Consider the following 461,373-nt stretch of genomic DNA (forward strand, 5'->3'; position numbering starts at 1 on the left):
TGACTTGACCGCCCGCATCATCGACTCGCCGCATGGCTATGAAGGGGTTGACGGCGACAGCGAGTGGGCGGCGGAGATTCGCCGACTTGCCCAGTTGCGTGGGGCTACTGTGTTGGCGCACAACTACCAGCGGCCCGAGATTCAAGACGTGGCTGATCACGTGGGTGATTCGCTGGCGCTGTCGCGGATTGCCGCCGACGCGACCGAGGACACCATCGTTTTTTGCGGCGTGCATTTTATGGCCGAGACCGCCAAGATACTCAGCCCGGACAAGACCGTGCTTATCCCAGACCAGCGCGCTGGCTGCTCGCTGGCCGACTCAATTAACGCAGACGAGCTCAAGGCATGGAAGAACGAGCATCCAGGCGCGGTCGTCGTTTCGTACGTCAACACGACTGCGGCTGTCAAAGCACTCACTGACATCTGTTGCACCTCATCTAACGCGGTCGATGTGGTGGCCTCGATCGACCCGCAACGTGAGGTGTTGTTCTGTCCAGATCAATTTTTGGGGGCCCACGTGCGCCGCGTGACCGGCCGAAAGAACTTGCATGTATGGGCTGGTGAATGCCACGTACATGCCGGGATCAATGGCGACGAACTCGCCGACCAAGCCGCGGCACATCCGGACGCTGAATTGTTTGTCCACCCAGAATGCGGTTGTGCAACGTCGGCGTTGTACCTCGCCGGCGAAGGCGCCGTGCCGACAGATCGGGTGAAGATCCTGTCTACCGGCGGGATGCTCGAGGCTGCGCACAAGACTCATGCTCGCGAGGTTCTGGTAGCGACCGAGGTCGGTATGCTGTATCAGCTGCGCAAGGCTGCCCCGAACGTCGACTTTCGCGCCGTCAACGACCGCGCGTCATGCAAATACATGAAGATGATCACTCCCGCGGCTTTGTTGCGGTGCCTGGCCGACGGTTCCGACGAGGTTTACGTTGACCCGGAAATCGCCGCCGCGGGCCGGCGCAGCGTGCAGCGAATGATCGAAATTGGCCAGCCAGGCGGCGGAGAATGATCATCAGCCCAACGTGGAAGGATTCGACCGACGTCGTTGTGATCGGCAGTGGCGTGGCCGGATTAGCTGCCGCGCTAGCAGCGCATCGAGCGGGCCGCGGTGTGGTCATCCTGAGCAAGGCCGACCAAAAATTTGGGGTGACAGCAACGCACTACGCCCAAGGCGGCATTGCGGTGGCGCTGCCCGATGCTGACGATTCAGTCGATGCCCATGTCGCCGACACTTTGGCCGCCGGCGCGGGCTTGTGTGATCCTGACGTGGTCTACTCAATTGTCGCCGACGGCTACGGTGCGGTTGCCGATCTGGTTGGCGAGGGAGCGCGATTCGACGAGACGGACCCGGGTCGTTGGGCGCTGACCCGCGAAGGTGGGCATTCCCGGCGACGCATCGTGCACGCCGGTGGCGACGCCACCGGCGCCGAAGTGCAGCGGGCGCTCGACCATGCCGCTGCCGCGCTGGATATCCGCACCAGCCACGTCGCTGTGCGGCTGGTGCGTGACGATACCTCGGTACGTGGTGTGCTCGTGATCCGTCCAGATGGATATGGCGTCATCAGTGCGCCCTCGGTAGTCCTGGCCACCGGCGGGCTCGGTCACCTATACAGCACTACTACCAACCCCGAAGCATCCACCGGCGATGGTGTGGCTTTGGCGCTGTGGGCGGGCGCTGCGGTTAGCGATCTCGAGTTCATTCAATTTCACCCCACGATGATGTTCGCCGGCAGGGCCGGCGGGCGGCGGCCTCTGATTACCGAGGCGATCCGCGGTGAAGGAGCGATTCTGGTAGATCGACAAGGTAATTCAGTTACCGCCGGAGTTCATCCGATGGGGGACCTGGCGCCTCGTGATGTTGTCGCGGCTGCCATCGACGCGCGGTTGAGAGCCACTGGCGATCCGTGCGCTTATCTGGACGCGCGCGGTGTTCCCGGACTTGAGTCGCGGTTCCCGACCGTCACCGCGCTATGCCGGGCCGCGGGAATCGACCCAGTCGGCCAACCCATACCGGTGGTTCCGGGAGCACACTACAGCTGCGGTGGCGTGGTGACCGACGCCTACGGCCAGACTGCTCTACCGGGTTTGTTCGCAGCTGGAGAGGTAGCCCGCACCGGCATGCACGGCGCAAATCGCCTGGCGTCGAACAGTTTGTTGGAAGGCTTGGTCGTCGGTCGTAGAGCCGGAGTTGCCGCCGCCACGCATGCGGTGACGGCTGGGCGAGGGCTTGCGACGGTGTCAGGAAGCTGGCCCGAGTCGATCACCGACGCCGTGCCGGCGCGTAGTGACCTGCAACGCGCTATGAGCCGGGACGCTTCGGTCGTGCGTGACGCCGAAGGGTTGCGCCGGCTCGCTGATGCGCTGCGCGGAGGCCGAGTTCGGCAGGTGGCCACTCGTCGTGATTTCGAAAATGTCGCGCTGGCGGTGGTCGCTAAGGCTGTGACTGCCGCTGCGCTAGCTCGCAACGAGAGCCGGGGCTGTCACCATCGCGACGAGTACCCTTTTGCCATGCCAAAACAGATGCGCAGCAGTGTAATTCGCTTGGCAGAAGACCAGAACAGAGTGCGGGTGGAGGCATTGGCGGCAGTGGGCTGATGATACTGCACAGCAGCGAGCTGGAGGCCGCCCGAGACATCATTCGGTGCGGTCTCGAGGAGGATCTGCGCTACGGACCCGATGTCACGACGATAGCGACGGTGCCTGCTGGTGCTGCGGCCACCGCGTCGATGGTTTCGCGGGAGCCGGGAGTGGCTGCCGGGGTGGACGTCGCGTTGCTGGTACTTGACGAGGTGGTTGGTGCCGCGGGTTACCGGGTGCTCGATCGTGTCGAGGACGGTGCCCGGCTATTACCGGGCGATTCTTTGTTGAGAGTGCAGGCTGAGACGCGTGGCCTGCTGACTGCCGAGCGGACGATGCTGAACCTGGTTTGTCATCTGTCGGGGATTGCCACCGCTACTGCGGCCTGGGTGGATGCAGTTCAAGGTGCCAAAGCCAAGATCCGCGATACCCGTAAAACGTTGCCTGGTTTGCGTGTGCTGCAAAAATACGCGGTGCGGGTCGGCGGTGGTGTCAATCATCGGCTGGGGTTAGGCGACGCTGCCTTGATCAAGGACAATCACGTGGCTGCTGCCGGATCGGTGGTCGCGGCGTTGCGCGCTGTGCGGGCCGAGGCACCCGACCTGCCATGTGAGGTCGAAGTTGACTCGCTTGACCAGCTCGATGCGGTTTTGGCTGAAAATCCGGAACTGATCTTGCTGGATAACTTTCCGGTATGGCAGACCCAAATTGCGGTGCAACGACGGGACTCCAGCGCACCGACCGTACTGCTCGAGTCATCCGGTGGGCTCTCTCTGGAGAGCGCTGCCACATACGCAGCAACGGGTGTCGACTACCTCGCTGTGGGCGCGCTGACTCACTCGGTACGTGTCCTTGACATCGGATTGGACATGTAGCCGTAGCGGCGGAGCCGCGTTGGCGCTGCGCGTGGCGGCGTCGACGGCAGCTGTGTCGCCATCGTGCGGGCAGCCGTTTCAAGCCACTACTAGCGCGGTGAGCGGTGTCAATGCGGCAGTCGGCGTTGCCGGGGCGCCATCTACTGCTCGAACTGAGGCTATGGCCGTCGGGGTGGCCGAGGCGCCGACAACTGGGACTGATTTGGTTGCCGTGTGGTTTACGCCTGTACCGAATTCTCCGGTCGATCAGCGACACGACTATCGTCGACATATGGAGTCAGACCCTAGGCACGGCCTGGCGCTGATTGCGGCCATATAAGTAGCACCGGGATGTGATTGGTCGCGTCTCATCGCTGGTGTAAATGGTCACGGGCGTAGGTTCCGTCGCAACCGACGAAAGCTATGAAGGAGGGGCTACGCCCGTGACCAAGCGAGTATCGCCGATTGAGCGTGTGCGTGTTGAGATGGATCAGTTGTTCGCCGCGACCGAGCGGCCGTTGACCGAGATTTTGGAGGAGGTCGGGCGGTTATCGGTGCGTCTGGTGTTTCAGGTCGCCGTGGAGGCCGAGGTAGAAGCAGTGTTGGGCCGAGCCCGTCACCAGCGTCGGGTTCAGGACGGCCCGGGCGGGTACCGCAATGGGTATCAACCGCCGGCGACGGTGAAGACCACGATGGGCTCGGTCGAATTATGCCGCCCGAAACTACGCGACACCGACGAGCGGTTCTGTTCGCGGCTATTCGGTGCCGGGGTGACGCGCACCCACGCTCTGGAGGCGTTGGTGATTTCGGGATGGGTGCGCGGTTTGTCGGATCGCGACATCGAGGCCGCGTTGGCCGAGGTGCTGGGCTCGCAGGCGGCGTTGTCGCGCTCGACGGTGAGCCGGATTTGTGCGGCCATCAAAGACGAGTTCGCTGCGTGGTCGTCTCGACGCCTTGATGAGCTGGTGTTGGACTACCTGTTCTTGGATGCCTCGAACTTTCGGATGCATCCCAACGCCCCGGCCGAGCCGGTGCTGGCCGCCTGGGGCATCTGCACCGACGGCAAGCCCCTGTTTATTGGGCTGGCCCCAGCCGCAGCGGAGTCGGCTGATGCGTGGGCCGACTTCTTGGCTGACCTGAGGAACCGGGGACTACGCCCGCCGCTACTGGGCATCTCCGACGGGGCGCCGGGCCTGATCGCCGCATGGGAGACCACGTTTCCGGCAAGCCTGCGTCAGCGGTGTCTGATCCATCGCTGCCGTAACGTCATCGCCAAGACACCTGTCGCGGTCCAGGACGAGATCAAAGCCGCGTTCTGGTCGATCTTCGATGACATTGACCAGCCACCCGGCCAGCAGGCCGTGGATGAAGCCACCCGCCGCGCCGAGGAGTTCACCACCACATACCGCGGGCTCTACCCAGCCGCGGTCGCTTGCCTGGCCAACGACTTCGCCTCGCTGAGCGTGCATTTGCGCTTCCCCCGCCAACACTGGACACGCATCCGCCATTCCAACCTCATCGAACGCACCTTCGGAGAATCCCGTCGCCGGGTCAAGGTCATCGGCCGCCTACCCGGCGAAACCAGCTGTCTGTCGCTGGTATGGGCCGTCCTCGACCGCGCCAGCCGCGGCTGGCGCGGAGTCACCCAAACATCAGCGACCAGCCGCCACCTCCAAGAACTACGCCACCAACTGCTCGAGCCACCCCGCCCACTGCATCCCCCCACCACAACAACCACGACCGACACCACCGCCGCGTAACATGACCACCAGGAACATGCGCCCAGCGTTTTTACACCAGTCCTAAGACGCCACCATGTGATTCATGCAGTCCTACCAACGCTACAACGCCGAACATGATCGCGCCGCTGCTGAACCGCTAGTTGAATGCCGAAAGCAGCATGGTTGAAGTGTTAGCTGCTGTTGGCTGTTGGCTGTTTGATGCTGATGGCCATATTCATCGTCGCCTCGCTTTCGTACTTCAAGCGAATCCGCGACGGTCGTGCCGACCCATTCGCCAACCCGAGCTGGCCGACCATCTTGCGACCTACCAGTCCTCCCTCACCGCTGCACGATCCCGACGCCGATTAAGACCTATCGATTAGGCGCCTGGCGAAGGACTGTCCTGCGATAGGTGCAGGATCAGGGGCACTATGACCTGGCACGCGATTCGGCTATCAGCTTCGACTGCCTCATTTGCGTGCGACCTGGCCGGATGGAGTGTGTGCCGATACCAGGCTCTACGACCAACCGTGGGTGGAGTTGCCACTACTACCAATGCGGACACGCGGGGCGAACTTCGCAACGGGGCTGTATAACGTTCACGACGAGATCCCTTATGTCCTTGGACTGTATCCAAGAGGACGCGATCTGTGACCGCCTGGCCAGTGTGGAGTTGTTTGGGACTGCACGGTTTGGATCTAGCTTGCGGCGGCCGTAAAGCCAGTTCAGAAGCGATGCGTTATTGCCGGGCGATTCATTGTTGAGAGTGCAGGCTGAGACGTGTGACCTGCTGACCGCCGAGCCGACAATGCGGAACCTGGTTTGTCATCTGTCGGGGATTGCCACCCCAACTGCGTCCTGTGTCGATAGCCTTGGCGCTGCGCTGTTGGCGGCGTCGAGGCCAACAGTGGCCACGGCCAGGTGCCTCTAGCAGTTCGCCGCGTGGAACCTTTTTGCGTATTGTCTTGCCTTCGATGCTCGTGAACATGACGAGACCGTCCGACAGGAAGCGACTACGCGGATCCCGTTACCGGTTCGGATGCGCGGTATTGGGGCCAAGGAGACCGCGGGGATTCATGTTCGACCGTGCTTCGGGCGCCACGACTGGGGAGTCGTTTGGCCCGGGCTCAGTGCTGACCTGACGGTTGCTAGATTCCGGCGAGGATAGTTGCTGAACGAAACAGATAGCGAACGTGCCAGGAGCCTGGCTTTACGTCAAGAAGGGATGCCAATGCCGTGAAGGTGACTCTATTTGGTGCGACCGGACAGTTGGGTAGGGAATGCCTGACGCAGTGTTTGGAAGCCAACCATGATGTGACGGTGCTCGTGAGGACCCCCGGCAAACTAGCGGACGTCGCATCGGAAAAGGTCATCGTTGTTCAGGGGGATGCTCTGTCGCCCAGCGATGTCTTACGCGCACTGCCCAGGGGGACGCAGGCGGTGTTGTTTGCGATCGGCGTGGATGAGAAAACTTCACCGCCGGATCTATGCACCGACGCCACCCGCAATATTCTTGCAGCGATGCGCCGCAATGATGTGCCCCGGTTTGTTTGGTGTGGGGGAGGCAGCACTATCGTGACGGATGACACCGTCACATTGGGTTCACGGTTTGTGCGTTTCTTCGCCGAACGTTTTTTGAAACTTCGCCACATTGACAAAGAGCATCAGTGGGCGCTGTTAGAGGAGAACAGAGATATTCGCTGGATCGGTATTCGCCCCTTGCAAATGAAAGTTGGCCCACAGACCGGAAAGTACCGGTTAGGTTTTGATGCCTTCAGCGCTATGTCGAAAATTAGCTTCGCAGATTGCGCGCACGCGATGGTCGAGATGCTGGATAGCGACACCTGGGTCGGGAAGGCGCCTATAATTCAATATTAAAGTGTGCAGTAGTGAATTTCGTCCCTTGCAAGTTTAGCTAAGAAACGATAGACGGCAGGCTCCACGTGAATCTGGCGGCAGCTGCGGCTGCTCGATCGGGCATGTTGTCGCGGATCGTCTTTTTAGATAGTTGCGTGCTGGCTAGCCCTGCATATCCGGCGACCTGGTGTTCTTGAGCGAGAATCGGCATCGGATCGGCCGTCGCGCGGGATCTCACCAACGCCTGGTCGCTATCGACGTGTTACACCGCCTTGGCTGCTAACCCGTTACTTCGTTCCTGCGAACGGTCGCTTTAATAAAGTTCTCGAAGTTACTGGGCCCGTTATCTGCGCCTTTCCGGAGCCAGAGGTCGCCTGCATCCTTGTTGCCAAAGAATCCAGATGTATTACTTTTGGCAGGAAGCAAATGATGACTACGTCAGCTTCCGGCGTAGCGGCTGGTGTGCTCGTACTGGCGTCAGGGCTCCGGCGCGCTATCGGATCGAGCGACAACGCCCTGGCTGAATCGGTCAACGCGGCCCTCAAACGCGAGGTCCTCCCAGACTGACACAACTGGGCCGACGCCCCCACCTGCCGACACGAGGTCTTTCGCTGGCTGGCCCGCCACAACACCACGCGACGCCACTCCTACTGCAACCAGCTCAGCCCCGCCACCTGCGAGAGGACCCACCTAGCCGCTACCCTGCCCCAAGCCGCCTAACCACAAATCCCGTGTCCAACCCAAGGGGTCAAGCCCCCACCTAGGAAGCTCGTCATGAACACTTCACTTCGTCTCCGGTCGCGAAGCACTCAGATAATTGTCGGAATAATACTTACTACAACTTTAATCGCTGATTGTAGTGCCAGTACGCAAAATATAGGTACCCCAACTAATGCAATGGATGATCCAACTTTGAGCGGCACACTTTCCGCGGTAGACAATATGGCTAACCGTTCCTGCGGAGCGGACGTATTCGGCCAAGCGGGCTCCAAAGCGGAGCAGGAAAAAGGTTTCGGGAAGCGATATGAGCTAGTAATGGATGGGCAACCAGTGATGCGGTTCCTGATACAAGACGCGATTACGCAGGCCCAGTTGGAGCGGGCAGTTCGGGTTACAGAATTCTACTTGAAGGACGTTCCCGGTAGCGCGTACGGCAGTGACAAATCAGGTGTTCGCAAACAATTGGCGGCCAACAACGCAACTATGCTCCTGCTGAATGGGGCTGACGGCGAATCAAGCGTGCCACGAATTCAAGGGCAGCCATTATACGCCAGCGAGATAGCGGCTGAAGGTTCCCGCTGGTATGTGATCAATGACCCCGAGCACCGAGATGCTGCGTTGGAAGAGATCTTTCATCAGGTACACGACAACGGGATTGGCACAAATAGACCGGGGGCTCTCCCACAGTATCAAGCCGTACTACTCGCCGGAGCCAAAAAGGCGTTAGCTGACGGGCGATGGGCGAAGTCCGCTCCCGCGTGGGTAGCCGAACTTGAGGCTGAAGGGTCGCTGGCGCAAGAATATATCGCTTCGGTTATTGATACTTGGTACGGAATGTGGGCGCATTCCCCTGATGGGAACGAAATTTACCGCTTTAGCACTCGCGAAGAAGTGCGTAATGAGGACCCGGATGGAGCTCAACTCATCCGTGATTTCCTGCCCAACACACTCGAGTACGAAGCCTACATTGACCCGTCCTTTAATGGATCGTTCACATTGACTAAGAGTGCCGATACAGTTTATTCGGGCAAATCGCAGTATCTTCGCGGTGCCCGTTTGACTGGTGAGAATGCCGCGGGATTGATCGGGAATGACCTCGATAACACCCTGCGAGGTAACCAGTCTGACAACCAACTCGACGGTGCCGGAGGAACCGATGTTGCCATCTACTGCCACGCAGCTGATCTATACGCGGTCACCCGCGACGGCGCTGATGTGATTGTTACTGGTCCAGACGGCACCGACACCTTATCCAATATCGAGCGAGTTCACTTCCTGGACGGAACCCGTAACGTGCCCACGAGGTAACGCTATCGGTCGCTCGTCGATAAACCATGCGAATACATTGCGTATGCTCGGCGACCACAGCGCCGCCTAAAAATAGTCGTGGCCTGGTGTAGAACATGACGCGCGAGGCGTCGGGACAGCCTCGATGACGAAGGTATTTTGAGGTGCGATTCACGTATCTTCACAAACCCCGAACAATGCTGCCGCCACCACCACTACCAGCGCAGACACGCCCAAACACGCCAGCCACTATCTACGGCTGCAGTACTAGCACTTGACCGAATACTTCTTCGGCGCAAGCCCTCGACTTCAGTCGGGGGATAGCCGATCGGGTCTGTTGGGTCCGCGTAGCGGACCGTACTTGTCGTAGGTGTCGTTTATCGTGAGGCCCGTGCAGTACCGGTCAACGCGTAAAGCGGTGTTTTCGGTGAAGTATTACGTGATTTGGTGCCCGAAGTACCGCAGCCGCGTGCTGGGCGGCGCAGCCGAGTTGCGGTTGAAGCAGGTCATCGGCGAGGTCTTGGCCGAGTTCGGTGGCGTGGTGATCGAGGTCGAGACGATGCCCGATCACGTGCACCTGTTGGTCGAGCTGCCACCGCAGGTAGCGGTGTCGAAACTGGTCCAGATCCTCAAAGGGCGCTCCTCACGCCGGTTGCGGCAGGAGTTTGCGCACCTGGCTCGGATGAAGTGTTTGTGGGCGCCTTCGTATTTCGTGTCGACGGTCGGCGGTGCACGTTTGGAGGTTGTGCGCCGGTATGTCGAGAACCAGAAACTTGCCGCCGTGCGCAGGCGAGCGAAGGTAGCGTAGCGATGGCGCACCGCTACCGTATCTATCCGACACACCTAACTCCGTCTGTGAGAAAGACATCTCACGAAGTTAAAAGTCAAGCCACGAGCGAGGGAGGAGGTGGAAAGGCTAGATGTTCGGTGTAGTGCTGGCCGGTTTGCAGGCAGTGGTGGAGTTGGCCGAGGAATTTGTTGAACAGATGTCGTTGGGCTTGGTGGTTCCAGTCTCCTGCGGCGCGGCGGGTGTCGTAGTGGCGACGGGCGCCCGGCGAGGCGCGCAGCGATGCCAAAGCCCAGATGGGACCCACGGCGGCCAGGCGCCGGTTCTTGATATGGCGGTGCAACACGAGGGTTTTCTTGCCGCTGGCGCGGGTGATCGGCGCGGCTCCGGCGAATGCTTTCAGTCCGCGGGCGTCGGTGAAGCGGGCGCGGTCATCACCGATCTCGGCGAGTACCCGGGCACCGGCCAGGTTCCCCAGTCCGGGGAAGCTGGTGATGATCGTGGAGTCCGGGTGCTGCTCAAAATGGGCGGTTGCCGCCTCGGCGAGATCAGCAGCAGTGGTGCAGGCAGCCTCGAACTGACCCAGCAGCCCTGCCAATTGGATACCCATCGCGTTCTCCACGACCGGTGGTTGGTGCAGGTAGGTGTCGGTGAACACCTCCCGCAACCGTTCGATGTCACGGTCGAGATGGCGGCGGCGGCCGGCCTTGGCCAGCAGTCGGCGCAGTCGGGCCGGGGTCAGCTTGGTCGCCTGGGTGGGGGTTGGTGCAGCAGCCAAGATGGTGCGCGCATCTCGACGAGCCAGCCCGCCCTCGGGCAGGTCGGCGAACGCGGTGATGGCCGCCGGGTAGAAATCTTTGAGCACATCGCGAATCTGGTTGCCGATGTGTTGACGTGCCCATACCGCGTCTTGCTGAGCGCGGGCCAGCACCCGGATCGCCTGGGCCAACTCGGTGTCGGCGGGCAATGGGCGGTGCGCGCCGGGGTCGGTGCGCACAATATTGGCCAGCAGCACCGCGTCGGCACCATCGGATTTGGCCCCCGACACCGCATACCGTGCCCGATACCGCGAAGCCGCCAACGGGTTGATCGGATAAATCACCCGGCCAGTTTCTCGCAGCGCCGCCACCCACAGGCCACGATCAGTTTCCATCCCCACTGGTATCGGATCAGCGGCACTGTCACCGGCCTCAGCCAGCAACGTCAACAGCTGCGCGAACCCGGCCGCATCATTGCCCAGCCGTGCACGGGCTACCACCCTCCCGTCGTCATCAACCACAGCAACATCGTGATGCTCAGTAGCCCAGTCGATTCCACAAAACAAGCCCAAGACGTCCTCACTTTTTCGTCGGTGGATGGTTGCGCCGTTACCGGTGGACTCACGCGGCGCCCTAATCGCGGGACTCCAAGGTCCGTCATCTCACTAGCCGTCCGTGACTCCAGCACATCGCAGGACTTCGTTCTGTCGAAGAGCTCAAGGCTCGAGAACAACCATCAGGAAGTCACCCCTGCGACGGGCTCGGGCAACGGAATCTCACCACCAACCCGACAAGACCTGCCGCCAGACGCGCCGCTCTTTCTCAAGTCGTCGAACGACGGGAACACCAGACGTCACCTGACGGCAGATCCCGCAAGAAACAGGCCCCGGTCACCAACACCCGGACCGGTAACCAATCCCTACTAAACGATTAGGATCTGATGGCTCTTGTCGGGAGCCGCAGGTTGTGATCGCCGGTCCCGCGCAGGATAAGGCCAGGCGCGGAGATGGCCCGGTCGTGGATCGTGCGGCCTCGATCTCGGTTTCGGTGCCCGGAAAAGCGTCTTCGCCAGGTAGTCAGCAAATTCAACTAGGCGATATCGGCGACAAAAATCCCGACGCGATGCAGTTGCAACCGCGCTAACCGCGGCAGCCCCGAACTGTCAGAACCCGCCGGCAGAATCCGCGGGTTGATGATGTGTACCTCGCGGCGGTTGAAAAGTATGTCGGCCTCACCGGCCGCCAGAACGTTCTTTACCCAGTCAGTCTTGCCATGGCCGAGTGCGATTGCCAGCAAGTCGCCCTTGCAGTAGGCGGTCACGATAGTTTTGTAGGGCTTGCCCGACTTACGGCCACGGTGGGTGATGGTCGCGGTTCCGGGCACGTAGCGGGCGATCGGTTTGAGCGCCGGGTTGATGTATTTGATCTGGAAGCGCTCGAACCAGGGCGGGAACACCATCGGGATGCCCGGCGCGTTATTGGGGTGGTTCTTTGCGGACATAGCGGCTCCATTATAGGAAATCGAACAGACGCGGTTATGAGATCAGGTGCGATCCTCACTACGGGCACTGTACCGGCTGAATAATGACTTGAGCTGCTCTGGGAGAATGGAGTGCGTGAGCACGGCATCATCTCCGATAGCCCGTATTGATCTGCGGGGAGTGTCGTTGACCGCTGCTCGGTTGAGGGCCGCGTTGCCGCGCGGTGGTGTCGACGTGGAGAGCGTGCTGCCGAAAGTGCGGCCGATCGTCCAAGCGGTGGCGGAGCGCGGCGCGGAAGCAGCGCTGGACTTCGGTGCGTCATTCGACGGCGTGCGGCCCACGACTGTGCGCGTACCGGACACCGCGCTGGATGCCGCACTGGCCGGCCTCGACCGTGATGTCCGAGACGCGCTGCATGTGATGATCGAGCGAACCCGCAGGGTGCACGCGGACCAGCGTCGCGTAGACGTGACAACGACCGTCAGCCCGGGCGCGACAGTCACCGAGCGGTGGGTCCCGGTCGAGAGGGTAGGGCTCTACGTTCCGGGTGGAAATGCGGTGTACCCATCCAGTGTGGTCATGAACGTGGTGCCGGCGCAGGCGGCAGGTGTCGACTCAGTGGTGGTGACCAGCCCACCCCAGGCTGACTTCGACGGACTTCCGCATCCGACGATCTTGGCCGCGGCCCGGCTATTGGAGGTGGGAGAGGTATGGGCCGTCGGTGGTGCGCAGGCAGTGGCGTTGCTGGCGTATGGCGGCATCGACACCGATGGCACCGAGCTAGCACCGGTTGCCATGATTACTGGGCCCGGCAACATCTATGTCACGGCCGCGAAGCGCCTCTGTCGTTCCGAAGTCGGTATCGACGCTGAAGCAGGACCGACCGAGATCGCCATCTTGGCCGATCGTCACGCTGATCCGGTCCATCTGGCCGCCGATCTGATCAGCCAGGCCGAACATGACGAGATGGCCGCCAGCGTGCTGGTCACCCCGAGCGCGGATCTGGCCGACGCTACCGATGCTGCATTGGCCGCGCAGCTGCAAACCACGGTGCACCGCCAACGGGTAACCGCGGCACTATCAGGTCGCCAATCGGCGATGATTTTGGTCGACGACCTCGACGCTGGCGTTGACGTCGTGAACGCCTATGCAGCTGAACATCTCGAGATCCAGACTGTAGACGCGCCGCGTGTTGCCGACCGGATACGTTCGGCTGGCGCCATTTTTGTCGGTCCGTGGTCTCCGGTCAGCCTCGGCGACTACTGCGCTGGGTCCAATCATGTGCTGCCCACCGCAGGCTGTGCCCGACACTCGGGCGGCCTGTCAGTGCAGACTTTCTTGCGTGGCATCCACGTCGTCGACTACAGCGAGGCGGCGCTCAAGGATGTCTCCGGGCATGTGATCACGTTGGCCGCAGCTGAAGACTTGCCCGCACACGGTGAGGCGGTACGGCGGAGGTTCGAGTGATGATGGCATCTCGCGGATCACGTTCCGAACCCGTGCTCGACGACCTGCCGTTACGTGAAGACTTGCGCGACAAATCGCCCTACGGCGCCCCGCAATTGGCCGTTCCAGTGCGCTTGAACACCAACGAGAATCCGCACCCGCCCACCGAGGCTTTGATCGCCGACCTGACGCAGTCGGTACGGGAGGCGGCGGCCGAGCTGCACCGCTACCCCGATCGCGATGCGCTGGCGCTGCGCGGTGACCTGGCCGCATACATAACCACGCAGACCGGGACTCAGCTCGGAGTTGAAAACATATGGGCAGCTAATGGTTCCAACGAGATCCTGCAACAGCTATTGCAAGCCTTTGGCGGGCCGGGTCGGGTGGCGATCGGTTTCACTCCGTCGTACTCGATGCACCCGATCATCTCGGAGGCTACCCACACTGAGTGGGTTGAAGTTGGCCGCGCTGCCGACTTCAGCCTCGACGTCGATGCCGCCCTTGCGGTTATTGTCGACCGCAGCCCCGATGTGGTGTTCATTGCCAGCCCCAACAACCCGTCAGGCCAGAGCGTTTCGCTGTCGGATCTGCGCCGGCTGCTCGGTGTGGTTCCTGGCATCTTGATCGTCGACGAAGCGTATGGTGAGTTCTCTTCGCGGCCTAGTGCGGTCACATTGGTGGAGGAGTATCCGACCAAGCTCGTCGTCACCCGCACAATGAGTAAGGCTTTTGCCTTTGCCGGTGGGAGGCTCGGGTACCTGGTAGCCACGCCGGCATTGGTCGAGGCAATGCTCCTGGTGCGTCTGCCGTACCACCTGTCGGTGGTGACGCAGGTCGCAGCTCAGGCAGCGCTGCGGCACGCTGGCGATACCTTAGGCAGCGTGGCGGCGCTGGTCGCCGAACGGGAGCGAGTCACAGCGGCGTTGGCTGGCTTGGGTTTTCGAGTCATCAGTAGTGACGCCAACTTCGTTCTGTTTGGTGAGTTCGCTGATGCACCGGGCGCCTGGCAGCGCTATTTGGATGCGGGCATCTTGATTCGCGACGTTGGCATTCCCGGCTACCTGCGTGCCACGACCGGACTGATCGAGGAGAATGACGCGTTCCTGCAAGCAAGTATCCGGATCGCTGCCACCGAGCTGGTAGCAGCCAACCCAAGTCCGATAGGAGCGCGGTGACAACGACTCAGCCTGGCAGCGCACGACGTGCGCGCATTGAACGGCGCACACGCGAATCCGACATCGTGGTCGAACTTGACCTAGACGGCACCGGCCAGGTGCACGTCGATACCGGTGTCCCGTTCTACGATCACATGCTGACGGCGTTGGGTAGTCACGCCAGTTTCGACTTGACGGTGCACACAAAGGGCGATGTCGAGATCGAAGCACACCATACCGTCGAGGACACCGCGATCGCGCTCGGTCAGGCACTTGGCGAGAGTCTTGGCGACAAGAAAGGCATCCGCCGGTTCGGCGACGCTTTCATCCCGATGGATGAGACCCTGGCGCACGCGGCCGTCGACGTATCCGGCCGACCTTATTGTGTTCACCGGGGGGAACCGGATCACCTGCAACACACGACTATTGCTGGCAGCGCGGTGCCTTACCACACCGTGATCAACCGGCACGTGTTCGAATCGCTGGCGTCGAACGCACGTATCGCCTTACATGTACGCGTTCTTTACGGACGCGATCCGCATCACGTCACCGAAGCACAGTACAAAGCGGTTGCCCGCGCGCTGCGTCAGGCCGTCGAGCCCGATCCTCGGGTTGCTGGTGTGCCGTCGACCAAAGGCGTTTTGTGACTGACGGTTCCGTCTTGTCCCGGCCGAGAAAGTCGGTAGTCGTTTTGGACTACGGGTCCGGTAATCTCCGTTCTGCGCAACGCGCCCTGGAGCGGGCCGGCGCGTCGGTCGAAGTTACAGCCGACGCGGCCGCCGCGGCTGCGGCGGATGGATTGGTAGTGCCGGGGGTGGGTGCTTTTGAGGCGTGCATGACCGGCTTGCAGAAAATTGCTGGTGAGCGGATCATCGCCGATCGGGTTGCCGCCAAGCGTCCTGTGCTAGGGGTTTGCGTCGGAATGCAGATCTTGTTCGCCAGCGGTGTCGAATTTGGGGTCGAGACGAAGGGGTGTGGGCAGTGGCCAGGTGCGGTGACGCGGCTAGATGCTCCGGTGATCCCGCATATGGGCTGGAACGTGGTGAACGCGGCGGCTGGCAGCGCGCTGTTCCATGGCCTGCCGGCTGATGCCCGCTATTATTTCGTGCACTCCTACGCTGCGCAGCGGTGGGATGGCACACCTGCGGCGCAGCTGGCTTGGGCCACACACAAGGTGCCGTTTTTGGCCGCTGTCGAGGACGGTCCGTTGGCCGCCACCCAATTCCACCCGGAAAAGAGTGGCGACGCGGGGGCGGCAGTACTGAATAACTGGGTTGAAGGACTGTAACGATGTCACTGGTTTTACTCCCCGCCGTCGATGTGGTTGAGGGCCGCGCCGTGCGTCTGGTGCAAGGCAAGGCCGGTAGCGAAACTGAGTACGGTTCGGCGCTGGATGCCGCCCTGGGCTGGCAGCGTGACGGTGCGGACTGGATCCACTTGGTGGATTTGGACGCCGCGTTCGGACGTGGCTCTAATCGGGAACTGCTCGCAGAGGTTGTGGGCCAGCTCGATGTTCGAGTCGAGTTGTCCGGCGGCATTCGAGACGACGAATCGTTGGCTGCGGCGTTGGCGACCGGGTGCGCACGAGTCAACCTGGGGACCGCAGCGCTAGAGAATCCGCAGTGGTGTGCGCGGATGATCGCCGAGCATGGCGACAAGGTCGCCGTGGGCCTCGACGTCCAGATCGTCAACGGCGAGCATCGATTGCGTGGACGCGGATGGGAAACCGATGGCGGTGACCTCTGGGGAGTACTGGAACGTCTTGGCCGCGAGGGATGTTCGCGCTTTGTCGTCACCGATGTCACCAAGGACGGCACTCTCGGTGGTCCTAATCTTGAGCTGCTGACCAAGGTTGCTGGTTGCGCCGACGCCCCGGTGATCGCGTCCGGGGGCGTGTCGAGCCTGGCTGACCTGCGCGCTATCGCCGCTCTCGTCGGCGACGGTGTCGAGGGGGCGATCGTGGGTAAGGCCCTGTACGCTGGGCGCTTCACTTTGCCGGAGGCACTGGCTGCGGTGCGGGAGCAAATTCCGCCATGGATTTAGGCGCTGCGGACCTGGATGGTTTGGTCGCCAAAGCATCGGCAATTCTGGATGACGCAACGGCTATCTTCCTTGCGGGACACCGCGCCGAATCGACAGTGCGGAAGAAAGGCAATGATTTTGCCACCGAGGTCGATCTTGCCATCGAGCGGCAGGTTGTGGCCGCGCTTGAAGAGGCCAGCGGGATCGGGGTGCACGGCGAGGAGTTCGGCGGGCCGGCGGTGAACTCTCCATGGGTGTGGGCACTCGACCCGGTCGACGGCACATTCAACTACGCTGCCGGGTCGCCGATGGCCGCGATATTGTTGGGATTGCTGCACAATGGTGATCCGGTGGCCGGCCTCACCTGGTTACCGTTCGCCGGCCAGCGCTACACCGCAGTCGCAGGCGGTCCGTTAGTGAAGAATGGCGTACCGCAGCCGCTGTTGGCTGCCGCCGAGCTGAATTCCACGCTTGTCGGTGTTGGCACGTTCAGCGCTGACTCCCGTGGCAGATATCCGGGCCGCTATCGGCTTGCCGTGTTGGAAAATCTCAGCAGGATGTCATCACGGTTGCGCATGCATGGTTCCACGGGCATCGACCTTGCCTACGTTGCTGATGGGATTCTTGGCGGCGCGTTAAGTTTTGGGGGCAACGTCTGGGATCATGCCGCTGGGGTGGCGCTGGTGCGAGCTGCTGGCGGTATCGTCACCGACTTGGCTGGTCAACCATGGACGGTGGCATCGCGATCGGCTGTTGCCGGCGCACCGGGCGTGCACGGTCAACTTATCGAGATTCTGCGTAGCACAGGGGAACCGGAGAATTACTGAGATGTACGCCGAGTGTGGCCAGCCGGGAGCGGGGGGCCTAGCCGTACGCGTGATCCCGTGTCTCGACGTTGACGGCGGGAGGGTAGTCAAGGGGGTCAATTTCGCGAACCTCCGGGATGCGGGTGATCCCGTAGAGCTTGCTGCCGCCTACGACGCAGAGGGGGCCGACGAGCTGACTTTTCTCGACGTGACCGCGTCATCGTCAGGAAGAGCCACGATGTTGGAGGTGGTGCGCCGCACCGCTGAACAGGTATTCATACCGTTGACCGTCGGCGGTGGGGTGCGCACGGTGGCGGACGTCGACGTCTTGTTGCGAGCGGGGGCGGATAAGGTGTCGGTTAATACCGCCGCAATCGCTCGCCCAGACTTGCTCGCCGACCTGGCGAGGCAGTTCGGCTCCCAGTGCATTGTGCTTTCGGTCGACGCCCGCACGGTGCCCAATGCCTCGGCCCCTACTCCGTCGGGCTGGGAGATCACCACGCACGGCGGTCGTCGCGGAACGGGTATTGACGCAGTGGAGTGGGCGGCTCGGGGCGCTGAACTGGGTGTGGGGGAGATCTTGCTGAACTCGATGGACGCCGACGGGACCAAGGCCGGGTTCGACTTACCGATGTTGCGCGCCGTGCGCGCCGCGGTCACTGTTCCGGTGATCGCCAGCGGGGGTGCCGGGGCTGTGGAGCACTTTGCGCCAGCTGTCACCGCGGGGGCCGACGCGGTATTGGCGGCCAGCGTCTTTCACTTCGGGGAATTGACTATCGGCCAGGTGAAAGAAGCCATGGCGGCAAATAAGATCACGGTGAGGACCGCTGCACAGTGAAGCTTGACCCGCAGATAGCCGCGCGTCTGAAACGCAACGCCGACGGATTATTCGCCGCCGTCGTGCAAGAGCGTGCTAGTGGCGCCGTGCTTATGCTCGCCTGGATGGACGACGAGGCACTGGCCCGGACCCTGGCGACTCGTGAAGCCACCTACTATTCGCGGTCCCGCAAAGAACTCTGGGTCAAAGGCGCGACGTCTGGTCACACGCAGCACGTCCACTCGGTGCGGCTGGACTGCGACGGTGACACTGTTTTGCTGACTGTCGACCAGGTTGGCGATGCCTGCCACACCGGCGATCACAGTTGCTTCGATGCCACCGTGCTGCTGGAGGCGGAGGACTAGCGAGTCGTGGTCAGCGAAGCCGGGAAGAAACAGGGTGCGGTCGGTCGGCGCCGAATACACCACCAAGGCAGGCTCTTGGCTGATCTAACGTGATGACCGGGCCCGCAGCGTCGCCAAGGCCTTATCGGCGTGCGTATCCATGCTGAATTCGCTGGATATGACTTCGAGTACTCGGCGGTCTGTGTCGATGACAAAGGTGGTGCGTTTGACCGGCATCAGCTTGCCGAGCAGACCGCGCTTGACTCCGAACTGTTTGGCGACTGTGCCGTCAGTGTCCGACAGCAGCGGATAATCGAAGCCCTGCATGTCAGCGAACTTTGCCTGCTTCTGGACTGGATCGGCGCTGATGCCGACTCGGCTGGCCCCAACCGCGACAAATTCCTGAGCCAAATCGCGAAAATGGCAAGCTTCCTTGGTGCAGCCCGGCGTCATCGCCGCTGGATAAAAGAACAGAACCACAGGACCGTCCGACAGCAAAGCGCTGAGCCTCCGGGGCGTGTCCGTCTGATCAGGAAGTTCGAAGTCAGCTACGGTGTCACCAGTTTTCATGGCCGCCAGGCTACGCCCCATTTGCCTGACTACTCGTCGCGCCGCCACGTGGCGCGCATCATCGGCAGGTTACGCGGGGCCAGATCAACGTCAGGGAGGATGCTGTGGTGAACGCCAACCTAGCAGCCACCACCTCGCGCGCTGAGTTTCGCGTGCTGGCAGCCGAGCATCGAGTGGTGCCGGTAACCCGCAAAGTCCTTGCTGACAGCGAGACCCCACTATCGGCATACCGTAAGCTCGCGGCCAACCGGCCCGGAACGTTCCTGCTGGAGTCGGCTGAGAATGGCCGCTCGTGGTCGCGGTGGTCGTTTATTGGAGCGGGTACGCCATCAGCGCTGACCGTGCGGGATGGCGCTGCGGTGTGGCTTGGTGCTGTGCCAGCGGATGCGCCGACCGGAGGAGATCCGCTCGAAGCCCTGGGGGCCACCATGAAGCTGTTGGCCACCGACCAGCTCAGCCGTTCGAGCTCTGGGCTACCTCCGCTGCTGGGCGGCATGGTCGGTTTCTTCGCCTACGATCTGGTGCGGAGGCTCGAACGCTTGCCTGATCTGGCTGTCGACGACCTTGGCCTACCGGACATGCTGATGTTGCTGGCCACCGATGTCGCAGCGGTAGACCACCATGAGGGAACCATCACGCTCATCGCCAACGCCGTGAACTGGAATGGTACCGACGAGCGTGTCGATTGGGCCTACGACGATGCCATCGCTCGGCTAGACGTGATGACCGAGGCGCTCGGTCAGCCACTGCCGTCTACGGTTGCTACGTTCGCGCGTCCCGAGCCACGCCAGCGTGCGCAACGCACCGCCGAAGAGTACAGCGCGATTGTCGAGCATCTGGTCGAGCAGATCGCAGCCGGCGAAGCGTTTCAAGTAGTGCCGTCGCAGCGCTTTGAGGTGGATACCGACGTCGATCCCATCGACGTGTACCGGATGCTGCGCACGACGAACCCCAGCCCGTATATGTATCTGCTACATATACCGAACGGTGATGGGGGAATTGATTTTTCGATCGTAGGGTCCAGTCCGGAGGCGTTGGTCACCGTTCACGACGGTCGGGCAACAACACATCCGATTGCTGGAACTCGCTGGCGCGGAGAAACCGAGGAAGATGATCAGCGACTCGAAAAAGATCTGCTAACCGACGACAAAGAGCTCGCCGAGCATTTGATGCTGGTCGACTTGGGGCGCAACGACCTCGGCAGGGTCTGCGAACCTGGCACGGTGCGTGTTGAGGACTATTGCGGTATCGAGCGGTATAGCCACGTGATGCACCTGGTGTCCACGGTGACCGGAATGCTCGGCGAAGGCCACACCGCGCTGGATGCAGTAGCTGCTTGCTTCCCGGCTGGCACTTTGTCGGGGGCGCCGAAGGTACGGGCCATGGAGTTGATCGAGGAAGTCGAGAAGACGCGACGTGGCTTGTACGGTGGCGTGGTCGGCTACCTCGACTTCGCCGGCAACGCTGACTTTGCGATCGCCATCCGTACCGCGCTGATGCGCAGCGGTACGGCATATGTCCAGGCTGGTGGTGGCGTGGTAGCCGACTCCAACGGGCCCTACGAATACAACGAGGCGCGGAATAAAGCGCGTGCGGTGCTGAGCGCGATCGCCGCTGCGGAGACGCTGGTCGCTCCGAGCGCAGGCCGCAGTGATTGATGTTCGGCGCGATCGGGTGCGGATCGGGATAGGCCAGTTATTGCTGGTGGTAGCCGCTGGCGAACTCTGGACTGCGTCGCGGTTGCCGTGGGTTGTCATCCGGTCTTTTGACGGGCTGGGGCCGCCGAAAGAAACAACTCTTTCTGGAGCGGCGTGGTCGACCGCGTTGCTGCCGGTGGCGCTGCTGATGCTGGCCGCGGCCGTTGCCGCGGTGGCGGTGCGTGGCTGGCCGCTACGAGTGCTATCGGTGCTGCTGGCGGCGGCGGGTTTTGTGGTCGGCTATCTCGGAGTGAGTCTGTGGTGCTTCCGGACGTGGCGGTGCGTGGGGCAGACCTCGCCCAGATTCCGCTGGAGGTGCTGGTGGGCAGTGGACGGCGTTACTGGGGAGCTGGGTTCGCGGTGACTGCTGCGGTGAGCATCGTGATAGCGGCCGGGTTGTTGATGCGGTCGGCAATGTCGGCGCGTGAGAGTGCGGCGAAGTATGCCTCGTCGCGGGTCCGTCGTTCGACTGCCCTGAGAGACTCAGCCGGGGCGGGAGGCCAGGAGACGCCGTCGGTGATATCGGAACGAATGATTTGGGACGCTCTTGACGAGGGCCGTGACCCTACCGCGCGGCCGTCTGAGTCCGACAGCGAGGGTCGGTGACGGAGGGTCGCTCGCCGGTCGCTACCCTTCTTGCACGTCGCAAGAAACGGCTGACAACCGTGGGTGACAGTGGGAAGGGAAACGACAGGCATGAGTCCGGCAACCGTGCTCGACTCCATCCTCGAGGGAGTCCGGGCCGATGTTGCCGCGCGCGAAGCGGCGGTCAGCTTATCGGAGATCAAGGCAGCGGCAGCGGCAGCGGCGCCACCGCTGGATGTGATGGCAGCCCTGCGCGAGCCCGGCATCGCAGTAATAGCCGAAGTCAAGCGCGCCAGTCCGTCGGCGGGACAACTCGCGGCTATCACCGACCCGGCCGAACTAGCGCGAGCATACGAATATGGTGGCGCCCGAGTTATCAGCGTCGTGACTGAGCAGCGACGTTTTCAGGGTTCGCTCGACGATCTGGACGCGGTACGAGCCGCAGTATCGATTGCGGTACTACGCAAGGACTTTGTGGTGCAGCCCTACCAGATTCATGAGGCGCGTGCGCATGGTGCTGACATGTTGTTGCTCATCGTCGCCGCGCTGGACCAGCCGGCCTTGGTCTCTATGCTCGACCGAACTGAATCACTAGGCATGACAGCTCTTGTGGAGGTACACACCGAACAAGAAGCCGACCGGGCATTGAAGGCGGGAGCTAAAGTCATCGGCGTCAACGCACGTGATCTGATGACACTCGAGGTGGATCGCGACTGCTTCTCGCGAATCGCTCCAGGTTTGCCGAGCGACGTGATTCGGATTGCCGAATCCGGCGTACGTGGGACCGGAGATCTGTTGGCGTATGCCGGTGCCGGTGCCGACGCTGTGCTGGTTGGCGAAGGTCTGGTCAAAAGTGGTGATCCCCGCGCCGCGGTTGCTGATCTGGTTACCGCGGGTACCCACCCGTCCTGCCCGAAGACGGCTCGCTAGCCGCAGCCGCTCGTGTATTTAGAGCCTTGTTGATGGCAGACCTTTCCCACCCGGATATCCCCAGGACCAGTGCCGCCGTCGCCGAACCCACTCGCCACGATCCGGATTCTGGTGGCCATTTCGGCCGCTACGGTGGTCGCTATGTACCCGAAGCGCTGATGGCAGTGATCGAGGAGGTCACCGCCGCCTACGAAAAGGAACGTCGCGATCCGGATTTCCTCAGCACCCTTGATGGTTTGCAAGCGCACTATGCGGGTCGGCCTTCGCCACTATACGAAGCGAAACGGCTCAGTGAGCATGCCGGGTCAGCGCGAATTTTCCTCAAGCGAGAGGATCTGAACCACACTGGTTCCCACAAGATCAACAACGTTCTTGGCCAGTCGTTGTTGGCTCGCAGGATGGGCAAAACTCGGGTGATCGCCGAGACCGGTGCCGGTCAGCATGGGGTAGCTACCGCTACTGCATGCGCGCTACTGGGTCTGGACTGTGTGATCTACATGGGGGCGGTGGATACCGCGCGCCAGGCTCTCAACGTGGCGCGAATGCGACTGTTGGGGGCCGAAGTCGTCTCGGTTGACACTGGCTCGCAAACGTTGAAGGACGCTATCAACGAGGCGTTCCGAGACTGGGTCACCAACGCGGACAAAACCTACTATTGCTTCGGCACTGCGGCCGGACCGCATCCTTTCCCTACTATGGTGCGTGATTTTCAGCGGATCATCGGTGCGGAGGCACGCGCACAGATCCAGCATCAGGCAGGTAGGCTGCCCGATGCTGTCGTGGCCTGTGTTGGTGGAGGGTCCAACGCCATTGGTATCTTTCATCATTTCCTTGATGACGCCGGGGTTCGGTTGGTCGGTTACGAGGCGGCTGGCGAAGGCGTCGAGACAGGACGGCACGCAGCAACGTTTGCCGGGGGTGCGCCTGGCGCTTTCCAGGGATCGTTCTCCTACCTGCTGCAGGACGAGGACGGCCAGACTATCGAATCTCATTCGATCTCAGCCGGTTTGGACTATCCGGGAGTGGGGCCCGAACATGCGTGGTTGAAAGAGCTGGGACGTGTTGAGTATCACCCGATCTCCGATGCAGAGGCGATGGAAGCATTTGGTCTGCTGAGCCGCGCGGAAGGCATCATCCCAGCCATTGAATCCGCTCATGCAGTGGCTGGCTCCCTCAAACTGGGGGTCGAGTTGGGGAGGGGCGCGGTAATAGTGGTGAATCTGTCGGGTCGTGGTGACAAGGACGTCGAGACAGCCGCCAAGTGGTTTGGGCTGCTGGACAACTAGATCTGAGCCGGTGATAACTGTGGAACAGGGCGAAGCGAGCGTTTTAGGGCCGCTTTTCGATTCTTGTCGAGAAGAGGCCCGTGCGGCGTTGATCGGCTACTTACCTACCGGCTATCCCGACCTGCAAACGTCGGTGGACGCAATGAAGGCGCTCGTCGAATCCGGTTGCGACATCGTCGAGGTTGGACTTCCGTATTCTGACCCTGGTATGGACGGCCCGACTATCGCGAGGGCAACCGAGGTTGCGCTTCGTGGGGGAGTACGAGTGCGCGATACCCTGGCTGCAGTTGAGGCGATTAGCCTAGCCGGTGGTAGCGCTGTAGTGATGACATATTGGAATCCGTTGTTACGCTATGGTGTTGACGCATTTGCCCGAGATCTGGCATCAGCTGGAGGGTGTGGCATTATCACTCCCGACCTCATTCCCGATGAGGCCCAGCAGTGGCTGGCGGCATCCGACGAGCACCACTTGGATCGGGTTTTTCTGGTGGCGCCCTCATCGACGCCTGAGCGACTTGCAGCCACCGTCGAGGCGTCGCGCGGGTTCGTCTACGCGACGTCGACGATGGGAGTGACCGGGGCACGTGATGCCGTATCGCAGGCCGCACCCGAGCTGGTAGGCAGGGTCAAGGCAGTCTCCGATATCCCTGTCGGCGTAGGTCTAGGGGTGCGGTCGCGGGAGCAGGCGGCGCAGATCGGTAACTACGCCGATGGTGTCATCGTTGGATCTGCGCTGGTGTCGGCGTTAGGGGATGGTTTACCGAGTTTGCGCGCCCTGACAGAGGAACTGGCTTCCGGCGTGCGCCTGAGGATGCCTGTATGACGACGACCTTCCTGGCGTATTTTCCAAGCCCGCCCCGCGGAGTTTGGCATCTCGGCCCCCTGCCTATTCGCGCCTATGCACTTTTCATCATCGCAGGCATATTGGTTACGTTGCTGATTGGCGACCGCCGATTTGTAGCCCGTGGGGGCGAGCGCGGCGTGGTCTACGACATCGCTTTGTGGTGTGTGCCATTCGGTTTGGTTGGTGGCCGTCTTTACCACCTGGCCACCGACTGGCAAACCTACTTCGGTCAAGATGGTGCCGGAATGGCCGCGGCCCTACGGGTCTGGGACGGCGGCTTGGGTATTTGGGGCGCGATAGCCCTCGGCGTGGTCGGTGCTTGGATAGGCTGCCGCCGCCGCGGAATCCCGCTGCCGGCGTTTCTCGACGCGCTTGCGCCGGGAGTCATTTTGGCGCAGGCGATCGGCCGGCTCGGGAACTACTTCAACCAAGAGCTCTATGGCCGGGAAACCGCGATGCCTTGGGGCCTCGAGATCTTCTATCGTCGTGACCCCGCTGGTTTCGTAGATGTTCGCTCGCTCGACGGCGTCTCGACGGGACAGCTGGCGTTCGTCGTGCAGCCGACATTCCTTTACGAACTGCTGTGGAACGTTTTGGTCTTCGTTGTGCTGATCTACTTGGACCGACGGTTCGTGATCGGCCACGGGCGACTGTTTGGTCTCTATGTGGCCGGCTACTGCACGGGCCGATTCTTTATCGAGCTGCTGCGCGACGACACCGCCACACTGATTGCCGGCATCCGAGTCAATTCATTTACATCGACTTTCGTGCTAATCGGGGCCGTGGTTTACGTCATTCTGGCGCCCAAGGGGCGCGAGGACCCGGCAACCTTGCGCGGCCGAGATCATGTTGCTGATGAGTCGTGTGCACCTGCGCTTACCTCTGAGGTCGCGGTCGTGGGTGTGGCTTCGGCGACGACCGAGTCGGTTGAGCGGGTCGAGGTGGAGGCTGAGGCGGGGTCGGGGGTCGCTGAGGTTGGGGCCGGTGCGGAGTTGGGGTCGGGGGAGTCTGCGGAATCGGCTGAGCGGGTCGACGAGTCTGCTGCAGAGCAAGACGAACTGGCTCCGGTATCCGACGACGACACGCAGGAACCGGATGAGCAGCCCGAGCCGGAGGTTGAGGCGGGGTCGGGGGTCGCTGAGGTTGGGGCCGGTGCGGAGTTGGGGTCGGGGGAGTCTGCGGAATCGGCTGAGCGGGTCGACGAGTCTGCTGCAGAGCAAGACGAACTGGCTCCGGTATCCGACGACGACACGCAGGAACCGGATGAGCAGCCCGAGCCGGAGGTTGAGGCGGGGTCGGGGGTCGCTGAGGTTGGGGTCGGTGCGGAGTTGGGGTCGGGGGAGTCTGCGGAATCGGCTGAGCGGGTCGACGAGTCTGCTGCAGAGCAAGACGAACTGGCTCCGGTATCCGACGACGACACGCAGGAACCGGATGAGCAGCCCGAGCCGGAGGTCAACTAGCTGGGTTGGCCGGCCCGCGGCGAGATGGGCGTGAATCTGGCATCCTGAGAATGTGGCGGACCAGCGGTGGCGCGAGGCTCAAGCTTCTCACTCGTTGACACCACATTTTCCCGAGTATTCGTCCGAGTACCCGGCTTACCCGCAAGATTCGGCGCAGCGTCCTCACTTTGACCGATCTGTTCCTTTTGGCGGGCGTACTGGCGCCGGTCAACCACTTTTCGAGCATCGCGCGTTGGATGCCAACGGGGTTGCTGGAAGCGGGCAGCGGCATCAAAACGGTGCGCGTCGTCACCTTTACGGCGCTGCCGGTACCGCGCTAATCCTGGGTGGCGCTCTTGGATACGTCGGCCTCGTGGATCCGCACAGCAGCACGTCGCTGTATCCGCAATGTCTGTTCAAATTGCTCACCGGCTGGAACTGCCCCGCTTGCGGCGGCCTGAGGATGACCCACGATCTGTTGCACGGGGATCTAGCGGCCAGTATCAACGACAATGTCTTCTTGCTTGTCGGGATCCCGATTCTCGCGGTTTGGTTCCTGTTTCGCCGTTTTACGAGTCGAAGATCGTTTCCGGTAGCGATGTCGGTCATGGTCGCACTGAGCGTGATCGCATGGACGGTGCTGCGTAACCTTCCCGGATTCCCGCTGTTGCCGACCGTCCTGGGCGGCTAACTGCACCACTGCCAGCCAAGTAGCGGCTTCCCCAACGACGTCGCCTGGGAACTCCGACAGTGCGCCAAACCGCACACATCGCTCGACACCGAACGTTCAATGCGTCGTTATCCCAGAGGTGCGCCTAGAAGGCCGGTGGCCGCGACTATGCTTTGTCGTCGTGACTAGACGCGGGAAGATCGTCTGCACTCTTGGGCCCGCCACCCAGCAGGACCACTTGCTCAGGGAGCTGGTCGAAGCCGGGATGGATGTCGCCCGAATGAACTTCAGCCACGGCAATTACAGCGACCACGAGGCCGCCTACGAGCAAGTCCGTAAGGCCTCGGACGCTACCGGGCGCGCAGTCGGAGTGCTGGCGGATCTGCAGGGCCCGAAGATCAGGCTGGGACGCTTCGCTGCCGGGCCTACCTACTGGGCGGATGGTGAAACCGTCCGGATCACGGTTGTGGACTGCGAGGGCAGCCACGACCGCGTTTCTACCACCTACAAGAGGTTGTCGAAGGACGCGGTTGCTGGCGACCGGGTCTTGGTCGACGATGGAAAGGTCGGTTTGGTCGTCGACGCAATAGAAGGCGACGATGTCGTGTGCACCGTCGTCGAGGGCGGTCCGGTCAGCAATAACAAAGGGATTTCGCTGCCCGGGATGAACGTAACTGCTCCCGCCCTGTCGGAAAAAGATATCGAGGATCTCACCTTCGCTCTGAACCTCGGCGTGGATATGGTCGCGCTTTCATTTGTCCGCTCGCCTTCTGATGTGGAACTCGTCCACGAGGTGATGGATCGGATCGGCCGGAGGGTCCCGGTGATCGCCAAGCTGGAAAAACCCGAAGCAATCGACAATCTTGAGGCCATCGTGCTGGCGTTTGACGCCGTCATGGTGGCTCGTGGCGACCTTGGTGTCGAGCTGCCGCTGGAAGAGGTTCCGCTCGTGCAGAAGCGGGCCATCCAAATAGCCCGCGAAAACGCTAAGCCGGTCATTGTGGCGACCCAGATGCTCGACTCGATGATCGAGAACTCAAGGCCGACCCGGGCCGAAGCCTCGGATGTTGCCAACGCGGTGCTCGACGGCGCAGACGCACTGATGTTGTCGGGTGAAACTTCAGTCGGTAAGTACCCGCTGGCGGCGGTTCGGACAATGTCGCGGATCGTGTGCGCGGTTGAAGAAAACTCGACTGCCGCTCCGCCGTTGACGCATGTACCGCGCACCAAGCGGGGAGTGATCTCCTACGCCGCTCGCGACATCGGCGAGCGGCTCGACGCCAAGGCTCTTGTCGCTTTCACCCAGTCCGGCGATACCGTAAGACGTTTGGCCCGGCTGCATACGCCGCTGCCGCTGCTCGCTTTTACCGATCTGCCTCAGGTCCGCAGTCAACTGGCCATGACCTGGGGCACCGAGACGTTCATCGTCCCGCACATGAGATCCACCGACGGCATGATCCGCGAAGTAGACAAGTCGCTGCTGGGGCTGGGCCGATACAAGCGCGGCGACCTGGTGGTCATCGTCGCGGGTGCGCCGCCAGGCACAGTAGGCTCAACCAACCTGATCCATGTGCATCGGATCGGTGAGGACGACGTTTAGCCATGCCAAGCTGCCGGTCGCCTAGCGAGCAGCTGAGGAGCCGGGCAATTGAGCCCTGAGGAGGCCGAGCCCGTGTGCGCTGGCGACGAACCAACCACGCGCGACGAAACCACGTCTGATTTTCGCGAGTTGCTGGCGGTTTTGGATCTCAATCGCCTTGGCGACAACAGGTTCGTGGGTTCTCATCCCAGCAAGAACCCATTGCGGACATTCGGCGGGCTGCTCATGGCGCAATCATTCGTTGCAGGCAGTCGCACGCTGGTCCGCGACGGTTTACCGCCGAGCGCCTTCTCGGTGCATTTCATCAATGGCGGCGACACCACGAAAGACATCGAATTTCACGTGCTGCGGCTGCGCGACGAGCGTCGCTTCGCCAACCGACGCGTCGACGCCGTGCAAGATGGGATATTGCTTTCCTCAGCGATGATTTCGTACATGTCCGGCGGCCACGGGCTTGAGCACGCTGTCGATCCACCGGAGGTAGCCGAACCGCAAACTCGCCCGACCATTGGCGAGCTGCTCCGCGGCTACGAACAGACCGTTCCGCATTTCGCCAACGCACTGCAACCGATCGAATGGCGCTACACCAACGATCCGGCCTGGGTGATGCGTGAGAAGGGAGATCGACTGCCCTACAACCGCGTCTGGGTCAAGGCTATGGGTGTGATGCCCGAGGACCCGGTGCTGCACACCGCTACGATGTTGTACTCCTCGGATACCACCGTGCTTGACTCGGTGATCACTACTCATGGATTGTCTTGGGGTTTCGACCGCATCTTTGCCGCATCGACTAACCACTCGGTGTGGTTTCATCGGCAGGTCAATTTCGATGACTGGCTTCTCTATGCAACGTCATCGCCGGTCGCCGCGGATTCGCGGGGGCTGGGTAGTGGGCATTTCTTCGATCGCGATGGGAAGCTCGTCGCCACGGTCGTGCAAGAAGGCGTCCTGAAGTATTTCCCGGGTGCCGAACACAAAACAGATGGTGTCAGCCAGCGACTACAGCGGTGACCAGGAACCGCCGCGCTCACACCAGTTGGAGTAAGGAGGCAACTGCTGTATTCGTCGCATCCGTGACTGGAATTGATGAGCCGAGAAGATCTCCGGTAGTTGCAAAATCCCGACCCGCGTCGCCAGGACGGTGGGCCGGCCTTCTCAGTGTGCGGCCGATGTCACGATAAGTAGGTCATCGCCGGTGTCCCAGGCTTCCGTGAAGGTAGCCATGGGGATCTGCTCGTCGCGACCGCTTGGGATGCCACTGTCGTTAAGATGGACGATGTCAGTGCGGGTGTCTACTCCGGTGACGACGACCGCATGGTCGGCGCTGGTCCGCTGTCCCTCGCCCGGGGGAGAATTCCAAATGGTTTCGGCGTTGACTGCGGCTATCACTTTATGACCGTCGGCCAGGTCTTGTTCTAGTGCTTCCATAGTGTTGCCGGTCGTGAGGTTGGACGTGACGCCATACTTCTGCAGCAGCACGACCAAGTCTTCGGGCGAGGTGCCATCGAAGCGATAGATGGCGCCGCGGTGGACTTCACTCCTGGTGAATGCGCTGCGCAGTTGAATACCGACTTGGGTGGGTTCTCTCCCCGTGAGCTGGCCGACCACGTCGGCGACAGCCATCAGGCCACAGTCTTCTTGGCGCTGGTAGCGCCAGTAGGGGGCGGCAGCTTCGGGATCGCCGTACATCTGCCCGGCCGGGTCTGCATTGGCGACGCCTGCCAATCCAATAAAGGCCGCGACCAGCAGTGTGGCAATTCCGGCGGTACGGTTCGCGTCGAGAATGTCGGTGCGCATCATCCCATTATTAGCGCTCTCCGTTGCATTCGGCCGGGGAAGCGTCGCTCGGTGGGGTCTCTTCATATGTCGCCATCGTGGCGGCCGCTTGGATCCAGATCCGCCGTAGTCGGCCTCGTTGAGCGCTATGGGGATGGTGTCGATCCCGAAGAAGTTCGTCGCCACCAGAACCCCGTGGATGGCGTGGTTGCCGGCGAGCTCGGGCAGCGACGGCATGGCCGCCTACGCGACGGCTTAGGCGCTGTCCGTGGTTTCGTGCCGCACGGCCGCTTCGGTGCTGGCGGTGCTGGCCTGCATCAGCCACATCAAATACGGCACGTGGGCGGCCACGTACTGCCCGGCACTTGCGCCCTGCCAGGCCCCACCTTGCACGGAGCCCAGCAGGGCGGTGAGTTCGTCAGCCACCGAGACGTACTCGGCGCTAAGCGCAGACCACGCCGCCGCGGCTGACAGCAACGGGCCGGGGCCCGGGCCGCTGCCGAGCATCGCCGAATGCGCCTCAGGTGGCGACGCCATCCAGACGGGCGGCCGTCGCAGCCACCAGTCCGCGCGGCGGCACAAGCGCCAACACATCGCAACACTCCTTCAGAAAGCGAGCACCGAGCTCGAAGCTTGCTAAAGATGACAATCATTTCCAATAAAACATTGGCTCGCGCGGGCCTTCTGCCAAATTATCTGCGTAAGTTACTATCTTCGTATGTACTTAGATATGGACCAGCCCCAACTGGATGATGATCACGCCGGCCTGATTGTTGAGGTGTTCCGAATGCTGGCTGACGCGACCAGGATTCAGCCGTTATGGGCGCTGGCCGGCGAGGAGTTGTCGGTCAATGAATTGGCCGAGCGGGTGGGCTAACCTACGCCGTCGGTGCCTCAGCATTTGGCCAAGCTACGGATGGCCCGGCTAGTGTGCACCCGCCGGTCGGGCACCACGATTTTCTACAACGTGGAAAACGAGCATGTCCGTCAGCTGGTGACCGATGCAGTATTCAACGCCGAGCATGCCCCCGGCTCATCACCGCGCAGACGCCACGATGCGTCCGTTGGCCCAGCGGCAGGCAAACAACGCCGAGAACTAGCGCGCGTCCGAGCTCGCCACTGGCTCGCTGAGCTAGCGAGTTCACCGCCACGGGACTCGTTGACCCGCCCCGAAGAGCACACCAGCGACGACGAAGCCGTGACCCGACAAAGCAGGAGAGAAATGGGCATGACGTTGTTCGGCTACCGTGACTATCGGCACCTGTTCGCGGCACAGGTGGTCGCCTTGTTCGGGACCGGCCTCACGACCGTGGCATTGGGACTGCTGGCCTACCAGCTGGCCGGGGCCGACGCCGCCGCGGTGCTCGGAACGGCGCTAGCGATCAAAATGATCGCCTATGTACTCGTGGCGCCGGTGGCCGCGGCGCATGCCGACCGGGTTCCGCGGCGATTGATGCTGGTGGGTCTGGATCTCCTCCGGGCCACGGTGGTGCTGGCGCTGCCGTTCATCGATCAGGTGTGGCAGATCTATGGGCTCATCGCAGTGCTGCAATCAGCATCAGCGGCATTCACACCGACATTTCAGGCAGTCATCCCCGATGTGGTGACCGACGAATCCGACTACACCAAGGCTCTCTCGGCATCCCAACTCGCCTCCACGATGGAAAGTCTGCTCAGCCCGGTGCTGGCCGCATTACTGCTCACGGTGATGAGTTTTCATTGGCTGTTCGTCGGCACCGTAGTCGGGTTCCTGCTGTCGGCGGCAATGGTCGTGAGCACCCGCATTCCCGATTCCATACCCAATCCGCGCGACAGCGCGTGGGAGCGCGTCGCCGCCGGGATCCGAATCTTCGCAGCAACCCCGCGGCTGCGTGGTGTGTTGGCTTTGAACCTGGTAGTGGCCGGCTGCGGGTCGATCGTCATGGTAAACACCGTCAACTACGTCCAAGACGCCCTCGGCCGCACCCGGGTCGATGTGGCTTGGCTGCTGGCCGCCTCCGGCGCCGGCGCGATGTTCGTCGCGCTGGTGCTGCCGTCGGTGCTGCAGCGAGTGCCCGAGCGAAGCGTCATTGCGGCCGGGGCGGCACTACTGGTGGTCGGCGCCACCAGTGCGATCGCTCTGTCGGTGACCGTTGGCGACCGGCGGTGGATCGCCGCCTTGGCGGTTTGGGCGCTCATCGGAGCCGGCATGAGCCTGGTACTGACCCCGGTAGGTTGGGTGTTGCGGCGTTCGTCGACTCCGGGGGATCGACCCGCGGTATTCGCCGCGCAGTTCTCACTGTCACACCTGTGCTGGCTGTTGACCTATCCGATTGCTGGATGGGGCGCCACTCTGGCCGGGTTCACCACAACATGGACCATCCTCGGGATGATCGCTGTCACCGGCGCGGTCACCGCGCTGATACTCTGGCCACGCCGTGATCCCCAAGAGCTGACCCACATCCACGACGTCGCCACCACCGACCGCACACATCTCGGCGACGCTATCGCCATCGACGGCGGGCGCATGCAGCACACCCACGCCTTCATCATCGACGGCGATCATCGTCGCTGGCCGCTACTGACGAGCTAGCGCTTACCGTGTTCGCACTGCTGGTCTAGGATCGAGGAATCGTGAGATTTGCCCGGGCATTTTGGCGATTACCGCGGCGATCGTTGGTCGCCGTGGTGGCAACGGTGGGAATGCTTGCCATCGCCACCCACACCGACGTGCTGCGGCCAGCGTCTCGGATAACTCACCGACCACACATCGTGGTTGCCCCAACGGGTAGTGCCTTCCCGCTGACCATCGCCCAGCCGCAGCTGGCCAACGACTCGTCGCACCCAGACCACGGACCGTTTCCGATCGTGATCGCCCCGAAATCGCCATCCAGTGGTGTAGCCGCCCTCGTCCTCGTGGTGATGTCGCTTGCCGCCGCAAGTTCGCTGGCCCAACGTGTGGCGCCGGCTGGACGAGGCCCGCCGGCTGCGCTGGATTCTGCTTTCACCGGTCGAGATCTCTTGACCCGGTTTTGTGTCGCTCGCCGCTGACTGATCCGCGTCACGCCGTCTTGTCTTGTCATGACGGCCCATGCTCGCTGATCTAGCCCTCGATGGCCGCGCTCTTTGTCGCGGCCACCCACACAGAAGCGGCGAATCAATGAATCATCTCCTGTCCACCGATACCCTCGCATCACCTCGCCCACAGCAACCCTGCGCCGCTGTCGCCCGATGCGCAGCACCGCCTGGCAAGAATCGCCGGGCTCACGCCTTGATCGGCAACACTCCAATGTTGTGGATCTCGGCGCCATCAAGCACCCGCGACTACGGCTATTGGGCAAAGCTAGAAGGCTTTAACCCGGGCGGGAGCATGAAAGATCGACCCGCGATGCACATGGTCGCCCGCGCCCGCGCCCGCGGCGATCTACCACCGGGGGCCCGAATCATCGAGTCCACCAGTGGATCACTGGGATTAGGGCTCGCGCTGGCCGGCGCGATATACGGCCATCCGGTGACCGTGGTGACCGATACGGGCATGGAACCCATCATCCAGCGCATGCTCCGGGCACACGGTGTCGATCTCGACGTGGTCACCCAGCCACACACCGTCGGCGGTTGGCAACAGGCCCGCAATTACCGGGTCGCTGAACTGCTAGACGCCGACCCGCACGCCTGGTGTCCCGACCAATACAACAATCCGGACAACGTGGACGCCTACCGACCGCTGGCGCTGGAGTTACTTGCCCAGCTGGGCCACGTCGACGTGTTGGTCTGTTCGGTGGGCACGGGTGGGCACTCGGCCGGGGTAGCGCGCGTGCTGCGCCACGTCAATCCCGGCCTGCGGCTGATCGGAGTGGACGCGGTCGGCTCGACCATATTCGGCCAACCCGCCACCACGCGACTCATGCGGGGCTTGGGGTCAAGTATCTATCCCCACAACGTCGATTACCCGGCGTTCGCCGAGGTGCGCTGGGTGGCACCGGCCGAAGCCGTGCGGGTCTGTCGCTCCCTGACGGCCACTCACCATGTCAGCGGCGGCTGGAGCGTAGGCGCCGTCGGCCTGGTCGCTGAGTGGGTAGCCCGAACCGCGTCACCGGACACCACGATCGCGGCGGTGTTTCCCGACGGCCCACACCGCTACTTCGACACGGTCTACAACGATGACTACTGCAAGAAACACGACCTAATCACTCATGTTCCACTGATTGAACCGGCAGTCATCACCCATCCCGGCCAGCGTATTGTCGAATCCTGGACTCGCTGCACAGCCGTTGTAAACTCGAAGCGCACCATCCGCTGATGGGGATGGTGTCCCAATTCCGCAGCTTCAACGTGCCCAGCCGGATGCTGATGATCAACCAGTTCGGCATCAACGTCGGCTTCTACATGCTGATGCCCTACCTGGCCGGCTACCTGGCGGGCCCACTCGGATTGGCCGCCTGGGCTGTCGGTCTGGTCCTTGGCGTGCGCAACTTCTCCCAGCAGGGAATGTTCATCGTCGGAGGCACACTCGCCGACCGGCTAGGTTACAAGCCCTTGATTGTGGTGGGCTGTTTGCTGCGCACCGGCGGCTTCGCCTTGTTGGTCGTCGCGCACTCATTGACCGCGGTTCTTATCGCTTCGGCAGCAACAGGTTTCGCGGGCGCGTTGTTCAACCCGGCGGTTCGCGCCTACCTCGCCGCCGAAGCCAGAGACCGGCGTGTCGAAGCGTTCGCAGTGTTCAACGTCTTCTACCAGGCTGGCATCCTGTTGGGGCCAGTCATCGGACTGGCGCTGATGTCCTGCGAATTCCGTATCACCGCAGCCAGCGCCGCCGCCGTCTTCGCACTACTGACTCTTGCTCAATTGTTTGCGTTGCCCCAGCACCCCGCCGAGCCGGCGCGGCAGAATACATCGGTACTCCACGACTGGCGGATCGTTGTGGCCAATCGGTCCTTCTTGCTGTTCGCTGTGGCAATGATCGGCTCCTACGTGTTGTCCTTCCAGATCTATCTTGCCTTTCCGTTGCAGGCGGCCGTTTTGTCACCGCAGCACGAATCCCTGCTAGTGGCAGCGCTATTCGTCGTTTCCGGTTTGGTCGCAGTCGGCGGGCAACTAGGAATCACTCGATGGTTCGCCGCGCGTTGGGGCCCCGGGCGCAGCCTGACAATCGGGATCGCCATCCTGGCGTTCTCTTTTGTCCCGCTAGCCGTAATCCCTGACGAACAACGCGTCGGAGCCATTCCAGCAGTCATCGCGCTACTAGTGGCTGCAGCAATTTTGGCCGTGGGCGCGGCCGCAGTCTTCCCTTTCGAGATGGATACCGTGATGGCGCTGGCCCAGGGCCGGCTCGTGGCCACCCACTACGGGTTCTACAACACAATCGTTGGCGTCGGCATCCTGGTCGGCAACCTGGCCACTGGCTCATTCATGACGCTAGCCCGACAGATCGGAGTCAGCGAAATGACCTGGGCAGGATTAGTTCTCATCGGCACGATTGCCGCTATCGTCCTGGCTGGTCCCCGATATCGGGTCCACCTGGAATTAGAGCCAGGTTGTTGTTGATCTGGATTTTAGTTGATGTCGCAGGCTATGGGGTGATGGGTGTGGCTGCATTGGGCAGCGTATTCGGCCGGAGTGCGATAACCCAGCGATGAGTGGCGGTGGCGGTGGTTGTGCTCGTGTTTGAAATCGCTGATCACCACCTTGGCTTCGAGCAGGTCAGTCCAGTAGTTGCGGTTCAGACACTCCTTTCGTAAGCGGCTGTTAAAGGATTCAATGTAGGGGTTTTTCCAGGGCTGACCTGGGGGGATATAGGTCAGCCCGACTTTTCCGTCGCAAAACTGCTGCAACGCTTGAGAAATCAGCTCCGGCCCGTTGTCCATGCGCAGCACCGTGGGCGGACCCCCGGCAGTGGTGAACACTCGCTCGAGCTCGTCGACCAGCGCCTCGGCGGTGATGGAGCGTGCGGTCATGTCCAGCAGCGACTCGCGAGTGTGCTCATCGAGCATCGAGGCGATCTTGACCGACCTGCCGTCGATAGTGGAGTCAAACTGAAAATCCAGCGCCCACACCACCTTGGGGGCATCGGCGATGATCGGCGGCACTGAGGGCACACCACCACGTTTGCGTGGGGAGCGGACGGCGACTTGCAGTCCCTCTTGGCGCCACAGCCGGTGGATCTTCTTCTTGTTGACCTGGTGATGCTCGTCGTAGCGCAACGCCGACCACGCACGGCGAAACCCGTGACAGGGGTGTTTGCGGGCGTAGGAACGCAGCCAGGCCCGCAGATCGGCATCCGGGTCCGCCGGGGTCTGGTCGATACGGACACGTCGGTAGGTTGAGCGGGCCAGCCCAACCGCTTGGCACGCCAACCGTTCTGAGATGCCCTTGACTTCTGTGAGCATGTCCACGGCGCGGCGTTTGGCGGCTGGGCTCAAAATTTTCCCTTGGCCACCTCACGTAGGGCGTCTTTGACGAGCTCGGCCTCGGCCAACAGCCGTTTGAGCCGCCCGTTTTGCTCGCGCAGTTCCTTGAGCTCGCGGGCCGCATCGAGATCCATTCCCCCGTAGGCTCGGCGCCAGTTGTACAGGGTGGCCGCCGATACCCCCAGCTCGGCAGCGATCTGCTCACCGGAGCTGCCGCCGGCGGCCAGCTCATCAGCTCGGCGCAGCTTGCGCACAATGTCTTCGGCGGCATACCTCTTACGACCAGCCATTTCCTTGTCCCTTCCAGCCCACGTTTAGGGCCACGAGACTCTAAAACAAGCTGGACTCATTCACGGGGAACACGCCAGTCCTGCATCGCCTCGATCGCAACCACCACCTACAACCCCGAGACCAAACAGCCAGCCATGATAAAACGGTCAGAAAGTAAATCACCTATGCACAGCAACGCTCTAAACGAAGACATCTCGCTTCGGCGCGACCTACTGATTACGGGTAGCGTAGGGTCCGAGAAGGCATCAGCATCGACTCTGACATGCTGACCCATCAATTGCCATACCGGCTCGACACCGCGCCCCATGGTAGGTCCGTTTTACGGAACGCATCCCCGTGCCCCAATTGGTGGTCGACGAACATCGGGTCGTTCCCCCCGGCCTTCAATAAATGTGGGTGACATCGGAGCGGCGACGCGCAGCAAGTGCAGATCAGATCCGGCAGACGATTCCAGATCGAGGCACCTCCTTACCGAAAATGCAGGGCAACTCCGGACAGATGGCCCTCACGTCATCGCGAGATACCTTGCAAAGACAAGCAATGGCAGCAGATCCCGTGCAACCCGGAACCGGATAGGACAACCTGCGCGAGTTCTGTCTCGTGGAAGCCGCGGGTGGTATGCATCAGCGCATACGCTTCACGGAGTTTCGTTGTCGTTCATGTTGTTGTCGCGGGCGCTTGTGCCGCGGCGGCAACGCGTTCGAGTGTCACGCCGCCTAAAGGGACGCGAAACTCGGCGCATCTCAAATCTTTGGGCAGCCGATGGGTAGCCACCACCACTGTCCGCGTATCTGCTATCAGCCCAGCTGCGGGGTTCAACAGTTTTCTTAGTAGGAGATCGGCGTCGGCCTCATCGAGATGCTCGGTCGGTTCGTCAAGCAACACGATTCGCGCGGGAGAGAGCATTGCTCGGGCTAATAACAGCCTTCTGCGCTGGCCTGCCGAAACCGCTTTCGCTCCAGCGGCCAACACTGTCGACAACCCTTCGGGCAGGCTGACTAGCCATTTGCCCAGGCCCACTTCGTTCAACGCCGAGGTTAGTTCGTCATCGCAGCAATCGCCGCGGGCGACCAGCAGATTGTCTCGGACGCTAGTGGCGAAGATGTGTGCGTCTTCAGCGAAAAATCCTATATCGCTGCGCAATTCATTCTCGGCGTAACAGTTCACGTCGGTTCCGTCGAGCGTCACCTGTCCGTGCAGCGGTGGCAGCAGGCCAGCAAGTGTCATCAACAGGGTCGTCTTGCCGGAACCGCTCACACCGGTCACGGCCAGCCGGGCACCCGGGATTAGATCGACAACTGCTTGGTTCGATAGGCCCTGCGGATGACCGCAACACACATCTGCCTTCAGCCGGCCGGTGCTCGTGGGCAGTGGCTGCAGCTGTGCGTCTTCGCCCGGTTCGTCGTGGTTGGTCCCAGCCAGATCGACCAGACGACGAGCCGCGATCCCGGACCGTGTCACCTGTACCGCGGCGGCCGGCAGCGGAACTGTCGCCTCGAATGCGGACAGCGGCAATAACATCAGGATGGCTAGGGTGGTAGGCGCGACCATGTTTGTCATGCCTATCGCGGCCACTAATGCACCGAGGACGCTGGCACCGATAGCCACAGTAGGCATTGCCTCTGCGATCGCAGCCGGCCGTGCGGCGGCGTCGAGGGCCGCGCCCCACATGTGGTGGCGCCGCTTTGACTCATCGATGAGACCGGACAGGACACCGGCGACACGAAGCTCCGGCGCGTGTTCGAGCGCGAGCAGTGCTGAATTATCCCGTTCAGACCGGTGTTGCCGGGCAATGTTTTCCTGCGCGGCGGCAGCTTTTCCGGCAAGCAGGGGCGCGATAGCGCCGGCTAAGAGTAGGCAAACCGCCAGCACCGCGCCGGCCGGCAGCGAAACGACTGCCACAACAGCTGTTGCAGCCGTCGCCAGCACCGCTGCGACGCAGATCGGCACCACAGCACGGACCAGGACTTCGGCGACGGCATCGATGTCAGCTCCAACTCGCGCGACCAGGTCGCCGCTGTGCAATCGGATAGCGCTGTTTGCTGGTCCGTGCGCTAGCCGATGATAGATCTGGACACGTGCTGTGCTGGCCGCGCGGAGTGCGGTGTCATGGGTAGCTAGTCGCTCGCAATAGCGCAGCAGCCCCCGCGAAATCGCGAAGGTCCGCACCGCCACAACCGCGATGGCTAGATCGAGCACAGGTGGCATCTGCCAGGCGCGTGTGATGAGCCATGCCGAAACCCCGGCCAACGCTAGCGCGCTGCCCAGCGATAGCACACCGAGCGCGACGGCGATCAGAATCCGCGGTAGCCGAGGTCGTAGCAGGGCAGTCGAGACCACCAGCAGATCAGACTGGCGCACAGCGAACCTCACCGTCTGAAGCCACCTCGACGACGTGATCGCCGATCGTGACGACGTGCTTGCGGTGGCCAACGATCACGACGGTCGCTCCTGCGCGTGCTCGTTCGACGATAGCGCGCAACGCTCTGGCCTGGGCATGGTTGTCAAGGTGCGCGGTGGGCTCGTCGAGCAGCAACACTGGGGCGCGTGATCCGAGCGCCCTGGCCAGCCCAAGCCGCTGTCGTTCGCCCAACGAGAGCCCAACACCGCCGCTGCCCAGCACAGTATCCAGACCGTCCGGTAGCCGAGCCAGCACGGAATCAAATCCGGCTGCTGTGCAGGCGTTCTCAAGATCTTCGACGTCGCCGAGCAGGCTGAGGTTCTCTCGTACTGTTCCCGGTACAAGCACCGGGCGCTGCGGCAGCCAGGCAATCTGGCTCCACCACCCGGAGCGGTCCAGCTCCGCGACGTCGACTCCGGCTACGGTGACTCGTCCTGACGAGGGAGCAGTGATCCCGGCGATGGCCTGCAGAGTGGTGCTTTTTCCCGCGCCGTTTCGGCCGGTAAATACTGTTACCTGACCCGGTTCGATGATTGCGGTCAGATTGTCCGGGGAACGGCGGTCGCGGGCTACGACACTGAGGTTTTCGATGCAAATCGTCGCGCCGCGGGCGGCGACTGCTCGATATCCCGGGGTGGCGGTGACAGGATCGTCGATTAGCTCGAATGCCTTGTCGGCGGCGGCTCGGCCATCTTGAGCAGCATGGAATTCCATGCCGATTCGGCGCAGCGGCCAGTAGACATCGGGTGCTAGCAGAAGCACTGTTAAACCAGTTGTCAGACTCATCTCTCCGAACACCAAGCGAAGACCGATACCGACTGCGACCAGCGCCACGCCGAGCGTGGCCAGCAGTTCGAGGACCAAGGCTGACAAGAAAGCAATCCGCAGCGTTGCCATCGCCGAGCGTCGGTGGGCGGCGCCCAGTTCTGCGATGCGGTATTCGGGGCCGGAAGCGCGCCCCAGCGCCCGAAGCGTCGGGATACCGGCGATCAAATCCAGCAGCCGGGCCTGCAGTGTGGTCATTGCGGCCAGAGCGGCCGCCGAGCGCTGAGCGGTCGTCAGCCCGATCAACACCATGAAGATCGGTATCAACGGCAACGTGATCACTACCAACGCTGTCGATTTGAGATCGTAAACCGCGATCACCGCAACAGTGGCAGGGGTGAGTATCGCGGCTAGTAGCAAAGTGGGCAGGTATCCGGTGAAGTAGGGGCGTAGGCCGTCCAAGCCGCGGGTAACGATCAGTGCGGCGGCGTCACGACGTGCCGCCAGTTCGTGAGGTTGCCGAGCTGTTACGGCCGTCAGTACTTGATCGCGGAGGTCGGCGATGACCGCGGTGGCTCCGCGCTGACCGAGCCGTGCTTGCAGCCAGTGCGTTGCAGCGCGGACAACCCACAGCACAGACAGGATCGACATGGGCCCTAGCCATTCGGCCAGCGGGCGCCCCGCGGGATTCGAGATGACGCGCGCGGCGATGTCCGCCAGCACAATCGCCGAGCTGATCGCACATCCAGAGATCAGCACCCCACATGCCACGGTGGCCACCAGGTAGCGGCGCAACGCGACAGACAGCCGCCACAGCCGCGGGTCCAGGGGACTCCGCGCGGTCGATTTCTTCGTGCTCAGGACCTACGCCTCGACAGGCCGATCGGCGGCGGTATTCGCTCGGCTGATATCCGTTGCCGGAAAACCCAATACGTCCACCCTTGGTATGCCACGGTAAGTGGCGCGAAGAGCGCGGTCACCCAGGTCATGATCTTGAGGGTGTAAGGGGTCGACGAGGCGGTATAGATCGTCAGGCTCCATTGGCTGTTCAGCGTCGACGGGACCAGGTTCGGGTAGAGCACACCGAACAGCAGAACCACCACCGCTGCGATGACTAGCAGTGTGCAGACGAACGCCCAGCCGTCGGATGCGCGCCGCCACACCAGGACCACCACCGTTGTCTGAGCGACTACCGCTACCCCCAGGGCCAGCCAGGTCCAGCTCTTGCCGTGCGCCAATTGCGTCCAGAGTCCAAATACCGCAACTATGCCCGTTACTGGAAGCGAAAAACGCCGGGCAAAAAGGTATGCGTCGTCGCGGATCGGTCCGGCGGTTTTCAGCGCCACGAAAACTGCGCCGTAGAGCAAGAACAATCCAGCTGTAGCCAAACCGCCGAGCAGGGTATAGGCACTGAGAACATCGCCGACTGCCAGGTTGACGTGACCGTCGGCATCCACCGGAAGCCCGCGGACCAGAATCGCGAATGCCACCCCCCACAGCACGGCGGGCAGCCACGACCCGGCGGCGATACCGAAGTCGGCCCAAGCCCGCCACTTCGGGTCGTCTACTTTTCCGCGCCATTCGATGGCCACGACGCGCAAAATCATGCCGAAGAGGATCGCCAGCAGCGGCAGGTACAGCGTCGAGAACACGGTGGCATACCACCCGGGAAAAGCGGCGAACATGGCGGCACCGGCGGTGATCAGCCAGACTTCGTTGCCGTCCCAGATCGGGCCGATGGTATTGAGTGCGGCGCGCCGATGGTTTTCCGGATCGCCTGCGCCGACGTGAGCCAGCGGCTCCATCAGCATTCCCACGCCGAAGTCGAAACCCTCGAGTATGAAGAAACCGAAAAACAGCGTGGCGATGATGACAAACCACAGCTCTTGTAGTCCCACCGGTCAGCTCCTCATCGTTAGTACGCGAATGACAGTGGCGCCACCTCGTCGTCACTCGGTGCGGCAGGCGCGGTCGGTTCGGCGTCGTGGTCCTGTGGTCCTTCGACGATGTAGCGTTTGAGCAACCAAAACCAAATGACGGCAAGCACCGCATAGACCAGAGTCAAAGTCACCAGCGAAATGATGACGATCACCGGTGCGTGATCGGAGACTCCTTCGGCGACGTTGAGCCGAACCTGTTGGTCGCCGGTTGGGTTAGGGGCGACAATCCATGGCTGCCGCCCCATTTCAGTGAATATCCAGCCAGCACTGCTGGCCAGGAAAGGGGCGGCAATGGACAGCAGCGCAAGCCAGGAGAACCACCGTTGCTCCGGGATTCGGCCGCCGCGAGTGAGCCAGAGGGCAATCAACGCGAACAGCACGGGAATCGCCAGTAACCCGATCATGATCCGGAATGACCAGTAGGTGACGAACAGGTTGGGGCGGTAGTCGTTTAGTCCGAATCGTTGTTGGTACTGCTGTTGAAGATCGCGGACGCCTTGCAGCGTCACGTCGCTGGTTCGGCCCTCGGCGAGAAACGGCAGCACATAGGGCACCTCGATGACCCGGGTTAGGCTGTCGCAGTTGTTCTGTCTGCCGACTGTCAGTATGGAAAATTCCGGATCGGTCTGGGTGTCGCACAACGACTCCGCCGATGCCATTTTCATTGGCTGTTGGGCGAACATGAGCTTGCCTTGGTGGTCGCCGGTGAGGAGCAAGCCGGCTGTGGCCGCCAGCGCAACCCAACATCCCAGGATGGCCGCTGGCCGATACATTGCCTGGGTGCCTTGATCAACGGTGGCGGTCTTCGAACGGACCAGCCACCAGGCACTCACCCCAGCGACAAAAGTTCCCGCGGTGAGCAATGAACCCGCGACAGTGTGGGAAAACGCTGCGAGCGCAGTGTTATTGGTGAGCAACGCAACGATGCTGTTCAGTTCAGCGCGCTTGGTGACCGGGTTGTACTGCGCCCCGACCGGGTGCTGCATGAACGAATTTGCCGCAATGATGAAGAACGCGGAAACATTGACCCCGATCGCGACGATCCAGATGCATGCTAGGTGGACTAGCCGGGGCAGCCTATTCCACCCGAATATCCACAACCCGATGAAGGTGGATTCGAAGAAGAAGGCAGCCAGGCCCTCCATCGCGAGCGGGGCGCCGAAAACGTCCCCGACAAACCGCGAGTAGGCGCTCCAATTCATCCCAAATTGGAATTCCTGCACGATTCCGGTTGCCACGCCGATGGCGAAGTTGATCAAGAACAGCTTGCCGAAGAATTTGGTTAGCCGGTACCAGGCGGGATTGTCGGTGACTACCCACGCCGTCTGCATCACTGCCAGCAGCGGTGCAAGACCGATGGTGAGCGGCACGAAGATGAAGTGATAGACGGTCGTGATGCCGAACTGCCACCGCGAAATATCGACGACATTCATCTGTCATCTCCCGGGCTTACGGGGGTCATACTTATTACGACGCAGTGTAGTAGGGGGAGTGACAGAACGCCACTGCGTATGCTGTCGGTCCTCGTGATCCGTGGTGCATAGTGCGGTTTTGCGTGATCTCGGCGTGGCCACCAGGCAGGGGCAGCAGTGGTTTTCGCGAAGCGGCCAGGCCTAGCCGGTGCGTCCTTGGCCGGTCTCGACGAGTGTTTTCGATGCTTTACGGATACCGAATGACGACAAGATTTCGCAGACACCGATGACCACGAGCCAGATGCCGACGACGATCGCCAGGGTGATGATCGACTCGAACGGTGATGCCATCACCACGATGCCGGCGATCAGGCTTATCACGCCGATAAATATCGACCATCCGCGTGCGGGAAGTAGCGGATCGCTGATGGCAGACACGGTTGTAGCGACACCGCGGAAGATGAACCCGATGCCGATCCAGATAGCTAGCAACAGAACTGCGTCGCCGAAGTGACGGAACGCAAGCACGGCCAGGATCAGCGATGCCGCCCCGCTGACAAACAACAGGATTCGACTGCCCGCTGAAACCTGAAGACTGAACGCGAACGCGACCTGCGCGACACCGGTGATCAGGAGGTAGAAACCAAACGCGACCGCGGCAACGAGGACGGATATCCCCGGCCAGGCCAGCACCAGTACGCCGAGAACCAGCGACAAAATTCCGGATAGCAGCGTGGACTTCCACAAATGCGGCAACAAGCTTGGGACCGGGGCCTCTTCCATGCTTTTCATGAACGAAGTGTGACATACGCCACCGTCCTAGCAAAGGATTTGCCGGTCGACCCGAATGGTGGAATTAGTCAGACGCGCGCGGTGTGCGGCTCGGTGACCAACTCGCCAGCGCCATCGGCAGCCTTGCGGCCGACGAGGTACCAGGTGCGCATGACGCCTTTGCCTTTGACCTTGATGTTGCCGCGCTCCTGGAGCACAAAGTTGTCCTTCAGGCGTTCGTAAATGGCTTCGGGCACCTGAATCCGCCCTACTGAATCGGTGGATTCCATCCGGGACGCGACATTGACCGCGTCACCCCACACGTCGTAGAAGAACCTGCGTGAACCGACCACGCCGGCTACCACGGGACCCCGGGCCAGACCAATTCGGATTGGCACCGTCCAACCGCGCGCATCCTCGAGGGCGGCCACCGCAGCGGCCATGTCGAGTGCAAAATCTGCCAGCGCCTCGACATGGTCGGGGCGCGGTCGCGGAACGCCGCTGACCACCATGTAAGAGTCGCCGCTGACCTTTATTTTCTCCAGTTCGTACTTGTCCAGCAGCGTGTCGAAAGCGCTGTAGAGGCGGTCTAAGAACCGCACCAGATCGGCTGGCGTGGTGCTGCTGGCACGCTCGGTGAAGCCCGCGATGTCGGCGAATAGGACCGAGGCGTCGTCATATTTGTCGGCGATAACGCTCCGCTGCGGGTCCTTGAGCCGCGCTGCGATGCTCGAGGGCAGCATGTTGGCCAACAGGGCCTCGGAGCGTTCGTACTCCGCTTCCATCATCGCCTCGGCACGGGCTGTGTCACGCAGCGCATACCAGAGTGTGGCGACCACCATCACGCAGGCGGAGACTGTGGTGAATACGAAACTCACCGATACCACCCAGGCTGGTTGAAGCCCGGTGTTATGGGGGGCGAGGAACTCCAGGGCGATCAACAGACCGGCCGAAACGGCGGCTAATCCGGCCGCCAACGCGATGCGCTCGAAACCTACCAGCAGCACCACCAGGCAAGCTCCTACCAGGCAGTAGAGCTGAGCGCCGCCACCAGTGCCTACCGTCCAACCGATGGTGAAGATCGCTACATAAGCCGCGCCGACAAATGTCAGCGGTGCTACTAGTTCCCCAAAGCGGTGCAGGAGGGGGACGAACGCGAAGACTATCCCGGTGACGATGTTGATTAACGCGATTTGCCACACCCCGACCCCGGAGAGCAGCTGCACGAGCACGAAGCTCGCGTTAGCCATCACCGCAAGCCAGGCCGCGATGGTAAGTACGCGCTGACGTCTTGCGACTCCTTCGGCGTAGTGGTGTTTGGGAGCATCGGTTTGAGCACGTACTGCGGCGACGCAGTCGGGCCGCCGTGACCGATCTGGCGCACCAGATCGGTCACCGCTTTTCTTCCTCGCCACGAGGCAAAGCCTAATCGGTGAGCTCGAGGTTTAGCTCCATGTTCAGTGACTCTGCGGGACGGCCTCGGCCTGTTCACGTGGTGCCCTCGGTGGGATTCGAACCCACACTGGACGGGTTTTGAGTCCGTTTCCTCTGCCAGTTGGGATACGAGGGCTTGGTCCGTTTTGATGAGGCCTCAAACATTAGAGCAGCCTCCTACCATAGAGGATCCCCGTGATTCTCGGTGCTGACCGCCCCCGAGGTTCTCGGTCCAAGCCGCTCACGACACAATATTGGTCATGACCCGCCCCACCACCGACGCCGATGCCGTTGTGCCGCGCCGGGTCCTGATCGCGGAAGACGAAGCGCTCATCCGAATGGACCTGGCCGAGATGCTGCGAGAGGAGGGGTACGACATCGTAGGCGAGGCCGGAGACGGCCAGGAGGCCGTGGAACTGGCGGAGCTCCATAAGCCCGATCTGGTGATCATGGATGTGAAGATGCCGCGACGAGACGGTATTGACGCAGCTTCGGAGATAGCCAGTAAACGCATCGCGCCGATCGTCGTGCTGACCGCCTTCAGTCAACGAGACCTGGTTGAACGGGCACGCGATGCCGGGGCGATGGCCTATTTGGTGAAGCCCTTCAATATCGGAGACTTGATCCCGGCCATCGAGTTGGCTGTCAGCCGCTTCAGCGAGATTAGCGCGCTAGAACGTGAAGTGGCGACGCTGTCTGACCGCCTGGAGACACGCAAGCTTGTCGAGCGAGCCAAAGGCCTGCTCCAGGCCAAGCAGGGTTTGACCGAGCCGGAAGCCTTCAAGTGGATTCAGCGTGCCGCGATGGATCGTCGAACCACCATGAAGCGGGTGGCTGAAGTGGTCCTAGAAACCCTTGACCCACCTCAAGGCGACGGCGAAGGCGCCTGATCCGGGGACTCGGCTACCGCGCCACAATCACCGATGAGCCGTGCCCAAATAGGCCCTGATTGGCTGTGACGCCGACTTTCGCGTTGTCGACCTGTCGGCCGGTAGCCTGACCGCGCAGCTGCCAGGTCAGCTCGCATACCTGGGCGATCGCCTGGGCGGGGATGGCTTCGCCGAAGCAAGCCAGTCCGCCGGAGGGGTTGACCGGAACCTTGCCGCCGATAGCGGTCGCGCCGCTACGCAGCAGCGCCTCGGCTTCGCCCTTGCCGCATAGCCCGAGGTGTTCATACCAGTCGAGCTCCAGCGCGGTGGACAAGTCGTAGACCTCGGCCAAGCTCAGGTCGCTCGGCCCGATACCGGCTTCTGCGTAGGCTGCGTCGAGGATCTGGTCCTTGAACACTCGGTCGGGTGCCGGCACAACAGCGGTGGAATCGGTTGCGATGTCCGGCAGTTCGGGCAAGTGCTGTGGGTAGCGTGGCGTGACGGTGCTGATTGCGCGCACCGACGGCACCCCATTAAGGGAGCCGAGGTGCTCGCGAGCAAACCGCGCACTAGCCACGATCAGCGCTGCCGCGCCGTCAGATGTGGCGCAGATGTCCAGCAGGCGCAGGGGCTCGGCCACGACTGGGCTGGCGAGTACGTCGTCGATGGTTGTTTCTTTGCGAAAGCGGGCGTTCGGATTCTGCAGTCCGTGCCGGGAGTTTTTGACCTTTACTTGCGCGAAATCCTCGAGCGTGGCGCCGTAGAGGTCCATTCGGCGCCGGGCGAGCAGCGCGAAGTACACCGGGTTGGTGGCTCCGATGAGGTGGAATCGTTGCCAATCGGGATCGTTGCGGCGCTCACCGCCCACCGGTGCGAAAAAGCCCTTGGGCGTGGTGTCGGCGCCTATGACAAGCGCCACGTCGCAGAAGCCGGCCAGGATCTGAGCACGGGCACTTTGCAGTGCCTGGGAACCGCTGGCGCAGGCGGCGTAGCTCGAACTTACCGGGACACCGTTCCAGCCGAGCTTCTGGGCGAACGTAGCGCCAGCGACGAAACCTGGGTACCCGTTGCGGATAGTGTCGGCGCCGGCTACCAACTGGATCTGTTGCCAGTCCAGGCCTGCCTCGCGCAGCGCTGCCCGAGCTGCGGCAACTCCGTATTCGGTGAAGTCGCTGCCCCATTTGCCCCACGGGTGCATCCCGGCTCCGAGGATGTACAGCGGTTCGGGTGTGTTCGTCATTTGCGCGGCTCCTCCTCATCGCTTCGCTCTGCGGCAGGTGCGATCCGCCACGCGTGGACGATGCGCTCGACGCCATCGTCGTCGGTGAACAACGGCATGGTGGTCAGCTCCATGTCAATGCCGACCGTGAGGTCAGTCGCCAGCGTGCCTTCGACCACTTTGCCCAGCACGATCAGGCCTTCATCGGCCAGTTCGACCGCGGCAACGGCGAACGGCTCGAAAGGATCTGGAGCGGGATAGGGCGGCGGCGGCGCGTACCGGTTTTCGGTATAGCTCCAGAGCTTTCCGCGCCTGGACAACGGGACTGTCTCCAATTCGTCGCCGACACACGCTGGATTCGGGCAGTTGTTCTCCCGGGGAGGGAAGACGTACGTGCCGCACTCGGGGCACTTACTGCCGATCAGGTGCGGCTTTCCGGCACCCTTGACGGTTGCGTCAATGGCGAACCATCCGTCGATCGCCGGCTCTTGCTTGGTCGTCTCTGGCACCGGGCCAGCCTACCCAGGGCGTCTGCAAAACTGAAACGTGTTGCAGTTCTATTGCCCACATCGGGACGCGACGCCCTGCAACGCGGGTGCATAGAGTGTGAGCCGTGACTGCCGCGACCAATACCGTTGATGCCGGCGACGCCCCAACCCAGCGGACGCTGATGTTGCTCGATGGCAATTCGCTGGCCTTCCGCGCTTTCTATGCACTGCCCGCGGAGAACTTCAAGACGCGTGGGGGTCTGACCACCAACGCGGTCTACGGTTTTACCGCCATGCTGATCAACTTGCTTCGCGACGAAGCCCCAACGCATGTCGGTGCCGCTTTTGATGTGTCGCGGCAGACCTTCCGCTCCGAGCGCTACCCGGAGTACAAAGCCAATCGGTCATCGACACCCGAAGAGTTCGCGGGCCAGATAGATATCACCAAAGAGGTTCTGGGGGCACTCGGCATCGCGGTGCTCTCCGAACCGGGATTCGAGGCTGACGACCTGATCGCGACGCTGGCCACTCAGGCCGAGGACCAGGGCTACCGCGTACTTGTGGTCACTGGCGATCGCGACTCACTGCAGCTAGTCAGCGATGACGTAACGGTGCTCTATCCGCGCAAAGGCGTAAGTGAACTCACCCGTTTCACGCCCGAGGCCGTGGTTGAAAAGTACGGCCTCACCCCCAAGCAGTACCCCGACTTCGCGGCGTTGCGTGGCGATCCCAGCGACAATCTGCCCGGAATTCCCGGGGTCGGCGAGAAGACCGCCGCCAAATGGATCCTCGAGTACGGCTCGCTGCAATCGCTGGTTGACAACGCCGAGGTGGTGCGTGGCAAGGTCGGCGATGCGTTGCGGGCGAATCTGGCCAACGTGGTGCTTAACCGAGAGCTGACCGACCTGGTTCGCGATGTGCCCCTGGCTCAGACCCCAGACGGGCTGCAGTTGCAGCCGTGGGATCGCGACCAAATCCACCGGCTCTTCGACGACCTGGAATTCCGCGTTTTGCGGGAGCGGTTGTTCGACACTCTTGCCGCGGTCGAACCTGAGGTGGACGAGGGTTTTGTCGTGCGTGGCGAAGCCATTGAGTCCGGTACGGTTGGGCGCTGGCTCGCCGACCACACGGCCGATCAAGGCAGGTCCGGATTGGCCGTTGTCGGTACGCATCTTCCCCACGGCGGTGACGCGACCGCCCTGGCCATCGCCGCCGCCGACGGCGAGGGCTGCTACATCGATACCACCACGTTGACCGCCGACGACGACTCGGCGCTGGCGGCCTGGCTGGCCGATCCCGCCAAACCCAAAGCGCTGCACGAAGCAAAGCTAGCTATCCACGATTTGGCCGGCCGCGGCTGGAGACTCAACGGCGTAACCTCTGATACAGCGCTCGCCGCGTACCTAGTGCGACCTGGGCAGCGTAGTTTTGCTCTTGATGATCTTTCGCTGCGCTATCTGCGGCGTGAATTGCGTGCCGAAACACCGAAACAGCAGCAGCTTTCACTTCTCGACGACACCGATGCGGACCGCGAAGTCATCCAAGCAACGATCCTGCGAGCCCGAGCCGTCATGGACCTCGCCGATGCCCTAGACGAAGAGCTGGTACGCATCGAGTCCACCGCCTTGTTAGACGATATGGAGCTGCCGGTTCAGCAGCTCCTCGCGGAGATGGAGAACGTTGGCATTGCCGTTGACTTGCCGCGTCTGACCGAGTTGCAAAGCCGGTTCGGCGCGCAGATCCGCGACGCGGCAGAAGCCGCTTACGCTGTGATTGGCAAGCAGATCAATCTGGGTTCCCCCAAACAGTTGCAGGTCGTGCTCTTCGACGAACTGGATATGCCGAAGACCAAGCGGACTAAGACTGGCTACACCACCGATGCCGACGCCCTCCAGTCGCTGTTCGACAAGACTGGCCACCCATTCCTCGAACATCTGCTTTCGCACCGCGACACAACCAGGCTTAAAGTCACCGTCGACGGGTTGCTGAACGCGGTCGGCCCAGATAGTCGGATTCACACCACCTTCAACCAAACGGTCGCCGCGACCGGGCGCCTGTCCTCCACCGAACCCAACTTGCAGAACATCCCCATCCGCACTGACGCCGGCCGGCAGATCCGCGACGCGTTCATTGTCGGCTCAGGTGGCCTGGGGGGGACGTACACCGAGCTGATGACGGCCGATTACAGCCAAATCGAGATGCGGATTATGGCGCATCTGTCCGGCGACGAAGGTCTTATCGAGGCCTTCAACACCGGCGAGGACCTGCATTCGTTTGTCGGTGCGCGTGCCTTCGGTGTGCCCATCGACGAGGTCACCGGCGAACTGCGGCGTCGGGTGAAGGCGATGTCATACGGGCTCGCCTACGGCTTGAGCGCCTATGGGTTGGCCGCTCAGCTCAAGATCTCCACTGAAGAGGCGAAAGACCAGATGGACCAGTACTTCGCGCGTTTCGGGGGAGTGCGCGACTACTTGCTGGCGGTGGTTGAACAAGCCCGTAAAGACGGCTATACGTCGACGGTGTTGGGCCGCCGCCGCTACCTCCCCGAGTTGGACAGCAGTAATCGTCAGGTTCGTGAGGCCGCTGAGCGGGCGGCGCTCAACGCGCCGATCCAGGGCAGCGCCGCCGACATCATCAAGGTAGCGATGATCGAGGTAGATAAGGCCCTGACCGGGGCAGGGCTAGCATCGCGCATGCTGCTGCAGGTTCACGACGAGCTGCTGTTTGAAATCGCACCCGGTGAGAGGGACCGGGTCGAGACCTTGGTGCGCGACAAAATGGGTGGTGCCTATCCGCTCGACGTCGCCCTGGAGGTGGCGGTGGGGTACGGCCGAAGCTGGGACGCGGCGGCCCACTAGGCGCCGGGCGCCAACAGTGTTGTTAAACAGCGCGGATTGCCGTCGGCATGATCCGGGTTTGTCCTGCTTGCGCACCGTCGAGTAGCCTCGGTGAGTAATCCCCGATTTGTCCCTACGACCCAACCTGTCCGGAGCAACCCAACAATATGCCGAGTCCCGCCGTAACCTCGCCGCAAGTAGCTGTCAACGACATTGGCTCCGCCGAGGATTTTCTTGCCGCCATAGATAAAACGATCAAGTACTTCAACGATGGGGACATCGTCGAAGGCACGATTGTCAAGGTTGACCGGGACGAAGTCCTGCTCGACATCGGGTACAAGACCGAAGGGGTCATACCCGCCCGCGAACTCTCCATCAAGCACGACGTTGACCCCAACGAGGTCGTCACCGTCGGCGATGAGGTTGAAGCCCTGGTGCTCACGAAGGAGGACAAAGAGGGCCGGCTCATCCTCTCCAAGAAACGCGCGCAGTACGAGCGCGCCTGGGGCACGATCGAGACGCTCAAGGAGAAGGACGAAGCAGTCAAAGGCACAGTTATCGAAGTGGTCAAGGGTGGCTTGATCCTCGACATCGGGCTGCGCGGTTTTCTGCCGGCCTCGCTGGTGGAGATGCGGCGCGTGCGCGATCTGCAGCCCTACATCGGCAAAGAGATCGAAGCCAAGATCATCGAGTTGGACAAGAATCGCAACAACGTTGTCTTGTCGAGGCGGGCCTGGCTCGAGCAGACACAGTCCGAGGTGCGCAGCGAGTTCCTCAATCAACTGCAGAAGGGCACTATCCGCAAGGGTGTGGTGTCATCCATCGTCAACTTCGGTGCCTTCGTCGATCTCGGCGGTGTGGACGGACTGGTGCACGTCTCAGAGCTGTCCTGGAAGCACATTGACCATCCGTCCGAGGTCGTTCAGGTCGGTGACGAAGTCACCGTCGAGGTGCTCGATGTCGATATGGATCGCGAGCGGGTTTCGTTGTCACTCAAGGCAACTCAAGAAGATCCGTGGCGACATTTCGCTCGTACCCACGCCATCGGGCAGATCGTTCCCGGGAAGGTCACCAAGTTGGTGCCGTTCGGCGCATTCGTCCGCGTCGAGGAGGGTATCGAGGGTCTGGTGCACATTTCCGAGCTGGCTGAGCGCCACGTCGAGGTACCCGATCAGGTGGTAGCTGTCGGCGACGACGCGATGGTCAAAGTCATCGATATCGATCTGGAGCGACGCCGGATCTCGCTGTCACTCAAGCAAGCCAACGAGGATTACACCGAGGAGTTCGACCCGGCGAAGTACGGCATGGCCGACAGCTACGACGAGCAAGGCAATTACATCTTCCCCGAGGGCTTCGATGCAGAAACCAACGAATGGTTAGAAGGATTCGACACCCAGCGCACTGAGTGGGAAGCCCGCTACGCGGAAGCCGAGCGTCGCCACAAGATGCACACCGCGCAGATGGAGAAGTTCGCCGCGGCAGAGGCGGCCAGCCAGGGTGGTAGCGAGCAACCTCGGGCTAACGGCGCGCCGTCCGAGAAGTCCGCAGGTGGGTCGCTAGCCAGCGATGCTCAACTAGCCGCCCTGCGGGAAAAGCTCGCCGGTAACGCATAATCATCGCTGTCCACTGATGCTGCGCATCGGGTTGACCGGCGGGATCGGCGCGGGCAAGTCGGCGTTGTCGACCACATTCGCGCAATGCGGTGCGATTGTTGTTGATGGCGATGTGCTAGCGCGCGAGGTGGTTCAGCCGGGAACCGAAGGGCTCGCGTCGCTCGTCGATGCGTTCGGCGCGGATATCTTGTTGCCGGGCGGAGCTTTGGATCGCCCGGGCCTAGCGGCCCGGGCTTTTCGCGACGACGCGGCGCGCAGTGTGCTTAATGGGATTGTTCACCCGCTAGTGGCCCGGCGTCGCGCGGAGATTATCGCGGCGGTGTCCGACGACGCAGTCGTTGTCGAAGATATCCCGCTGTTGGTGGAATCAGGTATGGCGCCGTTGTTTCCCCTGGTTATTGTGGTGCATGCTGACGTCGAACTACGCGTCCGGAGGCTGGTCGACAAGCGCGGCATGGGCGAAGCCGACGCTCGGGCCAGAATCGCCGCGCAGGCCGACGACGAGCAGCGCCGCGCCGTGGCCGACGTCTGGCTGGATAATTCAGGCAGTCCTGAGGTGCTTGTCGGGCGAGCCCGCGAAATATGGAATCAACGCATACAGCCGTTCGCCCACAACCTGGCCGAGCGGCGGATCGCTGGTGGTTCGGCGCGCCTGGTGCCGGCCAACCCCAGCTGGCCGGATGAGGCCCGGCGCATTGTCGCCCGGTTGAAGACCGCGTGTGGGGGCAGCGCACTGCGAGTGGATCATATTGGCTCCACTGCGGTGCCGGAATTCGATGCCAAAGACGTCATCGACATTCAGATCACCGTCGATTCACTATCGACAGCAGACAAACTCGCCGAGCCGCTGCTTGCCGCCGGTTATCCGCGGGTCGCCCACATTACCGAGGACGTTGCCAAACCCGATGCCCGCAGCACATCGGACCCTTGCAACCACACCGAGGATCCTGCTATGTGGCACAAGCGGATTCATGGCTCTGCGGATCCCGGTCGACCGACATATGTGCATATCCGGGTTGATGGTTGGCCGAACCAGCAGTTCGCCCTGCTCTTCGTCGACTGGCTGAGGGCAAACCCCAGCGTGCGCGCCGATTACCTGGCTACCAAACGCTCAGCTGACGCGAGCGGGGGCGGAGACATCGCTCGCTACGTCAATGCCAAGGAACCGTGGTTCCTCAGCGCTTATCGGCGGGCGTGGGAATGGGCCGACTCAATCGGCTGGCGGCCTTAGGGGCGCGTGATCCGATTTGTGCCCCTGCCAGGTGAGGTCCATGCCGTTGGCGGCCAGCCAACGGTGCACGTCATAGCGGTGCCTGGCCAGGCCCTCAACCGCCGCGACGGCGCGCGCCACTGCCTGCACAGCGACGTCCGGACGCAACAGGCCGAGTCGAACAGCGTCGATGAGTTCGTCGACATCGGTTAACGAGACTCCGCGGCCAGTGCGGACCTCCAAGTCGAGGTAGTGGTCCTCGGAGTGCCACGCGGCCGGGCCGGGTGTGTATTCGCCAACGTCGAGGTAGTAGTCGTGATCGCGTTCATAGCCTGGGTTGGTGTGAAACATCGTGGCCCGCAAACCGAGCGAGGGCAGCAGCCACGACTCGAGGTAGTGGAACTGGGGGCGGCCGGGGGTGGGTCGAGCGACATACAATCCCCACGGGCGCAGGATGAACTCATCGACGGCCCGGACTATGCCCTTCGGGTCGGTGTTGGTACGGGCAGCCAGGTCGAACGTCTCGTGCTTCGGCGGATGGATGAGGCCACCTTACCGGCGTAGGCGAAGCTTCCACCGAAGAAAGCCGGCATAGAACGCGGACAATGCAGCCAGCATGCCCATATCGAGTAGCCAGGTTTTTGATGTGTGCCGCCAGAACCGGTCCTGAGCTTGCAGCGCGGCCGGTACCAGTTGCAGCAAGTCCACCGTGGAAGCTCCGGCTGCGTAGCCCCACCGTGCAGGCATCATCCAGGACAATTGGTCGAGGAGAAATCGTCCGGTTACCGGGACCATTCCTCCGCACAGCACCAACTGCGCCATGATCGACACCACAAACAGCGGCATGATCTGCTCACTGGAGCGAACGAGCGCCGATATCCCCAAGCCAAGAATGGCGGAGGCGACACACGTGGCCGCGACAGTCACAAAGAGTTCGACAGTGGCCGCCAATGCGCTGTGGCCCAGCAGGACCGCACCTCGGGTAGGCGCGCTCTTGCCGAGGACAACAATTGTGGTTGTGATCGCAGCTTGCAGAACGGCGAACCCGCAGAACACCGTTGTCTTTGCCAGCAAGTAGGCGGTCGTCGACAGACCGACCGCCTGTTCTCGTCGGAAGATGGCACGTTCGCCGACCAGGTCGCGGATCGTCAGCGCGGTGCCCATGAAAGCCGCAGCGAGTACCAGGAGGTTCAGGATCTGCGCAGCTTCGTCAGGCACACCGCTGTGTTCGTCGACGACGCGGAATCCGCTGGAGCCGGGCACGGTCAGTGCCAACGCACCCAGGACGAACGGCAACAGGGCCAGGAACACGAAGTAGGCGCGGTCGGCGACAATCAGGCGAATCTGCCTGCGCGCCACCGTCGATATTTGACGCCGCACGCTGGTGCGCACCGGTTCGCCAAGTTTGGCCGGCCCATCGGCCGTCGCCGCAGGTCGCGAACGTTCCTGCGGCTGGTTTCTGGCGAGGAAGCGTCGGTTGGCTTCTTCAGGGTTGGCGCCCACCTGGCTGAAGATCTCGGCCCAATTGGTGGTTCCCATGGTCGCACCGATCTGCTCCGGAGGGCCGTAGTATGCGGTCTTTCCCCCTGGTGCCACCAACAGCAGCTGGTCGCAGGTATCCAGGTATGACAACATGTGCGTCACGACGATTACCACTCGGCCACCGTCGGCCAACTGGCGCAGCATGGTCATGACCTGGTGGTCGAGCGCGGGGTCCAGACCAGACGTCGGCTCGTCGAGGATCAGCAGTGCGGGCCCGGTCAGCAGTTCCAGCGCCACCGAGGCGCGTTTTCGCTGTCCGCCGGAAAGTTGATCTATTCGGGTGTCGGCGTGCTTGGTCAGGTCAAGCTCTTTGAGTATCTCAGCCACAACCTCGGCGCGGCCGGACGCGCCGGTATCGGGTGGCAGCCTTAGCTCTGCGGCGTACCCCAGCGCTTGGTTAACCGTGAGCTGACGATGCACCACGTCGTCCTGCGGCACCATCCCGATTCTGCTGCGCAGTGACGCGTAGTTGGCGTGGACATCGTGGCCGTCGAAGCTGACTGAGCCAGAGCTGGGGCGCTCGTAGCCGGCAATCAACCTGGCCAGTGTGCTCTTTCCCGCGCCTGACCCGCCGATCACGGCGGTCAGTGTGCCGGGTTTGGCGATCAACGAGATGTTATCGAGCAGTTGTTTGCCGCTGTCGACGCTGAAGTTGACCTCGCTCACCCGCAAACCACCGGCGTATGCGAGTGCCTCGCTAGTGTGGACAAGCGTGCCGTTCCGAAAAACCAGGTCGACATTGCCGATGGTGACTACGTCGTCCTCGACGAGGATCGCCGACCCGACCCGGGTGCCGTTGACAAACGTTCCGTTGATGCTGCAGTCGCGGATCTCGGCGCCCAATGCCGTCGACTGTATCGTCGCGTGCCGACGCGAGGCCAAGACGTCGGCGATCACGACGTCGTTATCGCTGGCGCGACCGACCATGGTGGAACCGGGCACTTTCACCGGAGCTGACGACCACCGCGGCAGCGACTTCACCGCCTTCGTCACGAGGTCGGACACATCGGCCGACAACGCGTCGATCACGGTGACTTCAGCGGGCTGTGGTGTGGCATTGACGACGGTGAGCTGTTCGGCCGGCGAAGGTGCGGGTCGGCGCCGTGACACATTGTTCAGCCGATACGAACGATGATGGTTTGGCCGCGCTGGTGTCGGCACCGGCGGTAGCCGCCAGGTTCGGGTGAGCGGTCGGCTGCCCGACGCGGTCTGGGCCTGCGCGGCGCGAATCGCTGACGCGCTGATCTGATCGCATCGAGGCCCGATCGCGAAGGTCAAACACGGCCCGTTGGGATTGCCGACATTGATGCTCTGTCCGTCGTGGATCTCGACAACCGGCATCCGGTAGCCGTTCAGGTAGGTCCCGTTTAACGAGCCGCTGTCGATGGCGAGCCATCGACCTTTGTCGAAGCGCAGTATCAGATGCGTGTGGGATATGCGTGGATCCGGGATCCAGACGTCGGCATGCAAGTCCCGTCCGACGATCACCTCGTGGTCTGCGGTGAACGAGTATTGGGATCCGTCGTGCCGAATTGTCAGCACCGGCAAGGCTGATCGAGTCACTACACCAGTATCGGCCCGGAATTGGGCGCACTAAGACGGCTGAGCTATGGGTTGGCTTTGTTTTTCGGCAACGACTCATAGCTGGTTCATAAGCGGCGACGCCCCATCGGATGCCGATCTTCGGGCATCATTCGAGCGTGGGGGATCGCTCCGACGGGCAGCGCGAGCAGCTCTGCTGATTCCGCTTGCCGCACTGAACAACGCGCTTCCTCCCGACGTGGGCGCCTGCGGTATTCCGTCCGGCCTCAGACCGCGATGTGCGCAGGCGACGCCGAAAGACGAAGGTGCATAAGCAGATGGACGAGTCAATAGGTCGCACCCGGAGATTTGGCGCGGGGCGGCGGCTGCTTAGCAGTTCGCTGTTGACCCGCGGTGCGCTACGGGTGGGTAATCCATCGCTGTATTCGACAACTGTTTCCCACATGCTTCGACGTGCGTCGCGGTTCGCCGCGGCCGCACGCGCGCAGCCGCCGGAATCAGAGCACTCCGACGAACCCACTCACGGTCACGCTGGCGGGCACCACGAGGCGGGTGCGAGACACGGCTTCTTAACTCGAGGCGCAGCGTTTGCCGGTTATACGATCTTGCGACCGCTGGGCGCCGGTGGGATGGCCGAGGTCTATCTTGCATTGCATCCGAGGCTGCCGCGGCGCGACGTGATTAAGGTTCTCGCTCAAGCCAGTACCGCGGACCGTGAGTTCCGAGAGAGGTTCAACCGGGAAGCCGACCTTGCCGCGACGCTTTGGCACCAAAACATCGTCGGCGTTCACGATCGTGGTGAATTCGATGGTCGGCTATGGATTTCCATGGATTTCGTGGACGGCACCGATGCTTGCCAACTGGTGCGAGAACACTATCCAGCAGGAATGCCGGCAGATGAGGTGTGCACTATTATCCGGGCGGTTGCGGGAGCACTCGATTACGCCCACGGTCGCGGTCTGCTGCACCGAGACATCAAACCCGCAAATATTCTGCTTACCCATGTCGATGCCGGCGAACGCCGAATCATGTTGGCAGATTTTGGCGTAGCTCGTCACCTGGGAGATATCAGCGGAATCACCCAGACCAACGTTGCTGTGGGAACAGTTGCCTATGCTGCGCCCGAACAGATGATGAGTTCCCACATTGATGCGCGGGCCGATCAATACGCGTTGGCGGCGACGGCTTTTCACCTTCTCACCGGCGCGCCACCGTTCCAGCGCTCCAACCCAATCGCCGTGATCAGCCAGCACCTGCATGACGAGCCGCCTCGGCTCAGCGACTATCGGCCGGATCTGGCGCACCTTGACGACGTGTTCTTCAAAGCCCTTGCCAAGAAACCGGACAGCAGGTTTGAGCGCTGTCGTGAGTTTGCGGCTGCGGTCGGCGCGGGGCTCGCTGCTGTTTCGGAGTCCGAGCGCGCGGCCCAAAACGACGGCGCACCGGGTGTGCGGCTCAGCGACCGCAATATACGCGGTGTCCTGGCAGGGTTGGGTCACAGATATTCGGTCCGCATCCGGTTGGCCTGTGCCCTTGTCTGTGCGGTGCTGATCGCCGTGCCAGTCGCCTGCTTCGCCCTGTACACCGTGCAGACCGGAGCTGCGGGGCCCAAGCCCGCGCTGGCCGCCACACGCGGTTTTCCACCAGCCACGCCGGTCGCTGCGGCCAAAATCCTCGACGGCGTCTATCGGTTGGACTACGAGCGGTCAAATCGGACGACCAATGGCATCTCGATCCGACACCCCGGCGTCGACACCAGTTGGTGGGCGTTTCATTCTGCGTGCACGGCCAACGGGTGCGCGTCCACCGGAATCCAACTCGACGACATCAATCACCAGGAGCCCAGAACCGCCGACGGTGGCCAGACCGATATTTTGCGTTTCATTTCGGGATATTGGCAGGGCGCGCAGCAAGAGGTACGAGTGGGTTGCCGTCTGCCGAATGCCCTAGGAGCAGATACCCAGCAGGAAACTGTTGCCTGGTCGCTGGCGCCGCAATCCGACGGCACGTTGCGTGGAGTAGAGACCGAAACCGTTCGAAGCAATGAGTGCGGCGGCAAAGGGGCGGTGTTGCGGATACCCGTAGTGGCCACTCGGGTCGGTGACGTGCCGGCGGGCGTAGCGCTGGGTGAACCGGCCCAAGCGGTCTTGGCGCCGGTCACCAAGCCTGTCCTCGGCGGGATATGCGACGATGCCGATAAACTGGCCTACGACCAGACCAGTAACCAGCAGGTTGTCTGCGAAGGCAACACATGGGATAAAGCACCCATTGTGACTGGGGTGCACGCCGCCGGTACGTCTTGCGCTCGGCTGGACATCTCCGCGTTCGCCATGTCTGCCTCCGACGACGGCTATCTGATCGAATGCGACCCAGTTACCCGGATGTGGACTCGCCACAGTTGACCTGTGGTTGCGTGGGTGCCGGGTTGGTACCGTGTCACCGATATCTTGACTGGTGCAGCGGTAAAACTTCGCGAGGCTCGCACCCGGCCTCTGCCGAGCGCATTGTCGGGGTCAGGTTCTACGCTGGTTGCCATGGCCTTCGCCACCGAACACCCCGTCGTTGCGCATTCGGAATATCGTGCCGTCGACGACCTCGTACGGACGGGCAGCCGATTCGAGGTGGTCAGCCCGCATGATCCAGCTGGGGATCAGCCAGCTGCGATTAACGAGCTAGAGCAGCGCGTTCGGGCAGGGGAGCGCGACGTAGTGTTGCTCGGCGCGACCGGGACCGGGAAGTCGGCGACGACCGCGTGGCTGATCGAACGACTGCAGCGGCCCACGCTCGTGATGGCGCCGAACAAGACCTTGGCGGCCCAGCTGGCGAACGAACTCCGAGAGATGTTGCCGCACAACGCAGTCGAGTACTTTGTGTCGTACTACGACTACTATCAGCCCGAGGCGTACATCGCCCAGACCGACACATATATCGAAAAAGACAGTTCGATCAATGACGACGTGGAGCGGCTTCGGCATTCCGCGACCTCCTCGCTGCTGTCGCGTCGTGACGTGGTTGTGGTGGCCTCGGTTTCCTGTATCTATGGCCTCGGGACACCGCAGTCCTATCTGGACCGCTCGGTCGAGTTGCAAGTCGGTTCGGAGGTGGCGCGAGACGGGCTATTGCGGTTGCTGGTCGACGTGCAGTACACGCGCAACGACCTGTCCTTTACCCGGGGCTCGTTCCGGGTGCGCGGAGACACCGTCGAGATCATCCCCTCTTACGAAGAGCTTGCGGTTCGCATCGAGTACTTTGGCGATGAGATAGAGGCGCTGTACTACCTACACCCGCTAACCGGTGAAGTAATTCGCCAGGTTGACTCGTTGCGAATATTTCCGGCCACCCACTACGTCGCTGGTCCCGAACGGATGGCTCAGGCGATCTCCACCATCGAAGAGGAACTAGCTGAGCGGCTCGCCGAGTTCGAAGGCCAGGGCAAGCTCCTGGAGGCGCAGCGATTGCGGATGCGCACGAACTACGACATCGAAATGATGCGACAAGTTGGGTTCTGCTCAGGCATTGAGAATTATTCGCGCCACATCGACGGCCGAGGACCGGGCTCGCCGCCGGCGACTCTGCTCGACTACTTTCCAGAGGACTTCTTGCTGGTCATTGATGAATCGCACGTAACCGTGCCGCAGATCGGCGGTATGTATGAGGGCGATATTTCCCGGAAGAGCAACCTTGTGGACTTTGGGTTCCGGCTGCCGTCGGCGGTCGATAACCGCCCACTGACCTGGGAGGAGTTCGCCGACCGGATTGGCCAGACGGTGTATCTGTCGGCTACTCCGGGGCCTTACGAGCTCAGCCAGTCCAACGGCGAGTTTGTCGAGCAGGTGATTCGGCCGACCGGGTTGGTGGATCCGAAAGTTGTGGTGAAGCCGACCAATGGGCAGATCGACGACCTGATCGGCGAGATCCGTAAACGCGCTAACGCCGACGAGCGCGTGTTGGTGACCACCCTGACGAAGAAAATGGCCGAAGACCTCACCGACTACCTGCTGGAGCTGGGCATTCGGGTGCGATATCTGCACTCCGAGGTTGACACGTTGCGCCGGGTGGAGTTGTTGCGCCAGCTCCGGCTCGGTGAATATGACGTGCTGGTCGGGATCAACTTGCTAAGAGAGGGCTTGGATCTGCCCGAGGTTTCGCTGGTGGCGATCCTCGACGCCGACAAGGAAGGCTTCTTGCGGTCGTCGCGCAGTCTGATCCAGACGATCGGCCGCGCGGCCCGCAATGTCTCGGGCGAGGTCCATATGTATGCCGACAAGATGACTGACTCGATGACCGAAGCTATCGATGAAACCGAACGTCGGCGGGCCAAACAGATGGCCTACAACGAGGCGAACGGGATCAACCCGCAGCCGCTGCGGAAGAAGATCGCCGATATCCTCGACCAGGTCTACCGCGAGGCTGATGACACCGAAGGCGCCGAGTCGGTGCCTGTCGGCGGGTCCGCTCGCAATTCGTCTCGGGGCCGTCGTGCGCAGGGCGAGCCCGGCCGTGTCGTCAGTTCTGGTGTGTTGGAGGGTCGTGATGCTGCTGCTATGCCGCGCGCCGAGCTGGCAGATCTGATCAAAGAGCTCACCGCGCAGATGATGGCAGCCGCGCGTGATCTGCAGTTCGAGCTAGCCGCCCGGTTCCGCGACGAGATCGCTGATCTGAAGAAGGAACTGCGCGGCATGGACGCTGCCGGCCTGAAGTGACGTACGTTCACCCCCGATTAGCTCATACGGTTGAACCGTGACCGAAGTTGCCAACGATACGGGCAGTTGGCGCAACCTGCTCGGTAACTATCTAGGGACGTCCGTCGTGCTGGCCGGTGGCGTCGCGCTTTACGCCACTAACGAGTTTCTGACCATCAGCCTGCTCCCCAGCACGGTCGCCGAAATCGGCGGGAGCCGCCTCTACGCTTGGGTGACGACGCTCTATCTGGTCGGGTCCGTCGTCTCCGCGACCACAGTCAATTCGATGTTGCTGCGCGTTGGGGCGCGCTGGGCGTATCTGACCGGCCTGGCGGTCTTCGCTGTCTCCAGTCTCGTGTGTGCGCTGGCGCCAAGTATGGAGGTCTTAGTCGTTGGACGTACCTTGCAGGGCGTGGCCGGCGGCCTGTTGGCAGGCCTGGGCTACGCACTTATTAACTCTGCTCTGCCCAAGGCTTTGTGGACCCGCGGTTCGGCATTGGTATCAGCGATGTGGGGGGTCGCTACTTTGGTCGGACCATCGACGGGTGGGCTTTTTGCGCAATTCGGCTTGTGGCGGTGGGCATTTGGCGTAATGGTGATCTTGGCGGCGCTGATGGCCACAGTCGTTCCGGTCGCGATGGCCGGCAACTGCGTCGCCGCGAGCCACCCGAGACCAGGAGCGAAGGTGCCGGTGCGGTCGTTGCTGCTGATGGGTGCCGCCGCACTGGCAGTCAGCGTTGCCGAACTCCCGCGCCATCCGGCGGCGACCGCTGGATTGCTAGCTGCTGGCGGGCTGTTGGTGGCAGCGTTTGTTCTGGTCGATTGGCGGACGTCGACACCGGTGTTGCCGCCGAGTGTATTCGGCCCCGGGCGCCTGAAGTGGATTTATCTCAGCTTGGCGCTACTTATGGCGGCGGCCATGATCGACACGTATGTGCCACTGTTTGGTCAACGATTGGGGCACTTGACCCCGGTGGCGGCTGGCTTTCTGGGCGCGGCCCTGGCAGTCGGCTGGACGGTCAGTGAGGTCGTCAGCGCATCGCTGAGCAGTCGACGAGTGATCGGGCTTGTGGTTGGGGCCGCGCCCATGGTGATGGCGTCGGGGTTGGCGCTGGGTGCCGTTTCCCAGCGCGCAGACGCATCGGTCGGCATTGTCGGGCTTTGGGCGTTCGCGCTGCTGATTGCCGGAACGGGTATAGGGATGGCCTGGCCGCATTTGTCGGCCGGTGCGATGGAATCGGTCGGAGACCCGGCTGAGGGCAGTGTTGCGGCGGCTGCGGTAAACACTGTTCAGCTGATTGCGGCGGCCTTTGGTGCCGGCTTGGCCGGCGTCGTGGTCAACACGACCAAAGGAGGCGAAACGGTGGCGGCTCGCTGGTTATACGCGGTATTCACCGCGTTGGCTGCAATCGGGGTGATCGCTTCTTACCCGAAAATTCGTAGCGCGGGAAAGCCCCGCATCTTTAGTGCGGGGATGGAGCGCATCAATTTTGTTTCCGGGGTGGCCACTGCCTGGGGTCGCGGCGTGGCCGCCGCTTGAGTTCCTAACAGGAGTCAAGGCTTGGGGGCTGGGCATGTTGTTGGCCGGTTTGGGGTGTTGGCGGGTGTGAGAGGGGCCCGTTTGGTGGTCTAGACCTGCTGGACCCGATATCGTGGACCAGCCAACAGCGCAGTGGATTGCCGTCGAGCGGTCCTATTCGGGTCGTGGCTGTTCTGGGATGACGACTTTTGGGTGTGCGGAGACTTTTAGGGGTGTGTGGTGTTGAAGAATCGTTGTGCGAGGTTGTCATCGAGGTGACCTATTTGGGTATCGGCGAGGTCGAGATAGTCCAGGGCTCGTATGGCTGCGTCGATCATGCGGCGATGAATCTTCCTCAGCTGGGTCAGCGTTTCCTGGGAAGCTGCCGCGGTCTGCCCCGCCGCGTTCGCCGCTAGCCGATCTTGTTCCTGACCAATGAGATCTAGCGCTGACTCCGATTTTGAAACGATCTGCCGTAAACTACCCACGCCATCGGCGATACCAACATGGTCATAGACCACTACACCGGCCGCCTCGGGTGGGTGCGCAGCAGCCTCGTACTGATCGGCTAGACTTCGATACTGCTGGCCGCGCTCCCGCAAATCCGACACTTGCTGGCGAAATCCACGAGATCGGTTCTCGAGTTCGTCAGCGGCCTGCCGGTTTGTCGCCGCATACAACTCCTGCCTACGTGCATGCCCGGCAAAAGTCTCGGCCCGCTGTTGGTGCTCTCGTGCCTGCTCCTCGTTCGCCTGCGCGTCTAGGCGGTGTTGTTCTGCCTCTTGGCTGTTGTGTTGAGCTTGCTGCTCCAATTCCTGGGCTTGCGTTTTGTGACTCTCGGTTTGCTGCCGGTGGTACTGTGCCTGCCCTTCATCCTCGTGAACTTGCCGCTCTAAATCCTGGGCTTGTTTCCGGTGCCATTGCGCGTCCTCTTCGGCATCCTCGGCTTCTTGCCGATGCCATTGCGCACTCGACTCGGCATCCTGGGCTTGTTGCCGGTGCCATTGCGCGTCCTCTTCGGCATCCTCGGCTTGCTGCTGATGCCGCCACTGCACATCCTCTTCGGCATCCTGGGCTTGCCGTTCGAAGTCCTGGGCTTGTTCGTGGGCACGCTGCGCCTTCAAGCGGTGGTGTTCTGCCTCTTGGCTGTTGTGTTGAGCTTGCTGCTCCAATTCCTGGGCTTGTTCGTGGGCACGCTGCGCCTTCAGGCGGTGGTGTTCTGCCTCTTGGCTGTTGTGTTGAGCTTGCTGCTCCAATTCCTGGGCTTGCGTTTTGTGACTCTCGGTTTGCTGCCGGTGGTACTGTGCCTGCTCCTCATCCTCGTGAACTGCCCGTTCAAAGTGTTCTACGCTCTGTTGGTCCTGTAGCGCATCGTCCCGGTGCTCTTGTTCTAAATCATGTTGGCGCTGTTGTGCCTGCCGAAATCGCTGAGCACGTTGTTGGTTGTCTTGTGCGCTTTGTCGATGAGAGGACGCCTGCCGTTCCGAGTTCTCCACCACCGATTGGTGGTGGACTACCCGTTCCTGGTGATATTCGGCGTAGTCACGAAGTGCTTGTGCGGATCGGGCGGCGTCATCGTGCGACAGTTGTGCCACCGGACGCTCAGCAGGTGGTGGTAGTTGGTCGGCATGCTCGAATTGCTGTTCTTGGGCCCAGCCCCGGAGCCCTTCGGCGCGGTCATGGTGTTGTTGGGCTTGAGCTTGCGCCCAGTGTTGTTGGCGCAGGTGATCGGCGGTTTGTTGTTGGTGTTCTAGGCCGCGAATCGAGCCCAACCGTTGACTTGGGGGCTCAAAATCGATGCGGTCGGGTGGATCAAATGGTGAGGGTCTATCCAGGTCGAAGAGGTCACGCTCGATGCCGGCCTTATCGGCCGGATCGGTTAAAAGCCGTTCGATTGGGATGTCGGTGGGATTGTCTGCGAAGGTTTCTTGGGCGGAGTCGAGGGCTTCTCGGGGATCGCGCGCTGGGGCCTGCTGTTGCCAGGCCATGGCTTCATGAACACGGGCTTGGTTGTTGTAGCGTTGGGCTTGCAGATCGTGATATTCGGGGCCGAGGCCGTGCGGTGGTGGTTCATAGGGTGGGGGGCCCGGTTCGGACGGTGGGCCAGGTTCGGCAGGCCGCCACGGTTGAGTATCCCAAAATCCTTGCGGTGGCGGCGAGTATGGCGGTGGGGGGTCATCGAAGTGTTCATCGCCGCCACCCCAGAGCCCAGAAGGCCCAGCATCTGGCGCGGTCACCTTCTGCCCCTCACCGGCACACGCTTCCTAGGCTCCTACCATCGCTTTCGGGCGGGGCTTCCGTGATTGTGTCTTGACCTGTGATTTTAGCGGTTTTCGGCCGATCGGGTCTTGTGGTGTTGAGATTGGGGCGCTCGGCGACTCTTGCTGTCGGCCTGTTGTGTTTTTTCGGTGTTGGGATTGGCGGGTGTTGGCGGCTTTGATGCGGGTGTGTTTGTCGACGGTGTGGTGGGTGCGCACGATGCGGCGTCCTTGTTCGGCGGTGATGGGTTGGCCGTTGGTGTCGCAAAGCGTGTAGTGCTGGCCGGTGCGCCAGCAGGTGGCGATGCGGGTCAGCAAGGTAGTGGCGATGTGGCAGATCGCGGAGTCGTGGTGGCGTTCGGTGGCCATGAGTCGTTTGTATTTCGCAGCGAGGTGGGGGTCGGTTTTACGGGCCTGGTCAGCAGCGGTGAACAGGGCTTCACGCAGCAGCGGGTCGCCGGCTTTGGTCAGCCCGTGTTGGTGATGGGTTTGTCCGGACTGGCTGAGCTTGGGGACCAGCCCGGAGTAGGCGCGGATCGCGGCCAGGGAGTGGAAGCGGTGTGGGTCCCCGATACGCCCGGCGATCACTGCACTGGTGACCGGCCCGACACCGGGGGCCGAGGCGATAAGTCCGGTGGGGTCGGCCTCGGCGTAGAGATTGGCGCAGCGCTCGTCGAGATCGTCGATCTGCTCGGTCAGGATTTGGGCTTGTTCGGCCTCCACCGCGATATCAGCGGCCAGCTCGGCGAAATCGATGCGGGCTTCGGCGCCGCATCCCCACAACTGCAACGATTCGCGGGCTGCGGTCAACAGCAAGCTGGCCTGGTGGTCGCGCCAAGCGCCGCGGGAGTGGCGGATCAAAAACCGGGTCAGCCGCCCGTGTCCGAGACGGATCAAACTATGTGGGTCGCCGTAGCGGGCCAACAGCGCCAGTGTGGCCTTGCCGTAGGTGGAACCCAAAGCGTCGTACCAGGCCGGGCCCAACAACTCGAGCAGGGCATCAAGGCGCTGAAAGACCGCGGTGCGGCGCTTAACGATCGAGGAACGGATCTTGACGATTCGCCGCAGCGGTTCGGCGGGGCCGTCGCTGGTGTGGTCGCGGAGCCCTTCGGGGTGCAGCAGCGGCAGCCGGGCTAGCAGTTTGGAGTCTAGGTGGTCGTTTTTGGTGTGTTTGGCATAGTAAGCGCGCAAATCCGCGGACTGGGTGGTGGGAACCATCGAGACACGGGCTCCATGGTGGCGAAACCAGGACGCGACCGGCGCCCACGCGTTACGGGTCGGCTCCATCACCACACGCACCATGTCGTGCTCGCCCAGGGTGATCTCCTTCCAGAGTTTGTCGAGTTCGCCGGGCCGGGTAAAGAACCTCTTGCCGGTCCACACAAACGTCCCATCCGGACGGGCCAGCGATGCCTGGTGCGCAGCCCGACACGCCAAATCGACACCCAAAACCAGTTCCATACACGTCCTTTCAGCTGATACCAGGGGACTCCGGTCCAAGACAGACGGCATAGCCCAAACATTCCTTAAGCAGAAGTCCGCTATCGAGCGGCTTCAAGTTCCCGAACAGAGACACCAGCCGGTCTTAAGACCGTGCCCGCAGACGACCACTCAACACTCAGAAATCACCCGAGGGCGTTCCAGTCGGTGGCCTCGGCCGCCCACGAGCACACACAAACCCTAAATGTCGGTGCCCGGCACTATCGTGACTGGTATGAGTGCCGGGGCTGGTGAGGATGCGGGTAGCGGCAAAGCCCGCTACACCTACCGGCTGCGCATGTCGGGCGTCGCCGAAAAGGCTCTCCTGGTCGAGTGGGATCGCTGCCGCTGGGTGTGGAACCAGTGTGTCGCAGAATCGAAAAAAGCGCATCAGGCAGGCCAGACCTGCGGATACGCGGAACTCGACAAGCAACTAACTGGCTGGCGCCAACAGCAGGATTGGCTGGCCGCTGGATCGGCGGTACCGCATCAACAAACCGTGCGTGACTTCGCGAAATCGCGGGCAAAAGCGCTCAAGGACATCCGGAACCGGCTGCCGATGCGAGCCCGTGCTGGATTCCCCACATTCAAGAAGAAGCAACTCGCCGCGCCCACCCTCAACTACAACCGCAACGCCTTCCGGCTCGTAGACCGGGTGCTGTTTTTGGCGAAAGGTGTTGTGGTGCGGCCGGTGTGGTCGCGGGAGCTGCCTACTGCGCCGTCGAGTGTGCGCGTCTACCGCGACAGTCTGGGGCACTGGTATGCCTCGTTTGTGGTGAAAGCCCAAGCCGAGCCGCTACCAGTCACGGGCCGGGTAGTTGGTATCGACTGGGGTGTGAAGGCTATAGCTACCACCACCAGCGCTGAGCATGATTTGGCGCACCCGCAGCACGGTAAAACCGGATCCGACAAGCTGGCCCGCTATCAGCGGGCCATGGCGCGACGGCGCCCCGGAAAAGGGAAGCCAGGTAGTCGGCGCTACCGGGCGGCTAAAAGGTTGGCGGCCAAGGCGCACAAGAAGGTTGCGCGTCAACGCCAGCAGGACGCACGAATGTGGGCGAAAAACCTGGTCAATGATTTCGATGCGGTAGCAGTCGAGGACTTCAAGCCAAAGTTTTTGGCGAAGTCGACGATGGCGCGTAAGGCCGCCGATGCGGGTATCCGTATCGCGAAAACAGAACTTGTGAACATGGCGGGCAAGCATGGCCGTTGTGTTGTGATGGTGGACCCGAAGTACACCAGCACCGACTGCGGACAGTGCGGGGCAAGAGCCACGCACCGCCTGCCGCTGTCGCAACGCATCTACACCTGTGCCACGTGCGGCACAGTCGCGGACAGGGATCGAAACGCGGCGCAGGTGGTTTTAAACCGGGCAGGGCTGAACCCCGGCGGCGTAGACGGTGTAAGACCCGACGCGGCGTAGCTGCGCTAGGCAACCCGAGCTGCGGAATCCCCCGCATTTATGCGGGGGAGCAGTCAACGGGCAACACATCGCAAGCCATAACTCACCGCGTCGACTTGACGACCTGTGAATAGTGGAATTGCCACCGCTCTACGATGCGGAAGCCGAGGTACTGCGGGAAGTGATATACCGGAGTCCGCCCGAAAGCGGATCCCGGCGGCAACGTTTGTCCGACCTGATGGTCGGGCAACGAAGCGTCTCGGCTAGAGATGGTCCACAATGCAGGACATTTGTTGATCTTGGCGGTCGCGAGCCACACAGCCACGTGGCCATCCCACAGAGCGCCGACCGAGGGTCCGTAGGAGCCACGTTCGACGTCGATCATCGTGCGAAAGGCTCCCGGCCGGGTGGCCAACAGGGCACGGATCGGCCCGGGCCTCCAGCGCACGGTGTTGTCCACCAGCAGACAGTCTCCGGAGTTGGCGTGGACGCTGATGAGGTCGGCGACCTGGCTGTAGTCCCAACCCTCTTTTGCGTAGGGCCCGCGTTGGGTAAAGAGATAATTCGGAAACGCGGCGATAGCAAAGAGCGCTACGAGCACGGCCGCACCGGCTCGCGGCCATGGCTTGCGGGTGATGGTGACAATGCAGACCGCGAGGACCACAGCGGCGGCGGGAGCGGTGAAGATCAAGTAGCGCGGGTAGTAGATCGGTTCGATGACCGCTGAGTAGATCAGAACCACAGCGTTCGGAATGACGATCCACACAGCGCCGGCTAGTAACAGCCGGCGGTCATCGGCAACGGTCACGTGGGCTCGGGCTAGCCGAACGAAGATCGCGGCCGCAACGACGACGCCAGCCAGAATCGCGAACGCAACGCTGTGGTCGAAGTACTGTCGATGCACCACATCGAGCACGATGTTGCGGCTGAGCCCGGCGATCCACTTGACCTGCCAAACCTGGCTGTGCGCGAAGATGATGAATGGCGTCATGGCCGCGAGCGCAATCACCGAACTCATTGACCACCAAAGCACCGGGGACTTTCTGGATTTCGCGGGTGCCAGCAGCGGCAGCATCGCTGCGTGGACCAGAACCATCAGCGCCAAATTGATGTTGGCCAGTATCGACAGCATCAACATCAGCGCATACAGCAGCCACAAGCCTGGTCGATGGCGCCGCACCGCGGCGACGAGCAAAACAGTCAGCCATACAGCAGCCGCCACCGCCAGGGCAGAGGAGCGTGCTTCGATCCCAGCCCATGTCACTCGCGGCAGCATGGCGAAGACGACACCCGCACACAGCGTCGTGGTGCGCCCCTCCGGTGACGGGGCCAACTGCCTGGTGAAAACGACGACGCCGGCGGCTGCCGCCCCGACAGCCAGACAGCTGGGAACCCGCGACCAGAATTCCGTCGGTGGGAAGACGGCGAACCAGCCATGCATCACTAGGTAGTAAAGGCCGTGCACCGCGTCGATATGTCCGAGCAGCCGCCACAGCTCTGGCAATGTCCGGCTTGCCGACGCTGAGATCGTCGCACCCTCGTCGAACCACAGCGATGGTCTGCTGGCCCAGGCGCCACTAATCGCGATGGCAAGTGCGGCGATTGCCAGCGGGTCGAACAACCGGCCGCGGACGCGCGGGCGTGCAGGCCCGTCTGCGACGGCCTGTTGATCCGCCCCAGCGTGCTGCTCAAGGATCGACACCGACATGATGTCTGTCACTGTAGGATCCCTTCGATGAAGCTTCTCACCAACGTGCCTGTATTCGGGCTGGTAGCCGCCTCCGAGGCGTCAGCCTAGGCCGCTGGCGCCCCGTCTACTGCAGCCGGAAGGCTTTGTGCAACAAGGCATTCTCTGTAAAATTTAGGTGTTTGACGGAGCTGTCGTCGGCGATATCGTCGGTGAGCTCGCCGACGCGAGGCAAATGCAGTCTGCGCCACGTCGATGCTGTGTGGTTAATCTGGCCCATTTGTATACCGCAACCCGATACTGTCTTGGGTTGGCGTAGCAACCAACACTTGGAGGGTAAATGAGCGCCTATCGGACCGTGGTAGTAGGGACCGACGGCTCGGATTCGTCGATGCGCGCAGTGGATCGGGCGGCTCGTATCGCCGGCTCGGACGCGAAGTTGATAGTTGCGTCGGCTTATCTACCCCAGCAGGACGACTCACGGGCCGTCGATGCACTGAAGAACGAAAGCTACAAAGTGTCGGGCACTGGGCCGATCTACGACATCCTGCATGATGCCAGAGAGCGCGCGCATATCGCTGGCGCCAAAGATGTTGAAGAACGCCCCATTGAAGGTGCGCCAGTGGATGCGCTTGTGCAGCTCGCTGAGCAGGAAAACGCCGATCTGTTGGTTGTCGGCAACGTCGGCCTGAGCACAATCGCGGGCCGCCTACTGGGATCGGTGCCGGCCAACGTTTCGCGTCGGGCCAAGGTCGATGTACTGATCGTGCACACCACGAGCTGACCGCTCTGAGCCCGGCCGCCAGCCAGGCGTGGGTCTACCAGCCGCGGTCACGCCATTCACGGAGGTTAGGGCGCTCAGTACCAAGGTCTGTGTCGTCTCCGTGGCCGGGGTAGATGACCGTGGAGTCTGGGTACACGTCGAACACCCGCGTGGTCACGTCGTCGAGCAGCTGACGGAAGTCGCCAGGTTGCCATGTCTTGCCGACCCCTCCCGGAAACAGACAGTCGCCGGTGAACAAATGCGTGATCCCTCCGGCGTCGGGGCGTCCCGCCGGTCCGCCGAGTGCCAGCGCGATTGAGCCGGGGGTGTGCCCGCGCAGGTGGATAACGTCGAATGTCAGGTCGCCGATTTGAACGGTGTCACCGTTGGCCAGCAAGCGATCGGGTTTGACTGGCAATGGCTTGGCGTCGATCTCGTGCGCGGCGGTGGGCGCCCCGGTGGCCGCAACGACGGCTTCCAGTGCCTGCCAATGGTCGGGGTGCTGATGGCTGGTAACAATCAGCGACAACGTGGGCGCGTAGCGCCGGACCAGTTCGATAAGGATCTCAGCGTCGTTGGCGGCGTCGATCAGCAGTGTTTCTCCGGTCGCTGAACATGTCACCAGATAGGCGTTGTTGTCCATCGGGCCTACTGACGCCTTCAGGATCGTGGCTCCGGGCAGGACGCGGCGAGCCACGGTTCCCGGTTCGACGTGTCCGGTGTAGTCGTCGCTGGGCGCGTTCGGAGCAGTCATAGCGGCCACGTTACTGGTCGGCGACGGAGCAATGATTGAGGCCCGTGAAGACTTGCGGTCAGCTGGAGTCTCTGTGGGGGTACCCGGCGAACGCCTGGTGTTTGGCTGGCGCCAGGTGGGGGAATCGTCGCCGACGCCGCGATACGTGAGCTGCAGGAAGTCGCTCAACATGTGCAAGCTAACCTGAACGCCCTTCGCCATGCCGGATTGCAGCTGACCGATGGGGCGTCCGGGGCCTCGGCAGAGGTATCCGAGAGCAGGCTTTTGCAGCTAGAACGTATCAACCAACGAATCATCGAAGCCGTTAGAGACGCCTTGCGCGAACTGGGCGTGGCCCACCACGAAATGGCCGGTCTAGAACAACAGAACGCCGCCGGATACAACTAGCCCGCACCGGCGCGGGTCCCTGTCGGATGCCAGATGGATCCAGCGTGCAAGCCAGTCTGTAACTTCTGGGAAGATCCTGGCAGAGAATGCTTGTCGGTATGGGCGCATAGCATGGAATACAGTCTGTGCGATGACTTGTCTGTCATAGGAGTCACCGAAATTTTGGGGAGGGGCAGCGTTGGCTGACCGCCTGATCATCAAGGGTGCACGTGAGCACAACTTGCGCAGTGTCGATCTCGACCTGCCACGGGACGCGCTGATCGTCTTCACCGGGCTCTCCGGATCGGGCAAGTCTTCGCTGGCCTTCGACACCATCTTCGCCGAGGGGCAGCGGCGTTATGTCGAATCGCTGTCGGCGTACGCTCGCCAATTCCTCGGTCAGATGGACAAACCGGACGTCGACTTCATCGAGGGGCTATCGCCTGCGGTATCTATCGACCAGAAGTCGACCAACCGCAACCCACGCTCGACGGTTGGCACTATCACCGAGGTGTACGACTACCTGCGGCTACTTTACGCACGCGCTGGTACGCCGCATTGCCCGATCTGTGGTGAGCGAATTGCACGCCAGACGCCGCAGCAGATTGTGGATCAAGTGCTGGCGATGCCGGAGGGCACCCGGTTCCTGGTGCTCGCCCCAGTGGTACGGACGCGTAAGGGCGAGTTTGCTGACCTGTTCGAAAAGCTTAACGCGCAGGGTTATAGCCGAGTGCGAGTGGACTCGGTAGTGCATTCGCTGACAGATCCTCCGAAGTTGAAAAAGCAAGAAAAGCATGACATCGAAGTAGTTGTTGACCGTCTCACCGTGAAGGCCACAGCCAAACAACGTCTCACTGATTCGGTCGAAACCGCTCTGAATCTGGCTGACGGTATTGTGGTGCTGGAGTTTCCCGACGAAAAAGGGCACGACCAGCAGGGCCATTCCAGTGAGCAGCGGTTCTCCGAGAAGCTGGCGTGTCCCAACGGGCACGCCTTAGCAGTGGACGATCTGGAGCCGCGGTCTTTCTCGTTCAACTCGCCCTACGGTGCATGCCCCGAATGCGCCGGCCTGGGAATCCGCAAGGAGGTGGATCCCGACCTGGTGGTGCCTGACCCGGATCGCACGCTGGCTGATGGCGCGGTGGCGCCATGGTCGACTGGGCACAGCGCCGAGTACTTCACCCGGATGATGGCAGGGCTTGGTGACGCGTTGGGTTTCGACGTCAACACACCATGGCGGAAGCTGCCGGCCAAGGCGCGCAAGGCGATTCTTGAGGGCGCCGACGAGCAAGTGCACGTGCGGTACCGCAATCGCTACGGACGGACCCGGTCGTACTACGCCGATTTTGAGGGTGTGCTTGCGTTTCTGCAACGCAGGATGGCCCAGACTGAGTCGGAGCAGATGAAGGAACGCTACGAGGGCTTCATGCGCGACGTGCCGTGCCCAGTGTGTGAGGGCACCCGGCTTAAGCCCGAGATTCTGGCGGTGATGCTGGCAGCAGGGGAGCAGGGCTCGAAATCCATCGCCGAAGTTTGCGAATTGTCAATCGCGGAATGCGCTGCGTTTCTCAACGCGCTGACTCTAGGTGCACGCGAACAAGCGATCGCTGGGCAGGTACTCAAGGAAATACAATCCCGGCTTGGTTTTCTGCTCGATGTCGGGCTGGAGTACCTGTCCCTTTCCCGCGCGGCGGCTACCTTGTCGGGCGGCGAGGCGCAACGTATCCGGTTGGCTACCCAGATCGGCGCCGGACTGGTAGGTGTGCTTTACGTACTCGACGAACCCTCCATCGGACTGCATCAGCGTGATAACCGTCGCCTTATCGAAACCCTCACCCACCTCAGGGATTTGGGAAATACTTTGATTGTTGTCGAGCACGATGAGGACACCATCGCCCATGCGGACTGGGTGGTCGACATCGGCCCTGGGGCTGGCGAACACGGTGGCCGCATCGTGCACAGCGGTCCGTACAACGAGCTGGTGCGTAACAAGAAGTCGGTCACCGGCGCCTACCTCTCGAACAGACAGCGGATCGAAATTCCTACGATGCGGCGCCCCATCGATCGAGGGCGTCAACTTACTGTCATCGGAGCGCGCGAGCACAATCTGCGCGGTATCGACGTGTCTTTTCCGCTCGGTCTGCTGACCTCGGTCACAGGTGTGTCCGGCTCCGGCAAGTCGACGCTGGTCAACGACATCCTGGCTGCGGTGCTGGCCAACAGGCTCAACGGCGCCCGCCAGGTGCCAGGACGACACACTCGGGTTACCGGGCTCGATCACCTGGACAAGCTGGTGCGGGTGGACCAGTCGCCGATCGGCCGAACCCCGCGATCCAACCCGGCCACCTACACCGGGGTCTTCGACAAGATCCGCAGCTTGTTCGCTGCTACCACCGAGGCAAAGGTCCGTGGTTATCAACCGGGCCGTTTTTCGTTCAACGTCAAGGGTGGTCGTTGCGAGGCGTGCACGGGCGACGGAACCATCAAGATCGAGATGAATTTCTTGCCTGATGTGTATGTGCCGTGTGAAGTGTGCCAAGGCGCGCGCTACAACAGAGAAACCCTCGAGGTGCACTACAAAGGCAAAACCATCGCAGAGGTGCTGGATCTGTCGATCGAAGACGCCGCGGAGTTCTTCGAGCCGATTACCGGCATCCACCGCTACCTGCGCACCTTGGTCGATGTCGGGCTCGGCTACGTTCGGCTCGGCCAGCCCGCGCCGACGCTGTCCGGTGGTGAGGCGCAGCGGGTCAAGCTAGCCGCGGAGTTGCAGAAGCGCTCGACCGGGCGCACCATCTACGTCCTCGACGAACCGACTACTGGTTTGCATTTCGACGACATCAGAAAGCTGCTTAACGTCATCGGCGGCCTTGTCGACAAAGGCAATACGGTGGTCGTTATTGAACACAACCTGGATGTGATCAAGACGTCCGACTGGATTATCGACATGGGCCCGGAGGGTGGCTCCGGCGGCGGAACGGTTGTTGCAGAAGGTGCTCCGGAGGACGTCGCCATTGTTCCCGAGAGCTACACCGGGAAGTTTCTTGCCGAAGTTTTCGATAGCAGTAATACAAGGAGCGGCGCGACGCGGCGGTCCAGCGGCCGACGAAAAGTCAGTGCTTGAGCACACTGTTACCGCAACACAAATACCAGGCTTGGGTGGTATTGAGATGTCGCTCGTGCCCGGCCGGAGTGTGCATAGGCCGTCGCACTATCGCTGCGCGTCGGCTTAGCTAGTAAGTCGACGTAAATCGCGCGCTGGAAAAGATTATGCCAAGCGGCTTGCTGGTCGGCGTCTTGTCCTTTCCAATACTGCGTGTTTTCCGGTAACACCGCACCAATCCGCGGGTAAGCACGTCCAGGGAAACCGCGTAGCGCGGCAACAGCCGTGAAATATGTCAATTATTTACGCATATTGGCCTAGGGTTACCGCGCACATTACGGCTAGTTTGCCTCTAGTTCGACGGCGCTGTTGCCGGATGAACGTCATCTCCGGATCAACCCGAGTAGCTCTGATGATTGCTGTGAGTTCGACCTGAAAGGCGCGAGGTGAACGCTCCCGATAATGACCACACCAGCTTGCATGCGGGACGCCGACACCGACAAACCCGATGCTTGAACGCTCCGGCGACCGTGAATTCCTGGGATAACTTGCCTGGGTATTGGCAGCTACCCACTGGGCCTACAGCACAGTGGGGGAGTCGATTATGACGCTACCTAACGGAGATCCTCGCGGAGTGCCTCGGCACGGGCCAGTGGCTGATGAGGCGTTTGGTGGGGATTTGCCGCGTCATGTCCCGCCGCCGCCGGATCCGGACATGCCGGTGTTTCCTGCTCCGGTGCGTCTGGATGATCTGTCTGCTGCTGATGATCTGGTTGGGCAGTATCGTGCCGGTTTTGACGAGCACGCGGGTGTGCATGCTCAACGCGCTGGTCAGTTTGCACAAGAAAGTGCTGATGTTGACCGGCGCGCTCGGATTGTTGGTGACCAAGCCCTCGACTACCAACGACAAGCCCAGCAGGCCGGCGCGCTAGCAGACCTGCACGAAAACTGGCAGCAGCACGCCCAGGAGGCCGAACAGCAAGCCCAGCAGGCCCAAGACGAAGCACAAGAGGCGCTGCAGAACGCGGAGGACTCCGAAGCCGACCTGCGGGACGCCGAGCAGACCGTCCGGGTGGCCGAGGAGAACGCACGGGAGGCCCAAGAAGCGGCGGACTTCTACCAGCAAAAATCGCAGGAGGCCGAGCAGCGAGCGCGGGTATCTGCCGGCGCGGAAGCGCAAAAGGCTTTAGCGGACAAGGAGTTCTACGAGCAGCAAGTTCAAGAGGCCCAGCAACAGGTTCAACAGGCGCAGGACGAAGCGCGGGAAGCCCAGGCCGAAGCGCAGTCCGCCAAGGAGGACGGGGAGTTCTACCAGCAGCAAAGGCAGAATGCTGAGGAGAGGGCTCGGGTGGCTGGGCAGCGTGCGCGGGAGTTGCGGGAGCAGTCGCCGGAGGATCATCGGCGAGACGCCCAGCATTTTCGTAAGCGGGCTCAGCGGTTGGGTGGTGATCAAGCGCTGCAGCTGGATAGTGATCAGCCGCCCCGGTTGGGTGGGATGGCCGGTGAGGCCACCACGCATGCCCATGATTTGTGGTCTGTTGGGCGTCAGGCACGGCTGGGGCGAGATGAGGAGCTGCGTCGTGAGCATGCCTATCGGCTCCTGGGTGGGCATTTCGCTGTCCCGCCGCCACCGCCGATCGGCGGGGTCGACGCTGATGAGGGGCGTCTGGTTTATGACCATGGCGCTATTGATGCTGGGGTGCGTGAGATGCAGCAGGTCGCTGCTCGGGCTCAGGCCAATCTGGATGCCGCTCGCCAGGCGCGGTTGCGGCTCCAAGACGCCGGGGCAGGGCAGGCCGCAGACGCGACCCAGGCCAAGCTATTGATGATCGAGAGGGTCAACCGGCGCCTGGTCGTGGCCGTCAAAGCGACACTGCGTGACCTCGGTGCGGTCAACCACGATATGGCCGCCCTCGACCAACAAGTAGCCGCCCAATACCCCGTGACTTAAGATCTGGCTTCTCTGAGAAAGCCCACAACGGCGAGTCGGGTCTCGCTGCTGTGTCCGGCAGTGCTGTGTTGGTGCGGTCGGGTGGGCTCCTTACGGCGCACCCGGGTCGATGACCGACTGCTCAAGTCTGCCGCCGGCTGCCTAGTCGGTGGCGTGCGCCTTCCGACTAATGCGGCTTGGCCAGCGGAAAGGGCAGAGTCTCGCGGATGCTTCGGCCGGTGATCAGCATGACTACCCGATCGACGCCCATGCCAAGGCCACCGGTGGGCGGCATGGCGTATTCCATCGCCTGTAGGAAGTCCTCATCGAGCTGCATAGCCTCGGGATCTCCGCCGGCCGCCAGTAGCGACTGCTCGAGCAGGCGGCGCCGCTGTTCCACCGGGTCGGTGAGTTCGCTGTAGGCGGTGCCCAGTTCGACTCCCCACGCCACCAGGTCCCAACGTTCGGCCAGTCCGCTCGTGCGGCGATGCGGTCGGGTCAGCGGCGACACCGACGTCGGGAAATCGATGTAGAACGTGGGCTGCTCGGTGCGGCCCTCCACCAGGTGCTCGTAGAGCTCCAGAACCATGGCGCCAGCATCCCAATTCGCCCGATAGGGGATGTGAGCGGCGTCGGAGAGCTTGCGCAGGGTAGCCACGTCGGTGTCGGCGTGCACGTGCTCGCCAAGGGCCTCGGAGACGGCGTCGTGCACCGTTTTGACCGGCCATACTCCGGAGATATCCACCGGCTCAAGGTGGTCTCCTTTGCCGGGGCGCATCGCTGTCAGCGTGCCATGTGCAGCACGGGCGGCGTTCTGGATCAGCTCGCGGCAGCCGTCTATCCACACCATGTAGTCGGCGTGCGCCTGATATGCCTCCAATAGGGTGAACTCCGGATTGTGGCTGAAGTCGACACCCTCGTTGCGGAAGGCGCGGCCGAGTTCAAAAACCCGTTCTACCCCGCCGACGCACAATCGCTTCAGGTAGAGCTCAGGGGCGATTCGTAAGAACAGGTCCATCGAATAGGTGTTGATGTGGGTGACGAACGGCCGCGCGGTGGCGCCGCCGTGCACCTGCTGCAGGATCGGAGTCTCGACCTCGACGAATCCCTTCGCGAAGAGCGTTTCCCGTAACGCGCGCAAGACGTCGCTGCGGGCGGCGATCAGCTGACGAGAATTGGTGTTGATCGCGAGGTCGACATAGCGTGTCCGGACTCGGGCTTCAGGATCTGTCAACCCGGTCCACTTGTTGGGCAGCGGCCGCAGGCACTTACCGATCAACCGCCACGTGCTGACGATCAACGATCGGGTTCCGGTGTTGCTCAAACCCATGTGCCCGGTGGTTTCCACTAGATCACCGAGATCGATTGCCGCGTTGAAGTCCGCGGCGCGGCCCTGCGTCAGGCGCGAATTATCCAGCAGCACCTGGATCTCGCCGGACCAGTCACGCAGCTGGGCGAATAACACGCCACCGAAATTTCGTACTCGCAATATGCGTCCAGACACCGAAATGGGTGACGCATCGCGGTTCTCGGATGCTAGGGCGGCAGCAACGGTGTGGCTGGGCGACTGGCCCACTGGATAGGCGTCGACGCCGCTCTTGCGCAGCTTCTTTAGCTTGGCCAGGCGAACCCGTACCTGCTCGGGCAAGTGGGGCCGGATCTCGTCGGGGTCGACCAGGCTTTCTTCTCTCAGCCTGCTGACGTCTGGCGCCGAGCCGTCAGCATGCAGCAGGCCGGTGGCTACCAAAGTAGGCGGCACCGCGGACCGATGGCCGGTGTGTTCTTCCTTGGGCTGGCTGAATGGCAGTACAAGAAAACCTTCGGCGATCACCGAGGCAACGCCAACCCGGGGTATTAATCGTGCGTCCTCATAGCACGCGTACCGGGGCACCCATTCGGGTTGGTACTTCATGTTTGAGCGGTAGAGCGTTTCGAGTTGCCACCACCGTGAGAAAAACAGCAGCAGGCCGCGCCACAAACGTGCAACTGGACCGGCGCCGAGCTGGGCGCCCTGCTCGAAGGCGGATCGAAACATCGCGAAGTTCAACGAGATACGACTGATACCAAGGCCCTGACCGTGCAGGGCCAGTTCGCTGACCATCAATTCGATGGTGCCGTTGGGTGATTGCGGCGAACGGCGCATCACATCCAGCGAGACGCCGGTAGCTCCCCACGGCACCAGCGACAGCAGGGCCACCACGTGGTTGTCTGGGTCAACAGCTTCTACCAGCAGACAATCGGAGTCAGCGGCGTCGCCGAGTCGGCCCAATGCCATCGAGAAGCCGCGTTCGGATTCGGTGTCGCGCCAGGCATCTGTGCGCGCAATGGTCTGTGCCATGTCGTCGGCCGAGAGGTCGCGGTGCCGCCGGATACGCACTGTGAGCCCAGCTCTGCGGGCTCGGGTCACCGCCTGGCGCACTCCACGCATCTCCGGACCGGACAGCGTGAAATCGGAGGTCCGCAGGATGGCCTCATCGCCGAGCACCAGAGCGTTAAGGCCCGCTTCGCGATATGCCTTGGCGCCCTGGGAGCTGGCGCCCATGACGCCCGGCGCCCACCCGAAGGCCTGGCACAAATTCAGCCAGGCGTGCACGGCCTGCGGCCAGGCTCTGGAATCTCCGACTGGGTCGCCGCTGGCCAGACACACACCGACTTCAACACGGTAGGTGATGGCAGCGCGCCCGCTGGGTGCGAAGATCACCGATTTGTCGCGGCGGGTGGCAAAGTAGCCAAGTGAGTCGTTCTTTCCGTACAACTCGAGCAACCCGCGGATAGCCGACTCGTCCTCTCCGGTCAGTGCGTTGTCGGCTCGTTGAGATTGGAAAAGAACGATGGCGGCCGCGATCAATGCGAAAGCGCCCAACAGGCCGAGGATGGAGTTGACGAAGACGTGTGGTCTGCCAGCGAACAGATGAGGGTCGGCGAGGGCGAATCCAACGACCCGGTTTACCACGTACAACAACCGGTGTTGGCGCGCTAGCGAGCCGGGGAACAGTTGGACTAGCGCCCAGGACGCGAGGATTCCGATCGCCCAGCCGACGACCAGCACCGTGGTGGCTTTGAACAGCGCGGCTTTGCGGACCTTGGCCCAGAACTCCCGATAGCTAAGCAGGAGAAGGACAGTCGCAACGACATGCACGGCGAACCCGAGGTTTTCGCCGAGGGTCTGCGCCGCCGTGTTGCCGCCTGTGGCGATATCGACGGCATTGACGACGGCGGAAAGGACCATGTTGCCGAGCAGCAGCAACCAGGCGATGCGCTTGCGCGCGGTTAGTGCGGCTGCCAGCAATGCCAGCACGAAAGACCAGGCGACGCTGGTGTCTGGGAAATTGAACAAGTACGCGTTGATGAACTCCCGTGGAACTTTGATAACCCACCGGATCAGGGGAGACACGCTTGCCAACAGCGACAGGGTAGCGATGACTCCGACGATCCATCCGGCGGCCGCGGGCACCCAGTGATAGCGGGAGTTCAGCCTGCCTTGCGAGCTGGTCTGGATCCTTGTGAGCGTCACAGAGCGCGAGGATATTCGTTAATACTGGGAAAATCTTGGCGAAGCGGCGACTCCGTGTCGCCACGCTGGTGTTCGCAGGGCCCCCGTGCTAGCGGCTCGTTGCTGAGTTGGCGGGTCATGGCTGTTAGACTGACTCCCGCGACCATCCCGGCGAAGGCCAGGGACAGCAAGTGGAGTCCAACTCCCACCGCCAGCTACGAGATTTCACGGCTGCGCGGTCCGGTCACAGGCATCGTGACGTGCCTGTTCTGCGCTTCGCGCAGGCGGCTTGAGAGAGTTTTGAGCCGCGGTCGGTCGGCATTGGGCCCTGCTTAGGCAGGGCTTTTTGTTGGTGGTTTGGTGTTCCCGCTCCTGATTCCCGCGGCGTCGTCGCACCGGTCGCGACTGGAAACTTGCCAACGAGGGAGGCCCCATCAGCACTGAGACCCGCGTCAATGAGCGTATCCGCGTACCTGAGGTCCGATTGATCGGTCCGGGGGGGGAGCAGGTAGGCATCGTGCGTATCGAAGACGCACTACGCGTCGCCGCGGACGCCGATCTCGACCTTGTCGAAGTTGCCCCAAACGCCAGACCGCCGGTCTGCAAGATCATGGACTACGGCAAGTACAAATACGAGACGGCGCAAAAGGCGCGCGAATCCCGCAAGAACCAGCAACAGACCGTGGTCAAAGAACAAAAGCTGCGGCCAAAGATCGACGATCATGACTACGAGACCAAGAAAGGTCACGTCGTACGCTTCCTAGAGGCGGGGTCGAAGGTCAAGGTCACTATCATGTTCCGCGGGCGCGAGCAGTCGCGGCCCGAGCTGGGCTATCGATTGCTGCAGCGGCTGGGCGCCGATGTGGCCGATTACGGATTCGTTGAAACGTCCGCAAAGCAGGACGGGCGCAACATGACGATGGTACTGGCTCCGCACCGTGGGGCGAAGACTCGCGCCAGGGCGCGGCATCAGGATGAACCCGAAGCCGGGTCGGTGCCCCATCGCCATCCCGCCAGCGACACCAAATCCTGACCGTCAGACCCGACTGCGACAACAGCAGAACCCGAGAAATAGAGGAAACATGCCCAAGGCCAAGCCCCACAGTGGGGCATCGAAGCGATTCCGGCGTACTGGCACCGGGAAGATTGTCCGCCAGAAAGCCAACCGGCGACATCTGCTCGAACACAAGTCGTCGCGCCGTACGCGGCGGCTGGACGGCCGCACGGCGGTATCAGCCAACGATACGAAGCGGATCAACTCGCTGTTAAACGGCTGAACGACCCGCGCCAACACAAGCCGTCGCCGGCACCAGACCACCGACGTCCGAACGAGAATAGGAACATCCATGGCACGCGTAAAGCGGGCAGTCAACGCCCACAAGAAGCGACGCACCGTCCTGAAGGCTTCAAAAGGTTATCGCGGCCAGCGATCCCGGCTCTACCGTAAAGCCAAAGAACAACAACTTCACTCATTGACATATGCTTACCGCGACCGTCGGGCGCGTAAGGGAGAGTTCCGCAAGTTGTGGATCTCTCGGATCAATGCGGCTGCGCGCGCCAACGACCTTACCTATAACCGGCTAATCCAGGGCTTGAAGGCCGCCGGCGTCGAAGTCGACCGCAAGAACCTCGCCGATATTGCGATCGCGGATCCGGCGGCGTTCACCGCACTTGTCGACGTAGCTCGGGCTGCCCTCCCACACGACGTGAACGCGCCGTCCGGCGAGGCGGCCTAGCCCGCAGCGACAGTACTGACCGGGGAGGAGCCGGGTTATCGCGGCTAGTTCGGGCTCCGGCCGACAGGGTTACGTCCTCACCGAACGCTCGGCCCAGGTCGTTGCGGCGGTAAAGCTAAAACGCCAGGTGGGGCGGCGTCGTGCTCGACAATTTCTCGCCGAAGGAGCCAATCTGGTCGAGGCTGCGTCGGCGCGTGGTCTGGTTCGCGACATATTTGTTACCGAACTCGCACGGACACGGCATGAGCCCTTGCTGACTTCTTTGGCTGCAGCCCAACATGGGCTGATTCATCTGGTGACGGAGCGCGCCGCCAAAGCTCTGTCTGACACAGTTACTCCAGTTGGGTTGGTCGCCGTCTGCGATATGCCGGCGACCCGGCTCAAGGATGTGCTGACTGACTCACCTGAGCTGATCGTCGTGGCTGTGGCGATTAGTGAACCGGGTAATGCGGGCACGATCATTCGCATCGCGGACGCCATGGGCGCTGCAGCTGTGATTCTGGCCGGGCACAGCGTCGACCCGTACAACGGCAAATGTTTGCGTGCCTCGGCCGGCAGTTTCTTTTCGATCCCGATCGTCGTTGCGCCCGAGACGCACACCACCATCACCGCCCTGCACGGCGCCGGGCTGCAGGTGCTAGCTACCGCAGTGGACGGTGAAACGCCGCTGAGCGCGGACGACCAGCTGCTCCGTAAGTCCACTGCTTGGCTGTTCGGCCCCGAATCACACGGTCTGCCAGCCGAAGTATTGGATGCGTCAGACTACCGGGTGCGCATCCCGATGGCTGGTGGGGCGGAGAGTCTGAACGTTGCCGCCGCTGCCGCGATCTGTCTGTATCAAAGCGCGCGGGCGTTGGGTTGCCTCACCAAACAAGGCGGCTAGATCCTGGCCGACACTACGCGACGCGACGGCGGACCCGTTGCGGTCGCAGGCCGGCCAGCGAGAGCGTGGTGTGCACGAGCGAACCTGCGCGTTCCATTATGGCCCGCGCTGGGTCAAAAGCGGAGCGGCGTGACGATGGTGAGCCGCTCGGAAAATAGTGCATCGGCAGCCCGTGTCGATCCCGAGGTGGTGCCATAAACTCGGGTGCTTCGACCAGGGGCGCGTCGTGCCGCGTTCGTCCCTCGGCGCGGCGATAGGCGGCTAGTGCCCGCGGGTGCAGGCGGATTTCGTCGGGTACTGCCAAGAACGCGAGTTCGACGATTTTGCCGAATACGCGCAACAACACCTCATCGCCCGGTGTCCAGTGCATATGCGCTTTCTCCCGGATGGCTGGATCGAACAGCCCGGCCGCGATCCAGCGTTGACCGGCTACCAACGGTCTAAACAACTGGTCCCAGACGGAGGTGGGCATGAGAACGAACCTCGGCTTGGGAATACGCATGTGGAAGATGTCAAGCGTGGCCTGATTGATCTCGAGTTCGTCTCGGCAGACTCGGGCCCAGTACGCCTGAAAGTCCTCCCACGAATCGGGTACGGGCCGCATGCTCATCCCGTACATCCGGTACCACCGCACGTGCTCGTCGAAGAGCTGGTGCTTCTCTGCCTCGGTCAAGCCCCCACAAAAATACTCGGCTACGTTGATGACCAGCATGAAAAAGGTCGCGTGGGCCCAGTAGAACGTTTCTGGATTCAGCGCATGGTATCGACGTCCAGCGCTGTCGACTCCCTTGATCGTGCGGTGATAGCCCTTGACCTGCCGGCCGGTCTGCGCCGCTCGCTCACCGTCGTAAACGACACCCATAATCGGGTACACCGAGCGGGCTACACGCTGCAACGGTTCGCGCAGCAGGATCGAATGCTCCTCGACCCCAGCGCCCAATTCGGGGTACATGTTCTGGATTGCACCGATCCACACGCCCATCATCGCGGTGCGTAGGTCGCCGAAGTATCTCCAGGTCAGCGAATCGGGCCCAAGCGGGTCATCTGATGTCGTCGATGTGACAGTCATCACGGCCTCCGTGCGCGAAATGTGGGCTCACGATAACCGTTGACAACGTTCATTGTCCACGATTTGAGGAGATGGCAGCCGAAGGTGTTATCAAGTCTCCACTTGATCGCCTGTACTCCTGTGACCAGTACGTTTGATGCGCGCTGTGACAGACACAACGCAGTTGTCGTTGCCTGGCTTAGGCCAAACCGCCTACTCTTGCGAGGTGGAGGTCGGCCCTGGGGATGCGGATTCCGGCCTGTCCGAAGAGGCGGCTGCAGTGGTGGCAGGGGAGCTTCCGCGGCGACGTTCTCCGGGTTCTGCGACCCAGTGGCTGCGCGAGACCAACCGCAGTCCAGGTCTGGTCTCGTTCATCCGCCGGGCGCGGCGGTTCTTGCCCGGCGATCCAGAGTTCGGTGACCCCCTGTCTACGGCGGGCGAAGGTGGTCCGCGTGCCGCGGCGCGGGCCGCTGATCGGGTGCTGGGGGATCGCGACGCGGCGTCGCGCGAGGTAAGTCTGGGTGTATTACAGGTGTGGCAGGCCCTGACCGAGGCTGTTTCCCGGCGGCCGGCGCATTCAGAAGTGACGCTGGTGTTCACTGACTTGGTGGGCTTTTCTGCCTGGTCGCTGAAGGCTGGCGATGACGCAGCCCTGACGCTGTTGCGCCAGGTGGCTCGGGCCGTCGAGTCGCCCCTACTGGACGCCGGCGGACATATCGTCAAGCGAATGGGCGACGGGCTCATGGCGGTATTCCGAGATCCGGCCGTCGCGGTGCGGGCCGCCCTAGCCGCCCAGGAGGCTGTGAAATTGGTTGAGGTGGAAGGCTATACACCGCGAATGCGGGTCGGCATCCATACCGGTCGGCCGCAGCGCCTAGCTGCCGACTGGCTCGGTGTGGACGTCAACATTGCCGCTCGTGTGATGGAGCGCGCGACCAGGGGCGGGGTTATGATATCGAGCCCCAGTTTGCAGTTGATCCCACAGAGCGAGTTGGACGAATTGGGCGTTGTCGCCAGGCGTGCACGTAAACCCCTATTTTCGGGAAAAGTCACCGGGATTCCGCCGGATTTGATGATTTATCGCCTCAAAGCTGACAGAGGTCTGTCAGCTACCGGCAATCCAAACCCGACAAGTCTTGATGAAGATTAGAACGCGATGATTTTCGGCGTCTTGTCCCGGTTTGGTCGTGTCCGGGTGACGATGGGCTACCTGGCGGCGCTTAGCTCTGCCAGTGCGTTGTTCCTGTTGCTTGGCCCCGAGGTTCAACAGCACCTGAGCCGGGACCCGGGCACAGACTTGTATAGCTTCCCGGGTGAGTACCTGGGGGACCTGTGGCACAGTGCTTTCCTTATCGGCGAAGGTTCGCCATTTATCTGGTTGCCGTGCTTAGCGTGTCTGCTAGCCCTAGCGGAACTGCACTTTCGCAGTCTCCGGCTTACGGTTGTTTTTGCCGTCGGTCATGTGGGGTCGATGCTGCTGGTGGCGGCGGGTCTTGCCGCAGCGGTCGGGCGTGATTGGTCGCCAATGTTCGTTACCCACGCCAGCGACCTGGGGCTGAGCTACGGTGCGCTGGCCGTCCTCGGTGCGCTTACCGCGGCAATTTCGCGGCGCTGGCGGCCGGCTTGGGCTGGTTGGTGGGTGTCGGCGGGGCTCGCAACTGCGGTTACGGGCGGTGATATTAGTGCTGTCGGCTACGTCATATCGCTCTTGCTAGGCATGCTCGTGACTATGCGATTCAGCAGTTCGGTCCGCTGGAATCCGATTCGTTACATGTTGCTCGTGGTGTCGTCAGGGTTTGGTTTCGCGGTCCTGGCTCCGAGCGTCTGGACGTCGGCGAGCGGGATCGTTTTTGGCATGCTGGGCGCTCTGGTGGTTCATCGGTTAGCCCGCCGAACCCTTTTGCGGGGTGCGCCCGCGCTGACTGCCGCTTGGTCGGTGCTACGCGTCTGAGCGTTTCACCTATGATCGGCACTTGCGCCACGCCCGTGCCGTGCATTACCGGCTCATCGACGATGCGGGCAGTCCGACCAGCCGCATCAGCAAGGAGAGTGTCGCCGCGTGGGTGATCAACCCGTCGAGTCGATGTTGTCACCGGATGTATTGGCCAAGGCGGTCAGTGCGGCCCAGCAGGCCATCGCCGACGCAGAAAATCTGGACGCACTGGTGCGAGTCAAGACCGAGCACCTCGGTGATCGGTCGCCGCTGGCCTTAGCGCGTCGAGCCCTGGGGAGGTTGCCCAACGACGACCGTGCGGACGCTGGTAGGCGTGTGAACATCGCTCGCGGAGACGCTCAGCGCAGCTATGACGAGCGCTTGACGACGTTGCGAGCGGAGCGGGACGAGGCCGTGTTGGTCGCTGAACGGATCGACGTCACATTGCCGTCGACGCGACAGCCGATCGGCGCGAGGCACCCGATCACGATCCTGGCCGAACACATCGCCGACACGTTTGTTGCGATGGGATGGGAACTTGCCGAGGGGCCTGAGGTCGAGACCGAGCAGTTTAACTTCGATGCTTTGAACTTCCCGCCCGACCATCCCGCGCGCAGCGAACAAGATACGTTCTACATTGCGCCGGAGGATTCCCGCCTGCTGCTGCGTACTCACACTTCACCGGTGCAGGTACGCGCCCTGCTAAAGCGAGAATTGCCTGTGTATGTCGTCTCGATAGGCCGTACTTTCCGTACTGACGAACTCGACGCGACCCACACCCCAGTCTTCCATCAAGTGGAGGGCTTGGCGGTGGACCGGGGACTGACTATGGCCCACCTGCGGGGAACGCTGGACGCTTTCGCGCGTGCTGAGTTCGGGCCTTTGGCTCGTACCCGAATGCGGCCGCATTTCTTTCCGTTTACCGAACCGTCTGCCGAAGTCGACGTGTGGTTCGCCAGCAAGAAGGGTGGCGCGAACTGGGTGGAATGGGGTGGCTGCGGCATGGTCCATCCAAACGTATTGCGAGCAGCAGGTATTGATGCCGAAGAATACAGCGGATTCGCGTTCGGGATGGGGCTGGAACGCACCCTGCAGTTCCGCAACGGTATTCCCGACATGCGCGACATGGTCGAGGGCGACATCCGGTTTTCGTTGCCGTTCGGAGTGTGGTCCTGATGCGTGTTCCCTATAGCTGGCTGCGGGACGTCGTTTCAGCAGGTGCGCCGGACTGGGCTGCGCAGCCAGGTGAGCTCGAGCAGGCGTTCGTGCGTATAGGCCACGAGGTTGAAGAGGCGGTTCCGGTTGGCCCGGTTACCGGTCCGCTGACGGTGGGGCGGATTGCCGACATCGAGGAGCTGACTGGCTTCAAGAAGCCCATTCGGGCTTGCCTGGTAGACCTGGGCAACAGTCATCAGTGCGAAATAGTGTGTGGCGCAACTAATTTTGCGGTTGGCGATCTGGTCGTCGTGGCACTGCCAGGCGTGACCCTGCCTGGCGGCTTTGCGATCGCGGCTCGCAAGACATACGGCCGCACGTCGAACGGAATGATCTGTTCGGCAGCCGAACTCGGTTTGGGCGCGGATCATTCTGGGATCCTGGTGCTGCCGCCAGGAACCGCAGAGCCCGGAGCCGACGGCAATAGCGTGCTCGGACTGAACGACGTGGTATTCCACCTGGCTATCACCCCTGACCGTGGCTACTGCATGTCGGTTCGCGGGCTGGCCCGCGAGATCGCCTGCGCATACGACCTGGACTTCGTCGACCCAGCCGGCCGCAGCGTCGTGCCGGCCCTGCCTGCAGACGGACCGGCGTGGCCGCTGACAGTACAGCCTGAAACGGGGGTTCGTCGGTTCGCGCTGCGCCCGATCACCGGTATCGATCCAACCGCGGTATCGCCATGGTGGCTGCAGCGCCGGCTGCTCCTGTGCGGGATCCGGGCGATGTCTCCGGCGGTAGACGCCACCAATTATGTGATGCTGGAACTAGGGCATCCGATGCACGCGCACGACAGCAATCGGATCACCGGGGGCTTCGATGTCCGGTTCGCCACGCCTGGCGAGACTGTAGTCACCCTCGACGATGTCGAGCGCCGGCTTAACCCGGCTGACGTCCTTATTGTCGACGACGTCGCAACGGCGGCGATCGGCGGTGTGATGGGCGCAGCAAGCACCGAGGTGCGTGGCGACTCCACCGATGTGTTGTTGGAGGCTGCGGTGTGGAACCCGGCGGCCATATCGCGAACCCAGCGGCGGCTGCATCTGCCCAGTGAGGCGGCTCGCCGTTATGAGCGGGCTGTAGACCCTGCCATATCAGTGGCTGCGTTGGACCGGTGTGCCGCGTTACTTGCTGACATTGCTGGCGGGACGGTCGCGCCTACGTTGACAGACTGGCGCGGTGATCCCCTGCGTGATGGCTGGTCGCCGCCGCCGCTGAAGATCGCGGCCCACTTGCCTGACCGCGTGGCCGGGGTGGACTACCCGCCGGGCACGACCGCCCGGCGGTTGACCCAAATTGGCGCCGAGGTCGATGGCACCGATGACATCTTGACTGTGACCCCGCCGAGTTGGCGACCCGATCTAGTGCAGCCCGCCGACCTCGTCGAGGAAGTGCTGCGCCTGGAGGGGCTGGAGGCCATCGGATCGGTGTTGCCGGCCGCGCCGGCGGGCCGAGGGCTGACCAGTACACAGCAGCGCAGACGTGCGATTGGCAAGTCGCTGGCGCAATCTGGCTACGTCGAGATCCTGCCGACGCCGTTTCTGTCGGCCGATGTGTTCGACCTATGGGGGCTGTCGGCCGACGATCCACGGCGCACAACGACCGAGGTACTGAACCCGCTAGAGGCTGAACGTTCACGGCTCGCCACTACGCTGCTACCGGCCCTGTTGGAAGCGTTGGGGCGCAATATATCTCGAGGGATGGGCGATGTCGCACTATTCGCGGTTGCCCCCGTTGTTCTGCCCACTGAACATACTCGACGCGTCGAGCTCATCCCGGTGGATCGCCGGCCGACCGTCACCGAGGTCGAGATTTTGAACGCATCGTTGCCCAGACAGCCCCAGCACATCGGTGCGGTGTTGTCCGGGCTGCGCGAACCGCGCGGCCCCTGGGGCCCCGGCAGGTCGGTTGAACCGGCAGATGCGTTCGAGGCGGTGCGAACCATAGCGCGTGCAAGTGGAGTTGAGGTGATACTGCGGCCAGCCCAATACTTGCCGTGGCACCCAGGCCGGTGCGCGGAAGTACTCGTCGGTGAGGTATCTGTCGGTCACGCCGGACAGCTGCATCCGGCCGTGATCGAGCGGTCGGGCCTTCCGGATGGCATCTGCGCGATCGAACTGAACCTCGACGCTATTCCAGCTGGCGCGGCGCTACCCGCGCCCAGGGTGTCGCCGTTTCCGGCGGTGTTCCAAGACGTGAGTCTTGTGGTGTCCGAGGATGTTCCCGCCCAAAAAGTATTGGATGCCGTTCGCGAGGGGGCCGGGGAATTGTTGGAGGACCTTCAATTGTTTGATGTCTTCACCGGTCCGCAGATCGGCGATGGATGCAAGTCGCTGACATTCGCGTTGCGGTTCCGCGCGCCGGACCGAACGCTGACGGAAGACGATGCCAGCACGGCTCGCGATGCCGCTGTGAAGCGGGCAGCCGAGCAGGTCGGCGCCGTCTTGCGGCGCTGATTTCGGCGGCGCATCGAAATCTTCTCGGTTGCGTGGCCCCTGTTATCGCATTTCCACGCATGTTTGCTATGCGCGGCGTTACGCTCATATTTCCTCGCGATAACTAGCTGTTCGCTGTGTGAGCCGACGGGAGATCGGAAATGTCGTTTGTGAACGTAGCGCCGGAAATTGTGGCGTCGGCGGCTGGGGACCTAGAGGGTATCGGTTCGTTGATTACTGCCGCCAACGCGGCAGCGGCGGCTCAGACGACGGGGGTAGCGGCAGCGGCCGCAGATGAGGTGTCGTTGGCCATCGCGGCGTTGTTCGGAACCCATGCCCAGACATATCAAGCCCTGAGCGCACAGGCATCGGCATTTCATCACCAGTTCGTGCAAACCTTGAATGCCGGTGTGGGCGCCTACGCAAGCGCCGAGGCCGTCAACGTCGAGCAGACGCTGCTCAATGCCGTGAACGCGCCCACCCAGGCGTTGCTGGGGCGCCCACTGATCGGCAATAGCGGAAATGGCGCAGCTGGGCTCATCGGCCAGACCGGAGGCTACGGAGCAGCCGCAGGTCTTACAGGTAGCGGCGGGGCAGGTGGCGCTGGCAGAGCTGCCGGCGTGAGTCCAGTGGCCGCCGCCCCCGCAGCCGGTGGCCTGGCCGGGTTGTTTGGCCGCGCAGCCAGTCCTGGTGCCGTCGCGGCCTCGGTTAACGCGGCCGGGAACAACCTTGCGGACAGTCTGCAAGTACCGGTTGCGATCGGTAGCGGTGCGGCGGTGGCCGGCGCCGGGGGCCCTGTTGCTATCGGTGGTGGCTGGGGTGAACTTTTCACGACAGGCGCCGCCCGCTTGGAGAGCTTTGGCGGCAATTGGCTTGCCGGTCAACTGCCGTACCTGAATCAATTTGCCGGCACCCAGCTGAGCTACGCGAACACAATTGGAACCGGCCTGGTGAGCGGGGCGCAGAGCTTTGGGGCAGGTCTGGCTACCCTGCCGTCGGCGTACGTGACGGCCTTCGAAGCCATTGCTGCCGGCGACTTCGGCACCGCCGCGGAGTCACTTGGGGCCGCAATCACGGGCACACCGATCTGGGCGACCGCAGAGGCGACTGCTGCCGCCGACCTCGGGTTGCCGACGACGCTCAGTTTCAACACGCTGGGTTGGCCGGTAACCACGCTCGTCGCGGCGGGGGAAAGTGGCACGGCATTCGTCAACGCGGTGCAGGCCGGCGATCCGATTGCGGCGATTGGTGCGCTTGTCAATGCCCCTGCCGCCGTTGTGAACGGGTTCCTCTTTGGCCAAGAAACGATATCTTTGCCGATTCCGCTGGACATACCTTTCACATCAGTGGTGCTCAACGTTCCATTCGGCGGGCTCCTCACGCCGATGGAGCCCTTGACAGCGACGGTTACCATCGCTGGCATAACCAGCACTATCACACTCGGCGACCTACCATTCGGTGGCATCATCCCGGCCCTGCTGGACAATGCGCCTCAACCACTTGCAATGTCTCTGGAGGGACCGTCGGCGAGCCTCGGCGCCATCTCATTAGTTGGAAACGGCGGATTCGACGGACTCGGTTCGATTATCGGGCAAGGTCTGCCCGCTGGTGTCGTTGGGTTTGTTGGCAGCGAGTTGGCCAATATTCAGCAGAATGTGGTGAACGCAGTGAATGCGCCCGTCCAGGCCCTGCTCGGTGAATCGTTGGTTTTCAATGGTCTCCCGTTGGTGGGCGATGGTGGTGTCGGCTCGCTTCTTGCGAACAGCGTGACCGGGTTTGTTGGCGGCGAGTTAGCTAACATTCAGCAGGATGTCGTGAACGCGGTGAATGCACCCATTCAACAGTTACTTGGCGACCCGCTGGCTTTTGGCGAAAACCCACTACTCGGTGACCTTGGACTCGGTGGCGGACTTAATGTTCTGCCGGCTGCTAGCAGCGCGCTCACCGTCGGTGGTGCGTGGGGTGACCTTTTCACCAACACCGTCGCCAACCTGGAAAGCCTCGGAAGCAATTGGCTTGCCGACCCGTTGCCATTTCTGAATCAATTTGTCGACAACCAGCTGAGCTATGCGAGCACGATAGAGACCTCACTGGTCAGCGGGGCGCAGAGCTTTGGGGCGGGGCTGGCTGCCTTACCGGCGGCCTACGTGACGGCCTTCGAGGCCATTGCTGCCGGCGACTTCACCGCCGCGGCGGAGGTACTTGGACTGGCCTACGCGAATCTCTTCATCACCGGTGTTGATGCCAGCGATTTGTCGAACATCATGCTGACCGGCACGGTAGGGGACTTACTGCCAATACTGAGTATTCCGGGCGACGCGTCGCAGAACCTGACCAACGTGATTGTGGCGGCAACGGATACGAACATCGCGCTGAATTTGGATATTGGACCACCGGTGGAATTGGATGCAAATCTTGGGCTACCGATGGCGCTCGCCGTGAACGCACTGGGTTCGCCGGTGACCACGCTGCTCGCGGTTGGAGAAAGCAGCACAGCATTCCTCAACGCGGTAGAGGCTGGAGACCCGCTCGCGGCGATCGGCGCGCTTGCCGACGCTCCAGCCAATATCGCGGACGGCTTTCTCAACGGTCGTGTGGTAATTCCGCTGAATGTTGTTGATGAACTCGGACTGAAGGTGGATCTCAACCTTCCCTTTAATGGGGTTCTCGCGCCGCTACAGCCCGTGACGGCGACAGTTTCGATCTTGGGTGTGCCGACAACCGTCACGCTCGGCGGTACGCCGATTGGCGGTATTATCCCTGCCTTGGTTAATTACGCGCCTCAACAGCTCGCAGCCGCAATCGGCGCATAGGCGCACCTAGCGCACCATCGGCGTGGCCCACAAGGTCACGGCGGCAGGCGCTGAACAGAACTGTGTCAGGACGGGCGCCGACCTGGCCGATAGCTCGATGTTCCACCGCGCAGCCGCCGAGCGTTCCCCGGATGTAATGAGTTTGCGAACTGGTGCATAACCATGCAAAACTGTCGAGATGACGAGAGTGGCGGTCGCCGGTGCCAGTGGCTACGCGGGCGGTGAAATACTTCGGCTGCTGCTCGGGCACCCGTCGTACATCAGCGGAAAGCTGACGATCGGCGCACTCACTGCGGCGGCGAGTGCCGGAAGTGCACTCGGAGAGCATCATCCGCACCTGGTTCCATTGGCTTCGCGAATCGTCGAGTCAACTGAGCTGTCTGTGCTCGAAGGTCATGACGTAGTTTTTATGGCCTTGCCGCACGGACATTCGGCTGCGCTGGCCGACCAACTCAATCCGGAGACTCTGATTATCGACTGTGGTGCGGACTTCCGATTAACCGATGCCGCCGCATGGGAGCGGTTCTACGGGTCGGCTCACGCTGGCAGCTGGCCGTACGGGCTGCCGGAATTGCCGGGTGCGCGCGAGGGGCTGCGCGCTGCGCGGCGCGTCGCGGTTCCGGGTTGCTATCCGACGGCGGCTCTGCTCGCGCTGCTACCCGCGATGGGTGCGGATCTCATCGAACCGGCGGTCACCGTGGTCGCGGTCAGCGGCACCTCCGGTGCTGGCCGCGCGGCTAAAGCCGACCTGCTCGGTTCCGAGGTCATCGGGTCGGCGCGGGCCTATAGTATCGCTGGCGCCCACCGGCATACTCCCGAGATTGCGCAGGGCCTACGTACGGTTACTGCCCGGAATGTCACCGTGTCGTTCACCCCGGTGCTCATTCCAACTTCGCGCGGCATCCTGGCCACGTGCACTGCCCGCACCAGCGCACCAGCATCACAGCTGCGGTCGGTCTATGAAAAGGCTTATGAGGCAGAGCCTTTTGTTCATCTAATGCCTGAAGGGCGGCTACCGCGAACCGGCGCTGTGCTCGGTAGCAACGCGGCACACATCGCGGTGGCAGTCGATGAGGACGCTGAGACGTTCGTGGCCATCGTGGCGATTGACAACCTGGTCAAGGGCACAGGTGGTGCGGCGGTACAGTCGATGAACCTAGCGATGGGTTGGCCGGAGACCCAAGGGCTTTCGGTGGTCGGGGTGGCGCCGTGAGCCGGGCTGGGCACACACGCCTGGTGCGCGCGCAAGGTGTCACAGCCCCGGCGGGCTTCCGGGCCGCTGGCATCGCGGCTGGCATCAAACCGTCAGGCAAGCGAGATCTCGCCCTAGTCTTCAGCGAAGGTCCCGACTATTCGGCCGCCGGAGTGTTTACCCGCAATCAGATCAAAGCTGCCCCAGTGCAGTGGACTCAACAAGTGCTAACCACCGGACGATTGCGTGCCGTGATCCTCAATTCCGGTGGCGCGAACGCCTGCACCGGGCCGGCGGGATTTGCTGACACCCACGCCACCGCAGAGGCAGTGGCCGCAGCTTTGTCGGATTGGGGAACAGAAACCGGAGCTATCGAGGTTGCTGTGTGCTCCACCGGCCTGATTGGCGACCGGCTACCAATGGACAAAGTGCTCGCCGGCGTCGCTGACGTCGTGCATGAGATGCACGGCGGGTTGGCCGGTGGCGACGACGCGGCCGATGCCATCATGACCACTGACACCGTGCCTAAACAGGTTGCGCTACATCATCAGAACAAGTGGACTGTCGGCGGGATGGCCAAAGGTGCGGGCATGCTGTCGCCGTCATTGGCCACCATGCTGTGTGTGCTCACCACTGACGTGCGGACCGAACCGGCAGCACTCGAGCAGGCGTTGCATCGCGCCGCCGCCCATACTTTTGATCGCCTCGACGTCGACGGCAGTTGCTCCACCAACGACACTGTGCTGTTGCTCGCGTCGGGGGCCAGCGAGATCACGCCCTCTCAGGATGAACTCGACGACGCTCTGATGCGGGTCTGCGACGACCTGTGCAATCAGCTGCAAACCGATGCCGAGGGCGCCACAAAGCGCGTCGCCGTGACGGTTAGCGGTGCCACCACCGAAGATGAAGCACTCGTCGCGGCCCGGGTGATTGCCCGCGACAGCCTGGTTAAGACTGCGCTGTTCGGCTCCGACCCCAATTGGGGCCGGGTGCTTGCGGCCGTCGGAATGGCGCCAGTGTTTTTAGATCCGAGCCGAATAACGGTTTCCTTCAATGGTTCTACGGTCTATGACGACGGCGTCGGCGCACCGGGAGCGCGCGAAGTGGACCTGTCGGACCGCGATATCGATGTCACTGTTGATCTTGGCGTCGGCGACAGCATGGCTGTGATCCGCACTACTGATTTGTCGCACGGTTATGTCGAAGAGAATTCGGCCTACAGTTCATGAGCTGCGGCGGCGACGATGCAGAGCGAAGCGATGAGGAGGAGCGACGCCGATGGGCTGCGGCGGCGACGATGCAGAGCGAAGCGATGAGGAGGAGCGGCGGATATGAGCCTCGATGTCCTAACTACTGACGTCAAGGCGCAAGTGCTGGCGGGCGCTCTACCCTGGTTGAAGCAGTTGCATGCGAAGGTTGTTGTGGTCAAATACGGCGGCAACGCGATGACCGATGAAAGGTTGCGCCGCGCGTTCGCCGCGGACATGGCGTTCTTGCGTAACTGCGGTATCCATCCGATCGTCGTGCACGGCGGTGGACCACAGATCACCGCTATGCTTCGCCGCTTCGGCATCGAAGGCGATTTCAAGGGTGGCTTCCGCGTCACCACACCCGAGGTTCTCGATGTTGTGCGAATGGTGTTGTTCGGGCAGGTGGGTCGTGAGCTGGTCAACCTGATCAACGCTCATGGGCCCTACGCCGTGGGTATCACCGGCGAGGACGCGCAACTGTTCACCGCTGTGCGGCGCAGCGTCACTGTCGACGGTGTGGCAACCGACATCGGCCTGGTCGGCGACGTCGACCAGGTCAACACCGACGCGGTGCTCGATTTGATTGCGGCGAGACGGATCCCGGTGGTTTCGACGCTGGCGCCCGACGCCGACGGCGCAGTGCACAATATCAACGCCGACACCGCCGCGGCGGCGCTGGCCGAAGCGTTGGGGGCCGAAAAGCTGTTGATGCTTACTGATGTCGAAGGCTTGTACACCCGGTGGCCGGACCGGGATTCGCTGGTCAGCGAAATCAGTACCGCCGCATTGGCGGACCTTCTCCCGACGCTGGAGTCGGGCATGATCCCCAAAGTCGAAGCATGTCTGCGGGCCGTCAGCGCCGGCGTCCCGAGCGCACATGTCATTGATGGCCGCGTTGAGCACTGCGTGTTGGCCGAGTTGTTCACCGACGAGGGCACCGGGACCAAGGTGGTATCTGCATGACGCACCCGACAACCAACTCGGCAGCTATGCGGCAACGGTGGGAAGCCGTGATGATGAACAACTACGGCACCCCACCAATAGCGTTGGCCAGCGGGGATGGTGCCGTGGTCACCGACGTGGACGGCAAGGTCTATGTCGATCTGCTCGGCGGTATCGCGGTCAACATTCTCGGGCACCGTCATCCGGCCGTCATTGATGCGGTCACGCAGCAGATCTCAACGCTGGGCCACACGTCGAATCTGTATGCCACTGAACCGGGTATCGCCCTGGCCGAAGAGTTGGTGGCCCAGCTAGCGGCGGAAGCCCAAGCCCGGGTGTTCTTCTGCAATTCCGGGACCGAGGCCAACGAACTGGCGTTCAAGCTGTCCCGACTTACCGGCCGCACGAAAATCGTTGCCGCCCAAGACGCGTTTCATGGCCGCACAATGGGTTCGCTGGCGCTCACCGGCCAGCCAGCAAAGCAGGCGCCGTTTGCGCCGCTGCCCGGCACCGTGACGCACGTCCAGTACGGCGAAGCTGATGCGCTGGCTGCTGCAGTCGATGATGACACCGCCGCAGTGTTCCTAGAACCGATCATGGGGGAGAGTGGTGTCGTAGTCCCGCCTGAGGGATACCTCGTGGCGGCCCGTGAAATCGCGACGCGACACGGCGCCCTGCTGGTGTTGGATGAGGTGCAAACCGGAATCGGCCGGACCGGAGCGTTCTTCGCTCACCAGCACGCTGGCATCACCCCCGACGTGGTAACTCTGGCAAAAGGACTCGGTGGTGGGCTGCCGATCGGGGCGTGCCTGGCAGTTGGGCCGGCCGCGGAGTTGCTGACTGCCGGGCTGCACGGCAGCACCTTTGGTGGCAATCCGGTCTGTGCAGCGGCGGCACTCGCGGTGCTACGGGTACTCGCGGCTGACGATCTGGTCCGCCGAGCCGGCGTTTTGGGAAAGTCGCTCCGCAGCCGAATCGAATCGCTTGGCCACCCGCTGATTGATCATGCTCGTGGCCGCGGATTGCTATGCGGGATCGTGCTGACCGCCCCGCAGGCCAAGGATGTGGAAGTGGCCGCCCGCGACGCCGGTTATCTGGTAAACACGGCTGCCCCGAACGTGATCAGGCTGGCGCCGCCGCTCATCATCACCGAACTTCAGCTGAATAGCTTCATCGCTGCTCTACCGAGCATTCTCGACGCAGCGGAGACGCGAATATGACGAGGCATTTCCTGCGTGACGACGACTTGTCGCCAGCAGAACAGGCCGAAGTTCTTGGGCTGGCCGCCGAACTGAAGAAGGCCCCGATGAGCCGGCGTCCTTTAGAGGGGCCCCGCGGCGTCGCGATCATCTTCGACAAGAACTCCACACGCACCCGGTTCTCGTTCGAGATGGGCGTCGCGCACCTGGGCGGGCACGCGATCGTCGTAGACGGGCGAAGCACACAACTGGGCCGGGAAGAAACTCTGCAGGACACCGCAAAAGTCTTGTCCCGCTACGTCGATGCCATTGTCTGGCGCACTTTTGGCCAAGACCGGTTGGAAGCCATGGCCGCTACCGCGGCAGTACCAGTAGTCAACGCCCTCTCCGACCAGTTCCATCCCTGCCAGGTGCTAGCTGATCTGCAGACAGTGGCCGAACGCAAAGGATCCTTAGCGGGCTTGAGGCTCGCCTACTTCGGTGACGGTGCCAACAACATGGCCCACTCGCTGATGCTTGGCGGCGCCACTGCCGGCATGCACGTAATCGTCGCCGCTCCCGATGGATTCGCACCCGACCCTATGGTGGTGGCGGCGGCTGAGCAACGTTCCCAGCTGACTGGAAGCTCGGTGACTGTCACCGCCGATGCGGACGCAGCCGCCGCGGGCGCCGATGTGCTGGTGACTGACACCTGGACGTCGATGGGTCAAGAGGACGACGGGCTAGACCGGGTTGGCCCGTTCCAGCGATACCAGCTCAATGGGCGGCTTGTCGGGTTAGCGAATCCGGGCGCGATCGTCCTGCATTGTCTTCCGGCTCATCGCGGGTACGAGATCACTGACGAGGTGATGGACGGGCCGGCCAGCGCGGTATGGGATGAGGCTGAGAACCGGTTGCACGCGCAAAAGGCGTTGCTTGTTTGGTTACTGGAGCGGTCTCGATGAGTCGCGACGCGTCGAAGGCGGTGCCCGAGGTCAGCGCAAACCGAGCGGGTCGCCAGGCCCGCATCGTGGCGATCCTGTCGTCGGAGGAAGTCCGCAGCCAAAGCGAGTTGGCGGCATTGCTGGCCGTTGAAGGTATTGAGGTGACCCAGGCAACGTTGTCTCGGGATCTTGAGGAGCTGGGCGCTGTGAAACTTCGCGGTGCGGACGGCGGCATCGGGGTGTATGTGGTGCCCGAGGACGGCAGCCCTGTCCGCGGGGTATCTGGCGGTACCGACCGGATGTCGCGTCTGCTCGGTGAGTTGCTGGTATCGGCTGACGCCAGCGGCAATCTCGCGGTGTTGCGCACGCCACCGGGCGCGGCACACTATCTGGCCAGCGCAATCGATCGTGCGGCCCTGCCGCAGGTGGTCGGAACGATCGCAGGTGACGACACCATCCTCGTGGTTGCCCGCGAGCCTACAACGGGCGCAGAACTAGCCCGAATATTTGAGAACATTCAGTAAGGAGTTGGTTCATGTCAGAACGCGTGATCCTGGCGTACTCCGGCGGTTTGGACACCTCGGTGGCGATCAGCTGGATAGGTAAAGAGACTGGGCGCGAGGTTGTCGCGGTGGCTATTGATCTCGGGCAGGGCGGCGAAGATATGGAGGTCGTCAGGCAGCGGGCCCTGGATTGCGGTGCCGTGGAAGCTGTGGTCGTCGATGCGCGCGACGAGTTCGCCGACAGTTATTGCCTACCCACCATCCTGAACAACGCGTTGTATATGGACCGCTACCCGCTCGTATCTGCGATCAGCCGACCGTTGATCGCCAAGCATCTGGTGGCCGCCGCACGTCAGCACGGCGGCAGCATCGTTGCGCACGGCTGCACCGGAAAAGGCAACGACCAGGTTCGGTTCGAAGTCGGATTTGCTTCGCTGGCCCCCGATCTAGAGGTGCTGGCGCCGGTCCGTGACTATGCGTGGACGCGTGAAAAAGCCATTGCGTTCGCCGAAGAGAACGCGATCCCGATCAATGTCACGAAACGGTCGCCGTTCTCGATTGACCAGAACGTTTGGGGGCGAGCGGTGGAGACCGGCTTTCTGGAGCATCTGTGGAATGCGCCGACCAAGGACATCTACGCCTACACCGAAGATCCCACCGTCAACTGGAACACCCCCGACGAGGTGATCGTCGGGTTCGAACAAGGTGTGCCGGTGTCCATCGACGGCAACCCGGTGTCCATGCTGCAGGCCATCGAGGAGCTCAACCGCCGGGCGGGTGCGCAGGGGGTCGGTCGTCTTGATGTTGTCGAAGATCGGTTGGTCGGAATCAAGAGTCGGGAAATCTACGAAGCGCCGGGCGCGATGGTGCTCATCACCGCTCACACCGAACTCGAACACGTCACACTAGAGCGCGAGTTAGGTCGATTCAAGCGGCAGACCGACCAGCGCTGGGCCGAGTTGGTGTACGACGGGCTGTGGTACTCGCCGCTGAAAACCGCCCTAGAGAGTTTCGTGGCCAAAACCCAGGAACACGTATCCGGTGAGGTTCGACTGGTTTTGCATGGCGGACATATTGCGGTCAACGGCCGCCGGAGTGCGGAGTCTCTGTACGACTTCAACTTGGCCACCTACGACGAAGGCGACAGCTTCGACCAATCTGCTTCGCGCGGATTTGTCTACGTGCACGGGTTGTCGTCGAAGCTCGCTGCCCGCCGGGACTTGCGGTGACATCTTTCGGAGAGGCGGAGGGCACCAACCAGGGGGCGTTGTGGGGTGGCCGGTTCGCCGGTGGCCCGTCCGACGCGCTCGCAGCGTTGAGCAAGTCCACACACTTCGACTGGCTGCTAGCGCCCTACGACATCACCGCGTCCCGGGCACACGCAATGGTGCTGTTCCGGGCCGGGCTGCTTACCGAAGACCAGCGTGATGGTTTGTTGGCCGGATTGGGCAGGCTTGCCCAAGACGTCGCTGACGGCTGCTTTAGACCGCTGGCTACCGACGAGGACGTACACGCCGCGCTGGAGCGCGGACTCATCGACCGGGTCGGGCCCGAATTAGGTGGTCGCTTGAGGGCCGGCCGATCGCGAAACGACCAGGTGGCCACTCTGTTCCGGATGTGGCTGCGTGACGCAGCACGACGGGTGGCGATGGCTGTGCTCGATGTGGCGGCCGCGCTGTCGTCTCAGGCGCGAACGCATCCGACGGCCATCATGCCCGGCAAGACTCACCTGCAGTCCGCCCAGCCGATTCTGCTGGCTCACCATCTGCTTGCGCACGCTCATCCGTTGCTGCGCGACGTCGACCGGATTCGCGACTTGGACAAGCGTGCCTCGGTGTCCCCGTACGGCTCGGGAGCCCTGGCCGGCTCGTCGCTGGGTTTGGACCCGGACGCGATCGCCGCGGATCTGGGGTTCTCCGCTGCTGCCGATAATTCTGTGGACGCGACAGCCGCCCGGGATTTCGCGGCCGAGGCGGCGTTCGTGTTCGCGATGATTGCCGTCGACTTGTCGCGGCTTGCTGAGGACATCATCATTTGGAGTTCGACGGAGTTCGGCTACGTCAGCTTGCACGACTCGTGGTCTACCGGCAGCTCGATCATGCCGCAAAAGAAGAATCCCGACATTGCTGAGCTGGCTCGCGGGAAGTCTGGACGGCTGATCGGGAACGTAGCCGGGTTGTTGGCGACGCTGAAAGCTCAGCCGTTGGCCTACAACCGCGATCTGCAAGAAGACAAGGAACCAGTGTTCGATTCGGTGGCCCAGCTGGAGCTGCTGTTACCGGCGATGGCAGGGCTGGTAGGTAGCTTGACCTTCAATGTCGAGCGGATGGCCGCGCTCGCTCCGGCTGGCTACACACTGGCCACCGATGTTGCTGAGTGGCTTGTGCGACAGGGTATTCCGTTTCGATCGGCGCACGAGGCCGCCGGTGCCGCGGTGCGTGTCGCCGAAGAGCGCGGTGTCGAGCTTCAGGACTTGACCGACGACGAGCTTGCCGCGATAAGCCCTGAGCTGACCCCCCAAGTGCGCGATGTTCTGACAATCGAAGGTTCAGTGTCGTCTCGCGATCGCCGAGGTGGTACTGCGCCACAGCAAGTTGCTGGGCAACTGAAAGCCGTTGATGACGCTGTCGAAACGCTGCGGCGGCAGCTGCGGCGCTGAGGAGCGCCACGGTCTGTGCCGAGATGTTCCCGGTGGGCGAGACTTCGGACTCTACTGCGCTGGCAATACGCCTTTGGGCGACTGTGGGCGGCCCGTTCGGTGGTTCAGTCGCTATGCGGCGTGGGGTTGGTGGGTTGTTGATCGATTGTCGGGGAATTGAATAGCAGTGAGTTCGTTGTGGTCGGCGCGAGGCCTGCTCGCCTCGATCCTCGGCCGGGCAACACCGCCGACTGGCATCGTGCATCGTGGTCTTTTTGCTATGGAAATGCGGTTGACCGGTTCTTGTCTCGCGTGGTGTGCTTTCGAACCATGATCGAGGTGTGCGAGATCTTCCAGGGACAGACCTCGCGGGTTGCCGAGGCTTTGCTTGTGCTGAGGCCTCGCTGGAAGACCGCTGATGCGATCGTCGACTTCGTCGATACTGATCTGCGCCCTTTTGGGTATCGGCTAGTTGGGTCGTTTAACTGCGGTCGGGACTCAGCAGTGTCCGTTGTTGGTTTCCGGGAGCTCTGGTCGACAGCGTGGGGCCACTACTTGTATATCGACGACTTGAGTACAGTCGCGGTTGCTCGTGGTCACGGACATGCCGATGCGCTGATGCAGTGGGTGATCGCCGAAGCTCAGCGCCGTAACTGTGAAGCAGTCCATCTGGACTCGGGAGTCGGAAGCGATCGCTCGCCGGCTCATCGGTTGTACATGCGGAACCGCCTGCAAATATCGGCGCACCATTTTTCGCTCGAACTCTGACCGCTGCCCCCGGGGCTCCGTTGGACACCGGTATTCGCGCATTATTCAAGTATTTCCGACAGCTGAAGCCAGCGCCCTTCCATGGTTGCGACCTCGTTTTCGAGGTTACGCAACGCTTGGGTCAGCTGGTTGATACCTATGTGGTCGGACTGGTCGTGTTCAGCCAGGTCGTTGTGCGCAGCCGAGATCCGGTCGGCGAGACGCGCCAGCTGGCGGTCGATTCCAGCTAACTCCTTCTCGGCGGCACGTCGCTGCGCGCCGGACATTGCATTCGAGTTGTCGGGATGTGTTGTAGAACGCTGCGAGACAGCTTCGCTCACGGCAGTGGAAGCCAGCTGTAGGTATTCGTCGATGCCGCCGGGCAGATGCCGCAATCGGCCGTCAAGAATCGCGTACTGCTGATCGGTGACACGCTCAAGCAGGTATCGGTCGTGCGAGACGACGATTAGCGTGCCCGGCCAGCAGTCGAGCAGGTCTTCGGTAGCGGTGAGCATATCGGTGTCCACGTCGTTGGTGGGCTCGTCGAGGAGCAGCACGTTGGGCTCGGATAACAAGGTGAGCATTAGTTGCAGCCGCCGCCGCTGACCGCCGGAAAGCTCGCCGACTCGCGCGGACAGCTGTTCGCGCGCGAAACCTAGCCGTTCCAACAGCTGTGCTGGCGTCACCTCACGGCCTTCGACCTGATAGCCGCCGCGCAGGGCTCCCACGACATCGGCGATCCGGTCAGCGGAGAGCGTAGCCAGGGCATCGCCTTGTTGATCGAGCACCGCCAAACGGACCGTCTTGCCGCGCTTGACGCGCCCCGAGTAGGGGCGGACGCTACCCGCGATGAGCCCCAAAAGTGTCGACTTGCCAGCGCCGTTCGCACCGACGATTCCGGTGCGTTCCCCGGGCCCGATCCGCCATTCGATATTGCGTAGCACCGGGCGCCCACCTCGCGAGACCGAGACGTCGAGCAGATCGATGACATTTTTGCCGAGCCGCGCGGTCGCTAGTTTGGCCAGTTCCACGGTGTTGCGCAACGGTGGAACATCGGCGATCAGTTGGTTGGCAGCCTCGATCCGGAACTTCGGCTTCGAGGTCCGCGCCGGTGCGCCGCGCCGCAACCAGGCGAGTTCTTTTCGCATCAGGTTCTGCCGCTTGGCCTCTGCTGCGGCGGCCTGCCGGTCCCGCTCGACACGCTGCAGAACATATGCCGCGTAGCCGCCTTCGAACGGCTCGACGATCCCGTCGTGCACCTCCCAAGTGGTGGTGGCGACTTCGTCGAGAAACCAGCGGTCATGTGTGACCAACAGCAGCCCGCCTGCGTTGCGTGCCCACCGCTGTTGCAGATGGCCGGCCAGCCACGTTATGCCTTCAATATCGAGGTGGTTGGTGGGCTCGTCGAGGGCGATTACGTCCCAATCCCCGATGAGCAGCCTGGCTAGCTGCACCCGTCTTCGCTGACCTCCGCTAAGCGCGGCAACGGTTGTTTCCCAGGCGATATCGGCGACCAGCCCACTAACCACGTCACGGATGCGCGGGTCACGGGCCCACTGATGCTCAGGTTGGTCGCCGACGAGGGTCCAGCCGACGGTGCAGTCCGAGTTGAGGGTATCGGTCTGGCTTAGCGCCGCTACCTGCAAGTTACTGCGCTTGGTAACGCGGCCCGAGTCCGGCTGCTGCGAACCGGTGAGTAGTGCGAGCAGGCTCGACTTTCCGTCCCCGTTTCGCCCAACGATTCCGATGCGCGCACCTTCATTGACGCCGAGGGTGACGGATTCAAATACCACCTGAGTCGGATACGCCAGGTGCAGGGCCTCGGCTCCGAGCAGGTGTGCCACCGGCCTAAACCTACCCGGCCCGCATTGATGCGACGGCCGTGGATAGCTGCATCCTCGACCGTACCTATGGCCGAGGACGCTAGTTCGGTAGCTGGTGGTGTTGTAGGTAGGGTAGAGGCAGGGTTATCGCGATCTGGAGGATGTCGGCTCCGGTTCGTATCGACCGTCGGCACGTCTGGCAGTAGGGTCTGCTGGAACGCCAGAGCCGAGAGTAGCCAGTTGGGTTGACGCTGCTAGCTTTATCGATTGCCCTGTGCTCATACAATTTCAGATGGTCGTAGCACAGAAATCCGGCGACATTTCCGTTTTCATTTAACCCGGCGCGATCGCACCAGTCGACGGGATGAATCTCAACGAACCAACCCGCGTCTACGGTACATGCCGCGCCGTGGTTGAACTTCTTCGCGCAGTTGCAACGCACGCCCAGCTCCGGCTCCAATAACACCGTGTTCGCTCCACACTATCGAGGGTTCACCGATGCACCAAATGCTGCATGATCACGGAAGAAAGCAACAGCAATCTAGCTGTGAAATAGCTGCAACTTCTACTGCCTTGCGCGATTTTCTCAAAAATCTTGGCAGGCGCCGTGCGGCATTCAGGAAGAACGCCAGACGTATCGTTGCGATTATTTCTTGTTTCGAACTTTTTTCCCTCCTGCGATTTCTTGTATTTTTCGCAACTATTAGCCGGGAGGCGTGGTTTTCCTGCGTTTTTGTTCGGGCAGTCGCGTTACCCGCCGCAGCCGATGTCTCACTGCTAGATATTCGAGCCGGCGCTTCAGCCAGCCGCTGTCGCGGTGGGGCCATTTCACCGCGCAGGAGCGTCCGGGCTCTGAGCGGCGCGGGTTGGGGACCCGAATAGCTGGTGGGCACGTTTCGGGCCGCGAACTGGCGGGCTTTCTGAGCGATTGCGATAGCTCACCCACATTTCGACGGCCTCGCTTTGGGCTCCCTTGGAAGTAGGCGAGATGGTGCGGGTTGAGGTGTTGGTGGGGTGTTACCCGGCCGCCGGTGGGCGCGACATGACGGTGAGTCGGGTTCCGTATCGGGGCACGACGCCGTTGGCGCCTCGGGTGGCCACCGCGGGCATGCCGGGTATTCCTGGTGTGCCTGCCTCGATCGGATCACCACCGGAAAGCGTGGTTAAGCCACTGCCCGACAACGCATTAACCGGACCGCTAGCCGGCGCCGCCCAACTCGGCGGCACCGATAATTGACCGATCGAATTCGCCTGTTGCCACCCAGCCAACACCACCCCACCCACACTCGGCGTCTCAATCGTTGTCGCTAGCGCCGGAGCGAGCCCCGCAGCGATCCCCGACCCCACCGCATCAACGGCGGCCGCCGGAGCAGAACCCTGAATGGTGCCCACCAACGCGGTAGCAGCCGAGATCGGCGTACCCAAAACCGTGCTCTCCGAATCGAGTGCGGCGATGATGTCGAGAAGGTCCTGGGGAAGGTGCCCGTCCTGAAAGGAGAAATTCGGCAACTGGAAATCCGACAGCGCTTCGGGAACTTTGGCAAGCAGCTGCGCCGTCGCCGACTGTGCGGCCTGCGCGCTTGCCCCCGACTCAACCGCGGCGGCCTGGCCAGCCTCGGCACCAGCATTGGCCGTCTCAGGAGGCTCGGCAAACGGCGTCAACGCCGCGGCCACCGCCGAGGCGCCGGCATAGTCATACATCGCAGCCGCATCTTGGGCCCACATCTCGGTATAGGCGGTCTCGGTGGCCGCGATCGCCGGGGTGTTCTGGCCAAAAAAATTCGACGCGATCAACGCTTTCAACGTCGCACGATTGCCCACGACCAACGCCGGAGGCACCGTCATCGTGTACGCGCGCTCAAAGGCCGCCGCCGCAGCTCTGGCCTTGCCCGCGGTCTGCTTAGTCTGCGCGGCAGTCGCATACAACCAATCCACAAAAGGCAACGACTTCGCCAGCATCGCCGCCGCCGCCGGACCACGCCACGAAATACTGGCCAACGTCGAAATCGACGAACTATAGCTATCGGCCACCGAAGCCAACTCCGCAGCCAACGAATCCCAGTTTCCCGCAGCAGTCAGAAAAGAACCCGGCCCCGGACCGCTGTACATTCGCGCAGAGTTGATCTCCGGAGGCAAGAACGCATAGTCCATATACTCCACTACCCTCTGCATTTACCGTGCTAACAACACGTGGATGCGCGAAGAGTCGACGTTGGCTCTCGTGGTAACGACAAAAGCTTCCATGACCGGCGCCATTTCACATACCGGGCAACCAAACCACCAGCGTCATGGGACGTTCACATATATCGATATCACGACCCCAGCCTGTCGGACAACTACGACGTATGGCATTTCTGGTTTTGCGGTGACGCATGAATCAAGGCCAAAAGCGGTAAGTCTCCGTGCATTCCTCCGCCGATCCCTATCTCGTCTGGTGTCTATCACTGGCTACGGCATCGAAACAGGCGGCGCAGGCAGCCTCACCGCGACGCGGGTACGGTCGCCGTGGTTGAAATCGCCACACCCCTGTGGCCAGAATTCGCACCGTGAGATAGCTCTGTGCTGCGCTACGCGCGCGCGTTGCGCGTATGTGGTCACGCGTTTCCGCGGCATTGGATGGTGTAGGAATCCGCGTCGGCGCCGATGGCAGATCAGCTACGTTCCTACCAACGGTTACGGGAAAATCGCGGGCAAACGGCGTGGTCAAGTCGTACCGCACGCTGATGTGCCATGATGACCAGGCTGTCAAGTCCGACTCAGGGAGCAGCGGTGGATCTCAATATTTCGATGGTCAGACGACCGGTCGAGCGTCTGGTGGCCACGGCCCAGAACGGTTTAGAAGTCCTCCGACTGGGGGGCCTGGAGACAGACAGCGTTCCGTCACCGTCTCAGATCGTCGAGAGCGTGCCAATGTACAAGCTCCGACGGTACTTTCCACCCGACAACCGGCCAGGCCAGCCACCGGTGGGTCCGCCAGTGCTGATGGTGCATCCAATGATGATGTCGGCAGACATGTGGGACGTTAGCCGGGAAGACGGCGCCGTCGCGATTCTGCATGCGTGTGGGCTAGACCCGTGGGTGATTGATTTCGGATCACCCGACGAGATTGAAGGCGGCATGCGTCGCAATTTGGCAGACCACATCGTTGCGCTCAGCCACGCCATCGACACAGTAAAAAACGCCACTGGCGACAACGTGCATATCGTCGGCTATTCGCAGGGCGGGATGTTCTGCTACCAGGCTGCGGCGTATCGACGGTCAAAGAGTCTCGCCAGCGTCGTGGCGTTCGGTTCTCCCGTGGACGCCCTAGCGGCTCTGCCGATGGGCATTCCGGCGAACTTTGCCGCCGGAGCCGCCAATTTTATGGCCGACCACGTATTCAACCGATTGGATATTCCTGGCTGGTTGGCGCGCACTGGTTTCCAGATGATAGATCCGCTCAAGACCGCCAAAGCCCGGGTCGATTTCGTCCGGCAGCTACACGATCGTGAGGCTTTGCTGCCGCGTGAACAGCAGCGCCGATTCCTCGAATCTGAAGGGTGGATCGCTTGGTCGGGCCCGGCCATCTCAGAACTGCTGAAGCAATTCATCACCCATAACCGCATGATGACCGGTGGTTTCGCTATCAATGGGCAGATGGTTACGCTCACTGATATCACGTGTCCGATTCTGGCGTTCGTTGGCGAGGTAGACGATATTGGGCAGCCGCCGTCAGTACGTGGCATCCGGCGCGCGGCGCCAAACTCCGAAGTCTACGAGTGCCTGTTACGGGCAGGTCATTTCGGCCTGGTCGTGGGATCTAAGGCAGCTCAGCAGAGCTGGCCGACCGTCGCCGAATGGGTGCGCTGGATCTCCGGGGATGGCGCCAAACCGTCGAACATCGATCTGATGGTCGATCAGCCGGCTGAACACACCGACAGCGGGGTCGCCCTCAGTTCCCGGGTCGCGCACGGCATAGGTGAGGTCTCCGAAGCCGCGCTCGCGCTTGCCCGCGGCGCCGCGGACGCGGTCGTGACGGCCAATAGGTCGGTGCGAACGATCGCCGTAGAGACTGTCCGGACGCTGCCGCGGTTGGCGCGACTCGGGCAGCTCAACGATCACACCCGGATCTCGCTGGGCAGGATCATCAGCGAACAGGCGCACGACGCCCCGCAGGGCGAATTCTTGTTGTTCGACGGGCGTGTTCACACCTACGAGGCCGTTGACCGTCGGATCAACAACGTGGTTCGGGGCCTGATCGAAGTCGGAGTGCGCCAGGGCGACCACGTGGGTGTGCTCATGGAGACCCGGCCGAGTGCTCTGGTCGCGATCGCGGCATTGTCTCGGCTAGGTGCGGTTGCAGTGTTGTTGCGGCGCGACGCAGATCTGCCTGCGGCCGTGCAACTCGGGGCGGTGACCGAGATCGTTACCGACCCGACGAACCTCGAAGCTGCGCGCCAATTGCCTGGCCAGGTTCTCGTCTTGGGTGGTGGTGAGTCGCGGGATCTGCACCTGCCCGACGACGCTGAGGTGATCGATATGGAAAAGATTGATCCGGACGCCGTCGTGCTGCCCGCGTGGTACCGCCCCAACCCGGGGTTAGCACGGGATCTAGCGTTTATCGCTTTCAGCGCGGATAACGGGCAGTTAGTGGCCAAGCAGATAACCAACTATCGCTGGGCGGTTTCGGCATTCGGAACCGCTTCGACGGCTGCACTTGACCGCCGAGACACGGTGTACTGCTTGACGCCGCTACATCACGAATCGGGCTTGCTTGTCAGCCTGGGCGGTGCGGTCGTCGGTGGTACCCGGATCGCCTTGTCTCGTGGTCTTCGCCCGGACCGTTTCGTCGCCGAGGTACGCCAGTACGGTGTCACGGTCGTCTCCTATACCTGGGCGATGTTGCGCGAGGTTGTCGATGACCCGGATTTTGTTCTGCACGGAGGAAATCACCCGGTGCGGTTGTTTATTGGCTCTGGCATGCCGACCGGGCTATGGGAGCGGGTGGTGGACGCGTTCGCGCCCGCCCACGTTGTCGAGTTTTTCGCTACTACAGATGGACAAGCGGTGCTGGCCAACGTAGCCGGCGCAAAGATCGGCAGCAAAGGTCGTCCGCTGCCAGGTGCCGGGCACGTCGAACTGGGCGTCTATGACGCCGATCGCGATCTGATCTTGGAGAACGACCGCGGCTTTGTGCAGGTTGCTGGGGTAAACGAGGTTGGGGTGCTGCTCGCTCGGTCCAGGGGGCCGATCGATCCGACCGCATCGGTCAAACGCGGAGTCTTCGCTCCGGCCGACACCTGGATATCGACCGAATACCTGTTCCGCCGCGATGACGATGGGGACTATTGGCTACTCGGAAGGCGCGGTTCGGTGGTGCGCACCCAGCGGGGGTTGGTCTATGCCGAGCCGATTACTGATGCTTTGGGGCTGATCACCGGCGTTGACCTCGCGGTGACCTACGGGGTCAGCGTGGGAGACCACCAAGTTGCGATCGCGGCCGTCACGTTACGGCCGGGAGCCACCATCACGTCCGCGGATTTGCGGGAGGCGATAGCGGGTCTGCCGGTCGGGTTGGGGCCCGATATTGTGCACGTGGTTCCCAAGCTGACGCTGAGTGCGACGTACCGTCCAACTGTTGGTGCACTGCGGAAAGCGGGAATTCCCAAGGCAGGACGTCACGCGTGGCATTTCGACGCGGACGCAGGGGAGTTCCGGCGGTTGACTCCGGCGGTACGCGCCGGGCTGAGCGGCAAGCATGCAGACGCCAATGGTTGATCAATCGCTTCTGAGGATTCTGGTTTGCCCGGTCGATCGCAAACCACTGTTGCTTGTTGATGCTGACGTTGGTGACGAGCAGGAGCAAACGCTATATAACCCGCGGCTTCGGTGTGCATACCGCATTGAGGACGGCATCCCTGTCCTGCTGGTCGACGAGGCCCGTGCCGTCGACGACAGCGAGCATGCGCGCCTTATGGCGCGAGTTCTTCCGGCAGACCCCCGGTAAGGTAGCGCTGCAGGTTCGGCGCGATGGTCTGGGCGATCTGTTCGGCCGACAGGGACGCAAACGGCTCGATCTTCAGGATGTAACGCGCCATAGCCACACCCATCAACTGCGATGCAACGAATTGTGCTCGGATTCTGCCCGTGCCAGGGGGTGTGTCAACGCGTGAACCTACTTCTACGGTTATCACCTCCTGAATGAAAGAACGCGCCAGATTGACATCGGCGCCCGAAATCAGCGACCGCAGGGTGGCAATCAGGCCGGTGCCCAGTTCGGAATCCCATAACGCCAGCAACATGGACGGCAGTTTGAATCCGAGTTCGTCAATCGGGGTTTCTCGGACCGGAAGAATGATGTTCATCGGATCGATCGGAATATGGATCGCCGCGGCGAACAGCTGCTCCTTGGTGCCGAAGTAGTGATGGACCAGGGCCGCGTCCACCTCGGCCGCGGCCGCCACAGCGCGTACGGATGTTCGGTCAATACCGTTGTGCGCAAACAACTCTCGGGCGCTAGCCAGAATGCGCTCCCGGGTGCCGGAATTCCCCGTCGGCCGCCCGGGCCGTTTGCGCCGGGCACTGTTGGCCGCCACCGCTACGGTGTCCGTCGCCGCAACGTGGCCGCGGCCAAGCATAGTGACGCGATCGCGAACATCAGAACGATCACGATGTCGCGCACGGTGATATACGTCAGTTCCGGATACCTACCCACTTGCTGCAAGGCTTCGAGTGCGTAGCTGGCTGGCATCACGTTGCTGATCCACTCAAGCCAGATGGGCATTTGCGATCGTGGCGCGATAATGCCAGCCAAAAGCAGCTGGGGCACCATGATTAGCGGGATGAACTGCACGGCTTGGAATTCGGTGCGGGCAAATGCACTGCATAACAAGCCCAGACCGACACCGAGGATCGCATTGACAACTGCGATCACAAACACCCACACGGGACTGCCCGCAGTGTCGAAGCCCAGGAACCAAAATGACACGATCGTTGCCAGAACAGCCTGCGTCATAGCCGCTATCGAGAATGCCGTGCCGTATGCGATCAGCAGGTCTAGCCGGCGCAGCGGTGTGGTGAGGATCCGCTCTAAGGTTCCCGAGGCACGTTCGCGCTGCATCGTTATTGACGTGATGATGAACATCACGAACAGCGGAAAAATGCCTAGCAGTATCAGACAGGCGTTGTTGAACGGCGTCGGAGTGCCCGGGCGGTGGGGGGCGTTTTCGAACATGAAATACATGAGCGTTATGACCAGGATAGGGACAGCCAGGATCATCGCGATGCTGCGGTGATCGGCAGCAAGCTGGCGAAGGATCCGTGCGGTTGTCGCGGTGTAGCCCTTGAGGCCTAGCCCGCTTGGCGCTCGGTGCGGCGTTGGATGATTGATAGGAACGCTTCCTCTAGCGACGTGCATTTGGTGTCCTCCCTGAGTCGGATCGGAGTGGTGCAGGCGACCAAGCGGCCTTCGCGCATCAGCAACAGATCACCGCAATGGTCTGCCTCGTCCATCACATGGCTAGATACCAGCAACGTGGTCCCCGTGCGTGCCAGGTGGGTGAACTGTTCCCAGAGATCCACCCGCAAGACTGGATCGAGGCCCACCGTGGGCTCGTCAAGGACGAGTAAGTCGGGCCGACAAACCAGGGCGCACGCCAGTGAAACCCTGGTGCGCTGGCCACCTGAGAGGTTGCCGCAGTAGTTGGTGCGATGATCTAACAGCCCCACAGCGTCAATGGCTTGTTCTGCCGCGTGTGCGTCGAAACCGTAGAGCGACGCGAAATACCGGACGTTGTCCAGGATCCGCAAGTCGTTGTAGATAGTCGGCTGTTGCGGTAGGTACCCGATTCGGCGGCGCAACGCCGCGGACCCGGCGGGATGGCCGAGCACGGTGACGGTGCCCGACGCCACGATCTGAGTCCCAACGATGGAGCGGATCAGCGTGGTCTTGCCGCAGCCGGACGGGCCAAGTAGGCCAGTGATGGTTCCGCGAGCGATTTGCACCGAGAAGTCGTGCAAAGCCGTACGTTTGCCCCGAATCACCCGCAGGTTCTCAATGCTGACCGCCGGCTCATCCCGGTTCGAAAAAAATTCATCACCTGATGATTTCATCATGTGATGAATATTGGCCCGCGCGGTGGCGGTTGTCAACAGCCGGGCAGAATTTGTCGGATGAGCGCTGACCAGCTGGCGGTGGATCCTGTCACGGCCGCGCATCGCCTGCTTGGCTCGACCATCGCCGTGCGGGGCGTGCGTGCCATTGTGGTCGAGGTGGAGGCGTATGGAGGGGTTCCCGATGGCCCCTGGCCGGACGCTGCCGCACATTCCTATCGCGGCCGCACCGCTCGCAACGCCGTAATGTTTGGGCCTGCCGGGCGCCTATACACCTACCGCAGCCACGGGATACATGTCTGCGCCAACGTTGCATGCGGACCCGATGGCACAGCTGCGGCCGTACTGCTTCGCGCGTGTGCCGTAGTGGACGGCGTTGATATCGCACGAGCCCGACGCGGGGAGCTGGCCCGTATCGCGGCATTGGCTCGCGGTCCGGGAAACCTCTGTGCCGCAATGGGAATTACGATGGCCGACAATGGGACTGATGTATTCGATCCCGATAGTGAGGTGACGCTGCGCCTCTCGGCAACCCGAGATGCCGTGTCGGGTCCGCGCGTCGGGGTCAGTCAGGCCGCCGACCGGCCGTGGCGGTTGTGGCTTGCGGGCCAGCCGGAGGTCTCGGCCTATAGGCGCAGCCCTCGGGCGCGGGCGCCAGGCGGCAGCGACTAGTCGGAATCGCCCTGGAAGACTCGGGGTCATGATTCTCGATGAGCTGGGTTGGCGTGGCTTGATCGCGCAGTCCACCGATCTCGATGCGCTGAGCGCCGAAGTACGGCGCGGGCCGATGACTGTATATGCCGGTTTCGACCCGACGGCGCCGAGCCTGCACGCTGGACACTTGGTGCCGCTGTTGGCGCTACGGCGCTTCCAACGCGCGGGGCACCGTCCCATCGCGCTCGCGGGCGGCGCCACCGGAATGATCGGCGACCCGCGTGACAGTGGTGAGCGCAGTCTCAACGAAGCAGACATCGTCGCCGAGTGGACTCAGCGGATTCGCGACCAGCTGGAACGGTTCGTCGATTTCGACGATTCGCCGACCGGCGCGATTATCGAGAACAACGTCGATTGGACGCGCGCCATGTCGACAATTGAATTCCTGCGCGATGTCGGCAAGTACTTTTCGGTCAATGTCATGCTCGATCGCGACACAATCCGACGACGTCTAGACGGCGAGGGGATCTCTTTCACCGAGTTCAGCTACATGCTGCTTCAGGCCAACGATTACGTTCAACTGCACAAGCGCCACGGGTGCACCCTGCAAATCGGTGGTTCAGACCAGTGGGGCAACATCATCGCTGGCGTCCGGCTCGTGCGTCAGAAGCTCGGGGCGACAGTGCACGCACTCACGCTTCCATTGGTGACTTCCGCAGATGGCAGCAAGTTCGGCAAGTCCACCGGCGGCGGCAGCTTGTGGCTGGATCCGCAGATGACCAGCCCGTACGCCTGGTATCAGTATTTCCTCAACACCGCGGACGCTGACGTGATCCGATACCTGCAGTGGATGACCTTCCTGCCGGCCGATGAGTTAGCTGAGTTGGAACAGGCAACCTCAGCGCACCCGCAGAAACGCGCCGCCCAACGTCGGCTCGCGACTGAACTGACCGTGTTGGTGCATGGTGAGGCGGCTGCCGATGCTGTTGAGCAGGCCAGCCGGGCGTTGTTCGGTCAAGGCGAGCTGAATCGCCTCGACGAAGCGACCCTGGGGGCGGCGTTGCGCGAAACCACGATCGCCGAGCTCCAACCCGGCAGTCCCGACGGGATTGTCGACATGTTGGTGGCGAGCGGCTTGGTCAACAGCAAGGGCGCGGCTAGACGAACGATCAGCGAAGGCGGAGTGTCAGTCAATAACATTCGCATTGACAGTGACGAATGGGCGCCGCAGAGCTCGGACTTCCTGCACGGCCGATGGTTGGTACTGCGTCGCGGCAGGCGAAACATCGCTGGGGTGGAGCGGATTGGGTGACCGATCGGCCTGGTGAAGTTGCCGTGGCGTGCCATGTCTAGACTTTTCACAATATTGGTTGTATAAACAGTTGATGAGTTCTAGCGGTGGAATCAACAAGCGCGACCACCGCGGAATTGATCGCGCGCACTGGATCACCAGGCCAGCTGACGTTTAGTCGAGACGCGGCGGTGACGAGCAGCGCTGTTGGCGCTGCCCGCACCGATGACCAAGTTCGCTGGCTGAAACCGAGGTCGTCGGCGTGATCACTCTGATGCGAGCCGCGCGTAGCTCCCGCTGATTTCGTTGCGCGGATCGTCGGCTATGGGTATCTGTGAAGAAAGGCTAGCAACGTCATGAGTTTTCGCCTTGGCGGGAAAGTCTATCTCGAAGTCGGTGTTAATGAGGAAGCCAGTAGGGACGAAAACCCCAATGTGCCCTACGGCGTCGAGGAGACCGCACGTGATGTAGTGGACTGCATTCAACATGGAGCTACTGCAGTCCACTACCACGCCCGCTACGACGACGGTCGGCAAGCCTGGTTCGACGACGAGATTTCCCGGGCTATCTTGGCTGCCGCAGCCCGCGAGGTCGATCCGCTGGCATACCCGAGTTATGCCGTTAGCCTCCAGCATATTTGGGCGCTAGCCGAGCGCCCGCCGGCTAGGACCGAGCTACTGTTCGCGCCGTTCGCCCCTGAGCAACACATCAAGCGCGTCTTGTGGCTAGAAGACGAGAATCAGTTTATGGAAGTCGATTTGGCCGCAGATATTCCGGATCAATCACATCCGCCCTACCCGCCTGAACTCGGGTCGCGTCTCATCGCTGGTGTAAATGGTCACGGGCGTAGGTTCCGTCGCAACCGACGAAAGCTATGAAGGAGGGGCTACGCCCGTGACCAAGCGAGTATCGCCGATTGAGCGTGTGCGTGTTGAGATGGATCAGTTGTTCGCCGCGACCGAGCGGCCGTTGACCGAGATTTTGGAGGAGGTCGGGCGGTTATCGGTGCGTCTGGTGTTTCAGGTCGCCGTGGAGGCCGAGGTAGAAGCAGTGTTGGGCCGAGCCCGTCACCAGCGTCGGGTTCAGGACGGCCCGGGCGGGTACCGCAATGGGTATCAACCGCCGGCGACGGTGAAGACCACGATGGGCTCGGTCGAATTATGCCGCCCGAAACTACGCGACACCGACGAGCGGTTCTGTTCGCGGCTATTCGGTGCCGGGGTGACGCGCACCCACGCTCTGGAGGCGTTGGTGATTTCGGGATGGGTGCGCGGTTTGTCGGATCGCGACATCGAGGCCGCGTTGGCCGAGGTGCTGGGCTCGCAGGCGGCGTTGTCGCGCTCGACGGTGAGCCGGATTTGTGCGGCCATCAAAGACGAGTTCGCTGCGTGGTCGTCTCGACGCCTTGATGAGCTGGTGTTGGACTACCTGTTCTTGGATGCCTCGAACTTTCGGATGCATCCCAACGCCCCGGCCGAGCCGGTGCTGGCCGCCTGGGGCATCTGCACCGACGGCAAGCCCCTGTTTATTGGGCTGGCCCCAGCCGCAGCGGAGTCGGCTGATGCGTGGGCCGACTTCTTGGCTGACCTGAGGAACCGGGGACTACGCCCGCCGCTACTGGGCATCTCCGACGGGGCGCCGGGCCTGATCGCCGCATGGGAGACCACGTTTCCGGCAAGCCTGCGTCAGCGGTGTCTGATCCATCGCTGCCGTAACGTCATCGCCAAGACACCTGTCGCGGTCCAGGACGAGATCAAAGCCGCGTTCTGGTCGATCTTCGATGACATTGACCAGCCACCCGGCCAGCAGGCCGTGGATGAAGCCACCCGCCGCGCCGAGGAGTTCACCACCACATACCGCGGGCTCTACCCAGCCGCGGTCGCTTGCCTGGCCAACGACTTCGCCTCGCTGAGCGTGCATTTGCGCTTCCCCCGCCAACACTGGACACGCATCCGCCATTCCAACCTCATCGAACGCACCTTCGGAGAATCCCGTCGCCGGGTCAAGGTCATCGGCCGCCTACCCGGCGAAACCAGCTGTCTGTCGCTGGTATGGGCCGTCCTCGACCGCGCCAGCCGCGGCTGGCGCGGAGTCACCCAAACATCAGCGACCAGCCGCCACCTCCAAGAACTACGCCACCAACTGCTCGAGCCACCCCGCCCACTGCATCCCCCCACCACAACAACCACGACCGACACCACCGCCGCGTAACATGACCACCAGGAACATGCGCCCAGCGTTTTTACACCAGTCCTAAGACGCCACCTGAACTCCGATCGGTTTGCCAGATTGGGCCTAGTGCCCAGCATCGCGGTGTTCAACGCCGTCGACTTGCGTTGGGTGACACTGGCCGCCCGCATCGGGATCCTGCGGCAACCATTGCACATCAAGCTGTTCTTCTCCGATCGCTGGGTGTCCTATAGCGATTCGGAACCCGACGTCATCGATTTCCTGGTGACAAGGATCCCAACGTGGATTGACCACGAGATCGTTGTCGTACCGTATGCGATGAGCTCGGCCGAACGATGTCAAGAGCTTTGGGAGCACGCACTGGATCGTGGCTTGGGCATCCGAGTGGGTATCGGGGATTGCCCGTTGGCGTTTCGGACTGCCACCAACGTCGACATGGTCGACCGTGCCATCGACCTCATCACCAAACGAGGACTCACGCCGGCCACACAGCATGACGTGCGGGCGCGCTTCAGTGCAACCGGCATGGACACCAGCGGATCGGTAAGGGTGGTCGTCAACCGAAATCGCTGCCTGGGATGGGGCGTGTGCTATGCCTCTGCGCCAGAGGTCTACCAGCCCGATGCCGAGAACTACTGCGTCGTTGTCAAGCCCTACGTCCAAGGAAGCCTTCTGGAGAAGGCAATCGAAGGCGCGGCAAGCTGCCCGGAACGGGCAATCAGAGTTGAGTTGCGTGGCGAAACGGCACCGCCAGGAGGTGTGTGATCGTAGCCAGCGCGCAGAAGCCATCGCGCTGTTGAGACCGCGCCGTCTCACATCTAGAGAAACGGGCGTTATCACATCCGGTCTCATCAGATGGACAGCGGTAGAGAGAGCCGCGTTCAGGAGCCGTCTTGCCACAGGTGTCCCATCATGACCGGATAACGCACCGGTCGGCATCCGTTAAAGGCGATATCGCGGACATGGCTGAAATCCGACCAGAGCATCTTGCTGCCCTTCAACCACTGCGTTTTGCGGACACTTCGTCTAACTTGCTCCAGCTCGAACTGGGTTGCAGCCCGCAGGGGGCCGGCAGCGCCGAACAGGCGTACGCCTGGGGGGCGATGAAGCGGCCTGCGAGTAGCGAGCGGAGCCAGAACAGCCGCCCAGTGTCGACTGCCATCAGGCACACTCTGGGGTCAGCCTCGATGTTGCGCGCTAGCGCGCTGGTGTACTGATCGAAGTAGAAGCCGGTGCGGTCATCGCGCAGAAATACCGTTCCTACAGGCGTGATGTGTGGTGTGCCGTCAGGATCGACCGACGCGATCGCACAGTGCATAGAGGACTGTTTCGCCCGGGCGACGGTCTCCCGGATCGTCCTCCAGCTCTCATCGTTGAACACGGAATGATCCTCGTCTGTCATGCGTGCATCGAACCATGTGTGCTGCATGGCATCGCCACCGCAGGAAATGCTCGCCTTGTCGCACATCTAAAGAATCGGGAGTAATCAGATCCTGTCCCTAAGGTCGTGGGTGTCTGGGGTTGATGCTCTGGATGCCCAGGGCGGTGGGGTGTAGCTGAGATCTTGTTGCTGAGTGTGTGGCTTCGTGAGGCTGGCTGCCCCACCGTGCTGGACGCTCCGGCCGCTGATTGAGAGCTGATGCGGATCGTCGCTGGTTAGGGACATGTCGGCGGAGCTGTCCATGGGCTTGACCTGCGAACACAGGAGAACAACCGTGACGGGACGGCCACTGGTGTGGGTCGGAATCGATGTTGGTAAGGCCAGCCATCACGCGTGCGCGGTGGATGAGACCGGCACGGTGGTGTGGACTCAAAAATTGGCCAACGAGCAGCGGGCGATCGAGGCGCTGATCGACCGCGCGCAAAAGACTGCCGAGCAGGTGCGATGGGCCGTCGATCTGACCAGCCCGCTGGCGCTGATGCTAATCACGGTGCTGCTGGCTGCCGATGAATCGGTGGTCTATGTGCCCGGCCGAGTGGTCAACACCATGACCGGTGCGTTTCGGGGCGAGGGTAAGACCGACGCCAAAGACGCTCGGGTTATCGCCGAAACTGCCCGCATGCGAAGCGATCTCGCCACAGTGACGATACCCGACGACCTGGTCATGGAGTTGACCCAGCTGACCGGCTATCGCACTGATTTGATGGCCGACTGGGTTCGCGGTATCAACCGGTTGCGGTCGCTGCTGGGGTCGATCTTCCCGGCCCTGGAAGCAGCGTTCGACTACTCCACCCGCACACCGCTGATTCTGGTCGCCGGGCTATGCACCCCCGCGGAGATCCGGGCGGCCGGCACCGACGGCGTCACGGCCCATCTGGCCAACAACCAGGCCTGGCGTCCCGGGATCGCCACGACCGCGGCCACCGCCGTAGCGCTGGCCAATGAGCAGCAGATAGCGCTGCCCGGCCAGGACGGTACCACCGCTTTGGTCAAACGGACGGCGGCCAAGCTGCTCGGGCTCGACCGCGAGATCAAAGACATCGACAAGATGATCGCCGAGCGCTTCCGCGATCATCCCTACGCGCGGATCATCGAGTCGCTGCCCGGCTTCGGGCCGAACCTGGGCGCTGAGTTCCTGGTCGTCACCCGCGGTGACCTGGCATCGTTTGCCACGCCCGGGCGCCTGGCGTCTTACGCCGGATTGGTTCCTGTGCCACAGGACTCCGGTCGCGTGAGCGGCAATCTACGCCGGCCGAAACGCTACAACCGCAGACTGCGCCGCGTGTTCTATCTGGCCGCGCTGTCCAGCCTGCGCACCAACGGGCCGTCACGGCAGTTCTACGACCGCAAACGCGGTGAACGCCTCATCCACAGCCAGGCCCTGCTCGCCCTGGCCCGCCGCCTCGTCGACGTCCTGTGGGCACTGCTACGCGACGGCCGCGAGTTCACTCTCGGCAAACCGATAGCCACCGCCGCAGCTTGACACCATCATTGAGAGTCTCGCACACAGGGGACCAGTGTGTGAACCGGTTAGGTCTGCGTATCTGGCATCAGCGATGCAACTCTGGCGATAGGGCCGCGGCGGATAGATGCCGGTAGATGGTTGGTCGTGCGACGCCGAACTCGGCGGCGATCTGGGCCGCGGTGTAACAGCAGTTGCCATCTGCGTAGAGTTCGGCGTACATCGCCGCCGCCAATGCGACCTAACGCTCGCTCAAACCGGACTCCAGCGGACAGCGATCGGGATGCTGCCTACTTCATTGAGTCGGCCGACGCGCATCTGGCGGCGGTTGTAGTCCGTTCGGGTCCACGTAGCGGCGCGGTTCGTTGACTACCGGCGGGGTGTGGTCGATCCACGCCGGGTCTGTCGGCGGTGGGGTGTAGCGGTAGTCCTCGGGAAGCTTGGCGAGATGCGCGGGGAGGTTCGTAAGTGGATCACCTGCCCACCAGATCCGGCCGGGATTCTCGCCGGGCTCTCGGGAGTGCGCGCCTGGCCAGTTCTCTTCGAGATCGAGCAGGTAGTAGTACAGGGCAGGATTGTCGGCCTCGTTCCACGGGGACGGGTTGATCAACGATTCTCGGGTGTCGCGGACCAAGCCCCAGGTACGATCCGATGGCGGCGCGGTGTAAACCAAGTGCATCACCGCGCCGTCTGTCCACGCGTGAGACACAAGGAACGTGCAACGTCCCGGCCGTGGGTAGGCGGCAGCATTGGCGTTGCGTACCTCTATGTGGTGCAGCAGCTCGTCGAGGACCTTGGCTGCGAAGTCGCACTCTGCGTCGGTCGGGGGCTGGCCCGGTGAGGATTCAGTTGATGGGTGCATAGTTGTTCACCCATGGCGGTGTCAGCGTCCAGTTCCTTTGTACTTCAACGACTCCGCTGCCTCCTGGGAGGGGATACATCGTGATCACTCCTTTCTGCCCGCCACCGGGTACGTCGTAGCTGGGGTTAGTGTTCGCCACGATTCTCATCGTCAGACTCTCGCCGGTGTCGGCGCAACTGGGTAAACCGAGAAAGCCCGACGTGCAATGGGCCTTGTTGATCGGCACCTCATAGACCAGAGAACCACCTTGATTCTCTATCGGATGAGAATGTGAGATCAGGTCCTTGAACACGTTCGGGTTGATCAGCCCGTGCTTCCAGTAGATCTTGTCCCAACCGAAGCCTTTATCGTTAGCTGCGTTGTAGTAGCCGCGCCTGAGTACAACATGGTTGCCGTCGAGGTCGGTGGCTTCGGCAATCACATCGTTGACTGGGTGCGTGCGATCAGGCGGCGGCGCGGTTTTGTAGTCCACGGCCTGCACGTGGGGTGTGTTTTTGGGTGTTTCGCGGAAGGCGGGGGTGAGTTCGGCGGTGGCGGCGGTGATTTTGGCGGCTACCTCGCGTTCAACCCCGACTAGTTGGGCGGCGCGTTGGCGGATGTCGGCAGCAAATGCTTGGGCTTGGGCTTGGCGAGCCGCTTGTTCAACGGCGCTGCGGCTAGTTCGAGTATCGGTGACCGAGAAGTCTTCTCCAACTACGAAACCGGCGTTGTGGGCGTCGTCAACGCCATAGAGCACCCTGCGGCGTACGGTGCCGATCGTTCCGGCGCCATCGCGGGCGATCTTGCCGGCTTGGCACAGTTGATCGGCCTTAGCGCTCACTATTGGGAGGTCAGCGCCGGTTCGCTCCCGTAGTGCATCACCGCCAGCGCCTTCCCATACCAAAGTGTGGGAATCGTTGCGCATCTGCAAGAACACGTCTTCCCACTGATCGGCGGTCTTAGTCCAGTAGCTGGCCGCCTCGATCAGATACCCGGTGCTCCATGCCCGAACTTGGGACAGGGTCGGCACCATCTAGACCAGCCTAGGTTGCACGGCAGTCATTTCGGTCGCGTCTCATCGCTGGTGTAAATGGTCACGGGCGTAGGTTCCGTCGCAACCGACGAAAGCTATGAAGGAGGGGCTACGCCCGTGACCAAGCGAGTATCGCCGATTGAGCGTGTGCGTGTTGAGATGGATCAGTTGTTCGCCGCGACCGAGCGGCCGTTGACCGAGATTTTGGAGGAGGTCGGGCGGTTATCGGTGCGTCTGGTGTTTCAGGTCGCCGTGGAGGCCGAGGTAGAAGCAGTGTTGGGCCGAGCCCGTCACCAGCGTCGGGTTCAGGACGGCCCGGGCGGGTACCGCAATGGGTATCAACCGCCGGCGACGGTGAAGACCACGATGGGCTCGGTCGAATTATGCCGCCCGAAACTACGCGACACCGACGAGCGGTTCTGTTCGCGGCTATTCGGTGCCGGGGTGACGCGCACCCACGCTCTGGAGGCGTTGGTGATTTCGGGATGGGTGCGCGGTTTGTCGGATCGCGACATCGAGGCCGCGTTGGCCGAGGTGCTGGGCTCGCAGGCGGCGTTGTCGCGCTCGACGGTGAGCCGGATTTGTGCGGCCATCAAAGACGAGTTCGCTGCGTGGTCGTCTCGACGCCTTGATGAGCTGGTGTTGGACTACCTGTTCTTGGATGCCTCGAACTTTCGGATGCATCCCAACGCCCCGGCCGAGCCGGTGCTGGCCGCCTGGGGCATCTGCACCGACGGCAAGCCCCTGTTTATTGGGCTGGCCCCAGCCGCAGCGGAGTCGGCTGATGCGTGGGCCGGCTTCTTGGCTGACCTGAGGAACCGGGGACTACGCCCGCCGCTACTGGGCATCTCCGACGGGGCGCCGGGCCTGATCGCCGCATGGGAGACCACGTTTCCGGCAAGCCTGCGTCAGCGGTGTCTGATCCATCGCTGCCGTAACGTCATCGCCAAGACACCTGTCGCGGTCCAGGACGAGATCAAAGCCGCGTTCTGGTCGATCTTCGATGACATTGACCAGCCACCCGGCCAGCAGGCCGTGGATGAAGCCACCCGCCGCGCCGAGGAGTTCACCACCACATACCGCGGGCTCTACCCAGCCGCGGTCGCTTGCCTGGCCAACGACTTCGCCTCGCTGAGCGTGCATTTGCGCTTCCCCCGCCAACACTGGACACGCATCCGCCATTCCAACCTCATCGAACGCACCTTCGGAGAATCCCGTCGCCGGGTCAAGGTCATCGGCCGCCTACCCGGCGAAACCAGCTGTCTGTCGCTGGTATGGGCCGTCCTCGACCGCGCCAGCCGCGGCTGGCGCGGAGTCACCCAAACATCAGCGACCAGCCGCCACCTCCAAGAACTACGCCACCAACTGCTCGAGCCACCCCGCCCACTGCATCCCCCCACCACAACAACCACGACCGACACCACCGCCGCGTAACATGACCACCAGGAACATGCGCCCAGCGTTTTTACACCAGTCCTAAGACGCCACCGTCATTTCGGTTGCTGAGATCGCTTCGTTGGTGGCATACCGTGTCGCACCGGTCTCTACGGCGACGGTTGTTTCTTGGGCGCGGGTGGTGAGTGCCGCTGCGGCGAGGTCAACCGCTGCGTGGGCAGTGCTCACCGCAGCTGTGGTGGGCTGAAACGGCTGGCCTAGTGAAGGGGGCGTTAAGGCTGCCAGAGCGGCGCTTCGCTGACTCCATTCGCCGGCCGTGGCTTCTAGCTGAGGGACATCGACCTGCAGCTGACCCGGTTGCATCCTCGCGAGTTTAACGGCGAGGTCATGGATGACAACTCACATCGCAAGCCGGAGGCCATCGCCCCACAATGTCTCAATCACGCGCGGCTCATGCCCTACGGTCGCGCGGATCCTGGCTCGACGTGACGCTACTTCGGCCAGCTACGGATGTCTCTTTTCTAAACAACTCAAGACACGCCACGAGCGACCACTCCCCGGGACTATCAGCCCAGGTCGCAGTTTGACCTTAAGAGGTATCTGGCGGTGATTCTTCAGCGATCGTTAGTGAGAGACTCAAACGGGGGTTGTGGCCAACGGCCGGGTTAGCTCAAAGCGGTTGCTGTCGGGGTCGTCGAACCACACGAATTCCCTATTGACACCGGCGGTGGGGATGTCGCCGACCTTAACGCCATTGCTGAGCAGCGCGGGCCCAAGCCGTTTAGGGTGCTGTCTGTGGTGCTACATGGTAAGGCGATCTTGTTCGATATCGATGGCACCCTGACCGAATCAGCCGCCGCAGTCGAGCGGGCCTTACTTCGTCAAATCCCACCCCCGCAAGCAGTAGTGCTCAACGCCATGCGGCAACCGCGCCATAGCCGCTCACCCCTATCAACGCTACCGACAACACCAACCGTGAACCCGTCCCGGAAACGACGGCTCATCCTCGATCACCACGATGATTGCGCGGTTACGGTGAGACATCCCTGATCAGGTTGCGAAAGTCCGCACGCGCTTTCCGGATACCCGACGCGTAGAGCAACATTCGCCATCTGACCTCCGCCCCTTCCGGCCCACCAGCCCTGCGCGCGGGGCCCGCCCGCAGCCACCGGCGGCCAGATCGAGGTAACGCGTCGACGCCGTGTGACCCAGGCCCTCAAAATTGTGTGTGAGCGGTGTCATAACCCCCGCACCGCATCGTCAAAACCACCTGGGTGGCGTCTTAGGACTGGTGTAAAAACGCTGGGCGCATGTTCCTGGTGGTCATGTTACGCGGCGGTGGTGTCGGTCGTGGTTGTTGTGGTGGGGGGATGCAGTGGGCGGGGTGGCTCGAGCAGTTGGTGGCGTAGTTCTTGGAGGTGGCGGCTGGTCGCTGATGTTTGGGTGACTCCGCGCCAGCCGCGGCTGGCGCGGTCGAGGACGGCCCATACCAGCGACAGACAGCTGGTTTCGCCGGGTAGGCGGCCGATGACCTTGACCCGGCGACGGGATTCTCCGAAGGTGCGTTCGATGAGGTTGGAATGGCGGATGCGTGTCCAGTGTTGGCGGGGGAAGCGCAAATGCACGCTCAGCGAGGCGAAGTCGTTGGCCAGGCAAGCGACCGCGGCTGGGTAGAGCCCGCGGTATGTGGTGGTGAACTCCTCGGCGCGGCGGGTGGCTTCATCCACGGCCTGCTGGCCGGGTGGCTGGTCAATGTCATCGAAGATCGACCAGAACGCGGCTTTGATCTCGTCCTGGACCGCGACAGGTGTCTTGGCGATGACGTTACGGCAGCGATGGATCAGACACCGCTGACGCAGGCTTGCCGGAAACGTGGTCTCCCATGCGGCGATCAGGCCCGGCGCCCCGTCGGAGATGCCCAGTAGCGGCGGGCGTAGTCCCCGGTTCCTCAGGTCAGCCAAGAAGTCGGCCCACGCATCAGCCGACTCCGCTGCGGCTGGGGCCAGCCCAATAAACAGGGGCTTGCCGTCGGTGCAGATGCCCCAGGCGGCCAGCACCGGCTCGGCCGGGGCGTTGGGATGCATCCGAAAGTTCGAGGCATCCAAGAACAGGTAGTCCAACACCAGCTCATCAAGGCGTCGAGACGACCACGCAGCGAACTCGTCTTTGATGGCCGCACAAATCCGGCTCACCGTCGAGCGCGACAACGCCGCCTGCGAGCCCAGCACCTCGGCCAACGCGGCCTCGATGTCGCGATCCGACAAACCGCGCACCCATCCCGAAATCACCAACGCCTCCAGAGCGTGGGTGCGCGTCACCCCGGCACCGAATAGCCGCGAACAGAACCGCTCGTCGGTGTCGCGTAGTTTCGGGCGGCATAATTCGACCGAGCCCATCGTGGTCTTCACCGTCGCCGGCGGTTGATACCCATTGCGGTACCCGCCCGGGCCGTCCTGAACCCGACGCTGGTGACGGGCTCGGCCCAACACTGCTTCTACCTCGGCCTCCACGGCGACCTGAAACACCAGACGCACCGATAACCGCCCGACCTCCTCCAAAATCTCGGTCAACGGCCGCTCGGTCGCGGCGAACAACTGATCCATCTCAACACGCACACGCTCAATCGGCGATACTCGCTTGGTCACGGGCGTAGCCCCTCCTTCATAGCTTTCGTCGGTTGCGACGGAACCTACGCCCGTGACCATTTACACCAGCGATGAGACGCGACCACCACCTGCCACCGCGTCAGCTACGAGCATGTACTCCCACGCCAGCACATCGATTTTTCAGCATGTGGTTCGCCAGAATCACATCGACGCCGGCCAGCTCAACGTGGCGGCGCACCCGTTGCGCGACCACCGCACCTCCATGGGCAACGAACTTCAGCGACAGATTGCCCCGTTTCGAACAGGACGCGCAATCACACGGAACGCTCGCCGTGAGCCGGTAACGCTGTGTCACAAGACACTCATACGCCGTGGATCAACCAATCAGGGCCCGTCCACGCCTGATGGCGCCTTTCTGATCACGTGGTTCGTGCGCGATCGAGAAATGGCTTGAGTATGTCAACGGGCAGTGGAAACACCACTGTTGAGTTCTGATCGGCGCCCAACTCCAATAGAGTTTGCAGATAGCGTAGTTGGAGCGATGCGGGGTTCTTGGATAGCGTTTCGGCCGCCTGGCGTAACTCGTCGGAGGCTTGTAGTTCACCGCGGGCGCTGATGACTTTGGCGCGGCGTTCACGTTCGGCCTCCGCTTCGCGCGCCATAGCGCGCTGCATTGGTTCGGGGATCTCGACGTCCTTGATTTCCACGACGCGGACTTCGATTCCCCAGGGTTGAGTCTGTGTTTCGATGACGGTCTGAAGATTGCTGTTGAGGTCTTCGCGTTGCGCTAGCAGAGTATCTAAATCAGCGCGGCCCAGCAGCGAGCGCAGCGTTGTTTGTGCGATCTGCGAGGTGGCAACAGCGTAATTCTCCACCGCCAGAATCGCTTTCAGTGGGTCGACAACTTGGAACATCACCACGGCGTTGACCCGCGCCGGAACGTTGTCGCGCGTGATCACCTCCTGCGCTGGAATGGTCAACGTCACCACCCGCTGATCTACTCGGATCATCTTGTCCACCAAAGGAATCAAGAACCACAGACCAGGTTGGTACAGCGGGCGTGCATGGCCCACCCGGAACACCACACCACGTTCGTACTCGCGCACCACGGCCAGCGACGCTAACGCTATTACCGTTAACGGCACCGCTATGGTCGTTGCAACGATGAGCGACAAAGCGCTCACGGTGAGGTGCCTTTCGGCGATCGGTCTGTGCTCCATCGGGTCGTATAGCGGTCGCGCGCTGCAGCCATTTGGTCTTGCCTTCCGCTGCGATGCGGTAGGTGTTCGGGAGCGTTGGTCGGGCTGCTCCACAAGTGCTGGGCCAGCGGCAGCCCCGCCACGATCGCGACAGCTATGACCCCGATCAGGACCAGCGCATCGTTGAGGGAATGCGTCCTTACGAGTGCCACATTTGGCATCACCACCCCCAACAACGCCACACAGCAGGCAATGCCACGGTGGAAGCGGCCGGCTTCGGAGTGGGGCCAGGGGTCGATCTCCCGGCTGATTTCGCGTCCGTGATCGGAGCTAGTGCAGTCCGATTTGACTGGGCAGCTATTGCACACGCTGGGCTTTGCCCGATAGCGCATCACCCGATGTTTGGGGTCGAAAGAACTCGGCCAAAGCCATTGATCCTGTGGACATACCCACGCGTCATGCTCGGCGTGGTAACGGAATTGACCGCTACGCCACCGCGCGGCACGGCCCGAGACCTGCCGCGCTGTCGCATCCAGGCACCAAGCTATCGCGACCAACGCGAGTGTATATCCGGCAACCAACCATGTCGTCGCGCTTACGGATATCACCGTGACACCTGCTGTATCCGCGAGGATACGGGGTCCAGTTCCGTGTAGAGCGGACACTCAGGAAGTTCATCGCTGGGCGATGTGTGGCGCAAACTGCGTATTGCTGTCCACGCTATCCAGACGAATGGCAGCACACCGCCGAGGATAAAAATCAGATCGCCGGGCAAGCGGAGCCACTCGATCAGTGAGTTGCCGGGACGGGTGATGTATCCAAGTGAACGCGCCTCGAAATATCCTGTGCTCACTGAGTGGTACAGCTGCAAAACCCCCAGCGGCAGCAACGTCGCAAACACCATCCAGGCCAGTCCGATGTTCATACACCAAAACGACAGTCGTGCGGCCTTTTCCGGCCACTTGCCGGCGGGAATAACGTAGCGGAACGCAAACATTGCCAGCCCGACCGCGAGCATGCCGTAGACCCCCATCATCGCCCCGTGGGCATGGTTGGCGGTTAGTGCGGTGCCGATCTGGTAGTAGGAGACGATGGGTAGGTTGATCAAAAACCCGAAGATCCCCGCTCCCAAAAAGTTCCAGAATCCGACCGCTACGAGAAACATCACTGCCCACCGGTGCGGGAACGGGGTGGCATCGCTTTGCTGCCGGGATCCCAGCTGAAGGAAAGCCCATGCCTCGACGGTCAGGAATGTTAGCGGGATTACTTCAGCGGCGGAAAAGAAGGCACCCAAGGCCATGTGCTCCACCGGAGTGCCTGAGAAATACAGGTGGTGCATCGTGCCGATAACGCCACCCGCCGAGTACAAGATGATGTCGAGGAAGATCACTCCGAGCGCAATGCGTTCACGTACCACGCCGAGTAAGACGAATATATAGGCGACCATCACAGTGGTGAATAGTTCGAGGAAGTCCTCTACCCACAAGTGCACCACCCAGAACCGCCAAAAGTCGGCGACCGAATAGTGGGTGTCGTGGTTGGCCAACAGGCCCACGGCGTAGAAGGCGGGGATGGCCAGCCCGGTAAAGAAGAACATCCACGGCAGGTTCATCTTCGACTCGTTTTTGAGTCGCGACCGGATACCACGCCAGATGATCGCAATCCACAAAAACAGACCGACGGTCAGCAGGATCTGCCACAGGCGCGGCAGGTCGAGATACTCCCACTGCTGGGAGAACAGTCCCCCCTCGGGGATTACTCCGTAGATCGAGAGAGCTTCGCAGATCAGTGACCCGCCTACTACGACCACGAGCGCGCTGAGCAGTGCGTAAACCAACCAACTTTGCCGCCGCGGTTCGTGACGACTGATAAAAGGAACAAGAAATATCCCCCCCGCCAAGAACGCGGCAGCGGTCCAAAACAACGACAGCTGCACATGCCACGTTCGGGCCAGGTTATAGGGCAACAACTTGGCCAAATCCAGGCCGTAGAAGGCCGACAAGTCGGCGCGGTAATGCTCGACAGCGCCACCCATCAAGGTCTGGGCAAGAAACAGTACCGACACCACCGCGAAGATCCAGATCGCGGCGCGCTGCGATCTGGTCAAACCCACCTCGCCAGGCTGGCGAAACGACAACGTGGAGCCCTCGGCGCTGTGCCATCCGATCTTCTGGCTCCACCGCCCGTAAACGGCGAACATGATTCCAATCCCGCCGAGTAGCGTAACCAGTGACAGCACCGACCAGACCACCATCGGCGCGGTTGGGCCGTTGTCGACCCGCGGCTCGGCCGGCCAATTGTTGGTGTAGCTGTAGGTGTGACCCGGCCGCTCAGCCGCTGACGCCCATGCCGTCCACGCGAAGAATGCAGTGAGGTCGTGGATATCGGTCTTGCTGGTGATCATGCGTGGAAGGAGTCCGTACTTAGTGGAATTCTCGCCGAAATAGTTCGCGTAGTACCCCTGGATATGGCCGAACCCGGCAGCCTGCTTGTCTGTGAACACCAAGGTCTTGGTTTCGGGGTTGTAGCGGTTGGTGCGAAACTCGGCCAGGTGGCGTCTTAGGACTGGTGTAAAAACGCTGGGCGCATGTTCCTGGTGGTCATGTTACGCGGCGGTGGTGTCGGTCGTGGTTGTTGTGGTGGGGGGATGCAGTGGGCGGGGTGGCTCGAGCAGTTGGTGGCGTAGTTCTTGGAGGTGGCGGCTGGTCGCTGATGTTTGGGTGACTCCGCGCCAGCCGCGGCTGGCGCGGTCGAGGACGGCCCATACCAGCGACAGACAGCTGGTTTCGCCGGGTAGGCGGCCGATGACCTTGACCCGGCGACGGGATTCTCCGAAGGTGCGTTCGATGAGGTTGGAATGGCGGATGCGTGTCCAGTGTTGGCGGGGGAAGCGCAAATGCACGCTCAGCGAGGCGAAGTCGTTGGCCAGGCAAGCGACCGCGGCTGGGTAGAGCCCGCGGTATGTGGTGGTGAACTCCTCGGCGCGGCGGGTGGCTTCATCCACGGCCTGCTGGCCGGGTGGCTGGTCAATGTCATCGAAGATCGACCAGAACGCGGCTTTGATCTCGTCCTGGACCGCGACAGGTGTCTTGGCGATGACGTTACGGCAGCGATGGATCAGACACCGCTGACGCAGGCTTGCCGGAAACGTGGTCTCCCATGCGGCGATCAGGCCCGGCGCCCCGTCGGAGATGCCCAGTAGCGGCGGGCGTAGTCCCCGGTTCCTCAGGTCAGCCAAGAAGTCGGCCCACGCATCAGCCGACTCCGCTGCGGCTGGGGCCAGCCCAATAAACAGGGGCTTGCCGTCGGTGCAGATGCCCCAGGCGGCCAGCACCGGCTCGGCCGGGGCGTTGGGATGCATCCGAAAGTTCGAGGCATCCAAGAACAGGTAGTCCAACACCAGCTCATCAAGGCGTCGAGACGACCACGCAGCGAACTCGTCTTTGATGGCCGCACAAATCCGGCTCACCGTCGAGCGCGACAACGCCGCCTGCGAGCCCAGCACCTCGGCCAACGCGGCCTCGATGTCGCGATCCGACAAACCGCGCACCCATCCCGAAATCACCAACGCCTCCAGAGCGTGGGTGCGCGTCACCCCGGCACCGAATAGCCGCGAACAGAACCGCTCGTCGGTGTCGCGTAGTTTCGGGCGGCATAATTCGACCGAGCCCATCGTGGTCTTCACCGTCGCCGGCGGTTGATACCCATTGCGGTACCCGCCCGGGCCGTCCTGAACCCGACGCTGGTGACGGGCTCGGCCCAACACTGCTTCTACCTCGGCCTCCACGGCGACCTGAAACACCAGACGCACCGATAACCGCCCGACCTCCTCCAAAATCTCGGTCAACGGCCGCTCGGTCGCGGCGAACAACTGATCCATCTCAACACGCACACGCTCAATCGGCGATACTCGCTTGGTCACGGGCGTAGCCCCTCCTTCATAGCTTTCGTCGGTTGCGACGGAACCTACGCCCGTGACCATTTACACCAGCGATGAGACGCGACCCTCGGCCACCACTCGTTCTTTTGAGTCGGTCACCCCTTGTGCCTGCCATTGAGCAGCCACGTACTCGGTGGCCATGCGCAGATACTCCGCGGTGTAGTCCGGCCCCAGATAGGCGCCATGCCCGAGTACCGACCCATATTGCATCAGCCCACGTTCTTGATAGAGCTCTTGTCCGCGGGTGATCTGAGCACCAGTGAATAGCACCTCGCCGGACTCGTTAACAACCTTTGCCGGCAATGGCATTGAGGCGGTGTAGGTGCGATATACAAGTACGCCAAGCACCAAGAACCCGAAGATCATGACCAAGGCCACTCCCTGCGCCCAACCCCTGCCGACCAGCGGTTTAGTAGTGGTTTGTGCTGTCGGATGTGCTGGTGATACGCGAATTGCCATGTGCCGGTGTGCTCCTCGTGGTTGATGACGGCGCCACGTGCTTGACGTTAATTACACAACCTTGATTGTATAAATTCACTATGAGTTAGATCACGCAGACAACCCGCCCGGCGTAGCGTTGTCCGGCTGGGCGTGTCCAAGCCCAACGCGGACGCGGCCACCCGGCTGTGCAGCACGGGCGCAACGGCAAGGCTTGTCATCCGTCACGTGATCGATGGGCCGGGCTATGACGCGGGCTGGGCTGGTCAATCGGGAAACCGCAGTTAGGGCCCCGCCGGCGGCTGTGTGGTAGCCGAACCTCATCCCTGGTAATTGCGGATTCGGCTATTGCTGCAGGGCTATTATTGAGGATATTTATCCGTTAAATAAGAGGATGGCAGCGAGGTGACTGGGTGCGTGCGGTGAAGAACCACACTGACGGCGGAGCCGGGGGAGGGCAGAGCAGTACGCGCAACCGGCAACGCCAACGGGTCTTTGATTTGGTGCGCGGGTGCGACGAGGCACTCGACGCGGTTGAGCTGGCCGCGAAGATGGGATTGCACATCACCACGGTCCGTTTTCATCTGGATGCGCTGTGCAGCGATGGAGTCGTCGAACGTACCAGGATGGCACGGACTGGTGTGGGTCGTCCCCGTACCGGTTACCGCGCGGTGCGCGAGCGGCTCGACTACAGAAGCCTGGCCGAGACGTTGGCGGTGGAACTAGGCGATACCGACCGCAAGCGGCGTAGACGTTCCGAGGCCATTGGCGCGAGATGGGCGAAACGGATCACTGATGATTCAGCGAATACGGGTGTCTTGAAGCAGCAGATTGCAGATGGAGTCCGGCGCAGGACGGCTCTTGAGGAGCGGACGACGATAGTTGCCGCGGCATTCGCCAGGATGGGTTTCGGTTCCGAAATCGTCCCGACCGCAACGTCAACCACGGGCGAAGAGCGCACCATTCTTTTGCATAGGTGTCCGATCCGCGATCTGGCCCGAGTTCACCCGGAGGTGGCGTGCGCCATGCATGACGGACTGCTGAAGGGCCTTTTAGCCGACCCGATACATGCCGCACTTGAGCCGTTCATCGAACCAGAGTTATGTCGTGTGAAAGTGATCGCGCATGACTGAGCCGCTCGCGCCGGATAGCCGGATGTCCGCGGATCTGACCGGCCGGGCGGACATAGAGGCATTGCTCCGCCAGTTCTACAGTCGAGTGCTCCTTGATGATGTTCTCGCCGAGCCCTTCACCGAATTGCGCGCCGCGGGCCTTGACTCGCACATCCCGGTGATGTGCGACTTCTGGGAAACTGTCTTGTTTCGCGCGGGACTGTATCGGGGTAGCGCGTTGCATGCCCACCGTATTGTGCACCAACGAACTCCGTTGGGTCGCGTCTCATCGCTGGTGTAAATGGTCACGGGCGTAGGTTCCGTCGCAACCGACGAAAGCTATGAAGGAGGGGCTACGCCCGTGACCAAGCGAGTATCGCCGATTGAGCGTGTGCGTGTTGAGATGGATCAGTTGTTCGCCGCGACCGAGCGGCCGTTGACCGAGATTTTGGAGGAGGTCGGGCGGTTATCGGTGCGTCTGGTGTTTCAGGTCGCCGTGGAGGCCGAGGTAGAAGCAGTGTTGGGCCGAGCCCGTCACCAGCGTCGGGTTCAGGACGGCCCGGGCGGGTACCGCAATGGGTATCAACCGCCGGCGACGGTGAAGACCACGATGGGCTCGGTCGAATTATGCCGCCCGAAACTACGCGACACCGACGAGCGGTTCTGTTCGCGGCTATTCGGTGCCGGGGTGACGCGCACCCACGCTCTGGAGGCGTTGGTGATTTCGGGATGGGTGCGCGGTTTGTCGGATCGCGACATCGAGGCCGCGTTGGCCGAGGTGCTGGGCTCGCAGGCGGCGTTGTCGCGCTCGACGGTGAGCCGGATTTGTGCGGCCATCAAAGACGAGTTCGCTGCGTGGTCGTCTCGACGCCTTGATGAGCTGGTGTTGGACTACCTGTTCTTGGATGCCTCGAACTTTCGGATGCATCCCAACGCCCCGGCCGAGCCGGTGCTGGCCGCCTGGGGCATCTGCACCGACGGCAAGCCCCTGTTTATTGGGCTGGCCCCAGCCGCAGCGGAGTCGGCTGATGCGTGGGCCGACTTCTTGGCTGACCTGAGGAACCGGGGACTACGCCCGCCGCTACTGGGCATCTCCGACGGGGCGCCGGGCCTGATCGCCGCATGGGAGACCACGTTTCCGGCAAGCCTGCGTCAGCGGTGTCTGATCCATCGCTGCCGTAACGTCATCGCCAAGACACCTGTCGCGGTCCAGGACGAGATCAAAGCCGCGTTCTGGTCGATCTTCGATGACATTGACCAGCCACCCGGCCAGCAGGCCGTGGATGAAGCCACCCGCCGCGCCGAGGAGTTCACCACCACATACCGCGGGCTCTACCCAGCCGCGGTCGCTTGCCTGGCCAACGACTTCGCCTCGCTGAGCGTGCATTTGCGCTTCCCCCGCCAACACTGGACACGCATCCGCCATTCCAACCTCATCGAACGCACCTTCGGAGAATCCCGTCGCCGGGTCAAGGTCATCGGCCGCCTACCCGGCGAAACCAGCTGTCTGTCGCTGGTATGGGCCGTCCTCGACCGCGCCAGCCGCGGCTGGCGCGGAGTCACCCAAACATCAGCGACCAGCCGCCACCTCCAAGAACTACGCCACCAACTGCTCGAGCCACCCCGCCCACTGCATCCCCCCACCACAACAACCACGACCGACACCACCGCCGCGTAACATGACCACCAGGAACATGCGCCCAGCGTTTTTACACCAGTCCTAAGACGCCACCCTCCGTTGCGCGACAGTCATTTCACCCGCTGGCTAAACACTTGGGCCAATACCGTAGACGAGATGTTCGAAGGGCCTGTCGCTGAGCATGCGAAAACGCAAGCTGCCCGTATCGCCTGGGCGATGCACCGTCGGCTGACCGGCACTGACACCGCAGAGCTCGACGCTCTGGTTGCGCGCCGGCCTCGTGCCATGAGTGACTCAACGCCACCCAGGTGCAGGCACTCCCAATGTCGGCTGCCGAGTTAGGCGCCGACGTTGATGTCGTCGGTTCTCGTAGAGCCGCCTTCGGCGGGACCGCGACTGCGCCCGGCATGGGTCTCGTCGCGCATGCGTTCGCGCATGTGCGGATAGTGCAGCTCGAATGCGGGCCGTTCGGAACGGATACGGGGCAACTCGGTGAAGTTGTACCGAGGCGGGGGGCAGCTGGTTGCCCACTCCAGCGAGTTGCCATGCCCCCATGGATCGTCGACCGCAACGGGTTCACCGTAGCGCCAACTTCGGAACACGTTCCACACGAAAGGCAGCATCGAGGCTCCCAGGATGAACGCGCCGGTTGTTGAGCAGATATTGAGTGTCTGGAAGCCATCGGTGGGAAGGTAATCGGCGTAGCGGCGCGGCATGCCCATGTTGCCCAGCCAGTGCTGCACCAAGAATGTCGTGTGGAATCCGATCAGGGTCAGCCAGAAGTGCAGCTTGCCCAACCGCTCATCGAGTAGCCGGCCGGTCATCTTCGGAAACCAAAAGTAGATTCCCGCGAAAGTGGCGAACACGATCGTACCGAACAGCACATAGTGGAAGTGCGCGACAAGAAAATAGGTGTCGGTGACGTGGAAGTCGATCGGTGGGCTGGCGAGCATTACCCCGGATAGCCCGCCCAGCAGGAACGTCACCATAAAGCCGACCGAAAAAAGCATCGGTGTTTCGAAGGTCAACTGGCCCTTCCACATCGTGCCAATCCAGTTGAAAAACTTTAACCCGGTTGGTATCGCGATCAGATAGGACATGAACGAGAAGAACGGCAGCAGCACCGCTCCGGTGGCGAACATGTGGTGCGCCCATACCGCGGTCGACAGTGCGGCGATACTCATTGTGGCGTAAACCATCGTGGTGTAGCCGAAGACCGGCTTGCGGGCAAATACCGGGATGACTTCGGTAACGATACCGAAGAATGGTAGCGCCACAATGTAGACTTCAGGATGGCCGAAGAACCAGAATAGGTGCTGCCACAGGACTACTCCGCCGTTGGCGGGATCGTAGATGTGGGCGCCCAGGTGGCGGTCGGCGGCCAGTCCGAACAGCGCTGCGGTGAGTAGCGGGAACGCGATCAGCACCATGATGCTGGTGATCAGGACGCTCCAGGTGAAAATCGGCATCCGAAACATCGTCATTCCTGGCGCACGTAGGCACATGACGGTGGTAATCATGTTCACCGCCCCCAAGATGGTGCCCAACCCGCCGACTACTAACCCAAGAATCCATAGATCGCCACCGGCACCAGGGCTATGGATGGCGTTGCTGAGCGGAGTGTAGGCGGTCCAGCCGAAATCGGCGGCCCCGCCCGGAGTGATGAACCCAGCCATCGCAATCAGCGCGCCGAACGCAAACAGCCAAAACGATAAGGCGTTGAGTCGCGGGAACGCCACGTCGGGCGCCCCAATCTGCAGTGGCAACACCAGATTGGCAAACCCGAAGACGATTGGGGTGGCATAAAACAGCAGCATGATGGTGCCGTGCATGGTGAACAACTGGTTGTACTGCTCGTTAGAGAAAAACTGCAGGCCCGGCGCCGCCAACTCGGCACGCATCAACAACGCCAACATTCCGCCGATGAAGAAAAAGGTGAAGCATGCGGCGCAGTACATCAGGCCGATCAGCTTGTGGTCGGTCGTTGTCACCAGCTTGTAGACTAAGGTGCCCTTCAGCCCCGACCGTGCCGGAAAAGGGCGGCTTGCCACCATTTCTGGGGATACGATTTCAGTAGCCATTGTCTCCTCCGCTCAGGGAGTTTTTCCAACCTCGCTACCACCGTCGCCGCGACCGCCAGCCGGCGCCGCCCGTGGGTTTGTGAGCCACTATCGCAACGGCGATCAAACAATCCCGATGTCGACGAAAAGTGCGGCGCATTTCGGCTACTCGGCGCCGGGCATCGTGATGGACTAACAGGTTTTTGGAAAAGCGCAATGCCCCCAGGAGGCCTTCGTCCGAGATGAGGCGTCGTGGCTGTAAGAGCGCCATCGGGGCGGTGACCACAGTGTCGACGGCCAGACCATGATCGGCTAGCAGTCGTGTCCACTCGGAAACTGTCAAGGGCCGAGCGTTGACTTTTATGGCCCGCGAAAGTGACTGCTGAATATCGGTTTTGACGGTCTGGGGGATGCCGTCAGGCGTGAGCGCGAGTTCGTGGATGGCGTAGCAACCGCCCGGCCGCAATACCCGCGCCGCCTCGAGCACAATGGCGTGTTTGGCCGGATCGCTTTGCATTGTCAGCATCGCCTCACCGACGACGACATCTCTGCTGGCTTCGGGCAGGCCAGTTTTCGCGGCGTCGGCGACTCGCACCTCGCCGTGTCCGTTGAGGATGTCACCGACCGACCGAGCTGCGTCAGGGCTTTGTTCGGCGCCAACGTATGACTGGGGACTGCGAGCGAGGATCTCAGATGCGGTGCGGCCCATACCAGGAGCAAGCTCAAGGACGTCGGCACCGGTCACATGGGCCTTGTCCAGCAGTGTGCGAGTCAGGCCGACACCACCTGGGCGCAATACCCGTTTTCCTAGTCGCGCCAGCAACCAGTGCCCTTGTACGACATCGTCGCCTCGGTTCGGCCATGGCCGGTTGTCTTGATTGTCTTGGATAGCGCTGTTCATCAGCCTTGTCCCAGGGTGGGGGTCAGGGGCAGGACTTCGCGCTTCTGATGCACGGTCAGGTATCGCAGCCCGTCCGGGCCCGCACTGAACTGCCGCTGTGATCGCCGTGGTAGCCACACCAGAGCACCGGGCACGAGGTTAATCGGGCTGTCTTCGGTAGTCAGTTGGCCACCGCCGGATAGCACGTGGATCAGTACGTCGACGTCGGCGCCAGTGTGCCTGTCAATTCCGCCGTTGGGGGCCAGCGTGATGACATTGGAATCAAGATCGCGGTCGTGCAGATCGAGTTTCCACGCCACCCCGGCCGCGTCGGTGGCGCCGACATCAGCGGTGTTCGTCAGAACTCGCGGCAGCGGGGTGGTGGTGAGCTTGCTGATCCGGATACGCCAGACGGTGGGGCCCATTTCGAGGTATTCCCATCGATAGCTACCGAAGTGATCGACGTCGAATTCCTCGCGCAGGTGCTTGGGGTCGTGGTTGTTGACCAGCACGAACGATCCACCGACTGGTAGTTCGGAGTATGTGGCGAAGATCGTCGGATGCTTCTGGGGCTTACGTAGCTGTCGAACGTCAAGTTCGTTGTCTGCCATCGTGGTTTCGCACCTCCAATTTATACAATTCAGATTGTATAAACAATACCGCGAGGTTGCCCGGCGGGGAAGCCGTGTGCTTCGGGTCATATCCGCCGGTGGCATCGGGCGGTTTGGCGGCAGCGGAAGAATCCCGCCGGCGCCAACCCGCAGGTCGATGCGGACCCGCTGCCCGCCGGAGTCCCCACGCCTGGTTTATACAATTCGTATTGTGTAAAATAGTTGAGCATGGCGTACGTGATCGGGGAGCCGTGTGTGGACGTAATGGATCGGGCCTGCGTACAGGAGTGTCCGGTGGACTGCATCTACGAGGGCGGTCGGGCGCTCTACATCCATCCCGATGAATGCGTGGACTGCGGCGCGTGTGAACCCGTCTGTCCCGTCGAGGCCATCTACTACGAAGATGACCTACCCGAAGAGCTACAGCCGTATCAGGCAGACAACGCGGCGTTCTTCTTTGAAAATCTGCCTGGTCGAGACACGCCTTTAGGGTCGCCCGGTGGGGCTGCCAAAGTTGGCCCGCTTGGTGTCGACGCACCGCTAGTCGCTAGCCTACCGAGGCACGACACCGAGACGGTGTGAGCGCGGGCGCTTCGCCAGGCCTGGTCGCGGTTGTGATCTGCCGCGGTTATTGAAGGCCGGATCCGATTCACCAAGGATTGCGGCGATCGCCAAAACGCTTGACGCGCGACCCGACAACCACTGCAGCCGATACGACCAAAACGGGCTCTAGCTCAGCGGTGTCCGGTCGCTGCGGCCCCGAGATCGGCTCACGGTATGTTGTTTTGGCCCAGCAGCGGGTGCGACAATCAGGCCCCTGCTGAAGTTCGGCTTCTGCGGACATCAAACTGACCGTCAGGGGGCGCAAACGCCAAGGCTGGCCCAGGGTAAACGGACTGGTCGAGGGGTAGTTTGGAGTTAGGTCCGGATCTCAGATTGAGACAGAGGAGGCCGAGCGTATGGCGTGTGGCCTACTTCGTACCGAGGCAGTCGGGCGTGCACATACGGTCAGCAGATTTCCGCTGCGGCGTCCGTCCTCGACCAATTCACGACCCGGCATCCCACGAATGGCCGATTTCGGTCGCAACGTTCGGCGCCCCCAGTTGCGCGATACCGCTATTCGCCGATCCAGGGACGGCGATTGCGCCCTCCTAGTACCCGGGACGTGCGTGGTCGCGTCGCAAAACGCGTTAGTGCGCAAACCTTTATCGGTCTGTGTTGCGAATGTGACTCTTGTTAAGCAGTGTTGTCACGGTGATTTGACCGGGGTGAACCGCAATCGGTCAGTAGCGGATAGATGAGAAACGAGATATGACTGCACAGTCAGTAGGTGATACCCAATTCTGGCACGCAGCGGCGCTCAAACTGCTGGTGCTGATTGCCGGTGCGTTCGGAGTGTCCGCGACTATGGCGGCGCCGATACACGCCGACATGATGGGCAACGCGTTCTTGACCGCTCTGAACAACGCCGGCGTTTCCTATTACGGACAACCGGCGAGCACGATGGCCCTAGGCCGCTCGGTCTGCCCGATGGCAGTGCAGCCGGGAGGGACTTTCGAGTCGGTCACATCGACCATGGCGGCCAATAACGGCATGTCCCACGATGCGGCGGGCGCGTTCACGATTGTCGCGATCGCGACATATTGTCCGGCGCTAATATCGCCGCTGCTGCCCGACCGGCTGCAGGCCTAGCACGCGCGGGCGATCATCCCCGGGTCCGGCCTGGCATCGTTCGCCTATTTCAAGCCGCATCGGTGATCGCATGCGGCATTTGTGGGCCTGTCCGCGATGGCCGTAACCTCTACCGAGTGGTTGACGACAAGTACGGTCGCGGCGAGGAGCGGCGACCGCGTTCGGCATCCACCGACGCACAGCGGCGCAGCTCACGCAGGGAGCGCGACGCCTCTCGGCCGACCGGTGGGCGCGCACACTCAGTCCCGCCCAAGGCCAAGCTCGCAGGTGCTGATCGCCCCGAGCGTTCAGCCGGGGGAGCGACCCAAGGGCCTGCCATCCCGCCTGATGTTGATGCCAAGCAATTGGCTCCTGAAATCCGCCGCGAGCTGAGCACCCTGGATCGCGCAACCGCCGACACAGTGGCGCGCCACCTCGTTGCCGCGGGAGGAATGATCGACGAGGACCCGCAAGCGGCCCTGAGCCACGCGCGCGCGGCGCGCGCCCAGGCTAGCCGGATCGCCGTCGTTCGTGAAGCCGTAGGAATTGCCGCGTACCAATGCGGCGACTGGGCCCAAGCTCTGGCCGAATTACGAGCCGCTCGAAGAATGGGTAGTAAATCCGTGCTGCTCGCGCTGATCGCCGATTGCGAACGCGGCCTTGGGCGGCCCCAGCGAGCCATCGAACTGGCTCGTGCACCCGAGGCCGCCCAGCTCAGCGGCGACGACGCCGACGAGTTGCGCATCGTTGCAGCCGGCGCACGCTCAGATCTGGGGCACCTCGAACAGGCTTTGACAGTGTTGTCCACGCCGCCGCTCGAGCCAGGACGGTCCGGTTCGACCGCGGCGCGACTCTACTACGCTTACGCCGCAACATTGTTGGCTCTGGACCGATCCGACGAAGCACGAGAATGGTTCCTGCGATCTGCCGCGGCCGATGTTGATGGCGTTACCGACGCCGAGGACCGAGTCAGCGAGCTAGGCTGAAATGACAGGCACGGACGTGGTGAAAAGCATCGCGCAGGAATACGACTGCTTGCTAATCGACCTGGACGGGACGGTATTTCGCGGCCGCCAGCCCACTGACGGCGCAGTGCAGTCGCTCGCCGAAATCAGCGGACGCAAGCTTTTTGTCACCAACAACGCCTCTCGCAGCGCCGACGAAGTCGCGACGCACCTGCGGCAACTCGGTTTCGCCGCGTCCGGCGAGGACATTGTTACCAGCGCGCAGAGCGCCGCTCACCTGCTGGCAGGTCACCTGGCTCCGGATTCGCGGGTGCTGATCGTCGGCACGGAATCTCTGGCCAACGAAATCGCCGCGGTGGGGCTGCGTCCGGTGCGGCGATACGAAGACGGCCCCGCAGCGGTTGTCCAGGGTCTGTCGACGACGATTGGCTGGTCCGAGCTTGCCGAGGCGGCGTTGGCTATTCAAGCCGGCGCGTTATGGGTAGCGGCCAACGTCGACCCGACCTTGCCCAGCGAGCGCGGACTTCTGCCTGGTAACGGATCCCTGGTAGCGGCCTTGCGCGCCGCCACTGGCGCAGAACCCAAGGTAGCGGGCAAGCCGGCGCCGGCGCTGCTGGCAGATGCGGTGGGTCGGGGCGATTTCCGCGCGCCGTTGGTGGTCGGCGACCGGTTGGACACTGACATTGAGGCGGCCAACGCCGCTGGGTTGCCAAGCCTGATGGTTCTCAGTGGGGTCAGTACCGCCCGGGAAGCGGTTTATGCCGCACCGGCGCACCGGCCAACCTATATCGGACGCGACCTCCGCTCACTGCACCAGAACGGCACGCGGCTTGTGGTAGGGCCGCATCCGGAGTGGGAGGTCGAACTCGGAACCAGTGGAGTAACGGTCCACACGAACGGCGACGGTCACGAACCAGGACGCCATGATGACGGATTGTCGATCGTTCGGGCTGTCGCGGGCGCGGTATGGCAGGCCAGCGGCCGCGACGTGCCGGGCCAGCCACTACCTATCAATGCCGGCGACGATCGGGCCCGCGACGCCCTGAACCGATGGTCGCTAATGCACATCGAGTAACAGGTGACTAGCGTGGGAGCGCAATGACTATTGATCCTGATCAAATCCGCGCTGAAATCGAAGCCGTGGTCGCCCAACTGCCGGAAATCGCCGCAGCCGAAGACGGACCGGGTCTTGCAGAACTCGAAGACATCGCACGCCGTCTCTCGGAAGCCCACGATGTGCTTGTCAAAGCACTCGAGTCAGCGGAGAAGGGCTGAGTCGATCGTGGCACGGCGTGCCCGTGTTGATGCCGAACTGGTCCGGCGGGGCCTTGCGCGATCCCGCCAGCAGGCCGCCGAGTTGATCGGGGCCGGAAAGGTGCGTATTGACGGTCTACCGGCTGTCAAGCCAGCTACCGCCGTATCGGTCACCGCAGCCTTGACTGTGTCTCCCGACCGTGACCGCGCCTGGGTATCGCGCGGCGCGCACAAACTCATCGGTGCCCTCGACACATTCGGAATCTCGGTAGCGGGTCGGCGCTGCCTCGACGCGGGCGCGTCGACAGGGGGATTTACCGAAGTTCTTCTCGATCGCGGAGCCGCCGACTTGGTGGCCGTCGATGTTGGATACGGCCAGCTGGCTTGGTCGCTACGCCGCGATCCCAGAGTTGTCGTCGTTGAGCGGACCAATGTTCGCGAGCTCTTGCCGGAGAAAATAGGAGGGCGCGTTGACCTGGTGGTGGCGGACCTGTCGTTCATCTCATTGGTCACCGTGTTGCCCGCGCTGGCTGGATGTGCTTCACCGAGCGCCGATATCGTTCCTATGGTGAAGCCGCAATTCGAGGTGGGCCGAGGCCAAGTCGGCTCGGGCGGGGTGGTCTCTGACCCCAGCTTGCGGGCCAGCTCGGTGCTCTCTGTTGCGAAACATGCCAGGGAGCTGGGTTGGCGCACCGTCGATGTGACAGCCAGCCCGCTACCGGGCCCGTCCGGCAACGTCGAGTACTTTCTCTGGCTGCGAGCAGAGACTGATCGGGACTTGTCCGCTGACGAACTGGCGGGCACAGTGCAGTCCGCCATCGAGAAGGGCCCGCAGTGATACCTCACCAGACCGCTCAGCGTACGGTTTTACTCGTCGTTCACACCGGGCGCGACGAGGCGACGGAGACCGCGCGGCGAGTTGAGAAAGTTCTGGGCGCCAATGGAATTGCGCTTCGTGCGCTATCCGCGGAGGCAGTAGACAGGGGATCGCTGCACCTGGCACCGGACAATATGCGCGCTATGGGTGTCGACATCGAAGTCGTGGATGCAGAACCAGGCGCTGCCGAAGGCTGTGAACTGGTGCTGGTTCTTGGCGGTGATGGGACGTTTTTGCGGGCAGCCGAGCTTGCGCGCAACGCCGGCATTCCGGTCCTCGGCGTCAACTTGGGCCGCATCGGCTTCTTGGCGGAGGCCGAGGCGGAGGCGATCGATCTCGTGCTCGACCATGTCGTAGCGCAGAACTATCGGGTGGAAAATCGCCTGACGCTCGATGTCACCTTGTGCGCGGGTGGCCAGGTCATCGAGCGAGGTTGGGCGCTCAACGAGGTCAGCTTGGAAAAGGGGCCACGGTTGGGTGTGCTTGGCGTGGTGGTCGAAGTCGACGGGCGACCGGTGTCCGCGTTCGGCTGCGACGGAGTGTTGGTGTCGACGCCGACCGGCTCCACTGCCTATGCTTTCTCCGCCGGCGGCCCGGTGCTGTGGCCGGATCTCGAAGCGATCTTAGTGGTACCCAACAACGCTCATGCATTGTTCGGGCGCCCGATGGTCACCAGTCCCGACGCCATCGTTGCTATCGAGGTCGAAGCCGACGGTCACGACGCATTGGTTTTTTGTGACGGGCGACGTGAAATGTTGATACCGGCCGGCGGGCGGTTGGAGGTGACACGGTGCGCCACGCCAGTGAAATGGGCTCGATTGGACAGCGCGCCGTTCACCGATCGTCTGGTGCGCAAGTTCCGCTTGCCGGTGACCGGCTGGCGTGGAAAGTGATGGCGTTGCCAGGTGCTCACTGAGATACGGATCGAGGCGCTGGGCGCAATCAGCGTTGCGACCGCGGAGTTCGGACGTGGACTCACCGTGCTGACCGGCGAGACCGGAACGGGGAAGACCATGGTGGTGACGGGACTGCATCTCTTGGGCGGCGCTCGCGCCGAAGCGAACCGCGTCCGATCCGGAGCGGACCGAGCCGTTGTCGAAGGTCGCTTTACAACGGTCGATGTTGCCGACTCCACCACCGCTTCGCTCGACGACATTCTCGACGCCTCGGGAGCCGAGCGCGACGAGGACGGCAGCGTGATCGCATTGCGTTCGGTCAGCCGTGCTGGACCGTCGCGCGCCTACCTTGGGGGCCGCAGCGTGCCGGTAAAATCCCTGAGCGGTTTCACGAACCAGCTGCTCACTCTGCACGGACAGAACGATCAGCTCCGATTGATGCGGCCCGAGGAACAACGCGCCGCGCTGGACCGTTTCGCCGCTGCCGGCCCGGCGCTGGAACGTTACCGTAAGCTCCGCGACGCCTGGCAGTCAGCACAGCGCGAACTCGTGGAACGCCGAAACCGGGCTCGGGAACTGGCGCAAGAAGCCGATCGGCTCAGAGTTGCCCTCAACGAGATCGACACCGTCGCCCCAGAGCCAGGTGAGGACGAAGCGCTCGTCGCCGATATTGTTCGGCTCTCCGAGCTGGACACGCTGCGCGAGGCTGCGGTCGTTGCTCGCGCGGCGTTGTCCGGGACGGACGAAGCAGATGCGTTCGGCTCCAGCGCGGGCGACAGGCTGGGGCGCGCGCGAGCGGCTCTCGAATCTGCCGACGACGCCATGTTGCGGGAGTTGGCGGGGCGAATAGCCGAGGCACTCACCGTAGTAACCGACGTTGCCGGCGAACTAGGCAACTACATCGATGGACTACCGGCCGACGCCAGCGCCCTGGATGCCAAGTTGGCTCGCCAAGCCCAACTACGGGGACTGACCCGCAAGTACGCCGCCGATATCGACGGCGTCTTACGGTGGGCGACGCAATCCCGGGAGCAGCTGGCGGGGCTGGACGTCTCCGAGGATGCGCTGAGCGCGCTGGAACGGCGCGTCGAAGAGCATGCTTCCGAGTTAGCCCAAGCCGCAATCGATCTCAGCAAGATTCGCCGGAAAGCTGCCAAGCGGTTGGCTAAAGAGGTAACCGCAGAACTGTCCTCGCTGGCGATGGCCAATGCTGAGTTCACCATCGGAGTCAGCACCGACTTCAATATGGAGCAGACCGGATCAGATGCCGCCGTCCTGATCTTGCCCACGGGTGAGCGCACTCGCGCCGGCGCTGACGGGATCGACGATGTCGAGTTCGGATTCGCGGCGCACCGGGGGATGACTGTGCTGCCCCTGGCCAAGAGCGCGTCCGGGGGAGAGTTGTCCAGGGTGATGCTCGCGCTCGAAGTGGTCCTCGCGGCGTCCGCAGCCGGCACAACGATGGTGTTCGACGAAGTCGACGCGGGTGTTGGGGGGTGGGCTGCGGTGCAGATCGGACGCCGCCTGGCACGGCTGGCCCGAACCCACCAAGTTATCGTCGTCACCCATCTGCCGCAGGTCGCAGCGTATGCCGATGTGCACCTTACGGTCCATACCACCGCGACCGACAGTGCCAGCAGCGTGCGACGCCTGACCAGCGAAGACCGAGTGGCTGAGCTGGCCCGAATGCTGGCCGGGTTGGGCGAATCCGACAGCGGCCGCGCGCACGCGCGGGAGCTGCTTGATGCCGCGCAGCAGGACGCGATCTAGCCGGCCGGGACTGCCCTTCTGGCTCGATGTGGCTGGCGTCGATTTCTGCGCACCGACTTACGTCCTGCGGAGCACGGTGGCGGGCGGGCCCGCGCGATGGTGTCATCCGAGCTTCCGGCACCGAGCTAGCGCCGTCGTAGGCAGCTGTGACGGTAGTGACGAGATATAACTTCTGTGGCTAGTGTTACGGCGCGCCTCCCGACTCTGACCGAACTTCACGGACAGAATCGCCACATGAAGATGTCAGCACTTCTGTCCCGTAATGGCTCCCGGCCCGGGGTTGTGGGCACCGCCCGAGTTGACCGGAACATCGACCGCCTGCTGCGCCGGGTCTGCCCGGGCGACATCGTCGTTCTCGATATTCTGGACTTGGATCGCATCACGGCGGACGCACTTGTGGAGGCCGATATCGCCGCCGTCGTCAACGCGTCACCTTCAGTCTCGGGCCGTTACCCCAATCTGGGCCCCGAGGTCCTGGTCAACAATGGAGTCACTCTCATCGACGAGACCGGGCCCGAGGTATTCAAAAAAGTTAAGGACGGCGCCAAGATCCGCCTCCACGAAGGCGGGCTCTACTCAGGAGACCGTCGGTTGATCCGCGGCACCGAGCGCACCGACCATGACATCGCTGACCTGATGCGAGAAGCCAAAAGTGGGCTTGCGGCCCACTTAGAGGCGTTCGCCGGTAACACCATCGAATTCATTCGGAGCGAAAGCCCACTCTTGATCGACGGGATCGGCATCCCCGATGTCGATGTCGACATGCGCCGCCGCCATGTGGTGATTGTCGCCGAAGACACCAGCGCCGCCGATGATTTGAAATCGTTGAAGCCGTTCATCAAGGAATATCAACCGGTGCTGATCGGTGTGGGTGGCGGTGCGGACGTACTGCGAAAAGGGGGTTATCGCCCTCAACTGATCGTCGGCGACCCCAGTCAGATCAGTACTGAAGTACTCAAATGTGGCGCCCAGGTGGTGCTGCCGGCCGATGCCGACGGCCACGCGCCTGGCTTAGAGCGGATTCAGGATCTCGGGGTCGGGGCCATGACATTTCCGGCAGCCGGGTCGGCGACGGATCTCGCGTTGCTCTTGGCCGATCACCACGGGGCCGCACTGCTGGTCACCGTGGGACATACTGCCAATATCGAGACGTTCTTCGATCGATCGCGCGCACAGAGCAACCCTTCGACCTTCCTCACCAGCCTACGGGTGGGGGAGAAACTCGTGGACGCCAAGGCGGTCGCTACTTTGTACCGCAGCCACATTTCGGGGGGCGCCATCGCGCTGCTGGCACTGGCGATGCTGGTCGCCGTGATCATCGTCCTGTGGGTATCGCAAACCGACGGCGTAGTTCTGCACTGGATCGCCGACTATTGGAACCGCTTTTCTCTGTGGGTGCAGAGTTGGGTTACCTAACTAATCTTCGAGAACGGTGGCTTCATGATTTCGATGCGCCAACACACGATGTCCCTGGTTGCCGTCTTTTTGGCGTTGACCGCCGGAGTTGTGCTGGGTTCCGGCGTTCTGTCTGACCCGCTGCTGTCGACTCTGCGTGACGAAAAGCAAGACCTGCGCACGCAAATAGACAGCCTCAACAACCAGAAAAACGCACTGGAGGAAAAGCTCAGCGCGGCGAACAATTTCGACAGCCAAGTAATTGGCAGGATTGTGCACGGTGCGCTGGATGGAAAGACGGTGGTCGTTTTCCGCTCGCCGGATGCCGCAGAAGACGATGTCGCCGCAGTATCGAAAATCGTTCGACGGGCAGGCGGCGTGATCGCCGGCACCGTTTCACTTACCCGCGAGTTCGTCGAAGCCAACTCTGCCGAGAAACTACGTTCAGTTGTTAACTCGTCGGTCCTTCCGGCTGGGGCGCAACTCAGCGCAAAACTCGTCGACCAAGGTTCACAAGCCGGCGACCTACTTGGCATTGCGTTACTGACCGACTCCAACCCGGATACTCCCACCGTTGACGACACCCAGCGCGACATCGTGCTGGGTGCGCTGCGCGAAACCGGTTTCATCACCTATCAGGCTCCGGACCACATGGGCCCGGCTGATGCTGCCGTGGTCGTTACCGGTGGGGCGCTGCCCGCAGATGCCGGCAATCAAGGCGTGAGCGTGGCGCGGTTCGCCGCTGCGCTGGCACCGCACGGAACCGGCGTGCTGCTGGCCGGACGGGAGGGATCTTCGGCGGGAAACGCCGCGGTCGCGGTCACTCGCGCCGACGCTGAAATGACAGCGGCAATCAGCACGGTGGACAACGTCGATGCCGAGGCCGGGCGGATAACCACGATCCTGGGAGTCGCCGGCCTGATCGACGGCGGGCACCCTGGACAGTACGGTACCGGGCACGGCGCCACCTCCATCACTGTGCCCCGATAGCTGGTCCACGACGCCCGCTTCTGTTGACGGGCGTGTTCCCCGCGACGCGGACGCACCGGGTGTTAGGGTGGGTTTCCGTGGGGCGGCAGGCCCAGCTCGGCTAAAACAGTCAAAGCCCTGCCCGTCTGCACGGAGGTCGCTCATTTGCGTAAGCATCCGCAAACCGCTACTAAGTACCTCTTCGTCAGCGGTGGGGTCGCTTCCTCGCTTGGCAAAGGCCTAACTGCTAGCAGTCTTGGCCAGCTGCTGACCGCTCGTGGCCTCAGCGTCACGATGCAAAAGCTAGACCCCTACCTCAACGTGGACCCGGGCACCATGAACCCGTTCCAGCACGGCGAAGTCTTCATCACCGAGGACGGCGCGGAGACCGACCTCGATGTCGGGCATTACGAGCGCTTCCTCGATCGCGATTTGTCGGGCTTTGCAAATGTGACCACCGGTCAGGTTTATTCGACCGTCATTGCCAAGGAGCGCCGCGGCGAATACCTCGGCGACACTGTGCAGGTGATCCCGCATATCACCGACGAGATCAAACGTCGCATCTTGGCGATGGCCGAACCGAATGCTGATGGGAAACGCCCGGATGTGGTCATCACTGAAATTGGTGGCACCGTTGGTGATATAGAGTCTCAACCCTTTTTGGAAGCTGCGCGGCAAGTCCGGCACTATCTCGGCTGGGAGGACGTTTTTTTCCTGCACGTATCGCTGGTTCCCTATTTGGCGCCGTCGGGTGAGCTGAAGACCAAGCCGACTCAGCACTCGGTGGCTGCGCTGCGCAGCATCGGTATCACTCCGGACGCGCTGATCCTGCGGTCCGATCGTGATGTTCCCGAAGCCCTAAAAAACAAGATCGCATTGATGTGCGACGTCGATATCGATGGTGTCATCTCCACTCCGGACGCACCCTCGATCTACGACATTCCCAAAGTGTTGCATCGCGAGGAGCTCGACGCTTTTGTGGTGCGCCGGCTGAACTTACCGTTTCGCGATGTCGACTGGACAGAGTGGGATGACCTGCTGCGCAGAGTGCATGAACCGCATGAAACGGTACGAATCGCCTTAGTCGGCAAGTATGTGGAACTTTCGGATGCATACCTGTCGGTGGGCGAGGCGTTACGCGCCGGCGGCTTCAAGCACCGGGCCAAGGTCGAGATCTGTTGGGTAGCGTCGGACGATTGCGAGACGCCCAGTGGCGCCGCGACCGCACTCGCCGACGTCCATGGCGTGTTGATACCGGGCGGGTTCGGGATCCGGGGTATCGAAGGGAAGATCGGCGCCATCCAGTACGCGCGGTCGCGGGCCTTGCCGGTGTTGGGGTTGTGTCTCGGTCTGCAATGCATCGTGATCGAAGCCGCTCGCTCGGTTGGTCTCAGCGCGGCGAATTCGGCGGAATTTGATCCGGGAACACCGGATCCCGTGATCTCTACGATGGCCAACCAAGAAGACGTGGTGGCTGGCCAGGCTGACCTCGGCGGGACAATGCGCCTTGGGGCCTATCCTGCTGTCTTGGATCCGGATTCGATTGTGGCCCAGGCCTATCAGTCAACGCAGGTCTCCGAGCGGCACCGGCATCGGTACGAGGTTAACAATGCCTATCGGGATCGGATCGCTGAAAGCGGCCTGCGGTTTTCCGGAACGTCACCCGACGGGCATCTCGTCGAGTTCGTCGAGTATCCGCCAGACCAGCATCCCTTCGTGGTTGGCACCCAGGCGCACCCGGAGTTGAAGAGCCGACCCACTAGGCCGCATCCGCTGTTTGCCGCATTCGTCGGGGCAGCAATCGACTACAAAGCGGGCGAGTTGTTGCCGGTCGAGATGCCTGAAATCACGGAGCATGCATCCAACGGCAATCAAAATCGCGACGGCGTCAGCCATCCTCTACCGGAACCTGTAACTCGTGGCTGAACATGTTTTCGAGACCCTGTCGTCCCAAACATTGCACCGCGGAAACATTTTCGCTCTGCGCAGCGATCAGGTGCGGATGCCGGGGGGAAACACAGCAGTACGCGAAGTCGTCGAACACTACGGTGCGGTCGCGATCGTGGCGATGGACGATGACCACAACATTCCGATGGTCTATCAATACCGCCACGCGGTCGGCAGGCGGCTCTGGGAGCTGCCCGCAGGCTTGCTGGATATCGCGGGGGAACCACCGCACCGCACCGCCGCCCGAGAGCTTATGGAGGAAGTCGGCCTGCAGGCCAAGACCTGGCAGGTACTCGTTGACCTCAATTCCGCCCCCGGCTTCAGCGACGAATCGGTTCGCGTCTTCCTAGCCACCGGACTCACCGAGGTGCGCCGGCCCGAAGCGCATGACGAAGAAGCCGACATGACTATTGGTTGGTATCCCATAGCCGAGGCGGCTCGCCTCGTGTTGTGCGGAGAAGTCGTCAATTCGATTGCCATTGCCGGGATTTTGGCTGCCTACTCGGTGACAACCGGATTTGCCGAGCCACGTCCGCTGGAGAGTGCTTGGATCGACAGGCCGACCGCGTTCGCGGCCCGCAAGGCCGCACGATGACCACGCTGATGCTGGACTCGCAGCTGGAAGGCTACCTCAATCATCTGACAATCGAGCGGGGCGTTGCGGCCAATACATTGAGTTCCTATCGCCGTGACTTGCGCCGATATTCGAAGCACTTGTCAGAGCGCGGGATAAGCGATCTGGCCGAGGTCGCCGAGGACGACGTTAGCGAGTTTCTGGTTGCGCTGCGGCGCGGGGATCCCGACTCTGGTGCGGCGGCGCTGTCTGCGGTCTCGGCGGCTCGGGCGCTGATCGCCGTGCGTGGGCTGCACCGGTTCGCCGCCGCAGAAGGACTGGCCGAACTAGACGTGGCGCGCGCTGTCAGGCCACCGACTCCAAGCCGACGGTTGCCCAAGAGCCTGACGATCGACGAAGTGCTGGCTCTGCTCGTGGCGGCCGGCGGTGACAACCCAGCCGACGGACCGCTGACGCTGCGCAGCCGTGCGTTGCTGGAACTGCTGTACTCCACGGGCTCTCGAATCTCCGAAGCCGTCGGTTTGGATGTCGACGACATCGATACTCACGCCAGATCTGTGCTATTACGCGGCAAAGGCGGCAAACAGCGGCTGGTCCCAGTGGGACGCCCGGCGGTGCAGTCGATCGACGCCTATCTTGTACGGGGCCGTCCAGATTTAGCTCGACGAGGACACGGAACACCTGCCATGTTCCTCAACGCACGTGGCGGCAGGCTGTCTCGGCAAAGCGCGTGGCAGGTTCTTCAGGACTCTGCTGAGCGCGCCGGCATCACTTCCGGAGTGTCGCCGCATATGCTGCGGCATTCTTTCGCCACCCATTTGCTTGAAGGTGGAGCCGATGTCCGTGTGGTGCAGGAACTTCTGGGCCATGCCTCGGTGACAACAACGCAGATCTATACGCTGGTCACTGTTCATGCGCTGCGCGAAGTGTGGGCGGGAGCGCATCCGCGGGCTCGCTAAACGGGCTAGGTTCGCCCGCGTCGGCAGCGTGACGAGAAAACCGCGCCGTCAGTTGCCTAGGTATTCCGATTCCAGCACCAAGTCAGCTACCAGGCTCTGGTATTCGAGATGCGTTTTGTGCTCGGCCGTGTTCCACATCCCGCCCTGGTGATGCTGCATGTACTTGCGGTATTGCGGCGCGCCCGGCACTTTGACGTTGTCGGCCACCACAATGGCGCCCGCATGTAGCCAGCCGCGATCGAGGATGCTCTGCAGGTCGGCCAGGTAAGCGCTTTTGTCGTGGTCGAGGAACACAAAATCCAATGACTCAGTAGTGAATCCATGGTGGTTGGCCAGTTTTTCCAGGGTATGCCCACCGTCGCCGATGGTGCCGACCACACACGTCACGCGGTCGTCGACACCGGCGTGAGCCCAGATTTTCCGGGCATTTGCGGCATTGGCTTCGGCGAGTTCTATGGAATACACCTTGGCGTTCGGTGCGGCGCGTGCGATCCGCAGGGCGCCGTAGCCACAGTAGGTGCCCAACTCCAACGCCAGCGTCGGTTCAGCGCGTTGAACCGCGGCGTCGAGGAGTAATCCTTTTTCATCCCCGACGTTAATCAGCAGCGACTTGTCGTAGGCGAACTTATCGATGGTCGCCAGCACGTCGTCGATATCGTTGGTTCGAGCGTTTTGGAGTACGTAGTCGACGGCGGCGGCTTCGCGTCCGTCACCGATCTGGCCGGTCTTGTTCAGATGCCGGGCGCCGGTGGCCATGCGCAGGATCGACCGCAATGGGCTGGTTCGAGGCTTTCTTAGCATAGCTGACTAGTTTAGGCGAAGGTCGATCAGCCGCGGAATCACCCCATCTTGACTGTGGCGTCTAACAAAACAACCTTCACACGTTGTCTACCGGTGACGCCCGAGCAACCAGCAAATCAGGTATATCAAGAAGGAAATGGTGGCGACGAAGACCGACACCGGGACGCCGGGGGCCAGCGACAAGACGATACCGCCGACCGCGGAGATCTCGGCGAAGATCACCGAGGTCACCATCGCGGCCACTGGTGCGACGACCACCCGGGCGGCCGCGGCAGCGGGGGTGATCAGCAAAGACATCACCAGCAGCGCCCCGACGATCTGCACAGCCTGGGCGGCCACCACACCGACCAGCGCCGCGAACACGATCCCAAGAGTGCGAACTGGTACGCCGCGCGCGGCGGCGACTTCGGGATCGACGGTTGCGAACAATAGTGGTCGGTAACAGACGGTCAGAACGGCGACGACAAGCAAACAAACCGCTGCCAGCATGGCCAGCCCGGAGTAACCAACCCCGACGATCTGGCCGGTCAACAGCGCGAAACTGGTCCCGGTGCGTCCTGGATAGAGGTGGATGAACAGGACCGCCAGACCCAGCCCGAACGCCAACACCACACCAATTACCGAATCTCTCTCCCGAGTTCGCTGACCCAGGACGCCGAACAACGCAGCGGCCATGGCGCTACCGACGAGGGCACCGACACCCACGTTAAACCCGGTAAGTAGAGCGAATGCGGCGCCGGTCAACGACAATTCGCTGGAGCCATGGACGGCAAACGACATCTGGCGCATCACAATGAACGGGCCGATCAGGCCGGCCACCAGACCCAGCAGCACAGCCGCGACGAGCGCTTGCTGAACAAAGTCGTGCCTGAGCAGGTGGGCGGTGATCTCGAAGGAGAACATGTGGTCCACCATGTCGGTGAGCCGGTCGTTCATTGGCATTGTTCTTCCGGCTGGCCGACGACCACGTAGCGCACCTCGTGTCCGTGGACGACTTTCACCACCTGCATGTCCGCGCGGTACAGCGCCGACAACGTTTCGCTGGTCATTACCTGTTCGACGGTGCCGATCAAGAATCGCCCGTCGACCAGATATAGCAGTCGATCCACATACGGCAGGATCGGATTGACCTCGTGGGTGACGACAATGACCGTGGTTCCAGCTTCTCTGCGCCGCCGGTCAATTAGCTCTGACACCAGCTTCGCGTTGGCCGGATCCAGGGCCAGTAGCGGTTCGTCGCACAACATCAGTGTCGGGTCGCTGGCCAGCGCCTGTGCGATTCGTACCCGTTGCAACTCCCCGCCGGACATCAGCCCCACCCGGACATCGGCGAGCCGTTCCCCATTGACCTGTTGCAATGCTCGGCGCACGGCGTGGCGGCGGTGGACACGACCTGAGGACCACAGCGGCATGCTGCCCCAGCGGCGCCCGTCTACCCCCAGACGAACCAGGTCGCGACCTCGCAGCATCACCTCCCGGTCGATCGGGCGGTGTTGCGGCACATAGCCGATACACACGTTTCCCGTGCTAATCGGCTCACCGTTGACCAGCGCGCTACCGGCATCGAGCTGCAGCTGGCCAAGCAGCACCTTAAGAAGCGACGTCTTGCCGGTGCCGTTGGGACCCAGCACCGCGATGAACTCACCAGGGGAAACAGACAGGTCCAGATGTTCCCAGAGCACGCGGTTACCGAACGCCATCCGAGCGCCGGCTAACGTGACTGCGTGCTCCGTCACTGGCGGTGACTAGCTGTCTGACCGCAACGCAGCGGTCAGTTGGTCGACGGTATTGCGCTGCCAGGTAAGGTAATCGGTCCCGTTGGGCAAGGTCTCGGTCACCTCGGCGACGGGTATCCCTGCGCGCCGCGCCGCTGCCCGCAGTTCACCGGTCGCGAGCGTGGGCGTCTGCGGGTTTACTAGCAATGCTGCGACTTCACGACCGGCGATCATATCGAGAACAGTTGCCATGTCGGCTGGGGACGGGTCGTTGTCGTTTTCGCTGGCGGCAATGAAGGTGCTTGGAGTCCGATTTTTCAGGCCTGACGCGGCTAGCAGGTAGTACCCGACGGGTTCGGTCGCGATGACCCCGACAGCCGGGTGGTCGGTAGCGATCGCATGCTCGGAAATTGCGATCGCGTCTGCGCCGCGGTCGAATTCAGCGGCGTTCGCGCGGTAGTCGACGGAATTGGCGGGGTCGGTGCTCGCCAACCGGTCAGCAATCGCAGTAGCGACCGCCTTGGCGGTATTTAGGTTGTAAAAGACGTGTTCGTTTGGTGCATATCCGTCACTGGATGCGTCCAGAAGCGAGTAGGCATCGACAGTATGGACATCGGGATGGCCGGCCACGATCTGGTCAACCCATGGGTCGTAGCCGCCGCCGTTGTAAATCACCAGCTCAGCGTCGACAATCGCGGCCGCATCCGCGGGGCTGGCCTGGTACGAATGCGGATCGGCATCAGCATCGGTGAGGATGGACTTCACTGGGACATGCCCGCCGGCGATGGCGCGCGCGACGCTGCCCCACACATCGGTGGAGGCCACCAGGACAACCGAGCCCGGGTGCGCCGCACTGTCGATTCCGCAGCCAGCCAGGGCGGTAGAACCGGACAGAGACACGAGCGCGGTGCACAGCACGCTCGATATCCGGTCTAGCACCTTTGGCACGTCCATGTCCTTTCGAGCAGCTCGGTCGGCCGCCTGGCCATCCTAATGAAAATCGTTTCCACCACAAAGTTGTTGCAATTGTGGGCCGACGCCACGCTCGCGCGGCATCAAAGCCTGCGAGCGGTCCATGGATCTGTTGATCGTTGCTACCAAACGCTATGCATGAAAGTCGTTGCGGTATTGAGTAGCTAGAGTTTCGGCAGATAGATCTGGCACAACCGAAGTTTGCCTGGGCTAGTGCATCATGCTCAGCTATTGGGACTGATCGTCGTTGCCTGCCGGCCCACTTGGATCGAAAGTGTGATGTAGACCGTAGCGTCGGTTGAATTTCTCGACTTGTCCGGCGCTATCGACGATGCGACGTTTCCCGGTCCATACAGGGTGGGACTCGGAGCTGACTTCGACAATAATCAGCGGATACGTTCGCCATCCCGCGGGTGTTTCCCATTCGATGGTGCGATTGCTGGTAGCAGTCGACCGGGTTAAGAACGCCGCGCCGGTATTGGCGTCTTGGAAGACGACGGGTCGGTAGTCGGGATGGATGCCGGCTTTCATAGGTGCTCTCCGTCGGTGTCGTTGGTTTCGGTGTTGAGGCTGCGGGCAGGGATTGGCTCGCTGCACGGCTCTTCATGCCATTGGCCGAAAGGGTCGTGCAGCTTCGGCCATCTGTCGCGGTGGCGCATCTCCGCATCGGTAAGTAGGGCGCCGCGCAGTGCCTCGCGGATTGTGTTGGGATCGGCGCCGCACACCAAAATCACCATCGAACTGTGTCGATCGCCGTGCTGGTCGTCCCAGAACGCCGCGGCAAGCGCGCGGCGTTCGGCAACCGCGTAGGCCAGTTCTGACTCGCTCATAGCCGCTAGCCAGAGCCCGGCGGAACTGACCCGCAAGCCGCCCCCAGCGGATTCCAGCCACATCACCTGACCGTCGTTACTGGCCAACCACAGCCGGCCGCGGACGCGAACAACGTCCTCCAACAAGACGTCCAGGGCATCGTGAAGTCGCTCGGGGTGAAAGGGGCGGCGGGCGTGAAACTCGATCAACCGCACCATTCCGGCCACCTCCAGCGGCGGTTGTCCCACCAGCAACGAGCCGTGCGGATCGTTGCTGCGACCTCGCCGGGCGGCAACAGGCAGATGTTCCAGGGCGCCGTGCACGGCGTCGGCGTTGGCGATGACGCGGGCCAGGGGATTGAGCCGAACCAACACCTCGAGCAGATCCGCGGGCGGGGGAGCGCAGACGATCAAGTCCGCGAACTCGGCTTGGGCGACGACGACTTGCGCCACCGTGCGTCCATCTGCCAATTCTTCATCGCCTAGCGCTTGCGGCAGCCACACCATGACATCAACACATGTGATGACCGCTGTGACCACGACGTCGCGTGCGGCAGGGCCTTCTTCAAAACCTGGGCCGGCACCGACGCGGACATGACGGATCGCCCAGCAGATCGGTTCAGGTTCCGCCCATGGGGTCAGCTGCACCACAACACATTCGACGTCGGACCGTCGATGCATTTTGCGGAGCAGCACCAGAAGGTCGTTGCGGATGGTGCACGACACGCACCCATGCGCGAGCTCCAATGCCGTCTCGGCCATTGTCACGACGCCGCGCTGCAACATGATGATGCGGCGACGCACAACGTGACCATCGAGGTGGTGCTCGATCACCGCCGTGCCAGCCCGGCGAAGGAGTTCAACGGCCACAGCGGCGGTGCCCTCTTGTCCAGTCACGAGGATCACCGGGGTGCGCATCGCCCTCCTTATCGATAACGGTTTTCATTAGGGCGGTGCCGAGGGTACAGTGCCACACAGCAGTTGTCGAAAATCATTTTCATTAAGCCGGGTTTCGGGGAAGGATCTCTTTTGTCTGCCCACTGCCAAGTCACCGGCCGTAAGCCGGGATTCGGAAACGCCGTGTCGCACTCCCATCGCCGAAGCCGTCGACGATGGTCACCCAACATTCAGCGACGAACGTATTACCTGCCGTCGGAGGGGCGTCGCATTCAGCTGCGGTTGTCCACCAAGGGCATGAAGGTCATCGATCGCGACGGCATCGAGGCGGTCGTGGCACGTCTGCGTCGGCAGGGGCAGCGGATCTGATGGCACGCGATGACATCAGGCCAGTCGTGAAGCTGCGTTCCACGGCGGGCACCGGGTACACCTATATCACCCGAAAGAACCGACGCAACGATCCCGACCGCCTCCTCCTGCGCAAATACGACCCGATTCTGCGGCGTCACGTGGACTTTCGCGAGGAGCGTTGACATGGCCAAGAAGTCCAAGATCGTAAAAAATCAGCAGCGCGCGGCCATCGTCGCCCGTTACGCTGAGCGTCGCGCCAAGCTCAAAGAGATCATCCGGTCCCCGTCGAGCACAGCCGAACAGCGGACCGCCGCCCAACACGCCCTTGCACGCCAACCCCGTGACGCCAGCCCCGTGCGACTGCGTAATCGCGATGCCATTGACGGCCGGCCGCGTGCCCACCTCCGGAAATTCGGGCTGTCCCGGGTTCGGGTCCGCCAATTGGCCCACGACGGACACTTGCCCGGCGTCCGGAAAGCCAGCTGGTAGATGGCCGCCCAATCCGCACGAAAGCGCCGGAGCGATTCGCCCAAGCCGGCGCAGGCGAAGAAAAACCTCCTCAATAGCCTGGGCATCGAGCGTGTCGACTACAAAGACACTGCAACGCTGCGGGTGTTCATCTCCGAACGCGGCAAGATTCGGTCTCGGGCAGTCACCGGCCTGACAGTTCAGCAGCAACGCCAAGTCGCCCAGGCGATCAAGAATGCTCGCGAGATGGCGCTGCTGGCCTACCCGGGACACGCCGGCCGGGGAGCCGCCGCTTCGCAGGCGGGTAGGAATCTATGACCCGATCAGGCCAATCGACCGCCCGCCCGTTCACCCTGGCCCTGTGTGCCGCATGCCGATCCCACCTCGGCTCGACAGCACTCGAACGATTAGCGGCCACAGTCAGCCGCACCGAGCATGGGGTGCTCGTTACCGCGGGCTGCCTGCTCGGAGAATTCACCTGCCTAGCCCGCCGGGATGTCGGTAAAACGGTGCTGATGTTGCAGCCCTGCTCGGTGGATCGCGTCGCATGCGGACCGGCCCGATGGATCGGAGTGACCGACAATGTCGATGACCTGCAGATCGTCTGTGCTTGGCTGGAGCGAGGCAACTGGGAACGCGATCATCTGCCTGGCCGCCTGCGCCTCACGCTGCCGATGACCCGCCGCAGCATTGCGGCGAATTGAGATTCGACGTCTGCGGGCGAGTTCACCGGTGGGTAGAAGCTGCCCACCGAATTCTCCTTTTCCAGCCGGACACCCCGGGCCGAAGATGCCGATACGCCCCGCGCTGCGGCGCCTTAGGCTACCCGGCGCCGCGCGCAACGAATCCGCTGTTGAGGCGTCGGTTGACCACGCTGGCGGCCGTAAGCCCTGCGCGACGGTGATGTTGATCCGGTCAGCGGTCCGCGGGCCTGTCGACGATCATCAAATGGTGTGACCGCTGCGCTGAACTCATGACGATCCTCGGCGTAACCGGCAGGTTCGCTGAGTGGGCGGCATTTGATAGGCACCACCCATGACGTTCGCTGGCGCGCCCGACCCAGCTCGAATGCGGCCGACGGTCCGCATGTCCTCTTACCGGCGGCGCCGGCAGTCTGTTTTCTTCCTGTAGACGTTTCTGCTTCCTGACGTCACGCCGGCCATTTGGGTCGCGTCAGCGCGTATTGGCTTCGCTAGTTTGCCCGCGGGTCGCCCTGTTCAGGTGTGAGTACCCGTTAGACTTTCCTGCGATATCCACCTTGACGCCCGCCACCAGGAGCCGCGACCGGACATGACCGACCACGGCGAGATCGGCAGTGAACTCGGCCCAACGGGGCGGCCGCCGCGGCTGATCCCCGAGCCCAAGCCGTGCGCCTCGCACGGCCCAGCCAAGGTCGTCGCGCTGTGCAACCAGAAGGGCGGCGTCGGCAAGACCACATCGACGATCAATGTGGGCGCCGCCCTCGCCGAGTATGGCCGCAGGGTGCTGTTAGTGGATCTGGACCCTCAGGGCGCGTTGTCGGCGGGACTGGGCGTATCGCACTATGAGCTCGACCGGACTGTGCACAACCTGCTGGTAGAACCGCGAATGCCGATCGATGATGTGCTGCTGCACACGCGCGTGAATCGCATGGATCTGGTGCCGAGCAATATCGACCTGTCGGCCGCAGAAGTCCAGCTGGTAAACGAGGTCGGCCGCGAGCAGACGGTGGCCCGGGCGCTGCACCCCGTTCTAGACCGTTACGACTATGTATTGATCGACTGCCAGCCGTCGTTGGGTCTGCTCACGGTAAACGGTCTGGCCTGCGCGGACGGGGTTGTCATCCCGACCGAGTGCGAATTCTTCTCGCTGCGCGGCTTGGCGCTGCTCACCGACACCGTTGACAAAGTACGCGACCGGCTCAACCCGAAACTAGACATCAGCGGAATTCTGGTCACCCGCTACGATCCGCGCACCGTAAATTCGCGAGAAGTCATGGCTCGCGTGGTAGAGCGGTTCGGTGACCTGGTATTCGACACGGTGATCACCCGCACGGTGCGGTTCCCAGAAACCACTGTCGCCGGTGAACCGATCACCACATGGGCCCCGAAGTCTTCGGGCGCCGTCGCCTATCGCGCGTTGGCCCGCGAGTTTATCGACCGATTCGGCGTGTGAACGGCCGCGTGAACGTTGAGGCGACCCCCCAAAATGGCTTTCAGGTCCGGCTGACCAATTTCGAGGGGCCATTCGACCTGCTACTGCAGCTGATCTTCGCGCATCGCCTCGACGTTACTGAGGTAGCCCTGCACCAGGTCACGGACGATTTCATCGCCTACACCAAAGAAATCGGGTCTCGGCTGGGGCTGGAGGAGACCACGGCCTTCTTGGTGATCGCCGCGACGTTGCTCGACCTCAAAGCTGCCCGGCTACTGCCAGCCGGCCAGGTAGAAGACGACGAAGACTTTGCGCTGTTGGAGGTTCGCGACCTGCTATTCGCCCGGCTGCTGCAGTATCGGGCGTTCAAGCATGTCGCCGAGATGTTCGCCGAACTCGAGGCCACCGCGCTGCGCAGCTATCCCCGCTCTGTGTCACTCGAAGATCGGTTTACGGGGTTGCTTCCCGAAGTAATGCTCGGCTTCGACGCGGACCGGTTTGCCCAGATCGCGGCGATTGCGTTTACCCCGCGGCCGGTGCCGACGGTGGCCACCGAACATTTGCACGAACTCCAGGTCTCGGTTCCCGAGCAAGCCAAACGACTATTGGCGATGCTGGAAGAACGGGGCACCGGTCAGTGGGCTACATTTTCGGAGCTGGTCGCCGATTGTCGGGCTCCAATCGAGATTGTCGGGCGCTTCCTTGCACTGCTCGAATTGTTCAGGTCGCGAGCGGTAGCATTCGAGCAGTCAGAGCCCCTTGGCTTGCTCCAGATTTCGTGGACCGGGGAACGACCGAACAACGAAACCCTGGTAGAAGAGCGAGACTTATGACCCGCGCCGGTGACGATACGCAGCGCAGCGATGCGGAGGAGGGTCGCTTTGTGGTCGGCCAACCATCCGATCTCGATTTGGGCCGCGAAAACCTAGATATCGCGGAAGACCCGCTCGATGCTGAAGAACTCCGCTCAGTGCTGGAGGCGTTGCTGCTCGTGGTGGATACGCCAGTAACCGTCGATGCCCTGGCCGCGGCCAGCGAACAACCTGTGTATCGAGTCGCGGCCAAGCTGCAGCTGATGGCAGATGAACTCGCCGAGCGCGACAGCGGGATCGAACTTCGCCAGACTGCCGGGGGCTGGCGGTTGTACACCCGCGCCCGGTTCGCCCCCTACGTTGAGAAGCTACTGCTCGACGGTGCCCGGTCAAAGCTCACCCGAGCCGCGCTGGAAACGCTTGCCGTGGTGGCCTACCGCCAACCGGTAACACGCGCGCGGGTCAGTGCAGTGCGCGGGGTCAACGTGGACGCCGTCATGCGCACCCTATTAGCGCGCGGCTTGATCACCGAAGTTGGCGCTGACGCTGACAGTGGCGCGGCAACGTTCGCTACGACAGAGCTTTTCCTTGAGCGCTTAGGGCTGTCGTCACTGGCTGAACTTCCCGACATTGCGCCGCTGCTTCCCGATGTTGACACAATCGATGATCTGAGCGAATCCCTGGACAGAGAGCCGCGTTTCATGAAATTAGCGGGCGATCCCTCGCCGGGTGAGGCACAGTCGTTCGACGTGGATCAAGACTGATGATCGAGCGTGACGAGTCGCGGGGGACCCGCCTGCAGAAAATACTGTCCCGGGCCGGCATTGCCTCGCGAAGGGCCGCAGAAAAGCTGATCATCGACGGCCGGGTCGAGGTGGACGGGCAGTTGGTCACCGAGTTGGGTACCCGGGTCGATCCAGACGTGTCGGTGATCCGCGTCGACGGGGCCAGAGTGGTCGTCGACGACTCGTTGGTCTATCTGGCGCTCAACAAACCACGCGGCGTGCATTCGACGATGTCCGACGACCGCGGCCGGCCGTGTATTGGCGATCTGATCCAACGCCGGGTGCGGGGAAACAAGAACCTGTTTCACGTCGGTCGGCTCGACGCAGACACCGAGGGACTAATCCTCCTAACGAACGACGGCGAACTGGCACACCGGTTAATGCATCCCTCCCATGAGGTGCCGAAGACATATTTGGCGACAGTTACAGGTTCGGTGTCCCGTGGGCTCGGCAAGAAGCTGCGAAACGGGGTCGAGTTGGAAGACGGACAGGCGGCTGTCGACGATTTCGCAGTGGTGGACGCGATCCCCGGGAAAACTCTGGTGCGGTTGACCTTGCACGAAGGACGTAACCGGATAGTGCGCCGGCTGCTAGCTAGCGTAGGCCTACCGGTGGAGGCGTTGGTGCGCACCGACATCGGCGCGGTGTCGTTGGGTGAACAACGCCCGGGCAGCGTTCGGGCGCTGCGGCTCGACGAGATTGGGGAACTATATAAAGCGGTGGGGCTGTGAGTGGAGCAAGCGGAGTGAGTGATAAGGCGACAACAAACCACGTCGACATGGGCGACCTCGTCGTCGCGATCGATGGACCGGCCGGAACCGGAAAGTCTTCGGTTGCAAAAGGCTTGGCGCGCAAACTCGGGGCACGGTTCGTGGATACGGGGGCAATGTACCGGATGGTGACACTTGCCGTGCTACGCGCCGGAATCGATCCGATGGATGCCGAAGCAGTAGAGCAGTGCGCCTCGGCGGCGCAGTTGTCGATGAGCTACGAAGCCGATGAGAGTCGCTTTTACCTTGCCGGAGAGGATGTTTCGTCGGAGATCCGTGGCGACGAGGTGACCCGCGCAGTGTCAGCAGTGTCGTCGGTTCCCGCGGTGCGTACCCAGCTAGTGCAACTGCAGCGCACACTGGCCGACGGTACCGGCAGCGTCGTCGTAGAAGGCCGCGACATCGGCACCGTTGTGCTACCAGACGCGCGAGTAAAGATCTTTTTGACTGCGTCTGCCGAAACGCGAGCCCGCCGCCGCAACGAGCAGAACGTTGCGGCAGGTTTGGCCGACGACTATGACGGCGCGCTTGCCGATGTGCGACGGCGCGACTACCTCGATTCGACGCGCGCCGTCTCGCCACTGCGACAGGCACCCGATGCCGTCCTGGTTGATACCAGCACGATGACCGAGGCAGAGGTGATTTCGCACTTGTTCGAGCTGGTGAAACAGCGAAGCGGAGCAATCCGGTGACCCAGGATGGCACCTGGACCGACGAAAGCGACTGGGAGCTCGACGACTCACATTCGACGGATCTTGTCGCCTCCGGGCCGCCACCGATCGTGGCGGTGGTGGGCCGACCCAACGTCGGCAAGTCGACGCTGGTCAACCGGATCCTCGGGCGCCGGGTTGCGGTGGTCCAGGACGTTCCAGGTGTGACACGCGACCGGGTGTCCTATGAGGCGTTGTGGACCGGGCGCCGCTTCCTGGTGCAGGACACCGGGGGATGGGAGCCCGACGCGAAAGGGCTACAGCAGTTGGTGGCTGCGCAGGCTTCGGTGGCCATGCGAACCGCTGACGCGATCATCCTGGTGGTTGATTCCGCAGTGGGTGCCACTACCGCCGACGATGCCGCGGCCCGCATTTTGCTGCGTTCGGGTAAGCCGGTCTTCTTGGCCGCCAACAAGGTCGACAGCGCCAAGGGCGAGGCGGACGCTGCGGCGTTGTGGTCGCTGGGACTTGGCCAGCCGCACGCGATCAGCGCCATGCACGGTCGCGGCGTGGCCGACCTGCTCGATGAGGTGCTCGCCGCCCTGCCCGAAGTCGCTGAATCGGGTTCTGGCAGTGGCGGCCCGAGGCGGGTGGCGTTGGTCGGCAAACCCAACGTGGGAAAAAGTTCGCTGCTCAACAAGCTCGTCGGTGATCAGCGGTCGGTAGTGCATGAGGTCGCGGGCACCACTGTCGACCCGGTCGATTCGCTGATCGACTTGGGCGGCAAAACCTGGCGGTTCGTCGACACCGCGGGCTTGCGCCGCAAGGTCGGGCAGGCCAGCGGACACGAATTCTATGCCTCGGTGCGAACACACGGGGCCATCGACTCAGCTGAGGTAGTCGTCGTGCTCATCGATGCCTCGCAGCCGCTGACTGAACAAGACCAGCGGGTGTTGTCCATGGTCGTGGATTCTGGACGGGCGCTGGTGCTGGCTTTCAACAAGTGGGATCTGGTCGACGAGGACCGCCGTGATCTGCTCGACCGCGAGATCGACCGTGAGCTGGTTCAGCTGCGCTGGGCGCAGCGTGTCAACATCTCCGCAAAGACAGGTCGTGCGGTGCAGAAGCTGGTACCGGCCATGGAGAATGCCCTGGCGGCGTGGGACACCAGGATCGCGACTGGTCCGCTCAATAGCTGGGTCAAGGAGGTGGTGGCGGCCACGCCGCCCCCGGTACGTGGCGGGAAGCAACCGCGGATCCTGTTCGCTACCCAAGCTTCTGCCCGCCCCCCGACCTTTGTGCTGTTCACCACTGGTTTTCTAGAGGCTGGCTACCGACGGTTCCTGGAACGACGGCTGCGCGAGACGTTTGGATTCGAGGGCAGCCCAATCCGGATCAGCGTGCGGGTGCGGGAAAAACGCGGCGCCAAGCGCCGCTAGCGACTCACGGATGCCGGAAGAACACTGTTGAGCCTTCGTCTGGGCTGCAGGGTGGCGTCTTAGGACTGGTGTAAAAACGCTGGGCGCATGTTCCTGGTGGTCATGTTACGCGGCGGTGGTGTCGGTCGTGGTTGTTGTGGTGGGGGGATGCAGTGGGCGGGGTGGCTCGAGCAGTTGGTGGCGTAGTTCTTGGAGGTGGCGGCTGGTCGCTGATGTTTGGGTGACTCCGCGCCAGCCGCGGCTGGCGCGGTCGAGGACGGCCCATACCAGCGACAGACAGCTGGTTTCGCCGGGTAGGCGGCCGATGACCTTGACCCGGCGACGGGATTCTCCGAAGGTGCGTTCGATGAGGTTGGAATGGCGGATGCGTGTCCAGTGTTGGCGGGGGAAGCGCAAATGCACGCTCAGCGAGGCGAAGTCGTTGGCCAGGCAAGCGACCGCGGCTGGGTAGAGCCCGCGGTATGTGGTGGTGAACTCCTCGGCGCGGCGGGTGGCTTCATCCACGGCCTGCTGGCCGGGTGGCTGGTCAATGTCATCGAAGATCGACCAGAACGCGGCTTTGATCTCGTCCTGGACCGCGACAGGTGTCTTGGCGATGACGTTACGGCAGCGATGGATCAGACACCGCTGACGCAGGCTTGCCGGAAACGTGGTCTCCCATGCGGCGATCAGGCCCGGCGCCCCGTCGGAGATGCCCAGTAGCGGCGGGCGTAGTCCCCGGTTCCTCAGGTCAGCCAAGAAGTCGGCCCACGCATCAGCCGACTCCGCTGCGGCTGGGGCCAGCCCAATAAACAGGGGCTTGCCGTCGGTGCAGATGCCCCAGGCGGCCAGCACCGGCTCGGCCGGGGCGTTGGGATGCATCCGAAAGTTCGAGGCATCCAAGAACAGGTAGTCCAACACCAGCTCATCAAGGCGTCGAGACGACCACGCAGCGAACTCGTCTTTGATGGCCGCACAAATCCGGCTCACCGTCGAGCGCGACAACGCCGCCTGCGAGCCCAGCACCTCGGCCAACGCGGCCTCGATGTCGCGATCCGACAAACCGCGCACCCATCCCGAAATCACCAACGCCTCCAGAGCGTGGGTGCGCGTCACCCCGGCACCGAATAGCCGCGAACAGAACCGCTCGTCGGTGTCGCGTAGTTTCGGGCGGCATAATTCGACCGAGCCCATCGTGGTCTTCACCGTCGCCGGCGGTTGATACCCATTGCGGTACCCGCCCGGGCCGTCCTGAACCCGACGCTGGTGACGGGCTCGGCCCAACACTGCTTCTACCTCGGCCTCCACGGCGACCTGAAACACCAGACGCACCGATAACCGCCCGACCTCCTCCAAAATCTCGGTCAACGGCCGCTCGGTCGCGGCGAACAACTGATCCATCTCAACACGCACACGCTCAATCGGCGATACTCGCTTGGTCACGGGCGTAGCCCCTCCTTCATAGCTTTCGTCGGTTGCGACGGAACCTACGCCCGTGACCATTTACACCAGCGATGAGACGCGACCGGCTGCAGGTCGCATAGGCTGTCGGCAGTCTTACCGAGGATCTTGTCAACGGCAAGTGAAAACTGATCAGGTTTCGGCAATCGAAAATTGACCAGCTTGGTTTCATTGGTCCTCGGCTGTGGTGGTGTGGCCGAGGTCTCGGTCTTTGATGCGGTAGCTGTCTCCTTTGAGGGCGATGACTTCGGCGTGATGGACGAGTCGGTCGATCATGGCGGCGGCGACTACGTCGTCGCCGAACACTTCGCCCCACCGCCCGAAGGGCTTATTCGAGGTGACGATGAGACTGGCCCGTTCGTAACGCGACGACACGAGTTGGAAGAACAGATTGGCGGCTTCGGGTTCAAACGGGATGTAGCCGACTTCATCGACAACCAGCAGGGGGTAGCGGGCCAGCCGCGCCAATTCGGCTTGCAGGGTGCTGTTGTGATGGGCGCGAGCAAGACGATCAACCCATTGCGAAGCGGTCGCGAACGCAACGCGGTGACCTGCTTGACAAGCGCGCATCGCAATCCCGATCGCCAGGTGGGTCTTGCCGGTCCCTGGTGGGCCGAGGAACACCACGTTGTCTTTAGCGGTGACGAAGTCCAGGGTGCCCAGATGGGCGATGATGTCGCGTTTGAGACCGCGGGCATGATCGAAGTCGAACTCTTCCAACGATTTACGTGATGGGAAGCGGGCAGCGCGGATGCGCCCTTCGCCGCCGTGAGATTCCCGAGCCGACACCTCACGCTGCAGACACGCCGCGAGGAATTCTTCATAGCTCCACGCTTCGGTTCGGGCGCGCTCAGCGAGACGTTCGATGGCCTCACGCAGCGTCGGGGCTTTCAACACCCGGGTCAGATACGCCAGCTCAGCGGTGACATCACGGCTGCTGGTCGCGGTCTTGGCAGCCATCACGCCACCGGCCCGTCAAGGCCCAACAAGGCGTCGTAATCAGCGAGACGGCGTTGTTCGACCTCCACGTGATGCGGTGGACCAACAACCTCGAGCCGTTTGCGCCGCAGCAGTTTCGCGGCCTGGACATGTTCGGGATCGCTGATCGTTTGATGTTTGGCCCAGATCCGGTCGTGGTCGGCGACCAGCGTGCCGTCACACCAGACCCGCACCCGGTTTAGATCTGCGATGATCTCGATACGGCGGCCGATCGCGGCCGGATGCACCGAGTAATCGTTGCTGTCGAGGCGCACGTAATGATCGCGAGGCAACCGCGTTGAGCGTCGCCATCCGATGCTGGGCCCAACCGGCGGCAATGCCAGCATCGCTGCGGTATCGGCGGCGATGCGATCTGCTGGCCGGCATCCCAGCACCCGATGCTGGCGGTGGTTGGCCCCCACCAGCCAGGCCTGCAACTGGATGTTGAAATCGGCTGGGGAGCCAAACACCCGCCCCGGCAAAAACGCCCGCTCCAAATAGTCATGGAACCGTTCAACCAGACCCTTGGCCTCAGGATCAGCGGGTTTACAGATCCCTACCGTGGTGGCCAAGGTCCCGCGGAAAGCCTGACATGCCGGGGTCAACTCTGGTCGGCGTGCCCGCCACCGCCCGACCGCGCCCTCACCATCCCACACCAACACCCGTGGAACCGCACCCAACGTCGAAAGATGCTGCCACCAACCGGCATACAAGTCTTCGGCAGCGCGTGTCGGAATCAACAGCGCCGAAGCCCACCGTGAATACCCACACACCATGGTCAACACCGGTAACGTCGCCGCCCTACGAACCTGGCCATACCCCACCGGCACCACAACATCGGGAAACCAGAAGTCACACTGCCCGACCTCACCGGCCACATACGTCGTCCGTGACACCGGATCCGGCGCCAAATACAGTGGCCGTAACTCACGCACCCGCCCACTCAGTGTGCGGATCGAATACGACCAACCGATCCGCTCAGCAATCACCGTCGCCGGCATCCGCGGATAGGCCGCCAACAACTCCCGAATCCGCGGCTCGGCCTCATCAGCAACAGAACCCCTCACCGCACGCCGATACTTCGGCGGCCCATCAGAAGCCAACGCCGACTTCACCGTATTCCGCGAAATACCCATCACCCGCGCAATCTCGGCAATCGGCAACTGCTCCGACCGGCGCAACCGGCGAATCTCAGCCCAATCCTCCACGTTCAACACCTGCCTCCTCCTTGACACATAGCCAAGGCACTCTAGGAAGCTGGTCAATTTTCAATTGCCGCCCACTGGTCAGTATTCAGTTGCCGCCGACAGATCTGCGGTAGGCTTTCGAGCTGCTGTCGGTGAACTCACTGCGGGCAGCAGGCACGACCGGGCTGTGGCGCAGTTTGGTAGCGCACTTGACTGGGGGTCAAGTGGTCGCAGGTTCAAATCCTGTCAGCCCGACATAGGAAAAACCCACTCTGACCAGAGTCGGAGCGGGCTTCTTGTTTCCGAACTCTTTGTCTGTTTTGGGTCAGTGTCCCAAGAGTGTCCCAAGCGATATTCGGTGGGCCACGCGTCAGCCGAACAGCGCGGCACCGGCAGCGCGTAGATCCTCGTGTTGGGCATCAGAGTAGATCGACAGTGAGACCGACGGATCATGGCCGTGCCACGCGGCCACGATGTGCACTGGCAAACCGCCGGCCAACATCAGGCTGACGCTGGTGTTACGAAGACCCTTGAGCTGGATCCGGCGGAGGCCGGCGCGCAAGCGCAGGCGCTGAAACTGGTCGGAGTACCACTCGTGGCGGATGGGTGAGCCGTTCTCCCGTACTGCGACCAGGCGCTCGTCGGACCAGCCGCTGCCGAAGGCGCGTGCTTCATCTTGCTGGCGGGCCTTGAGTTCCTGCAGCGCGGTGACCAGCTCCGCGGGCAGGCGCACTGGCCTGTGAGGTTGGGCACGGCGTAGTCAGATCGCGGACATGGAGCGGTGTCTTTGGTCCTCCTGGCGGATACAAAGCGGGGGACAATTGCTGCGCTCAATGCGAAGGTGCGGGATACAAAGCTGTCTCTACCGCTCGCAGCCGTTGGGATCTGAGCAAGGCTCTGGTTGCCTACGCCGACCGCTCCATTCGCCGAACCTTGGCGGCGCATAACCCGTGTTCAAGGCCATCCCTATGCCGCGTGAATTGCTCAGCCTCCCACTTCGCGAGCACATCGAACTCACTCTCGATGGCGCGGTACTCGCCGCATTGATCAACATGCTTGCCGCACACGCAGTAGTAAGGACGCGTCTCGTGTCGACCGTGGTACACGGTCAGGCGCGAGAGTGCTTGCAGTATTAACCCTGTCGCGCGACGCGCTCGGTCGCGTTGATTGTGAGCCTCAGCGACTTCCTCGCCGGCGAGCCACTCGGCCAGGCCATTCTCGACCTGATGTTCTTTCACAGCCGCACGAAGCGTGGCGATCAACTCAACCTGATCCGACACTTCGGCCTTGGCGGTCCTGAGTTCTGACCGCAACAGATTGAGTTGCTTCTGGAAATCTTCACGCGGCCGGTGACGAGCCTCGCTGAGATCTTCCTGCAGCACACCGATCTCGGACAGGTAGAGCTGGGCGTGGTCGCTGTCGCGTAGCCGGCGGGCTTCGTCATCAGCGCCAATGTGCCGACGGCAGCTCTTGCAGATGACCTGATCGTGGACGGACCGGAACACGAACTCGTTCAGCAACCGACAGCAGTCGCACTTGACCATGACCGCGCGGTGCAGCGGATGTTTGTGCATGCTGTACCCCTTCCGGGTGTTGCTGTCCATCCTCCCATCTCTGCCCGACACCTTCGTGGCACTCATGCGCTGTGTTCGCACATCCTCGCGAGATATCTGAGCTCTGTTGCTCGCTGCAGCGGCGAGGACCCGGTACAACGTAGAAATCTGGTGGCGGACGGGATCGGCACCCACAACAATCAACACGTGGGCTACGCGGATGATCCTGTCGGGTATAGGGAGCGGCTGGTTCTTAAGCTGCAACCGGATCGGATGCGCGCCACGATGGCGTTTGCGGGGCTATATCAGCTGACGCACGAGATGATCAAGCAGATTGTGCTCGACAAGGTGCGCGACTTCTTCTGCATGGGCGCGATCGGCCTCGGGGAAGTCATGTCGACCGCAGAACGGGAGCAATACCGCCAAGGCGTTCTTCGGCTTGCGCCGAAGAACGCCTTCCGCGCGTCGCTGGCGATCTTCTTCATCAACGGCATCGAGATGTCCGTGTTGGAAGCAAATCTCAACCAGCACGTGTGGAACCGGCCCGCGATGGCGGGCGTCGTCCGCGCCGTGGCTGACCGAACGCGTGACCTACTGCCTGCGGTCGGCGCCGTACTGAAGGAGCTCTATCCAGACAACGCCAGCGAGGTTCAGACTCTGTTCAGCAGGACGATCACCCGCCTTGAATTTGGTATTCCGCCAGACCTGATCGACTTGGCGCAACTGGAGCTTGGTCTCAATCGGCAACAGCTGCTCGCGCTGAAGAATGCGGGACTGACCGATCTGCAAGCGGTTATCGACGCGGAGCCCGACAGCCTGAGCGAGGTTGTTGGAGGCAAGAAGGTTGCAGAGACGCTGCAGACAGTCTGTCGTATGGCAATCGAACTCCGGGCCACAACCGAGATTGACCTAGCGCCGCCCGTCGAATAGGCGGCGCTATCTCGGTGACCGTGCGGAGTGAATGCGTCCATGGCTGCCCACCCTGTGGGCAGCTCCGTCGGGTACGTAACCAAGTGCGACGACCGTGAGCATCTCAGCGTTTAGGTCTTCAACCCGACCCCGCCAAAGCGTCGCGCACCTACCGACCCTTTGAGTCATCGCCACACGATCTGGGGTTTCTCGTAACATCCCGCACTATGGTCAACGACGACTCCCGCAGTGAGACACCCGCGGCGCAATCAACAACCGCGCGCACGATCTGGCCTGGGATTGGGCGAGGATTCGCCCACGAAGAACTACCCAAACACCTCTTCACCGTCGCCGCACTGCACGCCCGCCGTGCGCTCGCCGCTGCCGAACACCAACTTGACCAACTCGATCGCGCCGGCTCGATAGGGACGGCAGTCGAGCTACTAGGTAAAGCCGCCCTCACCCTCATATCACCGACGCTGATCGCGGAAAGGGACGCCAAGAGCCTACTGCTGTACTCAGGTATCCCCGCGATATCACCGCACGAAGCAAAAACAAAGACAGCGGCCGAATGTCTGTCGATCCTGAATCACTCTCATTCCATTGACTTCAACCTGCAGAGAGATTCCAAAATATTTTCCGTAAGAAACTTCGCACTTCATATGGGACAAGTCGATGCAACCCTATTCCACGAAGCGTTGAATACAATGACACGACTCAACGAAGCCATACTTAACATCACCGCCAGCTTTGATCCCACGTTAGACAGAACCAAATTTTGGGGGGCTGAGCTGCTCTCGCAAGTTGATGAACGGCTAAAGCAGGAACAGGAAGTCCGCCAGCTCGAACTCGACGAGTTGATGGCTGCGGCCCGGCGAAACTACGAACGACTGCAACAGATGGGCATGGACAACGAGGCATTTAAGCAACTCGCTGACCGAGACCCAGAACTTAACGATGCCGAGGAACTTCTACTCCAAACCAATTACAAGACTGCGCGAGCAGAATGCCCCGTCTGTGGATACGAAGGCTGGCTTGCCTATACCGCCACCGGCGGCAGAGGAACCCCATGGACGGAACAACCCAGTGAGGTAGAGAGCTGGCGCGCCTACCCATGGTACTTGGTTGAGATAGAACTCCAATCGTGCGAATTCGTCTGCAGCTTATGCGGACTACATCTGAATTCCGAATTGCTTGACCTCACACACTTGGATGACCACATGCGGATAACCAGCGAAGCAAACCAAGAAGAAATCGACGCTCTAGAATCCTACCAAGTTGATTCGTACCTCGAATCTGAAGACTACGAACGTAGGCGTCGAGAGCGCTTCGAAGGACTTTACTAACCTCCCCAAGCCACTACTTACCAATTCTCGCTTGGCTGCCCGATCCCGTCAGCCTCAACCCGCGTCTGACCAGCCGGTTGCGACCTTGGGTATTAAGCGACCATCTAGTACTGCAGCCGTAGTTCGGGATCGGTGTGGTTGGGCGTGTCTGCCCTGGTTGGGGCAGTGACCGGGGCATTGTTCGGAGTTTGTGAAAACATCTGAATATGCCGCGGTCGCCGCGGTTCATAGCCTAGACGCTGAGCGTTGGCACGCGGCGTTTTCGGCGGTGATCGACCGGATCGCGCCGCGTTTTGCCCGCTACGAACCGCCGCGCCATGCCGGCGAGTTGCTGGCTGGAAATGCAACCACCGTTGAGGAGGCCGCCCGGGTCGTACTGCGATTCGTCGAGCGGATTGATATGGCAAGCGACAAGTAGGGCACCCGGCGTTCTGCCGTTGAAGAACCGCGGCGATGACGGACTCCGCGGCGCTGGCAAAGTCTGAATAGCGATGCCGCGGGTGAGTGGTGGGTTAGATCAATCGGCCGTCGAGATGCCACGGACCTCCCAGTCGGGCACACGCCAGGTCGTCGATCGCCGCGCGGCCCAGTGTCCCAACAGTGTCCCAAGACGCGTTCGATCGAGCCGGATCAGGTGACATAGGTGAGACGTCTGTAACCCTTTGAGCAGCGAAAATGCGACGCGGTGAAACGCCGGATGACACTCTTGAGGTCCCTGGGGGTCGAGTGGTCGCAGGTTCAAATCCTGTCAGCCCGACATTGAAAGCAGCCTTTGACTTAGGCGGCTTCGCCGTTGACCGATGTCGGTCGCAGCTGGCGAAGAGCGCAACTACGCGATCCGCTACTTCGCATTCCGCAAAGGTTAGATGACGGCTTCTGCCCCGGCCGGGTCCGACGATTGCTTGTCCTATGTTTTGCGAAGCAGTCCGGTAACCCCTGCCAGTAGCAGAGCCGCCAGCGCCCATGCGGTGAATTTGAGCAACGGCAAACCGAGCGTAAGTGCGCGAGTGGCGTCAGGTGCTACGACCCAATCCGATTCGATGACTCCACCGGCCGCCGGCAGTATGTTGTTCACCGCAAAAGCGAACGAGTTCAAGCAAGGATATTCTCGTAGACCTTCGATGTTGTGATCTTGAGCGTAGCCCTGCAGGTCCGCGCACGGAGTTTCGGCGGTGACCGGCGGCAGCTGATTTTTCTTAGGTTGTATCTGCGCAAGCACCTCATGGGGAGGAAATATGTCCTCCCGATTGACCGATACCAGTAACGACCCCGCAACTACAGCAGCCAGCAACCATACGGCGGCCATCAACGGGTAATACCCGTTGCCCGCCAGCAATCGGTAGACCCAGCGGACCAACTTTGTCGGCCACGGGGATTGCTTGGTTGTTTTGTTCGCGGCCGCGAACCGTAGATGTCGCGCAGCTGCGGGCGCACCGTTGCGTTCATAGACGTCAGCTAGCTCATACCAGGGCTGCACAGGGGTGGGGGTTTTCTGGCCGGTTCGCTGGAGCTGATTCGTCGACGGCGACGCGGTGTTGAGCCAGTGTTTTGCAATGCGCCAGTCGTACCGAAGGGGTCCGTGGATATCGCCAAGCGTCCATCCAGTGGCCGCCACGGGTGGCGGCCCTTTGGTCGAGATCACCAAATCCTCGATGACTGCCCGGTCCAACACGATGGAGCCTTCGACCGATTTGGGCGCCAGTGTCAACACACCGAGCTTTGCCACTTTTAGGTTGAGGGCGCAGCGGTTGGGGTTGTTGAGGGTGGCGCCGCTGAGCCTGAGGTCGCCGTTGATCGTGGTCCCCACGGCGCGGATTGTTCCGTCGGCGCGAAAGCCGTCCCCGGCGACCACGTTATCGCCGATCTCCGCGCCGCTGAGGCTGAGGACACAGCCGTTCGGGTTGTTGAGGGTTGCGCCGCTCAGGAAGAGTTGGCCTTTGATCCTGGCCGCCCAGGCGAGGACTTCTCCGTCGGCGCGCAGTCCGTCCCCAGCGAACATGCTACTGCCGATCTCAGTGCCGAATATGTTGAGGGCGCAGCGGTTGGGGTTGTTGAGGGTGGCGCCGCTGAGCCTGAGGTCGCCTTTGATCTTGGCTCCCTTGGCAAGTATCTCTCCGTGGGCTTGGAAGCCGCTCCCGGCGACCACGTTGCCGGCGGTTTCGGCGCCGTTGAGATTGAGGGCGCGGCCGTTGGGGTTGTTGAGGGTTGCGCCGCTGAAGCTCAGGGTGCCTTTGATCTTGGCTCCCTTGGCGAGGATCTCTCCGTCGGCGCGCAGGCCATCCCCAGCGATCACGTTGCCCGCGATTTCGGTGCCGTTGAGATTGAGGGCGCGCCCGTTGGGGTTATTGAATGTGGCGCCACTGAGGAAGAGTTGGCCTTTGATCTTGGCCGCCGAGGCGCGGACTTCTCCGTGGGCTTGGAAGCCGCCCCCGGCCACCACGCTACTGCCGATCTCGGCGCCGAAGAGGCTAAGGGCGCGGCCGTTGGGGTTGTTAAGAGTGGCGCCACTGAGGCTGAGGAGGCCTTTGATGTTGGCATCCCAGGCGAGGATTTCTCCGTAGGCTTCGAAACCGTCGCCGGCGAATACACTACTGCCGATTTGGGCGCCGAAAAGATTGAGGGCAACGCCATTGGGGTTGTTGAGGGTGGCGCCATTGAGGTCCAGCTGGCCTTTTATGGTCGCATCCCACGCGCGGATTTCTCCGTAGGCTTCAAAGCCGTCCCCGGCGAACACGCTACCGCCGATCTCGGCGCCGTTGAGATTGAGAGCACAACCGTTGACGTTCTTGAGTTTAGCTCCGCCGAGGTCGAGCTGGCCTTTGATCCTGGCCCCCGAGGCGCGGACGTCACCGGCTGCTTCAAACCCCTCTCCAGCGAACACTGACCCCGCTATCTCCGACCACTCCATATCCATTCCGGGCAGATGAGTACCCCGGAGATTCAAAGCAAGAAATTTCGCCCCGGTAAGGCGAAGCGTCTCTTCTAGTGAGCATTCGATCAGGGCGAGCGGATGGTGAAACACCACATAATCCAAGTCCAACGCCTCAACGAATCGTGCGCCCCTAATCCGCAGTCCTCGGCTGTCTACATCTAGGTCGGTGCATGTAAGAACTTCACGCACCGCGGCAGCCGGCACCTGCCGATCAGGGCTCCAGGTCGCCCCATCCGCAGGCTGAAGGTCTTCTCCGGGCGCCAAGTCCACACACTGCCCAGACTCGGCGGCCTCCTTCAGCCGCGCGATCCACTCGTCGCTGCTGACCGACAATGCAGAGTCAAGCTGGCCGAGATCCTTTCCGAGCTTATCGCTGCCGCTCATGTGACAATCAGATCACCAATTGCACGCCGCTATGGCCGAACGTTCGGAACCTGGGGGCTTGACCCCTTGGGTTGGACACGGGATTTGTGGTTAGGCGGCTTGGGGCAGCGTAGCGGATAGGTGGGTCCTCTCGTAGGTGGCGGGGCTGAGCTGGTTGCAGTAGGAGTGGCGTCGTGTGGTGTTGTAGCGGGCCAGCCAGCGAAAGACCTCGCGTCGGCAGGTGGGGGCGTCGTCCCAGCTGTGTCGGTCTTGGAGGACCTCGCGTTTGAGGGCGGCGTTGACCGATTCAGCCAGGGCGTTGTCGGCGCTCGATCCGATAGCGCCCATGGACTGGGTGACCCCCAACCGGGTACACAGTTTCGCGAAATCCTGTGACGTGTACTGGCGTCCGTGGTCACTGTGGAATACCGCACCACCCAGACTGCCCCGTAGCGCCTCGGCGGCCTTGAGGGCATCTTCGACCAGTTCGGTGCGCATATGCTCTGCGATCGCCCACCCAGTAATCCGCCGAGACCAGCAGTCGATGACGGTGGCCAGATACAGGTTAGCGCCGCTAGCCAGCGGCAAGTACGTGATGTCCCCAACGTATCTCTTGTTGGATTCAGAAGCGGTGAAATCTCGTTTAAGCAGGTCAGGATATTTCTGTGTGGTTTTATCTGGTCTGGTTGTGCGGACACGGCGGCGGCACCGATACCCAGCGATCCCCGCTACGCGCATGACTCGGGCTACTCGCTTGTGGTTGACCCGCTCAGTATCAGCAACACCGTCGTTGAGTTCAGCGGTGATCCGCGGGCACCCATAGGTGTTGTCCTGATCATGTATTGCGCGAATACGCTCGGCCAACACCGCATCAGCAGCGGTTTGAGCTGCCCGCGTGGCTGCTGCCTGACACCAGGTGTAAAACGATGATCGAGCGATCTCGACGACCTGGCATAGCCGCTTCACCTCGAAGGCGTGTCGGTGATCGGCAACGAACTGAAAGCGACTCACCAGTTCGTCTCCCCAGCGAAATACTTGGCCGCCGACCGCAAAATGTCCCGCTCGGTGGCCAGCCGGGTCTTCTCGGCACGCAACGCCTGGTTCTCAGCATGGAGCCGTGCCACCGCTTGTTCGGGGGTCTCGCCACCCGGGGCCCCTACGGCAACCGAACCGGGTTTACGGTGCCGAATCGGCACACCGTGGGCCTTGCACCACGCCGATAACGTTGGGTCGCTCAAGCCAAGCTCAGCAGCGATCATGCTGATCGTCGCACCAGCGGTATCCCGATACAACGCAACCGCATCCCGCTTGAACTCATCAGGGTAACTTTTCCTTGCCATAGGGGTGGATCATCTCGCTTCCCCCAGGAACATCCTGGGATTCAGCGTGTCCAACCCAAGGGGTCAAGCCCCCTGTTTTAGCTGGCTAGTGGGTGAGGCCCGATCCTGGGATATCGCGTTGTCGAACTCGTTGCACCGCGCGCCGGTGGGCGACGCGGCTTGGCTGCATGTGTGCGACGTCCCGCTCTGGCGCTCTGCCGACCAGCGACCAACCGACTCTTCGGCAGTGGAAAAGATCCGCCAGCGCAGACTGGGGCGGGCTTGCACGGTTTTTGGGAAGCTGGCGGGCCGTACCGTGGCCGTTGAAGCGCGAGTTCGCACACCGAGTATGGCTCGGGAAACCCCGTCTAGCAGGGCTTCAGCCGTGCCGACATCTTCGACCAACGGCAGGTCCGTGGTCATCCGGTGTCAACTGAATTCTGAGCAGATCTAAGATTTGTCTTAGACTCTCGTAGCTGACTATCGAGCAGGAGTAGCAACTGATGAGTTCACCTACAAAAGAACAACGAAGTATTTTCGGTGCGGCGGTCGAGTGCTACCAGTCCGGAGACACCGCCACTGCCCGGACAGCTTTTGCTCGTCTCACCGTCGAAAGTCCCGATATGTCCGACGGCTGGTTGGGGCTGCTGGCCTGCGGTGACCATAGTCTCGACACCTTGGCAGGCGCCCACGACCGCTCCGAGGCGCTGTACGGCGAAACTCGCCGTATCGGGCTCAAAGACGGTGAATTGTTCGCCGAGGTTATGTCACCGATGTATCTGGCGCTGAAGGTGTGGTCTCGCTCCACCATCGGGCTCGCATATGCCAGCGCCCTGATCATCTCAGGCCGCCACGATGAGGCCGCCGAAGCGCTGGACGACCCGATCGTCGTAGAGGACACTCAGGCGTCCCGATACCGCCAGTTCATCATTGCGACGCTTTTCCACAAGATTCGCTCCTGGCCTAAGTTGTTGAAGGTCATTGAGGATTTTCCGCCAAGTGAAGACGCCGACACTCAGGATGAGGTGACTGACGCGGTGGCGGCGCTGGCGTCGAGCGCCGCGGCGAATCTGGGCCAGTTTCGGTTCGCGCTGGAGCTTATCGAGAACGTCTCGCCGACCAACCCACGCGTGGCTGCCGATGTGGCGCTCACCAGAGCCTGGTGCCTGCGAGAACTAGGCGAACAGGGAGAACATGCCGCGGCCAGGGTTGCTCTCAGTACCTCAACGGTCAGCGATATCGAGACGATAGACACCACCGCCGAGCCGACCAGCAGCCCGCAAGCGACGTATCGCTATTCCTACAGCGACGGGCCGGGTCTTCTGAAGGCTCGTCGGCGCCCTGCGGCCGGAAACGGTTGGCGCAAATTGGTGACCAGAATGACTTTCGGCCGAGTCAACCCCGAGCTGAGCGTCAAAAACGAGCAAAACGATGAGCTGATTCGCCGTATCAGAGCCCCACTGGCGGATGTTCAGAAGATCGCGTTCGTCTCCGCCAAGGGCGGTGTAGGCAAAACAACACTCACCGTGGCGCTGGGAAACGTCATCGCACAGCTGCGCGGCGATCGCGTCATCGCGGTGGATGTCAACGCCGACCTGGGGGACCTTTCGGCACGGTTCAGCGAGCCGGGTGGCCCACAAACCAACGTCGAGCACTTCGCGTCATCGGAGAATATCAAGCGCTACGCAGACATGCGTGTGCACACCGTGATCAACAGTGACCGGCTGGAAATGCTTGGTGCTCAAAATGATCCACGGTCAACATACAATTTCGGCCCGGACGATTACCGGGACGTCATGAAGATCCTGGAAAAATACTGCAACGTCATATTGCTGGACTGCGGGACTTCGGTCAACGGACCGTTATTCAAGACAATCGCCGACGATGTCGCCGGTCTGGTTGTGGTGGCGTCCGAAGATGTGCGTGGCGTCGAAGGGGCGTTGGTTACGCTGGACTGGCTCAGGGCCCATGGGTTCGAACGACTCATCGAGCACACGGTGGTTGTGCTCAACGCGGTTCAGAAGTCCAAGCCCTTCGTGGACTACGAGGCATCCGAGAACCAGTTCCGAAAGCGCGGTCCAGATGTCTTTCGGGTTCCCTACGACCCGCACCTGGCCACGGGCCTGGCGGTGGAGAATTCCTCCCTCAAACGTCGAACACGCAAGAATTTGCTGGATTTGGCCGGAGCGCTGGCAAAGCACTATCCCACCGGCCGCGTACGGTGGCTCGACGATGACGACTGGGAAGCCTGGATCGAAACGCTTCGACAAGCGTAGCGACAGCTCGGCCAAGATCGGGTCGACGGCCGGTCAACCCTACCGATCAGACAACCGGCGCCACTTTTGGGTGCTACCTTCTCCACTACCGAGCAAACGCCAAAGAGGCTAGCTCGTTGCCGTGGGTGCACGCGGATCTCGGGCTGCCGAAGAAAACAAGGAAGCTTGCCCGTTGCTGTCGACACGTTCCTCGGCCCATGCGGTGATGGCTTCTAGGGTTGAGTCCCAGCCAAGGCGTCGATAGGCGATGAAGCGTTCTGCCCGGTAAGTCTGGTTCAGGGTGGAGTGATGCGGAAAGGCCCGGTCTGTCTTCTGATATTCGCGCAGCGCGCTCGTGGAACGCTCGCTCAGACCGAGTTTGATCACGATGATGCGCCCGGGGGAGCGCTTCGGGTAGTGAATGCGGCCGATGGCAAAGACCTCTTGGACCCGTGGCCGCGTGGAAGCGCTGTCGGCGACGGCCTTGAACCTATCGATGTCGAGTTCTATTCGGGCACCTGTGACGGTCTCAGCCAGCAGCAACGACTGTGCCAACGCACCGGATGCGCCGGGTGGGCCGCCGCTGCTGTCGACACACCAAATCGTGGTGCACCCTCGTCTGACCAGCTCGACCAGCCCGAGATTCTCGTAATGTCCACCGTCGGTGGCGAACACGGTGCGGAACTTCGACGAATGTGAGCCAAAGAATTCCAGTAGGAATGAATTTACCGCTGAGAAAAGCTGGAACCTTCCTTCAGCTTCACGTACCTGCCGGTTGAGCGGGTTGGGTAGCCACACTCCGAGACGAACGTTTAGCACCACCATCAGCTGTCGTAGCCGGTTGTTGGTCATCCGTCCCATAGCCGGGGCAACGGCTGCACCGGCGATGGCCACCGCCGCCGGCAGCGACATCAACGGTTCGCGTTTACGGCCGCTAAGGCCAGCGCGGCGAGTCTGCTCTTCTAGCCGTTTCATCGAAATAGCGGCGCCAGGAACGCCGGACACATACACCTCGTCGGCCGTTATTGACAGCGGAACTACGTTTGTACCAGCAGGACTGGCTCCCACATCGGATACGTTGGCAGCTGCACAGATAATCAATTCGGGAAACGAGTCGGGTCTTCCCCGAGGCGGCGGGCGAAGGGACGAGAAGGCGACCTTCTCGGGCTGCTCTGGCACGTGAATCGGATCACCGCGAGTGATCACAAAGCAGCGCGAGAGCATGTCCCGATAGGGGCGATGCGGTGAAACCCGCCCAAGCCACGGGACAATAATCGCCAAGCCGACTGCGAGGTACACCAGGTGCCAGATTGCTTGGTACAGATTTTCGCTAATGAACCCATCAACAAAAATCGCGACCCCCAGGACTATCGCCAGAACAACAAAGCGCAGCCCATAGGAAACACCCAGAAGAACCAGCGCCACCGCGAGCCTGCGCCGCTTCAGGAGCATCAACATGCCGAGCAGACCGGTGACGGCCAAGACGCCGACTGCGAGCACGTCCGGATTTTTTGAACACCACCCCAGCGCGGCCACGGCTGTTGCTTTCAAAGAGCCGATGGCGTAAGACGCGCACATCCCTGCAACAACAACGCACCCAAAGACCCCCAGCGGCAACAAAAACCAAACCACGCATCTAGCTGCCCACCGACGTGGCGCAGAAATTGCCAGTCCGCGCTCCTGTCGGTATGGCGCTCTGGTAGCGGAAACACGCCAAACGCGAATCAGTGCGCCGGCGGCCAACAGCGCTGCAAAAAATCCAACGAGAAGGGTCCATTCAGGCCATGCGTAGAACTGCGGCGGCAATTTGAAATTCAACAACGACATGCCGAGGCCGACGAGGTCTTCCAAGTAGACCGCAGTGGCGCCAACGACTGCAATCAACAGCAACGTCGTGGCAATGCCGGTAAGGATCAATCCGATCATGCGAAGTGAGTTTCGTAGGCCGCCGTCTTCAATCAGATAGCTGCAATGGCGGCCAATGTGGTCGGCTTCCGGCGACCCAGGTTCAAACGGTCCGGTGTTCGGTGGTAGATCGGCAACCTCGTCGATCGGTTCGCCGTCGGTGGTACGAATCTGAGTGCCCGAGTTGATCAAGGTGAAAGCGCCGGCAATGTAGGACCCCCCTGACACAGCCGAGAGGTATTCAGCGCAGTTCTGCCCCCGCAAAAGATTCAACCGCGCGTCGAGCGCCTGCAAGGCGCCCATGGCAAAAGATGCGGCTCTGATGCCGCCACCCGACAGGCAGATGCCTACAGTGTCGTCGACTTCGTTGTTTTCCTCTGCCATCATCTGACGGTACTGCGGCAAGATGGTTTGTTGGCCGATTTCAGCAAACATTCTAGGTATCTGACTTCCGGCCACTGTGTGACCCGTCCACGACCACAGCACGGCGGCTGGGATCCGTTGCGGGGGCCGAGGCGTTCTAGACTCCATCCCGGTCGGTCGCGGGCGCGGGAGATTCAGACGATGGCAACACGGCGCAGCCACACCTCAGAGCAGGTGATCCGCACGTTGAGTGAGGGCGACCTGCTCGACGCTACCCACCGAGACTTATGTGTTCGATACCCTCAGGAGGGCGACGTCTGCACTCCCGCAACCACCCGACCGCAGAAAACCGAACCCAGTCAGCTCATCGCCTGTTTGTGCAGATGGCGGCCGATATGCACGCCAGGTCGATCCGTTGCGGACGCAACCTCGCTTGCGGTTCCCCGCGCCTGTGTCCATGGGCAAGTCCTCGTGCACTCATCATTGAACACGAGGGCATCACAAAATATCGCAACGCGACGGCACTATACTAACCACGCCCGGAAAGAGGCGCCGATTCTATGAATTTCAGCGCGTATATTCGTACTGTATTTTATACTGCCATTCTAACGGGCCTTTTCATCGCCGACCGTCGCCCTAAGGAATATCCTCAATACGACGGCATGGAGATGCCGTCGGGCCTTCCGTCGCTGCGCATGAGAAACATCTTCTCCGGATTGCGAAATTTTCGTCCGTTGACTCCGGATTTAGCAAGAAAAATTCACCTTCGCCCTAGTCTAATATATCGCTCGGACGCACTGGATAAAATTACCCACGAGGATACGATACGACTCACCGCGATGGGCATTCGAACGATAATCGATCTCCGCTCTCCGGAGGAAATAGATAGGCATCCAGACAAGTCCGTACCCAGCGTTGAGAAGATATTCAATTTCCCCATCGGAAACAATCCTGACAAGTTGTCAGAACGTGGTCTTGATTCGGATGTTTACACCAAAATTCGACGACTTTTTATAGAGGGCGATTTCGCTGCCGCAGGGTCGGTATTGAGGGAAGAATCTATTGACCTAGCGAGTCTGCGCGAAACGCGTTACCGTGAATTTGTTACCGATTTCGGCGCATCCGTTGGCTCTACGCTTGCAGTTCTGATGGACAAATCTAACTACCCAGTCGTCATCCACTGCCAGGGCGGGAAGGATCGCACCGGCTTTGTTGTAGCTATTATTGAGCTTATTCTGGGCTATGACGAAGAGGACGTTGTGCGCGATTATTTGGTCACTAACGCCTATAATTACGATAGGCTAGTAGAGCAATACGTCGAAGCTGCAGGCGCGGTGGCGTCTTAGGACTGGTGTAAAAACGCTGGGCGCATGTTCCTGGTGGTCATGTTACGCGGCGGTGGTGTCGGTCGTGGTTGTTGTGGTGGGGGGATGCAGTGGGCGGGGTGGCTCGAGCAGTTGGTGGCGTAGTTCTTGGAGGTGGCGGCTGGTCGCTGATGTTTGGGTGACTCCGCGCCAGCCGCGGCTGGCGCGGTCGAGGACGGCCCATACCAGCGACAGACAGCTGGTTTCGCCGGGTAGGCGGCCGATGACCTTGACCCGGCGACGGGATTCTCCGAAGGTGCGTTCGATGAGGTTGGAATGGCGGATGCGTGTCCAGTGTTGGCGGGGGAAGCGCAAATGCACGCTCAGCGAGGCGAAGTCGTTGGCCAGGCAAGCGACCGCGGCTGGGTAGAGCCCGCGGTATGTGGTGGTGAACTCCTCGGCGCGGCGGGTGGCTTCATCCACGGCCTGCTGGCCGGGTGGCTGGTCAATGTCATCGAAGATCGACCAGAACGCGGCTTTGATCTCGTCCTGGACCGCGACAGGTGTCTTGGCGATGACGTTACGGCAGCGATGGATCAGACACCGCTGACGCAGGCTTGCCGGAAACGTGGTCTCCCATGCGGCGATCAGGCCCGGCGCCCCGTCGGAGATGCCCAGTAGCGGCGGGCGTAGTCCCCGGTTCCTCAGGTCAGCCAAGAAGTCGGCCCACGCATCAGCCGACTCCGCTGCGGCTGGGGCCAGCCCAATAAACAGGGGCTTGCCGTCGGTGCAGATGCCCCAGGCGGCCAGCACCGGCTCGGCCGGGGCGTTGGGATGCATCCGAAAGTTCGAGGCATCCAAGAACAGGTAGTCCAACACCAGCTCATCAAGGCGTCGAGACGACCACGCAGCGAACTCGTCTTTGATGGCCGCACAAATCCGGCTCACCGTCGAGCGCGACAACGCCGCCTGCGAGCCCAGCACCTCGGCCAACGCGGCCTCGATGTCGCGATCCGACAAACCGCGCACCCATCCCGAAATCACCAACGCCTCCAGAGCGTGGGTGCGCGTCACCCCGGCACCGAATAGCCGCGAACAGAACCGCTCGTCGGTGTCGCGTAGTTTCGGGCGGCATAATTCGACCGAGCCCATCGTGGTCTTCACCGTCGCCGGCGGTTGATACCCATTGCGGTACCCGCCCGGGCCGTCCTGAACCCGACGCTGGTGACGGGCTCGGCCCAACACTGCTTCTACCTCGGCCTCCACGGCGACCTGAAACACCAGACGCACCGATAACCGCCCGACCTCCTCCAAAATCTCGGTCAACGGCCGCTCGGTCGCGGCGAACAACTGATCCATCTCAACACGCACACGCTCAATCGGCGATACTCGCTTGGTCACGGGCGTAGCCCCTCCTTCATAGCTTTCGTCGGTTGCGACGGAACCTACGCCCGTGACCATTTACACCAGCGATGAGACGCGACCGCAGGCGCGTTCAGCTCGCTCAGATATATCTACAGCGCACACCGTTCGCAAATCGTTGCCTCATTGCGCGAAATGAGCAGATCCTATGGTTCCGTTGATGGCTATGTTGAACACGGACTAGGGATCACCCCTGAAGGATTGGAAAAGATCCGTCATAACCTGCTGGAAACTCGGCGGGCCTAACCTCCTGGATTGGAAGCGGGGTTCAGGCTAGAGGTAGCGCTTACGGTAGGTCGACGCCGAGAAAGAGCGGCGGGCTAGTTGGCGCGCGGATAAACTCGGCTCCAGGCACGTCGACTCGAGACAGTGGTGGCCGGTGCATCGGTGAGTCGCAACACCAGCACGATCGTGTGCTGATCAGTTGTCGCAGTCAGCCGATGAAAATCGTTCTGCAGGTCCTCCAAATCGGTGGCAAAGCGCGAGGACAGCTCCTTGAGGTCTGCGGTATTACGTGCATACAGGAAAACGGGGGACAGCGGCTGAACCGCTAGGCCTTCACGTTGCGCCGCAATCCACACCGCCTCCACCGCGGATCCGCCACGCGCGTAATCGAGCAAGCTATCCCCAGATACCGTGATCACCGCCAACGCGGAGCTCGCCAGAACTCGATCGCGGGCGTCGTCGCCCAGCGCGCTGCCGGCATTCCATTCTGCAAGATGTTCCATAACATCGGCCCGGCGAAGCACATCGATCAGGGCCAAGCGGCTCGCATCAAGTTCAAGACTGCGTACGTCTAGACCGGTGTCTTGATCTCCGATGCCGGGGAAGCGAAGCTCGCTAAACATTTCGCGGTGAAGCTGGGGTGTTAGGTAACGGATACGGTCGGCCTCAGCAAAAATAGCGGCGGCCTTCGACAAATCGGCTCGGCCAGTGAGCAGATGCAAGTGCGCCCCCTCGCTCTTCGCCGCAGCGGTGAGCAACATCACCGTTCGTTCATCGAGCGCCTGGGGTGTGCCGTGATGACGGTTGGTCTCCCGAGCCAGCATCGGTTCATAGAGATCAACAAGGTCGGGATCTTTGCTCTCGCCGAACGTCATGGAAGCCCTCAGTGGGTATTCATCTACGTCTGCGACGAACTGCACGGGCCCGAGCATGGCGCGCGAGGAGGCAGCGATTCGGACATTGAACATTGCTGCGCCCAAGGCGACCGCACTGCCGCGGAAGGCGACGTCCATGGTGGATTTGAATTCTGCGGCAACGCTGATCGTGATATCCGCGGCACTCGTGTCGATGCGCCAGGGCTGACAATTTCCCCCAGAGGGGGCACGTATTGCAGCCTCGACGATGGTATCGGCTGCCGATTGCGTGGGACTGCAAGGCTCTTCGGGCTCCGACGACAAGTAATCCCGCGTGATCTGGGGCGTGTCGAGTTGGTTGAGTGCCCGTTCCATATCGATTCGGCAGCGCCCGGAGCTGAGTGGCTCTCCGATGCCGATTCTGCGCACCGCTTCTGCCAGCGCCGCACCGCCGAGAACAACATCTGATGCCAGTTGCGGCCACGTCGACAGGGAGCGATCGATTTCGATCAGAGATGCGGCCGCGCGCGAAGAAATCCGCTCGGCGTCGAGCTGACGTAGCACATGGGGAACCTTTTCCCGGCTACTCATGCCAGGAAGCAGACCGACATCCAACGTACCCAGCAATCCGTGCAGTATGGGTCTGTGCGGTTCCTGATCGAACCGCTCAACATCGACCATGCCGCGATCACTTGTGGCCATCAACACGGGAATGCGCCTGTCGCGAGCACCCAATCGCAGAACGGCTTTCATATCGAGGGAATCGCACTCTTCAATGGCGATATCGAGATCTTGCAAAAATTCGTCAAGCGTCTCGGCGGTAAGACCCCGGTCGAACACCTCGACTCCGATGTAGGGATCCAGCTCGGCAATCCTGCGAGCAGCCACATACGCCTTGTTGATCCCGATATCGCAAACTGTTGCCGGTGGCTGGTCCCCGATATCGGGTCCACCTGGAATTAGAGCCAGGTTGTTGTTGATCTGGATTTTAGTTGATGTCGCAGGCTATGGGGTGATGGGTGTGGCTGCATTGGGCAGCGTATTCGGCCGGAGTGCGATAACCCAGCGATGAGTGGCGGTGGCGGTGGTTGTGCTCGTGTTTGAAATCGCTGATCACCACCTTGGCTTCGAGCAGGTCAGTCCAGTAGTTGCGGTTCAGACACTCCTTTCGTAAGCGGCTGTTAAAGGATTCAATGTAGGGGTTTTTCCAGGGCTGACCTGGGGGGATATAGGTCAGCCCGACTTTTCCGTCGCAAAACTGCTGCAACGCTTGAGAAATCAGCTCCGGCCCGTTGTCCATGCGCAGCACCGTGGGCGGACCCCCGGCAGTGGTGAACACTCGCTCGAGCTCGTCGACCAGCGCCTCGGCGGTGATGGAGCGTGCGGTCATGTCCAGCAGCGACTCGCGAGTGTGCTCATCGAGCATCGAGGCGATCTTGACCGACCTGCCGTCGATAGTGGAGTCAAACTGAAAATCCAGCGCCCACACCACCTTGGGGGCATCGGCGATGATCGGCGGCACTGAGGGCACACCACCACGTTTGCGTGGGGAGCGGACGGCGACTTGCAGTCCCTCTTGGCGCCACAGCCGGTGGATCTTCTTCTTGTTGACCTGGTGATGCTCGTCGTAGCGCAACGCCGACCACGCACGGCGAAACCCGTGACAGGGGTGTTTGCGGGCGTAGGAACGCAGCCAGGCCCGCAGATCGGCATCCGGGTCCGCCGGGGTCTGGTCGATACGGACACGTCGGTAGGTTGAGCGGGCCAGCCCAACCGCTTGGCACGCCAACCGTTCTGAGATGCCCTTGACTTCTGTGAGCATGTCCACGGCGCGGCGTTTGGCGGCTGGGCTCAAAATTTTCCCTTGGCCACCTCACGTAGGGCGTCTTTGACGAGCTCGGCCTCGGCCAACAGCCGTTTGAGCCGCCCGTTTTGCTCGCGCAGTTCCTTGAGCTCGCGGGCCGCATCGAGATCCATTCCCCCGTAGGCTCGGCGCCAGTTGTACAGGGTGGCCGCCGATACCCCCAGCTCGGCAGCGATCTGCTCACCGGAGCTGCCGCCGGCGGCCAGCTCATCAGCTCGGCGCAGCTTGCGCACAATGTCTTCGGCGGCATACCTCTTACGACCAGCCATTTCCTTGTCCCTTCCAGCCCACGTTTAGGGCCACGAGACTCTAAAACAAGCTGGACTCATTCACGGGGAACACGCCACCGGCACCCGGTTCAAATTCGACAGTTCCAAGTCATCGAAATCAGCCAGCCGAAGTGTGCCGCACAAACCCTGTAGCGCCAACGTGTGGGCGATAGCGTGACCAACGCTGAGACCAGCAACGCCGATCCTCAAAGAACTGAGCTGTTCTTGTTCGTCGGTGGTTATGTTGTGCCGGTTGCGATCCAGTCGAAGGGCGCGAAACCCGCGGGGACCTAGCACGGCAACGACGACGCGCCGCCACGGGTAGTAGGCCCAACGGAACGGTTCTGTCAAAACAGCGTCATCCGGCGCCGGCCGAAGACCGCGTAGCGCTAGGAACTGAGACTCACGGCGGTCTAAGAACTCGACGGAAGGCTCGCTCCGTAGCCGCTCTAACACCGCTTTGTCGCCGGAGTCTTCAGGATTCAGGATCTGCGCCGCATGCTCGGCCGCGTTGTGTTCAGTCACGGGGCCAGACTATTGCAACCACGGAGTCATCGATGTGTCACGCCAACAGAGTCATCACGTCAACACGGCAGCTCTTTTCTGCCTACGCCAGGGTGGCGTCTTAGGACTGGTGTAAAAACGCTGGGCGCATGTTCCTGGTGGTCATGTTACGCGGCGGTGGTGTCGGTCGTGGTTGTTGTGGTGGGGGGATGCAGTGGGCGGGGTGGCTCGAGCAGTTGGTGGCGTAGTTCTTGGAGGTGGCGGCTGGTCGCTGATGTTTGGGTGACTCCGCGCCAGCCGCGGCTGGCGCGGTCGAGGACGGCCCATACCAGCGACAGACAGCTGGTTTCGCCGGGTAGGCGGCCGATGACCTTGACCCGGCGACGGGATTCTCCGAAGGTGCGTTCGATGAGGTTGGAATGGCGGATGCGTGTCCAGTGTTGGCGGGGGAAGCGCAAATGCACGCTCAGCGAGGCGAAGTCGTTGGCCAGGCAAGCGACCGCGGCTGGGTAGAGCCCGCGGTATGTGGTGGTGAACTCCTCGGCGCGGCGGGTGGCTTCATCCACGGCCTGCTGGCCGGGTGGCTGGTCAATGTCATCGAAGATCGACCAGAACGCGGCTTTGATCTCGTCCTGGACCGCGACAGGTGTCTTGGCGATGACGTTACGGCAGCGATGGATCAGACACCGCTGACGCAGGCTTGCCGGAAACGTGGTCTCCCATGCGGCGATCAGGCCCGGCGCCCCGTCGGAGATGCCCAGTAGCGGCGGGCGTAGTCCCCGGTTCCTCAGGTCAGCCAAGAAGTCGGCCCACGCATCAGCCGACTCCGCTGCGGCTGGGGCCAGCCCAATAAACAGGGGCTTGCCGTCGGTGCAGATGCCCCAGGCGGCCAGCACCGGCTCGGCCGGGGCGTTGGGATGCATCCGAAAGTTCGAGGCATCCAAGAACAGGTAGTCCAACACCAGCTCATCAAGGCGTCGAGACGACCACGCAGCGAACTCGTCTTTGATGGCCGCACAAATCCGGCTCACCGTCGAGCGCGACAACGCCGCCTGCGAGCCCAGCACCTCGGCCAACGCGGCCTCGATGTCGCGATCCGACAAACCGCGCACCCATCCCGAAATCACCAACGCCTCCAGAGCGTGGGTGCGCGTCACCCCGGCACCGAATAGCCGCGAACAGAACCGCTCGTCGGTGTCGCGTAGTTTCGGGCGGCATAATTCGACCGAGCCCATCGTGGTCTTCACCGTCGCCGGCGGTTGATACCCATTGCGGTACCCGCCCGGGCCGTCCTGAACCCGACGCTGGTGACGGGCTCGGCCCAACACTGCTTCTACCTCGGCCTCCACGGCGACCTGAAACACCAGACGCACCGATAACCGCCCGACCTCCTCCAAAATCTCGGTCAACGGCCGCTCGGTCGCGGCGAACAACTGATCCATCTCAACACGCACACGCTCAATCGGCGATACTCGCTTGGTCACGGGCGTAGCCCCTCCTTCATAGCTTTCGTCGGTTGCGACGGAACCTACGCCCGTGACCATTTACACCAGCGATGAGACGCGACCTACGCCAGGGCTCTATCAGCCTGGGTGACACATCCGAAGCGGACGTCAGGCTTGGGAATGCGCAACGCACAGCTCGCAACGGGCCAGCAATCAACACGAAATCTCGGTATTGATGCCTTTTCCAGGTCGTAAACTCCTGAGATGGATATCGACGCTGATCCAGCCGTCGGCGCCTCCTTGGCTTTTGCGTGGGCTAGGCAGAGCGAGTGGTCTCAGGCGGCGACCAAAGCCAAAAATGACCTTTTCCGTGCCCGCTATACGTCATTGGGGCTCACCGTGTTCGCCGCATTCCTGGCCACGGCGGCAGTCCAGTGGGCAGCGGCGTTCTCAATTGCCGAGCGCAGTCTTGCGGCCTTGGCAACGCTTTCGTTAGGGCTCGTTGCACTAATGCAACAGGCGACAAAGCCCGAACGCGTCCAGTCGTGGACGCGCACCCGGTCCGTCGCCGAAGCGATCAAGGCCGAGACCTACACGTTCCTGGCCGGAGTCACGCCCTACCGAGGGCAAGACCGGGCGGAACGTTTCCGGCGAAACCTGGACCGCGTGCTTGCCCATGCCGACGATCTGCGGATCTTGACGGTCGGCATCAAGGCGGAGGCGCGCCCGCTTCCGCCCGTGCACAATGTCGCTAGCTATGTCACCGAACGGGTTCAACAGCAGATCGCTTGCTACTACAAGCCCCAAAGCGAGCGGATGCGGTGTCGCGCGGAGTTATTCCGTTATGCCGCGTCGACGTTGGCTGTCTTCGCGCTGCTGCTGTCCCTCGCTACCGCCGTCTCCGGGCACCAAGGGTTTGCAGCCTGGTCCCCGGTGATCACCACGGTCATAGCGACGGTCGCGGCGCATGGCGCGGTCCAGCGCTACGCAGCCCTTGCCCAGGAGTATTCGCGTACCTATGCCGAGCTGGAGCGACTCGAACTCAATCATCGTCGCCCCGCATCAAGTCCGGCTGCGGCTGCGGCCGCCGACGACGATTTTGTCGCGGCCACCGAGGCCGTGATTTCTATCCAGAACCAATCATGGATGGCCCGCAATATCGCTGCCGCCAAGTCGGAATATGACGGAGGCCCTATAGAAGACGGGGGTGCCGGTATTGAACGCGGGTGTTAGCCGAAACTGCCGCGCCCGGAACTCACGTACGCCGCAGCCGGAGAGCACCAAGCAGAAATCAGCTGATTAATCGGTGATAGTACGCGTGTAGAAGCCTTCCACCATCGGTGGATTCATACGCTGTGTTCTGGAAAATTCGTTAGATCTCGTCACTGCGTCAACCACGATCATTGCGGGTTGGTAATTGTTGCAAACCAACCGAAGGCGGTGCGTCATCAGCATTGCCAGACAGGATCTGACAAGTATTATTGGATGTGGTTGTTAGTGCGGTGTCAACAATCACGAGTCGATGTTGAAGGCGATCGTCGCGATAGGAGCCAGCACGGTGACCGCGATGTCGATAGCACTTCGCTGTGCCGGCACGGCCGGCGCAAATGAACGCGCCGAGCTGGCCCGTTACCAGGCAACTAGGGCGACCACTGCCAGCAGGATTGACGCGGCCTACCTGACGTCGAATGCGAGCCGGAGCCCACGGTCATCGGAGAGCGACACCAATTCATCGAGTAGGTTATCGATGCATAGGAGCATGTCATGCAGTACTCGAAAACCGTCCTAGCGCTCGGGCCAGAAACCACGACCCCTGGCGCCGAAACAACAGCAAACGCACCAACTTTGGCGAAATCATCAAATTCGGATTCACCAAAATTGTCGCCGCCGCGCCATACAACACGAATAGACGGTCGCAATGTACATTTCAGCGCAGGCCACGTCGGCCACACACTAAATGTTGCGTTGCTCATGGCGGGGGCGCTATTCAGCCTCACCATCGGCGTTCCCGTCGCAACGGCTGCACCGTGCCCGGACATCGAAGTCGTATTCGCTCGCGGCACGACCGAGCCAGCAGGTGTTGGCGAGGTCGGGCAAGCGTTCGTCGATTCCCTTCGCGCACAGACGGGAGGGCAATCGTTGGAGGTATACCCGGTCCGCTATCCGGCCAGCGCGGATTATTCCAACAGCTCAGCGGCCGGTGCCCATGATGCGGCTGACCACGTCAAGAGCACAGTGGCGAAGTGCCCCAACACCAAAATCGTGCTTGGCGGATATTCTCAAGGCGCGGTGGTGATCGATCGGATCACCACTCAGCTTCCACCCCATGTGGCCGATCATGTTGCCGCACTTGCAGTATTCGCGAATCCTTCGAGTGAGATCGCCAGAAAGCTGGGCGGCGGCGGCCCGCTGCCGACAATCGGCCCGCTGTACCTATCCAAGACGATCGATCAGTGCGTTCCTAACGATCTCATTTGCTCTGACGGCCGAAGCCTGAGCGCTCACGAAGCACATGAATATGTACAGAACGGGATGACAAACAACGCTGCGGCGTTTGCCGCCAGTCGGCTTGCACCAGCTCAGTGACCGGCGTGTTCACCACTATTTGTGCGAATGGCTCCAGTTCGCTGGCCGCCAGTCCCAGGCGTCCTCAGCTGGACTGGTCGGCTGCGGCTGGTAGGCCTGGGCACAGCAGTTTGTAGCTGACGTCTTTCGAAATCCACACTCGCCATTGGTTGCGGCTCATGTTGCTGGTCAGTTTGTCGCACAACATCTCTGGCGTTGCGGATATGTTCCACACCTGCACACCATCGCCGGCGCCCGCCAGTCGGTGTCCATTGGGACTGAAGGTCAAAGAGTACGGCTTACCGGTGGAGATAGTCACCGGATCAACGAGGGGCTGACCGTTAATTGCGTTCCACACTCGCACCGTGTTGTCGGCGCCGGCGGTCGCGAGAAGCTGGCCGTCGAAGCTAAACGCCACACCGTAAACCGAGTCGCTGTGGTCGCGCAGCGGAGCTGTCTGGGCTTGTCCGGTCTCGACGTTCCATACCTCCACGTCGCCGTCGTACCGGGCATTCGCCAGGAGCCGCCCGTCCGGACTAAAAGCCACATCGAGCACTTGGCCGCCGGAGACCGCCTGAGGTGTGCCGACAAGCTGGCCGCTCGCAACGTCCCACACTCGGACCGTGTTGGCGTGGGCTCCTTCGACGACGTTCCAGCCGGCGCTGGCCAGCCGCTGCCCATCAAGGCTAAACGCCAAAGCGTCCACCTCGCCGGCTTGGCCGGCCATCGGGTCACCGATAGGTTGACCGCTCCTGACATCCCACATTCGCACCGAGTTGACGTGGGACCCGTCGACGACGTCATAGTCGGCGCTGGCCAGCCGCTGCCCGTCGGCACTAAACACCATCGCGGTCACGGCGCCGGTACCGAGCGTCTTCGGGGCACCAGTCGGTTGGGCATTTTCGGCGTCCCAGTCCCATATCCGTAAACCGTGAGCGTCGGCGCTGGCCAGCCGCTGCCCGTCGGGACTAAACACCATCGCGGTCACGGCGCCGGTACCGAGCGTCTTCGGGGCACCAGTCGGTTGGGCATTTTCGGCGTCCCAGTCCCATACCTGTACGCCGTGCTGGCCCCCGCTGATGACGGACTGCCCGTCCGGGCTGAACACAACCGCGTTCACCGCCCCAGTAGGGACGGTAGGTGGCGCGACGCGGGATTGGCGGGGGTCGGTGTTCCACACCCGAACGGTCTTGTCCTGGCCGCCAGTGGCCAATCTGTTGCCATCGGGACCAAACGCCACCGCGTTCACCTCGCCGGTGTAGATCGTCTGGGGGTCACCTTGAGGTTGGCCGCGCTGAGCGTCCCAGTCCCACACCCGCACGGTGCCATCGTCGCCAGCGCTCGCCAGACGATTCCCGTCGCGGCTAAACGCCACCGCCTCAACCTTGCCGGTGTGGGGCCGCGGAACGTCGATAGAACGTCCATCTTCGGTGTTCCACACCCGCACACCTGCGTCGCTGCCGCTGGCCAACCGGCTCCCGTCCGGACTAAACACCAAATCTCCGATTTGGCCGCCGCGGCTGCTCAACGGCCCGTGCAGAAGTCGGCCGCTCTCGGCCTCCCAAAGCCGGACGCCGTGGCCGCCACCGCCGCTGGCCAGCAGGCGTCCGTCGCGGCTAAACGCCACATCACTAACCGGGTCGGGGGAGATGCTTCGCGCCTCACCGATTGGGTTGCCTCCCTTGGCATTCCACACTCGCAAACCCTTGCCACTGGCGGTAGCCAACCGGCCCCCGTCGGAACGAAACGCGACGCCGTACGCGTGCTGAATCGCCGGGATGGTCAACGGACCACCGATAGGTCGGCGATTTTCGACATCCCACACGCGCACCTTGCCGTCAAGGCCAGCACTGGCCAGCCGATCTCCATAGAACGTCAAGCCCCACACAACACCGTCGTGCGCGTCCAGCGGCTCCCCGATAGGCTGTCCGGTCTCGGCGTCCCACAGCCGCACCGCGCCATCGTTGCCGACGCTAGCCAGCATCTTCCCGTCGGGGCTATACGCCACAGCTTGCACCGGTGCCCCAGCGTCGATGATCTTGACAGTGGTGTGCCGTTTGCTGACCGCGTTGAACAGTCCAGGAAGCGCGATATCGGAGTCGAGATGGTCTGCGGCGATGAGCTTCTGAAATGCAGTAACGTCGCCTCTGTTGTGCTCGAGTATGTCGCCGGCTTCGGTGACGAGTCGAGACGCGATCGCTTCATCTCTGGCGTCCTTGGCTCGGTTCAGAGAAACCTTGGCCACCACGGCTAAAACGACAGCCACCACGGTGAGTATGGCCGTTCCGGCGAGAACACCGGCTAACCTGCGGGAGCGTTTCCGCAGTTCAATCGAGTGTGCTTCGGCGATCCGCTGCTTGTCGCGAGCCGCCTCAAGTTCGGCTTGGAGCCGTTGTTCCTCGGCTTCAATCTCGGCGTTTTCCCGCTCCCGCGAGGCATCTAGGAAGTCACGGGACTCCTTCAGCTGGTCACGGAAGCCGGGTTTTTCGGCCAGGCATTCGGCATCGGCGAGCCGGGTTCCGTTCAGCAACCAGGCCGGATCGTGGGCCTTTGCCCGCCAGTCTTTGGCGTCGCGGACGAGGTTGTCGGCGGCTTTAAGATCCTGGCCTTGTTCACGCAGCCATCCGGCCAGTTCGTGCCATTGCCGCAGCAAGCTCTCCAACGCCACCTCGACGACAGTCTGGCCGCCATGTGTGTCCTTGACGAGAAGCCTTTTCTCCACCAACGCATCGATCAGAGAGTGGCTGGCTTCTGGCAGGTCGCTCCAGTTGGCCCGCCGGCGCATAGGCTGGTCGTTGTCGTGGTTAATGGTGGCCAGCCATGGGATAAAGGCCTCGCGCAGGATCTGAAGCTGTCGCTCATGCTGCTCGGCATCTCTTGCCAGAGCACTGTCCACCACTGTCTGCACCACCTCCTCCAGCCCGCCAATAGCCTGGTAGTCGGCGGCGCTGAGCTCACCGCCGGCGCCGTAGTCGTCGTAGAGCCGTCGCAGCGTCAAAGCCAGCAGCGGCAATGCATCTGCACTGTCAGCCGAGTCGGCGAGTAGCCGTTCCACCAACTCGGGATCGACCCGTAACCGCCGGCCGGCGTCGCTGCTGCGCCGCGCGGGGCCGGTAATCACTTCGGCGTAGCCGGCAGCCGGCATGGGTTTGAGATCGTCGAACACTACGCTGCGGATACTCGCGAGCGGCTTTGCGGTCTGCAGCGGCTCGTAGCGATCGGCTCGGATAGTCAGCGCTACGATCAGTTCTGGAGTGGTACCCGTCTCAGGGTTAAGCAAGTCCGCCAGAATGTTCAGAAAACGGGGGGCCTGGTCTCCGGCATCCGCGCTGAACAGTTCCTCGCCCTGATCGAGCGGCAGCACCAATGTCGGCGCCGGATTATCGGCACGGCGATCAATCAGCCGATTGCGGGCCGCATCGCGGGCCTCGCGAAGCCAAGCTCTTAGCCGCTCGGCGTCGGAGGCCTGGCAGGCCTTTTTGATTTCCCCTAAAAGCGGAGAGGCCAAACCCATTCCGTTCCGCAGCCGATAAATCGACTGGGCCAAGCCCCTCTCGCCGGTGAGCACGGAGCGCTCTGGGCGCACGATATCCATCGGCACGAATTGCCGGTCGTCGCGCCGTACCCTCGGCAACAAACCAGCCCGCAGAAATGACGACTTACCACACCCGGAGGGACCCAGGATCGCCAGAATCGAGCCCACCCCCCACGAACGGATACCGCGCAGCGCGTCCATGCCGCGCACAATTTGGGCGTCACGGCCGAAAAACACTGCGGCATCGGCCTCTTCCAAAGGCTCCCACCCCCGGTATGGGTCACGCTGCGGGTCGTCGTCGGGTGGCCACCGGAAATGCTCGGCTCCAATCCCGAGGCCGCGCAGTCCATCCAGCAACCGCTCCAGACCATCGGTGGCCAAAACCACCGGCTCCCCCGAGTCAATGCTGATCGCTGTGGTCGCGCCGGCGCCGAACAGGTCGCAACGCTGCCACTCGGAGGTGATCTCGCGGCTGGTCATCTCTTCGAGCCGGGCAACCAAAATCGGCTTGTTCTGATTTTCGGCGTGCCGGAACTCGGATTTGCATTCATGGGAATTCTCCCAATGCCGCGACACCAGACATATCACGGCTTCACAGCGGTCATTGGCCTGCACCAATGCCTGCTTCCATCGTTGCCCCGGCCGAATCCCGGTACGCGGATCGCGATCCAAGAAGATCTCGCTGTCCAGCCCTCGATCCTGCTCAATCAGCCATTGCCGCACCGCGACCGCTTGCCGATCGTTCCTGCTGGAATAACTCAAGAACACCCGCGTCATCGATCATCACCTCGCCGACGCACTCTGACTTCAGTTGCATGGCATGCCCTGATATACGGTCGACCGGATACGCGGCCTGACGATGGCTGCCAGCAAAACTGTGCCGGTAGCCAGCTGTGTGTTCCTTGCGCCCAATCAATGTCGGCGCGGGAATGAGTAACGAACACCATTGCCATAAGCGGAACCCGACTGCCTCAGGGTAAGACTACCGAGTCGGCACAGCCCACAACAAGCATTCGACAAGTTGACGCATACGATAAATACTGATTTTGCGGTCAATAATCTCGCCGAACCAGATTCCGCGATGAGGCCGGTCTTAGCTAATCAGGGATTCGCTTCGGCAAACTTCTTTTATGCGTCGCGGCGCGCTTGATTGCCGTCACGATAGCTCGTTGTCACGGCCGAGCGTCGGACCTGCGCTTACCGGTCACCGGTGCAATGCCGGGTCTTCTCAAGCGTGACCGCTAATAGCAGCGTTCGCGCTAGGCGCGAACGACCCGATGGCTTCAGCAGATCAACAAAAGGCCGCTCCGCCGCCTCGTGGCGGGGGACTGGCTATATGTGGTTGAACACGTTCGCGGCCGGCGCCGTAATCGATGCCTTACACCCGGCCGCGATGGCGACAACCCTCGGGCCTTGCTAGGCACTAGCAATGTGCTGCCGCACCGGGCTGGTTGTAGGTGACCACAACGACCTCGGCTGGTGGGCCTGCAGCTTGCCGCAACATGTGCGGTAGAGAGGCGTCAATGTAGGCGCAGTCACCGGTGTGCAAGGCGATGATCTCGCCGTCATAACTCAGCTCAACATCGCCTGCGTGGACGAAGAGGAATTCCTGGCCGGGATGGTTGACGTGTGCATGAGCGCTGAACCGTCGCCCTGGGCGCACGAGGAACGGCGACATGGCCTTGCCTAACATCTCAGACGCCACCGCGTGGTGTTTGTCGCCGCTACGCTGTGCCGATCTCTCGACGGCGAGCTTGCCGGCGGCCGGATCGGTGGAAAACAGTTGTGCGACATCAACATCAAGTGCATGAGATATCTTCATCGCCGCGGCGATCGAGGGAACGCTCTGGCCACGCTCCACCTTGGACAGGTAGCTCTTGGTCAACCTGGTCCCGGCCGCCAATTGCTCGAGCGTCAGGCCGCGTTGCTGCCGTACCGTACGCAGTAACCCACTCACACCGCGAGTGTACTCGATTGACGATATGACACAATGTGTCCTATAGTGTATTGATTGTCATCGAATTTTCCGTTGAGGAGCAATCGACGTGGCCAGTACATTGCGTGACACCAAGAGCAACTTGATGCGCAGAGCATTAGACGACCTCGCTAGGAATGTCGTCGACTCCGAGCTGACGCTGCGGCAGAAGCTGGCGCTGACTTGCCGGGTGTTGTTCGACGCCGGTCACGATTCTGGACTCGCTGGGCAAATCACCGCTCGCGCCGAAGCGCCGGGCACCTACTACACGCAGCAGCTGGGGCTGGGTTTCGACGAGATCACCGATGCCAATCTGCTCCTCGTCGACGAAGATCTCAATGTCCTTCACGGTGCAGGAATGGCTAACCCCGCCAATCGCTTCCACTCCTGGATCTATCGTGCGCGGCCCGACGTCAACTGCATCGTGCATACCCATCCATTCCACTCGGCTGCGTCCAGATGCCGGTGTAAAAGGCAGGGCCAGTTTCGCTCCGCTGTTAGCATACGGGCGTCTGGTTCGGCGGCAGGTCGATTCGCGGGTTGGGGGTTGTACGGGCCGGTCGTGGTTCGTGCGCCGGCGATGTTTGGGCTATGAGGGCGCTGGTGGTTGTTTCTGCGTGGTCGAGGTGGCGACCGCAGGCGATTCGGGACGCTGACCAGTGGCGCGACGCGATGCCGCGGTGATGAGGGTGCGCTGCCAGTCGGGTGGGACCGCAGCGAAGATTCCGCGGTCGATAGTGGCCAGCGCCTGTGCAGCGACCTCGGCGGGGTCGATGCCGTCGGTGGACATGCCTGTCGAGACCAGGGCGGGGCAGATCATGCTCACGCCGATCGGCGTGTCGGCCAGTGCCAGCGCGGTGTGTTCGGCCACGGCCACGACGGCGTGCTTGGAGGGTCCGTAAGCGCCGCCGCTGGGAAAGGTCAGCACCCCAGCCAATGAGCCGGTGATCAGGATGTGCGCGGGCTGGTTCGCGGCCAGCAGTCTGGGTACGAACGCACGCAAGCCGTTGACAACGCCACCGACGTTGACCGCGAACACCCTGTTCCAGTCAGGAGCGGCCACTTCCCACGGAGCACCAAAGCTCCTACCGGTGATTCCGGCGTTCAGGCACACGACCCGGGCGTCGCCGGCGGCTTCAGCGAGCGATTCGACCGCATCCGGCATGGCAACGTCAGTGGGAACCGCTTGTGCCCCCAGTGACTGCGAAACTTCGCTCAATGTGACGGTGTCGATGTCGGCGAGCACGAGGTTGGCTCCACGGTCGGCCAGTGCATGCGCCAACGCGCGCCCGATGCCACTAGCTGCGCCGGTCACCACCGCTGTCATCCCATTCAGATCCACATTGTGCAGGCTATCGACCACGGCCACGCCGCCGTGGCAAACGGTTTCCCTCACCTCCCCTTACTGGGACCGGGTGGGCGTCGTCACGCGTGCGTGCGCCTCGCTACGCCGTGGCGGAGACGGGATCTGCCTGGCCGGTAGGTGCTTGACTTTGAGGCGGTCGCAGTTGGCGGGGTGAGTCGAGCAGGGATCGGCGTAGGTCTTGCAGCAGTCGGGTGCCGACCGGTGTCATGGTGAGGCCGCGCCAACCGGCCGAGGCGCGGTCGAGCACGGCCCACACCAGGCTGATGGCGCTGGTCTCGCCGGGGAATCGGCCAATGACCTTGGTCCGTCGCTTAGTTTCTCCAAAGGAGCGCTCAATGAAATTTGAGTGCCGAACGCGGCCATGGTGTTCAACCGGAAACCGCAGATAGGCGGTCAGCCCTGCTTTGTCGGTGAGCAGGATCCGCATAGCCGCCGGGTAGAGGTCGGAGTATTTAGCGGCGAACGCCTCGATCCGCTTGTCGACGATCTCAACCAGCTGCGGTCCCGGCTCGATACCCAGGCCGGTGGTATCAAAAATCGCCCAGTATCCGTCACGGACCTCGACTTGCATCCCGGTGGGGATCTTCGCAAGCACGTTGCGAAGGCGATGAATAAGACATCTCTGGCGCAACGCTTTTGGGTAGATTTGTTCGATGGCTGCGATCAGTCCCTTGGCGCCGTCAGAGACGATCAGCAGCGGAGTGGCAAGACCGCGTTCGCGCAGGTCGGTCAGGAAGTCGGACCACGCGTCGGTGGACTCTCCGGTCCCGGGTGACAATCCGACGAACACGGGTTTGCCCTCGGTGGTGACGCCCCAGGCGGCGAGCACAGGCTCGGCCGGCGACCCGGGATGCATCCGAAAGAAACTGGCGTCCAAAAACAGGTAGTCCAGAGCGATCTCACCGAGTGGGCGACGAGCCCACGCCTGGTATTCGGCCCGGATCGCCTTACAGACTTCCGAAACCGCGGACTTGGAGATCGCCGCCTGATCGCCGAGCGCTTCAGCGAGGGTGGCCTTGACATCCCGGACGGACAGGCCGCGGATGAACGAGGCGATCACCAGCGTTTCCAGGGCGTTGGTTTTCGTCACATGCTTACCGAACAGCCGAGAGGCGAACGCTTGCATGGTGCCACGCAGTTTCGGCCGCTCCAAGGTGACCGCACCTGTGGTGGTCTTGATGGTCACCGGCCGATATCCGTTGCGCGAACCGCCGTTAGCGTCGGCACAGGCGGCGGTACGTTGGTAGCGTTCACGACCGAGGAACTCGGTGACCTCAGCCTCCAGGGCCGCCTGCATCAGTAGCTGGGCGCCGAGGCGGGCGATTTCTTCAAGGATTTCAGGCAGTTCCCGATCCTCGGCGAACAGGGCGTCGATTTTGGTGCGGATACGGTCGGTCGCTGATACGCGGACAGGCACGGGCGTGACTCCTTCTTCGCAGACTTGCAGGTCGTGAAGCGGAACCTACGCGCGTGCTCCCTATTTACACCGGATCCCGGACACGACCTTCCACGTGGCGGCGTTATCCATGCTCCAACTACCCTTAGCTGTCTCCCAAATGGACATCGCGCCGCTCTACGACGACTGCGCCTTGCTGCCCGATTGGCCGGGCGTTCCTGTCGGCAACGAAGAGGGGGAGATCATCTCAGCCGCTCTGGGCGACAAGAAGGCGATCCTGCTTGCCCACCATGGCCAGGTCACCGCAGCGACCAGCGTCGAGGAAGCCTGTTCGCTGGCGATGCTCATCGAACGCGGAGCGAGACTGCAACTGACCGCTATGGCTGCCGGCACCATCAAGCCGCTGCCTGACCGGCTCGCCCGCGAAGCACACGACTGGACTCTCACCCCCAAGCGGAGCACGGCCAATTTCGCCTACTATGCCCGTCGCGCTCTCACCCGTCACCCCGACGTCTTCGCCCTGTAATTCCCCGACCACATGGACATTCACGTGCCGAATTCCTACCCGCCGCCGATCGAAGGCATCATCGCCTACCCAATTACCCCCTTCACCGCCGACGGTGCGGGGATCGACATTGACACGCTCGCGGCACTGGTCGAACGGCTCGTCGTCACCGGAGCGCACGCCATCGCCCCACTCGGTAGCACGGGGGAATCCGCCTACCTCAGTGAGACCGAGTTCGACACCGTCGCCGATATCGTCGCCGACGTCGTCGATGGCCGAGTCCCGGTCGTCGTCGGGGCCTCCGACTTAACCACTGCCAACACCATTCGCCGTGCCCGCCGCGCACAGCGCGCCGGGGCTGATGCGGTGATGATCTTGCCGGTCTCCTATTGGAAACTGTCAGACCGAGAGATTAGACAGCACTACGCCGCGGTCGCCGCCGCTGTCGACCTGCCGATCATGGCCTACAACAACCCCGCAACCAGCGGGATCGACATGCCACCGGAACTACTCGTCGAGATGTTCACAAATATTGACAACCTCACCATGGTCAAAGAGTCCACTGGTGACATACAGCGGATGCAGCGCATCAAGGAACTTTCTGGCGGCGCATTGCCGTTCTACAACGGCAGCAATCCGCTCGTGCTGGACGCATTGATCGAGGGAGCCAACGGATGGTGCACAGCCGCCGCCAACCTGTGCCCGCAGCCCTGCATCGATCTCTATGAGGCCGCAGTTTGTGGTGACCAGGCACGCGCACAGCAGATCTACAACATTCTCGCTCCACTGCTGCGGTTCATCGTCGAAGGTGGCCTACCGACCACCGTGAAGGCCGGGCTGTCTCTTCTCGGGCGTGACGTCGGGGATCCACGCGCCCCGCTGCTACCTCTCGACGACAACGGACGTACCCAACTGCAAGCAATACTGGCCCACATCCAGGATCCGGGATAACCATCGACACAACACTTGTACTCGACACACTGACCACTGCCGCCGGCCAGCCTGGAGTCGACAACGAGAAGAGCATGACCTGTGGGGTCGATGCCTGATGTTGTTGCACGATACCCGGGCTCTACAAAGCCCGCGCAATTCGAAACGCGAGGGCCTTCCTAAGCGACGCATGTACACAAAGGGATGAGCGACCGGCGACGCAAACACCAGCAACCGCAATCTGTGGTTGCGGTACTAAACTACTTTCGATTACGGAAGTGACGAGGAGAAACATGCGGAACAAGCAACCCGAAACCATTGTTGCGGCTGCAATTCAACTCGCGTCCGAAGTAGGCGACGTGGCCACGAATCTGCAAAACGCGGAGGAGCTGTGCCTTGAAGCAGTGCGAAAAGGTGCTCGTCTGATCGCATTGCCTGAGTTCTTCACATCACGGATTGTCTTCGACCAACGAGTTCATGAGGCTGTGCTATCGACCGACAACGAAGCAGTGCACATGCTATTGCGCCTGTCTCAGGCTCACGAATGTTGGATCGGTGGTTCCATGCTGGTTGCGGATGACGGCGAAATCTATAATCGCTATTACTTCGCCGAGCCCGACGGCAGCTTGCACAGTCATGACAAGGATATGCCCACACTCTGGGAGAACGCCTTTTACGGGACCGGCCACGACGACGGACTGTTCGAAACCAGCATCGGCGGTGTAGGGGCCGCAGTGTGCTGGGAGTTGATTCGCAGCCAAACCCCTCGTCGCCTGGCCAGCAACGTCAATGTCGTGATGACGGGCACGCATTGGTGGACCGGTCCGAGCAATTGGGGATCGTTGATTCAACGACTATTCGCGCCGTCCAGTCAATACAATCGATACATGTCCGAGAACGCGCCAGCCGAACTGGCGCGATGCCTGGGCGTGCCGGTTATCCAGGCTTCGCACTGCGGGAGCTTCCGTTCAGGCTATCTCGTCTTGCCTGGCATAGATGCCGCGATTCCCTACGACACCGATTTTGTTGGCTGCACGCAAATTGTGGACGCGCAAGGGCATGTGCTTGCCCAACGCCAGGCATTCGAAGGTCCCGGTGTTGTGACCGCCGAGATCTCATTGAAGGCAAAAAAAGCCACTCAGCCGATACCCAATCGTTTCTGGATCCCGGATTTGCCTATTCTCGTCCGGCTTATTTGGCACCACCAGAATCTGTGCGCCAAATCTTATTATCGCCGTAAGGGGCGCACCCGTGGTCTATCAGCAGCGCAGCGCAGTGGACCGAAATCGGTGAACGCGAAATCTACCCCGAAAAGGCCCAATTCAGCGCCGCCGGCCGACCAAGCCTAGACCCACGCGCCAAACCCAGCCCACATGCCCCCGGCTGCGCCCGAGCTGTTGACTATCGCTTGCCGGAGTTTTTGCGCCGCGATGTGGCCGGCTTCTTCGGCTGTTCCGAAGACGCTACCGCGCGCGACCTCACGGCCGGTGCTACCCACTCACGCAGGAAGTCGCGCAAGTCTTGGCCCTGTCGCGGTGGCCGGCCGGGGTCAAGAACAAATGATTGGGTCACGCGCAGGGTGAATTCGACGAGCCCATCGAGCGCTTTGTCGTCGAAGCCCGCCGCTGCCCAATCCAGGTCGTAGCGCTCGATGATTGATTTGCCGAACACGAACGCTGCCTCTGAGGTCATTCCCTCCGAATTCGCGCCCGCTCGGCCAGGCGTGATGAGCAAGCCGAGGTATTTTTCTTTGGGTAGCTGCTCCAAGGTGTGGGCTATCGCTTCAACCACAGCTTCAGCTGGATCGTGGATTCCCTGCAGGTGGATGGCCAGATTGTCCAGGTAGGGACCAGCTTCTTGAATAGCGGTGTGCAGGAGCAATGCTTTGGTGCTTGGGAAGTACCGATACACGGTTTGCCGGGTCACGCCGAGTTCGTTGGCGATATCGGCGATGCGCATCGCTTCGCCGCGCTGGTCGATAGCCCGTCGCGCAGCATCCAGAATGCGTTGGATGGCCTCTTCGTCACTAACTGGCGTGTCGCCAGACCAACCGTGGGTGCGCATCGCGACCTTCCAGGAGCGTAGACAACGTTCGTCGGCTCAGGCTATAACGATGTACTCACCATGCTATGCCCGCGGTGTCATGTCCGCGTCATTTTTTACCTGCGCCCACCGAGTACCAGCGCGGCGCGATCGAGGGATCGTCATTGAATTTTTGGAACCAGTGGTCGGCGAATGCGGGCACGTTCTCTTCGGCAGGGTCATGGTTGGGCCCTTGGCAGCGGACTAAGCCCGCGAGCATCTGCACCAGCTCTCGCCGGGGGACACCGTCATAGGTCGACCTCAGATGCCCCGGTAGTTTGCGGTGCGCTTTGCGCGCGTGTCGAATTGCGTGTGGCGACAGGCCATTAGGCAACAGGCGTCCGTAGTGTCCGCCGTCCCGGGCAGGGACATGCTGTTGGAAACCTGTGGAGACGATCGACAGAATTGTGCTCATGTGGTGGAAGACATCGCCGATGACTTTCACGCGATAGGGGAAGCTGCCGTGAACGGCGTTGTAAACGATCTGCGCCGAACTCCGGTGTTCGATTTCCTCGACGAAGTGCCAGAGGAATAGTGATGCTACTTCTTCGTCGCCGGGACGAAAGAATTCGTCCTCGTGGTCGAGAAACACTTTGAAGTATGGCGTGAACGTGGCTTCGACCACGGCCGGGTAAGCCAGCCGCCAGGCTAGCGGTTTGGTGGCCGTGAGGTGCTTGTACGAGGCGGTTATCGAGGCTTCCACGTCTCGCAATCCCGGCCAGCGGCGCACCAAGGCGCGAATATGGTTGACATGCGCAGCCGAGTGCTGAGCCTCTTGACGTAGGTAGGCATCGGCTTCCTCGACGTGAGCGGCCTTGCGCATCAAGGGAATCGCCTCGCGTGTGGAATCGACGATAAATTTCTCGAAGCCGGGCGCAAAGAACGAGATCAGGTTGCAGATCATCCCGAAACCCGGACGCTCAGGTTGCCAGTTAAACGGAACATCGTCACTGGCGAATTTGAACCGCACTCGTCGGACCTGGATAGCTGCCATGATCGTCGCCCTGCCTTCCTGAACCAAGGTCGGTCCGGCTCGTCTGCGAGTTTCCCAAAACGTCTGTCAAATAAGCAGATACGTAGCAGTTGATCCGTTGAGAATGCCAAGCGGGCAAACGGCCATACGTATAGTAAAAGTGTATGGCCAAGACTGCGGTGCGTCAACGCGGGTAATCGGCGCGATACTTGACTACCGAGGACCTCGATTCGAGGCTTCGTCGGTCGAGGCTTTGCCTAGTTATGCACGTGGCTTCGCGCTGGACCTGGCGGGATAAATCGGGATGTCGTCGTCCCACGGTTGACGAGTAACCAGATCGTTGACGAGCACCTCACCTCGCTCAAACTCACCCGTGGCGGCATCAACGAGTCGATACTGCTGGCGTTGTCGATGAATGGGTTGTGCGTCGAGCAGCACCACCCGCACCTCCGCGGGCTCGAAGTGGCACCGCTGCTGCAACGCGTCGATGAGTTGTTCGTTGCTCATGTGTCCGTCGCCGAAGTTCCAGCCGACGGCCGTAGATACGATGCGCTCTCCGTCGATCAGGGTGTATGCGCCCTCGTCGTTGCCTGCCATGGCGCGATGGGCCAAGGTGAACAGCGCTCGACCGTGGGTGTTGAACGCGCGGAAGGCGTATCCCATGTAGAGATAGAGTTCTGCGGTTTCTTTGTCACCAAAAAGCTTTTCGGTTTGAGCGGGCGGCATGCTCGCGATCGAGACGATATTGCTCTCGATTTTCTCCTCGGCCGAGGCCGTGACGCACCACATTGAGATGTCCCAGTTGCCGGCGTAATACCGCATGCCGGGCAGGAAAGAAACCTTAGGCGGAGATATGTTTCCCAACACGACGGTTCCGGCGCTCGCGGCGAACAGGATCGCCACCGGAACGGGATTTTCCACGTCGGCTAGTCCAAGATTCGCGTGCCCGACGAACAGCGCTACGACGCCGAACATCATGAATACGTTCCACTCCAGCGGCACGCCCATCGGAATCGCCGACAGGATGCCGAAATGGAAGCAGATCATGACGAACGCAGCGATCGTGGTGAGCCAGCCTCCGTGAGCGAAGAACAGCAAAAGCGGCACGGCCAGCTCCACGAACGTGCTGATGTGAGCGAGAATGCGTGCCCAGCGTCCCGGGCGCAGATCGTCGGGGAAGTCTTTGAAGAACTTTCGTTTGATCCAGCGAGGACGAAGCACGGGATTGTTGCTCATCATCGTCGCCATGACGAACGGGAAGTGCTGGTTAATCTTTGAGATCGCCGCACCCAGCCAGATGATCAGGAAGATGATTTTCGCCGCCACGATCATGTCAACCCCGCTGTACGAGGTAAATAGAAACGTGGCGGTTAGTGCGCCATACACCTCGCCTCGGGCGGCGAGAAAGATCACCTTGTCGCGCAGCCCTAGCAGCGCCAACAACCCAAGGACGGTCCAGATCTGCCAGATCGGCAGCACGCCGACCGTGGTGTGCAAGCCCGGCGCTGCACCGGTGCCGTCTGAGAAGATCGCAAACATCAGAACAACGAGCAACATGGCGTAGAGAGCGCAGTCGAGGCGGGTGCGACTGGTACCAGTAGTCACCGGGACACGGCTCGGCCATGGCGGAAGTCGAATCGTTCTAGGGCGCAACCAATACAGGATCGAACCCATGGGCGGTAGGAATCTGTTGTTCAGCGGACCGAAGCCGCAGCCTAGCCCGATGACTTCGAACAGCATGGTGTAGAGCACGACCTTTTCAAAAACGATTGGCTCGGCGTACCAGCGGGCAACGTCGGTAAAGCCATCAATGCCACTCGTGCGCAGGGCGATAAGCCAACCGCCAAGGATGTAGAGAGCGATCTTGACGACGTAGAACAGATGCATCACAACTGGAGTGCCGAAGCCGACCTCGGCCCAATGCCGCGCCATGGGCCGGATTTTCTGAGCCCGAGTGCCGGTGCTCCACTGCCGGTAGTCGACGGCGGGGCTGTCTTGTTCGAGAAAACCCATAAGATCCTCCGGCAGTTGTTACTCGTCGTCGCCGTGCGACGTCGTGAACGTGGGGCGCCAGCCGGTGCCCATGCCCCAGTCTCAGCACGAAGACCACCACCAGCCGAGACTAGACATATTCCTATTTTTGGTTAGCCATCGGCGACCGTAGCACAGTCACCCGGCTTCGACATCACAAATGTCACCACTGCGCCGGAGCTTGGCTCGGCCTTGTGGCCGGGTTGCGCCAGGCTACCGCCGTGCTGTAGTGATTGACTAGACGCTTGTGGAATGTGTCTAGTCAGGTTCGGGAAGAGAGGCATGCCGACCAACGACGCCGACGCGATTGCTGTCGAGTTGCCCAGCTATCGGGCATGCGCCCAGACCTGGGACAGATGAGCCGCCTACCGGATCTGGCACGAAGCGAACCCGGCTCTGCCGCGCACCGATAAGGAGACCGCGTGACCATCACCAACCAGTCGGCCAACTCCTATGCCTACTCCGACGTGCTGATCGTCGGCGCCGGGCTGTCCGGCATTGGGGCGGCATACCGGATTCAAGAACAGAACCCAGACCTGAGCTACACAATCTTGGAGCGCCGCGCACGCGTAGGAGGCACATGGGACCTGTTTCAGTACCCGGGTGTGCGATCTGACAGCGATATCTTTACCTTGAGCTTTCCGTGGCGGCCGTGGACACGATCAGAAACCATCGCGCGCGGCAGCGACATTCGCGCCTATATCGCCGATAGCGCACACGAACACGGAATCGACCGTCACATCGAGTTCGACACCACGATGCTGGCCGCGAACTGGGATTGGACCTGCGATACCTGGACCGTCACCGCCCGCCGCGATGGCCGAGACCGTCACTACCGGTGCCGGTTCATTTTCTTCGGCACCGGATATTACAGCTACGACCGACCGTACACACCGAATCTGCCAGGTGCTGAATCATTCTGCGGGACAATCATTCACCCGCAGCACTGGCCGGAGGGATTCGACTATAGCGGCAAGCGGGTAGTAGTGGTCGGTAACGGCGCAACCGCGGTCAGCATGATCCCAACCTTGACCGAGACGGCCGGCGACGTGACTTTGTTGCAGCGATCACCGGGCTATGTCGTGTCGCAGCGGGAGCACAACTCGATAAACAACGCGATCCGCGCGGCGCTGCCCTCCCGGGCCGCGCACGCCGTGGTGCGATGGTGGAACGTAGCCTTGGGGACTTCGACGTTTGCTTTTGCCCGGAAAGCGCCGAAGTTGACCCGGCGGTGGGTCCGTCGGCTCGCCAAGGCCCAACTTCCCGCCCACTTCGACGTCGACACTCACTTCAACCCGAAGTATGACCCGTGGGATCAACGCGTGTGCGTCTCGCTGGATGGCGATCTTTACACCACGATCCGGCAAGGCCGCCTCAACGTGGTCACCGACCATATCGAGCGCCTCGATGCCAGCGGAATAGTACTGCGTTCCGGTACGCACCTCGACGCCGACGTGATCGTCACCGCAACCGGATTTCAGCTAGAGCTACTGGGCGCGGTGAAGGTCAGCATCGGCGATCAACAGATCAAACCGCACGAGCATTGGAGCTACAAAACACACCTGCTCAACGATGTACCGAACCTGGCCTGGTGTATCGGCTACACCAATGTGTCGTGGACATTGCGCGCGGACACAACAGCCCGCTACGTCGCAAAGTTGTTGGCTTACATGGATTCACACCGGTACACCCACGCCTACCCGCATCTCGAAAACGCCGATGCCATGGCCACGAGACCCGCCTTCGACCTCCGCTCCGGGTACGTGTTGCGTTCGCCCAACGTGTTACCGAAGTCCGGAGATCGCGAACCGTGGCAGGTGCGCCAGAATTTCCTGCTCGACATGCTGGCCTTCCGGCTCAATCGGATCGACGAGTGCATGGTGTTCGGCAGAGTCGACGACCGCCCGCACATCCCACAAGCCATGCGTGAGAGGAGCGAATCTTGACACGTCCGGTGCTGAGTTCATGAGGATAAAGCCGGGGCTGCACGCCGGCAGCTTCCTGCCAACAAGAATCGTCAAACCAGCCCGTGTTCACGACAATCAGTGGAAACCGGTGAAGGTATGACAGCCGATCCCAAAGCTGTTGTCGCTGCTCTGTGGGAGACCGTCTGTGCCCGGAACTGGAACTTGGTCAAACAGCATCTATCTGTGGACTGCGTCTACCTCGACATGCCGACTGGCCCAACTCTGGCTGCCCGTGGACCCGACGACATCGTGAAACGCCTGAAGGTAGCCCTTGAGCCGCTGGCCGGCTACACAGGGTTCCCCGGTGTGATGCTGTCCGACAAAGACGACGTCATGTATGAACATTCCGAGCGTTGGACATGGGAATCCGGGGAAACCGCGTTGCTGAACTTTGTTTCGGTGCACAAGGTCATTGACGGCAAAATCGCTCTGTGGAAGGACTACTGGGACTTCGCCGCGATCGCCAATCATGCGCCGCCGACCTGGATAGAAAGCATGAGCTCCGCCGACATGTCCTGGATCTACGACGCCACAGGAAAAGTCAGCCCTTTCTTGGTTGGCGAGCACGAGTGAGTTCTGACCGGTGGGCTGCCTTCAAGGGTGCCACCCCTGGCTCTCGGTGTTGCTGGGCTGGCATGCGACATACTTCGGCGTGCTCAGCGGTAGTCGGCCGGCCATGCCCGAGGAGTGTCGCTATGAGACCACCCGCGAGTGGGAAGTTCGCACAAGCTGAGCCGTGCACTGCGCGCCAGCCGAGTCGAGCAGCACCAGATCTTCGAACCGCTGGCGATGCGGCGTCGGATCGTGCTAATTTCATTGACTAGACGTTTTTTAGATTATGTCTACCGAGAGGGGATGTGAGCGTGGCAGGACGACTGGCGGGGAAGGTTGCGCTGATCAGTGGGGGTGCGCGGGGGATGGGCGCTGCGCATATGCGGGCCCTAGCGGATGAAGGGGCGATGGTTGTCGCGGGTGATGTGCTCGACGATGAAGGTGCGGCGCTGACTGCGGAGCTCAATGAGTCTGCGCTGTACGTACACCTCGATGTCACCGACCCAGGTGACTGGGAAGGAGCGGTCGTTTCGACGGTAGAACGGTTTGGCCGGCTCGACGTATTGATCAACAATGCGGGAATCCTGAACTATGGCCCACTGGAAGACTTCGATATCGCTGAATGGCACCGAATCATCGAAATAAACCTGACCGGCGTGTTCCTCGGCATGCGTGCTGTTATCAAAGCGATGGACGCTACGGGCGGCGGCTCGATCATCAATATCTCGTCTATCGACGGTCTCAATGGCAGCCCTGGTGCCGTCGGGTATGTGGCATCGAAATGGGGAGTGCGCGGTTTGACCAAGTGCGCGGCACTGGAGTTGGCGTCGCGGAATATTCGGGTGAATTCGGTGCACCCCGGTTTGATCCGTACCCCAATGATCGATGGCTTTCCCGAAGATGTGTTCAACATCCCCATGCGGCGGGCCGGTGACCCGATGGAGGTCTCAAAGATGGTCGTGTATTTGGCGAGCGACGACTCCGCCTACTCCACCGGCTCGGAGTTCGTCGTCGATGGTGGCGTGGCTGCGGGCTTGGCACATCGCGACGATCTCTTCGAACTGAACCACGCCGGTACCGGATGACGTGCTGCCACCCCCGAAAATCAACCGCGCGATCGACAGAACTCTTCGCACAACGGCAAGGCGGGCGGCTTCGCGCCGAGCAGCATCGTGGCCGTCAGTCAGAAAGGATGGACCGGTATGGAGGTTGCGCCAGCGGCGCTGACGTTACAGCTGCCGCACCTGCGGCTTAGCGCCCTGGCGTGGGGCCCTAGCGATGGTGTGCTGGCGCTGTGCCTGCATGGCTTTCCTGATACCGCATGGTGCTGGCGTTACTTGGGCCCTGAGCTCGCCTCGCTGGGCTACCGGGTGGTTGCCCCCTTCACCCGCGGCTACGCACCCTCGGACATCCCGCCGGATCGGGATTACCACATCGGGGCATTGATGTACGACGCGCTGGCGATCCACGAACATCTTCGGGCGAAGAACGCAGTGCTGATTGGACACGACTGGGGAGCGGTGACCAGTAACGCAATCGCTGCCTACCCAATGAACCCATTTTCCAAGGTTGTGTCGCTGTCGGTTCCACCGTTTCCAGCCATGAATCGGGTGGGGCGTAGCCTGCCCCGCAACGCTGGGGTGCTGCTCAGGCAGCTAAAGCTCAGTTGGTACATCTCGTTCATCCAGCTGCCTGGTATACCCGAACAGTTGCTGCACAAGATGATTCCCAAGCTGTGGCGCGACTGGGCACCGGGCTATGACACGAAGATCGAGGTGTCCAACGCGCTGAACGCCATTCCCAACGCCGCACATCGACAAGCGATGCTCTCCTACTATCGCGCACTCACCAGACCCAACCGTTGTAGTCGACGGTATGCGACGATGCAGCGGTACAGCACCGCTACGCCGCTGGGGCCGATGCTCTGCCTTCACGGCGAGCAGGACCGTGCATTGCAGATCGACTTTGCTGCGAAGGTGCTCGATGTTCTCCCGGCAGGCAGCCAAGCCGAGACGGTCGCCAATGCGGGCCACTTCCTGCTTGTTGAACAGCCTGAGGTAGTGAACCGGCACATCATCGACTACCTTGGCAGCCCCTCATCACCCTGAGCCGGCTACCGCACAACGGCTGGGCTTGGGTCTAGTGACATGTTCACGGGCCCAGTGCAGCTCATATCCACCCCAATAACCCGAATACGATCAAACCCACCGCGTCCACGCCAAAGATACAACCGGTCACGACAGCCTTCGAACGTACCCGCGGCATGTCGTGCACCCAGAACGACACCGCGAAGAACGGCAGATACCCGGCCAGGAAGATCAACACTGGCATCGACGCCTGCCACCACGGGTAATCCCAGGTCAGTACGCCTGCGTGATGCAGACCGATTTCGACGCCCACTGCCAGCCATGCGTTGACCACCGCGAACAGCCATCGATTCGGGACGCCCAGGATGCGCATACCCGGATCAGCGGGCAACAACTTCGCCGCGACAATCCCTAACACAGCGAACATTAACGAGATCTCGATATTGAGGCCGATAAGGATCTGGTAGGCGGAATGCCCGGGTGCGCCCCACACCGGGGCACGGCCAGTGCCATAAAAGACCAGCGCATTCCAGATTTCGTTGAACCAATCCATGCCCCAGAAAGCCAGTCCCGCGAAGAGCACATTCCAGTTTCGTCGCTCGACTTCAACCGCGTAGACATAAAGAACCAGAACAAACAGAGGAATGATGTACCACTGAAACTGACTGATGTCGCGCAGATGCTCCAGTGCATCTCTGGCGGAGTCGGTCACGATGCCTCTCTTATGCTCGCTAGCGGTTGACCGCGATCATCGCACACCCCATAGCCGCATTGTTTCGTGCCAAAGACTGCGCAAGCGAGACCGTCTCTGCGGTAAGTGATCTCACCACGGTTGCCGCAGCCGCGCGCCATGGTGTGCAATGGCGACATGGCCCAGAACCATGAACCCAGAGCTGCGCTTTCCCCACAAGAGCGGGTCGACGCCTGGCTCTCAGACTTCGAGGCGGCGCTGTCGGTACGCGATATTGATCGAATAGCTGCGAAGTTCGCTCCGAATAGCTACTGGCGCGATCTGATCGCGTTCAGCTGGAACATCAAGACCCTTGAGGGCCGCGATCAGATCGCCGGCATGTTGAATGCGCGGCTAGCTGACACCGCCCCGTCCGGTTTCCAGACCCGCGAGACCCCGACTGTCGACGGCGATGTGCTCACCGCATTCATCGAATTCGAAACTGCGGTCGGCCGGGGCGTCGGGCACCTGCGGCTGCAAACCGACGCCGATGCCGACCGGGCGTGGACGCTGCTGACGGCGCTGCAGGAACTTAAAGGGCACGAAGAGCGAACCGGGCCGTCACGCGAACTGGGTGCCGTGCATGGCGGCAACCCCGACCCGAGGTCGTGGGCCGAGAAACGCGCCGCGGAGTCTGCCGCGTTGGGCCACACGGTTCAGCCCTATGTCCTCGTGGTCGGCGGCGGCCAGGGCGGCATCGCGCTCGGGGCTCGGCTGCGCCAGCTCAGGGTGCCGTCGCTGGTAATAGATCGCCACGAGCGTCCTGGCGACCAGTGGCGCAATCGATACAAGTCGCTGTACCTACACGACCCCGTATGGTACGACCACCTGCCGTATCTACCTTTCCCACAAAATTGGCCAGTGTTCTCACCTAAGGACAAGATCGGCGACTGGCTGGAGTTCTACACCAAAGTCATGGAGGTCCCGTACTGGTCGAACACCACCTGCATGGCGGCGTCCTACGACGGACAGCGATGGGCGGTGGAGGTCGACCATAGCGGGGAACGGATGATCTTGTATCCGTCGCACCTGGTCCTGGCAACGGGGATGGCGGGAAAACCGAACGTTCCGAAACTGAACGGTCAGGACGTGTTCGCTGGCGATCAACACCACTCCAGCGCTCATCCTGGGGCCGACCGCTACGTGGGACAAAGAGCGGTCGTGGTCGGGTCGAACAACTCCGCACACGACATCTGCCAAGCACTCTACGAAAACGGGGTCGACGTGACGATGGTGCAGCGCTCGTCCACCCATGTGGTGAAGTCGGATTCGCTAATGGATCTGGGCTTCGGCGATCTGTACTCAGAGCGCGCTCTCGCGGCCGGAATCACCACCGAGAAGGCCGACCTCACGACGGCCTCTGTGCCGTATCGGATCATGCACGAGGTGCAAATCCCGATATACGACGCAATCCGAGAACGCGACAAGGACTTCTACGAACGGCTGGAGTCTGCGGGATTTGAGCTGGACTGGGGCGACGACGGCTCTGGTCTGGCAATGAAGTACCTGCGCCGCGGTTCGGGCTACTACATCGATGTGGGCGCATCCGATCTGGTGGCTGAGGGCAAGATCAAACTCGCGCATGGGCAGGTCGATCACCTCACCGAGGACTCGCTGGTCCTAACCGACAGTACCGAACTGCCGGCCGACCTCATCGTGTACGCGACCGGGTTCGGCTCGATGAACGGCTGGGCGGCCGATCTGATCAGCCAGGACGTGGCCGACAAGGTCGGCAAGGTGTGGGGCCTCGGCAGTGATACGGCGAAGGATCCCGGCCCGTGGGAGGGCGAGCAGCGCAACATGTGGAAACCAACCCAGCAGGAGAACCTCTGGTTCCACGGCGGCAATCTCTACCAGGCACGACACTATTCGCTGTACCTGGCGCTACAGCTCAAGGCTCGCTACGAGGGCATCCCGACCCCGGTGTACGGGCTGCAAGAGGTTCATCATTTGAGCTGATCAATCAGGGCGGTGTCGCCAGCGAAGATGTGGTCAGCGCCGGGAGCACTTTGTCGGTGAGCAAGTGGAGCGACTTCCATGCCTCGTCGGCTGGCATGCCCCCAACGAGCGGATGCATTACCAGTGGCGCAAATTCTGTCGCCTCATTTAGCTCAGCGATGAGTTGGTCGGGGGTGAGGAACCGGTATCGTCCTGACTCCCGGACCTCATCGAGGGTGGTGACGCCGGGCAAGTGCATCAACGATCTTTGGTGGCCTTGTGCCCAGCGGCCATACGTGACGGCCTCCCAAAGGATGTGATCACCGAGCTCGGCCCACGCTCGGTCCGGGTCCTCGTGGAGATAGAGCATGCCGCGGTTGCGGGCAGGCGGCATCAGTATGAGCGGCGTCAAACCTTTGGCGGAGCACAGTTCGGTGTAGTAGGCGGCAAGTTCGGGCAGATGATCCGACAAGCTCAATGGCAGGCCAAGCCGAGCCGCACGTTCGGCTGTCGCGCGCACACCGCCGCCGATGTACAGCGGCGGGTGTGGACGCGAGAATGGGCGGACCGCGTCGTCGGAGTGACTGCGCCAGACGCTCAGCATCGCTGACACCAGCTCCTCGACATCCCGACCCCGAGTGTGAAAGTCCCTGCCCAACAACGCATATTCGTTCGACCGGTAACCGATGCCAATGGTTACGTGCAATCGCCCGCCGCTCATCGTGTCGATCAAGGCAATGTCTTCGGCTAGCCGTATCGGGTCCCACAGCGGCCCCTGTAGACAATCGGCACTGGCAATGATGCGGTTCGTACAGGCCAGGAGTGCTCCGGCGACCAGCACCGGGTTATTGGACCAACCGTGCCCAGTGGCGTGGTGCTCGTCCACGCTTACCGCGCTGATGCCCTGCGTATCAGCCCATTTTGTGATCTCGATAGCAGTCGTCAGCCGCTCCCGGCGCTGACGAGGGTCACCGCCGGGAGTGGCGAAATTGAATCGCAGGACGGTCAGTGTCATGTGTTCTCCTACGTCGGCTGCCCATGTCTCGGCGTCATTTGCTGTGGATCAGAGGCAATCTGAAGCGCCGTCGACAACGAATAGCGCTCCGCTTGTGTAGCTACTGTGCTCGGTGCACAGGAATGCGATGGTCGGCGCAATCTCATCGACGCCGCCGAACCGGGCCATTGGGATGTGCGCGACTTCGGCCTTGACGATCTCTGGAATCGCTTTGGCGGGTGCGGTCATTGGTGTGTCGATGACTCCGGGTGCCACTGCGTTGATACGGATGCCTTTGGGCGCCCACGCCGCTGCTAGCGTGCGTGTAATCGTGATCATTCCGGCTTTGGCAGCTCCGTATCCGGGAACGAGAGCCACTGCGCGCAATGCGGCCATGGAAGCGAGATTGACGACGCTGGCTCCGCCAGGGGCCGTGGATTTGCGAAGCGCCGAGCGCAGCCCCACGGTAAGCCGATAGGGCCCGACCAGGTTAAGCGCCACCGACGCGTCGAAGCCCTCAGGCCGGGATTCGTCAAGTCCCTGGGGGAAGTTGGCGCCCGCATTGTTGATCAAGACATCCAACCGATCGAAGGATTCGGTGAGCGCGTCGATCGACTTCGGATCATCGAGGCACAGTTGGCGGTATTGCATTCCCGTCAGATCCGTCTCGTAGGAGTCGGCTTCGGGTCGGGTCCCGGTTACGGTCACCTCGGCGCCGGCGTCGCGAAACAAGGTGGCTGTGGCGTGGCCGATTCCGCTGGTCCCTCCGGTAATCAGCACAGTCGTACCGGTGAATTCGAATGTGACGCGGGCAGTCATGTGTAACTCTCAATCTGTTTGGTGAGCCAGGCGCGTTCCCAGAAGTTGTCGCACCCGGCGAGCAGGTGATCGTGGGCTGCCAGCAGGACACCGCGTGCCCTGGCGTTCTTGGGGGACACTTGGACAACCAGCTCAGCGAGGTGAATAGCGTGGACCGGGCGGGCTGCGGCGAGGTGCTCTTCAGCGCGGGTCAGCAAGTGGTCGGGACCGGCCAGAGCGACCACGTCAACCGCGATTTCGGCGTTGTCAATCGCATACAGCTCGGTGGTCGAGCGATGGTGAAACCAACCTGAGTAATGCTCCCAGATCGCTCGCACATTCCAGGACACCTTGCCGTAGCCTTGGCCGACGTCAAGTTCGGGTGGCAGGGTGATTTCACGCATCAACGAGAAGACGTCTTTGCCGGCGTTCATCCCGGAAACGGTCTGTTCGTGCAGGTAGGCGATCGCGTCACGCATTCGGGTCAGCTCGGCCTGAATACGATCGGAGCCCGTGATGGGATCGAAGTGCCCAGTGATGAGCATCTCGGGTTGCAGGCCGCGCACCCGATCGATCGCGGCGATGGCGGCCAGCGGGTCGCGATACCGATCGCCGCGCATCGTGACGAAGTTCGGAATATGCCCGAAAAGTGCTCCGAAGGTGTTGCCGCACAAGCAGATCGACTGCTCCGGTAACCAGACGACCATTGAATCGGTGGTTTCCCCGCCCGGCGTCGCCAGCAAGTGCAGGGTCCGGCCACCTGCGGTGAGTGTCAACGTATCGTCTACCTCGATATCAGCCGTCGGCCTGGCCTGCGCCGGTAGTCTTGCGCCGAAGCGTTCCTGGATGGTGGCGATGCCCCGCGCGAGCGTGCCGGCAAAGGCGAACGCGCTGTTGCGTGCGCGGTAGGGGGCCAGGCGTTCGTTGTCATCGCGCCATTGCCGCCAGTTGGCCTGGGCCACAATCTCGGTGCCCGTGTCGCGCATGACCTCGAGTCCTCCGACATGGTCGTAGTGCCCCTGCGTCAGAATGATGTAGCGAATCGGTGAGTTGTCGACTGCATCAAAATTGGCTCGGTGCACCGGACTTTCGAAGCCCATGCCGGTGTTGACGACCACCCGGCCGTCGCTGGTGGTTAGCAGGTAAGAGTTGGATAGCCCGGGGGATACCCAGATTCCCGGGGCGATTTGTTCAGCTCGGCGAGCCGATGCGGGTGTCATTGCCTCGGCACCGGGCCGCCCGCGGTACACGGGTTCGAACTGCGCGTCCGGCGTGCTCATGGGCGCTCCTAGCTGTCTTCGCTAACGTGGGCTTCGGGCCGGACGTCGAACCGGTCGAAATAGAAGTCGAACCGAGAACGCAGCTGCTCGGCGCTGATCCCGAAATGCCCGCGCAGGTCATAGCGGATGTGGCCATGTTTGCCGGGCGGGTTGGCGGCGAGATAGTTCGTGAACGCGCCGCGAACGGCCGGCGTCAACGCGATACCGCAACGCGCGTAGAGCTTTTCGAGCAGCTCAAGCTCGTGGCCGTTTAAGTGGTGAAAACTGATGTCGATGCTGCGCTCGGCAGCAACCAGGTCACGATCTCGCACGCATGCCCCCAGCAGCCGGTGGACCCTATCGCTCCAGTATTCGAGGAGCCACTGCGGGTCGATGGCGCGGCGACGCAGCCGATCGGAATAGGCCAGCATTGTGATGGTGGACTGTACAACTGCCACCGGATCTCGGTGAGTGAACACGATGGTCGCGTCGGGAAAGGTCGCAAGCAGAGCGGGAAGCTGTTCACAATGTTGCGGTGATTTCAGCACCCAGGTCTGCGGGCCCCGCAGAAAAGTCAACGCCTGCAGCACCTTCTTGAGGTGCGCGTAGTGACGCGCTTGGTCAAGTGCGAGGTAGAAGTCGCGCCATCCTGGAACACGCGCGTGCCATTCAAGGACATAGGAGGCGAAGTCCAGGTCCAATAACTCGACTTCTTCCTCGATAGCCTCAGGAAATCTGTCGTGCATCGCCGCGACATGAGGCGCGGTGAGCATCATGGCCTCGTGCTCTGCTTTTGCCTCGCGGTATCGGGGATCGACCCCAAAGACATCGGGTCCACGGCCAGGCAGAGGCATCGGCTCGCGGCTTTCCCAGTACGGCAGAGCGCGGCGGCGCGGATCGGCTGCCAACATGTTCACCAAATGAGTGGTTCCTGACCTGGGCATCCCGACCACGATCAAGGGCTTTTCGATCGGAATCGCCTCGATCTCTGGGTACCGCTTGTTCAGGTCGTTGAACGACAACCGGTTACGCAAAAGTCGGACGATCCGCGCTCGCAGCGTCGCTCGGATCATCTGGTTCAGGCCTTCATCGGCTTCGATCGCCTCGACGTAAGCTGCGGCCCGCGTAGCCACGCCGTCAGCCTCGTCGAGATCGTCAACGCCGGCCTGCACTGTCGCCTCGTCGATCATCTGCGACAGGTCCAGATCGACGTGGCGCGATTCAGTGTGATCAAGGATTTGCTGCTGGACAGCCGTTAACCGCGGGTCGAGAAGATCATCGAACTGCAACGGCTCGGCTGCTCCCACCATCGGCGCCTCCGATCCACATTGACCACGTCGAATATTCGAAGTAGCCTTCGAATTTGTGGCAAGGTCGAAGGTAGCCACCCCTCATGGCGACCGTCAAGCGCTATCGCCACCAACCGAGCGGGTGATCGCCGTGTTGCAACTGCTGGCCGCCGACCCCGAGCGGTCGCTGTCCCTGACTCGCATCGCGCGGACTCTGCAGATCAGCCCGGCGACCGCGCACGCCATCTTGAACACGCTGGCCGCCCATTGCTGGGTGGTTCGCGACCAGCAGACCAATGGCTATGCCTGGGGACCGGCCATGAGCGGGTTGACCAAGACAACCGGGAATCGCCACCTCCGCGGCTATCTGCAGGAACTACACGAAGCGACGGGAGTTCAGGTGTTGGTGGCGCGGCGGGAGTCGACGACGCTAACCCTCGTCGACAGTGTCGGCGACTCATTGAGCGCACCAGCGCTAAGGGCCGGGTTTCGGCTCCCCCTGGTGGCCCCATTCGGCCGCGATTACGTCGCATGGGCCGACGCGAACGTGCAGAACGCCTGGCTGCAGGGCGCCGGTGCGCCGTCGAGCGCACTGCGGAGCCGACTTCGTGCCGTGCTGGGCGAGATCCGCGACCGCGGATTCGTCATCGAGCGCCTCACCCGCGAGTACGTGCGCGTGTACGCTGCATTACGCGCGCTGGCCGCCGACGGCGAAGCCGATGCGATCACCACCCGATTGGCCCGTGCGTTCGCCGACTTGACTCTGGTCGACTACTTGCCCGCCGAACTCGACGGGCAGAACACGCACGCGATCGCGACTGTGTCGGCGCCCGTGAAAGACTCCGACGGGGCCGTGATCATGTCAGTGACCGCGGCGCCGTTCGCCGAAATCACTAGGGCCGAACTGAGGGAGCTCGCAACGCACGTGTGTACGACGGCGAGGCGGATCGAATCCGCACAGCCCCTTCCTGTTGGCGCTCGGGTGCCCTGACGCGCGTTGTCGCTGTTAGTAATCGGGTTCGGGCCGCATCGATCCGATGTAGTAGGTTTCGCGCCCGGTTGGGTAGCCGCCACCATCGGTGGCGATGTGAACGTGGTCGTAGTGGTTCAGAGTTTCTGAGCCGTAGTCCGCCGTCCAACTCGGAGCACCGATACCTGGATAGATCCGCTGCCTCCAGATGACGTGGAGCACTCCCCATCTTTTGGCGTTCGCCAAGGCGTATCCAGCGATTTGGTTGCCCAGTTCAATACCGTCGTCGCTGCCATGGTTCGGGATCATGACGTCGATCGCCAGCCCGTTCGGATGCCATTTCAAAGCATCCTGACGAAACCCGAAGATTTTCGTGACCTGTGGAAACATGACGCTGATAGCGCGCGCCGCCCAGATGGTCTTGAGCTGCAAACCATCTTCTAAGGCGACGCCAGCTGGCAGGGCGAGCTTGAATTCCTGACCAGCGGCCGGCGCGCTCGCCGCCAACGATTGGGCCTCGGCGGGACTGGCGATATGCCCCGCGGCGCCGGACGCAGCTTCGGGGCGTGCCGGGGCCACCGCGGGGTTTTCGAGACAACATCGGGACTCTGTGGCCTGGGCGTAAAGCATGGCGCCAGATACACCAACCGAGACGATCAAAGCTAGCCAGCGGCTGCGGCCATTGGCTAGCACGTTTCTGACCACGCAGAACACCCTAGTGTCGCGACAACGTTGGTATCGGGATCTCGGGACATCTGGTGGCCATTTTTTTACGGCGCTGCGGCGTGATAGGTCGGCAATGGTTGGGGCTTTCCACCGTTCGCTTCTCTTTGGCCTTCATGGAATTCGCGAAAGTCACGTCGCGGTATACCGGGCTGGCATGACGCCCGGTGCCGGATCACGGGAATTTCCCGGCTAGCTGACGCCGCGCTGGAAGACCAGGTAGGCCCACAGCGTGGTCTTGTCGCCCACCATGCCTAGCATGTTTCCTGTCACACCCCAGGCTTTACGATTGAGAGTGGTCTTCGTGCTGATCCGGACCGCGCCGTCGTCAAGCGCCTCCACGTTGGCGTGCAGGGGAATCGGCGCGGTGTGCCCTTTGACGGTGAGATCGGCCCGCACATCAACCGTGTCAGTTCCGTTCGGCTCTGCGGCGGCAACAACAACTTTGATGTCGGGGTAGTTCTCGACGTCCAAGAAGGTACGACCACGCAGGTCTTCGTCACGTTTACGTAGTTTGGTGTTCAGCGACGCGGCGACGATGTTAACTCGTCCCGATACTTCGCCAGTATTGGTGATTTGGCCGTCGCCACTGAACTCGGTGAAGGCGCCGTGCACCATGAGCGCACCCCACATCGTCTTGTTCCTGAATGTAATTCGTGTCCGTCCGGGTACCAGCGTCCATACCCCGACTGATTCGGGATCGCTTAGAAGTTCTGTGACTGTTGCCATCTCGCCTCCGCGATAATTGTATGGCCTGGCCACCGCGGATGCGAACATTAATCCGACAGCTATATCCCTGGAAAATCATGATCCCGACTTGGAGCCCAGGAGCACCAAGCGCTAGAAGTGATATAGATATGTGGTACAGAATGTGGGCGTCCACGCCGGACTGACAACCTTTCCACAGTAGTTACGGCAGTACGGTGTGCATCAACATCACGTTGTAAGCCGACCACAGCGATAGGTTGAAGTACACGTCTTTGCCTGTTGACCAGGGATGCATCATGGGCGCGTAGATGCCACCGGGCATTTGCCAAGAGGACACCAGCATTTGCTCGGGACTCCACGGTCCTTGCGGCGCCGGCGCGGTGCGCGCCACGATATCGTTCATGCCGTTGCTGTAGAGCGCCAAATATTTCCGTAGATAGGTGTTGTACTGCACCGACATTTCACCAACTGGACCCGGAATAACCGGCGTAGCCGCGGACGGCTTGTTCGGGACCCAGGATCCCGCGCCATCGCCATTCCAGTATTGGTACTTGGTGAGGTCGGGGATAAACCGCTGCGGAACGCGTGCGACACGTGCCGAACCCCCGCGCCCGGACGGGGTTCCGAACGAGTAGACGTAGCCATCAGCCGCCTTGAGGAATGCCCCCATCTGGAAGTTCTCATTGCCCGGCACGAATCTGACTCGCTTGCTGCCGGCTGGCCGGGCGGTACGGACGGTGCCGGGGTACACCCCCCAGCTTTGGCCGTTGTCGGGCGACACAGCAATCGCCGAGTAGTTTGTGGTCCACTCGCCGTCGCGACCCCAGTTCCGAACCGACATGAAGTTGATGTACTGAGTTCTGCCCACGGAGATGCCTGCAGTCGGAATGACTCCTGTTTCCTGCGGCGCGAACTTGATGCTGTGGATGATCTGCCGGGAAAAACCTGGTAGGGCCAGCGGTGAGCCCGAGTACTTGTTGGAAGCTGCGCCAGGCGCCACATGAATTCCCTGGGCCAGGTCTCGGTCTTGGCTGCGGAACAGCGTGTTGTAACGCCACTGCTTCCCCTTGACACGGCAAAAGCCAAATGTGTCGCCGAAGGCCATCAGCACCTGATGGTTGGCGGGGTCACCGTTGTCCCAGAGGACCCCGAGATCGGTCCCAGAGATACCGAATCTTTGCAGCGTTTTGTTGGGGCTGTTTGGCCCGCTGACCCATTCGACCAGTGAAGTCGGCGCGCCAGCAATCGGCGGCGCCGGGTTCGGGTTCGGTGCCGGCGGGGCTGGTACGGGGGCCGCGTTCGGGGCCACTTGGCCAGCGTTCGGCGGCGATGGATTGCCCCCTCGAGGCCGAGGGGGAGTCGGCGCGGGCACCGCGGCTTGCTGCTGCAGCGGCGCGGAGCGTCGACCACCTGGATTCAATAACGACGATATAAGCGGTCCCAGCTTGGGTAGTGGGGCGCGGTCGTTGGTACCGCGCGGCCGGCGGCCAGTGGGCAGCGGCCCAAGCCGAGCGTTGCCGGGCGAAGTTACCGCCGCTCTGGGCGGGGGTGCAGCGTTGGCTGCCTCCCCGCTGCACGGAACGGCGGTCGCGGCAGGGGAGAGGCCTACGGCAACGGTTAATCCGGTAGCAGCCGCTGACGCCATGAATAACGACACGATTCGAGGAATCGGCGACATGTCATACCTTTCCAGGGGCAGGACGCCGCATTGACGTCCGCTATTCGCTGATGTGAAGATAGTGATTCTTGGGGTTTCTGTGGTAGCTGGTATCACTGATAGGTATGAGTCCGTGACCGTGTCGCAACGATTTTGTTCCTGTCCACAGCGATCGAGGCGGCAGAATCCAGCATTGCTGCAGCGGTTATCTTCGATATAGATGCGACCGGTATTCGCGGCGAGGTTGCCCTGGTGGTTCCCGTCGCCGAATGAACTGCAACGCGTGGGCTAACGGAGACTTTCCCCGAGGAATAGCCGGCCAGCCGCGTTTGCTTGGCCCATTCATGGGCGAAAAAATTCGGCGCAGCTATATCTGGATGCACCACTCACGCCGACCCTGAAGCCACTAGCCTTATGCCTGGTAGGCCACCATGTGCCGGTGTCCGCAGTTAACATCGCAGGGCCATGCCGGCACGTCAATGCCGTTTGCTGCGTGCGGTTGTCGGGATGAGGAGTCAGGCGATGGCTGACCGGGATTCACGGGCTGGCTCGCACTTCGGCCCGTATCGGCTGAAGCGGTTAGTGGGCCGCGGCGGCATGGGCGACGTGTACGAAGCCGAGGACACGGTCCGCGAGCGGATCGTGGCGCTGAAACTAATGTCGGACACTCTGTCGCGCGATCCGATCTTCCGCGCGCGTATGCAGCGTGAGGCCCGGACGGCCGGGCGGCTACAAGAACCGCACGTGGTGCCGATTCACGACTACGGCGAGATCGACGGGCAACTCTATGTGGACATGCGGTTCATCGACGGCATGGACGTGGCGACCATATTGAATCGGTCCGGACCACTGTCCCCGCCTCGGGCAGTGGCGGTCGTGCGACAAATCGGGTCGGCGCTCGACGCCGCACATGCTGCCGGAGTTACGCATCGCGACGTTAAGCCGGAGAACATTCTGGTCAGTGCCGATGATTTCGCCTATCTCGTCGATTTCGGGATAGCTAGTGCCAACTCCGAAGAAAAGCTGACTCGGCTGGGGGGAACGGTAGGAACATTGCGGTATATGGCCCCGGAGCGATTCAGCGAGGCTGAGGTTACCTATCGGGCTGATATCTATGCCTTGGCTTGCGTCCTGTATGAGTGTTTGACCGGGTCTCCGCCCTACCGGGGCGATCAGCTCAGTCTGATGGGCGCGCACCTGAACCAACCGATCCCTCGGCCTAGCGTTATCCGTCCCACAGTTCCCGTCGCCTTCGACAGCGTGATCGCCTGCGGGATGGCCAAAGATCCCGGCGACCGCTATGCGACCTGTGGTGATCTGGCCGCCGCAGCCCACGCAGCCCTGGCCAGACCCGATCAGAGCCGTGCAACTGACATTTTGCAGCGCAACCAGATGCCGAGGCCGCCGTTTGCCGTGGCCGGGAAGCTACCAGATGACCTCGCGCCCGCCTCGCCATCGCCGCCTCAGCCGGTACCACAAGGCGCGGGGTGGCCCCCGCCGCCGGTAGCTGGGTCGCCTGTCGCGCCGCCCGGACATCAAGCAGAGCTGACGACATGGGCGCATGCCTCGACCTGGGGCGCAGCCAACCCACAGACGCCATCGTGGACTCGGCCACCACCTCAGCCGCCCAGGACCCGAGGTAAGCCGTGGCTGTGGGCCGGAGTCGCCGGTACTGTCGTGGTGACTGTCGTTGTCGGAGTTGGAATCACGCTCGCCCGGCAGTGGGGATCATCCACGTCATCCTCGCCACCGCAGCGACCATCAGACGCTGTCGAACTTCGCGTCCTGCCGGACGGGGTTTTTGTGGGTAGCTCCGCAGCGGCAATGACCATCGACATATTCAACGAACCCATTTGCCCGCCATGCGGCACCTTCATCAGGTCGTTTTCCATCGATATCGACGATGCAGTTGACAGCAAGAAGCTCGCGGTGCGTTTTCACCTCCTCAATTTCCTCGACAGCCAATCGCACAGTAAGAACTACTCGACACGCGCAGTGGCGGCCACCTACTGTGTCGCAGCGCAGAACGAACCGAAGCTCTACACCAACTTCTACTCCGCTCTGTTCGACAGCGACTTCCAACCGTCGGAGAGCGGAGCAGCAGACCGTACCGACGGCGAACTAGCTAATCTGGCCAACACCTTCGGCGCCAGCTCCACCACGATCAACTGCATCAATTCCGGCGAAGACGTCGGTATCGCCGAGTCCAAAGCCACCAAGGCCGACACAACGCTGTCCGAACTCGGCGCCACGGGCACGCCATTCGTGTGGGACGGAAACAGGGCCGTGGACTATCAAGATCCGAACTGGCTCACGCAGGTCCTGGGGTAATGACGCGGGAGCGAACACGTCGAGTTTGGAATTGACCACTCAGGCATCAATGACGCACCTGCTGAAGCTTAGGCCTCACATGGCGATTCGGTAGAAGCGAGTCGTCCCGGGTCGACGGTCCAGACCATACTGGTACGCCAAGAGTGCGCCGAGTTCGGTCTCTGGCGAACCCACAGGGAGAACGGCCGCACCGACCCCGGCATTGACCGGGCCCGGCTCAATTCGCTCGTCGGAACACTCGTGAATCGATCTTGACCGAGGCAACATGGTCGTCGTTTAGCGGAAGACCTCCAACTCGGATAGCATTCCTCAAGGACGTGTCGGGGGAAACGCTCGGTGCAGGCGGGCAAGCGTCGTTGGGCCGTCACCAGGCGGGAAAGGCATCACAGGATTATGACTAATCAGTTAACGCCGCACTTCGACGATGTGCAGGCGCACTACGACTTGTCCGACGACTTCTTCCGTCTGTTTCTCGATCCCACCCAGACCTACAGCTGCGCATATTTCGAGCGCGATGACATGACTCTGGAAGAAGCCCAGATCGCGAAGATCGATTTGGCGCTGGGCAAACTGGGTCTGCAGCCCGGGATGACCCTGCTCGATGTGGGATGCGGATGGGGCGCCACCATGCGCCGGGCCATCGAGAAGTACGACGTCAACGTCATCGGGCTGACACTGTCCAAAAACCAGGCTGCCCACGTGCAGAGAACGTTCGACGAAATGGATAGCCCCCGCAGCCGCCGAGTGGCACTGAACGGCTGGGAACAGTTCAACGAACCCGTCGACCGGATTGTGTCAATCGGCGCGTTCGAACACTTCGGCCATGACCGCTACGACGACTTCTTCGCCATGGCTCACAACGTCCTGCCGAGTGACGGCGTGATGCTGCTGCACACGATCACCGGCCTGACAAAACAGCAGATGATCGACAACGGTTTGCCACTTTCATTGTGGCTGGCCCGCTTTCTCAAGTTCATCATGACCGAAATCTTCCCCGGGGGACGGCCACCGACAATCGAGATGGTGGAGGAACACTCGGCCAAGGCAGGTTTCACGCTGACCCGCCGTCAATCACTACAGCTGCACTACGCGCGGACCCTAGATCTATGGGCCGAGGCGCTCGAGGGTCACCAGGCTGAGGCGATCGAGATCCAGTCCGAAGAGGTCTACGAGCGGTACATGAAGTACCTGACCGGCTGCGCCAAAATGTTCCGGGTCGGTTACATCGACGTCAACCAGTTCACCCTGGAGAAATAGCCGCCCAGCCGGCGCTACGATGCCGCCATGCTGCTCGCCGAGGGTTCGACGTTCGCGGGTTACACCATCGTCAGACGACTGGGAACCGGCGGAATGGGTGAGGTCTACCTAGCGCGACATCCGAGACTTCCCCGGCAGGACGCGCTGAAAATCCTGCGGGCCGAAGTGTCCGCCGACACCGAATACCGCGAGCGGTTCAACCGCGAAGCCAACGTTGCCGCTTCACTCTGGCATCCGCACATCGTTGCGATCCACGACCGCGGAGAGTACAACGGCCAGCTTTGGATCGACATGGACTTCGTCGACGGCACCGACGCCGGACAGATGCTCCGGGATATCTATCCAAGTGGGATGCCCGGTGCCGAGGTCACTGAGATCATCACGGCAGTGGCTGAGGCATTGGACTACGCCCACCAGCACCGGCTGCTACATCGGGACGTGAAACCAGCCAACATCCTTCTTGCTCAGGCTGATGGCGAAGAGCGCCGAATCTTGTTAGCCGACTTCGGGATTGCCGGCTGGGTCGACGACCCGAGCGGATTAACCGCTACCAACATGACGGTAGGCACCGTGTACTACGCGGCTCCCGAGCAGCTGATGGGCCACGACCTGGATGGACGAGCTGACCAGTACGCGCTCGCCGCAACGGCGTTCCACCTGTTAACCGGCTCCCCGCCGTTTCAACACTCCAACCCCGCAGTCGTGATCAGTCAGCATCTCAGTGCGCCGCCCCCGACACTCGGAGATCGCCAGCCCGGTATGGCTGAACTCGACCCGGTCTTCGCAAAAGCCCTGGCCAAAGACCCCATACAACGTTACGAACGGTGCATCGACTTCGCGCGTGCGCTCGGGCATCGCCTCGGCACCGGCGATCCAGACGCAACACGTGTCCTCATGCCCCGCGCGGCCGCCGCACCAGCCCGGCGTTCGCTGATGCGCGCGGCCGTCCTGGTTCCCGCAGTCCTGGCTGTGCTGCTCGTCGCTGCGATAGCGGCGGCGGCGTTCGAGTTCGGCCGTGCCGATGACGAACTCGCCGAGCTGCCGAGAACAACCCATACTGCCTCGACGGACCCGACCACCCCACCACACTCGGCAACGCCGCAGGCTACCTCGACGTCGCAGGTCAGCGCTGCCCCCACGAACTCAACGACCACGTCTGCGAAAGCCAGTGCGGTCGTGGCTATCGGTGCACGTTGTTCGCCCATCGGCAGCGTCGGCGTAACAAAGACGGGGGCGACTGCGTACTGCGTGAGGCTGCAGGGCACGAGCAGAACTGTCTGGTCACTGACCGAGAACGATGCGCCAAGTCCGACCGTCACCATCGACCCGACGGAAACGTCGCTACCCACCGAACAGGAGTCGCCGATACGCATGTGCATGCAGCAGACCGGCCAGACCCTACGTGAATGCCTTCGGGATATTCGCAGGAGCGACGGTAGGCCGTAGCCGCGCCAGACGGCCGCCCCAGCCGCGGGCACACGGACTCAGAAGTTGCTCCGCAAGAGGTTCAGAACGTAGTCGGCCGACGGGGCTAAGCTCCTTTGTGGACCGCCTCGTTAGCGGCGGCGTGCATCCGCTCCGATAACCGAAGCAGATCGTGCTCGCACACGCCGTTGGGCACGGTGTACGCTAACTGACGCAGTTCGGTGGCGTATTCGCGCAGCTCCTTACGCAGTTGCGCTTCAAGAACAGGCATGGTTTCCTCCCGTGGACGGGACCAGCTCGACGCCAGCCTTTCAATAGCTAGACCTCAAAACTACGTACGCGTTACCCCGAAACGGGCTCACCCAAGGCCTTTCTACGGACTTTGACAAGCCGTTCACAGCGCGAGAACCCAATCCGCTTGCCGGCGTGGCGCCCGATTTCATAAGAATGGCACCAAAGTCGCTGTCCCAGAACCACAACCGATACTTGGCTAGAATGGAAGCCCCTCCATCCACGCTGAGACGGCCAAAACGGTTGCGCGTCCTATTCGGCGGCGGGCGCAAAGCCGATACAGTTGACACCAATGAGCCGACCAGCCACACCTGTGCTGACCGTGCGGTACGACGGATCTGAGCGCACCTTCGCAGCAGGCCACGATGTCGTCGTCGGCCGTGACCTACGGGCGGACGTCCGCGTCGCGCAACCACTGATCTCCCGAGCGCACTTGCTGCTGCGATTTGACCAGGGCCGATGGATCGCGATCGACAACGGCAGCCTCAACGGGATGTACGTCAACAATCGCCGCGTCCCAGTTGTCGACATCCACGATGGCCAATGGATCAACATCGGCAACCCGGATGGTCCCGCGTTGGCCTTCGAAGTTGGCCGACATCAGGGTTCGGCCGGGCGACCACCTCCGACGACGACGATGCCGGTACCTCACCTGCCCACCGGATCACGGCCGACCGAGGGGGCCCCGCAGGGCGGTCCGCAGTGGTCCGACCAGCCTCCACCAGCCACGTCTCGGCTGCCACCTGCACCTGGTGCTCCGCTGCAACCGGGCCCGCCAACAGGGCTACAGCCAAGGTACCCAACCAGCGGGCATTCGGTCCGACCGCAGAACGGACCCCAGCCGGCGCCGCAGATCTACCGACCACCCATGGAATCGCCCCCCGCTCCCGCGGGCGGGCGCCCGGGCGGCGACGCAGGGAACATCGCAACATCGATGATGAAGATCTTGCGGCCCGGGAAGTCTGCGGGGGAGCTGCCGTCCGGGTCAGTAAAGATCGGCCGAGCCAATGACAACGACATCGTCATTCCCGAGGTTCTGGCATCGCGTCACCACGCCACCCTGATCCCAACGGCGAGCGGCACCGAGATCCGGGACAACCGCAGCATCAACGGTACCTTCGTCAATGGCGTCCGCGTTGCCGCGGCGCTGCTTCACGACGGCGACGTTGTGACGATAGGCAACAACGACCTCGTCTTTGCCGGCGGCACGCTTGTACGCCGAGAGGAGAGCGCCGCCGCGACCCTCGCCGGCGGTCTCGACGTACGTGCGGTGACCTGGACAATCGAGAACGACAAAACACTGCTGGACAGCATCTCGTTGATCGCACGGCCTGGAACGCTGACGGCTGTCATCGGCCCGTCGGGCGCCGGCAAGTCTACGTTCGCGAGACTGGTCGCCGGGTACACCCATCCCAGCAGCGGTACGGTGGCCTTCGAGGGCCACAACGTCCATGCCGAGTACGCCTCGCTGCGCAGCAGGATCGGAATGGTACCGCAGGACGACGTGGTGCACGGTCAGCTAACCGTCCGTAAAGCGCTGATGTATGCGGCCGAACTACGACTGCCTCCTGACACCACCAGCGCTGATCGCGAGCAAGTGGTCGCCCGGGTACTCGAGGAACTCGAAATGACCGATCACCTGGAAACTCGGGTTGAAAAGCTGTCCGGCGGTCAGCGCAAGCGCGCGTCGGTGGCATTGGAACTGCTGACCGGGCCGTCGTTGCTGATCCTCGATGAGCCAACATCCGGCCTCGATCCGGCGCTAGACCGGCAGGTCATGACCATGTTGCGCCAGTTGGCCGACGCCGGACGCGTGGTCCTCGTGGTCACCCACTCGCTGACGTATCTCGATGTGTGCGATCAGGTTCTGCTGCTGGCCCCAGGTGGGAAGACGGCGTTCTGCGGGTCGCCCAGCCAGATCGGCCCGACCATGGGCACGACGAACTGGGCCGATATCTTCAGCAACGTCGCCGAAGACCCGGACGGGGCCAAGGCTCGGTATCTAGCCCACGCCGGCCCGCCTCCTCCGCCGCCGCCAGTCGAACAACCCGCCGAGCTGGGCGATCCGTCGCACACCAGCTTGATACGGCAATTCTCGACAATCGCCAGACGCCAGCTCCGGCTGATCGTCTCCGATCGAGGCTACTTCGTTTTCCTGGCGCTGTTGCCGTTCATCATGGGTGCACTGTCGATGTCGGTGCCTGGAGATGTCGGCTTTGGGACCCCGAACCCGCTGGGCGACGCGCCCAACGAGCCAGGACAAATCCTCGTGCTACTCAACGTCGGGGCGATCTTCATGGGGACCGCACTGACGATCCGCGATCTCATCGGTGAGCGGGCGATCTTCCGACGTGAACAGGCGGTGGGACTGTCCACCACCGCTTACCTGTTGGCGAAGGTTTGTGTGTATACGGTGTTCGCCATCGTCCAGTCTGCCATCGTGACCGTGATTGTTCTGCTAGGCAAGGGTGGGCCCACCCAAGGCGCCGTTGTGATGGGCAAGCCCGGTCTGGAGCTGTTTGTCGACGTCGCGGCAGCCTGCGTTGCCTCAGCGATGCTTGGGTTGGCGTTGTCGGCAATCGCCAAGTCCAATGAGCAGATCATGCCGTTGCTGGTGGTAGCGGTCATGTCGCAGCTGGTCTTTTCCGGGGGCATGATTCCTGTCACCGGGCGCGTTCCGCTCGACCAGATGTCCTGGGTCACACCGGCACGATGGGGTTTTGCCGCGTCAGCCGCTACGGTCGACCTGATCAAAATCGTGCCAGGTCCACTGACTCCGCAGGATTCACACTGGCGTCACACCGCCAGCGCCTGGTGGTTCGACATGGGCATGCTGGCGGTAATCAGCGTTTTCTACCTAGGTTTCGTGCGCTGGAAGATTCGTCTCAAGGGGGGCTGATCGCTCGCGTTGCTTTCCAATAATTCGGCACGAATACCACTGGGCTGGATGCTATGAGGTCGCCTGCGTTCACGGCCGAGGATTCCGCCCGCTACCGCGCCGCCGGCTGGTGGTCAGATGCGACGCTGTCTGACGCTGTACGCCGCAACGCCGAATGTTCACCCAACCGCGCCGCCTACATCGACGATTCCGGCATGCTGCTGTCGTGGCGTGAATTCGACAATGCCGCAAGCACTCTAGCCGCCCAGCTGGCCGGCGCCGGTGTCGCTCCCGGTGATCGGCTCGCAGTGTGGCACGCTGACTCCCCGGCTATCCATGTACTGTTCGTCGCCATCGAACGCTGCGGTGCTGTCGTGGTCGGAATCGGCGCTCGCGCTGGCGCACGCGAAGTGGCCCAGATTCTGCGCAGTTCGCAGCCAAAGATTCTGATCAGCGACGCACAACACAGCCATGTCGCGCGGCAGGCCGTTGCGGAGGCGGCAGCCAAGCTGGTCGTTTCCGTGCTTGTCCTAGGCGGCGACGCAGGTGCGCTGCACCTCGACATCGAAGCCAAACCCACCAAGCTTCGGGCCGAAGCACAACTGGGCACCGACGACGTCTTCCTGATCAACTCCACCTCCGGGACCACTGGGCTCCCCAAGTGTGTGGTGCACACCCAGAACCGCTGGCACTACTTTCACCAGAAGGCGGTCGCCGCCGGGCTCCTCACGCCTGACGATACGTTCCTGCCTGTCATACCCACACCATTCGGCTTTGGACTATGGACCAGTCACACCACCCCGATCTATCTCGGCGCCACCGCGGTGATCTTGAGCCGATTTACACCTACCGCGACATACGAGGCACTGGCCAACCACCGGGTAACTGTATTGTGCTGCGTTAGTACACAATTGACGATGTTGATGGCCGACCGCGCCGGCCGCGACTACGACTTAAGCGCGCTGCGAGTCGTGTTCACCGGCGGCGAGGCGTTGCCGTATCGGCCGGCCGCCGAGTTCGAAGAAATCACTGGGGCAAAGATTCTGCAGTTCTACGGGTCCAATGAAACCGGATTACTCAGCGGCACCACGCTCGACGACTCGTTGCAACATCGGCTCCGCACGTGCGGCCGGATCGTGCCAGAGATGCAGGTCCGGCTCTTCGACGGCGATCGCGACGTGACCGAGACGGGAAAAGGCCAGCCCGCATGCCGGGGTCCGGCTACCAGCCTGGGCTATCTGGGTGGTAGCGACCACGACAAGTTGTTCACCCACGACGGCTGGATGCGTATGGGCGACATCTGCCAAATCGATGCCGATGGCTATCTGAGCGTCGCCGGCCGAACATCTGATTTCATCCTGCGGGGCGGTAAAAATATCAGCGCGACACAAGTGGAGGATGCGGTCGCCACCCATCCGGCGATCGCGGTGGCAGCTGCGGTCGCGATGCCCGATCCGGTGTTCGGTGAAAAAGTCTGCCTGTATGCCGAACTCGTCGACACGCATACCGTCGAGCTTTCCGAGCTCGTCGAGCATCTGCTAGCGCACGGCGTTTCTAAGGAGCTGCTGCCCGAGCGGCTCATCGTAGTCGCCGAACTGCCCCGCTCGTCCGGCGGAAAGATCGCTAAGGGACTACTCCGCGAGGATATTCGGACCAAGATGGCGCCGCCCCCTCGTGGACACGGCTAGCGCGTGTCGAGCAGGCACGGGATTCAGCGACCTCTGGGCAGCACTGGCGACCCGATTGACTAGGTGACCCAGTCGGGTTGTTCGGATGCGTCGACGGCCGAGAAGTCCTTGTGCCCAAGGCCCGCGACGGTGCCTCCATCGACAACAAACTCTGAACCGGTGGAGTAGCTGGACTCATCGCTGGCGAGGTAGACAATCAGGTTGGAGACCTCCCAGGGCTCGGCCGCGCGGCCCAGCGCAGTCTGAAAGATGTCGTCGGGCACCCATTCGGTCATCGGCGTCTTGATGAGTCCGGGGTGCACGGAGTTCACCCGGATCCCGTTCGCGCCCAGCTCTACGGCCGCAGACTTGGTCAGACCACGGACCCCGAACTTCGTTGCGGTATAGCCATGGGAGGCCATGGTGCCAGCCAGGCCTTCGATGGAAGAGATATTGATGATGGATCCGCGACCGGCCGTCTTCATCGGTGGGACGACCGCGCGGATGCCCAGAAAGACTCCGGTGAGGTTGACGTCGAGGATCCGCTGCCATTCGGACAGCGCGTAGTCCTCGAAGGTGCCGATATTGAGGATGCCAGCGTTATTCACCAATATGTCGAGGCCGCCGAACTCCGCCAGAGCGGTATCGACCGCGGCTGCCCACTGGTCAGGATCGGTGACGTCAAGGTGAACGTAGCGGGCCGCATCGCCAAGTTCGGCTGCGACCGCGTTACCCTCCTCGTCGAGGATGTCGCCCAACACCACCTTGGCTCCCGCTGCGACCATTGTCCGCACGTGGGATGCTCCCATGCCGCGGGAGCCACCGCTGACGAGCGCGACCTTGTCGGTCAATCGGTTTGGCATTGACACTCTTGATCACCTCGGCGACGTTTTCGGCGGGCATGAGTATTGCGTTCGATGAACTGCCGTTTCCATCGTGGCACACCGGTCAACCGAATCACATTGACTTGGCTGCTATGCCGTCGTGAAATGCGAAATCAGTGGGTAAGTTGCCATTTGCGCCACAAAGCATGGCTGTCCGATGTTTGGTGATCGACGCACCGACGCGCTGTGCAGACCCGTTCTGCATCAGGCGCGATCCGATGCCGCGACCCGACATGTGCTTGTCTGTACTGACGCTGTTTGCCGCTCCTGCGAACAGGACGCGGTGCGAAAGGGATGTGATGTCGTTACCTAATATGCCCGAGCAAAACCCCGTGAGCAGGAACCCTGTTGCCCATGCGTGGCGGAGCATCAAGCCCGCTGTGTTCATTCCTGCTTCAGCCGTGATCCTCGGGACGATCGTCGTTTCGGTCGTGTACTCGCGCACCGCTGCCAACGCGTTTGTTCGGCTCAACGCGGCGATCACCAACGGTGTCGGGTGGTGGTATGTGCTAGTCGCCACCGGTTTCGTGGTGTTCGCGCTGTACTGCGGTATCTCACAGGTCGGCACCATTCGACTCGGCCGAGATGATGAGGCACCCGAGTTTGGCTTCTGGGCCTGGCTGGCAATGCTGTTCAGCGCCGGTATGGGCATTGGTCTGGTCTTTTACGGAGTGGCCGAACCGCTCAGTCACTACGTGCACCCTCCGGAGTCGCGAGGTGTGCCGGGACTTACCGATGCGGCGGCCAAGCAGGCAATGGCATTGACGGTATTCCACTGGGGTTTGCACGCCTGGGCGATCTACGTAGTAGTTGGACTCGGGCTGGCCTACATGACGTATCGACGCGGTCGTCCCTTGTCGGTGCGGTGGCTACTCGAGCCAGTCCTCGGGCGGCGCCGTGTCGAGGGTGTACTAGGCCATACCGTCGACGTCATTGCAATGGTCGGAACACTTTTCGGGGTTGCTACGTCGCTGGGCTTTGGTATCACCCAGATCGCCTCTGGCCTGGAGTATCTCGGCTGGATCCGGGTCAACAACTGGTGGATGGTTGGCATGATCGCCGTCATCACCGCCAGTGCGACCGCCTCGGTAGTCAGTGGAGTCAGCAGGGGCTTGAAATGGTTGTCCAATGTCAACATGGCGCTCGCCGGCGCTTTGGCACTATTCGTGTTGTTGCTTGGGCCGACGCTATTTCTGCTGCAGTCGTGGGTGCAGAACTTGGGGGGCTACGTCCAATCGCTGCCAGAATTCATGCTGCGCACCGCGCCGTTCTCCAACGACGGCTGGCTCGGCGATTGGACGATCTTCTACTGGGGCTGGTGGATCAGTTGGGCTCCGTTCGTCGGAATGTTCATCGCCCGGATTTCGCGGGGCCGCACCATCCGGGAGTTCGTCGGTGCGGTACTGCTCGTGCCCACCGTCATTGCCTCGCTGTGGTTCACAATTTTCGGCGACTCAGCAGTGTTGCGACAACGCAATGCTGGCGACATGCTCTCCGGCGGAGCCGTGGACGCCAACACATCGCTTTTCCAGCTGCTCGACGGTCTTCCTGGTGCGATCATCACCAGTGTTCTTGCGGTCGCGGTTATCGTGTTCTTCTTCATCACCTCCTCAGACTCGGGTTCGTTGGTCATCGATATCTTGTCTGCGGGCGGTGAGTTGGAGCCGCCCAAGCTGACCCGGGTCTACTGGGCGGTTATGGAAGGAATAGCGGCTGCCGTGTTGCTGCTGGTTGGCGGGGCCGGATCGCTGACTGCGCTACGGACTGCTGCTATCGCAACGGCCCTCCCGTTCTCGATCGTCATGGTGGTGGCGTGTTATGCGATGGCCAAGGCGTTCCACTTCGATCTAGCCACCACACCCAGGCTGTTGCATGTCACGGTTCCCGACGTGGTTTCCGCCGGAAGCCATCAGCGCCATGACATCTCCGCCACATTGTCCGGGCTCATTGCTGTGCGGGACGTTGATAGTGGGGGATATCAAGTTCACCCCGACACGGGAGTTCTCACCGTAAGTACCCCACCGGACCCATTAGGCGACTACGATTTCGACTCTGAGGAATCCGAAGCCGAAAACAACGCAACATCGTCGAGCTAAGACAGCGAGGAACATTTGCTTACCAGCCTGGACTACCAGCTGTTGGACGCATGGGAGGACCGGCGGAAGTCGCACGAGCAATAGCCCGGTCAGCCCGCGAATCGTGGTTCAGGCAAGCCACGCACTCCTAGCCCATGGATGGCGAAAACACTGCCCGGTTGCGGGTGCCGCTGCATTTCCTCCTGGGTAACGAACGCCTGCTGCGATGTCACGAACAGCGTTTCGTAATCATCACCGCCGAAGGTGACACACGTGGGCGAGCGGATTGGCATTTCGATTTCTCGATCGAGGCGCCCGTCCGGGGCCAAGCGAACGATCTTGCCAGCGAGGTTGAGAGCGAACCAATAGAAGCCCTCGGCGTCGACCGTGGCGCCGTCGATGATCGCCGGCGCCGGCGCGTAATCGGCCACCGAGAAAAACGGTCGTCGGTTCTCAATGCGGCCGTCTTCGACATCGAAGTCGAACACATACACCATGCCGTCCTTGGTGTCGCCAAAATACATCCGGGTATCTTCTGGATCGAACGCGATGCCGTTGCTGCAGATGAACGAGAAGTCCTGGGCGACCTTTCGGCAGGAGTGATCGGTGTCTAAGCAATAGAGGCTCGCCGACTTGTCGGCCAGTTTGGTGTCCATACTTCCACACCAGTACCGTCCGCCACGGTCAATCTTCCCGTCGTTGAGGCGACTCAATGGTTTGTCCGGCTCAGGGTCGTAAATGGGCTCGAAGCGATCACGCTCTAAGTCGATGGCACAAAATCCTGAATTTAAGCCCGCGATCAGACCTCCCCGCGTGCGGAACCCAAAAGAACCAACCTGCTCCGGCATCGACCACACGGTGCGTTCGCCGGTCGCCAAATTCAGCCGGCGGATCGTCGGCTTTCGCGGACCGTCGAGGTCGACTGATGGACCGACGTGGTCGGCCCAATAGAGCAACGACTCCTCGGCAACCCATATCGGTGTCTCACCGGGTCGTGTCCGGGATCCGGTGTAAATAGGGAGCACGCGCGTAGGTTCCGCTTCACGACCTGCAAGTCTGCGAAGAAGGAGTCACGCCCGTGCCTGTCCGCGTATCAGCGACCGACCGTATCCGCACCAAAATCGACGCCCTGTTCGCCGAGGATCGGGAACTGCCTGAAATCCTTGAAGAAATCGCCCGCCTCGGCGCCCAGCTACTGATGCAGGCGGCCCTGGAGGCTGAGGTCACCGAGTTCCTCGGTCGTGAACGCTACCAACGTACCGCCGCCTGTGCCGACGCTAACGGCGGTTCGCGCAACGGATATCGGCCGGTGACCATCAAGACCACCACAGGTGCGGTCACCTTGGAGCGGCCGAAACTGCGTGGCACCATGCAAGCGTTCGCCTCTCGGCTGTTCGGTAAGCATGTGACGAAAACCAACGCCCTGGAAACGCTGGTGATCGCCTCGTTCATCCGCGGCCTGTCCGTCCGGGATGTCAAGGCCACCCTCGCTGAAGCGCTCGGCGATCAGGCGGCGATCTCCAAGTCCGCGGTTTCGGAAGTCTGTAAGGCGATCCGGGCCGAATACCAGGCGTGGGCTCGTCGCCCACTCGGTGAGATCGCTCTGGACTACCTGTTTTTGGACGCCAGTTTCTTTCGGATGCATCCCGGGTCGCCGGCCGAGCCTGTGCTCGCCGCCTGGGGCGTCACCACCGAGGGCAAACCCGTGTTCGTCGGATTGTCACCCGGGACCGGAGAGTCCACCGACGCGTGGTCCGACTTCCTGACCGACCTGCGCGAACGCGGTCTTGCCACTCCGCTGCTGATCGTCTCTGACGGCGCCAAGGGACTGATCGCAGCCATCGAACAAATCTACCCAAAAGCGTTGCGCCAGAGATGTCTTATTCATCGCCTTCGCAACGTGCTTGCGAAGATCCCCACCGGGATGCAAGTCGAGGTCCGTGACGGATACTGGGCGATTTTTGATACCACCGGCCTGGGTATCGAGCCGGGACCGCAGCTGGTTGAGATCGTCGACAAGCGGATCGAGGCGTTCGCCGCTAAATACTCCGACCTCTACCCGGCGGCTATGCGGATCCTGCTCACCGACAAAGCAGGGCTGACCGCCTATCTGCGGTTTCCGGTTGAACACCATGGCCGCGTTCGGCACTCAAATTTCATTGAGCGCTCCTTTGGAGAAACTAAGCGACGGACCAAGGTCATTGGCCGATTCCCCGGCGAGACCAGCGCCATCAGCCTGGTGTGGGCCGTGCTCGACCGCGCCTCGGCCGGTTGGCGCGGCCTCACCATGACACCGGTCGGCACCCGACTGCTGCAAGACCTACGCCGATCCCTGCTCGACTCACCCCGCCAACTGCGACCGCCTCAAAGTCAAGCACCTACCGGCCAGGCAGATCCCGTCTCCGCCACGGCGTAGCGAGGCGCACGCACGCGTGACGACGCCCACCCGGTCCCAGTAAGGGGAGGTGAGGGAAACCGTTTGCCACGGCGGCGTGGCCGTGGTCGATAGCCTGCACAATGTGGATCTGAATGGGATGACAGCGGTGGTGACCGGCGCAGCTAGTGGCATCGGGCGCGCGTTGGCGCATGCACTGGCCGACCGTGGAGCCAACCTCGTGCTCGCCGACATCGACACCGTCACATTGAGCGAAGTTTCGCAGTCACTGGGGGCACAAGCGGTTCCCACTGACGTTGCCATGCCGGATGCGGTCGAATCGCTCGCTGAAGCCGCCGGCGACGCCCGGGTCGTGTGCCTGAACGCCGGAATCACCGGTAGGAGCTTTGGTGCTCCGTGGGAAGTGGCCGCTCCTGACTGGAACAGGGTGTTCGCGGTCAACGTCGGTGGCGTTGTCAACGGCTTGCGTGCGTTCGTACCCAGACTGCTGGCCGCGAACCAGCCCGCGCACATCCTGATCACCGGCTCATTGGCTGGGGTGCTGACCTTTCCCAGCGGCGGCGCTTACGGACCCTCCAAGCACGCCGTCGTGGCCGTGGCCGAACACACCGCGCTGGCACTGGCCGACACGCCGATCGGCGTGAGCATGATCTGCCCCGCCCTGGTCTCGACAGGCATGTCCACCGACGGCATCGACCCCGCCGAGGTCGCTGCACAGGCGCTGGCCACTATCGACCGCGGAATCTTCGCTGCGGTCCCACCCGACTGGCAGCGCACCCTCATCACCGCGGCATCGCGTCGCGCCACTGGTCAGCGTCCCGAATCGCCTGCGGTCGCCACCTCGACCACGCAGAAACAACCACCAGCGCCCTCATAGCCCAAACATCGCCGGCGCACGAACCACGACCGGCCCGTACAACCCCCAACCCGCGAATCGACCTGCCGCCGAACCAGACGCCCGTATGCTAACAGCGGAGCGAAACTGGCCCTGCCTTTTACACCGGCATCTGGACGCAGCCTCTCACCGAGTCCGTCGTCGCACTCCCACAAGCATTCGATCTCGACCATGACACCTCCGCCTAGAACGCCAGACTAGCCTCGTACCCATGGAGCTAAGCGGAAAGACTGTGCTACTCACCGGGGCGACCGGAGGCCTCGGCCGTGCGATTGCATCGGCGCTCGCCGACCGCAATGCTCACCTGGTCCTGAGCTCGCGCAAGCCGAACGAGCTAGACGAGCTCGCGGCATCGCTTTCCGGGTCCGGCCACCGTACGATCGTCAGCGACCTCGCCGAGCCCGGAGCCGGGTTAACCCTGCTCGGCGCGGCGGGCACCATCGACGTTCTGATAGCCAATGCCGCGTTGCCGGGCTCTGGGAAACTCGACAGCTTCACCTCGGAGCAGATCGACCGGGCGCTCAGGGTCAACCTCGAAGCGCCGGTTCAGATGACCCGCGAACTTATCCCGACGTTCACCGCGCGGGGATCCGGGCATTTCGTCTATATCTCATCGATATCCGGTCAGACAGCAACGGCACGCGCCTCGTTGTATGCCGCGACGAAATTCGGTATTCGAGGCTTCGCGCTCTGTCTCCGCGACGATCTGAGGCCGGCTGGCGTTGGGGTCTCGGTGGTCAGCCCCGGCGCTATCAGCGACGCCGGAATGTTTGCCGACTCCGGAGCGAGCGCACCTCCGCTGGTTGGCACCGGCACACCTAAACAAGTCGGAGCTGCAGTCGTCAGCGCGATCGAGCGCAATCGCGGCGAAGTCACCGTCGCACCTCGGCGCCAGCGGGTGCTGGCACGGCTCGCAGCAAACGCGCCCGAGATATCTTCACGTCTCTCCGGAAGCATCACCGCGCGAGTCGCCGACCAGATCGCCGCGGGCCAACTCGACAAGCGGTGAATCGACCGACGACGCGACGCCGAGCAGCGGTTCGACACCGCGCCTGAACCCAGGGCGTCCCGGAAATGGCATCCTGGCCTGGTGGGTCTGCTGTTCCGTCTGATCGAGCTCCTGCTATTGCTCGTGCCGCTTGCCGGTGTGATCTATGCGGGCTTGCGGGCAATCTCGTCCGCCAGCAAGCGGTCAAACGACCGCGACATGGCGCTGCCGGGTCGGGCAGACGCAAAATCGGACGAAGCGGAGAACACAAGTCAGGTGGCGCAATGGCGCGCAATCACCCGTGCGGTCGAAGCACACGAACAAACAGACGCACGCTGGTTGGAGTACGAACTCGACGCCGCAAAGCTCCTCGACTTCCCGGTAATGACCGATATGCGGGATCCGCTGACGACCCGATTCCACAAGACCAAGCTCGCTGCTGACCTGAAAAAGCCCCTGCGGGCCGAAGACCTGCTCGATGACCGCGACGCCGCGCGGCAGTATCTCGACGCGGTTGAGAACTATGTGACCGCGTTCGACGCCGCGGAAACCGAGGCAAAACGTCGGCGCAGAAGCGGCTTTCCCCGCGAGGGGCAGCAGCGGTTGGCGCGTGCCCAAGCCCTGCTGCGGGTGGCGTCGGACCTGTCCGCGACGCCGCAGGAGCGCGCGAATGCCTATGGGTTGGCGTGTACCGAACTCGACGGCCTCATCGTGTTGCCACCCAACACCCGAGCCAGCATCGAACGCGGGACCGCCGGCGAGATCGACGGGTAGGCTGCGGCTGCCGGAAATGTCACCGAGGAGACGACGACCAGCACATGCCAGTCAGGATTGCCTGCCCTCGGCCGGCACACCCAAGGCAGGTCCGAGCCAGCGCCGGATGAAGGTGCGCAATTCATCGGCCGAGCGGGGTACCGCCGGCGGATGTTGCAAGAACGACACCATAAGTCGCATCGTGATCTCTGCCAGGCCGTCGAAGTCGCCGTCTTGAAAACCGATGGCTTGCCAGTCCACATCAATGCTTCTCAATATGCGCGCCCCCAGATCAAACCCTGTCGATGACGTGACACCGCGACCAAAGAGATCTTGGTCGTCGGCTTCGAGCAGCAGCCCCATGCGCGGCTCATGGGGGATCTCACTGAGGGTGAACACAATCGACTCGATTACCACGTCGATCGGTGTTTCCACCGACGCCAGGTGGGCCTCCATCCGTTCGATGAAGTCTGCGGTCCCGGTTTGGGCGACCGCGGAGAGTAGTTCAGCCAGGCTGGGGAAGTAGCGGTAGACGGTTTGTCTGGTCACCCCAACTTCTTCGGCGACGCTCGACACCGTGGTCTTGGGCACTCCCAGTCTCTCGACACAACGGGCCGCTCCGGCGAGGATGCGTTCACGCGCGAGCTCCTCCGTCCGAGGTGGGTCTCCTCGCCAGCCGTGGAAGCCCACGGTTCAAACCCGCACGAGTTCGTTGCGGCGGCCTTTACTGAGCACCGCGAGTACAGCGAACGCTGCTATGAAGCAAAACACGACGTACAGGCTACTGCCGACAGGAGTTCCGGCGCCGGTGAGACCATTCTCGGCGGCGAGGTATTCCGGCAGAGATGCCAACCAGAGCACCGCGAAGGTCGCAAGGTAGGCCGCGGGGAAGATCACGACGAAACGATTAAGGGGTACCGGGTGGTCCGTAGGTCGCAAACGCGCCTCTCGGGTGACGATCCAGATGCCGGCAACCCAAACAAGACCCAACTCGACACCCAGAATCCAGGCTTGAGCGGTGGTGTTGGGCGAGTCTCCTCCGAAAAGGCTTGACGGAATTCCGGCGATCACCATACCCAATGGCGTGAGCACACCAGCGGCGATGGTGCGCGCGGCAACCGCCAGGCCCGATTGCCGCTGGCCGGCTCTGCCGTCCGGACCAACCAATCGGACAACCAAGTAGGTCAGAAAACCAAACGAGACCGAAGCGAACAGCAGCATGCTGGTCATTGGCACCGACGCCAACATAGGGTGGTTGACCTGGTAGTTATCCGGCATCCACGCCCACCACTTCAACTGCGGGCCAAGCTGGTCGAAGATCTCGTAGAAGATTTGGCATATGAAGGCTACGCAGACGGCACCGGTGATAGGACCGCGCCGACGAAATACGCCGAGCGTTCGAACCATTTCGTAGGCCAGGGAGATGATCGCCGGGTAGAACGCGACGATGTAAAGCGGCAATCGGTCATACATGAACTGCACGGTGAACTCGTTGTGCGCGAAAATGAAACCATAGAGCTTGTCGAGGCCGAACCACTCTGGAAAATACAGCGGCGGCTCGGTGACAGCCAGGTATACCAGCGAACCAAACCATAAAGACAGGTTCGTGGGGTCGGATTCACGTCGCAGTCGCTGCACGGCGTGAACGAGCGCGAAGATAGCGCCGCCAATGATCAGCAATTCCAGGACGGGCATAGTCCAGCTGTAGAGGGCCGCCGGATTGTTGACCGAGATGATCGGGTTTACCTCGTGACAACTGAAGCCCAAAAACGCGGTGACAGCTTCGGCCGCGGGATCACAGGTGACGCTCATGCGTGCACCACCGCTGCCGTGGTCGGTGTGTAGTCGGTGGCGGGCGGGTCTAGCAAGGGATCAAATCCGTAGGGCACGGTGGATCTGCCCAGAGCCCTTTTGATCTGATACCGGAGAAGACCGAAAAGCACCCGACGATTCTTGAACATGTCGCCAAGCGACTCGTCGAGGTTGAACAGCCGCGCGAAGTGATCGTCAACAACCTCGTCCTCACGCGCCGCACCGACGATGGCGTTAAAAGCTGGCCAGGTGATGGCGGCAATAATCCGCTGCTGCCAACTCGGCAACGCTTCGGTGCCGGTCGCACATTCATAGCCGCGGTCTCGGGCTATGGCAAGATTCCAAGGGACCTTCAATTCCTTGACCTGAGCGTCCAGGAAACCCCGGAAGAAACCCTCATCGAGCGGGGCCGCTCGGTTCAACGCCGACTTAAGTAGCAGGGCCGACGCCGCGGCCGCACTCATCCCTTGGCCGTAAAAAGGGTTCAAACCGCAGATCGAGTCACCAACGAACACCAAACCCAGCGGGGGCGTGGGCAGCTGATCGTAGCGGCGCCACTTATTGCCGGTCGAGCGCGTCAGATGCACCTCGGACGTGGGTTTGCTTTCCTTCATGGCGGCCGCGAAGACCGGGGTCCGCAATCGTTGCGCAGAAGCAACGAAATCATCATTTGTGCGCGGCATGTCCAGCCCCCAGGACCCCATGCAGGCGATCGCCTGGTCGGCTTCGATCGGGAAGAAGTTGGACAAGAAAGCATGCTCATCCGGCCGACCCGCGTCAGAATCCTGAACCGGCATGACGACGATGTGCCGCCACCACCATGAGTCCGGGCGCTCTTCTTGGGGAGGCAGCTCATACCATCGCGAAATGTAGGTGACCTTGGCGTCAAGCGTCTTGACCGGCACGGCCGGCCAACCGGCAGCTTCCAGCCAGCTCTGCACCGACGAGCCTCGCCCCAAGGCATCGACGACGAGGTCGCGTCTCATCGCTGGTGTAAATGGTCACGGGCGTAGGTTCCGTCGCAACCGACGAAAGCTATGAAGGAGGGGCTACGCCCGTGACCAAGCGAGTATCGCCGATTGAGCGTGTGCGTGTTGAGATGGATCAGTTGTTCGCCGCGACCGAGCGGCCGTTGACCGAGATTTTGGAGGAGGTCGGGCGGTTATCGGTGCGTCTGGTGTTTCAGGTCGCCGTGGAGGCCGAGGTAGAAGCAGTGTTGGGCCGAGCCCGTCACCAGCGTCGGGTTCAGGACGGCCCGGGCGGGTACCGCAATGGGTATCAACCGCCGGCGACGGTGAAGACCACGATGGGCTCGGTCGAATTATGCCGCCCGAAACTACGCGACACCGACGAGCGGTTCTGTTCGCGGCTATTCGGTGCCGGGGTGACGCGCACCCACGCTCTGGAGGCGTTGGTGATTTCGGGATGGGTGCGCGGTTTGTCGGATCGCGACATCGAGGCCGCGTTGGCCGAGGTGCTGGGCTCGCAGGCGGCGTTGTCGCGCTCGACGGTGAGCCGGATTTGTGCGGCCATCAAAGACGAGTTCGCTGCGTGGTCGTCTCGACGCCTTGATGAGCTGGTGTTGGACTACCTGTTCTTGGATGCCTCGAACTTTCGGATGCATCCCAACGCCCCGGCCGAGCCGGTGCTGGCCGCCTGGGGCATCTGCACCGACGGCAAGCCCCTGTTTATTGGGCTGGCCCCAGCCGCAGCGGAGTCGGCTGATGCGTGGGCCGACTTCTTGGCTGACCTGAGGAACCGGGGACTACGCCCGCCGCTACTGGGCATCTCCGACGGGGCGCCGGGCCTGATCGCCGCATGGGAGACCACGTTTCCGGCAAGCCTGCGTCAGCGGTGTCTGATCCATCGCTGCCGTAACGTCATCGCCAAGACACCTGTCGCGGTCCAGGACGAGATCAAAGCCGCGTTCTGGTCGATCTTCGATGACATTGACCAGCCACCCGGCCAGCAGGCCGTGGATGAAGCCACCCGCCGCGCCGAGGAGTTCACCACCACATACCGCGGGCTCTACCCAGCCGCGGTCGCTTGCCTGGCCAACGACTTCGCCTCGCTGAGCGTGCATTTGCGCTTCCCCCGCCAACACTGGACACGCATCCGCCATTCCAACCTCATCGAACGCACCTTCGGAGAATCCCGTCGCCGGGTCAAGGTCATCGGCCGCCTACCCGGCGAAACCAGCTGTCTGTCGCTGGTATGGGCCGTCCTCGACCGCGCCAGCCGCGGCTGGCGCGGAGTCACCCAAACATCAGCGACCAGCCGCCACCTCCAAGAACTACGCCACCAACTGCTCGAGCCACCCCGCCCACTGCATCCCCCCACCACAACAACCACGACCGACACCACCGCCGCGTAACATGACCACCAGGAACATGCGCCCAGCGTTTTTACACCAGTCCTAAGACGCCACCGACGACGAGATCGGTGCGGGTAAATTCCGGCTGCGCCTGGCCCGCCTGCGACCAAACACCGGTGATGCCACCGCCGGGCATGCCACCATCGTGGTGCTCAAGTCCCTGGACTACCACCCCTTCGCGGATTGTGACGTTCGGCAGCGCTCGCACCTTGTCGCGCATGACCCGCTCGATGAGGATGCGTGAACTGTAGATCGTGGTCATCTTCGATCTCTTGCGCGCGGCCCACCCGGCTCCCTCCAGGTAGGCCGCATCAAACGACGGATTGAGATGTATGCCACCCGCGGCCAGGAGGTCGTCGATGAAGCCCGGAAACAGTGTGTCAATGGCGCGGCGCCCGGAATTCAACAACCAGTGTGGATGCTTGCTTTGGGGCACCCCGCGCCGATGGTCAGCGTCGGCGGGGAGCACATCGCGCTCGAGCACGATCACCTGGTCGAAATGATCCGCCAACGCACCCGCCGCGCACAGACCGGCGACACTTCCCCCCAGCACTACCGCGGACTTGCCTAAGGTCATATCGCCCTTCCTATTCATACATTCATCCACAATTCGTATGAATATATCAAAGAGTGGCTCGGCGCGACTTTCATCGCCCCACCCTGAGCCGATGCTCGGGCGCGGGTGACATCGCGTTCCGAAACCGGCTTACGCGGGGGATCCCTATGCTTAGGCGTTGATGACCGAGACAACGACGTGCGCGATCATCGGCGGCGGTCCGGCGGGGATGATCCTCGGGCTCCTCCTGGCCCGGGCAGGTGTAGAGGTCACCCTGCTGGAGAAGCACGGCGACTTCCTCCGCGACTTTCGTGGCGATACCGTGCACCCGTCTACGATGCGACTGCTCGACGAATTGGGCTTATGGGAGCGTTTCGCGGCGTTGCACTATACCCAGGTCCACAAGGCGACATTTGACTCAAACGGACGCTCGGTCACCTACCTTGATTTCGGGCGGCTACGCCAACCCCACCCCTATGTCGCGATGGTTCCGCAGTGGGACCTGCTGAATCTGCTTGCCCAGGCGGCCAAGACAGAGCCGAGCTTCACTTTGCGGATGAACACCGCAGTGACCGGGCTGCTCCGGGATGGCGGCAGAGTCGCCGGAGTGCGTTATCAAGATTGCCGCGGCCCAGGCGAGCTGCGGGCTCAGTTAACGGTTGCCTGCGACGGCCGGTGGTCAATCGCCCGCCACGAGGCCGGGCTGCAAACCCGGGAATTCCCAGTGGAATTCGACGTATGGTGGTTCAAGCTGCCACGCGACGACGACGCGGATTTCTCGTTCTTGCCGCGCTACGGTCCCGGCAAGGGCCTGGGTGTGATCCCACGCGAAGGTTATTCCCAGATCGCTTACCTCGGACGCAAAGGCACCGACGGCGAATTGCGCGCGCGTGGAATCGAGGAGTTTCGGCGAGACATCAGTGCGCTGCTGCCAGAGGCCAGCGCGTCGGTCGAGGCGCTCACGTCTATGGACGACGTCAAGCATCTCGACGTCCGGGTGAATCGGCTGCGCCGGTGGCACGTTGACGGGTTGCTGTGCATAGGCGACGCCGCGCACGCAATGTCACCGGTGGGCGGGGTAGGTATCAACCTCGCGGTTCAAGATGCTGTTGCTGCCGCAACCTTGTTGGCAGAACCGCTGCGCCGACACCGGGTTCGGGGATGGCACCTGGCAGCGGTTCGCCGTCGACGAATCCTGCCCACCGCGGCAACCCAGGCGGTGCAACGACTGTTGCACCGCAGGTTGCTGGGCCCACTGCTTCGTGGCAAGGACCCGACCCCTCCCGCGGCGTTGCTGTCCTTAATCGAGCGGTTGCCGTGGCTTTCGGCTATTCCCGCCTACTTCATCGGCGTCGGGATTCGGCCGGAGCACGCGCCCACCTTCGCCCGTCGCGGACCAGACCACCAGCCACAGTGAACGTGCTCGCGCATCACCGGGCGATATCCGGTCGAGTGCTAGCGTCGTCTCCGTGTCCGGACACGGGTTGCCGCTGCGGATCGGCATTCTGGGTGCGCCCCGTATCGCACCCGAAGCACTCATCAAGCCGGCCACCGGCCATGTCGAGGCGCAGGTGGCCGCAATCGCAGCACGCGACGTGGTACGCGCAGAGTCATTTGCCGCTAAGCACGGGATCTCAAGGGTGCACACAAGCTACGAGTCCCTGATCGATGACCCAGCCCTCGACGCCGTTTACAACCCGCTGCCGAACGGACTGCACGGCCGCTGGACCCGGGCTGCGCTGGACGCGGGCAAACACGTGCTGTGTGAAAAACCGTTTGCCGCCAACGCCGCCGAAGCTGCCGAAATCGCCCACCTGGCCACCGATGCGGATCGGGTCGTCATGGAGGCATTTCACTACCGTTACCATCCGCTGACTTTGCGAATTGAACAGATCCTCGCTTCGGGCGAGCTGGGCGTGCTCCAGCGGATTGAAACCGCTGTGTGTTTCCCGCTTCCCAAATTTTCCGACATCCGCTACAACTACTCGCTTGCCGGTGGCGCAACCATGGACGCCGGCTGCTATGCCGTCCATATGGCCCGCACCTTTGGCTGCGGGCAGCCCGAAGTCGTTTCCGCGCAGGCCAAACTGCGCGATCCGGAGATCGACAGGGCTATGACCGCAGATGTGCGGTTTCCGGGCGGGCACACCGGCCGAGTGCGCTGCTCGATGTGGTCTGCGAATCTGGTGCAGATCAGCGCACGGGTCGTGGGAGACCGCGGCGAGCTGCGCGCGCTCAATCCCGTAGTGCCTCATCTTTTCCATCGGCTGACAGTACGATCGCCCGACGGAAAACGCGTCGAGCGCTTTGGGCGCCGCGCCTCCTACGCGTATCAGCTCGATGCCTTTGCCGCGGCAATACTGCGCGGCGAGCCGGTAAAGACCTCACCTCAGGATGCGGTCGAGAACATGACCGTCATCGACGCGATCTATTCCGCCGCCGGGCTTCCGCTTCGTAAACCTGCTTGAACCGCAACACGATCTCACATACCGACCTGACCAGCAGATCGACGCGCAGCGGTGTATTCACATCGAGCGCAGGAGGACGGGGCCGCGGCGCGGATTCAGCACCCACTGCCGCCCGGGCAGATCAAGTGGGTGTGACCGTGGCATTCGCCGCCCGGTCACTGGATTGGTGGCCGCACGTAATACCCTGCACTTAGCACTCGATTTGTAGTTTCCTTCACTTTCAGTTTGCCACCTCGCCGTGTTGGAAGAGGTCCGTTGGCAGGGACTTTTGGCACTATCAACAACGCCCGACGCGGATCGACAATCGAAGTCGTTAGACCAGATTCGTTGCGGAAGGGCACCATGATCGAGCTGCTGAAAGACTTTCCCGACAATGTCGCGGCCTTCGCGTGCCGCGGGCATGTGACCAAAAATGACTACGAAACGGTCTTGATTCCAGACGTCAACGACAGACTTAGCCGCCACAAGAAGGTTCGGGTCTACTACGAGATCCCACCGGACTTTTCCGGATTCGATCCTGGCGCGGTATGGGACGATGCGAAGTTCGGGTTCAGCCATTACCAAAGCTGGGAGCGACTGGCAGTGGTGACCGACATCGACTGGATCAAGCAATCCATCAAGTTTTTCGGATTCCTGATGCCCGCGCAGATTCGCGCATTCCCGACCGCCGACGCCGGTGACGCCGCCAAGTGGATTGTCGAAAATCAAGAGTAAGCCAATGTTTCCGCGCGCCTGCCGTCTGCGATTGCAGCATTTGCCGACGCGCCAGCGGGGGAGTCCCCGGCGCGGGCCACTCGCCCCACAGGTCGCCGGGGTGAGCCAAAGCGCCAAGCACACCGCCGGTCGTCACAGATAACGAGGCGCGGCCAAAACACACCCAGCCAACCGCAGGGGCGCGCCGACTACCAGATGCCTTGGCTTGTGATGTGCGCGAGTAGATCGCGGGCCGCTCCCGCAGCCGGATCCGGCCCACCGACCCAGATGGCCCGCAGGTCTCGGCTGAGGTCAAGATCTGAGACTGTCACGATGTGCAGGCGTCCGATGGCGAGGTCATCAGCCACCGCCAGTCGGCTCATCACCGCAGGACCCGCGCCTGCTACCACAGCGGCGCGAACCGCTGCAGCAGAAGATAATTCGAGTACCGGGTCGGTTTGCGGCGCCGAATCTCCTAAGGCTTGACGTAATGCCGCGGTCAGTGAGTCGCGCGTCCCCGAACCTGATTCCCGGCTGACCAGCGGAGTTTGACACAACTCTGCCGCCGGGACCGACCGCTGGCGACGCGCCCACTTGTGGTCAGCGGGGACGACGAGCACGAGTTCATCATGAGCAACGACACGACTACGTAACCCCATTGGTATATAAGGCGTTTCGACAAATCCAAGGTCCGCGGATCCGTCGCGCACCGCGGTGATTGCTTGGTCGCTGTTTGTTGCCGTCATGATGGCCTCGGGCGCTGAAGCGCCGCCGCGACTAGCCGCTACCTGCAGCGATACCAGCCAGCGGGGCATGAGTTGTTCGGCGATGGTCAGACTCGCAACCACCCGAACACGCTTGCGTTTCTCCGCTCGCAGCGAAGCCAGCCCAGCATCCACGTATCGGGCGACATCGAGCAGCCGATCCGCCCACTCAGCAACCACGACACCGGCAGGTGTCAATTGCGATCCCCGTGGAGTGCGGACGACGAGGCTCACACCGGTCTGCGCCTCGATCGAAGCCAGGCGCGCTGACACCGCCTGTTGACTTAGTCCGAACTCGCGGCTTGCGGCGCCGAGACTTCCGGTTCGGGCTATTGCCAAGAAAATTTCGAACGCGGACAGTTCGGGCAGGTGGGCGCTAAGGGGTGGCATGGCGTTCCTCCGCCGAAAGCATACAAGTGGACGTTGCCCTGTTACGGCCAGCCACAAGAGTTACTTGTGAGTCCACAAGATTGAGCCATCTAGTCGGGCACATTCGGATGGGGAACCATGTGGAGTATCGCCACTTAAACCGAGAGGGAGAAGGTGACAGCGATGGGTATGCCAGATACCGCTCTGATGTGGGGCAAGCGTGAAGACATGGTGGTGGCGTCTTAGGACTGGTGTAAAAACGCTGGGCGCATGTTCCTGGTGGTCATGTTACGCGGCGGTGGTGTCGGTCGTGGTTGTTGTGGTGGGGGGATGCAGTGGGCGGGGTGGCTCGAGCAGTTGGTGGCGTAGTTCTTGGAGGTGGCGGCTGGTCGCTGATGTTTGGGTGACTCCGCGCCAGCCGCGGCTGGCGCGGTCGAGGACGGCCCATACCAGCGACAGACAGCTGGTTTCGCCGGGTAGGCGGCCGATGACCTTGACCCGGCGACGGGATTCTCCGAAGGTGCGTTCGATGAGGTTGGAATGGCGGATGCGTGTCCAGTGTTGGCGGGGGAAGCGCAAATGCACGCTCAGCGAGGCGAAGTCGTTGGCCAGGCAAGCGACCGCGGCTGGGTAGAGCCCGCGGTATGTGGTGGTGAACTCCTCGGCGCGGCGGGTGGCTTCATCCACGGCCTGCTGGCCGGGTGGCTGGTCAATGTCATCGAAGATCGACCAGAACGCGGCTTTGATCTCGTCCTGGACCGCGACAGGTGTCTTGGCGATGACGTTACGGCAGCGATGGATCAGACACCGCTGACGCAGGCTTGCCGGAAACGTGGTCTCCCATGCGGCGATCAGGCCCGGCGCCCCGTCGGAGATGCCCAGTAGCGGCGGGCGTAGTCCCCGGTTCCTCAGGTCAGCCAAGAAGTCGGCCCACGCATCAGCCGACTCCGCTGCGGCTGGGGCCAGCCCAATAAACAGGGGCTTGCCGTCGGTGCAGATGCCCCAGGCGGCCAGCACCGGCTCGGCCGGGGCGTTGGGATGCATCCGAAAGTTCGAGGCATCCAAGAACAGGTAGTCCAACACCAGCTCATCAAGGCGTCGAGACGACCACGCAGCGAACTCGTCTTTGATGGCCGCACAAATCCGGCTCACCGTCGAGCGCGACAACGCCGCCTGCGAGCCCAGCACCTCGGCCAACGCGGCCTCGATGTCGCGATCCGACAAACCGCGCACCCATCCCGAAATCACCAACGCCTCCAGAGCGTGGGTGCGCGTCACCCCGGCACCGAATAGCCGCGAACAGAACCGCTCGTCGGTGTCGCGTAGTTTCGGGCGGCATAATTCGACCGAGCCCATCGTGGTCTTCACCGTCGCCGGCGGTTGATACCCATTGCGGTACCCGCCCGGGCCGTCCTGAACCCGACGCTGGTGACGGGCTCGGCCCAACACTGCTTCTACCTCGGCCTCCACGGCGACCTGAAACACCAGACGCACCGATAACCGCCCGACCTCCTCCAAAATCTCGGTCAACGGCCGCTCGGTCGCGGCGAACAACTGATCCATCTCAACACGCACACGCTCAATCGGCGATACTCGCTTGGTCACGGGCGTAGCCCCTCCTTCATAGCTTTCGTCGGTTGCGACGGAACCTACGCCCGTGACCATTTACACCAGCGATGAGACGCGACCGACATGGTTGTACGGGGGAGCGAGCCTTACAACGCTGAACCGCCGGCCGCGGTCCTCGCCAGAGCCGATATCACCCCAACCGACGCTTTCTACGTTCGTAATCACGGCCCGATCCCCGATATCGCACCTGAGCGGTGGCAACTGACCGTCAACGGATTGGTGGATAGGCCGCTGACTTTGACCTACCAGCAGCTAACTACCGAATTCGACCAATACAGCGTGACAGCGACGCTAGCGTGTGCCGGCAATCGACGTGTCGAGCTCTTGCGCGTGCGACCCATCCCGGGCAAGGACCCATGGGCACATGGCGCGATCTCCACTGCGGAGTGGCGCGGTGTGCGTCTGGCGGACATTCTCGAAGCCGCCGGCGTCGTTTGCCACCAAGATCGCGACGAAGCGCTGCATGTCGCCTTCGAGGCTCCTGATGTGGCCCAGGAGGCGCGTCCCGTACAGGCGTACGGCGGTTCGATCCCGCTGGTAAAGGCCATGTCGCAGGAGGTGCTGCTGGCATGGCAGATGAACTCCGAACCCCTGCCGCGGGCCCACGGCGGTCCGGTTCGGGTGGTGGTACCCGGATACGTCGGGGCCCGCAGCGTCAAATGGGTCACCGCCATCACCGTGCAAAACCGACCGGCAACCAACTACTTCCAGGCCTATGACTACCGCATCTTGCCCCCGGGGGCCGACGCGGACACCGTTGCACCGGGCGAGGGCATCTCGCTATCCACGATTGCGCTCAATTGCGACATTTTGTATCCGACCGACGGCGACCAAGTCGCGAGCGGCGAGCTGACCATCTGGGGCTATGGGATCGCCGGCGACGGCCACCGTGTCGAGCGCATCGACGTGTCTCTCGATGACGGGCTGACCTGGCAGCAAGCCGACCTGCATCCCGCACGGAGTCGATGGTCGTGGCGGCCGTGGTCGCTAACCGTCGAGGTTGCACCCGGGCCATTGAATATCAGCGCGCGCGCGTGGGACGACACCGGCGCCCTGCAGCCCGAATCAGTTGCTTCCCTGTGGAACCCACGCGGATACGGCAATAACGCCTGGGCTCGTATCGCATCCAGCGTTCGATAGTCTCGTCGGACCCGTCGCATCAGCCAGCCGCACCTCCCGCAGTTGCACCCAGATCGCCTTCCATGGCTAGACGCCCGGCAAGGATTCTGCGTCGGCGACCATTTCGCAAAAGCAGTGCCGTGCTGGCAGTGGAGATGGTTCAATTAGCTGACTCGGTAGATGGTTACATCGCCATGTCGATAAGGCGAAGGTGATGCACCAGATTCACGGTATTGGCCGGCGACGAGATACTCGACCAGCGGCGCGACGAGAGTTCATCCGGTGATTGCTCGATTCATGCACCGATATGCGTTATTGGTCATCGGCGTATGGGCACTGGCGGCGATCGTTGGCAATAGCCTTGCACCGCGACTGGAGCAGCTTGTCACCGCCGAGGATCAACCGTTCGCACCGATCGGCACCACCACTTCGGTTGCTGTGCAACGGTCGGCAGCCGCCTTCGAGCAACCACCCGGCGACAACACCGGATACCTCATTATGGAGCGAGACGGTGCTCTCACCGACCGCGACCGTGCGTTCTACAACGACCTCGTACCAACGCTGCGAGCCGATTCCCGCCACGTCATTGAGGTAGTGGACTGGTGGGGTGTCCCGGCCCTGGCCAATGTGGTGCAGAGCAAGGACCGTCACGCCGTCACGGCGACCATCCGACTCGCGGGCTTGGTTGGTACGTCACGCGCGACTGAAGCGATAACCGCTGCGCGCGCCATCGTGGCACAAAAACAACCCCCAGACGGGTTGCAGGTCTTTGTTACCGGCCCCGGCGCCACCATCATGGATGAGTTCGCCGCGGTCGAACGACAGACCCAACTCATCACCGCAGCGACCATCGTGGCGCTGCTGTTCCTCTTGCTGATTGTGTATCGATCCCCGATCACGGCGATGGTGCCCCTGGTCTCCGTTATTCTGGCTTTAGCGGTGGCTAAACCGCTGGTCACCGTGCTCATCGATCAGGCAGTCATCGGTGTTTCGCTGTTCTCGCTGGGGCTAAGTATTGCCGTGGTCGTCGGAGCCGGAACCGGCTTCTCCATCTTCTTGATCGGGCGCTACCAGGAACGGCGGCGGCAGAACTTCGGGCCGGTCGAAGCTTTGGTCGACGCCTACCGTGGTGTGGCGCCGGCGATAGTGGGCTCAACGCTCATCGTGGTAACGCCGCTGGGCGCGCTAGGCTGGCTCAGTCTGGCTTCGATCAGTATGTTTGCGACAACCGGAATCCTTTGCTCGATCGGCGTACTCACGGTAGGAGTCGCCACACTGACGTTGACGCCGGCCCTCATCGCATTGGCCGGCCGTGCCAACCTCATCAAGCCCCTACAACGCAAGCGGATGCGGCGCCGGTGGCAGCGCATCGGCGTCACCGTAGCGCGGTGGCCCGAGCCGATTCTGGTTGGCGGTGGGGTATTGGTGCTCATTCTGCTGATAGCTCTGCCCGGAGTGCCAATTGGTTGGGATGAAGCCGCGGCAACTCCGCCCTGGGCCGAATCCAACCGCGGTTACCAAGCCGCCGACAAGCACTTTCCCCCCAACCAGCTGCTGCCCACCGTGGTAACCATCGAAACCGACCACGACCTACGCAACCCCGCGGGTCTGACTGCCATCGAACGAATCACCGCGGCAATCATGGAACTTACCGGCGTGCGTATGGTGCAGTCGGCAAGTCACCCCGCCGGAATGGTTTCCAAGCAAGCAGCTTCCGAGGAGTCGGCGGGGAACATCGGTGATCGGCTGGACGAATTTTCCGACCGGCTCACTTCGCAAGAAGCCGCGTTCACAAATCTCGAAGCCGCGGCCAAGGATGTCGTCAGTGCACTTGATCTCCTGAAAACCGCCACCCAGCAGGGCGGCTACGGAGTTGGCCAGGCAAGTCTGGCCGTGCGTCTCATGCAAACGTCAATAACCAAAATCCAGAGCCGCACAAGCGACGTCCTCGACATCTTTCAACCGCTGCGGAATTTCGTCGGCGCAATACCTCAGTGCCCGCAAACCCCAGTGTGCTCCGCCGCCCAGAAGGTCGTGCATTGGTCCGACGCCGTAGTTGATAGCTCCGTGAATTTGGTCAACAAAGCGGGAAAACTCGCGAACGGGATTGTGCAAGCCGCCTCCACAGCATCCGCTTCGGGCATACCCAGCGCTTTGAACGATGTCGACCAGCAGCTGCCACCGGTACGGGCGTCGGCAACGAAATTGACAGAGGTTCTCAACAGCGAAGGCGCAACACCGATAAAAGAGCTTCCAGCCTATTTGCGCCGACTCGTCGCGGTCTCCCCAAGCACACCCGGCGTGGACCTCTACGCCGCTCGGCAGATTCTCACCGATCCGAAGATCCGCACCGTATTGGGCGATTTCGTGTCGCCCAACGGACACGCGACGCGTCTGATCGTTTACGGCGACGGGCATGAGTGGGGTGGCGATGGCGCCCGCCGCGCGGGTGCTATACGTGCTGCTGTCGATGAGGTAACGAACGAGAAGGGCACACTCAAACCGACCGCGATTGACCTCGTGGGTGTGGGACCGGCCACCCGGGAGCTTCAAGATATCGTCGGCAGCGACCTCGCCGCCCTGGTTAGCATCACACTCGCTGTCATCCTGGCGATAGCCGCGCTGCTACTGAGAAGTCCGGTGGCCGGGCTTGTGGTCCTCGGCACCATCGCGACTTCCTACGTCTGCGCACTTGGCGCCAGCGTCATGCTGTGGCAACACGTACTTGGCCACTCGTTGCATTGGTCGGTGCCACCGATCGCGTTTGTTTTGCTCATTGCCGCGGGCTCAGCCTGCAACCTGCTGTTCGCACTGCGCGTCCGCGAAGAGCGGCTCGCCGGGCCGCGCGTCAGCATCATCCGCGCCTGCGCCGCAACGGGCGCGGTTGTTACCGCGGCTGGAATCGTCCTTGGGACAGCGATGTTGGCACTTGCCACAAGTAGCGTGCTCAGTGTGGCGCAAATTGGCGCCACCGTCGGCATTGGGCTGTTGTTGGATGCGGTCATCGTGCGCGCATTTTTGTTGCCGGCCTTAATGGTTGTGCTGGGTCGTTGGCTCTGGTGGCCGCGGCAACCGGAACGTTTGGCTGCCTGAAACCCGCAGCTTCGCTCGAAGTAACGGCTACGGGCATATCCCGGTCGCCGCGACGTCTTTGCACAACAGGCGGCTGCGATTGGTCAACATACCTTCGCGTTCATCGAAGTTTGGAGTGACACACACGAACAGCCTCGATCGCTCACTTCCGCCGAAAGCTACGGCTGTTGGGGCATCTTCGTCGGTGGAATACTCTTCAATGATCTCGCCTCCGTGACGCACACGAAGCACGCGGTTGTGGAAAACATCGGCCACCCAGACATTCATCTGCGAATCCAGTGCGATCCCATCAGCGCCCACCACCGCTTGGGCAACCCTGGCTTCGAAGTCAGTGCCCTCGATGACCGGACCGAATCTCGCCCAGGTCCGTCGCGCGCCCAATCGACCGTCGTCCAGAATGTCAAAGCCGCTGATCCGATTGTTCAGCGTCTCCGCCACGATCAGCGTCTTGTCATCTGGCGTCACAACGCTGCCATTAGGAAATCCCAGCGGTTCAGAGACCACCTCAGCACGACCGTCGGGCCACACCGCAATGATCTCGGCGGGCGCGAAGGGCGCGCCACCTACAAAGTCATAACCGAAGTTTCCGACGTAAGCCACACCCGACCTTGCGACCACCATGTCGTTCAGGCGGCCATTAGCCATGGCTGCCAGATCAGCATGAACAACCAGTTCGTCGTTGTCACTGCGCAGCACACGTTGATCCAGCTGGGACACCACCAGAAAGCGTCCGTCTGGAAGCCAGCCGGTTCCGCCTGGCCGGTTCGGGACATCGAATAGTTTCGTCGCTGTACTGTCACCGTCGACGACGAACACGGCGTTCAAGTAGAAATCCGACACATAAAGACGTCCGTTGTGCCACCGGGGGCACTCGAGGAACTTCATGTTGTCGAGGGCGACTTGCCAACGATTATCGCTCACGGTTGGCCCACTCTAGCTGCCGAACGCGCGACCGAGGGGCCCTGATCTCTCCCAGCGTTTGAAGCTTCGGTTAGGCCAGCCGTGCGGCCAGACTCCCGCGCCCTCCACCCTGTGATCGGCTGCAGGGAAAAATCGCCGACCAGGTGGCCGTTCATTACCGCAGTATTGTTCCGGTTAGGCTGACGCCGATCAGGTCCCTAGGCGACGCAAACCGCCTGGTCACGTGTGGCCAGCCACCAGGTCGGATGCGCCCGCGCTCTCCGCACCAAACGCCGCGCGAAGCCGGCGGATGGCCGAGTTTCGGGCCGTCTGTCATTCCCGGGTCTGCTCTGCTAGGCTGCACGGCCAACGTCAGAAGTACGGCGATTACTGAGTTCGCGAGCTGACAAGCTCACATCGAGCGCACCCGGTGGCAACAATATGCGCTTGCCATCCAGTAGCCGACCGTTGATCACAATCCAGAGCTATCCGCAGGACGGGCGATGTGAGCGCAGAGCGTCTACCTAGGGCCGCGATACGCGGTATTGCGCTAGGGACAGGTCTGGTGGGCTACGGATTTTCGGTCGCGCTGATGGTGCGCGCCGGCCTAGGGCTCGGCCCGTGGGACGTTTTCCATCAGAGTCTCGCGCACCATACCGGCATGACAATCGGGCTGGCATCGGGCCTGGTCAGCGCCGCGGTGCTGTTGGCCTGGATTCCGCTACGTAACCGCCTCGGCGTCGGAACGGTGGCTAATGTCATCGTCATCGCAGTCACTGTCGATGTTGGGCTAGCACTGCTGCCAACACCCTCGGCACTACCGGTTCGGGTCGCGCTGATGCTGACAGCGGTGCTACTCAATGCCATCAGCACCGTGTTGTATATCGGCGCGGGCCTCGGAACCGGGCCGCGAGATGGCCTGATGACCGGACTCGTTGTTCGCACGGGCATATCTGTGCGATTAGTGCGTACAGCGATCGAAGTAACAGTGTTGGGCACTGGCTGGCTGTTGGGCGGCACGGTAGGCGTGGGCACCGTCGTCTACGCGATCTGCATCGGCCCCCTGGTACAGCTCACCTTGCGCATCACACCCCAACGCCTGCTCGCTGACAGCGGCTGGGGATCTGTCGCCGAGTCCTGTGGTTTGAACATGAAAAGCACCGCTAGCGCAAGCCCGCGCGCGTGAACTAGGACACTGGCTACCCAACTGCCATACACCGCGACTTAATCTTCACGCCGGCGCCACGGAACCGGAATGAAATTCTCAATAAAACACCCAGCACCATTTTCCACAGCCTGGTCAATAACAAACGAGGCCAACGCTACATCGAGGATGCCGAGGCCAAAAGGACTGTAAACAACAACGTCATTTCGATCGCGTCGAGGCGGCTTACTACCCAACAGGACCTCCCCAATAGTCGCGCGAATAAAAGACGTATCCCCACCCGCTAGTTGCGAGGCGAGGTGAATTGATGTGCGTTCGCGACACACGTGCTCAACGTCGTCTACCACATGATCGGCTTCAAGCATGGCCGCGGCGGCAATATCACGTAACGAGATATGCAAAACAGTCGTTCCGGCTGCGCAACTTGAGACACTCGAAATGTGAGGCGAACCGGCATTGGTTGCCAGCGAGAGCAACGGCGCGCTACCAAGAAACGCTTCTACAGAGCCGGCAGACTCAACTTTCTTCACTTGAGGGAAGGTCTTCCGCAGCTTTGCCGCAAAACGATCCAAAACCGCTGGCGCAGTATCATGAATCACAAATCGTTCGACCTGCTCGAACACTGCCAACAAGAAACGTGCGATTTCGAAGTTAATAACTCCGCAGCCCATCAAGCCGACACTGGCAATGGCGGGATCGCTATGAATCAGCTCGGCCGCGAGCGCCGCGCCTGCCGCCGTCCGCTTGGCACTAATGGTGGATGCTTCTAGCACTGCGACCGGCTGTCCGGTCTCCATTGAATTCATAACCATTATTGCCGATGCACGGTCACGGCCATGCTTAACATTACCCGGGAACGATGCTATCCATTTAATGCCGGCATTACCGCGCTGATCGTCCCCCAACCAGGCCGGAAGCGCGATGATTCGGTCATGATCATTACTCGGGAAACGCAGAAAAGATGAATGAGGCATGCTGCTGTTGCCGACCTCGTGAGCCTTGTAGGCGTTCCTGATGCGATCGACCAGGGTTTTCTCGCGCCCGTTTAGTAACGTCCGCACATCTTCACCCCCGACGACGATCAACCCATCCTCTATCATGATCTTCTTCCGCCAGTTCCATTAGCATGCTCGAACGCAGTTCTGGCTGCTTGAGGGGAGTTAAGCCCACTTCCGGTTAGCAAACAAACAACGCGCTCACCATGGGCAAAAACACCGCGGGCAGCTAGCTGCAGAAAACTTGCATAAGAAGCCGCAGCCGCCGGTTCGACGAATAATCCGTATGCATCTGCGAGCATAGACATTGCGTGAAGTATGGCAACATCGTCTACCGTCACCGCCAGTCCAGCCGACTTCTTGAGCGCAAACACTGCACCGGTTAGGTCCGCGGGTTCCTGGACTCTCAAGCTAGACGCGATTCCTCCCGCCATTCTTGATGCCGGCCGCCATCGACGAGGATCCTCGCCCGATAAAAAACACCGAGAAATCACATTGCTCTGCACATGCTGGGCAGCGACTAAGCGCGGCACTCTTGCGGCCAGGCCCATACGCTGAAGCTCATGAAACCCTTTCCAAATGCCACTCAACACGTTTCCATCGCCAACCGGTACGATAACCCACTCCGGTACCCGCCGGTTCATTTCCTCCCATATTTCAAATGCACAGGTCTTTTTACCTTCACGTGTAAATGGATTGTGCGCCGTATTCCGGTTCTGGATTGATAGATCTTCTTCGCAGGCCACCATGCATTCGCGATAGGCTTCATCATAATTTCCTTCGACGACACGAACATCGGCGCCATACATGCGCATTCGGATCAGATTCTCAGCGGGTAGATCCTGCGGCACATAGACTCTTACACTCAACGGGGTAGCGGCACCAAGACAGGCGAGCGAGACGGCCGCATTACCTGTTGACGCCACAGCAATGCCATTTCGCGCAGCGGCTAGCGCACAAGAAATGGCTACCGCATTCGCACGATCTTTGATGGAACCACTCGGGTTCACCGTATCATCCTTGAACAGCAATGCTACGGGTGAACTTGTTTTAACTTCATAAAGCGGCGTGCCACCAACACGCTGCAACACAGCTTGTTCGCCATTTACCGGCAATAACGCCACGTAGCGCCAGAGCGATTTAAGTGCCACATCCGAGGCAAGCGTACTTTCCAGCGCTGCTCTAGCATTTTTGTAGTCGTAGTTTACAAATAGCTTTCCACGACAAATCGAGCAGACGTAGATCGTTAGAGAAAAAGGATGTTGATTGCCGCAATTGAAACACTCTAGATTCGTCGGCGCCGGTGTTTCCATAATGGCCTCATTTTGAGGTTAGTATTTCTTTTTTTCGATTATCGAGTTGCGGACAATGACGACAAACCCACTCTGGCGAGTAAATAGTATTGAGGTACCGCTCTCCGCGATCGGCCAGGAGCAACGCAATGCGGCTATGCTCGGGGATCTGGCCGGCCAGACGCAAAGCAGCCACAGCCAGCCCGCCCGAAGAACCGCCCGCTAATATCGCCTCCCGGTCTAGCAGCATTTGGCAGCCGATAACGCAGTCTGTGTCGTCTACGCACATTACCTCAACCTGGTCCGGATCAACCTGCAAAGCCCTCCGCGACGACCCCAGCCCCGGAGTATGACGAGGTCCGGGCGGACCTCCAAAAAGGCTACTGCCATGGGCATCTACGGCAATCAGCCGTGTCTCGTGTCCGCACATCTTAATGTAATGGTTGAATCCGGCTAGCGTACCGCAAGTACTGACAGCCAGAAGGATCACATCAGGTGGCGGCATCTGGGCGAAAAATTCGGGCGCAGTTGTTTGGAAATGCGCTTCCGCATTACCTTCGTTGGTGTACTGGTCGGGATGGTACGCCCCGGGAGTTTCTTCCTGGAGTTTCCGGACGCGTTCGAGCCGAGCGTCAAGGTATTGACCTGTCTTTTTGTGCGGCTCGGTAACAATTGAAAGCTCGACGCCATAGGTTTCGAGCAACCGTCGATTCTCATACGTAGTCCCTGGGTCAATGACGCAAATGAAACGCAAACCAAGGTATCTGCACGCTTGAGCCAGTCCAATACCCATATTTCCCGACGATGACTCGATCACCACGCCACCGGGCGCAAGTTCATTAGATGCCATGGCCCTACGTATCATATTGATTGCCGACCTGTCCTTCATGCTACCGCCCGGGTTTAGAAACTCTAGCTTTGCATAAATTGATGCGGGCGTGGTCTCGTCCAGTCGCGCGAGACGGATTGCCGGCGTATTTCCAACGGCGCTAATAATTCCACCCAGCGTCGGTGATGTCCGCTCGGTAAAGTCACAATCATCTTCAATGAGCATCTGACAGCTGACTTTCTTTTGCCAGGTTCCATGATTCAAATATTGCCGTGCCCGCAATAGCAATTTTCCGAGAATCACACCTACCGAGATCATTAGATTTGAAACCCTGAATCGGTTCGGAGGGTTGCGGCGATATCAGATTCTCCCGAAGCAGAGCTGCGCAAAAAATATCTCGGTACGCGCCGGGCATATGGCGGCTATCGCGAAGGCGCTTACATTCCCCACCCGACATTTCAACCCCGGAGATATGACTTGGACCACAGATCGCCACTCTTTCTGGAATCATCGTCCCGTAAGACCTTTCAGAGTCACATTTACGACCAGCACCGTCTTGGCGCCCAGCGCCGTACCGATACCCTCTGGATACTGTTCACGGATTGCCAAAATCCCATATACGAACCAGAACTCTGCTACCCATCGATAACTTCACCGCCGAGGCCGTCGAGAAACTCCACCACGATCATAGGATCATTCGAGAACCAGCGGGCCAATTCACCCTAATCTGTGCCCAGCAGATCACCGTGAGCTCATGAAGGAACGCTCATCATTGATTATCTGACAATGATGAGATCGCTGCACCACCAGTGCTGCAATATCCGACATACCTCAACCGCGGACACTATGTCGCCGCTGGATGTGCCAGCTATCCGCGCCAGTCGAGCTTACTCTTCTCACCTGTAAAGGATTGTCGCGTCGAACATCATTGCCTCGCATTGTCCGTCGCGACCTGTGCCGACAACCCGATTCCGAGCCGTTGATGGATCGTGCGGTATAGCAAAACGAAAATGTGCGTCCTCGGCGGCTAGCAGCAAGTACGGTTCGTGAATGACGTGGTTCGCAACTACTCGGCACCAGAGACTCATCACCGACTAATGAGGGTGTAACGGGAATGGGACCGCGAAGCCGGCCCGCCTGGCAACTGCTGCCGATGCTGCCCGGCCAGTGGGTCGCGTCTCATCGCTGGTGTAAATGGTCACGGGCGTAGGTTCCGTCGCAACCGACGAAAGCTATGAAGGAGGGGCTACGCCCGTGACCAAGCGAGTATCGCCGATTGAGCGTGTGCGTGTTGAGATGGATCAGTTGTTCGCCGCGACCGAGCGGCCGTTGACCGAGATTTTGGAGGAGGTCGGGCGGTTATCGGTGCGTCTGGTGTTTCAGGTCGCCGTGGAGGCCGAGGTAGAAGCAGTGTTGGGCCGAGCCCGTCACCAGCGTCGGGTTCAGGACGGCCCGGGCGGGTACCGCAATGGGTATCAACCGCCGGCGACGGTGAAGACCACGATGGGCTCGGTCGAATTATGCCGCCCGAAACTACGCGACACCGACGAGCGGTTCTGTTCGCGGCTATTCGGTGCCGGGGTGACGCGCACCCACGCTCTGGAGGCGTTGGTGATTTCGGGATGGGTGCGCGGTTTGTCGGATCGCGACATCGAGGCCGCGTTGGCCGAGGTGCTGGGCTCGCAGGCGGCGTTGTCGCGCTCGACGGTGAGCCGGATTTGTGCGGCCATCAAAGACGAGTTCGCTGCGTGGTCGTCTCGACGCCTTGATGAGCTGGTGTTGGACTACCTGTTCTTGGATGCCTCGAACTTTCGGATGCATCCCAACGCCCCGGCCGAGCCGGTGCTGGCCGCCTGGGGCATCTGCACCGACGGCAAGCCCCTGTTTATTGGGCTGGCCCCAGCCGCAGCGGAGTCGGCTGATGCGTGGGCCGACTTCTTGGCTGACCTGAGGAACCGGGGACTACGCCCGCCGCTACTGGGCATCTCCGACGGGGCGCCGGGCCTGATCGCCGCATGGGAGACCACGTTTCCGGCAAGCCTGCGTCAGCGGTGTCTGATCCATCGCTGCCGTAACGTCATCGCCAAGACACCTGTCGCGGTCCAGGACGAGATCAAAGCCGCGTTCTGGTCGATCTTCGATGACATTGACCAGCCACCCGGCCAGCAGGCCGTGGATGAAGCCACCCGCCGCGCCGAGGAGTTCACCACCACATACCGCGGGCTCTACCCAGCCGCGGTCGCTTGCCTGGCCAACGACTTCGCCTCGCTGAGCGTGCATTTGCGCTTCCCCCGCCAACACTGGACACGCATCCGCCATTCCAACCTCATCGAACGCACCTTCGGAGAATCCCGTCGCCGGGTCAAGGTCATCGGCCGCCTACCCGGCGAAACCAGCTGTCTGTCGCTGGTATGGGCCGTCCTCGACCGCGCCAGCCGCGGCTGGCGCGGAGTCACCCAAACATCAGCGACCAGCCGCCACCTCCAAGAACTACGCCACCAACTGCTCGAGCCACCCCGCCCACTGCATCCCCCCACCACAACAACCACGACCGACACCACCGCCGCGTAACATGACCACCAGGAACATGCGCCCAGCGTTTTTACACCAGTCCTAAGACGCCACCGGCCAGTGAACGGCCGCGAGCAGTCGCCGCTGGCATGTGATGCCGCGGTCAGCTGCGAACGATCTAACGCCGCTGAGCCAACTTCACGCAGGCTCAGCAATGTGCTGATCAAGATCACCGGCCGCGGCGCTAACCCACAGACCATCCGCCCATCAGTGGGGGTCGCGTCTCATCGCTGGTGTAAATGGTCACGGGCGTAGGTTCCGTCGCAACCGACGAAAGCTATGAAGGAGGGGCTACGCCCGTGACCAAGCGAGTATCGCCGATTGAGCGTGTGCGTGTTGAGATGGATCAGTTGTTCGCCGCGACCGAGCGGCCGTTGACCGAGATTTTGGAGGAGGTCGGGCGGTTATCGGTGCGTCTGGTGTTTCAGGTCGCCGTGGAGGCCGAGGTAGAAGCAGTGTTGGGCCGAGCCCGTCACCAGCGTCGGGTTCAGGACGGCCCGGGCGGGTACCGCAATGGGTATCAACCGCCGGCGACGGTGAAGACCACGATGGGCTCGGTCGAATTATGCCGCCCGAAACTACGCGACACCGACGAGCGGTTCTGTTCGCGGCTATTCGGTGCCGGGGTGACGCGCACCCACGCTCTGGAGGCGTTGGTGATTTCGGGATGGGTGCGCGGTTTGTCGGATCGCGACATCGAGGCCGCGTTGGCCGAGGTGCTGGGCTCGCAGGCGGCGTTGTCGCGCTCGACGGTGAGCCGGATTTGTGCGGCCATCAAAGACGAGTTCGCTGCGTGGTCGTCTCGACGCCTTGATGAGCTGGTGTTGGACTACCTGTTCTTGGATGCCTCGAACTTTCGGATGCATCCCAACGCCCCGGCCGAGCCGGTGCTGGCCGCCTGGGGCATCTGCACCGACGGCAAGCCCCTGTTTATTGGGCTGGCCCCAGCCGCAGCGGAGTCGGCTGATGCGTGGGCCGACTTCTTGGCTGACCTGAGGAACCGGGGACTACGCCCGCCGCTACTGGGCATCTCCGACGGGGCGCCGGGCCTGATCGCCGCATGGGAGACCACGTTTCCGGCAAGCCTGCGTCAGCGGTGTCTGATCCATCGCTGCCGTAACGTCATCGCCAAGACACCTGTCGCGGTCCAGGACGAGATCAAAGCCGCGTTCTGGTCGATCTTCGATGACATTGACCAGCCACCCGGCCAGCAGGCCGTGGATGAAGCCACCCGCCGCGCCGAGGAGTTCACCACCACATACCGCGGGCTCTACCCAGCCGCGGTCGCTTGCCTGGCCAACGACTTCGCCTCGCTGAGCGTGCATTTGCGCTTCCCCCGCCAACACTGGACACGCATCCGCCATTCCAACCTCATCGAACGCACCTTCGGAGAATCCCGTCGCCGGGTCAAGGTCATCGGCCGCCTACCCGGCGAAACCAGCTGTCTGTCGCTGGTATGGGCCGTCCTCGACCGCGCCAGCCGCGGCTGGCGCGGAGTCACCCAAACATCAGCGACCAGCCGCCACCTCCAAGAACTACGCCACCAACTGCTCGAGCCACCCCGCCCACTGCATCCCCCCACCACAACAACCACGACCGACACCACCACCGCCGCGTAACATGACCACCAGGAACATGCGCCCAGCGTTTTTACACCAGTCCTAAGACGCCACCTCAGTGGGCAGACCCAAGGTCACCACCGTGAGAACACTCATACAACGCGTGACAACCTCAACCAATTCCGAAGGAGCGTCTGGATGAACAATTTCATCGGACGAGACATTTTGTCTTTGAAGGACTTCGTACGCGACGAGTTTTCCCACGTCTTCAGCGTGGCGAAAGAGCTAGAGCCTTACGCACGAGACCGCCAAAACACAGAGCTACTAAAGAATAAGACGCTGCTAACCGCCTTCTACCAGCCCAGCACACGCACGCGCCTGGCGACCGAAGCGGCGATGCATCGGCTGGGCGGCCATGTGCTGGGCTTTTCGGATGCCAGGACGACCCGCGCAGGCGACTTCTACCAGGAATCGATCAAGGACACAGTCAAAATGCTGGAGTACTACGGCGACGTGATCGCGATGCGGCATTTTGAGCAGGGCGTACCCCACGAAGCGGCCACGTGGGCCTCAGTCCCGGTGATCAATTGCGGCGACGGCTGGGGCGAACACCCAACCCAGGTGTTGACCGACCTCTACACGATTCTGAGTGAAAAAGGCACCCTAGATGGCTTGACAATCCTATGCGTGGGCGACATGCGAATGCGCACGATGCATTCGATGCTCTATTCGCTGTCCCAATTCGACTCGGAGGCCATCGTCGTCTCGCCACCGGACATGTCGTTGACCGAAGAGTTCACAGCCGATATCGAGCGGCGCGACGTGCGCTACCAGGAAGCGGAGTCCGTCGAGTCGGTCATCGGCAAAGCCGACGTCATCTACATGGAACCAGTGGTCCAAGCCGACTACACCAAGCCGCACGAAGCAGTAACGACCAACAAAGGGGCCACGCCAAAGGCATATCGAGTGACACGGGAGTTGCTCCGCGATAGGGGTAAGTCCGACGCCATTGTGTTGCACTCACTTCCACGGATGGACGAGCTATCCACTGACGTCGATTCGACGCGCCATGCCCGCTACTGGACCGAGGCGTTCAATGGTGTTGTCCTGCGAATGGCGCTGTTGGCGCTAGTTTTGGGCGCTCGATAAAACGCTCTTGCGACCGCCGCGCGGCCTGGTGTCGGCGGCAACTGAATACTGACCAGTGGGCGGCAATTGAAAATTGACCAGCTTCCTAGAGTGCCTTGGCTATGTGTCAAGGAGGAGGCAGGTGTTGAACGTGGAGGATTGGGCTGAGATTCGCCGGTTGCGCCGGTCGGAGCAGTTGCCGATTGCCGAGATTGCGCGGGTGATGGGTATTTCGCGGAATACGGTGAAGTCGGCGTTGGCTTCTGATGGGCCGCCGAAGTATCGGCGTGCGGTGAGGGGTTCTGTTGCTGATGAGGCCGAGCCGCGGATTCGGGAGTTGTTGGCGGCCTATCCGCGGATGCCGGCGACGGTGATTGCTGAGCGGATCGGTTGGTCGTATTCGATCCGCACACTGAGTGGGCGGGTGCGTGAGTTACGGCCACTGTATTTGGCGCCGGATCCGGTGTCACGGACGACGTATGTGGCCGGTGAGGTCGGGCAGTGTGACTTCTGGTTTCCCGATGTTGTGGTGCCGGTGGGGTATGGCCAGGTTCGTAGGGCGGCGACGTTACCGGTGTTGACCATGGTGTGTGGGTATTCACGGTGGGCTTCGGCGCTGTTGATTCCGACACGCGCTGCCGAAGACTTGTATGCCGGTTGGTGGCAGCATCTTTCGACGTTGGGTGCGGTTCCACGGGTGTTGGTGTGGGATGGTGAGGGCGCGGTCGGGCGGTGGCGGGCACGCCGACCAGAGTTGACCCCGGCATGTCAGGCTTTCCGCGGGACCTTGGCCACCACGGTAGGGATCTGTAAACCCGCTGATCCTGAGGCCAAGGGTCTGGTTGAACGGTTCCATGACTATTTGGAGCGGGCGTTTTTGCCGGGGCGGGTGTTTGGCTCCCCAGCCGATTTCAACATCCAGTTGCAGGCCTGGCTGGTGGGGGCCAACCACCGCCAGCATCGGGTGCTGGGATGCCGGCCAGCAGATCGCATCGCCGCCGATACCGCAGCGATGCTGGCATTGCCGCCGGTTGGGCCCAGCATCGGATGGCGACGCTCAACGCGGTTGCCTCGCGATCATTACGTGCGCCTCGACAGCAACGATTACTCGGTGCATCCGGCCGCGATCGGCCGCCGTATCGAGATCATCGCAGATCTAAACCGGGTGCGGGTCTGGTGTGACGGCACGCTGGTCGCCGACCACGACCGGATCTGGGCCAAACATCAAACGATCAGCGATCCCGAACATGTCCAGGCCGCGAAACTGCTGCGGCGCAAACGGCTCGAGGTTGTTGGTCCACCGCATCACGTGGAGGTCGAACAACGCCGTCTCGCTGATTACGACGCCTTGTTGGGCCTTGACGGGCCGGTGGCGTGATGGCTGCCAAGACCGCGACCAGCAGCCGTGATGTCACCGCCGAGCTGGCGTATCTGACCCGGGTGTTGAAAGCCCCGACGCTGCGTGAGGCCATCGAACGTCTCGCTGAGCGCGCCCGAACCGAAGCGTGGAGCTATGAAGAATTCCTCGCGGCGTGTCTGCAGCGTGAGGTGTCGGCTCGGGAATCTCACGGCGGCGAAGGGCGCATCCGCGCTGCCCGCTTCCCATCACGTAAATCGTTGGAAGAGTTCGACTTCGATCATGCCCGCGGTCTCAAACGCGACATCATCGCCCATCTGGGCACCCTGGACTTCGTCACCGCTAAAGACAACGTGGTGTTCCTCGGCCCACCAGGGACCGGCAAGACCCACCTGGCGATCGGGATTGCGATGCGCGCTTGTCAAGCAGGTCACCGCGTTGCGTTCGCGACCGCTTCGCAATGGGTTGATCGTCTTGCTCGCGCCCATCACAACAGCACCCTGCAAGCCGAATTGGCGCGGCTGGCCCGCTACCCCCTGCTGGTTGTCGATGAAGTCGGCTACATCCCGTTTGAACCCGAAGCCGCCAATCTGTTCTTCCAACTCGTGTCGTCGCGTTACGAACGGGCCAGTCTCATCGTCACCTCGAATAAGCCCTTCGGGCGGTGGGGCGAAGTGTTCGGCGACGACGTAGTCGCCGCCGCCATGATCGACCGACTCGTCCATCACGCCGAAGTCATCGCCCTCAAAGGAGACAGCTACCGCATCAAAGACCGAGACCTCGGCCACACCACCACAGCCGAGGACCAATGAAACCAAGCTGGTCAATTTTCGATTGCCGAAACCTGATCAGTTTTCACTTGCCGTTGACACCTGGCTCACCGGACGGCGGCGCACCGCCCCACGCGAACTCTGTTGTACGTTGCCGGGCATTAGGCGGCGGGAGAATCCCACTTTGGGCATGAGAATTGGGAAGCTTCCCTTCCTGGGCAAATACAACTTTACAGCAGGCGAGCCGAGGCATAATCAGCCGTTTCCCTCGGGCTCAGATGTTGCTAGCATTCCCGCATGCCGCGTCCCGAAAATTGGACTGGACGAGAAGAGGCAAGTGCCGCACATGATAGTGCGGGAACGCTAAGCAGCGAGCATCTGTGCGCTGTAACAGCCTGGCGAACTCAGCCCGATATCAAACGGCGGTTCGCCGACAGTGCTCACGCGAATAGGCCAATCACCGACTCCGTACACTTCGTCGCGGACATCAAAGACACAAGCTGATGGTGAAAGCTCTTGGAGGGCAACCGAAGGCCGACATGACCGCCGTACCGCGGATCAAAGTGTCGAGCACACCGCGTCGGTATGACAAAGCGGGCACCACTAAATTCGCTCGTTCCAACCACCCTCTAATTCAAACGTTTGCCGACGAAATACATGGAGGAGCGGGTTATGAAAAACAATGACCTTACAAGTGAAGTTGATGGACTTCTGGCTAAAAATCCAGATGGGTGGCGGGGGGAGTCCGCAACCTTTACCAGCGAAGAACTCATCATAGAAAATACACCGGTCATGGAACGCTGGCAAACTCCTTATATGAATATGTTTGCTTCTATAGTAACCCGGAACGGTGGGAGGATTCTAGAGGCCGGCTTCGGAATGGGAATATCGGCGGGAGCCATTCAATATTTCGCGCCGACGGAGCACGTTATTATTGAACACAATGAACACGTATTTCAGCGTCTCGAAGAATTCAAGATAAGAGCGAAAAACAAGGTAACACCTATCTTAGGCATGGCCGAGGAAGTGGTCAAGACGCTGCCACCTGAATCTTTTGATGGTATATTTTATGATACTTATCCGATGCGCCCCGATAAACTGCACACGCATCAGTTCCGCGGGGCTTGACCCCTTGGGTTGGACACGGGATTTGTGGTTAGGCGGCTTGGGGCAGCGTAGCGGATAGGTGGGTCCTCTCGTAGGTGGCGGGGCTGAGCTGGTTGCAGTAGGAGTGGCGTCGTGTGGTGTTGTAGCGGGCCAGCCAGCGAAAGACCTCGCGTCGGCAGGTGGGGGCGTCGTCCCAGCTGTGTCGGTCTTGGAGGACCTCGCGTTTGAGGGCGGCGTTGACCGATTCAGCCAGGGCGTTGTCGGCGCTCGATCCGATAGCGCCCATGGACTGGGTGACCCCCAACCGGGTACACAGTTTCGCGAAATCCTGTGACGTGTACTGGCGTCCGTGGTCACTGTGGAATACCGCACCACCCAGACTGCCCCGTAGCGCCTCGGCGGCCTTGAGGGCATCTTCGACCAGTTCGGTGCGCATATGCTCTGCGATCGCCCACCCAGTGATCCGCCGAGACCAGCAGTCGATGACGGTGGCCAGATACAGGTTAGCGCCGCTAGCCAGCGGCAAGTACGTGATGTCCCCAACGTATCTCTTGTTGGATTCAGAAGCGGTGAAATCTCGTTTAAGCAGGTCAGGATATTTCTGTGTGGTTTTATCTGGTCTGGTTGTGCGGACACGGCGGCGGCACCGATACCCAGCGATCCCCGCTACGCGCATGACTCGGGCTACTCGCTTGTGGTTGACCCGCTCAGTATCAGCAACACCGTCGTTGAGTTCAGCGGTGATCCGCGGGCACCCATAGGTGTTGTCCTGATCATGTATTGCGCGAATACGCTCGGCCAACACCGCATCAGCAGCGGTTTGAGCTGCCCGCGTGGCTGCTGCCTGACACCAGGTGTAAAACGATGATCGAGCGATCTCGACGACCTGGCATAGCCGCTTCACCTCGAAGGCGTGTCGGTGATCGGCAACGAACTGAAAGCGACTCACCAGTTCGTCTCCCCAGCGAAATACTTGGCCGCCGACCGCAAAATGTCCCGCTCGGTGGCCAGCCGGGTCTTCTCGGCACGCAACGCCTGGTTCTCAGCATGGAGCCGTGCCACCGCTTGTTCGGGGGTCTCGCCACCCGGGGCCCCTACGGCAACCGAACCGGGTTTACGGTGCCGAATCGGCACACCGTGGGCCTTGCACCACGCCGATAACGTTGGGTCGCTCAAGCCAAGCTCAGCAGCGATCATGCTGATCGTCGCACCAGCGGTATCCCGATACAACGCAACCGCATCCCGCTTGAACTCATCAGGGTAACTTTTCCTTGCCATAGGGGTGGATCATCTCGCTTCCCCCAGGAACATCCTGGGATTCAGCGTGTCCAACCCAAGGGGTCAAGCCCCCGCTTTATTAGCAACGCATATCGACTACTGAAACCCGGGGGTATCATATGCTACTGCAATCTGAATTCAACTGGCGTCTTGAGGACGCGTCACCCGTCCTGGGAAGCGGTATTTGAAGAAACTCAAATTCCTCATCTTATTGGCGCCGGAGTGCCGGAGAACGACATAAAAGGTTTTGTCATATTCAGGGTAAACCCGCCAGAGTCCTGTAAATATTTTTCTCATCAATCAGCGATCATCCCAATGATAATAAAGACCTAGATGCCACTGGCACCGCGCGTGGTTGACGACCTGCAGCATAGATCCGGCAGGACCGGCGGTATCGGTGGATTGACGTCGCGGCCCATTTCGCCTGCATCAAGCGCGTTGCGACACGCCAAAGAGTCGGTGCACCGTCACTATCTTCAGTAAGGTGGCGGCGTGCACGAGGCGGCCACTCACGAGCGACGTTCGGACAGGCCAGCCAGAATGGACCTTGTTGGTCGGCTAGAACGCTACGAGCAGGCGTTCGCTGACCTCGATGCGCCGTTCGCATTCGTCGACCTGGACGCGATGTGGGGCAATGCTGATCAGATGCTCGCGCGAGCCGGCACCAAACCGATTCGGGTGGCATCGAAGTCGATACGTTGTCGCCAGTTACAGCGGCAGATCCTCGACGCCCACCAGCGGTTCAACGGACTGATGACGTTCACCCTGCCGGAGACGTTGTGGCTTGCCGGTCAGGGCTTTTCCAACCTGCTACTCGCCTATCCAACAACTGACCGTAGGGCACTGCACGACTTGGGCCAGCTCACCGCGGAGGACGCCTCGGGAGCACCAATCGTCATGGTAGACAGTGTCGAGCACCTTGACTTGATTGAGGCCGCCACCCGCGAACCGGTGCGGCTCTGCTTGGACCTCGACGCCGGCTATTGGCGCGCCGGTGGCCGTGTGAAGATCGGGCCCAAGCGGTCGCCGCTGCACACACCGGAACAGGCTCGCGCCTTCGCGGTCGAGATCGCGCGACGGCCCGCCCTGAAACTGGTGGCGTTGATGTCGTATGAGGGCCACATCGCTGGCTTCGGAGACAATGTCGCGGGCAAACACGCCCAGAACGTTGCCGTGCGTTGGATGCAACGTCGCTCCATCGCGGAGTTGCGCGATCGCCGCGCCCGTGCAGTTGAGCTGGTGCGCGAGGTCGCTGACCTTGAGATCATTAACGCCGGCGGCACGGGCGACGTGCATCTGGTTGCGCAGGAACCAGCAATCACCGAGGCAACCGCTGGCTCTGGCTTCTATGCACCGACCCTGTTTGACTCGTATTCAACTTTCACACTGCAGCCTGCGGCGATGTTCGCACTGCCGATTTCGCGCCGGCCGGACCCCAAGACTGTAACCGCGCTCGGAGGTGGGTATTTGGCCAGCGGTGTCGGCGGCAAAGACCGTATGCCGACTCCCTATCTGCCCAGCGGACTCACCCTCGATCCGGTGGAGGGCACCGGGGAGGTCCAAACGCCTCTATACGGTGACGCGGCCTGGCGGCTTCGCGTTGGCGACAAGGTTTACTTCCGCCACACCAAGGCCGGCGAGTTGTGTGAGCGGTTCGAGCGCCTGCATTTGGTGCGCGGCGCAGAAATCGTCGATAGCGTGCCGACATACCGGGGCGAGGGACGCACGTTTCTGTAATGCGGAGATTGGCCCATCTTCGAGGCGGGCTGCGCAAAAAGGAGCTGCTATGAGAGCGATCACTGCACTACCAACCGAGCTGACCACTATGCGCGAGGTTGTCGAGAGGCTCGCACCGATCGAGCGTGCCGCCGGCGCGCCGGGCGAGAAAGAGGCCGCCGACTGGATCGTCGAGCGGTTGCGCGCGTCGGGAGCACAGAATGCGCGTGTCGAAGAAGAACCATTCTATGGCGGCTACCCGCGGCTGCACGCCAAGCTGTCGGCGGTCGGTGTCGGGGCGGCGGTCGCGGGCCTGGCCAGCCGGCGCTTGCGAGGACCGGCCGCGTTGGCCGGGCTGGGCGCGGGACTGGCGATTGCCGACGACTGTTCGAATGGGGTGCGCATTGCGCGTAGAACATTGCAAAATCCCAGCAAGACATGGAATGTCGTGGCTGAGGCCGGCGATCTTTCCGGCCAGCACACGATTGTGGTGTGCGCTCACCACGACGCAGCGCACAGCGGAAAGTTCTTCGAGTCCGATCTTCAGGACCGCATAATCGCCCGATTCCCAGGGATCGTCGAGCGCATAGATACCTCGCTGCCGAACTGGTGGCCGACAATCTTGGCGCCCACACTTGCCGGAATAGGCGCAATACGCGGCAACCGCAAGATCATGATCGCTGGAGCCGCTATGAGTGCGATCGCGGCAGCCGTGTTCTCCGATATTGCTCGCAGCCCCATTGTCCCTGGGGCTAACGACAATCTCTCGGCCGTCGCCCTGATTGTCGCCCTCGCCGAGCGGCTGCGCGCACGGCCAGTAGCGGGGGTGCGGGTGCTGTTGGTATCGCTTGGCGCCGAGGAGCAGCTGCAAGGCGGCATCTACGGCTTTATGGCACGCCACAAGCACGAACTCGACCGCGACAGCACGTACTTTTTGAATTTCGACACCGTCGGCTCACCTGAACTCATCATGTTGGAAGGCGAAGGCACGACTGTCATGGAGGACTACTACCATCGCCCCTTCCGCGACCTGGTCGCGCGTGTCGCGGAGCGCGCCGACGCACCGTTGCGGCGTGGCATGCGGTCACGCAACAGCACAGACGCCGTCCTGATGAGCCGGGCCGGGTACCCAACCGCATGCTTTTCATCCATCGACCGGCACAAGGCACTGTCGAACTACCACCAGATGTCCGACACCCCCGAGAACCTTATCTATGAGACGGTGATGCACGCGGTCACCGTCGCCGAGTCCGTCATTCGCGAGCTGGGGCGATGAGCCCTACGTGGACCAACTGGCCCGGTGATCAGATATGTGCACCTTCGGTGATCGCGCGGCCGATGTCAGAAGCCGAATTGGTCGACCTGGTTGCACAGGCAGCACAACGAGGCCAGCGCGTGCGTGCGGTCGGCAGCGGGCATTCGTTCACTGACATCGCCTGCACAGACGGAGTCATGATCGACATGACCGGCCTGCAGCGCGTTATCAAGACCGAAAGCCCCGCGACCGGTCTGGTGACGATCGAGGGCGGGGCGAAACTGCGGACGCTGGGCCCCCAGCTGGCTCGGCTCGGACTTGGCTTGGAAAACCAAGGCGACGTGGATCCGCAATCAATTACCGGCGCAACAGCGACGGCGACACACGGCACTGGAGCGCGCTTCCAGAATGTATCGGCGTGCATCGTCTCGCTGCGTTTGGTCACCGCTAGCGGCGACGTGGTCAGCTTGTCCAGCGACGACGATTATCTGGCTGCACGAGTGTCGCTGGGCGCACTCGGGGTTATTTCCCAGGTCACTCTCAAGGCAGTGCCGTTGTACACGCTGCATCGCACTGACCGGAAGCGCTCCCTGGCCGAAACCCTTGAGCGACTGGACGAATTCGTCAATGGAAACGACCATTTCGAGTTTTTCATCTTCCCCCACGCCAACACCGCGTTGACACGAACCATGCGCCGCAGCGATCAGGAGCCCAAATCCACGGCAGGACGCAAGCGGATGATCTCTGAGAACATCGAGAATGGGGGATTGAACCTGATCTGCCAGGCCGGCCGTCGCTTCCCGGCGACAGCACCGCGACTGAACCGCCTCATGACGAACCTAATGTCGTCCTCGACCGTCGTAGACCGCGCCTACAAAGTCTTTGCCACCCAACGCAAGGTGAAGTTCACCGAGATGGAGTACGCCATCCCGCGAACACACGGGCCCGAGGCGCTTCAGCGCGTCATCGACGTGGTTCGACGTCGCAACCTTCCTGTCATGTTTCCTATCGAAGTGCGGTTCTCCGCTGCCGACGACGCCTTCTTGTCTACTGCCCACGGGCGAGACACCTGCTACATCGCCGTTCACCAGTACAGCGGCATGGAGTTCGAAACCTACTTCCGTGCGGTCGAGGAGATCATGACCGAGTATGCGGGCCGGCCGCATTGGGGTAAACGCCATTACCAGACCGCCGCGACACTTCGTGAACTCTATCCAGAGTGGGACCGCTTTGCCGCAGTTCGCAACCGCCTCGATCCTCAGCGGGTCTTTCTCAACGACTACACGCAGCGGGTACTGGGCAGCTGATATCGCGGGCGTCATTCGCGAGGTCGGGTCCCACGCGCGCGTCGACGTGGCCGTTTGAGCTGGCGTGGCTGCTCCCAAGATCACAACCCAGGCCTGCCTGGATGGAATAAACCCGGACAGCGGTCACGTATGGTCTGAAAAGCTTTGCATCACTAATTCCGCATAACTCACGAAGCGCCAGAAAACCAATCCTGAGAGGGAGTCATAGCGATCAGGTCACCTATCGCTGACTTGAACCGCTTGTAAGACCCGCCTCCCAAAGTCGCGACTATATTTACGCGATCCTTTCGAGTACCCATGATCACACGCCCGAACCGTGTATCGGCAACCAGCACAACAGCGGGGCAGCACATCATCTCATCGGTTTTTTGTCTTTGTTCGATGAAAATTTGAGCGCGCTGACCATTGGTTCCGAATAGCTCTTGAAGAACTTCTTTCGTCGGACCTTGGGTCTCCATGGCCTGTTGAATTTCAATTGGAAGAGTGGATGGATTTCCCTTTAAATCCCCCAACGAGGACACCCATGTAATATTGTTCATTCGAGCCGCCGGCGGATCCATGAGCGTTTCAGACAACCTCAATGAGTCCCACAGCGGCGCCGCAACCACTTCTTCGAAATTCCGAGAGTTACATTGTATCGCCTGGATCAGGATCTCATTACCGATACGCATGGCTACAACGTGATGGGGACCGCGGCGGGCAATCACCACCCGACGAACCCGATTGTTTATCCGGGATATAGCAGAAGCGGTAATATCTGGATGCTCCAAAATTCGAAGCCAATTTTCCAGATCGGGATCTATTCTCCCGTTCTCATCGATGAGTTCCCCAGATCGCAGTCTGGATAGAGTGGAAGAATCTAGCTCCGACTGCTCGCCGAAGAAATGGGCCATGGAGTACAACTCCAGGTCCATAGGCATTGATCCGATCCCCAGCGATCGCATGATGGATAGGAGAGCCTCGCTATCTAGTTGCACGGATGCTAGTACGCCTCTTTTTACCACAATTCCCCACTTGGACAAATACGTCGATACACTCGGTTAGAAAGCTTAGCACCCACGAAATACGGCATCCCCATGCCCAAAGGGCACACGGAGGAGGACCTTATTTCGCTATTGATCGAACACGACTCAAACCGGTGAACATATGCGTACATTAACTGTTACCGCAAGGCTAGCCCGTTGTCGAGTATCGGCGATCATGATCAGCCTCTTTGCTGCATGTAGGCTTCCATGTGTGGATTAGCAAGCTCTATATTCGAGGGCGCCCCGGCAAGCGATGGTATTATGCTGCTCCATTCATCATCAGTAAATGGCTCGCCTTTATCCGACACGAAAATTGGCGCAGTCTCTTTTTGGAGAGCGGATCGCGACGAAGAGTTCCCCTGGCCACCGCCTCCGGCGCCTCTGTTGCCCATCATGGGCGGCATCATGCCGGGCATCCCACCCCCCTGTGCCGAATTAGCATTCCCGGACGGCCGCTGGGCGGTAGCGCGATCAGAAGCTAGCTCGGCATTGGCAGGAGACGACGACACGGGGGTTGGTTTGCCGTCCCATCCGGGGGGGAAACGAAACCCACGAGATGCGTCCGGCAGACCAGATCTATTAGGTACACGTGACCCTACGAGGCCCGAGGATGGAGAGTCCGACCCCGGAATATCGGAAGCAGCGTCTGAAGATAGGCCCGGGGCAGAGGCGAGCGAATTACCAGCGCCCGTAGCACCTTTCCCTAAACCGCCTGCCAAACCGGATAGCATGCCCATCATACTCATAGGAGCCAAGAGCAGACTTGGCAGCAGGGACGCCAATTGACTTCCCAATGCTCCGCCGCCGGCGCCGCTACCGCCCCCGCTGCCCCCACCACTACCGCTCGTCAATTTGGGGATTTGCGGAACGGAGCCGAATGAGTTGGGGGCTGCATTACCAGCAGAATCACCGACGTACAAGCTATAGGCTTTATGTGCGTGCCCAGAGTAGTTGTTCCAATAAATGCGGGCCGCCGCAGCCAATGCCCATTTAGCAGGGTTCAGCCAGTTGTACCACTGCCCACCGGCGTATACGGTATGCAAATCGTTCATTTCATGCGCCGAAGGAAGCATGCGCCAGGTACTCTGCTCGTTGCCCCAGCCCGGGGAAAAGTTTATTCCCATAATGTTGTCCCCACCCCATGAATAGAGATCGCTGAAAAACCCCGATTGCCGGTGATGGACATCAGATGCCGTGCGCACCGAATGCGCAAGCGTTTGAACACTCGAGATGAACCCCTCCATCGTACTCTTCAGCTTGGGCACAGGGGTTCCTTGCCAATTTTCCATTAACGTGTTGAGGCTAGAGGTTAAGTCTGCCACAGTTTTGTCCATCGCATCGGCGAGGTTCTTATGCGCGGACGAAGCGGTATCGTGTACAGACCATCCACCATATGCTGGTTTGTTCGCGTAAATCTTCGAGTGCGAATAATCCATGCTGTATCCCAAACCCATACCGTCACAGTTCCAAGCAAGGAACCCAAAAAGGTCGACACACATGCCCACGGGTTTTCCAACAAGCGTGGCAAGCACTCTAGGGTCTAGCTTACCAGCATCAACCGAGTTAATGTCACCCCCGCTGCCCCCTTTATCGCCACCGCTGCCACCACTGCCATCGCCCGATCCGGAATCAGCCACGAGCCGTCCTACCTCCGCCTTGTTAGAAGTTTTGGGAATTCAAAAAATCGGTTCCGGAATATGAATCCGCGGCTTCGCGCAACGTCTTTGAGTAATCACCAAGTTGATTCACAATATCAGCAATAGCGAGTTTGGCCTTATCCGCGAACTCGTTGCAATTCTTCATTACCAAAACTGAGCCTTGATCCATACCCGCCGGTTGAGTAGGCACCATGTTTGCCCAATTATTCAAGACAGCGGTGTGCAATGCGGTGGCTATGTCGTCAGCTTCTTTAGCGGCTTGTTTTAACGCGTCCGAATTTACGTTTAAAAAACCGCCGAGTTTTGGAGTTGTCATTGGTACCCTTTTCTCTAGCGTGATATCGAACGTTGACCCAACGAAATTGCCGATATTGTATCAAAGAGCCAAGAATGACACTACCCCTATTTTAATGCCGGCCGCTTCGCTGCCGTGGTGCGAAGCGGCCAAACCTGGTGTACTATGCCGAATTTCTTCGCAGTTGTTGTCAACCAACAGCCGCACCAAATCATCCTTTACAGGACTCCGGTGCCACGCGATGCTTCAACATGTTGCCTCAGCACCTTTCCGAACGTCTCCGAACGCGAACGGCGACCTCCCACGGCGACTGCCCCGTACCGCCCTTCGACGGTCGCCCCCAGTCCGGATGTGGTTCGTTCCCGGCGAGATCCGTGCGATGCCCGCACAGAAGTAGCCCTTCATCGACCGATGTTCGTCACCGTGACACTTCGATGCGTCAAAGTAAAACCCCCTGACCGCGGACTCTCCCGTGCAGCGTTGATGGCGCGCAGCTGAGAGCGACCTTCAGCGCTACGGATCCGCACCCGATCGTGAGCAACCGAACACGACACTATCGAGGAGACATCGCGGATCACGCATCGGTCGGAATTGTCATATGCCGTAGAGAGCCTCACCGCCCGCCGGTAGCGCTTTGTTCTACACGATGCGGTTGACGTGTTGATGTCTGCCACTCACCCTGAATAAATGACAGTCGCCCAGAATGCCGTCACGTTCTTCGATGCCAAAACGCTCCAAGACCCCTACCCGTACTACGAGCACATGCGTGCCTCGGGTCCGGTCCACCGCATCGGAGACTCTGACTTCTATGCTGTGTGCGGCTGGGATGCGATCAACGAGGCGATCGGCCGTCCCGATGACTTCTCATCGAACCTGACCGCCACAATGACATATAGCGCCGAGGGCCAAGTCAAGCCGTTCGAGATGGATCCACTCGGCGGACCTACCCACGTGCTGGCCACCGCTGACGACCCCGCGCACGCAGTACACCGCAAGCTTATGGTGCGCCATTTGGCAGCTAAACGGATCCGCATCACGGAGCAGTTCGCCGCCGAGACCGCAGAGCGTCTATGGGTCGACAACCTGCAAGGCGGACGTATCGAATGGATGAGCGCGATCGCCAACCGGCTGCCGATGATGATTGTGGCTCAGCTGATCGGCCTGCCCGACGCCGACATCGACCAGCTGGTGAAATGGGGATACGCAGCCACCCAGCTACTTGAGGGTCTGGTCGATCAAGACCAGCTCGCCGCGGCGGGTGTGGCTGTGCTGGAGCTCAGCGGCTACATCACCGAACAATTCGAGCGGGCAGCGGCGGATCCGCGCGACAACCTGCTCGGCGAGCTTGCCGCTGCCTGCGCGACTGGGGAAGTGGATACGCTCACCGCTCAGGTCATGATGGTCACCTTGTTCGCCGCGGGAGGCGAATCTACAGCGTCCCTCCTGGGCAGCGCCGCGTGGATGCTGGGAAGCCGCCCAGATATCCAGCAACGGGTGCGCGACGATCCCAAGCTGCTTGGACCATTCATCGAGGAAACTCTGCGTTATGAGTCGCCGTTTCGGGGCCACTACCGCCACGTGCGAAACGATGCCGCCCTTGGCGGCGTCCAACTACCGGCTGACTCACACCTACTGCTGCTATGGGGGGCAGCAAACCGGGATCCAGCCCAGTTCGAGGCGCCAGGCGAGTTCCGCCTCGACCGGCCCGGGGGTAAAGGCCACATTAGTTTCGGAAAAGGCGCTCACTTCTGCGTCGGTGCCGCGCTCGCACGCCTTGAGGCGCAGATCGTGTTACGCATGCTGCTCGATCGCACATCAGTAGTCGAGGCCGCCGACGTGGGACGCTGGTTGCCAAGCATTCTGGTGCGCCGGCTCGAGCGACTTGAGTTGTACATCGAGTAGCTCCGGCTGGCTAGATCGGGTGTAAGGCCCGTCTCTGCATCGCGATTCCCTGCGTCCGTGGGCTTTCCAGCCCCAGCCAGGTACCAGGGTCTCGGTGCAGCCGGGAACTCGATTACTAGCCAGTGCGCGTCGAAGGCACACTGCCACTAGTTACAACGAATGCCTCGACCGCCGTGGCCGTTTCGTAGCCCTCAACTTCAACCCGCCACTCATAGATTCCAGGTTCCAGGGGGAGTCCTGCCGGGATGTTGAGGGTGAGCGGCATTCGAACCGAACTACCGTGAATTGCTCCCGGCGGGCGGCCTGCCTCAGCAGCAGCCTCAAAGAGGATCCGCTGCGGCCCGTTCGGCCCGGGCGCGACTACTGGATCACCGTCCGTGGTGAGCAATTGACATGTCAGATTGTGCTGCTTGTTGGTCTCATCCCAGTCAATATCGAGAAACAGCACCAAAGTGAAAGGGGGAGTGGGCGCTTGGCACTGCCGCCACCCAAGACCGAGGACATGGACCTTCCCCGATTGGGCATCGGGTTGTGCGGCATCGGCCAGGAACAGGCTAACTCTCATACGGTTGTCGACCCCGCTATTGATGCCGCGTTGATGGCGGGGCGGCATTGTGCTGCGATTACCGTCGTCGCACGATCCACGACATCCCTGTCCAGCTCCCAATTCATCCGCGAATACCCAAATAACCGGAACACACCGAAGGCTACTTCAACCAAGTCCATCCCGTCGGCAGGATCATACGCCGCGACCAGGCTGAATGTGCGCCACTCCGAACAAGGCGCAAACAACTATTTCCCGGTTACTGCGCGGGCGGAAGTTCACGCGGCCCATCCGGTAAACGCAATTCTTGCGGGCCATCTCGCTCAACCAACTGCCGATGGCTCGCATGGTCACTCGGCCCGGGCGAAACGTTCGGCAGATCGGCCGCGAGATCCAACGACGGACACGCATCATTGGTACTCACGTGGCCGCAGTTGCCGGAGTCATCTTCACCACGAGGCGATACAGTTCGGTTGGTGTCGGCTGACGTATCCGCAGCTGGCGATTCCAACTGCGGCTGCTTGACGTGGTCGGAGCTCTGCGAATTGATCGTCACCTTGTGCGTGCGCTTGAACGAAAACGCGACTTCTTCAACCTCTTCAAAAACTTGACGCGCGGTGCGTAGCGGCTGAGTTGTGTGGTCGATAACCTGCGCTACAAATGACGGCATCAACGGACGAATCCACCGCGCCGCGGCTTTGGTGGCATCCGGGATCGAGGGGATGAGCGGCGTGCCGCGCTCCTCTCCAGATTCCTGACGCTCAATGGCTCCTTCCAGTACCGGTTGGCACTCCAGGACGCCAGCCTGCGCATCCCGAGCCCCGGCGGGCAGTTGGACGACGTCCCGTCCCACGTCGTCCGCCTCGGCGGCTGCCGGCAGATACACGGTTTCTCGCACTGGCTCGACGACGCCGCGAGCCGAGGTGCGCACCGGCCCATGGAGTGCCTCGACGACCCGACGGTGTTGCTGCTCGCGGTCGATTTCGGTTTGAGCCTCGATCGCGAGGCGGGTCCGGGCCAATTGCTGATCGGCCCACATGATTTCAGCGGCGCGGCGAACTTCGGCCCGTTTGATGGCGATAGCGGTGTCAGCTTCCAACTCGGCACGTTCCCGCTTCGCGCGAGCGGCCGCGTGCCGATCGTGGGTCGTTTCACCCCGCCACCGTCGCAGGATCAGCGGCAGTAGGTACAACAGCACGAAGAAGCCGATGGTGAGCAGCCGCAGGATCAGCACACTGAGGCTAGCGAAGGTCAAGTCGTTCATTGCCACCCAACGCACGCCTAGACCGCGCCTACTGTCTGCTACCACCGCGCGGCGCGCTTGGGCAATGGCTTCCTCGTCACCGGCGACCTTGGCCTCCAACGAGGGTGCCCGACGGTCGCGGTTAGCCAGTGCCGTGTCCAATTCGCGCTGAGCGTCGGCAAGAAGCTCATTTGCTGTTCGCGCCTCAGGCCCTCGACCTGGTACGCCAGTAATCCGGGTCTGCGGACACGCCGGTGTGGGGTTGTATTCGCAGCGTGCAACCACCAGGGCTGCGTCCAGGTGCCCACGAGCTTGTTCAACCGCGTTGTCGAGCGCCGAACGCGCATTCCGCGTCTGTGCCAGTGCGGAGACTGCTGCGACTACGGCCGGGGTCGAGTCGGCATTGCGGACAGCCTCTTCATCGAGCTTGTCGTTGATTGACGTAGAGAACAACACGACTGCGGCGAGCTCGCCAACGACAGCACCGAGCGCAACCCCTATAGCAGCGCGTCCCGCAGTACCGAGCCAAGCCCGGCCAGGTCCGCCGACCATGCCGCGGGTCACCGCACCGACCAACAAACCGAACACGAGGGCCAACGCGGTGCTGGCCGCAAACGGCCAGCCCGCCGATTCGTTGACGACCAAACTGGCAACCAACCAGGCAAGCACAGCCCCCAGCAGCACAACGGATCCGGCGACCGCGTGCGTGGAACGCTCGTGACGCTCACCGAGTTCGCGCCAGTCACCGCCCCCAAACCAGGTGAGCAGTCCCTCGATACGGGATACGGCCGAGCGCTGTGCAGGAACTTCGTGCGCGCACATGGGACTCCAAACACCTCCAGTACTGCAAACCTGGTAGTACCACAAGACTGGCAGGCCGCAGCCCGACACACCGAATTGAAATGGTTTCCTGTGGCGTGGTTCACAACCCGACGGAGCGGAGTGCGGATAGCAGCGCCGCAATAGCGATCCGAACCCGTACAAACTGGCTCAGAAGCCAATTTCTGGCGACGCGAGCCGATTGGTATCGGTTACGGCAGGTGACATGAGACGGTATATGCCTATGCAAAACCACGACTACCTGACCTACGAAGAGTTTGGCCGCAGATTCTTCGAGGTCGCCGTCACCCCGGACCGCGTTGCCGCCGCGTTCGCCGATATCGCGGGCAGCGAATTCGCAATGGAACCGATCGCTCAAGGGCCCGGCAAGATCGCCAAAGTCAGCGCGAAAGTCAAAATCGAAGACCCCCGAGTGACGCGTCGCCTTGGTGACCTCATCACATTTGTCATTCACATCCCGTTGACCATAAATATGCTGCTCGACCTACGACTCGACAAACAACGATTCGTCGTCACCGGCGATATCGCATTGCGCGCCACCGCACGCGCGGCCGAGCCGCTACTACTGATCGTCGATGTATCGAAACCACGGCCTTCCGACATCACTGTCAACGTGTCGTCCAAATCCTTCCGCGGCGAGGTGCTGCGCATCCTCGCCGGCGTTGACGGCGAAATCCGGCGCTTCATCGCCCAGTACGTCGCCGAAGAAATCGACAAACCTCACTCCCAGGCCGCGCAGATCATCGACGTGGCAACCCAGTTGGATGCCGCTTGGACCGGCCCCGGACCGTAGAGCGTCGTCCAGCACCAAGACAAGCAACTCAGCAGGCGAACGCATCTCCAACACCGTCCGGTGGCGGCACCGACCGCAGGCATCCGAACGGCTCCACACCATTGACGCCCAGCCGGACCGCCGATTGGTGCGCATAGTTCACACAAACCACGGCGTCTTGGCCGGCGCGACAACGGTAATCGCTGAATGCCAACGAATCCCCGTTCGCCAGTTCGGGGCCATTGCCGTCGATGAATGGTCCCGGGTCAGCATGCGCCGAACCGACCTGCAGACTCATCCCGTCGAAGTCGACCCAGCCGCCTTTCCACTCGCCATAGGCTGTGGCAGGGCTTGGCGGCGGGTTCTGCAGAGCCACCAGACACGCCAGCGCGTTGTCGGCGTGCTTCGAGTCCGTCACGCATGCCACGGCGCCTGCCGCGACGCTGAAAGCGATATCTTTGCCGACCTGCGTCGTCACTCCGTCACGACTCACACTGTGATAGGGCTCGGGATCGGCGGCGTGACCTGCCTCAATCCAGCCAATGACGTCGACCATGGGCGTGCCGCCAGCTGGCATGGCCGACCGTGCCGCCGAGGACGCAGTGGGCGGCATCCCGGAGGTCGAGGTTGTCGAGGCGGTGGTCGGCGATTGATGTGAACCTCCAAAGGTGTGCGAACATCCCGCAATCAGCAATATCGCTGCGACGAGTGTGGCGATCCGCATCTAACCAGGCTAGTCGCCACACACCGAATTCAGAGACTGCGCGGGCCAGGCGCCCATTGAGTCGGCTACCGTCTGTTTATGCACGAGCGCATCGTCCACGCGCAAACAGCCACCGGCACCGTCGAGGGGTTTACTCGCGACGGCGTAAACCGCTGGCGGTCAATCCCGTACGCCAGACCGCCGGTGGGGCCACTGCGATTCCGGGCGCCGAAGCCCGCCCAGCCCTGGTCGGGCGTACGGCACTGCCATGGCTTCGCCAACTGCGCACCGCAGCAGCGCCGCTACACCATGCTCGGAGTTGGCAAATATCAGCCGATGAGCGAGGACTGCCTAACGCTCAACGTGGTCACCCCTCAGGGCGCCTCCACTGAATCACTCCCGGTTATGGTCTTCATTCACGGCGGTGGTTACATCTTGGGCAGTTCGGCTACCCCGCTCTACGACGGTGCGGCACTGGCCCGCGGTGGTTGCGTGTACGTGTCGGTCAACTACCGAGTCGGCGCACTCGGTTGCCTGGACCTTTCGTCACTGTCGTCAAAATCTGGCGAGGGCGTCGTCTTCGATAGCAATGTGTACCTGCGCGATCTGGTAATGGCACTGCGCTGGGTCCAGGACAACATCGCCGAATTCGGCGGCGACCCGTCAAACGTCACCGTGTTCGGCGAGAGCGCCGGCGCCCACATCACCGCCACGCTGATGGCAGTGCCAGCCGCCGAAGGTCTTTTCGCCCGGGCGATCTCGGAAAGCCCCGCTGCGGGCATGGTGCGTTCGCGAGAAGTAGCCGCCGAGTTTGCCACACGGTTCGCCCATCTGCTCGGAGCGCGCACCCAAGATGCCGCCAACGCGCTGATGCATGCATCTGCGGCAGAACTTGTTGAAACCCAACACCGCTTGATCGATCAGGGCTTGCAGAACCGGCTGGGCGCCTTCCCGATTGGGCCAGTTTTCGGTGACGACTACCTGCCCCTTGACCCCGTCGAGGCTATAGCGGTCCGGTGCGGCGCACCAAGTGCCTCTCATCGTAGGAACAAATGCCGAAGAAGGCCGGTTGTTCACTCGTTTCCTCAGAATGTTACCGACAAACGAAGCGATGGTCGAAGCACTGTTGGCGGATACAGAACCCGCTGCCCGCGAACGTATTACCGCCGCATACCCAAATTATCCCGAGCCGGAAGCGTGCATCCAGCTCGGCGGCGATTTCGCCTTCAGTTCGGCTGCCTGGCAAATCGCAGAGGCGCATAGCTTATATGCACCTACCTACCTGTACCGCTACGACTATGCGCCACGCGCGCTGCGCTGGGCGGGCTTTGGAGCCACGCACGCCACCGAGCTATTTGCTGTTTTCGACATCTATCGCACCAGATTCGGCGCGCTGCTGACCGCTGGGGCCGATCGGCGGCCGGCGCTGCGGGTCAGCAACGAGGTACAACGACGCTGGCATGATTTCAGCCGCTGCGGTGTCCCAGGCGACGACTGGCCAACCTATTCGCACACCGACCGCGCCGTCATGATTATCGACCGCAAGTGTCGCATCGAATTTGATCCACACCAGCATCGTCGGATGGCGTGGGACGGTTTCTCCCTAGCGCACTGAACTTGATCATGTCCAATATCGACCGGGCCGTTGAACATCTAGACGCCAGTTTGCCCGTGAGCATGGAGCGGCCTGCGCGCTACGAACGACCGCCCTGGCCTGGGCCCGATGGGTGGAATGGAGCCGCAGCCCGCCAGGAAAGCCGCAGTGACGGGGCGGCCGCGCGGGCGTCGTGACTTCGGTGAGATTCGGCGGCCCGGGCCGATTTCGCCGGCGACGATAGGGTGGACTTTGTGCGGGCGTTGATCATCGTCGACATGCAGAACGACTTCTGCGCGGGCGGCTCACTGCCTGTGCCTGGTAGTGATTTGCTGGCCCCCGCGATCAACGCCTACCTGGCCGGTAGGCCCGGCTATCATCACGTTGTGGCCACCAAGGACTACCACGTCGACCCTGGTGACCATTTCTCCGACCATCCGGATTACTTGTCGTCGTGGCCGCCGCACTGCCGCGCCGGAAGCGCCGGCGCCGATTTACACCCCGGCCTTGACCGCGGCCCGATCGACGCTGTTTTCTACAAAGGCGCTTCCGCGGCCGCATACAGCGGCTTCGAGGGAGCTGACCAGAACGGGACACCAATGCTGGAGTGGCTACGGCAGCACGGGGTCGATGAGATCGATGTGGTGGGTGTTGCCACAGATCACTGTGTCCGGCGGACCGCAGAGGACGCAGCACGGAACGGCTTCGCCACCAGAGTCCTCATAGACCTGACTGCGGGCGTGTCGGCTGGCACGACTGAACAGGCGCTAGCGGAGATGCGTACCGCCAACATCGCGCTCGTGGAAGCCGGCTGATGGCGTCTCCGCAACGAAGCGATCTCATTGCCGCAGTAGAGCGGTCACCACGCGCCGCCGCCGCCCATGACCGAGCCGGCTGGGTAGGACTGTTCACCAGCGACGGCCGGGTGGAAGATCCGGTAGGTTCGCGGCCACACGTCGGGCACGAACAGATCAGCCGTTTCTATGACACATTCATCGGTCCTCGCGACATAAAGTTCCATCGCGATCTCGACATCGTCTCCGGCCACGTCGTGTTGCGTGATCTCAAACTCGAGGTGACCATGGGCTCGGCGGTGACGATGTTCATTCCCGCGTTCCTTCGTTATGACCTTCGCGAGGCAAACAGCGAGTGGCAGATTGAGGCGCTGCGGGCATATTGGGAGTTGCCAGCGATGATGCTGCAGTTCCTCAGAACCGGACCAGGCGCGGTGGCGCCCGCTCTGCAACTCACGCGAGGGTTGTTGGGCAACCAGGGTTTGAAAGGCGCCGCAGGTTTCATATCCGGCTTTCGCCGGCCGGGGGCGCGTCATAAGGCGCTAGTGACGACATTCTTGCGAGCTGTCGCACAAGGGGACAGAATCCGCGCCGCCGAGGCACTGTCAGCCACTGCCACAATAACTTTGGGCGATGACGAAATCGTAGGTATTGCCGGGCTGACCGAGCACCTTAAGGACGCACGCTGGATGAAGATCAACGGCGCGGGATCCACGGTGACGGTTTCGGTCACCTCAGATCACGGCCGTGGCATTATCTTCGCCGACGTGGCCCGGCGCGGTGATCAGATCAACCGAATCCGGTACTTCACGAGCTGATCGCGCGAGCGGCCGACGACAGCCGTTGCCGTCTTCTGTCCAGATTCCTGTATCGCGGTCCTCCCTGGCACTCCGGAGCAGAAAACACCTATATCGCGTGGCGGCTACTCGGAGTCGCCACCCCATTCGCACGCCCCACAATGTGTGGTCCGACCACCCAGCTCCGGTGTTGATAGAGCAACTATGCCGAAAATGACCGTTGCATCGCGACTGATACCGATATATCGTTCTGCATCGATAGCCCGGGTTGGCGCGTCCTTCGCCCAAGTGGACGACGTGAGCGCAGTCGACTAGAGAAACCGCTGCCGTATCAAGACGGAGGTGCAACCGATATGAGTCTCGACCGGATAACTCGTCCACTGAGATTGGCCAAGGGCTCCCACCAGCCAGGATCAGGCAAGGGGTGCGCAATGAATGCGATTTCTTACATAAACGGGGACTCGCAGATCACCGACTTCCCGCGATGCTCCGCCCGGCCGCTGTCTGCATTGGTCCAGTCCTGCAACGACCTACTCGCCGGACCCAGTGGTTACCTATCACCCGAGGACAGCGTGCTCGCCCTTGACCTCGCCTGGCAGACTGTCGGCACTTCGTGCGTAGGTCACACCGTGATCCACGCCTGGGTGGTTGAACTGCTGACCAGCCAGAGCTGGGGCCTGATTCAATACGCGACACTCGCGACCATCAAAGCAATCCGCGATATCGCCGAGTTGCACCGCAAAGCAGCCTTGGGCGACACGGCCTCCTGGCAAGCCTGGAATGACGCCGGTCAAGCTGCACGCACCGCCGCGCATACAGTCAACCCCGCCTTGAATCCCGCGGGACTTTGCGCAATCCAAACCGCAAGCCAGTCGACCGCCCTCGTCGAGGATCATTTTCGCGCCATGTTGGACGCCGTGACTGCTAGCGCTCTAAACACCCACGCGCTGGCCGCCAAAGGCGCCGCCGCCAGCCGAATCGTGCAAGTCACTCGACAGGCCATCGACTCGTGGCGGCGCCTGGCCCGGCTCGACCAATTCAACGCAATCTCCCCAGTCCCCGGCACCCACTCAGCGGCACACCGGGACGAATTCACCGACAACTTCACCACGAACGTCGCCTAGAGATCGACATCGATGTATCGATGAGCATCGAGACTCGACGAGCTGCTACCAGAGAGAGAAACGATATGACTCAAAGACAACCCCAAAGCACACCGCACCCCAGGCAGGCCGGCAACATGGGGGCGGAAGAGGCCATCAATAACCCTGCCCGGGGCCTTATCGGCGAAGACGTCGATTCGGGTTCCGTCGACCTGCCGACCGAACTGAATCAACTACTACGAGTAGTAGCGCAATCCGCCCACCAAGCCAGCGCCGAGCAACAGCGAGGCGTCCTGGCCATCCTCAACAAGGCTCGCCACGAGACTTGCGCGTGGGCCAAGGAAGCCGACTAGCTGCGGCCGGAGCCGAGACGACCGAACAGTCCTCGGATTTACCGAGCTCTTAGCTGTCGCGCCGCTGGCGACTCAACTGGCGTCGACAGCGATCCGAACCGACTGACCCGAACGAAAAATCAGCGGAAAGAGTACGAAAATAGTTGCGGTAAAGGGTTTTTCATATGTTTACAGAGGTTTGCATCAGCCGGGCTAACGAGTCTGTTGAGTGCCGACAAGGCCGAGTCCACCGTGGTGACCAATGGTGGCCCAGAAAGCTGCATTTGCGTGCCGCTGCCCAGCGCAGTCAGTCCGCCGCGCAAGGAATCGCAGCACGTGCACCTCACGTAGCGGTGATCGCATTCTCAGTTGTGTGCGGTGCACTTCTGCTGGCGAGCGCAGTCGCTCCTGGCTCTGCGCGCGCCGATCCGTTCATTCCATGCCCGGTCAACACTCCTTGCAGTCCACCACCACCGATCTGGGGGCTACCGCCACCACCGGCGTGGGGACCACCACCACCGCCACCACCGGCGTGGGGACCACCACCACCAGTCTGGGGACCACCACGATGACCGGCCGTCCGGTGACCGCAACGAAATCGGATCAAGCATTCGACGTGCGGCTTAGCCACTCAAATAGTTCACCGGAATAGAAAACCGCCACAAGCATTTCCGCGATACGTTCGGCGCGCCACAGCTGTGCTAGACCGGGTAACTTCCTAATATTGCAACGTGATGGATCGCTATGGAACCGACGTCCTTGCCGGGGGAGGGCGGCCCAAAAAACGTTCGGTTGAGCATCAGGTCGAACTCGGTTTGGTAGTCGAGGACGCGCAGACCGGCTATGTCGGCGCGGTTGTCCGAGTCGAATACGGTCGCGTCGATCTGGAAGACCGGCACGGTAAGACTCGGGGTTTTCCGCTCGGACCGGGGTATCTCATTGATGGCCGGCCGGTGATCCTCACCGCACCGCGGCGTTCTGCGCCGGCTGCCACATCCCGTACAGCGTCCGGCTCGGTGGCCGTGCCGGGTGCGCGGGCTCGCGTTGCTCGCGCCAGCCGGATCTACGTCGAAGGCCGGCACGACGCCGAGCTCATCGCCCAGGTATGGGGCGAGGACTTGCGTATCGAAGGTGTTGTAGTCGAGCATCTTGGTGGCGTAGATGACCTCGTGAACATCGTCGCCGAGTTCAAGCCCGGGCCAAGATGTCGGCTCGGCGTACTAGTAGATCATCTTGTCGCTGGCTCGAAAGAGGCGCGAATCGCCGATGCGGTACGCCGCGGGCCCGGTGGCACCGACACCCTGGTTGTCGGTCACCCGTATGTCGACATTTGGCAGGCTGTGAAGCCGCACCGCCTCGGCCTCACAGCCTGGCCAACGGTGCCACGGCACACCGAGTGGAAGCACGGAGTCTGTGCTGCCCTCGGTTGGCCGCACGCCCGGCAAGCGGACATCGCTCGCGCGTGGCAACGTATCCGTTCGAGGGTCCGCGACTGGAACGACCTGGAGCCGGCGTTGATCAGCCGGGTCGAAGAGCTGATCGACTTCGTGACGCAGCCAGCCGTATAGCCTGGCCCGCGACGCACCGTTGCGCCCAATCGCAGTCACTCGGGGTCGCACGTCACTGCTGTTCGCTATAGATCTCCCATAGCATCGGGGGCAGACTGACCACATTGCCGCTGCCGACCGGCCGCACACCAGTTCCTAACGCAAGGAGGGTGATATGTCGGGCACTACCAGGCACGGGATTCTTGTTGGCGTTGACGGGTCAGCAGCATCCGATGCGGCAGTGGCATGGGCAACCCACGAAGCCTTCATGCGCCGACTCCCTCTGACGGTGTTGCACGTCGTCGCTCCGGTAGTTGTCGGATGGCCAGTGGGCCAGTTGTACCCGGATATGACCGAGTGGCAACAAGATAATGCACGACACGTCGTCACTCAGGCGCGGGAAGCGCTCACCGCTAATCTCGGTGAATCGGAGACGCCGACAGTTTGCACCGAGGTGGTTTTCTCCAACGTTGTGCCAACACTCATCGCTGCTTCCCAAGAGGCATCGATGATCGTGGTCGGCAGCCAGGGGATGGGCGCGTTAGGGCGACTGCTGCTGGGCTCAATCAGCACGGCGCTGTTGCACCATGCGCATTGTCCGGTTGCCATTGTGCATTCCGACAATGGCGCGGGTCCTGACTCGAGTGCGCCTGTGCTGGTGGGCATCGACGGGTCGCCGACGTCCGAGGAGGCAACGGCCCTGGCATTCGACGAAGCATCCCGCCGCGGAGTGGACCTCTTGGCATTGCACTCTTGGAGCGATCTGGGCATGTTCCCTGTCGTGACAAGGGACTGGTCGGAGCGCCAGAATCGCGAAGAAGAAGTTCTCGCCGAGCGCCTGGCCGGGTGGCAGGAGCAGTACCCGGATGTCCGCGTGCACAGGTCGCTGGTCTGCGCCAAGCCCGCCCGGTGGCTGCTGGAGCAGTCCGAAGGCGCTCAACTTGTGGTAATCGGCAGCCACGGTCGCGGGGGGTTTTCCGGCATGCTGTTGGGCTCGGTGAGTTCGGCAGTGGCCCATTCGGCGAAAGTGCCGGTGATTGTGGTCCGCCGTAGCTAGCCAGCGGACCCAGTATCTGCGTTCCACGCAGCTCCATCACCCGCAGCATAGAAAGGGCCTTTGGTCCCCTACAGAAGGGCCTTTCTGCGGCGGCCGAATCAACCAGCGATCTGTAGTTTGATGCTCGTGACCTATGTGATCGGTAGAGAGTGCGTGGACGTCATGGAAAAGTCCTGCGTACAGGAATGCCCTGTCGACTGCATCTACGAAGGTGCGCGGACGATGTACATCAACCCCGACGAGTGCGTCGATTGCGGTGCATGCAAACTGACGTGCCACGTTGGGGCGATTTACTGGGAAGGCGACCTACCAGACGAACAGCACCAGCATCTCGAAGACAACGCGGCGTTTTTCCGCCGCCCCCTGCCGGGCCGGGAAGCGCCAGTTGGTTCGCCAGGCGGCGCCGGAGAGGTAGGCCCAATCGGGGTCGACACGCCGTTGATCGCCGCGATGCCCCCGGCCGGTGCATGACCACAGAGGAACACGAAATATCCACACCTATGAAGCGCCTAGGAATTGTCGTCGGGGTGGATGGCTCGCCGGCATCAAGCGCCGCGGTCCGGTGGGCCGCCCACAACGCCGCGATGAGAAATATTCCGTTGACCGTGGCGCATGTGGTGAACGCCGACGTGGCTACCTGGCCCCCGCTGCCATACCCGGATACGTGGGGCGGCTGGCAGGAGGACGAGGGGCGCAAGGTCGTCGCGGACGCAGTCAAGATTGCCCAAGAAACCAAGACGTCCGTTCATAAGCTCGTCGTTACCAGCGAACTCATTTTTTCGGCGCCGGTGCCGGCTGTCATCGAGCTGTCACACGAGGCCGAGATGATGGTTGTGGGTGGCTCAGGCCGCGGAGCGCTGGCCCGAGGTTTGCTCGGTTCGGTCAGTTCGAGCCTGGTGAGGCGCGCAAGTTGCCCCGTCGCTGTCATCCACGACGTCGATTCGCCACCTGCGCAGAACGCTCCTGTGTTGGTGGGCATCGACGGCTCGCCAACGTCGGAGTTCGCAACTCAGGTCGCTATCGACGAGGCATCACGACGCGGCGTCGAGTTGATCGCGGTCCACGCATGGAGCGACGTCGAGGTGGTGGAACTTCCTGGCCTGAACTGGTCGGCAGTGAAAGCGCAGGCAGAACTCGACCTGGCTGAACGACTAGCGGGTTGGCAGGAACGCTACCCCGACGTGACATTGTGCCGCGTTGTCGTGTGCGATCGCCCGGCTCGGCAACTCGTCGAAAGGTCGGCAGCTGCCCAACTTGTCGTCGTCGGCAGCCACGGCCGAGGTGGATTCTCCGGTATGTTGCTGGGGTCGGTCAGCAACGCGGTGCTGCACTCCGTGCGGGTCCCGATTATCGTGGCACGCCCGTCCTGAGCGTCGGTGACTGCTGATAGCCGAGGCGCGCAACCCCACCGCCAACTTCTGGTCGGTCGACTGGCGTGATGCCAGCATCTAGAGCAGCCATGACCCAGGAGGCCGCGATGGTCGCGACTCCATGGTCACCGTGGGGCCGTCTCGCGGCGATGTCTATCAGCCGATCGGCGCCCTACGAATGCCATGTCCCTGACGGCCAGATTTGTGATGTATGTGGCTCGATTTGGGCTCGACGAGATCGACCAACGGATCTCAAATGCCCGAATGGTCCTGTCCATCAAGAGAATCGGACCGTCGTGCGCTGGGTGCCAAGGTCGATGGCCCCGTCATCAGTGGCAACAGAGGCTTCGACGATGTCCCCGCACTGCAGATAGTTCGGATTATGTGCCTGCCGTTTGAAGAAGGCCTTCCACCTGACCGCTGGTGGCAACAGATTGCCGATAATCTCCACCGGCCTCCGCGGAGCCGTCAATGCGGCGCCGACCGGAGTACCCGTGAGGACCAGATCTCCGGGAGCGAGTTCTTGGAATTGGGTGAGCGACTGCAATGCCTGCAGCGGCCGATGCAGCATGTCCTGCTCGACCAGAGCGTTCTGCCGCTCTTTGCCACCAACGCTTAGGCGCAGCCTCAGGTCACCGAAGCGGTTGAACTCGGCGGCGTCGAGCAAGACCAGCGCCGGCCCGACCGGAGTAAATGTCGGGTATGACTTGGCCTCGTAGAACTGTGTCCGCGGCAGCTGGACGTCCCGCGCCGACACATCATTGGCCACCACCAGGCCAGCCACGAACTCAGCAAGATCCACTTCCGAAACGCTTGTGCCGACGGGGATTGGCCGTCCGATTACCAGACCGATCTCCACTTCGTAGTCGAGCAGTTGAACGTGACGGGGCTTGACGATGTCGTCGAACGGGCCGCTAATCGACGCGGAAGCCTTCCGGAAGAAAGTCAGCGGGATCGACGTACGTCCCTTGCCTGGGCGCCTGACCTGCGACCTGAAGTTGGTCATTTGAGCTACTACCCGGCACGGTCGGGTCACCGGCGAAATCAGAGCCAGACTCGCGACAGCAACGACCGTACCGCCGCCGTCGGCCGCGACTCCGATCGCGGCGCGGTCGGCCAGCAGCTGAGCGGTCGTTGTCGCCATGGTGGAGATCTTGGCGGCGCCCGACGGCGTCTCGACCCACCAGGCGTCGGCAGTGCGAAGCACGGAAACGGCCATCAGATACCTACTTTCGGTAGGCCGATCAGACGGTCCGCGGCTAACTCATTACTTCGGCGAAGTGAGTTCGTCGTCGGATCTATCACCATCTGTGAAGATTAAAACGGACAAATTCGTCTTACATGGCATAGCGCTCAGACGTGTCGCGATCCCCAAAATTGAAGCCCAAGTCCCGGTCGGCGACTTGTCATGCTATTTAGCTCTTCGCGGCGCGCAACGCCACCAGTACGACCCCGAAAGCGAAAACCAGCCCGGTCGCCCACGGGAATCGCCCGTCCGGTGCGAAGCCTGCGGCGGCGATGAATGCCAGACCCAACGCCGCTATCGCCGCGCCGGCAAACAGGATCGGTTCGGCTACGCGGTCGACCAAGGGCACATTCAGCTCAGGCAGCGGAGCTGCAAAAAAACGGCGTCCCCACCACAGGAGAAGCATCTGGATTGCTGCCACAACGCTGACGATGACCACCCACTCCAGCCGAACCAGCCACCATTGCTGAGTTCCAACGGCCGGTTGCGGCAACAGGCCCGCAGGATAAGCGGCTAGTGCCACGATCACCACGGGCATCATGTGCCAGAGGTACAGAGCCATCACATTGTTATTTCCGATAGACAATGCCCGCCGGACCAGATTTTGGCCCAACCTTCGGTTGAGTTCCGACGCGAGAGCCATCGCTATGCCCGCCTGCGCACATGCGAAGGCCAGCATCGCCGCCGACGGCGGTGCGGAGTTCTGCACCGCCTGCCCCGGAACGCCGATCATACTCATCGGATAGGGGCCCAACCAGACCAACAGCGCTAGCGCGACTGCTGACCCGGTACCCAACACGACGGGTCTGTGTCCGGCCAACAGCCCGCCGCGCCAAGCGATTCCAAGCTGGTAGAGCGCTCCCCAACACAGCAAGTAGTTCAGCTGACCCAGATGAGGGAGGTGGCTGCCAAGCGAGACGACGTCGACCGCGGCAGCTGCGGCCGCCAGCACTGCGGGCACCAGAAGTCCCCAACGACGTTGCGCGGCAACAGCGATGGGCGTAAGCGAGACGACTATCAGGTAAACCGCAAGGAACCACAAGTGCATCGCCACCGCCCAACCCGCATACTTCAGCGCTGAACTGGCGGTGCCGACGATGTTCAGAGTTACGACAACCGCTGACACCAGCCCGACGTACACCGCTGTCGGTCCAAGGACTCGGGAGAGCCGACGCTGAAGCCATTCCCGGCGCGACATACCAGCGGTGTCGTGACGGTGTTGCCACGACACCGCGCCGGCATAGCCGGCTACCAGGAAGAACACCGGAACCGCTTGGAACGGCCAAGTCAGCCACTGCGTCCAGGGTTGATCGACGAGCGGGTTCTGTCGGCCGAAGGATCCGTCGCGATAAGTCACAGATGCCGCCAGCCAATGCCCCAGCACGATCAGGACAACACCCGAAACGCGGTAGAAGTCGACCGCCAGATTACGCGCTGGTGGCGCTGTGTCGGTGGGATCCATCAGGGTTCTACGTAAATGCGGTGCACTCGGGCGAGGCTACTCGTTTCTATTTCTCAGATCGATCTGTTGCGCAGCAAAACGATCGTCCGCATATCGTTATCTACGGTGAAATGCATACTGATGACGTGGCGCTGGCAATCGAAATGGATGCTGCCAAAACAGGCCAATACACACACCGATCGGTTGACACTGCTGCCGGGTCAAATACCTCTAAGTAGTTGCGACAGCCGCGTTTGCGCGTCCTGCATCTGTTCAAAGGCTGCTCGCAGATTCTGAGCCGCGTGTTCTATGGCGTTGATGATCTGTTCGTTGATCTGCTCAAGTTCGCGAAGCCGTTGCTGGGATGCCTCCCGTGCGGCACCACGCGATGTCGCGGCCAACGTCGACCGGGCAAGCTTTACCCGACGCAAGAGTCGTTCAGCTCGCTGCCGCATCTGGTCGAGTTGTTGCGCGCTCGCTTCGCCCTTGGCGAAGTCGTACACGATCTGATTTGACGCCCCGGGCTCGGCGGATCGGGCGAACAGGGCGCTGCGCCGTGGTCGTGCCGGCGGAGGGTGCTCCCGATGATCCTCGGGCAACCTAAACCGGACGTGGCGCTCACCTCGGTTAGGAATCTCTTGGTTTTGTCTGCCTCGTGCAGCCTCCAGCGCGGCGCCGTCTTGATCAATTGAGGTACCCACGTAATCGTAAGCAAGCCGATTGAGGGGAGGTCGGTCCGTCGGGGATGGGGCAGCTTGGTTCCCACCGCCGTTCCTATTGAGTCCAGCATTGTTCGTCGCGCCGGTGGCATCGAACAGCGCATCGGTGTAGGCCCTGGTTGTGCGTCGGTACAGAGCATTCCACCCCTCGGGGTCACTGCGAAGACCATCGAGGGTGCTGATCAAGCCGTCGCGGGTTCGGTCGAAGTACTCCGGCGGCGCCCAGCGAGCTCGTGTGTCGAGGTTGGCAACGGTGTGGTTGCTAATGGAGTTGTCGGCCTGAGTTCTGAGTTTGTTGGCCAGCTTGGCTCGGTTGCCGAGCATATCGCGGCGAGCGACAAGCAGCCTGGCTTTAGCGGCCGCAAGCTCGGCGTCATCGGGATTTACGCTCAGGCGGGCGACTGTTGCAGCCGCAGCGTCGGCGCGGCGGCCCGCTGCGTGGATGTCCGACAATCGCAATTGCTCGGATTCACCGAACTTGGCAGCGTTGCGTAAGGCCACAAAACCGCGGTTAGTTTGGTAATCCAGATCATTGAGCCCTTCGCGGCCGACCAGCCACGCAGCCGGATTATCGTCAATACGATTGATGTCTACCTCGGTGAGGCTGGCTAGGTCAGCGAAGTCCGCCTGATGCTCCACGATCCCTCGCAAGGTCGCGTCTCATCGCTGGTGTAAATGGTCACGGGCGTAGGTTCCGTCGCAACCGACGAAAGCTATGAAGGAGGGGCTACGCCCGTGACCAAGCGAGTATCGCCGATTGAGCGTGTGCGTGTTGAGATGGATCAGTTGTTCGCCGCGACCGAGCGGCCGTTGACCGAGATTTTGGAGGAGGTCGGGCGGTTATCGGTGCGTCTGGTGTTTCAGGTCGCCGTGGAGGCCGAGGTAGAAGCAGTGTTGGGCCGAGCCCGTCACCAGCGTCGGGTTCAGGACGGCCCGGGCGGGTACCGCAATGGGTATCAACCGCCGGCGACGGTGAAGACCACGATGGGCTCGGTCGAATTATGCCGCCCGAAACTACGCGACACCGACGAGCGGTTCTGTTCGCGGCTATTCGGTGCCGGGGTGACGCGCACCCACGCTCTGGAGGCGTTGGTGATTTCGGGATGGGTGCGCGGTTTGTCGGATCGCGACATCGAGGCCGCGTTGGCCGAGGTGCTGGGCTCGCAGGCGGCGTTGTCGCGCTCGACGGTGAGCCGGATTTGTGCGGCCATCAAAGACGAGTTCGCTGCGTGGTCGTCTCGACGCCTTGATGAGCTGGTGTTGGACTACCTGTTCTTGGATGCCTCGAACTTTCGGATGCATCCCAACGCCCCGGCCGAGCCGGTGCTGGCCGCCTGGGGCATCTGCACCGACGGCAAGCCCCTGTTTATTGGGCTGGCCCCAGCCGCAGCGGAGTCGGCTGATGCGTGGGCCGACTTCTTGGCTGACCTGAGGAACCGGGGACTACGCCCGCCGCTACTGGGCATCTCCGACGGGGCGCCGGGCCTGATCGCCGCATGGGAGACCACGTTTCCGGCAAGCCTGCGTCAGCGGTGTCTGATCCATCGCTGCCGTAACGTCATCGCCAAGACACCTGTCGCGGTCCAGGACGAGATCAAAGCCGCGTTCTGGTCGATCTTCGATGACATTGACCAGCCACCCGGCCAGCAGGCCGTGGATGAAGCCACCCGCCGCGCCGAGGAGTTCACCACCACATACCGCGGGCTCTACCCAGCCGCGGTCGCTTGCCTGGCCAACGACTTCGCCTCGCTGAGCGTGCATTTGCGCTTCCCCCGCCAACACTGGACACGCATCCGCCATTCCAACCTCATCGAACGCACCTTCGGAGAATCCCGTCGCCGGGTCAAGGTCATCGGCCGCCTACCCGGCGAAACCAGCTGTCTGTCGCTGGTATGGGCCGTCCTCGACCGCGCCAGCCGCGGCTGGCGCGGAGTCACCCAAACATCAGCGACCAGCCGCCACCTCCAAGAACTACGCCACCAACTGCTCGAGCCACCCCGCCCACTGCATCCCCCCACCACAACAACCACGACCGACACCACCGCCGCGTAACATGACCACCAGGAACATGCGCCCAGCGTTTTTACACCAGTCCTAAGACGCCACCCCTCGCAAGGTCGCGGCTTGATGCGGAAGTTCTGCGGCTTCGGCGGTATCGGCGAGGTTGTTAAGGGTGTCTTGGCCATAGGTGCTGGCGCCGAGCCGAGCGAAGTTAGCCGCTAGGTCTTGTTGGGCACGCAGTTCAGCCTCGTAGGCGGTCCGGGCACGAAGGGCGGATTCTTCGAGGTTGATCCCGATGCCGTAGTTCGAGGGATCGCTCGACTGCCGGACCGCTTCGTTGACGTCGGCGACATTCTGCGCAAACCGGCCCATAATGGCTGGGTCAACAGCATCTACGAGCCGGCCGAGATCCGAGGCCAAACCACCAGGGGCATCCCCATCGGGGTCCGGCTGTGGGTGAGTCATGGCACTTCCCGAACTATCTTCGTCTAACGATCGGATTTCACTGCCGAGTTGTACCGCACTAGAAAATAGTGCGCAACCAGCTTCGCCACTTCCGGTCGCAATCGCTGTCCGCATGCTTGGGCAGCCGAGCGAAAGGTGGTGCTACCACGCTCGGTCTGCGTGCCGTCGCGAAGCACCGAGGGCCTCGACGAACCGGTCCACGATCCGCCGGCTGACGTCGTTCCGCAGCAATCATGGATAGACACCATGCCTACGGTACTGACGCCGAGGATGACATGCCGGTCCCGAATGCCGAATTCGACAGCATATTTCGAGCAACGCAGTCTGTGCCCAGCGCGCACGAGCACTCGTCGTTATGCGGCCGGACGGAAGTACTTAAGTTGCTCCAGGGCAGAGATTACGGTCGCGGCGAAACCCATTCGCTCGGCAGATTGTTTCATCACTCATATGCTCGATGACGATCAGTAGTCTGCACAGACCGCCATTTCGGCGCAGATCGAGAGGATGACAGTGGGGGAGCAGTTGCAGTCAGCGTCCTTCGAGGCGCGCTATGGCCCTTGGGCCCTCGTAGCCGGAGCATCCGATGGCATCGGCGAGTGCTTCGCGCGCGGTCTGGCGCGGCGGGGTGTGAACGTCGTTCTTCTTGCTCGCCGCCAACGCGTTCTCGAAGACCTCGCGAAAGCGATTAGCGACGAACACGGAGTCGACGTGCGCGTCGTGGTCGCCGATCTGACGGCCGATGACATCGACAAGCGTGTAACACAACAGACGCGCGACGTGGATGTGGGCCTGCTGGTCTACAACGCCGGCGCGGTCCACGGAATGACTCACTTTCTCGACCAGCCCGCAGAGCGGCTGCTCGAGCTGGTGAGGCTCAATTGTCGGGGACCCGTGACACTCATCCATCGTTTCGGAAGCGAGATGCGCAAACGCCGGCGTGGCGGGATTCTTCTCATGACCTCAATGTCGGCCCTCGCTGGTAGTGCCTATACGGCGACCTACAACGCGACGAAGTCGTTCGACCTGATCCTGGCCGAAGGGCTGTGGCACGAACTAGCGCCAGATGGAATCGATGTTATGGCAGCGGTGGCGGGCGCGACCAAAACGCCAAGCATGGCGGCCGCACACCCTGCATTCGAGGAGTTCCCGAACGTCATGTGCGCTGAAGACGTGGCCGAGGGCGCGCTGACAAACCTCGGCAAGGGCCCGGTGTGGGTGGCCGGCGAGCATAATCGTGCGGCAGCCCAAGCAGTCTTGCCGATCTCACGGGTGGGGCTTGTGAACTTGATGAGCCGCACCGGCGCCGAACTGGGCAAGCTCACTTTCCACGAGACAAAGGGGCTTGACTTCTATGAGATGTAGTCGGGCGGCGTGGGTTCGGCTGCAGCAGAGCGGGTCACCATGGTGGTGAGCACGCTGGAGGCCAAGGAGGAGATTCGGGCAGTCCTGGCCCGGTACTGCCGCGCGATCGACCGGATGGACAAGCAACTGGCGTACGACGTGTGGCATCCGGACGGCACCGCCAACTACGTCGGGAATTTCGAAGGCACCGGTCGTGGCTTCGTGGACTGGGTCTGGCACGTACACACCGCGATGCAGCGACACACCCACCAGATCGCCAATACGCTCATCGAGGTTGATGGCGACCAGGCGCGCAGCGAGACGTACGTGACGGTGACGCTCTGGCCTCGCGACATGGAACGCGTCGAGATTTCGGTGCGCGGACGTTACCTTGATAGTTGGTCGAGACGCGAAGGGCGTTGGGCTATCGACCATCGGACCCATCTTGTGGATTTGCAAAGCACACACGAAGCGTCGAGGGCGCCAGCCAGCGAAGCTTCCTGCCGAAACACCGTCGACGCGTCGTACGCACTTTTTGATTTCAGCAAGCAACACGGGCCGCCACGGGGTGAGGCTTAAGCTGCGCTCGAGCTGATAGAGACTACTTCGGCCAGCTTCTGCGCAAGTTGCTGGGTGACGGCGAAAATCGGACCACCGAGACGCGACCCTGGGTACCATCCGGGTAGCTGTCCTGGGTTTTCGCGCCACCTCGTATGGGAGCCGCCGATGTCATCGTATGTGATTGCAGCACCGGAAGCTTTTGCCGCGGTATCGACGGACTTGATTGGGATAGGCGAGACAATCAGGGGGGCCGCCGTGGCAGCGGCGCCCTCGACGACGACGATTCTCACAGCGGCCAGCGATGAGGTATCGACGGCTATCGCGAGTCTTTTTGGCAGCCACGCCCAAGAGTTTCAGGCGTTGAGTGCGCGGATGTCGTCGCTTCATAACCAGTTTGTGCGTGCGTTGAGTGAGGCTGGCGCCGCGTATGCCGCGGCTGAAGCCGCCAATGCGTCGCCGCTGCAAGCGCTGCTGGAACAGGCCAAAAGCCTGGGGCTTTCGTCACCTGTCGAGTGGCGAACAGGGCAACTGCCGTTCGGTAATCGCGCCGCGGCCGCCGGTACTGAACCGATCGGCCTCAATCAGACGAGCACACTGCTCGGCTCCGGCACGAACGAGGTGAGCCTCGGCGGGACGGTCAACTACGCTGCCACCGAGGCGCTGGCTGCCCCTGCTACCGGAGTCAAGACAGGGTTTTCTTTCCTGAAAGTTCCGATCGGCCCGGGTTCCTTCCTGGGAATTCCTTTCGGGTTTGAATACCCGGCACCCGCGCGCTGGTATTTCCCGACGCAGGCGGACGGTTCGGTGAACGCCGACGGTGTTGTCTACCTGCAGCACGGATTCGGGGCCATTGGCGGGTTCTACCAGCCGCTGGCCATGGAGCTGGCGCAGCAAACGAATAGCATCGTCGTCACCCCGACCGTGCCATCAATACCGTTGCCGTTCGGCACCTGGATCGGCGGCACAGGACTGCAGCAGGGCGTGGGGTCGTTGTTCCTCGGCGACCAAACTGCACTGAACCTCAGCGCGAATCAAGCCGGTTACCAGGGCACGTTGCCGGAGGAGTTCGTCTTGACCGGGCATTCCGCTGGTGGTGGCCTCGCCGCGGCCGCCGGGGGCCATTACGTCGCGGCGCTCGGGGCAAACACCGCCGCCAACGATCTTCTTGGCGTGGTGATGTTCGACGGGGTCTCATTAGATTCCGCGGACTTCGCGGCTTCGATAGCAAACTTGAAGACGTTGGATATCCCTGTCTATGGGGTATCAGCGCCTCCGCAGCCGTGGAACGCTTTCGGTGCGACCACGAATCAACTGGTCAGCCTGTATCCGGGGCAGTTCGTCGGGGTCGAGATTGTCAACGGCTCGCATGTCGACTCGCTGCTGGGCGGAAATCAACTCATCGATTTGCCGGCCCAGCTGCTAACCGGGTTCTCTCCACCCGGTGCCACAGCGGCCGTGTACTCCTTGTCCTCTGGCTGGATCAACGATCTGTACGCAGGTGCCAGCCCGACCGATCCGATATACGGCGTCTACGGGCCTACCGGCGGCTACTTGCCGCCCGGCGGCCAACAGATCAACCTAGGCCAAGCCACCGGGGTTGTCCTGCCGGTCTGATCAAGCGCGACGCACAGCAACGGGTCCACGCCAGCGTTTCCGCCCGTGGCGATGTTCTGTGGGGATAACCATTTAGGCGGCCCACTTTGCCAAATGGGGTTGGTGCAATTCAGAGCCGAAAGTCACCCAACCTGAGGACCAACGATCCAGCGATCGCCGCTAGTGAGCTGTCACCGCTGGCATCGCTGCGTCACGGTTGCGGGGTGGCTTCCCATGCACGCGGCACAACCATCACCGGTCGATGGCAGTGGTGCAGAGTGCCCATCGCGACACTGCCCAGCAAGACCTCGCGCGCACCCGAATGTCCACGCGTTCCGACAACCACTGCGGCTGCATCGTGATCACCGGCGGTCGCGATAAGTGCGTCCGAGATCGAACGCGCATGAGGACCATGGCGGCGCTCTATACGCAAGGCACGGACGTCAGGAGTTCCATCGCCGGCCGGATCGGGCGGCGGCGTTGCGTCGGCGTTTTCGTCGGCCCAGACCGGCAGCACGTTCCGCTCCGGAAACAGGCGTCGGGCGGTCGTCAACGCCGTTGCGGCTCCTGGTGAACCATCCCAACCGACTACCACTGGTCCATCGGGCAACGCTTCATACTCAGCCGCCAACATCGGATGGGGGATGACCACCACAGGCCGAGCACAGTAATGCACCACCATGTCGGCAACGCTGCCCAACACCGCCTTGGTGCCACCTAAGCCGCGGGAGCCGATCAGCACCAGGTCCGCCTGAGCCTCCTCAGCGGCTTGAGCGAAGCGCAACCCCTCTGCACCCCACGTCTGTTTCAAGAGCGGCTCGGCATCCCATCCTGCGGCCTGGGCCAGGGTCACCCCCGTCGACACAAGCTGTTGTGCCTGGAATTCGCCTTCGCGCTCGACCATTTCGCTCAACTCGTTGACGTCGCGAGCAATGGCGCGCAGCCGGCGACGCACTTTGTCACTGGCGAAGGGCGGGACCCACAGGTACGTGATACACCCATGCGCCCCGGGAAAAAGCGCCGCGCCGGCCTGGATAGCAACACTGGCCTCGGGTGAGCCGTCGTAGCCCACGATCACACGCAGCGGCATGACACAGCTCCTCATCAACTAGGCGAACGCTTTCGGGTGTTGGGCACTCGGTGCCGACCACTGAAATCTGGCCGGAATCGACAGCCGCCACCGCATGGCCTTCCCCGTCCGATCAACGCAGCGATCCGGCATGTGCAGTCGATTCTGACGCACGGCTGGACGCGTGGTGATTGCTTCGGACAACACAACCGATTATGCGAGCCGGGTGGCTTTGCTCGTTTGACCAGAAGAGTATTAATCTATTATCATCGATAATCGATGAATACGATCACGAAGGTTGACCGGGAAACAGCAGAGGTATGGGCGTCGTGGTTCCGGGCGCTCGGTGATCCAACGCGGGTACTGATCCTTCATCTGCTGGCCAACGCCACGGACCCGATGACCGTCGGTCAACTCACGGAGCGCCTCGATGTGGGCCAGTCAACGATTTCTCATCACCTTGCCAAGCTCGCTGACGTGCGTTTTGTTCTGGCCGATCAGCGAGGTACCTCAAGTCTGTGGCGGATCAATACCGACTGTCTGGCCTGTTTCCCCTCGGCGGTCGATGTGATCATGGGTCGCATACCCGCCGAGTTCATCACTGCCGTGGAGCACGCAAAATGACCAGCAGCGACACTCACCGTGAGCGCATCCACGACGACGTACGCGCCTACTACCGTCAGGCAGCCCGAGACGGCGCAAAAGAACTAGCCGCCGACGACCGCTGGGGGGCAAGCCACTACGACGACGACACCCTGGCGCAGGTCCCGGCGACCGCGGCCGACCTCTCCATGGGTTGCGGCAACCCGCACGCCATGGCGGACCTAAAGCCGGGCGAAACGGTACTGGATCTCGGCTCCGGCGCGGGCCTCGACGTGATTCTGTCGGCCAAACGAGTCGGCCCAACCGGCAAGGCGTTCGGGATCGACTTTCTTGACGAGATGCTCGCCATCGCGCGAACCAATGCCGAAAAAGCCGGCATCACCAACGTCGAGTTTCTGCACGGAATGATCGAATCCATCCCACTGCCCGACGCGTCAGTCGACGTCGTCATCTCAAACTGTGTCATCAACCTGGCTCCCGACAAAGGACCGGTTTTCGCCGAGATCGCCCGAGTGCTACGCCCTGGCGGCCGAGTCGCTATCTTCGACGTGGTCGCCGACGACGGAATCACCGCGCCCGCAGATGGCACCCAGTGGGCCGACTGCGGCGCCGGCGCGCTACAGCACCATGCCTACCTGCAGCTCTTAACCGCCTCGGGACTGGTCGAACCGCACATCGACTACACGCACGAGACCGGTCCGGGCCGACACGGTGCCATCGTCCGCGCCAGGCGCTCATGATGCGATCCGTCACGACTGCCACTCGCCTGGTATTCGTCTACAACGTAGACGCCACGCCAATGAGCATGCTGCGAGACATTTACTCGGCGATCTCGACTGGGGCTACCGACTGTCATCTGTGCGACATCACTTACTCCGGGCTCATCAAAGACAAGTCATGGCGCCGCTTCGTCGCCGATTTGAGCGTCGACGTCGACTTCCAGCTCAGATCGACATTTCGGGCAACTCACCCCGACCTAACTGACGTCGACTGTCCCGCAGCGTTTCTCGAAAAGGCCGAAGAATTGACCCAGCTACTTACGTCCGAGGACATCAACGCCGCCGGCGACCTCACCAAACTCAAGAACATCGTCACCGACGCGCTACGCCGACACGGGCTCTGAATCGGTTCATACGATCACAATGGCATTGGGGCACAGTCGCTCGCACCGCCTTAATGGCAGTTCACCATCCTGAATTGTTCTGCAGGCAATCGATGTACATCTGGAAAACGTCGCGCCCCCGCGCCCGCCAACTAGATGTGTCCTGCAGCCCTACGAGGGGTCGATCCGTAGACCCGACGGTCGAATATCCTGCATACAATCGGCATCACCACCCAGCCCGGAGGTGCCGCATGAGTTTTCACGATCTTCATCACCAGGGCGTTCCGTTCGTGTTGCCCAACGCCTGGGACGTTCCGTCCGCGCTGGCCTACCTGACAGACGGCTTCACAGCTGTAGGCACCACCAGCTTCGGGCTATCGTCGTGCCACGGATACCCAGATGGGCACCGCGCAACCCACGGGGCCAACATCGCCCTTGCGACAGCATTGGCGCCATTGCCGTGTCATGTAAGCGTCGACATTGAGGACGGATACAGCGACGACCCTGAATCGGTTGCCGAATACGTCGCGCGGCTACCGGTGCAGGGGATCAACATCGAAGACAGCAGCGACGAAAAGCTAATCGACCCGGCCCTCACAGCCGCGAAAGTCGCGGCCATCAAACAACGCAGTCCCAACGTATTCATTAACGCCCGCGTCGATACATATTGGCTCCACCAAAACGCCGACACCGCTCACACGATCAGACGCGCCCTGAGCTACGTGGAAGCTGGGGCGGATGGAATCTTCGTGCCGCTGGCCAACGATCGTGCCGACCTGGCTGAACTCACCCGCAACATCCCACGGCCGGTCAACACGTTGCCGGTACCCGGCTTGACGATCGGTGAGCTCGGTGAGCTCGGGGTGGCACGCGTGTCGACCGGTTCAGTGCCCTACAGCGCGGGGCTATTCGCCGCCGCCCAGACTGCCCGGGCCGTGCGCGACGGCCAACCCCTGCCAGCGTCCGTTCAGTACGGCGAACTGCAAAAACGCCTGGTGGACTACGACAACCGAACCCGTGCGCGGCCGCCTGGCTAACTTCTTGTCTTCGTCGCCTGGAAAGAGCATCGTGTGACCATGTCCGACGGCGAACCGTGTCATGCCTCAATCGCGCAACTTTCCAATTGCTTTGCTGAGGGAACGTTGTCGCCGGTGGAGGTAACCCATGCGCACCTGGAACGCATCACGCGGCTAAATCCGGCGCTAGAGGCCTACACAACGGTCTTGACAGACAATGCGCTCGCCGACGCGCGGCGCGCTGAGCGGGAGCTTCGATGTGGGGAGAGCCGTGGCCCCCTGCATGGCGTACCGATTGCGGTGAAGGATCTGTGTTTCACACAGGGGGCTGCGACCACTGCTGGCATGGTGATCTACCGAAACTTCATACCCACTTACGACGCAACAGTCGTTTCTCGATTGCGGCGCTCTGGAGCCGTGCTGATCGGGAAGCTGAACATGTGCGAGGCCGCTGGCGGCGAGTACCACCCAGACCTTCCAGCTGTGGTGAACCCGTGGAACGCCGGCTACTGGGCCGGAGCATCGTCCAGCGGATCGGCCGTGGCCACGGCAGCTGGGCTGTGTACCGCCAGCCTCGGCAGCGACACCGGCGGGTCGATCCGCACACCATGCACCATGAATGGAGTCACTGGCCTGAAGCCGACCTGGGGGCGTGTCAGCGTCTACGGTTCGTTCGCGATGGCGCCTTCTCTGGACACTCTCGGTCCGATTGCGCGCAATGCCGAGGATTGTGGCCACGTGCTGGCCGCCATCGCCGGCCCCGATGCGAACGATCCGACCGCGGTCACGGCCCAGGTGCCCGACTACACGGCGAATCCGCCTGAAGTGCGCCGAGTGCGGATCGGGTTCGACTCTGAGGCCATCCTCGACACGGTCGAACCCGCGGTGGCACAAGTGGTGAGGGAAGCGCTCGGTGTCTTCGAGGGCCTCGGCGCCGATCTACGGGAGGTGACGCTGCCGTCTCCGACAGCGTTAGCGACTGCGTGGGGTACCTACACCGGAGCCGAAGCCGCGGTTGTTCACGAGCGGACATTTCCGTCGCGGTCGACCGATTACGGCCCGTTCATTCGGGGGCTCCTTGAGGTCGGGCACACCTCGTCCGGCATGGATATTGCCCGCATCGGGCATCAGCGGCGAGTATTCGCAGGACAGCTTGCGGCCCTCTTCGAGGATCTCGACTTGCTCATCGTCCCTGCTTTGCCCCTGGCGGATCTGACACGTGAGCGCTTCACGCAGCTGTTGTTCAATCCGGATGACCTGCCGAACGTGTTCCGGTTCACGGCCCCGTACAACTTCTCGGGCAACCCGACGATCACCTTGCCGGGCGGCTTTGACTCACATGGCGTGCCTGTCGGTTTTCAACTTGTCGCATGCCACCTCAACGAGCCGCTTCTGGTCGCCGCTGGCCGAGCCTTCCAAGGCGCGACCGACTGGCATCTGCGCCGCCCACCATGCTGAGGTTGGCCTCGAACTAGAACGATTACGGCCAGGCAAGCTCTTCGGATTGCTTCAGCCGACCATCGGCGGGCGAGACTTCAATAAGCTGGTGGTTTGGAGCTATACGCGATAGCGCAGCAACCTATCCCTGCCACCAGCATCACGATCGGAAATAACAGCGCGGCTTGGGTCGCGGTGGTTGCGCTATCGCCGAAGCCCGCTTGAAGCAGCACCCCGGTTGACGCGCTGCCGACCGCCCCACCGAACTGGCGGGTTGTGGTGAATACTCCCGATGCCGCGCCTGCGAGTTCCGTTGGCAGACTGCGGGTGGCGATACTGGCCAACGGTGCCGACACGGCCCCCAGACCAGCGCCGCCGACTAGCATCGGCGCTATCAGCAGCCAGAAGGGCACAGCGGGATCGAGCAGCACCACTAACACGGTGATGCTGGCAGAGAGGACCGCGAAGCCAGATCCGGCAATCAGCGCGGGATTGAACCGATCCGATGCCTGCCCGGCAACACGTGCACACCACGACGACAGCACAAACATCGGTACGCTGACTGCCCCGGCTTGAAGTGCTGAATAGCCCAGTGCTGATTGCAGGTAGATCATCAACGGCAAGAAGAATCCCCCCATGGCCGCCCCCATCGTCAAGCCGGCGCTACTGGCCGCCGAGAAGCTTCGGTCGGCGAACAGTGTCAACGGCACGAGCGGCTCGTTTGGATTGACGAGCTGCCAGAAGATGAAGACCAGCAGGCAGATCACTCCGACGACGGATACCGAACTGATTGACAGCGGCCCGGCGATAGTGCCCCAGTTGTAGTGCTCACCGCTTTGGATGGCGAAAACCACGGAGAACAGACCGGCCCCGCTCAGTACGACTCCGAGCAGATCCAGCCGATGCTGTCGATGCGGGCGGTGATCAGGAACCAGCCGAAACGCAGCAATCCAACCCGCGATCCCAATCGGGATGTTGATCAAAAAGATCGTCCGCCAGCCCGCTGCGGCAACAAGTAGCCCGCCCAGCAGCGGGCCGGCTGCCATAGCCGCGGCACCAACAGCGCTCCAAATACCCAATGCCGCACCTCGTTTCTCCGGTACGAACATCTGCACGATCAGGCTCATCGTTTGTGGGGTAATCAGTGCCGCCGCCAGACCCTGCACGGCACGCGCGGCGATCAGCACTGCGGGGTCCGGTGCTAGTGCGCAGCCCAGCGAGGCCCCAGCAAATCCGGCTAATCCGATCAGAAATACTCGTTTTGGCCCGAACCGATCGCCCAGCCGACCGGCCACGATTAGCGGAACAGCGTAGGACAACGCATAGATGCTGTTGACCCACACCATCTCATTGAGACGCGCGTTCAATGAGGTTTGTATCGCGGGAATGGCGACATTGACGATCGTGGCATCGACACCGATCATGAAGAAACTGGTACACAGCGCGTAAAGGGCCGCCTGCTTACCGCGGACCAGGGGTTCAGCCATTGGCCACAACCAGGTAGCCCCAGTGCTGTGTACCGCCGGGGTCGTCGGCTACCGGCACCGGGTCAAGACCGATGATTGCGTGCAGCTGCTGAGGCTGAGTTCATCCACTTTCCGGGTGACCCGTTGTCGGTGAAAGTTTCTTTCCGGGCTGCACGGCGCGAGAGCAGTTGTTCGGCCTGGATCGCGACATTTTGTGTGCTGGAGCAGCAGCAGTACCCGACGCGAAACGGCTCCCACATGCCCTCAATGTTCGATACGTCGCCAGCACACTAAAATCGCTTTCAATACGGCAGCTATGGAACGAGTTGAGCTTGCCATAGCGGTCGATTTTTGGGTTGGCTGGGTGGCGTCTTAGGACTGGTGTAAAAACGCTGGGCGCATGTTCCTGGTGGTCATGTTACGCGGCGGTGGTGTCGGTCGTGGTTGTTGTGGTGGGGGGATGCAGTGGGCGGGGTGGCTCGAGCAGTTGGTGGCGTAGTTCTTGGAGGTGGCGGCTGGTCGCTGATGTTTGGGTGACTCCGCGCCAGCCGCGGCTGGCGCGGTCGAGGACGGCCCATACCAGCGACAGACAGCTGGTTTCGCCGGGTAGGCGGCCGATGACCTTGACCCGGCGACGGGATTCTCCGAAGGTGCGTTCGATGAGGTTGGAATGGCGGATGCGTGTCCAGTGTTGGCGGGGGAAGCGCAAATGCACGCTCAGCGAGGCGAAGTCGTTGGCCAGGCAAGCGACCGCGGCTGGGTAGAGCCCGCGGTATGTGGTGGTGAACTCCTCGGCGCGGCGGGTGGCTTCATCCACGGCCTGCTGGCCGGGTGGCTGGTCAATGTCATCGAAGATCGACCAGAACGCGGCTTTGATCTCGTCCTGGACCGCGACAGGTGTCTTGGCGATGACGTTACGGCAGCGATGGATCAGACACCGCTGACGCAGGCTTGCCGGAAACGTGGTCTCCCATGCGGCGATCAGGCCCGGCGCCTCGTCGGAGATGCCCAGTAGCGGCGGGCGTAGTCCCCGGTTCCTCAGGTCAGCCAAGAAGTCGGCCCACGCATCAGCCGACTCCGCTGCGGCTGGGGCCAGCCCAATAAACAGGGGCTTGCCGTCGGTGCAGATGCCCCAGGCGGCCAGCACCGGCTCGGCCGGGGCGTTGGGATGCATCCGAAAGTTCGAGGCATCCAAGAACAGGTAGTCCAACACCAGCTCATCAAGGCGTCGAGACGACCACGCAGCGAACTCGTCTTTGATGGCCGCACAAATCCGGCTCACCGTCGAGCGCGACAACGCCGCCTGCGAGCCCAGCACCTCGGCCAACGCGGCCTCGATGTCGCGATCCGACAAACCGCGCACCCATCCCGAAATCACCAACGCCTCCAGAGCGTGGGTGCGCGTCACCCCGGCACCGAATAGCCGCGAACAGAACCGCTCGTCGGTGTCGCGTAGTTTCGGGCGGCATAATTCGACCGAGCCCATCGTGGTCTTCACCGTCGCCGGCGGTTGATACCCATTGCGGTACCCGCCCGGGCCGTCCTGAACCCGACGCTGGTGACGGGCTCGGCCCAACACTGCTTCTACCTCGGCCTCCACGGCGACCTGAAACACCAGACGCACCGATAACCGCCCGACCTCCTCCAAAATCTCGGTCAACGGCCGCTCGGTCGCGGCGAACAACTGATCCATCTCAACACGCACACGCTCAATCGGCGATACTCGCTTGGTCACGGGCGTAGCCCCTCCTTCATAGCTTTCGTCGGTTGCGACGGAACCTACGCCCGTGACCATTTACACCAGCGATGAGACGCGACCGTTGGCTGCGGGTTTGATGGTACTTGGCCAAGACCGACGCAGCGCATTGCCGTTGGCGGGGTATACGACCCTTAGTCGGCCGTTTTACGCGTTTTTCCTGATGTAGTTTGGCTCGACAGGAAACCACCATGGTCAAATGAAGTCGTCTCAATCCCTGTCGATTGACATGCGCGTGCGTGTTTACCCTGACACGGCCCAAGAGATTCGCGGCATTCTGATCGAGGATTTCGGAGAGCTACCTTCTCAAAATGTCAAGATCGACGATACCCATATCGCGCCGGCAGCGCGTAGGTGGGCCGTTGGGCTCGACAACGGTGAGCTAGCGTTCGTCGACAGCGAACATCTCGCCCCTGAGTGATTGGGGCACGCATTAGGCACGCTGCCATACCTCGATTTCGAAACCGCAAACGAGCCGTGTCGATTGTTCAGAGTGACGTGCCGTGCAGCGGTCACGCCGGCTTGAAATCGAACCCCAGGGGCAGATCGCATCCCCGATCCGACTGTCGTCACGACCTTTGGCGACATGGCGGGCACGTACGACCATGCCACGCTAGACGAGTCCATAACCGCCTTCAGTCCTTGAGTCAGCAATCCAGCTCACGTCGTAGTGAGGCAGTTGCAAGGAATCAACAGGACCGCGCCCATCTGCGGGTAAGACCGCGAGGTGTCCTGGGATGCCGAGTGCTTCACAGCCGGCTTCCCAGTTCGCACACCAGATCCCCAGCGCCACCGGCGCATAAAACCTGGACGTGGTGGTGGTGTAGAAATCGAATCGTGCGACTTTTTGGTCGGCTCCCTCAGTTTCTGTGACTGCTGCGCATCGGGTGGTCTGGGCGTTGTAGGACGAGGGCGACCACTGACAGACTTCATAGCAGCGACCAAACGACACAAACGGGTCAACGTCGATGTCAAGCGGCACCCGAAGGTGTGGATCAGCGAAGAAAAGTGATTCCAACGGCAGCCGGCGATGCTGTATCCGCTCAACCACGCGGATGAACAAAGGCTGGAAGCGTGAGCGGTATCCCAGGGCACAGATGCAGACCACATGGTCCTTGTCGGGATTGAATCGATCACCGAGCTGCTCGACGACGTTACTTTGGTTAGCGCCTGGGCCAATCCAGCAAGTGGCCACGCCCATCTGGGTGGCGCGCAGCACCACCTTTTGCAGACTGCGTCCGACATCGATCAGCGCGAGGCGGTCGTAGGCCCGCGGTGCTATGGCCACGAAGAACTCGTGTGCGCCTTCCACCGTCCAGGCCAACCGCGAGGCTGCGACGTATTCGAGGCGAATCGCGCCGGAACCGATCAGGCGGTCATGTCGGGTTTGTTCGCGGGCACAGACCATCAGCTCGGTCCGATCGAGCTCTGTAAGGTCGCGGCTTTGGAAAGAGTGGCAAGAGCGCCGGGAACGGATGATGTCAAAAGTGTCGAGGTCATCCCTGCGGCGCGGTAGCGGCTCGGGGGGCGCATTCCCCATTTCACAGTGATGACATCGACGACCGTCGCGGTGAGTAACAGCAGACCGCTAGCCAGCGGTAGCCAAAACAGCAGCAGCTGCCAACCCCCAATCAACCATCCGAGTGCCGCGACACCCAGCAACACGACCGCGATAGGCAGGGGAGCGAGGTACACAAACCAACCCGAGAACTGCAGACGCAGCTTCAAACGCCACAGCACCGAGCGCCGTGACCTTTCGGTCGGGTAGATATCGTGGTCGCGCGGTAGTTGTTCTGGCTGAGCCATCGCCGGCCTTTCCGCTCGCTTCTACCAGGGATAATCCTGAGTCTACCAGTTAATGCAAGTCAATACTTGCATTAACTGGTAGACTCAGGATTATCTGAACTGAGATGGCATTCGGAGGCACATGCCCAGACATATCGACGTCGATGGCCTATTCGACACAACAGTTACCGTTTTCGCCGAACACGGGTACCGAGCTACCACAACCCAAGAGATCGCCAGCCGAGCCGGCGTCAACGAGGTGACGTTGTTTCGCCGCTACGGCGACAAGGCCACCCTAATCAACACCGCGCTGACGCACGCGCTGGCGAAATCACCGTTCGCGCGGTTGACGGTCACCGACGACGCCACGGCCGACCTCATCGCGCTCGTGACGGCCTACGCCGAGACCGCGGACAAGTACGGAGCTGCCGTCGTGACCCTCGCCGTCGAGGTGCCGCGGCACCCGGAACTCCGTGCCGCTATGGCCGCTTTCATGCCGAATCTGAACAACGCGGTACAGGTGATCGCGACACATCAAGATCGAGGACAGCTAGCACCGGGTGACCCTACCGAGAAGCTGCTGGCGCTCATCGCGCCGCTCATGGTGTTCGGCCTGTGGACCCGCGCCGGAGGCGAAAAACTCGTGTCAGAACTCGACCCGAAAGCCCTTGTCACCGCATTCCTTAACGGCCACCAAGCCAGCTGAGCACACCGCTGCTGGCCCGGTCAGCCCAGAAATATGTTGCGGCGCTGGCCCTGAAGCTGGCGAAGAGTCCCCTGGATGGTGTCACGAACCTGTCCGGCAAGTTCCGCCACTACCATCGGATCGCTCGCTGCGGAGTCGTCGAACTCGGCAGTCGGAATTGGAGCGCCGAACTTGATGTGCCACTTCGACGGCAACGGGATGAGACCAGCCGCACCAGCCAGCGGAAACAGGGGAGTGATAGGGAAGTAGGGAAGCTTGAGTAGCCGTGCCAGCGGCGTCAAATCGCCGATCATCGGGTAGATCTCTTCAGAGCCGACGATTGAGCACGGAATGATTGGGGCTTTGTTGCGCAGCGCAGCCGACACACACTGGCCATCGCCAAACGACCGCAGCGTGTAGCGCTGCGAAAATCGCTTGCCCAGTCCTTGATAGCCCTCAGGAAATACCACCGCGAGCTCGCCCCTGGACAACAGTTGATCCGCGTCTGTAGCGCATGCCCGAGTTTGGCCAGCCTTCCGCGCCGCGGGTCCAAGCAGCGGGGTTCTGACGACCACGTCGTTGGCCAGCACCCGCAACATACGTTGTGCAGGGTGGTCATCGTGCACAGCGACCGCGGCCATCAGCCCATCCAGCGGCAGCACGCCTGCATGATTGGCAACCAGCAGCGCGGCACCAGCATCCGGCAGGTTCTCGATACCACTTGTTTCGACGCGGAACCACGACCTGAAGAACGTCCGCAACACGGGCAGCACAACTGTGTCGGTCAGGTGGGGGTCGAAACCGAACTCGTCGACCGAGTAGTCACCGGTTAGCCGCTTGCGGATGAACTTCGCCACCGCGGTGAAACGTTGAGCCAGATCAGCGGCCGGCGCGGGCACGTCTATTTTCGCGCAGAAGGCGTCCCGCCGATCGATGACGCTCGCGGTGTGGTGACCACACGCACCGCCGGCCCGACGGGGCGGTACCGATGCATGTCGCCGCCTAGCATCAGCGCGGCGCCTTGCGCGCCACTGAGCACCCGCGACACCCGGATACTCATCGAGGTAGACCACCGTCGCATCGGATGCACTCTCCACCATTTTGACTCCCCCTGAGACATGTCACAACTCGGTCGTACGTGCCGCGCCAGCAGCGGCGTGAACCGCATACGTCGTCGGGCTCCGTGGACTCGATCACCTGTAACGCGTCGGGGCCGGACCTACCCGGCACAAGGCGGCATCCCTTGGATCCTTGAACTCCGCCGCTCGTGCACAAGCCGACCCATGAAGCGCTTCCAGCTGGTCGGTACAGCACTCCCTTCGACCAAAGTGCTTCTCATTTTCACGATCGCGAATCGATATCCGCTTGATAACAGCATGATAACAGCCATCACGGTTAGATAACAGGTGGATCACGCATCGACAATGCCGCGGATGTTGGTGCAGTTCAACGCATGAGCACAGGATGCGTCGCTCGTTGTTCGAGACGTAGCGTCCCGAACGATGTCAAGACGCCGCCGAGGATCTGCGACGCTTCGGCCGGGGCGTGGGCAATTGCAAGGTATCCATCGCGCGCGTCAAGCGGGGATACAACACCGCTGGCCCTAGCCACCGAGCCAGGAAGCGCCGCAAATCAACACCCTCGCGCGGCGGTCGTCCCGAGTCCGCCACGAACGAAGCGACAATCCGGATGCTGAACTCTGCCAAATCGCTGAGCGCATCCTCGTCGAATCCGTGCTGCTCCCAGTCGATGTCAAGGCGATGCAGCATGGAACGCCCAAACGTGAGAGCGGTCTCCGATGTTAACGAGACTGTTCGTCCGCCAGGCTGTCGCTTAGTAAGGAGAAGTTGAAAATGACTATCCTCCGCGAGAGTCTCGATCACAAACGCGACGCCTTCGACCATCGCCGCGACAGGGTCGGTCTCGCCGTCGATGTGTGTGGCAAGTTGATCGAGAAACCCGTCGGCCGACCGCATCGCCGCGGCCGCCAGCAACGCCTCGGTTCCGGGAAAGTACCGATACACCGTTTGACGAGTTACCCCTAGTCGGAGCGCTACATCGGCGATCCGCATCGACGACCCACGGTTTGCGATGATGTGATCGGCCGCGTCAAGTATCCGGTCGATTGCCTCTTCATCCGAGCTTGGCGTGTTACCGGACCATCCGTGGCTACGCATTCCACCGACTCGCACTGTCGGACTTGCCATCTGCCATGTGGCGATCATATCGACACAACCCGCAAGAATCGTTTGCGAAACCCGATTCGTTGCAAGCCGAACGAGCCACACCAGATGGCCAACGATTTCGCGCCGACGGCGAACCCTTTTATGAAGCGTTGGTTATGGGACGTGATCGACCAACGCGGCTCGTAGGTGTCGGCACTGGCTGGCAAAAAACCTCAGCGAAACCGGCGCGTTGCGCGCGATGAGATCAAAGCCATGAAACGCACCCGCGGCAATCTCTTCGTGGACCGCGATACCAGCGGCCCGCAGCTGCTCCCCATAGGCGAGGGACTCTTCTAAGAACAGATCCAGAGTTCCAACACCGATCCACGCTGGTGGAAGGCCAGTGAAATCGATGTTGCGCGCGGGCACTGCGGTGTTGGGATCAGCACCAGCGAGGTACCACTGCCACGCGGCCTCGTTATCTCGAGCAGACCACATAATGCGGCGTCGATCGTGTGGCCGCGCGCCCGTTCTATCGTCGAGCATCGGGTACACGAGCATTTGCAAGACCGGCGCCACTTCACCACGATCCCGTGCCAACACCGCTAAACCAGCGCTTAGACCACCACCGGCGCTCTCACCGCCGATGGCGATCCGCGTCGGATCAACCCAGGGCTGGTTCGTGAGCCAGACCAGCGCGGCATAGCAATCCTCAAGTGGTGTGGGGTACGGATGCTCGGGAGCCAGGCGGTAGTCGACCGCGGCGATCACAACGCCGGCGAGGTGGGAAAGCCGCCGGCAGAATTTATCGTCCTGGGCGGCGCTGCCCATCACCATCCCGCCGCCGTGGATCCACAGCAGCACCGGCGCGCGCTGAGGCAGCCCGGCCGGGCGGTGGACACGCACACTCACGTTGGGGTTGACCACTTCAATCGATACGTCACGCAATTTCCCGAACCGGGCGGCAAGCGACATCGCTGCCCGAGGCACCGTCAACCCGCGATGTAACGCGAATCCTCTGGGCAGCATGCGCGCGAAGGCCCGCAGCCCAGGATCGATCTTGCCGTTCGTTCCCGTGCCAGTGGTGGTGTACCGAGTCATCGAACAATTGCCCCTCAAGCTGCGCTGGTAGCCGTCTTGGCCGACCGCCCGGCCCGAAGGAACTGACCGAATCGCTGACGCCCGAGGGCCTCAGCTGGCCGCCCGGCACCAAAAACCCGCTTTCCGTTGACCATCACCGTGGTGACTGTCTCGTCATTGCGGTTGACCATGCGCGACAGCCCGTCGAACGCTTCGATCGGGTGCTCGGCATAGCTGTCCAAGGAGTCGTCGAGCCGGTCGGGGTTGATAATGACCAGATCGGCCCGGTCGCCTTCGCGCAGCGTGCCGGCATCAATGTCGTACCACGCGGCGAGTTCACCGGTGAGTCGGTGCACGGCCCGCTCCACCGTCATAAACGGCTGGCTGCGACGTTCCGCGTCGTAGACATGTCGCAGCAGCCGTAACCCGAAGTTGTAAAACGCCATGTTCCGCAGGTGCGCACCGGCGTCAGAGAAACCCATTTGCACATTGGGGCTCTGCGCAATTTTCTTGAGCAGTTTAGGGCGGTGGTTGGAGATGGTGGTACGCCAGCGCAGTTCTTCGCCGTGTTCAACAACGAGGTCGAGGAACGCATCGACGGGGTGCACGCCGCCGCGGTCGATCCCCACCTGGCCAAACGACTTGCCGATCACCGATTGATCGGGGCACTCGACGATGTGGGCGTCGAAGAAGTCTCGATGCCACACACGCGGTCCGAACTTCTTGTCGTAGTCCTTTCGGAACTGACGACGATAATCTTCGTCGCGCATAAGACGATTGCGTTCGAGCTCGGTCTGCAGGTGCAACGCGGCCGCGCCGGAACCGAACTCCTCGAACACCACCAATGAGATGCCGTCGGCATACACTTCGAACGGCACCGGCAAGTGCTGCCAACGGAAGTCGCCGCCAAAGCCGTTGACGGCGCTCGCCAGCCAGTCCATGACATGGACCATCCCGGGGTTTGCCTTGGTATCGGCCGCCGCGAGCAGACTGGTCTTCAACCGCGGCCGTCCTAGGCCGAGAGATGTCGCTAGCTGGGAGAGCACGGACAACGGATTGTTGATGTTGGGCCCAGACTGCAGAATGCGCCCGCGCCGCCGAAGAATCGCGTTCAAACTCCGCAGCTCTTTAGCGGTGGCGTAGGTTGACGGCAGGGTCCGCGACCGGCATACCTGTCCGTCGAGTTTGTCGAAAAGCAGCTGCTGCGAGGACATGCCGACGAACCCTTCGTCGAGGGCGTCGTTAAGCATGCTTTTCATGCGGGCAAGTTCATCGCCTGAGGGGCGGATACCTGTTCGCGTAGCGCGGTCCAAACTCATCGTCGCCGCACGCATGTCGGAGTGCCCGATAAAAGCCGCGACATTGGGACCTAAGTTATGCGCGTTCAGCGCGTCGACATACTCAGCCGGACCAGCAACGCGCGCGGTCCAGAGTATCGATGACGTGTCGCCGGGGAATAGCTTCGACTCGCCCGAAGATGTCCCCGGCATCGACACTGCCGATATAGACCGTCGACAGAGAACACGATCCGATCAGTACTGTCGTCACGCCGTGACGCAATGATTCCGATAGCTCTGGCGCACAGAACGACTCGATGTCTTGACTGCTCCCCCGCATAAATGCGGGGGATTCCGCAGCTCGGGTTGCCTAGCGCAGCTACGCCGCGTCGGGTCTTACACCGTCTACGCCGCCGGGGTTCAGCCCTGCCCGGTTTAAAACCACCTGCGCCGCGTTTCGATCCCTGTCCGCGACTGTGCCGCACGTGGCACAGGTGTAGATGCGTTGCGACAGCGGCAGGCGGTGCGTGGCTCTTGCCCCGCACTGTCCGCAGTCGGTGCTGGTGTACTTCGGGTCCACCATCACAACACAACGGCCATGCTTGCCCGCCATGTTCACAAGTTCTGTTTTCGCGATACGGATACCCGCATCGGCGGCCTTACGCGCCATCGTCGACTTCGCCAAAAACTTTGGCTTGAAGTCCTCGACTGCTACCGCATCGAAATCATTGACCAGGTTTTTCGCCCACATTCGTGCGTCCTGCTGGCGTTGACGCGCAACCTTCTTGTGCGCCTTGGCCGCCAACCTTTTAGCCGCCCGGTAGCGCCGACTACCTGGCTTCCCTTTTCCGGGGCGCCGTCGCGCCATGGCCCGCTGATAGCGGGCCAGCTTGTCGGATCCGGTTTTACCGTGCTGCGGGTGCGCCAAATCATGCTCAGCGCTGGTGGTGGTAGCTATAGCCTTCACACCCCAGTCGATACCAACTACCCGGCCCGTGACTGGTAGCGGCTCGGCTTGGGCTTTCACCACAAACGAGGCATACCAGTGCCCCAGACTGTCGCGGTAGACGCGCACACTCGACGGCGCAGTAGGCAGCTCCCGCGACCACACCGGCCGCACCACAACACCTTTCGCCAAAAACAGCACCCGGTCTACGAGCCGGAAGGCGTTGCGGTTGTAGTTGAGGGTGGGCGCGGCGAGTTGCTTCTTCTTGAATGTGGGGAATCCAGCACGGGCTCGCATCGGCAGCCGGTTCCGGATGTCCTTGAGCGCTTTTGCCCGCGATTTCGCGAAGTCACGCACGGTTTGTTGATGCGGTACCGCCGATCCAGCGGCCAGCCAATCCTGCTGTTGGCGCCAGCCAGTTAGTTGCTTGTCGAGTTCCGCGTATCCGCAGGTCTGGCCTGCCTGATGCGCTTTTTTCGATTCTGCGACACACTGGTTCCACACCCAGCGGCAGCGATCCCACTCGACCAGGAGAGCCTTTTCGGCGACGCCCGACATGCGCAGCCGGTAGGTGTAGCGGGCTTTGCCGCTACCCGCATCCTCACCAGCCCCGGCACTCATACCAGTCACGATAGTGCCGGGCACCGACAAGCGGCGGCCACGCCGCGACCCCAGGCAGTGGCCACCCCGGAAACAAAATTGATGCGCTCCATCCCCGCACTAAAGATGCGGGGCTTTCCCGCGCTACGAATTTTCGGGTAATGAGTGTGGATGTCGATCATTCCGGGCATGACCCATTGCCCACTGGCTTCGATGACCTCTGCACCCACGCTGTCCAGCGGTGCCGAGCTGATCGTTTCGACATGCCCATCGCGCAACCCGATATTGCGGATCCCCGACGCACTACCCATGCCGTCAAACCATCGCCCGCCGGTGATCACGGTGTCGTAATGCATGATCCACTCCTCTGGTCGCACCGAAGCGGGGCGCGCGCCAACCTGCAATTCAGCGACGGCGGCCGCCCCTCCGGCTACGACCCTACAATACTTCACACATGTATGGTCAATACCCGCTCGGATTCTCCGAAACTGCGCAGCGAGTAGCCCCAGCACCGCGCACCAATCGCCCCTGATCCACCACAGGCCATGTCCGATCCCGCAACCGACGAGCCGCGGCAGCCGCTGAACGACATCACGAAGAAGATCAACATACATTTATATTTTATTGTATGGTCTTCGAGACAGCCCCGATCCGACCGAGGAGGCATCGAACCCATGACTTCCAGTGGAGCCGGCCGCCCGTTTCGATCCAGCCTCGACTTGACCGACCCCGACGTTCTCGTTGACGGAATCCCGATTCACGAATTCGCCGAACTACGCAAGACCGCACCGGTGTCGTGGATCGCGCAGCGGTCGGCCGAAGCGCAGTCGCACGACGATGCCGAGGCGAGCGGCAGCTCGGTGTTCGGCGACGACGGCTACTGGGCAATTAGCAGACACGACGACATCAAAGCCATCTCCCGCAACAGCCAGCTATGGTCGAACAACGCCCAGGGCGCCATAATGCGGCTTCCCGAAGGGACAACGCCCGAACAATTGGAACTGACCAAAGCGCTGCTCATCAACCACGACCCGCCGGAGCACACTCGGCTGCGCAAACTGATCAGCCGGCTATTCACGCCTAGGGCAGTTGCCGCGATAGAACGCAAGCTTGCGCAGGCCGCACATCGGATCGTTCGCGATGCCGCCGACAAGGGGACCGGCAACTTCGTCGACGACATCGCGATGAACCTTCCGCTGCAGGCAATCGCCGACTTGATCGGCGTCCCAGAGGCCGACCGGGTCCAGTTGTACAACTGGACCAACACCATAATGAACACCGACGACCCCGACTTCGACGGCGATGCGGTGGCCGCCAACGCCGAACTGGTGAGCTACGCCTACACCATGGCCGAGCAGCGTCGTCGATGCCCTGCTGACGATATCGTGACCCGGCTGATACAACCTGACGCAGACGGAGACGTGCTCGAGGAAACCGAATTCGCGTTCTTCGTCATTTTGCTCGCGGTTGCCGGCAACGAGACCACTCGAAACGCGATGACACACGGCATGAACGCATTCTTCGACCGCCCAGATCAGTGGGCGCTATTCAAAGAACAGCGACCGGTTACAGCCATCGATGAGATCATCCGCTGGGCGACGCCCATCCATTGCATGCAGCGAACCGCCTTGGCCGACACGAGCGTCGGAAACGTGCCGATCCGAAAAGGCCAGCGAGTTGGCCTTTTCTACAGTTCGGCCAACTACGACGACAGAGTGTTCGACAACCCGTTCAAGTTCAATATCCTACGTAACCCCAACCCGCACTTAGCTTTCGGCGGATCTGGCGCCCACTACTGCATCGGCGCCAACCTTGCCCGCATGGAGATTAGGCTGATCTTCGACGCCATCGCCGATACCATCCCCGACATTGCCAAACTTTCCGAGCCGCGACGGCTTCGATCGGGATGGCTCAACGGCGTCAAAGAGCTCAAGGTTTCCTACTGCGGTTAACGCCCCACAAGAGGGCACGCCGATCCACGACCCTTCTCGCCGGTAACGCAACGTGTCGCCCCCGGCCGCACCGAATACCCGATTTCTTGGCCATCCATAATTAGATAGGTGTATGGTGTAACAATGCTCTCCAGCGACCCCGCCAGTTCCCAAAGTGCGGTTGACGTCGACACTGCCGACTTAGTAGCTGCACCGTTCGACGATGCCGATGACGTCATTCGGGATGCCCTCGACGAACTCAGTGTGCCGGCTCTCATGATGTCGATGGTCCATATGGCAGGCGGAATCGAGGTTCTACACGGCTTGCCGCATCCAGACATGATGGTCGCCAATGAGCTGCAGGGAACGATGAGCGCCGAGGCCATGGCGATTGTGCGCGAGCGGGCTTTTGCGGTGGTCCGCGAATACCGCGACCGGGGGTGTCCGCCACCATTTGAGCCCGATGAAGCCCAACTCCGCGAGATGGTCTCCGCATTGACCGGAGGAGATGTCGGCGATGAATACGTGGCTCAGATCGCCGCAGACCTGAATCTGGGCGGCTCCGATTCGGACCTGGCCGATATGCAGTCAGCGGTCGGTGATCGACAGCAATATCCGGTCATCGTGATCGGTTGTGGCGAATCAGGCCTATTGGCCGGCATCCGACTCAAGCAGGCCGGCATCCCGTTCACTATCGTAGAAAGGCAAAGTGGCGTCGGTGGAACCTGGCGGTCTAACACCTATCCAGGTGTGCGCGTTGACATCGCCAATCACTACTATTCGTACTCGTTTGAACCCAACGACCATTGGACGCATTTTTTCTCCGAGGGTCCCGACATCTTGAAGTATCTGTCCGATGTCATGGATCGGCACGAAATCGAACCCCACGTGCACTTCGACACCGAGGTTATCGCCGCGGCCTGGGACGACAACTCGCATACGTGGGCCGTCGACATTCGCACTGCCGACGGCGCCAGACAAACCCTTACCGCGCGTGCGTTAATCTGCGCGGTCGGCCAGTTCAGCCAGCCGGTGATCCCCGATATTGCTGGTCGCGAAGACTTCTCCGGCCCGGCATTTCACACCGCTGCCTGGAACCACGACGTCGACCTGGCCGACAAACACATCGCCGTAATCGGTGCGGGCGCCAGCGGTTTTCAACTGGTGCCCGCCATCGCGCCAAGCGTTGCGAAGGTCACCGTGTACCAACGGACTGCACAGTGGATGTTCCCCAACCCGCACTACCACGAGACGATCGGCTCGGGAACTCAGTGGGCACTGCGCCACCTGCCGTTCTATGCCCGCTGGCTACGGTTCGTGCTGTGGTGGCCCATCAATGATGGTGCCATCGACTGTGTGCGCATCGATCCCAACTGGACCGATCACGATAATTCGGTGAGCCAGCTCAACGCCAACCTGCGCGATGTGTTCCTGGCCTGGATCACCTCTCAAATACATGAACCCGGACTCGCCGAGAAAGTAACGCCGGACTACCCAGTACTAGGAAAACGAGTACTCCAAGACAACGGCACCTGGTTGGCCGCGCTGCAACGCGACAACGTCGAACTTGTCTGCGAAGGCATCGACCGCATCAACACCGACGGAATCACCACGGTCGACGGCGTCTCGCGTCGCGCCGACATCCTGGTATGGGTGGCTGGTCCCCGATATCGGGTCCACCTGGAATTAGAGCCAGGTTGTTGTTGATCTGGATTTTAGTTGATGTCGCAGGCTATGGGGTGATGGGTGTGGCTGCATTGGGCAGCGTATTCGGCCGGAGTGCGATAACCCAGCGATGAGTGGCGGTGGCGGTGGTTGTGCTCGTGTTTGAAATCGCTGATCACCACCTTGGCTTCGAGCAGGTCAGTCCAGTAGTTGCGGTTCAGACACTCCTTTCGTAAGCGGCTGTTAAAGGATTCAATGTAGGGGTTTTTCCAGGGCTGACCTGGGGGGATATAGGTCAGCCCGACTTTTCCGTCGCAAAACTGCTGCAACGCTTGAGAAATCAGCTCCGGCCCGTTGTCCATGCGCAGCACCGTGGGCGGACCCCCGGCAGTGGTGAACACTCGCTCGAGCTCGTCGACCAGCGCCTCGGCGGTGATGGAGCGTGCGGTCATGTCCAGCAGCGACTCGCGAGTGTGCTCATCGAGCATCGAGGCGATCTTGACCGACCTGCCGTCGATAGTGGAGTCAAACTGAAAATCCAGCGCCCACACCACCTTGGGGGCATCGGCGATGATCGGCGGCACTGAGGGCACACCACCACGTTTGCGTGGGGAGCGGACGGCGACTTGCAGTCCCTCTTGGCGCCACAGCCGGTGGATCTTCTTCTTGTTGACCTGGTGATGCTCGTCGTAGCGCAACGCCGACCACGCACGGCGAAACCCGTGACAGGGGTGTTTGCGGGCGTAGGAACGCAGCCAGGCCCGCAGATCGGCATCCGGGTCCGCCGGGGTCTGGTCGATACGGACACGTCGGTAGGTTGAGCGGGCCAGCCCAACCGCTTGGCACGCCAACCGTTCTGAGATGCCCTTGACTTCTGTGAGCATGTCCACGGCGCGGCGTTTGGCGGCTGGGCTCAAAATTTTCCCTTGGCCACCTCACGTAGGGCGTCTTTGACGAGCTCGGCCTCGGCCAACAGCCGTTTGAGCCGCCCGTTTTGCTCGCGCAGTTCCTTGAGCTCGCGGGCCGCATCGAGATCCATTCCCCCGTAGGCTCGGCGCCAGTTGTACAGGGTGGCCGCCGATACCCCCAGCTCGGCAGCGATCTGCTCACCGGAGCTGCCGCCGGCGGCCAGCTCATCAGCTCGGCGCAGCTTGCGCACAATGTCTTCGGCGGCATACCTCTTACGACCAGCCATTTCCTTGTCCCTTCCAGCCCACGTTTAGGGCCACGAGACTCTAAAACAAGCTGGACTCATTCACGGGGAACACGCCATGGGCAACCGGATTCGACGTCAATCATCAACTCGGTACTCTAAAGATCACCGGCGCACGAGGCCACGACCTCAACGCGATCTGGGACGACGATCCAGCCGCCTACCTCGGGATCACCGTCCCCGGATTCCCCAACTTCTTCTGCATGTACGGCCCCGGAACCAACGCCGTCAACGGCGTCAGCATCATCTATATGTCGGAGTGCCAAATGCATTACATCATGGGGTGTCTCGACATCCTGATCGCGCAGAACCTGGCATCCCTGGAACCACGGGCCCACGTGCACGACGACTATCGCAAGCGAAGTCGAGAAACCGCCAACCAAATGGTCTACGCCCATCCATCGGTGCGCAGCTACTACAAGAATTCGACCGGATCCACACCAACGCTATTTCCCTTTCGGGTCGTCGACTACTGGCACTGGACCAGAAAACCCAACGCCGACGACTTCGAACTTCACCAGCGCTAGCGCAGTAGCACAGACAGCAGATTGCCGCTGCGAACACACCGCTTCGATTACGCTCCAACCTGTAGAACCAACGGTGCCATGACGAGCGCCCCAGACCCAGCGTCGCGCTACCTTCGGCAAGCCGAAACGCCCTGGTTGACAACAGAATCCAGCGAACACAGACTGGCGCGCGGATAGTATTCGCCCATGATGGCGGCCGTCTGCTCGGGTGTGGCATTGAGCGGGACATTCTGAATAGCTGGACCGAAATCGCTGTTCGGCAGCAGGTTTCGCAACAGCAGAAAGTGATTGCCCAGATACTCGGTCGACAACGGTACGAAGTTCGCCTCTGGCACGCCAGTGATTTCTGACCGTTGCGCTGCTGTGCCGACGATATAGGTGTAATACCCCTCGGAGTCCAGTTTCGTTTGCTCATCGTTGCGACAGCCATAGTCGACAGAGCCATTGGCCATTCGGTTTCGCGTCAGCGGTGCTGGAAAGATAGATGGGTAGCTGCACATTGAGAAGTACCGCACGTCTACGCCGGGCCGCGGCCACGGCGTCGGGTGATCACCGGCAGGGTGGATTGGGGCTTTACCCCGCACGACGAGAACCTGTCCGGCCGGAGGCGGGGCAAAGAGGTACTTGACATATGCATTGTCTACGTTGGCAAACGCCGACATGCCGCCTGCATTGATGCGAGCAAATCCGCTGTCAGGATCGCGGTCCGGCAGCGGTTTCCCTGCTCTAGGAAGACGTTTTATGGCTGCACCGAAATTTTTGTCCTGGTTGGTGCACGATGCGAATGTTTGTGTACCGGTCGGGGAGCTGACGGTGACTTTAGGCAGATCGACGGCGGCCGGATCACCGCCCGGCTTGTAGACCCGGAAGATGAGGAATCCGTCGCGTTCTTCTTCAGTGCCGGCGGGCGCCAGCGGCAGCGCATTGACCACATCCGGACTGGGGTGCGGACCGACGTTGATCGTGTAGGAACCACCCGGTGGGCCCGCCTGGCGCCATGGGTTGACGTTGTCAGGGTTGGGTTCTATCTGATAGTCGGCGATCGACGAGGTTATGCCGTTGGTCGAAAAGCTCCGAAACCGTGAGTCGTAGGTATTGAACGAGAAGTAGCGCGCGTCGGGGAAGTGCCCCTCGATCTTGAGTGACAGTCCAGGCTTCACCCGGTATCGCCGCGTCCAATAGGCCGCAGCCGTGTCTGGCGCGGCCACGTTGAGGTCGTCGAGCGTATGTTTGGACAGCTCCATATTCCATCCGCACTCCGCAGCTATTGCCAAGGTCCGTTGGTCGTCTGGCGCGCAAGCTAGCGGCAGGGTAGCTCCCCACATCGCGCACAACAACACCAATACCACCCGAATACCGGCATACGGCGGCCTGTGCATGCGCCGATCACCACCATTCCTGCTTGTCATGCAATCAATGACCTCCTGACGCAGTCGGACTCTAGAGGCGCCATCTACATATTGTCAAGCTACTTGACTATATTAGCGCTTCGGGCAGCATTCATCGCAGCGACGCGATACTGGTGGGTGCTAATGTGCACAACTAGACATAATTTGGATAATGTCTGACCGTAGGTACGCGAGCCGGGAGGGGCGGCTATGGGTGCTCACAACCCGCAACTGCTCGACATCGCTCTACCTCACGTTCGCATGCGCGCGCTTTGTTGGGGCCCCACAGACGGACGGCTTGCACTGTGCCTACACGGTTTTCCCGATAGCGCCCACGGCTGGCGGCTATTGGGCCCAATGTTGGCCCAGCACGGTATGCGGGTCGTCGCCCCGTTCACACGCGGCTACTGGCCGACGGAACTACCGGACGATGGCGACTACCACATGGGCGCATTAATGGCCGACGCACTGGCGCTACATAGACACTTCAATGGCGGCGATGACGCAATCCTGATCGGTCACGACTGGGGAGCATGGACCACCAACGCCATTGCGGCGCTCCCGAAGTCACCTTTTGGCACCCATATATCCCTTGCCCTGCCGCCGGTACGCGCTATCGATCCCTCGGTCCACCCCCTGGGCCGGCGGCTCATTATGGCCGCAATCCAATTGCGAATGAGCTGGTACATCCCGTTCTTTCAGATCCCCGCCCTACCGCTGATGGCGCTCGCTGAAACTGCCCAGTGTTGCTCATCGAAAGTGCTCACCGTGTGGCACCGCTGTTGAGGGCGACCCTCCTTGAATGCTGGTTGTTGTCAACGATGCCAGCAAACAGTTTTAGGAGGGCCGCTTTCTCATGCTTACACGAGAGGACGAGATGGAAATTCACGCATTACGGAAACGCGGGTGGTCAATCTCAGCGATCGCGCGCCACTCCGGACGCAACCGCCGCACGGTACGCAACTATTTGAATGGTGTGACCAGCCCGGGTACACGCAAACCCGCCGGTGAGGACGCTTTCGACCCGTTCGTTGATTACGTGTCCGCGCGCCTGGTTGAAGATCCGCATCTGTGGGCGCGCACCTTGTTCGATGAGTTGGAGGAGTTGGGGTTTGCGTTGGCGTATTCGACGTTGACCCGCAACATCCGCGATCGCGGGTTACGTCCGGTCTGCTCAGCGTGCCGCACGGTCACCGATCGGCCCAACGCTATCATCGCCCATCCTGCTGGTGAGGAAACTCAATGGGACTGGCTGGATTTGCCGAATCCACCGCAGTCGTGGGGGTGGGGTAAAACCGCGCATCTGCTGGTGGGTTCGCTGTCGCATTCGGGCAAGTGGCGTGCGGCGCTATCACCGTCGACCGATCAGGGGCATCTGGTGGCCTCTGTTGATCGTGTGGTGCGCGCTTTGGGTGGTGTCACCAGGTCGTGGCGGTTTGACCGGATGGCCACGGTGTGTGATCCCGGATCAGGCAGGGTCCGTGCATCGTTTGCCGGGGTGGCCAAACACTACGGGGTTGTGCTGTCGATATGTCCTGCACGGCGCGGTAACCGTAAAGGTGTTGTGGAAAAAATCAACCACACCGCCGCGCAACGGTGGTGGCGCACCCTGGCCGACGAAGTGTCGGTCGAGCAGGCCCAAGCCGATGTGGACCGCTTCGCCCGTGTACGCGGCGATACCCGTATCCGCGCCACCGCCAACGGGCGTTCTTCGGTCGCCACTGTCGCCGACAACGAACCCCTGTCTGCGCCACCGCCAACGCCGTACCCGGTGATCATCACCGCAACACGTACCGCCTCTCGCCAAGCCCTGGTCGACTACCGGGGTAACCGCTACTCGGTACCACCAGAGCTGGCCGCAGCGACGGTAGTGATCTCTCACCCCGTGGGCGCTGAATTCACCGATATCGCCACCACCAGCGGGATCGTGATCGCCCGGCACCGGTTAGCTGCCGACGGACTCGGCGTCACCGTCCGCGACGGCGGTCATGTCATCGCACTCGAACATGCGGCTATGGCCGCAGCCAGCTCGCAACGTCCACATCGACGCAAAGAACGCATCCCACCAGGGGAATCATCACGCGCAGCAGCCCACGAACTGCGTCGACGCCACGGCATCACACACACCAACGCCCTCACCGACACCACGGTGAACGGGTCGGGCAAAACCGATCCCACCATCATCGACATGTCGGTCTACGAACAAGCCGCACACGACAGGAACACTCTGACATGACCACCATCACCACCGCCGATACCGCACCGAACACCGCTGATGCCGCGAGCTGCTATCAGCGGCTACGCGGTCATCTGAGCACGTTAGGGCTCGACGCTGCCGCCCAAGCACTACCCACAGTGATCGACAATGCCACCCATCACCACCTGACGTTGACCACCGCTCTCGAACAGCTACTGGCCATCGAAGTAGACGCTGCCCAAGCACGTAAGCTGGCCAGCCGGCTACGGTCAGCGTGTCTGCCCACCCCCGCATCATTGGACAACTTCGATATCGACGCCGCAGCCGGGATCGACGCGAACCTGCTCACAGAACTCGCGACATGCCGCTACCTGCAAACAGCGACCAACATTTTGTTGATCGGGCCACCAGGTACCGGAAAGACCCATCTTGGAGTCGGATTAGCACGCGCGGCTGTCCACGCAGGGTATCGCACCTACTTCACCACAGCAGTAGATCTAGCCGCCCGCTGTCACCGCGCGGCCATCGAAGGCCGCTGGAGCGCCACCATGCGGTTCTACGCCGGGCCGACCCTACTCATCATCGACGAATTGGGCTATCTTCCGCTACCCAGTGAGGCCGCTGCCGCCCTGTTTCAAGTTGTCTCCCAACGGTATCTGAAGACATCAATCATCATCACCACCAACCGGTCAGTCAGCTCATGGGGCGAAATACTCGGAGACAACACCATCGCCGCCGCGCTTCTGGACCGACTCCTGCATCGATCTGTCGTCATCAACCTCGACGGAGAATCCTACCGACTACGTGACCACCAAACAGAAGCCAGCAAACTCCGACAAGTAGCAAGCATTGTCCACCAACTACACTAAGAACCAGTCACACGGTGAGCACTTTCACCGAGCAACTCTGAGCACTTTCGGCGAGCCCCATCACCGCAGCGGGTTCTGCAGCACGTGATTCCAAAACTCCGGCGCGACTGGTCACCAACCAGCGCCGATGTGTCGCTTGGCGTGACTGATGCCCTAAGCGCCCTGCCAAGCCTCGCGCACCGCACCGCAGCTATCGCCTACTACCGTTCGATGTTCCGGCCGGGCAGACCGGCCGCGACCTACACCGAGTTGCACCGCTATCGGCTCCGGCTGCCCGCCGCGCCGCTGCTGATACTGCACGGCGAACAAGATGGTGCGATGCAGGTTGGTTATACCCGCGACATCATCACCACGCTACCTGCGGGCAGCCGATTGGAGATCGTGAAGAGCGCTGGTCATTTTCTCCAGATCGACCAGCCGGGCGCCGTCTGCAAGGCCATCCTCAAATACCTGGCGGACACAACGAGCGCCGACGGATAACCGGAGCCGATCCGCCGTGGGCAGGGAGGCCGTCACGGAATCACCAAAATCTTGCCGTGATCCTTGGGATCGGCCAGGGCCCTAAACGCCTCGTCGACCCGGTCCAGCCCCACTTCGCCCGTGATGAGTGGTTCTACGTCGATCACCCCGTCTGCGATCGCCCGTAACGCGGCTTTGAACTCATCGGGTTCATAGGCGAATACGAAGGACAGATCGATCTGCTTGGCGATACCAAAGAATGGGCGAATGAAGTCCTGTTCCATGCAGACGCCCGCGACGATCACCCTCGCACCGAATGGCGCCTGCCGCAGCACATCGTCAAGAACGCCGGGGGCACCCACAGCTTCGAACACCACTGCGCCGGATACGACGTCGAACGGTGATTCCTCGCGCGGATCAACCGTCACGTGCGCACCCATCTGGGCAGCAAGCCCGCGCCGAAACGGTGATCGGTTGACAGCGACTATGTGCTCAATGCCCCGAAGCCGAAGCACGGCAACGATTGCCAGGCCGATCGGTCCGCAACCCAAAACGACGGCGTTTTCACCGGGCTGGATCCCTGATCTGTTGACGGCGTGCACCGCCACCGCAACGGGCTCGGTGAAGGCGGCACGGCGAGCGTCGACTCCACGCGGCACCGACACCAGCAATGGCGCCGACAACAACATCTGCTCGGCATAGCCTCCGACGATATGGTTGGTGTAGAAGATAGGCGTCACACTGTTCGCTGAAATCAGCGCCGGAATAGAGGTAACCAGCGTTCCCGCGGGCGGGGCGGCCGTGTCAGGCCCTGCCTCAAGTACCTCACCACAGAATTCGTGCCCCATGAACACATCTCGAGAAAGACATCTCACGAAGTTAAAAGTCAAGCCACGAGCGAGGGAGGAGGTGGAAAGGCTAGATGTTCGGTGTAGTGCTGGCCGGTTTGCAGGCAGTGGTGGAGTTGGCCGAGGAATTTGTTGAACAGATGTCGTTGGGCTTGGTGGTTCCAGTCTCCTGCGGCGCGGCGGGTGTCGTAGTGGCGACGGGCGCCCGGCGAGGCGCGCAGCGATGCCAAAGCCCAGATGGGACCCACGGCGGCCAGGCGCCGGTTCTTGATATGGCGGTGCAACACGAGGGTTTTCTTGCCGCTGGCGCGGGTGATCGGCGCGGCTCCGGCGAATGCTTTCAGTCCGCGGGCGTCGGTGAAGCGGGCGCGGTCATCACCGATCTCGGCGAGTACCCGGGCACCGGCCAGGTTCCCCAGTCCGGGGAAGCTGGTGATGATCGTGGAGTCCGGGTGCTGCTCAAAATGGGCGGTTGCCGCCTCGGCGAGATCAGCAGCAGTGGTGCAGGCAGCCTCGAACTGACCCAGCAGCCCTGCCAATTGGATACCCATCGCGTTCTCCACGACCGGTGGTTGGTGCAGGTAGGTGTCGGTGAACACCTCCCGCAACCGTTCGATGTCACGGTCGAGATGGCGGCGGCGGCCGGCCTTGGCCAGCAGTCGGCGCAGTCGGGCCGGGGTCAGCTTGGTCGCCTGGGTGGGGGTTGGTGCAGCAGCCAAGATGGTGCGCGCATCTCGACGAGCCAGCCCGCCCTCGGGCAGGTCGGCGAACGCGGTGATGGCCGCCGGGTAGAAATCTTTGAGCACATCGCGAATCTGGTTGCCGATGTGTTGACGTGCCCATACCGCGTCTTGCTGAGCGCGGGCCAGCACCCGGATCGCCTGGGCCAACTCGGTGTCGGCGGGCAATGGGCGGTGCGCGCCGGGGTCGGTGCGCACAATATTGGCCAGCAGCACCGCGTCGGCACCATCGGATTTGGCCCCCGACACCGCATACCGTGCCCGATACCGCGAAGCCGCCAACGGGTTGATCGGATAAATCACCCGGCCAGTTTCTCGCAGCGCCGCCACCCACAGGCCACGATCAGTTTCCATCCCCACTGGTATCGGATCAGCGGCACTGTCACCGGCCTCAGCCAGCAACGTCAACAGCTGCGCGAACCCGGCCGCATCATTGCCCAGCCGTGCACGGGCTACCACCCTCCCGTCGTCATCAACCACAGCAACATCGTGATGCTCAGTAGCCCAGTCGATTCCACAAAACAAGCCCAAGACGTCCTCACTTTTTCGTCGGTGGATGGTTGCGCCGTTACCGGTGGACTCACGCGGCGCCCTAATCGCGGGACTCCAAGGTCCGTCATCTCACTAGCCGTCCGTGACTCCAGCACATCGCAGGACTTCGTTCTGTCGAAGAGCTCAAGGCTCGAGAACAACCATCAGGAAGTCACCCCTGCGACGGGCTCGGGCAACGGAATCTCACCACCAACCCGACAAGACCTGCCGCCAGACGCGCCGCTCTTTCTCAAGTCGTCGAACGACGGGAACACCAGACGTCACCTGACGGCAGATCCCGCAAGAAACAGGCCCCGGTCACCAACACCCGGACCGGTAACCAATCCCTACTAAACGATTAGGTCGACGGCGAACTGACCGGGCGGCAGACCTTTCATTTCTGCGCCTAGACGCATGACCTCTCGACCATGCTGGGCGAAATGGACATCAGAACCGCATATCCCGCAAGCCCGCACAGCAACCAGCACCTGCCCGGACCCCGGTATCGGTTGCTCGACCTCGGTGGACAACACCATGTGGCCGTCCCGCAAAACTGAGGCACGCATCACGAGCCCCGGCGGGCTAGCGAAGCGCGCGCCGCCAACCTTCGAGCGCGACCGACAATCTGTTCAAACCGCATGGACGCTCCTGCAACGGCACCAACGTACAGTTCTTAACGCTTGCATACGGAGCATACATGCTTCACTTTCCGTATGGCCGCAGGAATACTGGCGGCAGCTGGGACGCATCGCCCGCGCGCCGCCGACGGGTGCGTGCGGACGGCAATTGCATGACAGCTATCAGATAGGGGCCCGTATCGCCATTACGTATCGTCACTGTGACGTTTTGTCGGATAGACGCCGCCCGGACACACTAGCCCGTCTCACATCCCTAGGGGAGAGATTCCGCGAGAATGAGAGGGCACACAGATGCCGACGGCAACATCATGACGCATTGAAGTGCCGCCGAGGCCATAACCGTGTTCGTGCGCCAGCGCGCGCCGTTCCGGCCATAGGATCGGTCCATGCGAGATCGAGAGGTGAGCGGCAACAGGCTATGCCTATCCGACCCGGCGCGGCGGCGCGCACGAGCGACTGGGGCCCGCAGCGCCCACCGCCGCAATTGAACCGCGGCCGGACCAGCGGGCGGCGGATCAAAACAGCCACGGCCGACCATGCGCATGTCTGACCCGGAGAAGCTGCAGCCGTCGCCCATTCTCGTGCAGTATCTCGCCGCACTATGCGTATTGAACTGGGGCGCCCTCGCGGTCAACGTCGACGTGACGTCGGGCAACACACCAGAAGACGCACTCGCGGAGCAACCGCACGATGTGGACGTCACTATTACCGTGGACACACCCGATGGCATCCACGCATTTAAAGGTTTCGAAGTCAGGCATTGGTCAAATCCGCTCGATGCCGCTGACATAGACGTGCTGGTCGCGAAGTTCAATGACATGCCCGAAATTGCGCATCGCGCAATCGTATCGTCATCTGGCTTTACCGAAACCGCCATCGGGAATGCAACGCACCATAACGTCGAACTTTTCACTTTTGCGCCATGGGACCGCCCCATCTCCGAACACTTTTATTTTCTCGCGAGTATGAAAACGGCGGACCGGAACTTAATAAACGACAACTTTATATACCTTCAGTGGAACAATGCAGAAGCCTGGGTCGGCACAAATTCGCCTCCCATGAACTTCCAACCGAATGAACCACTCTACGACGCAAATGGTAATTCGCATCCAGAATACTCCACCTATTCAGCATATGGTGAAGCACTTTTACTGCGTTCAAGCAATGCGCTCGCGTCCGTAAAGCCCATCCGCGACATGGCGCTACCTCTCATTGAAGCGCTATCCGACCGAAGGCCCGACCCCCTGGAACCCCAGTGGCACTGGGGCTATACGGCCGATTGCATTGGCGACGCGGTCTACTTCACCGTACCCGATGGAGAGCTATACCAAATTGAAACGCTAACGATCTACGGGATGCTGCAATGGAAACGAACGCCGGTAATCTATTCGGCACTCGAAGGAGTGCCGAACGGTGAACTTTTTTCAGGTGCCATCATCGCACCCAGCAGCACAGAAGGTCGAATGTCGTTAATAGCATTCCCGGCGATTGATCGCGAATTGTCATTCGGACAAATCCAACTGCAACCGAAACACCTGGACAGCATTCGAGACCTCAACATTGCAATTAGTCAAGAATAGCGGGAGAGCGGGGCCTTACCTTTTCGTCACCGTGACGAAAGGAACAGATGCAGCCCAGGAGGGGACCGTTGAGCGAACTAGGGCCTATCGCGGCCAACGAGTCCGCAGATTCACGCCTCCAATAGTTACCACCGAACCAAGAAGGGGAATATTCAGAATGCCGTGGCGAACAGCCCTGACGATCAGAATTCGTCACAGTGACGTAATGGTCGGCAAATTCGCGCCCCGGGACACAAACCGAAACAGGGGCGCGGAATCAACTCACGTCCGGGCAAGCCCACCAGCACCGCGCGACAGGATTAAGGCTTTCCACGGGACCGGGCACGGCAAACCAGTCACCGCCAAACGGGTGCCGCCCGCCCTCTCCGGCTTCCTCCCTTATGCCGATAAGCAACATTATGTCAGTTTAAAGTCAGCAACTTACATCTGCCGGTGCAGCCGAGATCCGGCCGACATGTTGCGCCGAGATTGGTTGGCAGTACGAAGTTTTCATCGAGTTGGATGCGTCTATGCCCGCCTCCAGGCCTTCTCGGATCTCTCTTGGGCCTGGTGGTGACGCGCGTCTTCTGCTTCGCTCTGCGCGCTGCTGGCCAGCGATGTGTCTACGCAGTCCAACTCCTCCAAATGTTGCCGCGAGCTTAGAGCGTTCGGCCCAACCGCTGTACAAAGCTCGCAAGTGCCGGACGAATCCCGCTCAGTACATGGCAGCTAGTGCGGCGTCGAGGGTGGCCTTTGTCGTGGTTGGCCACGCCAAGATCGCGCAATGCTTTGCCGAGAGGCATCTGCTGAGGCTCCGGCCGCGCATTGTTGCAGTCGCAACCTGGCGTGGCTTGCCTTCACCGGATTGGTTCGACCGTCACGCGGACCCACGATTGCGGCGCTTCGGTGGATCAACTGACCTGGCACGACCGCCAGATGGTGGTGAAACACCCGCAATCGATTCTTTCAACAAACCACCTGGTGTATTGAACGAGTATTCCACCGTGTTGGCTACACGCACCCTAAAGGCAACGAGCCCGGAGCACGACGTCATCGCGGACAAGAAAACCCGAGCCCGTAAGTTTCGTTATGAATTCACCGAGCTTCCCAGCGATACACAGATCATTGGAAGAACCGGTGCGGTTCGCCCCAGTACGGAGGCGCAAAAGTGTCAGCCCCATACCACCTCCTACGTTGGCGCGAGCGTGGGAGCGCTTATTGAGAGCACCGAACCGCTACTACCACAAACGTGGACCGGTTCCCTCCAGCAGGACGCGCTCACCGGTAACGAACACAACGCCGCCGGTGATCAAAATTGATCTTGTCAACCTCGGTAGTTCTTCCCGTCGACATCAAGTGCTACGTCGAAACCCGTTAAGTAACGCCTCGTCGCAATTAACAAACGATACGCCCGCGTCGACTATCGATCGTATTGGCACGATATTCGTAGCGCTTCTAGCGCGGGAGCTGTTGTGCACCGCCGACCACGACTCAGGCCGTTGTCAACCTAGCCTTCATGCGCGAGCGCGACGCGTTCGTCTTCCGCGTCCATTATCATGTCCGGCTTTTTCACTTCAATGACAATTTTGGAATAAATCAATCGGCGAAGCAAAAGCAGTTGAGCCGGATTAATTCTAGACTGCAACTCATCCAGCGTAGGAGCATCCTTGAGCAGTTCAACCAGCTCCGATGGCTGGTCGCGTTCGAGCGCCCGCTCGGAAACCAGTTCGCCGTCGATGATCTTTTCAAATCGAAGACATCTGACTGCTCGTCGCAGCGGCGTAGGGACGGCATCAGCATAGAGTTCAGGACTTTCCCAGTAGTTGGCCAACGCCTTCCTGACATCGTCTGCAATCGGATATTGGGGCGGTGGATAGACACCCTTCAGCCCCGGAACGTCGAGCCCCCATCCGGGTCGAATATTAACCTCATCCGAAATGCGAACCCGCGTTTCCGCAGTACACAGTCCGTCTAACGCTGCTACGACCGCCGCCTGATATGGCCCTTTTGTGTCGAGGTCATTCTCATCACCGCTTCCCTCTGTCATCACATGAAGCAGGTCAGTGATAAACGCCGTATTCAATAGAGAGCGGAAGGTAGAAGACGGCAAAAGCGAAGTCTTCCTGCTGGTGGGCCGCTCGGACCAGTAGACGCCATTTTCGAAATTTCTCGCTATTTCGTGATACCACTGATCGATCGCCAAACCAGTGGTCTGAGCAAGCGCACGCCAACCTTCATCATAGTCACGCCACAAATCACGAATATTGTTGTCGACTCCAACGCGCTCCGATTTGAACGTTTCAGCCACCAACAAGGCGGCGGCGATAGCCTGCGATGCCGCGAATGAAACACCGGACGAAAAGAGAGGATCCACAAAAAAAGAAGCGTCTCCGATTGAAATCCAACGATCCTCGTGTGAGCAAAATTCTTCGCTAATTCGAGAATAATTTGTCGTCGTCAACATATCATGTATCGGTTGCGCCCCAGCTGTTAGTTGACCGATACCAGGAATCGTAGATATGACCTGCATAAATGTTTCCACATCACTCAGTTCTACCTTCTTGATGTATTCTGGATTTGTTACAATTCCGACCGAGTGAACGACTTGTCTGACCCCTTCTACCGTTGAAGGTATTGGTATGTACCAGACCCACCCACCCTCAAAGACGTAGCAGCCAACTGCAGATACTTCAAGCTGGTTGAAGATATTCCACTCTTCGTCAAGATCTTGAATTGGAACACAGTGCTGAAAGTGATTCCAAACTGCAATATTCTTGTAGTTTGACAGCCATTCCCTCTTACCCCGCTGAACCATGTAGCTAGCGTTGCGCCCCGATGCATCGAGAAGGATATCCGCCCTGATCGACGATCCATCGGACAGATCAGCCAGCCATTGACCATTTTCGCGTACTGCCCGCGTGACGCTGACACCTTGTCGGACATAGGCGCCCAGACTCGCAGCGTGCTCAATCAGTATAGTGTCGAATTCCGCCCGGTTTACATGGATGGACCATCTCAGCGATTTGTCCTCTTCCCATTGGGCATGCTCAAACATTGAAATAAATAGAGAAGCATTAGGGTTCCAGTGGAACGTGCCACCGTACTTTTCAATATAGCAATCGCTTTCCAGGACCGCAGCCAGAGCACCACTTTGCTCAAGGACCGGTATCAATGGGTGGCCCATCGATTCGCCGATGTGCTCCCGGGGGAAATTGGCGGCCTCAACAATGGTTACTTGCGCATCAGGAAGGTGTTTTTTAACCATCGCGGCTGCGGTGGATCCCGCTGGCCCACCGCCAACGATAAGGACCGACCGGGGAAACTCACTACTAGATAAGGGCACCGTATCACCGTCCATTCCGAGGGGTTGGATTAGCTTCGAGTCATACCGCTGAATTTGCTAAACCCTATTAGTCAGTTACATATCACAGCGTATTGCCGCAAACTCCGTCAGCGCGAACGATACGAACACACTTTGGGCTGGACATGACACGCGCATCGTATCTCCTGGCGCGAGAAAAGAACGTAAGCGTATACGCGTATCTATGCGTACAGATCCCCACGCCTACTTCTCGGCCCTGCGTAGATTTTTTCTGTCCGGGTGAAGTCGTGGATATTTTCTCTACACTTGCGTGTTGTTCGGGGCAGTCACACTGGTGTGTTGTTCGGGGCAGGCCCCTATCAAGTCTGTATCTCATTCTCACGCGCTGGGGGCACTTGCTGCTTGACTCATGCGATATTGGAGGTGAGCTGAGGTTGCGACTGGCGTCAGAGTTCGATGGTCGCAACGACCTAATCACCGCACTCGCCGATGTCTTGCCACCGGCAGGTCCAGGCGACCAACCAGGTTTCCTGAACCATGTTGCTGGCGAGCTTCTGCGCGCCTACGAGCAGAGTTGCTCTGACGCGGCCCAAAAGGTTGGCACATTGGTTGCGACGCACACTGCTGGCCGACCGGACGAGGCGAAAGTCTTGCACGACCTGGTCGTCGCTATTGAGCGACATTTCCGAGGCGACGGGTCATCACCGCGGTTAGCAGCACTGTTTGGGAACTTATGCGCCAGCTTCTTGACCGCTCTACAAGGCCGATACGCCTTTCGACAATGCACGACGTGCAACGATGTCAGCGGCCAGCTGGCGCGTGAGCTCGGCGCACACGAGACGCGTCTTCTTCCCGCAGTATTCGCACAAGCTGGCGTCGGCGTCGGTATTGCTTCCATTAGCGGCAGGATCGTCGCGGTCAACGCCGCATTCGTTGCGATGTTCGGATACCGCAGCGTCGAGGAATTCGTCGCCAACTTCAATATCACTGATCTCACTCACCCTGACGACCCACCGGAGACGTGGGATCTATACGCGAAGATGATGCGCGGCGAACTCGACCGTGTCCGCGTGGAGAAGCCGCACCTGCACCGCGATGGGCATACCGTGTGGAACAGCGTCAACGTCTCCCTGATACGCGATGCCGACGGCGCGCCCGCCTTCACACTCGCTCTGTTGGAAGATGTGACCGATCGGCACCAGCTCCAAGAAAAGCTACGGCACCAAGCGACGCACGACCCGCTGACAGGGTTGCCGAACCGATCTCAGTTCTTTGACCGTCTCACCGAATTGTTCCGGGATCCGTATCGCCGCATCGGTATCTGCTACGTCGACTTGGACTGGTTCAAGACCGTCAACGACACACTTGGCCACGACGTTGGGGACAAGCTCCTCGTCGAGGTGGCTAAGCGGCTTCAGTCGTGTGTGCACTCCCCCGAACAGCTGGTCGCCCGTTTGGGCGGCGACGAATTCATCTTTCTCATGCCTTGTCCGAACGGATCTGGCGAAGTCACCGGAATGGCTGACGCAGTCTTGCGCGCCCTGGAGTCCCCGATCGATATCAACGGCATCCCCCTGACTGTGTCCGCCAGTGTGGGCATCGTGGAGGAACTTACCGCCAACACCTGTGCGGGCGAGCTGATGAAAGGCGCGGACGCATCACTTGCCCGAGCCAAAGAGGCCGGCCGCAACCAGCGGGCAATCTATGACCCAGATCTGCTCAGCAGGATGAGTTCACCGGCCAAGCTGCCGGCCATCAACTCTGGGCCACGACGCCGTCCGATGGTGGCGCTTCGCAAAAGCAGTCCGGCCCGAACAGATCCGCGTAGCGCTACGCCAACGCTGACCAGCGGCGAATAACCGACGGCGGTGTGTTCCAACAGAACAACCACGTCTTGTAGATGCAGTCACGATAAGGGGGGCTATCCGCCAACGATGCTCGGTAATCAGGGTTCTCCAAAACAATTGTCGGCAAACATTACTCGGCCGGCGCGGCCACTCAAGGTACTTGTAGTGGGCGCCGGCGTCAGCGGCATTTCGGTTGCTCGAGGATTGCTGCGCGACGGACATGACGTCACCTTGTTCGACCAACGCTCAAATGTGCAGGCCGGCGGCGGCGCTGTGACGATCTGGCCGAATGGGGAGATTGTTCTCCGACAACTAGGTGTCGACATGAGCAATGCCGGTCAGCTGCTGGCCGATCTGCAGATACTGACCCCGAAGGGCCAGGTGCTGGTCAACCTAGACATGGCCTCGATAACCAAACGGCTCGACGCGCCCGTCCGAATGGTCGCACGTCGGGTCCTTCTTGAGCGGCTAATGGAACACTTTCCGATCGATCGCATCCACTGCGACCGCCGCGCCGTAGGGGTCGTCCGCAAGCCGCATGGAATCCAGGTGGCATTCGAAGACGGCACCTTAGCTGAAGCCGATCTCGTGATCGGCGCCGATGGCCTGCATTCAACGGTTCGAAGTATCGTCGGCACGCAAAACGCGAAGCCCACCGGCTGGTGCAGCTGGCAAGGACTGGTAACACTTCCTGAGGCCGTCAGCGAGAATCACGTCGGGAAGCTCATCGTCGGGCAACACGGAAACCTTGGCCTATGGCCAGCCGGTGGCCGCGATCTGCAGTGGTCTTTTGATCTGCCATGGTCTTACGACTTCGCCAGACCGCAAAACCCGATCGAACTCATTCGCTCCCACTTCACCGGCTGGTCCGATTCGGTCGATCGAGTACTCGATACATTGACCGACGATGATTTGGCTTCGTCGCCTTTCCCGCATTTCCGGCATCCGATTCCCCGCCCAGGTGACGGAGCCCTGACCTTGCTTGGTGATGCCGCCCATACAATGCCACCCACCTTTGCGCAAGGGACCAATCAGGCGCTGCTCGATACCATGGTCCTTTGTAAAGCACTTTCAAAACTGCGCAAAGAGCCCAACGCCCACAATAGCGATCTGTGCAAGGCGCTTCGCTGGTACGAAAAGATCAGACGGCGACCTCTCATCGCTGTCTCACGGCTGACATCATTACAACTTTCTCAGCGCGAGGCTGTGCTGCAGCCGGCAGCGCTTATCCCAGACCGGTTACACACGTGGTCCCTGGCGATGTTCCTGCACTGGACAAGCCACCGCCGGATAGCTGCGACAATTGACCGCGACCTGGCTGCCGCGGCACCTATCTAGTCTTAGCAATTCCAAGCGAGAAGATACGCAGCCCAAAGGGTTCCGCGCGAATCCCCGCTTGCCACCGGCTAAGACAACCGCTTCGCCAAGACCATCACCCACTGTTCGGAGGCGTTGATCCAACTGCACGTGGGCAACTTGGGCCGGCTGCGTGACGTGCTAAAGGCGACTGGCCGCAAAAGCTGCGGACTGGCCGACCATGCCATTAACGGGATACAGGACGTGGGCGACGTTGGGGCCCCCGTCTGGTGCGCCCGAGCAGATGGTGTCGCCGGGAGCGCACAGCTCTATGGTCTTGGGCGAATATAGCGGGCCGATCGCGATGGCCGGCGCGCCGTAATGGCGCATGAACTCATCCGATGGTTTTCCCAGCAAGACGACCGCGGCAATGTGGTCAGCCACCTTCGGCGACATCGGCTCGGGGACCGACGCCGCGGGTACACCCGCCGGTACGGCGTCTGAGGTGACAAATCCGGTTACAACTGCCCCTTGGGAGTATCCACCAAGAACTCCCTTGGTGTTCGGACAATTCGCCGCCATGGACTCGACATGGGCTACCTCGTCACGAATTCCGTCAACGACGGTCTTGGCGAAGTCAACGCCTGCCTCGAAGTCGCCACTGGCCGGGTAGTTGACCCCATACACCCCAACTGATCTGCCGCCGACTTGCGAACGCAGTGAATCAACGAAGGCCTGCCCAACTCCCCCCACACCAGGCGACTCGCCAGTGCCCCGGGCGAATATCACCTCCACGTCAGGGCACGGCTGGGCCGACGCCGACGGCGCAGGTGCACCCAGCAGCATCATCCAGGCCGCCGCTATAGCGACACCTAGCAATACAACAACCTGGCGTGCTCTCACGTTGACCGCAAGAGGGCCAGCTGGCCGGGATTGAGAGATGTTGACTGCGTTCATTTTCTGCTTCTCGCATTCGGTTTCACGCCGCATGTTGATCGGCTATGTGACGAGCTGCTGACCCTGCGCCGGCGCCATCCGGCGCCCCCTTCCCTACCGCTGGCCTCAGTCCGCGCCATCACCAAGGGCGAACGCGAGCGCGTAGACCACCAGCCGGGAGAGCTCATCCTGAGGTGCGAACGGTCGACCCGGCAATGCGGTGCCATCGAATGACGGCGCCGCGAACCCATCAGGGAGCGGGCCGACAGACGAATACTCATGGCGAAGCCCATAGGCTTTGTCATGTATTGGTGACGTAGATTCGGCCATCCTGGTTCAATGTCGCTACTTCGACCGCCGAAATTCCGCGCATCACCGCACGGCGCGGGCCGCGTTGCGGCGCCGGGGCCTGTGAAGACCAGCCGGCCTCTCTACCTCGGAGTACGCGCCGATCGAATACACGGCACTACGAGGAGACCGTTACTTTCACCGGGTGAATCGACTCCTCGTCTATCGATATCCGCACTGCGGCCGACGATCTACGGGTGGGTGGCGTCTTAGGACTGGTGTAAAAACGCTGGGCGCATGTTCCTGGTGGTCATGTTACGCGGCGGTGGTGTCGGTCGTGGTTGTTGTGGTGGGGGGATGCAGTGGGCGGGGTGGCTCGAGCAGTTGGTGGCGTAGTTCTTGGAGGTGGCGGCTGGTCGCTGATGTTTGGGTGACTCCGCGCCAGCCGCGGCTGGCGCGGTCGAGGACGGCCCATACCAGCGACAGACAGCTGGTTTCGCCGGGTAGGCGGCCGATGACCTTGACCCGGCGACGGGATTCTCCGAAGGTGCGTTCGATGAGGTTGGAATGGCGGATGCGTGTCCAGTGTTGGCGGGGGAAGCGCAAATGCACGCTCAGCGAGGCGAAGTCGTTGGCCAGGCAAGCGACCGCGGCTGGGTAGAGCCCGCGGTATGTGGTGGTGAACTCCTCGGCGCGGCGGGTGGCTTCATCCACGGCCTGCTGGCCGGGTGGCTGGTCAATGTCATCGAAGATCGACCAGAACGCGGCTTTGATCTCGTCCTGGACCGCGACAGGTGTCTTGGCGATGACGTTACGGCAGCGATGGATCAGACACCGCTGACGCAGGCTTGCCGGAAACGTGGTCTCCCATGCGGCGATCAGGCCCGGCGCCCCGTCGGAGATGCCCAGTAGCGGCGGGCGTAGTCCCCGGTTCCTCAGGTCAGCCAAGAAGTCGGCCCACGCATCAGCCGACTCCGCTGCGGCTGGGGCCAGCCCAATAAACAGGGGCTTGCCGTCGGTGCAGATGCCCCAGGCGGCCAGCACCGGCTCGGCCGGGGCGTTGGGATGCATCCGAAAGTTCGAGGCATCCAAGAACAGGTAGTCCAACACCAGCTCATCAAGGCGTCGAGACGACCACGCAGCGAACTCGTCTTTGATGGCCGCACAAATCCGGCTCACCGTCGAGCGCGACAACGCCGCCTGCGAGCCCAGCACCTCGGCCAACGCGGCCTCGATGTCGCGATCCGACAAACCGCGCACCCATCCCGAAATCACCAACGCCTCCAGAGCGTGGGTGCGCGTCACCCCGGCACCGAATAGCCGCGAACAGAACCGCTCGTCGGTGTCGCGTAGTTTCGGGCGGCATAATTCGACCGAGCCCATCGTGGTCTTCACCGTCGCCGGCGGTTGATACCCATTGCGGTACCCGCCCGGGCCGTCCTGAACCCGACGCTGGTGACGGGCTCGGCCCAACACTGCTTCTACCTCGGCCTCCACGGCGACCTGAAACACCAGACGCACCGATAACCGCCCGACCTCCTCCAAAATCTCGGTCAACGGCCGCTCGGTCGCGGCGAACAACTGATCCATCTCAACACGCACACGCTCAATCGGCGATACTCGCTTGGTCACGGGCGTAGCCCCTCCTTCATAGCTTTCGTCGGTTGCGACGGAACCTACGCCCGTGACCATTTACACCAGCGATGAGACGCGACCTACGGGTGCACACTTATAGCATGCGAGTTCCTCATGTCACCGCGGCTACGCTGAGCCCAGCTCCCCTGCCCACGCCGCGGTTCTCACGGCAAGTTCCGCCGAAGACATCACCGCGGTTAGCGTGACCGTGCACGCCGGCGGTCCTGGGCCCGCGCTAAGCCGACCGCTGAAGAGCCTCTCGGACATACGCGCGTTTTTTCACACCAACACACTGCCCTTGTACTTCATTTCACCGACCCCGTTCAATCTGCTCGGTATCGACCGCTGGGTACGAAATTTCTTCTACCTGAACTATTTCGACTCATTCGAGGGCGCGCACCCGCGTGTGTTCGTACCCCGCCGGCGCGACCGCAGGGATTTCGGCTCCATGGGGGATGTATGTAAACACCTGTTGGGCGATCCCGAGACACTCGAGTTCATCGCGCGCCGAGGCCCCGATGGTAAGGCCTGCTTTGTGATGCTTGACGAGGACACTCAGACGCTCGCGCACCAGGCGGGTCTTGAGGTTATGCATCCCCCGGCGGTGTTGCGCCATCGTTTGGATTCCAAGATCGTCATGACCCGCCTAGCCGACGAGGCGGGGGTAAGAAGCGTGCCAAATGTCATCGGTCGAGCCGGCTCCTATGACGAGCTGCTAACGCTCGCGCACGGCGCCGGGCTCGGAGATGACCTCGTCATCTCAGCCGCCTATGGAGACGCCGGCAATGCGACGTTCTTCGTGCGAGGCCAGCGCGACTGGGATCAATGCGCCGCTGAACTGGTGGGGCTACCGGAATTCAAAGTCATGAAACGCATCCGCAACGTCGAGGTGTACAAGTTCAGCATTGTTATTGACGATTTCTAATTTTTGATTGTTTTGATGGTGTTGTGGGGTGGGTTTTTATGGCTCTACGCAACCAACCTGGGTTGGCGGGTTCTGATCGGTGTTGGTTGTTGATTGTGGTGGATGCGGCCGTGGTTGAGAAGTAGGCGGAGCCGGTAGTTGCTGAAGTTGCGGAATCCGCGTGCGGTGCGTTTGGTGTTTTTGATCTTGAGGTTCAGCGCTTCGGTGGGTCCGTTGGTGATGGCGGGGTTGGTGAAGGCGGCTAAGAACTCTGCTCGCCAGGTGTGCAGGGTGCGGCCGAGTTTGGCCACCTCGCTAACCGGACAGTTGCGGGCTTCCTCAATAAGTTCGGCGGCGGCTTCGGCGTTGTTGCTGTGGTAGCACCACATCAGGCGTTGAGCGATGATCCAGGCCACCGTGACCGCCCAGTCTGGGTCCCCCGCCTCCAAACCGCAGTCCAAACGCTTTCTGGCGTGGTCAGGCAACCGGTCGACGCGTGTACGCAGGGTGCGCCGAATCCGGTAGAGCGGGTCGCCGCGTCGTCCACGATGGCCCAACACCTGGTTTTGCACGCGTCGTCGAACCTCATCGAGTGCTGCCAGTGCGAGTTTGACGACGTGAAACGGGTCCAACACGCGTACCGCATCGGGCAGATGAGCAGCCAACGCAGTCGCGTAGCCGCGAAACGCATCCAGTGCCGCATGGGTGATGTGCTGTTTCCAGTTCTGGTCAGCGTTGGCTAGCCACGCCCCCAGGACCGCACCTGATCGCCCTAGCGTCACATCGAGTAGCCGTGCTGGCTGGCCAGCGGTGATATCGGCGATGCCGGTGGCATAGATCGTTGGATGCGTCGCGGTCGCACGCAGAAACGAGGTCTCATCAACCCCAACTGTGCTCACAACATCTACCCGTTGCGGGTCATCGACAAGACGCCGACCTGTGACAACAACGATATTGTTGATCGTGGCCCAGCTGACACCGAGGTCGGTGGCCACAGCAGACACCGCGCGATCATGTGTACCGACCTGCTTGAACGCCCACATACGGGCACGTTCGGTCAGACACACCCGCGCCGGGATCGCCGTGTGCTGCTCAGTCCAGGTGTTTTGCCCACACCGCCGATACGGGCAACACCAGATGCGTTTGTGCCAGCACAACACCACCGGGCGTCCAGCGATCGGCAAGTCACGCACCCAGACTGGGCGGCGATCCTTGGCCCGGGCCACCACACCGCACTGCGGACACGCAACGACTGTGGCCGTCGTCTGGACCATCAGCTCCAACTCACCATCAACCTCGACGGCCCCGATCAGCTCAAACCCGTCCAGCCCGAACAACACACCAACAACCGAACTACTAGCATCGACAACCAACCTGGGACTCCTGTCTGATCAGTGAGTAATTTGCTGAAACACACCGATCATTGAAGTCCCAGGCCCACAACCAACCCGACACAAGGCCCCAGTCCCACCACCCGCACCCAGCTTCGTCACGAAGAGCCGTTTTTATTACCTTAAACGCAAAACAGAGGCTGGGTTGACGTAGAAGCGTAGAAGCTTTTCAGGATAGGTGTTCGAATTGTTGGGCGATCTGGTTTTGGACGGTTGTTTGTTCGTCGGTTGCCCGACGGAGTAGCCGGGACATGTGCTGTGCGGTCTGCTGGACACGCAGCCCGCGTGTTATCGCTGGGGTGGCTGTCTGCTCGAACGCTGTGCTGGTTGCCCCGGAACTGGTTTGCCTGTTCTGAGCGACGATTGACTGCATCTGCTGGCTGATTTCCTGCTGTCGAGCGGCAATGGTGTCGACGCGATCAGCGAATGCATGAACCTGGTTCGGGTCATTGACCAGCATCGACCCAGATGTGCCGCCGCCAAGACCTCCAGAGGCACCTGAATTGCCCGAACCGCCGCCAGGCCCCTGGCTCCTCGACGCTGGTTGACGAAGAAGACCGCGTTTCGTTAACACGCTGCGGGCTTGGCTTGCGGGGATCTTTAACTCTTTCCCGATTCTCTTCTCGTTCCAGCCGTGTTGGGTGCGCATGTCCACAATCTTTTGTTCGGTCTCAGCCGATATCCCAGAACGAACAAGACCGCGTTTCGCTAACACGCTGCGGGCTTGGCTTGCGGGGATCTTTAACTCTTTCCCGATTCTCTTCTCGTTCCAGCCGTGTTGGGTGCGCATGTCCACAATCTTTTGTTCGGTCTCAGCCGATATCCCAGAACGAAGAAGACCGCGTTTCGCTAACACGGTCTGGGCTTGGCTTTCGGGGATCTTTAACTCTTTCCCGATTCTCTTCTCGTTCCAGCCGTGTTGGGTGCGCATGTCCACAATCTTTTGTTCGGTCTCAGCCGATATCCCAGAACGAAGAAGACCGCGTTTGTGTAACACGCTGCGGGCTTGGCTTGCGGGGATCTTTAACTCTTTCCCGATTCTCTCCTGGCCCCAGCCGTGTTGGGTGCGCATGTCCACAATCTTTTGTTCGGTCTCAGCCGATATCCCAGAACGAACAAGACCGCGTTTCGCTAACACGGTCTGGGCTTGGCTTTCGGGGATCTTTAACTCTTTCCCGATCCTCTCCTTGCCCCAGCCGTGTTGGGTGCGCATGTCCACAATCTTTTGTTCGGTATCCGCCGATATCCGCCCCCGGGGCCGGGCTGTCGGGATGACAAACCCCTCAGCGTCACGAGACACACCACCGGGTGCCGACCCACCACGACCACCGCTGACCCCAGACAACAACCCCGATGCGGAACCCGAACCCGACGATAAAACACCAAAACCACTACCGTGCGAGCCGGACTGTTGATCACCAAGACCAGCGAAAAACGAGCGAGGGCCACCCACGCTGGCGCTGTGGCTGACCACAGAACCCCCATCAGGCACACCCTGACCCAGACCGCTCAAACCTGCAGGGCCGCTGCTACTACCTACCCCTGTAGGCGACACACCAGCAGGTGTCGACCCACCAAAAGGCCTGGAGTATGGATCAAACCGCACACCGTCGCCAGCCACCGAGGATCGCATCGGCCCAAACCCCGACCCCTGACCCCCACCCTCAGCCCACAACACCGGACCCGGACTAGGCGCCACGCTCGGACCCGGTGTAGCCGGGTCAAAGTCGTAATCATCGACCCCCAAACCAGAAACAGTGTGTGACACCGGCCCCGGTGTCGGCGGAGGCCCCGGGGTGGGCGGCATTGATTCTGATGGTGTCGGCGATGGCGGCCGAGGCGCCCCCGGATTCCAATACGGGTCGTCGACATCATCCCAGGGCGTATCCGGGCGTGACACCGGCCCCGGTGTCGGCGGAGGCCCCGGGGTGGGCGGCATTGATTCTGATGGTGTCGGCGATGGCGGCCGAGGCGCCCCCGGATTCCAATACGGGTCGTCGAGATCATCCCAGGGCGTATCCGGGCGCTGGGGTTGGTTCGGGGTGGGCGGCATTGATTCTGATGGTGTCGGCGATGGCGGCCGAGGAGCCCCCGGATTCCAATACGGGTCGTCGAGATCATCCCAGGGCGTATCCGGGCGCTGGGGTTGGTTCGGGGTGTTTGGTGTGGTCATCGGGGATCAATGAGCCTTCCAGGCAGGCGTGTGCGCCGCCAGGATCGGTTCACGCTGGCACCCACCGAGCCATAGCCGGCACGCAAAGGATTGCCCTTGAGGCCATGGTGTGGGTGGGTGTGTACCCGGGGCGGGGGTGTGTTGACCGCCACCGTGTGGCCCAGGTGGCAGTCGGTGGGGGCACTGCTGGTTGCGGTGATCATATGGGGGCGGGGCTCGGTGGCATCCACGGCCGACCGGCGATCACCTGGCGCAGGGCGGCGAAGGTGGTGATGCCGTGTTTGGCCGCTGTTGATGTGTAGCCCTTGATGACGTAGCGGTTTGTGGTGTGGCCCAGGCTGGTGTGGCGTCCCGATATTTTTTGGGCAAGTTTGGCTGGGCGCAGATCACGTTCAGCCTGATTCGACGTCGCCGGAACCCGAAGATCATGGGCGAAAACCAGCACATCAGACTCGCGATCACGCAACACTTCAAGCAGTAGCCGGGTACTACGCTGCCCCGGCCCTAAAACATCACCACGACCACCACCGCTGCTGCTGGCGTGTTGGGTGTGGGCCAACCCGATCTGCACCCCAGAACGCAGAAAACGGACCCACCGGTCCCGACACACCGGATCGATCCCATCGCCACCACGGTCTCGGGCAGTGTTAGCAGCATGGATCAACCCCCGTAACGACCACAAGATTTGTTGCGCCCAGCCCTGTCCGGGATAGGCCTGGTCGGCCGCGGCGAGGTTACGCAGCAGATGGGCGACACACAACTGGTGGGTATGGGCACCCAAAACCGGCGAGTCATAGGCGCTGTAACGGTCATGAACCAACACCACCGATTCGGGAAGGGCCGGGATCACGGTGTCGGTGATGGTGTCTAGGCCCCGCTCTCCCACCAGATAGTCGGTGAACCTGTCAGTGCACGCCACATGAAGGTACTTTTTGGATGCCAGGCCACCGGGTTGCCGTTGGGCCGGACCGACCCGGATCGGAGTCTCATCCACACACACCGCCGGGGCCACACCCAGCGCGCCGCGGATACGAGCCGGAATACCTGCCTGGTGGATGCGGGTAGCGACCCGGCCGATCAACCCGTGGATAAACCCCGTACTCGGGGACCTCCCCGCCAGAGCATGTATCACATCGGCGACCCGGCGCACCGGAAGATGATGCTCGGACAACAAAAACACGCACACCGCCTGGGTATTAGGCCCCCACGACACCGTGTTGTTGCAGACACCATCTGGTGTGCCTTCTGCTGGTTGGGCGGTGTGGATGTGCCCGCATCCACACCGCACCCGATGCAGGTCATACTGGGTGACCGTGACCTCGACCGGCGCAATATCGTGTTGCTGATGCGACGCCACAATCCCCTCATCGACAGCGGCGCCCAGATCACGCCCACACCACCGGCACACCCCCTGGGGGAACCGGTCAACCCGGCGTGTCGGATGATCCGTCCAACCCAACGTGGCCCCCGCAGCCCCAGGCTGCTTACCGCGTCGACGCCTGGAGCCACCCCGCCTGGGCGCAACAGGCGGCGGGTGCGGTGGTGTGTAGCCGGGGGCATCATCAGCCGAGGGCGGCATCGACGAATTCGCGCTATTACGCGACAACACATGCTCACAACGCGCCAACCGCGCCCCCAGGTCTGCGTTCTCGGCGGCAAGTGCGGCGTTGTCGGCCAGCACCTCGACACAACGCTCGGCCAGTACGGTGTTGCGTGCGATCAAATCGGTGTTCTCAGTGGTCAGTACGGTGATGCGCTCAATGAGCTGGATGCACAAACCCAGCATTAGGGGCCACACGAGGCGTTCGGGCGCACCGCTATCAGCACCAGGACCATACAGGCCCCCGGCCACATCAACCTGCCCGCCAGTCACGTCTTCTAGAATAAATGCAAAAACACCGGCAGCGCTGAACACAGTCGGCCAGCGGGGCTGAACACGGTCGTCACGAAACCCCGGTGAACACCACCCAAGGTTGCAGCAGACCGACGTCAGGCAACCAGGGCTCCGGCGTTGTTGATTTACAGCTTTCTGACCTGCGGTAACGGACCCGTTCACAGGCCAACAAGTCTCGAATCTCGCCGGTCCCGACCACCGAGTGGCCGACCCAACGAATCTTGACCTGGAAGTTTCGTTCTGCACAGCTTCGCGCGTGGCCGAAGGCCGGCGGCACCGGAAGTGAAAACTACTGATCACAGCCCTGCTAGTCAACAACGCCGTCGCCCTGATCAGGCAACAGCAACGATCATTCAATCATTCTCCACTCGCATAAACCCGTAAACAATAAAAAAGAACAGGTCTAACCCGCAGCTCTAAAAAATCAAAAGGGCTGAACTTTTACGTCGAGGTGTGTGTCGAAGCCAACGTGACTCGGCACGGCACAGTAATCGGCCCCGCGATGACGAGTCTTGTCGGGTATCCGGAGCTGACTCCCAACAAGGGCGGCTGGTGCGGCAATGACATCTGGCGCGAGGTGCTGCCGCCCGAACAGACCCGCGCCGCGCGGCAAATGGTGCGGAAATTGGGCAACGCTCTGAGTCGCGAGGGGTACCGCGGCGGCTACTTCGAGGTAGACCTGTTGCACGACCTGGACTCCGACGAGCTTTACCTCGGCGAGGTCAACCCGCGACTCAGTGGCGCCAGCCCAATGACGAACTTGACCACCGAAGCCTACGCCGACATACCGTTGTTCCTTTTCCATCTACTCGAGTACATGGACTTGGAGTACGAGCTGGACATCGAGGAGATCAATTCACGCTGGCAGCGGGGGTATGGCGAGGACGAGGTTTGGGGCCAAGTGGTCATAGCCGAGACCTCGACGGATATCGAGCTGTTCACCGCGACACCGCGCACCGGTGTATGGCGCCTCGACGACGACGGGCATGTCTCTTTTGCACGCTTCGCGAACGGCTGGGATTCGCTGATGGACGAGTCTGAGGCCTTCTATATGCGTGTCGCCGCGCCCGGCGACTTGCGCTGCGAGGGCGCGCAACTCGGCGTCCTCATCACCCGCGGGCATCTACAGACCGACGACTATCAGCTCACCGAGCGCTGCCGGCGATGGGTCAAGGGCATCAAGGCGAAGTTCGCCTCAACTCCCCTGGCGCCGGCGGCGCCGATCGTCTCGCGGCTCGTTGCACGGGCGTGAGCGGCGGCGAATCTGGTCGCGTCCCGCCTGGGATTTCGCTGGACAACTGGTTGTCGGCGCCGTATGCGCGGTGGTCATTCCAACACGTCGAAGACATGGTGCCGACCGCCGTCATCTCGCGCGGTGCCGGACCAACCGCGGCTGTTCCCCCAGCCAGAGCCCCGGTGGCTGACATCGCGGTGACCATCACCCACGGGATCGCCGCCACTGTGGGCTCGGTGATGGCCGAAACCGCTACCGCTGGGTGGGCCGTCGCCTACCGCGGGTCGATGGTTGCCGAGAAGTACCTGGGGAACCTGGGTTCCCACACCCGGCACTTGTTGTTCTCGGTGAGCAAGTCACTGGTGGCAGCCGTCGTTGGCGTGCTGCACGGGGCCGGCGCCATCGAGCTTGACACGCCGGTCACCCAATTTGTTCCCCGCCTGGCCAACTGCGGTTACGCCGGTGCGACCGTGCGCCACCTGCTGGATATGAGATCGGGTGTCGCTTTCTCAGATGACTACGGCGACCCTGATGCGGAGATACACATCCTCGACCAGGCGATGGGGTGGGCGCCCAGGAGCAGTCCAGACGTCCCTGCCACCCTGTATGACTTCCTGCTGACCCTGCGGCAGAAATCGGCTCACGGCGGCCCGTTTGAATACCGCTCGTGTGATACCGACGTACTCGGCTGGATCTGCGAGGTCGCCGGCGGCCGGCGGATGCCTGAACTGATGTCGGAGCTGCTGTGGAGCCGCATCGGCGCCCAATGTGACGCAACCATCGGGGTAGACGCCGTCGGTACCGGAATGTTCAATGGCGGCATCAGCGGCTGCCTTACCGACATGATCCGGTTCGGGTCGCTGTTTTTGCGCGACGGCGTCTCGTTGACCGGACAGCAAGTAGTACCGGCGGCGTGGATCGCCGATACTCTCGAAGGCGGGCCTGACACACGTCAGGCGTTCGCCGCCGGCTCCGGTACCACCGGGATGCCTGGTGGAATGTACCGAAATCAAGTGTGGCTCCCCTACTCAGGCAGCAACGTCGTTTTGTGCATGGGCATGTGTGGTCAGATGATCTACGTCAACCGCGCCGCCGAAGTGGTCGCCGTCAAGTTGTCGGCCCTGCCGCACTCCGAGGACCCGCACATGTTGTCGGATACGCTAAGCGCATTCGATGCAGCGGCACGCGAACTATCTGGATCTGGCGGTTAGCTGCTCGCCCCAGCTATACCGCTATGGTCACCGGCGAGGAGGCTGGCCTCACCCACCGGCATCGCGTCAGCTGGCGGCTCATCATCGGCGGCACCGGGGCAGGGTGGAATTGATGGAAGCGTTCTGCGGGTGTGGGTTAGGGCAACGCGTTGGCGACGTGGTGTTCGACGGCGGCCAGGCCGTCGGTGAACACGCCGAGATCACGCAGTGTTGCTGTGATGGCGACAATGAGGCGCCGATTCGTTTGCTCTATCTCCAGCAGCCTGGTTTGGGCGGCGTCGGCTGACGATCCAGCCCCATTGTTGTGCAGTCGCAACCGGTGCTGCCGGGCGGCGTCGCAGTTGGCCTGGGCGCGGGTGGCCAGTTGTTGCATCTCACCCACGGCAAGGTCAACGGCGTCATAATCGCAGACCATCCAACGCCCAACACCACCGCCACTGCCCACCGCCGGTGGCGGCGGGACCGCGAAATGATTATCGAGAAGCGCCCACGCGTGCGCGCGGCGCTGCTCATCATCGAGGTCTCGTTGAGCCCGGCGTGCCTGGGCCCACAGACCACGCGGTGCCGCGGTCGCGTCTCATCGCTGGTGTAAATGGTCACGGGCGTAGGTTCCGTCGCAACCGACGAAAGCTATGAAGGAGGGGCTACGCCCGTGACCAAGCGAGTATCGCCGATTGAGCGTGTGCGTGTTGAGATGGATCAGTTGTTCGCCGCGACCGAGCGGCCGTTGACCGAGATTTTGGAGGAGGTCGGGCGGTTATCGGTGCGTCTGGTGTTTCAGGTCGCCGTGGAGGCCGAGGTAGAAGCAGTGTTGGGCCGAGCCCGTCACCAGCGTCGGGTTCAGGACGGCCCGGGCGGGTACCGCAATGGGTATCAACCGCCGGCGACGGTGAAGACCACGATGGGCTCGGTCGAATTATGCCGCCCGAAACTACGCGACACCGACGAGCGGTTCTGTTCGCGGCTATTCGGTGCCGGGGTGACGCGCACCCACGCTCTGGAGGCGTTGGTGATTTCGGGATGGGTGCGCGGTTTGTCGGATCGCGACATCGAGGCCGCGTTGGCCGAGGTGCTGGGCTCGCAGGCGGCGTTGTCGCGCTCGACGGTGAGCCGGATTTGTGCGGCCATCAAAGACGAGTTCGCTGCGTGGTCGTCTCGACGCCTTGATGAGCTGGTGTTGGACTACCTGTTCTTGGATGCCTCGAACTTTCGGATGCATCCCAACGCCCCGGCCGAGCCGGTGCTGGCCGCCTGGGGCATCTGCACCGACGGCAAGCCCCTGTTTATTGGGCTGGCCCCAGCCGCAGCGGAGTCGGCTGATGCGTGGGCCGACTTCTTGGCTGACCTGAGGAACCGGGGACTACGCCCGCCGCTACTGGGCATCTCCGACGGGGCGCCGGGCCTGATCGCCGCATGGGAGACCACGTTTCCGGCAAGCCTGCGTCAGCGGTGTCTGATCCATCGCTGCCGTAACGTCATCGCCAAGACACCTGTCGCGGTCCAGGACGAGATCAAAGCCGCGTTCTGGTCGATCTTCGATGACATTGACCAGCCACCCGGCCAGCAGGCCGTGGATGAAGCCACCCGCCGCGCCGAGGAGTTCACCACCACATACCGCGGGCTCTACCCAGCCGCGGTCGCTTGCCTGGCCAACGACTTCGCCTCGCTGAGCGTGCATTTGCGCTTCCCCCGCCAACACTGGACACGCATCCGCCATTCCAACCTCATCGAACGCACCTTCGGAGAATCCCGTCGCCGGGTCAAGGTCATCGGCCGCCTACCCGGCGAAACCAGCTGTCTGTCGCTGGTATGGGCCGTCCTCGACCGCGCCAGCCGCGGCTGGCGCGGAGTCACCCAAACATCAGCGACCAGCCGCCACCTCCAAGAACTACGCCACCAACTGCTCGAGCCACCCCGCCCACTGCATCCCCCCACCACAACAACCACGACCGACACCACCGCCGCGTAACATGACCACCAGGAACATGCGCCCAGCGTTTTTACACCAGTCCTAAGACGCCACCCTTTGGCCCGCTCTGCTGCCGAAGCACCGCAACGTCATCGCGTAGCTGCCCAAGGAAGTAGGCACGCCGCTACGATACCGTCCACCATCGGTTCTAAGGCCCGTCGACGACCTGGTGCACCATCAAGTCGAGCCACGTCAACCAGGTCACCTAGGTGCGTCACTTCCTCTGGCGGGTAGGCGAATTGACCATCGCGGTGCCGTCTATCAACTGGTGGCTGTTTTGGTGGTGGGGTTAGCTGTACCCGGCGGCGTTCTGCTGCTCGATTCGGGCCATGTCGTGATTGGCTACACCGAGTTCGGCCAACGCGCTTCGAGCCGCGTCGATAACTTGTTGGTTGATCTCTTCGAGCCGTAAGAGCCTGTCGCGAGAAGCCGCCGCCGAGGCACCCGTCGCAGCGTGTTGTAGCCACAACCTCACCTGGCGACAACCATCAAGATTGGCCTGCGCGCGATCGAGAACCCGCTGCAAATCAACGATCGCCGCCTCGATACCAGCGTGGTCATAGACCACCTGGCCAGCACCGCGCCCCTGATAGTCCTGCGCCCGCTGCTGCGACTGGCCACGTTGATCAACAGCGCGGGCTTGCTGGTGAAGCAATGCACGCGCCTGAGAGCGGGCCTGTTTAGCCTGCTCAGCCAACTGCCGCGAGCGCACATCAAGCTCGTCGGCCTGCGCGGTGAACCTTTCTGCCTCGGCAAGGGCAGCCGGGGCTTGACCCCTTGGGTTGGACACGGGATTTGTGGTTAGGCGGCTTGGGGCAGCGTAGCGGATAGGTGGGTCCTCTCGTAGGTGGCGGGGCTGAGCTGGTTGCAGTAGGAGTGGCGTCGTGTGGTGTTGTAGCGGGCCAGCCAGCGAAAGACCTCGCGTCGGCAGGTGGGGGCGTCGTCCCAGCTGTGTCGGTCTTGGAGGACCTCGCGTTTGAGGGCGGCGTTGACCGATTCAGCCAGGGCGTTGTCGGCGCTCGATCCGATAGCGCCCATGGACTGGGTGACCCCCAACCGGGTACACAGTTTCGCGAAATCCTGTGACGTGTACTGGCGTCCGTGGTCACTGTGGAATACCGCACCACCCAGACTGCCCCGTAGCGCCTCGGCGGCCTTGAGGGCATCTTCGACCAGTTCGGTGCGCATATGCTCTGCGATCGCCCACCCAGTGATCCGCCGAGACCAGCAGTCGATGACGGTGGCCAGATACAGGTTAGCGCCGCTAGCCAGCGGCAAGTACGTGATGTCCCCAACGTATCTCTTGTTGGATTCAGAAGCGGTGAAATCTCGTTTAAGCAGGTCAGGATATTTCTGTGTGGTTTTATCTGGTCTGGTTGTGCGGACACGGCGGCGGCACCGATACCCAGCGATCCCCGCTACGCGCATGACTCGGGCTACTCGCTTGTGGTTGACCCGCTCAGTATCAGCAACACCGTCGTTGAGTTCAGCGGTGATCCGCGGGCACCCATAGGTGTTGTCCTGATCATGTATTGCGCGAATACGCTCGGCCAACACCGCATCAGCAGCGGTTTGAGCTGCCCGCGTGGCTGCTGCCTGACACCAGGTGTAAAACGATGATCGAGCGATCTCGACGACCTGGCATAGCCGCTTCACCTCGAAGGCGTGTCGGTGATCGGCAACGAACTGAAAGCGACTCACCAGTTCGTCTCCCCAGCGAAATACTTGGCCGCCGACCGCAAAATGTCCCGCTCGGTGGCCAGCCGGGTCTTCTCGGCACGCAACGCCTGGTTCTCAGCATGGAGCCGTGCCACCGCTTGTTCGGGGGTCTCGCCACCCGGGGCCCCTACGGCAACCGAACCGGGTTTACGGTGCCGAATCGGCACACCGTGGGCCTTGCACCACGCCGATAACGTTGGGTCGCTCAAGCCAAGCTCAGCAGCGATCATGCTGATCGTCGCACCAGCGGTATCCCGATACAACGCAACCGCATCCCGCTTGAACTCATCAGGGTAACTTTTCCTTGCCATAGGGGTGGATCATCTCGCTTCCCCCAGGAACATCCTGGGATTCAGCGTGTCCAACCCAAGGGGTCAAGCCCCGCCGGTACATCGGCTTTCGCTTTTTCCGCATTTTCCCGTTCTTGGCGCGCAAGGGCTCGATGTTCTTCCGCTTGCCTTCTCATACTCGCCGCTGCTCGTTGGTCCCGCTGTGCGTTTGCATGCAGATTCGGTGAAACCAGTGCAAGACTTTTCGACCGTGCCGCTTCAGCGTCGAGCAGCCGTGCCCCGTCTTCCCGCAGCTGCGCTTCTTGCAGGTGCTTCCTGGCATTCGCCTTGTGGCGCTGCACGGCCTGAGCGCGCTCAGCGGCATCTTGGGCTTTCTGGCGGGCTTGGGCGGCATCCGCGGCGGCTTCAGCTGCCGCCCGAGAATAGGACAAGGACTGATAACCGAACTCATTGATCTGCTGGCCGGCTATGCCAACTTGAGCCTGGCTGTGTTCAGCAAAATCGGCGTGAAAGCGGGCCATCGTGTCACGAAACGCAGCATTGTCGGCGCCCAAGCCCGCAAAAAACGCCTGCCCACCCTGGCCAGGAGCAAGATCATCACGACCACCACCCGGCGGCTTCCGACCAGGCAGAAACCCCATACGCAGCCCTCAGCAATCTCGACAATGCAACCCAAACATCTGCTGTTACAGCTAAACCCAACCAGAGCCGTTGTCAACAAAAAAGCACCTGAGGTATCAAACGACAACTTCTCCGACCACCACCGCTAGCGGGCTTCCCCAGATCACGCCCGCCGACCGGTGTAGCCGACACCAGGTCAACTGAACGGGTGCGCGAGCAGGAGTTCACAGTTGCGGTCCCTGGGCACTCCGAGAAACTCTGGATTGCGATAAATGTCATTGTAGGAGAGTTCGCGGTAGAGGCTGGCCAAACCTACGGCAGTGAGATCGGACGGGTCAGCTGCGACCGGGCTCTCCGCTTCAATAAGAGGTGTGAATATACTTAGCGTGCCATCGCGATTGTCAGCAACTTCAATGATCCTTGCCAGCTGCGGATAATCGATGTGACTGGCGGTGTTGATTTCCCAGAAACTGTGTTTAGGCGTTTCACCCGGATGGGCAAACATGGTGTTTTGATGGGTATGGCCGTTAACCCAAGCAATCACGTTTGTATATGTGTTGAGCACGGAAACTACTGCCGTACCATCGAATTGCTTGTCGCCAAGATCCTCCGTGTTAGGCAATTTCGCGGTCATCGTCTTCGACGTATGATGACTGAAGACGATGATGAGTTGGTCTGGTCTTGACGCGATTTGTTTGGTCATCCAATCGAGTTGGCGCTGGCCAATAGATCCGCTTGAAAACCCAAGGTTATTGGTTGTATCGAGGGAGATTCCGGTAAGTCCGGGCGCAATTTGAAAGACATACCAAGTAGGCCCATCGGGGCTGGTGAAACCGTGCCCCGACGGTCCCGGACCTAAGATTGCCGAATCGAAGTGCTTGCTGACAAATTTCTGTTTAGAAAAAGGCGCGCGTCGCGGATCTGGCGTGGCTGGAATGATCGGACCGGAGACACGCAGGCGGGAGAGGATGGGCGCTAACGACTCCGGCTCTTTGGTCAACGCATGAAAAATTGCTAATGCAGCTGGGTCGGTGTGCGGCAAATCAAGTTTGAACGGGGCCAGGTAAAGCCAATCCACAATGTTGGGCACCGTACCTAGCATATTATCGTCATGATTGCCCAGAACGCTGTACCAAGGAACTTGTAGACCAGGACTGACGTGTTCTTTCATCGCCGCGTCAAGAAAACCGGGAATTTGCACAAATCCAGAACGTTTATAGCGGTCAAAGAAGGGCGACTCCGGTTGCCAGTATTCATAACTTCCGTGCGCTTGCAGGCCCTCGAATCCATATCGAGCAGGAGCCCCGGTGTTGGCTGTGATGCTCCCACCAGATAACGCCGTCAAAAACCAGTCAAGCTCTACCGTCTCACGGTTATCCGTGTTGTCACCAGTACAAATCACACAATCAAAAGGGCGCCCGGTAAACGGCCCGCTGCGCAATGAGTTTATCCGACGAACTAGTGATACCAGGCCTTGCGTTGTCAAAGTCTCGTGCGGCCTAAAAGCTCCGTGTGTTTGGGACGGCAAAAGGGGGTGGATGTACTCAAATCTAGCGGGGCATTGAGCATCAACAATATGCGTGTCCGTCATTTGAACAAAATCAGCTATCGGAGTGCGCAGATTTTCCCGGGCAGCACCAGCGGTCGCTAATTCTTGCCGCACATACAAAGGCCATGGGGCGCCAACCACCAATGGCCGGTAGCCGCCCTCGCGTGGAGGCCCCGGCGTGCTAACCGATTCGAGAGTCGTACCTTTGCCTATCAGCGCGATTTGCTGGCCGGCCGGCGCAGCCTCCGCGGACCATGGCGTACACGTCGCGGCTGCCGCTGTGGCTGCGGCCGCTAAGAGGAATCTCCGGCGACTTAAGGGCAGCATGCGCATAAACTAGCCAAAGCCACGGCGAAAGACGGAAAAGATTTGCAGACCATTTGGTAACACTATGGTCATGCGAAGTCGCAGCGGCATAGTTCCACTTCACAGTGGACCTATTGGTTCCCCCGCGCCGCCACGGTCTCGACACTGAGGCGACCGTCATTCTATGTCGACAGATGGACGTTGAGGCGCGCCGCGACGTTGCGGTGCCGGAGCTGCGCCTGAAAGCCTGCAGCGGGAGCAGCCGCTAGGGGGCCTCGTCAAATGACGTGTTGGACCAACGAAACCACGCCTCACTGCCGTCAATGTGAAGCAAAAACTCGGCGGCAGGCACGCCCCCGCTGTCCACCAATGTGAGTGCGCTTCTGATCAGGTCATACGTCTCTCGGTAGGAGGTCGCGGCATCGTCGGCGTCCGGGCCCGGACCGTCGCACAAGCGCTCCCAGAGTTCGAGTTCGCGGTCAAAAAGTGGCTTGAAATCGGCAAATCCCGGCAACGGGACGAAGGTGCCCGACAGCCCGGGAAAATCTCCGTCGGTGATGTGAATCTCCCCGATCACCGCATCAGCGTGTTTGAGCTTCCAGATTTGTTCTGGCACCGTGCCTCCGAAACAAGAATGCATCAACCGGCATGTTCGTGGCGGCTCGGCCGCCCGTTCCTCAGAGGCCTTCGCTGCGCGGAGTTGTGCACTCACGCCGGCCAAATCGGCGACAAACACTGCCACTGACACCGCGAACAAAGTTCGTCCAATAATCACCGTCCCACGCCGAGGTGGCGTCTTAGGACTGGTGTAAAAACGCTGGGCGCATGTTCCTGGTGGTCATGTTACGCGGCGGTGGTGTCGGTCGTGGTTGTTGTGGTGGGGGGATGCAGTGGGCGGGGTGGCTCGAGCAGTTGGTGGCGTAGTTCTTGGAGGTGGCGGCTGGTCGCTGATGTTTGGGTGACTCCGCGCCAGCCGCGGCTGGCGCGGTCGAGGACGGCCCATACCAGCGACAGACAGCTGGTTTCGCCGGGTAGGCGGCCGATGACCTTGACCCGGCGACGGGATTCTCCGAAGGTGCGTTCGATGAGGTTGGAATGGCGGATGCGTGTCCAGTGTTGGCGGGGGAAGCGCAAATGCACGCTCAGCGAGGCGAAGTCGTTGGCCAGGCAAGCGACCGCGGCTGGGTAGAGCCCGCGGTATGTGGTGGTGAACTCCTCGGCGCGGCGGGTGGCTTCATCCACGGCCTGCTGGCCGGGTGGCTGGTCAATGTCATCGAAGATCGACCAGAACGCGGCTTTGATCTCGTCCTGGACCGCGACAGGTGTCTTGGCGATGACGTTACGGCAGCGATGGATCAGACACCGCTGACGCAGGCTTGCCGGAAACGTGGTCTCCCATGCGGCGATCAGGCCCGGCGCCCCGTCGGAGATGCCCAGTAGCGGCGGGCGTAGTCCCCGGTTCCTCAGGTCAGCCAAGAAGTCGGCCCACGCATCAGCCGACTCCGCTGCGGCTGGGGCCAGCCCAATAAACAGGGGCTTGCCGTCGGTGCAGATGCCCCAGGCGGCCAGCACCGGCTCGGCCGGGGCGTTGGGATGCATCCGAAAGTTCGAGGCATCCAAGAACAGGTAGTCCAACACCAGCTCATCAAGGCGTCGAGACGACCACGCAGCGAACTCGTCTTTGATGGCCGCACAAATCCGGCTCACCGTCGAGCGCGACAACGCCGCCTGCGAGCCCAGCACCTCGGCCAACGCGGCCTCGATGTCGCGATCCGACAAACCGCGCACCCATCCCGAAATCACCAACGCCTCCAGAGCGTGGGTGCGCGTCACCCCGGCACCGAATAGCCGCGAACAGAACCGCTCGTCGGTGTCGCGTAGTTTCGGGCGGCATAATTCGACCGAGCCCATCGTGGTCTTCACCGTCGCCGGCGGTTGATACCCATTGCGGTACCCGCCCGGGCCGTCCTGAACCCGACGCTGGTGACGGGCTCGGCCCAACACTGCTTCTACCTCGGCCTCCACGGCGACCTGAAACACCAGACGCACCGATAACCGCCCGACCTCCTCCAAAATCTCGGTCAACGGCCGCTCGGTCGCGGCGAACAACTGATCCATCTCAACACGCACACGCTCAATCGGCGATACTCGCTTGGTCACGGGCGTAGCCCCTCCTTCATAGCTTTCGTCGGTTGCGACGGAACCTACGCCCGTGACCATTTACACCAGCGATGAGACGCGACCGTTTCCATCAGCTTCAGGCGACACCGCCACAGTCGTCAACACGGCCGAGGGGGCCGAGGGCTATGTGTGCGCACGCGCGATCACATCGCGCTCCAACGTTGTGATTGATGTTTATGTCTGCGGCATAGGAATCACCGCCACTCAACCTGCGGCGGTGGTGAGTGCAATAGCAAACAAGATGCCGCACTGAAAATTTGTGCTCGTTAGCTGTGGAGGTTGATGTGACTGATGGGTCGCGGTTCGGGGGCCCGAACCCGGTGGGTGGCTCTGATCCGGCAGCGGATCGCTGGCAATCTTCGGGATCTGCTCAAGGCCGGTGGGGGCCGCCGCAGCAACCACCACCTGCCGCGGGCGCCTGGCAACCGCAAGGGCACAACGCACCTCAGCCATCGGTGCCTACCGCCGGGGTCGGGTGGCACTCGGGGCCGGCAGCGCCTGCACCGTCGGGCCAGCCAGCCTATGGGTACCCGCCGGAGGGGCCACCGCCGGGGTTGGCCAAGAGCCGCAAACCGTTGTGGGTCACTTTGGCGGCCGGCGGCGCAGTGCTCGTGGTCGTAGCCATCGTTTTAGTGATCACATTGACTGGTCGGGGTGGCTCCGGCGGTGGCGGTTCGGCCGGCGATGCGGTCAAAGGCTACCTGCAGGCGCTGGCTCGCGGTAACGCCGAGGCGGCGCTCAGCTACGGCGCCGATCAGCCCGCGAGCAAAGAGTTTCTTTCCGACGCGATCTTGAAAAAGCAGACCACGCAGTGGCCGATCAGCAACGTTAGAGTCCTCAGCGACGACTCGGCGGGTGCAGCCGCGGCGGTGGGTTTTGCTCAGGTGCATGTGGTCGCCAACTTCGGCGAAAAAGTTTCTGACACCACCCTGTCAGTAAAAAAGGACCACGGGCGCTGGAAACTGGCCTCGGCAGCGATCAAGATCGCGCCCAGCGCGATCGTTGGTGGCGATGCGGCCGGGAAGACAGTCACGTTCTTCGGCAAGCCAACCGGCGACTCCACGGTGTACGTCTTTCCCGGTTGGATCGACATCGGCAGCACCAACCCATACATGACGGTGGCAGCTAAACCCCTTTTGCTCGACCAGATTTCATTGGCGAGCGCAACATGGGTACAACCGAAATTCACGCTGTCCGATAAGGGGCGCGACGCAGCACGAGACCAGCTGAAAGCCGCAATGTCCGATTGCCAAAAGTCGAACCTGCTGGCGCCGCCCGGCTGCCCGCTACACCTGGATTCCTACGGGCTTGTCGAAGCGACGGCCACGTGGGGACCAGCCAATATCAGCGGAGTCAATTTCGACAGCTTTGACCCCTACCGACTCGTGTTGAACTTTGCGGGGGAGATCACCGTACCGATCACCGTCGAGACCACCCGCGGCACAACCAAGCAGGGCGACGCTACAAAGTTCGTTTCGGGAACAGCTGACATGGCGAAAAGTCCGCCAGAACTGAAATTCCGATGAACCTTATCCGATTCGTTTGTTGGTGAGAGGCCACGATGACTACTGCTACAAGAATTCAACCCAGCCAACAGGACATTGATGCCGCCCAGCGCAGCCTGGCAGCGCTGGCGCAGGCCTTTACCAGCAAGGTCGTGGGCCAAGACAATCTACGTGAGTCCCTGCTGATCGGGCTCCTGGCCGGTGGCCATATCTTGATCGAAAGTGTCCCTGGGCTTGCGAAAACCACCGCGGCACGCGTGGTCGCGGAGTCGATCCATGGTCAGTTCCAGCGTATCCAATGCACTCCGGATTTGTTGCCCAGCGATATTTTGGGCACCCAAGTCTATGAGTCAGCGACCAATTCTTTTGCTACTCAACTGGGCCCCGTGCACGCCAACATCGTGTTGCTCGACGAGATCAACAGATCGAGCGCGAAGACCCAGAGCGCGATGCTCGAAGCCATGGAGGAACGCCAGACGACGATCGCGGGAACCGTGTACCCGATCCCACAGCCGTTCTTGGTGATCGCCACTCAAAACCCGGTCGATCAAGAGGGCACCTATCCATTGTCCGAGGCGCAGACTGATCGATTCATGCTCAAAGACATCCTGCGCTACCCCACCGCCCAAGAGGAAGTGGAGGTAATGGTGCGCCGCGATGCCGGGGTCTACGACAAAGAACGCACCGTCGATGCTGTGATCGGCTTGGAAGATGTGCGCCGCCTGCAAACGGTGGTGCGCAGCATTCACATGGATCCGCTGCTGATGCAGTATGCCAGCCAGCTGGTGGCTGTCACTCGTACCCCGCAATCGCTGCCGCCGCAGCTGGCCCGGGTCCTTGAGTACGGGGCCTCCCCACGAGCCACGATCGCATTCTGTGAAAGCGCGCGTGCCCTAGCTTTGCTGCGAGGCCGCAACCACGTTCGCCCCGAGGACATTCAGCATCTGGCCCACCGGGTCCTCGGACACCGGCTGATATTGAGCTTTGAGGCCAGCGCCGCGAAAATCACCCCCCACGTCGTCGTCGACGCGGCGCTACAAGCCGTTCGGGTGCCGTAGCTCATCATGGGCAAACACCTCAATCGAGCCAAGATGTATTTCGGCACCGACACCCGCGGCCTTCTCGAAGGAGGCCGCTACACGTTGCTGCATACCCGCAGCCTCGAATTCGACGACCTGCGACCCTATGTCGCCGGTGACGATATCCGTGACATCGACTGGAAAGCGTCCGCGCGCTCGGGCTCGGTGCTGATCAAACGCTACGTCTCCGAAAAGCACCACAAGATCCTGTTGATTGCTGACGCGGGCCGGAACACGGCTGCGCTGGCGCCCAGCGGAGAATTCAAACGCGACATCGCCTTGCACGTGATGGGCGCCCTTGGCCTGATCGCGCTAGGTCGATCCGATGAGCTCGGCATGGTTTTCGGAGATTCACGCGGTAGCGCCATTATTCGCGCGCGCCGCGGCGAAACGCATATCGAACACCTACTACACCGCTTCTACAACCATACCCTCAGCCAGCCGGCCACCAGCGACATCACCACCCAAATCGACTACGTAGCAACCGGTTACCGGCGCCGAATGCTAATCATCGTGGTCTCCGACGAACCAGACGTCGATGATCGACTAGCCACAGCGCTGCAGGGGCTTTTCGGACGACACGAGGTTATGTGGGCAATGATCTCCGACATGCCTGCGGTCGGATCCGCGGCGGGGGAACGTGATGGGTACGATGTGGCCACCGGCGGCTACGTGCTCAACGGCGCAACCTTGGGGCCACGGATAGTCGACGCCTACCGCCGCCGCGAAGCCTCCCGCATTGCCCAACTCGAGCAGTTTTTGGTCTCCCGCGGTGTTCAATTCACTCGGATCGGCGCCAGTACCGAGATCCGCAGCAAGCTCGTCGCCATGACTGAGGCATTCCAGCATGCCGGGTGACCTGCTGCGCTACCTCGGCGGCCCCACCGGATTCTCCGGCTGGTGGTGGGTGGTCGCGGCGCTGTGCGCGGCCACCATCGTCAGCTACTACGTCGGGGTGTAGGTGTGGACACTGCCGGCCGCGCAGTTGCGCCGCATACCACTGGTCCGCAGTGTGCACACCCGGCTGCTGCGACGGCGCTTTAGCCGCACCATCACGGCAGTCGTGGGCAACTACCGGAGCGGGCGGTTGTCCGGGGGCCAGGCCGCTTCGGCTATGAGCCGCACGTTGCGTAGTTTCCTGAACATATCGACCGGCGCCCGAGCGCAGTACATGCACATCGACGACATCACCAACGATACCCAACTCACCACAACGGCACCGGTTTTCGCGGCGCTCAATGATGCCCAGTTCGCAACCGAACCCGCCGACGTCGACCGAGCAGCTCAGGCAACAATGGCGGTGATCCGCACATGGACTTGAGGTGGAGCGCCGTCTTCATCGTCGGGCTGATCGCCCTGGCGGCGGTGATCACTGCGGGGATGCTGGTGCCGATCGCCAAGATGACCAAGGTGTTGCGGCCGCTGGCTCACGTCAGCCGGCTTACCGGTATGCCCGAATATGCCCGCGTCGCACGCACGCAATTCTGGTCAATGCTAATCACGCTGGTGCTGCTCCTGGCCGTTTTCGCCGCGGCGCTGCTTACTACCGCACGACCGGTCGGATTCTCAGCAGCTAGTCGCAACTTTGAATCGGTGCACCCCGAGGACATTATGGTCTGCGTTGGCCAACCGGTCACCGATCCCACTACTGCGGGCTACCTGAACTATTTCGCGCGAAAGGCCAGCTCCTATAAAACCCAACGCATTGGCCTGACTTCACCTACCTTGCGCGTGGTTCCTCTGACTGGTGGCGTCTTAGGACTGGTGTAAAAACGCTGGGCGCATGTTCCTGGTGGTCATGTTACGCGGCGGTGGTGTCGGTCGTGGTTGTTGTGGTGGGGGGATGCAGTGGGCGGGGTGGCTCGAGCAGTTGGTGGCGTAGTTCTTGGAGGTGGCGGCTGGTCGCTGATGTTTGGGTGACTCCGCGCCAGCCGCGGCTGGCGCGGTCGAGGACGGCCCATACCAGCGACAGACAGCTGGTTTCGCCGGGTAGGCGGCCGATGACCTTGACCCGGCGACGGGATTCTCCGAAGGTGCGTTCGATGAGGTTGGAATGGCGGATGCGTGTCCAGTGTTGGCGGGGGAAGCGCAAATGCACGCTCAGCGAGGCGAAGTCGTTGGCCAGGCAAGCGACCGCGGCTGGGTAGAGCCCGCGGTATGTGGTGGTGAACTCCTCGGCGCGGCGGGTGGCTTCATCCACGGCCTGCTGGCCGGGTGGCTGGTCAATGTCATCGAAGATCGACCAGAACGCGGCTTTGATCTCGTCCTGGACCGCGACAGGTGTCTTGGCGATGACGTTACGGCAGCGATGGATCAGACACCGCTGACGCAGGCTTGCCGGAAACGTGGTCTCCCATGCGGCGATCAGGCCCGGCGCCCCGTCGGAGATGCCCAGTAGCGGCGGGCGTAGTCCCCGGTTCCTCAGGTCAGCCAAGAAGTCGGCCCACGCATCAGCCGACTCCGCTGCGGCTGGGGCCAGCCCAATAAACAGGGGCTTGCCGTCGGTGCAGATGCCCCAGGCGGCCAGCACCGGCTCGGCCGGGGCGTTGGGATGCATCCGAAAGTTCGAGGCATCCAAGAACAGGTAGTCCAACACCAGCTCATCAAGGCGTCGAGACGACCACGCAGCGAACTCGTCTTTGATGGCCGCACAAATCCGGCTCACCGTCGAGCGCGACAACGCCGCCTGCGAGCCCAGCACCTCGGCCAACGCGGCCTCGATGTCGCGATCCGACAAACCGCGCACCCATCCCGAAATCACCAACGCCTCCAGAGCGTGGGTGCGCGTCACCCCGGCACCGAATAGCCGCGAACAGAACCGCTCGTCGGTGTCGCGTAGTTTCGGGCGGCATAATTCGACCGAGCCCATCGTGGTCTTCACCGTCGCCGGCGGTTGATACCCATTGCGGTACCCGCCCGGGCCGTCCTGAACCCGACGCTGGTGACGGGCTCGGCCCAACACTGCTTCTACCTCGGCCTCCACGGCGACCTGAAACACCAGACGCACCGATAACCGCCCGACCTCCTCCAAAATCTCGGTCAACGGCCGCTCGGTCGCGGCGAACAACTGATCCATCTCAACACGCACACGCTCAATCGGCGATACTCGCTTGGTCACGGGCGTAGCCCCTCCTTCATAGCTTTCGTCGGTTGCGACGGAACCTACGCCCGTGACCATTTACACCAGCGATGAGACGCGACCCACGCCGACACCGACATACAACAGTGGGCGTCGACGGCCCTGGGCAATCGACTAACGGTTCGAGTCAGAACCCAAGCGTCGGTGCGTGATCCGACCTAACCAGATCTAACTAGGCATAGACATCATCCTCGAGACGGAGCGGCCCCTTCACCCCACCCGCATCCGCTGGTTTTGATGGTTGCTGTCATCGTCTCAGCTCAACGGTTCACCACTGCCCCGCTGCCGGCACCAACCCAGGGGCTAACGCCCCAGAAGCACCCAGGAGCTGGAGCAACGACTCCGCCACGGAGTCAACCTCTTGGTAGCTCCCAACAAACCCGGCGTAGAACACCAAGCCGCACAACACGACCACCAAAGTCTCGGCCAACAAGGCGGCATCGATACCGGCGCTAAGTTCGCCACGCTCGATCGCTTCGTTAACAGCCCACGTCAAGAATTCTCGGCTGGTGCGCACAGCATCGTTGCCGACACCGTTCAACTCTGGATACCGCTGCGACTCCAGCACATCGGTGGCCAGAAACGCAGCCGCCGAAGGATAGTGGGAGTTGGCCTCCACGGCGACGGTGACGAATGTAGCGATCCGCGCCCCCAACGTCGCCTCGCCACGAGCCCGTGCGATACCGGACAAAACGACAAGCTCGTTGGTTCGATCCACCACTTCCCGGTAGAGCGCCCGCTTGGTCGGAAAATAGTGGTTGATCGCCGGCCGAGTTAGATCGGCACAGAGGGCGATCTCTTGGAACGTCGCTCCCTCATAACCACGTTGACTGAACACTTGACGAGCGGCCCGCAAGATACGTTTGCGCGTCTCGTCTGCCTTCGCCCCAGGGGGACGACCGGGACCTCGCCCAGCACACCTCGTCACTCTTGAATTGTGTGCCAAGGCTGGTCCGTCATCAGCGCGTCGGGAGAAACATTACGGAACTTGCCAGCTTGGTTCTCACCGAGTGCACGTCACCCTTGCGCCCGCACCGACGCGTGGTACGACTGATCAAGAGCGAATCAACCTCGGAGCAGGCCGCGGGCAGACGATCATTTGCGGCAACGCCCAGGAAGAGAGCCCTCCGCTTGGACCGGGCCGGCGTGTTGCGGCGTACAGTCGCCGCGCTCACGTGTGCCTGCCTCAAGGCCAGCCAAAACCATCCGGCGGTCTTGATACGGTATCGATGAATTGGCCTGTCGATGCGTCATTGATTTGTGAGCTGAGGAGTGAGTGTGAACACTCGTACCCCAAGGGCACGGAGAATCGCTGCGGCGATCGCCGTGATCGCCGTATCGCTGGCCCTGCCGGCGACGGCCTACGCCGACCCGGTACTCAATCTTCCCGATCCCCAGGGCCCGGCGTGTGATGCGTTCAAGCAGGAGGTACCGAATTACAAGGCGCTAGCTACCGAGCCGGTAGGCAACGCGCTGGCGAGCATTCCTGAGATCAGCACATTCAACTCTGCGATATCAGGTCAGCTCAATCCCAAAGTCAACATCGTCGATGTTCTCAACAACGGACCGTACGTTGTGTTTGCGCCAAACAACCAAGCGTTCGATCAGCTGCCACCCGGCAAACTCGATGCGCTCAAGTCCGACCAAGCCGCGCTGCTTGACCTCGTGTACTACCACGTTTTCCTGAGCTTGCTCAGCCCAGAGGACGTCGCCGGCCAGTGGAACACTCAGCAGGGCGCCCAGGTGAAGGTCACCGGCAAAGGCGGTGACATACAGGTCAATGACACCGCCAGGGTGCTGTGCGGAGGAATTCAGGCGGCAAAGGCACGGATTTACATCATCGACCATGTCCTAGACATTGCTAATGCGCCCGCTGCGATCCCGGTTGCGCCGAGCTTGCCACCGCCGGCTGCTCCGGCGTCGTGACCGGCCGACACGTGCGGCACCAGTGATGACCACTCGCTGGCCTAGGTAGGCAGTCGCCCCAAGCGGAAACCACCGAAGCCGCCGTACCTCCGCGAGCACTCGATGCGCAAAGATCGGAGCCGTGCAGTGCCGGGTGACGGCGACAAGGACGCTGGTCCATAGTTGCGCATTTCGATGTCGCAGAACTCTAGAATTGACCAGCCCTCGTGCTGTCCATTTCTATGACTTCATCGGTGTGTTGACCTACTTTTTGGGCAGCATCACTAGCCACATCGGCAAGTTGGTCATTACTTTCCAGCAATACCTGCGACCGCTGCTGGTACTCGCCAAACGTCGCACCTTGGGCGGTCTCGACCATGGAATTTGTAAATGTTCTAGCCTTGGCGCTAATAGAACGAGATTTATCAATGCATTGCTGTATACCCGCTATCCCGTGTTCAACTCCGGCTTGATCAATCAAGATTTGACTCGGAGTACCGCCACCAGTCAGAACTTGTGACTGCTCCACTCCGGCGGTATCAGAAGGTTTTCCGGCCGCAAGGGTGGCTCGTATACGCGATCGTCTCTCAAGAAACTGCTTCTCCCTTTCGGTCATGAAAGAGTGGTGACCGGTCGCTTCAGCGCGTTGTTGCCGTAGCGCGGGATCATTGTTGTAGTACAACGAACCGTCTATCGGGTTCACCCTGTTTACGTCCCCGTCAGCGCTGGCGTCTTGCTTGACGCTTGATCGGCTGAGCAGCTTGTCGACGTTTTCAGGAGATTTCTTGGTCATTCCAGGAAATTCCGACTTTAAATTCGGCTCCTTGCCGTCTCTAAAGTCTGCGTATTTTAGATACCGCTTTTTGCTTAATTTGGCAGCTTCGGCCGCTTTTTCGCGCTCGAAGCGATTCCAGTGCGTTTCCTCGATGTTGTGGTAGTAGTCTTGCTCAAAGCGGGCTTGCGCCACCTGTCGTTCATAAAAGGTCTTCGGGGTCGTTGTTGGAGCGAAACGCTCCATATCGGGGTATGAATCATCAACCGTGCCCTTGACGAGCTCCGATAGATCTCTGAAATAACCGTTGCCCGAGCTTTCGCGAAGGAGTGGCTGAGGCCCGTCCGCAGATGGACGGTACGTCTCATAATGCGCGGAGGGGGTGTATTCGTTGAGAAGCGGGCCGCCCTCGCCGATCGAATCTTCAAATCCACGAGTATCTTCCTCAAAATTTTGAGGCTGAGTCATCGCACCCCCTGTTCCCCGCACTCCACCTCAGGATATAGCGGCAGACGGATTTCGTGCAGGCGGAAGCGACCTTCGACGCAGCCAAGTCATGGACCGGATGGCGTTCTGCCGAGCTATCCCATGCGGAATCCGCTTGAGTTCTGTTGGGTTGCGTTGGGCGGTGGCGAGGCGGTAGCAGATGACGCCGGCTTCGACGAGGTTGGCACCGCAGCTGAGGCCGTCGACGATGGCGGCGCATAGTCGCGGGTTGCCGCGTGAGACCTCAACAGCCTTTCCCTACCGCAGCTGGCGCCGAAAAACCCAGCTAAACAACTCGCAAGGGTCCAGTTCGCATCGCTACAACCAGCAGATGCTGTCGCCAACTGGCGACATCGACAGGATCGACAACACTGACAGCGTCACCCCTGCACCGGCGCCGGCAAGCACGACCCCGGCCGCCAAACCTCTCACCATCCTGTGCGATTGCTGCCCAACCACTGTGAATTTAAAGCACCCTTTGTGCTATGCTGAAGTGATCACTTAGTATCGTGCACGGGCGGCCATTCATTGCGGCGCAATGCCAAACTGAAGCCAAACTTGACTGTTTCAAAATGCTGCGATTGAAAATGCTTTACATACAGAGGAATTTAGTTCAGTTGGTGTATCAGTATCATTCTCTTTGCTTTTCTGCGCTACGTGCGCCCTTGGGCAGCGAAAGGTAAAGCCCCTATTGATGAAACGCGGATCGAGCGACGAACCCTTCGACGGCGAGGTTGATCCAGCTGAACCTGAGATCCCCAAAACGCACCCCCTTCAACGCGATAATGAGGATGCTAGCCACTTGGACAGAAAGTTTGGACAAAATCGGCACCAGGGACAATACGCCGGCCGCAGATCCGTCCCCGGCATCACCACGACATGGCTCGGCGCCAGAAAAGTCGTCATCACAACTCGGCGTCCGAACGAAAAATGTACTAATTTTCCACTCCGAAGACGATGAGCCAGGTGTTGACGACCGCATCAGCATCCTAACCAAACTGGCTGAATCAACTAGAAATATAGAACCTACGCACCTAAGCGTTGATACCTGAACCCAGATACGGTGATTTTTCTCGCCGACGTCCGGATAGCCCGAAATGCACCAAAATCTGGCCTCTCCTGAAATCGTGAACATCCCATTTGAGCCGTTCTAGCCGGACAGCAGTAAATAATCTCTACGCCGGACTTCCCTGCTCCGGGTTTGAAAGACCAAATCCGGTTGGGAAATCCCTGAAAAAGCGAGGTAAGCCCACGTGGTCGAGAGCGCAGTTCGATGACGTGCCCTTATAGCGGTGACGATAGGAGCCTTGGCGATCCGGATGACGCGCACCCGAATACGCCGAGCCCACAGCCTCTATTCGGGTGGGAAACGCGACGGGATAACGCCAGCAATCCGCTACCCGTGCGGCAATCATCGAACTTGGAGTCTGCCTGGCCGCCACCGGTTGGCCGCAACGAGCCCCACATGGAGGCGTCGCCAGGCGCCAAACCCATGCGGGACGGGCCGCCGACGCCGGGTGGGCAGCGATCTCAGCTCTATCATGTCGACCATCTAAAGACCTCACCAGCATCAGGCGATAACGGCGACACGATTGCGATCGGCGATGCGGACTCCCGTTGGCATCAGTCCCGATCTTGCGGTGATGGCGGCCGGGCTTCCAGCGCGCGGGGGGATGCCGAGCTTTTCCCAGTTGACGATGAAGTCGATTCGGAGAATGGTCATGGCGACCCCACTCCCCCAGATCTCTGGCTAGATGCCGATCCCGTCCCGGCGGCACCAAGCGATGACGGCACCGACCCCGGTGCCCTCGCCGCGCCGCGAACCCCCAACGGTTTCGGCGCACCCCAAGCGGCTCGTCCTTTACGCACTGGACCGCTGTCGAGTCAGCAAATACAAAAAATTCTGGATGCCCGCACCCAGCATCCCAACTGGTCACAACATCAGATCGCCGCCCATGTCGGTGTCTCCCGAATGTCGGTCAACAAAGTTGTCAGCCAACACAATCTTCAACCCAGCAAAGGCTCCGGCGTACCGCTCTCCGGTCAGCGAGTACAGAAAATTCTAGACGCCCGCACTCAACACCCCAACTGGTCACAACAACAAATCGCCGCCCATGTCGGCGTCTCCCGAGCTTCGGTCAACAAAGTGGTCAAGCAACACAATCTTCAACCCAGCAGAGGATCTGGGGTACGGCTCTCCGATCAGCAAGAACAAGAGATCCTCAACACCTACACCCAACATCCCAACTGGTCACAACGACAAATCGCCACCGCCGTCAACGTCTCCCAGGCGTCGGTCAACCGACTCTTCAAGCAACACAATCTCCAACCCGGCAAAGGCTCCGGCGTACCGCTCTCCGACCAGCAAAAACAACACATCCTGGATGCCCACACCCAACACCCCAACTGGTCACAACGACAAATCGCCACCCACGTCAACGTGTCGCTGGCGTCGGTCAACCGACTCTTCAAGCAACACAATCTCCAGTCCAGCAGAGGATCTGGCGTACCGCTCTCCGACCAGCAAAAACAACACATCCTGGATGCCCGCACCCAACACCCCAACTGGTCACAACGACAAATCGCCACCCATGTCGGTGTCTCCCCGATGTCGGTCAACAAAGTGGTCAACCAACACAATCTTCAACCCAGCAAAGGATCTGGAGTACCGCTCTCTGACCAGCAAAAACAAGAAATCCTCAACGCCCATGCCCAACAGCCCAACTCGTCACAACGACAAATCGCCATCCAATTCAACGTCTCCCCGGCATCTGTCAACCGACTCTTCAAGCAACACAATCTCCAACCCGGCAAAGGCTCCGGCGTACCGCTCTCCGACCAGCAAAAACAACACATCCTGGATGCCCAGACCCAACACCCCAACTGGTCACAACGACAAATCGCCACCGCCGTCAACGTCTCCCAGGCGTCGGTGAACCGACTCTTCAAGCAACACAATCTCCAACCCGGCAAAGGCTCCGGCGTACCGCTCTCCGACCAGCAAAAACAACACATCCTGGATGCCCGCACCCAACACCCCAACTGGTCACAACGACAAATCGCCACCCACGTCAACGTCTCCCAGGCGTCGGTCAAGAGGGTTTTGGCGGCGCACCAGGCTAGGGCAGCCGCTGCTGGCGTCGTCGCGCAACAGCGGTCTTCACGGGAAGCGCAACCGGGGCCTCGCACACAATTCGCGCTACCGCGCACTAGGTGACTTACCGACTTGCACAGGGTGGTAGAAATTGGTGGTGCAAGACGGACAAGGACGAGGAGCCGCCCCCGTTAACCCGCTCAACTCGCTGACATCTCCGATAAACGCTCAGGAGCTGCACGAGCGCATCGAAGAACCCGTGAATTCAATCAATGAACAACCCCCGCAAGGCGACCTGGTGAGTACCGATACCGAAGCCGATTCGAACCCTGAACTGGGTCATCGTCGCCCTGACGCCGATAATGGGCACAGCAATGGTGGCGTCTTAGGACTGGTGTAAAAACGCTGGGCGCATGTTCCTGGTGGTCATGTTACGCGGCGGTGGTGTCGGTCGTGGTTGTTGTGGTGGGGGGATGCAGTGGGCGGGGTGGCTCGAGCAGTTGGTGGCGTAGTTCTTGGAGGTGGCGGCTGGTCGCTGATGTTTGGGTGACTCCGCGCCAGCCGCGGCTGGCGCGGTCGAGGACGGCCCATACCAGCGACAGACAGCTGGTTTCGCCGGGTAGGCGGCCGATGACCTTGACCCGGCGACGGGATTCTCCGAAGGTGCGTTCGATGAGGTTGGAATGGCGGATGCGTGTCCAGTGTTGGCGGGGGAAGCGCAAATGCACGCTCAGCGAGGCGAAGTCGTTGGCCAGGCAAGCGACCGCGGCTGGGTAGAGCCCGCGGTATGTGGTGGTGAACTCCTCGGCGCGGCGGGTGGCTTCATCCACGGCCTGCTGGCCGGGTGGCTGGTCAATGTCATCGAAGATCGACCAGAACGCGGCTTTGATCTCGTCCTGGACCGCGACAGGTGTCTTGGCGATGACGTTACGGCAGCGATGGATCAGACACCGCTGACGCAGGCTTGCCGGAAACGTGGTCTCCCATGCGGCGATCAGGCCCGGCGCCCCGTCGGAGATGCCCAGTAGCGGCGGGCGTAGTCCCCGGTTCCTCAGGTCAGCCAAGAAGTCGGCCCACGCATCAGCCGACTCCGCTGCGGCTGGGGCCAGCCCAATAAACAGGGGCTTGCCGTCGGTGCAGATGCCCCAGGCGGCCAGCACCGGCTCGGCCGGGGCGTTGGGATGCATCCGAAAGTTCGAGGCATCCAAGAACAGGTAGTCCAACACCAGCTCATCAAGGCGTCGAGACGACCACGCAGCGAACTCGTCTTTGATGGCCGCACAAATCCGGCTCACCGTCGAGCGCGACAACGCCGCCTGCGAGCCCAGCACCTCGGCCAACGCGGCCTCGATGTCGCGATCCGACAAACCGCGCACCCATCCCGAAATCACCAACGCCTCCAGAGCGTGGGTGCGCGTCACCCCGGCACCGAATAGCCGCGAACAGAACCGCTCGTCGGTGTCGCGTAGTTTCGGGCGGCATAATTCGACCGAGCCCATCGTGGTCTTCACCGTCGCCGGCGGTTGATACCCATTGCGGTACCCGCCCGGGCCGTCCTGAACCCGACGCTGGTGACGGGCTCGGCCCAACACTGCTTCTACCTCGGCCTCCACGGCGACCTGAAACACCAGACGCACCGATAACCGCCCGACCTCCTCCAAAATCTCGGTCAACGGCCGCTCGGTCGCGGCGAACAACTGATCCATCTCAACACGCACACGCTCAATCGGCGATACTCGCTTGGTCACGGGCGTAGCCCCTCCTTCATAGCTTTCGTCGGTTGCGACGGAACCTACGCCCGTGACCATTTACACCAGCGATGAGACGCGACCCACAGCAATGACAGTGACGCGCGAGGGCACCAAGGCGGGCATGTATCCAGCTCGAATCCAGGTTCAGAGTCGGCCGACGATGCGCCGAACCACCCGGTGGCTTCCTATCACCAACAGCAAATCCTCCATCACCAGCAACGGGCCGAGGAGCTCCTGCGTCAAGCCCGAGTGCATGATCAGATCGCTCGCGATCACGCCGCTATGGCTGACATTTACCGCAACAAGGCTTCAGCCGCTCGTGGCGACAGTCCAAAAGTTGCGTGGTTCGACCAACGGCACAAGGACTGAGCTGGTCGCTCTGGCCGCCGGCCACAGCCAAGCCCGACGACGGTCCGGTCCAAAATCACCCGCTGAACCCACCACGCCGACAAGCAGCGCGCTCACACTCATTGAGTCAGCCGGCAACCACCTCGGGTGTGTGCCAACAAGTACCCGCGATGTGGCGGCAGCGGTGGGGCGACCATAGCCGCCGCTCCGAGCGCGACGAAATCAGCCCAGCTAACATTCCTCCCCAATGACCTCACCTAGGCCCGCAGAACCGCCCGAAAACCCCAGCCAAGACCCGCCCGACCGCTGGGACCTGACGCCGTGGACCCCGCCGGCGGCGGGTCCGCAAACCGCTCCCGACGACACGAGCGCCTCGGTACCGGGGCCACCACCGCCATACGAAGGGGAGCCACCGCCACCGAGTGCGGTCCCGACACCGCCGCCAAGCTATCAGCCGCCGCCGCCCTACGTAGAGGGGGCTGCTGATGTGCCGCCACCTTATGTGACGTCACCAGTAGAATTCGGCGAAGACGGCTATCCGCGTGGAACTGTCACTTCTTGGGCGCAAGGTCTGCGCGAACTTAGAGCCTGGGACGCCCCCGCATCCGGCTTTTATCGACCGCTGTACCCCGACGATAGAACCGCCTCGGATTCGGCGCGTATTCCGGCCGAGCCCAGCCCCACGACCAATGCCCAGTACATGCGGGCTAAAGCGCAGTTCGAGGACAGATATTCCGCAAGCAACCTAGAGGATGCCCAGCTCCACACCAGACAAGCGGAGCGGCACCGAGACGCGCAGCAAATGCACACTCGGACCGAGGAAACGCGCCGGCGAGAAGCGCAGGAAACCCGCGACCAGTGGGCGCAGGCGGAGACGACGCACCGCAACCGCGCTTTGGAAAACGAGCGTTTTGTCAACGGCAAGTGAAAACTGATCAGGTTTCGGCAATCGAAAATTGACCAGCTTGGTTTCATTGGTCCTCGGCTGTGGTGGTGTGGCCGAGGTCTCGGTCTTTGATGCGGTAGCTGTCTCCTTTGAGGGCGATGACTTCGGCGTGATGGACGAGTCGGTCGATCATGGCGGCGGCGACTACGTCGTCGCCGAACACTTCGCCCCACCGCCCGAAGGGCTTATTCGAGGTGACGATGAGACTGGCCCGTTCGTAACGCGACGACACGAGTTGGAAGAACAGATTGGCGGCTTCGGGTTCAAACGGGATGTAGCCGACTTCATCGACAACCAGCAGGGGGTAGCGGGCCAGCCGCGCCAATTCGGCTTGCAGGGTGCTGTTGTGATGGGCGCGAGCAAGACGATCAACCCATTGCGAAGCGGTCGCGAACGCAACGCGGTGACCTGCTTGACAAGCGCGCATCGCAATCCCGATCGCCAGGTGGGTCTTGCCGGTCCCTGGTGGGCCGAGGAACACCACGTTGTCTTTAGCGGTGACGAAGTCCAGGGTGCCCAGATGGGCGATGATGTCGCGTTTGAGACCGCGGGCATGATCGAAGTCGAACTCTTCCAACGATTTACGTGATGGGAAGCGGGCAGCGCGGATGCGCCCTTCGCCGCCGTGAGATTCCCGAGCCGACACCTCACGCTGCAGACACGCCGCGAGGAATTCTTCATAGCTCCACGCTTCGGTTCGGGCGCGCTCAGCGAGACGTTCGATGGCCTCACGCAGCGTCGGGGCTTTCAACACCCGGGTCAGATACGCCAGCTCGGCGGTGACATCACGGCTGCTGGTCGCGGTCTTGGCAGCCATCACGCCACCGGCCCGTCAAGGCCCAACAAGGCGTCGTAATCAGCGAGACGGCGTTGTTCGACCTCCACGTGATGCGGTGGACCAACAACCTCGAGCCGTTTGCGCCGCAGCAGTTTCGCGGCCTGGACATGTTCGGGATCGCTGATCGTTTGATGTTTGGCCCAGATCCGGTCGTGGTCGGCGACCAGCGTGCCGTCACACCAGACCCGCACCCGGTTTAGATCTGCGATGATCTCGATACGGCGGCCGATCGCGGCCGGATGCACCGAGTAATCGTTGCTGTCGAGGCGCACGTAATGATCGCGAGGCAACCGCGTTGAGCGTCGCCATCCGATGCTGGGCCCAACCGGCGGCAATGCCAGCATCGCTGCGGTATCGGCGGCGATGCGATCTGCTGGCCGGCATCCCAGCACCCGATGCTGGCGGTGGTTGGCCCCCACCAGCCAGGCCTGCAACTGGATGTTGAAATCGGCTGGGGAGCCAAACACCCGCCCCGGCAAAAACGCCCGCTCCAAATAGTCATGGAACCGTTCAACCAGACCCTTGGCCTCAGGATCAGCGGGTTTACAGATCCCTACCGTGGTGGCCAAGGTCCCGCGGAAAGCCTGACATGCCGGGGTCAACTCTGGTCGGCGTGCCCGCCACCGCCCGACCGCGCCCTCACCATCCCACACCAACACCCGTGGAACCGCACCCAACGTCGAAAGATGCTGCCACCAACCGGCATACAAGTCTTCGGCAGCGCGTGTCGGAATCAACAGCGCCGAAGCCCACCGTGAATACCCACACACCATGGTCAACACCGGTAACGTCGCCGCCCTACGAACCTGGCCATACCCCACCGGCACCACAACATCGGGAAACCAGAAGTCACACTGCCCGACCTCACCGGCCACATACGTCGTCCGTGACACCGGATCCGGCGCCAAATACAGTGGCCGTAACTCACGCACCCGCCCACTCAGTGTGCGGATCGAATACGACCAACCGATCCGCTCAGCAATCACCGTCGCCGGCATCCGCGGATAGGCCGCCAACAACTCCCGAATCCGCGGCTCGGCCTCATCAGCAACAGAACCCCTCACCGCACGCCGATACTTCGGCGGCCCATCAGAAGCCAACGCCGACTTCACCGTATTCCGCGAAATACCCATCACCCGCGCAATCTCGGCAATCGGCAACTGCTCCGACCGGCGCAACCGGCGAATCTCAGCCCAATCCTCCACGTTCAACACCTGCCTCCTCCTTGACACATAGCCAAGGCACTCTAGGAAGCTGGTCAATTTTCAATTGCCGCCCACTGGTCAGTATTCAGTTGCCGCCGACACGTTTGGCCGAACGGCAGCGCGAACTGGCGCAGCAACATCAAAACAATCCCGTGCGCGCTCAGCAGCATCGCGATCTGGAACGCCGGTATCGGGATATGGCCGAGCAGGATTGGGCTCGCGCGAAAGAGTACAACCCGCGGTGGCAGCAGCTTCAGGAGGAGGCCGCACTCCATAAGAGTCTCGCGTTCGAGATCTGGTCAGAGACCGTGCTGCAACCGGGCGGGCCGGAAGACACCCAGCAGGTCGATGAAGCCACGCGGATGCATAGAGAAATGGCGACTCAGCTCGAGCGCGAAGCCGAGGTCGCCGAGGGGCATCAACGCACAGCAGAACGAACAGCGGAACGCAAAGAGTGAGAGGCACGACGAGCCCACGATCGCGCCGCGCAAAACGGGGTCCTAGCCGAAGAGCACGAGGCGCAGGCCAAAAGCAAGAATGATATCGCTCGAGATGCGCGCCGACGTGGGCGAGGATACCGAAACCTGGCTCAGCAGTTCGAGGATTCCACGCGTGGTCCAGGCTCACCGGGCGGCTCATCAGCCTCGGCTACAACTGGCGCGGGGCTACCGGCCGCGGCTGCGGGCACCAATTCCGCGAACACTGTGGTCCGCGACTTCGAGGGAATCTCTGAGGGGATCACCGGTATGCGGCGCGCTGTTTCGGAATCAGAGCTCGCGTTGGGTCGGATCGACCAGGCGCGGAATTCAATCGCGGCAGGTTCGGAAGGTCAGGCTGCAGGGGCCTCTCAAGAACGTTTAACCGAGCTGGCAGACGTTCGCCGCCGCATGATCGATGTCACCGTGCGCGCCTTGGACTATCTCGACCTGGCCAACACCGAATTCAGGCAATTTGACGACGACCTCGCCCAACGGTTCTTCAGCGGCTAAACCCTAGAAACTGCCGACGTGCCAATGACGCTGGCGACGAATCGGCAGCGCCAACAGTAGCCGAGTTACCGCGCGCGCAGCGTGATCTCGGAGATAGCCGTGCGGCTTTGCCCGTCGGTCTTTCCTAACGTGTTGATCCACACCAGCACATCGGAGGTCTTCTTCTCGCTTTTCACTGCGATGCGGTTGTGACCTGGCTGCAAGCGAACCGAGGGGGTCAGCTCGGTGGTATCGGACAGGCTGGTCGGACTCGTGCTGTCGGCGGCGCGGATCTGCACCTCGGTCCCCGTGCTGGGCACATCGACGGTGACCGTGCTCAGCGCGGTGAGCTCGGACAGTTGCAGCATCAGTCCTACCCCGTTCTTAAAGACGGGAAACGGCGCAGCGTCAACGTAGGTATCGGTTGGCCAGAATGTATTTGGGTCACCGTCGATAGCCAAACCGGCTTGCCCTGGGTGGTCGGGAGCGCCACCCGGAGAAAACACGGTGGCACGCTCCGGTGTCACAATCGGCCCAGAGCTCGCCCGCCGCCCGAATCCGTGGGCTACGAAGATCGCCGCCGCCGCGACCGCCGCGACCGCTATGAGGGCTCCACCCAAGATGACAGTTCTCGCCTTGTTGGGGGCTGAGCCGCCGACCGCTGCTGTTGCACTCGTCTTCGGATCTTTTCTCGCGCGCACTGAAAACGATCGACGTCGGCCCCGACGCGCAGCTGAATGGTTGATCACTTCTTCGGCCAACAAGACGTTGCCATCCCAAAGGCCGTCCACCTCAACCACGTCCCCCTCTGCGAGAGGCCCGCTGATCGACGCACCGCGAAGTTCGACTGGAACAACCGTGTGCGGCTGCCCTGACGACTGGTGTCGCTGCACGCGAAATGACCAGAGTTCTTCGGTGTCCCCGAGTCCGGCTGGGCGCTTGCGCACAGAAACCGCGGTACCGTGTTCTGTCCGCCGGTTCAGCCGCTTGGTGTGTGACGCCGTTGCGGAACCGCGCTCACCTTCCAGTTCACTCGGCGCCGTGCGCGCACCGGTGCCATGCTGCTGCGGTGTGCGCTCGGTTCCGGCCGGTGCACCCGGCCGCACAGCGAGTGCCTGGGCAAAATCCAAACATCGCGGATACCGGTGCTCGGGGTCTTTGGCCAGTGCCTTGGCGATCGCCGTGTCGAGGTGCGCAAGCTCGGGCTTACGCTCGGAAAGATTGGGCGGGGGCGTGGTGAGGTGATGGCCGACCACGACAGCACGATTCGCCTGATCGAACGGCGGCGCCCCGGTCAGCAGCTGGAAGGCCGTAGCAGCCAACGCATATTGATCAGCGCGGCCGTCAAGCGACTTGCTCGTTAACTGCTCGGGTGCAGCATAAGCGATGGTTCCGATCGCCATCTTGGCCTCGGTTAGACCGCGCATGTCATCTGTCTCTCGCGCAATGCCGAAATCGGTCAATAGCACTCGACGGCGGGTGCCATCGGACGGCAGCGTCACGAGGATGTTCGCTGGTTTGACATCGCGATGCAGCAGCCGCCGTTCATGTGCGAAGTCCAGCGCTTCAGCGACTGCCGTCACAATTTCCACAACGTCTTGTTGGGGCATGCCCGATGAGTAGCGCTGCTCTAGCAAATGACGTACGTCTGTTCCTTCGACGTAGTCCATCGAGATCCACAGCCGGCCGTCGAACTCGCCACGGTCGTGCACGCCGACGATATGCGGATGCCACAGTGTCGACGCCAGTTCTGCTTCGCGGTTGAATCTCGCCCGGAACTCCTCGTCTCCGGTTGCGTCGAGGGACAAGATCTTCAACGCGTCGAGCCGCGGCAAGCGAGGATGCTTGGCGAGGTAGACCTCTCCCATTCCACCGGCGCCAAGCTGCCGCTGAATGATGTAGCCGGCAAACATGTCACCGTCTTTCAACGGCATAGTCGAAAGCCTAGCCGGAATTGCACGACGGCCCGTGGTGTGTCCGTTAGCGGGGTTCCCCTTGCGGACCAAGCTGCTGTCGTTGGTGGCCGCGGAAACCGCGTAGCCGAAGCCTTCTCCCACCTGACCAGCGACCTTGCCGCACCAAATCGATAGGTCCCTCGCGGGCGGGGTCGCGTCTCATCGCTGGTGTAAATGGTCACGGGCGTAGGTTCCGTCGCAACCGACGAAAGCTATGAAGGAGGGGCTACGCCCGTGACCAAGCGAGTATCGCCGATTGAGCGTGTGCGTGTTGAGATGGATCAGTTGTTCGCCGCGACCGAGCGGCCGTTGACCGAGATTTTGGAGGAGGTCGGGCGGTTATCGGTGCGTCTGGTGTTTCAGGTCGCCGTGGAGGCCGAGGTAGAAGCAGTGTTGGGCCGAGCCCGTCACCAGCGTCGGGTTCAGGACGGCCCGGGCGGGTACCGCAATGGGTATCAACCGCCGGCGACGGTGAAGACCACGATGGGCTCGGTCGAATTATGCCGCCCGAAACTACGCGACACCGACGAGCGGTTCTGTTCGCGGCTATTCGGTGCCGGGGTGACGCGCACCCACGCTCTGGAGGCGTTGGTGATTTCGGGATGGGTGCGCGGTTTGTCGGATCGCGACATCGAGGCCGCGTTGGCCGAGGTGCTGGGCTCGCAGGCGGCGTTGTCGCGCTCGACGGTGAGCCGGATTTGTGCGGCCATCAAAGACGAGTTCGCTGCGTGGTCGTCTCGACGCCTTGATGAGCTGGTGTTGGACTACCTGTTCTTGGATGCCTCGAACTTTCGGATGCATCCCAACGCCCCGGCCGAGCCGGTGCTGGCCGCCTGGGGCATCTGCACCGACGGCAAGCCCCTGTTTATTGGGCTGGCCCCAGCCGCAGCGGAGTCGGCTGATGCGTGGGCCGACTTCTTGGCTGACCTGAGGAACCGGGGACTACGCCCGCCGCTACTGGGCATCTCCGACGGGGCGCCGGGCCTGATCGCCGCATGGGAGACCACGTTTCCGGCAAGCCTGCGTCAGCGGTGTCTGATCCATCGCTGCCGTAACGTCATCGCCAAGACACCTGTCGCGGTCCAGGACGAGATCAAAGCCGCGTTCTGGTCGATCTTCGATGACATTGACCAGCCACCCGGCCAGCAGGCCGTGGATGAAGCCACCCGCCGCGCCGAGGAGTTCACCACCACATACCGCGGGCTCTACCCAGCCGCGGTCGCTTGCCTGGCCAACGACTTCGCCTCGCTGAGCGTGCATTTGCGCTTCCCCCGCCAACACTGGACACGCATCCGCCATTCCAACCTCATCGAACGCACCTTCGGAGAATCCCGTCGCCGGGTCAAGGTCATCGGCCGCCTACCCGGCGAAACCAGCTGTCTGTCGCTGGTATGGGCCGTCCTCGACCGCGCCAGCCGCGGCTGGCGCGGAGTCACCCAAACATCAGCGACCAGCCGCCACCTCCAAGAACTACGCCACCAACTGCTCGAGCCACCCCGCCCACTGCATCCCCCCACCACAACAACCACGACCGACACCACCGCCGCGTAACATGACCACCAGGAACATGCGCCCAGCGTTTTTACACCAGTCCTAAGACGCCACCCCGGGCGGCGATCACTGCCATCTCTGCCGATATTGTCAATGGCTGTGGCTTGTGGTTCGTACTGACCTTGTTGGTTTCGTCTTCGTATTACGTTTTGGTACCGGGGGCTACGGGAAAGCCACGGCGTTCTGCTGGTCGAGACGCTCCATATCGTGGTTGCTGATGTCCAGCGCGCGCAGCGCCCCTGCAACGGCGGCGATAATACGTCGGTTGATCTGCTCTACCCGTATGAGTTCCTGCTGGGCGGCCTCCGCCACTGCACCGGAAAAATGTTGCTGCAGAGCAAATCTGGTTTGAACAGCGGCGTCTAAGTTGTTCTCGGCCCGGGCAGCGATCTGGTAAAGCTCGCGGACGCCGGCATCGATAGCGTCGTAGTCGTAGACCAGCACATGACCGCCACCCCCCATCGGCGGTGGCGGCGGAACATCGAAATGCTCGCCCAACAACTGATACGCGCGAGCGCGACTCTGCGCCTCAACCATCGGCTGCGTAGCACTCCTGCCAGCCTCCCATAGCCGTACCGCTTCGACGGTGGCTTGCTGCTGATCACCCCGCAACCTCTCGACCTGGCCATCAGCAACCCGGGCTGCCTGCTCGTTACCATCCAACCCCAGCCGTTGCAGCTCCCGCATGTTCTGCGCCTGCTGCTCGGCCTGCTCGGCCTTCTGTTCTGCTTGTCGTACCTGCTGGTAGCCCTGTTGCGCACTTCGCGCGGCGGTTTGTTCTCGGAGCCGATGCTGGCGCGCCTCCTGCTGGTGCCGTTCCGCGATTCTCAGGGCTTCCTGCTCTTCATCGCGGCCCATTCGCGCAAAAGCCCGCAGCTGGTTTGCCATCGCAGGATCCTGGTGTGTTTGCGAATCCTCCTGGAAACGATCACTCTGCTCTCGAATCCGTTCGGCCAAGGCACGAGCCTCTCGCTCGGAGGTCTCGGCTTTCTGCGCCTCCTCTCGGCTCTCCTCCGCTATCTGCTCATCGTCTTGCGCCCATGTCCGTAGCTGCGACGCCTCCTGCTGCTGTTGCAGTGCCTGCTGCTCGGCGCTCTGCAGGTGTTGTTGCCAGCTGCGGTGGTAGTCGGCGACTTGGGCGGCCTGGTCGGCTTCCCGGCGATAGCTGACTGCTTGGTCGCCAAGGACTCGGGCGCGCCGGTCCAGGTCGTCCAATGATTGTTGCATTTCAGCGAGGTTTTTTTGATGCGCTCGAACGAGATCAGACTGGATGCGCAGCTGGCTGTCGATCGCCGCCCGATACCGGCTAGCCGCGTCCTCGTCAACGGCAAAATGGTCAAACGGCGATACCTCGGGCAAACCGGGCACGTCTGCAGCAGAGGGCGGCAGGCTGCGTCCCGGCACAGCACCACCACCGACCGAGCCCGCACCTCTAGGGTCATTTCCAGCTGCTTGATCATTCTCTGGCACGCCGCTGACTCCTCACCGGAGAACATCAGGTCTGGCCGCGCCATGTCGTTAGCCGACTGTCCTCCGCAAAATTAGCTATGGCACCACCAAACATGTGACCGAATAATGGACCGCCATGCGACATCGCAGATGATCCTCGAACTACCGCAAGAATCCAGCGGTGGCGTCTTAGGACTGGTGTAAAAACGCTGGGCGCATGTTCCTGGTGGTCATGTTACGCGGCGGTGGTGTCGGTCGTGGTTGTTGTGGTGGGGGGATGCAGTGGGCGGGGTGGCTCGAGCAGTTGGTGGCGTAGTTCTTGGAGGTGGCGGCTGGTCGCTGATGTTTGGGTGACTCCGCGCCAGCCGCGGCTGGCGCGGTCGAGGACGGCCCATACCAGCGACAGACAGCTGGTTTCGCCGGGTAGGCGGCCGATGACCTTGACCCGGCGACGGGATTCTCCGAAGGTGCGTTCGATGAGGTTGGAATGGCGGATGCGTGTCCAGTGTTGGCGGGGGAAGCGCAAATGCACGCTCAGCGAGGCGAAGTCGTTGGCCAGGCAAGCGACCGCGGCTGGGTAGAGCCCGCGGTATGTGGTGGTGAACTCCTCGGCGCGGCGGGTGGCTTCATCCACGGCCTGCTGGCCGGGTGGCTGGTCAATGTCATCGAAGATCGACCAGAACGCGGCTTTGATCTCGTCCTGGACCGCGACAGGTGTCTTGGCGATGACGTTACGGCAGCGATGGATCAGACACCGCTGACGCAGGCTTGCCGGAAACGTGGTCTCCCATGCGGCGATCAGGCCCGGCGCCCCGTCGGAGATGCCCAGTAGCGGCGGGCGTAGTCCCCGGTTCCTCAGGTCAGCCAAGAAGTCGGCCCACGCATCAGCCGACTCCGCTGCGGCTGGGGCCAGCCCAATAAACAGGGGCTTGCCGTCGGTGCAGATGCCCCAGGCGGCCAGCACCGGCTCGGCCGGGGCGTTGGGATGCATCCGAAAGTTCGAGGCATCCAAGAACAGGTAGTCCAACACCAGCTCATCAAGGCGTCGAGACGACCACGCAGCGAACTCGTCTTTGATGGCCGCACAAATCCGGCTCACCGTCGAGCGCGACAACGCCGCCTGCGAGCCCAGCACCTCGGCCAACGCGGCCTCGATGTCGCGATCCGACAAACCGCGCACCCATCCCGAAATCACCAACGCCTCCAGAGCGTGGGTGCGCGTCACCCCGGCACCGAATAGCCGCGAACAGAACCGCTCGTCGGTGTCGCGTAGTTTCGGGCGGCATAATTCGACCGAGCCCATCGTGGTCTTCACCGTCGCCGGCGGTTGATACCCATTGCGGTACCCGCCCGGGCCGTCCTGAACCCGACGCTGGTGACGGGCTCGGCCCAACACTGCTTCTACCTCGGCCTCCACGGCGACCTGAAACACCAGACGCACCGATAACCGCCCGACCTCCTCCAAAATCTCGGTCAACGGCCGCTCGGTCGCGGCGAACAACTGATCCATCTCAACACGCACACGCTCAATCGGCGATACTCGCTTGGTCACGGGCGTAGCCCCTCCTTCATAGCTTTCGTCGGTTGCGACGGAACCTACGCCCGTGACCATTTACACCAGCGATGAGACGCGACCAATCCAGCTTATTGGCTGTTCGCTAACGTGTCCTGTTTTCATTTTGCGCTGTGCCCTCAACGGACGTAGGCACGCACAACTCAGTAAATCGATACCACTGGTATCGCATACTGATGGCTACACGTACCTGCGATACCGTCGGCCCGCGGCTCGGTACACTCCCGGCGTGACCGACTATCAGAACATCACCTTCGAGCAGTCCGGCCCGATTGGCCGTATCACACTCAATCGACCCGACGCCGCTAACGGCATCAACAACGCCATGGTCGCCGAACTCACCGACGCAGCACGCTGCTGCGACACCGACGCGACAAAGGTTGTCGTCATCACCGGGTCGGGGCGGTTCTTCTGCGCCGGAGGCGATCTCAAATCGGTTGCGTCGGCGCCCAGCCGCGGCAGCTACATCAAGCACCTGGCCGACGACCTACATCGGGCTATCTCGACATTCGCCCGGATGGACGCCGTCGTGATCACCGCGGTCAACGGCGCGGCTGCCGGAGCCGGGTTCAGCCTGGCCATCGCGGGCGATCTGGTGCTGGCCGCCGAATCGGCGTCGTTCACGATGGCCTACACCAAGGTGGGGTTGAGCCCCGATGGCAGCTCGACGTTCTATCTGCCGCGGCTTATCGGCATGCGCAGAGCACAGGAATTGATGCTGACGAATCGGACGCTAACTGCAGGTGAGGCGGCTGAGTGGGGCCTCGTAACCACAGTAACCCCCGACGCAGAGCTCTCTGCCGCGGTCGCACATCTCGCCGACAAATTCGCCTCGGGGCCGAGAAAGTCCAACGCCGCCGTCAAGAAGCTGCTGCTTTCCACGCTAGGAAACGGCCTCGAAGAACAGATGGAGTTCGAAGGCCGGTTCATCGCCGAGTGCGCCGACGCTGCCGACGGCCGCGAGGGGGTAGATGCCTTTCTCGCGAAACGACCAGCCGCGTTCAATCAATAGCCATATCAATCTGAAAGTACCGGGACGCCGCAGGCGTCTGAGGTTCGAGCTGGCTACGTCGCGCCGCTGTCGACGACGACTCAGCTGCAAGCCACGGCCTTGCGTCACGCGAAACGGCCGGCTTGCCCCCGTTGATCATGGATTCGGCCGCACAGGCAGACCAAACGGAGCGTTCACGCGGTTCGCACTTCGCTGTCTGCCGCAGCTGCGTCGACCCTACGCCGTGCGCGCACGCTGCCAGGCGTGTGCCCGGTCCAAGCGCGAAAGGCGCGATGAAACGAACTCAGCTCTTCGTAGCCGATGAGGAACGCGATCTCAATATCGGAAAGCTCGGTCGAGGTCAGGTAGTAGCGAGCTAACCGTTCACGGGTCCGGTCGAGAACCTCGCTAAACGAGTAGCCCTCAGTGGCAAGCCAACGCTGCAGCGAACGCGGGCTGACGTGCAGTTCTCCCGCGACCTCAGCAAGGGACCGGCGGCCAGCCGGCAACGCGGTGAGGAGCGCTGCGTGCACGCGGTCCGCCCACGTGGCATCGGCGTCTAGTGTCTCCAGGCGGCGGCGCAACTCGGGTTCGAAGATCTTCCACATCGCGTCATTGGCGGTAACAAAGGACCGCCGGGCATCAATAACGCTGAAGTGGATTTCGGGATGTGGTCCTACTTCTACGCGACTGTCGCCAAGGAACACCGCCAGCGCCTCTGCGTCTGGCGGCTCCTCGGATAGCACCAACCGCGTCGGGCGTATGTGTTGTCGAGTTCCGATGCGGGCCAAGGTCACCCAGAACAGCAACTCGAAGCGGACGAGCGCGGCCGGCGGCTCCGACGGCGCTCGCGACTCCACCCAGACGCTCAGCGTCTCCCCCTCCGCGATACCTAGGGTGACCGGATATAGCAGCCGCTTGTACGTCGCGATCCGCTCAGCGGCTACCCGCAAGTTCGGACTGCACAGGCCGGCGAAGATTGGCGCCGCGAAAGACTCGGCCGTCACCGTCCTAGCCACGGCGAGGGCAACATCGCCGCCTTCGTATGCTTGCTGTATCGCCGCCCACAACATATAGAACTGTACGGCGGTGAGCCGCGCATCGGGGCGGCTAAACAGATCCGAGGGCAGGTTTGCGCGCCGTAGGACCTCGGCGACGTCGACCCCGAGATCAGTCAGGATCACCCGCCATCCGGAGTCGACGGAGTAATTCCGCATCGCGGTCACCTCAGGCTGCGCGACGGATGATCCGGTCGAACATGCGGTCGCTGAGAAGCTTTCGCATGAAGATCGAGGGCTTAGCCATGAATCCGACCGCGTAGCGAGTGCGCGGCCGCTTGGCCGTTGCCGCGCTGAGGACCGCTTTGGCCACCACATCCGGCGACGACAGGTGGCTGCCCTCATAGAGACTGCGCATGGACTTCGCTGTCTCACCAGCCCTTTCGGCGTAGGCGCCCGCCCCAGAGACGCGCGCCAGGTTGTCAGCGGCGATGGTTCCCCACTCGGTCTTGATGCCACCGGGTTCTACGACAGCGACGTCGATGCCGAACGGCTCGACCTCCAGCCGCAGACAGTCCGACCAGCCTTCAAGTGCGTGCTTGGTGGCGTGGTACCAAGCCCCGAAGGGGGAATAGATCTTTCCGCCCATCGAGGAGATGTTGACGATGGCTCCCGTGCCTCGTGCACGCATGCTGGGCAACACCAGCTGGGTGATCCGTGCCAGCCCAAACATGTTGACCTCGAACTGGCGACGCGCCTCGTCGATGGCGACGTCTTCGATCGCGCCGTACGAACCGTATCCAGCGTTGTTCACCAGCACATCGATACCGCCTTCGGCATCGACGATGGCTTGCACGCATTTACGGGTGGACTCATCGTCGGTGACGTCGAGCGCGATGACGTGGATACCAACGTGCTCAAGGTCTCGCATTCGATCAACGCGGCGGGCGGCGGCGTAGACGGTGAAGCCGTTGACCGCGAGCAGTTTGGCGGTGGCCTCGCCGATGCCGGAAGAACCTCCGGTGACAAGGGCAGTGCGTTGGGAAGACGCGACAGACATGGGGACTCCTCCGCAGTTGTTGACCTACATAGTAGGACCCGGTCACGCCACGTTATTGTCTGATCGCGCTAACTGCTTGCCTGATCACGCCACTACGCGACGAATGGGCCGGCCGCACGGTGGCTTTGCCAGCTGTTTAGGCAACCGGCAGTTTTCTCCTCTAGGTACACCAATTACTCTGGCGGGCATGGCCATCGAGTCCAGCATGCTTGCCCTCGGCACTCCTGCACCGTCGTTTGAGCTGCCTCAACCAGCTACCGGCGCGACGGTCAGCCTTGACCAGCTCACCGGACCCGCGCTGGTGGTCACTTTCATCTGCAACCATTGCCCATATGTCCAGCACATCGCCGCAGGGCTAGCTGCGCTCGGCAAAGACCTCACGGATCTAGGCGTCCCGATGGTCGGTATATCGAGCAATGACGTCGTCACGTACCCGCAGGACGGCCCCGAGGAGATGGTGACCGAGGCTCGCCGACACGGCTGGGCGTTTCCCTACCTATTCGACGAAACCCAGGAAGTCGCCCGCGCCTTCTCCGCGGCGTGCACACCCGACACGTTCGTCTTCGACGGCGACCGGCGACTTGTCTACCGTGGTCAGCTCGACGATTCGCGCCCCCGAAACGACCTGCCGGTCACGGCCGCCAACGTCCGAGCGGCGGTCGACGCCGTCCTCGCCGGACGGCCGATCAACCCCGATCAGCGGCCCTCAATCGGATGCGGCATCAAGTGGCGCTGAGGCAGCGCTGACGCCAACGGCAACAAAGAAACCTCACGCTGCGTGATTAAAAACCGTGGTCCCGATACCGGCGGGGCTGTAGTCGATGTACACGGGCTGCACCGAGAAGGGCCCAAACCCGGTGTTCATCAGGCCTGATGAAATAACCGTTGGGCGGTATTCGTCGGTGTTGAATGAGTACAGCAGCGTTGCACCGTCGCTTGCGTACACCGCAATGTTTGTGCCCGCCGGCAACGTTGTGGACCCGATCACAGACGCCGGAATGGTTCCCGTCACGCCGCCTGAGTCGATAATCGACGGAACGAGGATCGCAGGGGCACCGTCTATTGATACGTACAACGTGGTAATCGGAGCTCCGACGACCTCGACTCTGGGAGTAAGCGGGTTCGGTCCGAACTCCAGCTCATTTTCCAGCGCGTTGATCAGGACACCCTGATTGAGGTCACCGGGCAACGCCTGGGTGGGAATGCTGGGCCCCGGACCCAGCGCGTTCGGCCCAATACCCAAGACCCCATCGGCGCCGGTGGACTCGAAATACGCTTCGAACGGAGTCACCAGCGGATTGGTCACAAAAGCGTCGAGGTATGCCGACAATGCGAACGGAGACGTTGGCAGGGAGAAGAGAACGACATTGACGCTCGTAGGAGCGGTGACAATGCCATTTCCGAAATCCACTGTCGTCGTATACGACGCGAAGGCATAGGTCAGCCCGCCGCTGTACGCTCCGAGGCCCAACTGGGTGGGCAGGCCCATACTGAGTATTCCGGGTAGTCCCCCGACGTCCTGGGGCAGAACAACCAAACCTTCGGAACCGGTGTCAACGATTACCGGGGTGCTTTCTCCGCCATTGACGGAGATGTGTGCTATCGGCTCCGTGACATGAAGAATCTCAAGCGGAACGGTTCTGCCGTCCGAGCCTGGCCCGCTGAGGCCGTAATTGCCGTACAACAAGCCGCCTTGGCCCCCGGCCCCGCCGCTGCCACGAATCCCGCTGTCACCGAGACCACCGGCTCCGCCAAACCCACCTGCGCCGATCAGACCCGCGGAACCACCCGCCCCGCCTGCTCCACCGGGCGCTCCGACGACGCTCGAGATGCCTCCCGGGCCGCCGGTTCCGGCATCGCCGAATAGCCAACCACCTCGCCCCCCGGCGCCGCCGGCTGCGTTGGCTCCGCCGGCTCCCCCGGAACCGCCATTGCCGATCAAGCCAGCCGCACCACCGGCCCCGCCGCCTACCCCGGAAGCCGTTTGCGAATAGCCAGCTCCACCGTTGCCATACAACAGTCCGCCAGCCCCGCCATTCGGACTCGCGGCTGTCCCGTCGGCTCCGTCCCCGATTAGCGGACGCCCAAACAACACCTGGGTCGGCGCATTGATCGCTCCGAGCACGTCTTGCTGCACGCCCTGCAAGGTCGTTGCGGCTGTTGCCTCGGCCGCCGCGTACGACCCGGCCCCGGCGCTCAGCGCCTGCGTAAACTGCTGGTGAAACGCGCTGACCTGCGAGCTAAGCGTCTGATAGTCGCGGCCAAACCCAGCAAAGAGCGCCGCCACAGCCGCCGACACCTCGTCAGCGCCGGCGACTGCCAGCGCAGTGGTCGGGACAGCAGCTGTCGCGTTCGCCGCATTGAGCGCCGAACCGATACCCTCCAAATCTGCCGTCGCCGACAGCAACAGCTCGGGCGCCACCATCAGATGTGACACGTCGCCCCTTCCGGCGCCGACCATCCACCAACTCGCGACTAAAGCGTACCCAGAAACCCTCGCCGCATCTCAGTTTGTCGATAAATCACCGAGAAGACGGACCGTCGGTAGCAGCGACTGACCGGCAGCCAGCCGCGCCGTGCCGAAAGACGATATTGTCGCTGCGACCTCCACCTCTCCGACCTACGGGTCCGCTCTAGTCGATACCGAATTACTACCCGGATACATTGTCAACGAATTTCACGCACCTACGTGTAGCAGAAACCAAACCCCGCAGACATTAAACACACTCACCCGAATTGGTACGTCATTCAACACGAAAAAACCGCCGCCCAAAATTCAATTTCCGCGATTGATTCACACCACTGGAGGCAACAAAAAATTTTGAGTCATCAAGGCGGTCCAATATTATTGCATCGCAAAAATAATACCCCTTAAATCCATAGGTCGTCAAATTAGTGCAGACCTCAACTATTTGAACGCTATCCAATGACTTTCTCATAGAGGTTCGAAAGAGTCGTAATATGTGTCCGCGAAAAGTAGAATGGTGACTATTTACCAGAAGGCGATACACACGGTCGGCGCCTCCCGGTCAAATCTGCTAAGCATTTTCCAATATACACTACCGGCCCCTCCGGGCGGCACAAACGAATAATAGCGGAAAACCTTCGCGACCACTTTAATTATTGATCCTGTCACAAGAAATAATGCTCGATCAAAGCGGTACTCGTGATACAGGCCTGCCACATCGTAATGAACCCCACATTCCGCCGCGGCGGAGTTACCCCATACAAGACTGGGAGAGAAATACAAACTGTCAGCAAATCAATCGAAACAAGAATACCTTTTGCGCCCCAACAGGTGCCGACACCAACCGCACAGCCAAAGCCTTTGTAGATGCCACCGACTTAACCGCTAACATCACAGATGGCTGCATCCAGGAAACCACCAGCTGGCCTGATCAGCTGGCCGCCTACCACCAAACAAAGCACCTTCACCGCCGACCTCTGCTAAATCGCGCCCCACATGAACCTTTGTTACAATCGGCATTGTCATCTTAACGATATATCGCATGGCGCCCATGCGGGTGGGGTCGATGCGGCTACAGGGGGTTCGGTGTCGGATACGGCGGTCATTGGCATGTCGTGTCGCCTACCGGGTGGAATTGCGTCATCGATGCAATTATGGGAGGCGTTACTCTCGGGTCGGAATTATGTCAGAGAATTCCCATCCGAGCGCTTGGATGAAAACACATTTTTCAACCCCGGACCTGCTTCGGCCGGTCGAACACAGTCGAGCTGGGGTGCCTTTCTAGACGATGTCAGCGGTTTTGACGCCGATTTCTTTGGCCTATCAACGAGGGAAGCAGAAGCGATCGATCCGCAACACCGCCTACTAATGGAAGCATCGTTTGATGCCATTGAGCACGCCGGTATCGACCCAGCAACATTGCGTGAATCAAACACCGGCGTTTTCATTGGCATCGCCCATTCTGACGGTGAAATTCCGCGCATTTTCAACGCAGCAGAAAGATCTCCGTATTCGTTTGGGGTGACATCGACCAGTTTTGCTTCAAGTGGAATTTCACGCACCTTGAACCTGCATGGTCCGGCAGTAACGATTGATACCGCGTGCTCATCCGGCCTGGTGGCGATACACCAAGCGCGCCAAAGTCTTCATCTCGGGGAAAGCGACCTCGCCATAGCTGGCGGTGTGTCGATCACGTTAGATCCGCAGCCAGCCTCAGCCGGATCGACCGAAGGAATCCTGTCGCCCACCGGGCGCTGCCAGGCGTTCGATGTTGGCGCGGACGGCTTCACCGTCGGCGAAGCATGTGTTGTCTTTGTGCTGAAACAACTGGACGCAGCGCTAGCTGATGGTGATCGCGTTTTGGCGGTCATCAAGGGATCCGCGACCAATAATGACGGGCACACATCGCATATTCCCGCTCCATCCGGCCAGGCGCAACAACAGGTGGCGCTGCAAGCTCTGGCCGCGGCCAACATGGCCCCGGACAGCATCGGATTCGTTGAGGCGCACGGTACAGGCACACCGGTTGGCGATCCGATCGAGTACGCCAGCCTCGCCACCGTCTATGGAAGGCAGTCCTCGTGCGTGTTGGGTTCGGTAAAAACCAACTTTGGGCATACCCAGAGCGCCGCGGGACCGCTGGGCTTATTGAAAACAATCCTGTCGCTGCAGCACGGCGTGGTTCCCGCCAATCTCCACTTCACACGCCTACCCGATGGGATCGCCCAGCTTGACACGAAACTTTTTGTGCCGCAGCACAATACAAAATGGCCAGCAAAGTCATCTAACACAACTCGACGAGCCGCCGTCTGCTGTTACAGCTTGTCCGGCACCAATGCGCATCTCATCGTCGAACAAGCACCTCGCACTGCAACTGCCTCGCCGGTAGAAAAGCAGCGCTCCAACGGAGCATCGTTGCTTTTCCCCGTCAGCGCCAACTCAGATGATCAGTTGCGCGCGCAGTGCGCGAAGCTCGCGGATTGGATTGACACCGAGCCCGGGACATCGATCCACGACATAGGCCATACATTGGCGCGTCGGCGCCACCACCGCACAGTACGAACGGTCATCGAAGCGCGCGATCGTGGCGAGCTGTCTGCCGGATTGCAGCTAGCGGCCAGCGATGTCCACCACTCGACGGTAGTCACCCCCCAGAAGCATGGCCCGGTCTGGATTTTCTCGGGCCAGAGTTCCCAGCGACCGGATGTGACATCAGAACTCCTGGCCCGTGAACCGATTTTCGCAGAAACCATAGGGGAACTCGAACACTTGATTTGGGCGGAATCCTCTTTCTCCGTCACCCAGCAGTTAACGACAGTCTCACCATCCAGCAGAACCGAGCTGGTCCAACCAACCGTATTCGCGTTCCAAGTTGCGCTCGCAAAAACGATGTCCGCAACCTACGGGATAAAAGCGGGCGCAGTGATCGGGCATTCGTTGGGTGAAGTAGCTGCTGCTGTTGTCGCTGGCGGCCTGTCACTGCAAGACGGTGTTCGCGTTGTGTGTCGCCGTTCCCGACTGATGTCGATGGTTGCTGGTAGCGGCGCTATGGCAGCTGTCGGGCTACCGGCGCAACAAGTACTCGCAGACATAGCTTCACGCGGAATCGACAACGTTGACGTCGCCGTCGTGGCAGCACCGTCCTCGACTGTTGTCAGCGGTGACCGCCAACGCGTACAACACCTCGTCGAGTACTGGACTCAACAAGGTTGGTTGGCAAACGTGGTGGCCGTAGACGCCGCACCACACTCACCGCAAGTTGTCCCGATCCTCGAATTGCTAACCGAAGAACTCGCCGATATCGCCCCCCGATCCCCCGAAATTCCCTATTTCTCCACCACACTGTTCGATCCCTGCGAACACGCCCACTTCGACGCCGCCTACTGGCGCAATAACCTTCGGCATACCGTACGCTTCTCCAACGCCGTGGAAGACGCACTCGGAGCCGGCTTCAGGGTGTTCGGAGAACTCTCCACGAACCCGCTTCTCGCTCCCGCGGTGAACCACAACGCGGCAAGCCTGGATATAGCTTCTTTCTGCGTACTGCTTGCGCTGCCAGAAAACCACGCACTCGCCAACGGCCTGGCCGGATTCGCGGCCGCACTGTATAAGAACGGCGCGACCGTCGACTTCAGCGCACACTATCCGGTCGATAGGCAACTGGTCGATGTGCCCCAACCAGCTTGGTCACACCGCCGAATACCGCTCAAGCGGGAAACCGGTCAGCAACGTCGCTCCGGTCATGCTCATGCGCTCCATCCGCTGCTCGGCGTCCACATCCACCTACGGGAGGAACCTGAACGGCACCTGTGGCAAGCCGAAATGGGATCCGCCTTCCTGCCGCGGCAATGGCTGCAGGATCACCAGGTCCATGGTGTTCCGGTTTTCCCGGCCTCCGCCTACGCGGAAATGGCCCTGGCAGCCGCCGGAATCGTTGTTGGCGATAGCAGTGAGGTCACAGACCTGCGGTTTGAGCAACCGCTCGTCGTCGATGAGCGGCAGCACCTGTCTACAGAAGCAATGTCCTCCGAGACAGGTCGCCACTTTTTCCGAGTCCACACCGCCCGGGGAGGCGAGAATGTGGTGCACGCCAGCGCAGTCCTGCAAGCGGCGAAAGACTCAGATCACCGGCCCGAACCGTACGATCTGGCGACGCTACGCATCAACCACCCTTTGGTCATCGATCTCGATTACATGCAGGCGAAGTTCCGCGCGGTCGGAATCGACTACGGACCTTCTTTTCGCGGACTCACCGAATTGCGATTCAGCGATAATGCCGCCGATACTCACCTGTCTACCTTACTTGCGGCGATACAAGCCACTACGATCATCGACCGCACCCAAAAGTCTTACGTCATCCATCCGGCGCTGCTGGATGCGTGTTTCCAATCGAGCCTTGCGACCCCTGAAACGAAAAAGTGGGGCGACGACAGCCTTCTCCTTCTTCCCGTCCACATCGCCCGAATACGGCGATACGACGACCTCGCCAAAGCCCGGCAGTGCTTCACCCAGGTCAAACAATGCACCGCCGAAGAAATCGTGGTCGACGTGGACGTTCTCGATGATTCAGGTGCAGTTTTGCTCCGCGTTTCCGATTTGAGATTCCGCGCTACCAGTTCGCAGACCGAGCTGGCAACACACACGATGAATAGTCGTCTGCTCAGCATCGAATGGGTACAGAAAAGCCTTTCCAGCCCGCAGGACGGCCATCCTGGCGCGTGGCTTCTGCTCGCCTCAGACTCCGGTTCAGAGATTGCCGCCGCCGGACTAGGAGCTTCCCTTCAGGAATGCGGCGCCCGCTGGCAAACCCTGACGATTCCAACGGATGACGATACCGCCACCGACGAATACACGGCGATGGCTGGACTTCACTCGGCACTAACCATGTTCGGTGATTCCCGCGGTACGTCCGGTGTTGTTGTTGTCGTCGGCCGCAACGACAACAACAGAGAATCCACAGTCAGCAAACACGTGAAATGGGTTACTCGCATTGCGCGAGCTGTCGCGGAATACAAGGACACCGTCCCGCGGCTGTTTGTCTACACAAGAAACGCCGCCGTTGTCGATGGTGACACACCGAATCTTGCCCACGCTGGTCTGCGTGGATTGCTACGCGCTATCGATGCCGAACATCCGCAACTAGCCACGACCTGGATCGATGTTGATATGGTCACCGGCTGGGGCCAGATCGCTCCACAGATCCTCCTCGGCGGCGATGAGGATGAAATCGCGTGGCGCGACGGTAAGTGGTGGTGTGCCAGGTTGCGGCCAGCCCCGCTGACAGCAGCGGATCGACGCCACACGCTGGCCGATAACGCCAGCGAAGGCTGGCGTATGCGAGTCAGCAACGCGGGCGACCCCGACACAGTGGAAGTAGTCGCCTCGCCGCGCCAGACTCCGAAGCCTGGCCATGTCGAAGTACGAGTCGAGGCATCGTCGATGAATTTCGTTGACGTGTTGGTCGCACGCGGTCGGTATCGGTCATTCGGCAACCACCAACAACAGCTGGGACTGGACTTTGCCGGAACGATCACCGCGGTTGGTGCCGACGTTGTCGAACATCGTGTCGGCGACCGGGTAGCGGGGATCTCGCAACACGGATGCTGGGGAAATTTCGTGATCGCCGACAGCGCGCACACCATCGCTGTGCCCCCGCACATCGCCTTGTCGGACGCCGCGGCACTGCCCTGCGCGACTGCGACCGCCTGGTACAGCCTGCACAATCTGGCCAGGATTGCGCCCGGCGACAAGGTGCTAATCCACGCAGGTGCCGGCGGGGTGGGCCAGGCGGCAATAGCGGTCGCCCGCGCCGCCGGTGCCGACATATACGCCACTGCCGGCAGCGAGAAACGACGCGCTGCGCTACGCGAACAAGGCATCGCCCATGTGTACGACTCCGGCACGACCGAATTCGCCGAACAGATCCGCGCCGACACCAACGGATACGGCATCGACATCGTTATCAACAGCCTTCCGGGTGCCGCGCAGCGAGCTAGCATCGACCTGTTGGCTCTCGGCGGCCGGTTTGTTGAACTTGGCAAAGATGACATAGACCGCGACCACCGGATCGGCCTGGCCCCCTTCAAACGCAACCTGTCGCTGTTCGCGGTGGATTTCAGCCTGCTTACGCGCAGCCATCCGCATGTGTTAAACCAACTGCTGCGCAATGTTTTTGATGGTGTAGCCGCTGGCGACCTCACACTGCCGCCGATCAACCACAGACCGATAGATGATGCAGCTGCCGCATTGCGCCGCGACACCGATGACGAACACGTCGGCAAAATCGTCTTCAACATCGACCAGTCCGGCGCCACGGCTGCGGTAATCCCGCCAGAACAAGCCCAGACATTCCGCGCGGACGGCGCTTACATTGTCAGCGGCGGCTTGAGGGGTCTGGGCCTGTTTATCGCTGGCAAGATGGCCGACGCCGGGGCAGGCCGGATCGTTCTCAACGCCCGCTCCATGCCCGATCAAAAGGCCGCTGAGACAATAGAAATGATTCGTTCGCTCGGCTGCGACGTGGTAGTGGAATGCGGGGACATCGCCCAACCTGAAACCGCGCGGCGATTAGTGGCCGCTGCCACGGCCACCGGCCTCAGCGTGCGTGGTGTGCTGCACGCTGCCGCAATAGTCGACGACGCGACCTTGGTCAGAACTACCGACGAACTCATCGAGCGGGTGTGGGCACCCAAAGTCACCGGTGCCTGGCATCTGCATGAGGCTTGCACCGGACACGACTTGGACTGGTTCTGCATGTTCTCGTCCACAGCTGCGCTGGTCGGTTCGCCGGGCCAAGTCGCCCACGCAGCGGCCAATAGTTGGCTCGACGCGTTCGCCCATTGGCGAAGAGCCCTCAACTTACCGGCGAACTGCGTCGCCTGGGCAGAGTGGGCCGAGGTGGGTCGCTCAACCGCCTTCGCTGAACAAGCCGGCGCAGCAATCAACCCGGACGAAGGCTTCCATGTCCTGTCCGCGTTGTTGGCGCGCGACCGCGCCTACAGTGGCTATGCGCCGATACGGGAACTGCCGCGGCTAAAAGCGTTGGCCCAGCGCAGCCGGTTCGCCGAGGCCTTCCAGGACGCTAGGACTTGACTGCGGGGTGAGACCGCTTCGTCTTGGAGTGTTTTGCGGGAAAACGAGATAATCGACGTCGGGCCAATCCAACGTCGCTGTCGACCATCACAGCTCGCCCCGCCCGCAACTCCCCACGGGTGGCGTCTTAGGACTGGTGTAAAAACGCTGGGCGCATGTTCCTGGTGGTCATGTTACGCGGCGGTGGTGTCGGTCGTGGTTGTTGTGGTGGGGGGATGCAGTGGGCGGGGTGGCTCGAGCAGTTGGTGGCGTAGTTCTTGGAGGTGGCGGCTGGTCGCTGATGTTTGGGTGACTCCGCGCCAGCCGCGGCTGGCGCGGTCGAGGACGGCCCATACCAGCGACAGACAGCTGGTTTCGCCGGGTAGGCGGCCGATGACCTTGACCCGGCGACGGGATTCTCCGAAGGTGCGTTCGATGAGGTTGGAATGGCGGATGCGTGTCCAGTGTTGGCGGGGGAAGCGCAAATGCACGCTCAGCGAGGCGAAGTCGTTGGCCAGGCAAGCGACCGCGGCTGGGTAGAGCCCGCGGTATGTGGTGGTGAACTCCTCGGCGCGGCGGGTGGCTTCATCCACGGCCTGCTGGCCGGGTGGCTGGTCAATGTCATCGAAGATCGACCAGAACGCGGCTTTGATCTCGTCCTGGACCGCGACAGGTGTCTTGGCGATGACGTTACGGCAGCGATGGATCAGACACCGCTGACGCAGGCTTGCCGGAAACGTGGTCTCCCATGCGGCGATCAGGCCCGGCGCCCCGTCGGAGATGCCCAGTAGCGGCGGGCGTAGTCCCCGGTTCCTCAGGTCAGCCAAGAAGTCGGCCCACGCATCAGCCGACTCCGCTGCGGCTGGGGCCAGCCCAATAAACAGGGGCTTGCCGTCGGTGCAGATGCCCCAGGCGGCCAGCACCGGCTCGGCCGGGGCGTTGGGATGCATCCGAAAGTTCGAGGCATCCAAGAACAGGTAGTCCAACACCAGCTCATCAAGGCGTCGAGACGACCACGCAGCGAACTCGTCTTTGATGGCCGCACAAATCCGGCTCACCGTCGAGCGCGACAACGCCGCCTGCGAGCCCAGCACCTCGGCCAACGCGGCCTCGATGTCGCGATCCGACAAACCGCGCACCCATCCCGAAATCACCAACGCCTCCAGAGCGTGGGTGCGCGTCACCCCGGCACCGAATAGCCGCGAACAGAACCGCTCGTCGGTGTCGCGTAGTTTCGGGCGGCATAATTCGACCGAGCCCATCGTGGTCTTCACCGTCGCCGGCGGTTGATACCCATTGCGGTACCCGCCCGGGCCGTCCTGAACCCGACGCTGGTGACGGGCTCGGCCCAACACTGCTTCTACCTCGGCCTCCACGGCGACCTGAAACACCAGACGCACCGATAACCGCCCGACCTCCTCCAAAATCTCGGTCAACGGCCGCTCGGTCGCGGCGAACAACTGATCCATCTCAACACGCACACGCTCAATCGGCGATACTCGCTTGGTCACGGGCGTAGCCCCTCCTTCATAGCTTTCGTCGGTTGCGACGGAACCTACGCCCGTGACCATTTACACCAGCGATGAGACGCGACCTCCCCACGCGTTAGGCTGAAGCATGTCCGCAGATCACGACCCGGTTGCCGCGCTCAACGAAGACGAGAGTTGGAGCCTGCTATCAAGTGTGCGATTAGGGCGATTGGTCACAATCCTAGGCGGACAACCCGAAGTCTTCCCGGTTAACTTTGCCGTCCAGCGTCGGACAGTACTGTTCCGAACCGCTCAGGGCACCAAACTGTTTAGCGCCGTGATGAACGATCGAGTAGCTTTCGAAGCCGACAACCATACGGTCGACGAGGGCTGGAGTGTTGTCATCAAAGGCCGCGCGCATGTCTTGTCGGCCACCGACGAAATACTAGAAGCTCAAGATACGGAATTACTGCCGATGGTAAAGACGTTGAAGCCACTCTACGTGCGGGTGGTTGCTCTGGAGATCACCGGCCGGCGGTTCAAGTTCGGTCCCGAGCCGGATCGCGAATCCACCTTCGCCTAGCGTCTGCTGGCCTGCGCGAATGTGCTGCCAATGTGGTCCCCGCTCGATGTGAACGCTTCTCGAAACCAACCGGCCGAAGTACAGCGCTAGCCATTTCCGATACCGCCCGCCGCAGAAGACACAACGGGGCCCGATTGCGCCGCTCCCACGGGGTTGTCATTGGGTTACGTTGGATCGTTCGGCCATTGCGGTCGCAGTTCGACGAGCGTTTTGACGACGTCGCTCGACACTGAACTCACTTTCTGGGCGAGACATGCATGCTGATACGGGCACGCACAGCAACTGTGCCGTCGGCGGTGTGAACGTCGACTGGCACCACGAGGGTGAATGGCTGGTCGCCGAAGTCGGGGACCTCTTCAAGCAGGGCGACGGCACGCATGTCGGTGGCCGCCTTCGCAAGGTATTCCACAGTCATGCCCGCCGGAATCCAGCGGTGCGTCGACGGAATCGTGGCTTCGGTCATCAGCCCGCCGGCCAGTTCAGCGAGGTTGCACGAGGCGATGGCGTGATACGTGCCGAGGTGATTGTGGCTGCTACGCCGATTGGGAGCAGTGACCTCACAGCGCCCCGGCTCCAGCGCGGTAACCGTGGGGTGAACGCTGCGAAAGTACGGCACTTTCCAACACACAGCCTGGCTGAACAGCCAACGACCGCCCGGCAGCTGGGCCAGCGTGTTCCAGATCCTGAGATTTTGGCCGCGGGAAACAGTTCTTGTCGTGGCTTCAGGCATAGGTATCTGCTTTCTGATCGTTGGTGGTGAGCGCCATCACTGGGCTTTTGTACCGGACCGGACCGCCGCCCTGTTACGCGGACCTGGTCATTAGTGAACCCGACTCGGTGAGCGAGATCTTTTTTATCCAATCGGCCCCAACCGCACCGATGCGCAAAATGAGCACGGCATATTGTGACTCACCAGCCCGACGCGGCTGAACGTCGGCTACTCCGGCGGGCAGGCGACACTCCCCGCCGGCAATCCCGGAAGCCGCGAATACTCGGCCTCACCCGCAACACACTCGACGCCCAAGAGCTGGCATGAGGCGCGGCGACGGTTCGCAGATAACGGTATTGCCCGCACGGACCACGCCCCCTGGTAAGTGTCGCCCAAGGCGAGCGAACCCAAGACACCGACCCACCCGAACTGCGCGTCTTCTGCCGAAACGATCTCCGGACACGACGAACGACAATCGACACAATCAAACTGACTACAAACGTGCCGAGCGTTCGCTTCGCTCGCCTTCGCCACACCGACGAACTCGAGCCCGCACTGCGGCCTATCTGGTAGCCAACCCACAGTGCCATCGTCAGCGCGCAGATAATCGCAGCCGGCGCCATGAAGATAAGCGTGCTTCGCGGCCATCGCAGGCAGGTTACGGGTGAGACAAACCTCGGCCACTAAGTGGGCAAATTCGGCGTCACCGCCGCTCTTAGGCCACCCAAGTCGACTACGCGAAAATCATAGAGCAACGCGATGACTGCCGGGAAACAGGAGATCGCTCTGCTTCCCGGCAGGTTCTCATCGGCGCTGGGCTGCCGAAGTCGGTGGGCTTCAGGCTGGGGCTTCGACGCTATGACACAGGCTGAGGCCAGGAGCAGAAGCCATGCCGACGTCCGCACCGGCAGTGGCCGCACGCTGCTGAGCCAGAAACGCCGGATGACGGAGCATGTCTTGCTTGCGTTGCTGTTCCCGGCGCTGGGCAGCGGCCCACACCGGGTGCGATTCAAGGGAAATCACGGTCGCTTCTGATGTATTTGCACTATTTGCCACGCTGGTGAACTCCTCTCAGAGTCGTTCTGTTCAGCTGTGCTCCCTGGTTAGCAAACCCGCGAAGCTGCTGGTTTTTCGCTTTGGCAAATTCCATGATGCCCAGCCGACCCGTGAACATGGTGAGCCGTAGCCGTGAGTTTGCTGTGAATACAAGGGGGGATTCGTGGCTCGGTGTATGGTGCGTCACCGAACCGCTACCGCGCTGCCCGTCGGGCGCCATTGAGCATCGCCGACGTGAGACCAACCACAGTATTGCTGGCAGGTAACCGACTGGGACGTAGGGTGCGTACCGTCAGCAGTGTGCTGCCCCTATCAGCGATGCGCGACGTCGGGGATGCTCTGCAGCCTACTTGACTGTGCCCTACCGCCAACTGGATGAAACGGTTGCCCATGAACGATGTGACATACCTAGAGCTGCACGGAGAACGCATCGCCTATCGCGATGCCGGCAACGGCCACACGCTGCTGCTGGTTCACGGGATGGCCGGTAGTTCGAGCACCTGGCAGGCCATCATCCCGCGGCTGGCCAAGAGCTACCGAGTGGTCGCTCCGGACCTGCTGGGCCACGGTGAATCCGCGAAGCCGCGCGGCGACTACTCGCTGGGTGCTTTTGCGGCGTGGCTGCGCGATCTCCTCGACAAACTCGGGATAGACAAGGCAACGGTGATCGGCCAATCCCTGGGCGGCGGTATCGCGATGCAGTTCGCTTACCAGCATCCGGACTACTGCGAACGATTGGTCCTGATCGGCAGCGGCGGCCTAGGCCCTGACCTCAGTCCGGTACTGCGGTTGCTGTCTGCCCCCGGCGCCGAGTTCGTGCTTCCGATCGTCGCACCGCAACCGGTGTTGAACCTGGGTAACAAGCTTAGATCGTGGCTGACTTCTGCGGGCATTCGAGCGCCAAGCGCAGGTCAAATGTGGCAGGCGTACTCTTCGTTGTCGGATGCGCAAACCCGCGCGGCGTTCTTGCGAACGTTGCGGTCAGTGGTCGACTACCGTGGCCAATCAGTTAGCGCATTAAACAAACTTCATGTCGCAGCCGATCTGCCCGCGCTACTGATCTGGGGCGATAACGACCGGATCATTCCGGTCTCGCACGCCTACGCCGCCCACGAGGCAGTGCCAGGCAGTCGCCTCGAAATTCTTGAGGGCGTCGGACACTTTGCGCATGTCGAGGAGCCAGCGGCGGTAGCCGACATCGTGGAGCACTTCATCGCCTCCACGACGACTCGGGCCAGCCTGACAATGCTGTCCTGATCACTCCGACCGCTGCCTGGGCTAGCGGCCCATATCTGGACGCGGGGCAAGCTGACGGTCTGGTGAAACAACCGCTACCGCCCAGTTCACGACACAAGCAAAGCAACCCCACTCCAAGGCCGGCTACCAGGGCAACGTGGATCGGGCTGGGGCAGCAAAGCGGCCAGGCGCATAGACCACGATAAGCGACGGAACCGTCGCGCTGCCACAAGCAGGGATTCCACCTCGACGGTACGCCAGCCAAGATCTTCGAAGAAGGCCAGCCCGTTGTCGGGCGCGAAGGAAAAGGGCGCATTCTCCCCAATGCCGGACACCGTCTTGTTCATAACCTTCTTCAGGCCCGGACCCGCGAAGTCAAGCATCCACCAAGCCACCTCGGGCCGCTTGATCGAGTGCGAGAGCGCCACCACATCGCGGTCCTCGAGATACATCAACAGCCCTTCGGTGAGCACCAGCGCTTTGGCAGCACCGGCGAGCGCGTCATCTAAGAAGGCACCGCGGGCACGCGCGTCTGAGAGGTCGACCGCGGTACGGGTTAACTCGCATCGTGGTTCCTCGGCGGCCAGCAGCTTCGTTTTTTCCGCGAGCAACCCCGGCAAATCCGCTTCCACCCACGTGAACCCGGCCGGAAGAGCCAAGCGGTACGGTCGGGTGTCCAAGCCGGCAGCCAGATTCAATATTCGGTCACAGCCGTCGGCTATAGCCTGGGCGATAGCGTCATCAATGATCTTGGTGCGCGCAACTAGCCACCAACCGTTACGGGTCACCGTGGAAGCCGTGCGACGATAGCGCGGCCCTTTGCCCCCGCGAGACGTTCGGCTAGTGGATCCTCAAATAGAGCATCCTGACGTGCGGACTCGGTTGCCCGATGCAAAGCTGTCCAACGAGCGGTATCGGAAACATGGTCTATGACGTGCTCGGTTCCAGACATACCTGCGTTATAGCATCCGCCAAGGCGTGTGGCTCTCTTAGCGTTGCTGACCCGCGGCCACCGCAATAGGAATACTGCTCGACGACAAGAGGGGCGGCAGCCCGCGGTCGAAAAGTCCGCATAAATGCCACGGTTGGCGATGGCAGCCTGCGACCTTCGAGGAACGTTGCCACGCGTGTTCTCGGTGACGATCGAAGACGTGTCCTTATATTCGCAATCACGCAGCGATAGCCACCGGGTGCGTCGAGTATGGTGAGTTGCGCGTCGGTGACTGTGGTCCGAATCAACGGCGCATCCGGCGTCAGCGTCGACGCCATCGACACGTTCCGGAAGCGCTAGGACACGGCTGCAGCCAGCAAAGATGTTGGCCTCTTCTGTCTCGACGCTAACCAGAATCGATCTGGCGGCCGGAGCAGTGCTCATCTCGAAGGCCAACCTACTTGGCTTCGCGAAGCTGACACGGCCAGTTGAACGCGATTTGGCCTAACAGCGGTATGTTCGACCACCGATGTAAATGATCGCCAGCGTATGACCAGTTCTGCACGAGAAGTTCGAAAGGCGTACCTGTGAAAAGAGCGGCCTGGCCGATGAAGCAACGCCGAGTAGCACCCGTCCGCGGTTATGGCGATCGCGCCCAACCGACGCTTTGTCGCCGATAAGGACGCCACTCATGTCAAGCGATGTCGCTGCCGCCGCTTCTGATTCTGATTCTGCTGCTGGGCAAGAGGTCCCGCATCTACATCGGGGCCTTGCTAACCGCCACATTCAGTTGATCGCAATCGGAGGCGCGATCGGCACCGGCTTATTCATGGGATCAGGACGAACGATCTCGCTAGCCGGCCCAGCAATCCTGCTGGTCTACGCGATCATCGGCTTCTTCATGTTCTTCGTACTACGCGCCATGGGCGAACTACTCCTGTCAAACCTCAACTACAAATCCTTCGTCGACTTCACCTCCGACCTCCTCGGCCCCGCCGCAGGCTTCTTCATCGGATGGTCCTACTGGTTCGCATGGGTAGTCACCGGCATCGCCGACATCGTCGCCATCACCGGATACTCCAAATTCTGGTGGCCCCACATACCAACCTGGCTACCCGCCCTGGTCACCGTCACCTTGATCCTGGCGTTCAACCTCTTCAACGTCCGAAACTTCGGCGAAATCGAATTCTGGTTCGCCCTAATCAAAATCGCCGCAATCCTATGCCTCATCCTGGTCGGCGCCGGCCTGGTAGCCACCCACTTCGTCTCCCCCCACGGCAACCAAGCCACCATCGAAAACCTCTGGAACGACGGCGGATTCTTCGCAACCGGATTCACCGGCATGGTCAGCGGCTTCCAAATCGCCTTCTTCGCATTCGTCGGCGTCGAACTCGTCGGCACCGCCGCAGCCGAAACCAAAAACCCACGACGCACCCTGCCCCGCGCCATCGACGCCATCCCCCTACGCGTGGTCATCTTCTACATCGGCGCCCTACTAGCCATCCTCACCGTCGTACCCTGGCGCCAAATCTCCAGCGACAAATCCCCCTTCGTGGCCATGTTCTCCCTCGCCGGACTCACCGTGGCAGCATCAGTGGTCAACTTCGTCGTCGTCACCTCAGCAACCTCCTCAGCCAACTCCGGAGTCTTCTCCACCGGACGAATGCTCTTCGGCCTCGCCGACGAAGGCAGCGCACTAGCAACATTTCGCCGACTCAACCGCGGCGGCGTACCCGCACCAGCACTCCTGTTCACCGCCGCCCTACTCCTCACCTCCATCCCCCTGCTCTACACCGGCGGCTCCATCATCGGCGCCTTCACCCTCATCACCACCTTGTCCTCACTACTATTCATGTTCGTCTGGACCCTAATCATCATCAGCTACCTCACCTACCGCCGCCGACACCCACACCGCCACACCACATCCACCTACAAAATGCCCGGCGGCCCCACCATGTGCTGGACCGTGCTCACCTTCTTCGCCTTCGTCATCTGGACACTGACCACCAAACCCCAAACCGCCATCGCCCTAGCCTGCTTCCCCCTCTGGTTCCTGCTCCTCACCACCGGCTGGCTCATCGTCAAACGCCGACCAGGCCGCGCCGAGCAATACCGCCTCTTCCAAGCCGAAATGAACCAACCCACCACCGACGACTAAACCAACACACCAAACCAAGAAACCCCCTCCGGCGCGCGCCGACGGCAAAAGAGCTGGTCACTTTAGCACCGCCGCCGGCTGTATTGGATATACGCCATGCGTCAGCACTGTGTCTCCAATTACGGGATATCGGGCCCCGGAAGAGGTGCCGTGAGCATTGCGGCCAGCATCCCAATGATGTCCTCAGCGCTGCCAACGCCGGCGGCATCGCTGTGCGCGGTGCGCTCACGTTCGGACAGCAGAGCGAACATGGACGTCCCCACTGCATTTATCCGGCGGCGGCGAGCATCGGGATCCTTAGTGGGTATCGCGCGGGCCAGTTCTTCGAGCAATTGTGGCCACACAGCCCCCTGTCTCTGATACGCATCGGTATTGAGATCCATGACAGCTAGTTGTAGGAAGCGGGCGTAATACCGGCTGGGCACAGTGATCAAGGGCAGTACGATGATCCGCAGCAGCGCATGGATATCTGTACGGGTGTCGACGTCCAACACCGCGAGCATCAACGCGCGTTCGCGCTCCATTGGCTCCAGCCGGCGATCCACCACGGCATCGATTAGCTCCTGGCGGTTGTGGAAGTAGTAATTGACCGCCGAGTGGTTGCGCTGCCCTGCCGCCACGGCGATTTCGCGGAGTGACACCTGCATGCCGCGCTCAGCGATCAAACGTTCCGCGGCATCGAGGATCTCATTTCTGGCGCGTTGCCCACGACTCACAGCTATCTATCGTAGGAACACCTGCAAAACTAAGCTACTGTGCTTAGATATTAATCTGATTGGCTCAACCAAGCAAAGAAGGCCATGGTTACGAAAACGACAGAGATCCGTCAGATCGATCCCGGTCCGCCAATGCATCGTTTCGCCCGCGGCTGGCACTGCCTAGGCCTCGCGGAAGAATTTCGCGACGGTCAGCCGCACGGCGTCATTGCATTCGGCACCAAACTGGTGGTGTTCGCTGACGACGTCGGCACGCTGCACATACTTGACGGTTACTGCCGGCACATGGGCGCCGACCTGTCGCAGGGGACCGTGAAAGGTGACACAGTTGCGTGTCCATTCCATGACTGGCGATGGCAAGGCTCCACCGGACGCTGGGTGGCGTCTTAGGACTGGTGTAAAAACGCTGGGCGCATGTTCCTGGTGGTCATGTTACGCGGCGGTGGTGTCGGTCGTGGTTGTTGTGGTGGGGGGATGCAGTGGGCGGGGTGGCTCGAGCAGTTGGTGGCGTAGTTCTTGGAGGTGGCGGCTGGTCGCTGATGTTTGGGTGACTCCGCGCCAGCCGCGGCTGGCGCGGTCGAGGACGGCCCATACCAGCGACAGACAGCTGGTTTCGCCGGGTAGGCGGCCGATGACCTTGACCCGGCGACGGGATTCTCCGAAGGTGCGTTCGATGAGGTTGGAATGGCGGATGCGTGTCCAGTGTTGGCGGGGGAAGCGCAAATGCACGCTCAGCGAGGCGAAGTCGTTGGCCAGGCAAGCGACCGCGGCTGGGTAGAGCCCGCGGTATGTGGTGGTGAACTCCTCGGCGCGGCGGGTGGCTTCATCCACGGCCTGCTGGCCGGGTGGCTGGTCAATGTCATCGAAGATCGACCAGAACGCGGCTTTGATCTCGTCCTGGACCGCGACAGGTGTCTTGGCGATGACGTTACGGCAGCGATGGATCAGACACCGCTGACGCAGGCTTGCCGGAAACGTGGTCTCCCATGCGGCGATCAGGCCCGGCGCCCCGTCGGAGATGCCCAGTAGCGGCGGGCGTAGTCCCCGGTTCCTCAGGTCAGCCAAGAAGTCGGCCCACGCATCAGCCGACTCCGCTGCGGCTGGGGCCAGCCCAATAAACAGGGGCTTGCCGTCGGTGCAGATGCCCCAGGCGGCCAGCACCGGCTCGGCCGGGGCGTTGGGATGCATCCGAAAGTTCGAGGCATCCAAGAACAGGTAGTCCAACACCAGCTCATCAAGGCGTCGAGACGACCACGCAGCGAACTCGTCTTTGATGGCCGCACAAATCCGGCTCACCGTCGAGCGCGACAACGCCGCCTGCGAGCCCAGCACCTCGGCCAACGCGGCCTCGATGTCGCGATCCGACAAACCGCGCACCCATCCCGAAATCACCAACGCCTCCAGAGCGTGGGTGCGCGTCACCCCGGCACCGAATAGCCGCGAACAGAACCGCTCGTCGGTGTCGCGTAGTTTCGGGCGGCATAATTCGACCGAGCCCATCGTGGTCTTCACCGTCGCCGGCGGTTGATACCCATTGCGGTACCCGCCCGGGCCGTCCTGAACCCGACGCTGGTGACGGGCTCGGCCCAACACTGCTTCTACCTCGGCCTCCACGGCGACCTGAAACACCAGACGCACCGATAACCGCCCGACCTCCTCCAAAATCTCGGTCAACGGCCGCTCGGTCGCGGCGAACAACTGATCCATCTCAACACGCACACGCTCAATCGGCGATACTCGCTTGGTCACGGGCGTAGCCCCTCCTTCATAGCTTTCGTCGGTTGCGACGGAACCTACGCCCGTGACCATTTACACCAGCGATGAGACGCGACCGGACGCTGCTCCCTGGTGCCCTACGCTCGCAGAACGCCGCGGCTGGCGCGCACCCGGCGCTGGCCCTGCCAAGAGGTCAACGGCCAACTGCTGGTGTGGCACGACCCCGAAGGTTCGACCCCACCCCCGGACCTACTGCCACCCACCATAGAAGGCTATGACGAGGGCAGCTGGTCACCGTGGTCATGGAATACGATTCTGATCGAGGGATCGCACTGCCGCGAGATCGTCGACAACAACGTTGATATGGCGCACTTCTTTTACATCCATCACGCATATCCGACGTATTTCAAGAACGTCACCGAGGGCCACATCGCCAGTCAGTTCATGGAATCCAAAGCACGCCCGGCCACCGCGTCAGACTACGAGAAGCTTTGGGATGGAACGAAATTACGTTCAGAGGCTGCATACTTTGGACCTGCGTACATGATCAACTGGCTACGCAACGACGTCGCACCTGATTTCACTCTCGAAGTCGTCCTGATCAACTGCCACTACCCGGTCACCCACGACTCATTTCTATTGCAGTGGGGCGTGGCGGTGCGGGCAGTCCCCGGACTGCCCGCCGACAAGGCCACAAAGCTAGCTGCCACCATGAGCCGCTCCTTCGGACACGGCTTCCTGCAAGATGTTGAGATCTGGAAACAGAAATCGCCCATCGAAAACCCGTTACTCACCGAGGAGGATGGCGCGGTCTATCAACATCGGCGCTGGTATGAGCAGTTCTATGTGGACCTCGCCGAGGTCACTTCTGATATGACGAATCGATTCGAAATGGAAGTCAACACTGAACACGCAAACCAGTACTGGCAACGCGAGGTCGCCGACAACGTCACTCGGACAGCGGCGACCGCAGAGGTGAGCGCCCCTAGGGGCCGCCGGTAGGACAATCGCAATGAACTCGATAGAGACTCATGCCGATCCAAATCCATTGACACTCGGATCAGCGTGCAACGACCCTCTGGCGCCCAACATGAATCGCATACGGTCGGTAGTGCGCAGCTGAATCGATTTTTAATCGCCGGAACCGCTGTGGCGCTGCTCAAGTGGCCTAGTCTCCGGCATTACGTGCCTTAAGCATTGGCCGAACCATCTGACGAATTATCCCTCTCACCGCTTGGAGGTTGAACACGATATGCCCGATATGCAAGATAGAGTCGTCCTTATCACCGGCGCATCGTCTGGTTTGGGCGCCGTCACGGCACGGCTACTCGCTGCATCCGGCGCAACAGTATTCGGGGTGGCCCGGGATGCTGATCGACTTGCTCAGGTCTTTTCCGAAATACCAACAGGTCAATATCACATAGCAGATGTGTCATCTGCGCAGGATTGCCGCAACGCTGTGGACGAGGCCGTCACCCGGCTCGGCCGGCTCGATGCGTTGATCAATATCGCCGGGAACCACGCCATGCGCCGGACCGAAACCGTGACCGGGTCGTGTCCGGGATCCGGTGTAAATAGGGAGCACGCGCGTAGGTTCCGCTTCACGACCTGCAAGTCTGCGAAGAAGGAGTCACGCTCGTGCCTGTCCGCGTATCAGCGACCGACCGTATCCGCACCAAAATCGACGCCCTGTTCGCCGAGGATCGGGAACTGCCTGAAATCCTTGAAGAAATCGCCCGCCTCGGCGCCCAGCTACTGATGCAGGCGGCCCTGGAGGCTGAGGTCACCGAGTTCCTCGGTCGTGAACGCTACCAACGTACCGCCGCCTGTGCCGACGCTAACGGCGGTTCGCGCAACGGATATCGGCCGGTGACCATCAAGACCACCACAGGTGCGGTCACCTTGGAGCGGCCGAAACTGCGTGGCACCATGCAAGCGTTCGCCTCTCGGCTGTTCGGTAAGCATGTGACGAAAACCAACGCCCTGGAAACGCTGGTGATCGCCTCGTTCATCCGCGGCCTGTCCGTCCGGGATGTCAAGGCCACCCTCGCTGAAGCGCTCGGCGATCAGGCGGCGATCTCCAAGTCCGCGGTTTCGGAAGTCTGTAAGGCGATCCGGGCCGAATACCAGGCGTGGGCTCGTCGCCCACTCGGTGAGATCGCTCTGGACTACCTGTTTTTGGACGCCAGTTTCTTTCGGATGCATCCCGGGTCGCCGGCCGAGCCTGTGCTCGCCGCCTGGGGCGTCACCACCGAGGGCAAACCCGTGTTCGTCGGATTGTCACCCGGGACCGGAGAGTCCACCGACGCGTGGTCCGACTTCCTGACCGACCTGCGCGAACGCGGTCTTGCCACTCCGCTGCTGATCGTCTCTGACGGCGCCAAGGGACTGATCGCAGCCATCGAACAAATCTACCCAAAAGCGTTGCGCCAGAGATGTCTTATTCATCGCCTTCGCAACGTGCTTGCGAAGATCCCCACCGGGATGCAAGTCGAGGTCCGTGACGGATACTGGGCGATTTTTGATACCACCGGCCTGGGTATCGAGCCGGGACCGCAGCTGGTTGAGATCGTCGACAAGCGGATCGAGGCGTTCGCCGCTAAATACTCCGACCTCTACCCGGCGGCTATGCGGATCCTGCTCACCGACAAAGCAGGGCTGACCGCCTATCTGCGGTTTCCGGTTGAACACCATGGCCGCGTTCGGCACTCAAATTTCATTGAGCGCTCCTTTGGAGAAACTAAGCGACGGACCAAGGTCATTGGCCGATTCCCCGGCGAGACCAGCGCCATCAGCCTGGTGTGGGCCGTGCTCGACCGCGCCTCGGCCGGTTGGCGCGGCCTCACCATGACACCGGTCGGCACCCGACTGCTGCAAGACCTACGCCGATCCCTGCTCGACTCACCCCGCCAACTGCGACCGCCTCAAAGTCAAGCACCTACCGGCCAGGCAGATCCCGTCTCCGCCACGGCGTAGCGAGGCGCACGCACGCGTGACGACGCCCACCCGGTCCCAGTAAGGGGAGGTGAGGGAAACCGTTTGCCACGGCGGCGTGGCCGTGGTCGATAGCCTGCACAATGTGGATCTGAATGGGATGACAGCGGTGGTGACCGGCGCAGCTAGTGGCATCGGGCGCGCGTTGGCGCATGCACTGGCCGACCGTGGAGCCAACCTCGTGCTCGCCGACATCGACACCGTCACATTGAGCGAAGTTTCGCAGTCACTGGGGGCACAAGCGGTTCCCACTGACGTTGCCATGCCGGATGCGGTCGAATCGCTCGCTGAAGCCGCCGGCGACGCCCGGGTCGTGTGCCTGAACGCCGGAATCACCGGTAGGAGCTTTGGTGCTCCGTGGGAAGTGGCCGCTCCTGACTGGAACAGGGTGTTCGCGGTCAACGTCGGTGGCGTTGTCAACGGCTTGCGTGCGTTCGTACCCAGACTGCTGGCCGCGAACCAGCCCGCGCACATCCTGATCACCGGCTCATTGGCTGGGGTGCTGACCTTTCCCAGCGGCGGCGCTTACGGACCCTCCAAGCACGCCGTCGTGGCCGTGGCCGAACACACCGCGCTGGCACTGGCCGACACGCCGATCGGCGTGAGCATGATCTGCCCCGCCCTGGTCTCGACAGGCATGTCCACCGACGGCATCGACCCCGCCGAGGTCGCTGCACAGGCGCTGGCCACTATCGACCGCGGAATCTTCGCTGCGGTCCCACCCGACTGGCAGCGCACCCTCATCACCGCGGCATCGCGTCGCGCCACTGGTCAGCGTCCCGAATCGCCTGCGGTCGCCACCTCGACCACGCAGAAACAACCACCAGCGCCCTCATAGCCCAAACATCGCCGGCGCACGAACCACGACCGGCCCGTACAACCCCCAACCCGCGAATCGACCTGCCGCCGAACCAGACGCCCGTATGCTAACAGCGGAGCGAAACTGGCCCTGCCTTTTACACCGGCATCTGGACGCAGCCCCGTGACCGACTCCGAGTGGGCTCAGGATCTAGCGATAAACCTGAACGGCCCCTTCTTCCTGTGCCGAGCGGCATTACCGCATTTGCTGGCACGCGGTGGCGCGATCGTCAACGTGGCGTCCATCGCTGGGGTCGAGGGTCAGGCATACTCAGCCGGATACTGCGCGGCCAAACACGGCCTGATCGGCCTTACCCGGGCACTAGCCGTGGAGTACACACGAGACCGCCTGCGAGTCAACGTAGTCTGCCCGGGCGGTATGCACACGCCTCAGATCACCAACTTCAGCGCACCGGAGAACGCGGACTATGACCTTATCCTCCGCAGCGCCTCTCCACGCGGAATAATGGAGCCCTTGGACGTAGCCCACGTCATCGCCTTCTTAGCCAGCGACAGTGCGGCAGCCATTCACGGCGCGGTGTACCGCGTAGACAACGGCAAGGGCGCCGGCTGACCGTTATCCCGCTTTCGGCGCAAGCTTATGACTTCGCGACACAGCTAACCGCGACCGGCGGCCGAGCCGCGGGTCATTGGCGTCGTTGGTGGCTGGCGACCAAATTGAATCAGCGCACGTGCCACTTTGACTGCAGCTGCGGGAGGCCTCGGGAGCCGATTGATCAACATCAACAACAGTGATGAACAATCCTACGACGGCCACCGCGATCTCGAAACGCGCTACCGAATCTAGTCCGCGCGCAGTTACATCGATCCCATCAGCGCCCAAAGCCGGCACTCAAAAATCGTCCTCGCTGATCGTGTCCTCAGATGCGCTGGCGTGTGGCATGTGCGCCCCACCGTGACACAATTCGCGAAACGCGCTTCCGACAGGACGTAAAATTATGTTCCCCCGTCCTACCTGCTTGACCCTGGCCTCGATCCGCGCATCGATGCCCAGCTCGATCTCGCGCAAGCACTACGTGACAGCGGGGTACGCGACCTGGCAATACGCGGTCACCCCTGCCCAAGAAGATCACCCCAGTGACAATGCCCAACTCTGAGATGCACACTCTCGCACGCACGTTGCCTATATCTTCACCCCGGAACAGGAATGCCTCCGTCGACGACCCGGTAGATCGGAGAGGTCGGACTATCCGGCTCATGGTCGCGTCTCATCGCTGGTGTAAATGGTCACGGGCGTAGGTTCCGTCGCAACCGACGAAAGCTATGAAGGAGGGGCTACGCCCGTGACCAAGCGAGTATCGCCGATTGAGCGTGTGCGTGTTGAGATGGATCAGTTGTTCGCCGCGACCGAGCGGCCGTTGACCGAGATTTTGGAGGAGGTCGGGCGGTTATCGGTGCGTCTGGTGTTTCAGGTCGCCGTGGAGGCCGAGGTAGAAGCAGTGTTGGGCCGAGCCCGTCACCAGCGTCGGGTTCAGGACGGCCCGGGCGGGTACCGCAATGGGTATCAACCGCCGGCGACGGTGAAGACCACGATGGGCTCGGTCGAATTATGCCGCCCGAAACTACGCGACACCGACGAGCGGTTCTGTTCGCGGCTATTCGGTGCCGGGGTGACGCGCACCCACGCTCTGGAGGCGTTGGTGATTTCGGGATGGGTGCGCGGTTTGTCGGATCGCGACATCGAGGCCGCGTTGGCCGAGGTGCTGGGCTCGCAGGCGGCGTTGTCGCGCTCGACGGTGAGCCGGATTTGTGCGGCCATCAAAGACGAGTTCGCTGCGTGGTCGTCTCGACGCCTTGATGAGCTGGTGTTGGACTACCTGTTCTTGGATGCCTCGAACTTTCGGATGCATCCCAACGCCCCGGCCGAGCCGGTGCTGGCCGCCTGGGGCATCTGCACCGACGGCAAGCCCCTGTTTATTGGGCTGGCCCCAGCCGCAGCGGAGTCGGCTGATGCGTGGGCCGACTTCTTGGCTGACCTGAGGAACCGGGGACTACGCCCGCCGCTACTGGGCATCTCCGACGGGGCGCCGGGCCTGATCGCCGCATGGGAGACCACGTTTCCGGCAAGCCTGCGTCAGCGGTGTCTGATCCATCGCTGCCGTAACGTCATCGCCAAGACACCTGTCGCGGTCCAGGACGAGATCAAAGCCGCGTTCTGGTCGATCTTCGATGACATTGACCAGCCACCCGGCCAGCAGGCCGTGGATGAAGCCACCCGCCGCGCCGAGGAGTTCACCACCACATACCGCGGGCTCTACCCAGCCGCGGTCGCTTGCCTGGCCAACGACTTCGCCTCGCTGAGCGTGCATTTGCGCTTCCCCCGCCAACACTGGACACGCATCCGCCATTCCAACCTCATCGAACGCACCTTCGGAGAATCCCGTCGCCGGGTCAAGGTCATCGGCCGCCTACCCGGCGAAACCAGCTGTCTGTCGCTGGTATGGGCCGTCCTCGACCGCGCCAGCCGCGGCTGGCGCGGAGTCACCCAAACATCAGCGACCAGCCGCCACCTCCAAGAACTACGCCACCAACTGCTCGAGCCACCCCGCCCACTGCATCCCCCCACCACAACAACCACGACCGACACCACCGCCGCGTAACATGACCACCAGGAACATGCGCCCAGCGTTTTTACACCAGTCCTAAGACGCCACCCGGCTCATCCCCCACTGAAACATCGGCGTTCACTGCTAGCCCACAAAGATTTTGGATAAGCCGCTTACCGACCCCAGGTCTCGGGAACGATGACTCTTAAACCCGCCGATCTGCGACTTCGGCTCCACCGCCGATAGACCTACCTATCACCGGCCGTCTTGGTTGTTCGGCGCCGTTGGGTCGTAGCTCGGTGATGTGTGCGCGGCTCGGTGCTCAAAAACCTCCGTCGTCGCCAGGAAGAACTTATCGCCAAGGCCCGCTGCGATCGCCTCGAGCAGCGTTTGGTGAGCTGCGCTGGCCATGGGCATGCTGGTTGCATGGTCGCGCGCGGTTTCGAGCGCCAGGTAAAGATCCTTCTCGGCCAGCGCCAGGTCGTAACTCGAATTGTCCCACTGCCGGTTGAGCACCATCGGTGACAGCTGCATGAACATACCCGCAGATCCAGAATTGAGGGTGTTGTAGAACGTCTGGGGATCCAGGCCCGCCTTGGAGGCCAGCACATAGGCTTCCTGGACCACCTGATTTCCCACCAGAAAAATCTGGTTGTTCAGCAGTTTTAGCAGCGTCCCGGTCCCGGGTCCGCCCAGACGCACCGTATCGTCGCGGCCGAAGGTGAGCAAAACCTCGCGAACCGTATCGAAGGCTTCCGCGTCACCTCCCACCATCAGCGTCAAGTTCGCAGCCTCCGCTGCCCAAACCCCGCCGGAGACAGGCGAATCGACGTATGCGACGCCGGCGTCGCGACAGCGATCATAAAATCGTCTCGCTGCCCGCAACGAGATAGTGGAGAGATCAACTACGACAGCGCCCTGGACCGCCGTGGATAACACACCAGCGGGGCCCGTCAGAACAGTTTCGACGTCGTCAGGCCCGGGCAGCGACATGACCACAACCTGAGCCTGTGCTGCAGCCTCCGCCGGTGAATCGACCCAGACAGCGCCGACATCTACCAGCGCTTTGCCCCGCTGCGGGTCGAGATCACAGATGGTGGTCGGGAAACCGGCAGCCACCACGTGGCGGGCACACCGCGCACCGATGTTGCCGAGCCCGATAAACGCGGTGGTTGGCTTTGTTGTCATTGTGCGAGGTTGGTCAGGTAGTAGACGCTTAGTTCTGCGACGAGTCCATCGGCGTTGACTTCGATGTAGTCGAAGGCACGCTGCGGGTGCTCGGGCGCTTGCGGGCTCACGGCCGTCAGTTGAACTCCGCAGGCTTGGCCTTGTTCGAGGGTCGCGCCGACTGTGAGAACCGTTTTGGCAGCAAGCACCGTGCCGGCGTAGAAGTTCTTGATGGCGTCTTTTCCCTCGAAGCGGCCGAACGGGTGGGTAAGGACGGCGTCATCGGCATAAACCGACATCGCTGTTTCGATGTCGGAGTTGTTCAGCGCGTCGAACAGCTTGAGCGCCGTTTTCAACGGTTGGCCAGGTGACGGCATCTGATGTCCTCTTTGCTGTTGTGTTGGGTTGGCTGGATTCAGGCCGGGTTGAGATGTACTGGCATGCGGCGGATTCCGGTGTGCTTATTCGAGCGAATCCATTCGGGTCGGCCGATCAGCTCGACCGATCCGACGCGGTCGAGCAGCGCGTCAAAGACCAATCGGATTTCCATCCGTGCCAGGTTGGCGCCCAGGCAAAAATGTGAACCGTAACCGAAGGCAAGATGCGGATTAGGGTCACGACGAATATCCATACAGTGCGGATTGGCAAACACCGCACCGTCCCAGTTGGCTGAGGCCCACCACAGGACAACCTTGTCACCCGCGGCGATGCTTCGCCCCCCGATATCGATCGGTGCCGTGGCAGTGCGGCGGTCATAGGGCACCGGCGACGAAAACCGCAGAATTTCTTCGATCGCCTGCGGCAACAGCGATCGGTCCCGGCGAAGCTCTTCCCAGACGTGTGGGTGCTCGATGAGCGCCAGCATGCCGCCGGCGATCGCGTTACGGGTGGTGTCTGAGCCAGCGGCAACCAATAAGCTGAAGAACATCTGCTGTTCCAGGTCGGTCATCGATTCGGGGTCGGCGCCGTCGCGAAGTCGACCCGCGGCAACCACACTCAGCATGTCTTTTGCTGGACAACCGCGCTTATCGGCGAGCAGGTTGCTGCCGTACTCGAAGAGAGCAGCCGCGGCCTGGCTAACCTCATCGGTTTGTTCGCCGAGATCTCGACCTTCGAAATCGAGGATCTCATCGGCCCACTCGACGAGCTTGTGCCGGTCTTGCTGCGGAACGCCAAGAAGACCCGCCATCGCCTGCATCGGCAACTCGACAGCGACATCGACCAAGAAATCGCAGGAGCCCTTATCCAGCGCGGCGTCGACGATGGAGCTGGCTCTCGCGGACAGGTCGGATTCGAGCTCTCGCAGCGCCCGCGGCGAGACCGTTGGCTGGACCGCGAGGCGGATATCTCGGTGGCGGGGGTCGTCCATCATGTTGAACATGACACCGGCCACCAGACCGCGAGGCATGTCTTGCAAGATGGTGCCACCGCCGCTTCGTGCGCCTGCCCCCTCCGAGGACAGCAACTCGTGTTGGGTTGCGGCCCATTTGATGTGGGAGTAGGTGGTCAGCGACCAGAACCCTTCGCCGTCAGGTGTGTGTTTGGTGGGGTCCTGCCAATAGACAGGCCGATCCTCGCGGAGATGTTCGAAGATGCCGTGGGGGAAGCCTGACGCAAACGCGGCAAGATCGCTCAGATCTGGATCGGCGTTCGCCTGGGGCACCGGTGCCACACCCCAAGGTTGGGATTCAGGGTTGCTCATCGACACACACCGCTCAACAACATGCCCAGAACCTTCTCCGCGACTTCGCCAGGCGGCGGGCGCTCGGCCTGCTGGCTGCGAGCGTCGGTCAATCCGCCGAGGACGTAAGTCGTCATCGCCACAACATCTTCAAGCGCCAAGTCGTCACGAAGACGCCCCTGCTCACGAAGGAGTGACAGCGCCTCTTGCAGATAGCCGACGACCTCAACACCAACAACCATGATTTCTGTATTTGCAGCCGCCGAGGACTCGCCTAGTCGGGCCGCCGCCAACGTCAACGACAGCTCGTAGAAGGCACCCAAACCATCAATGTGCTCGAGCAACACCCGGAAAATTGAAACTAGCCGGTCGACCGGGTCTACCTGCATCGCCGCAGATGCAGTGAGCCGCTCGGTCAGCTGAGCGTGACCGATTTCGAGCGCTCCTCGTAATATCGCATTGCGGTCCGCGAAATGGTTGTACACGGTGCTACGCGACACATTGGCTTCGGCCGCGATCTCGTCTACCGAGACCTCAAGGCTGCCGCGTTCGGTGAACAACCGACGAGCGGCCTCCGCAATATCGCGTCGTCGACCCAGATGAATCAACTCTGACATACGAGCGGTGCCGTCATGCATACATGAACACTACATCAAAGTTGGACACAGTGTCCAATATAAAATACATATGTCTAGCTTGCAGGACTACTGTACAGATCCAGCCACGAGATGGTAGGAGTGCCAGGAACGAGGCTCGCGACATCGAGCGACACCCGCGCCACCGCACTTCGCTCGGCTTGCACTATCCCTGCGGTGTTGACTGAGCAAAGCCCGGTGGCGAGATCGCGTCGATCGGCTCTTGGTCGATCCGCAAGTGATTGCTTGCGCGCGGCTAATAGGAAACGTGCAAGGTATCAAGACCCCGAAAGGTCCCGGTCTGAGTCCAACGCGGTGCCGGCTCGGCAATCCTGAGCCGGCGCAGATCCAGCCGTCTGGCGACCGCATCAACCATTATTTCGGCCTCGGCGCGCGCGAGCTGCTGGCCTAAGCAAGCGTGCGGGCCGATAGCAAAGGACAGTGGACGGCCTTCGTCTCGGGCGATATCGAAGCGTTCAGGGTCGGTGAAGCGCTCTGGATCGCGGTTGGCCGCACCCAGCAACACCAACACCGGCGTCGTCGGATCCATTGCAACCCCATCAAGTTCAACGCGCTCAGCGGCAATTCGCACGACGAACAGAGTCGGGGGCGCGAATCGCAGGAATTCTTGGACTGCGAGGTCGATCCGCGGCGCATCCAGAAACCCCGCGCGTTGCTCGGAGTCGCCGAGCAGGGTGAACAGTCCGTTTGTGAACAAGTCGCGGGTGGTGCGGTGTCCCGCCGAGTAGAGCGTCATGATGAGCGAGAGCAACTCGGGTTCCGAGAGACCACCGCCGCCATCGTGGGCCTGGCTCAGAGCCGTGACCAAGTCGTCGCCCGGATTGTGACGGCGCTCGGCCACGAGATCGCGCACGTACGCGGAAAAGCCCTCCGAGGCCGCTACCGCGCTGTTGCGGTCTTCGTCACTGATCTGCAGCCCGAGTAACGGTGTCACGGCTTCGGTCCAGCGTGACAGCTTGCCTCGATCGGCCACAGGAACGCCCAGCATCTCCGAGATCACCAACGACGGGAACGGACTAGACAAGCCGCGCAGAATGTCAGCGCGCCCGCCGGCGTCCACCCGCTTTGCCAGAGGTTCGATCAGCTCATCGGCAAGCCTTGTCATCGGCTCACGCAGCGCCTCGATCCGGCGAGGCGTAAAGGCCAAGTTGACCAGCCCGCGGACGCGAGGGTGATCTGGGGGGTCGAGAAAGTTGATGCGATGCGACATCTCGTCGCGAGCCGCGCCCGGCGGCAATGAAGCACGGAAGACGTCCGCAATGGGACCGGAGAGAAAGCGGCGGTCACGTAGCACCTTCTGCGCCACGGCGTAGCCAACGACGACGACGAAGCCCGCGTTGGAGCACCAAACTGGACCGTGCTCGCGCAACTTCCGGAAGGCATCGTAGGGATCTGAATCGCGCCCGAGGTCGCGTCTCATCGCTGGTGTAAATGGTCACGGGCGTAGGTTCCGTCGCAACCGACGAAAGCTATGAAGGAGGGGCTACGCCCGTGACCAAGCGAGTATCGCCGATTGAGCGTGTGCGTGTTGAGATGGATCAGTTGTTCGCCGCGACCGAGCGGCCGTTGACCGAGATTTTGGAGGAGGTCGGGCGGTTATCGGTGCGTCTGGTGTTTCAGGTCGCCGTGGAGGCCGAGGTAGAAGCAGTGTTGGGCCGAGCCCGTCACCAGCGTCGGGTTCAGGACGGCCCGGGCGGGTACCGCAATGGGTATCAACCGCCGGCGACGGTGAAGACCACGATGGGCTCGGTCGAATTATGCCGCCCGAAACTACGCGACACCGACGAGCGGTTCTGTTCGCGGCTATTCGGTGCCGGGGTGACGCGCACCCACGCTCTGGAGGCGTTGGTGATTTCGGGATGGGTGCGCGGTTTGTCGGATCGCGACATCGAGGCCGCGTTGGCCGAGGTGCTGGGCTCGCAGGCGGCGTTGTCGCGCTCGACGGTGAGCCGGATTTGTGCGGCCATCAAAGACGAGTTCGCTGCGTGGTCGTCTCGACGCCTTGATGAGCTGGTGTTGGACTACCTGTTCTTGGATGCCTCGAACTTTCGGATGCATCCCAACGCCCCGGCCGAGCCGGTGCTGGCCGCCTGGGGCATCTGCACCGACGGCAAGCCCCTGTTTATTGGGCTGGCCCCAGCCGCAGCGGAGTCGGCTGATGCGTGGGCCGACTTCTTGGCTGACCTGAGGAACCGGGGACTACGCCCGCCGCTACTGGGCATCTCCGACGGGGCGCCGGGCCTGATCGCCGCATGGGAGACCACGTTTCCGGCAAGCCTGCGTCAGCGGTGTCTGATCCATCGCTGCCGTAACGTCATCGCCAAGACACCTGTCGCGGTCCAGGACGAGATCAAAGCCGCGTTCTGGTCGATCTTCGATGACATTGACCAGCCACCCGGCCAGCAGGCCGTGGATGAAGCCACCCGCCGCGCCGAGGAGTTCACCACCACATACCGCGGGCTCTACCCAGCCGCGGTCGCTTGCCTGGCCAACGACTTCGCCTCGCTGAGCGTGCATTTGCGCTTCCCCCGCCAACACTGGACACGCATCCGCCATTCCAACCTCATCGAACGCACCTTCGGAGAATCCCGTCGCCGGGTCAAGGTCATCGGCCGCCTACCCGGCGAAACCAGCTGTCTGTCGCTGGTATGGGCCGTCCTCGACCGCGCCAGCCGCGGCTGGCGCGGAGTCACCCAAACATCAGCGACCAGCCGCCACCTCCAAGAACTACGCCACCAACTGCTCGAGCCACCCCGCCCACTGCATCCCCCCACCACAACAACCACGACCGACACCACCGCCGCGTAACATGACCACCAGGAACATGCGCCCAGCGTTTTTACACCAGTCCTAAGACGCCACCGCGCCCGAGCGCGGTTGGATCAAAGTCGATCGTCTGCGTTGTCACCGGACACCGCCGTCACTGCGGCCATGAGGTCGCGCATGGCCATCAACCATACAGACCCGCGGGTCGCGAAGTGCAGCGGTTGCCTCGTCGACTGGTACATGCTCCACCCGGTGATCGATAACCTCGCGGAGAATGGCTATGCAGACACGAATGCACGCGTGGCGGCGAAGCGCATGGGCGTCTCGCACGGCGCCGGCCCGCGCCAAAGTCAATGTTTTGGGAACGCATCGCGGTGGTCATAGCACGGTTCGTTAGAGCCTAGGCCGGGCGGCCACGCATGGTACGTGTTGGTACCGTCGAATGCGTGACACGGAAACACGTTTTTGGTGACGACCCACTCGGTGATCTTGACGCCGTCGCGTTGGTCGAGGCGCTGCGGACCAGACAGGTGTCGGAGTCCGAGCTTGTCGAGGCTGCGATTGCACGCACGGAAGTCGTCAACCCGGTGTTGAATGGGTTGGCCTATAACGCTTTTGACTTCGCCCGGACGCGCGCATCGCAGGCGCACGCACACGGCGGCTACTTCGCCGGTATCCCTTCGTTCATCAAGGACAACGCGGCCGTCGAGGGTATGCCGACGATGCTGGGTACCGACGCGTGGAATCCACGGCCCGCAGCGGCTGACGGTGATTTTGCGCGCGCATTTCTCGCGACCGGTCTCATCGCGCTAGGCAAGACGCTGGTGCCGGAGTTCGGTCTCAGCGGCGCCGCCGAGCATCCGCGCTTAGGACCTGTCCGCAATCCATGGAATCCCGCGTACACGGCCGGCGCATCGTCAGCGGGTGCCGGTGCGTTCGTTGCCGCTGGGGTGGTGCCGATCGCGCACGCCAACGACGGCGGAGGCTCGATCCGAATCCCGGCCGCCTGCAACGGATTAGTTGGCCTCAAACCGTCGCGCGGCCGACTGCCACTTGACAAGGAAATGCGCAGGATGCCGCTGGTGATCACCGAAAATGGAGTGCTGACCCGGTCGGTACGGGATACCGCGGCGTTCTATCGAGAGATGGAGAAGGTGTGGCGCAACCCGAAGCTGCCGACAATCGGCGACATCACGCAGCCGAACAAGCAGCGTCTGCACATCGCTTTCTGCACTAACTCAATCCGGCGCGATGCGAGCCCCGAGGTGTGCGACCTAACCCTCAAGACTGCCGCTCTACTAGAAGAATTGGGTCATCGCGTCACGCCCATCGACAACCCGGTACCCGACCGCTTCCTAGACGACTTTCTGCTCTATATGTCGTTTTTGGCGTTCGCGCTGGTGCGTGGCGGACGTCGCATGTTCGGTCCGAGCTTCGACCGCTCCCGGCTGGACAACCTGACGCTGGGGCTGGACCGCAATGCTGCTCGTAACCTGCACCGAGTGCCGGCGGCGATCGGCCGACTGGCACGGTCTCGCCGGATCACAGCTCAGATGGCCAATACATACGACGCCATCTTGCTACCGACATTGGCCGATGTCACTCCGCCGGTCGGCCATCTTGACCCCATGGGCGACTACGACCAGGTCATAGACAGACTCATCGACTGGGTCGGGTTCACACCCATTCACAACGCCACCGGTGATCCCGCCATCTCACTGCCGCTTGCCCAAGCTGCTAGCGGGATGCCAGTCGGCATGATGTTGTCCGCCACACCGGGCCACGAGGCCAGACTGCTGGAGTTGGCCTACGAACTCGAAGAGGCCCGGCCCTGGCCGCGCATAAACTCCGAGCTGACAAACGACGCAACTCAATCCAGTACGTTGCCGAACACCTAATAACCTGCCACACCAATTTTCCTTGCCATCTCGGCAGCGCTATCAGCAGCAATGCGCACGGCTACCGAGCGCTGCGATGGCACGATGCGCCATCGGGTTCCTTCGTCGTACCGTGAGATGTGCATTGGATCGTCGACGGCATGAACGTGATCGGGACTCGCCCCGACGGGTGGTGGAGGGACCGCCACCGCGCAATGGTTGCGCTGGTGGCAATGCTTGACCGTTGGGCGTTGGCCCAGGAAGCCCATCAGGGCCAACGGGTGACTGTCGTGTTCGAACGCCCACCAGCAACCGCAATACACTCCGCGGTGGTGGAAGTGGCTCACGCACCCATGGCGGCAGCCAACTCCGCTGATGACGAAATAGTCCGGTTGGTGCGCGCCGCAAAGAGACCCGATGAAATTCGTGTCGTGACTTCGGACAGAACGTTGAGTGACCGGGCCCGAACCCTAGGCGCATCCGTTCACCGAGCGGAGAGCTTTCGCGACCTCGTCGACCCGCGTGACTGAACTGCTACGGCCACGCGAAGTGCGCCGCTGGGGCCAGTGCTCGAAATCCGGATCTAGCCGGCCACTGGCACCAACGACGCACCCGCAATCCGACCGCGCTATGCGCTCATTGCCGCCAAGGCGGCATCATAATCGGGCTCATTAGCTATCTCCGGCACCAATTCCGTGTACACGACTTTGCCGTCACCACCGATCACCACGATGGCTCTAGCTAGCAGCCCGGCCATCGGACCATCAGCGATAGTGACGCCGTAGTCCTTGCCAAAACTGCTCCGGAACGCCGACGCCGTGGAGACGTTCTCAGTGCCTTCAGCACCGCAAAATCGCTTCTGGGCGAACGGCAGATCGTTTGACACGCACACCACGGTCAGGCCGCCCGCGGCGGCGCGCTCGTTGAATGTTCGCACGCTGGTGGCGCACACCGGCGTGTCCACGGACGGAAAGATGTTCAACAACACTGGCTTGCCACGGAATTGCTCGGCGCTCACCGCGCCTAAATCGGAGCCGACCAACGTGAAGCCGGGGGCCGAAGATCCCACAACAGGCAGTTCGCCGACAGTACTGATCGCATTTCCACGCAAGGTTATCTGTGCCATGCGTCCAGTGTGCCAAGGCCGCACCGGCCACAGCCGGTCAGGTCCACCGCGCAGCACCCACGGCTGTCCTATGTCCTAATTCGTGGGATACCCGACGTAGACGCCAGACCCATAGTCTGCCAATACTGGCTTCGTGGCTCGCAAAGTGGTTATTGTCGGCTTCCCTGCCGTGCAGACTCTCGACGTCGTGGGGCCGCACGAAGTTTTTTCCAGCGCATCCCTCCTGACCAGCGGCGCGTACGAAGTCACATTGGCGTCAATCAACGGCCAGCAGGTGCGTGCCGCTACCGGCCTGACTTTCATGGCCGAGCCGCTCCCAGACCCTGTCGAACCGGTAGACACCGTCGTGCTTCCGGGTGGAGCTGGAATCGAGGCGGCGCGGTCAAATCCCGACCTCCAAGGCTGGATCAAAGCCGTGGCGGGAACAGCCCGCCGCGTCGTCACTGTCTGCACAGGCGCCTTCCTGGCCGCCGAAGCAGGGCTACTGGACGGCTGCCGTGCCACCACACACTGGGCCTTTGCCGAGCCCCTTGCTCGCCAATTCCCCACCATCGACGTCGATCCCGACCCGATTTTCGTCCGTAGCTCCGAGACGGTATGGACGGCCGCGGGCGTGACCGCCGGTATCGATCTCGCGCTGTCCCTGGTCGAGGACGACCACGGCACTGACATCGCACAGACGATCGCGCGCTGGCTCGTCTTGTATTTGCGCCGCCCCGGTGGACAGACGCAGTTCGCGGCGCCGGTGTGGATGCCGCGGGCCAAACGTAGCGGGATCCGCGAGGTGCAGGAAGCTATCGAAGCACAGCCGGGCGCCACCCACACGATCGATGAATTGGCTCGTCAAGCGGCATTGAGCAAACGTCACTTCACTCGGGTGTTCACCGACGACGTTGGTGAGGCACCTGGCCAGTACGTGGAACGCATCCGCACCGAAGCCGCCCGCCGCCAGTTGGAAGAGACCGACGACACCGTGATGGTCATCGCCGCCCGATGTGGGTTCGGCACCGCCGAAACAATGCGGCGCAACTTCATTCGCCGCATTGGCGTCTCGCCGGACCAATACCGCAAGACGTTCGCCTAGCTCGACGTTCGACCGCCAATTGAGGAGCATCACATGGTCCAGATCGCGTTAGTCGCATACCCGGGATGCACAGCCCTGGATATGATCGGGCCGTACGAGGTGCTGCGGTTTCTGCCGCGCGCCGAGGTTCGATTTGTCTGGCATGAGGTCGGCCCGATCACCACCGATTCCGGTGTGCTCGTGCTCGGCGCCACGCACTCGCTGGCGGAATCACCCGCGCCCGATCTGGTTCTCGTTCCGGGAGGCCCGACCACGCCAGTTCATGCGCGGGACCAAAAACTGCTCGAGTGGCTGCGCCAGGTGCACCGAACCGCAAGCTGGACGACGTCTGTCTGTTCAGGCTCACTGATCCTGGCAGCTGCCGGGCTGCTGCGGGACCGACGCGCCACGTCGCACTGGCTGACGGTTCCCGCGTTGAAGGCATTTGGCGCTATCCCAATTGCCGACGAGCGCATCGTGCACGACGGGAATATCGCCACGAGCGCGGGCGTTTCCGCGGGCCTCGATCTCGCGTTGTGGCTGGCCGGGGAAATGGGAGGTAAAGGCCGCGCCGAGGCGATCCAACTGGCGGTCGAATACGACCCACAGCCACCGTTCGATTCCGGCCACATGTCAAAAGCGTCGACGTCGGCGAAAGCCGCCGCGACCGCGCTGCTATCCAGGGACAGCGCAACGCCGGCCAATCTGAAGGCGACGACGTTGCTTGCCTGGCAGCGGGCGCTCACGGCGGCCCGGTCCCACCGGCGCAGGTGAGCGGACCCAAAACGAGCGGCGGCCGAAAAGCCACCCGGCGCGTGAGAACTCGCCCTCTGCGGTCAAGCCTGGCCTTATGCCGCTGGCAGCTTGACCACTCTATTGTTGTCGATATCGGCGACGTAGACGTTGCCTGCGGCATCTACGGCCACGGCTTCCGGACCGTTCAGACCGGTGAACGGGAGCTCAACCTGGGTACTGGACCCTACTGGCAGTTTGAGCACCCGGTTGTTGTGACTGTCGGTTATGTAGATGTTGCCAGCGGCGTCCACCTCAACGCCCTTTGGCACATCAAGGTCGGTGAAAGGCAGCCTGACCTGGCTATTGGAGCCTGCCGGAAGTTTGAGCACCCGGTTGTTGCCTCCATCGGTGACGTAGACGCTGCCAATGGCGTCCACCGCCACACCATAGGGAACGTTTATCCTGGTGAAGGGTAACTTGACCTGGGTGTCTGACCCCACTGGCAGTTTGAGCACCCGATTCATGCCGTCGCTGACGTAGATGTTGCCGGGCGCATCTACCGCCACATCCCAGGGACTTTTCAGACCGGCCAACGGCACCTCGATCTGGGTATTCGACCCGGCAGGAAGTTTGAGCACTTTCGGCGAACCATCAAGACCACCGTCGGCCAGGTATACATTGCCCATCGTGTCGATGGTCAAACCGTCGGGGTCGGTCAGCCCAGTGAACGGAAGTTCGGTCGGGGTGTTCGACCGGGCCGCGAGCCGGAGCACCCTGTTGGTGCCATCGTCGGTGACATAGACGTTGCCGGCTTTGTCGACCGCGATGCCGTCGGGGATGCTCAGATCGCCGAATGGCAGCTCGACTTGCGGTAGATGCGCATCACCGGAACCAGGCGATAACGCAGCAGACGACGCCGGCTGCTGCCTTGCTCCACGGCCGACAACAACCGTGGTTAAAGCAGCCACGAGTACCAGCGCGGCGACCGACGCCAGGGCGATCGTCACACGACGGTGCCTCCGCAGAAAGGGCAACTTCTGCGGCGTGTTCTGGGCATTGGGCGAAAAGCTGGGCGGGCGGGGCGACGTAGGGGCGGCAAGCGTTTCCGCAAAGTCTGCGGCGGGCACCGCGGCAACCTGAGTGACCGCATCCGCCGGGGCCGCAGGCCCCGGCGGACCGTAGGTGACCGGGCACCCCTCGGTGGTCGTCAGCGCCTGCTGAGCTGCGTCAGCTAGCTCGCCTGCGCTGGAGTAGCGGTCCCAAGGGTTCTTGGCCATCCCGCGAGCGATCACCGAGTCGAAAGCCGACGGAATCTGCGGCCGATTCAGGCTCGGCCGCGGGATCGGTGCGGTCAGCTGAGCGGTGATCAGTGCGGGTAAGTCGGCGGCGGTATAGGGCTGGGATCCGGTAAGGCACTCATAAAGCACGCAGGCCAGCGCGTAAATGTCGGCGCCAGGACCTACCTCAGCGTTGCTGAGTCGTTCGGGAGCCATGTAGGCAAAGGTTCCGATCGCAATGCCGGTGCTGGTCAGCTTGGCGTCGGCGGCGGCGTTGGCCAGGCCGAAGTCCATCAGGCAGGCGAAATCGTCATTGGTGAGCAAGATGTTGGCTGGTTTTACGTCCCGGTGTGTCACCTGTTTGCCGTGGGCGGCATCCAGCGCGGCCGCGACTTGGCGGACGATCTGGACAGCCTGTACCGGGCTCATCGGCCCAGCTTGGGCCAGCTTGGTCTGCAGATCGGTGCCTTCGATAAGCCGCATATCGATGTAGAGTTGCCCGTCGATCTCGCCGCACTGGTGGATGGGCACCACGTGCGGTTCGTTTAGCCGCCCAGCGGTGCGTGCCTCGCGGTACAACCGCTCCCTAAACACCGGGCTCTGCGCGTAGGGGGCCGCGATCAACTTGAGAGCCACCGAGCGGTGCATGAGACTGTCTTGAGCCTCATACACCTCGCCGTACCCGCCAGCTCCGAGCAGCCGTTTCAGCACGTAGTGTCCGAGCCGCGAACCCACGCGCGCGCCCGCGGCGATGCGGCTGGCCTTCGGTTCTTCTAGTGCACCCATCACTCACTCAGCGGCATGACGTGGAAAAACACCTTTCGGGAATCACCGTAAACCACATCGCTTCGCCCGATGGGTGAAACTGCGGGCAGGCCGAATCTCAGCTTCGGGAAAAGTGCTCCCAGCGACCATTCTGGAACGTGGTTCGGTTAGATGACATTCGGCAACTCCTCAAGGCTCCGACAGCACATCGAACAGGAGGGTATGCATCGCATATGAGCGTGTTGGACCTGTTTGACTTGCGCGGAAAGAAGGCACTGGTAACCGGTGCGTCCAGCGGAATCGGCAAGACAGTCGCTTTGGCATACGTTCAGGCCGGGGCTCAAGTAGCCATTGCCGCACGGTCGTCCGACGCTTTGACAAATGCCGCGGAAGAGATCGCTACGGCAGGCGGCGACGTTGTCCCCATCTGCTGCGACGTCACTCGGCCAGAGCAGGTCAGCGCAATGCTAGACCAGATGATCGAAGAGTTCGGCGGCATCGACATAGCGGTCTGTAACGCCGGCATCATCGGCATCACCGGGGTGCTGGACATGACGCTTGAAGAGTTCGAACGCATCCAGGACACCAACGTGACTGGCGTATTCCTGACCGCGCAGGCCGCAGCCCAAGTAATGGTCCGGCAAGGCCGGGGAGGTGCGATCATCAATACCGCTTCAATGTCGGGACACATCATCAACACTCCCCAGCAGGTAAGTCACTATTGCGCTTCCAAAGCCGCCGTCATGCACTTGACCAAAGCCATGGCCGTGGAGCTCGCGCCGCATCGTATCCGGGTGAACAGCGTCAGCCCGGGCTATATCCGCACTGAGCTCGTCGAGCCATACGCAGAGTACTTCCCTGTCTGGGAGCCGAAAATTCCCTTAGGGCGGTTGGGCCAGCCAGAAGAACTCACCGGCTTATACCTTTACCTGGCGACCGAAGCTTCTAGCTACATGACCGGTTCCGACATCGTGATCGACGGCGGATACTCCTGCTGGTGATCTGGCAGTACTCACCCGCCTGGTCACCGGACGACGCAGGGGCGGCCAAAACGGGCTCGCACGCCCGCTGAAAAAAGCGCACGCAGGTGCTCACCGGCGGGTTGCACCCCGCTGGCGTCCAGCAGATCCGAATCTAGGTCAGCGACCTCCGCGGCGCACAACGACCACGGTCCGTGCTCGTTGGGTACCCACCATGTCCGGCCCGCCTTACGTGTGTGCGCACCCCATCGGGCGGTAAGCCAGATTTCGAGCGGGGTCGGTTCGACCGCGTCTCCGACGGTGATCGTCAACCTGCAATGGACGCCGCGGCGGGGCCAGCGCCGGAAGCTGTGATAACTGATCTGCTTGCCAGATTGCGCCAGTCGCATCCGAGCCCAGGCGTAGGGGATGCCGAGCCCAGCTCGGGTAAGAGGCACAACGACTAGCCGAGCTGTTTCCAACGACCGGAAGAAAACGCCATGGCGACCGGCGCTGTCTATCGAGTACAGCCGCACGTTGGTCTCGAGAAAGCTGCCGAAATACGGAAGCGGCAGTGCGGTGCCGAGTTTGGTAGCGCTCATGACGAACGGGACGAGACCAACATATGTCATGCCATCGACGAAGACATCGGGGCGGGTCCCGGGCGGGTACATGGCCTGCACGCTCTCGGGCCGCACCGGCCAATGCACGAAAGTCAGCTGGCTCCAGCACTGATCGAAAGTGACCGGACCCGGCAAGGGCGGCGCAGTGATGGGAAACCCGGTCAGAGCATCACTCCCACCAGATCCGGCGGCTGACCCTCCGGGTATCCCTGCCATTTAGCCATGGTGGCATGCGGGGTGTCTCACCAGTCAATAGGTGCCTCACCAGTCAATAGCACACGACCGACAGACGCGTGGTAACCAAGCCTTCGACCACATCGGCGGCAGTGCCCGGATGCATCAGTCCCTGAGGCACTCCATGACGACCAGGAATGGGTTCTGCATGAAGTAGTCCCAGTAGTCGCCCTCGTCCTGCCCCTTGGGAGCGGGCGCCAGCTCGGGCATGTGCACTCTGAAATCGCGGAAACCGGCTGCTGCGAAAGCGGATTCGTACGCTGCCGTAGGCAGGTAGTAGTTCATCACCTTCAGTGAGGAATCCCTGAGGCGGAGAATGACGTCAATCGGTGCACCATCGAAGACAGAGTCGGCAAGCTCCACCTCGAATCCGTATTTGCGGTAGTCCAGTGGACGAGCGAACGAATACACGCCTGGATTCGTCGTCGCGGTGACGAACCGGCCTCCTGACTTGACACGGGACGCCACGCCGCGACACATCCGTGCGAGGTCTTCGCGATCTTGGGCGTAGACCAACAGCCACGCGCCGACGACAATGTCAAAGTCCTGTTGCGGCGCGACCGTTCGGGCATCCTCAACGAGATATTCGATGCCTAGCGGCTCGCTCGCTTCCTGGTCACGCGCCAAGGTGATCATTCGCTCGGAGATGTCGAGTCCGACCACCTCAGCGGCGCCGGCCTGGCGCAGCATGCGGGTGAAATGCCCTTCACCACATGCAACATCTAGAACTTTCTTGCCTTTGACGTCACCGATGAATTTCAAGAAAGAATAGGTCTCGATCCGCGACCGCCAAGGCTGCGTCTTGGCATCTTGATACTGTTCGGCGACGTTGCCCTGGTCGTAATCGAAACTCATAATGCACTGGCCTTCCGCTAGCAGGAGGCAAACCCGCGCTCGCGGGCGGATTTTGGACTGACCAGGCTAAGCCGTTGGCGCGTCTTCGATCAACACACGAGCTAGAGTGCCATCTTCTCAATCGCAACGCCCAGTCCCCCGTCGACCTGCCGATATCGCTGGCCACCGCCTAACTAACGCCTGCCAGCATCTACCGGTAGCACACGAGGCATGTGTTGCGTCGCAGAGCGGATCGACCTCGCACTTCTGCCCTTCAGCGCTGACGTGGCCGACCCCCATGGCCTGCGAGCCGGACCTGAGAAAATCGCCGTACTGTCACGGTGAGTGAGTCACCAGTTCATGCGCGGACTAAAGTGATTATGTCGACCTGCTTCGCGCGAGTAATCGCCCTAACGAGTAGTGGAGGACCCGTGAAACTCACCAGGATGATCAAGACAGCAGTGGCAGTCGCCGCACTGGCAACGATTGCTACCGTCGCTGCACCATTCGCGTTCGCTTATCCCATCAACGGCCAACTCGGCCATGAGTTGAAGATGACCGACACCGTTGGAAACGTGGAGCTCGGCTGGAAGGTCAGCGATCTCAAATCCAGCACCGACACAATTCCGGGCTATCCAGTGGCTGGCCAGGTCTGGGAGGCAACCGCCACCGTCAATGCGATCCGAGGCGCTGTCACTCCGGCGATCTCACAGTTCAATGCCCGCACCGACGACGGGATCAATTACCGGGTGCTGTGGCAGGCCGCAACGCCAGATGGCATCAGCGGAGCCACTATCCCCCAAGGGCAACAATCGACCGGCAAGATCTACTTCGATGTCACCGGTCCGTCGCCAACCTTCGTCGCCATGAACAACGGCATCGAGGACCTGCTGGTCTGGCGGCCGTAGCTCGGCGACCGCACCGATTGATGGCTACGCTGGCCTGACGTTTCTGCCGCACGAGGCGTGAGCGCCACAACGGCGACGCTGCAACGACTGGCCGCAACGGAGATGACAACATAGCCACTATGGCGTTCAGTAGCGTCGCCGTGCGGCGATCTGCGGCGGTCTTGGCGGTGACCGCCGCGGCCACCGCCGCGTGCGGGCCTGGACCCGCAGTAGATCGCGGGGCTAGCCCAGCAGCGCCCGAGACGACTGCTACTACTCCCCTGCTGGCGAACCCGACCAACAACCTGCACCTTGCGAATGCGGCCGACTATTTTGTGAATTCAGGCAACCCGTCGGGCTACTATTTCGAGTCACCAAGTGGTCGATGGCACTGCGGCATAGTGCCCCACTCCCAGGCCGGCTGTCAGTCGACGAGCGGGGCGACCATCGGTATCGAAGGCGAACCGGACGCCGTTACCGACACAGACGGTACGGATTCTGCGCCGAATGCCATTGTCGTGGGCAAGACCGGCGAGGCGCACTTCGCGGCGCTTGCGGATGGGCAGTTCTCACCGGATTCAGATTCACCGGAAGTCCTATCGTTCAACTTGGTGCTCGCTGCGGCGGGGTTTCGCTGCAACGTCCAGGAATCAGCTGGCGTGTCGTGCGTCAGCGAATCGACGGCTAAAGGCTTCACGTTCTCGCGCGACGGCTATGAGTTGCGGTACACCGACGTGCCGGACAACGCACCACTGCCCGACTCGTAGGCCGTTGCTAATACATCGAACGGCTGACTCGCGGGGCACACGAGGAGAAATGCAGGTCGCATGACGTCCGGGCCAACGCACCCGAGCCGTTCCACCGGCGAGTCGTGGGCCAGCTACCGGAAATCGATCGGCGATCGGTCCAGTCTGTTTGCCGCTCTCATGTCGGGTTGGTCACCGCAACGGGCACTGTACCCCGGCAGCTATCTCGACTTGTCGCCGTCGACCGCGATCCCTGCAGTCACCTACGTCGACACCGACCGACGCGCAGCCCGCTACTTTGCCAATGAGCTTCTAGTGCGCTCCGAGCTCAACAATCGCACCTGGCCGGGAGCCGGCACCGAAGTGTTTTTCGTTCACACGGACTACACCACCGCACTCCCACTGCCCGAGTTGAGCTTCGATCTGCTCATCTCCCTTTATGCGGGACCGGTATGGGAGCACTGCGGAAAGTACTTGAAGCCAGGAGGGCTGTTGTTGGCCAATGCCAGCCACGGAGACGCCAGCATTGCCGCTCTCGACTCACGGCTGCAGTTAGCGGCCGCCGTTCTGCACCGCGACGGCCGGTACTGGTTCGACGAGGCAACTGATGGGTACCTTGTGCCGAAGAAGCCGCATACAGCCGATCCCGATACGATCCGGCAAAGCGGGCGCGGAATCCCCTACACCAGAGCGGCATTTGCCTACCTGTTCCTAAGACGGGACCCTCCGACAGCAGATCGCGGCGTCTCTTCCGGCGCGGGCTAGCGATCGAGTCTGGCCGCGCGGCTTCCTAACGCACGCCCAACGTGCCGCCGAGGTACTCGGCACGACATGCCCGGCGCGCCAATTTGCCACTAGTAGTGCGTGGAATCGCACCAGCAGGTACAAAACGAACGTCAGCGACCGACAATCCATGCCGGTTCGACACTGCCGACTGAATCGCCGCGATCGCCGGTTGCGGATCGGCACGACTCGTACCCGCCGCGCGTTCGGCGATAACCACCAAGCGTTGACCAATTGCCTCGGCGCCCAACGCCTCTGATTCCGGCAGTTCGTTCGCCGTGACGGCGAACGCCGCCACATATCCGCGCCGCACCATCGTCGACGCCGCAGCCGTGGTGGCTTCGATATCCTGCGGGTAGTGGTTCACGCCATCAATGGTTATTAGGTCAGCAATTCGGCCAGTGATGTAGAGCTCACCGTCGAGGTAAACGCCGAGATCCCCAGTACGCAACCAGGATCGTGAATTGGCGGCACCGTCAGCGCGACTCCCCTCGCCAAGCCGCGACAAAAGCTGCGCGCCGAAAGTCAGCCGGGACTGTTCCGGCCGTCCCCAGTAGCCTCGGCCGACGTTGTTGCCCTGCAACCAGACTTCACCGATCTCGCCGTCCGGGAGTTCCGCGCCGCTATCCGCGTCGACGATCACCGCCCATAGACTGCGCGCTACCCGACCGCACGACACGTGCGCCACCGCGTCCGGCGCGTCCGGCGCGACACGTACCGCCTTGCCTGCGCCCAATTGCTCCCGCTCAAGGTAGGTGACCGTGGCCTCGGCGCCAGGATCGATCGTCGCGACGAGCAACGTCGCCTCTGCGATGCCGTAGGAAGGCTTGAACGCAGTCCGTGGTAGTCCATACGGTGCAAACGCCTTGTTGAATGTCGTTACCGCATCGATGCTTACTGGTTCGGAACCGATGATCAGTACCACATTGCTGAGATCGACATCATCGCCATGCGCCGGCAGCCCACGCTGAGCGGCCCACTCGTAAGCGAAATTCGGCGCAGCGGTGACCACATTGCCCTGTCGTGAGCCTGCGGCTAGTGCGTGAATCCACCGCAGCGGCCGCCGGACAAATGCAGTCGGCGACATCAAGGTCGAGTGTCCGCCGTACACCGCCGGAAAACCGATCATCGACAAGCCCATGTCATGGTAGAGCGGTAACCAGCTGACGCCGTGAGTGTTCCGATTCAGCAGGTCGATCGAGAGAATCATCTGGACCAGGTTGGTTCCCACAGCGCGGTGCGTGATCTCGACACCAACCGGTGGTCTGGTCGCCCCCGAGGTGTACTGCAGATGGGAGATATCGTCGACTTCGAGATGGGTGGGCACGAACCCGGCCTGCGCCGAATCCGGTATGTGGTCTATGACAAGCACTTTCGGCCTCCGCAGCCGCGGGACATTGGTCAGAAAATGTTCTACGCCTTGCCTGGCTGCCGCCGTGGTAAGTACAGCCGTGGGCTGAGAGTCGCGAAGCGCTGTATCCAGACGCTCAGCATGCCCGGGCAATTCTGGCGCGAACAACGGCACCGCAATGCTGCCCGCCTTTATCGCTGCGAAGAACCCGGCAACATAGTCGAGCCCCTGCGGCGCGACGATGGCTACCCGGTCACCCCGCCCCGCGACCCGCTGCACGTGCGCAGCGATGGCGCTCAGCCGATCACCGAGCTGGGTCCAGGTCAGTTCGATGGCGTGCCCGTCGTCTGAGCCGGCGTAGTCTAGATAGCGATACGCCACCGAGTCACCGACATGCGCAATGTTGCGATCGATGAGCGAGATCAGCGTGGTGCCCGGAGGCAACATCACGCCTCCGTCGGCATCCAAACAGTCCTCGATCTTGAGCAGACCGTCAGGACCCGCCGACTCGTGCCGGGAACCGCCATCCATCACCGCAGTCTAAGCAATTCCCCTCATCCAGCATCCGTGTGGCGCCTACGTCGGAGGCCACGCAGACTGGTCTGTGGGCTTCGCTACCAGCTGGGCCTCGACAACACCACAAACAGGAACATTCGTGCACTCAGGCAATCGTGACAGCGCAGCCACGACTCGGCGCGGAGCACTCGAACGAGTACATGCGTACCGCAAACGGGTCCGCACGCGACCAGTATCGTTTCGCGCAACCCTGGTTGTTGTCGGGGGCTTACTCCTCGTTGCATCCATCGCACTGATCGTGCCGCTCCCCGAAGCCGGCATCCCCGCGCTTCTGGTTGCGTTACGGCTCCTGGCGGCGGAATCTGATTGGGCTGCAAGCTCATACGCCTGGTGCGACTGGCGGTTTCGGCAACTATCAAACTGGTTCCATCGCCAGTCACGCCTTTTTCGAACGTCGGTGATGACCGTTCTGCTCGCAGCTACCGCCGCACTTGTGTGGCTAATTATCTACGAGATCTAGCGCCATGGCGCCGAGCCAGCACGGTGCACGCTCAGCTAATCGCTAGCGGCCAGCTCGGGCTCATCGGATTCGTCGTATCGCGCACCCAAGTGCGGCACCTCCAAGGGGCCAGCTCTGCGCGCGGCGGCGATCGCGTTACTCAGCAGCGGAGCCAACCCCGCGAACGAGCCGACGTCAAACAGCATCAGCGTCAGCAGCCGATTGTGGACGTAGCCGAACGAGCTGCCGGTGTCGGGATCAGCCCACCCCACGGTTCCGCCGAGACCGATGTGGCCATAGCCCTTCAGCAGGCCCGGTACCGGCGACGACTGAAAGCCGCGGTGATACGTGAACGGTAGCCCGAGGTTCAGGTCCGGTGTCAGATCCGACTTACCTTTCAGTCCGCCCGCCAATTCTGGCGACATAAAACGTGTTCCATCCATATTCCCGCCGTTGGCGATCGCGCCGTACACCCTTGCCAGGGCACGCGCAGTCACCACACCGTTGACGGCCGGAATCTCACCGTCCAAAAACGGCATGTCGCCCTGCAGCATGGACAAGCAACCAGGGAAGTAGACCGACCCGAGAAGTCCGGAGAAAGACAGTCCTGCGACCTTAGGCGCAACAAAGTTGAGAACCGGCGTCGGGATGTTTGTTTGGGGCAGGAGCGTCTGTGCCACCGTGGTCGGCGCGTCGGCAGGCGGGCGCCCCAGATGCAGGCCGTCAGTATCAAGCGGAAGCGCGAGTTCTTGGCGGAACAGGTCGCGCATGCCGGTTCCCGTCACGGCCCGGGCGATCCCGGACAACAACCAGCCGTAGGTAATCGCGTGATAGGCCATCTTGCCGTGCGTGTGATCCAACGGCGCGCCAGCTAGCCGCTCCTCCATGCCGAGGTGGTCCAACACTTCCTCCGCTCCGACGCCCTTGAGGTGCGCCAGACCGCTTCGATGCCGTAAGAGATCACTAACGGTGATGCCGGACTTACCATTGGCCCCGAACGCCGGCCAGTAGTCGGCGACCGGCGCGTCATACGTCAGCAGCCCACGGTCCACCAACCGGTGAATTACCGTCGCGGCCAACCCCTTGGTCGCGGAAAACACCATGGCTCCGGTGTTAGCCGTCCAAGGCACCTCGCCGCGCCGATCGGAAAAACCCAGCCACACGTCAACGACTGGCCGGCCGTCTATGTAGACCGAGAGTGCCCCACCTCCGAACCTGCGCCCGGGAAAAAGCCCAGCCAACGCTCGGATCACTGCGACAAAGCGGGAATCACAGACACCCTGCACACCAGAAGGAAGGCCGTTCTCAGGTGTCAGGACAGACGGTTTCGCCATACTGTGAATGATCGCGCTTCGCCGTTGCGCCGCGCAAAGAAATGGTCAATAGCGTTGGAATTTTGCATGGATGAGACTCGTCGGTCTTGACCAGGTAACCGGCCGCAGCAGCGCCAATGGCATCGCTTCGCCAGTGCATCTGGTCGCGAACTCTAGCGTCGGTCGAAAACTACTACCACAACGTTCCGCCGAACACCGATGCACTCCGGTTCGCAAGGATCCGGGAAGCACTAGCTTCACGAACACGCGGTGAAGTACCGATCAACGAAGCGGCCGGACCTCGACGATCCAGCCAAACCTGTGGAAGTATGTCGCTATGGTAGCCGAGCAAGAAACCGCTGCGGTGGACGTTACCTGGGGTTCTGTGCCAACCAATCTGCCGCCCGAGGTCATCGCATTGCAGCTAGGCAAGCTGACTAGCTCAACACCTAGTACCGGCGGAGACCACATGAAAGCGGCCTCGTCGGCTTTTGGCAACTGCCGGGAAGCGTACAAGACACTGATTATCGGCCTGCAAGCTAACCTGTACAAGGTTCTGGCGGTCTGGGACTCATCGGCGATCCCCGATCTTCGTTCGAAAATTGAACAGCTCATAACCTATCTGCAGCATACGATCACGGCCTTGGAAACAGCCGAACACAACACCACTCAACAAAGCACGGCATTCGACAATGCATTCGGCAAGCTAAAAGATCATCAAGCAGTGTCGCTCGCACGTAATGCGATGCTCGACCCGAATAAACACGGTAAAGCATTCGTACAGGCAAATCCAGAATTATACTATTTGCTCATTTTTGGAAGTCCACAAATGATTGCAATGCAGGCAAAATTATATTACGAGAAATATACAAAAACAAACCAAGGGGCTTACGGCGACTATAAGAACAATTCAGCTACCAACACGCAGTTCCCGCTGCTTGGGATAGTCCCACCGATCGTTCCGGACGACAAGCCGAATGGAGGCGGTACCACGCCAGGGGCTGGCGCTGGCGCCGGAATTCCAGAAATGGCAGCTGGCGCGGGCGCACTAGGACTAGGAGCCGTGGGCAGCCTTACCTCCTTGGGCAGCAGCTTGGGGCGTGGTGGCGGCACCGGCGCGGGGGCGGCATTGACGTCGGATGATGTTTCTGATTCATCGGACAATACCCCCGGCGCGCCCGAGGTTTCGCCGACCCTGGTAGGAAAGCCCTCGGCGGGCGCCGTGACTGTGGGCAAATTTCGAGTCGATGACGAAGAAGATCTGCCCGGGCCTACAACCGGGTTTCGTTTCCCCGGTAACTGGGATGCCGCCGAAGCAGGTACAGGCGGGGCCTCAGCTTCTTCTAATCCCCGCGCCTCAGCAGCGGGAGCGCCAGGAATGATGGCAGCGCCCATGTCGGGCATGGGCCACGACACTTCCAGCAAGAACCGGAAATTCGACGACCAGATGATACCGATATTCTCCCTTCGCGACCATTACCAAACGGTCAGCGACGCTAGCTGGGATAAAGGTGTGGGCCAGTACGTAGAATCGACAAAGAAACAGGTCGGCGATGAAGGCATGGACCGAATAAGAAATACACTGCTCTAGGCGCCGGCAAGGGAAGCCGGAACGAACCGGGAGCTGTAGTCACGCACATGTTGGATAGCTAGGCCAAGATACGTCTGTCCAGGCCAGACCTCGCGGAACTCGTATTGGATGTGCGGCGCGGTAGGCGGTTGCGAAGCGATGAATTGCAAACCGATGATGGCGGCTTGGGCCGCAGCAGCCGGCCCAGACAAGTTCGCATTGGTGCCACCGACCACGGTTCCGATGACGCCGCGAAGGCCGCTGATCACGATCGGGATGCCTACCGCTGCCACGGCGGTAGCGCTGCCAGTGAGGGCGGCCGCGATTCCTGCGCCTGCGGGCCCGCCAACAACGCCGCCAAGCGCACCAGCGATCCCGGTACTCGCCGCACCGAGCGCCCCCGCTGTTGATGCGGGGGCCGATGGCACCGGGAGTTGCCCGGTGAGAACACCGAAAATGGCCGGCAGATCGATTCCAGCTTCCTCCAAGATGACCGGGATTCGCGGGATGATCGCCTGCGCCGTAGCCAGCGGATCGGATAACTCGACTCGGGTGACCATCTCATAGACGGTGTCCATGATGTCACCGGCCGGACCGTCGGGAACGCTCGTATACATGTCGCCGGGCGCGGCCAGCCAACAGTGCCGCCAATCGTGCACGTCCCCGTAGCGCCAGGTGCTGATGCCGCGACCCGGCGCCGGCACCCCACCGAAATAGCAGCCGCCCGCCGGTCGGGTGGGGTCGCCGAAACTGAAGCTGCACAGGTAGTTGTCGGGAAAGTTCGCCAGCAGCCACTGGCGGAGCCGAGCCGCCACTACCGCGCCGCCAGAGTAACCACCGATAATCACCCGGCGGCGAGGGCTGCTGCGCAATGCGTCAATGATGATGCGTTGCCCTTCCGACAGCGCCAACTCCACGGCTGTCTGCATGGACGGGTCGCCGGGGTTGCCGGCGGCGCCGACAGGTATTTCACCCATCGTCGCAGCCCATGACGGATTGACTTCCTCGACCAGATCGACAGCGGCCTGGCAGACGCGAGACACATAGTCCGATCCGATAATGCCGCCAATCCCGCGGTAGACAACCGCGAGGTGGCGGTCCTTCGGCGGCAGCGGCGGCGCCGGTGCTCGCTGGATAACGCCGAGTTGTACCTGCGTAGCCCAGTCAATCCGGCCGTCAGTGCGTGGGTCCGGCGGCGACCGGAGGCCAGATATGACCTCGGCATGGACACGCTGCTGGAACTCAACGATCGGGGCTTCGTCACTGACACGGTAGTCCGGTCCTTCGGAGAGTGTTTCGCCGTAGCTGAACCGGCGTTTGATCGCAGCTTTGACCGCAGCAACCTTTGGGCTCGAAGTGCCCGGACCCCATCCATCCCAGGTCATCGTGCACCTGGCTTGTTGGCGTCGTCGGTGCCGCATACTTTGTCTCGGATCTGCGCAACCGCCTCAACAAGAGTCAGTCCGCCCAACATGTTCCACTGCAACCGCAGCTGATCCCAGGTCTCCTTGTCATAGTCGAGCGCTTGGGCTGGCGCGGGCGCTGGCTTCTGGCCGGAATATTTGAGTACCGCGGTTTCGAAGACGTCCCATGGAAAGTTGTCGCCGACGTCGGTGTGAGTGCCATCATTGAGCCACTTGGTGACGTACCGGTGATCGGAAATGCCGGGCGGGCCCGAGTTATACGGCGGAGCAATCACTCCGATGTCGATTCCGTACTTCTTGCAGTCTTGAACCGCTAGGTAGGCAGCGACATCAATGGCCCGGCCAGCTTTCTTGAGCCACTCGTCGCGCGACCACGATACCCAGGAGCCCGCGAAGCACAGATTGATCGATCGACTATTCGCCGACAACACCGACCATGAAGCCAGGTCGGTATCAACAACGTCGACGACCGTGACACCTTTGTCGTTGACATCCATCGACACGGTGTAGTGGTAAGACACCGCTTTGCGCGGATCGCCACCTGGAGCGGGATTCTGGCAGTACCGGGCGAGACTGTCGGCGTTGCCATCACCTTCCTGCGTGTGGATCAAGAACAAGTCGATGGTTGTGCCAGCTCGACCGTGGTTATTCGGCGACCACATCGGATACTCGTTGAAATCGGGCCGGGCAGCTAGAGCACCTTGAGCCGCGCGAGCGTTGTCGTAGTGCAGGTCCACCAGCCTTGTCGCTTCAGCTGTACGAGACTTGATTTCAGTGAGGGTGGCGTCTTAGGACTGGTGTAAAAACGCTGGGCGCATGTTCCTGGTGGTCATGTTACGCGGCGGTGGTGTCGGTCGTGGTTGTTGTGGTGGGGGGATGCAGTGGGCGGGGTGGCTCGAGCAGTGTCGGCGGCAACTGAATACTGACCAGTGGGCGGCAATTGAAAATTGACCAGCTTCCTAGAGTGCCTTGGCTATGTGTCAAGGAGGAGGCAGGTGTTGAACGTGGAGGATTGGGCTGAGATTCGCCGGTTGCGCCGGTCGGAGCAGTTGCCGATTGCCGAGATTGCGCGGGTGATGGGTATTTCGCGGAATACGGTGAAGTCGGCGTTGGCTTCTGATGGGCCGCCGAAGTATCGGCGTGCGGTGAGGGGTTCTGTTGCTGATGAGGCCGAGCCGCGGATTCGGGAGTTGTTGGCGGCCTATCCGCGGATGCCGGCGACGGTGATTGCTGAGCGGATCGGTTGGTCGTATTCGATCCGCACACTGAGTGGGCGGGTGCGTGAGTTACGGCCACTGTATTTGGCGCCGGATCCGGTGTCACGGACGACGTATGTGGCCGGTGAGGTCGGGCAGTGTGACTTCTGGTTTCCCGATGTTGTGGTGCCGGTGGGGTATGGCCAGGTTCGTAGGGCGGCGACGTTACCGGTGTTGACCATGGTGTGTGGGTATTCACGGTGGGCTTCGGCGCTGTTGATTCCGACACGCGCTGCCGAAGACTTGTATGCCGGTTGGTGGCAGCATCTTTCGACGTTGGGTGCGGTTCCACGGGTGTTGGTGTGGGATGGTGAGGGCGCGGTCGGGCGGTGGCGGGCACGCCGACCAGAGTTGACCCCGGCATGTCAGGCTTTCCGCGGGACCTTGGCCACCACGGTAGGGATCTGTAAACCCGCTGATCCTGAGGCCAAGGGTCTGGTTGAACGGTTCCATGACTATTTGGAGCGGGCGTTTTTGCCGGGGCGGGTGTTTGGCTCCCCAGCCGATTTCAACATCCAGTTGCAGGCCTGGCTGGTGGGGGCCAACCACCGCCAGCATCGGGTGCTGGGATGCCGGCCAGCAGATCGCATCGCCGCCGATACCGCAGCGATGCTGGCATTGCCGCCGGTTGGGCCCAGCATCGGATGGCGACGCTCAACGCGGTTGCCTCGCGATCATTACGTGCGCCTCGACAGCAACGATTACTCGGTGCATCCGGCCGCGATCGGCCGCCGTATCGAGATCATCGCAGATCTAAACCGGGTGCGGGTCTGGTGTGACGGCACGCTGGTCGCCGACCACGACCGGATCTGGGCCAAACATCAAACGATCAGCGATCCCGAACATGTCCAGGCCGCGAAACTGCTGCGGCGCAAACGGCTCGAGGTTGTTGGTCCACCGCATCACGTGGAGGTCGAACAACGCCGTCTCGCTGATTACGACGCCTTGTTGGGCCTTGACGGGCCGGTGGCGTGATGGCTGCCAAGACCGCGACCAGCAGCCGTGATGTCACCGCTGAGCTGGCGTATCTGACCCGGGTGTTGAAAGCCCCGACGCTGCGTGAGGCCATCGAACGTCTCGCTGAGCGCGCCCGAACCGAAGCGTGGAGCTATGAAGAATTCCTCGCGGCGTGTCTGCAGCGTGAGGTGTCGGCTCGGGAATCTCACGGCGGCGAAGGGCGCATCCGCGCTGCCCGCTTCCCATCACGTAAATCGTTGGAAGAGTTCGACTTCGATCATGCCCGCGGTCTCAAACGCGACATCATCGCCCATCTGGGCACCCTGGACTTCGTCACCGCTAAAGACAACGTGGTGTTCCTCGGCCCACCAGGGACCGGCAAGACCCACCTGGCGATCGGGATTGCGATGCGCGCTTGTCAAGCAGGTCACCGCGTTGCGTTCGCGACCGCTTCGCAATGGGTTGATCGTCTTGCTCGCGCCCATCACAACAGCACCCTGCAAGCCGAATTGGCGCGGCTGGCCCGCTACCCCCTGCTGGTTGTCGATGAAGTCGGCTACATCCCGTTTGAACCCGAAGCCGCCAATCTGTTCTTCCAACTCGTGTCGTCGCGTTACGAACGGGCCAGTCTCATCGTCACCTCGAATAAGCCCTTCGGGCGGTGGGGCGAAGTGTTCGGCGACGACGTAGTCGCCGCCGCCATGATCGACCGACTCGTCCATCACGCCGAAGTCATCGCCCTCAAAGGAGACAGCTACCGCATCAAAGACCGAGACCTCGGCCACACCACCACAGCCGAGGACCAATGAAACCAAGCTGGTCAATTTTCGATTGCCGAAACCTGATCAGTTTTCACTTGCCGTTGACAGAGCAGTTGGTGGCGTAGTTCTTGGAGGTGGCGGCTGGTCGCTGATGTTTGGGTGACTCCGCGCCAGCCGCGGCTGGCGCGGTCGAGGACGGCCCATACCAGCGACAGACAGCTGGTTTCGCCGGGTAGGCGGCCGATGACCTTGACCCGGCGACGGGATTCTCCGAAGGTGCGTTCGATGAGGTTGGAATGGCGGATGCGTGTCCAGTGTTGGCGGGGGAAGCGCAAATGCACGCTCAGCGAGGCGAAGTCGTTGGCCAGGCAAGCGACCGCGGCTGGGTAGAGCCCGCGGTATGTGGTGGTGAACTCCTCGGCGCGGCGGGTGGCTTCATCCACGGCCTGCTGGCCGGGTGGCTGGTCAATGTCATCGAAGATCGACCAGAACGCGGCTTTGATCTCGTCCTGGACCGCGACAGGTGTCTTGGCGATGACGTTACGGCAGCGATGGATCAGACACCGCTGACGCAGGCTTGCCGGAAACGTGGTCTCCCATGCGGCGATCAGGCCCGGCGCCCCGTCGGAGATGCCCAGTAGCGGCGGGCGTAGTCCCCGGTTCCTCAGGTCAGCCAAGAAGTCGGCCCACGCATCAGCCGACTCCGCTGCGGCTGGGGCCAGCCCAATAAACAGGGGCTTGCCGTCGGTGCAGATGCCCCAGGCGGCCAGCACCGGCTCGGCCGGGGCGTTGGGATGCATCCGAAAGTTCGAGGCATCCAAGAACAGGTAGTCCAACACCAGCTCATCAAGGCGTCGAGACGACCACGCAGCGAACTCGTCTTTGATGGCCGCACAAATCCGGCTCACCGTCGAGCGCGACAACGCCGCCTGCGAGCCCAGCACCTCGGCCAACGCGGCCTCGATGTCGCGATCCGACAAACCGCGCACCCATCCCGAAATCACCAACGCCTCCAGAGCGTGGGTGCGCGTCACCCCGGCACCGAATAGCCGCGAACAGAACCGCTCGTCGGTGTCGCGTAGTTTCGGGCGGCATAATTCGACCGAGCCCATCGTGGTCTTCACCGTCGCCGGCGGTTGATACCCATTGCGGTACCCGCCCGGGCCGTCCTGAACCCGACGCTGGTGACGGGCTCGGCCCAACACTGCTTCTACCTCGGCCTCCACGGCGACCTGAAACACCAGACGCACCGATAACCGCCCGACCTCCTCCAAAATCTCGGTCAACGGCCGCTCGGTCGCGGCGAACAACTGATCCATCTCAACACGCACACGCTCAATCGGCGATACTCGCTTGGTCACGGGCGTAGCCCCTCCTTCATAGCTTTCGTCGGTTGCGACGGAACCTACGCCCGTGACCATTTACACCAGCGATGAGACGCGACCTCAGTGAGGTAGTCCTTGCGGCCATTACGGTAGGCGGCCGCCGCCGACGACTCACTAGGCCGTTGTTGTAGCCAGAAAATGTTGAGCCAGATGTCATCACGGCCTGGGGAACGCCGCTTCACATCGAGGCGGTCAAAGAAGGCAGTGATCTGCGTGTCAGCAGCATACCGGCCGGGGTAACTACCATCCTGCTGGTAAATACCGTCCCAAGGGCCAGCTGGGTTGTGCGCACGCGGCCGCAGGCTGGACTCTTGAATAGCGGTTGCGGTGACGGCGATAGCTTCGTCACGGGTGTAGTCGCGGCGCATGGCTTCAGCGACAATCGCCTGGGCTACGTCCTCATAGCTTGAGTCCAGAGTTAACTTGGGGCTAGGGCGAGCCATCAGTGGGCTTACTGCGGCCACGCTTTCGCCACCGTCCGGTTCGATTGCGTTGGACAGCAACGGTATTGGGTCCCGCTTCCGAGCTGGGTTGTATCGGCCCGGCATATAGGAAACATGCAAATGAGGCGCTGTCCCGCCATTGGTTCGGCTATCGGGATTGACCCGCGCGACCCGCTGGCCAGCGGCCACGACGTCTTGCGCGGCTACTTCGCGCACAATGTGCCCGAGTTCCCAAACTCCGTTATCAGAACCGATCACCAACCAGCCCGCCGGATCAGGTCCGCCGTAGCCTTGCGCCGACCCGGCATACATCACACGACCGCCCTCAGGCGCGAAAACCGCACGATTCGCGCTGCCATCCGGGAATCCGAAATCAACACCGTGGTGGAAATCACCGTTACGAGGTCCGAACGGCGATGTAACGACTCGATCGGACTCTAAAGGCCAGTACCTCATGTGCCCTCCTTGCGGTGGTGTGTTGGACAGGACGAAGCGGTGAAGCCGATCCACGTCGGCCGTGTGGAGTCCTCTCCTGCGAAGCGCACCCTTGGCTTGCTGCCATGCTGCCGGCTGTCGTGCATGAGGTGGGCCGCCATCCCGGCGGCAGCAGCACAGCGCGGCGTCGGACACAGCCTGCTGCGGGCGGGCCGCACCAGGGGCGTGCTTCCAAGCGCTATGAGCGCGATATCACCAGGTACCATCGCTATGCCGCTCAACGGGTTTGAGCTTGGTCGCCATTTGCCGCGCGGAACGTTGGCCGCCGACGTGCCCGAGATTTGACAGTGTTTGCTGCGCAACAACGAAACGGTGCATCTTGATGCAACTAAAACCGCACCTAATCAGCGACATTCGCCGCATAGCGCTATACGATACTCCTTGAAAGGCGGCTCTACAGAACTTTTTTGCCTAGCGGACTACGAAGAATCACCAGTTCATCAGTGCGCCAGTCCCCCGAGGCCGCTCCGCGACTCCGGCCGAAAATTGCTACGCCAAGTTCGCCGGATAACACAGAACCGGAATGATGCGGCGCCGCCAACAGTGCTGTTGACCGCTTCTTCGCGACCACCCGTCTCTTTGCTGCTATCGCGGTCAATATGCACCTACTGCGCGACCGCCGAAGAACCGAACCGCGAAATAGTTCGATCGGACACACCACAGAGATTCAAATCGCGATCCGTTCCAATACGGCGAAAATAGTGTCTACAAACTATTCCGCGAGCCCGCACGGACCGTACGTGAAGCGGAAGCGCTCAGGCGAGGCAACTCAGCGGGCGACCGCCGTTGTAGGCCACCATGTCGGTCAAGGCGGCGGAGATATCGATAGCCGCGCCAAGTGGCGCGGCGGCTAGTTCAGCATAGGCGCGGTGCAGGTTCCCGACGATGCGCTCGGGGTCGAGCAGCTCGGCGTACTGACCGAGATCCAGTTCGCGCGCAGTATCCAGTGGTGACAGACCGGCGTCATGGCCGGCTTGGGCGCTGGCCTGAACAAAGCGGAGATATCCCACGACGTAGTCAATGAGTTCCGGTCCAGCAACGGCTCCGTGTCCGGGGATGATCCTCTCGGCGCCAAGTGGTTTGATGACGTTCTCGAGAACCTGGATGGCTCCGGTAAGAGATCCTTGCACCAGGAAGGGCGTGCCGCCGTTGAATAGCAGATCACCGGCGTAGAGCACCTTGCGCTCGGGTATCCAGACGATGGAGTCATTGTTGGTGTGCGCGGGCATTCCGACATGACGGACTTCGGCACGCAGGCTGTCGACCCAGAGGGTCACCGAATCGGTATAAGTGAGAAACGGCGGCTCCAACACCACGTCGCCCCAGTCGACGGGTGTGAAAAAGGGGCCCGAACTCGGTTCCCCCGAATCGACAACACCAGCACGAGTCGCCTCGTGACCCACAATTGTGGCACCGCCGAAGAGGAAGTTGCCGAAGGTGTGGTCCCCGTGATGATGGGTGTTGACAAGTGTGCGCACCGGCTGAGTCGTGACCGTCCCGATCGCGTTCAGGTAAGCCCGGGTACGCCGCACTGTCGCACAGGCATCAACGCTGATCACGCCGCGTTGGCCGACGAGAAACCCGGTGTTGTTGATCCACCAGCTCCCGTCAGGCTGTAGGTAGGCGAAGATACCGTCGTCGACCTCTTGCACTCGGGGCGGGCCGGGCGTGGTGACATCGTGGTGGGTGCTGCTCATCGTGTGGCTTTCTCACCCGCTACGGCGTCGAACAAGGTGGCCGCGACCAGCCCGCAACCGTCGCACCAGCATGCCGACCGTCCGACCTTGCGGAAAATCCACGCTGAATGCCGAACCACTGTGTCCATTGTTATTGAGTATCTACCATCTAGCAGCCGGCGAGGCCCAGTGCTCGATGCTTGAGGCGAGTCCTACACGCCTTTCCGAAGAACTCAGTGATGACCGCTAACTCCGGCGGGAATCCATGCAGCGCTTCTTCGGAAGCGCGCGGCTCTATCATCCAATCGGGAACACCTTGCGGGGGCTGGCCTTCGGACGCAGCCGATGCGTCAAGAACCTGCCGTCGGCGCCAATCTTGACGCCAAGACCCAAGCGCCCCCATTCCGATCGGTGCTCGCGGTCAAGCAATCTCACCGAGCACCCCGGACAGTGCAATGTCCGAACCGCTACTACCACCTCGCCTGGCCCGCAGCGAACCGGAATTGGGCGACGGCGCTGCGGTAGGGTACGCGGCAACAACAATCAGGCCACGTCACGTAGTCGCAGCGGGGAGTCAGCCATGTCCGGTCGGAAGTTTTCATTCGAGGTAAACAAGACCAGCAGTGCGCCGGCGGCGACCCTGTTCCGCCTAGCCGCCGATGGTGGACAGTGGTCGACCTGGGCCAAACCGATCGTCGTCCAATCAAGTTGGGAATGTCAGGGCGATCCCGCTCCGGGGGGTGTCGGGGCTATCCGCAAGCTCGGGATGTGGCCCGTGTTCGTCCGCGAAGAGACCGTCGAGTATGAGCAGGACCGCCGGCATGCATACAAGCTGGTTGGCGCATCTCCGACCAAAGACTACTTCGCCGAGATCGTCTTTACGCCCAATGCTTCGGGCGGCACCGATTTCCGCTGGAGCGGCTCGTTCGCCGAGCGCGTCCGCGGGACAGGTCCGGTGCTGCGAGCCGCGATGGGGGGCGCGGTCAAGTTTTTTGCGGGGCGTCTGGTGAAGGCGGCCGAGCGCGAATCGGGCGGAGTCCGGTAGCGTCTGGCCAGTCGGGGTGGAGGCGTTCATCGCCAACGGGTTAGCTCAGCAGTGCAACCGGTGCTTATTCGAGTTGGCAACAGTGTCCGGTCACTGAGTTGCGGTCAAACGTCGGCGCACTACGCGGTTGGCGGCTGAGCAATATGGCCTCGGGCCTACTTCTCTTTGGTGATCAGCCGGCGCAGCGCGACGCGATCCGGCTTCAACAACTCGTTGATGCGCGGGTGGTTTACATCGGCAACGATGATCTCACCCACCTCCTGGTTAACCTCGCCGAAGATCCCATGCGACTTCATCTTCTCGGTCTGATAAAGGTTGTCTTCGGTGGGCGTAACGTAGTGCACCGCATCGGCCTTAAACCGGTGCACCAACCAGAGGTGGATCAAGGTCATCAATCGCTTCTGGCGTAGCGCCTCGCCAAACGTATTCTGGTCGCGCACCAGCAGGATGCTGCGCGCCCGTCGATCTTGGATGGGCTGGAAGATCACGTTCGCGAGCTTCTCCTCCCCCGTGCCGTAGATACCGAGCTCAAGCACCTCCGAGCCAGCGCGTTGCGGCCGAAGGCGCACATGAAGCGTGTCCTTGAGCTGGTAATAGTCGGTCCACATCGCGAGCCAGTCCTCGAGCAGCTTGCGCGGGACCTCAGTCTGCACAAGATGTTGGTGCTGTGTGGAGCCTTTACCCATCGCCTTGGTGGTCGCCGTGCGACCCGAGGATGCCTGCAACGCGGCGTCGCTGCGCGGCCCGCCGACTAGGGTTTGCGGCGTCCGATAGGGCGATTCGACCAAACGCATCTTGCGCTGCAAGCGAGCCAACGCCAGCATGCCGTCCTGCTTCAGCGCGGTCGCGAATTCCTCGGAGGCCACGCCGTCGACTTGATGCCCACCATAGGTAATGAAGTTGAAGACAAAGCCCATCTTGGCGAGCTCCTCGGGGAAACTCCGCATCTCTTCGTCCGTCATCCCGGTGGTGTCCCAGTTGAACGATGGCGAAAGGTTGTAGGCCAGCATCTGATCTGGGAATTCTGCGTGGATCGCCTCCGCAAATTCCCGTGCGTCCGCGAGATCCGCTGTTTTAGTCTCCATCCATAGGATGTCGGCAAATGGCGCCGCCGCCAACGACTTGGCGATCGCATAGGGAATGCCGCCGCGGATCTGGTAATAGCCTTCCGGGGTTTTCGACAATTCACAATCCCAACCGGGGGCAACGCCCAACGCCTTTGCCTTTTCCTGGGCAGCGAACATCGACGCGCGCCGAGCGAACTGCCGCCACTCCTGCGAGCTCATCTCGACCAACTCGCCCTCGCTCTCGCCGAATTCGAGGACTTCAGCCACCGCCTCGCCGTAGGTCATGAGCCCAGCGTCGTCCTCCCAGGCCGCCACGAAACGCGACTGGACTTGGTCAAAGAGGTCGTCGATCGATTTGTTGTCATTCTCCCGCCAGGCGTTGACAGCGTCGGAGACGAGACCCAAGATGCCGTGGCGCTCAAGCCAAGCGCCGGCCAGGGCGTACTCGCTGTCGGCTAGCGCGTAGAGAAGATGGCCATTGAGTTCCTTGACGCCCAATTCGTAGAAGCGTCGCACCAGCGCCAGAAAGCAAGACTTGTAGGACGGTACCGTCAAATTGGTTGCGCCTAGAAGGAACGGTTGGTCACGCTCGTCGGCGCGGCTGTCGATCAGGTTGGCGGCCTCGGCATCGGTGCGCGCGACGATGATGCCGGGCACCCGCATGATGTCGAGCTGGAAGCGGGCGGCGTTAAGACGCTTGATCTGTTCGTCAGACGGCACCAAGACTTTGCCACCCTGGTGGCCACACTTCTTAGTGCCCGGACGCTGGTCTTCAATGTGGTAGCCGGGCACACCGACTTCGACGAAGCGGCGGATCAAGTTGCGCACGTGTGGATCGCCGCCGTGACCCGTGTCGGCGTCGGCGATGATGAACGGCCGGAAATCGTAGACGGGAGCCGCGGCGCGCTGCGCTTCGCTCATGTGCAGGCGCAGGTACTCCTGATTGCGATCGGCGGTGAGCAGGGCGCGCACCAAGACCGCGGCATCATCGGGCACCTGACTCAATGGATAGCTGGCGAGGTCAGGCCCGGGATCCTCACTGGTCGAGCCCTTAGCTGAAGTTGCCCAACCACCGAGGTAAATCGCCTCGATGCCCATCCGCTTCATGCTTACTGCCTGCCCAGGCGAGTACGGGCCAAAAGTTGTGACACTCTTGCGTGCGGCGAAGAGCTCGCGCAGGCGCGCGTAGAAAGCCTGCGCCGCCTCCCGCGCAACCGTGTGGTCACTGTGGATCGTGCCCCGCTGCTCGGCGACTTGGCGAGCCGTGTAAAGCCGGATGATGCCCGAGAAACGCGAGCTGTCGAAGTACCGCTGTGTAGCGGCGACGTCTCTGCCGAAGTCATCCTCGAGCGGTGCGTGAATCTCAGTGTCCGTTTCGGTGATGGCCATGTCCCCACGCTCCTCTTCAGCACCAACTACCCCGACGGTCAGAGTGTATCGCTGGATAAGTGAGCCAGATCACCGACAGCGGCGTTCGTCGCAGCACACGTATCCATAAGATCCGCCTGACGGTGACGAGCAGCGGACGCAGGCTGGCGAAAACACCCGCGCCAATCAACATCCAGCCAAGTGGCATCACCACCGGGAAACCCCACGCCAAGATGGCCGCACAACGATCCGCGGTCTGGCCGACTAGTTGTTCGGCTGCTGTTGCAGCCAGTCTCGTTGGCGCCGGATGAACTCGGCGTCCACGATGCTCCCGTGGCCGGGCACGTAGACACCGTCGGGACCACCGACCGCAAGCAGCCGATCAAGGGTTACCGGCCAGGCCGCCACGTCCGAATCGGCGTCAATGACCGGGTCGGCGGATTCTTCGACCAGGTCACCGGCAAACACCACGATCGGGCACTCGTGATCGTCGACGCCAGGGGCCACGACCACCAGATCTGCGGCGGTGTGGCCACGACCCAAGTGAGCAATCTGAACTCGGCGGTCGCCGAGGTCGACGACAGCGTCATAGATCTGGTGCTGCGGCCGCGGTAAGGCCGCAATCGCTCGATCGATCTCAGCCGCCTCGGCCCCATACTGCAGCGCTTGAGCGCGCAGCTGGTCGGTAGCTGACAACAAATAGTCTGCAACCTCGGGCGCACAGTAGATATCGGCATCGGCGAACGTCGCGCACCCCAGCACGTGGTCGAAGTGCTGGTGCGTCAACACGACATGCGTCACCTCGCATCCAGCAATATGGCGAACGTCGGCACTAATGGCGGCCGACTCGGTGAGAGTGGTGCCGGTATCGATGAGCATCGCTCCGGTGCGGCCTCGCACCAAGCCGACGGTGACATCACAAAACTCGAGTCGACATCGGTAAACACTGTCGGTGAGGTGCTCCCAGGCGAAATTCACTGTACGAAAGCTAGCCCCGCGCGGGCAGAATGACCGCGTGTTGTAAATCACGCCACTGATTTGCCTCAGCCTCCGCGGTTTTCACGGCGCGATCATAGCGTTGAAAACGTCGGCGAGTTGCCCCTATGTCTCACGTCGCCGATCCGGCCACCGGCCTGCCGTCATGGACTTCGGCAGCAGATGATAGCGCCGAACTTGGTGCTCCAATCGTGGAGATCAGCGAGATCAGGAGGCTCGGCTTAGCAACGTCACCCGATGGCGATGATCGACTGCGGTCGTGGCATTGGGCAGGGTTGCGATGGGATAAACGAACCCGATCGTCCACGCTGCCAATAAAGATCCAGCGACTGTTGGTCGTGCAGCACACCGACCGGAACTTTCCGTGGCGGCTCTTGCCGATGCCGAAGACCGAAGGACCAGCTAAGATTGAAGAGCGGGTTAATTCTTCAGCCGAGCCGGTTCCGTACAACGAAAACATAGAACCACAGCGAGAACGTCGCCCGGGCGTTCTGCACCGATTGCCAACAGAGATGCTCAAGCAGAACCATGACGACACCAGATCGCCCCCAGACGGAGCCCGACGCCGGCCATCCAGGCTCTCCTGACTCGGGTCTGGGCAGCCCGCCACCCCCCTCGGTCAGCCCGGTAAGCCCGCCGCCTCCCCTGGTGAGCCCGGCGCCTCCCTTGGCGAGCCCACCGCCACCGTATTCACCGTTGGTATCAGATCCGCCTGCTGCCGTCGGCAATCCGAATGGCTACCAGCCCCTCTTGAACCGGGCCAGCTATCACGACAGCGAGATGCAAAAACACGAGGGCATCGCTGCGAACTACCGACGTGAATCACAAGAACTTCAAGAGCAGCAGCCCAGACTCGATGCGGAGGCGCGCGAAGCGACGCCGCAAATGATAAAGCATTTCGAGACCCAAGCGGGAATCCAAAGGCAAGATGCGCTCAGATATGACAGTCAAGCTCAAGAATTTCGCACAGAAGCCGCGGATCATTTCGAGCTTGCACAGGATCTGCGAGACGAGGCGCGCAGAGAATCCCAAGGACTGAATTCAACCGAGTCCATTTCTCGAATGCTCGACCAAAGGGCAGATTTTTACGACAGCAAGGCGCAGCTAATTGCCGATTGGGCCTCGTCTCCTAACTCGGGAAGCATCGCGAGCCTGGGTTCCGAAGAAGACGCATACTTGCGTGAACAGGTGCAAAAAAGTCGGCGAGGGTCAGAATCAGTAATCAGTGATTACCGCCGACAAGCATCCCAAGCGCGACGGACATCCCTTGCCATGCGGACCTCCGAGAAGGCACAACTGACGGCGTATGGAACGCTGACAAACAATGTCAGAGTTCGGGAACTAGAGAGCAGGGCGGCACGATCCGATTCACTTGGTCAATTGGCCCAGAATCGAGCTTCGCTGTACGAAGAAAACGCTGAACAGGCCCGAAAAAATGCCCGGGCGTTTGATTCCAGGGCAGCTGAGCTCCGAAAACTCCGGCAACTTGCCGATGACAATCGCGAGAAGGCTCGACTTACCGAAGCACGGGCTAACCAAGCCGATAAAGATGCCGAGGAGTCCCGGACACAGGCACAGCGATATCGCAAGTTTGTCACACACGCCAAGGACCTAGATTCGTCCCCTCCTAATTCCTGGGTTAGCACTTCGGCCCCAACTACGGGCGCTTCGGCGCCGACTGTAAGCACCGGGGACACATTGGTTTATGACTACAAGAACATCTATCAGCACATAGCGGAATTGCGGCAATCGAGGAATCAAGCAACAAACCTGCTGAGGCAGGTTCGCGCTCGCCAGCAGAACTTAGCGACTGACGCCTCCGGAACTACCGTAGATGCTTCGCAAGCGAAGCTGACCGAACTCCGAAGTAGTCTTGAAGCCACGATATCCACCCTTAGCCAGGCAATTAACAAGCTAGAGACCGCGGTAGCGGAAATGGGAAGCACCGAGAACGGCGTTGCCTCCGAGTTTCATAGCATCAGTTGATCTGATCAGCCGTGACCGGCGCACTTTAACGCCTACGTCCGGGGCTGTAGCATCTCCGGCCGGCGCGGTCGAACATCGGCCAGATCGTGCGGACACTCCAGTCAAATCGATGGCGAGCAGCTGACTCACCGTCCACGCCGCGACACGCCCGATTCAGCACCAAGTTCAGGCAAAGTCTTGACTGATTCCAGAAAAGAGAGTCAGATGGTTATGTGCCCGCAACTCCAAACTACCCAGAGCAACTCCGCAAGGTTGATCTGCGGGTAACTCGCCCACGCGTGGCGGTATTGGAGGCAGTGAACGCACATCCGCACGCCGACACCGAATCAATTTTCGGAGCGGTGCGTTCGGCCCTGCCTGACGTGTCCCGACAGGCCGTCTACGACGTTCTGCATGCGCTGACCGACGCCAGGCTGGTGCGGCGGATTCAACCGTCGGGCTCCGTTGCTCGCTACGAATCCCGAGTCGGCGACAACCACCATCACACTGTCTGCCGCGCATGCGGGGTCATTGCCGACGTCGACTGCGCCGTCGGTGCCGCTCCCTGCCTGACCGCGTCGGACCATAATGGCTTCCTGCTGGACGAGGCCGAGGTCATCTATTGGGGCTTGTGTCCCGACTGCTCGACATCAGGAACTCCGCGATCACACCCGTAATCGCAGCCCAACACACCCACTCCCGGAAGGAATGCTGTGCCCGAGGAACACCCATCCACTGCCGATACCAACGTCGGAACCGCCGAGAACGGCTGCCCCGTCGTCGGTCGCATCAAATACCCCGCTGAGGGCGGCGGCAACCGGGACTGGTGGCCAAACAGGCTCAACCTGAAGATCCTGCACCAGAACCCCGCCGTAGCCGACCCCATGGGCGCGGCGTTCGACTATGCCTCAGAGGTCAAGACCATCGACGTCGACGCCCTAAAACGGGACGTCGAGGAGGTGATGACAACTTCGCAACCCTGGTGGCCCGCTGACTACGGCAACTACGGGCCGTTGTTCGTCCGGATGGCCTGGCACGCCGCCGGCACCTATCGCGTAGATGACGGCCGCGGCGGGGCCGGGGCCGGCATGCAGCGATTCGCACCGCTGAACAGCTGGCCCGACAACGCCAGCCTGGACAAGGCTCGTCGACTGCTGTGGCCAGTCAAAAAGAAGTATGGTCGCAGGCTCTCGTGGGCCGATCTGATCGTCTTCGCCGGAAACCACGCCTTAGAGTCCATGGGCTTGACAACGTTCGGATTCGGCTTCGGTCGGGTCGACGAGTGGGAGCCCGACGACGTCTACTGGGGTAAAGAGCACACCTGGCTTGGCGACGAACGGTATTCCGGCGAGCGAGATCTCGAAAACCCGCTAGCCGCAGTGCAGATGGGCTTGATCTACGTGAACCCCGAGGGCCCTAACGGCAACCCGGACCCACTCGCCGCTGCAATAGATATCCGCGAGACGTTCGCCCGCATGGCGATGAACGACGTCGAAACAGCCGCGCTGATTGTCGGCGGTCACACCTTCGGCAAGACTCACGGTGCCGGCGACGCCGATCTCGTCGGCCCAGAACCAGAAGCCGCTCCGCTTGAGCAGATGGGCCTCGGTTGGAAGAGCTCCTTCGGCACCGGCGTGGGCAAGGACGCGATCACCAGCGGTATCGAGGTCATCTGGACGCATACCCCGACCAAATGGGACAACAGCTTCCTCGAAATTCTCTACGGCAACGAATGGGAGCTGACCAAAAGCCCCGCAGGCGCTCATCAGTGGAAACCGAAGGACGGCGGCTGGGCGAATTCGGTACCGGAACCTTTCGGCACCGGCAAGACCCATCCATCGATGCTGACCACTGACCTCTCGATGCGCGTCGACCCGATCTACGAGCGGATCACCCGGCGCTGGTTGGACCACCCTGAAGAGTTGGCCGACGCGTTCGCCAAGGCCTGGTACAAACTGATCCACCGCGACATGGGGCCCGTCGCTCGATACCTCGGGCCACTGGTGCCGCAGGAAACGCTGCTCTGGCAGGACCCGATCCCGGCCGTCAGCCACGACCTGGTCGCGGGCGCAGACATCACAGCGCTCAAGAGCCAGATCCTGGCGTCGGGTCTAACGGTCTCCCAGCTGGTTTCGACGGCCTGGACAGCCGCCGCATCATTCCGCGGCAGCGACAAACGGGGTGGCGCCAACGGCGGACGCATCCGTCTGCAACCGCAGGCCGGGTGGGAGGTCAACCAACCCGATGAGCTGGCCCAGGTGCTGCGCACCTTGGAAGGGATTCAGGAATCCTTCAACTCCTCGGGGACCGCGAAGGTGTCGTTCGCCGATCTGGTCGTGCTCGGAGGCTGTGCCGCGGTAGAAAAGGCGGCCAAAGACGCCGGACACGACATCACCGTGCCATTTGCGCCGGGTCGTACGGATGCCTCGCAGGAGCAAACCGATGTGGAATCCTTCGCGGTGCTCGAACCAAAAGCGGACGGCTTCCGCAACTACCTCGGGAAAGGCAACCCGTTGCCGGCCGAGTACCTGCTGCTGGACAAGGCGAATCTGCTAACGCTCAGCGCTCCGGAAATGACGGTGCTCGTCGGCGGCTTGCGCGTCTTGGGCGCGAACCACAAGCAGTCGCCATTGGGCGTCTTCACCGCGGCGCCCGGGTCTTTGACCAACGACTTCTTCGTGAACCTGCTCGACATGGGGATCACCTGGGAGCCGTCGGCCGCGGACGACGGCACCTACGAGGGCAAGGACCACACCGGGGCGGTGAAGTGGACCGGCAGCCGGGTGGACCTGGCATTCGGGTCGAATTCGGAGTTGCGGGCCCTTGCCGAAGTCTATGGCGCCGATGACGCGCAACAGAAGTTCGTGCAGGACTTCGTCGCTGCTTGGGTCAAGGTAATGAACGCCGACCGATTCGACCTGGTCTAACTGCGGACCTGGCGAATCACGTACGGCACCCTGCAAGCTCACCCGCTTCGCGGGGTGCCGTACGTCATGCGCACCCCCACCGAACGACTCACACGGTACGCTTTTGGTCTATGCGCTCGAAGGCAACATGGCCAGTGGCGACACGTTTTGTCGCCGGTGGAGTTCTGCTCGCAGGCTGGGTCAGCTCAGCAGGTGTGGCCGGCGCGGATCCAGAACCGGCTCCATCGCCGGATCCCGGACCGCCGCCGGCGCCGCTGACGACAATCGACCACGACGGCACGTATCTCGTGGGCACTGAAATCCTGCCCGGCACGTACAGCTCGGCAGGGCCTGTCGAGAACGGGACCTGCTACTGGAAGCGAATGGGCAACCCCGACGGCCAGCTCATTGACAACGCCATTAGCAAGAAACCGCAGGTCGTCAATATCGAGCCGACCGACAAGGCATTCAAGACAGACGGCTGCCAGCCCTGGCAGAACACCGGCGCGCCCGGTGGTGCTCCCGGTGAACTCCCAGGACCGATCGCCGGCGCCAAGCTACACATCGACCTGGGCGTTCTCAACGGGCTACTGGCTCAAGCCGGTGCCGGGCAAATACCACCGCCCTGATCGGCGCTGGAATCGGACACTGCTGTGGGATCTGGTGCGCAACAGGTTGTTGTCATTGGTGCCGGTGTTAGCGGATTGACGGTCGCTGTATGCCTAGCCGAAGCGGGGTGGCCAGTGCGAGTATGGACGGCCGCAACACCGCAGCAGACGACATCGGCGGTGGCCGGTGCAGTCTGGCTACCGCGGCCCATCGAGCCTGCGGCCAAGACGCTGGGTTGGACCGAACAGTCGCTCAACGAATTCCGGCAGTTGGCCAAGAAGCCTGATACCGGGGTGTGTATGGCACCGGCTCTCATTGTCGGCGATCGGTCGACAACCACCGGGATGTCTCGTTACACCAAGCTGATACCCAACCTGCAGCCAGCAGATCCAGCCGAGATTCCTGACGGCTTTCCCAGCGGGTTTCGCGCCACCATGCCGATGATCGATATGCCGCAATATCTCGACTACTTAGAAAAACGACTCGCCGCGGCCGGCTGCGAGATTGAGACTCGCCCCGTGCAGTCGCTGGATGAAGCCGCTGACACCGCAGCTGTCGTAGTCAACTGCGCGGGTCTGCGCGCCGGCGATTTGGCCGGCGAACGCGGCATGCGCCCGCGGTTTGGTCAGCACGTTGTCCTGACCAATCCAGGCGTGCAGCAGCTGTTTCTGGAAATCAGCCATGACACGGAATGGACGTCGTATTTCCCCCACCAACAACGCGTCGTTTGCGGCGGCATCAGTATTCCGGACCGCTGGGACCCCAACCCAGATCCGGAGGTGACCGAAAGGATAATTCAACGCTGCCGCCGGGTCGAGCCCAGACTCGCCGCGGCTACGGTGGTCGAGACAATTACTGGACTACGTCCAGAACGCCGCTCAGTGAAAGTGGAAGCTGAGCAGCTCGGGCACGCGCGGTGCATCCACAACTACGGCCACGGCGGCGATGGGGTGACCCTGTCGTGGGGTTGTGCCCGCGAGGTCAAACGGCTGATCGCCAGCTGATAGCTGACCGAGAAACCAGCCGGCGGGCCGGTTTTAACAGCTCGTCCTTACTGCGAGCAGGCTGGCGGAGACAATGCGGCCTCGACCGTTGTATACAGCGGCAGCAGGCGGCGCAGTCCGCACGCGGCGATGGTGCGGGCCACGATCGGTTGGCTATTGACCAGCCGCAGACTCACACCGCGACGGCGGCACCGCACCGACTCCTGAGCCAACACGGCATAGCCACACGAGCCCATGAACTCGAGGTCACGAACATCGATGACGAACGGTCCCGGTGCAATGGCGATCGATGCGCTTCGACTCACCAACCGCTGCCAGGAAAACTCGTTACTGGCGTCGATATCACCTCCGACATGAACGACCACCGCCGATCCGACACACTCGGTGACCGCACGTAAACCGCTGTGTGGGTCACTAGATTGCGAACTCGCCCGCGTACCCGCAGAGCCGGGAAATGATCCAACCGCGACAGTGTTCATCTCTTTCAAATCCCGTCGTCGTGTGCTGTTAAGTAATGCCTTCCTGTGCGCTGAAACACGGAATATCGTCCTTGCGCCGAAAGACAGACAGGGCTCTGCCTTTATCGGTATTAGCAAGCAGCGTTGCTAAGCATATGTGCACCATGTGCTGACAACATAGGGTTTCGCCTATCATATTTTCGCAGTTTCCAGGCATAAGATTGACCTCAGCACCGCATAGTTCAACGAGAACCTTTACGGCGATGGCGCTTTCACGAATAGAAACACCCTCAAGACGTCAGGATAGCGTCATGGATTCGCCGAATATCACCCAACACTGTGACATGAGTCGGTGGATCACACGCCAGTGACACGTCGAAAGTCGCGGACCAGCAGCGACAGTATCCAGCTCACGATCGACAACCAGACAGCGGCCCAGACCGCAGTCCACCAGAAGTGGTCGATCTGCAGTCCCCAGTGAGTGGTGTTCTTGGTGATCCAAGCTGTGATCCACAGCATCAGCGCGTTGATCACCACATGGAAGAGGCCAAGAGTCAGGATGTACAGCGGGATCGATAGGATCTGCACAACCGGCTTGACCACCGCGTTCACCAGACCGAAAATCACCCCCACAGCGAAGACGATCCCGATCCGCTGCAATGTCGTGTCACCTCCCACGAAACGCAGGCCCGTGACGAAGGACGTAACAACCCAGAGCGCGAAGCCGGTCAACGCAGCACGCAGCAGGAACGGCACCATTCGACGATACTGCCAGCCCGCGCCGCGGCCGGTGCCAGATGCGTGAAGTATCGATGAGCGTCCGCGCTAGGTTCATACGGTGAAAACCCAGCGGCTGACCGCTGACCAACGGAACTCCTTCATCGCAGCATTCTTGGGCTGGACGATGGACGCCTTCGACTATTTCCTCGTCGTGCTGGTGTACGCCGACATCGCAGAGACTTTCCATCACAGCAAGACCGAAGTCGCGTTCCTCACCACTGCCACCCTGGCGATGCGCCCGGTCGGCGCGCTGCTGTTCGGGTTATGGGCCGACCGGGTCGGCCGGCGCATCCCATTGATGGTCGACGTGGCGTTCTATTCAGTGGTTGGATTCTTGTGTGCATTCGCACCCAACTTCACCGTGTTAGTAGTCCTGCGCCTGCTCTACGGCATTGGGATGGGCGGAGAGTGGGGCCTCGGTGCCGCTCTCGCAATGGAGAAGGTTCCCCGCCAGCGGCGGGGATTCTTCTCTGGCCTGCTGCAGGAAGGCTATTCAGTCGGCTACCTGCTAGCCACGGTGGCATCGCTCGTCGTGATGAATTGGCTGGGGCTGTCGTGGCGCTGGATGTTTGGCCTCAGCATCATCCCGGCTCTGATCAGTCTGATCATTCGATACCGAGTAAAGGAATCCGAGGTGTGGGAGGCCACCCAGGACCAAATGCGGCTCACCAAAACTCGAATCCGCGATGTGCTGCGTGACGCGGCAATCGTTCGCCGGTTTTTCTACCTCGTGCTGCTCATGACCGCCTTCAACTGGATGAGCCACGGCACGCAGGACATCTATCCCACATTTCTGACCGCGACCACCGAACATGGCGCCAGCCTGTCCAGCGCGACTGCCAGGTGGATCGTGGTGAGCTACAACATCGGTGCCATTCTGGGTGGATTGCTGTTCGGGACGCTCTCGCAGCGGTTCGGCCGCCGCTACACCATCGTTTTCTGCGCGGTATTGGGACTGCCGCTCGTGCCGATTTTCGCCTTCTCGCGCACCGCCGCGCTGTTGTGCTTGGGCGCGTTTCTGATGCAAGTGTGTGTCCAGGGTGCGTGGGGTGTGATCCCCGCTCATCTGAGTGAGATGTCTCCAGACGCTATTCGCGGCCTCTACCCCGGCGTCACCTATCAGCTGGGCAACCTCCTCGCGGCATTTAATCTACCCATTCAGGAAAAACTGGCCGAATCCCACGGCTATCCGGTGGCCCTGACGGCCACAATCGTGCCGGTGCTTGTCGCAGTCGCGATGCTCGCGGCGATCGGCACAGATGCCACCGGAATCCGTTTTGGCACTGCCAAAAGCGCCTTTCTCATCGGCAAGATCTAGCTGGGCTGCGTCCAGATGCCGGTGTAAAAGGCAGGGCCAGTTTCGCTCCGCTGTTAGCATACGGGCGTCTGGTTCGGCGGCAGGTCGATTCGCGGGTTGGGGGTTGTACGGGCCGGTCGTGGTTCGTGCGCCGGCGATGTTTGGGCTATGAGGGCGCTGGTGGTTGTTTCTGCGTGGTCGAGGTGGCGACCGCAGGCGATTCGGGACGCTGACCAGTGGCGCGACGCGATGCCGCGGTGATGAGGGTGCGCTGCCAGTCGGGTGGGACCGCAGCGAAGATTCCGCGGTCGATAGTGGCCAGCGCCTGTGCAGCGACCTCGGCGGGGTCGATGCCGTCGGTGGACATGCCTGTCGAGACCAGGGCGGGGCAGATCATGCTCACGCCGATCGGCGTGTCGGCCAGTGCCAGCGCGGTGTGTTCGGCCACGGCCACGACGGCGTGCTTGGAGGGTCCGTAAGCGCCGCCGCTGGGAAAGGTCAGCACCCCAGCCAATGAGCCGGTGATCAGGATGTGCGCGGGCTGGTTCGCGGCCAGCAGTCTGGGTACGAACGCACGCAAGCCGTTGACAACGCCACCGACGTTGACCGCGAACACCCTGTTCCAGTCAGGAGCGGCCACTTCCCACGGAGCACCAAAGCTCCTACCGGTGATTCCGGCGTTCAGGCACACGACCCGGGCGTCGCCGGCGGCTTCAGCGAGCGATTCGACCGCATCCGGCATGGCAACGTCAGTGGGAACCGCTTGTGCCCCCAGTGACTGCGAAACTTCGCTCAATGTGACGGTGTCGATGTCGGCGAGCACGAGGTTGGCTCCACGGTCGGCCAGTGCATGCGCCAACGCGCGCCCGATGCCACTAGCTGCGCCGGTCACCACCGCTGTCATCCCATTCAGATCCACATTGTGCAGGCTATCGACCACGGCCACGCCGCCGTGGCAAACGGTTTCCCTCACCTCCCCTTACTGGGACCGGGTGGGCGTCGTCACGCGTGCGTGCGCCTCGCTACGCCGTGGCGGAGACGGGATCTGCCTGGCCGGTAGGTGCTTGACTTTGAGGCGGTCGCAGTTGGCGGGGTGAGTCGAGCAGGGATCGGCGTAGGTCTTGCAGCAGTCGGGTGCCGACCGGTGTCATGGTGAGGCCGCGCCAACCGGCCGAGGCGCGGTCGAGCACGGCCCACACCAGGCTGATGGCGCTGGTCTCGCCGGGGAATCGGCCAATGACCTTGGTCCGTCGCTTAGTTTCTCCAAAGGAGCGCTCAATGAAATTTGAGTGCCGAACGCGGCCATGGTGTTCAACCGGAAACCGCAGATAGGCGGTCAGCCCTGCTTTGTCGGTGAGCAGGATCCGCATAGCCGCCGGGTAGAGGTCGGAGTATTTAGCGGCGAACGCCTCGATCCGCTTGTCGACGATCTCAACCAGCTGCGGTCCCGGCTCGATACCCAGGCCGGTGGTATCAAAAATCGCCCAGTATCCGTCACGGACCTCGACTTGCATCCCGGTGGGGATCTTCGCAAGCACGTTGCGAAGGCGATGAATAAGACATCTCTGGCGCAACGCTTTTGGGTAGATTTGTTCGATGGCTGCGATCAGTCCCTTGGCGCCGTCAGAGACGATCAGCAGCGGAGTGGCAAGACCGCGTTCGCGCAGGTCGGTCAGGAAGTCGGACCACGCGTCGGTGGACTCTCCGGTCCCGGGTGACAATCCGACGAACACGGGTTTGCCCTCGGTGGTGACGCCCCAGGCGGCGAGCACAGGCTCGGCCGGCGACCCGGGATGCATCCGAAAGAAACTGGCGTCCAAAAACAGGTAGTCCAGAGCGATCTCACCGAGTGGGCGACGAGCCCACGCCTGGTATTCGGCCCGGATCGCCTTACAGACTTCCGAAACCGCGGACTTGGAGATCGCCGCCTGATCGCCGAGCGCTTCAGCGAGGGTGGCCTTGACATCCCGGACGGACAGGCCGCGGATGAACGAGGCGATCACCAGCGTTTCCAGGGCGTTGGTTTTCGTCACATGCTTACCGAACAGCCGAGAGGCGAACGCTTGCATGGTGCCACGCAGTTTCGGCCGCTCCAAGGTGACCGCACCTGTGGTGGTCTTGATGGTCACCGGCCGATATCCGTTGCGCGAACCGCCGTTAGCGTCGGCACAGGCGGCGGTACGTTGGTAGCGTTCACGACCGAGGAACTCGGTGACCTCAGCCTCCAGGGCCGCCTGCATCAGTAGCTGGGCGCCGAGGCGGGCGATTTCTTCAAGGATTTCAGGCAGTTCCCGATCCTCGGCGAACAGGGCGTCGATTTTGGTGCGGATACGGTCGGTCGCTGATACGCGGACAGGCACGGGCGTGACTCCTTCTTCGCAGACTTGCAGGTCGTGAAGCGGAACCTACGCGCGTGCTCCCTATTTACACCGGATCCCGGACACGACCTCTAGCTGGCCAGCTCTCGACTATGCGCCACTAAGCACGCGGCGCAGCAGGTGCATTGCCACTGTCGTCGCACGTTCACGGATATCTGACCGGTTCCCGGGAAGCCGCAGTGTCCGGATGATTGCCGGGCCGCAATCTTGGGTCACGCAGAAACAGACCGTTCCCACCGGCTTTTCCACCGTCCCCCCGCCCGGTCCAGCAATGCCGGTGATCGCGACCGCGGTGTCTGCGTTGAAGCGCTGCCGAACGCCGGTAGCCATCGCCTCAGCCACTGGCTCCGAAACCGCCCCATGCGTCTCGATCAATGCCGAATCGATACCGAGGAGCTGTGTTTTCGCCTCATTGGAGTAGGCCGCCACTCCCCCCGCCACGTATTGGGAAGACCCCGGCCGGTCTGTCAGCCGCGCCGCCAGCAGCCCGGCGGTGCAGGATTCGGCAGTAGCTATCCGCCGCCCGGCCAGCAACTGCGCGACCAGGTCGTCGACCGACGAGCCGTCTTCTGAGTAGAGCTGATCTCCGTGCTGGTCGCGTAGCAGCTCGGTGAGTTGCGCGTACGCGGCGGTGGCGGTTGGGTCGTCCGGCTCGTAGCGCGTCACCATCTCTATTTCTCCTCGCCGCAGACAGGTGGTGATTTCCAACGACTCAAACCCGACGACCGATGCCTGCGCGGAGCGCAATGTTTCAGCCAACCCCGACTCGGGCAACCCGAACAACCGCACAGTCTCCTGGCGGTAGATGGTGCGGCCGGCGATCGCCTGGCGGACCGCGGATGCCTGAACTGCGTTGCGCCACATCGGCTGGAGCTCCCGCGGCGGCCCCGGAAGCACAAGGACTGTTGGCTTTCCCGGCACAATCAGGCCAGGTGCCGTACCCACTGGATCGATCACCAGTGCTCCGGCCGGGATCATCGCCTGCTTGCGGTTGGCGGCGAGCACCGCTTTGAAGTCGGGATATTCAAAACCAGGATTGGAACGCGTCATCAACGATTGCAGGATGGCAGCGATCTTGTTCTCGAGCTCAGCATCGAGCACCAGTTCGCGCCCAAAGAAGCGGGCCAGCACTTCAACTGTCATGTCATCGGCTGTTGGCCCTAATCCGCCGCTGGTGATCACCAGGTCCACACCCTGATCGACCAGAAAGCGCAGCTGTGCCTCGATATCAGCTTCACGGTCGCCGCAAATCGTGATGTGTGCCAGTTCAACTCCCAGTTCTAGGAGCTGTTCGGCGATCCACGGGCCGTTACGGTCTTGGACCCGTCCGGTTAGAACTTCGGTTCCGGTGACCACCATGCCCGCACGTGCGCTCACCGGCATGAGCCTACGCAACCGTAGTCTGTGGTCCACCGGCCGTTGGCATCAGCTTGCGGTGGTGACGCAAGATTGAGCTACCCCATTTCCCTGGCGTTTCACCCAACGCATGTTCTCCAGGGCGTCATCTGGCCACAAGAACTCATGCAGTCTGCGAGACAATATTCCCGTGATCGACGTCGAGGTACTTCAGGCTGACGTCACCACGCTCGAACTCGACGCGATCGCCAACGCAGCCAACACCCAGCTTCGCCACGGTGGCGGCGTCGCAGCAGCGATTGCCCGAGCTGGTGGACCTCAAATACAGCTGGAATCCAGCGCCAAGGCACCCATCGGCCTCGGAGAGGCGGTCGAAACCACAGCCGGCGACATACCAGCGCGCTATGTGATTCACGCGGCGACGATGGAACGTGGCGGCCCCACTTCAGCTGCGATCATCGCCCGCGCCACCGATTCCACCCTGCGAAAGGCCGATCAGCTCGGCTGCCGCTCGTTGGCGCTGGTGGCCTTTGGCACCGGGGTCGGCGGCTTCCCGCTCGCGGACGCCGCGCGCCTGATGGTCGACGCGGTCCGCGGGTATCGACCGAACTCGCTGCAGCGGGTGGTGTTCGCGGTGCACGGAGATGCGGCCGAGCAGACGTTTCGCGCCGCGCTGCAGGCCTAGCGAGCTTTACACGTCGATGGCTGGGTCGGATAGATAGCGCTCCACAGCCTCCACTTTCTGGGCCATCGCGTCGGTGACCGCCGGCCGCCAATCGACCTTGATCACAGTGCTGACTCGGGGAGCACGAGCAGCCACCGCTTCGACAGCACGCTGCACGACCGCCATCACTTCTGTCCAGGTATCACCTTCTATCACGGTGAACATCGAATCCGTCTTGTTGGGCAGCCCGGAATCACGGACCACTCGGACTGCTTCTGCGACGATCTCGCCGACACCCTCGCCAACGCCCAAAGGGGTCACCGAAAACGCGACCAGCACCGACATCCATCTCCCTCCTGAGGCCAGCTCCACGAGACTACCGAGATACCTGCCGGAGGCAGCCACATGGCAACATCGAGCCCCATGCGGGTTCTGGTGCAGCGGGTCTCGTCAGCGGCAGTATCAGTGGATGGTCAGGTGGTCGGCGCGATTCGGCCGGAGCATCAGGGTCTGCTCGCCTTCGTAGGCGTCACCCACACCGACGGGGCGGAGAAGGCGCGGCGACTCGCCGAAAAACTCTGGAATTTGCGCGTTCTCGCCGACGAAA

General features: G+C 61.7%; 382 protein-coding genes, 2 tRNA genes and 24 pseudogenes (2 of these 408 only partly in view). 232 read left to right on the top strand and 176 right to left on the bottom strand.

Features of this window, described 5'->3' with window-relative positions; genetic code table 11:
* From nadA to tnpA, 9 genes and pseudogenes are all read left to right on the top strand, one after another.
* A protein-coding gene (nadA, locus tag ACO07W_RS19285; protein WP_421845267.1) for a quinolinate synthase NadA crosses the window boundary here: on the top strand, positions 1–1,015 show its 3' portion. Its footprint begins 35 nt before the window's first position; only the last 1,015 of its 1,050 coding nucleotides appear in the window; its start codon lies beyond the left edge, outside the window; the stop codon is at positions 1,013–1,015.
* Positions 1,012–2,601 (top strand): L-aspartate oxidase, encoded by a 1,590-nt coding sequence (locus ACO07W_RS19290; protein ID WP_421845268.1) that lies wholly within the window; start codon positions 1,012–1,014, stop codon positions 2,599–2,601. The genes nadA and ACO07W_RS19290 overlap by 4 nt, the downstream gene beginning before the upstream one ends.
* Positions 2,601–3,458: a carboxylating nicotinate-nucleotide diphosphorylase gene (gene nadC, locus ACO07W_RS19295; protein WP_421845269.1), complete on the top strand. Its 858-nt coding sequence runs from the start codon at positions 2,601–2,603 to the stop codon at positions 3,456–3,458. The genes ACO07W_RS19290 and nadC overlap by 1 nt, the downstream gene beginning before the upstream one ends.
* A gap of 464 nt (positions 3,459–3,922) precedes the next feature.
* The gene (locus ACO07W_RS19300) at positions 3,923–5,197 is read left to right on the top strand and encodes an IS256 family transposase (RefSeq protein ID WP_421840071.1); all 1,275 of its coding nucleotides are present in this window, start codon (positions 3,923–3,925) and stop codon (positions 5,195–5,197) included.
* A 162-nt stretch (positions 5,198–5,359) separates the two neighbouring features.
* Complete coding sequence (locus ACO07W_RS19305; RefSeq protein ID WP_421845270.1) at positions 5,360–5,527, top strand: hypothetical protein; 168 nt, start codon at positions 5,360–5,362, stop codon at positions 5,525–5,527.
* A gap of 867 nt (positions 5,528–6,394) precedes the next feature.
* On the top strand, positions 6,395–7,036 hold the full coding sequence (locus tag ACO07W_RS19310; RefSeq protein WP_421845271.1) for an NAD(P)-dependent oxidoreductase: 642 nt from the start codon (positions 6,395–6,397) through the stop codon (positions 7,034–7,036).
* Between the two features lie 471 nt (positions 7,037–7,507).
* Positions 7,508–7,735, top strand: a pseudogene (locus tag ACO07W_RS19315) (integrase core domain-containing protein); the annotation flags it as partial.
* 192 nt (positions 7,736–7,927) lie between these two features.
* Positions 7,928–9,043, top strand: coding sequence for a hypothetical protein (locus tag ACO07W_RS19320; protein WP_421845272.1), 1,116 nt, complete (start codon positions 7,928–7,930; stop codon positions 9,041–9,043).
* A gap of 370 nt (positions 9,044–9,413) precedes the next feature.
* The gene (gene tnpA / locus ACO07W_RS19325) at positions 9,414–9,830 is read left to right on the top strand and encodes an IS200/IS605 family transposase (RefSeq protein WP_421845273.1); all 417 of its coding nucleotides are present in this window, start codon (positions 9,414–9,416) and stop codon (positions 9,828–9,830) included.
* 76 nt (positions 9,831–9,906) lie between these two features.
* Here tnpA and ACO07W_RS19330 read toward each other — a convergent pair whose 3' ends face one another.
* Both ACO07W_RS19330 and ACO07W_RS19335 read right to left on the bottom strand, forming a co-directional pair.
* Positions 9,907–11,133, bottom strand: coding sequence for an IS110 family transposase (locus tag ACO07W_RS19330; protein ID WP_421845748.1), 1,227 nt, complete (start codon positions 11,131–11,133; stop codon positions 9,907–9,909).
* Positions 11,134–11,656: 523 nt separating this feature from the next.
* Complete coding sequence (locus tag ACO07W_RS19335; RefSeq protein ID WP_421845274.1) at positions 11,657–12,067, bottom strand: nitroreductase family deazaflavin-dependent oxidoreductase; 411 nt, start codon at positions 12,065–12,067, stop codon at positions 11,657–11,659.
* Positions 12,068–12,173: 106 nt separating this feature from the next.
* Here ACO07W_RS19335 and hisD point away from each other — a divergent pair, with 106 nt between their 5' ends.
* Genes hisD through hisI form a run of 8 tightly spaced genes read left to right on the top strand, consistent with a single transcriptional unit; the run spans position 12,174 to position 18,657 of the window.
* Positions 12,174–13,514 carry a histidinol dehydrogenase gene (hisD, locus tag ACO07W_RS19340; RefSeq protein WP_421845275.1) on the top strand — a complete coding sequence of 447 codons (1,341 nt, stop codon included), beginning with the start codon at positions 12,174–12,176 and terminating at the stop codon, positions 13,512–13,514.
* A gap of 2 nt (positions 13,515–13,516) precedes the next feature.
* A complete protein-coding gene (locus ACO07W_RS19345; RefSeq protein ID WP_421845276.1) occupies positions 13,517–14,668 on the top strand; it encodes a histidinol-phosphate transaminase in 1,152 nt (383 codons plus the stop codon).
* Positions 14,665–15,294, top strand: a complete 630-nt coding sequence (hisB, locus tag ACO07W_RS19350; RefSeq protein WP_421845277.1) for an imidazoleglycerol-phosphate dehydratase HisB — start codon at positions 14,665–14,667, stop codon at positions 15,292–15,294. Before ACO07W_RS19345 ends, hisB begins: the two co-directional genes overlap by 4 nt.
* A 14-nt stretch (positions 15,295–15,308) precedes the next feature.
* Positions 15,309–15,935 (top strand): imidazole glycerol phosphate synthase subunit HisH, encoded by a 627-nt coding sequence (gene hisH, locus ACO07W_RS19355; protein ID WP_421846113.1) that lies wholly within the window; start codon positions 15,309–15,311, stop codon positions 15,933–15,935.
* A gap of 2 nt (positions 15,936–15,937) precedes the next feature.
* Positions 15,938–16,690 (top strand): bifunctional 1-(5-phosphoribosyl)-5-((5-phosphoribosylamino)methylideneamino)imidazole-4-carboxamide isomerase/phosphoribosylanthranilate isomerase PriA, encoded by a 753-nt coding sequence (gene priA / locus ACO07W_RS19360; RefSeq protein WP_421845278.1) that lies wholly within the window; start codon positions 15,938–15,940, stop codon positions 16,688–16,690.
* Complete coding sequence (locus tag ACO07W_RS19365; RefSeq protein ID WP_421845279.1) at positions 16,681–17,496, top strand: inositol monophosphatase family protein; 816 nt, start codon at positions 16,681–16,683, stop codon at positions 17,494–17,496. The genes priA and ACO07W_RS19365 overlap by 10 nt, the downstream gene beginning before the upstream one ends.
* Before the next feature lies 1 nt (position 17,497).
* Entirely contained in the window at positions 17,498–18,313 is an 816-nt protein-coding gene (hisF, locus tag ACO07W_RS19370; protein ID WP_421845280.1) for an imidazole glycerol phosphate synthase subunit HisF, read from the top strand.
* Positions 18,310–18,657 carry a phosphoribosyl-AMP cyclohydrolase gene (gene hisI / locus ACO07W_RS19375; protein WP_421845281.1) on the top strand — a complete coding sequence of 116 codons (348 nt, stop codon included), beginning with the start codon at positions 18,310–18,312 and terminating at the stop codon, positions 18,655–18,657. The genes hisF and hisI overlap by 4 nt, the downstream gene beginning before the upstream one ends.
* Positions 18,658–18,741: 84 nt before the next feature.
* On the opposite strand, the gene ACO07W_RS19380 is transcribed toward hisI, so the two are convergent.
* Complete coding sequence (locus ACO07W_RS19380; protein ID WP_421845282.1) at positions 18,742–19,206, bottom strand: peroxiredoxin; 465 nt, start codon at positions 19,204–19,206, stop codon at positions 18,742–18,744.
* Between the two features lie 107 nt (positions 19,207–19,313).
* On the opposite strand from ACO07W_RS19380, the gene ACO07W_RS19385 reads away from it, so the two are divergent.
* The 10 genes and pseudogenes from ACO07W_RS19385 to ACO07W_RS19430 all read left to right on the top strand — a co-directional run bounded on the left by ACO07W_RS19385 (position 19,314) and on the right by ACO07W_RS19430 (position 29,268).
* Positions 19,314–20,864 (top strand): anthranilate synthase component I, encoded by a 1,551-nt coding sequence (locus ACO07W_RS19385; RefSeq protein ID WP_421845283.1) that lies wholly within the window; start codon positions 19,314–19,316, stop codon positions 20,862–20,864.
* Positions 20,857–21,509 (top strand): annotated as a pseudogene (locus ACO07W_RS19390) (TIGR02234 family membrane protein). Before ACO07W_RS19385 ends, ACO07W_RS19390 begins: the two are co-directional and overlap by 8 nt.
* Positions 21,510–21,599: 90 nt before the next feature.
* Positions 21,600–22,418, top strand: coding sequence for an indole-3-glycerol phosphate synthase TrpC (trpC, locus tag ACO07W_RS19395; RefSeq protein WP_421845284.1), 819 nt, complete (start codon positions 21,600–21,602; stop codon positions 22,416–22,418).
* Positions 22,419–22,450: 32 nt separating this feature from the next.
* On the top strand, positions 22,451–23,704 hold the full coding sequence (gene trpB, locus ACO07W_RS19400; RefSeq protein WP_421845285.1) for a tryptophan synthase subunit beta: 1,254 nt from the start codon (positions 22,451–22,453) through the stop codon (positions 23,702–23,704).
* Positions 23,705–23,714: 10 nt separating this feature from the next.
* On the top strand, positions 23,715–24,527 hold the full coding sequence (trpA, locus tag ACO07W_RS19405) for a tryptophan synthase subunit alpha (RefSeq protein WP_421845286.1): 813 nt from the start codon (positions 23,715–23,717) through the stop codon (positions 24,525–24,527).
* Positions 24,524–26,008, top strand: coding sequence for a prolipoprotein diacylglyceryl transferase (locus tag ACO07W_RS19410; RefSeq protein ID WP_421845288.1), 1,485 nt, complete (start codon positions 24,524–24,526; stop codon positions 26,006–26,008). The genes trpA and ACO07W_RS19410 overlap by 4 nt, the downstream gene beginning before the upstream one ends.
* A gap of 167 nt (positions 26,009–26,175) precedes the next feature.
* Positions 26,176–26,328 (top strand): hypothetical protein, encoded by a 153-nt coding sequence (locus ACO07W_RS19415; RefSeq protein WP_421846186.1) that lies wholly within the window; start codon positions 26,176–26,178, stop codon positions 26,326–26,328.
* Positions 26,328–26,678 carry a DUF2752 domain-containing protein gene (locus tag ACO07W_RS19420; RefSeq protein WP_421846114.1) on the top strand — a complete coding sequence of 117 codons (351 nt, stop codon included), beginning with the start codon at positions 26,328–26,330 and terminating at the stop codon, positions 26,676–26,678. The genes ACO07W_RS19415 and ACO07W_RS19420 overlap by 1 nt, the downstream gene beginning before the upstream one ends.
* A gap of 160 nt (positions 26,679–26,838) precedes the next feature.
* Complete coding sequence (pyk, locus tag ACO07W_RS19425) at positions 26,839–28,257, top strand: pyruvate kinase (protein ID WP_421845289.1); 1,419 nt, start codon at positions 26,839–26,841, stop codon at positions 28,255–28,257.
* A 72-nt stretch (positions 28,258–28,329) separates the two neighbouring features.
* Complete coding sequence (locus ACO07W_RS19430; RefSeq protein WP_421846115.1) at positions 28,330–29,268, top strand: acyl-CoA thioesterase II; 939 nt, start codon at positions 28,330–28,332, stop codon at positions 29,266–29,268.
* 144 nt (positions 29,269–29,412) lie between these two features.
* Here ACO07W_RS19430 and ACO07W_RS19435 read toward each other — a convergent pair whose 3' ends face one another.
* Together ACO07W_RS19435 and ACO07W_RS19440 are read right to left on the bottom strand one after the other, a co-directional pair.
* Positions 29,413–30,120: a C39 family peptidase gene (locus ACO07W_RS19435; protein WP_421845290.1), complete on the bottom strand. Its 708-nt coding sequence runs from the start codon at positions 30,118–30,120 to the stop codon at positions 29,413–29,415.
* Positions 30,116–30,570 (bottom strand): annotated as a pseudogene (locus ACO07W_RS19440) (PPE family protein); the annotation flags it as partial. The gene ACO07W_RS19435 and the pseudogene ACO07W_RS19440, both read right to left, overlap by 5 nt.
* Before the next feature lie 181 nt (positions 30,571–30,751).
* Between ACO07W_RS19440 and ACO07W_RS19445 the strand changes: the two are divergent.
* The 5 genes and pseudogenes from ACO07W_RS19445 to ACO07W_RS19465 all read left to right on the top strand — a co-directional run.
* Positions 30,752–31,099: pseudogene (locus ACO07W_RS19445) on the top strand (ArsR/SmtB family transcription factor); the annotation flags it as partial.
* Positions 31,100–31,255: 156 nt separating this feature from the next.
* Positions 31,256–32,605: an MFS transporter gene (locus tag ACO07W_RS19450; protein WP_421846116.1), complete on the top strand. Its 1,350-nt coding sequence runs from the start codon at positions 31,256–31,258 to the stop codon at positions 32,603–32,605.
* A 95-nt stretch (positions 32,606–32,700) separates the two neighbouring features.
* Entirely contained in the window at positions 32,701–33,063 is a 363-nt protein-coding gene (locus ACO07W_RS19455; protein WP_421845291.1) for a hypothetical protein, read from the top strand.
* A gap of 109 nt (positions 33,064–33,172) precedes the next feature.
* Positions 33,173–34,312, top strand: a complete 1,140-nt coding sequence (locus tag ACO07W_RS19460; RefSeq protein ID WP_421845292.1) for a PLP-dependent cysteine synthase family protein — start codon at positions 33,173–33,175, stop codon at positions 34,310–34,312.
* Positions 34,312–35,556, top strand: coding sequence for an MFS transporter (locus ACO07W_RS19465; protein ID WP_421845293.1), 1,245 nt, complete (start codon positions 34,312–34,314; stop codon positions 35,554–35,556). The genes ACO07W_RS19460 and ACO07W_RS19465 overlap by 1 nt, the downstream gene beginning before the upstream one ends.
* 8 nt (positions 35,557–35,564) lie before the next feature.
* Here the strand turns inward: ACO07W_RS19465 and ACO07W_RS19470 are convergent.
* The 8 genes from ACO07W_RS19470 to ACO07W_RS19505 form a co-directional block, all read right to left on the bottom strand.
* Positions 35,565–36,709, bottom strand: a protein-coding gene (locus tag ACO07W_RS19470; RefSeq protein ID WP_421840069.1) for an IS3 family transposase whose coding sequence is annotated in 2 segments (ribosomal slippage) — positions 35,565–36,442 and positions 36,442–36,709 — 1,146 coding nt in all. Because the reading frame shifts where the segments join, the coding sequence is not laid out codon by codon here.
* Between the two features lie 658 nt (positions 36,710–37,367).
* Positions 37,368–39,083, bottom strand: a complete 1,716-nt coding sequence (cydC, locus tag ACO07W_RS19475) for a thiol reductant ABC exporter subunit CydC (RefSeq protein ID WP_421845294.1) — start codon at positions 39,081–39,083, stop codon at positions 37,368–37,370.
* On the bottom strand, positions 39,058–40,647 hold the full coding sequence (gene cydD / locus ACO07W_RS19480) for a thiol reductant ABC exporter subunit CydD (protein ID WP_421846117.1): 1,590 nt from the start codon (positions 40,645–40,647) through the stop codon (positions 39,058–39,060). The genes cydC and cydD overlap by 26 nt, the downstream gene beginning before the upstream one ends.
* 86 nt (positions 40,648–40,733) lie before the next feature.
* Positions 40,734–41,774 (bottom strand): cytochrome d ubiquinol oxidase subunit II, encoded by a 1,041-nt coding sequence (cydB, locus tag ACO07W_RS19485; protein WP_421845295.1) that lies wholly within the window; start codon positions 41,772–41,774, stop codon positions 40,734–40,736.
* Positions 41,775–41,791: 17 nt separating this feature from the next.
* A complete protein-coding gene (locus ACO07W_RS19490) occupies positions 41,792–43,249 on the bottom strand; it encodes a cytochrome ubiquinol oxidase subunit I (protein ID WP_421845296.1) in 1,458 nt (485 codons plus the stop codon).
* A 180-nt stretch (positions 43,250–43,429) separates the two neighbouring features.
* Positions 43,430–44,020, bottom strand: a complete 591-nt coding sequence (locus tag ACO07W_RS19495; protein ID WP_421845297.1) for an HdeD family acid-resistance protein — start codon at positions 44,018–44,020, stop codon at positions 43,430–43,432.
* A gap of 68 nt (positions 44,021–44,088) precedes the next feature.
* Positions 44,089–45,414, bottom strand: a complete 1,326-nt coding sequence (locus tag ACO07W_RS19500; RefSeq protein WP_421845298.1) for an adenylate/guanylate cyclase domain-containing protein — start codon at positions 45,412–45,414, stop codon at positions 44,089–44,091.
* A gap of 78 nt (positions 45,415–45,492) precedes the next feature.
* Positions 45,493–45,569: transfer RNA gene (locus ACO07W_RS19505), tRNA-Leu, on the bottom strand.
* Between the two features lie 124 nt (positions 45,570–45,693).
* Between ACO07W_RS19505 and ACO07W_RS19510 the strand changes: the two genes are divergently transcribed.
* A complete protein-coding gene (locus tag ACO07W_RS19510; RefSeq protein ID WP_421845299.1) occupies positions 45,694–46,323 on the top strand; it encodes an ANTAR domain-containing response regulator in 630 nt (209 codons plus the stop codon).
* Between the two features lie 13 nt (positions 46,324–46,336).
* Here the strand turns inward: ACO07W_RS19510 and ACO07W_RS19515 are convergent, their stop codons facing one another.
* The gene (locus ACO07W_RS19515; protein ID WP_421845300.1) at positions 46,337–47,542 is read right to left on the bottom strand and encodes a lipid-transfer protein; all 1,206 of its coding nucleotides are present in this window, start codon (positions 47,540–47,542) and stop codon (positions 46,337–46,339) included.
* A complete protein-coding gene (locus tag ACO07W_RS19520; RefSeq protein ID WP_421845301.1) occupies positions 47,539–48,030 on the bottom strand; it encodes a Zn-ribbon domain-containing OB-fold protein in 492 nt (163 codons plus the stop codon). The genes ACO07W_RS19515 and ACO07W_RS19520 overlap by 4 nt, the downstream gene beginning before the upstream one ends.
* A gap of 161 nt (positions 48,031–48,191) precedes the next feature.
* On the opposite strand from ACO07W_RS19520, the gene polA reads away from it, so the two are divergent.
* From polA to coaE, 3 genes are all read left to right on the top strand, one after another.
* Positions 48,192–50,867: a DNA polymerase I gene (gene polA / locus ACO07W_RS19525; RefSeq protein ID WP_421846118.1), complete on the top strand. Its 2,676-nt coding sequence runs from the start codon at positions 48,192–48,194 to the stop codon at positions 50,865–50,867.
* 146 nt (positions 50,868–51,013) lie between these two features.
* Complete coding sequence (rpsA, locus tag ACO07W_RS19530) at positions 51,014–52,459, top strand: 30S ribosomal protein S1 (RefSeq protein ID WP_421845302.1); 1,446 nt, start codon at positions 51,014–51,016, stop codon at positions 52,457–52,459.
* 16 nt (positions 52,460–52,475) lie between these two features.
* Complete coding sequence (gene coaE, locus ACO07W_RS19535) at positions 52,476–53,690, top strand: dephospho-CoA kinase (protein ID WP_421845303.1); 1,215 nt, start codon at positions 52,476–52,478, stop codon at positions 53,688–53,690.
* Here coaE and ACO07W_RS19540 read toward each other — a convergent pair.
* The gene (locus tag ACO07W_RS19540) at positions 53,670–54,149 is read right to left on the bottom strand and encodes a DUF402 domain-containing protein (protein WP_421846119.1); all 480 of its coding nucleotides are present in this window, start codon (positions 54,147–54,149) and stop codon (positions 53,670–53,672) included. The two genes, coaE and ACO07W_RS19540, sit on opposite strands and share 21 nt — an antisense overlap.
* 72 nt (positions 54,150–54,221) lie before the next feature.
* The gene (locus ACO07W_RS19545) at positions 54,222–56,774 is read right to left on the bottom strand and encodes an ATP-binding cassette domain-containing protein (protein WP_421845304.1); all 2,553 of its coding nucleotides are present in this window, start codon (positions 56,772–56,774) and stop codon (positions 54,222–54,224) included.
* Positions 56,775–57,070: 296 nt separating this feature from the next.
* Here ACO07W_RS19545 and ACO07W_RS19550 point away from each other — a divergent pair, with 296 nt between their 5' ends.
* From ACO07W_RS19550 to ACO07W_RS19560, 3 genes are all read left to right on the top strand, one after another.
* A complete protein-coding gene (locus ACO07W_RS19550) occupies positions 57,071–59,155 on the top strand; it encodes a serine/threonine-protein kinase (protein WP_421845306.1) in 2,085 nt (694 codons plus the stop codon).
* 132 nt (positions 59,156–59,287) lie between these two features.
* The gene (uvrB, locus tag ACO07W_RS19555; RefSeq protein ID WP_421845307.1) at positions 59,288–61,456 is read left to right on the top strand and encodes an excinuclease ABC subunit UvrB; all 2,169 of its coding nucleotides are present in this window, start codon (positions 59,288–59,290) and stop codon (positions 61,454–61,456) included.
* Between the two features lie 37 nt (positions 61,457–61,493).
* Positions 61,494–62,975 carry an MFS transporter gene (locus tag ACO07W_RS19560; RefSeq protein WP_421845308.1) on the top strand — a complete coding sequence of 494 codons (1,482 nt, stop codon included), beginning with the start codon at positions 61,494–61,496 and terminating at the stop codon, positions 62,973–62,975.
* Positions 62,976–63,181: 206 nt separating this feature from the next.
* Here the strand turns inward: ACO07W_RS19560 and ACO07W_RS19565 are convergent, their stop codons facing one another.
* Complete coding sequence (locus tag ACO07W_RS19565; RefSeq protein WP_421842728.1) at positions 63,182–65,191, bottom strand: hypothetical protein; 2,010 nt, start codon at positions 65,189–65,191, stop codon at positions 63,182–63,184.
* 27 nt (positions 65,192–65,218) lie between these two features.
* Positions 65,219–66,673 (bottom strand): IS110 family transposase, encoded by a 1,455-nt coding sequence (locus ACO07W_RS19570; RefSeq protein ID WP_421842726.1) that lies wholly within the window; start codon positions 66,671–66,673, stop codon positions 65,219–65,221.
* 253 nt (positions 66,674–66,926) lie between these two features.
* On the opposite strand from ACO07W_RS19570, the gene ACO07W_RS19575 reads away from it, so the two are divergent.
* Entirely contained in the window at positions 66,927–68,114 is a 1,188-nt protein-coding gene (locus tag ACO07W_RS19575; protein ID WP_421841682.1) for an RNA-guided endonuclease InsQ/TnpB family protein, read from the top strand.
* Between the two features lie 82 nt (positions 68,115–68,196).
* On the opposite strand, the gene ACO07W_RS19580 is transcribed toward ACO07W_RS19575, so the two are convergent.
* A complete protein-coding gene (locus ACO07W_RS19580) occupies positions 68,197–69,801 on the bottom strand; it encodes a glycosyltransferase family 39 protein (protein ID WP_421846120.1) in 1,605 nt (534 codons plus the stop codon).
* Positions 69,802–69,907: 106 nt separating this feature from the next.
* Positions 69,908–70,060: a hypothetical protein gene (locus tag ACO07W_RS19585; RefSeq protein WP_421845309.1), complete on the bottom strand. Its 153-nt coding sequence runs from the start codon at positions 70,058–70,060 to the stop codon at positions 69,908–69,910.
* 60 nt (positions 70,061–70,120) lie between these two features.
* On the opposite strand from ACO07W_RS19585, the gene ACO07W_RS19590 reads away from it, so the two are divergent.
* The gene (locus ACO07W_RS19590; RefSeq protein ID WP_421845310.1) at positions 70,121–70,564 is read left to right on the top strand and encodes a universal stress protein; all 444 of its coding nucleotides are present in this window, start codon (positions 70,121–70,123) and stop codon (positions 70,562–70,564) included.
* 34 nt (positions 70,565–70,598) lie between these two features.
* On the opposite strand, the gene ACO07W_RS19595 is transcribed toward ACO07W_RS19590, so the two are convergent.
* Entirely contained in the window at positions 70,599–71,297 is a 699-nt protein-coding gene (locus tag ACO07W_RS19595) for an MBL fold metallo-hydrolase (protein ID WP_421845311.1), read from the bottom strand.
* Positions 71,298–71,862: 565 nt separating this feature from the next.
* On the opposite strand from ACO07W_RS19595, the gene uvrA reads away from it, so the two are divergent.
* Together uvrA and ACO07W_RS19605 are read left to right on the top strand one after the other, a co-directional pair.
* Positions 71,863–74,787: an excinuclease ABC subunit UvrA gene (gene uvrA / locus ACO07W_RS19600; RefSeq protein WP_421845312.1), complete on the top strand. Its 2,925-nt coding sequence runs from the start codon at positions 71,863–71,865 to the stop codon at positions 74,785–74,787.
* Positions 74,788–75,370: 583 nt separating this feature from the next.
* Positions 75,371–76,717, top strand: coding sequence for a hypothetical protein (locus ACO07W_RS19605; protein WP_421845313.1), 1,347 nt, complete (start codon positions 75,371–75,373; stop codon positions 76,715–76,717).
* 166 nt (positions 76,718–76,883) lie between these two features.
* Here the strand turns inward: ACO07W_RS19605 and lysX are convergent, their stop codons facing one another.
* Positions 76,884–80,150: a bifunctional lysylphosphatidylglycerol synthetase/lysine--tRNA ligase LysX gene (gene lysX / locus ACO07W_RS19610; protein ID WP_421846121.1), complete on the bottom strand. Its 3,267-nt coding sequence runs from the start codon at positions 80,148–80,150 to the stop codon at positions 76,884–76,886.
* Positions 80,151–80,622: 472 nt separating this feature from the next.
* Here lysX and infC point away from each other — a divergent pair, with 472 nt between their 5' ends.
* The 4 genes from infC (at position 80,623) to ACO07W_RS19630 (ending at position 82,808) form a co-directional block, all read left to right on the top strand.
* The gene (gene infC, locus ACO07W_RS19615; RefSeq protein WP_421846122.1) at positions 80,623–81,222 is read left to right on the top strand and encodes a translation initiation factor IF-3; all 600 of its coding nucleotides are present in this window, start codon (positions 80,623–80,625) and stop codon (positions 81,220–81,222) included.
* 49 nt (positions 81,223–81,271) lie between these two features.
* Positions 81,272–81,466 (top strand): 50S ribosomal protein L35, encoded by a 195-nt coding sequence (gene rpmI, locus ACO07W_RS19620; RefSeq protein WP_421845314.1) that lies wholly within the window; start codon positions 81,272–81,274, stop codon positions 81,464–81,466.
* A gap of 69 nt (positions 81,467–81,535) precedes the next feature.
* A complete protein-coding gene (rplT, locus tag ACO07W_RS19625; RefSeq protein WP_421845315.1) occupies positions 81,536–81,925 on the top strand; it encodes a 50S ribosomal protein L20 in 390 nt (129 codons plus the stop codon).
* Between the two features lie 37 nt (positions 81,926–81,962).
* Complete coding sequence (locus ACO07W_RS19630) at positions 81,963–82,808, top strand: TrmH family RNA methyltransferase (RefSeq protein ID WP_421846123.1); 846 nt, start codon at positions 81,963–81,965, stop codon at positions 82,806–82,808.
* Positions 82,809–82,821: 13 nt separating this feature from the next.
* Here ACO07W_RS19630 and ACO07W_RS19635 read toward each other — a convergent pair whose 3' ends face one another.
* Positions 82,822–83,877, bottom strand: a complete 1,056-nt coding sequence (locus tag ACO07W_RS19635; RefSeq protein ID WP_421845316.1) for an oxygenase MpaB family protein — start codon at positions 83,875–83,877, stop codon at positions 82,822–82,824.
* 205 nt (positions 83,878–84,082) lie between these two features.
* Here ACO07W_RS19635 and ACO07W_RS19640 point away from each other — a divergent pair, with 205 nt between their 5' ends.
* The 15 genes and pseudogenes from ACO07W_RS19640 to ACO07W_RS19710 all read left to right on the top strand — a co-directional run bounded on the left by ACO07W_RS19640 (position 84,083) and on the right by ACO07W_RS19710 (position 101,667).
* Positions 84,083–85,006, top strand: a complete 924-nt coding sequence (locus ACO07W_RS19640; RefSeq protein WP_421846124.1) for an adenylate/guanylate cyclase domain-containing protein — start codon at positions 84,083–84,085, stop codon at positions 85,004–85,006.
* Between the two features lie 6 nt (positions 85,007–85,012).
* Positions 85,013–85,807, top strand: coding sequence for a rhomboid-like protein (locus ACO07W_RS19645; protein WP_421845317.1), 795 nt, complete (start codon positions 85,013–85,015; stop codon positions 85,805–85,807).
* 108 nt (positions 85,808–85,915) lie between these two features.
* Positions 85,916–86,965, top strand: a complete 1,050-nt coding sequence (gene pheS / locus ACO07W_RS19650) for a phenylalanine--tRNA ligase subunit alpha (protein WP_421845318.1) — start codon at positions 85,916–85,918, stop codon at positions 86,963–86,965.
* Complete coding sequence (pheT, locus tag ACO07W_RS19655; RefSeq protein WP_421845319.1) at positions 86,965–89,460, top strand: phenylalanine--tRNA ligase subunit beta; 2,496 nt, start codon at positions 86,965–86,967, stop codon at positions 89,458–89,460. The genes pheS and pheT overlap by 1 nt, the downstream gene beginning before the upstream one ends.
* A gap of 140 nt (positions 89,461–89,600) precedes the next feature.
* A pseudogene (locus tag ACO07W_RS19660) lies at positions 89,601–89,870 on the top strand (PE family protein); the annotation flags it as partial.
* A 417-nt stretch (positions 89,871–90,287) separates the two neighbouring features.
* Complete coding sequence (locus tag ACO07W_RS19665) at positions 90,288–92,252, top strand: hypothetical protein (RefSeq protein WP_421846187.1); 1,965 nt, start codon at positions 90,288–90,290, stop codon at positions 92,250–92,252.
* A gap of 178 nt (positions 92,253–92,430) precedes the next feature.
* Positions 92,431–93,465, top strand: coding sequence for an N-acetyl-gamma-glutamyl-phosphate reductase (argC, locus tag ACO07W_RS19670; protein WP_421845320.1), 1,035 nt, complete (start codon positions 92,431–92,433; stop codon positions 93,463–93,465).
* Positions 93,462–94,673: a bifunctional glutamate N-acetyltransferase/amino-acid acetyltransferase ArgJ gene (gene argJ / locus ACO07W_RS19675; RefSeq protein WP_421845321.1), complete on the top strand. Its 1,212-nt coding sequence runs from the start codon at positions 93,462–93,464 to the stop codon at positions 94,671–94,673. Before argC ends, argJ begins: the two co-directional genes overlap by 4 nt.
* A gap of 102 nt (positions 94,674–94,775) precedes the next feature.
* Positions 94,776–95,657, top strand: coding sequence for an acetylglutamate kinase (argB, locus tag ACO07W_RS19680; protein ID WP_421845322.1), 882 nt, complete (start codon positions 94,776–94,778; stop codon positions 95,655–95,657).
* Complete coding sequence (locus ACO07W_RS19685) at positions 95,654–96,856, top strand: acetylornithine transaminase (protein ID WP_421845323.1); 1,203 nt, start codon at positions 95,654–95,656, stop codon at positions 96,854–96,856. The genes argB and ACO07W_RS19685 overlap by 4 nt, the downstream gene beginning before the upstream one ends.
* Positions 96,853–97,779: an ornithine carbamoyltransferase gene (gene argF / locus ACO07W_RS19690; RefSeq protein WP_421845324.1), complete on the top strand. Its 927-nt coding sequence runs from the start codon at positions 96,853–96,855 to the stop codon at positions 97,777–97,779. The genes ACO07W_RS19685 and argF overlap by 4 nt, the downstream gene beginning before the upstream one ends.
* Positions 97,776–98,282, top strand: coding sequence for an arginine repressor (locus ACO07W_RS19695; RefSeq protein ID WP_421845325.1), 507 nt, complete (start codon positions 97,776–97,778; stop codon positions 98,280–98,282). Before argF ends, ACO07W_RS19695 begins: the two co-directional genes overlap by 4 nt.
* An 11-nt stretch (positions 98,283–98,293) precedes the next feature.
* Positions 98,294–99,490: an argininosuccinate synthase gene (locus tag ACO07W_RS19700; protein ID WP_421845326.1), complete on the top strand. Its 1,197-nt coding sequence runs from the start codon at positions 98,294–98,296 to the stop codon at positions 99,488–99,490.
* A complete protein-coding gene (gene argH / locus ACO07W_RS19705; RefSeq protein ID WP_421845327.1) occupies positions 99,487–100,920 on the top strand; it encodes an argininosuccinate lyase in 1,434 nt (477 codons plus the stop codon). The genes ACO07W_RS19700 and argH overlap by 4 nt, the downstream gene beginning before the upstream one ends.
* Positions 100,921–101,229: 309 nt before the next feature.
* Entirely contained in the window at positions 101,230–101,667 is a 438-nt protein-coding gene (locus ACO07W_RS19710) for a GNAT family N-acetyltransferase (RefSeq protein WP_421846125.1), read from the top strand.
* 41 nt (positions 101,668–101,708) lie between these two features.
* Here ACO07W_RS19710 and ACO07W_RS19715 read toward each other — a convergent pair whose 3' ends face one another.
* The gene (locus ACO07W_RS19715) at positions 101,709–103,490 is read right to left on the bottom strand and encodes an ABC-F family ATP-binding cassette domain-containing protein (RefSeq protein WP_421845328.1); all 1,782 of its coding nucleotides are present in this window, start codon (positions 103,488–103,490) and stop codon (positions 101,709–101,711) included.
* Between the two features lie 996 nt (positions 103,491–104,486).
* Positions 104,487–105,620, bottom strand: coding sequence for a PPE family protein (locus ACO07W_RS19720; protein ID WP_421846126.1), 1,134 nt, complete (start codon positions 105,618–105,620; stop codon positions 104,487–104,489).
* 582 nt (positions 105,621–106,202) lie between these two features.
* Here ACO07W_RS19720 and ACO07W_RS19725 point away from each other — a divergent pair.
* Together ACO07W_RS19725 and ACO07W_RS19730 are read left to right on the top strand one after the other, a co-directional pair.
* A complete protein-coding gene (locus ACO07W_RS19725) occupies positions 106,203–109,226 on the top strand; it encodes an acyl-CoA synthetase (protein WP_421845329.1) in 3,024 nt (1,007 codons plus the stop codon).
* A complete protein-coding gene (locus ACO07W_RS19730) occupies positions 109,219–109,455 on the top strand; it encodes a Trm112 family protein (protein ID WP_421845330.1) in 237 nt (78 codons plus the stop codon). The genes ACO07W_RS19725 and ACO07W_RS19730 overlap by 8 nt, the downstream gene beginning before the upstream one ends.
* Here the strand turns inward: ACO07W_RS19730 and ACO07W_RS19735 are convergent.
* From ACO07W_RS19735 to ACO07W_RS19745, 3 genes are read right to left on the bottom strand one after another with little or no spacing between them, the layout of a single operon-like run.
* On the bottom strand, positions 109,421–110,044 hold the full coding sequence (locus ACO07W_RS19735) for a TetR/AcrR family transcriptional regulator (protein WP_421845331.1): 624 nt from the start codon (positions 110,042–110,044) through the stop codon (positions 109,421–109,423). The genes ACO07W_RS19730 and ACO07W_RS19735 overlap by 35 nt on opposite strands.
* Positions 110,045–110,046: 2 nt before the next feature.
* The gene (locus tag ACO07W_RS19740; protein ID WP_421845332.1) at positions 110,047–110,865 is read right to left on the bottom strand and encodes an ABC transporter permease; all 819 of its coding nucleotides are present in this window, start codon (positions 110,863–110,865) and stop codon (positions 110,047–110,049) included.
* Positions 110,799–111,563: an ABC transporter ATP-binding protein gene (locus ACO07W_RS19745; RefSeq protein WP_421845333.1), complete on the bottom strand. Its 765-nt coding sequence runs from the start codon at positions 111,561–111,563 to the stop codon at positions 110,799–110,801. The genes ACO07W_RS19740 and ACO07W_RS19745 overlap by 67 nt, the downstream gene beginning before the upstream one ends.
* A gap of 57 nt (positions 111,564–111,620) precedes the next feature.
* On the opposite strand from ACO07W_RS19745, the gene ACO07W_RS19750 reads away from it, so the two are divergent.
* From ACO07W_RS19750 to ACO07W_RS19770, 5 genes are all read left to right on the top strand, one after another.
* Positions 111,621–112,232 carry a DNA-3-methyladenine glycosylase gene (locus tag ACO07W_RS19750; protein WP_421845334.1) on the top strand — a complete coding sequence of 204 codons (612 nt, stop codon included), beginning with the start codon at positions 111,621–111,623 and terminating at the stop codon, positions 112,230–112,232.
* Positions 112,233–112,260: 28 nt separating this feature from the next.
* Entirely contained in the window at positions 112,261–113,526 is a 1,266-nt protein-coding gene (gene tyrS, locus ACO07W_RS19755) for a tyrosine--tRNA ligase (protein WP_421845335.1), read from the top strand.
* Between the two features lie 335 nt (positions 113,527–113,861).
* Positions 113,862–114,383 carry a 3-keto-5-aminohexanoate cleavage protein gene (locus ACO07W_RS19760; protein WP_421845336.1) on the top strand — a complete coding sequence of 174 codons (522 nt, stop codon included), beginning with the start codon at positions 113,862–113,864 and terminating at the stop codon, positions 114,381–114,383.
* Positions 114,384–114,441: 58 nt separating this feature from the next.
* Positions 114,442–115,716, top strand: coding sequence for an IS256 family transposase (locus tag ACO07W_RS19765; RefSeq protein WP_421840071.1), 1,275 nt, complete (start codon positions 114,442–114,444; stop codon positions 115,714–115,716).
* Between the two features lie 87 nt (positions 115,717–115,803).
* Positions 115,804–116,460, top strand: coding sequence for a ferredoxin (locus ACO07W_RS19770; protein WP_421845171.1), 657 nt, complete (start codon positions 115,804–115,806; stop codon positions 116,458–116,460).
* A gap of 232 nt (positions 116,461–116,692) precedes the next feature.
* Here the strand turns inward: ACO07W_RS19770 and ACO07W_RS19775 are convergent, their stop codons facing one another.
* On the bottom strand, positions 116,693–117,163 hold the full coding sequence (locus ACO07W_RS19775; protein WP_421845170.1) for a pyridoxamine 5'-phosphate oxidase family protein: 471 nt from the start codon (positions 117,161–117,163) through the stop codon (positions 116,693–116,695).
* Positions 117,164–117,410: 247 nt separating this feature from the next.
* Between ACO07W_RS19775 and ACO07W_RS19780 the strand changes: the two genes are divergently transcribed.
* A complete protein-coding gene (locus tag ACO07W_RS19780; RefSeq protein ID WP_421844812.1) occupies positions 117,411–118,619 on the top strand; it encodes an IS110 family transposase in 1,209 nt (402 codons plus the stop codon).
* Between the two features lie 67 nt (positions 118,620–118,686).
* Here ACO07W_RS19780 and ACO07W_RS19785 read toward each other — a convergent pair whose 3' ends face one another.
* The 3 genes from ACO07W_RS19785 to ACO07W_RS19795 form a co-directional block, all read right to left on the bottom strand.
* Positions 118,687–118,821 carry a helix-turn-helix domain-containing protein gene (locus ACO07W_RS19785; RefSeq protein WP_421846097.1) on the bottom strand — a complete coding sequence of 45 codons (135 nt, stop codon included), beginning with the start codon at positions 118,819–118,821 and terminating at the stop codon, positions 118,687–118,689.
* A gap of 72 nt (positions 118,822–118,893) precedes the next feature.
* Complete coding sequence (locus ACO07W_RS19790) at positions 118,894–119,460, bottom strand: hypothetical protein (protein WP_421845169.1); 567 nt, start codon at positions 119,458–119,460, stop codon at positions 118,894–118,896.
* Entirely contained in the window at positions 119,444–120,472 is a 1,029-nt protein-coding gene (locus ACO07W_RS19795; RefSeq protein WP_421845168.1) for a hypothetical protein, read from the bottom strand. The genes ACO07W_RS19790 and ACO07W_RS19795 overlap by 17 nt, the downstream gene beginning before the upstream one ends.
* Positions 120,473–120,631: 159 nt before the next feature.
* Between ACO07W_RS19795 and ACO07W_RS19800 the strand changes: the two genes are divergently transcribed.
* Positions 120,632–121,906, top strand: a complete 1,275-nt coding sequence (locus ACO07W_RS19800; protein ID WP_421845918.1) for an IS256 family transposase — start codon at positions 120,632–120,634, stop codon at positions 121,904–121,906.
* Between the two features lie 42 nt (positions 121,907–121,948).
* On the opposite strand, the gene ACO07W_RS19805 is transcribed toward ACO07W_RS19800, so the two are convergent.
* From ACO07W_RS19805 to ACO07W_RS19840, 8 genes and pseudogenes are all read right to left on the bottom strand, one after another.
* A complete protein-coding gene (locus tag ACO07W_RS19805; protein WP_421845337.1) occupies positions 121,949–122,230 on the bottom strand; it encodes a hypothetical protein in 282 nt (93 codons plus the stop codon).
* A 965-nt stretch (positions 122,231–123,195) separates the two neighbouring features.
* The gene (locus tag ACO07W_RS19810) at positions 123,196–124,470 is read right to left on the bottom strand and encodes an IS256 family transposase (protein WP_421840071.1); all 1,275 of its coding nucleotides are present in this window, start codon (positions 124,468–124,470) and stop codon (positions 123,196–123,198) included.
* A gap of 142 nt (positions 124,471–124,612) precedes the next feature.
* Positions 124,613–124,828, bottom strand: coding sequence for a DUF2652 domain-containing protein (locus ACO07W_RS19815; protein WP_421845338.1), 216 nt, complete (start codon positions 124,826–124,828; stop codon positions 124,613–124,615).
* Between the two features lie 64 nt (positions 124,829–124,892).
* On the bottom strand, positions 124,893–125,657 hold the full coding sequence (locus tag ACO07W_RS19820; protein ID WP_421846127.1) for a slipin family protein: 765 nt from the start codon (positions 125,655–125,657) through the stop codon (positions 124,893–124,895).
* A complete protein-coding gene (locus ACO07W_RS19825) occupies positions 125,654–126,280 on the bottom strand; it encodes a hypothetical protein (protein ID WP_421845339.1) in 627 nt (208 codons plus the stop codon). The genes ACO07W_RS19820 and ACO07W_RS19825 overlap by 4 nt, the downstream gene beginning before the upstream one ends.
* Positions 126,277–128,229: pseudogene (locus ACO07W_RS19830) on the bottom strand (nitric-oxide reductase large subunit); the annotation flags it as partial. The pseudogene ACO07W_RS19830 and the gene ACO07W_RS19825, both read right to left, overlap by 4 nt.
* 48 nt (positions 128,230–128,277) lie before the next feature.
* On the bottom strand, positions 128,278–129,552 hold the full coding sequence (locus ACO07W_RS19835; RefSeq protein WP_421840071.1) for an IS256 family transposase: 1,275 nt from the start codon (positions 129,550–129,552) through the stop codon (positions 128,278–128,280).
* Positions 129,553–129,666: 114 nt separating this feature from the next.
* Positions 129,667–130,071, bottom strand: a pseudogene (locus tag ACO07W_RS19840) (nitric-oxide reductase large subunit); the annotation flags it as partial.
* A gap of 401 nt (positions 130,072–130,472) precedes the next feature.
* On the opposite strand from ACO07W_RS19840, the gene ACO07W_RS19845 reads away from it, so the two are divergent.
* The 4 genes and pseudogenes from ACO07W_RS19845 to ACO07W_RS19860 form a co-directional block, all read left to right on the top strand.
* Positions 130,473–131,183 carry a helix-turn-helix transcriptional regulator gene (locus ACO07W_RS19845; RefSeq protein ID WP_421846128.1) on the top strand — a complete coding sequence of 237 codons (711 nt, stop codon included), beginning with the start codon at positions 130,473–130,475 and terminating at the stop codon, positions 131,181–131,183.
* Positions 131,176–131,439 (top strand): annotated as a pseudogene (locus tag ACO07W_RS19850) (group III truncated hemoglobin); the annotation flags it as partial. The gene ACO07W_RS19845 and the pseudogene ACO07W_RS19850, both read left to right, overlap by 8 nt.
* Positions 131,440–131,565: 126 nt before the next feature.
* Entirely contained in the window at positions 131,566–132,840 is a 1,275-nt protein-coding gene (locus ACO07W_RS19855) for an IS256 family transposase (protein ID WP_421840071.1), read from the top strand.
* Between the two features lie 42 nt (positions 132,841–132,882).
* A pseudogene (locus tag ACO07W_RS19860) lies at positions 132,883–133,143 on the top strand (hypothetical protein); the annotation flags it as partial.
* On the opposite strand, the gene ctaD reads toward ACO07W_RS19860, so the two are convergent.
* From ctaD to ACO07W_RS19875, 3 genes are read right to left on the bottom strand one after another with little or no spacing between them, the layout of a single operon-like run.
* Positions 133,140–134,882, bottom strand: coding sequence for a cytochrome c oxidase subunit I (ctaD, locus tag ACO07W_RS19865; protein WP_421845340.1), 1,743 nt, complete (start codon positions 134,880–134,882; stop codon positions 133,140–133,142). The pseudogene ACO07W_RS19860 and the gene ctaD sit on opposite strands and share 4 nt — an antisense overlap.
* A gap of 34 nt (positions 134,883–134,916) precedes the next feature.
* The gene (locus ACO07W_RS19870) at positions 134,917–135,762 is read right to left on the bottom strand and encodes a class I SAM-dependent methyltransferase (protein WP_421845341.1); all 846 of its coding nucleotides are present in this window, start codon (positions 135,760–135,762) and stop codon (positions 134,917–134,919) included.
* Positions 135,762–136,352, bottom strand: a complete 591-nt coding sequence (locus ACO07W_RS19875; RefSeq protein ID WP_421845342.1) for a DUF2249 domain-containing protein — start codon at positions 136,350–136,352, stop codon at positions 135,762–135,764. Before ACO07W_RS19875 ends, ACO07W_RS19870 begins: the two co-directional genes overlap by 1 nt.
* A 228-nt stretch (positions 136,353–136,580) precedes the next feature.
* On the opposite strand from ACO07W_RS19875, the gene fdxA (ACO07W_RS19880) reads away from it, so the two are divergent.
* From fdxA (ACO07W_RS19880) to xerD, 13 genes are all read left to right on the top strand, one after another.
* Entirely contained in the window at positions 136,581–136,934 is a 354-nt protein-coding gene (gene fdxA / locus ACO07W_RS19880; protein WP_421845343.1) for a ferredoxin, read from the top strand.
* A 729-nt stretch (positions 136,935–137,663) separates the two neighbouring features.
* Complete coding sequence (locus ACO07W_RS19885) at positions 137,664–138,044, top strand: DUF732 domain-containing protein (protein ID WP_421845344.1); 381 nt, start codon at positions 137,664–137,666, stop codon at positions 138,042–138,044.
* A 116-nt stretch (positions 138,045–138,160) separates the two neighbouring features.
* Positions 138,161–139,009: a tetratricopeptide repeat protein gene (locus ACO07W_RS19890; protein ID WP_421845345.1), complete on the top strand. Its 849-nt coding sequence runs from the start codon at positions 138,161–138,163 to the stop codon at positions 139,007–139,009.
* A gap of 19 nt (positions 139,010–139,028) precedes the next feature.
* Positions 139,029–140,063 carry an HAD-IIA family hydrolase gene (locus tag ACO07W_RS19895; RefSeq protein ID WP_421846129.1) on the top strand — a complete coding sequence of 345 codons (1,035 nt, stop codon included), beginning with the start codon at positions 139,029–139,031 and terminating at the stop codon, positions 140,061–140,063.
* Between the two features lie 23 nt (positions 140,064–140,086).
* Positions 140,087–140,263 (top strand): hypothetical protein, encoded by a 177-nt coding sequence (locus tag ACO07W_RS19900; RefSeq protein ID WP_421845346.1) that lies wholly within the window; start codon positions 140,087–140,089, stop codon positions 140,261–140,263.
* A 7-nt stretch (positions 140,264–140,270) separates the two neighbouring features.
* Positions 140,271–141,080, top strand: coding sequence for a TlyA family RNA methyltransferase (locus tag ACO07W_RS19905; protein WP_421845347.1), 810 nt, complete (start codon positions 140,271–140,273; stop codon positions 141,078–141,080).
* A complete protein-coding gene (locus ACO07W_RS19910; protein ID WP_421846130.1) occupies positions 141,080–142,012 on the top strand; it encodes an NAD kinase in 933 nt (310 codons plus the stop codon). The genes ACO07W_RS19905 and ACO07W_RS19910 overlap by 1 nt, the downstream gene beginning before the upstream one ends.
* Positions 142,013–142,024: 12 nt before the next feature.
* Positions 142,025–143,785 (top strand): DNA repair protein RecN, encoded by a 1,761-nt coding sequence (gene recN / locus ACO07W_RS19915; RefSeq protein WP_421845348.1) that lies wholly within the window; start codon positions 142,025–142,027, stop codon positions 143,783–143,785.
* A gap of 234 nt (positions 143,786–144,019) precedes the next feature.
* A complete protein-coding gene (steA, locus tag ACO07W_RS19920; RefSeq protein ID WP_421845349.1) occupies positions 144,020–145,201 on the top strand; it encodes a putative cytokinetic ring protein SteA in 1,182 nt (393 codons plus the stop codon).
* A 24-nt stretch (positions 145,202–145,225) separates the two neighbouring features.
* Positions 145,226–146,170 (top strand): copper transporter, encoded by a 945-nt coding sequence (locus ACO07W_RS19925; RefSeq protein ID WP_421845350.1) that lies wholly within the window; start codon positions 145,226–145,228, stop codon positions 146,168–146,170.
* 144 nt (positions 146,171–146,314) lie between these two features.
* Positions 146,315–148,075, top strand: coding sequence for a CTP synthase (locus tag ACO07W_RS19930; protein ID WP_421845351.1), 1,761 nt, complete (start codon positions 146,315–146,317; stop codon positions 148,073–148,075).
* Complete coding sequence (locus tag ACO07W_RS19935) at positions 148,068–148,691, top strand: NUDIX domain-containing protein (protein ID WP_421845353.1); 624 nt, start codon at positions 148,068–148,070, stop codon at positions 148,689–148,691. Before ACO07W_RS19930 ends, ACO07W_RS19935 begins: the two co-directional genes overlap by 8 nt.
* Positions 148,688–149,629 (top strand): site-specific tyrosine recombinase XerD, encoded by a 942-nt coding sequence (xerD, locus tag ACO07W_RS19940; protein WP_421845354.1) that lies wholly within the window; start codon positions 148,688–148,690, stop codon positions 149,627–149,629. Before ACO07W_RS19935 ends, xerD begins: the two co-directional genes overlap by 4 nt.
* A gap of 48 nt (positions 149,630–149,677) precedes the next feature.
* Here the strand turns inward: xerD and ACO07W_RS19945 are convergent, their stop codons facing one another.
* The 6 genes and pseudogenes from ACO07W_RS19945 to mrf all read right to left on the bottom strand — a co-directional run bounded on the left by ACO07W_RS19945 (position 149,678) and on the right by mrf (position 154,844).
* Positions 149,678–150,430 carry an O-methyltransferase gene (locus tag ACO07W_RS19945; RefSeq protein WP_421845356.1) on the bottom strand — a complete coding sequence of 251 codons (753 nt, stop codon included), beginning with the start codon at positions 150,428–150,430 and terminating at the stop codon, positions 149,678–149,680.
* Between the two features lie 87 nt (positions 150,431–150,517).
* The gene (locus ACO07W_RS19950; protein WP_421846131.1) at positions 150,518–151,366 is read right to left on the bottom strand and encodes a metal ABC transporter permease; all 849 of its coding nucleotides are present in this window, start codon (positions 151,364–151,366) and stop codon (positions 150,518–150,520) included.
* Positions 151,363–152,130: a metal ABC transporter ATP-binding protein gene (locus tag ACO07W_RS19955; protein ID WP_421846132.1), complete on the bottom strand. Its 768-nt coding sequence runs from the start codon at positions 152,128–152,130 to the stop codon at positions 151,363–151,365. The genes ACO07W_RS19950 and ACO07W_RS19955 overlap by 4 nt, the downstream gene beginning before the upstream one ends.
* Before the next feature lie 51 nt (positions 152,131–152,181).
* A pseudogene (locus ACO07W_RS19960) lies at positions 152,182–153,006 on the bottom strand (metal ABC transporter solute-binding protein, Zn/Mn family); the annotation flags it as partial.
* A 339-nt stretch (positions 153,007–153,345) separates the two neighbouring features.
* Positions 153,346–153,648, bottom strand: coding sequence for a type B 50S ribosomal protein L31 (locus ACO07W_RS19965; protein WP_421845357.1), 303 nt, complete (start codon positions 153,646–153,648; stop codon positions 153,346–153,348).
* Positions 153,645–154,844, bottom strand: a complete 1,200-nt coding sequence (mrf, locus tag ACO07W_RS19970; protein WP_421845359.1) for a ribosome hibernation factor-recruiting GTPase MRF — start codon at positions 154,842–154,844, stop codon at positions 153,645–153,647. Before mrf ends, ACO07W_RS19965 begins: the two co-directional genes overlap by 4 nt.
* A 111-nt stretch (positions 154,845–154,955) precedes the next feature.
* On the opposite strand from mrf, the gene rpmB reads away from it, so the two are divergent.
* From rpmB to der, 11 genes are all read left to right on the top strand, one after another.
* The gene (gene rpmB, locus ACO07W_RS19975; protein WP_421845361.1) at positions 154,956–155,192 is read left to right on the top strand and encodes a 50S ribosomal protein L28; all 237 of its coding nucleotides are present in this window, start codon (positions 154,956–154,958) and stop codon (positions 155,190–155,192) included.
* Positions 155,192–155,356 (top strand): 50S ribosomal protein L33, encoded by a 165-nt coding sequence (gene rpmG, locus ACO07W_RS19980; RefSeq protein ID WP_421845362.1) that lies wholly within the window; start codon positions 155,192–155,194, stop codon positions 155,354–155,356. The genes rpmB and rpmG overlap by 1 nt, the downstream gene beginning before the upstream one ends.
* Before the next feature lies 1 nt (position 155,357).
* On the top strand, positions 155,358–155,663 hold the full coding sequence (rpsN, locus tag ACO07W_RS19985; RefSeq protein ID WP_421845363.1) for a 30S ribosomal protein S14: 306 nt from the start codon (positions 155,358–155,360) through the stop codon (positions 155,661–155,663).
* Positions 155,664–155,960: a 30S ribosomal protein S18 gene (gene rpsR, locus ACO07W_RS19990; RefSeq protein ID WP_421845364.1), complete on the top strand. Its 297-nt coding sequence runs from the start codon at positions 155,664–155,666 to the stop codon at positions 155,958–155,960.
* Positions 155,957–156,346, top strand: coding sequence for a hypothetical protein (locus tag ACO07W_RS19995; protein WP_421845365.1), 390 nt, complete (start codon positions 155,957–155,959; stop codon positions 156,344–156,346). Before rpsR ends, ACO07W_RS19995 begins: the two co-directional genes overlap by 4 nt.
* 586 nt (positions 156,347–156,932) lie before the next feature.
* Positions 156,933–157,796 (top strand): ParA family protein, encoded by an 864-nt coding sequence (locus ACO07W_RS20000; protein WP_421845366.1) that lies wholly within the window; start codon positions 156,933–156,935, stop codon positions 157,794–157,796.
* Positions 157,797–157,804: 8 nt separating this feature from the next.
* Positions 157,805–158,608: a segregation/condensation protein A gene (locus ACO07W_RS20005; RefSeq protein ID WP_421845367.1), complete on the top strand. Its 804-nt coding sequence runs from the start codon at positions 157,805–157,807 to the stop codon at positions 158,606–158,608.
* A complete protein-coding gene (scpB, locus tag ACO07W_RS20010) occupies positions 158,605–159,351 on the top strand; it encodes an SMC-Scp complex subunit ScpB (RefSeq protein WP_421845368.1) in 747 nt (248 codons plus the stop codon). Before ACO07W_RS20005 ends, scpB begins: the two co-directional genes overlap by 4 nt.
* Positions 159,348–160,103, top strand: coding sequence for a pseudouridine synthase (locus ACO07W_RS20015; protein WP_421846133.1), 756 nt, complete (start codon positions 159,348–159,350; stop codon positions 160,101–160,103). The genes scpB and ACO07W_RS20015 overlap by 4 nt, the downstream gene beginning before the upstream one ends.
* Positions 160,104–160,150: 47 nt before the next feature.
* Positions 160,151–160,834: a (d)CMP kinase gene (cmk, locus tag ACO07W_RS20020; protein WP_421846134.1), complete on the top strand. Its 684-nt coding sequence runs from the start codon at positions 160,151–160,153 to the stop codon at positions 160,832–160,834.
* Positions 160,831–162,231: a ribosome biogenesis GTPase Der gene (der, locus tag ACO07W_RS20025; RefSeq protein WP_421845369.1), complete on the top strand. Its 1,401-nt coding sequence runs from the start codon at positions 160,831–160,833 to the stop codon at positions 162,229–162,231. Before cmk ends, der begins: the two co-directional genes overlap by 4 nt.
* Before the next feature lie 105 nt (positions 162,232–162,336).
* Here der and ACO07W_RS20030 read toward each other — a convergent pair whose 3' ends face one another.
* The 3 genes from ACO07W_RS20030 to istA (ACO07W_RS20040) all read right to left on the bottom strand — a co-directional run bounded on the left by ACO07W_RS20030 (position 162,337) and on the right by istA (ACO07W_RS20040) (position 165,866).
* On the bottom strand, positions 162,337–163,611 hold the full coding sequence (locus ACO07W_RS20030; protein WP_421840071.1) for an IS256 family transposase: 1,275 nt from the start codon (positions 163,609–163,611) through the stop codon (positions 162,337–162,339).
* A 228-nt stretch (positions 163,612–163,839) separates the two neighbouring features.
* Positions 163,840–164,631 (bottom strand): IS21-like element helper ATPase IstB, encoded by a 792-nt coding sequence (istB, locus tag ACO07W_RS20035; RefSeq protein WP_421839995.1) that lies wholly within the window; start codon positions 164,629–164,631, stop codon positions 163,840–163,842.
* Positions 164,631–165,866: an IS21 family transposase gene (gene istA / locus ACO07W_RS20040; protein WP_421839994.1), complete on the bottom strand. Its 1,236-nt coding sequence runs from the start codon at positions 165,864–165,866 to the stop codon at positions 164,631–164,633. Before istA (ACO07W_RS20040) ends, istB (ACO07W_RS20035) begins: the two co-directional genes overlap by 1 nt.
* Positions 165,867–166,017: 151 nt before the next feature.
* Here istA (ACO07W_RS20040) and ACO07W_RS20045 point away from each other — a divergent pair.
* Positions 166,018–166,091 (top strand) — tRNA-Pro (locus tag ACO07W_RS20045).
* A 115-nt stretch (positions 166,092–166,206) separates the two neighbouring features.
* Here the strand turns inward: ACO07W_RS20045 and ACO07W_RS20050 are convergent.
* Both ACO07W_RS20050 and ACO07W_RS20055 read right to left on the bottom strand, forming a co-directional pair.
* A complete protein-coding gene (locus ACO07W_RS20050; RefSeq protein ID WP_421845370.1) occupies positions 166,207–166,569 on the bottom strand; it encodes a hypothetical protein in 363 nt (120 codons plus the stop codon).
* A gap of 172 nt (positions 166,570–166,741) precedes the next feature.
* The gene (locus ACO07W_RS20055) at positions 166,742–167,410 is read right to left on the bottom strand and encodes a hypothetical protein (RefSeq protein WP_421845371.1); all 669 of its coding nucleotides are present in this window, start codon (positions 167,408–167,410) and stop codon (positions 166,742–166,744) included.
* 252 nt (positions 167,411–167,662) lie between these two features.
* Between ACO07W_RS20055 and ACO07W_RS20060 the strand changes: the two genes are divergently transcribed.
* The 3 genes from ACO07W_RS20060 to ACO07W_RS20070 all read left to right on the top strand — a co-directional run bounded on the left by ACO07W_RS20060 (position 167,663) and on the right by ACO07W_RS20070 (position 170,062).
* Entirely contained in the window at positions 167,663–168,319 is a 657-nt protein-coding gene (locus ACO07W_RS20060; RefSeq protein WP_421845372.1) for a hypothetical protein, read from the top strand.
* Between the two features lie 206 nt (positions 168,320–168,525).
* Positions 168,526–169,644: a hypothetical protein gene (locus ACO07W_RS20065; RefSeq protein ID WP_421845373.1), complete on the top strand. Its 1,119-nt coding sequence runs from the start codon at positions 168,526–168,528 to the stop codon at positions 169,642–169,644.
* A gap of 190 nt (positions 169,645–169,834) precedes the next feature.
* Positions 169,835–170,062 carry a hypothetical protein gene (locus ACO07W_RS20070; RefSeq protein ID WP_421845374.1) on the top strand — a complete coding sequence of 76 codons (228 nt, stop codon included), beginning with the start codon at positions 169,835–169,837 and terminating at the stop codon, positions 170,060–170,062.
* Positions 170,063–170,551: 489 nt separating this feature from the next.
* Here the strand turns inward: ACO07W_RS20070 and ACO07W_RS20075 are convergent, their stop codons facing one another.
* The 3 genes from ACO07W_RS20075 to ACO07W_RS20085 form a co-directional block, all read right to left on the bottom strand.
* On the bottom strand, positions 170,552–172,960 hold the full coding sequence (locus tag ACO07W_RS20075) for a hypothetical protein (RefSeq protein WP_421845375.1): 2,409 nt from the start codon (positions 172,958–172,960) through the stop codon (positions 170,552–170,554).
* Positions 172,961–173,050: 90 nt separating this feature from the next.
* A protein-coding gene (locus ACO07W_RS20080; protein ID WP_421840068.1) for an IS3 family transposase occupies positions 173,051–174,279 on the bottom strand; the annotation gives its coding sequence in 2 pieces (ribosomal slippage) (positions 173,051–173,964 and positions 173,964–174,279; 1,230 coding nt in all).
* 63 nt (positions 174,280–174,342) lie between these two features.
* Complete coding sequence (locus ACO07W_RS20085) at positions 174,343–174,681, bottom strand: hypothetical protein (RefSeq protein ID WP_421845377.1); 339 nt, start codon at positions 174,679–174,681, stop codon at positions 174,343–174,345.
* An 80-nt stretch (positions 174,682–174,761) separates the two neighbouring features.
* Between ACO07W_RS20085 and ACO07W_RS20090 the strand changes: the two genes are divergently transcribed.
* Positions 174,762–176,534: an AAA family ATPase gene (locus ACO07W_RS20090; protein ID WP_421845378.1), complete on the top strand. Its 1,773-nt coding sequence runs from the start codon at positions 174,762–174,764 to the stop codon at positions 176,532–176,534.
* Between the two features lie 108 nt (positions 176,535–176,642).
* Here ACO07W_RS20090 and ACO07W_RS20095 read toward each other — a convergent pair whose 3' ends face one another.
* Positions 176,643–178,802 (bottom strand): hypothetical protein, encoded by a 2,160-nt coding sequence (locus tag ACO07W_RS20095; RefSeq protein ID WP_421845379.1) that lies wholly within the window; start codon positions 178,800–178,802, stop codon positions 176,643–176,645.
* A 539-nt stretch (positions 178,803–179,341) separates the two neighbouring features.
* Between ACO07W_RS20095 and ACO07W_RS20100 the strand changes: the two genes are divergently transcribed.
* Positions 179,342–180,127, top strand: a complete 786-nt coding sequence (locus tag ACO07W_RS20100) for a tyrosine-protein phosphatase (protein ID WP_421845380.1) — start codon at positions 179,342–179,344, stop codon at positions 180,125–180,127.
* A gap of 42 nt (positions 180,128–180,169) precedes the next feature.
* Here the strand turns inward: ACO07W_RS20100 and ACO07W_RS20105 are convergent, their stop codons facing one another.
* Positions 180,170–181,444, bottom strand: coding sequence for an IS256 family transposase (locus tag ACO07W_RS20105; RefSeq protein ID WP_421840071.1), 1,275 nt, complete (start codon positions 181,442–181,444; stop codon positions 180,170–180,172).
* A gap of 153 nt (positions 181,445–181,597) precedes the next feature.
* On the opposite strand from ACO07W_RS20105, the gene ACO07W_RS20110 reads away from it, so the two are divergent.
* The gene (locus tag ACO07W_RS20110; protein ID WP_421846135.1) at positions 181,598–181,753 is read left to right on the top strand and encodes a tyrosine-protein phosphatase; all 156 of its coding nucleotides are present in this window, start codon (positions 181,598–181,600) and stop codon (positions 181,751–181,753) included.
* 74 nt (positions 181,754–181,827) lie between these two features.
* Here ACO07W_RS20110 and ACO07W_RS20115 read toward each other — a convergent pair.
* The 4 genes and pseudogenes from ACO07W_RS20115 to ACO07W_RS20130 all read right to left on the bottom strand — a co-directional run.
* A pseudogene (locus tag ACO07W_RS20115) lies at positions 181,828–183,513 on the bottom strand (Rv1355c family protein); the annotation flags it as partial.
* Positions 183,514–183,574: 61 nt separating this feature from the next.
* Positions 183,575–184,719, bottom strand: a protein-coding gene (locus tag ACO07W_RS20120) for an IS3 family transposase (RefSeq protein ID WP_421840069.1) whose coding sequence is annotated in 2 segments (ribosomal slippage) — positions 183,575–184,452 and positions 184,452–184,719 — 1,146 coding nt in all. Because the reading frame shifts where the segments join, the coding sequence is not laid out codon by codon here.
* 75 nt (positions 184,720–184,794) lie between these two features.
* Positions 184,795–185,244: pseudogene (locus tag ACO07W_RS20125) on the bottom strand (ThiF family adenylyltransferase); the annotation flags it as partial.
* Positions 185,245–185,390: 146 nt separating this feature from the next.
* Positions 185,391–186,665 carry an IS256 family transposase gene (locus tag ACO07W_RS20130; RefSeq protein WP_421840071.1) on the bottom strand — a complete coding sequence of 425 codons (1,275 nt, stop codon included), beginning with the start codon at positions 186,663–186,665 and terminating at the stop codon, positions 185,391–185,393.
* 267 nt (positions 186,666–186,932) lie between these two features.
* On the opposite strand from ACO07W_RS20130, the gene ACO07W_RS20135 reads away from it, so the two are divergent.
* Together ACO07W_RS20135 and ACO07W_RS20140 are read left to right on the top strand one after the other, a co-directional pair.
* Positions 186,933–187,901, top strand: coding sequence for a DUF4231 domain-containing protein (locus tag ACO07W_RS20135; protein WP_421845381.1), 969 nt, complete (start codon positions 186,933–186,935; stop codon positions 187,899–187,901).
* 738 nt (positions 187,902–188,639) lie between these two features.
* Entirely contained in the window at positions 188,640–189,254 is a 615-nt protein-coding gene (locus tag ACO07W_RS20140) for a cutinase family protein (RefSeq protein ID WP_421846136.1), read from the top strand.
* Positions 189,255–189,318: 64 nt separating this feature from the next.
* On the opposite strand, the gene ACO07W_RS20145 is transcribed toward ACO07W_RS20140, so the two are convergent.
* Both ACO07W_RS20145 and ACO07W_RS20150 read right to left on the bottom strand, forming a co-directional pair.
* Positions 189,319–193,545: a TIR domain-containing protein gene (locus tag ACO07W_RS20145; protein ID WP_421845382.1), complete on the bottom strand. Its 4,227-nt coding sequence runs from the start codon at positions 193,543–193,545 to the stop codon at positions 189,319–189,321.
* A gap of 646 nt (positions 193,546–194,191) precedes the next feature.
* Positions 194,192–194,725: a helix-turn-helix domain-containing protein gene (locus ACO07W_RS20150; RefSeq protein ID WP_421845383.1), complete on the bottom strand. Its 534-nt coding sequence runs from the start codon at positions 194,723–194,725 to the stop codon at positions 194,192–194,194.
* Between the two features lie 88 nt (positions 194,726–194,813).
* Between ACO07W_RS20150 and ACO07W_RS20155 the strand changes: the two are divergent.
* Positions 194,814–195,197, top strand: a pseudogene (locus ACO07W_RS20155) (class II aldolase/adducin family protein); the annotation flags it as partial.
* Between the two features lie 135 nt (positions 195,198–195,332).
* Here ACO07W_RS20155 and ACO07W_RS20160 read toward each other — a convergent pair.
* Both ACO07W_RS20160 and ACO07W_RS20165 read right to left on the bottom strand, forming a co-directional pair.
* Positions 195,333–196,139 carry an SDR family NAD(P)-dependent oxidoreductase gene (locus ACO07W_RS20160; protein WP_421839996.1) on the bottom strand — a complete coding sequence of 269 codons (807 nt, stop codon included), beginning with the start codon at positions 196,137–196,139 and terminating at the stop codon, positions 195,333–195,335.
* 49 nt (positions 196,140–196,188) lie between these two features.
* A complete protein-coding gene (locus tag ACO07W_RS20165) occupies positions 196,189–197,526 on the bottom strand; it encodes an IS256 family transposase (RefSeq protein WP_421840121.1) in 1,338 nt (445 codons plus the stop codon).
* A gap of 88 nt (positions 197,527–197,614) precedes the next feature.
* Between ACO07W_RS20165 and ACO07W_RS20170 the strand changes: the two are divergent.
* The 3 genes and pseudogenes from ACO07W_RS20170 to ACO07W_RS20180 all read left to right on the top strand — a co-directional run.
* A pseudogene (locus ACO07W_RS20170) lies at positions 197,615–198,031 on the top strand (class II aldolase/adducin family protein); the annotation flags it as partial.
* 24 nt (positions 198,032–198,055) lie between these two features.
* The gene (locus ACO07W_RS20175) at positions 198,056–198,961 is read left to right on the top strand and encodes a dihydrodipicolinate synthase family protein (RefSeq protein WP_421845384.1); all 906 of its coding nucleotides are present in this window, start codon (positions 198,056–198,058) and stop codon (positions 198,959–198,961) included.
* A 272-nt stretch (positions 198,962–199,233) separates the two neighbouring features.
* Positions 199,234–200,289, top strand: coding sequence for a carbon-nitrogen hydrolase family protein (locus tag ACO07W_RS20180; protein WP_421845385.1), 1,056 nt, complete (start codon positions 199,234–199,236; stop codon positions 200,287–200,289).
* Between the two features lie 52 nt (positions 200,290–200,341).
* Here the strand turns inward: ACO07W_RS20180 and ACO07W_RS20185 are convergent, their stop codons facing one another.
* From ACO07W_RS20185 to ACO07W_RS20195, 3 genes are all read right to left on the bottom strand, one after another.
* A complete protein-coding gene (locus tag ACO07W_RS20185; RefSeq protein ID WP_421845386.1) occupies positions 200,342–201,004 on the bottom strand; it encodes a TetR/AcrR family transcriptional regulator in 663 nt (220 codons plus the stop codon).
* Positions 201,005–201,092: 88 nt separating this feature from the next.
* On the bottom strand, positions 201,093–201,992 hold the full coding sequence (locus ACO07W_RS20190; RefSeq protein WP_421845387.1) for a metal-dependent hydrolase: 900 nt from the start codon (positions 201,990–201,992) through the stop codon (positions 201,093–201,095).
* Positions 201,993–202,256: 264 nt separating this feature from the next.
* Positions 202,257–204,008: a DUF3556 domain-containing protein gene (locus ACO07W_RS20195; RefSeq protein WP_421845388.1), complete on the bottom strand. Its 1,752-nt coding sequence runs from the start codon at positions 204,006–204,008 to the stop codon at positions 202,257–202,259.
* A gap of 440 nt (positions 204,009–204,448) precedes the next feature.
* Between ACO07W_RS20195 and ACO07W_RS20200 the strand changes: the two genes are divergently transcribed.
* From ACO07W_RS20200 to ACO07W_RS20215, 4 genes are all read left to right on the top strand, one after another.
* On the top strand, positions 204,449–205,972 hold the full coding sequence (locus ACO07W_RS20200) for a flavin-containing monooxygenase (RefSeq protein WP_421845389.1): 1,524 nt from the start codon (positions 204,449–204,451) through the stop codon (positions 205,970–205,972).
* Positions 205,973–206,089: 117 nt separating this feature from the next.
* Positions 206,090–206,566: a nuclear transport factor 2 family protein gene (locus ACO07W_RS20205; RefSeq protein WP_421845390.1), complete on the top strand. Its 477-nt coding sequence runs from the start codon at positions 206,090–206,092 to the stop codon at positions 206,564–206,566.
* Positions 206,567–206,856: 290 nt separating this feature from the next.
* A complete protein-coding gene (locus tag ACO07W_RS20210) occupies positions 206,857–207,630 on the top strand; it encodes a glucose 1-dehydrogenase (RefSeq protein WP_421845391.1) in 774 nt (257 codons plus the stop codon).
* Between the two features lie 117 nt (positions 207,631–207,747).
* Entirely contained in the window at positions 207,748–208,653 is a 906-nt protein-coding gene (locus ACO07W_RS20215) for an alpha/beta fold hydrolase (RefSeq protein ID WP_421845392.1), read from the top strand.
* Between the two features lie 61 nt (positions 208,654–208,714).
* Here the strand turns inward: ACO07W_RS20215 and ACO07W_RS20220 are convergent, their stop codons facing one another.
* The gene (locus ACO07W_RS20220) at positions 208,715–209,344 is read right to left on the bottom strand and encodes a hypothetical protein (RefSeq protein ID WP_421845393.1); all 630 of its coding nucleotides are present in this window, start codon (positions 209,342–209,344) and stop codon (positions 208,715–208,717) included.
* 156 nt (positions 209,345–209,500) lie between these two features.
* Here ACO07W_RS20220 and ACO07W_RS20225 point away from each other — a divergent pair, with 156 nt between their 5' ends.
* Positions 209,501–211,321 (top strand): NAD(P)-binding domain-containing protein, encoded by a 1,821-nt coding sequence (locus ACO07W_RS20225; RefSeq protein ID WP_421845394.1) that lies wholly within the window; start codon positions 209,501–209,503, stop codon positions 211,319–211,321.
* A gap of 4 nt (positions 211,322–211,325) precedes the next feature.
* Here the strand turns inward: ACO07W_RS20225 and ACO07W_RS20230 are convergent, their stop codons facing one another.
* From ACO07W_RS20230 to ACO07W_RS20245, 4 genes are read right to left on the bottom strand one after another with little or no spacing between them, the layout of a single operon-like run.
* The gene (locus ACO07W_RS20230; protein WP_421845395.1) at positions 211,326–212,315 is read right to left on the bottom strand and encodes an LLM class flavin-dependent oxidoreductase; all 990 of its coding nucleotides are present in this window, start codon (positions 212,313–212,315) and stop codon (positions 211,326–211,328) included.
* A 48-nt stretch (positions 212,316–212,363) separates the two neighbouring features.
* A complete protein-coding gene (locus ACO07W_RS20235) occupies positions 212,364–213,113 on the bottom strand; it encodes an SDR family NAD(P)-dependent oxidoreductase (RefSeq protein ID WP_421845396.1) in 750 nt (249 codons plus the stop codon).
* Positions 213,110–214,372, bottom strand: a complete 1,263-nt coding sequence (locus tag ACO07W_RS20240) for an alkyl sulfatase dimerization domain-containing protein (protein WP_421845397.1) — start codon at positions 214,370–214,372, stop codon at positions 213,110–213,112. The genes ACO07W_RS20235 and ACO07W_RS20240 overlap by 4 nt, the downstream gene beginning before the upstream one ends.
* A gap of 8 nt (positions 214,373–214,380) precedes the next feature.
* Positions 214,381–215,661 (bottom strand): sulfotransferase family protein, encoded by a 1,281-nt coding sequence (locus tag ACO07W_RS20245; RefSeq protein WP_421845398.1) that lies wholly within the window; start codon positions 215,659–215,661, stop codon positions 214,381–214,383.
* Between the two features lie 55 nt (positions 215,662–215,716).
* Here ACO07W_RS20245 and ACO07W_RS20250 point away from each other — a divergent pair, with 55 nt between their 5' ends.
* Complete coding sequence (locus tag ACO07W_RS20250) at positions 215,717–216,631, top strand: helix-turn-helix domain-containing protein (RefSeq protein WP_421845399.1); 915 nt, start codon at positions 215,717–215,719, stop codon at positions 216,629–216,631.
* Positions 216,632–216,646: 15 nt separating this feature from the next.
* Here ACO07W_RS20250 and ACO07W_RS20255 read toward each other — a convergent pair whose 3' ends face one another.
* The 3 genes from ACO07W_RS20255 to ACO07W_RS20265 all read right to left on the bottom strand — a co-directional run bounded on the left by ACO07W_RS20255 (position 216,647) and on the right by ACO07W_RS20265 (position 219,719).
* A complete protein-coding gene (locus tag ACO07W_RS20255; RefSeq protein WP_421845400.1) occupies positions 216,647–217,324 on the bottom strand; it encodes a glycoside hydrolase in 678 nt (225 codons plus the stop codon).
* Positions 217,325–217,525: 201 nt separating this feature from the next.
* Entirely contained in the window at positions 217,526–218,062 is a 537-nt protein-coding gene (locus ACO07W_RS20260; RefSeq protein WP_421845401.1) for a YceI family protein, read from the bottom strand.
* Between the two features lie 181 nt (positions 218,063–218,243).
* The gene (locus ACO07W_RS20265) at positions 218,244–219,719 is read right to left on the bottom strand and encodes a DUF4185 domain-containing protein (RefSeq protein WP_421845402.1); all 1,476 of its coding nucleotides are present in this window, start codon (positions 219,717–219,719) and stop codon (positions 218,244–218,246) included.
* 501 nt (positions 219,720–220,220) lie between these two features.
* On the opposite strand from ACO07W_RS20265, the gene ACO07W_RS20270 reads away from it, so the two are divergent.
* The 3 genes from ACO07W_RS20270 to ACO07W_RS20280 all read left to right on the top strand — a co-directional run bounded on the left by ACO07W_RS20270 (position 220,221) and on the right by ACO07W_RS20280 (position 224,732).
* On the top strand, positions 220,221–222,029 hold the full coding sequence (locus ACO07W_RS20270; RefSeq protein WP_421845403.1) for a serine/threonine protein kinase PknE: 1,809 nt from the start codon (positions 220,221–220,223) through the stop codon (positions 222,027–222,029).
* 393 nt (positions 222,030–222,422) lie between these two features.
* Entirely contained in the window at positions 222,423–223,286 is an 864-nt protein-coding gene (gene mmaA2, locus ACO07W_RS20275) for a cyclopropane mycolic acid synthase MmaA2 (RefSeq protein WP_421846137.1), read from the top strand.
* A gap of 27 nt (positions 223,287–223,313) precedes the next feature.
* The gene (locus tag ACO07W_RS20280; RefSeq protein ID WP_421845404.1) at positions 223,314–224,732 is read left to right on the top strand and encodes a serine/threonine-protein kinase; all 1,419 of its coding nucleotides are present in this window, start codon (positions 223,314–223,316) and stop codon (positions 224,730–224,732) included.
* Positions 224,733–224,817: 85 nt separating this feature from the next.
* Here ACO07W_RS20280 and ACO07W_RS20285 read toward each other — a convergent pair whose 3' ends face one another.
* Positions 224,818–224,982, bottom strand: coding sequence for a hypothetical protein (locus ACO07W_RS20285; protein ID WP_421845405.1), 165 nt, complete (start codon positions 224,980–224,982; stop codon positions 224,818–224,820).
* A 312-nt stretch (positions 224,983–225,294) separates the two neighbouring features.
* Here ACO07W_RS20285 and ACO07W_RS20290 point away from each other — a divergent pair, with 312 nt between their 5' ends.
* Complete coding sequence (locus ACO07W_RS20290; protein ID WP_421845406.1) at positions 225,295–227,901, top strand: FHA domain-containing protein; 2,607 nt, start codon at positions 225,295–225,297, stop codon at positions 227,899–227,901.
* Between the two features lie 53 nt (positions 227,902–227,954).
* The gene (locus ACO07W_RS20295; protein ID WP_421845407.1) at positions 227,955–229,568 is read left to right on the top strand and encodes a class I adenylate-forming enzyme family protein; all 1,614 of its coding nucleotides are present in this window, start codon (positions 227,955–227,957) and stop codon (positions 229,566–229,568) included.
* A 59-nt stretch (positions 229,569–229,627) separates the two neighbouring features.
* Here the strand turns inward: ACO07W_RS20295 and ACO07W_RS20300 are convergent, their stop codons facing one another.
* Complete coding sequence (locus tag ACO07W_RS20300; RefSeq protein ID WP_421845408.1) at positions 229,628–230,410, bottom strand: SDR family oxidoreductase; 783 nt, start codon at positions 230,408–230,410, stop codon at positions 229,628–229,630.
* 335 nt (positions 230,411–230,745) lie between these two features.
* Here ACO07W_RS20300 and ACO07W_RS20305 point away from each other — a divergent pair, with 335 nt between their 5' ends.
* Positions 230,746–232,527 carry a BCCT family transporter gene (locus ACO07W_RS20305; RefSeq protein WP_421846138.1) on the top strand — a complete coding sequence of 594 codons (1,782 nt, stop codon included), beginning with the start codon at positions 230,746–230,748 and terminating at the stop codon, positions 232,525–232,527.
* Positions 232,528–232,616: 89 nt separating this feature from the next.
* On the opposite strand, the gene ACO07W_RS20310 is transcribed toward ACO07W_RS20305, so the two are convergent.
* A complete protein-coding gene (locus tag ACO07W_RS20310) occupies positions 232,617–233,531 on the bottom strand; it encodes an SMP-30/gluconolactonase/LRE family protein (protein WP_421845409.1) in 915 nt (304 codons plus the stop codon).
* 53 nt (positions 233,532–233,584) lie between these two features.
* Here ACO07W_RS20310 and ACO07W_RS20315 point away from each other — a divergent pair, with 53 nt between their 5' ends.
* The 4 genes from ACO07W_RS20315 to ACO07W_RS20330 all read left to right on the top strand — a co-directional run bounded on the left by ACO07W_RS20315 (position 233,585) and on the right by ACO07W_RS20330 (position 237,558).
* Positions 233,585–234,922 carry an IS256 family transposase gene (locus ACO07W_RS20315; RefSeq protein ID WP_421840121.1) on the top strand — a complete coding sequence of 446 codons (1,338 nt, stop codon included), beginning with the start codon at positions 233,585–233,587 and terminating at the stop codon, positions 234,920–234,922.
* Positions 234,923–234,971: 49 nt separating this feature from the next.
* Positions 234,972–235,778 carry an SDR family NAD(P)-dependent oxidoreductase gene (locus ACO07W_RS20320; protein WP_421839996.1) on the top strand — a complete coding sequence of 269 codons (807 nt, stop codon included), beginning with the start codon at positions 234,972–234,974 and terminating at the stop codon, positions 235,776–235,778.
* 229 nt (positions 235,779–236,007) lie between these two features.
* Complete coding sequence (locus tag ACO07W_RS20325) at positions 236,008–236,805, top strand: SDR family NAD(P)-dependent oxidoreductase (RefSeq protein ID WP_421845410.1); 798 nt, start codon at positions 236,008–236,010, stop codon at positions 236,803–236,805.
* 81 nt (positions 236,806–236,886) lie between these two features.
* On the top strand, positions 236,887–237,558 hold the full coding sequence (locus ACO07W_RS20330) for a hypothetical protein (RefSeq protein WP_421845411.1): 672 nt from the start codon (positions 236,887–236,889) through the stop codon (positions 237,556–237,558).
* Between the two features lie 51 nt (positions 237,559–237,609).
* Here ACO07W_RS20330 and ACO07W_RS20335 read toward each other — a convergent pair whose 3' ends face one another.
* The 3 genes from ACO07W_RS20335 to ACO07W_RS20345 are packed head-to-tail and all read right to left on the bottom strand — an operon-like array spanning position 237,610 to position 240,335.
* Positions 237,610–238,227, bottom strand: coding sequence for a TetR/AcrR family transcriptional regulator (locus ACO07W_RS20335; protein ID WP_421845412.1), 618 nt, complete (start codon positions 238,225–238,227; stop codon positions 237,610–237,612).
* Between the two features lie 3 nt (positions 238,228–238,230).
* Positions 238,231–239,349: a hypothetical protein gene (locus ACO07W_RS20340; RefSeq protein ID WP_421845413.1), complete on the bottom strand. Its 1,119-nt coding sequence runs from the start codon at positions 239,347–239,349 to the stop codon at positions 238,231–238,233.
* Positions 239,346–240,335, bottom strand: coding sequence for a hypothetical protein (locus ACO07W_RS20345; RefSeq protein WP_421845414.1), 990 nt, complete (start codon positions 240,333–240,335; stop codon positions 239,346–239,348). The genes ACO07W_RS20340 and ACO07W_RS20345 overlap by 4 nt, the downstream gene beginning before the upstream one ends.
* Before the next feature lie 113 nt (positions 240,336–240,448).
* On the opposite strand from ACO07W_RS20345, the gene ACO07W_RS20350 reads away from it, so the two are divergent.
* Positions 240,449–241,723 carry an IS256 family transposase gene (locus tag ACO07W_RS20350; RefSeq protein ID WP_421840071.1) on the top strand — a complete coding sequence of 425 codons (1,275 nt, stop codon included), beginning with the start codon at positions 240,449–240,451 and terminating at the stop codon, positions 241,721–241,723.
* A gap of 31 nt (positions 241,724–241,754) precedes the next feature.
* Here ACO07W_RS20350 and ACO07W_RS20355 read toward each other — a convergent pair whose 3' ends face one another.
* The gene (locus ACO07W_RS20355; protein ID WP_421845415.1) at positions 241,755–242,318 is read right to left on the bottom strand and encodes a hypothetical protein; all 564 of its coding nucleotides are present in this window, start codon (positions 242,316–242,318) and stop codon (positions 241,755–241,757) included.
* Between the two features lie 142 nt (positions 242,319–242,460).
* Here ACO07W_RS20355 and ACO07W_RS20360 point away from each other — a divergent pair, with 142 nt between their 5' ends.
* The 3 genes from ACO07W_RS20360 (at position 242,461) to ACO07W_RS20370 (ending at position 245,461) form a co-directional block, all read left to right on the top strand.
* A complete protein-coding gene (locus ACO07W_RS20360; protein WP_421845416.1) occupies positions 242,461–243,696 on the top strand; it encodes an FAD-dependent oxidoreductase in 1,236 nt (411 codons plus the stop codon).
* 52 nt (positions 243,697–243,748) lie between these two features.
* On the top strand, positions 243,749–244,747 hold the full coding sequence (locus tag ACO07W_RS20365) for a Gfo/Idh/MocA family protein (protein WP_421845417.1): 999 nt from the start codon (positions 243,749–243,751) through the stop codon (positions 244,745–244,747).
* A gap of 255 nt (positions 244,748–245,002) precedes the next feature.
* Entirely contained in the window at positions 245,003–245,461 is a 459-nt protein-coding gene (locus tag ACO07W_RS20370) for an STAS/SEC14 domain-containing protein (protein WP_421845418.1), read from the top strand.
* A gap of 188 nt (positions 245,462–245,649) precedes the next feature.
* Here ACO07W_RS20370 and ACO07W_RS20375 read toward each other — a convergent pair whose 3' ends face one another.
* The gene (locus ACO07W_RS20375) at positions 245,650–246,594 is read right to left on the bottom strand and encodes a LysR family transcriptional regulator (RefSeq protein ID WP_421845419.1); all 945 of its coding nucleotides are present in this window, start codon (positions 246,592–246,594) and stop codon (positions 245,650–245,652) included.
* 267 nt (positions 246,595–246,861) lie between these two features.
* A complete protein-coding gene (locus ACO07W_RS20380) occupies positions 246,862–248,136 on the bottom strand; it encodes an IS256 family transposase (RefSeq protein ID WP_421840071.1) in 1,275 nt (424 codons plus the stop codon).
* A 129-nt stretch (positions 248,137–248,265) separates the two neighbouring features.
* Between ACO07W_RS20380 and ACO07W_RS20385 the strand changes: the two genes are divergently transcribed.
* The gene (locus ACO07W_RS20385) at positions 248,266–249,342 is read left to right on the top strand and encodes a sulfite oxidase (protein WP_421845420.1); all 1,077 of its coding nucleotides are present in this window, start codon (positions 248,266–248,268) and stop codon (positions 249,340–249,342) included.
* A 261-nt stretch (positions 249,343–249,603) separates the two neighbouring features.
* The gene (locus tag ACO07W_RS20390; protein ID WP_421845421.1) at positions 249,604–252,414 is read left to right on the top strand and encodes an RND family transporter; all 2,811 of its coding nucleotides are present in this window, start codon (positions 249,604–249,606) and stop codon (positions 252,412–252,414) included.
* A 27-nt stretch (positions 252,415–252,441) separates the two neighbouring features.
* On the opposite strand, the gene ACO07W_RS20395 is transcribed toward ACO07W_RS20390, so the two are convergent.
* Entirely contained in the window at positions 252,442–253,335 is an 894-nt protein-coding gene (locus ACO07W_RS20395; protein ID WP_421845422.1) for an SMP-30/gluconolactonase/LRE family protein, read from the bottom strand.
* 484 nt (positions 253,336–253,819) lie between these two features.
* Between ACO07W_RS20395 and ACO07W_RS20400 the strand changes: the two genes are divergently transcribed.
* The gene (locus ACO07W_RS20400; RefSeq protein ID WP_421845423.1) at positions 253,820–254,500 is read left to right on the top strand and encodes a YczE/YyaS/YitT family protein; all 681 of its coding nucleotides are present in this window, start codon (positions 253,820–253,822) and stop codon (positions 254,498–254,500) included.
* Between the two features lie 38 nt (positions 254,501–254,538).
* Here the strand turns inward: ACO07W_RS20400 and sbnB are convergent, their stop codons facing one another.
* Genes sbnB through sbnA form a run of 3 tightly spaced genes read right to left on the bottom strand, consistent with a single transcriptional unit; the run spans position 254,539 to position 257,913 of the window.
* Positions 254,539–255,579 carry a 2,3-diaminopropionate biosynthesis protein SbnB gene (sbnB, locus tag ACO07W_RS20405; protein ID WP_421845424.1) on the bottom strand — a complete coding sequence of 347 codons (1,041 nt, stop codon included), beginning with the start codon at positions 255,577–255,579 and terminating at the stop codon, positions 254,539–254,541.
* Entirely contained in the window at positions 255,576–256,787 is a 1,212-nt protein-coding gene (locus ACO07W_RS20410) for a threonine synthase (RefSeq protein ID WP_421845425.1), read from the bottom strand. Before ACO07W_RS20410 ends, sbnB begins: the two co-directional genes overlap by 4 nt.
* 7 nt (positions 256,788–256,794) lie before the next feature.
* Positions 256,795–257,913: a 2,3-diaminopropionate biosynthesis protein SbnA gene (sbnA, locus tag ACO07W_RS20415; RefSeq protein WP_421845426.1), complete on the bottom strand. Its 1,119-nt coding sequence runs from the start codon at positions 257,911–257,913 to the stop codon at positions 256,795–256,797.
* 978 nt (positions 257,914–258,891) lie between these two features.
* Here sbnA and ACO07W_RS20420 point away from each other — a divergent pair.
* The 6 genes from ACO07W_RS20420 (at position 258,892) to ACO07W_RS20445 (ending at position 266,108) form a co-directional block, all read left to right on the top strand.
* The gene (locus tag ACO07W_RS20420; protein ID WP_421840071.1) at positions 258,892–260,166 is read left to right on the top strand and encodes an IS256 family transposase; all 1,275 of its coding nucleotides are present in this window, start codon (positions 258,892–258,894) and stop codon (positions 260,164–260,166) included.
* 341 nt (positions 260,167–260,507) lie between these two features.
* Positions 260,508–261,785, top strand: coding sequence for an IS256 family transposase (locus ACO07W_RS20425; protein WP_421846139.1), 1,278 nt, complete (start codon positions 260,508–260,510; stop codon positions 261,783–261,785).
* 138 nt (positions 261,786–261,923) lie between these two features.
* A complete protein-coding gene (pyrB, locus tag ACO07W_RS20430) occupies positions 261,924–262,874 on the top strand; it encodes an aspartate carbamoyltransferase (RefSeq protein WP_421845427.1) in 951 nt (316 codons plus the stop codon).
* 121 nt (positions 262,875–262,995) lie between these two features.
* Complete coding sequence (gene istA / locus ACO07W_RS20435) at positions 262,996–264,231, top strand: IS21 family transposase (RefSeq protein WP_421839994.1); 1,236 nt, start codon at positions 262,996–262,998, stop codon at positions 264,229–264,231.
* Positions 264,231–265,022, top strand: coding sequence for an IS21-like element helper ATPase IstB (gene istB / locus ACO07W_RS20440; protein WP_421839995.1), 792 nt, complete (start codon positions 264,231–264,233; stop codon positions 265,020–265,022). The genes istA (ACO07W_RS20435) and istB (ACO07W_RS20440) overlap by 1 nt, the downstream gene beginning before the upstream one ends.
* A 630-nt stretch (positions 265,023–265,652) precedes the next feature.
* Positions 265,653–266,108: a hypothetical protein gene (locus ACO07W_RS20445; RefSeq protein WP_421845428.1), complete on the top strand. Its 456-nt coding sequence runs from the start codon at positions 265,653–265,655 to the stop codon at positions 266,106–266,108.
* 28 nt (positions 266,109–266,136) lie between these two features.
* Here the strand turns inward: ACO07W_RS20445 and ACO07W_RS20450 are convergent.
* Positions 266,137–267,365, bottom strand: a protein-coding gene (locus ACO07W_RS20450; protein ID WP_421840068.1) for an IS3 family transposase whose coding sequence is annotated in 2 segments (ribosomal slippage) — positions 266,137–267,050 and positions 267,050–267,365 — 1,230 coding nt in all. Because the reading frame shifts where the segments join, the coding sequence is not laid out codon by codon here.
* Positions 267,366–267,857: 492 nt separating this feature from the next.
* On the opposite strand from ACO07W_RS20450, the gene ACO07W_RS20455 reads away from it, so the two are divergent.
* From ACO07W_RS20455 to ACO07W_RS20465, 3 genes are read left to right on the top strand one after another with little or no spacing between them, the layout of a single operon-like run.
* The gene (locus ACO07W_RS20455; RefSeq protein ID WP_421845429.1) at positions 267,858–269,102 is read left to right on the top strand and encodes an amino acid deaminase/aldolase; all 1,245 of its coding nucleotides are present in this window, start codon (positions 267,858–267,860) and stop codon (positions 269,100–269,102) included.
* Positions 269,103–269,151: 49 nt separating this feature from the next.
* Positions 269,152–270,357, top strand: coding sequence for a M28 family metallopeptidase (locus ACO07W_RS20460; RefSeq protein WP_421845430.1), 1,206 nt, complete (start codon positions 269,152–269,154; stop codon positions 270,355–270,357).
* A complete protein-coding gene (locus ACO07W_RS20465) occupies positions 270,354–271,643 on the top strand; it encodes a D-arabinono-1,4-lactone oxidase (protein ID WP_421845431.1) in 1,290 nt (429 codons plus the stop codon). The genes ACO07W_RS20460 and ACO07W_RS20465 overlap by 4 nt, the downstream gene beginning before the upstream one ends.
* A gap of 167 nt (positions 271,644–271,810) precedes the next feature.
* Here ACO07W_RS20465 and ACO07W_RS20470 read toward each other — a convergent pair whose 3' ends face one another.
* The 3 genes from ACO07W_RS20470 to ACO07W_RS20480 form a co-directional block, all read right to left on the bottom strand.
* Positions 271,811–272,647: an ESX secretion-associated protein EspG gene (locus ACO07W_RS20470; protein WP_421845432.1), complete on the bottom strand. Its 837-nt coding sequence runs from the start codon at positions 272,645–272,647 to the stop codon at positions 271,811–271,813.
* A gap of 200 nt (positions 272,648–272,847) precedes the next feature.
* Positions 272,848–274,200 (bottom strand): hypothetical protein, encoded by a 1,353-nt coding sequence (locus ACO07W_RS20475; RefSeq protein WP_421845433.1) that lies wholly within the window; start codon positions 274,198–274,200, stop codon positions 272,848–272,850.
* Between the two features lie 127 nt (positions 274,201–274,327).
* Positions 274,328–274,642 carry a PE domain-containing protein gene (locus tag ACO07W_RS20480; protein WP_421845434.1) on the bottom strand — a complete coding sequence of 105 codons (315 nt, stop codon included), beginning with the start codon at positions 274,640–274,642 and terminating at the stop codon, positions 274,328–274,330.
* Positions 274,643–275,308: 666 nt separating this feature from the next.
* On the opposite strand from ACO07W_RS20480, the gene ACO07W_RS20485 reads away from it, so the two are divergent.
* Entirely contained in the window at positions 275,309–276,523 is a 1,215-nt protein-coding gene (locus ACO07W_RS20485; RefSeq protein WP_421845435.1) for a cytochrome P450, read from the top strand.
* Positions 276,524–276,638: 115 nt separating this feature from the next.
* On the opposite strand, the gene ACO07W_RS20490 is transcribed toward ACO07W_RS20485, so the two are convergent.
* The 3 genes from ACO07W_RS20490 to ACO07W_RS20500 are packed head-to-tail and all read right to left on the bottom strand — an operon-like array spanning position 276,639 to position 279,132.
* On the bottom strand, positions 276,639–277,088 hold the full coding sequence (locus tag ACO07W_RS20490) for a DUF6941 family protein (RefSeq protein ID WP_421845436.1): 450 nt from the start codon (positions 277,086–277,088) through the stop codon (positions 276,639–276,641).
* Positions 277,085–277,315: a hypothetical protein gene (locus ACO07W_RS20495; protein ID WP_421845437.1), complete on the bottom strand. Its 231-nt coding sequence runs from the start codon at positions 277,313–277,315 to the stop codon at positions 277,085–277,087. The genes ACO07W_RS20490 and ACO07W_RS20495 overlap by 4 nt, the downstream gene beginning before the upstream one ends.
* Positions 277,316–277,326: 11 nt before the next feature.
* Positions 277,327–279,132, bottom strand: a complete 1,806-nt coding sequence (locus ACO07W_RS20500; protein WP_421845438.1) for a DUF4407 domain-containing protein — start codon at positions 279,130–279,132, stop codon at positions 277,327–277,329.
* Positions 279,133–279,373: 241 nt separating this feature from the next.
* Here ACO07W_RS20500 and ACO07W_RS20505 point away from each other — a divergent pair, with 241 nt between their 5' ends.
* Positions 279,374–279,943 carry a hypothetical protein gene (locus ACO07W_RS20505; RefSeq protein WP_421846140.1) on the top strand — a complete coding sequence of 190 codons (570 nt, stop codon included), beginning with the start codon at positions 279,374–279,376 and terminating at the stop codon, positions 279,941–279,943.
* Between the two features lie 28 nt (positions 279,944–279,971).
* Here ACO07W_RS20505 and ACO07W_RS20510 read toward each other — a convergent pair whose 3' ends face one another.
* Positions 279,972–280,646: a hypothetical protein gene (locus ACO07W_RS20510; protein WP_421845439.1), complete on the bottom strand. Its 675-nt coding sequence runs from the start codon at positions 280,644–280,646 to the stop codon at positions 279,972–279,974.
* Between the two features lie 78 nt (positions 280,647–280,724).
* On the opposite strand from ACO07W_RS20510, the pseudogene ACO07W_RS20515 reads away from it, so the two are divergent.
* The 10 genes and pseudogenes from ACO07W_RS20515 to ACO07W_RS20560 all read left to right on the top strand — a co-directional run bounded on the left by ACO07W_RS20515 (position 280,725) and on the right by ACO07W_RS20560 (position 289,219).
* Positions 280,725–282,240: pseudogene (locus tag ACO07W_RS20515) on the top strand (carboxylesterase/lipase family protein).
* Positions 282,241–282,473: 233 nt separating this feature from the next.
* A complete protein-coding gene (gene pncA, locus ACO07W_RS20520; protein WP_421845440.1) occupies positions 282,474–283,034 on the top strand; it encodes a pyrazinamidase PncA in 561 nt (186 codons plus the stop codon).
* A complete protein-coding gene (locus ACO07W_RS20525; protein WP_421845441.1) occupies positions 283,034–283,831 on the top strand; it encodes a ketosteroid isomerase family protein in 798 nt (265 codons plus the stop codon). The genes pncA and ACO07W_RS20525 overlap by 1 nt, the downstream gene beginning before the upstream one ends.
* A gap of 410 nt (positions 283,832–284,241) precedes the next feature.
* Entirely contained in the window at positions 284,242–284,934 is a 693-nt protein-coding gene (locus tag ACO07W_RS20530) for a hypothetical protein (protein WP_421845442.1), read from the top strand.
* A gap of 65 nt (positions 284,935–284,999) precedes the next feature.
* Positions 285,000–285,266 (top strand): hypothetical protein, encoded by a 267-nt coding sequence (locus tag ACO07W_RS20535; RefSeq protein ID WP_421845443.1) that lies wholly within the window; start codon positions 285,000–285,002, stop codon positions 285,264–285,266.
* A gap of 418 nt (positions 285,267–285,684) precedes the next feature.
* A complete protein-coding gene (locus ACO07W_RS20540) occupies positions 285,685–285,897 on the top strand; it encodes a hypothetical protein (RefSeq protein WP_421845444.1) in 213 nt (70 codons plus the stop codon).
* A gap of 79 nt (positions 285,898–285,976) precedes the next feature.
* A complete protein-coding gene (locus ACO07W_RS20545) occupies positions 285,977–286,813 on the top strand; it encodes a DUF3097 domain-containing protein (protein WP_421845445.1) in 837 nt (278 codons plus the stop codon).
* Between the two features lie 154 nt (positions 286,814–286,967).
* Complete coding sequence (locus ACO07W_RS20550) at positions 286,968–287,849, top strand: universal stress protein (protein ID WP_421845446.1); 882 nt, start codon at positions 286,968–286,970, stop codon at positions 287,847–287,849.
* A 126-nt stretch (positions 287,850–287,975) separates the two neighbouring features.
* Entirely contained in the window at positions 287,976–288,320 is a 345-nt protein-coding gene (gene fdxA, locus ACO07W_RS20555; protein WP_421845447.1) for a ferredoxin, read from the top strand.
* A gap of 17 nt (positions 288,321–288,337) precedes the next feature.
* On the top strand, positions 288,338–289,219 hold the full coding sequence (locus ACO07W_RS20560) for a universal stress protein (protein WP_421846141.1): 882 nt from the start codon (positions 288,338–288,340) through the stop codon (positions 289,217–289,219).
* A gap of 277 nt (positions 289,220–289,496) precedes the next feature.
* Here the strand turns inward: ACO07W_RS20560 and ACO07W_RS20565 are convergent, their stop codons facing one another.
* From ACO07W_RS20565 to ACO07W_RS20575, 3 genes are all read right to left on the bottom strand, one after another.
* Positions 289,497–290,438: a fumarylacetoacetate hydrolase family protein gene (locus ACO07W_RS20565; RefSeq protein ID WP_421845449.1), complete on the bottom strand. Its 942-nt coding sequence runs from the start codon at positions 290,436–290,438 to the stop codon at positions 289,497–289,499.
* Positions 290,439–290,634: 196 nt separating this feature from the next.
* Positions 290,635–291,927, bottom strand: a complete 1,293-nt coding sequence (locus ACO07W_RS20570) for an acyltransferase family protein (RefSeq protein ID WP_421845451.1) — start codon at positions 291,925–291,927, stop codon at positions 290,635–290,637.
* A gap of 200 nt (positions 291,928–292,127) precedes the next feature.
* A complete protein-coding gene (locus ACO07W_RS20575) occupies positions 292,128–293,276 on the bottom strand; it encodes a WXG100 family type VII secretion target (protein ID WP_421845452.1) in 1,149 nt (382 codons plus the stop codon).
* A gap of 126 nt (positions 293,277–293,402) precedes the next feature.
* Between ACO07W_RS20575 and ACO07W_RS20580 the strand changes: the two genes are divergently transcribed.
* The gene (locus tag ACO07W_RS20580) at positions 293,403–294,677 is read left to right on the top strand and encodes an IS256 family transposase (protein WP_421840071.1); all 1,275 of its coding nucleotides are present in this window, start codon (positions 293,403–293,405) and stop codon (positions 294,675–294,677) included.
* 42 nt (positions 294,678–294,719) lie between these two features.
* Here the strand turns inward: ACO07W_RS20580 and ACO07W_RS20585 are convergent, their stop codons facing one another.
* Positions 294,720–295,091, bottom strand: a complete 372-nt coding sequence (locus ACO07W_RS20585) for a hypothetical protein (RefSeq protein WP_421845453.1) — start codon at positions 295,089–295,091, stop codon at positions 294,720–294,722.
* Positions 295,092–295,595: 504 nt separating this feature from the next.
* Between ACO07W_RS20585 and ACO07W_RS20590 the strand changes: the two genes are divergently transcribed.
* From ACO07W_RS20590 to ACO07W_RS20600, 3 genes are all read left to right on the top strand, one after another.
* On the top strand, positions 295,596–296,453 hold the full coding sequence (locus ACO07W_RS20590) for an SDR family NAD(P)-dependent oxidoreductase (protein WP_421845454.1): 858 nt from the start codon (positions 295,596–295,598) through the stop codon (positions 296,451–296,453).
* Positions 296,454–296,462: 9 nt separating this feature from the next.
* Positions 296,463–297,011, top strand: a complete 549-nt coding sequence (locus ACO07W_RS20595; protein ID WP_421845455.1) for a nuclear transport factor 2 family protein — start codon at positions 296,463–296,465, stop codon at positions 297,009–297,011.
* A gap of 147 nt (positions 297,012–297,158) precedes the next feature.
* Positions 297,159–298,607, top strand: a complete 1,449-nt coding sequence (locus ACO07W_RS20600; protein ID WP_421845457.1) for a PE family protein — start codon at positions 297,159–297,161, stop codon at positions 298,605–298,607.
* A gap of 190 nt (positions 298,608–298,797) precedes the next feature.
* On the opposite strand, the gene ACO07W_RS20605 is transcribed toward ACO07W_RS20600, so the two are convergent.
* Positions 298,798–299,676: a universal stress protein gene (locus ACO07W_RS20605; protein WP_421845458.1), complete on the bottom strand. Its 879-nt coding sequence runs from the start codon at positions 299,674–299,676 to the stop codon at positions 298,798–298,800.
* Positions 299,677–299,934: 258 nt separating this feature from the next.
* On the opposite strand from ACO07W_RS20605, the gene ACO07W_RS20610 reads away from it, so the two are divergent.
* From ACO07W_RS20610 to ACO07W_RS20630, 5 genes are all read left to right on the top strand, one after another.
* Positions 299,935–300,279: an ArsR/SmtB family transcription factor gene (locus ACO07W_RS20610; RefSeq protein WP_421845459.1), complete on the top strand. Its 345-nt coding sequence runs from the start codon at positions 299,935–299,937 to the stop codon at positions 300,277–300,279.
* Entirely contained in the window at positions 300,276–300,998 is a 723-nt protein-coding gene (locus ACO07W_RS20615) for a methyltransferase domain-containing protein (RefSeq protein ID WP_421845460.1), read from the top strand. Before ACO07W_RS20610 ends, ACO07W_RS20615 begins: the two co-directional genes overlap by 4 nt.
* Positions 300,998–301,381 (top strand): hypothetical protein, encoded by a 384-nt coding sequence (locus tag ACO07W_RS20620; protein ID WP_421845461.1) that lies wholly within the window; start codon positions 300,998–301,000, stop codon positions 301,379–301,381. Before ACO07W_RS20615 ends, ACO07W_RS20620 begins: the two co-directional genes overlap by 1 nt.
* A gap of 230 nt (positions 301,382–301,611) precedes the next feature.
* Positions 301,612–302,397, top strand: coding sequence for an isocitrate lyase/PEP mutase family protein (locus ACO07W_RS20625; protein WP_421845462.1), 786 nt, complete (start codon positions 301,612–301,614; stop codon positions 302,395–302,397).
* A 39-nt stretch (positions 302,398–302,436) separates the two neighbouring features.
* Positions 302,437–303,834 (top strand): amidase, encoded by a 1,398-nt coding sequence (locus tag ACO07W_RS20630; protein ID WP_421845463.1) that lies wholly within the window; start codon positions 302,437–302,439, stop codon positions 303,832–303,834.
* 77 nt (positions 303,835–303,911) lie between these two features.
* Here the strand turns inward: ACO07W_RS20630 and ACO07W_RS20635 are convergent, their stop codons facing one another.
* The gene (locus tag ACO07W_RS20635) at positions 303,912–305,300 is read right to left on the bottom strand and encodes an MFS transporter (protein WP_421845464.1); all 1,389 of its coding nucleotides are present in this window, start codon (positions 305,298–305,300) and stop codon (positions 303,912–303,914) included.
* Positions 305,301–305,697: 397 nt separating this feature from the next.
* Positions 305,698–306,972: an IS256 family transposase gene (locus tag ACO07W_RS20640; protein WP_421846143.1), complete on the bottom strand. Its 1,275-nt coding sequence runs from the start codon at positions 306,970–306,972 to the stop codon at positions 305,698–305,700.
* Between the two features lie 94 nt (positions 306,973–307,066).
* Between ACO07W_RS20640 and ACO07W_RS20645 the strand changes: the two genes are divergently transcribed.
* Together ACO07W_RS20645 and ACO07W_RS20650 are read left to right on the top strand one after the other, a co-directional pair.
* A complete protein-coding gene (locus ACO07W_RS20645; protein ID WP_421845465.1) occupies positions 307,067–307,204 on the top strand; it encodes a hypothetical protein in 138 nt (45 codons plus the stop codon).
* 30 nt (positions 307,205–307,234) lie between these two features.
* Positions 307,235–307,456 (top strand): hypothetical protein, encoded by a 222-nt coding sequence (locus ACO07W_RS20650; RefSeq protein ID WP_421845466.1) that lies wholly within the window; start codon positions 307,235–307,237, stop codon positions 307,454–307,456.
* Positions 307,457–307,648: 192 nt separating this feature from the next.
* Here ACO07W_RS20650 and ACO07W_RS20655 read toward each other — a convergent pair whose 3' ends face one another.
* Both ACO07W_RS20655 and ACO07W_RS20660 read right to left on the bottom strand, forming a co-directional pair.
* Positions 307,649–308,515, bottom strand: coding sequence for a nitroreductase family protein (locus tag ACO07W_RS20655; protein WP_421846144.1), 867 nt, complete (start codon positions 308,513–308,515; stop codon positions 307,649–307,651).
* A complete protein-coding gene (locus ACO07W_RS20660) occupies positions 308,443–308,841 on the bottom strand; it encodes a hypothetical protein (RefSeq protein WP_421846188.1) in 399 nt (132 codons plus the stop codon). Before ACO07W_RS20660 ends, ACO07W_RS20655 begins: the two co-directional genes overlap by 73 nt.
* A 121-nt stretch (positions 308,842–308,962) precedes the next feature.
* Between ACO07W_RS20660 and ACO07W_RS20665 the strand changes: the two genes are divergently transcribed.
* A complete protein-coding gene (locus tag ACO07W_RS20665) occupies positions 308,963–309,526 on the top strand; it encodes a TetR/AcrR family transcriptional regulator (protein WP_421845467.1) in 564 nt (187 codons plus the stop codon).
* A 20-nt stretch (positions 309,527–309,546) separates the two neighbouring features.
* Here ACO07W_RS20665 and ACO07W_RS20670 read toward each other — a convergent pair whose 3' ends face one another.
* The 7 genes and pseudogenes from ACO07W_RS20670 to ACO07W_RS20700 all read right to left on the bottom strand — a co-directional run bounded on the left by ACO07W_RS20670 (position 309,547) and on the right by ACO07W_RS20700 (position 316,183).
* On the bottom strand, positions 309,547–310,602 hold the full coding sequence (locus ACO07W_RS20670; RefSeq protein ID WP_421846145.1) for a lysophospholipid acyltransferase family protein: 1,056 nt from the start codon (positions 310,600–310,602) through the stop codon (positions 309,547–309,549).
* Positions 310,603–311,010: 408 nt separating this feature from the next.
* Entirely contained in the window at positions 311,011–311,682 is a 672-nt protein-coding gene (locus ACO07W_RS20675; protein ID WP_421846146.1) for a TetR/AcrR family transcriptional regulator, read from the bottom strand.
* 162 nt (positions 311,683–311,844) lie between these two features.
* Complete coding sequence (locus tag ACO07W_RS20680; RefSeq protein ID WP_421845468.1) at positions 311,845–312,771, bottom strand: alpha/beta hydrolase; 927 nt, start codon at positions 312,769–312,771, stop codon at positions 311,845–311,847.
* A 14-nt stretch (positions 312,772–312,785) separates the two neighbouring features.
* Positions 312,786–314,349: pseudogene (locus ACO07W_RS20685) on the bottom strand (N-acyl-D-amino-acid deacylase family protein); the annotation flags it as partial.
* A 57-nt stretch (positions 314,350–314,406) separates the two neighbouring features.
* The gene (locus ACO07W_RS20690; protein WP_421841682.1) at positions 314,407–315,594 is read right to left on the bottom strand and encodes an RNA-guided endonuclease InsQ/TnpB family protein; all 1,188 of its coding nucleotides are present in this window, start codon (positions 315,592–315,594) and stop codon (positions 314,407–314,409) included.
* Between the two features lie 137 nt (positions 315,595–315,731).
* A pseudogene (locus ACO07W_RS20695) lies at positions 315,732–315,929 on the bottom strand (hypothetical protein); the annotation flags it as partial.
* Between the two features lie 92 nt (positions 315,930–316,021).
* Complete coding sequence (locus ACO07W_RS20700; RefSeq protein WP_421845469.1) at positions 316,022–316,183, bottom strand: hypothetical protein; 162 nt, start codon at positions 316,181–316,183, stop codon at positions 316,022–316,024.
* 64 nt (positions 316,184–316,247) lie between these two features.
* On the opposite strand from ACO07W_RS20700, the gene ACO07W_RS20705 reads away from it, so the two are divergent.
* Together ACO07W_RS20705 and ACO07W_RS20710 are read left to right on the top strand one after the other, a co-directional pair.
* Positions 316,248–317,525, top strand: coding sequence for a cytochrome P450 (locus ACO07W_RS20705; protein ID WP_421845470.1), 1,278 nt, complete (start codon positions 316,248–316,250; stop codon positions 317,523–317,525).
* 123 nt (positions 317,526–317,648) lie between these two features.
* Positions 317,649–319,211, top strand: coding sequence for a flavin-containing monooxygenase (locus ACO07W_RS20710; RefSeq protein WP_421845471.1), 1,563 nt, complete (start codon positions 317,649–317,651; stop codon positions 319,209–319,211).
* An 8-nt stretch (positions 319,212–319,219) separates the two neighbouring features.
* Here ACO07W_RS20710 and ACO07W_RS20715 read toward each other — a convergent pair.
* Positions 319,220–320,364 (bottom strand): IS3 family transposase gene (locus ACO07W_RS20715; RefSeq protein ID WP_421840069.1). Its coding sequence is split into 2 segments (ribosomal slippage): positions 319,220–320,097 and positions 320,097–320,364, totalling 1,146 coding nucleotides; the frame shifts between segments, so codons are not numbered across the junction.
* A 221-nt stretch (positions 320,365–320,585) separates the two neighbouring features.
* Between ACO07W_RS20715 and ACO07W_RS20720 the strand changes: the two genes are divergently transcribed.
* Entirely contained in the window at positions 320,586–320,909 is a 324-nt protein-coding gene (locus tag ACO07W_RS20720; protein ID WP_421845472.1) for a hypothetical protein, read from the top strand.
* A 107-nt stretch (positions 320,910–321,016) separates the two neighbouring features.
* Here ACO07W_RS20720 and ACO07W_RS20725 read toward each other — a convergent pair whose 3' ends face one another.
* A complete protein-coding gene (locus tag ACO07W_RS20725) occupies positions 321,017–322,288 on the bottom strand; it encodes a hypothetical protein (protein WP_421845473.1) in 1,272 nt (423 codons plus the stop codon).
* Between the two features lie 270 nt (positions 322,289–322,558).
* On the opposite strand from ACO07W_RS20725, the gene ACO07W_RS20730 reads away from it, so the two are divergent.
* The 4 genes from ACO07W_RS20730 (at position 322,559) to ACO07W_RS20745 (ending at position 325,843) form a co-directional block, all read left to right on the top strand.
* Positions 322,559–323,083: an alpha/beta fold hydrolase gene (locus ACO07W_RS20730; protein ID WP_421845474.1), complete on the top strand. Its 525-nt coding sequence runs from the start codon at positions 322,559–322,561 to the stop codon at positions 323,081–323,083.
* 70 nt (positions 323,084–323,153) lie between these two features.
* Complete coding sequence (locus ACO07W_RS20735; protein ID WP_421845475.1) at positions 323,154–324,533, top strand: IS21/IS408/IS1162 family transposase; 1,380 nt, start codon at positions 323,154–323,156, stop codon at positions 324,531–324,533.
* Positions 324,530–325,363: an IS21-like element helper ATPase IstB gene (gene istB, locus ACO07W_RS20740; RefSeq protein ID WP_421845476.1), complete on the top strand. Its 834-nt coding sequence runs from the start codon at positions 324,530–324,532 to the stop codon at positions 325,361–325,363. The genes ACO07W_RS20735 and istB (ACO07W_RS20740) overlap by 4 nt, the downstream gene beginning before the upstream one ends.
* A gap of 129 nt (positions 325,364–325,492) precedes the next feature.
* The gene (locus ACO07W_RS20745; RefSeq protein ID WP_421845477.1) at positions 325,493–325,843 is read left to right on the top strand and encodes an alpha/beta fold hydrolase; all 351 of its coding nucleotides are present in this window, start codon (positions 325,493–325,495) and stop codon (positions 325,841–325,843) included.
* A 32-nt stretch (positions 325,844–325,875) separates the two neighbouring features.
* Here the strand turns inward: ACO07W_RS20745 and ACO07W_RS20750 are convergent.
* The 3 genes and pseudogenes from ACO07W_RS20750 to ACO07W_RS20760 form a co-directional block, all read right to left on the bottom strand.
* Positions 325,876–326,688 (bottom strand): annotated as a pseudogene (locus ACO07W_RS20750) (zinc-binding dehydrogenase); the annotation flags it as partial.
* Between the two features lie 20 nt (positions 326,689–326,708).
* The gene (locus ACO07W_RS20755) at positions 326,709–327,935 is read right to left on the bottom strand and encodes an IS110 family transposase (protein WP_421845748.1); all 1,227 of its coding nucleotides are present in this window, start codon (positions 327,933–327,935) and stop codon (positions 326,709–326,711) included.
* 356 nt (positions 327,936–328,291) lie between these two features.
* On the bottom strand, positions 328,292–328,507 hold the full coding sequence (locus ACO07W_RS20760) for an alcohol dehydrogenase catalytic domain-containing protein (RefSeq protein ID WP_421845478.1): 216 nt from the start codon (positions 328,505–328,507) through the stop codon (positions 328,292–328,294).
* A 614-nt stretch (positions 328,508–329,121) separates the two neighbouring features.
* On the opposite strand from ACO07W_RS20760, the gene ACO07W_RS20765 reads away from it, so the two are divergent.
* Both ACO07W_RS20765 and ACO07W_RS20770 read left to right on the top strand, forming a co-directional pair.
* A complete protein-coding gene (locus ACO07W_RS20765; RefSeq protein WP_421845479.1) occupies positions 329,122–330,159 on the top strand; it encodes a hypothetical protein in 1,038 nt (345 codons plus the stop codon).
* Positions 330,160–330,884: 725 nt separating this feature from the next.
* The gene (locus ACO07W_RS20770; protein ID WP_421845480.1) at positions 330,885–331,457 is read left to right on the top strand and encodes a hypothetical protein; all 573 of its coding nucleotides are present in this window, start codon (positions 330,885–330,887) and stop codon (positions 331,455–331,457) included.
* 188 nt (positions 331,458–331,645) lie between these two features.
* On the opposite strand, the gene ACO07W_RS20775 is transcribed toward ACO07W_RS20770, so the two are convergent.
* Positions 331,646–333,481 (bottom strand): NAD(P)/FAD-dependent oxidoreductase, encoded by a 1,836-nt coding sequence (locus ACO07W_RS20775; RefSeq protein WP_421845481.1) that lies wholly within the window; start codon positions 333,479–333,481, stop codon positions 331,646–331,648.
* Positions 333,482–333,894: 413 nt separating this feature from the next.
* Here ACO07W_RS20775 and ACO07W_RS20780 point away from each other — a divergent pair, with 413 nt between their 5' ends.
* Together ACO07W_RS20780 and ACO07W_RS20785 are read left to right on the top strand one after the other, a co-directional pair.
* Entirely contained in the window at positions 333,895–335,319 is a 1,425-nt protein-coding gene (locus ACO07W_RS20780; RefSeq protein WP_421845483.1) for a diguanylate cyclase domain-containing protein, read from the top strand.
* A gap of 117 nt (positions 335,320–335,436) precedes the next feature.
* Positions 335,437–336,645, top strand: a complete 1,209-nt coding sequence (locus tag ACO07W_RS20785) for an FAD-dependent oxidoreductase (protein WP_421846147.1) — start codon at positions 335,437–335,439, stop codon at positions 336,643–336,645.
* A 159-nt stretch (positions 336,646–336,804) separates the two neighbouring features.
* On the opposite strand, the gene ACO07W_RS20790 is transcribed toward ACO07W_RS20785, so the two are convergent.
* The 3 genes from ACO07W_RS20790 to ACO07W_RS20800 all read right to left on the bottom strand — a co-directional run bounded on the left by ACO07W_RS20790 (position 336,805) and on the right by ACO07W_RS20800 (position 339,417).
* Positions 336,805–337,560, bottom strand: a complete 756-nt coding sequence (locus ACO07W_RS20790; protein WP_421845484.1) for a cutinase family protein — start codon at positions 337,558–337,560, stop codon at positions 336,805–336,807.
* 105 nt (positions 337,561–337,665) lie between these two features.
* Positions 337,666–337,869, bottom strand: coding sequence for a hypothetical protein (locus ACO07W_RS20795; protein WP_421845485.1), 204 nt, complete (start codon positions 337,867–337,869; stop codon positions 337,666–337,668).
* Positions 337,870–338,142: 273 nt separating this feature from the next.
* Positions 338,143–339,417, bottom strand: coding sequence for an IS256 family transposase (locus ACO07W_RS20800; RefSeq protein ID WP_421840071.1), 1,275 nt, complete (start codon positions 339,415–339,417; stop codon positions 338,143–338,145).
* A 253-nt stretch (positions 339,418–339,670) separates the two neighbouring features.
* Here ACO07W_RS20800 and ACO07W_RS20805 point away from each other — a divergent pair.
* A pseudogene (locus tag ACO07W_RS20805) lies at positions 339,671–340,354 on the top strand (hypothetical protein); the annotation flags it as partial.
* 77 nt (positions 340,355–340,431) lie between these two features.
* On the opposite strand, the gene ACO07W_RS20810 reads toward ACO07W_RS20805, so the two are convergent.
* On the bottom strand, positions 340,432–341,739 hold the full coding sequence (locus ACO07W_RS20810; RefSeq protein ID WP_421843061.1) for an ISL3 family transposase: 1,308 nt from the start codon (positions 341,737–341,739) through the stop codon (positions 340,432–340,434).
* A gap of 187 nt (positions 341,740–341,926) precedes the next feature.
* A complete protein-coding gene (locus ACO07W_RS20815; RefSeq protein WP_421845486.1) occupies positions 341,927–343,231 on the bottom strand; it encodes a WXG100 family type VII secretion target in 1,305 nt (434 codons plus the stop codon).
* Positions 343,232–343,518: 287 nt separating this feature from the next.
* On the opposite strand from ACO07W_RS20815, the gene ACO07W_RS20820 reads away from it, so the two are divergent.
* Positions 343,519–344,232 carry a hypothetical protein gene (locus ACO07W_RS20820; protein WP_421845487.1) on the top strand — a complete coding sequence of 238 codons (714 nt, stop codon included), beginning with the start codon at positions 343,519–343,521 and terminating at the stop codon, positions 344,230–344,232.
* Here ACO07W_RS20820 and tnpC read toward each other — a convergent pair.
* Positions 344,130–345,803 carry an IS66 family transposase gene (gene tnpC / locus ACO07W_RS20825; RefSeq protein WP_421845488.1) on the bottom strand — a complete coding sequence of 558 codons (1,674 nt, stop codon included), beginning with the start codon at positions 345,801–345,803 and terminating at the stop codon, positions 344,130–344,132. The two genes, ACO07W_RS20820 and tnpC, sit on opposite strands and share 103 nt — an antisense overlap.
* A 466-nt stretch (positions 345,804–346,269) precedes the next feature.
* Between tnpC and ACO07W_RS20830 the strand changes: the two are divergent.
* Together ACO07W_RS20830 and ACO07W_RS20835 are read left to right on the top strand one after the other, a co-directional pair.
* Positions 346,270–347,076, top strand: a pseudogene (locus tag ACO07W_RS20830) (hypothetical protein); the annotation flags it as partial.
* Positions 347,077–347,114: 38 nt separating this feature from the next.
* On the top strand, positions 347,115–348,269 hold the full coding sequence (locus tag ACO07W_RS20835; RefSeq protein WP_421846148.1) for a serine hydrolase domain-containing protein: 1,155 nt from the start codon (positions 347,115–347,117) through the stop codon (positions 348,267–348,269).
* Between the two features lie 136 nt (positions 348,270–348,405).
* Here ACO07W_RS20835 and ACO07W_RS20840 read toward each other — a convergent pair whose 3' ends face one another.
* On the bottom strand, positions 348,406–348,684 hold the full coding sequence (locus ACO07W_RS20840; protein WP_421845489.1) for a hypothetical protein: 279 nt from the start codon (positions 348,682–348,684) through the stop codon (positions 348,406–348,408).
* Positions 348,685–348,963: 279 nt separating this feature from the next.
* Here ACO07W_RS20840 and ACO07W_RS20845 point away from each other — a divergent pair, with 279 nt between their 5' ends.
* Complete coding sequence (locus ACO07W_RS20845; RefSeq protein WP_421840071.1) at positions 348,964–350,238, top strand: IS256 family transposase; 1,275 nt, start codon at positions 348,964–348,966, stop codon at positions 350,236–350,238.
* 289 nt (positions 350,239–350,527) lie between these two features.
* On the opposite strand, the gene ACO07W_RS20850 is transcribed toward ACO07W_RS20845, so the two are convergent.
* Positions 350,528–351,028: a hypothetical protein gene (locus tag ACO07W_RS20850; protein ID WP_421845490.1), complete on the bottom strand. Its 501-nt coding sequence runs from the start codon at positions 351,026–351,028 to the stop codon at positions 350,528–350,530.
* An 11-nt stretch (positions 351,029–351,039) separates the two neighbouring features.
* Positions 351,040–352,268, bottom strand: a protein-coding gene (locus ACO07W_RS20855; RefSeq protein ID WP_421840068.1) for an IS3 family transposase whose coding sequence is annotated in 2 segments (ribosomal slippage) — positions 351,040–351,953 and positions 351,953–352,268 — 1,230 coding nt in all. Because the reading frame shifts where the segments join, the coding sequence is not laid out codon by codon here.
* Between the two features lie 308 nt (positions 352,269–352,576).
* Here ACO07W_RS20855 and ACO07W_RS20860 point away from each other — a divergent pair.
* Complete coding sequence (locus ACO07W_RS20860; RefSeq protein WP_421845491.1) at positions 352,577–353,017, top strand: hypothetical protein; 441 nt, start codon at positions 352,577–352,579, stop codon at positions 353,015–353,017.
* Between the two features lie 47 nt (positions 353,018–353,064).
* Here the strand turns inward: ACO07W_RS20860 and ACO07W_RS20865 are convergent, their stop codons facing one another.
* The 3 genes from ACO07W_RS20865 to ACO07W_RS20875 form a co-directional block, all read right to left on the bottom strand.
* Entirely contained in the window at positions 353,065–354,750 is a 1,686-nt protein-coding gene (locus ACO07W_RS20865; protein ID WP_421845492.1) for a TIGR03767 family metallophosphoesterase, read from the bottom strand.
* A 238-nt stretch (positions 354,751–354,988) separates the two neighbouring features.
* Positions 354,989–355,339 carry a hypothetical protein gene (locus tag ACO07W_RS20870; protein ID WP_421845493.1) on the bottom strand — a complete coding sequence of 117 codons (351 nt, stop codon included), beginning with the start codon at positions 355,337–355,339 and terminating at the stop codon, positions 354,989–354,991.
* A 227-nt stretch (positions 355,340–355,566) separates the two neighbouring features.
* On the bottom strand, positions 355,567–356,841 hold the full coding sequence (locus ACO07W_RS20875; protein ID WP_421840071.1) for an IS256 family transposase: 1,275 nt from the start codon (positions 356,839–356,841) through the stop codon (positions 355,567–355,569).
* Between the two features lie 94 nt (positions 356,842–356,935).
* On the opposite strand from ACO07W_RS20875, the gene ACO07W_RS20880 reads away from it, so the two are divergent.
* The 6 genes from ACO07W_RS20880 to ACO07W_RS20905 all read left to right on the top strand — a co-directional run bounded on the left by ACO07W_RS20880 (position 356,936) and on the right by ACO07W_RS20905 (position 361,258).
* Complete coding sequence (locus tag ACO07W_RS20880; RefSeq protein ID WP_421843945.1) at positions 356,936–357,157, top strand: sensor domain-containing protein; 222 nt, start codon at positions 356,936–356,938, stop codon at positions 357,155–357,157.
* 31 nt (positions 357,158–357,188) lie between these two features.
* The gene (locus ACO07W_RS20885) at positions 357,189–358,430 is read left to right on the top strand and encodes a hypothetical protein (protein WP_421843943.1); all 1,242 of its coding nucleotides are present in this window, start codon (positions 357,189–357,191) and stop codon (positions 358,428–358,430) included.
* Positions 358,431–358,465: 35 nt separating this feature from the next.
* The gene (locus ACO07W_RS20890; protein WP_421843941.1) at positions 358,466–359,467 is read left to right on the top strand and encodes an AAA family ATPase; all 1,002 of its coding nucleotides are present in this window, start codon (positions 358,466–358,468) and stop codon (positions 359,465–359,467) included.
* A gap of 6 nt (positions 359,468–359,473) precedes the next feature.
* Positions 359,474–360,346, top strand: a complete 873-nt coding sequence (locus ACO07W_RS20895) for a DUF58 domain-containing protein (protein ID WP_421843939.1) — start codon at positions 359,474–359,476, stop codon at positions 360,344–360,346.
* Positions 360,347–360,449: 103 nt separating this feature from the next.
* On the top strand, positions 360,450–360,809 hold the full coding sequence (locus ACO07W_RS20900; RefSeq protein WP_421843937.1) for a hypothetical protein: 360 nt from the start codon (positions 360,450–360,452) through the stop codon (positions 360,807–360,809).
* The gene (locus ACO07W_RS20905; protein ID WP_421843935.1) at positions 360,800–361,258 is read left to right on the top strand and encodes a hypothetical protein; all 459 of its coding nucleotides are present in this window, start codon (positions 360,800–360,802) and stop codon (positions 361,256–361,258) included. Before ACO07W_RS20900 ends, ACO07W_RS20905 begins: the two co-directional genes overlap by 10 nt.
* A 31-nt stretch (positions 361,259–361,289) precedes the next feature.
* Here the strand turns inward: ACO07W_RS20905 and ACO07W_RS20910 are convergent, their stop codons facing one another.
* Together ACO07W_RS20910 and ACO07W_RS20915 are read right to left on the bottom strand one after the other, a co-directional pair.
* Positions 361,290–362,564, bottom strand: coding sequence for an IS256 family transposase (locus ACO07W_RS20910; protein WP_421840071.1), 1,275 nt, complete (start codon positions 362,562–362,564; stop codon positions 361,290–361,292).
* Between the two features lie 331 nt (positions 362,565–362,895).
* A complete protein-coding gene (locus ACO07W_RS20915) occupies positions 362,896–363,555 on the bottom strand; it encodes a TetR/AcrR family transcriptional regulator (protein ID WP_421845494.1) in 660 nt (219 codons plus the stop codon).
* A 350-nt stretch (positions 363,556–363,905) separates the two neighbouring features.
* Between ACO07W_RS20915 and ACO07W_RS20920 the strand changes: the two genes are divergently transcribed.
* Positions 363,906–364,553: a fasciclin domain-containing protein gene (locus tag ACO07W_RS20920; protein WP_421845495.1), complete on the top strand. Its 648-nt coding sequence runs from the start codon at positions 363,906–363,908 to the stop codon at positions 364,551–364,553.
* 187 nt (positions 364,554–364,740) lie between these two features.
* Here the strand turns inward: ACO07W_RS20920 and ACO07W_RS20925 are convergent, their stop codons facing one another.
* Complete coding sequence (locus ACO07W_RS20925; RefSeq protein WP_421845496.1) at positions 364,741–365,772, bottom strand: hypothetical protein; 1,032 nt, start codon at positions 365,770–365,772, stop codon at positions 364,741–364,743.
* Positions 365,773–367,255: 1,483 nt separating this feature from the next.
* Between ACO07W_RS20925 and ACO07W_RS20930 the strand changes: the two genes are divergently transcribed.
* Entirely contained in the window at positions 367,256–369,007 is a 1,752-nt protein-coding gene (locus tag ACO07W_RS20930; protein WP_421845497.1) for a hypothetical protein, read from the top strand.
* A 308-nt stretch (positions 369,008–369,315) separates the two neighbouring features.
* On the opposite strand, the gene ACO07W_RS20935 is transcribed toward ACO07W_RS20930, so the two are convergent.
* Positions 369,316–370,590 carry an IS256 family transposase gene (locus ACO07W_RS20935; protein WP_421840071.1) on the bottom strand — a complete coding sequence of 425 codons (1,275 nt, stop codon included), beginning with the start codon at positions 370,588–370,590 and terminating at the stop codon, positions 369,316–369,318.
* A gap of 640 nt (positions 370,591–371,230) precedes the next feature.
* On the opposite strand from ACO07W_RS20935, the gene ACO07W_RS20940 reads away from it, so the two are divergent.
* Complete coding sequence (locus ACO07W_RS20940) at positions 371,231–371,911, top strand: hypothetical protein (RefSeq protein ID WP_421845498.1); 681 nt, start codon at positions 371,231–371,233, stop codon at positions 371,909–371,911.
* 43 nt (positions 371,912–371,954) lie between these two features.
* Here ACO07W_RS20940 and istB (ACO07W_RS20945) read toward each other — a convergent pair whose 3' ends face one another.
* Entirely contained in the window at positions 371,955–372,746 is a 792-nt protein-coding gene (istB, locus tag ACO07W_RS20945; protein WP_421839995.1) for an IS21-like element helper ATPase IstB, read from the bottom strand.
* Entirely contained in the window at positions 372,746–373,981 is a 1,236-nt protein-coding gene (gene istA, locus ACO07W_RS20950; protein WP_421839994.1) for an IS21 family transposase, read from the bottom strand. Before istA (ACO07W_RS20950) ends, istB (ACO07W_RS20945) begins: the two co-directional genes overlap by 1 nt.
* A 95-nt stretch (positions 373,982–374,076) precedes the next feature.
* Between istA (ACO07W_RS20950) and ACO07W_RS20955 the strand changes: the two genes are divergently transcribed.
* Together ACO07W_RS20955 and ACO07W_RS20960 are read left to right on the top strand one after the other, a co-directional pair.
* Positions 374,077–374,430, top strand: coding sequence for a hypothetical protein (locus ACO07W_RS20955; protein WP_421845500.1), 354 nt, complete (start codon positions 374,077–374,079; stop codon positions 374,428–374,430).
* Between the two features lie 246 nt (positions 374,431–374,676).
* On the top strand, positions 374,677–374,961 hold the full coding sequence (locus tag ACO07W_RS20960) for a hypothetical protein (protein WP_421845501.1): 285 nt from the start codon (positions 374,677–374,679) through the stop codon (positions 374,959–374,961).
* A 65-nt stretch (positions 374,962–375,026) separates the two neighbouring features.
* On the opposite strand, the gene ACO07W_RS20965 is transcribed toward ACO07W_RS20960, so the two are convergent.
* Positions 375,027–376,874, bottom strand: a complete 1,848-nt coding sequence (locus ACO07W_RS20965; protein ID WP_421845502.1) for a serine/threonine-protein kinase — start codon at positions 376,872–376,874, stop codon at positions 375,027–375,029.
* Positions 376,875–377,171: 297 nt separating this feature from the next.
* Between ACO07W_RS20965 and ACO07W_RS20970 the strand changes: the two genes are divergently transcribed.
* Complete coding sequence (locus ACO07W_RS20970; RefSeq protein WP_421840071.1) at positions 377,172–378,446, top strand: IS256 family transposase; 1,275 nt, start codon at positions 377,172–377,174, stop codon at positions 378,444–378,446.
* A gap of 162 nt (positions 378,447–378,608) precedes the next feature.
* On the opposite strand, the gene ACO07W_RS20975 is transcribed toward ACO07W_RS20970, so the two are convergent.
* Positions 378,609–379,916, bottom strand: coding sequence for a hypothetical protein (locus ACO07W_RS20975; protein WP_421845503.1), 1,308 nt, complete (start codon positions 379,914–379,916; stop codon positions 378,609–378,611).
* A gap of 214 nt (positions 379,917–380,130) precedes the next feature.
* Positions 380,131–381,405 (bottom strand): IS256 family transposase, encoded by a 1,275-nt coding sequence (locus tag ACO07W_RS20980; protein WP_421840071.1) that lies wholly within the window; start codon positions 381,403–381,405, stop codon positions 380,131–380,133.
* A 292-nt stretch (positions 381,406–381,697) separates the two neighbouring features.
* Here ACO07W_RS20980 and ACO07W_RS20985 point away from each other — a divergent pair, with 292 nt between their 5' ends.
* Positions 381,698–382,480, top strand: coding sequence for an enoyl-CoA hydratase/isomerase family protein (locus tag ACO07W_RS20985; protein WP_421845504.1), 783 nt, complete (start codon positions 381,698–381,700; stop codon positions 382,478–382,480).
* A 173-nt stretch (positions 382,481–382,653) separates the two neighbouring features.
* On the opposite strand, the gene ACO07W_RS20990 is transcribed toward ACO07W_RS20985, so the two are convergent.
* Both ACO07W_RS20990 and ACO07W_RS20995 read right to left on the bottom strand, forming a co-directional pair.
* A complete protein-coding gene (locus tag ACO07W_RS20990; protein ID WP_421845505.1) occupies positions 382,654–383,676 on the bottom strand; it encodes an AraC family transcriptional regulator ligand-binding domain-containing protein in 1,023 nt (340 codons plus the stop codon).
* A gap of 10 nt (positions 383,677–383,686) precedes the next feature.
* Positions 383,687–384,517 (bottom strand): oxidoreductase, encoded by an 831-nt coding sequence (locus ACO07W_RS20995; RefSeq protein ID WP_421845506.1) that lies wholly within the window; start codon positions 384,515–384,517, stop codon positions 383,687–383,689.
* Positions 384,518–384,704: 187 nt separating this feature from the next.
* Here ACO07W_RS20995 and ACO07W_RS21000 point away from each other — a divergent pair, with 187 nt between their 5' ends.
* A complete protein-coding gene (locus ACO07W_RS21000) occupies positions 384,705–385,253 on the top strand; it encodes a thioredoxin family protein (protein WP_421845507.1) in 549 nt (182 codons plus the stop codon).
* A gap of 33 nt (positions 385,254–385,286) precedes the next feature.
* On the opposite strand, the gene ACO07W_RS21005 is transcribed toward ACO07W_RS21000, so the two are convergent.
* A complete protein-coding gene (locus tag ACO07W_RS21005; RefSeq protein ID WP_421845508.1) occupies positions 385,287–386,954 on the bottom strand; it encodes a PecA family PE domain-processing aspartic protease in 1,668 nt (555 codons plus the stop codon).
* A gap of 1,026 nt (positions 386,955–387,980) precedes the next feature.
* On the opposite strand from ACO07W_RS21005, the gene pks2 reads away from it, so the two are divergent.
* The gene (gene pks2 / locus ACO07W_RS21010; protein WP_421845509.1) at positions 387,981–394,076 is read left to right on the top strand and encodes a sulfolipid-1 biosynthesis phthioceranic/hydroxyphthioceranic acid synthase; all 6,096 of its coding nucleotides are present in this window, start codon (positions 387,981–387,983) and stop codon (positions 394,074–394,076) included.
* Positions 394,077–394,249: 173 nt separating this feature from the next.
* Here the strand turns inward: pks2 and ACO07W_RS21015 are convergent, their stop codons facing one another.
* A complete protein-coding gene (locus ACO07W_RS21015; RefSeq protein ID WP_421840071.1) occupies positions 394,250–395,524 on the bottom strand; it encodes an IS256 family transposase in 1,275 nt (424 codons plus the stop codon).
* 148 nt (positions 395,525–395,672) lie between these two features.
* Here ACO07W_RS21015 and ACO07W_RS21020 point away from each other — a divergent pair, with 148 nt between their 5' ends.
* Complete coding sequence (locus ACO07W_RS21020) at positions 395,673–396,107, top strand: pyridoxamine 5'-phosphate oxidase family protein (protein WP_421845510.1); 435 nt, start codon at positions 395,673–395,675, stop codon at positions 396,105–396,107.
* 235 nt (positions 396,108–396,342) lie between these two features.
* On the opposite strand, the gene ACO07W_RS21025 is transcribed toward ACO07W_RS21020, so the two are convergent.
* Positions 396,343–396,837: a hotdog fold domain-containing protein gene (locus ACO07W_RS21025; RefSeq protein WP_421845511.1), complete on the bottom strand. Its 495-nt coding sequence runs from the start codon at positions 396,835–396,837 to the stop codon at positions 396,343–396,345.
* Between the two features lie 738 nt (positions 396,838–397,575).
* Here ACO07W_RS21025 and ACO07W_RS21030 point away from each other — a divergent pair.
* Together ACO07W_RS21030 and ACO07W_RS21035 are read left to right on the top strand one after the other, a co-directional pair.
* Positions 397,576–397,851, top strand: coding sequence for a hypothetical protein (locus ACO07W_RS21030; RefSeq protein ID WP_421845512.1), 276 nt, complete (start codon positions 397,576–397,578; stop codon positions 397,849–397,851).
* A gap of 411 nt (positions 397,852–398,262) precedes the next feature.
* On the top strand, positions 398,263–399,129 hold the full coding sequence (locus ACO07W_RS21035; protein WP_421846149.1) for an alpha/beta fold hydrolase: 867 nt from the start codon (positions 398,263–398,265) through the stop codon (positions 399,127–399,129).
* Positions 399,130–399,215: 86 nt separating this feature from the next.
* Here ACO07W_RS21035 and ACO07W_RS21040 read toward each other — a convergent pair.
* Positions 399,216–400,060, bottom strand: a pseudogene (locus ACO07W_RS21040) (class I SAM-dependent methyltransferase).
* Positions 400,061–400,730: 670 nt separating this feature from the next.
* On the opposite strand from ACO07W_RS21040, the gene ACO07W_RS21045 reads away from it, so the two are divergent.
* On the top strand, positions 400,731–402,197 hold the full coding sequence (locus ACO07W_RS21045; protein WP_421841908.1) for an amino acid permease: 1,467 nt from the start codon (positions 400,731–400,733) through the stop codon (positions 402,195–402,197).
* Positions 402,198–402,316: 119 nt separating this feature from the next.
* On the opposite strand, the gene ACO07W_RS21050 is transcribed toward ACO07W_RS21045, so the two are convergent.
* Positions 402,317–402,913, bottom strand: coding sequence for a TetR/AcrR family transcriptional regulator (locus ACO07W_RS21050; RefSeq protein ID WP_421845513.1), 597 nt, complete (start codon positions 402,911–402,913; stop codon positions 402,317–402,319).
* Between the two features lie 84 nt (positions 402,914–402,997).
* Here ACO07W_RS21050 and ACO07W_RS21055 point away from each other — a divergent pair.
* Positions 402,998–403,276 (top strand): annotated as a pseudogene (locus tag ACO07W_RS21055) (Rieske 2Fe-2S domain-containing protein); the annotation flags it as partial.
* A 69-nt stretch (positions 403,277–403,345) separates the two neighbouring features.
* Here the strand turns inward: ACO07W_RS21055 and ACO07W_RS21060 are convergent.
* Complete coding sequence (locus ACO07W_RS21060; protein ID WP_421840071.1) at positions 403,346–404,620, bottom strand: IS256 family transposase; 1,275 nt, start codon at positions 404,618–404,620, stop codon at positions 403,346–403,348.
* Positions 404,621–404,746: 126 nt separating this feature from the next.
* On the opposite strand from ACO07W_RS21060, the pseudogene ACO07W_RS21065 reads away from it, so the two are divergent.
* The 6 genes and pseudogenes from ACO07W_RS21065 to ACO07W_RS21090 form a co-directional block, all read left to right on the top strand.
* Positions 404,747–405,631, top strand: a pseudogene (locus ACO07W_RS21065) (3-ketosteroid-9-alpha-hydroxylase); the annotation flags it as partial.
* A gap of 259 nt (positions 405,632–405,890) precedes the next feature.
* Positions 405,891–406,388 carry an SDR family oxidoreductase gene (locus ACO07W_RS21070; RefSeq protein WP_421845514.1) on the top strand — a complete coding sequence of 166 codons (498 nt, stop codon included), beginning with the start codon at positions 405,891–405,893 and terminating at the stop codon, positions 406,386–406,388.
* Positions 406,298–407,605: an IS256 family transposase gene (locus ACO07W_RS21075; protein WP_421846150.1), complete on the top strand. Its 1,308-nt coding sequence runs from the start codon at positions 406,298–406,300 to the stop codon at positions 407,603–407,605. Before ACO07W_RS21070 ends, ACO07W_RS21075 begins: the two co-directional genes overlap by 91 nt.
* Before the next feature lie 49 nt (positions 407,606–407,654).
* Positions 407,655–408,461, top strand: coding sequence for an SDR family NAD(P)-dependent oxidoreductase (locus tag ACO07W_RS21080; RefSeq protein WP_421839996.1), 807 nt, complete (start codon positions 407,655–407,657; stop codon positions 408,459–408,461).
* Between the two features lie 144 nt (positions 408,462–408,605).
* Positions 408,606–409,055: pseudogene (locus tag ACO07W_RS21085) on the top strand (SDR family NAD(P)-dependent oxidoreductase); the annotation flags it as partial.
* Positions 409,056–409,827: 772 nt separating this feature from the next.
* Entirely contained in the window at positions 409,828–411,102 is a 1,275-nt protein-coding gene (locus ACO07W_RS21090; RefSeq protein WP_421840071.1) for an IS256 family transposase, read from the top strand.
* 201 nt (positions 411,103–411,303) lie between these two features.
* Here the strand turns inward: ACO07W_RS21090 and ACO07W_RS21095 are convergent, their stop codons facing one another.
* The 5 genes from ACO07W_RS21095 to ACO07W_RS21115 all read right to left on the bottom strand — a co-directional run bounded on the left by ACO07W_RS21095 (position 411,304) and on the right by ACO07W_RS21115 (position 415,972).
* Positions 411,304–412,236, bottom strand: a complete 933-nt coding sequence (locus tag ACO07W_RS21095; RefSeq protein WP_421845515.1) for an NAD(P)-dependent oxidoreductase — start codon at positions 412,234–412,236, stop codon at positions 411,304–411,306.
* Entirely contained in the window at positions 412,233–412,592 is a 360-nt protein-coding gene (locus tag ACO07W_RS21100; protein ID WP_421845516.1) for a nuclear transport factor 2 family protein, read from the bottom strand. The genes ACO07W_RS21095 and ACO07W_RS21100 overlap by 4 nt, the downstream gene beginning before the upstream one ends.
* A gap of 38 nt (positions 412,593–412,630) precedes the next feature.
* Complete coding sequence (locus tag ACO07W_RS21105; protein WP_421845517.1) at positions 412,631–413,887, bottom strand: cytochrome P450; 1,257 nt, start codon at positions 413,885–413,887, stop codon at positions 412,631–412,633.
* Between the two features lie 26 nt (positions 413,888–413,913).
* A complete protein-coding gene (locus ACO07W_RS21110) occupies positions 413,914–414,534 on the bottom strand; it encodes a TetR/AcrR family transcriptional regulator (protein WP_421845519.1) in 621 nt (206 codons plus the stop codon).
* Between the two features lie 253 nt (positions 414,535–414,787).
* On the bottom strand, positions 414,788–415,972 hold the full coding sequence (locus ACO07W_RS21115) for a cytochrome P450 (protein ID WP_421845520.1): 1,185 nt from the start codon (positions 415,970–415,972) through the stop codon (positions 414,788–414,790).
* A gap of 113 nt (positions 415,973–416,085) precedes the next feature.
* On the opposite strand from ACO07W_RS21115, the gene ACO07W_RS21120 reads away from it, so the two are divergent.
* From ACO07W_RS21120 to ACO07W_RS21130, 3 genes are all read left to right on the top strand, one after another.
* On the top strand, positions 416,086–417,360 hold the full coding sequence (locus ACO07W_RS21120; RefSeq protein ID WP_421840071.1) for an IS256 family transposase: 1,275 nt from the start codon (positions 416,086–416,088) through the stop codon (positions 417,358–417,360).
* A gap of 404 nt (positions 417,361–417,764) precedes the next feature.
* A complete protein-coding gene (locus tag ACO07W_RS21125; protein ID WP_421845521.1) occupies positions 417,765–419,216 on the top strand; it encodes an amidase in 1,452 nt (483 codons plus the stop codon).
* A gap of 119 nt (positions 419,217–419,335) precedes the next feature.
* Positions 419,336–419,725 (top strand): NYN domain-containing protein, encoded by a 390-nt coding sequence (locus ACO07W_RS21130; RefSeq protein ID WP_421845522.1) that lies wholly within the window; start codon positions 419,336–419,338, stop codon positions 419,723–419,725.
* A 98-nt stretch (positions 419,726–419,823) separates the two neighbouring features.
* On the opposite strand, the gene tpx is transcribed toward ACO07W_RS21130, so the two are convergent.
* Positions 419,824–420,321 (bottom strand): thiol peroxidase, encoded by a 498-nt coding sequence (gene tpx, locus ACO07W_RS21135; protein ID WP_421845523.1) that lies wholly within the window; start codon positions 420,319–420,321, stop codon positions 419,824–419,826.
* A gap of 133 nt (positions 420,322–420,454) precedes the next feature.
* On the opposite strand from tpx, the gene ACO07W_RS21140 reads away from it, so the two are divergent.
* Together ACO07W_RS21140 and ACO07W_RS21145 are read left to right on the top strand one after the other, a co-directional pair.
* Complete coding sequence (locus ACO07W_RS21140) at positions 420,455–421,405, top strand: GlxA family transcriptional regulator (RefSeq protein WP_421845525.1); 951 nt, start codon at positions 420,455–420,457, stop codon at positions 421,403–421,405.
* A 33-nt stretch (positions 421,406–421,438) separates the two neighbouring features.
* Positions 421,439–422,158 carry a DJ-1/PfpI family protein gene (locus tag ACO07W_RS21145; RefSeq protein WP_421845526.1) on the top strand — a complete coding sequence of 240 codons (720 nt, stop codon included), beginning with the start codon at positions 421,439–421,441 and terminating at the stop codon, positions 422,156–422,158.
* A 74-nt stretch (positions 422,159–422,232) separates the two neighbouring features.
* Here the strand turns inward: ACO07W_RS21145 and ACO07W_RS21150 are convergent, their stop codons facing one another.
* The gene (locus ACO07W_RS21150; RefSeq protein WP_421845527.1) at positions 422,233–424,182 is read right to left on the bottom strand and encodes a serine/threonine-protein kinase PknD; all 1,950 of its coding nucleotides are present in this window, start codon (positions 424,180–424,182) and stop codon (positions 422,233–422,235) included.
* Between the two features lie 212 nt (positions 424,183–424,394).
* On the opposite strand from ACO07W_RS21150, the gene ACO07W_RS21155 reads away from it, so the two are divergent.
* Entirely contained in the window at positions 424,395–425,162 is a 768-nt protein-coding gene (locus ACO07W_RS21155; protein ID WP_421845528.1) for an SDR family oxidoreductase, read from the top strand.
* Between the two features lie 23 nt (positions 425,163–425,185).
* On the opposite strand, the gene ACO07W_RS21160 is transcribed toward ACO07W_RS21155, so the two are convergent.
* Positions 425,186–425,959 (bottom strand): YqjF family protein, encoded by a 774-nt coding sequence (locus ACO07W_RS21160; RefSeq protein ID WP_421845529.1) that lies wholly within the window; start codon positions 425,957–425,959, stop codon positions 425,186–425,188.
* A 123-nt stretch (positions 425,960–426,082) separates the two neighbouring features.
* Positions 426,083–426,832 (bottom strand): class I SAM-dependent methyltransferase, encoded by a 750-nt coding sequence (locus ACO07W_RS21165; protein WP_421845530.1) that lies wholly within the window; start codon positions 426,830–426,832, stop codon positions 426,083–426,085.
* 410 nt (positions 426,833–427,242) lie between these two features.
* Here ACO07W_RS21165 and ACO07W_RS21170 point away from each other — a divergent pair, with 410 nt between their 5' ends.
* The 3 genes from ACO07W_RS21170 to ACO07W_RS21180 all read left to right on the top strand — a co-directional run bounded on the left by ACO07W_RS21170 (position 427,243) and on the right by ACO07W_RS21180 (position 429,209).
* Positions 427,243–427,719 carry an MPT63 family protein gene (locus tag ACO07W_RS21170; RefSeq protein WP_421845531.1) on the top strand — a complete coding sequence of 159 codons (477 nt, stop codon included), beginning with the start codon at positions 427,243–427,245 and terminating at the stop codon, positions 427,717–427,719.
* A gap of 119 nt (positions 427,720–427,838) precedes the next feature.
* Positions 427,839–428,465: a hypothetical protein gene (locus ACO07W_RS21175; protein WP_421845532.1), complete on the top strand. Its 627-nt coding sequence runs from the start codon at positions 427,839–427,841 to the stop codon at positions 428,463–428,465.
* A gap of 60 nt (positions 428,466–428,525) precedes the next feature.
* Positions 428,526–429,209, top strand: a complete 684-nt coding sequence (locus ACO07W_RS21180) for a hypothetical protein (RefSeq protein WP_421845533.1) — start codon at positions 428,526–428,528, stop codon at positions 429,207–429,209.
* Positions 429,210–429,234: 25 nt separating this feature from the next.
* On the opposite strand, the gene ACO07W_RS21185 is transcribed toward ACO07W_RS21180, so the two are convergent.
* Positions 429,235–431,109: a fatty acyl-AMP ligase gene (locus ACO07W_RS21185; RefSeq protein WP_421845534.1), complete on the bottom strand. Its 1,875-nt coding sequence runs from the start codon at positions 431,107–431,109 to the stop codon at positions 429,235–429,237.
* A gap of 540 nt (positions 431,110–431,649) precedes the next feature.
* Positions 431,650–432,927 (bottom strand): serine hydrolase domain-containing protein, encoded by a 1,278-nt coding sequence (locus ACO07W_RS21190; RefSeq protein ID WP_421845535.1) that lies wholly within the window; start codon positions 432,925–432,927, stop codon positions 431,650–431,652.
* Between the two features lie 316 nt (positions 432,928–433,243).
* Between ACO07W_RS21190 and ACO07W_RS21195 the strand changes: the two genes are divergently transcribed.
* Positions 433,244–434,497, top strand: a complete 1,254-nt coding sequence (locus ACO07W_RS21195; protein WP_421845536.1) for a hypothetical protein — start codon at positions 433,244–433,246, stop codon at positions 434,495–434,497.
* On the opposite strand, the gene ACO07W_RS21200 is transcribed toward ACO07W_RS21195, so the two are convergent.
* The 3 genes from ACO07W_RS21200 to ACO07W_RS21210 all read right to left on the bottom strand — a co-directional run bounded on the left by ACO07W_RS21200 (position 434,494) and on the right by ACO07W_RS21210 (position 436,884).
* Positions 434,494–435,861 (bottom strand): hypothetical protein, encoded by a 1,368-nt coding sequence (locus ACO07W_RS21200; protein ID WP_421845537.1) that lies wholly within the window; start codon positions 435,859–435,861, stop codon positions 434,494–434,496. The genes ACO07W_RS21195 and ACO07W_RS21200 overlap by 4 nt on opposite strands.
* Positions 435,858–436,637 carry an N-acetylmuramoyl-L-alanine amidase gene (locus ACO07W_RS21205; RefSeq protein WP_421845539.1) on the bottom strand — a complete coding sequence of 260 codons (780 nt, stop codon included), beginning with the start codon at positions 436,635–436,637 and terminating at the stop codon, positions 435,858–435,860. The genes ACO07W_RS21200 and ACO07W_RS21205 overlap by 4 nt, the downstream gene beginning before the upstream one ends.
* 97 nt (positions 436,638–436,734) lie before the next feature.
* Positions 436,735–436,884, bottom strand: a complete 150-nt coding sequence (locus ACO07W_RS21210) for a hypothetical protein (protein ID WP_421845540.1) — start codon at positions 436,882–436,884, stop codon at positions 436,735–436,737.
* 11 nt (positions 436,885–436,895) lie between these two features.
* Here ACO07W_RS21210 and istA (ACO07W_RS21215) point away from each other — a divergent pair, with 11 nt between their 5' ends.
* The gene (gene istA, locus ACO07W_RS21215) at positions 436,896–438,131 is read left to right on the top strand and encodes an IS21 family transposase (protein ID WP_421839994.1); all 1,236 of its coding nucleotides are present in this window, start codon (positions 436,896–436,898) and stop codon (positions 438,129–438,131) included.
* On the top strand, positions 438,131–438,922 hold the full coding sequence (gene istB, locus ACO07W_RS21220) for an IS21-like element helper ATPase IstB (RefSeq protein ID WP_421839995.1): 792 nt from the start codon (positions 438,131–438,133) through the stop codon (positions 438,920–438,922). Before istA (ACO07W_RS21215) ends, istB (ACO07W_RS21220) begins: the two co-directional genes overlap by 1 nt.
* 11 nt (positions 438,923–438,933) lie before the next feature.
* Here istB (ACO07W_RS21220) and ACO07W_RS21225 read toward each other — a convergent pair whose 3' ends face one another.
* From ACO07W_RS21225 to ACO07W_RS21235, 3 genes are all read right to left on the bottom strand, one after another.
* On the bottom strand, positions 438,934–440,193 hold the full coding sequence (locus ACO07W_RS21225; protein WP_421846151.1) for an IS256 family transposase: 1,260 nt from the start codon (positions 440,191–440,193) through the stop codon (positions 438,934–438,936).
* Between the two features lie 86 nt (positions 440,194–440,279).
* The gene (locus tag ACO07W_RS21230) at positions 440,280–441,158 is read right to left on the bottom strand and encodes a M23 family metallopeptidase (protein WP_421845541.1); all 879 of its coding nucleotides are present in this window, start codon (positions 441,156–441,158) and stop codon (positions 440,280–440,282) included.
* Between the two features lie 794 nt (positions 441,159–441,952).
* Positions 441,953–442,894: an MBL fold metallo-hydrolase gene (locus tag ACO07W_RS21235; protein ID WP_421845542.1), complete on the bottom strand. Its 942-nt coding sequence runs from the start codon at positions 442,892–442,894 to the stop codon at positions 441,953–441,955.
* Positions 442,895–443,453: 559 nt separating this feature from the next.
* Between ACO07W_RS21235 and ACO07W_RS21240 the strand changes: the two genes are divergently transcribed.
* On the top strand, positions 443,454–443,918 hold the full coding sequence (locus tag ACO07W_RS21240; RefSeq protein ID WP_421845543.1) for an SRPBCC family protein: 465 nt from the start codon (positions 443,454–443,456) through the stop codon (positions 443,916–443,918).
* A gap of 155 nt (positions 443,919–444,073) precedes the next feature.
* On the opposite strand, the gene aceA is transcribed toward ACO07W_RS21240, so the two are convergent.
* Together aceA and ACO07W_RS21250 are read right to left on the bottom strand one after the other, a co-directional pair.
* Positions 444,074–446,374: an isocitrate lyase ICL2 gene (gene aceA, locus ACO07W_RS21245; RefSeq protein ID WP_421845544.1), complete on the bottom strand. Its 2,301-nt coding sequence runs from the start codon at positions 446,372–446,374 to the stop codon at positions 444,074–444,076.
* A 243-nt stretch (positions 446,375–446,617) separates the two neighbouring features.
* Positions 446,618–447,331, bottom strand: a complete 714-nt coding sequence (locus ACO07W_RS21250) for an MBL fold metallo-hydrolase (RefSeq protein ID WP_421845545.1) — start codon at positions 447,329–447,331, stop codon at positions 446,618–446,620.
* Positions 447,332–448,045: 714 nt separating this feature from the next.
* On the opposite strand from ACO07W_RS21250, the gene ACO07W_RS21255 reads away from it, so the two are divergent.
* From ACO07W_RS21255 to ACO07W_RS21275, 5 genes are all read left to right on the top strand, one after another.
* A complete protein-coding gene (locus tag ACO07W_RS21255; RefSeq protein WP_421845546.1) occupies positions 448,046–449,335 on the top strand; it encodes a hypothetical protein in 1,290 nt (429 codons plus the stop codon).
* A 212-nt stretch (positions 449,336–449,547) separates the two neighbouring features.
* The gene (locus tag ACO07W_RS21260; RefSeq protein ID WP_421845547.1) at positions 449,548–449,991 is read left to right on the top strand and encodes a Fur family transcriptional regulator; all 444 of its coding nucleotides are present in this window, start codon (positions 449,548–449,550) and stop codon (positions 449,989–449,991) included.
* Positions 449,992–450,027: 36 nt separating this feature from the next.
* The gene (katG, locus tag ACO07W_RS21265) at positions 450,028–452,241 is read left to right on the top strand and encodes a catalase/peroxidase HPI (protein WP_421845548.1); all 2,214 of its coding nucleotides are present in this window, start codon (positions 450,028–450,030) and stop codon (positions 452,239–452,241) included.
* A gap of 110 nt (positions 452,242–452,351) precedes the next feature.
* Positions 452,352–452,849, top strand: a complete 498-nt coding sequence (locus ACO07W_RS21270) for a hypothetical protein (protein ID WP_421845549.1) — start codon at positions 452,352–452,354, stop codon at positions 452,847–452,849.
* Between the two features lie 24 nt (positions 452,850–452,873).
* Entirely contained in the window at positions 452,874–453,833 is a 960-nt protein-coding gene (locus ACO07W_RS21275; RefSeq protein ID WP_421845550.1) for an FAD-dependent oxidoreductase, read from the top strand.
* Between the two features lie 47 nt (positions 453,834–453,880).
* On the opposite strand, the gene ACO07W_RS21280 is transcribed toward ACO07W_RS21275, so the two are convergent.
* Both ACO07W_RS21280 and ACO07W_RS21285 read right to left on the bottom strand, forming a co-directional pair.
* Positions 453,881–454,312, bottom strand: a complete 432-nt coding sequence (locus ACO07W_RS21280; RefSeq protein WP_421845551.1) for an anti-sigma factor antagonist — start codon at positions 454,310–454,312, stop codon at positions 453,881–453,883.
* A gap of 336 nt (positions 454,313–454,648) precedes the next feature.
* On the bottom strand, positions 454,649–455,050 hold the full coding sequence (locus tag ACO07W_RS21285; RefSeq protein WP_421845552.1) for a phage holin family protein: 402 nt from the start codon (positions 455,048–455,050) through the stop codon (positions 454,649–454,651).
* Between the two features lie 79 nt (positions 455,051–455,129).
* Here ACO07W_RS21285 and ACO07W_RS21290 point away from each other — a divergent pair, with 79 nt between their 5' ends.
* Entirely contained in the window at positions 455,130–456,389 is a 1,260-nt protein-coding gene (locus ACO07W_RS21290; protein ID WP_421845553.1) for a sialate:H+ symport family MFS transporter, read from the top strand.
* A gap of 145 nt (positions 456,390–456,534) precedes the next feature.
* Here ACO07W_RS21290 and ACO07W_RS21295 read toward each other — a convergent pair whose 3' ends face one another.
* The 3 genes from ACO07W_RS21295 to ACO07W_RS21305 all read right to left on the bottom strand — a co-directional run bounded on the left by ACO07W_RS21295 (position 456,535) and on the right by ACO07W_RS21305 (position 460,129).
* Positions 456,535–457,341, bottom strand: coding sequence for an SDR family NAD(P)-dependent oxidoreductase (locus tag ACO07W_RS21295; protein ID WP_421839996.1), 807 nt, complete (start codon positions 457,339–457,341; stop codon positions 456,535–456,537).
* A gap of 49 nt (positions 457,342–457,390) precedes the next feature.
* Positions 457,391–458,728 carry an IS256 family transposase gene (locus tag ACO07W_RS21300; protein WP_421840121.1) on the bottom strand — a complete coding sequence of 446 codons (1,338 nt, stop codon included), beginning with the start codon at positions 458,726–458,728 and terminating at the stop codon, positions 457,391–457,393.
* A 108-nt stretch (positions 458,729–458,836) separates the two neighbouring features.
* Positions 458,837–460,129, bottom strand: coding sequence for a competence/damage-inducible protein A (locus ACO07W_RS21305; protein ID WP_421845554.1), 1,293 nt, complete (start codon positions 460,127–460,129; stop codon positions 458,837–458,839).
* 103 nt (positions 460,130–460,232) lie between these two features.
* On the opposite strand from ACO07W_RS21305, the gene ACO07W_RS21310 reads away from it, so the two are divergent.
* Entirely contained in the window at positions 460,233–460,787 is a 555-nt protein-coding gene (locus tag ACO07W_RS21310) for a macro domain-containing protein (RefSeq protein WP_421845555.1), read from the top strand.
* Between the two features lie 6 nt (positions 460,788–460,793).
* Here the strand turns inward: ACO07W_RS21310 and ACO07W_RS21315 are convergent, their stop codons facing one another.
* On the bottom strand, positions 460,794–461,111 hold the full coding sequence (locus tag ACO07W_RS21315; protein WP_421845556.1) for an MTH1187 family thiamine-binding protein: 318 nt from the start codon (positions 461,109–461,111) through the stop codon (positions 460,794–460,796).
* Positions 461,112–461,189: 78 nt separating this feature from the next.
* Between ACO07W_RS21315 and dtd the strand changes: the two genes are divergently transcribed.
* A protein-coding gene (gene dtd / locus ACO07W_RS21320; RefSeq protein WP_421846152.1) for a D-aminoacyl-tRNA deacylase crosses the window boundary here: on the top strand, positions 461,190–461,373 show its 5' portion. 248 nt of this gene lie beyond the right edge of the window; the window shows 184 of its 432 coding nt (coding positions 1–184); its start codon is at positions 461,190–461,192; its stop codon lies off the right edge, out of view.

The sequence above is a fragment of the Mycobacterium sp. genome (assembly GCF_965230835.1).
In the GTDB taxonomy this organism is placed as follows: Bacteria; Actinomycetota; Actinomycetes; order Mycobacteriales; family Mycobacteriaceae; genus Mycobacterium.

Excerpts from the sequence above, each read along its gene's own strand:
- ACO07W_RS19290 (WP_421845268.1), top strand. The coding sequence starts at position 1,012 with ATGATCATCAGCCCAACGTGGAAGGATTCGACCGACGTCGTTGTGATC.
- ACO07W_RS21025 (WP_421845511.1), bottom strand. The coding sequence starts at position 396,837 with ATGCCTGAAGCCACGACAAGAACTGTTTCCCGCGGCCAAAATCTCAGG.
- ACO07W_RS21110 (WP_421845519.1), bottom strand. The coding sequence starts at position 414,534 with ATGCATGACGGCACCGCTCGTATGTCAGAGTTGATTCATCTGGGTCGA.
- ACO07W_RS20445 (WP_421845428.1), top strand. The coding sequence starts at position 265,653 with ATGAAAAACAATGACCTTACAAGTGAAGTTGATGGACTTCTGGCTAAA.
- ACO07W_RS20765 (WP_421845479.1), top strand. The coding sequence starts at position 329,122 with ATGTCTGACCCGGAGAAGCTGCAGCCGTCGCCCATTCTCGTGCAGTAT.
- ACO07W_RS20795 (WP_421845485.1), bottom strand. The coding sequence starts at position 337,869 with ATGGCCGAATCTACGTCACCAATACATGACAAAGCCTATGGGCTTCGC.
- ACO07W_RS21120 (WP_421840071.1), top strand. The coding sequence starts at position 416,086 with ATGGATCAGTTGTTCGCCGCGACCGAGCGGCCGTTGACCGAGATTTTG.
- ACO07W_RS20195 (WP_421845388.1), bottom strand. The coding sequence starts at position 204,008 with ATGGGTTTTCTCGAACAAGACAGCCCCGCCGTCGACTACCGGCAGTGG.
- ACO07W_RS20420 (WP_421840071.1), top strand. The coding sequence starts at position 258,892 with ATGGATCAGTTGTTCGCCGCGACCGAGCGGCCGTTGACCGAGATTTTG.
- ACO07W_RS20090 (WP_421845378.1), top strand. The coding sequence starts at position 174,762 with ATGAGTTCACCTACAAAAGAACAACGAAGTATTTTCGGTGCGGCGGTC.
- ACO07W_RS20995 (WP_421845506.1), bottom strand. The coding sequence starts at position 384,517 with ATGTCTGTCGCGTCTTCCCAACGCACTGCCCTTGTCACCGGAGGTTCT.
- ACO07W_RS19300 (WP_421840071.1), top strand. The coding sequence starts at position 3,923 with ATGGATCAGTTGTTCGCCGCGACCGAGCGGCCGTTGACCGAGATTTTG.
- ACO07W_RS20570 (WP_421845451.1), bottom strand. The coding sequence starts at position 291,927 with ATGGATCCCACCGACACAGCGCCACCAGCGCGTAATCTGGCGGTCGAC.
- ACO07W_RS20680 (WP_421845468.1), bottom strand. The coding sequence starts at position 312,771 with ATGACTCGGTACACCACCACTGGCACGGGAACGAACGGCAAGATCGAT.
- ACO07W_RS19855 (WP_421840071.1), top strand. The coding sequence starts at position 131,566 with ATGGATCAGTTGTTCGCCGCGACCGAGCGGCCGTTGACCGAGATTTTG.
- ACO07W_RS20990 (WP_421845505.1), bottom strand. The coding sequence starts at position 383,676 with ATGCGGAATTACTCCGTCGACTCCGGATGGCGGGTGATCCTGACTGAT.
- ACO07W_RS21090 (WP_421840071.1), top strand. The coding sequence starts at position 409,828 with ATGGATCAGTTGTTCGCCGCGACCGAGCGGCCGTTGACCGAGATTTTG.
- ACO07W_RS19575 (WP_421841682.1), top strand. The coding sequence starts at position 66,927 with ATGAGTGCCGGGGCTGGTGAGGATGCGGGTAGCGGCAAAGCCCGCTAC.
- ACO07W_RS21305 (WP_421845554.1), bottom strand. The coding sequence starts at position 460,129 with ATGCCGGTGAGCGCACGTGCGGGCATGGTGGTCACCGGAACCGAAGTT.
- ACO07W_RS20410 (WP_421845425.1), bottom strand. The coding sequence starts at position 256,787 with ATGGAAACACCGGCGCCGACGAATCTAGAGTGTTTCAATTGCGGCAAT.
- ACO07W_RS21160 (WP_421845529.1), bottom strand. The coding sequence starts at position 425,959 with ATGGCAGGGATACCCGGAGGGTCAGCCGCCGGATCTGGTGGGAGTGAT.
- ACO07W_RS21200 (WP_421845537.1), bottom strand. The coding sequence starts at position 435,861 with ATGACCTGGGATGGATGGGGTCCGGGCACTTCGAGCCCAAAGGTTGCT.
- ACO07W_RS19510 (WP_421845299.1), top strand. The coding sequence starts at position 45,694 with ATGACCCGCCCCACCACCGACGCCGATGCCGTTGTGCCGCGCCGGGTC.
- ACO07W_RS21030 (WP_421845512.1), top strand. The coding sequence starts at position 397,576 with ATGACTGCCGGGAAACAGGAGATCGCTCTGCTTCCCGGCAGGTTCTCA.
- ACO07W_RS19730 (WP_421845330.1), top strand. The coding sequence starts at position 109,219 with ATGGTTGATCAATCGCTTCTGAGGATTCTGGTTTGCCCGGTCGATCGC.
- ACO07W_RS20720 (WP_421845472.1), top strand. The coding sequence starts at position 320,586 with ATGTACGGCCCCGGAACCAACGCCGTCAACGGCGTCAGCATCATCTAT.
- ACO07W_RS19740 (WP_421845332.1), bottom strand. The coding sequence starts at position 110,865 with ATGCACGTCGCTAGAGGAAGCGTTCCTATCAATCATCCAACGCCGCAC.
- ACO07W_RS20375 (WP_421845419.1), bottom strand. The coding sequence starts at position 246,594 with ATGCCACCCCTTAGCGCCCACCTGCCCGAACTGTCCGCGTTCGAAATT.
- pks2 (WP_421845509.1), top strand. The coding sequence starts at position 387,981 with ATGAACCTTTGTTACAATCGGCATTGTCATCTTAACGATATATCGCAT.
- ACO07W_RS20565 (WP_421845449.1), bottom strand. The coding sequence starts at position 290,438 with ATGGCCGTTTCCGTGCTTCGCACTGCCGACGCCTGGTGGGTCGAGACG.
- ACO07W_RS19410 (WP_421845288.1), top strand. The coding sequence starts at position 24,524 with ATGACGACGACCTTCCTGGCGTATTTTCCAAGCCCGCCCCGCGGAGTT.
- hisF (WP_421845280.1), top strand. The coding sequence starts at position 17,498 with ATGTACGCCGAGTGTGGCCAGCCGGGAGCGGGGGGCCTAGCCGTACGC.
- ACO07W_RS19450 (WP_421846116.1), top strand. The coding sequence starts at position 31,256 with ATGGGCATGACGTTGTTCGGCTACCGTGACTATCGGCACCTGTTCGCG.
- ACO07W_RS20225 (WP_421845394.1), top strand. The coding sequence starts at position 209,501 with ATGGCCCAGAACCATGAACCCAGAGCTGCGCTTTCCCCACAAGAGCGG.
- ACO07W_RS20240 (WP_421845397.1), bottom strand. The coding sequence starts at position 214,372 with ATGAGCACGCCGGACGCGCAGTTCGAACCCGTGTACCGCGGGCGGCCC.
- ACO07W_RS20360 (WP_421845416.1), top strand. The coding sequence starts at position 242,461 with ATGACCGAGACAACGACGTGCGCGATCATCGGCGGCGGTCCGGCGGGG.
- argB (WP_421845322.1), top strand. The coding sequence starts at position 94,776 with ATGAGCCTCGATGTCCTAACTACTGACGTCAAGGCGCAAGTGCTGGCG.
- rpsN (WP_421845363.1), top strand. The coding sequence starts at position 155,358 with ATGGCCAAGAAGTCCAAGATCGTAAAAAATCAGCAGCGCGCGGCCATC.
- ACO07W_RS21235 (WP_421845542.1), bottom strand. The coding sequence starts at position 442,894 with ATGAGCAGCACCCACCACGATGTCACCACGCCCGGCCCGCCCCGAGTG.
- ACO07W_RS19460 (WP_421845292.1), top strand. The coding sequence starts at position 33,173 with ATGAATCATCTCCTGTCCACCGATACCCTCGCATCACCTCGCCCACAG.
- ACO07W_RS21310 (WP_421845555.1), top strand. The coding sequence starts at position 460,233 with ATGTTCTCCAGGGCGTCATCTGGCCACAAGAACTCATGCAGTCTGCGA.
- ACO07W_RS20600 (WP_421845457.1), top strand. The coding sequence starts at position 297,159 with ATGTCATCGTATGTGATTGCAGCACCGGAAGCTTTTGCCGCGGTATCG.
- ACO07W_RS19925 (WP_421845350.1), top strand. The coding sequence starts at position 145,226 with ATGATTTCGATGCGCCAACACACGATGTCCCTGGTTGCCGTCTTTTTG.
- ACO07W_RS20725 (WP_421845473.1), bottom strand. The coding sequence starts at position 322,288 with ATGCACAGGCCGCCGTATGCCGGTATTCGGGTGGTATTGGTGTTGTTG.
- ACO07W_RS20130 (WP_421840071.1), bottom strand. The coding sequence starts at position 186,665 with ATGGATCAGTTGTTCGCCGCGACCGAGCGGCCGTTGACCGAGATTTTG.
- ACO07W_RS19810 (WP_421840071.1), bottom strand. The coding sequence starts at position 124,470 with ATGGATCAGTTGTTCGCCGCGACCGAGCGGCCGTTGACCGAGATTTTG.
- ACO07W_RS20970 (WP_421840071.1), top strand. The coding sequence starts at position 377,172 with ATGGATCAGTTGTTCGCCGCGACCGAGCGGCCGTTGACCGAGATTTTG.
- ACO07W_RS20230 (WP_421845395.1), bottom strand. The coding sequence starts at position 212,315 with ATGACACTGACCGTCCTGCGATTCAATTTCGCCACTCCCGGCGGTGAC.
- ACO07W_RS19590 (WP_421845310.1), top strand. The coding sequence starts at position 70,121 with ATGAGCGCCTATCGGACCGTGGTAGTAGGGACCGACGGCTCGGATTCG.
- ACO07W_RS19580 (WP_421846120.1), bottom strand. The coding sequence starts at position 69,801 with ATGTCGGTGTCGATCCTTGAGCAGCACGCTGGGGCGGATCAACAGGCC.
- ACO07W_RS20140 (WP_421846136.1), top strand. The coding sequence starts at position 188,640 with ATGGCGGGGGCGCTATTCAGCCTCACCATCGGCGTTCCCGTCGCAACG.
- ACO07W_RS20325 (WP_421845410.1), top strand. The coding sequence starts at position 236,008 with ATGGAGCTAAGCGGAAAGACTGTGCTACTCACCGGGGCGACCGGAGGC.
- ACO07W_RS21270 (WP_421845549.1), top strand. The coding sequence starts at position 452,352 with ATGCGCTCGAAGGCAACATGGCCAGTGGCGACACGTTTTGTCGCCGGT.
- ACO07W_RS20530 (WP_421845442.1), top strand. The coding sequence starts at position 284,242 with ATGAATGCGATTTCTTACATAAACGGGGACTCGCAGATCACCGACTTC.
- ACO07W_RS19570 (WP_421842726.1), bottom strand. The coding sequence starts at position 66,673 with ATGGAACTGGTTTTGGGTGTCGATTTGGCGTGTCGGGCTGCGCACCAG.
- ACO07W_RS21070 (WP_421845514.1), top strand. The coding sequence starts at position 405,891 with ATGCAAGATAGAGTCGTCCTTATCACCGGCGCATCGTCTGGTTTGGGC.
- ACO07W_RS20295 (WP_421845407.1), top strand. The coding sequence starts at position 227,955 with ATGAGGTCGCCTGCGTTCACGGCCGAGGATTCCGCCCGCTACCGCGCC.
- ACO07W_RS20875 (WP_421840071.1), bottom strand. The coding sequence starts at position 356,841 with ATGGATCAGTTGTTCGCCGCGACCGAGCGGCCGTTGACCGAGATTTTG.
- ACO07W_RS19765 (WP_421840071.1), top strand. The coding sequence starts at position 114,442 with ATGGATCAGTTGTTCGCCGCGACCGAGCGGCCGTTGACCGAGATTTTG.
- ACO07W_RS20265 (WP_421845402.1), bottom strand. The coding sequence starts at position 219,719 with ATGTCGCCGATTCCTCGAATCGTGTCGTTATTCATGGCGTCAGCGGCT.
- ACO07W_RS20485 (WP_421845435.1), top strand. The coding sequence starts at position 275,309 with ATGACAGTCGCCCAGAATGCCGTCACGTTCTTCGATGCCAAAACGCTC.
- rpmG (WP_421845362.1), top strand. The coding sequence starts at position 155,192 with ATGGCACGCGATGACATCAGGCCAGTCGTGAAGCTGCGTTCCACGGCG.
- ACO07W_RS20840 (WP_421845489.1), bottom strand. The coding sequence starts at position 348,684 with ATGGTCTGCGATTATGACGCCGTTGACCTTGCCGTGGGTGAGATGCAA.
- ACO07W_RS19800 (WP_421845918.1), top strand. The coding sequence starts at position 120,632 with ATGGATCAGTTGTTCGCCGCGACCGAGCGGCCGTTGACCGAGATTTTG.
- ACO07W_RS20620 (WP_421845461.1), top strand. The coding sequence starts at position 300,998 with ATGCGATCCGTCACGACTGCCACTCGCCTGGTATTCGTCTACAACGTA.
- ACO07W_RS19995 (WP_421845365.1), top strand. The coding sequence starts at position 155,957 with ATGACCCGATCAGGCCAATCGACCGCCCGCCCGTTCACCCTGGCCCTG.
- ACO07W_RS20640 (WP_421846143.1), bottom strand. The coding sequence starts at position 306,972 with ATGGATCAGTTGTTCGCCGCGACCGAGCGGCCGTTGACCGAGATTTTG.
- ACO07W_RS21230 (WP_421845541.1), bottom strand. The coding sequence starts at position 441,158 with ATGAGGTACTGGCCTTTAGAGTCCGATCGAGTCGTTACATCGCCGTTC.
- tpx (WP_421845523.1), bottom strand. The coding sequence starts at position 420,321 with ATGGCACAGATAACCTTGCGTGGAAATGCGATCAGTACTGTCGGCGAA.
- ACO07W_RS20550 (WP_421845446.1), top strand. The coding sequence starts at position 286,968 with ATGTCGGGCACTACCAGGCACGGGATTCTTGTTGGCGTTGACGGGTCA.
- ACO07W_RS19750 (WP_421845334.1), top strand. The coding sequence starts at position 111,621 with ATGAGCGCTGACCAGCTGGCGGTGGATCCTGTCACGGCCGCGCATCGC.
- ACO07W_RS20675 (WP_421846146.1), bottom strand. The coding sequence starts at position 311,682 with ATGCGTAGCCACGGATGGTCCGGTAACACGCCAAGCTCGGATGAAGAG.
- ACO07W_RS20730 (WP_421845474.1), top strand. The coding sequence starts at position 322,559 with ATGCGCGCGCTTTGTTGGGGCCCCACAGACGGACGGCTTGCACTGTGC.
- ACO07W_RS20355 (WP_421845415.1), bottom strand. The coding sequence starts at position 242,318 with ATGAATAGGAAGGGCGATATGACCTTAGGCAAGTCCGCGGTAGTGCTG.
- ACO07W_RS20245 (WP_421845398.1), bottom strand. The coding sequence starts at position 215,661 with ATGGTGGGAGCAGCCGAGCCGTTGCAGTTCGATGATCTTCTCGACCCG.
- ACO07W_RS21015 (WP_421840071.1), bottom strand. The coding sequence starts at position 395,524 with ATGGATCAGTTGTTCGCCGCGACCGAGCGGCCGTTGACCGAGATTTTG.
- ACO07W_RS21045 (WP_421841908.1), top strand. The coding sequence starts at position 400,731 with ATGTCAAGCGATGTCGCTGCCGCCGCTTCTGATTCTGATTCTGCTGCT.
- ACO07W_RS20940 (WP_421845498.1), top strand. The coding sequence starts at position 371,231 with ATGACCTCACCTAGGCCCGCAGAACCGCCCGAAAACCCCAGCCAAGAC.
- ACO07W_RS20980 (WP_421840071.1), bottom strand. The coding sequence starts at position 381,405 with ATGGATCAGTTGTTCGCCGCGACCGAGCGGCCGTTGACCGAGATTTTG.
- ACO07W_RS20380 (WP_421840071.1), bottom strand. The coding sequence starts at position 248,136 with ATGGATCAGTTGTTCGCCGCGACCGAGCGGCCGTTGACCGAGATTTTG.
- rplT (WP_421845315.1), top strand. The coding sequence starts at position 81,536 with ATGGCACGCGTAAAGCGGGCAGTCAACGCCCACAAGAAGCGACGCACC.
- ACO07W_RS19585 (WP_421845309.1), bottom strand. The coding sequence starts at position 70,060 with ATGGGCCAGATTAACCACACAGCATCGACGTGGCGCAGACTGCATTTG.
- ACO07W_RS20540 (WP_421845444.1), top strand. The coding sequence starts at position 285,685 with ATGCCCGGTCAACACTCCTTGCAGTCCACCACCACCGATCTGGGGGCT.
- ACO07W_RS19835 (WP_421840071.1), bottom strand. The coding sequence starts at position 129,552 with ATGGATCAGTTGTTCGCCGCGACCGAGCGGCCGTTGACCGAGATTTTG.
- ACO07W_RS20630 (WP_421845463.1), top strand. The coding sequence starts at position 302,437 with ATGTCCGACGGCGAACCGTGTCATGCCTCAATCGCGCAACTTTCCAAT.
- ACO07W_RS19645 (WP_421845317.1), top strand. The coding sequence starts at position 85,013 with ATGATTTTCGGCGTCTTGTCCCGGTTTGGTCGTGTCCGGGTGACGATG.
- ACO07W_RS19465 (WP_421845293.1), top strand. The coding sequence starts at position 34,312 with ATGGGGATGGTGTCCCAATTCCGCAGCTTCAACGTGCCCAGCCGGATG.
- ACO07W_RS20465 (WP_421845431.1), top strand. The coding sequence starts at position 270,354 with ATGAGCCCTACGTGGACCAACTGGCCCGGTGATCAGATATGTGCACCT.
- ACO07W_RS20290 (WP_421845406.1), top strand. The coding sequence starts at position 225,295 with ATGAGCCGACCAGCCACACCTGTGCTGACCGTGCGGTACGACGGATCT.
- ACO07W_RS20585 (WP_421845453.1), bottom strand. The coding sequence starts at position 295,091 with ATGACTCACCCACAGCCGGACCCCGATGGGGATGCCCCTGGTGGTTTG.
- ACO07W_RS20235 (WP_421845396.1), bottom strand. The coding sequence starts at position 213,113 with ATGACTGCCCGCGTCACATTCGAATTCACCGGTACGACTGTGCTGATT.
- ACO07W_RS19720 (WP_421846126.1), bottom strand. The coding sequence starts at position 105,620 with ATGGACTATGCGTTCTTGCCTCCGGAGATCAACTCTGCGCGAATGTAC.
- scpB (WP_421845368.1), top strand. The coding sequence starts at position 158,605 with ATGACCCGCGCCGGTGACGATACGCAGCGCAGCGATGCGGAGGAGGGT.
- priA (WP_421845278.1), top strand. The coding sequence starts at position 15,938 with ATGTCACTGGTTTTACTCCCCGCCGTCGATGTGGTTGAGGGCCGCGCC.
- aceA (WP_421845544.1), bottom strand. The coding sequence starts at position 446,374 with ATGGCCATCACCGAAACGGACACTGAGATTCACGCACCGCTCGAGGAT.
- istB (WP_421839995.1), top strand. The coding sequence starts at position 264,231 with ATGGCTGCCAAGACCGCGACCAGCAGCCGTGATGTCACCGCCGAGCTG.
- ACO07W_RS20800 (WP_421840071.1), bottom strand. The coding sequence starts at position 339,417 with ATGGATCAGTTGTTCGCCGCGACCGAGCGGCCGTTGACCGAGATTTTG.
- ACO07W_RS19790 (WP_421845169.1), bottom strand. The coding sequence starts at position 119,460 with ATGCACCCATCAACTGAATCCTCACCGGGCCAGCCCCCGACCGACGCA.
- ACO07W_RS19605 (WP_421845313.1), top strand. The coding sequence starts at position 75,371 with ATGACGCTACCTAACGGAGATCCTCGCGGAGTGCCTCGGCACGGGCCA.
- ACO07W_RS19710 (WP_421846125.1), top strand. The coding sequence starts at position 101,230 with ATGATCGAGGTGTGCGAGATCTTCCAGGGACAGACCTCGCGGGTTGCC.
- ACO07W_RS20760 (WP_421845478.1), bottom strand. The coding sequence starts at position 328,507 with ATGCGTGCCTCAGTTTTGCGGGACGGCCACATGGTGTTGTCCACCGAG.
- ACO07W_RS20425 (WP_421846139.1), top strand. The coding sequence starts at position 260,508 with ATGGATCAGTTGTTCGCCGCGACCGAGCGGCCGTTGACCGAGATTTTG.
- tyrS (WP_421845335.1), top strand. The coding sequence starts at position 112,261 with ATGATTCTCGATGAGCTGGGTTGGCGTGGCTTGATCGCGCAGTCCACC.
- ACO07W_RS20610 (WP_421845459.1), top strand. The coding sequence starts at position 299,935 with ATGAATACGATCACGAAGGTTGACCGGGAAACAGCAGAGGTATGGGCG.
- steA (WP_421845349.1), top strand. The coding sequence starts at position 144,020 with ATGAAGATGTCAGCACTTCTGTCCCGTAATGGCTCCCGGCCCGGGGTT.
- ACO07W_RS20145 (WP_421845382.1), bottom strand. The coding sequence starts at position 193,545 with ATGACGCGGGTGTTCTTGAGTTATTCCAGCAGGAACGATCGGCAAGCG.
- sbnA (WP_421845426.1), bottom strand. The coding sequence starts at position 257,913 with ATGATCTCGGTAGGTGTGATTCTCGGAAAATTGCTATTGCGGGCACGG.
- ACO07W_RS21060 (WP_421840071.1), bottom strand. The coding sequence starts at position 404,620 with ATGGATCAGTTGTTCGCCGCGACCGAGCGGCCGTTGACCGAGATTTTG.
- ACO07W_RS20690 (WP_421841682.1), bottom strand. The coding sequence starts at position 315,594 with ATGAGTGCCGGGGCTGGTGAGGATGCGGGTAGCGGCAAAGCCCGCTAC.
- trpB (WP_421845285.1), top strand. The coding sequence starts at position 22,451 with ATGGCAGACCTTTCCCACCCGGATATCCCCAGGACCAGTGCCGCCGTC.
- ACO07W_RS20385 (WP_421845420.1), top strand. The coding sequence starts at position 248,266 with ATGGTTGTACGGGGGAGCGAGCCTTACAACGCTGAACCGCCGGCCGCG.
- ACO07W_RS20340 (WP_421845413.1), bottom strand. The coding sequence starts at position 239,349 with ATGAGCGTCACCTGTGATCCCGCGGCCGAAGCTGTCACCGCGTTTTTG.
- ACO07W_RS19760 (WP_421845336.1), top strand. The coding sequence starts at position 113,862 with ATGAGTTTTCGCCTTGGCGGGAAAGTCTATCTCGAAGTCGGTGTTAAT.
- ACO07W_RS20260 (WP_421845401.1), bottom strand. The coding sequence starts at position 218,062 with ATGGCAACAGTCACAGAACTTCTAAGCGATCCCGAATCAGTCGGGGTA.
- ACO07W_RS20000 (WP_421845366.1), top strand. The coding sequence starts at position 156,933 with ATGACCGACCACGGCGAGATCGGCAGTGAACTCGGCCCAACGGGGCGG.
- ACO07W_RS19875 (WP_421845342.1), bottom strand. The coding sequence starts at position 136,352 with ATGGCAGACAACGAACTTGACGTTCGACAGCTACGTAAGCCCCAGAAG.
- argC (WP_421845320.1), top strand. The coding sequence starts at position 92,431 with ATGACGAGAGTGGCGGTCGCCGGTGCCAGTGGCTACGCGGGCGGTGAA.
- ACO07W_RS21280 (WP_421845551.1), bottom strand. The coding sequence starts at position 454,312 with ATGAACACTGTCGCGGTTGGATCATTTCCCGGCTCTGCGGGTACGCGG.
- ACO07W_RS20665 (WP_421845467.1), top strand. The coding sequence starts at position 308,963 with ATGCCCAGACATATCGACGTCGATGGCCTATTCGACACAACAGTTACC.
- ACO07W_RS20500 (WP_421845438.1), bottom strand. The coding sequence starts at position 279,132 with ATGTGCGCGCACGAAGTTCCTGCACAGCGCTCGGCCGTATCCCGTATC.
- ACO07W_RS21180 (WP_421845533.1), top strand. The coding sequence starts at position 428,526 with ATGACGTCCGGGCCAACGCACCCGAGCCGTTCCACCGGCGAGTCGTGG.
- ACO07W_RS21285 (WP_421845552.1), bottom strand. The coding sequence starts at position 455,050 with ATGGTGCCGTTCCTGCTGCGTGCTGCGTTGACCGGCTTCGCGCTCTGG.
- ACO07W_RS20845 (WP_421840071.1), top strand. The coding sequence starts at position 348,964 with ATGGATCAGTTGTTCGCCGCGACCGAGCGGCCGTTGACCGAGATTTTG.
- ACO07W_RS20185 (WP_421845386.1), bottom strand. The coding sequence starts at position 201,004 with ATGCGCACCCACGGTTGGTCTGGCGACACGCCAGTTAGTGACGAAGAG.
- rpsR (WP_421845364.1), top strand. The coding sequence starts at position 155,664 with ATGGCCGCCCAATCCGCACGAAAGCGCCGGAGCGATTCGCCCAAGCCG.
- argF (WP_421845324.1), top strand. The coding sequence starts at position 96,853 with ATGACGAGGCATTTCCTGCGTGACGACGACTTGTCGCCAGCAGAACAG.
- ACO07W_RS20060 (WP_421845372.1), top strand. The coding sequence starts at position 167,663 with ATGCGCGCCACGATGGCGTTTGCGGGGCTATATCAGCTGACGCACGAG.
- ACO07W_RS20030 (WP_421840071.1), bottom strand. The coding sequence starts at position 163,611 with ATGGATCAGTTGTTCGCCGCGACCGAGCGGCCGTTGACCGAGATTTTG.
- ACO07W_RS19965 (WP_421845357.1), bottom strand. The coding sequence starts at position 153,648 with ATGAAAGCCGGCATCCATCCCGACTACCGACCCGTCGTCTTCCAAGAC.
- ACO07W_RS20345 (WP_421845414.1), bottom strand. The coding sequence starts at position 240,335 with ATGAGACGCGACCTCGTCGTCGATGCCTTGGGGCGAGGCTCGTCGGTG.
- ACO07W_RS21240 (WP_421845543.1), top strand. The coding sequence starts at position 443,454 with ATGTCCGGTCGGAAGTTTTCATTCGAGGTAAACAAGACCAGCAGTGCG.
- ACO07W_RS21145 (WP_421845526.1), top strand. The coding sequence starts at position 421,439 with ATGGTCCAGATCGCGTTAGTCGCATACCCGGGATGCACAGCCCTGGAT.
- ACO07W_RS20635 (WP_421845464.1), bottom strand. The coding sequence starts at position 305,300 with ATGGCTGAACCCCTGGTCCGCGGTAAGCAGGCGGCCCTTTACGCGCTG.
- ACO07W_RS19495 (WP_421845297.1), bottom strand. The coding sequence starts at position 44,020 with ATGAAAAGCATGGAAGAGGCCCCGGTCCCAAGCTTGTTGCCGCATTTG.
- ACO07W_RS20605 (WP_421845458.1), bottom strand. The coding sequence starts at position 299,676 with ATGCCGCTGCGTGTGATCGTGGGCTACGACGGCTCACCCGAGGCCAGT.
- ACO07W_RS20480 (WP_421845434.1), bottom strand. The coding sequence starts at position 274,642 with ATGACAACTCCAAAACTCGGCGGTTTTTTAAACGTAAATTCGGACGCG.
- ACO07W_RS19945 (WP_421845356.1), bottom strand. The coding sequence starts at position 150,430 with ATGCTAAGAAAGCCTCGAACCAGCCCATTGCGGTCGATCCTGCGCATG.
- ACO07W_RS20490 (WP_421845436.1), bottom strand. The coding sequence starts at position 277,088 with ATGAGAGTTAGCCTGTTCCTGGCCGATGCCGCACAACCCGATGCCCAA.
- ACO07W_RS19695 (WP_421845325.1), top strand. The coding sequence starts at position 97,776 with ATGAGTCGCGACGCGTCGAAGGCGGTGCCCGAGGTCAGCGCAAACCGA.
- mrf (WP_421845359.1), bottom strand. The coding sequence starts at position 154,844 with ATGCGCACCCCGGTGATCCTCGTGACTGGACAAGAGGGCACCGCCGCT.
- ACO07W_RS20100 (WP_421845380.1), top strand. The coding sequence starts at position 179,342 with ATGAATTTCAGCGCGTATATTCGTACTGTATTTTATACTGCCATTCTA.
- ACO07W_RS21190 (WP_421845535.1), bottom strand. The coding sequence starts at position 432,927 with ATGGCGAAACCGTCTGTCCTGACACCTGAGAACGGCCTTCCTTCTGGT.
- ACO07W_RS21020 (WP_421845510.1), top strand. The coding sequence starts at position 395,673 with ATGTCCGCAGATCACGACCCGGTTGCCGCGCTCAACGAAGACGAGAGT.
- mmaA2 (WP_421846137.1), top strand. The coding sequence starts at position 222,423 with ATGACTAATCAGTTAACGCCGCACTTCGACGATGTGCAGGCGCACTAC.
- ACO07W_RS20705 (WP_421845470.1), top strand. The coding sequence starts at position 316,248 with ATGACTTCCAGTGGAGCCGGCCGCCCGTTTCGATCCAGCCTCGACTTG.
- ACO07W_RS19900 (WP_421845346.1), top strand. The coding sequence starts at position 140,087 with ATGACTATTGATCCTGATCAAATCCGCGCTGAAATCGAAGCCGTGGTC.
- ACO07W_RS20180 (WP_421845385.1), top strand. The coding sequence starts at position 199,234 with ATGCGGAACAAGCAACCCGAAACCATTGTTGCGGCTGCAATTCAACTC.
- ACO07W_RS20700 (WP_421845469.1), bottom strand. The coding sequence starts at position 316,183 with ATGTTGATCTTCTTCGTGATGTCGTTCAGCGGCTGCCGCGGCTCGTCG.
- ACO07W_RS20910 (WP_421840071.1), bottom strand. The coding sequence starts at position 362,564 with ATGGATCAGTTGTTCGCCGCGACCGAGCGGCCGTTGACCGAGATTTTG.
- rpsA (WP_421845302.1), top strand. The coding sequence starts at position 51,014 with ATGCCGAGTCCCGCCGTAACCTCGCCGCAAGTAGCTGTCAACGACATT.
- ACO07W_RS21150 (WP_421845527.1), bottom strand. The coding sequence starts at position 424,182 with ATGGGTGCACTAGAAGAACCGAAGGCCAGCCGCATCGCCGCGGGCGCG.
- ACO07W_RS19345 (WP_421845276.1), top strand. The coding sequence starts at position 13,517 with ATGGCATCTCGCGGATCACGTTCCGAACCCGTGCTCGACGACCTGCCG.
- ACO07W_RS20065 (WP_421845373.1), top strand. The coding sequence starts at position 168,526 with ATGGTCAACGACGACTCCCGCAGTGAGACACCCGCGGCGCAATCAACA.
- ACO07W_RS21095 (WP_421845515.1), bottom strand. The coding sequence starts at position 412,236 with ATGACAACAAAGCCAACCACCGCGTTTATCGGGCTCGGCAACATCGGT.
- ACO07W_RS20460 (WP_421845430.1), top strand. The coding sequence starts at position 269,152 with ATGAGAGCGATCACTGCACTACCAACCGAGCTGACCACTATGCGCGAG.
- ACO07W_RS21165 (WP_421845530.1), bottom strand. The coding sequence starts at position 426,832 with ATGAGTTTCGATTACGACCAGGGCAACGTCGCCGAACAGTATCAAGAT.
- ACO07W_RS19955 (WP_421846132.1), bottom strand. The coding sequence starts at position 152,130 with ATGGCGTTCGGTAACCGCGTGCTCTGGGAACATCTGGACCTGTCTGTT.
- ACO07W_RS20510 (WP_421845439.1), bottom strand. The coding sequence starts at position 280,646 with ATGCGGATCGCCACACTCGTCGCAGCGATATTGCTGATTGCGGGATGT.
- ACO07W_RS21115 (WP_421845520.1), bottom strand. The coding sequence starts at position 415,972 with ATGAGACGCGACCTCGGGCGCGATTCAGATCCCTACGATGCCTTCCGG.
- ACO07W_RS20300 (WP_421845408.1), bottom strand. The coding sequence starts at position 230,410 with ATGCCAAACCGATTGACCGACAAGGTCGCGCTCGTCAGCGGTGGCTCC.
- ACO07W_RS20535 (WP_421845443.1), top strand. The coding sequence starts at position 285,000 with ATGACTCAAAGACAACCCCAAAGCACACCGCACCCCAGGCAGGCCGGC.
- ACO07W_RS20625 (WP_421845462.1), top strand. The coding sequence starts at position 301,612 with ATGAGTTTTCACGATCTTCATCACCAGGGCGTTCCGTTCGTGTTGCCC.
- ACO07W_RS20505 (WP_421846140.1), top strand. The coding sequence starts at position 279,374 with ATGCAAAACCACGACTACCTGACCTACGAAGAGTTTGGCCGCAGATTC.
- pheT (WP_421845319.1), top strand. The coding sequence starts at position 86,965 with ATGCGTGTTCCCTATAGCTGGCTGCGGGACGTCGTTTCAGCAGGTGCG.
- ACO07W_RS20285 (WP_421845405.1), bottom strand. The coding sequence starts at position 224,982 with ATGCCTGTTCTTGAAGCGCAACTGCGTAAGGAGCTGCGCGAATACGCC.
- ACO07W_RS19380 (WP_421845282.1), bottom strand. The coding sequence starts at position 19,206 with ATGAAAACTGGTGACACCGTAGCTGACTTCGAACTTCCTGATCAGACG.
- ACO07W_RS19795 (WP_421845168.1), bottom strand. The coding sequence starts at position 120,472 with ATGGTGCCGACCCTGTCCCAAGTTCGGGCATGGAGCACCGGGTATCTG.
- xerD (WP_421845354.1), top strand. The coding sequence starts at position 148,688 with ATGACCACGCTGATGCTGGACTCGCAGCTGGAAGGCTACCTCAATCAT.
- ACO07W_RS19515 (WP_421845300.1), bottom strand. The coding sequence starts at position 47,542 with ATGACGAACACACCCGAACCGCTGTACATCCTCGGAGCCGGGATGCAC.
- ACO07W_RS19775 (WP_421845170.1), bottom strand. The coding sequence starts at position 117,163 with ATGTGCGACAAGGCGAGCATTTCCTGCGGTGGCGATGCCATGCAGCAC.
- hisD (WP_421845275.1), top strand. The coding sequence starts at position 12,174 with ATGGAGTGCGTGAGCACGGCATCATCTCCGATAGCCCGTATTGATCTG.
- coaE (WP_421845303.1), top strand. The coding sequence starts at position 52,476 with ATGCTGCGCATCGGGTTGACCGGCGGGATCGGCGCGGGCAAGTCGGCG.
- ACO07W_RS20930 (WP_421845497.1), top strand. The coding sequence starts at position 367,256 with ATGGAGGCGTCGCCAGGCGCCAAACCCATGCGGGACGGGCCGCCGACG.
- ACO07W_RS19365 (WP_421845279.1), top strand. The coding sequence starts at position 16,681 with ATGGATTTAGGCGCTGCGGACCTGGATGGTTTGGTCGCCAAAGCATCG.
- ACO07W_RS19785 (WP_421846097.1), bottom strand. The coding sequence starts at position 118,821 with ATGTACGCCGAACTCTACGCAGATGGCAACTGCTGTTACACCGCGGCC.
- ACO07W_RS21155 (WP_421845528.1), top strand. The coding sequence starts at position 424,395 with ATGAGCGTGTTGGACCTGTTTGACTTGCGCGGAAAGAAGGCACTGGTA.
- ACO07W_RS19435 (WP_421845290.1), bottom strand. The coding sequence starts at position 30,120 with ATGAAGAGACCCCACCGAGCGACGCTTCCCCGGCCGAATGCAACGGAG.
- nadC (WP_421845269.1), top strand. The coding sequence starts at position 2,601 with ATGATACTGCACAGCAGCGAGCTGGAGGCCGCCCGAGACATCATTCGG.
- ACO07W_RS21175 (WP_421845532.1), top strand. The coding sequence starts at position 427,839 with ATGGCGTTCAGTAGCGTCGCCGTGCGGCGATCTGCGGCGGTCTTGGCG.
- ACO07W_RS19805 (WP_421845337.1), bottom strand. The coding sequence starts at position 122,230 with ATGCAACCGGGTCAGCTGCAGGTCGATGTCCCTCAGCTAGAAGCCACG.
- ACO07W_RS21100 (WP_421845516.1), bottom strand. The coding sequence starts at position 412,592 with ATGCCGTCACCTGGCCAACCGTTGAAAACGGCGCTCAAGCTGTTCGAC.
- ACO07W_RS21035 (WP_421846149.1), top strand. The coding sequence starts at position 398,263 with ATGAACGATGTGACATACCTAGAGCTGCACGGAGAACGCATCGCCTAT.
- fdxA (WP_421845343.1), top strand. The coding sequence starts at position 136,581 with ATGGCGTACGTGATCGGGGAGCCGTGTGTGGACGTAATGGATCGGGCC.
- ACO07W_RS20965 (WP_421845502.1), bottom strand. The coding sequence starts at position 376,874 with ATGCCGTTGAAAGACGGTGACATGTTTGCCGGCTACATCATTCAGCGG.
- ACO07W_RS20925 (WP_421845496.1), bottom strand. The coding sequence starts at position 365,772 with ATGACTCAGCCTCAAAATTTTGAGGAAGATACTCGTGGATTTGAAGAT.
- ACO07W_RS21225 (WP_421846151.1), bottom strand. The coding sequence starts at position 440,193 with ATGGATCAGTTGTTCGCCGCGACCGAGCGGCCGTTGACCGAGATTTTG.
- ACO07W_RS19700 (WP_421845326.1), top strand. The coding sequence starts at position 98,294 with ATGTCAGAACGCGTGATCCTGGCGTACTCCGGCGGTTTGGACACCTCG.
- ACO07W_RS21000 (WP_421845507.1), top strand. The coding sequence starts at position 384,705 with ATGGCCATCGAGTCCAGCATGCTTGCCCTCGGCACTCCTGCACCGTCG.
- ACO07W_RS20280 (WP_421845404.1), top strand. The coding sequence starts at position 223,314 with ATGCTGCTCGCCGAGGGTTCGACGTTCGCGGGTTACACCATCGTCAGA.
- ACO07W_RS20305 (WP_421846138.1), top strand. The coding sequence starts at position 230,746 with ATGCCCGAGCAAAACCCCGTGAGCAGGAACCCTGTTGCCCATGCGTGG.
- ACO07W_RS20735 (WP_421845475.1), top strand. The coding sequence starts at position 323,154 with ATGCTTACACGAGAGGACGAGATGGAAATTCACGCATTACGGAAACGC.
- sbnB (WP_421845424.1), bottom strand. The coding sequence starts at position 255,579 with ATGATAGAGGATGGGTTGATCGTCGTCGGGGGTGAAGATGTGCGGACG.
- ACO07W_RS20135 (WP_421845381.1), top strand. The coding sequence starts at position 186,933 with ATGGATATCGACGCTGATCCAGCCGTCGGCGCCTCCTTGGCTTTTGCG.
- istB (WP_421845476.1), top strand. The coding sequence starts at position 324,530 with ATGACCACCATCACCACCGCCGATACCGCACCGAACACCGCTGATGCC.
- ACO07W_RS20085 (WP_421845377.1), bottom strand. The coding sequence starts at position 174,681 with ATGACCACGGACCTGCCGTTGGTCGAAGATGTCGGCACGGCTGAAGCC.
- ACO07W_RS20095 (WP_421845379.1), bottom strand. The coding sequence starts at position 178,802 with ATGGCAGAGGAAAACAACGAAGTCGACGACACTGTAGGCATCTGCCTG.
- ACO07W_RS19885 (WP_421845344.1), top strand. The coding sequence starts at position 137,664 with ATGACTGCACAGTCAGTAGGTGATACCCAATTCTGGCACGCAGCGGCG.
- ACO07W_RS20075 (WP_421845375.1), bottom strand. The coding sequence starts at position 172,960 with ATGAGCGGCAGCGATAAGCTCGGAAAGGATCTCGGCCAGCTTGACTCT.
- ACO07W_RS19725 (WP_421845329.1), top strand. The coding sequence starts at position 106,203 with ATGACCAGGCTGTCAAGTCCGACTCAGGGAGCAGCGGTGGATCTCAAT.
- ACO07W_RS19870 (WP_421845341.1), bottom strand. The coding sequence starts at position 135,762 with ATGAACAGCGCTATCCAAGACAATCAAGACAACCGGCCATGGCCGAAC.
- ACO07W_RS20615 (WP_421845460.1), top strand. The coding sequence starts at position 300,276 with ATGACCAGCAGCGACACTCACCGTGAGCGCATCCACGACGACGTACGC.
- trpC (WP_421845284.1), top strand. The coding sequence starts at position 21,600 with ATGAGTCCGGCAACCGTGCTCGACTCCATCCTCGAGGGAGTCCGGGCC.
- rpmI (WP_421845314.1), top strand. The coding sequence starts at position 81,272 with ATGCCCAAGGCCAAGCCCCACAGTGGGGCATCGAAGCGATTCCGGCGT.
- ctaD (WP_421845340.1), bottom strand. The coding sequence starts at position 134,882 with ATGGCTACTGAAATCGTATCCCCAGAAATGGTGGCAAGCCGCCCTTTT.
- ACO07W_RS20205 (WP_421845390.1), top strand. The coding sequence starts at position 206,090 with ATGACAGCCGATCCCAAAGCTGTTGTCGCTGCTCTGTGGGAGACCGTC.
- ACO07W_RS20270 (WP_421845403.1), top strand. The coding sequence starts at position 220,221 with ATGGCTGACCGGGATTCACGGGCTGGCTCGCACTTCGGCCCGTATCGG.
- ACO07W_RS20895 (WP_421843939.1), top strand. The coding sequence starts at position 359,474 with ATGGGCAAACACCTCAATCGAGCCAAGATGTATTTCGGCACCGACACC.
- ACO07W_RS20350 (WP_421840071.1), top strand. The coding sequence starts at position 240,449 with ATGGATCAGTTGTTCGCCGCGACCGAGCGGCCGTTGACCGAGATTTTG.
- ACO07W_RS19490 (WP_421845296.1), bottom strand. The coding sequence starts at position 43,249 with ATGAATGTCGTCGATATTTCGCGGTGGCAGTTCGGCATCACGACCGTC.
- ACO07W_RS20215 (WP_421845392.1), top strand. The coding sequence starts at position 207,748 with ATGGAGGTTGCGCCAGCGGCGCTGACGTTACAGCTGCCGCACCTGCGG.
- ACO07W_RS20580 (WP_421840071.1), top strand. The coding sequence starts at position 293,403 with ATGGATCAGTTGTTCGCCGCGACCGAGCGGCCGTTGACCGAGATTTTG.
- ACO07W_RS19550 (WP_421845306.1), top strand. The coding sequence starts at position 57,071 with ATGGACGAGTCAATAGGTCGCACCCGGAGATTTGGCGCGGGGCGGCGG.
- ACO07W_RS20105 (WP_421840071.1), bottom strand. The coding sequence starts at position 181,444 with ATGGATCAGTTGTTCGCCGCGACCGAGCGGCCGTTGACCGAGATTTTG.
- cmk (WP_421846134.1), top strand. The coding sequence starts at position 160,151 with ATGGGCGACCTCGTCGTCGCGATCGATGGACCGGCCGGAACCGGAAAG.
- ACO07W_RS20660 (WP_421846188.1), bottom strand. The coding sequence starts at position 308,841 with ATGGCTCAGCCAGAACAACTACCGCGCGACCACGATATCTACCCGACC.
- istB (WP_421839995.1), top strand. The coding sequence starts at position 438,131 with ATGGCTGCCAAGACCGCGACCAGCAGCCGTGATGTCACCGCTGAGCTG.
- ACO07W_RS20055 (WP_421845371.1), bottom strand. The coding sequence starts at position 167,410 with ATGCACAAACATCCGCTGCACCGCGCGGTCATGGTCAAGTGCGACTGC.
- ACO07W_RS19595 (WP_421845311.1), bottom strand. The coding sequence starts at position 71,297 with ATGACTGCTCCGAACGCGCCCAGCGACGACTACACCGGACACGTCGAA.
- ACO07W_RS21195 (WP_421845536.1), top strand. The coding sequence starts at position 433,244 with ATGGTAGCCGAGCAAGAAACCGCTGCGGTGGACGTTACCTGGGGTTCT.
- ACO07W_RS20590 (WP_421845454.1), top strand. The coding sequence starts at position 295,596 with ATGACAGTGGGGGAGCAGTTGCAGTCAGCGTCCTTCGAGGCGCGCTAT.
- ACO07W_RS20890 (WP_421843941.1), top strand. The coding sequence starts at position 358,466 with ATGACTACTGCTACAAGAATTCAACCCAGCCAACAGGACATTGATGCC.
- pyrB (WP_421845427.1), top strand. The coding sequence starts at position 261,924 with ATGAACAATTTCATCGGACGAGACATTTTGTCTTTGAAGGACTTCGTA.
- istB (WP_421839995.1), bottom strand. The coding sequence starts at position 164,631 with ATGGCTGCCAAGACCGCGACCAGCAGCCGTGATGTCACCGCTGAGCTG.
- ACO07W_RS20525 (WP_421845441.1), top strand. The coding sequence starts at position 283,034 with ATGGCGTCTCCGCAACGAAGCGATCTCATTGCCGCAGTAGAGCGGTCA.
- ACO07W_RS20650 (WP_421845466.1), top strand. The coding sequence starts at position 307,235 with ATGAAGTCGTCTCAATCCCTGTCGATTGACATGCGCGTGCGTGTTTAC.
- ACO07W_RS19335 (WP_421845274.1), bottom strand. The coding sequence starts at position 12,067 with ATGTCCGCAAAGAACCACCCCAATAACGCGCCGGGCATCCCGATGGTG.
- ACO07W_RS19745 (WP_421845333.1), bottom strand. The coding sequence starts at position 111,563 with ATGATGAAATCATCAGGTGATGAATTTTTTTCGAACCGGGATGAGCCG.
- ACO07W_RS21315 (WP_421845556.1), bottom strand. The coding sequence starts at position 461,111 with ATGTCGGTGCTGGTCGCGTTTTCGGTGACCCCTTTGGGCGTTGGCGAG.
- ACO07W_RS21185 (WP_421845534.1), bottom strand. The coding sequence starts at position 431,109 with ATGGATGGCGGTTCCCGGCACGAGTCGGCGGGTCCTGACGGTCTGCTC.
- uvrB (WP_421845307.1), top strand. The coding sequence starts at position 59,288 with ATGGCCTTCGCCACCGAACACCCCGTCGTTGCGCATTCGGAATATCGT.
- ACO07W_RS19685 (WP_421845323.1), top strand. The coding sequence starts at position 95,654 with ATGACGCACCCGACAACCAACTCGGCAGCTATGCGGCAACGGTGGGAA.
- ACO07W_RS20710 (WP_421845471.1), top strand. The coding sequence starts at position 317,649 with ATGCTCTCCAGCGACCCCGCCAGTTCCCAAAGTGCGGTTGACGTCGAC.
- ACO07W_RS19635 (WP_421845316.1), bottom strand. The coding sequence starts at position 83,877 with ATGACTGTCACATCGACGACATCAGATGACCCGCTTGGGCCCGATTCG.
- ACO07W_RS19950 (WP_421846131.1), bottom strand. The coding sequence starts at position 151,366 with ATGAACGACCGGCTCACCGACATGGTGGACCACATGTTCTCCTTCGAG.
- istB (WP_421839995.1), bottom strand. The coding sequence starts at position 372,746 with ATGGCTGCCAAGACCGCGACCAGCAGCCGTGATGTCACCGCCGAGCTG.
- ACO07W_RS20935 (WP_421840071.1), bottom strand. The coding sequence starts at position 370,590 with ATGGATCAGTTGTTCGCCGCGACCGAGCGGCCGTTGACCGAGATTTTG.
- polA (WP_421846118.1), top strand. The coding sequence starts at position 48,192 with ATGTTGCTCGATGGCAATTCGCTGGCCTTCCGCGCTTTCTATGCACTG.
- ACO07W_RS20865 (WP_421845492.1), bottom strand. The coding sequence starts at position 354,750 with ATGCGCATGCTGCCCTTAAGTCGCCGGAGATTCCTCTTAGCGGCCGCA.
- ACO07W_RS20790 (WP_421845484.1), bottom strand. The coding sequence starts at position 337,560 with ATGAACGCAGTCAACATCTCTCAATCCCGGCCAGCTGGCCCTCTTGCG.
- ACO07W_RS20905 (WP_421843935.1), top strand. The coding sequence starts at position 360,800 with ATGGACTTGAGGTGGAGCGCCGTCTTCATCGTCGGGCTGATCGCCCTG.